Source organism: Gilvimarinus agarilyticus (genome assembly GCF_000832015.1).
Classification (GTDB): Bacteria; Pseudomonadota; Gammaproteobacteria; order Pseudomonadales; family Cellvibrionaceae; genus Gilvimarinus; species Gilvimarinus agarilyticus.
On sequence record NZ_JXCJ01000001.1, the window covers coordinates 3,415,087 to 3,876,459 of the forward strand.

The 461,373-nt window shown below is 52.5% G+C and carries 357 protein-coding genes, 2 tRNA genes and 2 pseudogenes (1 of these 361 only partly in view); 116 read left to right on the plus strand and 245 right to left on the minus strand.

Translation table 11 applies throughout. The features are described 5' to 3' along the window. The 12 genes from SD69_RS14900 to SD69_RS14955 all read right to left on the minus strand — a co-directional run. A partial coding sequence (locus tag SD69_RS14900) for a retention module-containing protein (RefSeq protein WP_041523840.1) occupies positions 1-6,390 on the minus strand: 6,390 nt, incomplete at its 3' end. A gap of 264 nt (positions 6,391-6,654) precedes the next feature. Continuing rightward, positions 6,655-20,553: a VCBS domain-containing protein gene (locus SD69_RS18825; protein ID WP_041523841.1), complete on the minus strand. Its 13,899-nt coding sequence runs from the start codon at positions 20,551-20,553 to the stop codon at positions 6,655-6,657. A 167-nt stretch (positions 20,554-20,720) separates the two neighbouring features. Next, positions 20,721-21,308, minus strand: coding sequence for a helix-turn-helix transcriptional regulator (locus SD69_RS14910; protein WP_041523842.1), 588 nt, complete (start codon positions 21,306-21,308; stop codon positions 20,721-20,723). Further along, entirely contained in the window at positions 21,308-22,726 is a 1,419-nt protein-coding gene (locus tag SD69_RS14915) for an HlyD family type I secretion periplasmic adaptor subunit (protein WP_041523843.1), read from the minus strand. Before SD69_RS14915 ends, SD69_RS14910 begins: the two co-directional genes overlap by 1 nt. Next, positions 22,726-24,876 carry a type I secretion system permease/ATPase gene (locus SD69_RS14920; RefSeq protein WP_041523844.1) on the minus strand — a complete coding sequence of 717 codons (2,151 nt, stop codon included), beginning with the start codon at positions 24,874-24,876 and terminating at the stop codon, positions 22,726-22,728. The genes SD69_RS14915 and SD69_RS14920 overlap by 1 nt, the downstream gene beginning before the upstream one ends. A gap of 74 nt (positions 24,877-24,950) precedes the next feature. Next, the gene (locus tag SD69_RS14925; RefSeq protein ID WP_198144109.1) at positions 24,951-26,711 is read right to left on the minus strand and encodes a TolC family outer membrane protein; all 1,761 of its coding nucleotides are present in this window, start codon (positions 26,709-26,711) and stop codon (positions 24,951-24,953) included. A gap of 584 nt (positions 26,712-27,295) precedes the next feature. Then, positions 27,296-28,105: a PhoH family protein gene (locus tag SD69_RS14930; protein ID WP_052481200.1), complete on the minus strand. Its 810-nt coding sequence runs from the start codon at positions 28,103-28,105 to the stop codon at positions 27,296-27,298. 358 nt (positions 28,106-28,463) lie between these two features. Further along, positions 28,464-29,228: a M90 family metallopeptidase gene (locus SD69_RS14935; RefSeq protein ID WP_041523845.1), complete on the minus strand. Its 765-nt coding sequence runs from the start codon at positions 29,226-29,228 to the stop codon at positions 28,464-28,466. Between the two features lie 2 nt (positions 29,229-29,230). Next, positions 29,231-30,583: a DEAD/DEAH box helicase gene (locus tag SD69_RS14940; protein WP_052481201.1), complete on the minus strand. Its 1,353-nt coding sequence runs from the start codon at positions 30,581-30,583 to the stop codon at positions 29,231-29,233. A gap of 128 nt (positions 30,584-30,711) precedes the next feature. Next, positions 30,712-32,019, minus strand: coding sequence for a sodium ion-translocating decarboxylase subunit beta (locus tag SD69_RS14945; protein ID WP_041523846.1), 1,308 nt, complete (start codon positions 32,017-32,019; stop codon positions 30,712-30,714). Between the two features lie 17 nt (positions 32,020-32,036). Next, the gene (gene oadA / locus SD69_RS14950) at positions 32,037-33,824 is read right to left on the minus strand and encodes a sodium-extruding oxaloacetate decarboxylase subunit alpha (RefSeq protein ID WP_041523847.1); all 1,788 of its coding nucleotides are present in this window, start codon (positions 33,822-33,824) and stop codon (positions 32,037-32,039) included. Positions 33,825-33,910: 86 nt separating this feature from the next. Continuing rightward, positions 33,911-34,159, minus strand: coding sequence for an OadG family protein (locus SD69_RS14955; RefSeq protein ID WP_041523848.1), 249 nt, complete (start codon positions 34,157-34,159; stop codon positions 33,911-33,913). A gap of 292 nt (positions 34,160-34,451) precedes the next feature. Here SD69_RS14955 and SD69_RS14960 point away from each other — a divergent pair, with 292 nt between their 5' ends. Then, positions 34,452-35,417: a tRNA dihydrouridine synthase gene (locus SD69_RS14960; RefSeq protein WP_052481202.1), complete on the plus strand. Its 966-nt coding sequence runs from the start codon at positions 34,452-34,454 to the stop codon at positions 35,415-35,417. 2 nt (positions 35,418-35,419) lie between these two features. On the opposite strand, the gene ggt is transcribed toward SD69_RS14960, so the two are convergent. Both ggt and SD69_RS14970 read right to left on the minus strand, forming a co-directional pair. Next, positions 35,420-37,111, minus strand: coding sequence for a gamma-glutamyltransferase (ggt, locus tag SD69_RS14965; RefSeq protein WP_084591601.1), 1,692 nt, complete (start codon positions 37,109-37,111; stop codon positions 35,420-35,422). Between the two features lie 447 nt (positions 37,112-37,558). After that, a complete protein-coding gene (locus SD69_RS14970; protein WP_084591602.1) occupies positions 37,559-38,866 on the minus strand; it encodes a DUF5924 family protein in 1,308 nt (435 codons plus the stop codon). Positions 38,867-39,049: 183 nt separating this feature from the next. On the opposite strand from SD69_RS14970, the gene SD69_RS14975 reads away from it, so the two are divergent. Further along, positions 39,050-39,604: an acyl-CoA thioesterase gene (locus tag SD69_RS14975; protein WP_041523849.1), complete on the plus strand. Its 555-nt coding sequence runs from the start codon at positions 39,050-39,052 to the stop codon at positions 39,602-39,604. 14 nt (positions 39,605-39,618) lie between these two features. Here SD69_RS14975 and SD69_RS14980 read toward each other — a convergent pair whose 3' ends face one another. The 10 genes from SD69_RS14980 to pbpG all read right to left on the minus strand — a co-directional run bounded on the left by SD69_RS14980 (position 39,619) and on the right by pbpG (position 52,735). Next, positions 39,619-40,041 carry a potassium channel family protein gene (locus SD69_RS14980; protein WP_041523850.1) on the minus strand — a complete coding sequence of 141 codons (423 nt, stop codon included), beginning with the start codon at positions 40,039-40,041 and terminating at the stop codon, positions 39,619-39,621. A 4-nt stretch (positions 40,042-40,045) separates the two neighbouring features. Then, positions 40,046-41,095, minus strand: coding sequence for a DUF2955 domain-containing protein (locus SD69_RS14985; RefSeq protein WP_084591603.1), 1,050 nt, complete (start codon positions 41,093-41,095; stop codon positions 40,046-40,048). A gap of 31 nt (positions 41,096-41,126) precedes the next feature. Then, entirely contained in the window at positions 41,127-42,254 is a 1,128-nt protein-coding gene (locus SD69_RS14990; RefSeq protein ID WP_041523851.1) for an HlyD family secretion protein, read from the minus strand. Further along, positions 42,251-43,783 (minus strand): efflux transporter outer membrane subunit, encoded by a 1,533-nt coding sequence (locus SD69_RS14995; protein WP_232301215.1) that lies wholly within the window; start codon positions 43,781-43,783, stop codon positions 42,251-42,253. Before SD69_RS14995 ends, SD69_RS14990 begins: the two co-directional genes overlap by 4 nt. Beyond that, a complete protein-coding gene (locus tag SD69_RS15000) occupies positions 43,776-44,861 on the minus strand; it encodes an AI-2E family transporter (protein WP_041523852.1) in 1,086 nt (361 codons plus the stop codon). Before SD69_RS15000 ends, SD69_RS14995 begins: the two co-directional genes overlap by 8 nt. Before the next feature lie 418 nt (positions 44,862-45,279). Next, on the minus strand, positions 45,280-45,972 hold the full coding sequence (locus SD69_RS18215; RefSeq protein WP_052481204.1) for a hypothetical protein: 693 nt from the start codon (positions 45,970-45,972) through the stop codon (positions 45,280-45,282). Between the two features lie 118 nt (positions 45,973-46,090). Then, positions 46,091-47,053: a class 1 fructose-bisphosphatase gene (locus SD69_RS15010; protein ID WP_041523853.1), complete on the minus strand. Its 963-nt coding sequence runs from the start codon at positions 47,051-47,053 to the stop codon at positions 46,091-46,093. A 69-nt stretch (positions 47,054-47,122) separates the two neighbouring features. Further along, the gene (gene tpiA, locus SD69_RS15015) at positions 47,123-47,884 is read right to left on the minus strand and encodes a triose-phosphate isomerase (RefSeq protein WP_041523854.1); all 762 of its coding nucleotides are present in this window, start codon (positions 47,882-47,884) and stop codon (positions 47,123-47,125) included. Between the two features lie 321 nt (positions 47,885-48,205). Continuing rightward, the gene (locus SD69_RS15020; RefSeq protein WP_041523855.1) at positions 48,206-51,751 is read right to left on the minus strand and encodes a response regulator; all 3,546 of its coding nucleotides are present in this window, start codon (positions 51,749-51,751) and stop codon (positions 48,206-48,208) included. A gap of 30 nt (positions 51,752-51,781) precedes the next feature. Next, on the minus strand, positions 51,782-52,735 hold the full coding sequence (gene pbpG / locus SD69_RS15025; RefSeq protein ID WP_041523856.1) for a D-alanyl-D-alanine endopeptidase: 954 nt from the start codon (positions 52,733-52,735) through the stop codon (positions 51,782-51,784). Positions 52,736-52,957: 222 nt separating this feature from the next. Between pbpG and SD69_RS15030 the strand changes: the two genes are divergently transcribed. Further along, on the plus strand, positions 52,958-53,428 hold the full coding sequence (locus tag SD69_RS15030) for a DUF2780 domain-containing protein (protein ID WP_052481205.1): 471 nt from the start codon (positions 52,958-52,960) through the stop codon (positions 53,426-53,428). 101 nt (positions 53,429-53,529) lie between these two features. Here the strand turns inward: SD69_RS15030 and SD69_RS15035 are convergent, their stop codons facing one another. The 3 genes from SD69_RS15035 to SD69_RS15045 all read right to left on the minus strand — a co-directional run bounded on the left by SD69_RS15035 (position 53,530) and on the right by SD69_RS15045 (position 55,940). Continuing rightward, the gene (locus SD69_RS15035) at positions 53,530-53,907 is read right to left on the minus strand and encodes a PA4575 family protein (RefSeq protein ID WP_157471714.1); all 378 of its coding nucleotides are present in this window, start codon (positions 53,905-53,907) and stop codon (positions 53,530-53,532) included. Positions 53,908-53,917: 10 nt separating this feature from the next. Beyond that, positions 53,918-54,952 carry an alpha/beta hydrolase gene (locus SD69_RS15040; protein WP_052481206.1) on the minus strand — a complete coding sequence of 345 codons (1,035 nt, stop codon included), beginning with the start codon at positions 54,950-54,952 and terminating at the stop codon, positions 53,918-53,920. Positions 54,953-55,052: 100 nt separating this feature from the next. Continuing rightward, entirely contained in the window at positions 55,053-55,940 is an 888-nt protein-coding gene (locus SD69_RS15045) for a LysR family transcriptional regulator (RefSeq protein WP_041523859.1), read from the minus strand. 120 nt (positions 55,941-56,060) lie between these two features. Between SD69_RS15045 and metE the strand changes: the two genes are divergently transcribed. Together metE and SD69_RS15055 are read left to right on the plus strand one after the other, a co-directional pair. Next, positions 56,061-58,337: a 5-methyltetrahydropteroyltriglutamate--homocysteine S-methyltransferase gene (gene metE / locus SD69_RS15050; RefSeq protein WP_041523860.1), complete on the plus strand. Its 2,277-nt coding sequence runs from the start codon at positions 56,061-56,063 to the stop codon at positions 58,335-58,337. 278 nt (positions 58,338-58,615) lie between these two features. Then, positions 58,616-59,353 carry a peptidase associated/transthyretin-like domain-containing protein gene (locus SD69_RS15055; RefSeq protein WP_157471716.1) on the plus strand — a complete coding sequence of 246 codons (738 nt, stop codon included), beginning with the start codon at positions 58,616-58,618 and terminating at the stop codon, positions 59,351-59,353. A gap of 15 nt (positions 59,354-59,368) precedes the next feature. Here the strand turns inward: SD69_RS15055 and SD69_RS15060 are convergent, their stop codons facing one another. Further along, a complete protein-coding gene (locus SD69_RS15060; protein WP_041523862.1) occupies positions 59,369-59,890 on the minus strand; it encodes a disulfide bond formation protein B in 522 nt (173 codons plus the stop codon). A gap of 521 nt (positions 59,891-60,411) precedes the next feature. Between SD69_RS15060 and SD69_RS15065 the strand changes: the two genes are divergently transcribed. Further along, the gene (locus SD69_RS15065) at positions 60,412-63,531 is read left to right on the plus strand and encodes a glycoside hydrolase family 9 protein (protein WP_232301216.1); all 3,120 of its coding nucleotides are present in this window, start codon (positions 60,412-60,414) and stop codon (positions 63,529-63,531) included. A gap of 73 nt (positions 63,532-63,604) precedes the next feature. Here SD69_RS15065 and SD69_RS15070 read toward each other — a convergent pair whose 3' ends face one another. Next, entirely contained in the window at positions 63,605-63,931 is a 327-nt protein-coding gene (locus tag SD69_RS15070; protein WP_041524898.1) for a YnfA family protein, read from the minus strand. A gap of 355 nt (positions 63,932-64,286) precedes the next feature. Here SD69_RS15070 and SD69_RS15075 point away from each other — a divergent pair, with 355 nt between their 5' ends. Continuing rightward, positions 64,287-65,960, plus strand: a complete 1,674-nt coding sequence (locus SD69_RS15075) for a sensor domain-containing diguanylate cyclase (protein ID WP_198144110.1) — start codon at positions 64,287-64,289, stop codon at positions 65,958-65,960. A gap of 44 nt (positions 65,961-66,004) precedes the next feature. On the opposite strand, the gene SD69_RS15080 is transcribed toward SD69_RS15075, so the two are convergent. After that, positions 66,005-66,949 carry a sensor domain-containing diguanylate cyclase gene (locus tag SD69_RS15080; RefSeq protein ID WP_052481208.1) on the minus strand — a complete coding sequence of 315 codons (945 nt, stop codon included), beginning with the start codon at positions 66,947-66,949 and terminating at the stop codon, positions 66,005-66,007. Between the two features lie 397 nt (positions 66,950-67,346). Here SD69_RS15080 and SD69_RS15085 point away from each other — a divergent pair, with 397 nt between their 5' ends. Further along, positions 67,347-68,741 (plus strand): carbohydrate-binding protein, encoded by a 1,395-nt coding sequence (locus SD69_RS15085; protein WP_052481209.1) that lies wholly within the window; start codon positions 67,347-67,349, stop codon positions 68,739-68,741. Positions 68,742-68,800: 59 nt separating this feature from the next. Beyond that, complete coding sequence (locus tag SD69_RS15090) at positions 68,801-69,562, plus strand: hypothetical protein (protein ID WP_041523863.1); 762 nt, start codon at positions 68,801-68,803, stop codon at positions 69,560-69,562. A gap of 172 nt (positions 69,563-69,734) precedes the next feature. Here the strand turns inward: SD69_RS15090 and recQ are convergent, their stop codons facing one another. Next, positions 69,735-71,885 carry a DNA helicase RecQ gene (recQ, locus tag SD69_RS15095; protein WP_041523864.1) on the minus strand — a complete coding sequence of 717 codons (2,151 nt, stop codon included), beginning with the start codon at positions 71,883-71,885 and terminating at the stop codon, positions 69,735-69,737. A 135-nt stretch (positions 71,886-72,020) separates the two neighbouring features. Between recQ and SD69_RS15100 the strand changes: the two genes are divergently transcribed. From SD69_RS15100 to SD69_RS15110, 3 genes are all read left to right on the plus strand, one after another. Next, the gene (locus tag SD69_RS15100; RefSeq protein WP_041523865.1) at positions 72,021-72,569 is read left to right on the plus strand and encodes a flavodoxin; all 549 of its coding nucleotides are present in this window, start codon (positions 72,021-72,023) and stop codon (positions 72,567-72,569) included. Between the two features lie 27 nt (positions 72,570-72,596). Beyond that, entirely contained in the window at positions 72,597-73,061 is a 465-nt protein-coding gene (locus SD69_RS15105) for a hypothetical protein (RefSeq protein WP_041523866.1), read from the plus strand. Between the two features lie 101 nt (positions 73,062-73,162). Further along, the gene (locus tag SD69_RS15110) at positions 73,163-73,720 is read left to right on the plus strand and encodes a DUF1415 domain-containing protein (protein WP_052481210.1); all 558 of its coding nucleotides are present in this window, start codon (positions 73,163-73,165) and stop codon (positions 73,718-73,720) included. Between the two features lie 29 nt (positions 73,721-73,749). On the opposite strand, the gene SD69_RS15115 is transcribed toward SD69_RS15110, so the two are convergent. The 5 genes from SD69_RS15115 to SD69_RS15135 form a co-directional block, all read right to left on the minus strand. After that, positions 73,750-75,117 (minus strand): alpha/beta hydrolase family protein, encoded by a 1,368-nt coding sequence (locus SD69_RS15115; protein WP_041523867.1) that lies wholly within the window; start codon positions 75,115-75,117, stop codon positions 73,750-73,752. A 27-nt stretch (positions 75,118-75,144) separates the two neighbouring features. Then, positions 75,145-77,202, minus strand: a complete 2,058-nt coding sequence (locus tag SD69_RS15120; protein WP_041523868.1) for a PAS domain-containing protein — start codon at positions 77,200-77,202, stop codon at positions 75,145-75,147. Between the two features lie 39 nt (positions 77,203-77,241). Then, a complete protein-coding gene (locus tag SD69_RS15125) occupies positions 77,242-78,093 on the minus strand; it encodes an SPFH domain-containing protein (RefSeq protein ID WP_041523869.1) in 852 nt (283 codons plus the stop codon). A 19-nt stretch (positions 78,094-78,112) separates the two neighbouring features. Further along, complete coding sequence (locus tag SD69_RS15130) at positions 78,113-78,574, minus strand: NfeD family protein (RefSeq protein ID WP_084591607.1); 462 nt, start codon at positions 78,572-78,574, stop codon at positions 78,113-78,115. Positions 78,575-78,863: 289 nt separating this feature from the next. Next, positions 78,864-79,919, minus strand: coding sequence for a PepSY-associated TM helix domain-containing protein (locus SD69_RS15135; protein ID WP_041523870.1), 1,056 nt, complete (start codon positions 79,917-79,919; stop codon positions 78,864-78,866). A gap of 141 nt (positions 79,920-80,060) precedes the next feature. On the opposite strand from SD69_RS15135, the gene SD69_RS15140 reads away from it, so the two are divergent. Beyond that, on the plus strand, positions 80,061-82,172 hold the full coding sequence (locus SD69_RS15140) for a TonB-dependent receptor (protein WP_232301218.1): 2,112 nt from the start codon (positions 80,061-80,063) through the stop codon (positions 82,170-82,172). A gap of 147 nt (positions 82,173-82,319) precedes the next feature. Here SD69_RS15140 and SD69_RS18220 read toward each other — a convergent pair whose 3' ends face one another. The 16 genes from SD69_RS18220 to SD69_RS15220 form a co-directional block, all read right to left on the minus strand. Then, on the minus strand, positions 82,320-83,225 hold the full coding sequence (locus SD69_RS18220) for an OmpA family protein (protein ID WP_052481211.1): 906 nt from the start codon (positions 83,223-83,225) through the stop codon (positions 82,320-82,322). Between the two features lie 11 nt (positions 83,226-83,236). Further along, positions 83,237-83,992 carry a TadE/TadG family type IV pilus assembly protein gene (locus SD69_RS15150; protein WP_041523872.1) on the minus strand — a complete coding sequence of 252 codons (756 nt, stop codon included), beginning with the start codon at positions 83,990-83,992 and terminating at the stop codon, positions 83,237-83,239. Next, positions 83,973-84,350 carry a tetratricopeptide repeat protein gene (locus tag SD69_RS15155; RefSeq protein WP_041523873.1) on the minus strand — a complete coding sequence of 126 codons (378 nt, stop codon included), beginning with the start codon at positions 84,348-84,350 and terminating at the stop codon, positions 83,973-83,975. The genes SD69_RS15150 and SD69_RS15155 overlap by 20 nt, the downstream gene beginning before the upstream one ends. Before the next feature lie 68 nt (positions 84,351-84,418). Further along, entirely contained in the window at positions 84,419-84,772 is a 354-nt protein-coding gene (locus tag SD69_RS19235; RefSeq protein WP_052481214.1) for a DUF192 domain-containing protein, read from the minus strand. Next, on the minus strand, positions 84,773-85,651 hold the full coding sequence (locus SD69_RS15165; protein WP_041523874.1) for a type II secretion system F family protein: 879 nt from the start codon (positions 85,649-85,651) through the stop codon (positions 84,773-84,775). Continuing rightward, positions 85,644-86,498, minus strand: a complete 855-nt coding sequence (locus tag SD69_RS15170; protein WP_041523875.1) for a type II secretion system F family protein — start codon at positions 86,496-86,498, stop codon at positions 85,644-85,646. Before SD69_RS15170 ends, SD69_RS15165 begins: the two co-directional genes overlap by 8 nt. A gap of 3 nt (positions 86,499-86,501) precedes the next feature. Further along, positions 86,502-88,070 (minus strand): ATPase, T2SS/T4P/T4SS family, encoded by a 1,569-nt coding sequence (locus SD69_RS15175; RefSeq protein ID WP_232301219.1) that lies wholly within the window; start codon positions 88,068-88,070, stop codon positions 86,502-86,504. A 105-nt stretch (positions 88,071-88,175) separates the two neighbouring features. Then, on the minus strand, positions 88,176-89,495 hold the full coding sequence (locus SD69_RS15180; protein WP_052481215.1) for a type II and III secretion system protein family protein: 1,320 nt from the start codon (positions 89,493-89,495) through the stop codon (positions 88,176-88,178). Between the two features lies 1 nt (position 89,496). After that, positions 89,497-90,468 (minus strand): Flp pilus assembly protein CpaB, encoded by a 972-nt coding sequence (gene cpaB, locus SD69_RS15185; protein ID WP_041523877.1) that lies wholly within the window; start codon positions 90,466-90,468, stop codon positions 89,497-89,499. A 3-nt stretch (positions 90,469-90,471) separates the two neighbouring features. Beyond that, on the minus strand, positions 90,472-90,729 hold the full coding sequence (locus SD69_RS15190; protein WP_041523878.1) for a hypothetical protein: 258 nt from the start codon (positions 90,727-90,729) through the stop codon (positions 90,472-90,474). Continuing rightward, the gene (locus SD69_RS15195; RefSeq protein ID WP_041523879.1) at positions 90,726-91,403 is read right to left on the minus strand and encodes a hypothetical protein; all 678 of its coding nucleotides are present in this window, start codon (positions 91,401-91,403) and stop codon (positions 90,726-90,728) included. Before SD69_RS15195 ends, SD69_RS15190 begins: the two co-directional genes overlap by 4 nt. 50 nt (positions 91,404-91,453) lie before the next feature. After that, positions 91,454-92,353, minus strand: coding sequence for a hypothetical protein (locus SD69_RS15200; protein ID WP_041523880.1), 900 nt, complete (start codon positions 92,351-92,353; stop codon positions 91,454-91,456). Between the two features lie 60 nt (positions 92,354-92,413). Then, positions 92,414-92,953: a hypothetical protein gene (locus SD69_RS15205; protein ID WP_041523881.1), complete on the minus strand. Its 540-nt coding sequence runs from the start codon at positions 92,951-92,953 to the stop codon at positions 92,414-92,416. 33 nt (positions 92,954-92,986) lie between these two features. After that, positions 92,987-94,552, minus strand: a complete 1,566-nt coding sequence (locus SD69_RS15210) for a TadE/TadG family type IV pilus assembly protein (RefSeq protein ID WP_041523882.1) — start codon at positions 94,550-94,552, stop codon at positions 92,987-92,989. A 450-nt stretch (positions 94,553-95,002) separates the two neighbouring features. Then, entirely contained in the window at positions 95,003-95,284 is a 282-nt protein-coding gene (locus SD69_RS15215) for a hypothetical protein (protein ID WP_041523883.1), read from the minus strand. Positions 95,285-95,444: 160 nt separating this feature from the next. Further along, entirely contained in the window at positions 95,445-96,062 is a 618-nt protein-coding gene (locus SD69_RS15220) for a helix-turn-helix transcriptional regulator (RefSeq protein ID WP_041523884.1), read from the minus strand. Positions 96,063-96,245: 183 nt separating this feature from the next. Between SD69_RS15220 and SD69_RS15225 the strand changes: the two genes are divergently transcribed. Next, entirely contained in the window at positions 96,246-97,760 is a 1,515-nt protein-coding gene (locus SD69_RS15225) for an OmpA family protein (protein WP_041523885.1), read from the plus strand. 184 nt (positions 97,761-97,944) lie between these two features. On the opposite strand, the gene SD69_RS15230 is transcribed toward SD69_RS15225, so the two are convergent. Continuing rightward, positions 97,945-98,460 (minus strand): hypothetical protein, encoded by a 516-nt coding sequence (locus SD69_RS15230; protein ID WP_041523886.1) that lies wholly within the window; start codon positions 98,458-98,460, stop codon positions 97,945-97,947. 601 nt (positions 98,461-99,061) lie between these two features. Between SD69_RS15230 and SD69_RS15235 the strand changes: the two genes are divergently transcribed. Genes SD69_RS15235 through SD69_RS15260 form a run of 6 tightly spaced genes read left to right on the plus strand, consistent with a single transcriptional unit; the run spans position 99,062 to position 105,030 of the window. Beyond that, the gene (locus SD69_RS15235; RefSeq protein WP_041523887.1) at positions 99,062-100,693 is read left to right on the plus strand and encodes a PhoU domain-containing protein; all 1,632 of its coding nucleotides are present in this window, start codon (positions 99,062-99,064) and stop codon (positions 100,691-100,693) included. Then, positions 100,686-101,579 (plus strand): GAK system ATP-grasp enzyme, encoded by an 894-nt coding sequence (locus SD69_RS15240; RefSeq protein ID WP_041523888.1) that lies wholly within the window; start codon positions 100,686-100,688, stop codon positions 101,577-101,579. The genes SD69_RS15235 and SD69_RS15240 overlap by 8 nt, the downstream gene beginning before the upstream one ends. Continuing rightward, positions 101,572-102,708, plus strand: coding sequence for an HprK-related kinase B (locus tag SD69_RS15245; protein ID WP_052481217.1), 1,137 nt, complete (start codon positions 101,572-101,574; stop codon positions 102,706-102,708). Before SD69_RS15240 ends, SD69_RS15245 begins: the two co-directional genes overlap by 8 nt. Further along, a complete protein-coding gene (locus tag SD69_RS15250; protein ID WP_041523889.1) occupies positions 102,708-103,403 on the plus strand; it encodes a histidine phosphatase family protein in 696 nt (231 codons plus the stop codon). The genes SD69_RS15245 and SD69_RS15250 overlap by 1 nt, the downstream gene beginning before the upstream one ends. Further along, positions 103,400-104,737 carry a metallophosphoesterase family protein gene (locus SD69_RS15255; RefSeq protein WP_157471720.1) on the plus strand — a complete coding sequence of 446 codons (1,338 nt, stop codon included), beginning with the start codon at positions 103,400-103,402 and terminating at the stop codon, positions 104,735-104,737. The genes SD69_RS15250 and SD69_RS15255 overlap by 4 nt, the downstream gene beginning before the upstream one ends. A 5-nt stretch (positions 104,738-104,742) precedes the next feature. Beyond that, complete coding sequence (locus SD69_RS15260; protein ID WP_052481220.1) at positions 104,743-105,030, plus strand: amphi-Trp domain-containing protein; 288 nt, start codon at positions 104,743-104,745, stop codon at positions 105,028-105,030. 19 nt (positions 105,031-105,049) lie between these two features. On the opposite strand, the gene SD69_RS15265 is transcribed toward SD69_RS15260, so the two are convergent. The 5 genes from SD69_RS15265 to msrP all read right to left on the minus strand — a co-directional run bounded on the left by SD69_RS15265 (position 105,050) and on the right by msrP (position 109,364). Further along, positions 105,050-105,574, minus strand: a complete 525-nt coding sequence (locus SD69_RS15265; protein ID WP_041523890.1) for a GDYXXLXY domain-containing protein — start codon at positions 105,572-105,574, stop codon at positions 105,050-105,052. Then, complete coding sequence (locus tag SD69_RS15270; protein WP_041523891.1) at positions 105,571-106,647, minus strand: DUF4401 domain-containing protein; 1,077 nt, start codon at positions 106,645-106,647, stop codon at positions 105,571-105,573. Before SD69_RS15270 ends, SD69_RS15265 begins: the two co-directional genes overlap by 4 nt. Then, positions 106,640-107,620: a DUF2157 domain-containing protein gene (locus SD69_RS15275; RefSeq protein WP_041523892.1), complete on the minus strand. Its 981-nt coding sequence runs from the start codon at positions 107,618-107,620 to the stop codon at positions 106,640-106,642. The genes SD69_RS15270 and SD69_RS15275 overlap by 8 nt, the downstream gene beginning before the upstream one ends. 55 nt (positions 107,621-107,675) lie before the next feature. Next, on the minus strand, positions 107,676-108,296 hold the full coding sequence (locus SD69_RS15280; protein ID WP_041523893.1) for a protein-methionine-sulfoxide reductase heme-binding subunit MsrQ: 621 nt from the start codon (positions 108,294-108,296) through the stop codon (positions 107,676-107,678). Positions 108,297-108,359: 63 nt separating this feature from the next. Next, positions 108,360-109,364, minus strand: a complete 1,005-nt coding sequence (gene msrP / locus SD69_RS15285) for a protein-methionine-sulfoxide reductase catalytic subunit MsrP (RefSeq protein WP_041523894.1) — start codon at positions 109,362-109,364, stop codon at positions 108,360-108,362. A gap of 110 nt (positions 109,365-109,474) precedes the next feature. On the opposite strand from msrP, the gene SD69_RS15290 reads away from it, so the two are divergent. The 5 genes from SD69_RS15290 to SD69_RS15310 all read left to right on the plus strand — a co-directional run bounded on the left by SD69_RS15290 (position 109,475) and on the right by SD69_RS15310 (position 112,520). Beyond that, positions 109,475-110,746: an RNA polymerase sigma factor gene (locus tag SD69_RS15290; RefSeq protein WP_232301220.1), complete on the plus strand. Its 1,272-nt coding sequence runs from the start codon at positions 109,475-109,477 to the stop codon at positions 110,744-110,746. A 66-nt stretch (positions 110,747-110,812) separates the two neighbouring features. Then, complete coding sequence (locus SD69_RS15295; RefSeq protein WP_041523895.1) at positions 110,813-111,160, plus strand: YciI family protein; 348 nt, start codon at positions 110,813-110,815, stop codon at positions 111,158-111,160. A 90-nt stretch (positions 111,161-111,250) separates the two neighbouring features. Beyond that, entirely contained in the window at positions 111,251-111,676 is a 426-nt protein-coding gene (locus SD69_RS15300) for a YciI family protein (protein WP_041523896.1), read from the plus strand. A gap of 2 nt (positions 111,677-111,678) precedes the next feature. Continuing rightward, complete coding sequence (locus SD69_RS15305; RefSeq protein ID WP_041523897.1) at positions 111,679-112,083, plus strand: VOC family protein; 405 nt, start codon at positions 111,679-111,681, stop codon at positions 112,081-112,083. Positions 112,084-112,112: 29 nt separating this feature from the next. Further along, positions 112,113-112,520, plus strand: a complete 408-nt coding sequence (locus tag SD69_RS15310; protein WP_041523898.1) for a VOC family protein — start codon at positions 112,113-112,115, stop codon at positions 112,518-112,520. A gap of 14 nt (positions 112,521-112,534) precedes the next feature. Here the strand turns inward: SD69_RS15310 and SD69_RS15315 are convergent, their stop codons facing one another. Further along, the gene (locus SD69_RS15315) at positions 112,535-113,560 is read right to left on the minus strand and encodes a helix-turn-helix transcriptional regulator (protein WP_052481223.1); all 1,026 of its coding nucleotides are present in this window, start codon (positions 113,558-113,560) and stop codon (positions 112,535-112,537) included. Between the two features lie 214 nt (positions 113,561-113,774). On the opposite strand from SD69_RS15315, the gene SD69_RS15325 reads away from it, so the two are divergent. From SD69_RS15325 to SD69_RS15350, 6 genes are all read left to right on the plus strand, one after another. Continuing rightward, complete coding sequence (locus tag SD69_RS15325) at positions 113,775-114,263, plus strand: hypothetical protein (RefSeq protein WP_041523901.1); 489 nt, start codon at positions 113,775-113,777, stop codon at positions 114,261-114,263. 39 nt (positions 114,264-114,302) lie between these two features. Next, entirely contained in the window at positions 114,303-115,229 is a 927-nt protein-coding gene (locus SD69_RS15330; RefSeq protein ID WP_052481226.1) for an ABC transporter ATP-binding protein, read from the plus strand. Then, complete coding sequence (locus SD69_RS15335; RefSeq protein WP_041523903.1) at positions 115,226-115,987, plus strand: ABC transporter permease; 762 nt, start codon at positions 115,226-115,228, stop codon at positions 115,985-115,987. Before SD69_RS15330 ends, SD69_RS15335 begins: the two co-directional genes overlap by 4 nt. Positions 115,988-116,146: 159 nt before the next feature. After that, positions 116,147-119,710: a pullulanase-type alpha-1,6-glucosidase gene (gene pulA, locus SD69_RS15340; RefSeq protein ID WP_232301221.1), complete on the plus strand. Its 3,564-nt coding sequence runs from the start codon at positions 116,147-116,149 to the stop codon at positions 119,708-119,710. Positions 119,711-119,850: 140 nt separating this feature from the next. Next, positions 119,851-124,245 (plus strand): PAS domain-containing protein, encoded by a 4,395-nt coding sequence (locus SD69_RS15345; protein ID WP_041523904.1) that lies wholly within the window; start codon positions 119,851-119,853, stop codon positions 124,243-124,245. 24 nt (positions 124,246-124,269) lie between these two features. Next, the gene (locus SD69_RS15350; RefSeq protein WP_041523905.1) at positions 124,270-124,953 is read left to right on the plus strand and encodes a class I SAM-dependent methyltransferase; all 684 of its coding nucleotides are present in this window, start codon (positions 124,270-124,272) and stop codon (positions 124,951-124,953) included. A 79-nt stretch (positions 124,954-125,032) separates the two neighbouring features. Here the strand turns inward: SD69_RS15350 and SD69_RS15355 are convergent, their stop codons facing one another. From SD69_RS15355 to SD69_RS15375, 5 genes are all read right to left on the minus strand, one after another. Beyond that, positions 125,033-128,161: an efflux RND transporter permease subunit gene (locus tag SD69_RS15355; RefSeq protein ID WP_041523906.1), complete on the minus strand. Its 3,129-nt coding sequence runs from the start codon at positions 128,159-128,161 to the stop codon at positions 125,033-125,035. Positions 128,162-128,166: 5 nt separating this feature from the next. Continuing rightward, positions 128,167-129,327 carry an efflux RND transporter periplasmic adaptor subunit gene (locus tag SD69_RS15360; RefSeq protein WP_041523907.1) on the minus strand — a complete coding sequence of 387 codons (1,161 nt, stop codon included), beginning with the start codon at positions 129,325-129,327 and terminating at the stop codon, positions 128,167-128,169. Between the two features lie 151 nt (positions 129,328-129,478). After that, positions 129,479-130,069, minus strand: a complete 591-nt coding sequence (locus SD69_RS15365) for a TetR/AcrR family transcriptional regulator (protein ID WP_041523908.1) — start codon at positions 130,067-130,069, stop codon at positions 129,479-129,481. A gap of 122 nt (positions 130,070-130,191) precedes the next feature. Then, a complete protein-coding gene (locus SD69_RS15370) occupies positions 130,192-130,758 on the minus strand; it encodes a lipid-binding SYLF domain-containing protein (protein WP_041523909.1) in 567 nt (188 codons plus the stop codon). Between the two features lie 276 nt (positions 130,759-131,034). Then, positions 131,035-131,601 carry a YSC84-related protein gene (locus SD69_RS15375; protein ID WP_041523910.1) on the minus strand — a complete coding sequence of 189 codons (567 nt, stop codon included), beginning with the start codon at positions 131,599-131,601 and terminating at the stop codon, positions 131,035-131,037. 137 nt (positions 131,602-131,738) lie between these two features. Between SD69_RS15375 and SD69_RS15380 the strand changes: the two genes are divergently transcribed. Both SD69_RS15380 and SD69_RS15385 read left to right on the plus strand, forming a co-directional pair. Further along, the gene (locus SD69_RS15380) at positions 131,739-132,704 is read left to right on the plus strand and encodes a 2Fe-2S iron-sulfur cluster-binding protein (protein ID WP_084591610.1); all 966 of its coding nucleotides are present in this window, start codon (positions 131,739-131,741) and stop codon (positions 132,702-132,704) included. Between the two features lie 192 nt (positions 132,705-132,896). Next, positions 132,897-133,928 carry a LacI family DNA-binding transcriptional regulator gene (locus SD69_RS15385; RefSeq protein ID WP_041523912.1) on the plus strand — a complete coding sequence of 344 codons (1,032 nt, stop codon included), beginning with the start codon at positions 132,897-132,899 and terminating at the stop codon, positions 133,926-133,928. A 92-nt stretch (positions 133,929-134,020) separates the two neighbouring features. Here the strand turns inward: SD69_RS15385 and SD69_RS15390 are convergent, their stop codons facing one another. The 3 genes from SD69_RS15390 to SD69_RS15400 form a co-directional block, all read right to left on the minus strand. Further along, positions 134,021-135,097 (minus strand): acyltransferase family protein, encoded by a 1,077-nt coding sequence (locus tag SD69_RS15390; RefSeq protein ID WP_041523913.1) that lies wholly within the window; start codon positions 135,095-135,097, stop codon positions 134,021-134,023. Between the two features lie 37 nt (positions 135,098-135,134). Next, complete coding sequence (gene nagK / locus SD69_RS15395; protein WP_041523914.1) at positions 135,135-136,043, minus strand: N-acetylglucosamine kinase; 909 nt, start codon at positions 136,041-136,043, stop codon at positions 135,135-135,137. A gap of 599 nt (positions 136,044-136,642) precedes the next feature. Further along, positions 136,643-137,467, minus strand: coding sequence for an SMP-30/gluconolactonase/LRE family protein (locus SD69_RS15400; RefSeq protein ID WP_041523915.1), 825 nt, complete (start codon positions 137,465-137,467; stop codon positions 136,643-136,645). Positions 137,468-137,616: 149 nt separating this feature from the next. Between SD69_RS15400 and rdgC the strand changes: the two genes are divergently transcribed. From rdgC to SD69_RS15415, 3 genes are all read left to right on the plus strand, one after another. After that, positions 137,617-138,549, plus strand: a complete 933-nt coding sequence (gene rdgC / locus SD69_RS15405; RefSeq protein ID WP_041523916.1) for a recombination-associated protein RdgC — start codon at positions 137,617-137,619, stop codon at positions 138,547-138,549. Between the two features lie 66 nt (positions 138,550-138,615). Then, a complete protein-coding gene (locus SD69_RS15410; RefSeq protein WP_041523917.1) occupies positions 138,616-139,176 on the plus strand; it encodes a glutathione S-transferase family protein in 561 nt (186 codons plus the stop codon). 116 nt (positions 139,177-139,292) lie between these two features. Next, entirely contained in the window at positions 139,293-140,843 is a 1,551-nt protein-coding gene (locus SD69_RS15415) for a tryptophan halogenase family protein (RefSeq protein ID WP_232301222.1), read from the plus strand. Positions 140,844-140,849: 6 nt separating this feature from the next. Here SD69_RS15415 and SD69_RS15420 read toward each other — a convergent pair whose 3' ends face one another. The 6 genes from SD69_RS15420 to SD69_RS15445 all read right to left on the minus strand — a co-directional run bounded on the left by SD69_RS15420 (position 140,850) and on the right by SD69_RS15445 (position 154,174). Further along, positions 140,850-142,412, minus strand: a complete 1,563-nt coding sequence (locus tag SD69_RS15420; protein WP_084591611.1) for a tryptophan halogenase family protein — start codon at positions 142,410-142,412, stop codon at positions 140,850-140,852. A 102-nt stretch (positions 142,413-142,514) separates the two neighbouring features. Next, on the minus strand, positions 142,515-145,568 hold the full coding sequence (locus tag SD69_RS15425) for a TonB-dependent receptor (RefSeq protein WP_041523918.1): 3,054 nt from the start codon (positions 145,566-145,568) through the stop codon (positions 142,515-142,517). A gap of 539 nt (positions 145,569-146,107) precedes the next feature. Next, on the minus strand, positions 146,108-146,818 hold the full coding sequence (locus tag SD69_RS15430) for a DUF6445 family protein (protein ID WP_157471722.1): 711 nt from the start codon (positions 146,816-146,818) through the stop codon (positions 146,108-146,110). A gap of 40 nt (positions 146,819-146,858) precedes the next feature. Beyond that, positions 146,859-148,379 (minus strand): tryptophan halogenase family protein, encoded by a 1,521-nt coding sequence (locus SD69_RS15435; protein ID WP_041523919.1) that lies wholly within the window; start codon positions 148,377-148,379, stop codon positions 146,859-146,861. A gap of 71 nt (positions 148,380-148,450) precedes the next feature. After that, positions 148,451-151,105: a TonB-dependent receptor gene (locus tag SD69_RS15440; protein WP_041523920.1), complete on the minus strand. Its 2,655-nt coding sequence runs from the start codon at positions 151,103-151,105 to the stop codon at positions 148,451-148,453. A 480-nt stretch (positions 151,106-151,585) separates the two neighbouring features. Further along, on the minus strand, positions 151,586-154,174 hold the full coding sequence (locus SD69_RS15445; protein ID WP_052481229.1) for a family 20 glycosylhydrolase: 2,589 nt from the start codon (positions 154,172-154,174) through the stop codon (positions 151,586-151,588). A 383-nt stretch (positions 154,175-154,557) separates the two neighbouring features. On the opposite strand from SD69_RS15445, the gene SD69_RS15450 reads away from it, so the two are divergent. Next, on the plus strand, positions 154,558-156,183 hold the full coding sequence (locus SD69_RS15450) for a methyl-accepting chemotaxis protein (protein WP_041523921.1): 1,626 nt from the start codon (positions 154,558-154,560) through the stop codon (positions 156,181-156,183). A 68-nt stretch (positions 156,184-156,251) separates the two neighbouring features. On the opposite strand, the gene SD69_RS15455 is transcribed toward SD69_RS15450, so the two are convergent. From SD69_RS15455 to SD69_RS15530, 16 genes are all read right to left on the minus strand, one after another. Beyond that, on the minus strand, positions 156,252-157,808 hold the full coding sequence (locus tag SD69_RS15455) for a right-handed parallel beta-helix repeat-containing protein (protein ID WP_041523922.1): 1,557 nt from the start codon (positions 157,806-157,808) through the stop codon (positions 156,252-156,254). After that, positions 157,805-158,929 (minus strand): alginate lyase family protein, encoded by a 1,125-nt coding sequence (locus SD69_RS15460; protein WP_232301223.1) that lies wholly within the window; start codon positions 158,927-158,929, stop codon positions 157,805-157,807. Before SD69_RS15460 ends, SD69_RS15455 begins: the two co-directional genes overlap by 4 nt. Positions 158,930-158,943: 14 nt before the next feature. Beyond that, entirely contained in the window at positions 158,944-160,323 is a 1,380-nt protein-coding gene (locus SD69_RS15465) for an alginate O-acetyltransferase AlgX-related protein (protein ID WP_041524916.1), read from the minus strand. Positions 160,324-160,382: 59 nt separating this feature from the next. Further along, positions 160,383-161,039: an alginate O-acetyltransferase AlgF gene (locus SD69_RS15470; RefSeq protein WP_041523924.1), complete on the minus strand. Its 657-nt coding sequence runs from the start codon at positions 161,037-161,039 to the stop codon at positions 160,383-160,385. A gap of 60 nt (positions 161,040-161,099) precedes the next feature. Continuing rightward, positions 161,100-162,212 (minus strand): alginate O-acetyltransferase AlgX-related protein, encoded by a 1,113-nt coding sequence (locus SD69_RS15475; protein ID WP_041523925.1) that lies wholly within the window; start codon positions 162,210-162,212, stop codon positions 161,100-161,102. A gap of 8 nt (positions 162,213-162,220) precedes the next feature. Beyond that, the gene (locus SD69_RS15480) at positions 162,221-163,642 is read right to left on the minus strand and encodes an MBOAT family O-acyltransferase (RefSeq protein ID WP_041523926.1); all 1,422 of its coding nucleotides are present in this window, start codon (positions 163,640-163,642) and stop codon (positions 162,221-162,223) included. Between the two features lie 17 nt (positions 163,643-163,659). Beyond that, positions 163,660-165,021 (minus strand): alginate export family protein, encoded by a 1,362-nt coding sequence (locus SD69_RS15485; protein ID WP_041523927.1) that lies wholly within the window; start codon positions 165,019-165,021, stop codon positions 163,660-163,662. Further along, complete coding sequence (locus SD69_RS15490; protein WP_041523928.1) at positions 165,018-166,352, minus strand: SEL1-like repeat protein; 1,335 nt, start codon at positions 166,350-166,352, stop codon at positions 165,018-165,020. The genes SD69_RS15485 and SD69_RS15490 overlap by 4 nt, the downstream gene beginning before the upstream one ends. 19 nt (positions 166,353-166,371) lie before the next feature. Next, positions 166,372-167,526, minus strand: a complete 1,155-nt coding sequence (locus SD69_RS15495) for a PilZ domain-containing protein (RefSeq protein ID WP_041523929.1) — start codon at positions 167,524-167,526, stop codon at positions 166,372-166,374. A gap of 10 nt (positions 167,527-167,536) precedes the next feature. Beyond that, positions 167,537-169,060, minus strand: a complete 1,524-nt coding sequence (locus SD69_RS15500; protein ID WP_084591693.1) for a glycosyltransferase — start codon at positions 169,058-169,060, stop codon at positions 167,537-167,539. A gap of 5 nt (positions 169,061-169,065) precedes the next feature. Then, the gene (locus SD69_RS15505) at positions 169,066-170,553 is read right to left on the minus strand and encodes a mannose-1-phosphate guanylyltransferase/mannose-6-phosphate isomerase (protein WP_052481231.1); all 1,488 of its coding nucleotides are present in this window, start codon (positions 170,551-170,553) and stop codon (positions 169,066-169,068) included. A gap of 95 nt (positions 170,554-170,648) precedes the next feature. Next, positions 170,649-171,959 (minus strand): nucleotide sugar dehydrogenase, encoded by a 1,311-nt coding sequence (locus SD69_RS15510; RefSeq protein WP_041523930.1) that lies wholly within the window; start codon positions 171,957-171,959, stop codon positions 170,649-170,651. Between the two features lie 602 nt (positions 171,960-172,561). Continuing rightward, positions 172,562-173,374 (minus strand): indole-3-glycerol phosphate synthase TrpC, encoded by an 813-nt coding sequence (gene trpC / locus SD69_RS15515; RefSeq protein WP_041523931.1) that lies wholly within the window; start codon positions 173,372-173,374, stop codon positions 172,562-172,564. 23 nt (positions 173,375-173,397) lie between these two features. After that, complete coding sequence (gene trpD / locus SD69_RS15520; protein WP_041523932.1) at positions 173,398-174,429, minus strand: anthranilate phosphoribosyltransferase; 1,032 nt, start codon at positions 174,427-174,429, stop codon at positions 173,398-173,400. A 13-nt stretch (positions 174,430-174,442) separates the two neighbouring features. Then, a complete protein-coding gene (locus tag SD69_RS15525; RefSeq protein WP_041523933.1) occupies positions 174,443-175,054 on the minus strand; it encodes an anthranilate synthase component II in 612 nt (203 codons plus the stop codon). Positions 175,055-175,168: 114 nt separating this feature from the next. Next, positions 175,169-176,182 (minus strand): hypothetical protein, encoded by a 1,014-nt coding sequence (locus SD69_RS15530; protein WP_198144113.1) that lies wholly within the window; start codon positions 176,180-176,182, stop codon positions 175,169-175,171. Between the two features lie 202 nt (positions 176,183-176,384). Here SD69_RS15530 and rfbB point away from each other — a divergent pair, with 202 nt between their 5' ends. The 5 genes from rfbB to SD69_RS15555 are packed head-to-tail and all read left to right on the plus strand — an operon-like array spanning position 176,385 to position 180,543. Next, positions 176,385-177,452 (plus strand): dTDP-glucose 4,6-dehydratase, encoded by a 1,068-nt coding sequence (rfbB, locus tag SD69_RS15535; RefSeq protein WP_041523934.1) that lies wholly within the window; start codon positions 176,385-176,387, stop codon positions 177,450-177,452. Then, on the plus strand, positions 177,449-178,333 hold the full coding sequence (gene rfbA / locus SD69_RS15540; RefSeq protein WP_041523935.1) for a glucose-1-phosphate thymidylyltransferase RfbA: 885 nt from the start codon (positions 177,449-177,451) through the stop codon (positions 178,331-178,333). The genes rfbB and rfbA overlap by 4 nt, the downstream gene beginning before the upstream one ends. Continuing rightward, positions 178,330-178,926, plus strand: a complete 597-nt coding sequence (gene rfbC / locus SD69_RS15545; RefSeq protein ID WP_041523936.1) for a dTDP-4-dehydrorhamnose 3,5-epimerase — start codon at positions 178,330-178,332, stop codon at positions 178,924-178,926. Before rfbA ends, rfbC begins: the two co-directional genes overlap by 4 nt. Beyond that, entirely contained in the window at positions 178,913-179,794 is an 882-nt protein-coding gene (gene rfbD, locus SD69_RS15550; RefSeq protein ID WP_041523937.1) for a dTDP-4-dehydrorhamnose reductase, read from the plus strand. The genes rfbC and rfbD overlap by 14 nt, the downstream gene beginning before the upstream one ends. Before the next feature lie 5 nt (positions 179,795-179,799). Further along, the gene (locus SD69_RS15555; protein ID WP_041523938.1) at positions 179,800-180,543 is read left to right on the plus strand and encodes a glycosyltransferase; all 744 of its coding nucleotides are present in this window, start codon (positions 179,800-179,802) and stop codon (positions 180,541-180,543) included. On the opposite strand, the gene SD69_RS15560 is transcribed toward SD69_RS15555, so the two are convergent. The 20 genes from SD69_RS15560 to rpe form a co-directional block, all read right to left on the minus strand. After that, positions 180,524-181,303: a glycosyltransferase family 2 protein gene (locus SD69_RS15560; protein WP_198144114.1), complete on the minus strand. Its 780-nt coding sequence runs from the start codon at positions 181,301-181,303 to the stop codon at positions 180,524-180,526. The genes SD69_RS15555 and SD69_RS15560 overlap by 20 nt on opposite strands. A gap of 18 nt (positions 181,304-181,321) precedes the next feature. After that, entirely contained in the window at positions 181,322-186,031 is a 4,710-nt protein-coding gene (locus tag SD69_RS18230; protein WP_052481237.1) for a glycosyltransferase, read from the minus strand. A 22-nt stretch (positions 186,032-186,053) separates the two neighbouring features. Then, positions 186,054-186,854, minus strand: coding sequence for an ABC transporter permease (locus tag SD69_RS15570; RefSeq protein ID WP_041523939.1), 801 nt, complete (start codon positions 186,852-186,854; stop codon positions 186,054-186,056). Then, a complete protein-coding gene (locus SD69_RS15575; protein ID WP_198144115.1) occupies positions 186,851-188,104 on the minus strand; it encodes an ABC transporter ATP-binding protein in 1,254 nt (417 codons plus the stop codon). The genes SD69_RS15570 and SD69_RS15575 overlap by 4 nt, the downstream gene beginning before the upstream one ends. A gap of 105 nt (positions 188,105-188,209) precedes the next feature. Further along, positions 188,210-188,611 (minus strand): hypothetical protein, encoded by a 402-nt coding sequence (locus SD69_RS15580; protein ID WP_041523941.1) that lies wholly within the window; start codon positions 188,609-188,611, stop codon positions 188,210-188,212. A gap of 73 nt (positions 188,612-188,684) precedes the next feature. Next, on the minus strand, positions 188,685-190,844 hold the full coding sequence (gene gspD, locus SD69_RS15585) for a type II secretion system secretin GspD (RefSeq protein ID WP_052481241.1): 2,160 nt from the start codon (positions 190,842-190,844) through the stop codon (positions 188,685-188,687). A gap of 20 nt (positions 190,845-190,864) precedes the next feature. Next, positions 190,865-191,452 (minus strand): hypothetical protein, encoded by a 588-nt coding sequence (locus tag SD69_RS15590; protein ID WP_041523942.1) that lies wholly within the window; start codon positions 191,450-191,452, stop codon positions 190,865-190,867. Then, positions 191,430-192,014 carry a type II secretion system protein GspM gene (gspM, locus tag SD69_RS15595; protein ID WP_041523943.1) on the minus strand — a complete coding sequence of 195 codons (585 nt, stop codon included), beginning with the start codon at positions 192,012-192,014 and terminating at the stop codon, positions 191,430-191,432. Before gspM ends, SD69_RS15590 begins: the two co-directional genes overlap by 23 nt. Continuing rightward, on the minus strand, positions 192,004-193,020 hold the full coding sequence (locus tag SD69_RS15600) for a PilN domain-containing protein (RefSeq protein ID WP_041523944.1): 1,017 nt from the start codon (positions 193,018-193,020) through the stop codon (positions 192,004-192,006). Before SD69_RS15600 ends, gspM begins: the two co-directional genes overlap by 11 nt. A gap of 3 nt (positions 193,021-193,023) precedes the next feature. Then, positions 193,024-193,890 carry a hypothetical protein gene (locus SD69_RS15605; protein ID WP_157471724.1) on the minus strand — a complete coding sequence of 289 codons (867 nt, stop codon included), beginning with the start codon at positions 193,888-193,890 and terminating at the stop codon, positions 193,024-193,026. Positions 193,891-193,926: 36 nt separating this feature from the next. After that, positions 193,927-194,520 (minus strand): prepilin-type N-terminal cleavage/methylation domain-containing protein, encoded by a 594-nt coding sequence (locus SD69_RS18235; protein WP_052481243.1) that lies wholly within the window; start codon positions 194,518-194,520, stop codon positions 193,927-193,929. After that, positions 194,517-194,909 (minus strand): type II secretion system protein, encoded by a 393-nt coding sequence (locus SD69_RS15615; RefSeq protein WP_041523946.1) that lies wholly within the window; start codon positions 194,907-194,909, stop codon positions 194,517-194,519. The genes SD69_RS18235 and SD69_RS15615 overlap by 4 nt, the downstream gene beginning before the upstream one ends. Then, complete coding sequence (locus SD69_RS15620; protein ID WP_052481245.1) at positions 194,906-195,382, minus strand: GspH/FimT family pseudopilin; 477 nt, start codon at positions 195,380-195,382, stop codon at positions 194,906-194,908. The genes SD69_RS15615 and SD69_RS15620 overlap by 4 nt, the downstream gene beginning before the upstream one ends. Positions 195,383-195,393: 11 nt before the next feature. Continuing rightward, positions 195,394-195,816 (minus strand): type II secretion system major pseudopilin GspG, encoded by a 423-nt coding sequence (gene gspG / locus SD69_RS15625; protein WP_041523947.1) that lies wholly within the window; start codon positions 195,814-195,816, stop codon positions 195,394-195,396. Between the two features lie 34 nt (positions 195,817-195,850). Then, entirely contained in the window at positions 195,851-197,053 is a 1,203-nt protein-coding gene (locus tag SD69_RS15630) for a type II secretion system F family protein (RefSeq protein ID WP_041523948.1), read from the minus strand. Positions 197,054-197,191: 138 nt separating this feature from the next. Then, positions 197,192-198,898 (minus strand): GspE/PulE family protein, encoded by a 1,707-nt coding sequence (locus SD69_RS15635; RefSeq protein ID WP_041523949.1) that lies wholly within the window; start codon positions 198,896-198,898, stop codon positions 197,192-197,194. Positions 198,899-198,962: 64 nt separating this feature from the next. Continuing rightward, positions 198,963-199,883 (minus strand): peptidylprolyl isomerase, encoded by a 921-nt coding sequence (locus SD69_RS18975; protein ID WP_041523950.1) that lies wholly within the window; start codon positions 199,881-199,883, stop codon positions 198,963-198,965. A 331-nt stretch (positions 199,884-200,214) separates the two neighbouring features. Then, positions 200,215-200,901, minus strand: a complete 687-nt coding sequence (locus SD69_RS18830) for a hypothetical protein (protein WP_041523951.1) — start codon at positions 200,899-200,901, stop codon at positions 200,215-200,217. A 284-nt stretch (positions 200,902-201,185) separates the two neighbouring features. Next, positions 201,186-202,778 (minus strand): hypothetical protein, encoded by a 1,593-nt coding sequence (locus tag SD69_RS15650; RefSeq protein WP_041523952.1) that lies wholly within the window; start codon positions 202,776-202,778, stop codon positions 201,186-201,188. A 420-nt stretch (positions 202,779-203,198) separates the two neighbouring features. Further along, positions 203,199-203,870 (minus strand): ribulose-phosphate 3-epimerase, encoded by a 672-nt coding sequence (rpe, locus tag SD69_RS15655; protein WP_041523953.1) that lies wholly within the window; start codon positions 203,868-203,870, stop codon positions 203,199-203,201. Positions 203,871-204,044: 174 nt separating this feature from the next. Between rpe and SD69_RS15660 the strand changes: the two genes are divergently transcribed. Further along, on the plus strand, positions 204,045-205,151 hold the full coding sequence (locus tag SD69_RS15660) for an acyltransferase family protein (RefSeq protein ID WP_041523954.1): 1,107 nt from the start codon (positions 204,045-204,047) through the stop codon (positions 205,149-205,151). Between the two features lie 13 nt (positions 205,152-205,164). Here SD69_RS15660 and SD69_RS15665 read toward each other — a convergent pair whose 3' ends face one another. Continuing rightward, complete coding sequence (locus SD69_RS15665) at positions 205,165-205,824, minus strand: nucleotidyltransferase family protein (protein WP_332307925.1); 660 nt, start codon at positions 205,822-205,824, stop codon at positions 205,165-205,167. A 5-nt stretch (positions 205,825-205,829) separates the two neighbouring features. Next, on the minus strand, positions 205,830-206,876 hold the full coding sequence (locus SD69_RS15670; protein WP_198144116.1) for an aminoglycoside phosphotransferase family protein: 1,047 nt from the start codon (positions 206,874-206,876) through the stop codon (positions 205,830-205,832). A 144-nt stretch (positions 206,877-207,020) separates the two neighbouring features. Here SD69_RS15670 and SD69_RS15675 point away from each other — a divergent pair, with 144 nt between their 5' ends. The 7 genes from SD69_RS15675 (at position 207,021) to SD69_RS15705 (ending at position 215,481) form a co-directional block, all read left to right on the plus strand. Next, on the plus strand, positions 207,021-208,286 hold the full coding sequence (locus SD69_RS15675; RefSeq protein WP_052481246.1) for a class I SAM-dependent methyltransferase: 1,266 nt from the start codon (positions 207,021-207,023) through the stop codon (positions 208,284-208,286). 169 nt (positions 208,287-208,455) lie between these two features. Continuing rightward, a complete protein-coding gene (locus tag SD69_RS15680; RefSeq protein WP_052481247.1) occupies positions 208,456-211,050 on the plus strand; it encodes an LPS-assembly protein LptD in 2,595 nt (864 codons plus the stop codon). Positions 211,051-211,066: 16 nt separating this feature from the next. After that, positions 211,067-212,401, plus strand: coding sequence for a peptidylprolyl isomerase (locus SD69_RS15685; RefSeq protein ID WP_332307917.1), 1,335 nt, complete (start codon positions 211,067-211,069; stop codon positions 212,399-212,401). Next, complete coding sequence (gene pdxA, locus SD69_RS15690) at positions 212,401-213,405, plus strand: 4-hydroxythreonine-4-phosphate dehydrogenase PdxA (RefSeq protein ID WP_041523956.1); 1,005 nt, start codon at positions 212,401-212,403, stop codon at positions 213,403-213,405. Before SD69_RS15685 ends, pdxA begins: the two co-directional genes overlap by 1 nt. After that, complete coding sequence (rsmA, locus tag SD69_RS15695) at positions 213,402-214,241, plus strand: 16S rRNA (adenine(1518)-N(6)/adenine(1519)-N(6))-dimethyltransferase RsmA (RefSeq protein ID WP_041523957.1); 840 nt, start codon at positions 213,402-213,404, stop codon at positions 214,239-214,241. Before pdxA ends, rsmA begins: the two co-directional genes overlap by 4 nt. Beyond that, positions 214,231-214,623 carry a Co2+/Mg2+ efflux protein ApaG gene (gene apaG, locus SD69_RS15700; RefSeq protein ID WP_041523958.1) on the plus strand — a complete coding sequence of 131 codons (393 nt, stop codon included), beginning with the start codon at positions 214,231-214,233 and terminating at the stop codon, positions 214,621-214,623. The genes rsmA and apaG overlap by 11 nt, the downstream gene beginning before the upstream one ends. 48 nt (positions 214,624-214,671) lie before the next feature. Continuing rightward, positions 214,672-215,481, plus strand: coding sequence for a symmetrical bis(5'-nucleosyl)-tetraphosphatase (locus SD69_RS15705; protein ID WP_041523959.1), 810 nt, complete (start codon positions 214,672-214,674; stop codon positions 215,479-215,481). A 53-nt stretch (positions 215,482-215,534) separates the two neighbouring features. On the opposite strand, the gene SD69_RS15710 is transcribed toward SD69_RS15705, so the two are convergent. Both SD69_RS15710 and SD69_RS15715 read right to left on the minus strand, forming a co-directional pair. Beyond that, positions 215,535-216,839: a GGDEF domain-containing protein gene (locus SD69_RS15710; protein WP_041523960.1), complete on the minus strand. Its 1,305-nt coding sequence runs from the start codon at positions 216,837-216,839 to the stop codon at positions 215,535-215,537. Positions 216,840-217,207: 368 nt separating this feature from the next. Beyond that, positions 217,208-217,399 (minus strand): PA3496 family putative envelope integrity protein, encoded by a 192-nt coding sequence (locus tag SD69_RS15715; protein ID WP_041523961.1) that lies wholly within the window; start codon positions 217,397-217,399, stop codon positions 217,208-217,210. Positions 217,400-217,654: 255 nt separating this feature from the next. On the opposite strand from SD69_RS15715, the gene SD69_RS15720 reads away from it, so the two are divergent. From SD69_RS15720 to SD69_RS15730, 3 genes are read left to right on the plus strand one after another with little or no spacing between them, the layout of a single operon-like run. Further along, positions 217,655-218,107 (plus strand): ATP-dependent zinc protease family protein, encoded by a 453-nt coding sequence (locus SD69_RS15720; RefSeq protein ID WP_041523962.1) that lies wholly within the window; start codon positions 217,655-217,657, stop codon positions 218,105-218,107. A 59-nt stretch (positions 218,108-218,166) separates the two neighbouring features. Continuing rightward, the gene (gene rimK / locus SD69_RS15725) at positions 218,167-219,072 is read left to right on the plus strand and encodes a 30S ribosomal protein S6--L-glutamate ligase (RefSeq protein WP_041523963.1); all 906 of its coding nucleotides are present in this window, start codon (positions 218,167-218,169) and stop codon (positions 219,070-219,072) included. 6 nt (positions 219,073-219,078) lie between these two features. After that, positions 219,079-220,149 (plus strand): succinylglutamate desuccinylase/aspartoacylase family protein, encoded by a 1,071-nt coding sequence (locus SD69_RS15730; RefSeq protein ID WP_041523964.1) that lies wholly within the window; start codon positions 219,079-219,081, stop codon positions 220,147-220,149. A 17-nt stretch (positions 220,150-220,166) separates the two neighbouring features. Here the strand turns inward: SD69_RS15730 and SD69_RS15735 are convergent, their stop codons facing one another. From SD69_RS15735 to rluD, 4 genes are all read right to left on the minus strand, one after another. Continuing rightward, positions 220,167-222,422, minus strand: coding sequence for a putative bifunctional diguanylate cyclase/phosphodiesterase (locus tag SD69_RS15735; RefSeq protein ID WP_041523965.1), 2,256 nt, complete (start codon positions 222,420-222,422; stop codon positions 220,167-220,169). Between the two features lie 266 nt (positions 222,423-222,688). Next, positions 222,689-223,747, minus strand: coding sequence for a histidinol-phosphate transaminase (gene hisC, locus SD69_RS15740; RefSeq protein ID WP_041523966.1), 1,059 nt, complete (start codon positions 223,745-223,747; stop codon positions 222,689-222,691). A 59-nt stretch (positions 223,748-223,806) separates the two neighbouring features. After that, a complete protein-coding gene (gene pgeF, locus SD69_RS15745) occupies positions 223,807-224,568 on the minus strand; it encodes a peptidoglycan editing factor PgeF (RefSeq protein WP_232301224.1) in 762 nt (253 codons plus the stop codon). 1 nt (position 224,569) lies between these two features. Next, positions 224,570-225,523, minus strand: coding sequence for a 23S rRNA pseudouridine(1911/1915/1917) synthase RluD (rluD, locus tag SD69_RS15750; protein WP_041523967.1), 954 nt, complete (start codon positions 225,521-225,523; stop codon positions 224,570-224,572). A 273-nt stretch (positions 225,524-225,796) separates the two neighbouring features. Between rluD and SD69_RS15755 the strand changes: the two genes are divergently transcribed. Beyond that, positions 225,797-226,699, plus strand: coding sequence for an outer membrane protein assembly factor BamD (locus SD69_RS15755; RefSeq protein ID WP_232301225.1), 903 nt, complete (start codon positions 225,797-225,799; stop codon positions 226,697-226,699). 75 nt (positions 226,700-226,774) lie between these two features. Here SD69_RS15755 and SD69_RS15760 read toward each other — a convergent pair whose 3' ends face one another. Beyond that, entirely contained in the window at positions 226,775-228,403 is a 1,629-nt protein-coding gene (locus tag SD69_RS15760) for an NAD+ synthase (RefSeq protein ID WP_041523969.1), read from the minus strand. 148 nt (positions 228,404-228,551) lie between these two features. On the opposite strand from SD69_RS15760, the gene SD69_RS15765 reads away from it, so the two are divergent. Then, on the plus strand, positions 228,552-230,156 hold the full coding sequence (locus SD69_RS15765; RefSeq protein WP_052481253.1) for a sensor histidine kinase: 1,605 nt from the start codon (positions 228,552-228,554) through the stop codon (positions 230,154-230,156). Further along, positions 230,153-231,538, plus strand: a complete 1,386-nt coding sequence (locus tag SD69_RS15770; RefSeq protein WP_041523970.1) for a sigma-54-dependent transcriptional regulator — start codon at positions 230,153-230,155, stop codon at positions 231,536-231,538. Before SD69_RS15765 ends, SD69_RS15770 begins: the two co-directional genes overlap by 4 nt. Positions 231,539-231,559: 21 nt before the next feature. Here the strand turns inward: SD69_RS15770 and SD69_RS15775 are convergent, their stop codons facing one another. Genes SD69_RS15775 through SD69_RS18245 form a run of 6 tightly spaced genes read right to left on the minus strand, consistent with a single transcriptional unit; the run spans position 231,560 to position 238,729 of the window. Continuing rightward, the gene (locus tag SD69_RS15775) at positions 231,560-231,955 is read right to left on the minus strand and encodes a type IV pilin protein (protein WP_041523971.1); all 396 of its coding nucleotides are present in this window, start codon (positions 231,953-231,955) and stop codon (positions 231,560-231,562) included. Positions 231,956-231,973: 18 nt separating this feature from the next. Further along, positions 231,974-236,143, minus strand: a complete 4,170-nt coding sequence (locus tag SD69_RS15780; RefSeq protein WP_041523972.1) for a pilus assembly protein — start codon at positions 236,141-236,143, stop codon at positions 231,974-231,976. A 37-nt stretch (positions 236,144-236,180) separates the two neighbouring features. Then, on the minus strand, positions 236,181-236,702 hold the full coding sequence (locus SD69_RS15785) for a pilus assembly PilX family protein (RefSeq protein WP_041523973.1): 522 nt from the start codon (positions 236,700-236,702) through the stop codon (positions 236,181-236,183). 24 nt (positions 236,703-236,726) lie between these two features. Beyond that, positions 236,727-237,788 carry a PilW family protein gene (locus tag SD69_RS15790; protein WP_041523974.1) on the minus strand — a complete coding sequence of 354 codons (1,062 nt, stop codon included), beginning with the start codon at positions 237,786-237,788 and terminating at the stop codon, positions 236,727-236,729. Further along, entirely contained in the window at positions 237,766-238,155 is a 390-nt protein-coding gene (gene pilV, locus SD69_RS18240; protein ID WP_052481255.1) for a type IV pilus modification protein PilV, read from the minus strand. Before pilV ends, SD69_RS15790 begins: the two co-directional genes overlap by 23 nt. Positions 238,156-238,159: 4 nt before the next feature. Then, positions 238,160-238,729, minus strand: coding sequence for a GspH/FimT family pseudopilin (locus tag SD69_RS18245; protein ID WP_052481256.1), 570 nt, complete (start codon positions 238,727-238,729; stop codon positions 238,160-238,162). 207 nt (positions 238,730-238,936) lie between these two features. Here SD69_RS18245 and SD69_RS15805 point away from each other — a divergent pair, with 207 nt between their 5' ends. Beyond that, entirely contained in the window at positions 238,937-239,458 is a 522-nt protein-coding gene (locus SD69_RS15805) for a GspH/FimT family pseudopilin (protein ID WP_052481258.1), read from the plus strand. Here SD69_RS15805 and ispH read toward each other — a convergent pair. From ispH to murJ, 6 genes are all read right to left on the minus strand, one after another. After that, positions 239,450-240,382 (minus strand): 4-hydroxy-3-methylbut-2-enyl diphosphate reductase, encoded by a 933-nt coding sequence (ispH, locus tag SD69_RS15810; protein ID WP_041523976.1) that lies wholly within the window; start codon positions 240,380-240,382, stop codon positions 239,450-239,452. The two genes, SD69_RS15805 and ispH, sit on opposite strands and share 9 nt — an antisense overlap. Before the next feature lie 81 nt (positions 240,383-240,463). Beyond that, positions 240,464-240,913, minus strand: a complete 450-nt coding sequence (locus SD69_RS15815) for an FKBP-type peptidyl-prolyl cis-trans isomerase (RefSeq protein WP_041523977.1) — start codon at positions 240,911-240,913, stop codon at positions 240,464-240,466. Beyond that, on the minus strand, positions 240,906-241,427 hold the full coding sequence (gene lspA / locus SD69_RS15820) for a signal peptidase II (RefSeq protein ID WP_041523978.1): 522 nt from the start codon (positions 241,425-241,427) through the stop codon (positions 240,906-240,908). The genes SD69_RS15815 and lspA overlap by 8 nt, the downstream gene beginning before the upstream one ends. A gap of 9 nt (positions 241,428-241,436) precedes the next feature. Further along, a complete protein-coding gene (gene ileS / locus SD69_RS15825) occupies positions 241,437-244,238 on the minus strand; it encodes an isoleucine--tRNA ligase (RefSeq protein WP_041523979.1) in 2,802 nt (933 codons plus the stop codon). A 2-nt stretch (positions 244,239-244,240) separates the two neighbouring features. Then, a complete protein-coding gene (gene ribF, locus SD69_RS15830; protein ID WP_052481260.1) occupies positions 244,241-245,227 on the minus strand; it encodes a bifunctional riboflavin kinase/FAD synthetase in 987 nt (328 codons plus the stop codon). 52 nt (positions 245,228-245,279) lie between these two features. Beyond that, entirely contained in the window at positions 245,280-246,887 is a 1,608-nt protein-coding gene (murJ, locus tag SD69_RS15835; protein WP_269745025.1) for a murein biosynthesis integral membrane protein MurJ, read from the minus strand. Positions 246,888-247,016: 129 nt separating this feature from the next. Here murJ and SD69_RS15840 point away from each other — a divergent pair, with 129 nt between their 5' ends. From SD69_RS15840 to SD69_RS15855, 4 genes are all read left to right on the plus strand, one after another. Next, a complete protein-coding gene (locus SD69_RS15840) occupies positions 247,017-249,137 on the plus strand; it encodes a TonB-dependent siderophore receptor (protein ID WP_052481262.1) in 2,121 nt (706 codons plus the stop codon). Positions 249,138-249,142: 5 nt separating this feature from the next. Continuing rightward, positions 249,143-250,327, plus strand: a complete 1,185-nt coding sequence (locus tag SD69_RS15845; protein WP_041523981.1) for a PepSY-associated TM helix domain-containing protein — start codon at positions 249,143-249,145, stop codon at positions 250,325-250,327. 57 nt (positions 250,328-250,384) lie between these two features. After that, positions 250,385-250,663 (plus strand): YebG family protein, encoded by a 279-nt coding sequence (locus SD69_RS15850; protein ID WP_041523982.1) that lies wholly within the window; start codon positions 250,385-250,387, stop codon positions 250,661-250,663. Between the two features lie 267 nt (positions 250,664-250,930). Next, positions 250,931-252,124: an amino acid aminotransferase gene (locus SD69_RS15855; RefSeq protein WP_041523983.1), complete on the plus strand. Its 1,194-nt coding sequence runs from the start codon at positions 250,931-250,933 to the stop codon at positions 252,122-252,124. Between the two features lie 10 nt (positions 252,125-252,134). Here SD69_RS15855 and SD69_RS15860 read toward each other — a convergent pair whose 3' ends face one another. Beyond that, positions 252,135-252,647: a mechanosensitive ion channel domain-containing protein gene (locus SD69_RS15860; protein ID WP_084591619.1), complete on the minus strand. Its 513-nt coding sequence runs from the start codon at positions 252,645-252,647 to the stop codon at positions 252,135-252,137. Between the two features lie 96 nt (positions 252,648-252,743). On the opposite strand from SD69_RS15860, the gene SD69_RS15865 reads away from it, so the two are divergent. Continuing rightward, the gene (locus SD69_RS15865; RefSeq protein ID WP_041523984.1) at positions 252,744-253,448 is read left to right on the plus strand and encodes a glycerophosphodiester phosphodiesterase; all 705 of its coding nucleotides are present in this window, start codon (positions 252,744-252,746) and stop codon (positions 253,446-253,448) included. Here the strand turns inward: SD69_RS15865 and SD69_RS15870 are convergent. The 13 genes from SD69_RS15870 to SD69_RS15930 all read right to left on the minus strand — a co-directional run bounded on the left by SD69_RS15870 (position 253,405) and on the right by SD69_RS15930 (position 265,029). Beyond that, positions 253,405-253,938 (minus strand): GNAT family N-acetyltransferase, encoded by a 534-nt coding sequence (locus SD69_RS15870; protein WP_041524936.1) that lies wholly within the window; start codon positions 253,936-253,938, stop codon positions 253,405-253,407. The genes SD69_RS15865 and SD69_RS15870 overlap by 44 nt on opposite strands. A gap of 3 nt (positions 253,939-253,941) precedes the next feature. Further along, a complete protein-coding gene (lipA, locus tag SD69_RS15875) occupies positions 253,942-254,955 on the minus strand; it encodes a lipoyl synthase (RefSeq protein WP_041523985.1) in 1,014 nt (337 codons plus the stop codon). A 78-nt stretch (positions 254,956-255,033) separates the two neighbouring features. Further along, positions 255,034-255,681, minus strand: a complete 648-nt coding sequence (gene lipB, locus SD69_RS15880) for a lipoyl(octanoyl) transferase LipB (protein ID WP_041523986.1) — start codon at positions 255,679-255,681, stop codon at positions 255,034-255,036. Beyond that, positions 255,681-255,953, minus strand: a complete 273-nt coding sequence (locus SD69_RS15885) for a YbeD family protein (protein WP_041523987.1) — start codon at positions 255,951-255,953, stop codon at positions 255,681-255,683. The genes lipB and SD69_RS15885 overlap by 1 nt, the downstream gene beginning before the upstream one ends. Before the next feature lie 77 nt (positions 255,954-256,030). After that, positions 256,031-257,179: a D-alanyl-D-alanine carboxypeptidase family protein gene (locus SD69_RS15890; RefSeq protein WP_041523988.1), complete on the minus strand. Its 1,149-nt coding sequence runs from the start codon at positions 257,177-257,179 to the stop codon at positions 256,031-256,033. A 92-nt stretch (positions 257,180-257,271) separates the two neighbouring features. Next, positions 257,272-258,090: a septal ring lytic transglycosylase RlpA family protein gene (locus SD69_RS15895; protein WP_052481267.1), complete on the minus strand. Its 819-nt coding sequence runs from the start codon at positions 258,088-258,090 to the stop codon at positions 257,272-257,274. Next, entirely contained in the window at positions 258,083-259,108 is a 1,026-nt protein-coding gene (gene mltB, locus SD69_RS15900) for a lytic murein transglycosylase B (RefSeq protein ID WP_232301226.1), read from the minus strand. Before mltB ends, SD69_RS15895 begins: the two co-directional genes overlap by 8 nt. Positions 259,109-259,159: 51 nt before the next feature. Beyond that, complete coding sequence (gene rodA, locus SD69_RS15905) at positions 259,160-260,305, minus strand: rod shape-determining protein RodA (protein ID WP_041523990.1); 1,146 nt, start codon at positions 260,303-260,305, stop codon at positions 259,160-259,162. 8 nt (positions 260,306-260,313) lie between these two features. Beyond that, positions 260,314-262,170 (minus strand): penicillin-binding protein 2, encoded by a 1,857-nt coding sequence (gene mrdA / locus SD69_RS15910; RefSeq protein WP_041523991.1) that lies wholly within the window; start codon positions 262,168-262,170, stop codon positions 260,314-260,316. Positions 262,171-262,212: 42 nt separating this feature from the next. Further along, positions 262,213-262,683 (minus strand): 23S rRNA (pseudouridine(1915)-N(3))-methyltransferase RlmH, encoded by a 471-nt coding sequence (gene rlmH, locus SD69_RS15915; protein ID WP_041523992.1) that lies wholly within the window; start codon positions 262,681-262,683, stop codon positions 262,213-262,215. A gap of 3 nt (positions 262,684-262,686) precedes the next feature. Then, positions 262,687-263,028, minus strand: coding sequence for a ribosome silencing factor (gene rsfS, locus SD69_RS15920; protein WP_041523993.1), 342 nt, complete (start codon positions 263,026-263,028; stop codon positions 262,687-262,689). Between the two features lie 27 nt (positions 263,029-263,055). Continuing rightward, the gene (gene nadD / locus SD69_RS15925) at positions 263,056-263,721 is read right to left on the minus strand and encodes a nicotinate-nucleotide adenylyltransferase (protein ID WP_052481269.1); all 666 of its coding nucleotides are present in this window, start codon (positions 263,719-263,721) and stop codon (positions 263,056-263,058) included. A gap of 42 nt (positions 263,722-263,763) precedes the next feature. Next, the gene (locus tag SD69_RS15930) at positions 263,764-265,029 is read right to left on the minus strand and encodes a glutamate-5-semialdehyde dehydrogenase (protein WP_041523994.1); all 1,266 of its coding nucleotides are present in this window, start codon (positions 265,027-265,029) and stop codon (positions 263,764-263,766) included. Between the two features lie 287 nt (positions 265,030-265,316). On the opposite strand from SD69_RS15930, the gene SD69_RS15935 reads away from it, so the two are divergent. The 3 genes from SD69_RS15935 to SD69_RS15945 are packed head-to-tail and all read left to right on the plus strand — an operon-like array spanning position 265,317 to position 267,679. Beyond that, the gene (locus tag SD69_RS15935) at positions 265,317-265,610 is read left to right on the plus strand and encodes a PepSY domain-containing protein (RefSeq protein WP_041523995.1); all 294 of its coding nucleotides are present in this window, start codon (positions 265,317-265,319) and stop codon (positions 265,608-265,610) included. A gap of 13 nt (positions 265,611-265,623) precedes the next feature. Then, positions 265,624-266,304: a response regulator transcription factor gene (locus SD69_RS15940; protein WP_041523996.1), complete on the plus strand. Its 681-nt coding sequence runs from the start codon at positions 265,624-265,626 to the stop codon at positions 266,302-266,304. A 1-nt stretch (position 266,305) separates the two neighbouring features. Continuing rightward, on the plus strand, positions 266,306-267,679 hold the full coding sequence (locus SD69_RS15945; RefSeq protein WP_041523997.1) for an ATP-binding protein: 1,374 nt from the start codon (positions 266,306-266,308) through the stop codon (positions 267,677-267,679). Between the two features lie 36 nt (positions 267,680-267,715). Here SD69_RS15945 and galE read toward each other — a convergent pair whose 3' ends face one another. From galE to SD69_RS15960, 3 genes are all read right to left on the minus strand, one after another. Further along, positions 267,716-268,747 (minus strand): UDP-glucose 4-epimerase GalE, encoded by a 1,032-nt coding sequence (galE, locus tag SD69_RS15950; RefSeq protein ID WP_041523998.1) that lies wholly within the window; start codon positions 268,745-268,747, stop codon positions 267,716-267,718. A gap of 179 nt (positions 268,748-268,926) precedes the next feature. Further along, positions 268,927-269,607, minus strand: a complete 681-nt coding sequence (locus SD69_RS15955; protein WP_041523999.1) for a TorF family putative porin — start codon at positions 269,605-269,607, stop codon at positions 268,927-268,929. Between the two features lie 264 nt (positions 269,608-269,871). Next, on the minus strand, positions 269,872-270,753 hold the full coding sequence (locus SD69_RS15960) for a DMT family transporter (protein ID WP_041524000.1): 882 nt from the start codon (positions 270,751-270,753) through the stop codon (positions 269,872-269,874). A gap of 362 nt (positions 270,754-271,115) precedes the next feature. Between SD69_RS15960 and SD69_RS15965 the strand changes: the two genes are divergently transcribed. From SD69_RS15965 to SD69_RS15975, 3 genes are read left to right on the plus strand one after another with little or no spacing between them, the layout of a single operon-like run. Next, positions 271,116-272,363, plus strand: a complete 1,248-nt coding sequence (locus tag SD69_RS15965; RefSeq protein WP_041524001.1) for a multifunctional CCA addition/repair protein — start codon at positions 271,116-271,118, stop codon at positions 272,361-272,363. Beyond that, on the plus strand, positions 272,360-273,100 hold the full coding sequence (locus SD69_RS15970; RefSeq protein WP_041524002.1) for a pteridine reductase: 741 nt from the start codon (positions 272,360-272,362) through the stop codon (positions 273,098-273,100). The genes SD69_RS15965 and SD69_RS15970 overlap by 4 nt, the downstream gene beginning before the upstream one ends. Positions 273,101-273,129: 29 nt before the next feature. Next, positions 273,130-274,095, plus strand: a complete 966-nt coding sequence (locus SD69_RS15975; RefSeq protein WP_041524003.1) for a magnesium transporter CorA family protein — start codon at positions 273,130-273,132, stop codon at positions 274,093-274,095. 2 nt (positions 274,096-274,097) lie between these two features. Here the strand turns inward: SD69_RS15975 and folK are convergent, their stop codons facing one another. The 3 genes from folK to tsaD are packed head-to-tail and all read right to left on the minus strand — an operon-like array spanning position 274,098 to position 276,060. Continuing rightward, entirely contained in the window at positions 274,098-274,613 is a 516-nt protein-coding gene (gene folK, locus SD69_RS15980; protein ID WP_041524004.1) for a 2-amino-4-hydroxy-6-hydroxymethyldihydropteridine diphosphokinase, read from the minus strand. Continuing rightward, on the minus strand, positions 274,610-274,969 hold the full coding sequence (gene folB / locus SD69_RS15985) for a dihydroneopterin aldolase (RefSeq protein ID WP_041524005.1): 360 nt from the start codon (positions 274,967-274,969) through the stop codon (positions 274,610-274,612). The genes folK and folB overlap by 4 nt, the downstream gene beginning before the upstream one ends. Before the next feature lie 50 nt (positions 274,970-275,019). Beyond that, positions 275,020-276,060 carry a tRNA (adenosine(37)-N6)-threonylcarbamoyltransferase complex transferase subunit TsaD gene (gene tsaD, locus SD69_RS15990; protein ID WP_041524006.1) on the minus strand — a complete coding sequence of 347 codons (1,041 nt, stop codon included), beginning with the start codon at positions 276,058-276,060 and terminating at the stop codon, positions 275,020-275,022. A gap of 221 nt (positions 276,061-276,281) precedes the next feature. On the opposite strand from tsaD, the gene rpsU reads away from it, so the two are divergent. The 14 genes from rpsU to SD69_RS18835 all read left to right on the plus strand — a co-directional run bounded on the left by rpsU (position 276,282) and on the right by SD69_RS18835 (position 301,310). Then, the gene (gene rpsU / locus SD69_RS15995; RefSeq protein WP_041524939.1) at positions 276,282-276,497 is read left to right on the plus strand and encodes a 30S ribosomal protein S21; all 216 of its coding nucleotides are present in this window, start codon (positions 276,282-276,284) and stop codon (positions 276,495-276,497) included. A gap of 65 nt (positions 276,498-276,562) precedes the next feature. After that, positions 276,563-277,015, plus strand: coding sequence for a GatB/YqeY domain-containing protein (locus SD69_RS16000; RefSeq protein WP_041524007.1), 453 nt, complete (start codon positions 276,563-276,565; stop codon positions 277,013-277,015). Positions 277,016-277,061: 46 nt separating this feature from the next. Further along, entirely contained in the window at positions 277,062-279,131 is a 2,070-nt protein-coding gene (gene dnaG, locus SD69_RS16005) for a DNA primase (protein ID WP_041524008.1), read from the plus strand. A 157-nt stretch (positions 279,132-279,288) separates the two neighbouring features. Next, positions 279,289-281,097 carry an RNA polymerase sigma factor RpoD gene (gene rpoD / locus SD69_RS16010; protein ID WP_041524009.1) on the plus strand — a complete coding sequence of 603 codons (1,809 nt, stop codon included), beginning with the start codon at positions 279,289-279,291 and terminating at the stop codon, positions 281,095-281,097. A gap of 292 nt (positions 281,098-281,389) precedes the next feature. Beyond that, positions 281,390-281,466, plus strand: a tRNA-Ile gene (locus tag SD69_RS16015). An 893-nt stretch (positions 281,467-282,359) separates the two neighbouring features. After that, entirely contained in the window at positions 282,360-285,542 is a 3,183-nt protein-coding gene (locus tag SD69_RS16030) for a type I restriction endonuclease subunit R (RefSeq protein ID WP_041524010.1), read from the plus strand. Beyond that, on the plus strand, positions 285,536-287,173 hold the full coding sequence (locus tag SD69_RS16035; protein ID WP_041524011.1) for an HsdM family class I SAM-dependent methyltransferase: 1,638 nt from the start codon (positions 285,536-285,538) through the stop codon (positions 287,171-287,173). Before SD69_RS16030 ends, SD69_RS16035 begins: the two co-directional genes overlap by 7 nt. Continuing rightward, positions 287,163-288,398: a restriction endonuclease subunit S gene (locus SD69_RS16040; protein WP_041524012.1), complete on the plus strand. Its 1,236-nt coding sequence runs from the start codon at positions 287,163-287,165 to the stop codon at positions 288,396-288,398. Before SD69_RS16035 ends, SD69_RS16040 begins: the two co-directional genes overlap by 11 nt. A 12-nt stretch (positions 288,399-288,410) precedes the next feature. Continuing rightward, a complete protein-coding gene (locus tag SD69_RS16045; RefSeq protein ID WP_041524013.1) occupies positions 288,411-290,177 on the plus strand; it encodes a hypothetical protein in 1,767 nt (588 codons plus the stop codon). Next, positions 290,174-293,377, plus strand: coding sequence for an RNA-dependent RNA polymerase family protein (locus SD69_RS16050; protein ID WP_041524014.1), 3,204 nt, complete (start codon positions 290,174-290,176; stop codon positions 293,375-293,377). The genes SD69_RS16045 and SD69_RS16050 overlap by 4 nt, the downstream gene beginning before the upstream one ends. 159 nt (positions 293,378-293,536) lie before the next feature. Beyond that, positions 293,537-294,577 (plus strand): IS481 family transposase, encoded by a 1,041-nt coding sequence (locus SD69_RS16055; protein WP_041524015.1) that lies wholly within the window; start codon positions 293,537-293,539, stop codon positions 294,575-294,577. Positions 294,578-295,796: 1,219 nt separating this feature from the next. Further along, on the plus strand, positions 295,797-297,239 hold the full coding sequence (locus SD69_RS16060) for a polysaccharide lyase family 7 protein (RefSeq protein ID WP_041524016.1): 1,443 nt from the start codon (positions 295,797-295,799) through the stop codon (positions 297,237-297,239). Between the two features lie 431 nt (positions 297,240-297,670). Continuing rightward, positions 297,671-300,727, plus strand: a complete 3,057-nt coding sequence (locus tag SD69_RS16065) for a TonB-dependent receptor (RefSeq protein ID WP_041524017.1) — start codon at positions 297,671-297,673, stop codon at positions 300,725-300,727. A 322-nt stretch (positions 300,728-301,049) separates the two neighbouring features. Next, positions 301,050-301,310, plus strand: a complete 261-nt coding sequence (locus SD69_RS18835) for a hypothetical protein (RefSeq protein ID WP_157471726.1) — start codon at positions 301,050-301,052, stop codon at positions 301,308-301,310. 135 nt (positions 301,311-301,445) lie between these two features. On the opposite strand, the gene SD69_RS16075 is transcribed toward SD69_RS18835, so the two are convergent. From SD69_RS16075 to SD69_RS16120, 10 genes are all read right to left on the minus strand, one after another. Next, positions 301,446-304,376, minus strand: a complete 2,931-nt coding sequence (locus tag SD69_RS16075; protein ID WP_198144117.1) for a TonB-dependent receptor — start codon at positions 304,374-304,376, stop codon at positions 301,446-301,448. Positions 304,377-304,807: 431 nt separating this feature from the next. Further along, positions 304,808-306,601: a VCBS domain-containing protein gene (locus tag SD69_RS16080; protein ID WP_041524019.1), complete on the minus strand. Its 1,794-nt coding sequence runs from the start codon at positions 306,599-306,601 to the stop codon at positions 304,808-304,810. A 933-nt stretch (positions 306,602-307,534) separates the two neighbouring features. Beyond that, positions 307,535-308,632, minus strand: coding sequence for a polysaccharide lyase family 7 protein (locus SD69_RS16085; protein WP_041524020.1), 1,098 nt, complete (start codon positions 308,630-308,632; stop codon positions 307,535-307,537). Between the two features lie 36 nt (positions 308,633-308,668). Beyond that, positions 308,669-310,327, minus strand: a complete 1,659-nt coding sequence (locus tag SD69_RS16090) for a fructose-bisphosphatase class III (RefSeq protein ID WP_052481271.1) — start codon at positions 310,325-310,327, stop codon at positions 308,669-308,671. A 35-nt stretch (positions 310,328-310,362) separates the two neighbouring features. After that, positions 310,363-311,436 (minus strand): class II fructose-bisphosphate aldolase, encoded by a 1,074-nt coding sequence (gene fbaA, locus SD69_RS16095; protein WP_041524021.1) that lies wholly within the window; start codon positions 311,434-311,436, stop codon positions 310,363-310,365. A 40-nt stretch (positions 311,437-311,476) separates the two neighbouring features. Further along, on the minus strand, positions 311,477-312,406 hold the full coding sequence (locus tag SD69_RS16100; RefSeq protein WP_041524022.1) for a sugar kinase: 930 nt from the start codon (positions 312,404-312,406) through the stop codon (positions 311,477-311,479). 59 nt (positions 312,407-312,465) lie between these two features. Next, positions 312,466-313,218, minus strand: a complete 753-nt coding sequence (locus tag SD69_RS16105; RefSeq protein ID WP_041524023.1) for an SDR family NAD(P)-dependent oxidoreductase — start codon at positions 313,216-313,218, stop codon at positions 312,466-312,468. 144 nt (positions 313,219-313,362) lie between these two features. Further along, entirely contained in the window at positions 313,363-313,710 is a 348-nt protein-coding gene (locus tag SD69_RS16110) for a cupin domain-containing protein (RefSeq protein ID WP_084591621.1), read from the minus strand. A 72-nt stretch (positions 313,711-313,782) separates the two neighbouring features. Continuing rightward, positions 313,783-315,942: an alginate lyase family protein gene (locus tag SD69_RS16115; protein WP_041524025.1), complete on the minus strand. Its 2,160-nt coding sequence runs from the start codon at positions 315,940-315,942 to the stop codon at positions 313,783-313,785. Positions 315,943-315,948: 6 nt separating this feature from the next. Beyond that, complete coding sequence (locus SD69_RS16120) at positions 315,949-318,159, minus strand: polysaccharide lyase 6 family protein (protein ID WP_041524026.1); 2,211 nt, start codon at positions 318,157-318,159, stop codon at positions 315,949-315,951. A gap of 605 nt (positions 318,160-318,764) precedes the next feature. Between SD69_RS16120 and SD69_RS16125 the strand changes: the two genes are divergently transcribed. Together SD69_RS16125 and SD69_RS16130 are read left to right on the plus strand one after the other, a co-directional pair. After that, a complete protein-coding gene (locus tag SD69_RS16125) occupies positions 318,765-319,544 on the plus strand; it encodes a FadR/GntR family transcriptional regulator (RefSeq protein WP_041524027.1) in 780 nt (259 codons plus the stop codon). Positions 319,545-319,612: 68 nt separating this feature from the next. Further along, positions 319,613-320,923 (plus strand): MFS transporter, encoded by a 1,311-nt coding sequence (locus SD69_RS16130; protein WP_041524028.1) that lies wholly within the window; start codon positions 319,613-319,615, stop codon positions 320,921-320,923. A gap of 406 nt (positions 320,924-321,329) precedes the next feature. On the opposite strand, the gene SD69_RS16135 is transcribed toward SD69_RS16130, so the two are convergent. Further along, the gene (locus SD69_RS16135) at positions 321,330-322,208 is read right to left on the minus strand and encodes an NAD(P)-dependent oxidoreductase (protein ID WP_041524029.1); all 879 of its coding nucleotides are present in this window, start codon (positions 322,206-322,208) and stop codon (positions 321,330-321,332) included. Positions 322,209-322,907: 699 nt separating this feature from the next. Here SD69_RS16135 and SD69_RS16140 point away from each other — a divergent pair. The 5 genes from SD69_RS16140 to SD69_RS16160 all read left to right on the plus strand — a co-directional run bounded on the left by SD69_RS16140 (position 322,908) and on the right by SD69_RS16160 (position 331,547). After that, positions 322,908-323,684, plus strand: a complete 777-nt coding sequence (locus tag SD69_RS16140; RefSeq protein ID WP_041524030.1) for a FadR/GntR family transcriptional regulator — start codon at positions 322,908-322,910, stop codon at positions 323,682-323,684. Positions 323,685-324,572: 888 nt separating this feature from the next. After that, complete coding sequence (locus SD69_RS16145) at positions 324,573-327,575, plus strand: TonB-dependent receptor (RefSeq protein ID WP_041524031.1); 3,003 nt, start codon at positions 324,573-324,575, stop codon at positions 327,573-327,575. A 150-nt stretch (positions 327,576-327,725) separates the two neighbouring features. After that, positions 327,726-329,504 carry an arylsulfatase gene (locus SD69_RS16150; protein WP_198144118.1) on the plus strand — a complete coding sequence of 593 codons (1,779 nt, stop codon included), beginning with the start codon at positions 327,726-327,728 and terminating at the stop codon, positions 329,502-329,504. Beyond that, positions 329,505-330,479 (plus strand): zinc-binding dehydrogenase, encoded by a 975-nt coding sequence (locus SD69_RS16155; RefSeq protein WP_041524032.1) that lies wholly within the window; start codon positions 329,505-329,507, stop codon positions 330,477-330,479. It begins immediately after the preceding gene. A gap of 75 nt (positions 330,480-330,554) precedes the next feature. Then, positions 330,555-331,547 carry a sugar phosphate isomerase/epimerase family protein gene (locus tag SD69_RS16160; protein ID WP_052481276.1) on the plus strand — a complete coding sequence of 331 codons (993 nt, stop codon included), beginning with the start codon at positions 330,555-330,557 and terminating at the stop codon, positions 331,545-331,547. 179 nt (positions 331,548-331,726) lie between these two features. Here the strand turns inward: SD69_RS16160 and SD69_RS16165 are convergent, their stop codons facing one another. The 6 genes from SD69_RS16165 to SD69_RS16190 form a co-directional block, all read right to left on the minus strand. Next, positions 331,727-333,442: a GMC oxidoreductase gene (locus tag SD69_RS16165; protein ID WP_041524033.1), complete on the minus strand. Its 1,716-nt coding sequence runs from the start codon at positions 333,440-333,442 to the stop codon at positions 331,727-331,729. A 21-nt stretch (positions 333,443-333,463) separates the two neighbouring features. Then, on the minus strand, positions 333,464-334,069 hold the full coding sequence (locus tag SD69_RS16170; RefSeq protein ID WP_052481278.1) for a gluconate 2-dehydrogenase subunit 3 family protein: 606 nt from the start codon (positions 334,067-334,069) through the stop codon (positions 333,464-333,466). A gap of 864 nt (positions 334,070-334,933) precedes the next feature. Next, positions 334,934-335,992 carry an SGNH/GDSL hydrolase family protein gene (locus tag SD69_RS16175; RefSeq protein WP_041524034.1) on the minus strand — a complete coding sequence of 353 codons (1,059 nt, stop codon included), beginning with the start codon at positions 335,990-335,992 and terminating at the stop codon, positions 334,934-334,936. Between the two features lie 160 nt (positions 335,993-336,152). Then, positions 336,153-339,167: a TonB-dependent receptor gene (locus SD69_RS16180; protein WP_041524035.1), complete on the minus strand. Its 3,015-nt coding sequence runs from the start codon at positions 339,165-339,167 to the stop codon at positions 336,153-336,155. A 525-nt stretch (positions 339,168-339,692) separates the two neighbouring features. Continuing rightward, positions 339,693-341,123, minus strand: coding sequence for an alpha/beta fold hydrolase (locus tag SD69_RS18250; protein WP_052481279.1), 1,431 nt, complete (start codon positions 341,121-341,123; stop codon positions 339,693-339,695). A 5-nt stretch (positions 341,124-341,128) separates the two neighbouring features. After that, the gene (locus SD69_RS16190) at positions 341,129-342,967 is read right to left on the minus strand and encodes a monovalent cation:proton antiporter-2 (CPA2) family protein (protein ID WP_041524036.1); all 1,839 of its coding nucleotides are present in this window, start codon (positions 342,965-342,967) and stop codon (positions 341,129-341,131) included. Between the two features lie 123 nt (positions 342,968-343,090). On the opposite strand from SD69_RS16190, the gene SD69_RS16195 reads away from it, so the two are divergent. Continuing rightward, the gene (locus SD69_RS16195) at positions 343,091-344,671 is read left to right on the plus strand and encodes an enolase C-terminal domain-like protein (protein WP_041524037.1); all 1,581 of its coding nucleotides are present in this window, start codon (positions 343,091-343,093) and stop codon (positions 344,669-344,671) included. 35 nt (positions 344,672-344,706) lie between these two features. Here the strand turns inward: SD69_RS16195 and SD69_RS16200 are convergent, their stop codons facing one another. From SD69_RS16200 to SD69_RS16230, 7 genes are all read right to left on the minus strand, one after another. Then, entirely contained in the window at positions 344,707-346,287 is a 1,581-nt protein-coding gene (locus tag SD69_RS16200) for a mechanosensitive ion channel domain-containing protein (protein ID WP_084591622.1), read from the minus strand. Between the two features lie 193 nt (positions 346,288-346,480). Continuing rightward, on the minus strand, positions 346,481-346,687 hold the full coding sequence (locus SD69_RS16205; protein ID WP_041524038.1) for a hypothetical protein: 207 nt from the start codon (positions 346,685-346,687) through the stop codon (positions 346,481-346,483). 283 nt (positions 346,688-346,970) lie between these two features. Next, positions 346,971-348,926, minus strand: coding sequence for a response regulator (locus SD69_RS16210; RefSeq protein WP_041524039.1), 1,956 nt, complete (start codon positions 348,924-348,926; stop codon positions 346,971-346,973). Positions 348,927-348,932: 6 nt separating this feature from the next. Further along, complete coding sequence (locus SD69_RS16215; protein WP_041524040.1) at positions 348,933-349,376, minus strand: response regulator; 444 nt, start codon at positions 349,374-349,376, stop codon at positions 348,933-348,935. 6 nt (positions 349,377-349,382) lie between these two features. Continuing rightward, positions 349,383-350,879, minus strand: a complete 1,497-nt coding sequence (locus SD69_RS16220) for a sensor histidine kinase (RefSeq protein WP_052481281.1) — start codon at positions 350,877-350,879, stop codon at positions 349,383-349,385. Beyond that, positions 350,876-351,115: a histidine kinase dimerization/phospho-acceptor domain-containing protein gene (locus SD69_RS16225; RefSeq protein ID WP_041524041.1), complete on the minus strand. Its 240-nt coding sequence runs from the start codon at positions 351,113-351,115 to the stop codon at positions 350,876-350,878. The genes SD69_RS16220 and SD69_RS16225 overlap by 4 nt, the downstream gene beginning before the upstream one ends. A gap of 70 nt (positions 351,116-351,185) precedes the next feature. Then, positions 351,186-352,496 (minus strand): sigma-54-dependent transcriptional regulator, encoded by a 1,311-nt coding sequence (locus SD69_RS16230; RefSeq protein ID WP_041524042.1) that lies wholly within the window; start codon positions 352,494-352,496, stop codon positions 351,186-351,188. 255 nt (positions 352,497-352,751) lie between these two features. On the opposite strand from SD69_RS16230, the gene SD69_RS18840 reads away from it, so the two are divergent. Then, entirely contained in the window at positions 352,752-352,961 is a 210-nt protein-coding gene (locus tag SD69_RS18840; protein ID WP_157471727.1) for a hypothetical protein, read from the plus strand. A gap of 473 nt (positions 352,962-353,434) precedes the next feature. Here the strand turns inward: SD69_RS18840 and SD69_RS16235 are convergent, their stop codons facing one another. The 4 genes from SD69_RS16235 to SD69_RS16250 form a co-directional block, all read right to left on the minus strand. Beyond that, a complete protein-coding gene (locus tag SD69_RS16235) occupies positions 353,435-353,977 on the minus strand; it encodes a hypothetical protein (RefSeq protein WP_041524043.1) in 543 nt (180 codons plus the stop codon). 11 nt (positions 353,978-353,988) lie between these two features. Beyond that, the gene (locus SD69_RS16240) at positions 353,989-354,288 is read right to left on the minus strand and encodes a hypothetical protein (protein WP_041524044.1); all 300 of its coding nucleotides are present in this window, start codon (positions 354,286-354,288) and stop codon (positions 353,989-353,991) included. Between the two features lie 126 nt (positions 354,289-354,414). Further along, positions 354,415-354,576, minus strand: a complete 162-nt coding sequence (locus SD69_RS18605) for a DUF1328 domain-containing protein (protein ID WP_041524045.1) — start codon at positions 354,574-354,576, stop codon at positions 354,415-354,417. Positions 354,577-354,825: 249 nt separating this feature from the next. Beyond that, positions 354,826-355,980, minus strand: a complete 1,155-nt coding sequence (locus SD69_RS16250; protein WP_084591623.1) for an AI-2E family transporter — start codon at positions 355,978-355,980, stop codon at positions 354,826-354,828. A 421-nt stretch (positions 355,981-356,401) separates the two neighbouring features. Between SD69_RS16250 and SD69_RS16255 the strand changes: the two genes are divergently transcribed. Together SD69_RS16255 and SD69_RS16260 are read left to right on the plus strand one after the other, a co-directional pair. Continuing rightward, on the plus strand, positions 356,402-357,073 hold the full coding sequence (locus tag SD69_RS16255) for a BON domain-containing protein (protein ID WP_041524046.1): 672 nt from the start codon (positions 356,402-356,404) through the stop codon (positions 357,071-357,073). A 50-nt stretch (positions 357,074-357,123) separates the two neighbouring features. Then, a complete protein-coding gene (locus tag SD69_RS16260; RefSeq protein WP_041524047.1) occupies positions 357,124-357,669 on the plus strand; it encodes a ferritin-like domain-containing protein in 546 nt (181 codons plus the stop codon). Between the two features lie 49 nt (positions 357,670-357,718). On the opposite strand, the gene djlA is transcribed toward SD69_RS16260, so the two are convergent. Further along, positions 357,719-358,516 carry a co-chaperone DjlA gene (djlA, locus tag SD69_RS16265; protein WP_041524048.1) on the minus strand — a complete coding sequence of 266 codons (798 nt, stop codon included), beginning with the start codon at positions 358,514-358,516 and terminating at the stop codon, positions 357,719-357,721. Positions 358,517-358,709: 193 nt separating this feature from the next. Between djlA and SD69_RS18255 the strand changes: the two genes are divergently transcribed. The 6 genes from SD69_RS18255 to SD69_RS16295 are packed head-to-tail and all read left to right on the plus strand — an operon-like array spanning position 358,710 to position 364,925. After that, entirely contained in the window at positions 358,710-359,621 is a 912-nt protein-coding gene (locus SD69_RS18255) for an EboA domain-containing protein (RefSeq protein ID WP_052481282.1), read from the plus strand. Then, complete coding sequence (locus SD69_RS16275; protein WP_041524049.1) at positions 359,618-360,514, plus strand: TatD family hydrolase; 897 nt, start codon at positions 359,618-359,620, stop codon at positions 360,512-360,514. Before SD69_RS18255 ends, SD69_RS16275 begins: the two co-directional genes overlap by 4 nt. A gap of 17 nt (positions 360,515-360,531) precedes the next feature. Next, positions 360,532-361,677 (plus strand): 3-dehydroquinate synthase, encoded by a 1,146-nt coding sequence (locus SD69_RS16280; RefSeq protein ID WP_084591624.1) that lies wholly within the window; start codon positions 360,532-360,534, stop codon positions 361,675-361,677. Beyond that, positions 361,665-362,774 (plus strand): metabolite traffic protein EboE, encoded by a 1,110-nt coding sequence (gene eboE / locus SD69_RS16285; RefSeq protein ID WP_041524051.1) that lies wholly within the window; start codon positions 361,665-361,667, stop codon positions 362,772-362,774. Before SD69_RS16280 ends, eboE begins: the two co-directional genes overlap by 13 nt. Before the next feature lie 35 nt (positions 362,775-362,809). After that, positions 362,810-364,219, plus strand: a complete 1,410-nt coding sequence (locus tag SD69_RS16290) for an alkaline phosphatase family protein (protein ID WP_052481283.1) — start codon at positions 362,810-362,812, stop codon at positions 364,217-364,219. Next, a complete protein-coding gene (locus SD69_RS16295; RefSeq protein ID WP_052481284.1) occupies positions 364,203-364,925 on the plus strand; it encodes a UbiA family prenyltransferase in 723 nt (240 codons plus the stop codon). The genes SD69_RS16290 and SD69_RS16295 overlap by 17 nt, the downstream gene beginning before the upstream one ends. Positions 364,926-364,982: 57 nt before the next feature. Here the strand turns inward: SD69_RS16295 and SD69_RS16300 are convergent, their stop codons facing one another. From SD69_RS16300 to SD69_RS16310, 3 genes are all read right to left on the minus strand, one after another. Beyond that, positions 364,983-365,405 (minus strand): YidB family protein, encoded by a 423-nt coding sequence (locus SD69_RS16300; protein ID WP_041524052.1) that lies wholly within the window; start codon positions 365,403-365,405, stop codon positions 364,983-364,985. Between the two features lie 20 nt (positions 365,406-365,425). After that, a complete protein-coding gene (locus SD69_RS16305; protein WP_041524053.1) occupies positions 365,426-365,671 on the minus strand; it encodes a hypothetical protein in 246 nt (81 codons plus the stop codon). A gap of 158 nt (positions 365,672-365,829) precedes the next feature. Next, the gene (locus SD69_RS16310) at positions 365,830-367,755 is read right to left on the minus strand and encodes a pectate lyase family protein (protein ID WP_084591626.1); all 1,926 of its coding nucleotides are present in this window, start codon (positions 367,753-367,755) and stop codon (positions 365,830-365,832) included. A 474-nt stretch (positions 367,756-368,229) separates the two neighbouring features. Between SD69_RS16310 and SD69_RS16320 the strand changes: the two genes are divergently transcribed. Continuing rightward, the gene (locus SD69_RS16320; RefSeq protein WP_041524056.1) at positions 368,230-370,599 is read left to right on the plus strand and encodes a glycosyl hydrolase family 18 protein; all 2,370 of its coding nucleotides are present in this window, start codon (positions 368,230-368,232) and stop codon (positions 370,597-370,599) included. A gap of 50 nt (positions 370,600-370,649) precedes the next feature. On the opposite strand, the gene SD69_RS16325 is transcribed toward SD69_RS16320, so the two are convergent. The 28 genes from SD69_RS16325 to SD69_RS16455 all read right to left on the minus strand — a co-directional run bounded on the left by SD69_RS16325 (position 370,650) and on the right by SD69_RS16455 (position 398,178). Beyond that, positions 370,650-372,608: an endo-1,4-beta-xylanase gene (locus tag SD69_RS16325; protein WP_052481285.1), complete on the minus strand. Its 1,959-nt coding sequence runs from the start codon at positions 372,606-372,608 to the stop codon at positions 370,650-370,652. 88 nt (positions 372,609-372,696) lie between these two features. Continuing rightward, positions 372,697-374,043 (minus strand): PepSY-associated TM helix domain-containing protein, encoded by a 1,347-nt coding sequence (locus SD69_RS16330; RefSeq protein WP_041524057.1) that lies wholly within the window; start codon positions 374,041-374,043, stop codon positions 372,697-372,699. Positions 374,044-374,055: 12 nt separating this feature from the next. After that, positions 374,056-376,344, minus strand: a complete 2,289-nt coding sequence (locus tag SD69_RS16335) for a TonB-dependent receptor (protein ID WP_041524058.1) — start codon at positions 376,342-376,344, stop codon at positions 374,056-374,058. A 109-nt stretch (positions 376,345-376,453) separates the two neighbouring features. Beyond that, a complete protein-coding gene (locus SD69_RS16340) occupies positions 376,454-376,786 on the minus strand; it encodes a DMT family transporter (RefSeq protein WP_157471815.1) in 333 nt (110 codons plus the stop codon). After that, complete coding sequence (locus SD69_RS16345; RefSeq protein WP_041524060.1) at positions 376,786-377,553, minus strand: sulfite exporter TauE/SafE family protein; 768 nt, start codon at positions 377,551-377,553, stop codon at positions 376,786-376,788. Before SD69_RS16345 ends, SD69_RS16340 begins: the two co-directional genes overlap by 1 nt. 66 nt (positions 377,554-377,619) lie before the next feature. Beyond that, on the minus strand, positions 377,620-378,690 hold the full coding sequence (gene glsA / locus SD69_RS16350; RefSeq protein ID WP_232301227.1) for a glutaminase A: 1,071 nt from the start codon (positions 378,688-378,690) through the stop codon (positions 377,620-377,622). A 66-nt stretch (positions 378,691-378,756) separates the two neighbouring features. Continuing rightward, positions 378,757-380,013, minus strand: coding sequence for a DcaP family trimeric outer membrane transporter (locus SD69_RS16355; RefSeq protein ID WP_041524061.1), 1,257 nt, complete (start codon positions 380,011-380,013; stop codon positions 378,757-378,759). Between the two features lie 137 nt (positions 380,014-380,150). Continuing rightward, positions 380,151-381,377: a beta-ketoacyl-ACP synthase gene (locus SD69_RS16360; protein WP_041524062.1), complete on the minus strand. Its 1,227-nt coding sequence runs from the start codon at positions 381,375-381,377 to the stop codon at positions 380,151-380,153. Further along, positions 381,374-382,597 carry a beta-ketoacyl-ACP synthase gene (locus SD69_RS16365; protein WP_041524063.1) on the minus strand — a complete coding sequence of 408 codons (1,224 nt, stop codon included), beginning with the start codon at positions 382,595-382,597 and terminating at the stop codon, positions 381,374-381,376. The genes SD69_RS16360 and SD69_RS16365 overlap by 4 nt, the downstream gene beginning before the upstream one ends. Beyond that, positions 382,597-383,322, minus strand: coding sequence for a 3-ketoacyl-ACP reductase FabG2 (locus tag SD69_RS16370; protein ID WP_041524064.1), 726 nt, complete (start codon positions 383,320-383,322; stop codon positions 382,597-382,599). The genes SD69_RS16365 and SD69_RS16370 overlap by 1 nt, the downstream gene beginning before the upstream one ends. Then, the gene (locus SD69_RS16375; protein WP_041524065.1) at positions 383,319-383,813 is read right to left on the minus strand and encodes an ApeP family dehydratase; all 495 of its coding nucleotides are present in this window, start codon (positions 383,811-383,813) and stop codon (positions 383,319-383,321) included. Before SD69_RS16375 ends, SD69_RS16370 begins: the two co-directional genes overlap by 4 nt. Beyond that, on the minus strand, positions 383,810-384,988 hold the full coding sequence (locus SD69_RS16380) for a beta-ketoacyl-ACP synthase (protein ID WP_041524066.1): 1,179 nt from the start codon (positions 384,986-384,988) through the stop codon (positions 383,810-383,812). The genes SD69_RS16375 and SD69_RS16380 overlap by 4 nt, the downstream gene beginning before the upstream one ends. A 2-nt stretch (positions 384,989-384,990) precedes the next feature. Beyond that, the gene (locus SD69_RS16385) at positions 384,991-385,476 is read right to left on the minus strand and encodes a hypothetical protein (RefSeq protein WP_157471731.1); all 486 of its coding nucleotides are present in this window, start codon (positions 385,474-385,476) and stop codon (positions 384,991-384,993) included. Positions 385,477-385,503: 27 nt separating this feature from the next. After that, complete coding sequence (locus tag SD69_RS16390) at positions 385,504-386,751, minus strand: NAD(P)/FAD-dependent oxidoreductase (RefSeq protein WP_041524068.1); 1,248 nt, start codon at positions 386,749-386,751, stop codon at positions 385,504-385,506. 10 nt (positions 386,752-386,761) lie between these two features. Beyond that, entirely contained in the window at positions 386,762-389,095 is a 2,334-nt protein-coding gene (locus SD69_RS16395) for an MMPL family transporter (RefSeq protein ID WP_041524069.1), read from the minus strand. Positions 389,096-389,100: 5 nt separating this feature from the next. After that, positions 389,101-389,781 (minus strand): outer membrane lipoprotein carrier protein LolA, encoded by a 681-nt coding sequence (locus tag SD69_RS16400; protein ID WP_041524070.1) that lies wholly within the window; start codon positions 389,779-389,781, stop codon positions 389,101-389,103. After that, positions 389,778-390,230: an acyl-CoA thioesterase gene (locus tag SD69_RS16405; RefSeq protein WP_041524071.1), complete on the minus strand. Its 453-nt coding sequence runs from the start codon at positions 390,228-390,230 to the stop codon at positions 389,778-389,780. Before SD69_RS16405 ends, SD69_RS16400 begins: the two co-directional genes overlap by 4 nt. Then, positions 390,220-391,779, minus strand: coding sequence for an HAL/PAL/TAL family ammonia-lyase (locus SD69_RS16410; RefSeq protein WP_041524072.1), 1,560 nt, complete (start codon positions 391,777-391,779; stop codon positions 390,220-390,222). Before SD69_RS16410 ends, SD69_RS16405 begins: the two co-directional genes overlap by 11 nt. Next, entirely contained in the window at positions 391,769-392,719 is a 951-nt protein-coding gene (locus SD69_RS16415; protein WP_041524073.1) for an LpxL/LpxP family acyltransferase, read from the minus strand. Before SD69_RS16415 ends, SD69_RS16410 begins: the two co-directional genes overlap by 11 nt. Beyond that, positions 392,712-393,479, minus strand: coding sequence for a glycosyltransferase family 2 protein (locus SD69_RS16420; RefSeq protein WP_041524074.1), 768 nt, complete (start codon positions 393,477-393,479; stop codon positions 392,712-392,714). The genes SD69_RS16415 and SD69_RS16420 overlap by 8 nt, the downstream gene beginning before the upstream one ends. After that, a complete protein-coding gene (locus tag SD69_RS18260) occupies positions 393,476-393,823 on the minus strand; it encodes an ApeI family dehydratase (protein WP_052481286.1) in 348 nt (115 codons plus the stop codon). The genes SD69_RS16420 and SD69_RS18260 overlap by 4 nt, the downstream gene beginning before the upstream one ends. Further along, entirely contained in the window at positions 393,823-395,199 is a 1,377-nt protein-coding gene (locus SD69_RS16425) for an AMP-binding protein (RefSeq protein ID WP_052481287.1), read from the minus strand. Before SD69_RS16425 ends, SD69_RS18260 begins: the two co-directional genes overlap by 1 nt. Beyond that, positions 395,196-395,753: a COG4648 family protein gene (locus SD69_RS16430; RefSeq protein ID WP_041524075.1), complete on the minus strand. Its 558-nt coding sequence runs from the start codon at positions 395,751-395,753 to the stop codon at positions 395,196-395,198. The genes SD69_RS16425 and SD69_RS16430 overlap by 4 nt, the downstream gene beginning before the upstream one ends. Continuing rightward, on the minus strand, positions 395,753-396,001 hold the full coding sequence (locus SD69_RS16435; RefSeq protein ID WP_041524076.1) for an acyl carrier protein: 249 nt from the start codon (positions 395,999-396,001) through the stop codon (positions 395,753-395,755). The genes SD69_RS16430 and SD69_RS16435 overlap by 1 nt, the downstream gene beginning before the upstream one ends. 11 nt (positions 396,002-396,012) lie before the next feature. Further along, positions 396,013-396,270 carry a phosphopantetheine-binding protein gene (locus tag SD69_RS16440; protein ID WP_041524077.1) on the minus strand — a complete coding sequence of 86 codons (258 nt, stop codon included), beginning with the start codon at positions 396,268-396,270 and terminating at the stop codon, positions 396,013-396,015. Further along, on the minus strand, positions 396,263-397,045 hold the full coding sequence (locus SD69_RS16445; RefSeq protein WP_041524078.1) for a lysophospholipid acyltransferase family protein: 783 nt from the start codon (positions 397,043-397,045) through the stop codon (positions 396,263-396,265). The genes SD69_RS16440 and SD69_RS16445 overlap by 8 nt, the downstream gene beginning before the upstream one ends. Further along, a complete protein-coding gene (locus SD69_RS16450; RefSeq protein WP_157471732.1) occupies positions 397,035-397,781 on the minus strand; it encodes a beta-ketoacyl synthase chain length factor in 747 nt (248 codons plus the stop codon). The genes SD69_RS16445 and SD69_RS16450 overlap by 11 nt, the downstream gene beginning before the upstream one ends. Before the next feature lie 103 nt (positions 397,782-397,884). Beyond that, positions 397,885-398,178, minus strand: a complete 294-nt coding sequence (locus tag SD69_RS16455; RefSeq protein ID WP_052481289.1) for a hotdog family protein — start codon at positions 398,176-398,178, stop codon at positions 397,885-397,887. A 40-nt stretch (positions 398,179-398,218) separates the two neighbouring features. On the opposite strand from SD69_RS16455, the gene SD69_RS16460 reads away from it, so the two are divergent. Together SD69_RS16460 and SD69_RS16465 are read left to right on the plus strand one after the other, a co-directional pair. Next, the gene (locus tag SD69_RS16460) at positions 398,219-398,644 is read left to right on the plus strand and encodes a hypothetical protein (protein ID WP_041524079.1); all 426 of its coding nucleotides are present in this window, start codon (positions 398,219-398,221) and stop codon (positions 398,642-398,644) included. A gap of 5 nt (positions 398,645-398,649) precedes the next feature. After that, positions 398,650-399,363 (plus strand): 4'-phosphopantetheinyl transferase family protein, encoded by a 714-nt coding sequence (locus tag SD69_RS16465; protein ID WP_052481290.1) that lies wholly within the window; start codon positions 398,650-398,652, stop codon positions 399,361-399,363. Positions 399,364-399,806: 443 nt separating this feature from the next. Here the strand turns inward: SD69_RS16465 and SD69_RS16470 are convergent, their stop codons facing one another. The 7 genes from SD69_RS16470 to ftsH all read right to left on the minus strand — a co-directional run bounded on the left by SD69_RS16470 (position 399,807) and on the right by ftsH (position 407,218). After that, positions 399,807-401,309: an arylsulfatase gene (locus SD69_RS16470; protein ID WP_041524080.1), complete on the minus strand. Its 1,503-nt coding sequence runs from the start codon at positions 401,307-401,309 to the stop codon at positions 399,807-399,809. A 279-nt stretch (positions 401,310-401,588) separates the two neighbouring features. Beyond that, a tRNA-Leu gene (locus SD69_RS16475) sits at positions 401,589-401,673 on the minus strand. A gap of 13 nt (positions 401,674-401,686) precedes the next feature. Next, positions 401,687-402,064 carry a preprotein translocase subunit SecG gene (gene secG / locus SD69_RS16480; protein ID WP_041524081.1) on the minus strand — a complete coding sequence of 126 codons (378 nt, stop codon included), beginning with the start codon at positions 402,062-402,064 and terminating at the stop codon, positions 401,687-401,689. A gap of 21 nt (positions 402,065-402,085) precedes the next feature. Then, positions 402,086-402,934: a triose-phosphate isomerase gene (gene tpiA, locus SD69_RS16485; RefSeq protein ID WP_332307921.1), complete on the minus strand. Its 849-nt coding sequence runs from the start codon at positions 402,932-402,934 to the stop codon at positions 402,086-402,088. A 28-nt stretch (positions 402,935-402,962) separates the two neighbouring features. Continuing rightward, entirely contained in the window at positions 402,963-404,300 is a 1,338-nt protein-coding gene (glmM, locus tag SD69_RS16490) for a phosphoglucosamine mutase (protein ID WP_041524083.1), read from the minus strand. Continuing rightward, on the minus strand, positions 404,297-405,190 hold the full coding sequence (folP, locus tag SD69_RS16495; RefSeq protein ID WP_041524084.1) for a dihydropteroate synthase: 894 nt from the start codon (positions 405,188-405,190) through the stop codon (positions 404,297-404,299). Before folP ends, glmM begins: the two co-directional genes overlap by 4 nt. A 96-nt stretch (positions 405,191-405,286) precedes the next feature. Continuing rightward, positions 405,287-407,218 (minus strand): ATP-dependent zinc metalloprotease FtsH, encoded by a 1,932-nt coding sequence (ftsH, locus tag SD69_RS16500; protein ID WP_041524085.1) that lies wholly within the window; start codon positions 407,216-407,218, stop codon positions 405,287-405,289. A 540-nt stretch (positions 407,219-407,758) separates the two neighbouring features. On the opposite strand from ftsH, the gene yhbY reads away from it, so the two are divergent. Then, positions 407,759-408,061 carry a ribosome assembly RNA-binding protein YhbY gene (gene yhbY, locus SD69_RS16505; RefSeq protein ID WP_041524086.1) on the plus strand — a complete coding sequence of 101 codons (303 nt, stop codon included), beginning with the start codon at positions 407,759-407,761 and terminating at the stop codon, positions 408,059-408,061. A 70-nt stretch (positions 408,062-408,131) separates the two neighbouring features. Here yhbY and greA read toward each other — a convergent pair whose 3' ends face one another. The 4 genes from greA to SD69_RS16525 form a co-directional block, all read right to left on the minus strand. Further along, on the minus strand, positions 408,132-408,608 hold the full coding sequence (gene greA, locus SD69_RS16510; RefSeq protein ID WP_041524087.1) for a transcription elongation factor GreA: 477 nt from the start codon (positions 408,606-408,608) through the stop codon (positions 408,132-408,134). Beyond that, positions 408,605-411,826: a carbamoyl-phosphate synthase large subunit gene (gene carB / locus SD69_RS16515; protein ID WP_041524088.1), complete on the minus strand. Its 3,222-nt coding sequence runs from the start codon at positions 411,824-411,826 to the stop codon at positions 408,605-408,607. Before carB ends, greA begins: the two co-directional genes overlap by 4 nt. A gap of 34 nt (positions 411,827-411,860) precedes the next feature. After that, positions 411,861-413,006: a glutamine-hydrolyzing carbamoyl-phosphate synthase small subunit gene (gene carA, locus SD69_RS16520; RefSeq protein WP_041524089.1), complete on the minus strand. Its 1,146-nt coding sequence runs from the start codon at positions 413,004-413,006 to the stop codon at positions 411,861-411,863. Positions 413,007-413,263: 257 nt separating this feature from the next. Continuing rightward, positions 413,264-414,292: an alpha/beta hydrolase gene (locus SD69_RS16525; protein WP_052481292.1), complete on the minus strand. Its 1,029-nt coding sequence runs from the start codon at positions 414,290-414,292 to the stop codon at positions 413,264-413,266. 209 nt (positions 414,293-414,501) lie between these two features. On the opposite strand from SD69_RS16525, the gene SD69_RS16530 reads away from it, so the two are divergent. Together SD69_RS16530 and SD69_RS16535 are read left to right on the plus strand one after the other, a co-directional pair. After that, positions 414,502-415,980, plus strand: coding sequence for a GMC oxidoreductase (locus tag SD69_RS16530; RefSeq protein ID WP_084591628.1), 1,479 nt, complete (start codon positions 414,502-414,504; stop codon positions 415,978-415,980). Beyond that, positions 415,977-417,089: a hypothetical protein gene (locus SD69_RS16535; protein ID WP_041524091.1), complete on the plus strand. Its 1,113-nt coding sequence runs from the start codon at positions 415,977-415,979 to the stop codon at positions 417,087-417,089. Before SD69_RS16530 ends, SD69_RS16535 begins: the two co-directional genes overlap by 4 nt. A gap of 96 nt (positions 417,090-417,185) precedes the next feature. Here the strand turns inward: SD69_RS16535 and SD69_RS16540 are convergent, their stop codons facing one another. After that, positions 417,186-418,184, minus strand: coding sequence for a hypothetical protein (locus SD69_RS16540; protein WP_157471734.1), 999 nt, complete (start codon positions 418,182-418,184; stop codon positions 417,186-417,188). A gap of 700 nt (positions 418,185-418,884) precedes the next feature. Between SD69_RS16540 and SD69_RS19240 the strand changes: the two are divergent. From SD69_RS19240 to SD69_RS16555, 5 genes and pseudogenes are all read left to right on the plus strand, one after another. Further along, a pseudogene (locus tag SD69_RS19240) lies at positions 418,885-419,379 on the plus strand (fibronectin type III domain-containing protein); the annotation flags it as partial. A 594-nt stretch (positions 419,380-419,973) separates the two neighbouring features. After that, positions 419,974-420,423 (plus strand): RHS repeat domain-containing protein, encoded by a 450-nt coding sequence (locus SD69_RS18980; protein WP_198144119.1) that lies wholly within the window; start codon positions 419,974-419,976, stop codon positions 420,421-420,423. Positions 420,424-420,495: 72 nt separating this feature from the next. Further along, positions 420,496-422,388, plus strand: a complete 1,893-nt coding sequence (locus SD69_RS18985; protein WP_041524093.1) for a hypothetical protein — start codon at positions 420,496-420,498, stop codon at positions 422,386-422,388. Positions 422,389-422,398: 10 nt separating this feature from the next. Further along, entirely contained in the window at positions 422,399-424,975 is a 2,577-nt protein-coding gene (locus SD69_RS16550; RefSeq protein WP_052481293.1) for an RHS repeat domain-containing protein, read from the plus strand. Next, on the plus strand, positions 424,972-425,361 hold the full coding sequence (locus SD69_RS16555; protein WP_041524094.1) for a hypothetical protein: 390 nt from the start codon (positions 424,972-424,974) through the stop codon (positions 425,359-425,361). The genes SD69_RS16550 and SD69_RS16555 overlap by 4 nt, the downstream gene beginning before the upstream one ends. 160 nt (positions 425,362-425,521) lie before the next feature. Here the strand turns inward: SD69_RS16555 and SD69_RS16560 are convergent, their stop codons facing one another. Continuing rightward, positions 425,522-425,746 (minus strand): SymE family type I addiction module toxin, encoded by a 225-nt coding sequence (locus SD69_RS16560; protein WP_041524095.1) that lies wholly within the window; start codon positions 425,744-425,746, stop codon positions 425,522-425,524. Between the two features lie 354 nt (positions 425,747-426,100). Here SD69_RS16560 and SD69_RS16570 point away from each other — a divergent pair. From SD69_RS16570 to SD69_RS16580, 4 genes and pseudogenes are all read left to right on the plus strand, one after another. Then, a protein-coding gene (locus SD69_RS16570) for an IS3 family transposase (RefSeq protein WP_157471736.1) occupies positions 426,101-427,176 on the plus strand; the annotation gives its coding sequence in 2 pieces (ribosomal slippage) (positions 426,101-426,362 and positions 426,362-427,176; 1,077 coding nt in all). A 43-nt stretch (positions 427,177-427,219) separates the two neighbouring features. Next, positions 427,220-427,459, plus strand: a pseudogene (locus tag SD69_RS18615) (integrase core domain-containing protein); the annotation flags it as partial. Positions 427,460-427,668: 209 nt separating this feature from the next. Further along, positions 427,669-429,378: a hypothetical protein gene (locus tag SD69_RS16575; RefSeq protein WP_041524098.1), complete on the plus strand. Its 1,710-nt coding sequence runs from the start codon at positions 427,669-427,671 to the stop codon at positions 429,376-429,378. Between the two features lie 625 nt (positions 429,379-430,003). Continuing rightward, positions 430,004-431,443, plus strand: coding sequence for a LamG-like jellyroll fold domain-containing protein (locus SD69_RS16580; RefSeq protein ID WP_041524099.1), 1,440 nt, complete (start codon positions 430,004-430,006; stop codon positions 431,441-431,443). 189 nt (positions 431,444-431,632) lie between these two features. Here SD69_RS16580 and SD69_RS16585 read toward each other — a convergent pair whose 3' ends face one another. The 19 genes from SD69_RS16585 to SD69_RS16675 all read right to left on the minus strand — a co-directional run bounded on the left by SD69_RS16585 (position 431,633) and on the right by SD69_RS16675 (position 456,970). Then, complete coding sequence (locus SD69_RS16585) at positions 431,633-433,822, minus strand: hypothetical protein (protein WP_041524100.1); 2,190 nt, start codon at positions 433,820-433,822, stop codon at positions 431,633-431,635. A 59-nt stretch (positions 433,823-433,881) separates the two neighbouring features. Further along, complete coding sequence (gene dapB, locus SD69_RS16590; RefSeq protein ID WP_041524101.1) at positions 433,882-434,688, minus strand: 4-hydroxy-tetrahydrodipicolinate reductase; 807 nt, start codon at positions 434,686-434,688, stop codon at positions 433,882-433,884. Positions 434,689-434,706: 18 nt separating this feature from the next. Further along, a complete protein-coding gene (gene ribA, locus SD69_RS16595; RefSeq protein WP_041524102.1) occupies positions 434,707-435,312 on the minus strand; it encodes a GTP cyclohydrolase II in 606 nt (201 codons plus the stop codon). 202 nt (positions 435,313-435,514) lie between these two features. Then, the gene (locus SD69_RS16600; protein WP_041524103.1) at positions 435,515-436,156 is read right to left on the minus strand and encodes a retropepsin-like aspartic protease family protein; all 642 of its coding nucleotides are present in this window, start codon (positions 436,154-436,156) and stop codon (positions 435,515-435,517) included. Between the two features lie 40 nt (positions 436,157-436,196). After that, positions 436,197-436,694, minus strand: coding sequence for a phosphatidylglycerophosphatase A family protein (locus SD69_RS16605; RefSeq protein WP_084591633.1), 498 nt, complete (start codon positions 436,692-436,694; stop codon positions 436,197-436,199). 1 nt (position 436,695) lies between these two features. Then, positions 436,696-437,685 carry a thiamine-phosphate kinase gene (gene thiL, locus SD69_RS16610; RefSeq protein ID WP_041524104.1) on the minus strand — a complete coding sequence of 330 codons (990 nt, stop codon included), beginning with the start codon at positions 437,683-437,685 and terminating at the stop codon, positions 436,696-436,698. A gap of 16 nt (positions 437,686-437,701) precedes the next feature. Next, the gene (nusB, locus tag SD69_RS16615) at positions 437,702-438,169 is read right to left on the minus strand and encodes a transcription antitermination factor NusB (RefSeq protein WP_041524105.1); all 468 of its coding nucleotides are present in this window, start codon (positions 438,167-438,169) and stop codon (positions 437,702-437,704) included. Beyond that, complete coding sequence (ribH, locus tag SD69_RS16620) at positions 438,169-438,636, minus strand: 6,7-dimethyl-8-ribityllumazine synthase (RefSeq protein ID WP_041524106.1); 468 nt, start codon at positions 438,634-438,636, stop codon at positions 438,169-438,171. Before ribH ends, nusB begins: the two co-directional genes overlap by 1 nt. Positions 438,637-438,666: 30 nt before the next feature. Then, positions 438,667-439,785, minus strand: coding sequence for a bifunctional 3,4-dihydroxy-2-butanone-4-phosphate synthase/GTP cyclohydrolase II (gene ribBA / locus SD69_RS16625; RefSeq protein ID WP_041524960.1), 1,119 nt, complete (start codon positions 439,783-439,785; stop codon positions 438,667-438,669). After that, the gene (locus tag SD69_RS16630) at positions 439,785-440,441 is read right to left on the minus strand and encodes a riboflavin synthase (RefSeq protein ID WP_041524107.1); all 657 of its coding nucleotides are present in this window, start codon (positions 440,439-440,441) and stop codon (positions 439,785-439,787) included. The genes ribBA and SD69_RS16630 overlap by 1 nt, the downstream gene beginning before the upstream one ends. A 10-nt stretch (positions 440,442-440,451) precedes the next feature. Then, entirely contained in the window at positions 440,452-441,597 is a 1,146-nt protein-coding gene (ribD, locus tag SD69_RS16635) for a bifunctional diaminohydroxyphosphoribosylaminopyrimidine deaminase/5-amino-6-(5-phosphoribosylamino)uracil reductase RibD (protein WP_041524961.1), read from the minus strand. A 43-nt stretch (positions 441,598-441,640) separates the two neighbouring features. Then, entirely contained in the window at positions 441,641-442,117 is a 477-nt protein-coding gene (gene nrdR / locus SD69_RS16640; RefSeq protein ID WP_041524108.1) for a transcriptional regulator NrdR, read from the minus strand. A gap of 75 nt (positions 442,118-442,192) precedes the next feature. Beyond that, entirely contained in the window at positions 442,193-442,936 is a 744-nt protein-coding gene (gene rlmB / locus SD69_RS16645) for a 23S rRNA (guanosine(2251)-2'-O)-methyltransferase RlmB (RefSeq protein ID WP_041524109.1), read from the minus strand. 72 nt (positions 442,937-443,008) lie between these two features. Continuing rightward, positions 443,009-445,600, minus strand: a complete 2,592-nt coding sequence (gene rnr / locus SD69_RS16650; protein ID WP_041524110.1) for a ribonuclease R — start codon at positions 445,598-445,600, stop codon at positions 443,009-443,011. Between the two features lie 438 nt (positions 445,601-446,038). Then, complete coding sequence (locus SD69_RS16655) at positions 446,039-446,299, minus strand: hypothetical protein (protein WP_157471738.1); 261 nt, start codon at positions 446,297-446,299, stop codon at positions 446,039-446,041. 25 nt (positions 446,300-446,324) lie between these two features. Next, positions 446,325-450,827 (minus strand): RHS repeat domain-containing protein, encoded by a 4,503-nt coding sequence (locus SD69_RS18265; RefSeq protein WP_198144120.1) that lies wholly within the window; start codon positions 450,825-450,827, stop codon positions 446,325-446,327. Positions 450,828-450,918: 91 nt separating this feature from the next. Continuing rightward, positions 450,919-452,757 (minus strand): phage tail protein, encoded by a 1,839-nt coding sequence (locus SD69_RS18850; protein ID WP_157471740.1) that lies wholly within the window; start codon positions 452,755-452,757, stop codon positions 450,919-450,921. A 215-nt stretch (positions 452,758-452,972) separates the two neighbouring features. Continuing rightward, on the minus strand, positions 452,973-453,692 hold the full coding sequence (locus tag SD69_RS16670; RefSeq protein ID WP_041524113.1) for a FadR/GntR family transcriptional regulator: 720 nt from the start codon (positions 453,690-453,692) through the stop codon (positions 452,973-452,975). Between the two features lie 428 nt (positions 453,693-454,120). Then, complete coding sequence (locus tag SD69_RS16675) at positions 454,121-456,970, minus strand: TonB-dependent receptor (protein ID WP_041524114.1); 2,850 nt, start codon at positions 456,968-456,970, stop codon at positions 454,121-454,123. A 540-nt stretch (positions 456,971-457,510) separates the two neighbouring features. Here SD69_RS16675 and SD69_RS16680 point away from each other — a divergent pair. Next, on the plus strand, positions 457,511-459,064 hold the full coding sequence (locus SD69_RS16680; protein WP_157471742.1) for a sodium:solute symporter: 1,554 nt from the start codon (positions 457,511-457,513) through the stop codon (positions 459,062-459,064). 26 nt (positions 459,065-459,090) lie between these two features. Here SD69_RS16680 and SD69_RS16685 read toward each other — a convergent pair whose 3' ends face one another. Continuing rightward, positions 459,091-459,354 (minus strand): hypothetical protein, encoded by a 264-nt coding sequence (locus tag SD69_RS16685; RefSeq protein WP_041524115.1) that lies wholly within the window; start codon positions 459,352-459,354, stop codon positions 459,091-459,093. 44 nt (positions 459,355-459,398) lie between these two features. Beyond that, positions 459,399-459,713, minus strand: coding sequence for an antibiotic biosynthesis monooxygenase family protein (locus SD69_RS16690; protein ID WP_041524116.1), 315 nt, complete (start codon positions 459,711-459,713; stop codon positions 459,399-459,401). 113 nt (positions 459,714-459,826) lie between these two features. Here SD69_RS16690 and glpK point away from each other — a divergent pair, with 113 nt between their 5' ends. Next, a complete protein-coding gene (gene glpK, locus SD69_RS16695) occupies positions 459,827-461,308 on the plus strand; it encodes a glycerol kinase GlpK (RefSeq protein ID WP_041524117.1) in 1,482 nt (493 codons plus the stop codon). A 16-nt stretch (positions 461,309-461,324) separates the two neighbouring features. Here the strand turns inward: glpK and trhA are convergent, their stop codons facing one another. Further along, on the minus strand, positions 461,325-461,373 hold the final stretch of the coding sequence (gene trhA / locus SD69_RS16700; protein WP_041524118.1) for a PAQR family membrane homeostasis protein TrhA. Its footprint extends 578 nt past the window's final position; only the last 49 of its 627 coding nucleotides appear in the window; the start codon falls outside the window, past its right edge — the gene reads right to left on this strand; its stop codon occupies positions 461,325-461,327.

Below are 461,373 nucleotides of genomic sequence, written 5' to 3' on the forward strand. Positions count from 1 at the left end.
GCTGTCGTCTTCGTCGACGCTGATCGCGTCGTTGACCGCGTCGATCGCGGGGCTCGTGGGGTTCACGGTGATGGTGGCGCTATTTGCACTACCATCGACTAAACCTTGATCATCCTTTGCAACGTAATGAAAATCGGTTTCACCATTCCAATTAGCGTCAGGAACAAAATAGAGTGTCAGCTGCTCCGCTGCCGCGCTGTAATCGTTGCCAGTAACCGCCAATTCAGTAAGTGCAGCATCTACGTATAACGTGCCGTTAGAAGGCAACCCGTTTAGGTTGAAGGCTGTTACGGTACCGTCAATGTCGCTACCGGTTAAGGTAACAGCAATTGATGCCGCGTCTTCCGCACCACTGGCGTTAACATCAGCCGTTGCCGGCGCGTCGTTAGCCCCAGTAACATTGATGGTGGCCGTAGACTGAATACTGCCGTTAACGATGTAATCGAAGTTGACGCTAACTTGATCATCTTGTGTAAGAAAATCAAATAACGGATCAGAACCATTGTCAAAGATCAGGGTGCCATCGCTATTGAGCGTAAACACACCTGTATGACCCGTTTCTTTGTGGGTGATAGTGAACTCAGCTTCGCCGTAACTGAAACCTGTTGCGCTGATGGTAAACAGATGGGTGAGGTCGACATTATTAATAATAATTGACTCATCACCAGTGGAGGTGATGACATTACCGCCGTTATTGGGCGTTGAATTATCGAGTAGATTAAATTCACCCGTACCAATGTTGTCGTTCTCGTCAATGGCAATTGACTCATTACCATCCGTTACCGAGAGATCGTGATCAATAACTAAGTTTGCTTCATTAGAAACGCTGCCATCGGCATCAATTAGTTGATAACCAAACTCTTCGTCGGCAGGGTTTGCTGCCGACTCGATATAGTCAACGCTGTGAACAGAAAAGTGATCATCAGTGTCTTCACCTGATATCACCAAGTACTGAAAACTCGTACCCGGATCGACATGAACACTGTAAGGCAAAACATCAAAACTGCCTGAGCCTACCTCGCTGAAATTTTCATCGTACGCAACCCAACGGCCATCATCCGTGCTGCCGACCTGACCGAACAAAACGTTGGCCTGACTAGCGTTGGTGCCTAGATCAAGAATAAGCGCCTGACTTTGCGGGCCACCATTATCACTTGAATCGATCGTAGAAATATCGCCAGCACCAACCCGCACACCCACTTGGTTTTGTACAAACACTACATTGCCACTGTGGGCAGCGTCGAGAACGGCAGGGTCTAAATTGCCAGCACCATCGGTATAAGCATCACCCGATGCCGCAAAACCATACAACGACACTCCACTCCAGCTAGCGGCGTCGCCGCCACCGACACTAACGGGCGCTGGTGCCGTCGCAGTAGAGGTGTAAGTGTAATTGCCCTGTGTATCGACTTCCAAGACTCCGTTAGTCGCGGCAATGTTCCAGCTACTACCATTAAACTCGGCACTGTCCGTATCGTAGGTAACGCCCTCATAAGTAATTTGGCTCAGTGACGCGCCCTCGGCACCTAGCGTATCGGTACCAGCACCAGTAATCACATTCCCGCTCGTGCTACCACCCAACACAACCGTGTCGGCGTCGTCAACGGCGATTGGGGCGGTATCCAAAATGTAAACGTCAAGATTGTCGGTCGCGCTTACGTTGGCCGTGTCGGTTACGCGAACTTCAAAACTATCGACGACATCGCCAGCGGTATGATCGGCAGCGCTGCCAGATTCGGTAAATTGATAACTGATGACGCCGGTGGCTGCATCGTAACCGGTAACCAGCAGCTGCCCTTGCGGGCTGTTAATGACAACGGGAGTAGCGCTGGCGTTGGTAACGTCGAACCCCGCAATGGTAACCGCAACAATGCCCGCAACCGCCTGGACGTTAATGGTGCCATTGACGGTGGTATTGCTGCCCTCAGTAACGCTGGCCTCGCCCGGTTGCAGATCGCCATTAAGGTCGTTAATTAAAATGGCCGGAGCACTTAAATCCACGGCGTAGAGCTCACTGGCGTCGGCCGAGCCCTGAGCACCATTGGCGCCTACACCGATCACGCGACCCATTACAGTGGTGTCGGCATCATCGACTAAGTCTTGCCCCGGCACTTGCACCGAGAAGCGACCACTGGCATCGGCAATGGCTTGGTAATTTTGACCATTAACGGTAATAGTTACCAACGAGAACTCGATAGCTGGGTCAGCCGTCACAGTACCGGTTAACGTAATTAAACTACCCGCCTCTGCGGCGTCGATTAAATTGTCGCCCGTAACCGGATCGATATCCAACGTCATGGCGGCATTATCGGGCGTATCGTTATCAAAAATCCGCAGAGTGCCCTGCGCATCGGCTAACACCGCGTTTGTCGGGCTCGAAAGATTAAGCAGAGCAAACTCTGGATTAGGCAGTGACTCAACAATATCGTCGTCAATAATTGGTATGCTCACCGTGACCGATGTTTCGCCAGGCGCAAAAACAGCAACACCTTGTACCGCCGTGTAGTCTTCGCCAGCCAAGGCGCCTTGGTCGGCGGTTTGATAGGCAACGGTTACCGTTTCGGTACTGGGCTCGGAGAGCGTTAAGGTAAAGACTGCATCGCCCTCACCCTCAACCACCAGAACATAATCGACGCTAATAAGCGGAAGGTCCTGACCTTGCGCATCATTATCGATAATGCCAAATTGCAAATGCTCGTCGTAGACATTATCGCCCGAGACAACGGCATCAAAGTATTCGATAGGATCTTCGATAACAGCGTCATCAAAGATCGGCACGCGAATTTCGACACTGCTAGCGCCAGCACCCAAGACAAATTCAAATATCGGCCGCGGCAAATCAGAGTCGTTATTAACCGTGGAGTGCAATTGCATTTGCTGCCAAGTTTGACCGCCATCGTTGGAGTACTCGAGCGGCACCAAATAATCATCGGCATATTCGGCAATGGGGTAGCCCAGCTGGTCGCTGAGCAACTCGCTGGTAAAGTTGATCAACAAAGAAGAGTCTGTATCAAAAACCAGCTCACTATTAAGGGTAAACTGGTTGTAGCCGTCCCCCTCGCCAACATCGGGAATCTCAGCCGACAAGTGCGAGCGGTATTGATCCTGGGTGGCAGAAGTTACATCGCGAAATACCGTCCAGTCTTCTACGCGGTAATCGATAGACAAACCTTCAAGGTCGTATTGATCAGTACCCGGGTTTAGCACGATGGCGTACTCGCCGTTACCGCGATCTTCCAGCACACCGATATCGACGTAACTGGCACTTAGCTGAACATTACTAACCAATAGGTTTTCGGTGATAACCTGGCGACCTACTGCCCCTTCAAGCAGACCGTCGGTATTAAAGGTAATCTCACCGTTTAATTCGTTGTAGTTGTACTGGATAAGCCCGCCGGGTACGTCGAGCACATCCGCGGTGCGCTCATCGGCGGTTACGGGGCCGCGATCACCGGCCAGCTCCTGAATGGTGACGGCGACGTGTTCCATGGCGATGGTCTCAAACACATTATCGCCGGACGGATCACGCTCGGTATCGCGGGTAAACTCGATACCAACGCTGGCCAGGGCCTGAGAGATCATCTCTTTACCCGCGGTGGCAATATTTAGCGGCGCACCGGTGGTAGGGTCAATGTAGTTGGCAAAAGCATCACGGATTTCAGCCGTAATCGTAATTTGACTGTCGTAACTGGCTTGGTTGTTCACCAGATTACTGGTTTGCAGAATGCCATCGTCGGGGGTCGCATCGGTTAAATCGTTATCGAGAGCCTGTAAAAAGATGGCCATATTCTCGACGTAGTTTAAATTGCTATCCGACAGTGCGGTTCCGGCAATATCCTGCAAAAACAAAATATTACCCACAATTGCATCGGCGCTAAACTCAGCAACAGTAACATCGCCTACGGTGAAGGTGATGGTATCGCCGGCTCGATAATAAAAAGAGCCGTCTGCGCCCGTCTCACCGGTGATACCGCTTAAACCCGAGCTAGTGGTAAAGCTCACGCCGTTGACAAAATTATCAGTAAATTGCGCAACATTTACGGGGTTGATGGTAAAGTCCGCATCGTCGTTAGCACTGGCCGTATTGCCTGCATCGTCACGCACCGTAATACTGGCATCAACGCTGGAGTCAGTATCCGTTACAAAATCATTGGCCTCCACCTCGATGGCAAAAGTACCGCTGTCTACTTGTCCCGAATAGGTGTTTCCGCCGATGGTTACTTCAACGATATCGCCATCTACAACGTCGCCACTCACCGACCCCGTAATGGTGGTGTTTTCGCCATTAGCGGCCGCAATCGCAATAGCGTCGGTGTCGGTAATTTCATCTAAGGTGATGGAAACAACCGGCAGCTCGGTATCAACCGTATAACCTTCACTATCGCTGGCCGTAGCCTCTCCGTTCACATCGCCGGTGGTAGTCGTGATACTGGCTTCGATTTGATTGTCGGCGTCGGCTGCCAAATCGCTGCCGGCCACATCAATGCTAAATACACCGCCGCTAACTTCGCCGGTGTAAACAACATTATTGACAGTCAAAGTCACCTGATCGCCATCACTCACATCGCCTGAAACGGCGCCGGTGATCGCAATGGTTTGCCCCGCCTCTTGGGCGTTAATAATGTCATCGGGGGTGATTTGTTCGTCGAGCGCAATAGCAACCTGAGGTGCCTCGGTGTCAACGCTGTAGCCTGCGCTTGTGGTGGCGCTGTAGCTCTGGCCACTTTCGCTAGTGCCATCAACGCTCGCTGAAATAACATTCGCAGCAGCCAAATCAGCCCCCGCGACAGCTATGCTAAAACCACCACCAGTGACAACGGTGCCGGTATAGGCTTGACCATTGACGGTCAGGGTGATGGTGTCGCCAGGCTGCGCATCGCCGCCCACTTGACCGGTAATAACGACGTTACCAGCGGCTTCGGCGGCGCTGATGATGTTGTCGCTGGTGATGCTATCCAGTGCGATAGTAGCGGTTGGAGCCTCCACCGGTGGCGCTGGCGGCGGCGTGACACCGCCCGGGACATCGTCAAAACGAATGACGGCCGAGTCGGTCGCGGCGCCATCACTGACGGTATAGCTTACCTCGGGTACCGAGCCGCTGTAGCCGTCGTTCGGGGTGAAATAAAAGTCGCCGTTGGGACCGATGCCAAAGACCCCGGCATCGCCTAACAGTATTTCATCGCCCGGCGCAAAAACAGCGTCGCTGCCGTCAACACTAAAGCCCACAACCTCTAGGGTATCGCCTTCGAGGTCGGTGTCGTTATCGAGCGCATTGCCGGTGACTGTGGTGTCAACAAAGGTGGCTAACGGGCCGTCATCGACGGCGTTAGGCGCATCATTAACCGGGGTAACACTAAGTTGCACCGTGGCGCTATCGCTGGCACCAGTGCTGTCGGTCACGACGACATTAAAGCTGTCGGGGCCGTTGTAGTTGTCGCCTGGCGTATAGGTAAAAGCGCCGGTGGCGGAGTCAATAGTGACGCTGCCATTGGCGGGCGGCACTTCTAAGGTGTAGCTCAGGTTATCGCCAAGGTCGACGTCGCTTGCATCAATCTGGCCGTCAAGCGGGGTGTCCTCGGGTGTGCTGAGGGTTTGATCTTGTGCAACGGGGGCGTCGTTTACGGGCGTTACCGTAATTTGAGCGACACTTTCGGTGCTTTGTGAGCCGTCGCTGACACTGACGATAAACTCGTCGACACCGTTAAAATCGGTATTCGGAGTGTATTCAAACTCGCCGGTTGCGGGGTTTAAGCTGACAGAGCCATTGGCGGGCGGCTGAGTTAGGGTGTAGCTAAGACTATCGCCATCGAGGTCTTGCGCGCTGATTTGCCCTAAAACGGGTGTCTCTTCGCTGGTGCTAAGAGACTGATCGGCCGTGCTTGGGGCATTGTTAGCGGCAAAGTCGTCCTCTTCACGTGCGGTCGCGGCGGCGCGGGAACCGTCGGCAAACTCGTAAGACTGGTCATCTACGGTTTCGTTGATACGCTCCACCCGAACAAAGCTGTGACCACCACCGGAGGTGCTCTGCCCCGCCGCAGGCGCGTCTTCGAGGATATCCAGTAGATCGCCTTCGCCACCGAGTAGCAAGCTGTCGTTTTCGTCAAGGCTGGCCAAAATGGCGTCGAACTGCGAGTCAAGTACACTGGCTTCTGCACTGACCGAGGCGGTCTCGGGCCACAAGTCAGGGCTCATAGCAACATCCTGTACACCGCTTAGGGTCACCAGCGCCGCATCGCCAAAGTCCAGCTCAATACGAGTGCCCGCTTCTGTCACTAAGCGCTCATCGGCCGCGATCACGTCGCCCACCGATAGCTCGCGCAAAGAGCCATCTGCCGCCCTTGCCCACGCTTGACCTTGCAAAACACTCACTGTTGCCGCTTGAGTCGCCATGTTGTACCCCGTTGCTGTTCGGATTAGCTATCCACGCCCCGCCGGCCTGGATTTTCTATTAATGACAGGTTAGGAGGAAATAAGCGACATTCCTATTGTACCTAAGTCCAATATTGCAAATGAATATAAAAGTAGCTGGCTAAGACCTAAGAGAAGTAAAACTACGGCACAGGTAAGGCTAAAGGGGCGAGGAAGATCGGTTGCGCGTTAACAGAGGGGGCAGCGTTCATCCCCGCACCTAAAGAGGTGCGGGGATGAACTCACTTAGAGGTCTATATTGGCTTGGGTGTGATTGGTTAAAAACTCCGATGCGTCAGTATCGGCGCTATAAATAGCCGGATCGGTGCCCGCCGAATAAGGCGCGCTGGCATCTTCTGCTGGCGCTGCGCCCCCCAGCATAGCCGGGCTAACGGAAGTGTCTGCAGGCTCTTGCGCCGTGGGCAGCCACTGGGAGAGGTCTTCATCGTCGTCTTCCAGTAAATCGGCGAATGCCAATCGCGCGGAGCTGCTAGTAAACTCGCCTGCGGCTGGCTGATCGTTGGCACTCGAGCCACCCAGCTGCCACTCAAAAACGTCATCATCAGAGAACTCTTGTGCCGCAAACGCCGCCGCCTCTGGCTTCGCACTGGCCGTACCTGGATTAATACCCGAGTACACATTAACGGTCACATTCCCCGTATCCGCGGCACCTTGTGTGTCGTTAATCTGATAGACAATGTTATCGGTACCGATAAAACCACTCGCAGGCACGTAGTTTAGCGTGCCATCGGCGTTGACGGTAACGGTACCCGATTCAGCGACAGCACTAATCACCGTTAGGTCATCGTTTTCTGCATCGGTATCATTGGCCAGCACGTCAATCACTACACCAGTGCTGTTGCTAGGCACATAATCCACTACGTCATCGACCGCAACAGGCGCGTCATTGATGGCGCTCACGGTAATGTCGACACTGGCGCTTTGGACACTGTTTGCCTCGCCCTGGCCGTCATCTACCGAGAAGTCAAAACTACCCATGTAGTCGGCCGCCAGCTCGTCCGGGGCGTTGTACAGTAAGCCGGTTAGTTCAACCGCGCTAAAAGTATCGTTTACCGCCAGTAGGGTACCATTCGCCAAGGTGACCTCCCCCACGTCGGGCACACCGGTGACCGTGACTGTTAAACCGTCACCGTCAGCATCAGTGGCAGCAGCAATCCCAAGCGGCGTATTGGTAGACTCTTCGTCTACGGCAATGGCGTTGCCGGTTACCACCGGTGGGTCATTTACATTAAGTAGATCGATATTGACGGTGGCCGTATCCGAGCCCCCCTGGCCATCGTCCGCATAGACACTCAGCGTATAACGACCGATCTGAGCGTCATCGACATCGGTCGTTAGGCTAATTGCACCGGTGGCTGCGTCGATGGCAAACCAGCCGGCACTATTACCGGCGGTAATAGTGTAGGTTAAGGTATCGCCGTCGGGGTCGACGGCGCTCACCACGCCCACCTCAGTACCACTGGGCGTGCCTTCATCCAGGCTAAATGCGTAGGTATCGTCGTCGCTACCGCTGGTTTCAGCAACAAAGTCTGGCGCTGGGTTGGTAATAGTCCAGCTAAAGCTTTGACTGGTTGCTTCGCCGCCCGAGTCCGTGGCGGTTACTGTAACGCTGTATACGCTCCCGGCGGCAGCATCGGCATCGAGCGTGCCACTGATAACACCGTTTGAGTCGATACTCAGCGATGGCGGTAACCCGCTCGCGGTATAGGTAAAGACATTGTCGGCATCGATATCGTCAAAGCTGCCACTGACATCAAGGCTCACCACTTCGCTCTCTTCTGAGCTTTGGCTGGCAATTGAGCTTGAGGTAGGCGCATCATTGACGCCGGTGACATTGATGGTCACCGTAATCGGATCGCTGATGCCATCGCTGTTATCTTGCGCAATATACTGAAAGGTCACCTGCTCGGTATCACCCTCGTCTAACGCCTGAAAGTTATCGCCCGGATCGTAGCTGTAGCTGCCATCGGAGTTAAACTTAATCGTGCCCGGGCCCGAGAAGCTGCCGTCTACCAAGCGGTAAGCAACCACATCACCGTCGACGTCGGTGGCCTCCGGAATACGGGCATTGAGGGTGGAGTCTTCATCGACGGTCGCATCGCTGTCTGCGGCAGTCGGCACATCGTTAATCCCCTTAATGGTGATATTAACAGTCGTGCTCTCACCATCGGACAAATCGACCGTGACCGAGTCCGTCACATTGTCGCCCGCTTGCAGCTCTTGTGCATTAGGCGCCAGGTTGTACTCCCAACTACCGTCCGCTTGTAGCGTTACAGAGCCATAGGTGCCGGTATAAGTGCCTGCGGTAAAGGTAATGTCATCTCCATCATCGGGATCGGACGCACTCAGCTGCCCGCTGGCCGCAGGATTGGCGTCATCTTCAGTGATGGTCGCACTGGCGGTGGTTATCACCGGTAAATCATCGATACCGGTAATGGTTAATGTCACGGTCGCCGGCGCGCTCACGCCGCTGTCATTGTCCTCTGCGCGGTACGTAAAGCTAACGTCTACTGACGTGCCCTCGGGCAAATAATCGTAGGCTCCGCGGGGGTCAAATGTGTAGCTACCATCGGCAAAAAATGTCAATTCGCCCGGTGCACTCGTTCCATCTGCGACGTAAATAAGGCCCCCTTGTTGGACATAGGAGACGATAACTCCATTACTATCCACATCGGTTGCCAGTGGCAAGGTACCGTTATAAAGGTGGTCCTCATCGAGTGTGACGAAAAAATTGCTGTCGCTGCTATCAATCACCGGCACATCGTTGGCGCCAGTGATGTCGATGGTAACGGTGGTTGAGCTGCCATTCGATACATCTACCGTAAACGTCTCGCTTACCTGCTCATCAAGATTGAGAGCATCAGTATCCGGGTCGGTATTGTCCAGCCTATAGACCCAATTACCATTACTGTCGATATTAAACGTGCCGTAAACTCCGACGGTTCGTGTTTGAGGCAAGAAGGTCACACTCCCACTGACCGAGTCATCCTCATCGACATCGTCCAACGATAATTGGCCAGTTGCGAGGTTACTGGCCGGGTCGTCTTCGATAACTTGGCCGTAACCGGTGGTTACCCGCGGTGGGTCGTCTTCGCCTATAATCGTAATGCAAACCGATGCGGTGTTACTGACGGCGCCGTTATTATCAATGCCTTGATAAGTGAAGCTGATTTGCTGCTCGTCACCTTCATCGAGCGGATCAAACGCGGTGCCTGGATCAAAGACAAAGGTACCGTCTTTACTAAAGGTAATGGTGCCGCCTTGCAGGCCGCTGGAATCTACCAAGCTATACCCCACCACGGAACCATCTACGTCAAAACCATCGGGTACCGTGCCAGTAATAACGGAGTTTTCTCCTGTTTCCATTTGATTGCAGGGAATATCGTAAACCACGGGTATATCGTTGGTACCGATAATCTTTATGGTTACATCATCGCCGCCGTTGCCAGAGGGAATATTCACCACAACTTCATCGCCGGGTGCCAGCGGATCGGCCGCTGTCGGGTCTAGCTCGTAAGACCAGGTACCGTCGGAGTTTACCGTTAAAGTACCGTAACCTAAGCCATCGTCGTACTGGCCAGGTGTGTAGTTGTCCAGTGGCCCACCGCTCACAGAACTGGGAACGTTGACTTCGATAATTTCGGCGTAGTTGTCGTCACCTTCGCCATCACTGAACCCCTCGACAGTAATGGTAACGGAGCCAACCTGAGAACCTGCGCCATGACTATCAAACGCCCGATAGGTAAACGTGGCCTGGCCCGTCTCCCCATCTTCAAGGTCGTCAAACTGAAAACCCGGATCGACACTAAAAGTGCCATCGGTATTAAAGATGAGTGAGCCCGGACTAAATTCCGAGTCGTCGAGCAGCACGTAACCGGCGATGGAGTCATCGGCATCCACATCAGTAGCAGGCGACAGTGACTGATTGCTCAGCAGGTCTTCTTCATTAACGCTATAGCTGATTTGCTCTTGAGTCAGTATAGGGGCGTCATTGCTGCCGGTAATGTTAATTGTTAGAGGCGCTGTTGTGCCATCACCAGAAGATAATTCCACGGCAAAGACGTCGGTGACCTTATCACCGAGGTCGAGCTCATCAGTGGCTTGCGCGGCGTTATCCAGCGTGTAGGTCCAGCTACCATCGGCGGCGACGACTACAGAGCCATAGGTACCTTGCAGAGTTTGGCCGCTCCCCGTTGGCCCAAATGCCAGCGTGGGGTCATCTACGTCGGTCGCCACCAATTTGCCAGATACGGTGTCGCTGGCCGCATCTTCAGTAATTTCAGCACTGGAACCCTGCACCACTGGCGGGTTATCGACACCGACCACAGTAATCGTCACGGTACCCCGAGTCGCCACGGCACCGTTGTTATCGACCGCCGAGTACGTAAAGGTAACGTCGCGTTGTTCTCCCGCCGCCAAATCGTCAAAGTCGCCGTTGGGGTTGAACATAAATCCGCCGTTAGCGGCATCAAAGCTTAACTGCCCTTCCAACGTATCATCAACTAAAGCAAAGCCACTAATGGTGCCATCAATATCGGTCGCGCTAACCCCTTCACTCAGCACGCCATTCTCGGCCACATAAAAGGCTAAATCCGGTACCTCAGGAGCATCGTTAGTACCTAAAATATTAATGCTGATTGTGGTGGATAGATTATTATCCAGTGGTGTTTCGTCGCGACCATCGCCATTTAGCGCCACCGTGTAAGTCTCGGTGTGTACATCGCCCAAAGCAATGGCGTCGACAATTTCATTTTGATTAAGCTGGTAGTTCCAACTACCGTCACTGTTTACCGTCAATGTGCCGTAGTCCGATATATAGGTGTCGGCGATAAACTCAAGGTCCGGGTTGTCGACGTCGTAAGCATTGAGCGTACCAGCATCGCTAAGCAACACATCTTCACGCACTGTGCCGCTGCCGGCATTGACCACCGGGGCGTCGTCTACCCCATTGATGGTAACTGTAACTTGCGAGAAATCACTCGCACCGCCGTCATCGTCCACCGCGCGATAAGTAAAAACAAACTCTGTGCTATCACCAAGGGCGAGATAATCGTACGAGCCCACCGGATTTACCGTATAGCTACCATCGGCATTAAAGGTCAATAAGCCCGCAGGCAAACTCGGACCACCAGCGGTGGTGTAGCTCACCACATTGCCATCGACATCATCGGCCGCAGGCACCTGCCCGCTTATCGCGTGGTCTTCATCAGTGACCACAAAATCTTCATACACATTCGGGGCGTCATTCGTCCCGTTGATGTTAATTCTGATGTTTTGATCGTCCGTGGCACCCTGCGCATCGGTCGCCGTAACTGTGTAATCCAGTTGCAGGAGATCACCGTCGCCCAGATAATCAAAGGCGTCGTCAGCGCTTAAAAATTGCCAATTGATAGCACCGTTACCCGCACCGGCGGCAATAACGTCATCGGCATTCACACTCATCATGGCCAGCAACACAGCACTGGACATGTTGTTGCTATTGCCCGAGTGCACGGTAACAGCGCTAACACTGGCCGCCACGGTATCGGCCAAGTCCACGTCCGCTACACTCAGTGTACCGCCGACCGATAACGCACTGTCAGTTTCAGTACGACTTGCCGAGGCTCTATCGTTTGGACCGACGGTAATATCCGGGGCATCGTTTTCCCCCGTAATGGTAATGTCGATATCGTGAGGCGTACCGTCAACCGAGTAGACCGTGTGGGTTTCAGTGAGCACCTCACCCTCGGCCAAAAACTGAACATCACTATTGGCTACCGTGTAGGTCCAGTCGCCAGCGGCATTAATCGTAAGGCTGCCCAGAGCGCCGCCGCTTGGCGTCGGCATGCGGCTGGCATCAATGACCGATTCGCTGTCATCAATGTCCGTCACCTGTAAAGTGCCACTGGCGCTAATGGTGGGGTCGTCTTGATCCTCTACAACAGCGGTACTGTCATCGCCACTAAAGGTTGGGGTATCGTTTACACCTAACACTTCGATGGTAATAGTTGCCGGATCACTGTAGACAGTATTGCCGTCAAAGTCGGTGGCGGTATCGGTAGTAATGTAAGTAAAAGTGACCGTGGTGGATTGGCCTTGACGCAGAGATTCAAACTCACCATTGGTATCAAACAAATACGAGCCATCGGCGGAAAAGCTAAGTACCCCAGCGCTGACATCCTGCTGTAAAATAAACCCGGTTGGGTCTAATGCGCTGTCGACATCAGTGGCTTGCGGCACACGATCATTAAGTGTTGAGTCTTCGTTTACTTGCACTGAGTCAGGATAAACAATAGGTGGGTCATTAACGTTAATCAAGGTAACTTGAACACGCCCCAAGTCCACCCCGCCCTGTCCATCATCCGCTCTCACTATAAGCTGCCGTACGCCTAAATCGGGATCATCAATTGCACGAGTGACACTCATCTCGCCGGTCGCGGCGTCCATGGCAAACAGGCCGTCGTCATTTCCGTAAACAATCGAGTAGCTAAGAACGTCGCCGTCCGGGTCATCGGCCGCCACGATGGCCGTGCCCTGTACGACGCCCTCATACACTTCAAACTCGTACGTATCGTTATCGGTGCCTGTTGTTTCGTTGACAAAATCTGGCGCCGGATTGGTGACCGTCCAGGTAAAAAACTGTGAGACATTGGCTCCGGCGACATCGGTTGCTACCACTTCGACGGTGTAGGGGCTACCCACAGACGCATCGGCGGTTAGCGTGCCACTAATAACACCAGTGCCCGGGTCGATGCTTAACCCCGAAGGCAAATTAATAGCGCTAAAGCTAAGGCTATCGCCGGTATCAATATCGTCAAAACCGACGGCGGTGGCCACGTTAATAATCGTTTGCGCGTCTTCATTGGTCTGATCGGGCAACACGACGGGCGTAACCACTGGCGTATCGTTAGTGCCGGTAATATCGATTGTCACGGTATGAGTGTCGCTAGCGCTTTGACTGTCTGTGGCCGCCACCTCGTAACTTAGTTGCAGCGTTTGGCCATCTGCTAAGTAGTCAAAAGACTCACCATTACTGGCAAAGCTCCACTGAATATCACCGGTGTCGCTCGAGCTTGAAATGGCATTGGCAGGAGCGACGCTAAACATCGCCAGTAATGCCGCGTTGCTAATTCCGCCGGCGTCACCGGCGGTAACCGCCACGGATAACACGCTCGGGCTTACCGTATCTCGCACGTCCACATCGGTCACGCTTAAGGTACCGCTGGTGGCGATTGTGGTATCGGTCTCGGCAACAACACCGGCATCTGAGTCGCCGGCCTCAACACTTATTACCGGGGCATCGTTGGCACCGGTAATACGCACTGCAATTTGATGGGTGTCGCCCGCTATTGTGGCAACCTGGAATATATCGATGGCCACCTGGCCCTCGGCCAAATACTGCACATCGGCATTGGCCACTTCATAGTTCCATAGGCCGGTGCTGGTGATGGTTAAACTGCCGCGCACGTTATTAAGCGGCATGACTGAGCCCGGGTCCATTTCCGACTGACTAAAATCGGGGTCAAAGCCTGTCAGCTGATCCGATGCTTGCAGCGTCTGCGTTGGCACGTCTACATCGACATCTTCAATCACAGCACCGCGATCACCACCGGTAAATACTGGCTTGTCGTCGGTTCCGGTAATCGAGATCGTAACCGGGTGCTCTCCGATGGCGCCTTCACTATCGGTCACTGTAACGGTATAGCGCAGCTCGATGGTGACCCCCTCCGGGATCTCGGTAAAATCTTCGCTGCCGCTATCAAAGCTCCAGGTAAAGCCGCCACTGGTGGAGCCGCTGGCAATAATATTGCCGGCGCTGACATCAAGCATCGCAAGAAACACGCTGTCATCAATATTGCTCGAGAAGCTCGGCTCTACCGCGGTGACCGCTACGCTGGCAACATCGACTATATCGACGTCGTTGGCCGTTAATGTACCGCTAGCGGTTAGCCCGGCATCGGCCTCGACGAGATCGGCCGTGTCACTATCGCCAGCCTCGACACTAATGGTCGGGGCGTCGTTAGTACCGGTAATGGTGATATCAATGGTGTGCCCAGTGCCATCAAAACTGGTAACCACAAAGCTTTCCGGGCGTGTTTCGCCCTCGGCCAAATACTGTACATCGGCGTTGGCCAATGAGTAAGTCCAGCTGCCATCGGAATTAATGGCCAAGCTACCGAGCGCACCGGCACTGGGTTGCGGCGCGATACTCGTATCGATCGTCGATTCGCCCGTGTCGGGATCGTTTACCAGCAATGTACCGGTCGCGGTTAAGGTGACCGGTGAGGCGTCTTCTACGACGCCTCCGGTGTCATCGCCGCCAAAGGTTGGTGTATCGTTAAGCCCAACAACCTCAATGGTGACGGTGGCAGGGGCACTGATAACGGGATTACCACCTACATCGCTCACCGTATCGGTAGCGGTATACGTAAAGGTGACACTACGGGTGTCGCCGGCCGCCAAATCATCAAAGTCGCCATTGGTATTAAAGGTAAAGCTGCCGTCGGCGTTAAAAGTCAGCATCCCCTCAGAGACGTCATCCACTAGTAGATAACCACTCTGATCCACGGCACTGTCTACGTCCGTGGCAGGCGGCACACTGACGCCGGCAAGACTGCTATCTTCATCAACAACAAAGTTGGCATCCAACGCGACAGGAGGGTCATTCACGTTGAGCAAGTCTATGTTCACGGTGCCTGTATCGAGCCCCCCCTCTCCGTCATCCACCGTTACGGTCAGGGTGTAGCTGCCAAGTTCGGCATCGTCGATGGTTTGCCTCAGACGTATCGCACCGGTTGCCGCATCGACGCTAAACAAACCAAAATCATCGCTAATCAGGGTATAGGTTAACGGCGCATCACCATCTGGGTCTGAGGCCCTCAAGGTGCCAATAATCGTACCCGCGGTGGAGTTTTCGTCGGCGCTAAATGCGTAGGTATCGTCATCGTTACCCGAGGTTTCATTAATAAAATCTGGGGCCGGGTTGCCAACTACCCAATCAAACGATTGGGTTACGCTTGCGCCAGAGGCATCGGTTGCCGTGACATCGACCGTAAAGGGGCTTTGCACTGACTGGCTGTGCTCGATCGTACCGCTGATCACACCGGTGTTGGCGTCAATGGACAGCCCCTGTGGTAAACCGCTGGCACTAAAACTCAGCACATCACCGGTGTCTATATCGCTAAAGCCGACACTGACGTCCACGCCGGCAATCAGCTCGGCATCTTCACTGGTTTGGTCTGGCAGGGCCGTTGTTATCGTCGGGGTATCATTTGTGCCGGTAATGGTTATCACCACCGGATGCGCGGTGCTCGCCCCGGGGTTATCGGTGGCCTGAACTTGATAGGTCAGCTCGAGCGTTTGCCCCACACCCAAGTAATCAAAAGCATCGTAGGCGCCGCTAAACTCCCACTGGATTTGGCCAGAGGCGCTACCGCTACTGATGACATCGCCGGTATCAACACTCAGCATGGCCAGTAAGGTGGCGGCATTTAAGGTGCCGGGGTCCCCACTACTAACGCTAACGGAGGTAACACTTGGGGCAACGGTATCAAGCAGGTCCACATCACTTACGCTTAACGTACCCGCAGCCGTAAGCGGCGCGGTAGTCTCGGTCTCGTCGATGGCCGCCGTGTCCGAGTCGCCTGTCGCCACGGTAATCTCGGGAGTGTCATTAACCCCGGCAATGGTGACAGTAATATCGTGGGTGGTACCATCGACACTGGTCACGGTAAACACGTCGTCGCGCGTCTCTCCTACCGCCAAATATTGCACATCGGCGTTGGCCACCTGGTACTGCCAGGCGCCATTGGCATCAATACTTAACGAGCCCAATACACCCGTGCCGATGGGAGCAATGCTGGTGTCGATTTGCGATTCGCCATTGTCCAGATCGACAACCTGTAAATCACCGCTGGCGCGAAGCTGCAGCGGCGCCGAATCCTCAACGACTGCTCCCGTGTCATCGCCCGAGAAGGTGGGGATATCATTAATACCCGTCACCTCAATGGTGATGGTGGCAACATTACTGATAACCGTATTGCCGTTGATATCCGGCTCGGTATCGGTAGCCGTGTAGGTAAAGGTAACCGAGGTAGACTCACCCGCGGCCAAATCATCAAAGGCGCCGCTCGGGTCAAAGCTAAAGCTGCCATCGGCATTAAAAGTTAAAACGCCAGCGCTGACATCTCGCACCAGGGCGTAACCGTTGGCGTCCACTGCACTATCGACGTCGGTAGCCGGCGGCACATTAACACCAGTTAACGCGGTGTCTTCATCGGTAATAAACTGATCATCCAGAGCCACCGGCGGATCATTAATGTTGAGCAGCTCAATATTGACCACACCGGTGTCAGTGCCGCCCTCAAGGTCGTCCACCTCAATGCTTAGCGTGTACAGGCCAAGCTCCGGGTCATCGATGGTTTGCAGCAAGCGGATAGCGCCACTGCTGGCATCGAGCTCAAACAAGCCAAAATCATCACCTACAATGCGGTACTGCAGGGGCGTATCGCCATCGATGTCAAAGCCTCGCACCCGGCCAACGATGGTACCTGTGGGTGTATTTTCGTAGGCCGAGAACGCGTAGGTATCGTCATCCATGCCCGAGGTTTCTAAAATAAAATCGGGGGCGGGATTGGCAACCGTCCAGGTAAACGTCTGGGCGGTAGAGGCCAGCCCGTCTGTCGCATTAACCGTAACGCTATAGGGGCTGGTAGTGGATGCGCTGTGATCGATGATGCCGCTAATGACTCCAGTGGCGGGGTCGATACTCAGCCCGGCCGGAAGGCCGGTGGCCGAAAAGCTCAAGACATCGGTGTTGTCGAGATCAGAAAAATTAGCGGAGACATCGAGCGAGATAATAGCCGAATCGAGCGAGCTTTGATCGGCTAAGGTAATTGAGGCGGGCGTATCGTTGCTGCCGTTAATGGTGATTGTAACCACGTGCTGGTCACGCCCGCCTGCACTGTCGATTACTCCCAGAGTATAGGCAAGCTCCAGGCTCTCACCGTCGTTGAGGTAATCGAAGGTCTGGCTGTTGCTGTTAAACTGCCAGTTAATCACACCACCATCACCACCACTGGCAATAATGTCGCTGGTATCGACGCTCATCATGGCCATCAGCTGCGCTGAACTCAAACCATTGGCATCGCCTGAGTTAACAACCACAGCACTCACGGCAGGCGCCACGGTATCGGATAAATCGATGTCGGTAACACTTAAGGTGCCGTTGGTGGTCAACGGACTGTCGGTTTCCACTAGAGCCTCGGCATCGCTATCGCCGAGCGATACACTGATAACCGGCAAATCATTGGTGCCGGTTATATCCACCACAATGGCGTGTACTGCGCCGTCGACTGTGGTGACATTAAAAATATCCTGAGTAACTTCACGCGCCGACAAATACTGCACTACGGCATTATCAACCTGATAATCCCACACGCCGTTGGCCTGAATGGTGAGACTACCGTGCACCGTGCCAAAAGGTGCCGGTGGAATGCTGGTGTCGATTTGCGCCTGGCCGTAATCGACGTCAAAGCCGGTTAACTGATCGCTATAGTTGAGCGTATCTGCGGCCGTGTCGACCGCCACATCTTCGGTCACGGCGCCTGTGTCACCGCCGGTAAAAACGGGCTTATCGTTAGTGCCTATGATGTTGATATTAACGACGTGCTGATCGGTAGCGCCGCGGCTGTCGGTTAGCTCCACCGTGTACTGTAACCGCAAACGTGCGCCGCCCGGTAAAGCATCAAAAGTTTCGCTGCCACTATCAAAGGCCCAATTGATCACTCCATCGGTCACGCCAGAGGCGATAACCGAACCGGCATCAACACTGAACATCGCTAAAAAAACGTCGGGATCAACATTAATTGGCAAGTTAAAAGTCACGCCGGTAACCGCTACCGAACCGACATCCCGGACATCTATGTCCGTTGCCGTCAGGGTGCCATTGCTGTTTAACGCTGCATCACCCTCAACCAAAATAACCGTGTCTTTATCTCGACCCACCACACTGATCTCTGGCGCATCATTGGTACCGCGAATAACTAGGGTGATGGGATGTTCGGTGCCATCAGCGGTAGTGACGATAAAAAACTCTGTGCGCAGCTCGTTCTGCGCCAAATATTGCACATCGGCATTGGCAATGGTGTAAGTCCAGACACCGTCAGAGGCAATGGTAAAACTGCCCAACGCACCCGGGCTTGGTTGCGGTGCAATACTGGTATCAATCGAGGTTTGACCACCATCGGGGTCACGCCCCGTCAGCTGACCGTTAATCACCAAGTCGGGGTCACTGGCGTCCTCGGTCACCACGCCGCGATCGCCGCCGGTAAATATCGGCGTATCATCGGTACCCGTAATTTGAATGGTGATAACGTGATCCGCAGTAGCGCCGTTGCTATCGGTCACTTGCACAAGGTAATCGAGGGTTAACCCCGCCCCTTGAGGTAAAAAGTCAAAGGTTGTTACGCCACTGTTGAACTGCCAGCTTAACGTTCCGGTTTGCGCACTCGCGGCGATAATATCACCCGCATCGACACTCAGCATCGCCAGCAATTGGGCGTTTGTCAGGGTGTCGGTCGGGCCGTTCGAGCTCACCGATAAAACGGTGGGCGCTACGGTATCCAGCAGGTCTACGTCAGCTACGCTCAGCGTGCCAACGGCCGACAAGCTGGCATTGGTTTCATTCAGGCTGGCGCTATCACGATCGCCTGCGGCCACGGAAATCACCGGCACATCATTGACGCCCGTGATGGTAACGACAACATCGTGGGTGGTGCCATCTACGGCGCTAACCGTATGAGTTTCACTAATGCTCTGCCCTTGCGCCAGATATTGCACATCGGCATTGGCCACCTGGTAATCCCACGCCCCCTCAGCGGTAATGCTAAGTACCCCCAAAGCGCCGGTACCCGCCACTGCGTTGCCCGGCACAAAAAAGGCCTCGCCCTCATCGGCATCTTCAATGTCCAGCTTGCCATTGTCGCGCAACAGCGGGTCATCGCTGTCCTCAATTACCTCACCGGTGTCATCACCGTTGAATATCGGCGTATCCTCAACGGGAGTGACCTCGATATAAACCACAGCCTCGGTGGTACCGCCCTGACCGTCGTCTACCAAAACCGTAAATTGATCGTTGCCCACATAATCGGGGCCAGGCTCATAAGTAAAAGCGCCGGTATTGGGGTCAATACTGGCCTGACCGTTCGCAGGAGGGGTTAATATCCTGTAGCTAAGCGTGTCGCCGTCGACATCGCTGGCCTCCAGCTGACCGTCGATCGCGGTGTCTTCCGGGGTCGTTAAATACTGATCGATCGCCTCCGGCGGGTCATTAACCGGCGTGACCTCAATGTAGGTGGTTTCGGTAACGGTGTAGCGACCGTCGGAGAGCTCGACCACAAATTTATCGTCGCCGTTGTAGTCCTCATCAGGCGTATATACAAACGCTCCGCTCACCGGGTCAAGTTCTACAGTGCCGTGCTCCGGCCCACTCACCACGGTGTAACTCAGGGGCGCGCCCTCGGGGTCGTAACCGGGGATCCCCCCGGGAAGAGGAACATCTTCAGGCGTAGTGAGGTATTGATCGGCCGTTTGCGGCGGAAAGTTAGGCACCGGTGGTGGGTTCGGCGGAACCGGTGGTTGCGGCGGTAAAGGCGGTATAGGGCCGTCTTCATCCTCTACTCGTCCGCCGAGGGTATAAGGCGGCTCTGGGCGCTCGGGCACCTGACTGCCATCAAGCCCTGGCGGCGTCAGCTCCTCGCCAACGCGCTTTAGGTTAACCGAGTAATGACGGCCTTGTGAGAGCGGTACATCAGCTTCATCGGGATCGGTGGCTGGAGGATTTGCCGACTCAGAGGAATCAAACGTCTCTGGGGCGGTGTCCGTGGTCTCAAGCTCAGCCACTGCGGCCTCGTCGGCACTAACCGATGACCACAAATCGGCATTCAGTAGCAGTTGCTGTGGCCCGTCGAGTGTTAACGGCTGGGCATCGCCAAAATCGATACTAATGCGAGCGCCACGCTCAACAACCACGCGCTCGCCCGGTAACAGAGTGTCTCCTTCGGCTAGATTACGCACCACTCCCTCGGGCGTTCTGGCCCACGCGCGTCCTTCAATCTCGACAACTACCGCACTTAGCTCACTCATAGATAATCCCTTCTAAGGCTTTCAAGTACTCTGAAAGCCAAAACCACCGGCAAAAGCAGACTAATGCGCCAAAAACTCTTCACCCAAGAAGTCTTCAGGCACACTTATACAAACAATAATATTAATACCAAACAAGGGATTTAGCGAACCCGAGGCACGCTCGTAAGCTAGACGTCGTCACGGTTAATTAGCAGTGCCAGCTGCATTCGGTCACGAACCCCAAGCTTGTCAAAGCAGTTTCCCAAGTGCGCCTTAACCGTACGCTCAGTAATGTTAAGCTCGCGCGCCACCTCTTTGTTGGTTTTACCTCGGGCAACCGCTAATGCCACCATTCGCTCGCGCATGCTTAACTGCTCACCCACGGCAGGGCGGGGCTTAGCTGGGGCAGAAACCTTCAACAATTCACTCAACAAATGTTTACCTAACCAAATACCATCGTACTCCACGGCATTTTTTACCTGCCGCAGTAACTCGGGGGCTGCGAGCGCATGCACATAACCGCTCGCGCCCAACCCAATAATAGTACGGGCCTCGGCAGCGGTTTCGTTGAGGGTCATGGCGATAACCTTAGCTCCGGCGGCCAGCGCCACACGAAAATGCTCGCGCCAAGGGCCACTCATCACCACCCAGACCAGCGAGTGCTCATCTAGGGTCAAATCGGCAGGCGAGTAATCTAAACACACTTTGGCATCGGCCAAGGCCACAGCCCAACGCGCGGAGTTTACTTCTGATGTAGAAACGAATATTGACTGCATTATCGCTCTGTTAAGGCGTTTTGTTTGGCCCGAAGAATGGGCTTTAAAAGATACGCTAACACGGTTTTTTTACCGGTAATGATATCCACCTGCGCCGTCATACCCGGAATAATCGGCAGCGCCTGATCAAACCCCGACTCGCGAGTTCTTACCCGCACCAAGTAATAGGTTTGATCTTGCTCGTCGGTGATCGTGTCGGCACTGATATGTTCAAGGTCACCAGATAGCCCACCGTAAACCGTAAAATCATAGGCCGTCAGCTTTACCATAGCGGGCTGGCCCGGGCGTAAAAACGCAATATCTTTGGGCGGGATCTTGGCTTCAATCAATAACTGGTCATCCAGCGGTGTCATCTCGAGCACTTCACTGCCAGGCTGAACCACGCCCCCTTCGGTGTTGATAAACAACCGCTGTACGGTACCTCGTACTGGTGCACGAATATCAGCATACTTTACTCTATCGGCCAACCCGGTGCTTGTCTCTGACAGGCTCGACAATTTACCCAGTGTTTCTGATAGTTGACTGCGCCACTCGTTTTTAGCCACCAGGCGCACTTCTTGGAGTTTGTTTTGCGCCTCTAATATAGCCGATTGAATGCGCGCTTTTTGCGCTGTAGCCTGATCCATTTCGCCCTTGGCATTAGAGGCGTCGCGCTCTAATCGTAAAATCTCCACCTCCGAGATTGCACCGCTACCCAACAGGGGCCGAGTGACCTGTAGCTCCTGACTCGACAGCTCATACGCTCTTGAAGCCTGAATTAACCGCGCTTCAACTTCATTTAACTCTTCGCGTCGCTGCGTCAATTGTTGGCGTGCCTGAGATAACTTTTGCTCTAACTCATTGAGGTTGGATTGATACAGCACTGTCTCATTGGCCACCACCCGTGGCTCGCTCTCGCTCACGGCTTCCGGGATTTCCAGCGGCGAATCTTCAACCAACGCTTGCAACCGGGCAGCGCGAGCTTGCAGGGCCGCGTATTGCGCTTGGTTTTCCCGAAACGTCGAGATAAACCGGGTCGGATCAATCCGCATCAGTAACGCGCCCTGCTCGACCACCTGTCCCTCTTTCACTAAGATTTCTTCGACCACACCGCCGTCAAAAGACTGGACGATTTGCGTGTGACTCGACGGAATGACCTTGCCCTGCCCCCTTGCAACCTCATCAATTTGCGCAAAACCAGCCCATACCACGAGTGCCGCTACGATTAACAGCATGCTGTATAGCAAGCCTCGCGCGCGCAGAGGTGCCTGCTGAATACGCGCCCAATCCGCGTCTTCCACCCAATCTTTAGAGTGTGATTGCGAAGGCGACATCCAGCGGTTCCACACCTTATCAACCAACTTGCCAAAAGGTTGGCCGAGGCGTGTAATCCAGCGGCCAATACGGCTAAAGTGCTTTTGCTCTCGGGTTTGGCTCATTAATTGGCCCTCCCGATACGGCCTTGGCGCAAGGCTTCTACAACTTGCTCTTTGGGGCCATCCGCAACAATTTTGCCACCATCAATGACGATAATGCGATCAACCATGGCCAACAAAGAGTTGCGATGGGTAATAACCAGCATGGTTTTGCCCGTAGAGAACTTAGCCAAATTGCGCTTTAACTCTTCTTCGCTCGTATGGTCCATCGCACCGGTAGGCTCGTCCAACAATAAAATAGCTGGGTCGGCCACCAAAGCCCTGGCAATAGCGACAGCCTGGCGCTGCCCACCCGATAACAACTCGCCACGCTCACCCACCGGCATCGACAAGCCTTGAGGGTGTGAATTAATAAACCCTGCCAAGCCCGATAACTCGATGATTTTAAGCAAGCGCTCATCATCAATTCGCGGATCTGCCATTGTTATATTTTCACGCAAGGTACCCAGAAACAAATTTACGTCCTGAGAGACATAACCGATATTGTGTCGCAGCTGCGCCGGGTCCAGCTGACCAATGTCGATATTATCTATAAGCACACTGCCGCCGCTGGGAGCATAAAGCCCCGCGATAATTTTTTCGATCGTCGTTTTGCCTGAGCCATTGCGTCCTAAAATGGCGACCTTTTCACCAGGGGCAACACTAAAGCTCACATCACGCAGCGCCTGGCGCTCATCGTGCGGATAACTAAACGACACACCGTTAAACTCAATCCGTCCGTCCAGCCGGGGGCGGGAAATCCACTCAGCTTGATCGGGGCGCTCGACCGGGGTATTCATGACCCGATCCACACTCTCGAGCGCCGTGGCGGCCTGATGGTACTGCATCATTAACGCAGCGCTCTGGCCAACGGGTGCCATGATGCGTGAGGACAACATATAAGCGGCAATCAAGCCACCTTGAGTCAGCTCACCCTCGGTAATTAAGTAAACACCCACAATAATAATGGCAACGGCCACCAACTGCTGCACCCACACCGCACCGGTGGTAACCGAGCCAGATAACAATCGCATTTTCGTGGTGGTGCGCGAGAGAAAAACCGTTGTTTTCTCCCATAAATTTTGCATTTTGCCTTCCGCACCCAAGGTTTTAAGTGCTTCCAGGCCATTCAGGCTCTCAACCAACACCGCGTTCCGGTAGGCACTCGCCTCCATACTGCTGAGTGACAGCTCATGCATTTTGGCCTGCACGGCGGCGGCGTAAAATAAACAAGCCAACACACCAACAGCAATCGGGATCACTAACCACCAAGAGGTCAGCAAGCCAATAATTAAACTAAAAATTAGCACAAAAGGCAGATCGACAAACGCAATAATGGTACTGGAGCCGATAAAGCTGCGTACCGATTCAAACGCCTGCAGCCCCGCGGCATAAGAGCCCACCGAGGTTGGCCGCTCACTCATGCGCATCCCTAACACCCGCGCCATAATAGAAGCAGACAGAGTGATATCGACACGACTCGCCGCCAAATCGACAAACCAGGCCCGCACCATTTTTAGGCAAACATCGGCGCACAAAACAATCGCTACCCCCGAGGCCAGCACCCACAGGGTTTCAATGGCAAAATTGGGCACCACCCGATCGTACACGTTCATCACAAACAGAGGCATAGCCAAGGCAAAAATATTCACCAGTAAAGCGGCAAACAGCACATCACGATATAAACCACGGTGCGCCTTGATAACCTCCCAAAACCAATGTCCCTTATGGGTTTTGTGGATGTCGGCGTTACGCGTACTGAACTGTAAGCGCGGCCGGGCATAGATCACCCGCCCCGCGTATCGCGCCTCGAGCTCCTCAAGAGGAATGTTGACCTGAGTTTGCGCCAAGTCGGGAAAAACCACCTCGGCCTGATCACCCTCGATACCTAAAAGCACACAGGCCTCGTTGCCTTCAAGCAACAAAATAACGGGAAGGAGTGAACTGTTAATTTCGTTTAACGAGCGTCGCACCAGTTGACTGGTAAGCCCCGCACGACGAGCGGCACGATCAAATAACGAGGGAGGAAGTTGTTGATGCTGTAAGGGTAAACCCGCCAACAGCGTCGAGCCAGAGGTGTTTATCCCGTGCATGCGAGAAAGAATCAACAGACAATTTAACAGCGGGCCACCACGTAACGAGGCGTGGCTCGCCTCGTCAGCTTTATCACTCATAGGATACTGAGTCTCTTATGTCGTCGGTACTCTTTTGCCCCAGCGTTAAGTGCCGGGGCTTGAAAACGCGCAGCTTATTGCAGTTGGCGTATAGTGATCTCAATGCGGTCGGTCGCGGGCCGGACTACAGCACCCGCCGGATCCACTTCTGGCTCTACCACTACGCGGCCGGCATCGATACCGTTGATAACCAGATAATCCCGCACGGCCGTCACCCGGGCGCTGGATAAGGTGCGACTTACATTTGAAGGATTAGGGTCGGCCGATTGAGCGGCAATAACGACTTCGGCGACCCGGCCCGATTGATTTCCAAAACGCGCCAACAGCTGGTCTAGCTGGCTCATGGCCGAGTTGGTAAGCACCGAGCTATTATCGGCAAACAGAGCGTCACTTTCGTAAGTAACTACATTATCCAGCAAGTCGTCGCGTGAAAGCGCGGCGGGAGAAAGCGCGGGGCACGCCGCCGAAGGCTCGACATCGATATCGGAGAGATCTTCTTCTAAATCACTAGCCAACGGGATGTCGTCAGGCACAATGTTCAGTGACACCAACAATTTACCCATAGACTCCAGCACCCGCGCGTAAGCGATGTTTAAATCGTGATTGCTGTTAATAACGGCGCGGCTCGATTGAAAGTACTCGTTTTCGGCATCGAGTAAGTCCAGCAAGGTGCGCTGGCCAATTTGAAACTGCTCTAAATACGCCCGACGCACACGATCACTCGCCTCGCGATGCTGGGTTAAGGAAATCAAGCGGTCTTCCAAACTGTGCGTATTGTTGTAGGCAATTTGCGCGGTCTGCCGCAAATTAACACAAGCAACATCGCGCTGATCTTTCGCAGTATCCACTTCCGATAATGACCGCTTTACCGCGGCACGGTCAGAACCGCCGTTAAATAAGTTGTAGGTCAGCGCCAATTCAATGGCACCTTCGTCACCAAAATCATCCGGATCAATACGGTCATCAAACACCCCTAGGTTTTGTTGGGTGCCATAACGTGCCCGCAGCTCGACACGTGGATAGTAGCCCGAACGCTGAGTGCGCACTGACGCCTGTGCAGCGGCAATGTTTTTAATGGCCGCATGAAAGCCTGGGTTACCTTGGTAGGCACTGTAAAGCACGTCTTTTACGGACGCGGGAATCGGCTCGGACTTAAGGTCATTAGGCACCAAACGCTCCGGCGGCAGGTCACCCACGATACGCAGATACTTAGAGGTCACATCATGCAAGTTAGCCGCTTCGGTCAGCAAGTTCGACTCGGCCAGAGCCACCCGGCCGTCAACCTGGTCTAGGTCGGCACGACGCCCCACGCCCTGATCAACACGATCACCAATTTGTTTTTGCACACTCAAGTGCTCTTGGTAGTTGGTGCGCGCCAGCCTTAACAACTTGCGATAACGCACGAGATTCTCTGCCACCTCAAATGCTTCAAGAGAGAGGTTATCGACGGTATCGAGCAGCTCTAAATAACGTACTTGGCGGGCGCTATCGAGCCGGCTTACTTCTCCGCTAATGCGAAACCCATCAAAGAGCATCTGAGTAAGCGAAATTTCCGCACTGTTTATATCGTAATCGTCCCGGCCGTCGTAATCGCGGCGCTGTTTACCGGTACTAGCGGTAAGGTCTATCGAGGGGAGGTACTGGCCGCGAGCTGTGCCAACATTATGCTCAGCGGCTTGATAGGTATTCCAGGCCGCCTGCACTTCTGGGTTGTAGTCAAGCGCCTTCAGCACTACGTCGCGGCTCGAAAAATTGACCTCGACAATCATCCCGTCCGTAATGTTGGAGCGAGTAGAGGTTTGTGCTTGTGATTGGCTATCAGATTGCGCGATCACAGCCGAGCTCGCACCAGCTAACAGAAAACTCGTCAAGAAACGTGTAAACATTCCTGATTTACGTAAGGCGAGTTGCATTGAAAATCCCTCAATGAAAATTTCTATTCTTAACGACTAATGGTGACATTGAATCGGCTAAGTATTTATATAGTAGCAGCGACAAACGAGCTACGTTATCAATCTGTAGGTTTATCCGCCAAAACAGCGAAGACATCTAATAACTGTTCGTGAAAAAACACCCTCTTGCCAATTCAAAGAGCTCGCTACGGCTAAAACTGAGAACGCTGTCACATATTTCCACATATTGCATGAGATAGTACTTCAAAAATGGAATAACGATCAAGGCAAAGCGATTCATTACTTATAAGAAGTGGCTGTTAAAGCACCTCTTTCATATAACCATTTTGGTGCAATGCACCAAAAATGCAACTAGCTCGACACACCTTTTTTGTATCGAGTGTATACGCGGGAAACGGCTGACTGGATGCACTGGATTAAGCTCGGCGAGAAAAGCATCTATCGATGTGCGTTTCAAGGTAACAGGGCGCCCACGCCAAACGCTAGCGCCCGTTACCGATGGCTGACTAGCTTAATTCATAGCGATCAATAATATCGCGAACCAAGCCGCTGCGAACAATGTCTTCGCGCTCAAAACGATGAACATACACAGAGTTCACGCCATTGAGCTTACCGATAGCATCTGCCAAGCCATTGCAGCCGCGAATATCACTCTGCTCTATGTCACCGTTAATCACCACTTTGCAATCTTCACCAATGCGAGTTAAAAACATTTTCATCTGTGATGGCGAAGTGTTTTGCGCCTCATCCAACACGACAAAAGTGCGATTGTTAAACGTTTTACCACGCATAAACGCTAAGGGCGCTGCGACGATTCTGCCGTGCCGCAAACAGTAATCCACCGTGCCCGCGCCGAGGCGCTCGTTTAAAATATCGCGAAACGCATCAATATAAACCGAGAACTTTTCATCGAGTGCCCCCGGCAAAAAGCCTAACTGTTCGCCGGCCTCAACGGCGGGGCGAGTCAGAATGATACGCTCAATACGGCCGGACTCTAAGGCCTCTGCCGCCAACGCACCGGCACAATAACTTTTACCAGTACCGGCAGGGCCAGTACCAAAGGTTAAGTTGTGGGTTTTGATAGCATCGATGTAACGTTGTTGCGAGGGGGTTTGAGCGATAAGGGGTTGCGAGGAGCGTTGCGGACTGTATGCGGTTTCGAGCTGTTGCGAGCGGCCTTTCATTTCGACGATGTTGCCGTCGTCTCGGCGGTGCTTTCGGGATGACTTAGAGCGCCCTTTACTGACTTTAAAACCGCCGTCATCCATGTCGTCATATTGATGGGGGTTGCGTCGTGCCTGAGATCTTTTCGCCATGAGTATTATCCTTGTCAATTCAAAGTAAATACCGGCGCATCGCGTGAATGTGTAACGGCTTGCCACCGCTTACGATGAGCCTTACCTGGTAATGCAAAGAAGATTGTGCGAAGAAATCACTCCTGTGGTTGGATACATTTGAGACCCGAGCGATATAGAGGTTACAGCCTTGAGTTGTGTCTCACGGCCATTCAAACCACAACATATGCCCTCGAAAACCATCTTATGCCCAAATTATAAAGTGGGTCAACGGCTTTTTAGAGTTTTTTAAGCACTCCAAACACTCGCACCAAAAGATGTCACAAACAATTCGTCGGCCTGTCACACGCACTAAACACAGGCGTGCTTAATGCTCAATTTATAAGCGCTTAGCGGGGTCTTGACCGTAGAAAGCCACATAGTTGCGATACACCTGCGGGTAAGTGTCACGCAATAGTTTTGGCAGCTCGAAAAACACCTCGCTCGTCACCGCGACAAACTCAGCCGGGTTAGTAGCACCATAACGATCAATATCGCTATGCTCGCCACGGGCCACCTTTTCACACAAGTCGTCATAGGCTCGACCAAAGCTCGCCGTCCAGTCATCGACCGACATGCCGGCGCGCAACGGCGGAAATCCGTCGGCAGCGCCATTGAGCATATCGAGCTTATGCACAAACTCGTGAATCACTAGATTGTGCCCATCAATCACACCCGCTTTAGCCGTTTCACTCCAGGCGAGTACAACGCCACCTTGATTCCAGGCTTCGCCGGCCAGGTGGTGTTCCGCTTCGTGCGCCACACCACTGGCATCGACTTGCGTGCGCTGGGTTTTAAACCCAGCGGGATAAACGAGAACTGATTGCCAGCCGCGATACCATTCGACACCGAGATTTAAAATAGGCAAGCACGCTTGCAGGGCAATAAGTAATGCCATGTTGCCCGTCAGCACCACCCCCTGAATACCGACAAAGTCCTTCTCGTGCATAAACAAAATAGCCATCCGGCGCAACCGCGCCAGCTCACCGGTGGTCAAACCTTTAAGTAACGGCAACTGCTCAAGCACTTGCTGCCAATCTCGCTCATCGATGGGGTTAGCACGAACAACACGCTCTTCTCGCCATTGGCGAAACCACTGAAACATCCCTATGACTCTTTTTTGTTGGTCTGACTGGTCCACGACTTTACGCTCGGCTCTGGCCTCGAGGCGGCCTGGCGTCGCTTACCGACATTCTTTTGATCACGCTGACGATTTTTACTCTTCGCTTTATCAGCAACTTTTTTACTGCCTTTAGCCGTTGCTTTAGCTGGTTTTTTACCCGCCGCCTTACCCGAACTCTTTATTTTTTTCGGGCCTCGGTAACGGGCAATTAACCCATCGATCTGCACAAATTTAGCCGGTTGGTTTAAGTGGCGCTCGATATCGGCCATCAAGTTCCAGCCTTGCGCGGTTACCAACGACACCACAGTGCCACTGGCATCGGCGCGAGCTGTGCGACCGGCACGATGCACAAAGCTAGGCACATTGTAGGGTAAGTCGGCATTAATAATGAGCTCGACCCCTTCGACATCCAGGCCTCTGGCGGCCAAGTCTGTCGCCACCAAAATATTGCACTGCCCCGAGCTAAAACGCGCCATTACCTGCTTGCGGATTTTCGCCTCTACCTCACCGTGCAATGCCAGAGAGCGCACGCCGGCACTGTCCAATGTACTGACGATCTCGTTTACCCGCTCACGGGTGTTGGCAAAAATAACCGCGCGGCGAAACTCTCGCTGCTGGCACAGCGCCGCCAACAACTGACACTTATGCGGCCAGTCATCGGCCAGTATTTTCTCTAGTGCCCGGTTGGTTACCAACTGATTAATATCAATCCGGCGTAGGGTTTCGGGGTTCGTTAACGCGAGCAACAACTGCCCCAGCCCCTTAGCTTTTAACGTGGCGGAGTACAGCAAGGTTTGCCGCGAGTCAGGACAAGCTTTGGCGATGCGGCTCACATCATCAGAAAACCCCATATCCAGGGTTCGGTCGGCTTCATCCACCACCAGAAACTCCAGCTTCGATAAATCCGCTAATCCGGCGCCCACAAACTCCGACATGCGCCCCGGGGTGGCCACCAACAGATCCGCCGAGGCGATCAGCTCTTTTTGCGCGGCTTTGCTGTCGCCGCCCGTAAGCGCCACCACATTGATCATGTCCTGCTCACACAATTTGCGCGCCTGCGCAACAATTTGCCGGGCAAGCTCACGGGTGGGGGTAAGAATAAGTGCCCGAATCGAACCGCGCCCACTCTTACGGGTCAGCAGCAGCTGCAACATGGGCAACAAAAATGCGAGGGTTTTGCCACTGCCGGTTGGCGCGCATACCGCCACATCGGCGCCACTCAAAACAGCGGGGATGGCATCCGCCTGCACCGGAGTTGGCTCCTCAAGCTCCAGCTGAGCAAGCGCCGCCTGCAAGCGGGGGTGTGATAGTTGGGCGAAAGCTGCAGAATTATTCACGGCGAGTCTCAACAGATGAACGCAAGTCAAACTGTGCAGCGCGCGTCAGCTAAGTACCGCACAGTCGGCGGCTAGCCCGCCCGATAAATAATACACACGGGGCAGTCAAACGCCCGCCCCGTGTGGGGTTACAGCGAAGAAACAATCGAGATCATAACCCCGGCGGCGACTGCCGAACCGATAACGCCGGCCACATTGGGGCCCATTGCGTGCATCAGCAGATAGTTTTGCGGGTTGGATTCGAGCCCAACTTTATTGGATACCCGCGCGGCCATCGGCACGGCCGATACACCAGCCGAACCAATCAAGGGGTTAATTTTGTGTTTGCAAACCAAGTTCATCAGCTTGGCGGTTAACACCCCCATAGCCGTGCCAATGCCAAATGCCACAATCCCCAGCGCCAAAATACCCAGGGTTTTTGGGTCGAGGAATTTATCGGCAGCGAGCTTGGAGCCCACCGACAAACCCAAGAAGATCGTCGTGATATTGATCAGCGCATTCTGCGCGGTGTCACTTAAACGCTCAACCACACCACACTCACGCATCAGGTTACCAAAACAAAACATACCCAACAGCGGCGCGGCGCTTGGCAAAATCAGTGCCACGAGAATCAACAGAATTAACGGGAAAACAATCTTCTCGCGCTTGGAGACAACGCGCATTTGCTCCATGCGAATTTTGCGCTCATCCTCATTAGTCAGCAGACGCATAATGGGCGGCTGAATCAGAGGCACCAGCGCCATGTAAGAATATGCTGCAACGGCAATGGCACCAAGCAGCTCGGGAGCGAGGATGCTGGCCACATAAATGGCGGTGGGGCCATCGGCACCACCAATAATCCCAATGGCCGCCGCGTCCTGAATCGAGAAGTCGATAATACCGGTAGTGGATAAACCAACCGCTCCCAGTACCGTGGCAAAAATGCCAAACTGAGCCGCCGCCCCTAAAAACAGCGTTTTTGGGTTGGCCAGCAGTGGGCCAAAATCGGTCATGGCCCCCACCCCCATGAAGATAACCAGAGGTGCCACACCGCTGCCTATGGCAACCGTGTAAAACGAGTAGAGCATACCGTTGGTGTAACCCAGGTCGGTCGCGAGCCGGTAGGCGTCCGCCTGGATAGCCGCAGGAGCGTGCTTATAGGCATCATTGAGCGCCTGCACACCAGCGTCAGCGCTGGCCCCCAGCACTTGAGCAATTTGCGCCAGCACGTCCGGATAGCCCGAGGCAATGGCATTCTCTACCGCCGAAAGGGATAAGCCCGCGCCGGGAATGTTGGCCAGAATCGCACCAAAGCCAATTGGCACCAACAACAGAGGCTCAAAGCCTTTGCGAATCGCTAAAAACAAGAGTAGCAAGCCTACCAACAGCATCACACCCTGCCCCAGATCGAGGTGGTAGATGCCCGAGTCATGCCACAGGCGTAAAAAGTTTTGCATAATCTAATTCCGACTAATTAAGCGATGCTAAGCAGGCTGTCACCGGCGGTAACAGCGTCTCCGGCCTGGACATTAATAGAGGCAATCGTACCGGCGCGTGGCGCACTGACTTCTGACTCCATTTTCATGGCTTCGAGAATCAGCAAGGTATCGCCCTCTTCAACCTGCTGGCCAACCTGTACTGCCAATTTGCAGATCGTGCCACCCAAAGGCGCCGGCACTGGCTCTCCCGAGCCCGCGGCCGGTGCGCCGGGCGAACCTGATGTCGATGCAGCACCGCCGACAGCGCCCAGCGCTGTAATGTCACCACCGTTTGAGACGGTAACAGCGTACTGCTTGCCGTCCACTTCAACCGTGTAAATTTCGTCACCTGACTCAGTAGTGGGCGCACTGCCCTCTTTGCCCGTAGGCACAGGTTCAAAGGCATCCGGGTTATCGCGGTTTTGCAAAAACTTCAGACCAACCTGAGGGAACAATGCATAAGTCAGCACATCGTCAATTTGGCCATCACCCGCGCTTAGATCGATACTTTTCTCTTTTGCCTGAGCTAGCAGTTCGTCAGTCAATGCCTGCAGTTCGGGTTTGATTAAGTCCGCCGGACGGCAGGTTATGGGCTCGGCATCCCCCAGCACGCGTTTTTGCAGCTCGGCGTTAACCGGCGCTGGTGAAGAGCCATACTCGCCTTTAAGTACGCCTTCAGTTTCCCGGGTAATGGTTTTGTAGCGCTCGCCACTCAAGACATTCATTACCGCCTGCGAGCCCACAATTTGCGAAGTCGGCGTTACCAGCGGTATGTAACCTAAATCTTCACGAACTTTAGGGATCTCACTCAGCACATCATCAAGCTTGTCGGTAGCGTTTTGCTCGCGCAACTGGTTCTCCATATTGGTGAGCATGCCACCGGGAACCTGAGCCACCAGAATGCGCGAGTCGATGCCTTTAAGAGCACCTTCAAATTTGGCGTACTTTTTACGCACTTCACGAAAGTAAGCAGCAATGTCTTCAAGCTTATGAATATCCAGCCCGGTATCGCGCCCGGTGCCTTCCAGGCTTGCCACCAGAGTTTCGGTCGGGCTGTGACCATAGGTCATGGACATGGACGAAATGGCAGTATCAACATTATCGATACCCGCCTCGACACACTTAAGGTTGGTCGCGTGAGCCAAACCCGTGGTAGCGTGGCTTTGCATATGGATGGGAATACTGCAGCTTTCTTTAAGGCGCTTAACCAGCTCGTAACCAACGTAAGGCTTAAGCAGGCCCGCCATATCTTTGATGGCGATCGAGTCAGCACCCATATCTTCGATGCGTTTACCTTGCTCGACCCAGCCTTCCAAGGTGTGCACAGGACTAATGGTATAGGAGATAGTGCCTTGAGCGTGCTTGCCTTGCAGCTTAACGGCCTTGAGCGCTGTCTCGATGTTGCGCATATCGTTCATCGCGTCAAACACCCGAAACACATCCACGCCATTGTGCGCGGCGCGCTCGACAAACTTTTCCACCACGTCATCGGCGTAGTGGCGATATCCCAGCAGGTTTTGCCCGCGCAGCAACATTTGCATAGGCGTTTTGGGCATGGCTTTTTTTAGCTCGCGAATGCGATGCCAAGGGTCTTCACCCAAATAGCGGATACAACTATCAAATGTTGCGCCACCCCAGGTTTCTAACGACCAGAAGCCGATCTCGTCGAGTTTTGCTGCAATCGGCAACATATCATCGAGCCGCATACGCGTGGCAAACAATGACTGGTGCGCATCGCGCAAAACCACATCCGTAATACCCAATGGCTTGTTAAGCTCGCTCATGGTGTTTTCTACCCCAAATTTATCATTCGTATCGGCGTGTAGCCGTTCGCATCAATCGTTATGGCTGGCAACTAAATACCAGCGGATCAGTGGCGCGCACGGTGCAACTTAATGGCTTTTTCAATGGCGCTGCGTACTTGCGGGTCTACCCCAGCGTCACGCGCCGCCTGCGGAGCAGGACGGCTTGGTTCGGCCACGACCGGATCCGGAAAAAAGCGCATCACAAATCGTGACATGATCAGTGTGGCAATGACCAACAACGTCAAAAAGACCAGCACGGTACCCATACCGTAGATCATGAGATCCATGCCCTGCTGCATCAGAGTATCTTGCATTTATGACTACCTTTAATTAATCGTCATTGGCACCGGCAAGCACAATACGCCATGTCATGACGGCGCTATGCGGCGCAAACGGCCGTGCATTTTCTCTTATCTTTCAAAAACTTACAAGATGCCCCATTCAGCACAGACAAAATTTGCAGTCATTTAGCCGTCATTTTAGGAATTTTAACGAAATTTACCCGTTTTTTGACGATTTTACCCTGAAAATATTTGAGCGCCGACAGCGTCTGGCAAACTGTGTACACTACGCGACCTTAAATACGCCCCCAATGAGGAGCAGGCAATGAGCCATCTACAGCTAGCCCCTATGGAAGGGGTTGTCGACTATCAGGTTCGGGACCTGCTGACGCGCATCGGCGGCATTGACGGCTGCGTCACAGAGTTTGTGCGGGTGGTGGATCAACGACTGCCGCGCCGAGTGTTTCGCCGCTTGGCCCCCGAGCTGGACAATGATTGCCTGACCCCGGCCGGGGTGCCAGTAAAGCTGCAATTGCTGGGCGGCCAACCCGGGCCTATGGCCGACAATGCCGTGCGCGCCACGCTAGCAGGCGCTAACGCCATCGACATCAATTTTGGCTGCCCCGCCAAAACGGTGAATAAAAGTGATGGCGGCGCCTGCCTGTTGCGGCAACCCGAACGGGTTTACGCCATAGTCAACGCGGTGCGTCAGGCGGTTCCTGCGGCCATTCCTGTCAGTGCCAAAATCCGCCTGGGCTTTGATGCACGCGACAATTATCTGGAGAATGCCAGCGCTGTAGAAGCGGCCGGTGCCAACTCGCTAGCGGTGCATGCACGCTCCAAGGCCGACGGATATCGCCCGCCAGCCTACTGGGAGTGCATTGGTGAAATTCAGCAAAAACTCAAGATCCCGGTTGTCGCCAATGGCGAGATCTGGACCCTTGAGGATTACCATCGCTGCCGCGAACGCTCCGGCTGCCGCGACGTTATGCTGGGCCGGGGCCTGTTAGCGTGCCCCGACCTGGCGCGGCAAATTAAGGCGAGCCTCGCCGGCGAAACATACACCCCCATGGGTTGGCTCGACGTCTGCGCTTTATTGCAGCAGTACTTCGAACTCTGCCGCCCCAACTACCCCGACAAATTTGCCGGCAACCGTATTAAACAGTGGTTGGTCTATTTACGTCGGCAGTACCCCGAGGCGGCCGTATTCTTTGAGGCCGTTAAACGCGTTCAGCAACCCGAGGTGCTTAGCGCGCACTTTACCGCGCAACTGGCCCAGCGCGCAGGCTAAGCTCAGTGCCGGTTGCGCTGCTCAAGCCGCGGCTCAGATACAGCAACAAACCCTTTTTCATCCAAACCAATTGCCTGAGTCGAGCCGTATGGGCCCAGCACTTTCATTGTGTGACCCAGTGCCTGCAAGCCTTCACGCAGCTCCGGTGTCGCTGTCGCCTCCAGATATAACGCATCTGGCCGCCATTGGTGGTGAATGCGGCTGGCCGACAAGGCCTCAGCCAGCGGCAACTTCAAATCGATGGTATTTAGCAACGCCTGCACCACTTGGGTAATAATGGTCGGCCCGCCAGCGGCGCCGAGAGTCATCACCGGCGTACCGTCTTTTAACAACAGGGTTGGGCTCATGCTCGACAGCGGCCGCTTACCCGGGGCTATACTATTGGCCTCACTGCCCACCAGGCCATAAGCATTGGGCACCCCAGGCTGTGAGGCAAAATCGTCCATCTGGTTATTCATCACCACGCCAGTACCCGGGATAATCACCTTGGAGCCAAAATCGGTATTTACCGTGGTGGTAATCGCCACCCAGTTACCCGCCTTATCAGCGACCGAGATATGCGTCGTGTGTTTATCAAATAAGTTCACCTCGGCTTGCGGCGGCGTGCCGTGCTCTACCGATACCGCCGCTTTATCCAGCGCGATTTTATCGCTCAGCGTGCGGCCATAGGCTTTACTCACTATGTTTTTCGGCACATCGGCAAAGGCCGGGTCGCCCAGCCAATAAGCGCGGTCGGCAAACGCCAGCTTCATAGCCTCGGCGGTGACGTGATAGCGCTCAAGAGTGGACAGCTTTGCCAGCTCAAATGGCTCCAGCACATTTAAAATCTGCGCCACGTGCACCCCGCCGGAGCTGGGTGGACCAAACCCGACAACCTCATAGCCGCGGTAACCCGAGCGCAGCGGCGCGCGCTGGTGCATCTGATACGCGGCAAAATCTTCCTTGCGGATCAGACCGCCATTGGCCTTCATCCAGTGCTCTGCTTGCGCGGCAAACTCGCCTTGATAAAAATATTTGGCGCCGTGCTGCGCCAATTGCTTATAAGTCTTAGCCAAGTCGTCTTGTTGCAGCACGTGCCCCGCTGGCCAAGGCTTAGCGTTTTCGTCCAGCAGTACCTGCGCTGTACCGTCAAAGCGCGCCAGTACCTCACGGTTGCGCGCCAGGCGCTCGGCGTAAATTTGATCGATCGCAAAGCCCTTTTCCGCCAGTGAAATGGCCGGCTGGTACACCTGCTGGCGCTTAAGCGCGCCACCTTTTTGCAGCAGATAGTCGTACACGGCCACCGACCCCGGGATACCCGAGGCTAACGCCCCGGTACGGCTTAAGTCGCGCTGTAGCTTGCCGTCGACAACATACATATCACGGCTCGCCAGCATTGGCGCGGTCTCGCGCCCATCTAACGCCTCAATAGTGCCATCCGCCCAGTGCACCAGCGCAAAACAGCCGCCACCTATACCAGAGTTATGCCCGTCAACCACGCCCAGAGCCAAAGCAGCTGCCACAGCGGCATCTATCGCGTTACCGCCTGCGGCCAACACCTCCATTGCCGCCTCCGTCGCGCGGGGCTGTACGGTGGCTACAGCCGCGCGGCCATCGTCGGCAACCTGCGCATAGCCGGTCATTTCGGCCGTGGCCGTGGCCGCTACCGAACAAAGCAAGCAAACAGCGGCCACAAGTTGTGTGAATTGACGCATTGGATCTCCAGAGTAATATCGACAAGAGCGCAGCTAGCTATAAGTACCCTACAGGGCTACACCACAAACAAAAAGCCCCCGCAAATTGCGAGGGCTTTAGGCGCTTAAAGCACACCAACTTAAAACCAAAAGGCGTCTCCGCGACGACCTTCAACACCTAAATGGGCGCTTATTTTACCGCAGCGTACTGCCCGAAAATTCAGCACAGATAAACGCAGGTACTCAGTGAGACGAAACATGACATTACCTCTGAAAACAACGATTCGTTCAAACTGCCGATTCTGACAACCGCCAGAAGCACTGCGAGAGCACACCCTGTGATACTAAGCGCCTCTCTCCGAGGTAACACTTCCAACGAATAGTACGCCAGACCTGCCCCTCATGTTCCCTTTATACCCATTATACCTAAATCAAGGTAACGGTCACCTGCAAATTCCCGTAAATCGCTTAAGGGCCGGCCGAGCTCACCGAGCTAGCGCTGGAGGCCTTTTGCACGACGGCCGAGACAGGGGCACTCGACTCCGACGACGATGAAACCGCCGCGGCCATGTCCGGCTCCAGGTCTTGGTTAGCTGAAGGCTGGGCCTCACTAGAATCACTATCGGCCGACAGCACCTGATCCACCAGTTCGCGCCCCTGCTCTTTTATGGCGTTAACAATCGGCTCGCGGATGGATGACTCTGGTGAGGTAAATAGCTCGGCGGGCGATTTTTTGGCTCGCTCCTCATGCACAGTCTGTTGCGACTCCACCACTTTAAAGCGCAGCACCCCAACCACCTGACGCGCCTCGGTCACCACGTCGATACGCCAATTGCCCTGTGGGTAGGGTGGAAACTTAAGCTTATGCGACCAGGCCCGGTACCCGGCTTGACGGCCACCATTAATATCCAGTGCGATCTTATCCACCACATTGCCGTTTAAACGCCACACGTGATAAATCCGTTCGCGTAAACCACGCGGCGCATGAATTGCGGTGTAGGCGTACAAACCTTGTTGCAATTGCTCAACACTTACCACCTTGAGTTTTTCAGCGGGCTCTTTGGCCTTGTCGTCGATTGCTCCGGTAATGGCCACGTCAGTCAGCCAAAGGGTCGCCGGAGGCACCCAGGGGCGCGCCAGCACACCAACCGCTGCCGCGCCCATCAACAACGCCGCGGCCAGCGCCGTGCGACGCCACCAACCAAACGAAAAATCCCGCACCATATTGAGAAAAGACAACACCACCGCCACGGCCAACGACCAAAAGTAAGATTGCGACGTGGGTAAATGCAGAATAATCGGCAGTGCCGTTAACAGCACCGCAAACAATGTAAAACCGTGAAAAAAGAAGTAGAGCCAGCGCTTAGTGGCGAGCCAGCGATAGTAAATCGGGTCAATCACCGAGATGGCCGCCGCGGCCATGAGCATACCGGTAAACACCAGCTGACCACTGTTCCAGGCCGTGGTAATAAAAAAGAAGGGTATAACAAAAAACAGGCTTTCCTGATGCACCATCTGAGTGGCGAATTTAACCACCGGATCTGGCAACTCTACGCCAAACCGGTGGCTGAGCCCCCGCTTGAGCAAGTTCTCCAGCATCAGCAGCACCCAAGCGGCCACCATTAGCAAGGAAACCAGCTGCGCAAACCGCTCCTGTTCGCGCTCTACCAGAAAGAAACTCGCCACCCCAGAGACAAAGCCCACCAATGCCAACAAGCCCGGATACCGGGCCGCAAGCTTGGCACAAACGACAACAAACTTTTTTATAAACTGCAAATGCTCTCACCTAAAGATCGCGCAGCCCTGTGCTKCCTGGACAAAATTATACGGCAACGTGGCGCTGGCGTACCTTGCGCAACACGCAATATTAAGCGGTTCGCCCATTCGCAGGGTAGACACCTTGGTTTGGGCGGTGTTACACGATACCATTTGGGCTGATCCTTAACTTAAGAGCAGACAATGTCCGAGTTTCGCACCGTAAAGTCTTCACAAATCGTTCTTAAAGAGCTGATGATTCCCTCTTATTCTAATTTTGGCGGCAAGGTGCATGGCGGGGTTATTTTATCGCTGATGGATAAAATTGCGTACACCACTGCGGCCAGCCACTCGCGCAATTATTGTGTAACGGCCTCGGTCGACTCGGTTAACTTTGTCAGCCCGGTGGAGGTTGGTGAGCTGGTTACGCTAATGGCCTCGGTCAACTATGTTGGCCGCTCCTCAATGGAGGTGGGCATTAAAGTTTACTCAGAAGACTTTAAGCTCGGCATTAATAAACACACCAACACCTCTTACTTTACGATGGTGGCCATCGATGAAGAAACGCGTAAGCCCGTGCCAGTACCGGGCTTAATACTAGAAGACGAAATTGAGGTACGCCGTTTTATTTGGGGTAAGTTTCGCAAACGCTTTAAAGCCGAATACCGGCATCAATTCCAGGGTCTGCAAGAAGATCTGGACATTACCGCCGAAACTCAGAAACTGGTGGGCGAAAATTGCCAAATCGCGCTGCCGTAACAGCGCTGTCACCTTTAACTTGGCAGATGGTCTTTCAGCGCCTCGGAGAACGCCCGCGACAAGGCCGCTGTGGATACACCAATCATCAGCGCGCCATTAAGCGCCTCTAGCGGACCCAGCAACTTGTATTGGGCTGACATAACAATATCGCCATACCCCAGGGTGGCAAAGTTAACCGCCGAGTGATACACCGCCTGAGAAAACTCCTCAAATTCGCCCAAGCCGTAAAACAAGGTTCCCCATGCGATCACCTGAGCTACATTGCCTGAGATTAGAATAAACATCATCACTGATGTTACCCGCATCGACACCAAAAAGGCTGAGTGCAACTTGTGCTCGCGCCTAGCGTAAAAACGCAGCGCGGCCAAAACCAGCAGCCCTTGCAAAAACAGACAGAACACCATCATCGACAGGCCCATCACAAAATTTAACAACATGGTGTTACCTCACTGTATTGCGGGTTAATTCAGCTTTATCTTGGCACCGCTGACGCCACCACTCGAGGCCAGCCATGGCCATGGCCGCATAGATAGCCACAACCAAAAATAGCGCGGTGCGCACAAAGAAGGCCTGATAGACATCTTTGCCATTAGCGCTATCCTGCACCGCCATGCCCAATAGAATAATCATAGTCGTAATAGTGCCAACCCAAAATGACGGCTTAAACCGACTGCGGATGACACCATAGGCGCCACACGCCAACACCAGGCACATCAGCAGCATCCAGCCAAAATAAAACCACAAATTAACGGCCAAACTCAGCAAAAACCACACAACAATTGCGCAGAAACCGCCCAGCAGAGTGGAAACAATTAATTCTCGGTTAGCCTCGCGCAAATGCACCTGCGATGCCTCGCGCCCAAGCAGAATGCTTTTGATGGTTAACGGCAGGTACGCTGCCGGGTTGGTCAGTGTCAGTAAAAATGCCGGCAGCACGATCAAGGTAGCGCGCCAGGCCAACCAACCGGTCGCCACCGCGGAGGGCGCCAGCGGCGCAGCGACTGGGCCGTCATCTTCCGGGAAAAGGGGGTACACCAACCACTGCCCCACAACGGCGACAATGATACCGACAACTAACGTCGAAATGAGCATGGATCCAAGTGCCGGGCTGACACTGCTGGCTAGTGGAATCACGGTAAGGCCCATCGCCAGCAGGGTGCCAACCGCGGCTTTACCCGGCAACATCGCCACGCGATTGCTAAACAGTAAACCGACGGTAATAATTAATAGCGCAGGCACGGCAGCGGCCTGCAGAAGCGGCCCAAGTAATAATCCCACGCCTAAACTCACTACCACCGCAACAACCAACAATAGCAGTTGTTTAGGCCCTGGGGGCGACGAGGGTTTAGCCGAGAGTATCACCACAAATAAAGGCGCAATAAAGGGTAAACCTAGCCCGACGCCATAGGCTACAGCCAACACTAAGCTCGTCGTAAACGCTAAACGAAAACTGCGCCTTGCGGCCAATGGCAAACGCCGTGTAAATAGCATCAACAAAACCAATTAGCGGCTAAAACCACCATCAATAGGCATACGTTAACAGGCTGAGCAAGCGGATATAGAGCTTACCCAACAGCCCGAGAAACCCATGCCCATCGGTATAGGCAATCACCGACGCTTGCCCACCTATTCGCAACTGCTTTATGGCCTCGGGAGGCAATCGCTCACTAAACTCTACCTGCACCGGAAAGCGCTGCGCCTGACGCAACCAATCGCGATTGTTTTGCACCGTTGGCAACGCGCCGGCGTGGCTTGGCTGGCCGGCGCTAATGCCCACGCCGATGCCTTTAATTTTGCCTTGCAACACTTGCCCCGGCAGCGCATCCAACAGTATCTCTACTGGTGTACCTGGCGTTAAATGGCCTAAATTATTCTCGGTAAAGTCGGCGCTAACCCAAACGTTTTCGACGGCCACTAAGGTCATAACCGGACTACCTGTACCAGCAAACTGCCCTACCTCGGCACGCATGTCCGTGACCACCCCGGCGGATTGCGCGACCACCGTGGTGTTGGACAAATCCAGCTCGGCTTTATCGACCGCCGACTGCGCCGTTCGTAAGAGCGTGTTCTCCTCGGCGGAGTCGCCACCTTTTTGCTCAATCGCCCGGGCGATATCGGCCTGGGCCACAGCCACTTGGGCCCGCGCCTGCTCCAGGCTTGCCGCGGACATTTCAAGCCGACGCTCGGAGATCGTGCCAGAGTCATCTTCGCGTAACCGCTTCAGGCGAGTGTAATCTTGCTGCGCTTTTAGCTCTCCGGCTTTAGCCGCGCGTAAACTGGCGCGGGCTTTTTCGACTCCGGCATCACCGGCCTCTACCTGCTTTTGGGTATTATCTAAATTCGACTGCGCCTGCTGCAAGGCAATTTGATACTGTGACTGATCGATGGCAAACAATTTTTGTCCAGCGCTTACACGCTCGTTATTGCTCACCCATACGTCCGTTAATACGCCAGCCACTTTGGGCGCGACACCCACCACATAGCCCTGTACACGAGCTTGTGAGGTGTAAGGCGTAAATCGATCACCCAGTAAGTGCCACACCAACGTAAGCACAATAATCACCAACACAATCGCCCCACCACGGGAGACGGCTTTGGCGCTAGCAGCGGGTTCTGACGGCGCTGACTCTGGTGTGGCCGGCTCGGTCATGGTGAAGTTCCTTGTTCTGGTGGATTGCCTAAAGGCGCCTCAAGTAAGTCGCCCCAATCAGTTCGCTCGTCTAACGTGTCGCGCATGGTGTCGGGTATAATATTGTCAATGGTGGCCTGCTCCCAGCCACCACCCAGAGCCTGGTATAGGCCTATAATCGCGGCAATATGATCACCGTGATTGGAAATCGCGCGATCAGATTGACGGAAGGTGCTCGCCTGAGCGTCCAGCACGCGTTGAAAATCTGAGTAACCCTCTCTATAACGACGGGTAGCAATAGCAAGCGAGCGCTCGGCTGCGGTAAGTGCATCATCGAGTATTTGTTGGCTCGCCTCAGTTTGCGCAACACGGTTGGCTGCATCGTCAATTTCTCGCGCCGCATTAAGCACGCTGGCCCGGTATCCTTCTAATGCCTGTTGCAAGCGAGCATCCTGAGCGCGAACATTATTTTTTAAGCGTCCGTAGTTAAAAATATTCCAACTCAGTGATGGGCCTGCCGCAACGCTTAGCACGTCGTTAGTGGCGGCGAGGCTATCGCCAGACCAACCGATCGTGCCAAACAGGGAGAGCGACGGGTACAGGTCGGCCTGCGCTATCCCCACTTGCGCAGACTGTGCTGCCGCCTGCCAGGCGGCGGTGCGCACATCGGGCCGGCGCAACAGTAATTGACTGGGAATATCTCTAATACTCAGCGCACGTAATTGCGGCAGCTTACTGTCTATACGCTCAAGCTCTGGTAGATCATTGGGAGCCCGTGCTAACAGCACCCCCAACGCATTGCGCTGCTGCTGCAAAATTAACCTGAGGCCGGGGATGCTCGCTTGAGTGGATAAATACTGAGATTTTGCCTGCTGTAAATCCAACTCAGAGTCTTGCCCGCGATCAAACAATTGCTCGGTAATTTCATAGCTGCGCTGTTGCAGTGCCAGGTTATTTTGCGCAATCTCAATGCGCTGCATTGTGGTTTTAATACCGTAGTATAAACTCGCCACCTGAGCGGCCAGCAGCACCTGAGCGTCATGTTGGGCGGTAACCGAGGCAAAGTAAGCAGCATCGGCCGACTCTACACCGCGACGAAAGCGGCCCCAAAAGTCCATCTCCCACCCCAAACTAAAGGCAGCCTCGCTGGAGGTAAAATCACGGTATTTGCCGCCGCCACGTTTTTGCCCCACATAGGCGCCACTGGCACTTAATTGCTGCACCTGTGGATACTGCAGGCCGGTCGCCACACCCAGCACAGCACGGCTTTCCAGAATACGCAGACCGGCAATTTTTAAGCTGGGGCTCTGCTCGCGCGCCGTGGCAATTAGCTGATTTAGCAGTGGATCATTAAACCGCAACCACCAAGCGCTTAGATCTAACGCATTGTCACTCTGCCCGGCCTGACCGTATAGCTCGGGCTGCCACTCGGCCACCCAATCCACTTGTGGCTCTTGATGATCTGGCCCCAACGGCGCACACGCGATCAGAGTAAAGGTGGCGGTGAGGACAGCACTGCGTGTTACGCTTCGCAATAACCGGTTAATCACTGGTGGGGGCCACCTCTGGTGCCGGCGCTTCGGCATCGTTTACCCATGCCATAAACACTTGATAACCCACAGCAAGAATAACAGCGCCGACAAACAAGCCAATCAAGCCACCAACAAACATCCCCCCTAAGGCGCCCAGCAAAATAACCGGCATGGGCACGGCCAGGCCGCGTCCCAACAGCATAGGTTTTAGCACGTTGTCGGCAAGGCCAGCGGCTATTAGGTAAACCGTCAGCAATACGTTGACCAGAGTCGAACTATCACCCGCCATCCACAACCAGGCGACCACCGGAATGACAAAAATAGCGGCCGGCACCTGCATAATACCAAGGACTAATACTCCGACGGCCAGTACACCTGCGGCGGGAACACCGCCCAACATAAAGCCAACCCCCAGCAGCAGCGCCTGAATAAATGCGACACCCACAACACCAACGGCTACCGAGCGTACGGTAGCCACACTTAAGGCATGGAGGTCATCACCAACTTTAGGCCCACATATGCGACGATAAATACGGCTAGTCGTCTCGCCACCTGGTTTAGAATAAGCCAGCATGATACCGGCTACGATAAAGGCGGCCAGAAAGGCCAGTAACGTCGTGAGCACACCACCAAGGGCCGACATCGCTTTGCGAGCATAGACGCGTATTTGCTCCGCGTGCTCCACGAGGTAGCCGCGGGTATTTTCAGACGCGGCGCGCCAGGCGGCATCGACCTTTTCACCAATAACGGGCCACTCAGCCACACTGGCAGAAGGCTCCGGAACACGCAACGTGCCATCGACGGCCTGCTGATACCAGCCGAGCATATGATCGACAAAGGAGACAGTCAGCATGACCGTAGGTACACCCACCACAATCACGACACTGAGCGCCAATAGCGTCGCCGCCCGACCGTGCCCTCCGCCAAGTCTAGCGGCGATTTTTTCATGTAACGGATAGAGTGCTATGGCCAAAATCATGGCCCACAGCAGTAAACTGAGAAACGGGTGCAGTATCGCGACAGACAAATAGACCCATAGGGCGATCAAGCCTAGACGAATTGAGGTGTCGATCAAGGGGGAGTTAGAGGGTTTCATTAGTTTTGATCATCCATAACAATAATTAGAGTTTCCCCGAGCGCTAGATAAAGCCCTCGCTGGCCCGACATGCAAGCCAGACGCCCGCGAGACGTCAAGCCGATAAAACACGAACACTCTGCAGAGACTTATTTTAAGTCCGGCAACTCACCCGCTGAGCGGTCAATCTGCAAAACGATAAGCATACGTCAAAAATGGCCCGTTTGGGTAATACGCAAAATGGTAGCATCTGCAACCTATGCGCCAGACGATTAAACAGAGGCATTCTGAACGGCACATTATAACCACTATATGTAGCCGACATGACAACCACTTGCCAGTTTGTCTGTGCGCAGCCTTTTACCAGAGCCTGAAACATAAAAAAGGCCGCCTCAATGGGCGGCCTTTTGCGAGCGGCAGTGTCACGCCGTTAAGCCGTTTACTCAGCGGCCGGCATCACCTCTACCGCCACGGCCGTTTTAGTGGTAACAATCAGCGCATCGCCCACGTCGGCAAGTTTAAGGTTCTCCGGGTGGCGGGCGGTAAACTTGTGAACATCACCGGCAGGATCGCGCAACTTAAAGGTGTTGTCATCAAGGTCGATCGCCTCAACCATAAATACTTTTACATCTTCAGCGGCGGCCATCATACCCGGTAACTCGCCTTGCTCCGCGCGTTCCGCCACTTCGGCAAAGGCTTCGCCCGCTTCCAGCCCCTCGCCATCTACCAGCTCCAGAGTTAGCTGGTTAAGGTACTCAGCCACCACGGTATCGCCTACCTTAACCTGGCCAAGGTTCTGCACCTGTTCACCGACCACAACATTGATGTCGCCACCTTCGACCGCAAGGGTTACTTCGCGTGTCTCCTGGTTGATAGCGCGCACCTCAGCGGTGACCACATCCACTTCGGTCATAGCAATAAACGGCTTTTCATCGCTGGCTGAGGCCATTGCAGGCGGCGCCTCGGGCTCAGCCATCACCGACTCAGTGACGGGCTCTGGTGTTTTGGCGGCTTCGGCCGTAACAGCTGACGGCTCGGCAGGTAGCGTTTCCGGCTTATCGTTACACGCCGTATTTAACACACCCAATGCAATCAGGGTAGCAATACTGGCAGTCGTTCGTAATATGTTCATCTAATCCTCTCCGTTGGATTTCTCGCCCAGATCGGGCGCGCACAAGTGACTTACGAGTATAGGTGGGTTGACACCTAAAGAACAATAAAACTCTCACACCGCCTGTAAATTCAGAGTATTAATGGTGCTGCCGAGAAAACTCGTCTACTTCGTTACTCGCACCAAGAATAACCGGGACTCGTTGATGCAAACTCTCGGGCTGAATATCAAGAATTTTTTGCGCCCCACTGATGGCCTTTCCACCGGCATGTGCAACCAGCATCGCCATAGGATTTGCCTCGTACAACAAGCGTAATTTGCCATTGTGTATTTTGCTTTGCGTATTGGCCGGGTACAGAAAGATCCCCCCGCGCATTAATACCCGGTGCACATCCCCCACCATGGCGCCGTTCCAGCGCATATTAAAATCTTTGCCGCGCGGGCCCTCGCTACCAGCCTGTAACGCCTGAATATATCCCTGAGTATCGGGGGCCCAATGGCGTTGATTGGACATATTAATGGAGTACTCTTGGCAATCCGGCGCGATGGCAAGCTCGGCTTCGGTCAGCACATACTGACCATCGGTATCAAGCGTATACAAGCGCGACGGGCCGCCGGTGGTTAGTGCTAGCTGGGTCGAAGGGCCGTACAGCACATAACCGGCACACACTTGCGCACTGCCCGGCTGGGCGAATTGCTCGGGAGAGTCAGAGGCAACATCCTGCGCGCGATACACAGTAAAAATAGTGCCTATCTGACCATTGATATCAATGTTTGATGAACCATCGAGCGGGTCAAACGCCACCACATAGCCACCCTCGGCATTAGCCGCGACGACGTTATCCTCTTCTTCAGAGGCCAGCGCCCGCACCTGTGCTGAGGCCAACAGCGCCTGTTTAAGAATATCGTTGGCGATAACATCGAGTTTTTTTTGTGTTTCGCCCTGCACGTTTTGCTGCGCCGCCGAGCCCAACACACCGGCAAGAGCGCCACGGCGCACTTTATCGGCGATGGTTTTACTGGCGCTTAGAAGCGTTAGCACCAACTCACGCAATTCTGGGCTGACCTGATCGCTTTGTAATTGCAACTCGACTGTCTGCATAAAAAGTCCTTGTAGGTGGGAGGGTACAGGCGGGGCCGCAGCGCCCGCCTCCGGCAAGTGAGGTAATCGCTAAGGCGCTACGTCGTTGGCAATGGTGCAAATTTGCGCAAAGTGCTCTGGATCCAGGCTCGCGCCACCCACCAACAAACCGTCGACATTCGGCATTGCCAACAGCTCGGCCGCATTGTCTTTTTTAACACTACCGCCGTAGAGAATTTGCACGCCCTCGGCCAGCTCTTCACCTAAGATGGAGCACAACTCCTGGTAAATATATTGATGCACTTCTTGCACCTGCTCGGCGCTGGCTGCCTTGCCCGTGCCGATAGCCCAAACGGGCTCGTAGGCAATACAGAGCCGTTTGCCCTGCAACTCTATATTCGGTAGTGCCTGATGCAGCTGACGGTACAAAATATCCTGTGTTAAACCCAGCTCGTGTTGCTGGTCATTTTCGCCGACACATAAAATAGGCATCAACCCCGCGCTCAGCGCGCGTTCAATTTTGGTGTGGCAAGACGCATCGTTTTCCAGAAACATTTGCCGCCGCTCCGAGTGCCCGATCAGGCAAAAGCCACAACCCACCTCTTTTAGCATTTGCGCCGAGGTCTCACCGGTGAAAGCGCCCGAGGCAAACTTGCTCACGTTTTGGCTTCCCACCAGGATGCTGGAGTTACGTAAGAAGCTCACCATGTCGCTGATGTATACATAGGGGGGCGCAATACCCACTTCTGCTTTAAAGCTTTTGTTTAACACTGAAGCGACCGAGGTGCAGATTAAATCGGTGCCCCCGTTTAACTTCCAGTTCGCTACCACGAGCGGAGCGCGTTTTTTCATCGACCAACATCCTCAAACAGGCTTTTGCCTAACCAGTTAAAATTTATGACTTACCAATATTACCCCAATCGGCATTATTGGTCTAGCCAAATAGAATTTCTAATCTTTACCCATAATAGGGGAAAATTGGTCGACAATCAGGGGGGTTACGCTCGAAAATGAAAATTTAGAGAAATATCAACCGACCTTTAATGTGACAATAACGCACCACCTGAAACCGGTTACGATATTTGTCACACAATTTGGCCTTACCAACAAGCCGTGGCAACGCGCAAGAGTATCGCCTGTAGCTAAACAGCGGAGTGACAGGACGAGCGGACGTTAAGCGTGACTCACGATAGCATCAAGCGTTTTTTGCATCAGGCTAGCCAAAGGCTCTACATCCGGCGCCTGGCCCGCGCGCAATTGCGTTTCTGCCTGTTCCGCCATTGCGCTAAGCTCCATGAGCCCCATTGTCCCGGCTGTGCCTTTAATGGTGTGCAACAACGGCGCTAAATGCTCGCCCGAACTCTGCTGCGTACGCAGCTCGGCCGGCCAGTCCGGGTGATGCTTAGCAAAATTACCCAGCAAAGTCATGATCAAGGTTTCATTATTCTGAAAGCGGCGTCGCAACTCTGCGCCATCGGTACCCATCTGCTCAAACAGCAAAGCAAGGCGATCCTGATGCGGTTCGCCCGATAGAGGCACCACAGGCGTGGATGTGTTCGGCTCGCGTAAAGCAGAATCCGTACGATCAACATCGCCCCCCGCTGCCGAACACGTCGTCCAGTGAACTAAAACATCCAGCAACTCACTCAAATCAAACGGCTTACCTAGGTGGTCGTCCATTCCCGCCGCCTTTGCCTGGGCGATGTCTTCGCTCATCACGGCCGCCGAAAGCGCAATAATAGGCACTGTTTTGGTTTCGTCCATTTCACGCAAGCGCCGTGTTGTGGCAAAACCGTCCATCTCGGGCATATGCAAGTCCATCAAAATGGCATCGTAGCTTTTGCTCCCGACCGCGGCCAAGGCCTCGACACCACTTATGCAGACTTCAACCCTAAGGCTCACTTGCGCCAATAGCGTAGTCGCCACCTCGATATTTAAGGCATTGTCTTCAACCAGCAAAATATTTTTATCCGCTAACAGGCGGGCTTTTTCTGTGTCATTGTGCAGCGATTGGCTTGCAGTCCGAGCAGCCCCATGGGTCACGGCGCTGACATGTTCAGCTTTTACTAAATTATACAACGTAGAAGGTAGTACCGGTTTTGATATTACCGGCGTTGACTCTCGCCCCTCTTGTTTGAGCTTTTTTAACAAATCGTTCTTATCATAGGCGGTCACCATAATGATCTGGCCGACGCTTTTACCTTCAGCCTCTGTCGGGTTGGTAGCAGCCGAACCTTGTAGTGACGCGAGCGAACGCAATAGGTCGACGCCGTCCTCATCGCCCAGCTTCCAGTCGAGTAACACTAAATCATAGGGCTTGTCTTGCAGTGCTTTTTGATATTGCTCGAGCGCGTTCGCTACCGTGGTAACAGCATCTGCTGCCACTCCCCACGCATCTAAATAAGCCGTTAGAATTTCGTTAGAGGTATGGCTGTCATCCACCAGTAGCACCCGGTTGATCGACGCTGGCGCAAGCTTTTGCTCTAGCTCGTCAGCCAACTGCAAGGGCAGCTGAAAATAAAATTCGCTGCCCTGTCCCGGTGTGCTGTTCACGCCGATACTGCCGCCCATCAAATGCACCAGCTTTTGACAAATCGTTAAGCCTAAACCCGTACCACCGTATTCGCGGTCGGTAGCGTCATCCGCTTGGTTAAATTGTTTAAAAATATGCTCGACTTTTTCGGCGGCGATACCCACCCCGGTGTCTTTAACCGAAAACCGCACCTGCGCTTCGGCCTCAGGGTGTGATTCGGCACTCACGGTAATAAGTACCTGCCCCTTGTGGGTAAATTTACTGGCATTGCCTACCAGGTTATTAAGAATCTGGGCCAGGCGATACGGATCCCCCAACAAACTTGCGGGCAATGTCGGATCCACCCAGGTATGCAGCTCTACCCCTTTTTTAGTTAACCCCAACTCAAACAAGCCCACTACCGAACTTATTAATTGCTCGGGCTGAAAAGGTGTGTTGATAATTTTTACATTGCCAGAGTCAAGTTTCGAGATATCTAAAATATCGTTCAAAATTGCCAGTAACGCGCGTGATGCCTGCCCTAGCTTGTCAACGTACTCCTGCTGCTCGAGGGCCAGCCCCGTCCCCTTAAGGATATCAATCAATCCAATAATGCCGTTCATGGGAGTACGAATTTCATGGCTCATGTTTGCCAAGAACGCACTCTTAGCCGCCGCCGCGGCCTCGGCTTGGCGCGTGCGAACTTGCAACTGGCTATTGAGTGTCTCCACTTGCTCTTTAGCGCCGATCACTTCAGTCAAATCGGTCGCTATAGCAATAACACCAAGAACGTTGGAGGCCAGCCCGAGACTGGGGCCACGGGCGATGTCCGGCACCAGATGGACTTGCAAGTGCTGCATGCTATCGCCATCACCCAACCGGTGATTAAAAGTAACGCTTTTACCGCTTAAGCAACGCTCAAAATACCCCTGCCAAACATAATAATCAGAGGCTGAAAGAACATCGGCCAGATTCGTACTACCGGAGGACACTGCACCCATCCCGTAGCGTTGCTTAAAGCTACTATTGGCATAACTGCAATTTTCTTGCGGCGTCCAATAGCTGATCATATTGGGCAACGATTCTGTGACGGTATTAATAAAGTCGTTGCGCCTTTGTAAATCGACACTGCGTTGATGCTCTCGACGACGTAACTCAGAGGCATTACTAAACAAGCGATAGTAAAACCAGCAGCCCAGTAGCATAACCAGCAACACCGGCAACATAAACAACACCGCTCGCCAGTGAGCAGACCTAAAGCGCTGCTCTACTTCGAAGGCGGGAATATGAGTCAGCAGTAAAATAGGTGTAAAACCCGCCTGCGGTTGATCAGGCGCACTTTTTAGTTGTGGAGCAACCTTGACCCAACTCCAATAGCCGCTCGCGCTTTCCAATACGGAAGAGGCCATAGTCGCCGAGGATATTGATTGCCATAGACTCTGTTCATCCGTCGCGATTGAGTGCCCAGAACCCAGAATATGCCCCCACGTTTTATCGGGCTCTGGGTGGGTAAGCCAGTTGCCTTGTGCATCGGCGAGGTAAACGTCCGCCTCACTTTGAGAGCTTGAAAACACGCCAGATTTAACGTTAAACAACAAATTAAAGATGAGGTAACCGTGATCCAGGCCGTGGGCCGTAGGCAATCGTACCGCGTAGCGAATAGTCGGTGTAAGGGGTTTCTGCAGGCGGCCATTTTCAACATTCAGGTCAGGCTGCGAAACAAAGGTTTCGTAAGGCTGTAAATCAATTATTTTTTGGTGGTAGGGTCGCTGAGATTTATCTTGCAGGGCACTGGATTCGACCTCCCGGACCCCGTGACTATCGGATAAAATTTTAGCCATTTCCTGGCCGTCAGACAGCACCCAGCGCACCTGAAAATACGTCCGGTTACGATAGGCAAGCGAATACAATGATTGCACGATCAAATCGTGCTTGGCGTCCAGGCTGAGCTCTTCCAATGCCGATTGAATCAACGGCTCGTGGGCCATACCCGCCAAGTGACGCGCTGGTAACGACAACAGCTCTGTCAGTTGCGAGCGACTTTCGGCTTGCTGAATCTCGATCTCGCGCTCCAGTGAGTGACGCGCATCAGTGACGAGAATTTTGTAAACTAGCAACGAAATAGCGGCAAAAAACACCACGACGGTGGCGATAACCCACGCAAATTGCCTGTACGACAAACGGTCCAACGAACTGCTAAATGCCATACTGCCACCTGGTTTTTGGGTATTAACGTATTAACGGCTTACCGTTTCAGCCCCGGAAGCGTCGGCAGACTGGCTCGCCAACATTTGCGCCGCTAATGTCTGGGCCTTTTCCTGCTCGTAGCGCGATGCCGATGCGGCCACCGAGCCTCCATCGCCGGTACTTAACCAACGCCGGATACGCCCGGCATCCCCAAGCGGAGTGCGCTTGCCAAACGAGTCGAGCATCACCATAGCCGTCGGCTCACCGGCGACATTCACCACCATCACCAAACAGCGGCCAGCACTGGTTAAATAACCCGTTTTGCTCAGCAATACATCCCAGCGCGAACTGCGCACCAAAGGGTTGGTATTAGCGTAGTACAACGAGTAACCAGGGTGGGTAAACCACACATCGTGTTTGGCTGCGGTGGTTGCCTCGCGGACTTTTGGGTAAGCAAACGCCGCTTTTAACATTTTACTTAAGTCGGCCGCAGTAGAGACATTATTCTCGGACAAACCACTCGGGTCGACAAAGTGAGTATGGTTCATGCCCAACGCTTTTGCTTTGGCATTCATGGCCGCTATAAAGGCATCGTAGCCATCGGGGTGGTGGCGCGCCAACAAATAAGCCGCGTAGTTCTCAGACGACATTAGCGAGATCGCCAGCAAATCGCCGCGCGTTGCCTTAGAGCCTGGACGAATCCGCGAATAGGCGTTTGCCGCCGCCGGAATATGACGTTTTTCTACGCTCAGTCGCTGCGACAGTGGCGCGCCCGAATCCAGCACCACTAGCGCGGTCATTACCTTGGTAACGGAGGCAATAGGCATCACCCAATCGGCGCGCTTACTATAGCTTGGTTTACTCGCCTTCAAGGGCGCGACATAGGCGCTCACCGAGGCGAGCTCTAGCTTATCGGGTGATGGCGCGGCCTGCACTGCAACACTCGCCACCAAGCCCCACCCCATAACGATAAGCGGCCACCAGCCACGAACCCGATACCTCATTACTTCGCCTCCCAAAGCGCTATTTTATCCGCCACAAGGTTAACATGGTTTGCGCCGTTACGACCCCGACCAATCGCCCCCATAGACAGCTTTTTTGCTCACAATGTGCGTAGTCAGACAATAAACCGCATTAATTAAGCAATGCCTGTGCTATAAACACAATATGTTTCGCGCTTGATGGGAGCCCGCCCTTCAAGCCTTTAGACGGCCAAGGAGATAACGATGAAACAACTAATTGCAACACTCAGCTTGTGTGTACTGGCGCAGGCGAGCGTCGCCGAGACGCCCAAAACACTGGATTTAAACAGCCTAAGTGAAGCGGTCAATAGCACTCAAGCCGGGGCCAGCCAAGCTTCAGGACTGATGTCTAGCCTGACCGATCAATTAGGGATATCTCAGACTCAGGCCGCCGGTGGCACCTCGGCATTAATGGCCTTGGCCAGCAATGCGCTGTCGGACGACAATGCCGCTATGCTCAAAGATATTATCCCCAGCAGTGGCGGTGCCGCCGGTGGGCTCGCCTCATCACTAATGGGCTCCATTACCAGTATGGACGGCGTTGCCTCGGCCTTTAGCCAACTGGGCTTAGACCCGGCCATGATCGAGCAATTTACTCCGATCCTAATGGATTATGTAGGCAAAAACGGTGGCAGCGATCTGCTGGGTCAACTTAGCTCCATCTGGGGTGGCTAGGAGCTTAGTGAGCACAACAAAAAACGGCGGGTGATCAGCCCGCCGTTTTTATTCCCGGCGTTATGACCTTTCTACAGTGCCTTTATCAATCTCGCGCACACTTACCAATCTAAAAAAACATCACTGGGGTCAAACTCACAACTAACGGCCGAGCGCTGCTTGCGCTCGCGCGCAGCACGAATATCGCGCTGTGCGTTGAGACTCCAAATAGGCGAGTCAAGTGGCGCGAGCTGATAGCCGTTGGCCATAAGCTGTTGCACAATGCCGCGCCGCGCTCCCACCGCTTGCTCGGCGCGCTGAAACGGCCCTTGCGCAGTAGCGCGCTCGGGGGTGGTCGCCCGCCCAGCGTAGGCCAGTAAAGTGGCCATGCCGTTATCATCCTGGCGCAAGTGAATCTCAATCCGCCAATCGCCGTTCATTAATACAATGGGATCACGGGACGCTGGGATAGCGGCATTATTTATTGTCGGCCTCGTCATGGTGCGCCTTTTACAGGTTGTTCTCTAAAAATACTAAAACGTCTTTGAGCACAGGCACAGCGTGCGTATCAAAACAGCTGCCCAGCGCTTCTATACACCCAGTATCCATATACGCGTGATTGTTGCCCTCGTAGACCGTTACGCGCGCCGGGTGCCCCGCCGCTTTAAGTTTATTGACATAGTCCTGAACAGCCTCGGGCGGGGTTGTGGTATCCAGGCTACCCACGTGATGCCACTGCGGCGGGAGCTGATACGCAGTCGCTTGCGGAATATTATAGATAGGCGACACCGCCCGGTAGTAGTCGGGCTGATTTTGTACGCTGACACCGGCGCCAAAAATGCCGCGCGGTTCAGCGCCGGCAAACTGCCAAAACATATTATCTTTTGTCTCAAACCCGCCGCGGGCGGCCGCTAACAAATCAAACGCACCGTAACTAATGACGGCCGCCTGCACCGCTAAGCCATCTTCGGCGGCCACCTGCTCGGCGGTTTTGCCTGCGGGCAACCAGGTGGGGCTAAACCCTAAACTGTCACCACCAAAACCATCCGTCTCCAACGCCCGGCCGCGGGTTAACACCATAGAGGCCAAGTGGCCACCAGCGCTATCGCCCGTTACGGCGATGCGTGCCGGATCGCCCCCGTATTCGGCGATGTGGGCCTTCACCCAAAGTAGCCCACCAAATACATCCTCGACGACTTCATTCATGGTGGTCGTGTTGTAATTGTCGGGCAGCAACCGGTAATTTATGTTGGCCACCACATAACCGCCCTGCCCGGCCAAATAAGCGCTCATGGAGTCCATCACGCTTTCATTATTAATCAGCCAGCCGCCACCGTGATAGATCACCACCACTGGCGCGTTACTGGCCGAGTTAGGCTGATAAATATCCACCGTAAGGGGGCGCCCAGAGGCCTCAGCCCAGACAATATCATCGTGTTTTGTCACCTCACCGGCCAATACCCCAAAAGAGGTTGTTAGCCCCCACAGCAACCATAAGGTGCGCTTAGCGACTACAGACAGATAATGGGCTATCGAGTTATTCATTGTTATTGGCTCCTCTTATTAAAAGTATCGTCTGACTTTAATGCAACCAGTAACAAGGCACCAGATAGAGCAACACTTATTGCCACAACTTTACCCCGCGCTACCAACTAACCTCAGAGGCTTGCTTAATAAATGCATCCAGGTACTCAGTCCCACTGTCGCTAGCCCGCACCCCGAGGTAAATATGCTTATGAATACCCAACTCACCCAAACTGAGGGCGCTAATGGGTAACCTGCCCGCGTACTCTTCCACCAGCCAGCGCGGCAGCGCGGCGACCCCACGCCCCACCGCAACCGTGTGCAACATAATATCGGTCGTCTCGATGGTTTTGTGACGGCGCGGCGCCACCCCCGCCGGCTGCATAAATTGGCTGTAAACATCCAAACGCTCGACCGGCACCGGGTAGGAAATTAACGTTTCCGGTACCAACTGCTCAGGACGCACAAATCTGGCCTGCGCTAGCGAATGAGTATTGGCCACCACCAAGACTTGCTCGTACTCAAATACCGGCGTAAACACCACTCCGGGCTTATGCAGCGGATCGGGAGTGACCAGCAAGTCAATATCGTGGCCAAACAGAGCCGCCATACCGCCAAACTGAAACTGCTGTTTAACGTCTACATCAACGCCGGACCAGGCCGTTAAGTAAGGGCCCACTATCTTCAACAGCCATTGATAACAGGGGTGGCACTCCATACCTATTCGCAACACACCCCGCTCACCCACTGCCATACGGGCTATCACATCTTCGGCGTGATCAAATTGAGGCAGCAGCCGCCCCGCCATACTCAGCAGATAGGCGCCAGCCTGAGTCGGCCTTAGTTGTCGCCCCTCGCGCTCCCACACAGGCGTACCCAGCTGTCGCTCTAGCTTCTTGATGGCATGGCTCAAAGCCGACTGCGTCAGGTGCAGCCGCTCGGCTGCCGCCGTCAGCGACCCCTCTTGCTCTACCGCCCGTAAAATCGCCAGATGGCTGCGCTCGATCACTGTACTTTCCCCCGCTACCAATCAACTCATGAATAAATCTCATCATTTTATGAAATAATACCATTTTTAATCATACAACAACCTGCCTACACTCGCCTCCTCAATGACTAGGAGGCCACTATGGCAACAACACACAATCTGGGGTTTCCCCGTATCGGCGCCCAGCGCGAGCTTAAATTTGCCCAAGAGGGCTTTTGGAAGGGGCAGCTGCCCGAGCGCGAACTGCAACAAACCGGGCAGAGGCTGCGCGCGCAAAACTGGCAAGCGCAACAGAAACTCGACTTAGCACCGGTGGGAGACTTTTCGTTTTACGATCAGGTGCTCGACACCAGCTTTACCTTGGGCCACGTTCCGGCGCGCGTGAGTAACCTGGCCGGCTCGGAATTGGACAACTATTTTCGTATTGCGCGGGGCCGCTCTAACAACGACAGCGATTGCCAGTGCGTACACGCCGGCGAAATGACCAAGTGGTTCGACACCAACTATCACTACATCGTCCCCGAGTTCAGCGCCGACGACACATTTACTCTTAACCCCGATCGCCTATTAGCGCAGCTGGCCGAAGCACGCCAACAAAATGTAAATACCAAGCCGGTGATCATCGGGCCGATCACCTACCTGTGGCTGGGTAAAAGTAAAGACAACTCCAACCGTTTAGCGCTGCTAAACAAATTACTGCCAGTCTACAGCGAGCTGCTACAGGTACTGGCCGAGCAAGGCGTGGAATGGGTACAAATAGACGAGCCGGCCCTGGTGACCGAGCTTGGCACCGATTGGCAACACGCGGTAAACCTCGCTTATCACACACTAAAAAGCGCACCGGTAAAGCTGTTGCTCGCCACCTACTTTGGGGAGCTAGCCGATAACCTAAAACTTACCTGCGAGCTGCCCGTAGCCGGCATTCATATCGACGCCATTAGCGCACCGGCGGAAGTCAATAAAGTGGTGGACTGGCTGCCCTCCCACAAAGTGTTATCGCTAGGCATTATTAACGGGCGCAATATATGGAAGACAGACCTTAACGCCACGCTTAACTGGCTAGCGCCCATTGCCGACAAACTATCGGAGCGGCTGTGGTTAGCACCCTCGTGCTCGCTGCTGCACGTACCGGTAGACATCAATGCCGAAACCACACTCGACCCTGAAGTAAAAAGCTGGCTGGCTTTTGCACTGCAAAAGCTTGACGAATTGCAGGTTATTGCCAGCGCTATTAACCATGGCCGCCCCAGCGTTGCTAACGAACTTGCGGACAACGCCCGCGCCATTGCCGCTCGGCGCCAATCGCCCCGGGTACACAACAATGCCGTGCGCACAAAGGTAGCCGGTATTACCCGCGAACTTGGCGAGCGGCAAAGTGCCTACAGTGTGCGGGCGCAAAAGCAACGGGCGCGTTTTAACTTGCCAACCTACCCGACCACCACCATCGGCTCTTTTCCGCAAACGCTGGATATTCGCAAAGCGCGTCGACAGTTTAAAAATGGCGAGCTAAAACAGGACGAGTACCTAACGCAAATGCAAGCCGAAATTAAGCGCTCGGTGCGCGAGCAAGAAACGTTAGGCTTAGATGTACTGGTTCATGGCGAGGCCGAGCGCAACGACATGGTGGAGTATTTTGGTGAACAGCTAGACGGTTACGTATTTAGCCGCTTTGGCTGGGTGCAATCGTACGGTTCGCGCTGCGTTAAGCCGCCCATTTTATTCGGCGACATCAGCCGTCCCAATGCCATGACGGTAGAGTGGATCCAGTACGCACAGTCACTTACCGATAAACCCCTAAAGGGGATGTTAACCGGGCCTGTGACGATTCTTAACTGGTCATTTGTGCGCGACGATCAGCCGCGCAGCGAAACCTGCCAACAACTTGCGTTGGCCATACGCGATGAAGTGCAGGATCTGGAAAAAGCCGGCGTCGGTATTATTCAAATTGATGAGGCCGCCCTACGCGAGGGCTTGCCGCTGCGCAAAAGTCAGTGGAAAAACTATTTGGATTGGGCCGTGGAGTGTTTTCGCATCAGCGCCAATGGGGTGGCCGATGAAACACAAATCCATACCCATATGTGTTACTCGGAATTTAACGATATTATCGAGTCCATCGCACACATGGACGCCGACGTTATTACCATCGAGACATCGCGCTCGGATATGGAATTACTGGACGCTTTTGATGACTTTAACTACCCCAATGATATTGGCCCCGGAGTGTACGATATTCACTCGCCCAATATTCCCAGCCAAGAGCACATTATTCATTTAATGAGCAAGGCGCGCGAGCGAATTCCCGCCGAACGTTTATGGATAAACCCCGACTGCGGCCTAAAAACCCGTCAGTGGGAAGAGGTGTTACCGGCACTGCAAAATATGGTGAGTGCCGCTAAGCGGCTGCGCGCCAGCGCGTAATTCATCGTAATGCAGCCAGCCCAAGGCGGTTAAACGCCTTAGGCTGGCTATCGTTTGTGCAACAATTTTGCAACTGTTTCGGCCGTGATTGTTTCACCTACGCCACTCATGTTGCCCGCTGGGAAGCTCACTACACACATTGCTCCGGGAGCACAATGGGAAAACCATACCGCTCCCCTGAGGCGCAATGTATTCTAATGTAAACCTTGGGCTTATCACTGAACTGCTCAAGTATTTTCACCTCAAAGTGCCCGACTACTATGATTCAGGCAGGCGCTATGAACAAACCACTTAATAACGTTCCATTTGCAGATCTGCAGCAACTTATTCTTGACAGTTTTCGCGTGGGAGTGAACGAGCTCACAGGCTACAGAACCCGGCCGAATCTACCATCAAAGACACGCCAGACTCCTGCAGAGAAAACGCACTTACCCCCCAAGAACCACTACCAGGTGATTACCCAGCCAGGTGCCGGACCTTACTCATTAGCCAATATTTTTAGCAACGGCATTTATGTGCGGGGCACCATCCACGAAAACAAACCCGGCATACCACTCACCTTAAAATTTAAACTTATCGACCTGGACCACGACAACAGACCATTGGCCGCAGCGGCCATTTACCTATGGCATGGCGACAACAACGGCGTATATGCGAGCCACTCATTGACCGATATCGAGTCTTCCAAGAGTACGTTTTGTAGGGGCTTACAGGATGTTAACCACCTCGGTGAAGTCACCTTTCACACAATTTACCCGGGTAATGGCGTGGATAGTCGCGGGCATTTGAATGTTCAGGTATTTGTGTACGATGGCGCGGGACCGGCGACTTCCGCCACTTTAACAATAAATCTGTTAACCGAAACCGGCACCTCGCAAATGAGGAGATCACGAAGCAGAGTCGATATAAATGGGTTAGGTGGCAAAAACGCCGGTCAGCCTAGCGCTCAAGTCAGCGGATCATTAGATGAGGGGTTTACCGCCACCCTAACCATTGGCGTGACGGTACAACGCTAAATCTATTCACTAAACCTAAGGCTTTTTCACGCTGCCGTATAACGCCAAGCCAAAGACAACCAGCAAAACGAAACTCACCATCACTAAGCAATGCGCCATCGACAAACCCAGTATAACCGGCGGCGTTGCCTGACACATGTCTTGCACCTGAAACATCCAGGGCATCCACTCATCCAGTGGAGCCCAGCTCGGAAAGCTCGCCCGAAACCCGCAAGAGCTACCGTGACCGATAGCGTATTCCACTTTGATTAAGCTCCAGGTTTCGAGCGACAGCCCGATACTTAAACCCAAACCCGCTAAAACACTCACTACCCGCCCCACACGCCAACGCTTTAGCCACAACGCTAACAGGCTGACAATAAAAATAGCCGCCACCCAGACACGCACATAAATGCACAGCTCACAGGGGTAGTAGTGCCACACATGCTGAAACAACAAAGCCCCTATTTCTAGCGCCAACATCAAACCAGCCACCGCCAACCAAAAATAGCGGCAATGCGCCGAATACAACAACCGATTTAAAAAACTTACCTTCATGTCATCGCCTCGTTATCGTTATCAATTTCTTTTTTGTAAAAGAGGCGTAGACGCCTCATCCCAAAAATTTTATGCCACGCCAAACCAATCGTTATGTCGGTCAAAAAAACATCCTAATCAACTCGTCCTCCCTTAACGTTAACCTTATCGTCATACCAATAGAAACGCTACGCCACTAAAAACAAAACCCGTTCACTTTTTGGAAAGTTTTTATGGCAAGTATTGTTTTTACTTCTACGGTTAATGAGCCTCATGTTTATCAAAAATACGTGAATTAACACGTATATATTTTTTGATTTTCGTGACGTGCGCACAGCGCGAGACCGATGACATTGCTCAGACTAGCCGAGCGATTTATCGGCTGCGCGCAGTAGTAGTGCAATGCCCTATCGCAGCGGTAACCTTGCCTGCAAAACCGCAGCAAGAATGCCCTTACCGCTTAGGACTTAAAAACCAAAAAAAGTCGTCGCATTTTACCACCGACGGCCTGACTTGGTACGACAATAACTAGGAGAGTTATCTTGAACATTAAAAAGATTGCCGCCCATGTGGCTTGTTCTATATCCGTACTCAGCATCGCGCAAACGAATGCCCAAACTCAGAATTACGGCGAGGCGCTGCAAAAATCTATCTACTTTTACGAGGCGCAACAAGCCGGTCCGTTGCCTGAGTGGAACCGCGTCCCCTGGCGCGGCGACTCAACTCCTACCGATGGCGATGACGTTGGCCTGGATTTGCGCGGCGGCTGGTTTGACGCCGGCGATCACGTAAAGTTCGGCTTCCCGATGGCCGCCACCACCACCTTATTGGCGTGGGGCGCGGTGGATTACCGCCAAGCGTATGAAGACTCGGGGCAACTCGAACACATCCTAAACAATCTGCGCTTCGTTAACGATTACTTTATTAACGCCCACCCATCTCCCAATGTGCTTTACGGCCAAGTTGGGGTAGGCTCGGCAGATCACACCTTTTGGGGGCCGGCCGAAGTCGTGCACCACAAGATCCCCGAGTCGCGTCAGGCCATGAAGATCGACTTGAGCTGCCCAGGCGTAGACCTGGCCGCCGAAACGGCCGCTGCGATGGCATCGTCGTCTATGGTATTCGCGCCAAACGACGCGGCCTATGCCAGCACCCTGCTAACACACGCCGAGCAACTGTTTGCTTTCGCAGAGCAAACCACCGGCACCGATGGCACCGATAACGCGTACTCTAACTGTATTACTGACGCAAAAGCCTTTTACAACTCAACCTACGGCGTCTACTGGGACGAGCTCGCCTGGAGTGCCTTATGGTTGTGGCGCGCCACGGGTAATGACGACTACCTAACCAAAGCGCTTGGGTACTACGATCAAATGGGTAACGAAACCCAGTCGGACACCCCCGTATACACCTGGTCACTGGGCTGGAACGACAAAGCCTATGCCGTTTACGTGATGATGGCGAAGCTGTTGGGTGACGAGCGCTACCATACCGATGCTCAGCGCTATTTGGATCACTGGAGCATCGGCGCCGGCAAGCGCACCCCCGGTGGTGTCGTGGTGGTCGATGGGTCCGGCTGGGGCGTGAACCGCTATGCGGCCAACATCGCTTATTTATCGCTTTATTACGCCGACGCGCTGGGCGAATCCGACCCACTGTACAGCCGTTATCAAGACTTTGGCGTAACCCAAATTGATTATATATTGGGAGAAAACCCCGCTAATCGCAGCTTCTTAATTGGCTACGGCAACAACTACCCCACCAATGTGCATCACCGTGGCTCACACGGCTCATGGGCAGACAGCCTGCAAGTGCCAGAGCAACAGCGCCACATTCTGTACGGTGCCGTGGTGGCCGGGCCTGATGCCGACACCAATTACACCGAAGATCGCGGCGACTACATCATGAACGAAGTGGCCGTGGACTATAACTCCGGTTTTACCAGTGCCGCCGCAGCGCTTTATAACGATTACGGTGGCGAGCCACTGCCCGAATCGCAATTTCCGCCTGAGGAGCCAGCTCATGAGGAGTTCCTGGTCGGTGCCACCATCAACAGCGAAGGGCCTCGCCACGTGGAAATTCGCGGCGTAATCCAAAATCGCAGCACCGCTCCGGCGCAAGGGCGCGACGATTTGTCGTTCCGCTATTTTTATGATCTGAGCGAGGTGTACGACGCGGGCTACAGCGCCGCCGATGTCACCATCTCTACCGCGTACTCTCAGGCGAGCAATGTCACAGGCCCTCACCCATGGGGCGACCCGGCCGATCATATCTATTACGCCGAAGTAAGTTTTACCGGTGATACGATCTTCCCGGGCGGTCAATCGGCGCATCGCCGTGAAGTACAGTTTCGCGCATCGCTGCCCACCAACACCGATGCCAGTGTGTGGGACAACACCAATGACCCTTCGTGGATGGCCGCCTACAACGACCCTAGCGATCAGTACGGCTACCCTTCAGATACCATTCCGGTGTATGGCGATGACGGCTTGCTACAAGGCGAAGAGCCCGGTGGCGGCTGTGGTGGCAGCAGCGGGGTTAACTGTTTGCCAACCGCCAACGACCTAAGCGTGACTACCGCGTTTGAAACAGCGGTCGACATTCAGCTTGAGGGCTCAGACAGCGACGGCAGTGTGACGCAATACAATGTCACCTCAGCACCTACCAGCGGTACCTTAAGTGGCTCTGGCGCCAACTTAAGCTACACCCCCGACGATGGTTTTAGCGGCAGCGACAGCCTGACTTATACCGTCACGGACAACGCCGGTGGTGTATCAGAGCCGGCGGTGGTAGATATTAACGTCGAGGCCGAGTTGGTGCCTTCTGTCGCCATTAGCTCTCCCGCTAACGGCACGGAAGTAGAGCTGGGCGCTGACTTCACTGTGCAGTTTAATCTCGCCAACGCTGACGGCGTGCGGGTAAGCGTCAACGACATGGTGATCACCGATGTAACCAGTGGCAACAGCGTGGTACTGAGCGCACCTAGCTCGGTGGGCGAGTTTACCGTAACGGTTGTCGCGCTAGACGACTCCGGTGCCGAAGTGGGCTCCCCCGACACAATCAGCTTAAACGCTGTCAGCGAGCCGGTGAATACAGCGCCTGTGGCCTGTGTCGATCAAGCCAATATCACGGTGAATGTCGGTCAAACCGTTAACCTGGATGCCAGCTGTTCGGCCGACCCGGATGGCGACAATCTGAGCTTTGCCTGGGATCTGGGCAACGGCCAATCCGCCAGCGGTCAAACCGCCAGTGTTAGTTACGCCTCGGCGGGTAGCTACACCGTGACGTTAACGGCCAGCGACGGCACCGACACCGACACAGTCACCAGTAACGTGACGGTAGAAGCCGCCAGTGGTGGCGGTCAGTGTGAGTACATTGTAACCAACGAGTGGAACAGCGGTTACACCGGGCTGATTCGTATCACCAACAGTGGCAACAGTGCTATCAATGGCTGGAACGTTAACTGGAGCTACAGCGATGGCTCCACGTTGGTCAACACCTGGAACGCCAATGTCACTGGCTCTAACCCGCACTCTGCAAGCAACCTTAGCTGGAACAGTACAATCCAGCCGGGGCAGTCTGCCGAGTTTGGTTTTCAGGTTAACAAGGGCTCTGCCAACGCCGTAGTACCGGCGGTTAGCGGTAGCGTTTGTGATCAGTAACAACCCGTAAAGGCCTTAACGGGCCCACACCAGGGCCGGCATAGTGATATGCCGGCCCTTTTTTATGGGCACGTTAACTCGGGCGCGGCGCAAACATAATGATCGCCATCCCCAGTAGCGCTACCACCACCCCCACCAAATCCCATAACGTGGGCCGGATACCGTCCACCCACCAAAGCCACAATAACGCGACAAAAATATACACACCGCCATAGGCAGCATATACCCGCCCCGCCGCATTCGGGTGCAAGGTGAGCAGCCAGGCAAACAGCGCTAAACTCAAAGCAGCGGGCAACAATAACCATACGGTTTTGCCCTCCCGCAGCCACAAATAGGGCAAGTAACAGCCCACTATCTCGGCTACCGCCGTGGCCACAAACAGACCCAGCGTGCGCAACACCGTCACTGGCAAATCTGATTCCAAGTTATACCTCCGAATACAAATGCCCACTTTTAGCAACCACAGCGTGAGTCATGAGTGTAATAATTAGCGCGCAACCGCGTTATGCGGCGAGCTTAACCGCACACGCTTGATTGAGCGAGTCGTCTATTTCTACTATGATTCATCTTTACATTGCATAACAATCCCCTAAGCCAATGGCCTTAGGACAGATGAGCCGCAGCAAAAGATCCTATTTATGGACAGAAGCCACTACCTGCCAAGGACACTCCCTGCAGCTTTATCAGCCCGATTACTTCGGCTGACAGCGGCCATGCTGCTGTGCTTTGTAGCGATTGTCACAAGTCATCATGGCATGGCGGTGTCACTCACCGAGCTTGGCGACACAACCCAACCGCTGGGTAAACACGCCCATTATTGGCAAGAGTCTGGCGAGTCAACCCAGGCTGAGCTCGCCACTGTTATCGAGCATTGGCAAGCGGGTAAGTTTATCCCCAGCCGCCATTCGGTCATGAGCTTTGGTATTAGCGCCCCCAGCACCTGGATCGTGCTGCCGGTGAGCAATCAAGGCAACCACATTAAAGAACGCCGCCTTTATATCGACACTCCCTGGCTCAATCGTATCGATGTGTACTTGCTGCACGGTAACAAATTAGCGCTTAAACGGCAGATGGGCGATGCCTACCATTATGGTGAGCGCTCCGAGCAGCTTACCGGTTTTATCCTGCCGCTGGAATTTGCGCCCGGTGACAACCTATTAGTATTACGGCTACAAACGCCCGACCCCATGATGGTGCCTTTGCGCCTTATTACTCCCCAAGCACTAGAGAATTTTGCAACGAACAGTCTGTTTAGTTATGGCCTAAGCTACGGCTTTTTACTCGCGCTAACGTTTTACAACGCCATGCTGTTTATTGGCCTGCGCGATCGACGCTACTTTCTATACACCTTTTATTTGCTGTGTTTTACCGCCTCAAATTTTTCTTATACGGGACACGCCTTTGCCTGGATTTGGCCCAACTCACCGCTGTGGCAACAGTGGGCTCAGCCAGTGTTAATGAACTTATGTGGCTCCAGTGGTTTGCTGTTTACTCTGGCATTTCTCGACGTGCGCCGGCGCTTTGTTTTTGGCTACCGTATCACGCTCGGTCTAATCGCTCTGGTGGCCGTGGCAATTGCCATCACCTACCTGCTAGGCCAACAGGGCGCCGCACTCTACGTGACCTTTTGTTTTATGGTTACCTTCCCGCTGTTGATGCTAGCACTGGGTATCCACCAAATTTGCCATAAAAATCAAAGCGCCTATTACTTTGTGGCCGCCGTCTTGGCAGGGCTTACCGGTATTTTTATTACTGCTATCACCACCTGGGGCTGGATTGCCAGCAGTGAGTGGCGCTTTAGGGCTGCCGAAATCGGCATGCTGATCGAGGCCACCGCCCTGGCGCTGGCTCTGGCGTCACAGTTTAGGCGCACTCAAATTGAGCAGCAGCGCGCCGAACAAGACGCCAACACCGATGCCCTCACCGGGCTATCTAACCGGCGCGCTTTGTACCGCCAGCTAGAACAATTATCCAGCGACGCCCAGCGCCACCACCGGCCGCTAAGCGTTATTATTATGGATATCGATCACTTCAAAAAGCTCAACGACACCTACGGCCACGCAGGCGGCGATGTGGTACTGCGCCGTGCGGGGCAAGTCATTGCTCAAAGTGTTCGGCTGGAGGACATTGCCGCACGCTGGGGCGGCGAAGAGTTTATGATTGTGATGCCGCAAACCGCCGCCGATGCCGCGCTCGATTCGGCCGAGCGTTTGCGTACTCTGCTGGAGGCCCAGCACATACCTTACCTGGGGCACTCCTTACAACTAACAGCAAGCTTTGGTGTGGCACAGTTTTTACCGCAGCAAGAAACCATTGAGCTGCTGCTAATGCGCGCCGACAAAGCCCTGTACCACGCCAAAATAACCGGTCGTAATCGCTCCTGCCTATGGCAACCTGAGCTGGCGGACACGCCCGAGCCCACCCCCTAGCCGCACGGCCAATCAGATTTGACAGCTCGGCTGAATCGGATTCGTTATAAAATCTCAATACAATCGCGGCCCGCTCGCTTAGCCCGATACAGGGCATCGTCAGCGCGCAACAAAACATCTTTAATGTTTTCATCGGTAGCTCTGAGCATCGTCATCCCACCACTGATCGAGCAGAAGATTTCATGGCCATCCGATTTAAACGGCTTACCGGTTATGGATTGACGAAGTCGGTGCGCCACTGTCTCGGTCGCAACCATATCGCTACGAGGCAACAAAATAGCAAACTCCTCGCCCCCTACCCGGCCCAATAAATCATCGCCTCGTAAAATCTTGCGCCAGCGCTGGCACGTGGCCTCCAGCACATAATCGCCAGCGGCATGGCCGTAGCAGTCGTTCACCTTTTTAAAGTGGTCTAGGTCGATCATCAAAATTGCCAGTGGATACTGCTGCTCCCGCGCGCGGGTAAATTCGGCGGCGGCACACTCAAGAAAGTGGCGGCGATTCATTTCGCCGGTAAGCGTGTCCACACAGGCGATATGGCGTAAGCTCGACTCCAGTAATCGGTGAGAGGTAATATCCCGAAAAAACCACACGCGCCCCAGGTACTGGCCGTCATCGCTTTGCAGCCCGACACTGTGGCGCTCCAACACCCGGCCATCGGTCAACTCAATTTCACACAAATCTGCCTCTGTAGGGCTGGCGTAAAGCTGGGCAAGCCTAGCCAAAAAAGGCTCAGGCGACTTTAAGAGGCTCTGGGCCGGGGCCAATAACGTTTCTTCTACTATGGTGCCATCGGCCCGCTGATGCTCTGCCACGTAATCATTTGCAATCTGCCATGTGTCTAAAAAGCGCTGATTAAATGACACCACCAAGCCTTGGCCATCGACCACCAATATGGCATCTGGCGAAGCCTCCTGTATCGCCTTTAACAGAGTTCGGTCAAACACAACCGATGGCGACGCAACCGCAGGATTAGCTTGAGTGTGCATAATCTCATCCAAATGGTTACCCGACACGGGGTAAGAATGTTGTTGTAGGGCCCTAAAACCCGCGTAAATAGCTGGCGCAAAACGTATAACACCTCTCACAAATACACGTCCATTACACGACATTACAGGCCACACTAATCCCGTAGGCACACACCCCGCTGAGCGATTGCACGGCCCTGCAAAACAATTCAGCGCTCGGCTAGCCCTCTTTATGTCAACGTTGTCACAGTTTGACAAGTAATCGCCGTCACACCTTGTGATTATTGCAAGGTGTGACGCCACAACTCCCACCGGTGCGTACAGTGATTGTGCGACTCTTTGCCTAGGGCATCGCACAAGGAGACGCCCCTAAGCCATCGCTTGGAGGCAAATACCAATAATCAACAGGGTCATCGCTATGAATTTTTCACACACGCTGGGGGTGCTCAAACAGTACTGCACCATTGCTCTGATTTTGGCTGCCGGCGCCGCTACAGCCAACGCCCGAGGGGCCACCGTCGACTTACTGGTTTTATACGATAACTACTCCGCCGGTTATTTTGGCGGAGACCCACAAACGGCCATGAACAACTGGGTTAACCAAATGAATGCGGCCTACGCCGACAGTCAGGTGGACGTGCAATTGCGTTTAGTCGGTGTGCGTCACAACGAACAAGGCGGCGCTAACCAAGGTGAAGTGCTCAATAATGTTCGCCTAAACAGCAATGTCGCCGCCCTGCGCAATCAGTTAGGCGCCGATTTTGTCTCGCAAATGCACAGCACCGGGGCCTGTGGTGTGGGCTATGTCGCGGTCGATGCCAACTGGACGTTTAATGTGGTGCACCCAGGTTGCGGCCCCATGGTGATGCTGCATGAGCTGGGCCATAACATGGGTATTAATCACTCGCGCAAACAAGGCGACACCCGAGGTGCGCGCTTTGGCTACGGGGTGGGTTACGGCGTACAAAACGTGTTTGTGGACGTGATGGCTTACGAAGGCGTGTTTAATACCTCCCGGGTTAATCGCTTCTCTAACCCCAACCTGATTTGTCGCGGCTACCCGTGCGGCTTACCGGTGGGCCACCCACAAGAGGCTTACGCTGCGCTGGCGATTCACAATGTGCGCGACGAGATTGCCGGATTCCGTGCCACCGCCGGCACCAGCGGGCCGGTACAGCTAGCCCAACACTGCAACTACGGCGGCTATAACGTCGGGCTCACGCCGGGTAATTACAATTTAGGGCAACTGATGGCCAAGGGCATTGTGAACGACGATATTTCATCCGTGCGTGTGCAACAGGGCTACAAAGTCGAGCTGTTCCAGCACGATAACTTCACCGGCAATATGCTCACCCGAACCGCAGACGACAACTGCCTGAACAACGAGGGCTTTAACGATGATGTAAGCTCCTTGCGGGTATCAAGCGTGAGTGGCTTTAACCAAACCATTCAGGCTGAAAACTACGCCGCCATGGCGGGTGTTCAGTTAGAGAACACCACCGATGCGGGCGGCGGCCAAAACGTCGGTTGGATCGAGAGTAACGACTGGATGGCCTACAACGGCATCACCATTCCAAGCTCGGGCAACTACACCATTGAGTACCGGGTTGCGAGCCCAAGCGGCGGCCGCTTGTCGTTGGATTTAAACGGCGGTGCCACCTTGTTAGGCGAGCGCGATATTCCAGCAACCGGCGGCTGGCAAAGCTGGACCACCGTGTCCCACACAGTTTACATCAACGCCGGCACCTACAATTTTGGGGTTTTCGCGCAAGCCGGTGGCTGGAACCTTAACTGGTTTCGTATTCGTCAGTAATCCGCACGAAACAACTCCGCGTCAATACTGGCGCGGAGCGCTATGTTTAAGGACACTATATGAATAAAACACTCATGGCACTATGCCTGCTTTCAGTTGCAGCGGCGGGCCTTTGGTTTGCGCTGGACTCCGCCCCCCATTCATCCGCTGCGGGGCAAAGCCGTGCGGCGCCCGACCAGCCCGCACCCATCGCCGCGGCTACGCGCAAGGTGGGCCACAACCCCGGCACCGTCGCTACCGTGTCAGCGGCACACGCTAACAGCACACCCACTGCGAACAATAACGCCATCGACAACGCCCAGCCCTCGTTCGAAGAGCGGCTCGGTGTCATGCAACAGCGTCGCCCCAACCGCCATTACGACGAAGCCGAAGTACGCGCCGCCGTACAGCGCGATAGCGCCTGGAGCAGCGAGACACCCGACAACCTAGACGAGCTGCCACTTGAAAGCGAAGCGCTCAACGATGGCCGCCAAATTATTACCTTTGACCCACTGAAGCTCGAAACCTTAATGCCCGGCGATCAGGTGAAAGTCAGCATTGATGAAACCGGCGAGCAATATACCGTTAATATCAACCGCATAGAACAGCACGATTACCACAGTATCAGCTGGTACGGTGAAATTGATGGCAACGATGGGCAAACCTATCAGGTCAGCTTTACGCAGGGTGACACCCTGACGGTGGGGGGGCTCAGCACCCCCGATGGCAACTACCAGTTACAAGCCCACGGGGACGCCGGTTGGATTGCCTCCAGCGCCTCGCTGTTTAAAGTGCAAGAAGGCCAAACCGACGCTATTGTGCCTGGCGAATTAAAGCACTGAACCCAATGCGAAATTTCTCAGTTGAGTCGGTAGTGGCCATATGCAGCTGGGTGTACCAATGGTCTCGCTCAAAACATCAATAAAATGGCGGCTGACACGTTAATAAGTTCTCAGCCGCCTGGCAGAGGCTGCAAAAAATGTTTTCGTCGACTATTGAACACGGCGACGCAATTTACCCGCTCATCTCCCGCACCACACCCGCCCGGATACAGCGCAACACACCGTACTCGTAAACGCCTTCAAGCGCGTCAAACACCGGTTTCAACTTAAAAGGCTCGTCGTCGTGGGCGAGCATCACATCGACAATATTATCGTGCTCGCGTTGCGGCAACTCCACCACTTCGGCAACCTCCAGTTGGCCCTGCTCAATCAAGCCCGCCAGATGAGTAAATACCGTGGTCTCCGTCAGCTCGCGCTGGCGCGCAATCGCAGGGATATCCATACCGGCTTTGAACAGGGCAAAGGTTTCGTGCTCGGTGGCGCGAACATTTTGTGGGCTACCGGCGTACTCGGCCAGGCTTTCCACATGGGTATTCACCGCCGCGACAAAGTCTTCGCCGTAGTGCTCCAGCTTACTGGTCCCGACGCCGGATATACGCCCCAAAGCCTCCAGTGATTGCGGCTGGTGACTAACCACCTCCATTAAGGTGGCGTCATGAAAAATCATATAGGGCGGAATATCTTGCTCAGAGGCCAAACGCTTGCGCAATTCGCGCAGCGACTCCCACAAGACTTTATCGGGGCCCATTAATGAGCCACCGGCATTGGCGCGGGATTTTTTGCCTGGCGCGGTGGTTTTAATGTCTTTTCGCAGCTCGATGCTGTCGTCGCCTTTTAATAAAGCGCGGCATTTTTCAGTCAACAATAAGCCGCCATAGCCGGCCACGTCTACTTCTATAATGCCGCGCGCGGCCAACTGGCGAAACACTGAACGCCACTGGTTGGCGTCCAGCTCAGAGCCTATACCAAACGTGCTGAGTTTTTCATGGCCAAACTGCTCTACTTTGGGCGTGGCTTTGCCCAGCAGTACATCGATTAGATGGTTCACCCCAAATCGCTGCCCGGTGCGATAACAACAACTCAGCGCCTTTTGCGCGACCACTGTGCCGTCAAATGTTTGTGGCGGGGTTAAGCACGTGTCGCAGTTGTTGCAGGGGGTATGATCGTGCTCGCCAAAATACGCCAACAGGGCCTGCCGCCGACAGGTGGTAATCTCGCACAGGCCGAGCATGGCATCGAGCTTGTGGTTTTCGGTACGCTTGTGATCGTCCGAGCCCTGGGATTGGCTCATCATCTGCTTTAATTTAAGTACATCTTGCACACCGTACGCCATCCAGGCCGTCGCATTTTGCCCATCGCGGCCCGCCCGGCCTGTCTCTTGGTAATACGCCTCAATACTTTTGGGCAAATCCAAATGGGCGACAAAGCGCACATCGGGTTTATCAATGCCCATACCAAACGCGATGGTGGCGACGATGATAACGCCCTCTTCGCGCAAGAAGCGCTCTTGATGGCGCTGCCGGGTAGGCCCGGGCAAGCCGGCGTGATAGGGCAAGGCGGTGAAACCTTGTTTGCTAAGCCACTCGGCGGTGTCATCGACTTTGCGGCGCGACAAACAATAAACGATACCGGCGTCGTCCGGATGCTCATTGTGCAGCAGGCGCAACAACTGCTGGCGCGCATCCTGCTTTTGCTCGATGCGGTATTGAATATTGGGCCGGTCAAAGCCGCTGACAAATTGCGCGGCATCCTCCAGTTGCAGGCGCGTAATAATCTCGGCGCGGGTGCGATCATCAGCCGTGGCGGTTAAGGCCACCCGTGGCACATGGGGAAACTGTTGATGCAACAGGCTGAGCTGTAAATAGTCTGAGCGGAAGTCGTGCCCCCACTGAGACACGCAGTGGGCTTCATCGATGGCAAACAGCGACAGGGGTAATTCGTGCAGCATATCAAGTGTGCGCTGCTGAATCAGGCGCTCGGGCGCCACATACAAAATTTTAATCTCGCCCTGGCGCAGCCCTTGCTCGATCGCCCGCACCTCATCAAATGCGAGGCTCGAGTTGATGTAGGCGGCACTGATGCCAAGCTGCGCCAACGCGTCCACTTGATCTTGCATCAGGGCAATCAGGGGCGAGACGATCACCCCCACCCCATCGCGCACCAGCGCGGGGATCTGATAGCACAGTGATTTACCGCCGCCGGTGGGCATCAACACCAGCGCGTCTCGCCCGGCAATAACGGTATCGATAATGTCGGCTTGCGGGCCGCGAAAGGCCTGATAACCAAAGGTATTTTGCAGTGTCTGTAGGGCAGCTTGATTCATGGAATGGAGTTTAGCAGTTTTCACCTGCCTCACCCACGAGACAACTGACGTAAAAACCCACCATAACACTATTGATAATTATTAGCGTTTGCATTAATGTGCTAAAGAATTAGATGAAAACAGAGGATCTTCACGATGACCGACCTAAGTAGCGCCAATGTCGGCCTGGTATTCGGTACAGACACCGGCAACACCGAAGAAGTCGGCGATAAAATCTCAACCGCTCTGGCCAGTCAGGGCGTGGTGGTTGAGATGCTTAACGTAACCGACGCCTCCCCGGAACAAATCGAAGCCTTTGATTTTATTATTATGGGGATTCCCACCTGGGACTTTGGCGGCATTCAGGAAGACTGGGAAGATTTTGAAGAGCAGATTCTGGCCACCAAGCTCACGGGTAAAACCGTTGCTCTGTACGGACTGGGCGACCAACTCGGTTACGGCTACTACTTTGTCGATGCGATGGGCTGGCTCAACGAGCGAGTCTTAAAAGCAGGCGCAACCGTGATCGGCCACTGGTCCACCAAGGGTTATACCTACGACGAATCTCTGGCCGTCAATGCCGAGAAAACCGAGTTTTGCGGTTTAGCCATCGATGATGACCAACAATTTGAGCTAACCGATGAGCGTATTGAGCAATGGGTCGAGCAGATCGTGAAAGAGTACGAGCAAGCCAACGCCGCTTAACACAACGCCCACACACCGGAGAGCCCCATGAATAAGCACTCAGGCAACAAACAGTTTTTGTGCGATAAACACCGGGCGCTCGCCCTGCACAACCCCGAGCAAAGCAAACGTTTGTGTTGTAAGTTGCGCGCCATGGCGCGAGATTACATCAGCCAGCAGCGCTGGGATGAGGCCGTACCCGTGTGCGGCACCGCTTTTGAGACGGCCGATATTCTGCTGCGCCAGGATAGCAACAGCAAATATGCCACAGAGCGCTACCTGCGCAGCGCCATTGAGCTGAGCTACACACTGCGCAAAAGCCGCCATCAACCCGACTTAAGCGCAATGGTTGATTTAGTGCAACAACGTTTAGCCCCCTTCCATGCTCCTGCGCCGCTGCAAACACTGCTCGCCCCACTGGTCGACATCGCATTTTCGGCACTTAGCGATGTGGACGACTGGATGGAGATGCTCCTCGCCATGGATGACGCTCACCGCCAAACCCGTCACTGAGGCGTAACTACCTTATTGCCTGACAGCCCCAAAGCTCGCTATAGTGCGGCGCAATAACCGGGTGCCATCGCACCCGCTGCACGGCTGAAGAGGTCAATACAGTGAACCCGACAACAACTACCGGCGTAATCGCGCAAACGAAACATTGGTTTGAGACGGTGGTGCTCGGGCTTAACTTGTGCCCCTTCGCCCACGCCCCCGCCAAGCACAACCGCATTCGCTTTGCGGTATTTGATGAGTCCCAAGGGTTGGGATTACTCGAAGTGCTGGCCGATGAGGTGACGCGGTTACAAAACGCCTCAATCGACGAAATGGAAACTACCCTGCTGATTTTACCCGAAGGGTTTGAGGATTTTTACTTTTATACCGTGACCGTGCAGCAAGCCGACAGCTGGCTCAATAAACAGCGGCTGCAAGGGGTGTATCAAATAGCGCACTTTCACCCCGACTATCAGTTTTCTGATACCGATTACGACGAGCGCAGCAACCTTACCAACCGCTCGCCCTACCCCATATTGCATCTGCTGCGCGAACAGAGCCTAAGCACCGCCATTGATAACGGCGCCGATACCGAGTCGATTCCGGCACGCAATATAGAGCGAATGGAGAGCTTAACCGAGCAAGAGGTTGCGCAGCTATTTGATTATTTAGCCCGCTGAGCCTCGCCCCACAGGGTTAGCGTCACCTCTTAAAAACGCGCGTTAAAAAACTCCAGTGCATAACCCCAATTAGGGGCAGCGGTGTGACCTTGATCGTGCTGTCTAAACGCCATATTTCCCCGTTGCAATAAAGTCCCTACGGACGGGTATTGCGTGTCTTTAAGGCTGGCACCTCCGAGTAAGTGGTAGGCTTCGCTGGCCGCACGCAAGGCCAAATAGCTGCCCTTCGGGTCTACCCACTCATCGCCCGTGTAGCCCGCTCCAATAAAAATAGGGCGCGGTGCAGCCAGCGCTAATAATTGGTGAGAATCCAACGGTAAGTCGTTGACGGTTAACGGCCCGGCGTATTTTAAGAAATTGCCAGCCATCCAGTGATACTCACCCGCAGCGGCGACATTACCAATTTGCTCGCCATAATTACGCCGCCATAAGCTCGCCCCAGCTTCACCCGATGAACTGATATAACCACCGGCAAAACGATCGTCAAAAGCCAGGGCCACCAGCGCCGCCTTACCATAACGCGAGTGGCCAAACACAACCACCTGCTCGCCCTTTACACGTTTTTCCGTTTGTAAATAATCGAGCGCCCGGCTAGCGCCCCACCCCCAAGCTCGCAGCGCCCCCCAGTCTCTGGTACTGCGCGGCGCCCCGGAATTGGCCAACCCGATAATACCAGTCGTTAACCCGGCGCCAGTGTCGGCCTGCACACTGGTTGGCACATATTCGGCGTAGCCCCACCCCGCCTGCAGTACTTGTTTTTGCCAGTCGGTTATTGATTGATAAAACTCGCGACGCTTATCCTGGCTCATCCGTGAGGCAAGATGTTCGACAATGTCTAAGTCCCACTGAAACGCCAACACCACCGGTACCGGGCCACTTACCCCCGCCGGAGTCGTCAGTGTCATGTCAATGGCAACGGATGAGCGACTATCATCCGCAGAAATGACGCCACTGATGCGTTGATGCCGTACCGGCGTCGCTCCCACTAGACTAAAGGTGGGGAACGACTTCTGCCACTGTACCTCTGGCAACCGCTCGGGTACTTCACCGTAAAACTCCTGAGCAAATATAGAGCGTAAGCGTTGGCGCTCGGCACGCCACTCGGCGGGGCTCGCTATGACGTTTGCGGTTGGCGGTTGCAGTAGCGGGGGTAAAGAGCCCATTTGCGCGTTCGCTAGGGCTTCATCATAATTAACTGGATTAACAGCGGCACTGGGGTCGCCGTTTACGCCTGGGCGCACAGCGCTAATACCCAGTTCAGCTAAAGTACGCGCGTGGTCCTGCTCAGCGGTTAACCCGGCTTTTGCAGTGCTAGATGGCACAGGGGATACAAGGCTACAACCCGCCACTAACACCACCAGTATTACAACCAAAATACACCTTGTTAATGCGGGCATAGCGCCTCCGTTAGTGCTTCGCGTTAATTAAATCTCTTGATAATCGAGATCGCTAAGCGCTGGTTTTTTGTGCTTTTCATTGATGCTACGCAGCTGTTCGGAGTAATGTTTGATTTGCGTGATATCAATAAAAGTACCCAACAACTGCTTCGGCCGTCCACGCTCATCCCGCTCATACACCGCGTCAAAGGCATAACACCAAATCCAATACCCATCTTTATGCCAAAAGCGATATTCCATCTCCAGAAAACTGGGGCCACTTAACGTCAACGCTTTTTCAACTTGCGCATTAATACTGTCAATTTCATCTGGGTGAAACAGCGAAGAAATATCATCGATCGCATTCAAATCGTCTTTGGTGTAGCCGGTTAATTTGGTGTACTGCTGATTCACAAAGGTATTGGTTTCACTCGACAGGTCGTAAATATACAAACCGCAAATCGCCAAATCGACAACGGTTTGCAAAAAACTCTCGCTCTCGGCAAGTTTGCTCTCGGCCGCTTTAAGATCGCTTACGTCGGCAGATGAGCCGATTATGCGGTAAATCTCGCCCAAATCATTCATCAATGGGTACAGCGAAGTCTTCCACCACGTCGGCTTGCCGTGAATGGGAAAGCTTTCGATATAAGACATAGGCCGGCCCGTTTGCCGGCAGCGTTGATAGCGTGACTCAACTTGCTCGGCAATCGCTACAGGCATTATATCGGGTGCCAACGCCAACACTGACTTACCCTCTAACTCGTCCGGCCGCACGCCTAACGCTTTCGCGATGGCGGGGTTAATTGATTTGTACAACACCTGCCCATCGCTGGTGCAGTCCAGAACACAAACACCGTAGCTGGTTCCGGTATAAATAGACTCCAGCAGTTGGTTTTTTTCCGACAGGCTAAGCTCCATGTCTTTGCGCTGCTGGATATCCTCTAAAGTGCCGCACATCAGTTGCGCACCACTGGTAGCGCACGTAACGCACTTGCCGTGCGCGCGAAACCAACGTAAATCCCGACTGACGGTTACCCCTAGAAACTCGATATCAAAGACGCCGCCGCTGGTAATATGACGCTCTAGCTCGGTAAAGAACATCGCCTGATGATCTGGCTCGATATGCGCTTCCCACAAGCTCATACTGATATCACTGGGCTCGCGCGGATAGCCCAACAACTGCCAAAAAGCCGGCGACCACCACAGCGAGCCTGACTCGACCTGCCACTCCCACAACCCTTCGTGGGTGGCCGAGCTAATACGCTCCAGCCGGCTATTGATCGCTTGCAGTTGCTGCTGCTGCGCCAAACGCTCGGAGATATCCGTCACCGAGGCGTACACCTGATTGCCCGCCGTATGCTCGCGCTTGACGAGCTTAAGCTCTACGGGAATTTTATTACCGCTGCGATGAATACCCTGTGCAACGCACTCGGGCAAGTGGGTGGGAACAGCAATGTCAGGCGAAAAAAATGTGACTAAAGCCTCACGAGTATCACTGGCCGCATTGAAATCAATCACTGTATCAATCGTCTGCCCCACCAACTCGCGGGGACTGTAGCCAAACAAGTCACTCGACGCACTGTTAGCCATACTGATCCGGCCATGGCTGTCGATGACCATCAGGCCGATAGGCGATGCGTTCGCAGACTCGCGCAAGTTGTACTCGGCATCGTACCGGGCTTTTAATTCAAGCCGCTCCAACTTTTCGTTATTGGCCGCCTCCATCGCCTGGCGCAGCTGACGCATGCTGGGAATCTTCAGGGCTTTGGGCATAATCCACAGCAGCCCTATTGCGGTCGCGAATGCCACTAAGGCGGTTAACCCTGAAAGTATCGCGTGGGTCCCAAAGCTACCAATCCAAACCGTATAAACCCGATAACAATGGTTAAAGCCACAGAGTAAAATAAAAACGGAAAATAACGTAATCAAGCGGGGGTAGCGCAAATCGGTGCGTTTACGGCGAAAAACCAACAAGCCAATCGCGATGATAAAAAAAGACAAACCCAGCAGAGTATCGGCAGCAACCTGAGTCCACACCAGAGCGGGCTGCCAATGGAGGTTATGACCCAAAGGGAGAAAATCCTGACGAAAAAAATCTAACCACATAATCGCCGCCTACCTCCGGGCCATTGGTTGCGCTAAACGCTATTGCCGGCCAAACATGCCTTTAAAGGCGTTGGCCAAATCAGCGGGATACACCACTGTTTTGGAGTTGTCCGACTGCGACAAGTCGCCAATCGACTCAATATACTTTTCACCCAACAAATACATAACGGGCAACTCATCGCCGCCGGCGACCGATTCGGTCACCACCTTAATAGCTCGGGCCGATGCGTCAGCCAATACAATTTTTGCTTCGGCGTCACGACGCGAGGCCTCCAGCCGGCCATCGGCTTCCAGGATAGCGGCTTGTTTTTCACCCTCAGCCTTGGTTACCGCCGCCCGGCGCTGGCGCTCGGCCGCCGCTTGCTCTTCCATAGCCTGCTGCATTGTGGGAGAGGGGTTAATATCCTGAATCTCAACCGTCTTTAAAATAATACCCCAATCGGAGATATCGTCCGAAATCGAATCTTTTAAACGGGTTTTAATCTGGTCCCGTGACGACAGAGCCGAATCCAGCGCCATTTCACCGATGATCGAGCGCAGCGATGTTTGAATCAGGTTTTGAATCGCAATAATGTAATCTTCCACCCCATAGACCGACTTCTCGGGGCTGACGATATTGATGTAGGCCACAGCGTTGGCAATAATCACCGCGTTGTCTTGGGTAATCACGTCCTGCGAGGGGATATCTAGCACAATGTCTTTGGTGGTTACTTTATAAGCCACGGTATCAAAAAACGGAATAATAAGATTAAGACCAGGCGTTAAGGTTTGGTGATAACGCCCTAGGCGCTGCACCACATCCTTGCGCCCCTGAGGCACGATACGCACCCCCCGGGTAATAACGATCAGTGCCACCGCGACAATAGCGGCGGCTGTAATTAATGCGTCCATGAGTAACTCCTTGTTGATGTTATTGAAGCTTTACAATTAAGTCATTGCCCGAAAAATCCACGACCACCACCCGGTCACCCGGTGACAATGGCTGTTCACAGATAAATCGCCATTCATCCTCCCCCAATACCGGCGCCGAAAATCGCAGTTGCCCCCGGCTGGTGGCGGTTTGGTAATCCAACACAGTGGCGACTTTGCCAACCATCGACTCGTGGGCCATTCCAGAACGGGTTTTATCTTTCATTTTAGGGGCGACAAACTTAAACCAGGCCGCCAAGCAGCACAGCGACAACACCGCCCACAACAATAGCTGCCAGGCCAGCGCCATGGGTACAAACAAGCTCACTAAACCCACGGCGATAGCGCTAACCCCGAGCCATAGCATAAAAAAGCTGGGGAGAAGTATTTCGAGCGCTGCCAGCAAAAAGCCAATAACCACCCAGTGCCAAGCCAGCAAGCCCGACTCCAGCCATGTCTCCATATCGCCCTCCTTGGGTGTTAATAACCCGATGTTAATATAATTAAAACGAGTATAACCCAATGCGTGATGATTACGCGCCAAACTTGGAGGGTAGCGGAGTTACTTTACCGCGTGAGGGGTACCAACGCTTAGTTGGCCAAGATGGGCATAAAAGCCCCTTGTACTGGGCTGATCAATTGGTAAGAGAGCGCCAAGCTCAGGTCGTTTTAGCGTAAAAGGCTCAAACTCGGTAAAGTGGTGACTCCCCTTAGGGCTCTATCCTGCCTTCGAATCCCCCCCGGGCCAAGCATTAACGGTGCCGGCGACGCCACCACCAGATATAAACGCCAGAAATAAACAACCCCAGAGTGGCGCAGGAAGCCAGCGTCAACGCTCCCCAATACAGCGGGCCACCCACGGCCGCTGAGTGTAGCGGATACACTTTTTGCATCAATGCCGGCCCCAATCCCGCGTTACCAGCATCAACGGTCGCATAAGCTTCACCGGTATAGGGGTTAATATAGATAAAGCTGCGACCGTGCTGATGCCACTCGCCCGGCATACGCTTACGGGCGCTTAGTGCCTGGCCCTCTTCGAGGGGGAAGCTCACCGAACGCAACTGCCCTTCGGGTAACTGATTGGCAATCGACGCGTATAACTCCGGCCAGCTCCGCCATGGGCCCTCTCCTTTCACAGTACGCTCAATACTAGGCACCTCGCCACCAAGGCCTGCCACTAACACCGAGCGCACCTCAGTGTAAAAAACCATCATTACCCCGGTAGCCACACCGACTATTAAGACGAGCGCACTTACCGCACCGAGCGTGCGATGCCAGCTATACAGTACTTTTACCGCACTGCCCCTAACCGCCAGGTGCAGTGCTTTACGCCAGCGCCTCGGCCACCAGGCGTATAAGCCGGTCACTAACAACACCAATACCGCGAGGTGCACGTACCCGCTGATACGCTCCCCTGTGTGCCCGGCGAGCCAGTGAGCATGTAGATCAAAAATAAAAGCCATTGGATCAAATTGCACCTCAGAGCGAACCAACACCTCACCGTACGCACTTAACGTTTGCGAGCTTCCATCGCGGTAACTGACTGAATAAAACGGCCAGTCATCGGTGGGCATGCGCACTCGGCGTACAGCGGGGTTCCGCTCTTGTGCAAGCCGCGCCAGCAACGCCGTAATCGCCTCACCATTCGGTAAGTCGGCCTCTTGCTCGGCCGCAAGTACCGGGTAATACGCGAGCAACAGCGGCTGTTTGTAAATCAGCAACACGCCCGTCAGTGACGTAACGACAAAAAATAGGCCAGCCACCAGCCCAATATAGCGGTGGGCAGCCAATAACAGAGGACTTTTCATGCTCGAGTATTGTGTACCGATATCCTGTTGTTTTAAGGCTAGGGCCAACTTTTTAACACTATGCCCATAACGTCGGGTTGTTAAAGTTAATGAGAAAGACTATCATCCGCACCATTATTTTAAACTACCCAATTGAGGTTCATGATGATACACCCCCGCCGCCAACTCGTCCCGTTACTTACGCTTGCCAGCCTAAGCACCTTCGCCTGTGCGCAACAAGCGTCAAGCGATACCCAGCTGGAAGAGATGGTCATCACCGCCTCGCGCACCGCCAAGCCGGTTAGCTCAATCCCAAACACTATAACGGTGATTGACAAAACCGAGCTCGATCAGCAGCTGGCCGTAAACTACGACTTATCGACTGCGCTTGGCAACTTAGTCCCGGGCTTTACCCCCAGCCGACAAAAAATGACCGGTTCAGGCGAGACCTTGCGCGGCCGTAGCCCCTTATACCTGATTGATGGCGTGCCGCAATCTAATCCGTTGCGCGATGGTTCGCGTGACGGCTTAACCCTGGATCCAGCCATGATCGAACGCATCGAGGTTATCCACGGCGCCAATGCGGTACACGGTATGGGGGCTTCGGGCGGGGTTATTAATTTGATTACGAAAAAGCCGGTAGAGAGCCGCGAGCAGTCGTTGCACGTCGATGTCAATGCACCCACCGATTACGATTCAGACGCCTTAAGTAGCGGAGTGGGTTACAGCTTTGCCGACGCCTTTGGCCGTTGGGATCTGGCCTTTAGCGCCAGCCTACGGGACACGGGAATCTTTACCGATGCCGACGGCGAAGTTATCGGTGTGGATACCACCCAAGGTGACACCATGGACAGCGAAAGTCGCGACTTCTTTTTAAAAACCGGCTACCGCGGCGACGGTCAATCACTGCACTTAATGGTTAACAGTTTTAATATCGAAGGTAATGGAGGCTGGGTAACAGTACCCGGCGACGTAGCCAATGGTATCCCCACCTCATCCGAGCCCGGTACAGTGCCCGGTAAAGCCGCCACTAACGATGTCACCACCGTAAGCCTGGACTACCGCAAAGACGAACTCTGGGGCCACAGTGTGCACGCTCAGTTGTTTTATCAGGACTTTGCCGCGACCTTTGGCGGCGGTAATTTTGGCACATTCCAGGACCCGGTCTACGGAGATGACATTTACGATCAGTCCCAAAACGAGTCGGAGAAGCTTGGTTTTAAGTTAACCATGGTACGCGAACAACTGGCTGGTGCGCCGGTTAACCTGGTGTGGGGCTTTGATGCGCTGCAAGACGAGACCCAGCAAGTACTGGTGCAAACTGGCCGCGCCTGGGTGCCGCCAACCAGCTACGACAATATCGCGCCTTACGCTCAGCTAGAGTTTACCGGTGTCGAAAACCTGGTGGTCACCGGTGGCTTGCGCTACGAAAGCTCTAAACTCAATGTCGACGACTTCACCACGCTTTACAGCTATGGCAGCCAATTCGTTGAGGGTGGCTCTCCTTCTTTTAATGAGACCCTGTACAACATCGGCGCAACTTATGACATCACCGACGCACTGCGTGTGTTTGGTAACATCTCCGAGGGATCATCCATGCCCGACGTGGGGCGCGTTCTGCGCGGCATCAATGAGCCAGGGCAGTCGGTCGAGTCGTTTCTAAACTTAGTCCCTATCGTGACTGACAACCGCGAAATTGGCATTGAGTACGATGCCGGCGGCTTAAACCTAGAGCTCAGCTACTATCAATCTGACTCTGATTACGGCTCGCGGTTGGCCATGAACGCCGATGGCATTTTTGACGTTAAACGCGAAAAAACGGAAATTGATGGTATTGAAGCCAGCGCCACATGGTTTTTTACCAGCGATTCGAGTATCGGGCTAGCTTACTCGAACCCGAACGGCGAGTACGACTCGAATGAGGACGGCTCGGTCGACACCGACCTGGATGCCAGTAATATTTCACCTGAGCGAATCAACCTTTTTTGGTCTCAACAGTGGACATCAGGCTTTGACACCCGTGTACAGGCGAGCAACATGCTCGATCGCGATTACCAAAACTCTGCTGGCGAAAGCTACGCCGACTTCGATGGCTACACCCTAATCGACGCAACCGCCAACTGGATTATAGGGAATAGTCAGGTACAAGCCAGCGTGCAAAACCTAACCAATGAAGAGTACATCACCTACTACTCGCAGGGACAAACAAACGACAGCCGTTACTTTGCTGGCCGCGGCCGCACCGTCAGCGTCGGTTATACCTACCGGTTTTAACGTAAAAAGGCCTCCCACACGGGAGGCCTTTTCTTAGGTGGTAACCATAATAAGCCAACCATTTTCATAAACACGCTAAAGTCAAGACGTCAGCGCCCTACGACACTCTTAAGTCAATTTCTTCTCTAAATGGCGACGACGCCTGTACTAAAGCGGTCTAACAACTACCTCTACTTTACGATTGCGCTCAGCCTTCTGGTTTAAGTCGCTCATTGCAGAACCAACACCAGCCACTTGTATGTGACTAGCGTCGACACCCTGGTCAATCAGTTTACGTTTGACCGCCTCGGCTCGACTGCGTGATAAGGTCACGTTGTGTTCATACGTTCCTGTACTGTCCGAATGACCCACAACGATCAAGCGCTCCGCATCGTGCTCTTGCAAAAGGTTACTCAGTGCCGCTAATACCGGCTCCATACGGGCAGGGACCTCCGCACTATTGCGATCGAAATATATCTGCGAACCGTCTAAAACTTCGGATTGACGGTAAATGGGTACAACCTGCGCGTGCGAAAGATCGAGGGTTTGCTGCAAACCAGGATCGGAGAACACCACATCAAAGATGGCACGCGGACGACCGTCCAGGTTCGCCAGATGCACCGCAATGTATGTTCCATCCTCACCGCCAAGTGGGCTATGAGCGACCACATAGGACTGAGAATGCGAATCTCCGTCAAGTAAACGGGTGCTTAACAATTGCCAACCTAAGATGTCACCACAATCTAAGCCGGTACAGGAATAAATCGGGTTAAACCCTTGGCTTGCTACCCGCTCTTTTATCCGATCAAAAAGATAACCCGCCGTGTATCCTGAGTCATAGTCGAACACTTGACGAACATGATAGCCGCCGACGTTCAGAGTTTCGGTCGAATAGTAGCCCTCTGTATATCCATCTGAAGGGCTATCGCGGTAGGCAACGGGCCCAGTCGTCAACGCGTAACTTGCTCGATACCAGCCATTTCTTTCTACCGGCTCCGCCCCCCATTCGGCTGTCGCCGAGAGGGAAAAAAATAAGCCTAAAACGAATAGACTTATACGAATACTATCCATCATGAAACAATCCTTTATTTTAAATTGTCGTTTTCCAATACAATATGACTTTGCATACGTACAGTAGACTGAGAGACCAGGGCGATATAATCGCCTCCCAAAAAGTAGTTTCCGGCATTGCATACTCTCTGTTCTGGGCTTGTATTTAATATTCCAAACAACCCAGAGACGACTTCTCGAACTAAGGTCTTGACAAACGGAACCTTCATCTTGTAGCACCAAAAGGTTCTAATTTTTAGCAAATTAGCATCTTGAATGTTTATATTAACCTGAGCATCATCCTCGCCTATCGCACGGGTTTCGGACGACCTGAACAACAAGCTATCGTTAGGTATAATATCGCGCTCGACAAATTCGCTTTCATTCTGTAGGCGCACTCGACGATGAACCTTATAGTAATCAAAAATTGCTCTGGTCGGGCTGATGATTTCAACAACACTCATGTTTGGCGCCAACTCCATCGCCTCCGCTACGGCGCGAGATTTTCCGTAAGCGACAGTCATATTGCCCAGTGCACTTACAGAACTATCAACGTCGGCCGCATTCATATACAGCGGAACCATCCCCTTGGCGAGCGCCCGACGCATGGGGACCAGCCTGGCATGATTCAATGATCCTGCGCGTGCGGCCTCAAATGTCGCCGTATTAAGCGTAACTTTTGCGCGGTAAACATAGGCAAACTCAAAAATGCCACCCAACAAAATCAGAAACAGCGGCATAACAATAATAAACTCAGTAACGGCCTGCCCGCTAAGGCGCTGCTTTTTCATCGCCGATTCCTGATGAAACTTCCAGCAAGTATTTTTGCAATCGAACTAATCGCTCATAGTAAGGAGACTCAACATCCACCTCTTGCTGAGCTTTATCGAGTGTTGCGTTTGCTTGCCGGAATCGTGTTAACGCCAAGTTGTACCAAGCTCTCGCTTCGTCGGGGTCGGACTCCAGTATCTCACTGTAGCTAGTAGCCGCTGCGTCGAGCCGGCCTTGACGGTTATAGATATTTCCAAGCTTCAGCTTGGCTTCAGTATAATCGTCATTACGCTCAAGAACATTGAGGTACAAGGTTTCTGCCTGACCCAACCTTCCCGCTGCATACTCGGTATCGGCACTACGCATCAGCTCAACCATGGACGCACCTGGATCAGAAGGCTGTGAGGAACAGCCCACCAAAAAGCACAAAATAATAATAAGTCGCGTCAAAACTCCTCCAAAGTAAGCTGATGTCCCACCTTAATATTGTGAAAAAAAGAAGCGCCTGACCGACACTCCAGAGTATGCGACGCGTCTGGGTCCCTATAAAATCGAAACGGCAACGCCTCAGAAACCACTGATGTAATAACAAAGTCTTTTCCTACAAACACTATATCGATAGAACGCGACATAAAACACATATGCACCGAATTACACCTTTTAAATAACATTCCTTCCTGAAAATCGAGCTCGGCTCTAGCAATTAGGCCACGCGCACGAGCAAAAAAACCTCTTGGCTCGTACACTCGACCAAGCAGAAGTGATGTGCACTCACCGTACACTTTAAACCTCGGGACCATCTACATCACGTCCATCAGCTGTGTAACAATCGGGAAAAACAAAATGATAAATGTCGTAGGGAAAATAAATATAACAAGAGGAGCAATTAATTTAACAGGCGCTTGCATAGCGAGCTTTTCCGCTTTTTGAAATCGCTCAACACGTCGCTGATCAGCCTGAATTCTCAGCGTAGCTCCAACGCTAGCACCCGACTTTTCGGCATGGGACAAGGCCGAGACCAGATTGCCGATTTCTCTGATCTGTAGTCTCTCCGCCATCGATCGAAGCGCATCAATTTTTCCTACCCCGGCCGTAATATCACGAAGAACCTTTTTAAACTCTAAATTAAGGGGGCCCTTCGGACCTTTTTGAACCGCTTGCATTAAGGCACCATTCAGGTTCATTCCGGACTCTACCGCCATCGTAATAAAGTCGAGATAAACCGGAAGAAGCCGAACAATGTCTTTTTCAATTTTCTTGCGCCGATCACTAAGATTAAGCTCGGGAAACATAAACCCCAACACTAAGAAGCTAATCGGAACAGCTACACCAGGGCTTTCCAGCATCTTCATGCAAGCCCACGATATAAACATAAAAAGTAACGCGGATACGACTTTAAGACCAAAAAACTGCTCAGGGGTGATCAAGTACCCAAGGCCAGATCGTTGCAATCGAATTTTTGTTTTCTCAATATACTCTACGCCAAGTCGCTCGCCAATATAGTACGAGAAAAAGCTAACCAGCGGCCAAAACAAGCGCATAGTAATTGGCAGCGGGTCTAGAAATTCTCTATCGTCTTGAGGAATTTCCTTACGAATCGCATGCACAGCATATACACCCAGAAACAGTGAGAATGCGCATGCCAGACCAATAAGGCTAATAATGAAATTCTCAGACATCGATATCTACAATTTTCTGAATAAATACGTAACCCAGTGTCTCTAATACAACCACGATGGCAATCACCACCCAGCCATACCAGACCTCCCACAGAAGAGACATTTGCTCGGGCTCCATTTGATACAATACGATACCCAGCAAAATGGGCAGTCCGGTCATCACATACCCTTGTGCCCTCCCCTGTGAGGTGAGCGCATCAATTTTACCTTCCATTTCTAACTTCTTACGCAGCGTATCTGCCATTCTTTCAATAGTATCGGCTAGATTTCCACCGATCTCCCGGGATATCTTAATGCCCGATATCACTAAGTTTAAATCGATCAGGGGAATCCTCTCGTAAAGGTTGTCTAATGCGACATCAAAATCCACCCCAACACGAACTTCTCGCATAAACAGATCAAACTCCTGCCGAACCGGCCCGCTCATTTCGTAGACCACTGACTCCATGGATTGATTGAGGCTGGAACCCGACTTCATCGCGGTAGATGTCGCCTGTAACATATCGGGTAGATCGATGAGAAATTGTTTTTGCCGCTTGCGTTTCATCACCCTAAAGATAAACGGCGGGGAAACAGCTAGCGCGACACTAACTACCAACGCAACAATCCAACTCCCGACAATCAAGAACACCAAAAAGAACGCAGCAAACAGAATCGCCATATTAATAATAAAAAGTTTTTCAGGTTCGACAAACAAAAACAGATCAGACAATTTAATTTTAGCGTCTTCAGTAAACTTAGAACGATATAACACCGCAGCCCGTGAGAACATTACTGACACAATCCAGGAAAGAACTGCGGCCGAGATTGCAAAGCAACAGCCAACCAAAAGCGCTTCTATACTCATAAACTATGACAGCTCCCGACCTTCAGAAAATATTTCTCTGTCAACATCTAGCCCGCGTTTTGCCAGGTCCTCGTAAAACTGAGGAACAATACCGGTTGTAACAAACTTGCCTTTAACTTTACCTTCGCTATCGAACCCTGTTTGCTGAAAGCGAAATATCTCACCAAGCTGAATACGATTACCCTCTACACCTGATACTTCGCAGATACTGATGACCTTTCGGGCTCCACAAGCAAATCGTGTTTGCTGTACGATAATATTAACCGCCGAGGATATCTGCTCGCGAATAGCCAGCACAGGCAGATCCATTCCCGCCATCATTACCATCACTTCTAACCTCGAAATACAGTCTCGAGGACTGTTTGCGTGCGCAGTGGTTAATGATCCGTCGTGACCCGTATTCATAGCCTGAAGCATATCCAGTGTTTCACCACCACGACACTCACCAACAACTATTCGATCGGGCCGCATCCGCAAGCAGTTTTTAACCAGCTCCCTAATCGAGACTGCACCTTTGCCTTCCTGGTTCGCCGGCCTAGCTTCTAGAGAAATCAAATTATCCTGATAAAGCTTTAGTTCGGCGGCATCTTCTACCGTAATAATTCGTTCTGTCTCGGGGATAAAGTTCGACAGGACATTCAACAACGTGGTCTTCCCTGAGCCGGTGCCACCCGAAATAATAATATTCTGCTTGTGAACAACGGCCATCTCCAAAAACTTGACCATCTCGTCGTTGAAAGTTCCAAATTTGACAAGATCGGTGGCCCATAGACGATCCTTCATAAATTTACGAATCGTAATACAAGGCCCCTTTAACGCAATGGGAGGGATTACTGCATTTACCCTTGATCCGTCTTTTAACCGTGCATCGACGGCAGGTGAGCTCTCATCGATGCGACGCCCCAGCGGGGTTACAATCCGCTCGATAGCGGATAATACGGCCCGATCATCGGTAAAACTTACAGATGATTTATAGGTTCTTCCCTTTTTTTCATAGAATATTTCATCGGCGGCATTGACCATGATCTCGCTGACATCGTCCATTGCCAGGAGTGACTCCAAAGGCCCTAGGCCTACCGCCTCATTCAGTACCTGATCACACAGTTCATCTCGGTCTATGGACTCTGGAATATCATCGAACTGTAAAAGGATTTTTTGAATCAAATCTTGAGTAAAAATACGTAAGTGGTCGTCCGACATGCTATTGACATCAACTCGACGTAAATCCATCTGCTTGAGAAGTTCTTTATGAACTTTAACCCTGAACTCCTTCATGGGCCCTTCAGGGGGGAAGCTCTCCGTTAAAGACTCGTGGCTGCTTTCGTTGCGTGACTCTACCGAAGGTAAGGGCTCGCTTTCTTGCTTCTTAACCTCTACAGAGCCCTTCACTTTAATAATGTATGAGTTGATCTCAATGGAGTCTGAGTCACGCACCGGACCATAATCGTCAATCGCGCGCCCATTAACTTTAGTACCGCTTTTACCACCAAGGTCTTTAACGAATATCCCTGCATCAGTACTGCGTAGCTCAGCATGGTGTTTTCCGACCATCCATCCATGTAGTTTAATCAAACAATCGTCATCTTTCCCTAGATAACAACTGGGTTCTCGGCATACGACGTCCGCGACTTTTGTTCCCTTTTGTGTTTTAACGCTGATATGAAGCACGCGGCGGCCCTAATCTAGAAGTTTATCGGTAATGGAGTTTTCGTTACGCAACTGTGTCAGCTCTGCTATATTTTTTTGCAGATTCTCTGGAATTTCATCCAGTGCACCATGAATCGTAGGCGTTACCAGAATAACAAGCTCACTACGGCCTTCTACAAAACTTCGAGATTTAAACAACTCGCCGATAATAGGAATATCGCCTAAAAGCGGGACTTTATCGTAAATTTTACTATCTTCTGATTTCAGAAGGCCTGAGATTACCATTGTCTCGCCATGTTTCAGGTTCACCACCGATTCGGTATTTCTCGTTAAAATGCCTGGTATACCGTTAACGGAGTTCGAAAAGTCGATCGAACTCATCTCTGCTCTCACCCGAGAAATAATATTACCGTTATCGTCTGCAACCGGCTCGATGTCTAGCTGGATGCCATAGTCCTGCATCTCTACAACGGGCTGACCAAACTCATTTAGCACCGCAATAGGGTACTCACCACCCGATTGAAATGTAGCAACCTCACCACTGCGAGTACTTAATGAAGGTTCAGCCAATATTCTGGCATAACCATCCTCCTGTAATAGCTGGATCATCGAGGTAATACCGGTTAACAACCCAGCATAAGGGTAAGAAGCAGTAGATGTCAGACTAATTGGAGAGGGATTGCCTTCGAACAACGAAAGCAACGGGTTACTTTCACTGCCATAAACGTAAGCACCGTTAGTAACGAAGTTATGAACATAGCCTACGCTCGGCCCGGCAATAGAGTCCTGCCAATCTATTCCTATTTGCTTAGTAAAATTCTTGTTAACCTCAAGAACCTGAACCTTCATCTGAATCATTTGCTTAAAGGCCACTTTTTCTGGCCGCACAAATGAGATTAGGTTGTCGAAATTCAGGTTTCCTGTTTGCGTTGCAAAAAGCTCTAGATCTTCCTCAGGAACGTTTCCCTCAGCAATAATATAGCCACCTTCATAGCGGAACGTCACGCCCGAGAAACTTCTAAAAATCGAGCGAACCCGGTCGATTTCATCTTTTATATCGCTACCCAGGATGTTGACAACGTAACTGTTTTTTCTCTCACCCCGGGTCCAAACATATAGCTCGGTTTTGCCCGCTTGCTTAGGAACTAGAACCACCTCTCCGTTATCAAGAACACTGGTTCCTAAAATCGAATCGTTCCCCACTGCTATGCGCACCACCTCCCCTACTTCAATAGTGGTAACTGAACCGACGTAGGCTTCGATTGTTTCAGCCTTGGCGTTAGCCGTTAGCGTAAAAGACAAAGCGATCGTTACGACAGTAATCCATGCCGAAAATCTCCATTTGTACATACTAATCCCCAACCTGCGTGACAACGTTTTCACTTACCACAACGTCTTTTTTCGATTCTTGAACCATCGCCACACTCAACCTAGCGGACCTACGATCACCACCTAGATTCTGTATCGCCACGTTTTTGCTTTCTATTACCCCTTCCTTAGACATACTCCCACCGAGAAATTCGTACCCTCCAGACGCAGCCTTATTGTCAATGTAATCCGTCATCGCGACTGATTCATTTAAGCGACCGGCTGTATCCGCTGAGTTTCTTAAAAAGACCGTCAAGTCGCCTTTTTTTCTCGCGAGTGTTAAAAGCCCTGCATTTTTATAGGTAACAGCTACTGTCACAGTGCCGTAGTCCAATACCGCGCTACTATTGTCATGGCGAAAAAAATCATCATCCCGACTTACAAGCGATATCGCATCTACCGATAGAACTCTCACTTTATCCAGCAACGGAACCAATAATTGGTCATCCATCGCACTTTCTTCTACTTCTGAGTCCCTCGTGATCAATGCAATATCAATGAAATCGCCCGGAAGAACCATCCCGGACACCGCGTTGATATTGTCTATCTCAAAGCTAACAGCGCGCTCGCCGGAGTTAAGAAGCTCAGAGAAACGACTAACACTGTCATCACCCAGATAATGCGTCAGTAATGGCTCGCCGGAGGCCATCGGAAAGCTAAGCACTTTACCGTCAACCAAAGAGAAGCGATCAGGCGTAATCACCGCGGGCGAGAGAAACTCAGATGACACTTCGGCTACTGCCATATTCGTAGCTCCCAAAACATCCCCGGCGCGAAGTGGCGCGGATGCAACGACCACTTTGACACTACTCCCTACCTGGCCTTGAATTTGCGAGCGAATAGCCGTTTCTTTATTCTGTAGATATCGAGTAGACAACCAAAATGCTAGAATCGCGACAACCACCGCAACAATCAATAAAACCCAGCTTTTCTTGTTTCCTGTTACTGATGACACAGATTAGTTCTCCTCATAGGCCGACAAATTCGTCGATCTATTTCTATCGCCGTTTGCATTGGTGATCACCGTTTCGTCAATCTGCATATGACTAAGTGATTGCGCGTATATATAGCTGGTGTGATTGCTCTTTATGCCATCCGTTAGAAGATCTACGACGTTATCGCCCTCCATACCGGGCAAAGGGGTCAATAGAGCCATGGAAAAAAACACCAAGCCGATAATATACTCAACTGCGCCAAAACCACGATGCTTGTTCATTTGTACTCCGTAACAATGGCGAGAACCTGAGTAAGTGAGCTCTTGCCAACAATCGATATGTTCAACATCTCGCCCGAACGTGATAACGCCAACCCGGCCTTTTTTTCTCTCAATAGGTTATCGGAATGAACGACACTCCAACCATCATTAGTGAATTCTCGCCGATAAAAGTTATAGTTTGTTGTCACTGATGACTTATTCGTTAACCAAAGCATTCTATTATTTCTACCTAGATCATTTGACTTCATGTCGTTGACGACTTTGGTATCCGATAACATCGGAAACCCTTCGCCAAACCTCATATCTCTTTCACTTCGCATACCTGGTAGGTTTGATATTGCCAAAAAACCCTGTAGCTGAAGATGCTCATTCTTACTTTCGTTAAACTGTACGGTGTAGAGAAGACCATCATCAATATGAGACAAAACAACAAGCTTATCCATTCGACCTTTTCTAAACTCCTCCCCCCACTCTTTCCGGTAGTACAACTCCACTTCCTCTGCTGTTTTTGTCGTTGAAAAACCACTAACAGCCATGTTCATACCGTTGAACTCCATATCATCTGCAACGACATGGAGGTCAAAATAGTCAGGAACGGGAAAGCTAATATCATCACAAAACGCCAGTGGCGACGCGACGAGTAAAAATGTAAGTAATGCGACGTGGAATGACATAGGATCCCTTTACAACGCTCGTTCCCATAGTGAATATACTTTATGGAATACTACTGCTCGTATGAATAACCATAATCGTTTAATTGAGGCGTTAATCGACGCAAACAGGACTGGGGCGTTCTTAATTGCCCACCGTTATAGCTCTCCCCCAACCTGGCGCAAGGCACCGCATCCACTTCGACCTTTCCTAGGTCCATCCAGCTAACCTCCTTAAACAAAGGAAGCCACCCTAATGCACCAAAAACAGTTTCTACGCCCAGGGTGTCGAAAAACGTTGTGATCGGAACCAATCCTTCTATCGTAGATTCAGCCGCATGCGGACCACCGACGGACCACCCCTCAGCCAATAGAGCCCCTGTTCTTGACAACTCGATAACATCACTTGATAGCTCCGGAAACCAGGCGATCGGCTTTAGTGACACTCTAACCTCAGATTGATATATCCCATTCTCGTTGGGATTAAATCCTGACGTCAGACTAAGAACGTCACCCAGCGCCCCCTGAACCGCTGCAAATCCATCAGGACTGTGCTCACTGGTAGTGACAGTAACGAACTTTTCGCCGCTGCTTTGGCTATCATCTAATTCGTAAATAGGTTCAAGCTCCCCATTTGACATGGTTTTGACCATCAACGTAGGGTTAATACTGTCTAGGCTGGTTTGCTGGGAGTGCTCAGAGGTAACCTTACTTTTAGAGTGCGAAAAAATTCTATTTTGGATTTCATTGCTAACGGCAACATCCGATTTCACAGGCGCGTTAGACACAGCGCCTCCTGGCTCGGAACGGAAGTAGGCGACTCTTTCCCATACTGCATAGCGTGCGGCTTGCTCAACCATCTGCCTATTTTCAATATATTTATAAAGCACAGGAACCAACATAATCATCGGGAGCACGACAAAACCTACGACAATAACGAATTCCGCTAGTACGCTCCCCTTCTGTTGATTCATCTCTTCACCAAACGTACCAAATAGAAATTAAGGTTTTTTACACGAGGCGCCCTTAAACAATTAGCTCTGCAACCCGGAGAACTCTTTCTCGGGAATTGACATGCAGTAGTCCCACATCTCCTGCTGCACAACAATATTGTCGCTGTTTTTCACCTTTAAACTTTCATAGGACTCGTAGTAATTTTTTACGAGATCTAACTTTCTCATCTCTAACGTCTTAACCACACCGACTGATGATTCTTCAGGGTCCCAGGGCTCCAGTGTCTTTTTAGGTACAGGTGTATAACCATTGAGTTCGTAGAGGTTAGAAAGCCCAGACAGAAGTTCATCGACACTCTTCCCTTGATCAAAATGCTTTTCATACGTGCTTTGCGCAACGTTTCCAGCACTTAACGACGACCCCATACACGTAGCCAACTTTTCCTCAGAGAGCGGATCCAAAGCCATGATGCTTCTGACATCCGCTCTTTTGGACCAATGGAATTTATCCATATAAGGGTTGACAACAGGAACGTCAAAATCCTTAGCGATGGAATTCCCGCTGATGATCACAGAAGAGACCAAAGCGATGCGGATCGAAAGTGTTAAGGCTGATTTCATTTTATTCCTCTAAAATCGTTTTACTCAGTAAAATTATAAAGCGCCAGACGCTACTAGAGCTGAAAGTATCGAGGATGACTCATCCACCAATCTCGTTTGCCAAAATGGGTTGTATAAGTTTCCATGCTCGTGCAAACCGTCGTTACGCCCCCACTCTATATTCCATGAGTGATCTCGAGTTCCATAAGTGGTTTCATCCGGCCTTGAAAAAAAGCTTTGCGCACTTGCAGACGCATATAGCTTATCGGTTGGAATTCCACCGGAGGATTCGACACTAAACCGATCGCTTCGATTGTAAGTGGCGCTCTGCTCATCCAGTATTTTCTGAGTCTTCATGTTCTGCTCGCCTTTACTCAAAAATAAGTTAAAGGCAGGCATGGAGTCTGTTTTCTCGTCTGATTTAAAATCGTGAAAGTCTCTTAACCCAGCCGTACTCCTAAGGTTATTACCCTCATAAGAATCGCCGCTACCCAGAATCGATGGGTATCGAAGCATTCCCGCAGCATTACCATTCTCCCACGCGCCTCCCCACCAGCGATCACGATCGTTTGATTGATAACTGACCTTATCCCAATTTGACTCATCAAAGTTATCACGACGCTTGTTCCGGTGGTTTCTATAATAATAGTTGTTAGTTTCGTGATCTCTATGCAGCGCATGCGCTGCGCCCCAACCAAGCGGAGTCTCAATGGTGAAGCTTGTAAACCATAAGTCAATCTTCTGATAAAACGAAAAAGTATCTGCGGCGGTCCAATTCCACTGTATACCCCCACCTCCGTTTATCGAAACCGGGACAAAATCTGAACCGCCATTTTTATCTGCCCAAAACGAGTATATTCCTGTGTTCACTCTAGGAACTACACGGTAGGACCGATCCGCGGTAAAACGGTCTCGTGAGTCGTTAACAAGGTTGGCAAACTCAGTAAAACGTTGTGTCGTCCGCGAATCGCCGCCCCGGTTTCTTTCGGCCACATCGGAGCTATCAAATTCTTTGATCTCACTCCCCCAGGCCTCCATAAAACTTGCAACGTTTGCCCCTGAAACCAACGCACTAGTACTAACATCAGGATCGTTCCGCTCAAGTATATCGCTATATACTGACTGCGACGCCCCTAAGGTAAACAGATGGTTAGCTTTCTGTAGCTCCGAGAGTGCTAATGTAATAGCGTCTTGTGCGGTAATGAAAACTTCACCCGACTCGATCACGCTCAACATGGTCGACGTCGCCTCAGCCAGAACCTCCGTTATACGCTCAATTAGTACTCCAACGTAAGGAACGAAGCGAATGAAATCACCTAGCGTTTCTAAGTTCTGAGAAAACTCATTAACCTCACTTGCCCAAGAAACCAACCCAACATACTGACCAATCGCTACCTGATTCGCGATCATCGCACGATTGGTAATTGCGATCATATTCAAATCACGGGTTTGCATATTCACGGTGCTATATGCAGTGTTGTCCGCAGTGTTTTGAAGCCTAATTCGCTCTGATGCGACCCAGCCAATGTCGTATAATGAAAAAACAGACAAGGCTATAGCGGCAAAAAATATGACGATAAATACCGTGGCGTATCCCGATTGTTTTCGTATCACCTTCATTCACCCGAGTCTTGGCTTAATTCTGAGAAAATCGGCCAAAGTCGCTGCCAAGGAACGTCTTAAATTCTGACACACAAAAATCCCAGGCCTGGCTCTTCGCTTAACCTGGGAGCTGATCACCATGCCTTTTCCTAAACATCCTTTTCTATTGTCGAGTACGGCTAAGATCGATCAACGTCGACTCGCAACACTTTCTATAGCCGCATCAGGAACATGAAACACTGCACAGCATCAGAAAGATATGTAACTTTATCGTAAAGAGCGACAAACACTTCTTCACCTGACGACTATAAACCCATCACCTTCTCTTCGGTGTAGGCCTTTCGGACTGACCACTGTCACGCAAACAGAGACTCTTCTTCGATAAAACGAAAAACCTGGGGTACGCAGCCTTTCTAGAATAAAAAAAACGCCTCGATTCACTCTCTTGAACCGAGACGTTCTGGGCGACTAGTTGCCGCTAGTTCCACCAGCCGTGGCAGTTTCGTCATAATTACTTAGGTTCACCTCTGTCTCAGCGTTGGTTACTGCATCCTGACCCGCTTGGTTTGCAGTATTGATCGCATCAGTTGCCGACTCACCACCAAGCTCAGATGCCATAGCGGCCACCTGATTTCGAGCCGTTTTACCAAACAGCGTGAACGCCCCAATAGCTGCAATAGCAATCAAAGCGACGATAATAATATACTCCGTCATGCCCTGACCTTTGATACGTTTACTCATATTACGCATGGTGTAACTCCTTTTGATTAAATGTAGCGTGAGTGATAAAAAATAATGCGACGTCATTGTAAAGATTACTGTGCTGTAGATTAACCGCCCAATTGAATCAATTTAATCTCTATTTTTTTGCGAATAGTACTCCAGCTTGAGTAGTCGAAAACGAATCACACTAACCCATAAACGCAGCGCTTAACTGCGTTCTATTCTTCACTCCACTCTTCCTCATTATTTTTTGCATGTGAGTTTTGACGGTAAAGGGAGATATATTCAAGCTTTCTGCGATCTCCTTATTACCCAACCCCTGGCAACTTAGCTGCGCTACCCGGCGTTCGCGTGCCGTGAGCGCAGTACGATCAAAAAATATACTTGAAACAGAACGTCGAGCGGCCAGCTGGTCCATAATATGAATCTCTAGCGCGGAGCGGCTATACCATAAACCTCCGCGAGCTAGCGTATTAACAGCCTTTACGATCGACTCAATCTCGAGAGTCAACGGTATAACACCCAAAAAGCCACTGTTCAGTGCGTAGGATTCAGAGTTTTTACAGGTTGTATTTAGCGCAAGAGAAACCGGGGTGCCATAAAGCTCTGAGGCAATTGACTCCCACATAGATTTTGTCGAATCGATGCTCTGGCAAACCATTATCACTAGATCCGCATCATCAAGGCATTCAAAAACTTCTTTTTCAAAAGAAGTGCACTGATAACAGACCGACAGCAATTCCAGACACGAACATATCGTTCGACAGTCGATATCTTTTTCCTTAAGAATTACAACCTTTTTCACAGAAAAGTTCCTTGGCGCTCTTAAATAAAGCTATAACCACATGGAAGGGCATCGCCAAATTCAACAATTTGTGCATTATCGATTACTTATATTTGATCATGCTACCATTAGTTTTTTACAACGTGACAGGATGAGAACGGCATCACAAAGATTATTAATAAATTTATACGTAAGGAATACACCATGAAGTTTTTCCCGGTCGCACTGACTACGTTGTCAGCTACCCTGCTGTTGAGTTCGGCTCAGGCTGAAGAAGCGGATCATCCATTGGTTTCGGCATACAGTAATGCGGAGATACGAACACAGATTAATGCTCATTACACGGAGTCATATATTGCATTATCAAAGCTCAATGAAGACGGCAACATTGAAAAAAAGAGTGTTATCGGTAAACAAACAGCTCATATTTATGAGTTAAAAGGCGGAAGATCTCCGCTCGAGGTGGCAGAAAACTACCTTCAGGCAATTGACAACCTTGATGGTGAAGTACTTCTCCACTGCTATACAGATGATCCGTGCGGCCAGAAATTTTCATACCGGGTTACCGACCCTACTTGGGTGGATGGAGCCTTTGTTAACCTTAGAACATTTAGCCAGGGCAGTAATAACTATCATTTTATCGCTGCTCAGGCGGGACCAAAGTCTAACCCCACGTACTTACAGTGGATTATCGTGGAAAAACATTCTGGTAGAGTGTCAATTGGACAGTTAATCACTGAGCCAGAAACCCTTTTGCTTGATCAAGTTACGGTAAAAAAAGACTCTATTCGAGAGTTTAGTGAACCTAGCGTTGCCTCCCAACATTACAGAGAAGATGCTGACGGACAGGATCACCCGCTGATCTCTCGATATCAAGGCGCCAGAATCACTAAATACTCCGAAACGGATTTCTCTGAGGTGCTTCTAGCCACAGGTATTGCCGATGAAAATGGCGATGTACCGCACTTAGCGCTAGAGGGTAAATCAACATTTATCGCTTACGAAACACTAAAAGATCAATCTACGCTCCAGGTGTTCTCTAACTACCAGCATGCTCTTAAAAAATCTGGCTTTGACATATTGTTTGAGTGTGAGAGAGCTGAATGCGGCGACGAACAGATAGAGAACTTGTGGCGCGGTTCCGCTGAGCGAGGCCGATTTACCTCGGTAATCGACACCGATGCAAGAAAGGATGACGATTATCGAATGTTAACTGCGAAGAAAAAAAGCGGAAATGGCGAGGTATTTCTATCCGTAATGATATCTAAAGAAAGTGTCTACAAGGGGGTTGAAATCGTGCATGATATTGTAGAATCAGCCCAAATGACCACCGACCGCGTTAGCATTAATACTACATATTTGACCGACTCCCTCGCACGCGAAGGTAAAGTGGTCCTACACGGGTTGAACTTTGCCAGCGGCAAGGCAGATATTCTACCTAGCTCACAGCCAGCTCTCGACGTCATTTTGAGCTACTTACAATCGGCCCCTGAGCAACAATTTTACGTAGTGGGTCACACCGACACCACGGGTGAGCATACGTTTAATATGCAATTATCGAAGGATCGGGCTGAGAGCATTCGCGCTACGTTAGTAGAGCAAGGCGTGGCAGAGACCCGCTTGCTTGCCGCTGGGGTAGGCGCCATGACCCCGATTAGCACTAATGCATCAGAAAACGGCCGCGCGTATAATCGGCGGGTAGAGCTGGTATTAAGATAGCCAACTAAAACGTCAATGCATAGCAAGCGAGTGCAATCAAGCTATACTAGCTAGCGCGCTAAACTATTTCATATGTTCTGCACCACTACGATGTAACGCAAAAGGCCTTCCAACTGGAAGGCCTTCTGTTAGGGCTGCATAGCCTGTAATACAAAAGAGGCCGGCTGGCCTTAGCCACAGACCGCTAATTTTTATAATCACTCAACAGAGCTTCACCACGAGATATACAGAAATCCCACACTTCTGCCTGGACCGAGTCGGGAAATTCGTCACCAAAGCTCAAGCCCTTGTAATCGGCTTTATAGTTAAGCGCTGTCAAGGTCGTATGCCGACGCACGGTATCAGAAAATTCGTTTTTAACATCATCAGGAATATCACTTCCCGAAACCGCCCCATCTAAATACTCACTATCGTTATAGAGCTTGAATTCCGCTTTATCTCCATTGGGATCGATGCTAACTATATTGTCATCCGATTTAAGATCCCCGACATTCAGGCTTTGAACCTTAATCAGGTTATCCATCGCGGCGGACAGGTACTTTGCGTAGCTGGCCTCATCGGAGCACGAGGACTCTAAACTGCCCTTTTCGTAGCGAAAGCCTCCCTTATCTGCACTAAACGAATTCTTCCACGGGTTTTCGCTCGCCATGGCAGCACCCGCCGAACAGGCCACTAACCACGAAATGACAACTCTTTTCATAGACTTCCCTCCAGATAAAAATTCGATCGAGCCAGTCGCCGCTCTACGATATGATGCTGACCACGGTAAGGCGTTCTCCCTCTGTGTGTAACAGCCAATCTATACAGCCCCATCTAGAGACGGACCAATATAGGTTCACAGCAACCTGCTACATCAGGGCGAGAACCGTTAAAGACGAGGCCAAACGAGCTGGCTTAGCATGTGAAACAACATATCTTACAAGCATCCCTTTTTATTCGATGCTTTCATTCTTAAAAGTGGCCAAGGCTCACCGGAGAACGATTATCAACGGCTTACAGCATATCGCGCCAGCCTTGACGCTTTACACTTCTCCAACATGAGATAAATATCACACAATTTTCAGGTAAGCGAAGAGCAGCGATCGCGTTGCTTACTGGAATATTACCCTGGCTAAAGTGGCATCCCAGCTCCCGTTTAACACCTTGTGACATTTTCGTGACAAGAACTGGCAGAGCTTTCAATCGACCCATGGGCACCGTACTATAGCGCTCTGCTTTATTGATTTTAGGCTTCAACCCGCCACCAGCAGGCTCCACGGGCACCCAGGCCTAAGCAAAACATTACCCACCGGGAGCCCGGCATGGTTCTAACCCCAGCCATCACCGACAGCCTTTACTTTCTGATCAGTGAAGTGAAAACTCACATCGGCCACCTACAAAGCTTTTTCTCACACGGCACTGTAGCTCACGCCCACCGCCTATTGGAGCGCAGTGGTCACGCCTATAATTTAAACTTGCGGGTACAAAATGCCTGCATGAAGCATATTGCGCTCCAGAGCAACCAGCACTCAATGAGTTACCGTGCAATTAGCCGAATTGCCAGTGAGCTGGAGCGAATTGCCGAACTATCGCGTGAGTGCCTACAGCAAATGAACTTTTTACACAGTGGTGCTCGGCTGGATTTGACTGTTTTTTTACCACTGTTAGACAAGGTCGATAAGAGCATTGATTTGATATCCCGCGCCCTTAAAGACCGTGACACACAACTGGCACTAAAGCTTGGTAGAACCGAGCGTAAACTCGAGAAGTCCTATAAAAAGTTGGTAGGTCATTACACTCTTCAGCTTAAGAAAAAGAAGCACACAGAAGATCTCGTTAGCGGCCTGTTTATAGCCCACGCCATCGAACAAATGGGCGATGCCTTGTTAAATATCAGCGATTCGATTATCTCCGGTCACATGGGGCAACCACTCGATTTGCAACGCTACAACTCGCTGCGCAACACTATTAACAGCTGGCTTGACGAAGGTATGGCCGCACAGCTACAGGTGACGCCATTAGCCGAGACCCGCTCGGGCAGTGGCATCAGTGCGATTGACAACCCGAGCGACGAGCAGTGGCAACGCCTAGTCTACAAAGACGGCACTAAGCGAAAGTTGAAAGAAGAGCTAGAAGGCGTCAATCGCTGGCACGACATATACCCGGGCGTGGCGCCTCATATACATACCTTCCAAAAAGAGGGAGACAACGCCGCGCTGTTGATTGAGCACCTAAACGGCGAAACCTTTGAGCAGCTGGTAATTAACTCGCCGCAAAAGCACCGCAAAAAAGCCATGACATGCCTTAAAAAAACACTCAATAGCATCTGGCAGGAAACCTACACCAAAGAGCCTCACCCGGCCCACTTTATGGCGCAAACCCTTAAGCGCTTACCCGATGTCTACAACGTTCATCCGGATTTTAAGCACGAGCGCCAACGCGTGGGTGGGCATAGTATCGAAAGCTTTGATGCTCTGGTTAAAAAAGCGGCTAAAAAAGAGCAGCGCTTAGCCCCACCTTTTAGTGTGTTTATTCATGGCGATTTTAATGTCGACAACATTATCTACGATTCCGACCTCGGTAAGATCAATTTTATTGACCTGCACCGCTCCTGTTATATGGACTATGTACAAGACGCGTCAGTATTTATGGTCTCCAACTACCGTTTGCAAATGCTAGAAGAGCCCGTTCGACGGCGTATACGTGAGCAAGTGTGCTGGTTTTATAACATTGTTCGCGCCTTTGCCGAAAAACACGATGACAAAACCTTTGAGATCAGATTAGCCTTAGGTCTGGCGCGCTCGTTTGTCACCTCGACACGATTTATTCTGGATCACACCATGGCCATGCGGATGTACCTAAAAGCCCGCTATTTACTGGAGCAAATAAACCAGCTGCCTAGCCATAAAATACGCGACTATCGCGTACCTCTCAAGGAGCTTTTTAGTGAGTAAAACCGCCGATGTAAAGATTGCCGTTGTCGGGCTACCCGGCAAGTGGTCCACCGAGACTCTCGCCGATGCTATTGAAGCACGCACCGGGTTTCGTATGGTGGTCGATATGCAACAGGTTACTCTCAATCTTGCCCACGGCCAGCTGTGGTATGACGACACGAACCTGTGTCAGCTCGACGGCATTATCGTTAAAAAAATCAGCAGCGAGTACAGCCCCAACACCCTTGATCGACTCGAGTTACTGCGAGTTGCCGAGGCCGCGGGGGTTAAAGTATTCAGTAAGGCCGAGCACATCCTACGGCTTATCGACCGCCTTAGCTGTACCGTGACGCTGCGCAATCACGATATCCCTATGCCGGCGACAATCATCACCGAATGCCCCGAGCAAGCCTTGAAAGCGGTGGAGACCTTTGGAGAGGCGGTGTTCAAACCCCTATACTCGACCAAAGCCCGGGGCATGGAACTTATTACCCACGCCCAGCCCGACAAACAAACCGCCATCGCTCGCTTTGCCGCGCAACACCCTATGATGTACATTCAACAAAAGCTTAATTTAAGCGGGCGGGATTTGGGGATGGTATTTCTCGGCGGCCAGTACCTTGGCAGCTACGCCCGACAAGGCGCTGGCAATAGCTGGAACACCACCATACACAGCGGCGGAAAATACACCAAAGCCGAGCCCGAACAAACCCTCATCGATTTAGCTAAACGTGCCCAAGCGCCCTTTGCCATGGATTTCACCACCGTCGACGTTGCCGAGACCGACAGCGGCCCAATAGTTTTTGAAGTGTCGGCATTTGGTGGCTTTCGCGGCGCCCTCGACGGCATCGGCATAAACGCCGCCGCCCTCTACACCGATTACGTGATAGGAAAGATCAATGGCTGAAGCCAAGCACCAACCCGACACAGCAGCACACGATACCGTCGGCTGGCTAGAACAAATCGCCGCTACCGCCCGGCACGGCCTAACACTGGCATTACCTGGCGCCACTATCGCGATTGAGTGCTCCCAGATCAGTACCGCCAACGCGTTAAGCGAGTACTTTTCGCCCTGGATCTGCGTCCGCCCGGACGACATCGATATTACCGTTAGCGTTATAGAGCACGATGCCATTGGCGAACACCTACCTTGGCAAGACTGGACTCGGGAGCCCGGAAAAAGCGGGCGAAAAGACACCTATATTGATGTAGCCGATGCCCGTTTGATTCGTAAATACCGCACCGGTATGGTGTTTTTACAAAGCCGTGCGCAGTGCATTGCTATAGGTCCCTGCAACGCCAATCTCAATCAGATTGTGAACTTTATAAACAACCAGGCCATGAACGCTCTGCAACAAAGCGGGTGGCTTATCGGTCATGCCGCCGCTGCCTGCTATCAACAGCAAGCAATTGCCATTGCCGGCTTTTCCGGCGGTGGTAAATCCACGAGTATGCTACGGTTGCTCGAGCACCCCGAGGTCAACTTTATCTCCAACGACCGGGTGTTTATCAAGGATCAAAACGGCCAGCTCATGCTTAGTGGCGTGGCTAAAATGCCGCGGGTTAATCCCGGCACACTACTTAACAACGCCCGCCTACTGCCTTTGCTCAGTGCGAGCCAACGCCAACATTACTTAACCCTGGCTCCCGACGCACTCTGGGAGCTGGAAGAAAAGTACGACGTTATGATTCCGCCCCTGTACGGCAACGACAAGAATAACCGAATTGACAATAGCGCGCGGCTAAGCGCCGTTATGTTGCTTAACTGGGATCGCCACAGCGAAAGCAAAACCAGCCTCGAGCAGGTCGATATCACTCAGCGGCAAGATTTACTGCCTGCCCTCATGAAAACCTCGGGGCCTTTTTATCAGGACAAAAACGGTCAGTTCCAACCTGATACGCAACCACCGCAGCCACCAGCCTACAATCGATTACTAAGCAAAACACGGGTATTTGAAGTGAGCGGTGGTGTGGACTTCAACGCGCTGCAAGATTTTTGCTGGAAACTGTGGGCGCTGCCCGAGGCACACAACTGATGCGTGCTTTTGCCCTAATTCGCCACGGCGACTACCAACAAAAACCTGACACGCCGAGCGCGCATCAGCCCTACCCCCTTACCGAGAACGGCGAGCAGCAAGCTCGCCACTGCGCGGCACAGCTTGTAAGTTTTGCGGCCGAGCTCGGCTTAGCTCTGGCACCGACCACACACAGCTCGAGCTTACAACGGGCGTGGCAAACGGCGACTATCATTCGCCGCTCGCTCGCGATAAACAACGCAGTTCTGGCACAAAGCGATACCGAAATTATCCAAACTCACGCGTTAACCGAGCGCTGCGTTGGCAGCGTGGCGAATTTAACCATTGCCGAGATAGAGCAAATACTCGCACAAGATTCTCGCTATGCAGCCGCACCCAAACACTGGAAATCCAGCGCCGATTACTGCCTGCCCTTTCCGGGAGCCGAGTCTTTACGCCAGGCAGGTAAACGTGTCGCCGAGTATATTAAGCAGGTTAACAGCGATGCACCCGACAATACCCTCACCCCTATTGTGGGTCATGGGGCGGCGTTTCGGCACGCCTGCTGCGAGCTCGGCATACTCAGCACAGCAGATATTCAGCGCCTGAGTATGCACCACGCCCAGCCCGTTATTATCGGCAACGACAACGACAGCTGGGTGCACTTAGCCGGCCACTGGAAGACACGCGACGCCACACGGGAGTCAATCGATTGAGCACACACGCTACGCCTACGCCACCCTGGGCTAAACTCGGGCGCTATCAGGGGAAAAAATGGCTGCCGATGGCTTTACCAACCGAATGCCAGCCTTGGCTAGACGAGGGCAAACACGCCCTGCGTCAGCATAAAAAAGGCCATCGCCGAGCGCGCCACGGGATACATCAATGGATGACGCAGTATGAATGGCACTGGCCCAAGCGTCGCGTTATTTTTATCTCTGACTTACACGCCGATGCCGACGCGCTGTTGGCCTCGCTAACCGCCAGCGGTGGCGTAAAACGAACCGGAACGTCCGATAGGCACTTTGCATTAACCAAGCAAGGCAAAGCCTCTGTTTTTGTCTTTGGCGGAGATTTTTTTGATAAGGGCCCGAGCAACTTACGGCTGCTAAGGGTGCTAAAGCACCTGATCGAGCTAAACGCGAAAGTCGAGTTACTCGCGGGCAACCACGATGTTCGGGTACTGTATGGTATGCGCACGGCGGGCAACGCCAACGACCCGCTTAACGGTCACTTCTTTGTTCGTATGGGCGCCAAAGCCATTCCGTTTTTGCAAGAAATTCGCGATGAGTACTTAACCGGCGACAAAGCCTTAGCTGGCGTTCCTGGCACACAAAAATGTCGCCAACTGTTACTGCCAAAACCGGCATGGTTTAACGAATTCCCAGAGCAGGCTAAAACGCACCTATCCGCCCCGGCCTGTGAACGAGAGCTAAAAAAGATCGCCAAGAAAACGGCCGCGTTTGAACAGCAGTGTCAAGACGCTGGCCTCTCGCTAAAAGAAGCTTATGCCAGCGCGAAACTTTGGCAAAAGCTGTTTTTAAGCCCCAAGGGGGAGTTTTACTGGTTTTTTAACACGTTAAAACTCGCCAGCAAACGCGGTAGCTTTTTATTTGTTCACGCCGGTCTGGACGATCATTTAGCCGACGAAATTAACAAACACGGCATTAAGCCGCTAAACAAAGCCTTTAGCAAACAACTAAAGGGGGCACCGTTTGATTTTTACTATGGTTCGCTAGCCAACAGTGTGCGCACCAAATACCGCGACGTGGATCACCCCTTAAGTAAACACGGCTCTAAGCGGGCGCACATGGCAGGTATTCACGCGATTGTTCACGGGCACCGCAACCTGCACCACGGCCAACGGCTCGCATTGCGCCGAGAGCTTCTGCATTTTGAGTGTGACATAACCCTGGATAAACACTCGCGTAAAAAAGAGTCTCTACCCGGATTGGGCGCCGGAGCCACGCTTATTGACCCCAGCGGCTTTATCGCCGGCATTAGCAGCGATTGGCCCGTTATTAAAATCTTTCAACCAGAATCGGTATAAGTATTATGAGCCGTGAAAAAAACAGCTTTCGCCACGAGTCACTGCAAGACACCCAATCCATACGCAACCTATTGCAAGCGTTATTGGATGGCATAGACAATGGCGAGCTGGCTTTTAGTGAAGGTAAAGATACCTTAACCCTAACCCCCCAAGGGCTGATGCAAGTAAAACTCACAGCACAGCGCGAAGACGCCTACAACCGCGTTAATCTGCGTTTTAGCTGGCACGAGCAAGGCGATACTGACGGCAAACAAAAAACATTAAAAATCAACGGAAAAAGCACTAAAAAGTAACGCAATGCAACAACAAGGCTCAATCTAAACGATCAGAATCGCCCAATTTAACCAAATCCTTATCGTACAAAGCGGTTAATAGAGGCTCCCCAACGTCATTAACCCGAAACTGACCGTATTCGGCCGAGGTAAATTCCTGGCCGGTACCCTCTTTAAAAAAGTAGGCGTTAGTCGCAAATTTTACGCGTTTATTGCGCACGCGATAGGTAATTATGATTTCATCCTCTGCCAACGACTTAGCGTCATTGGATGCTAAGCGGGAGAAGTGCGCCACGCGGTTGTCGTCAAGCTGCGCCACAAACGCGCCATCAAAAACACGCTTATCCGATAGAGCCGGGTCAAGACTGTGTGCTTGCTGTAAATCATCGGCAATAGCAAAACGCAGTGTCATATAATCGCCTTGCATTAAGCTTCGCGGGTCGACCGGCGCCAACTCTAAATAGACAGTATCGCCTTGAGCCAGATGACGTTCTTTACTCCAGATGCTGACATTCACTAAGGCCAACATCGCCACTAAAGTAATGACCACTACAATCCGGCTCATGGTTCCACCTCCAGAGCATGCGTATCGTCACCTTTCGTGCCGGGCCACAAATAACAAAACAGCGCTCGCGCGCCTAACAACAATATACCTAACAGCAACAAGGTCATTGATTTAATCAACAAAGTGGTATCGAGCAAATAATAGTAACTGCTAAGAGAAAGCAGTAACGCGGTGGCGGCCACCCCGAACAGCAAACGATTTTGCCCATAAAAAGCCAGTAGCAATAAAACCACGGCTTGCAGCAACCCGTACGCTTGCCACGAGGCCGCACCTAATAACGCGATAAATACGGCCAAAAAAGCCCACTGCCCCATACTAACCACAAATTGTTGGCGTTTTATAAGTACCCCCAACACACAGCACAGCACCAGTAAGGTGAGGCACTCCGCGGCAAGCGCCCCTGCCGCGCTGCTTTGCACGGCAAATGCGCTCTCAAGCTCCGACAGCTGCCAGCGCCGCAGGTATTGCACTACCAATAAGGATACCGCCAAGCCATAACCCAGTGCCTGACACAAACTCACAGAGCGCAGACGGGTCAACTCAGCTAACCAGACAAAAGCCAGTAAGGCGATCAACACGCTGCCGGCAAAATGGCCCCAGCCCGAGGCCATTAAGGCTAACGCAAAAGCGCCGCCCGCAAACGCGGCAACCACCGCCCGGTGGAAAAAGTTAGGCACGGCCAGAAGTACCGCCTGGAGCCCACACACCGACCACCAAAAACTCGCCTCATCCGGGTCCACGCCCTTGTTTAGGGCAAACACCACCAATACCTGCCCGGCCAGGCTTAGGGCTAGACCAAGGTTGTCATTAAAATCGTTGCGCCACCGGGTAAGCAACAACACCGCGGCGGCTAACAGCAGCAACCCGCAGATGGTTAACGCAAGCCTGCTGTCAAACAACCCAGCCAGCGCCGCGCCCATCGCAACCAGTAAAAACAACGAGGCCAGCCACGCCGACAGCGCCAACAGGGCTTTAACGTACCAGGGGTTTTCAGGCTCAGAGGAGGCGTCGGTGTTGACAGTGATACCGGCGGCGCGCAGGCGCTCGGCAAGATCCATTGATGCGTTACTCATGGCGAGCTTGCTCCTTAGCGTTGACCTGCTTTAACCACAAGGCCGCCCCGGTACCCATGCCCAGCAGCGACATCGCCAGTAACGACATCCCCGCCGCCTCGGCAGTGTCGGCAATGGCCTTAAACAACAAACACTGGAGCACCATAATGACGGACATGCAGCCACCGGCAAGCAACATTAAATCAAACTGCCAATAGCGGTACACCCAATAGGTGGCCGCCAGTGCCCCGGCGTAAATCAGTAGCACCAGTGCACTGGTGCTTGCAGGGCTCAACACCCACTCAAGCGCCAGTGAGGTCATGGCGAACCCCGCCGCAATGGCGACGATGCGCAGAGCCCATTCGGGGCGCTCGCGCCGCCGGGCGAGCCACTCCCAAATCGCCAGTGCCAGGCCATTAAAAACAAACATAAACCAGCGTTCAGAGCCCTCGCCTACCAACAGGCCACCAAACAAACTAAAAAACGTCGAGTAATACAAAACGGCGCTTACGTTAATCAGCGCAATCCACAACAGCCAAAGCGCCGGCAGGCGCGCCACTATCACCCACGGGGTAATCAGTAGCGCCCAATTAAAAAACAACTGCCAAGGGTCGGCCCCGGTTTGGTAAACCTGCCCAAACAGCGCCATTAGTACGCCGAGCAAAACAGAGGCAGAGAGCAGCGCCAACGCCGCCACCCAACGGCGCCGATGCTGCCAGCAGTAAAGCCCCACCGCCCCCACCAGCGCAATCTCCACCAGTGCAAAACGGCCCATTCGGCCCAACTCTACCCAATTGTAGGCAATAAAAAACAGCAGTGAAAACACCAGGCTTAACGCCCCGAGCAGTAAGAGTAAGCGGTCGGCAAAATGGTGCCAGTCCGATGCACTGGGACGCAAACCGGCGGCAGAGATAATGTCTGGTAGAGGAGTATCGTTTGCGGCAAAAGCGCGGCGGCGCAACAGTTGCAAAAGTTGTTGTCGGCGAGTGGGCATAACCATCCTTAGTGTACAAATTTTGTTTTATTATAACGATTCGCCGAGGCGGCGACTATTTTGGCGTTGCGCTCGCAGCTTTTAGCCGGCGCTTTTGGCGTTTTTGCCAGTACCCGTACAGGCGTACACCCAACAGCAGCGCGGTAATCGCGCCGTAGAGTACCGCCTCAAAATAGCTAGAGCGTACCTGCCAGAGCACATGTACCCAACCGAGCAGCAAAGCAACATACACCAGCCGATGCAGTTTGGTCCAGTTGCTTCCCAAACGACGCATCATGCCCTTGGTAGAGGTCACGCCCAAGGCAATTAAAATCAACACCGCCGGCATACCCGCGGTAATATAAGGCCGTTTGACGAGCTCGGAAAAAAAGCGGGCAAAATCCAAGCCCAGAATAAAAGTTAAATAAGCTGCCACATGGCATAAGGCATAAAACAGCGCAAACAACCCCAGCATGCGCCGGTGCACTATCAGCCAGCGCCACTTGGCAAATTTGACCAAAGGACTCACGGCGAGGGTGATAAACAAAAAATATATCGTCCACTCGCCGGTAAACAAAACGATGGTTTTAGCCGGATCAGCACCCAGCTGTTGCGTAATCGTAAGATAGACGATCCAAATAAACGGGACAAGCGACAGGGTGAAAATAGCGAGTCGCCGCCAGGTTACTGCTCTCATAGATTTGCTCACTGTTTACATCTGGCCTCAGACGCTGAACGCCGGGCACATATTACGCTGCGTTCAAAAATATTTTTTTAAATCCATACCACGGTACAGCGATGCCACCTCATCGTAGCCATTAAACATCTGGGTATCGATAATGTTGGGGCTAAACAAGCCGCTGGGCAAACGGCGCTCGGTGGCCTGTGACCAGCGCGGGTGATCAACCTTGGGGTTCACATTAGCGTAAAAACCGTACTCATTGGGCGCCGATATATTCCAGCTTGTAGGAGGCTGCTCTTCGGTAAACTCAATTTTTACGATGGATTTAATACTTTTAAAACCGTACTTCCATGGCACCACCAAGCGCAGCGGGGCGCCGTTTTGATTAGGCAGCGCTTTACCGTACAAACCCACCGCTAACAGCGTAAGCGGGTGCATCGCCTCATCCATGCGCAAACCCTCCACGTAGGGCCAGTCAATGGTGCCAAACGCGCTGCCTTGAGCGGGCATCTGCTTGGTATCTTTAAGCGTCGTAAAAGCCACGTACTTAGCGCGGCTGGTGGGGTTAAACTGCTTGAGTAGCGAACCCAGTTCAAACCCGATCCACGGGATGACCATAGACCAGGCCTCGACGCAGCGCAGCCGATAAACCCGCTCTTGCAGCTCAACTTTACTCAGGATGTCCTCAAGGTCAAAAGTTCCGGTCTTTTCGGCCTCACCGCTAATTTCCACCTGCCAGGGGTGCGGTTTAAGCGAGCCGCTGTGTTTTGCCGGGTCGTCTTTGTTGTAACCAAACTCATAAAAGTTGTTATAACTGGTGACATGCTCGTAAGGCGTCAATGTGTCGTTGATCTCGGAGGTATCCGCCGCAGCCCCGGCAATTTTATCGCGCAACCAAGGCGGGCTCGCGACGTCCGCCTTAGCCACAAACGATGGCTTTGCCTGCGCCCCCCCCACCGCGCCCGCCGCAATAGCCGCCGTACCCAGAGCGACACTCTGCCGCATAAATTGCCGCCGGGCGCGGTAAATAGGCTCGGGGGTGATTTCGCTAGAGGCAATGCGCGGCGGTCGTTTAATCAGCATAATGGCAGAATCCTGTGATTTAGAGTGCAATAAAACGTGCTTAACTCATAAGACGTCAAAATACGCTATTTGTTACAGTTACGCTCGCACCAGCCAATTGGATGTACCAAGTGAAGCCTACGAACTCTAAAGCGCCAATAGAGCAGCAGATACAAACCCTCTACCAGAGCGAGTCGCGCCGGGTACTGGCCACCTTGATTCGCCTGCTGGGCGACTTTGATTTGGCCGAAGAGGCCCTACACAACGCTTTTGCCGCCGCGCTCGAGCAGTGGCCCCAAAACGGGTTGCCCGATAACCCTCGCGCCTGGTTGGTCTCAGCGGGGCGGTTTAAGGCCATCGACCGGATCCGCCGCCGGCAACGCTTTACCGAGCTCAGCGACCAACTGCCGCCCTCCAGCGACGCAAACGATGACGAACTGTATACCGATGACGATCGCATCCCCGATGACCGTTTGCGACTGATATTTACCTGCTGCCACCCAAGCCTAAGCCCCGAGGCCCGCACAGCGCTAACCTTACGTGAAGTGTGCGACCTAACCACCGAAGAAATTGCCAGTGCTTATCTGGCCAAGCCCAGCACCATCGCTCAGCGTATTGTGCGCGCCAAACGAAAAATACAATCGGCCAACATCCCTTATGAGGTGCCGGGCCCCAGTGAGCTTACCGAGCGTCTACAGTCGGTACTTCAAGTCATTTACCTGGTGTTCAATGAAGGGTACAGCGCCTCCAGCGGTGCCCAGGCAACCCGCGTACTATTGGCCGACGAGGCCATACGCTTAGGCCGACTGCTACACGAATTATTACCCGAGCCCGAGGTAACCGGGCTACTGGCACTTATGCGGCTCAACCACTCTCGCCACCAGGCGCGCACATCACCCACCGGGGGCATCATCACCCTCGAGGAGCAAGACCGCAGCCTGTGGGACGCAAGCGCCATTAGCGAAGGTTGTGCGCTGGTACGCGAGGCATTAAACGCCGGGCCTCCGGGTGCCTATGTACTCCAGGCGGCTATTTCGGCGGTTCACGCCGAGGCGCCACGCTGGGCAGCAACCGACTGGGCCGAGATCGTGGGGTTATACGATTTACTGCTGCGCGTGCAACCCTCGCCGGTGGTAGCCCTTAACCGCATTGTCGCGCTCTCCTACCACCGCGAGCCGCTAACCGCCCTCACCGAGCTGGAAACACTGCTTGCCACAGGCGAGCTTGACCAATACTTACCCGCGCGCGCCGCACAAGCCGATTTACTACGGCGCTTAAACCGCCTGGATGAAGCCGCATCGGCTTATGCTGCCGCCCTCACCCTCACCAATCAGCAGCCCGAACAATCGTTTTTAACCCGCCGCCTTAACGAGTGTAAAAAAATAAATAGCCCTGTCGATTAACCTCCCTGGATTTCGACTATAACTAACTCATTCACGTTTTACGCGAACCAGCGTCTAAGGAGCCCCATGAAATATTTATGCTTAGTGTACAGCGACGAAACCGACCTACACGGCCTGCCCGATAGCCCGCACGATTCAGAGTGCGCCGCCTATGCGCAATCGCTACAGGACAAAGGCCAGCTTTTAGCCGGCCAGGCGCTGGAGCCCGTCGCCACCGCCACCACGGTGCGAGTACGCGGCGGTGAGGTACAAATAACCGACGGCCCTTTCGCCGAAACCAAAGAGCAGCTCGCCGGCTTTTATATGATTGAAGCGCGGGATTTAAACGAGGCGCTACGCATCGCTCAGGGGATTCCGCCTGCCCGGGTGGGCAGCATAGAGGTGCGCCCGGTGCGGCAACTGCAAGTAAATTAATTTTCAGTGGCCCTGTCGATTTAAGAAAGCGCCAAACGACTATTCACCGTGTTACCGCTTTTCATACTTTAGAGATACAGGAGCCACTCAATGCAGTTTTTTATCATTATGCCGGCCAGCCCCGCGACCGAGGCAGGCGTTATGCCCGGCACAGAACTTCTTCAGGCGATGGGCGAGTTTAATCAGCAACTGGCAGCGGCCGGAGTACTGGTGTCAGGCAACGGCTTACACCCCACCTCGCGCTCGGCGCGAGTAAATTTTACTGACTCAGGCGCCGCGATCGAGCCGGGGCCATTTACGTTTACCCCCAACACCATCGCCGGATACTGGGTGTGGGAGCTGCCCTCACTACAAGCGGCCTGCGACTGGGCAGCTAAAATCCCCAGCCCCAGCGGGCAGCATTACAGCGTAGAAATACGTCCGATTTTGGGTCCCGACGATTTTGGCGAGGCACTCACCCCCGATCTTCGTCAGCAAGAAGAGAGCTTGCGTCAACGCTTAACATTAAGGAGCTAACCATGCCCAGCCAAATTTTTGTCAACTTGCCCGTCAATAACCTCAACAAATCTATCGAATTTTTTACGGCGCTGGGGTTTGAGTTTAACCCTGAGTTTACCGACGAAAATGCCACCTGCATGATCGTTACCGACACCAGCTACGTTATGTTGCTGGTAAAATCGTTTTTTCAAGGCTTTACCGATAAGCCCATAACTGACGCAAAAACCAGTACCGAAGTATTAACAGCACTGGCCTGCGACAGCCGCGATGAAGTTGATAGCCTACTTGATATAGTCTGCGCACAGGGTGGGCGTGAGCACCGCGAAGCGAAAGATTATGGGTTTATGTACCAGCGCAGCTTTGAGGATTTGGACGGCCACATTTGGGAGCTGTTTCATATGAGCGGAAAACCAACCACAGCGTAAATAACGAGGCCACTTTTAGGAGACAGCCCATGAACGTTAATCCCTATATTTTTTACAACGGCAATTGCGCCGAGGCTTTTACCTTTTACAGTGAGTGCTTAGGCCTGCCCATTGATTACATGGGAACCTACAAAGAAGCGCCCGGTGGCAACCCGGTAGACGCCAGCTGCGACGACAAAATCATGCACGTAAGTTTAACCATCGGTGGTGCAATATTGATGGGCTCAGATGTTCCAGCGGACGACTATCAAGCACCACAAGGTATCTCCGTCGCGCTGCAAACCGAAAGTGCATCACAAGCCGAAGCGATGTTTAACGCCCTTAGCGCTGACGGTGAAATCATTATGCCGCTCGAAAAAACCTTCTGGGCGGAGCGCTTTGGTACCTTTAAAGACAAGTTCGGCATTAAATGGATGATCAACTGCGACCCGCAATAGCGCGCTTCGGCAACTTAGCTCGTTAAGCTCACGCCTGTTCGTCCGGCTTTGGCCACCGCGCCTAAAGCCTCGGGCACCATCGGCTCGGTGGGGTACTGCTCTAACACCGCATAAGCCGCCTGCTGGATGTTCGCAATCAGCTCGGGCGGCTCCAGCACCTTCGCCTTGGGCGCAAAGCTCATCACCCGGCAGCGCGCCATATCTAAATCGGCGGTTAAGTACTCGGCGACCAGGCTGCCGTCGGCAAGGGTTTCGGTGTTGTCCCAGCAACAGGCGTAGTCGCGGGCCAGGTCCGCATACTGCGGCGCAAACAACAAGCGCACTTTCGTCATCGGCCGGTCGTCTGCGTCTTGATTCAGATACAGGTTGGGATCAAAGTCATCCGGCTTGGTAAAATGTTCATCCAAAGGCTGTAATGACAGCATCCGGTCCACCCGAAACGAGCGCATTGCTCCGCGCAGGTGACAATAGGCGACGCAGTATTGCTGCCCCCAACTGTAAATCAGGGCGTAAGGGGCTATGCGCCGCGCTTCGGCCTGCTCGCGGCCACGTCCCTGATAAACAATTTCCACTTGCTGGCAGCGCCGGCTGGCTTGGTACAAAGCCTCCAGCAACGGCTCATCGACACTGGGGTTTGCCCTTGGTAAACCCCGGGTTAAAAGGCTGTCCTGGGCCCAGCGCACCTCGCGTAATTGCTCCTCTGGCAGCACATTGGCAATTTTACTCATGGCGCTCTGGGCTGAGGTGCGAAACAAGTTGCCCCACAGTACCGACATCACCGAAGTGCCCAATGAGACGGCTACCGCCTCCTCGGGCGAAAGCACCAGCGGTGGCATACGATACCCCCGTACCAGCGAGTAGCCACCCTGGGCCCCTCGCTCGGCATACACAGGCACGCCCATTTCTTCGAGCATCGTTATGTAACGCTGTACGGTACGCACCGAGACATCCAACGCCTCGGCCAGACGAGAGGCGGGCGAGTTAGGCTCACGCTGCAGCAGCATAATTAAATTCAACAGACGGGTGGCGGTATTGGCCATTGTACCTCCGGGCGGCTCGGCTCATTGTCGATTTGAGAGGCTAACGGTGCTATACGTCAGAAACTGTCGTATATAGCCATTAGCATGCAGCTTTTAACCCACTATGTCGATTAGCCTCTAACGTAAACGACAAGGTGTACCACACTATTACGGTCTTAGGGCGCCCCACCCTGACGTTACAGGGCCGGCGCGACCATCGCAGGGAGGATTCACAATGTTTGTCTCACACCACCAAAGCCAACCCGCCATCAGTAGTCACTACCACAGCAAGCCCGTCACGGCTTATCTGCGCAAACTCAGTGACACGCTACAACACCCTGATGGCAGCGACCCGCAACAGGTGCAAACCGCGGTAAACGTCTGCGCCTGGCAATTGCGACAATTTGCCGCGCGCCAATGGGATGCCTATTATCCGTTTTTATCCGATTACGACCCGGTGCTTGCCAACCGATTGGAGGATCGTACCCTCAAGTTTGCCGCCGCACTGGAGCGCCTGGAGTGCACCGCACACAGCGCCACCCTCAAGCAGTCGCGCAGCTGCATCCCGGCGCCAACCGTCAAACAACTATGGCGGGTATTTAACCGTGATTATCGCGCCTTTTTGGCCGAACAAGCGGCCACGCTACTGCCCGTACTGGGGCGCCACGGGATTTCCCCGGTGGCAGGCACCCCAAACCAATTGGGCTCTATACTATTACTATAGAGCTCCACACGGCTGATACTGCTACTACAAGGAGCTAACGTGCCAGATATTCTCACCCTAGAGGGCGTCGAAAAAACGTACGACACGGGGTTTACCGCGCTTACCGATATTAACTTATCCATCCGTCAGGGCGAGATCTTTGCCCTGCTCGGCCCCAATGGCGCGGGCAAAACCACCCTAATCGGTATTGTCTGCGGCATCGTAAAAGCCACAGGCGGACGCATTATTGCCGACTCACTCGATATTCATAAAGATTTTCGTCAAGCGCGCAAACAAATTGGCCTAGTGCCGCAAGAGCTGTCGGTGAATATTTTTGAGTCGGTATGGGACACCGTACGTTTTAGCCGCGGCTTATTTGGCTGCCCCGCAGACGATGCCTACCTCGAGCAGTTACTTAAAACCTTATCGCTGTGGGATAAAAAAGATTCGCGCATTATGGCGCTCTCGGGCGGCATGAAACGCCGGGTACTGATTGCCAAAGCGCTGGCGCACCAACCGAACATCTTATTTTTAGACGAGCCCACCGCCGGGGTGGATGTAGAGCTCCGGCGCGATATGTGGGCCATGATCCGGCGCCTGCGCGAAGAGGGCGTAACCATTATTCTGACCACCCACTACATCGAAGAGGCCGAAGATATGGCCGACCGAATTGGGGTAATCAACAAAGGTAAGTTAATGTTGGTTGAAGAAAAACACGCCCTGATGCGCGAACTCGGCCGCAAAAGTTTAACCGTATTTCTCAGCGAACCGCTTACCACCTTACCGCCAAACTTAATCCGTGATGACCTGCAGCTGGCTGAAGACGGCAACAGCTTAATCTACAGCTACAGCACCGCCGAGGCGAGCTCTGGGGTCTCCGAGTTACTCGCGCAATTGCAGAACGCCGGTATCGACTACCAAGATCTACAAACCCGTCAGAGCTCGCTGGAAGAAATTTTTGTCTCACTGGTGGAGGAAAAACCATGAACCACTATGGTGTGAAAGCTATTTATTTTTACGAGCTGGCCCGCGCATGGCGCACCTTAATGCAATCGATCGCTTCACCTGTGTTGTCGACGTCTCTGTACTTTATTGTGTTTGGCTCGGCCATCGGCTCGCGCATTGTCGAGATCGACGGCATCAGCTACGGCGCGTTTATTGTGCCGGGGCTGTTAATGCTCAGCATTTTAACCGAGAGCACCTCAAACGCATCATTTGGGATTTACATGCCCAAATTTACCGGCACCATTTACGAGGTGTTATCGGCGCCGGTATCGGGGGTGGAAATCGTTCTGGGGTACGTGGGTGCCGCGGCGACTAAATCGGTTATTTTGGGGCTGATTATCCTAATCACGGCAAGAGTCTTTGTCGACTATTCGATCATGCACCCCATATGGATGCTAATGTTTTTGGTGCTGACCGCAATAACCTTTAGCTTGCTAGGGTTTTTAATCGGGCTTTGGGCCAACAGCTTTGAGCAGCTGCAAATTATCCCGATGATGGTAATCACGCCGCTGACGTTTTTAGGTGGCACCTTTTACTCGATCAATATGCTGCCCGAGCTTTGGCAAAAAATCACGCTGCTAAACCCGGTGGTGTATTTGGTCAGTGGCTTTCGCTGGAGCTTTTACGGCAGCGCCGATGTGCACGTAGGCATAAGCTTGGGCATGATTGCGCTATTTATGGCCATTTGCCTCGGGCTTATTACCTGGATTTTTAAAACCGGCTACAAACTCAAACCTTAATAACGTTAACCCCTGCATACGTATTCATTTGTTATGTATACGTATGCAGTTTTCACCCCTCCAAACCCTGTCGTAATCTCTCGCTGATAACAACACTTGGCCTGCCACTATTTATAAGGCAGCGCCCGCCAATAATCATAATATCTGCAAGAGGTTACCATGCGCCGTCTGACCCTAACGTGTTTGTTAAGTACCGCCGTACTCGCCGCCTGTGGCGGCAGCAATGACACCGACACCCCGCCGGTTACACCCAGTTCATCATCCAGCTCCTCGTCTGAGTCCAGCAGTAGCGAATCCAGCTCCAGCAGCGTGCCCAGTATTGATCTTCCCGTTACGCTGGAGAGCGATCAAGCCATTATTTTTTACCAGCGCGATGACGCCGACTACCAGGGCTGGGGGCTGCACCTATGGAACAACGAAACCTGCGGCGCACTCGATGACGCCGCGATCGGCGCTATTACCTGGGATGCGCCCTTCGCCGCTACCGGTTTCGATGACAGCTACGGCGCTTACTATCTATTGGAATTAAACGCACCCGCCACCGAGAGCGGCTGCGTTAACTTTATTGTGCATAAAGGCGACGAGAAAGCGCTGGGTGATGCCGACGCCCTTTTCGATTTAAGCCGTGGCGCCGTTGCCCTCACCCAACACGGTGCGGCGAATATTGACTACCCGCTCGACCCCAGCAATGAAAACCCGCTGCCGTTTAACCTAACCGACACTCAGGCGGCTATTTTTTATAAGCGCAGCGATGCCAACTACGAGGGGTGGGGCTTACATTTGTGGAACGGTGGTGATTGCACCGCCCTGGCCGACAACAGTATTAACGGTGTCACCTGGGACTCACCCAAGCAACCCGACGGTATCGACACTGAGCGCGGGGCATTTTTTATTCTCGATTTAAACCAACCCGGGGGCTGCTTTAACTTTATTGTCCACCGTGGCGACGACAAAGCACTGGGCGATGCCGATGGCGTCATGGACTTAACCCAAGGCAATATCGCCTTTACGCAACACGGATCGAGTGCCATCACTTACGCGGGCGATGCCGGCCCGACGCAGGCCACACTCAGTGGTTATGCCGCACACTGGGTCGATCACAATACATTGCTGTGGGATATCCCTGACAACACCGCCGAGGTACAGCTACTGCGTGATCCAACCGGCGCCATCGCGTTAACAGAGGGCACATTAACCGGCGGTGCGTCCGTCACCCTCACCCGCAGTACGATCAGCGATGCCAGTGCCGCTAAGTTCCCGCATCTAGCTAGCTGGAGCGCCTGGCAAATACCTACCAGCGACCTGGATATTGATCTAACACTCGCCGGCGAGCTGGTAGCGGCCGCCTTTGATGCCGAAGGCCAACTGGTAAAAGCGACCAGCGTGCAAATTGCCGGGGCACTGGATGCCTATTACGCTACCGACGCAGAGTTAGGTGCGCGTATTACGGCCGGTAAAACGCAATTCGCCGTCTGGGCACCTACCGCTCAATCGGTTAGCGTGCAAACCTTTGCCACAACCGACACCAACAACCCGTCCGCCGAGCTGGCGTTAACCCGCAATGCCCAAGGCGTGTGGAGCGGCGAAGTGAACCGCGACATGCACGGGGAGTATTACCGGTATCAGGCGAGCGTCTATCACTATTTAACCGATCAGGTCGAAGCCATCACCACCACCGATCCATACGCGCTTAGCCTTGCGCAAAACGGCGAGCTATCGCAAGTGGTGGACCTGAACCGCGCCGACACCCAACCGTCCAACTGGGCGAGCCATCAGGCACCCACTCTCTCAGCCCCCGAAGACAGCATTATTTACGAGCTGCACATTCGCGATTTCTCGGCGCTCGACGCCAGCACTGGTGTAAATCATCGTGGTAAATATTTGGCGTTTACCGATAGCCAAAGCACACCGGTAAAGCATTTAGCCGAGCTGCAACAGGCCGGCTTAAATACCATTCATCTGCTACCAACTTTTGACATTGCCACCGTTAATGAAGACCCTGCCGCACGGGTTGATATTACCGACACCGTGGCCGACTTATGTGCCCTTAAACCAGACGCCAGCGTTTGCGGCAATGCCGATAACAGTAAAACCCTGGAGGCGGTGCTGGCAGAGTTTGACCCTGCCACCCCGGACGCGCAGGCGCTGGTCGGCGAGCTGCGTGATATCGACTCGTTTAACTGGGGTTACGATCCGTTCCACTACACCGCCCCCGAGGGCAGCTACGCCACCAGCCTCGACGACTTTGCGCCTATCCGCGAGTTTCGCGCGATGGTGCAGGCGCTGCACGATATGGACCTGCGGGTCGTCATGGATGTGGTCTACAACCACACCAACTCGTCGGGCTTGTGGGATAAATCAGTACTGGATAAATTGGTACCCGGCTACTACCACCGTCGCAACGAATTATCCGGCGCGGTCGAAACCTCTAGCTGCTGCGACAACACCGCAAGCGAACACGACATGATGGAAAAGCTCATGATCGACTCGCTGGTGGTATGGGCCCGCGATTACAAAATCGACGGCTTCCGGTTTGATTTGATGGGCCACCATATGCGCCGCAACATTCTCGCTGCGCGCGATGCAGTAAAAACCGTTGACCCAGACACCTACTTTTATGGCGAGGGCTGGAACTTTGGTGAGGTGATGAGCAATCGTCGGGGCGTCAACGCCATTCAGGTCAATATGGCCGGTACCGGCGTAGGCACCTTCAACGACCGCATTCGCGACGCGGTGCGAGGTGGTGGCCCCTTTGACAGTGGCGATGGCATACGCCGCAACCAAGGCTATGGCACAGGCTTATTCCATTACCCCAACAACCTCAACTCGGGCAGTGCCAGCGAGCAAGAGTCGCTTACCGACTTGGCCGACCGCCTGCGCGTCAACTTAGCGGGCAGCTTAACCGGCTATCCACTGACGGATCGCCACGGCAACTTAACCACCGGCGGCGAATTACCCTACTTTGACCTCAAAGCCGGTTACACCGAAGACCCGCAAGAGAGCATTAATTATATCTCTAAACACGACAACCAAACTCTGTGGGATAACCTGCAATACAAAGCGCCGCAGAGTATGACCGCAGCCGAGCGCACACGGATGCAAAACTTCTCACTCAGCGTGCCCATGTTGGCCCAGGGTATTCCGTTTATCCACATGGGCGTCGAGCTGCTGCGTTCTAAATCGATGCAGCGAGACAGTTACGATTCGGGCGACTGGTTTAACCGAGTGGACTTTACCGGCCATACGAATAACTGGAATGTGGGTTTGCCCCGCGAGGACAAAGACGGCAGCAACTGGCCTTTAATTGAGTCCATCATTAGCGACCCCAGTGCGGCACCGGCGCCGGCAGACATCAGCCAAGCACGCGCGCTGTTTAAAGAATGGCTTGCCATTCGCACAAGCTCACCGCTGTTTCGCCTGCGCACCGCCGCTGACGTCGAACAGGTGATTAGTTTTCACAATACCGGGCCCGAGCAAACAGCCGGTGTTATTGTGATGAGCCTCGATGACGCTATCGGGCTCGATGACTCGCATCGGGCTCTGGTGGTAGTGTTTAATCCACAGGCCCGGAGCGTAACCATCGAGAACCCACTGGCGGGCGATTTTATGCTGCACCCGGTGCAACAACAGTCGGTCGATACGACCACCCAGCAGACAATGGCCGATGGTACAAACCTTGTGGTGCCCGCCCTGACAACGTCTGTGTTTGTACAGCTAGATTAACCCCGCCAACCTGGGTGGGCCCGCGAGGGTTCACCCAGCTCCCCCTTCCTTCGTCGTCCCGTAGAGCACTAACCCACCGGTTTTACGCTATAGTGGTGTTATTGGTAGATATTCCCCAAACTCCATAGCGCACAGGCTTTATGCTCGATACTAATACAGGCCAGCACACTCCCGCACGGCGGTTTTCCATATCCCGCTCTTATTATCTGCTCATCTCTCTCGTGGTGGGGTTATCGGCCTTTACCAGCGGTTACTACATCGACCGCCTGAACTATCATCACCATTTACACCAGATGCGGGTGGTAACGCTAGATGAACTGGCGCTACTGCGCACGCGCCTGGAGGCCAACATTAACGCCAGCCTGCAAACCGTGCAGGGGCTGGTGGCGGCGATTCAGGTCAACCCTGACATGGATCAGCAAACCTTCGGTCATTACGCCCAACACTTATTTGGTGAAAATAATTTGCTGCGCAATATAGGCGCTGCCCCCGATTTTGTACTGTCGCTTATTTACCCTTATGAGCCCAACGCCCCAGCGCTGGGGCTCAATTACCTAACTCACCCCACCCAACAGACGGCTGTAAAGCGCGCCATAGTATCGGGCGAGATGACCATTGACGGCCCGCTGGATCTGCTTCAGGGAGGCCAGGGTTTGATTGGGCGCATTCCTGTGTATGGCGATGACGGCGAGCTTTGGGGGCTGGTTTCTGCGGTACTCGACCTGCAAGCCTACTACCAAGCCAGTGGTATCACCAGGCAGTCGACATTAGCCTTAAGTATCGCAAGTGAAGGCGCCAACTCGCCTTTTTGGGGCGATGCGTCTGTAGCTATGCAGAACCCCGTAACTGCAAGTGTCGAGTTTCCTGGGGGCCAGTGGCAGCTATCAGCCATTCCAGCCAATGGCTGGCCTGCGCGAGCTCCGAACGCACTGGCGTTACGGCTGGCGATCGCTTTGGTCGCCGGCTTGATTCTCGCGCCTTTGTTGTGGGTTATCTATCTGCTTGAGTCGCGCCGCGGCGCCGAGCAGCGGCTGCAAACGCTGTTTAACGCATCGCCTTTAGCTATCTCTCTGCACGATTTCGCCAGTGGCCGGTTTATCGAGGCTAACCCCGCATTACTGCAATACTGCGGACTTACCCTGGAGCAAGTGCGCCAATTGACCGTCGATCAATTAATAACCAGCCAGCATGCCGACACTTTGACGCACTTACACGAAGAGTTGCAGCGCACCGGGCGCTGCGGGCCAGTGCAACTCGAATACGTAGGGCGCGACGCCAAGGTGCTTCCCGTACAACTTAGTTGCGGCCTGGTGCGCGACAGTAAAGGTCGGGGGCTGGTCTGGACTATCGCCGAGGACACCAGCGTCACCCAAGAGCAGGACCGACGCTTACATGAACAACGGCAGCGGCTGGAACTCGTGATAGCCAGTACCGGTGTCGGTATTTGGGATTGGGATATTCCCAGTGGAGAAACCCACTTTAATGATCGTTGGGCCGAGATTATTGGTTATCGGCTGGACGAGTTGGAACCAACGGATATCAACACCTGGCTTGAGCACGCGCACCCAGAAGATCTCCCTAAGTCCGAAGCGGGTTTAAACGCTCATTGGGAGGGGCTCGCCGATAAATATGTATGCGAGTGCCGCATGCGTCACAAAGACGGCCACTGGGTATGGGTAGTCGATACCGGCGAAGTAGTCGAGTGGAACCCCGATGGCAGCCCCAAGCGCATGGTGGGCACCCATTTGGATATTACCGAACACAAAAATGCACTGCGCGAAGTTCAACGTTCACAGCGCGAACTCAATCAGTTCTTTGACAGCACCAACGCCATTTTGTGTGTCGCGAACACCGAAGGCTACTTTGAACGGGTCAATCAATATTTCTGCCAGCTGCTGGGTTATTCTGAACACTCGTTGCTCAGCAGACCTATTATTGAGCTGGTTCACCCTGACGACCTCGCCCCCACAGAGGCTGCGTTCGCTCAGCTCGCAAAAGGCTTACCCGTTACTGCTTTCGAAAACCGCTACCGACACCAACAGGGCCACTATCTCACCCTTATGTGGAACAGCAGCGCGGACGCAGATACCGGTAAATTTTATGCATCTGCAGTCGATATCAGCGAGCAAAGAGTTGCCAACGATCAGCTAAAACGCCAGAGCCAAATGCTTAACGCCATGGGTGAACTCGGTCAGATTGGCGCCTGGGAGTTCAACCTGCAAACGCAAACGATTTATTGGTCAGAAATGACCAAGAAAATTCACGAGGTGCCACAGGATTATGTCCCCAACCTCGACAGCGGCATTCAATTTTACAAAGCCGGAGAGCACCGTGAAAGAATCCAAACACTCGTACAAGACGCCATACTCAGCGGCAGTACCTTTTATGACGAACTGATCATCATCACCGCCGACAATCGCGAGCGCTGGATAGCGACCTCCGGTAAGGCAGTGATGCACAATGGCGAGTGTATCCGCTTATACGGCTCATTCCAGAATATTCACCAGCGCAAACTAGCAGAGTTTGACCTGCGTGAGGCAAAGCGACAAGCCGAAGCCGCCGCTCAGTCAAAAAGTGAATTTTTGGCAATGATGAGCCACGAGATACGCACCCCTATGAACGGCGTGTTGGGCATGCTTAACCTGCTGCAAAGGCGCAACCTCAACACAAACGAGCAGCACAAAATTAATATCGCCAAAACCAGCGCCGAGTCACTGCTTGGAATCATTAACGATATTCTCGACTTTTCCAAGGTTGACGCTGGAAAAATGCCTCTGGAGCTAGTCGATTTTGAGCTGCATCAACACTTAGAAACACTGTGCCATATTCAGGCAATGAACGCGCAGAACAAAAGCCTCGACTTAAACCTCGATACAAATGGATTAACCATCAGCAGCGTCAAGGGCGACCCAGGCAGACTGCAACAAATTCTTAACAACCTCATTAGCAATGCCATCAAATTTACAGAGCAGGGCTCTGTGAGCATAGTTTGTCAAAGTGAAGAGACGCACCAAGGCGTGGCTTTTACCGCGCAAGTCATCGACACCGGCATTGGTATACCCGCCCAAAAAATGCGCGATTTGTTTCAACCGTTTTCCCAAGTGGACGCATCCACTACCCGTCGCTTTGGGGGCTCTGGGCTCGGCTTGGTAATTTGCCGAAAACTTTGTCAATTGATGGGAGGCGACGTTGAATGCCGCAGCAGCGAAAACAACGGAAGCTCATTTAATTTTTCAGTGCAGCTAGAGAAATCCGAGCAATCACTGTATCGCGCACCCGATTTACACACCGCTGAGGTTAACATCATTTTGCTTAGCGCCAACGCTACACTGCTGGACATCTACCAGCGTAAACTTGAGCGCTGGGGGGTGCACGTTTTTTTGGTCAACACCGGCTCCGAGGTAGGATCCGATTATTTTTCGCAGGTACCAAGATCTAACCATTATCACCTGGCGCTGCTGGACTACGAATCAATCGAAACGAGACCTGACTTGTTGACTCAGCTTAAGAGCGCACGGGATATCGAACGCTCAGCCGCAATGATCGGCATTAGCGAAAAGGCAACATTAAACGAGTTTGATCACTTCGTTTACAAGCCTCCCACAACGCCAGAACTCTTTCGGCTGCTATCTCTGTGCTGCGAGCACGACGGCTTTATTAATCAAGATATCGCACTACCGTCGGCAACCCATGACGACCAGACGACACTTCGGTTTCGGCACGATATCCGTTTATTACTGGTAGAGGACAACTCCATTAATCGCGAAGTAGCCCAACTGCTACTGGGCGAACTTAACCTAAAAGCAGACTACGCCGTAAGTGGTGCAGACGCACTCGTACAACTGAAAGCCACCCAAGACTGGCCCTATCAAATCATCTTAATGGACTGCCAGATGCCGGATATGGACGGCTATGAAGCCACACGCCGTATCCGTCAAGGTGAGGCCGGCGAGGTTTACCGTGACGTGCCCATCATCGCCCTTACCGCCAATGCGATGGAAGGCGATCGGGATAGATGCCTCGCGGCCGGCATGAACGACTACACCACTAAACCCATTAGCCTGAGTAGCCTAGCCGATGCAGTAGCGCGCTGGCTCCCTGAGCCAACCGGTATATCTGCCAACAACAATCAGCAGCCTGCCCCGGCAGACAAAACAGAAAACGAATCCGATAGCGATCCACTTATATCTTCCGCCTGGGACCCGGAAGCATTGCTGCAAAGCTTATTTGGCAGGCAGGAGATTATGCACAACGTGCTAAACAGTTATTTGGAGCAATTACCCGAGCGATTGGCCAATATCGATAGCGCGGTAGAAAATCAATTCCGTGATGATCTAAAATTTCATGCCCACTCGCTAAAAGGCAATAGCGCTCAACTTATGGTAACGACTCTAGCCGAACAGGCTTTCGCGCTCGAACAAGCATCGAGTTCGGAAAGCTGGAACCATTTACAGCAACGACTGCAGAGCCTAAAGCAAGAAGCCAAGCGCCAAGTACACATTATAAGCCAGTACCTCGCATCAAGTGCGGAGTAGACTTAGCCACACGAAGCTCTATCTATGGTGGATCACAACGAACGACGTATTTTAAACACTTGGCAACGCAATGCTGATAGTTGGACACGCGCCGTGCGCGACGGCACTATCGCCAGCCGGCAACAGGTGACTGACCAAGCTGTTGTCGATGCCGTACCGCTCTGCCAAGTCACATCGGTGATCGATATTGGCTGTGGTGAAGGCTGGCTAGCGCGGCGCCTTAGCGAAAGCGGTATCGTCGTTACTGGGATAGACGCCACACACGCACTGGTTGATGCCGCCACTAAAAACGGGGGCGGACACTTTCAATGCCTAAACTACAACGAGCTGCACAGCTTAGCAGCCATTTGTGGCGCGCCGTTTGAACTTGCGGTGTGTAATTTTTCGCTGCTGGGCGAATCCTCTACCGAGACCGTACTCGCGCAATTAGCCGCGCTGTTACAGCCAGCGGGTCGATTAATTATCCAAACTCTTCACCCGGCCGAGTGCAACAGCGAACTGCCCTACCAAGATGGCTGGCGTCAAAGTAGTTGGGATGGTTTCGACAGCACGTTTACCGACCCGGCACCCTGGTATTTTCGCACGCTATCGAGTTGGCTTACGCTGTTACGCCACCACGGTTTTTCTATGCAGAAGATATCGGAGCCTCTCTTACCCAGCTCTAAGCGCCCCGCCTCGATTATCTTTATCGCCACGTTAACCCCATAACTGCAGCACGCAGAAACCCACCCCCATAAAAAACGGCGACCCGAGGGCCGCCGCTTTTTATACACAAAGTGATGGTGTATTACGACTGCTCAATCGCTTTTGGCTTTTTGCCGCTAATACGATGGGCGATTTTAAACACCACCACAAAAAACAAAGGCACAAAGAAAATCGCGAGGAAGGTGGCAAACACAATGCCGCCCAACACCGCCGTACCGATAGCATTTTGTGCACCCGAGCCTGCGCCCGAGGCAATAAACAATGGTGTAACACCCAGGCCAAATGCCAGCGAGGTCATAATAATGGGCCGCAAGCGCATACGTACCGCCTCGACAGTGGCGGCCACAAGCTCCATACCATCTTCATACAGTGACTTGGCAAACTCCACGATCAGAATGGCGTTTTTCGCCGACAGACCAACGGTGGTTAACAGCCCCACCTGGAAGTAAACGTCATTGGATAGACCACGGGTCATAGCAAAAATCACTGCCCCCAGCACACCCAATGGAATCACCATTAGCACCGAAATAGGCACCGACCAACTTTCGTACAAAGCCGCAAGACACAAAAACACCACCAAAATCGACAATGCGTAAAGCATAGGCGCCTGATCTCCGGACTCACGCTCCTGCAGTGACATACCTGTCCACTCAAAACCAATACCCGGCGGCAGTTTTGCGACGAGTGACTCCATCAGGTTCATGGCGTCGCCCGAGCTAACCCCTGGCGCGCCCTGCCCCTGAATGTTCAGCGACGACACACCGTTATAACGCTCAAGCCTTGGCGAGCCATACACCCAGCGACCGGTCGAGAAAGCTGAGAAAGGCACCATCTCGCCGCTGGCGTTGCGCACATACCAGTTGCCCACATCTTCGGGCATCATGCGAAACTCAGCATCACCTTGCACGTACACCCGCTTGATACGGCTCTGATCGATAAAGTCATTAACGTACGAGGCCGCCCACGCCGTCGAGAACACACTGTTGATTTCATCAATGGAAACCCCAAGCGCCGAGGCCTTCTCCATATCAATATCAAGTTTAAATTGCGGTGTATCTTCCTGACCATTCGGGCGCACACCAACCAGCGCTGACTCCTGAGAGGCCATACCTAACAACTGATTGCGCGCCTCCATTAATGCGTCATGACCGACGCCACCCAAGTCTTTAAGCTGTAAGTTAAAGCCTGTCGAGGTACCCAGCTGAGTAATAGCCGGCGGCACAAAAGCAAATACCATGGCCTCTTTGATGGTCATAAAGTATCCCATAGCCGCGCCGGCTACCGAGTGCACATCCTGACCTTCTTCGGTGCGCTCCGACCAGTCCTTCATCCGCACAAAGGCAATACCATTGTTCTGACCACGACCACTAAAGCTAAAACCAATCACCGAAAATACCGATGCGACCGTGTCATCCTGGCTGAGGTAATAGTTCTCGACGTCGTTCATAACCGCAATCGAACGCTCTTTGGTCGAGCCCACCGGCAAGGTCATTTGGGTAAACATCAACCCTTGGTCTTCATCCGGTAAGAAGGAGCCGGGCAAGCGACCAAACAACAGCGCTAGCACTAACGCGATCGCGATATAGATCGCCATAAAGCGGCCAGTGCGCGCCAAAATATAACCGACGCTGCTCTGGTAGCCTTTAGCCGAGCGGTCAAAGCTGCGGTTAAACCAACCAAAGAAACCACGTTTTTGGTGGTGATCCGGATCGGCAGGTTTAAGCAATGTAGCGCACAGTGCCGGCGTCAACGTTAGTGCCACAACCACCGAAAGCACCATGGCCGATACTACGGTAATGGAGAACTGACGATAAATCACACCGGTTGAGCCACCAAAGAATGCCATGGGGACAAACACCGCCGACAACACCAGAGCAATACCCACCAAGGCGCCGGTAATCTGGCCCATGGATTTGCGGGTCGCTTCGCGCGGTGGCAACTTATCCTCGTGCATCACCCGCTCGACGTTTTCCACCACCACGATGGCATCGTCCACCAACAGGCCGATGGCCAGCACCATACCAAACATGGTCAGGGTATTAATGCTAAAGCCAAACGCCTCTAAGATGGCGAAGGTACCCAACAACACGACCGGTATCGCAATGGTCGGAATCAAGGTGGCACGGAAGTTCTGTAAGAACAGGTACATCACCAGGAATACCAACACCACCGCTTCGATCAGGGTGTGAACCACCCCTTCAATGGATATTTTTACGAACGGCGTTGTATCGTAGGGGTAAACCACTTCAACATTGGGCGGAAAATATGGTTTTAACTCGGCAATACGCTCGCGCACACTTGCCGCTGTGTCCAGCGCATTGGCACCCGAGGCCAGGGTAACCGCCAAACCGGTAGCCGCCTGGCCGTTGTACTCGGTTTCAAACTGGTAATTTTCACCACCGAGTTCAACCCGGGCAACATCCGCCAAACGCACCTGCGAGCCGTCTTCATTCACACGCAGTAAAATACGACGAAACTCTTCCGGGGTTTCCAGGCGAGTTTGCACCACAATACTGGCGTTAACATCCTGCCCCGGCACCGCAGGCGCCCCCCCTAATTCACCCGCCGCAATTTGCACGTTTTGCGCGCGAATAGCCGATACCACATCGCCAGTGGTCATTTTGTAGGTGGCCAGCTTGTCAGCGTTAAGCCAAACACGCATGGCGTACTGAGACCCAAAAATCTGAATGCTGCCGACACCGTTTACCCGGCTCAGTGGCTCACTCACATTAGCCGCAACAAAGTCAGCGATGTCGTATTTATCCAGGCTGTTATCGGTGGAGACAAACCCCAGTACCATCAAAAAGCCAGCGGACGACTTGGTAACACGAATACCCTGTTGCTGCACCTCTTGTGGCAACAGTGGCATAGCGCCCTGGAGCTTATTTTGCACCTGCACCTGTGCAATATCCGGATCGGTGCCGGCATCAAAGGTAACGGTTACTTGCCCGGTGCCCGAGGAGTCACTGGTGGACGCCAGATACTGTACATTATCGATACCGGTGAGGTTTTGCTCGATGATTTGCACCACAGAGTCCTCGACCACTTTGGCCGACGCACCTGGGTAAGAGGTGCGAATCTCTACCGATGGCGGTGCGACTTCCGGGTACTGCGATATCGGCAGAGTTTCGATGGCCAGCACACCGGCCAACATAATAATGATCGAGATCACCCACGCAAAAACGGGGCGATCGATAAAAAATCGTGCCATGGTATTTACTCTCCCTCAGCGCTTCCCGCTTCTACGGCATTAACCGGCGCACCGGGGCGAACTTTTTGCAAACCAGCCACAATCACACGATCGCCAGCGGCCAGGCCCTCGTCAACTAACCAGTCGCTGCCCACCGCACGGCTCGCCCGTATTTGACGCAGCTCAACCTGGCTCTCGGCGTTTACTACCAAAGCGGTAGCATTGCCTTCGCGGTCGCGTGTTACGGCGCGCTGTGGCACGAGCACCGTATTGTCACGCTTGCCTTCGTCTACGGTGGCTCGCACGAACATTCCGGGCAAAATCAGTGAATCGGGGTTATCGAATAAAGCACGCAGCACAACGGTACCGGTGGTCTCGTTGACGCTCATATCAGAAAACTGCAACTCGCCCTCGTGCGCGTACTGGCTGCCGTCTTCGAGCCTCAAGGTCACTTTTGGTTGTTGTGCCTGAGATACCCGGCCGCTCATTAATTGCCGACGCATATCCAATACGCGCGCCGCCGACTCGGATACATCAACGTAAATAGGATCCAGCTGATGGATCGTGGTGAGCACCGCGCTCTGACCGGCCGACACCAGCGCGCCTTCGGTAATCGCCGAGGTGCCAATACGGCCACTGATGGGCGCCATTACTTTGGTGTAGCGTAAATCGATCTCGGCGGTTTGTACCGCCGCTTCACTGACCGCCACATCGGCTTTGGCTTGCTCAAAGGCCGATAAAGCGTCGTCGTATTCTTGCTGGCTAACCGCGTTTTCCTTTAACAAGTCTTTATAGCGTTTGTCCCGCGCCTGGGTGGTGGTCAAATTAGCTTTAGCACGCGCCAACCCCGCCTGAGCGTTTGCCAGTGCGGCTTCGTATCGAGCAGCATCGATTTGATACAACTGCTGCCCCTCTTCTACCAGTGCGCCTTCGGTAAATAACCGTTTCTGCAAAATACCCGTCACCTGCGGGCGAACCTCTGCTTTACGGTAGGCAACCGCGCGCCCCGGTAAGGTATTGCTCAGCTCAACAGTTTGCGCCTCCAGGGTAACCACCGTTACCTCGGCAGGTGGCGGTGCTCCCGCACCTGCGGCGCCCTCTTGCTGTTTAGACTCGCATGCTGCAAGGGTAGTCAGCGCAAGTAGAATGACCCACAGCGGGGAAAATTTGGATAATGAGGACGACATCTACAACTCCTTGAATGGCGCATAAAATAGTAGCAAGCAACCACTTACCACGCAGTTAATATCGCAACAATTAAATATGAATAAACGTTCATTTACAAGCAGACGGCCGCCCGATAGGGCAACCTTGACGTTTCTTTGCAAGCGCTACATGCTAGCGGGATATGGCATCCCAGGTAGCATCTAAAATTTGCTCAAATTGCGCATCACTAATGCGCAGCAAATCTAGGTGATGCTGACTGATCATAGAACACAAAGGGTCAAAACACAGAGCGACCAACACTTCATCCGGCAGGTCTTTAATCTCGCCCGACTGCCGCCCGGTGCTCAGCAACTGCAGAAAGGGTAAAAACACTTCATGTGCTGCGTCGCGCCGGCTGCGCAAAATATCGGGCGGAAGGTGGTCAAACTGGCCTTTCGTTAACATCGCCGCCGGCCGCGTCATGCCAAACTGCCAAAGGTTGCGCAATATTAGCCGCAGCTGCTCGGCGAGCGGGGCACGGGTATCCAGGCCGGCAAACGCGTGAGCGGCTATCTCCCGCACCACGTCATCATGCAGCTTGCCGATTAGATCGTCACGATCTTCAAAGTACAGGTAGATCGTACCCGCCGCCACTCCGGCGCGCTCGGCCAACTGCTTCATAGAAAAGCCGTGAAAGCCGCGCTCAGACAGTAAACTGAGAGTTGCATCTAAAATAGCACGACGCTTATCGGTCGCTTTCGCTGCTGCATCACACCGGGACATAAACCACACTTACACCAATGAACAATCGTTCATTTTATACCGATTAGGGTATTAGGTAAATAGATCAGGCGAACTAAAGTCGGCCGCCAGTAGACACGCCGCAGCTAACAGGGCATTTAGCGTCAATCGGCCGGCTGGTAACTAAATTTTTGCCCGCTCAGGGCCGCCTCGTACATCAAGCCGCCTTTCGCGTGGGTGAATACCGCAACCCCGGCATTGTAAAGGGCGGTTTGTTTGCCGGCTTTATCCGACACCCCCGATGCACCGGCAGACATGCCGGTGGTACCAATTTTAGCGTTAGCACCGGCGGTAATGGCTACGGCGCTGGCCTGGGCACCAAACTCAAAGTTGCCCTCGGTAAAGTCGTCAAAACTGCGCTTGTTCTCAAAAAAGATGATCTCGCTAAACGCCTGCCCACCCAACTGAAACCCGATACTCAGCTGAGTCATGCTGGTGGTTCCTGTCATCTGGCCATTGCGGTATACCCGGCCTTTGCCGTGGGCACCACCAATGCCAATGCCGCCTTTGCCAATGGTCGGGAAAATGGCATAGCCATAAGCCGACTGAAAGAAGTGCACAACCTGAGGTGATGACTTAAAGGTATCCACGGTGTCCTGGTACGGATCGGCCTGAGCCGACAAACAAACCGTTGCCAGCGCCAACAGGGCCCAGTGCAGTACTTTCTTCATTTTCAATCTCCAACAATGATTAGGGAACACAAAAACTCACAACCTGAAGCCAACTTAAACCAAAAGTCGCTAAATGCTGACCTGCAGCAACCCAGCCACGAAGCTTCAAGATTTGACGAATGATACCCACTAAAGGTTCCCGCGCCGGTTAAGCGTGACAATATAACACCGCCGCGCCCAGAAAGTCTGGTACCGGCAGCCTTACATAATGGTAGATCTAAGACGGGAGTAACAGAGAGGGGCCGCGCCATAAAACGGCACGACCCGGTGTGGAACCTACAGAGACTCGTACTTGAACTTCTGTCCGCTTAGGGCAGCCTCGTACATCAAACCGCCTTTTGCGTGGGTAAATACCGCCATACCCTGATTGTAAGTGGCTTTTTGTTTGCCTGCGCTATCGGCTTTGGCCGATGCACCAATCGCCGTACCTGTGGTACCAGCTTTGGCGTTTGCGCTCGCGGTAATAGCGACTGCGCTTGCCTGAGCGCTAAACTCAAAGTTACCAGAGGTGAAGTTATCAAAACTCTCTTTATCTTCAAAAAATATCACTTCGCTAAATGCCTGACCACCCAACTGAAAGCCAACCGATAGTTGAGTCATACTGGTTTTACCCACCAGCTGTCCACCGCGATACACCTGCCCTTTACCGTGCGCCCCACCTATACCAATACCACCTTTACCAATGGTCGGGAACAACGCATAACCGTACGCGGTGTTAAAAAACTCCACCACCTGCGGGGATGATTTAAAGGTACTCATGGTTTCTTGATAAGGATCTTCAGCTTGCGCAAACGAACACACCACAACAAAGCCCAATAAGGCCATACGCATCAATGCTTTCATGGGAAACTCCTAAATAATATTCATTGGCAACGAAACTCTACTCGCGGCAACGCCTATAGCGCACCTACCAGTTACTGGCACCCGGGCCGCAGCTGCGATACGCTAACCAGTAGCACACCCCTCTCGACAAAGACGCCATGAGCAACATTATATACAACAATTCCAGTTTCGATGTTACGGAAGGTAATTCCGTTCTGGACACACTTCTCAAAGCGGGCATTCCGGTGCCTTTTAGCTGCCGCTCGGGGGTATGCCAATCATGCCTTATGACGCTCGAAGCCGGCGAGGTACCCACACAGGCGCTTGAGGGGCTCAACGGCGAGCAGCTTGCACAACAACTGTTCTTAAGCTGTTGTTGTTACCCCCAACAAGATCTTAGCGTCAGGCATTATGACCCACGCGCAAATGGTGTAACGGCTCAGGTGGTGAGTAAACGGTTGCTGAGTCAAAGCGTGCTTGAACTTACGTTAGATGCCGCCATAGCCTATCAAGCGGGGCAACACACCAACCTATGGCGCAATGAGAAAATTACTCGCTGCTACTCGATTGCCAGTATCCCAAGCGACCCACACTTACGCTTTCATATCACCCTGCAACCGAACGGTCAATTTAGCCAATGGGCCTGGCAATCGCTGCAACCGGGCGACCCATTAACCCTACAAGAGGCCCGCGGCGAGTGTTACTACCAAACCGACAACCCAAGTCAGCCACTATTATTGGCCGGAACCGGAACCGGCCTTGCGCCTTTACAAGCGATCACCCGCGCCGCCCTCGAGGCCGGGCACCGAGGTGAAATCACGCTGATTATGGGGGGGCGCAACGACACTGACCTGTACTTTAACGAGCCACTGTTACAGCTCGAGCGCGAGCACGACAATGTGCGCTGTATCCAGCTTGCCCAGCGGCTTAGCAGCCCCAACGCGAATAACGTCCGACAAGCGGATATTTACCAGTACGTTAAAGAACACTTTTCCGACTTAAATTCCCATGTAGTCTATCTTTGCGGGGCCGACACATTCGTACGCAAAATGCGCAAGCAATGTTTTTTTGCCGGTGTTAAACCGCGCAATGTTTATAGTGACACCTTTCTGCCGGCAAACTAATACCAAGACCTCACAGGCTTAACACAAATCGCTTATATCACACAATTTGTGTCGCGCTCGGGCGGTAAATTAGGTACACTTCAGGTCTTTGATTTATCAGTAAAAACACTAACACGCCGCAAGGTATGGCGCCCCATTTAAAAGCCACCCCCAGCGGAATAAAACCACTATAATTGATACGCAGATAACGACATGAAACCAACCATTAAAGATGTCGCGAAATTGGCTGGAGTCTCGTTTAAAACCGTATCCAGGGTTATCAACAACGAAGGAACCGTGGGTAAGGAGCTCCAGGAAAAAGTCTGGAAAGCGGTTAAACAGCTCAACTATCGCCCCAACCTATCGGCGCGCGGCTTACGCGGTGCGGCGTCTTCGATTGGCTTTATCTACGACAACCCCAACAGCAACTACGTAATCGACATGCAGCGCGGTATTTTAGACGAGTGCGGCAAACAAGGTTACGAGCTGGTTATTCATCCCTGCGACGCCTCCAGCCGCACCATTATTCAGGAAGTGCTGGAGATGATCGACCGCAGCCGGGTGGGCGGCCTGGTGCTAACACCGCCGATCTCGGAGAACGCCGAAATTCTCGAAGCGATCACCGAGCGCAACGTTAAGTTTGTCCGGATTCTCTCTGGCTCACAGGCACCCGACAATATCTCACCCTGTGTTTTTATTGACGACCACAACGCCGCTTACGCCATTACCGAGCATTTAATTAACCTCGGCCACAAAGAAATTGCCTTTCTTGGTGGTGACGAAGAGCATAAATCCAGCGGCGAGCGATTGGCCGGCTTTAAAGCGGCCATGCAAGACCACAAAATAAAACCAAAAGAAAAATACATTGTACCCGGCAGCTACTCCTTTGAATCCGGGGTAGAACGCACCCGCAAGTTGCTGGCCAACAAGCGCAGCAAACCTACCGCCATTTTTGCCTGTAACGATGAGATTGCCGCCGGCACCTTGTTCTCTGCCCGTATTGCCGGTATTGATGTGCCCGCCGAGCTCTCCATTGCCGGGTTTGAGAACAGCCCCTTTTCACGTCAGGCCTGGCCCAACCTTACCACCGCCGCGCAGCCTACCAGCACCATCGCGCAAAAAGCCGCCTCACTGCTCATCAAATCCATTAAGCAGCAGGCGCGCGCCGGAAAATCAATCGCCAGTGAGGGCTACTACCCCGAGCTGATCGTGCGCGACTCAACCTGCCCCGCCCCGGGAAAATAACCCCGGGCAAAAAAGCCTTTTAGCACAAGATAACAAACACCCATAAAAAAACCGGCAGCAGCCGGTTTTTTATGGGTAAGTGATCAGCCGGCCTACAACGCAATAACAATATTTTTACGATCGAGCCACCAGGCAACGCACCACAACACCGCCACATGAATTAACGCAAACACTAAAGACGCGTTGTAATTTGACATCACCTGAGCGAGCGATTCAAAAAAGTATTGGTAAGACGACATACCGTTAATGGTGAACAGTGCGTAACTCTTAACCCAGATGATGCTTAGTATGTAAATAAACAACGGGTTTTTACCCAGCATCGTAAAGCCATTAAACACCGGTTTTACGGCCGATAACTTCTCGAGCTGTACCAAAATCAGTAGCACTGCAATGCCCGCACCGGAGGTTAGTAAGACAAAAGGGCTGCTCCAGAGGGATTTATTAATCGGAAACACCTGATGCCAAACCACAGCGGCAACAATGGCCGCAACGGCCATACACGCTAATGTTATTTGTGCACGGCGTTTATCATCGCTCCCCACCAGAATCCGGGCCGCCTCAAAACCAAAAATCACATTCACAACCGCAGGCAGCGTACTTAACAGCCCCTCCGGGTCAAACGCCATCCCCTTACCTTGCCACAGGTGATCGGCACCGAGCACGGCCAAGTCGATCTGACGGACTAAGTTACCCGCTACCGTGTAGGGCTCGGGCACGAGATTTAACAAACCCCAATACCCCAGCAGCAAAACGGCCGAAACAATAAGGCGATACAAACCAGGCAGCCAAATAATAAACGCCGCAAGACAGTACGCGAGCGCAATTCGTTGCAACACACCTAAAATGCGTAAATGATCTAAATCACCCGTAAAAGGGTAGGCATTAAGCAACAACCCAATCACAAACAACATAAGCGTGCGGCGCAATATCTTTACGGTGCGCGCACTATAAGCTACGCCCTGACTGGCCCGGTTGGAAAAATACATGGCCGAGCCAACAATAAACAAAAAGAAAGGAAAGATATAATCGGTCGGGGTGGCACCATGCCAATCGGCATGCAAAAAAGGCGCGTAAACGTACGACCACGAGCCCGGCGTGTTGACCAAAATCATCAAGGCTAAGGTAAGGCCTCGCATAACATCCAAAGAAATAAATCGCTGCTTGGCCATACCGCCCTCAAATATTACCTTTTATTATTAATGGCCTTTACACTACCGGCTCTGCTAAGGCCTCGTATTGCGTGCGCGCGTAACGCACAGCGCCAAATTCTGGCTGACGTAACGGCTCTGACATTCGCGCGGCGATATCATCGTCCATCCAATCGACAATACGCTGTGAGACACCGCCTAACATAGACATACGTGGCGGCTTAGTAGCCCACAGGCGGCGTGCCACCGCCGTAAGGTAATCGGCGCCCTCCTGAATAATGCGCAGTGCAACACTGTCGCCCTGCTCGGCGGCCGAAAAAACCAGTGGCGTCAGCTTGGCATAATCGCTCGATTTAGCGCCGTTTAAGCGCTCTACGATCATAATCCCACGCGCCTGCAACTGCTCGGCAACCAAGTCCGTGAGCGCTGTTTTAGGGCCCAACTTATCGGAATCGAGCAATACGGCCTTAACGCACTCTAAGCCAATCCAGGCACCACTACCGACGTCGCCACAGGGGAAGCCGTGTGCCCCTAAAATCAAAGACTGATTATTCACATGAGAAAAGCCGCAGGAGCCAGTACCCGAGACGATAACCGCCCCGTCATCTTGCTCGTGGGCGCCGATACAAGCTATGTGCAAATCCGTGGTGAGGTACTGCTCTTTAAAGGGGTGATCCCATTGCTTAACGATTTGAAACAGACTAGGCACATTCACACCAGCCAAGCCCAGGCCAGCCACCAATTGAGATTTTGCGCTTTTAGGTAAACCTGCCGCACGCAGCGCACCATCGGCCGCGTTATCGATAGACTCAAGTGCCCGCGCCACGCCGTGGTATGGATTGGCGGGACCGCCGTTACCCACACCCAGAGTCTGGCCGGAACCGTCGACGATCACCGCACGGCATTTAGTGCCACCACCATCGATGCCTAGATATAGAGTGTCGTCAGCAACAGGCCGCTGCTCCATGTGATACCTCGTTATTTTAGCTATGCCAGCTTAGTGCTAGCGTACAGGTAACCAATGATAACGCCACCTGACGATTAAATTCGATATGTTTACTCAAGCTCTCACGGCACCAGTGCGTATAGTCGCGAAAAAAGGTGGTTGATGGCCAAAGGGCCATCAACCACAAGGAGAGCCATGATAGATGATACTTACAGTCCCTGCGTATCGCATGATGCAGTCCATCGCACCAAGATTTAGCAGAGCCGGCCAAAATGCCCATAATGACCCGCCCCAACCAAATTCTGTACTGCCTTACGTTGCCCCACAGCGCCCACTGGCTACCAGCTGCGCACTTATTCACTCGCGATTATCAGAAATTGCTCAGCGAGAGACAACGTTGTCAATAACTAACACCTTATGCCCGAAGGACAACGTTGTCAAGCCTGTAACTAAAAAAAGTACCCAGAGGAATGTCCCCGCTATTAACGACACGCCCTGCCCTGCCTAAAGCGCTGTAAGTCAACGCCACTTAAGCCCGCTGTGGCGCCGAGCCGGCCGTCGTAGGTACACGCCCGAAGGCCGGCTATTACATGGATGTTTCCGCCGCCAAAAGCCAATAACTACAAAGAGTAGGCACGCACGCTGCTGCCGTGAAAGGTGGGAACAAACAGAGTATGACTCTCGCTGTCATAGCCAATATCGGCGGTATTTACTTCCTCGGCACGGCTATCCAGCAAAAGGTTTAAGGTGCCATCCGGTTCAACGTAATAGACCAAGCCGGCCCAACAGGAGACGATAAATCCGCCACCATTAACGGCCTCAACGCCATCCACATTCTCTGCAAAACCTTCGGCAATCACAGCTTTGCCGCCATCGCCCGATAAACGGAACAACTGTGAACCCGCACCAACATATAAATCCGTCCCCTCGGTATACAGCCCATTGGCCCCCGCCAAGCCCTCGTGGTAAAGATCGAGCTCGCCATTAACCAACCGGTGCACCTTGCCGACACGAGTATCCGTCACATACACGGCACCTCTCTCATCCACTGCCACGTCATTTAAAAACACGGCATCCTCTACGACATGGCGTGCAATCACCTTCTGAGTGGTTAAATCTATCGCCACCAGCTCAGTGATGTCGGCAACGTAAAGCGTGTCCTCAAACACGGCCATACCTTTAGGCGCGTTAAGCCCACGCACAAAATCCTGCTCGATAATCGTGCCATCGAGTGCCAGCATGGCGATGCCGCCGGCGCCGTCAACATCACTGTGGCCACCCTCTATCTCCGAAACCAGCAGCACCTTGCGATCCTCAAACTCGTGTACCAGTACGGACTCTGGGGTACGCAGTGATACCGTTTCCCAGCTTGGTTTTTGCAATGCGCTCATTGCCGGGGCATTAACGGCCAACGCCAGCAAGCAGACTCCCATGTAAGTTTTCATTGTTCCCTCCTCACAGTTATGATCAAAACGACCATATTACTGCATACCTATTTAAACCGCACCGCTCGAAAAGCGCCTTTCGGGTCGTTTAACCTCCCCCGCTTCTGCTACACTCGCGCACCGACAAAATAGCGAGTTAAGAGCTGATTATGTGGTTTAAAAATATACGAATCTTCCGGTTGGCCGAGCCCTTTACCCTAACCGCCGAAGCGCTGGACGAAGCACTGCAAGAGCACAGCTTTAACCCCTGCGGCAAAATGGATATGTCGCGCTACGGCTGGGTATCTCCCCTCGGGCCCGACGGGCAAACCCTCACCCACGCCGCCAATGGCTATATCGCCATTGCCGGCAAAAAGCAGGAAAAAATCCTTCCGGCCGGCGTTATTAAAGAGCTGCTCGACGAAAAAGTGCGGGCGATTCGCACCGAAGAGGGCCGCCCTGTGGGGCGCAAAGAGCGCGACGGCATGAAAGATGAAATTATTTTCACCCTGCTGCCCCAAGCCTTTACCAAGTCCAGTGTCGACTTTGCCTATATCGATACCCGCAACAGCCAAATCGTGGTAAATGCCTCCAGCGCCAGCCGCGCCGAGGACATGCTCAGCGCACTGCGCGAATCGCTTGGCAGCCTGCGGGCCGTACCCCTCACCCCCAAAGACCCCGCGATACAGGTGATGACCCACTGGGTTCGCGAGCACGAGCTGGCGCAAGACTTTGAATTGGGCGATGAGTGCGAGTTAAACGCCAGCAGTGACGAACGCGTTATTCGCTGTAAAAAACTGGACTTACACGACGAGCAGGTGCGCCAGCACATTGAAACCGGCATGTACGTCAACAAACTGGCCATTCACTGGAAAGAGGCCATCAGCTGTATTATTGACGACCAATTTACCTTTAAGCGGGTAAAGTTTGCCGACGAGCTACTGGAGCGCGCCGGCGACCGCGCTCCCGAAACACTCGCCGAACAGTTTGACGCCGAATTTGCCATTATGACGCTGGAGCTATCGGCGTTTATTCGTGCTGTAACCGACGCCTTTGGCGGCGAAAGCGCAGAGACACTGGCAGACGAGATAGTCGCGGGCTAAGATGATTAAGCGTCCGCGCAATGCGGGCGCCTTACTCACACATTCAGCTTACCCACCGGAGGCACCTTGAAACTCTACGGCAGTTACACCTCTCCGTTTGTACGCCATTGCCGCATTGCCCTGGCCGAAGCCGGTTTCGAGTACCAATTGGTCGAGACCGACGCCAGTGCCAGCGCACAGCAATCACCCACAAAGAAGGTTCCTTTTTTACAAGACGGCGACGTCGGCCTCACCGACTCTACCGCGATTGTTAAGTACGTCCGCGAAAAATCCGGCCAGAGTTACTTTGCCGATATCGCCGAGTACGATGCGTTTTGTTTGGTTAACACGTCACTCGACGCCTGCGTTAATCTCTTTTTTTTAGAGCGCGATGGCGTTTACCCCGAGCAAAGCGATTACCTCCAGCGTCAGAGCGCACGGGTTAGCTCCACTCTCGCAGAACTCGATCAAATGCCGCTCCCGTCACATGCACCATACGGCGATATGGCCTTGCGCCTGGGGTGCTATTTGGCGTGGGGGGAATACCGCGACCGAATCTCGCTGGATGCCTACCCCAACCTTGCCAAGTTTTTGCAGGCGCTTCACCATTACCAACCGTTTAGCTCTACCGCACCACCACCGCTATAATTTAGCAAGCTGCTGAAAATCCCTCACGCTAAGCGTGCAAGGGGTTTTGCAACAGCCTGCTAGACGCTTATCTGGCGAGCAGGTATCCTGCCCAAAACAACAGTAAGGGTAACCCCGTGGCCGATACTTCCGCTCGCACCGCAAACACCATCAACTCTATTGTTATCGCCGGCGGCGGCACCGCCGGCTGGATGGCGGCGGCGGCACTCGCCCATCATTTTAAAACCCTAACACAGTTCGGCAGCCTTCCCCGCGCCCCGCACATTACTCTTGTCGAGTCCGAAGCGATTGGCACCGTCGGCGTAGGCGAGGCAACCATTCCCAGCATCCGCGCCTTTAACGACTCGCTGGGTATCGACGAATTGGATTTTATAAAAAAAACTCACGCTACGTTTAAACTTGGCATCGAGTTTCGTGACTGGCACCAGATAGACACCGAGTTTTTTCATCCGTTTGCCGACTATGGCATGCCACTCAAAGGCGTTAAGTTTCATCACCACCTTATTCGCTTACAACTGGCCGGAGAGAAAATAAACACAGCGGACTACTCGTTTCCCGCTCAACTTGCCAAGCAAGGTCGCTTTGCCCAACCGCACCCCAACCCTCCAACCCCACTGGCCAACTACGGCTACGCTTACCATTTTGATGCGGGGCGTTACGCGCTGTATTTACGCGAGTATGCCGAGCAGCGTGGCGTTATCCGACGCGAGGGTAAAATCGATAACGTAGTGCTTGATCACACAAGCGGCGACATCGCATCACTTAAGCTCGATAGCGGTGAACAACTTAACGGCGATTTATTTATTGACTGTACCGGCTTTCGCGGCCTATTGATCGAGCAGGCCCTGCACACGGGCTACGATGACTGGCGCCAATGGCTACCGTGCGACCGCGCCATTGCCGTGCAAAGTGAGAAGGTCGGCGACCCGGCACCTTACACTCGCACCACTGCACGCGAGGCTGGTTGGCAGTGGCGTATCCCTCTGCAGCATCGTACCGGTAACGGCTATGTGTACTCGAGCGCCTTTTGCGATGCGACGGAGGCGGAGCAAACCCTGTTAAGCGGCATAGACGGGGCTGCCATCAAGGCACCAAGATCATTTGAATTTGTCACCGGTAAACGCAAAAAAATATGGCATAAAAACTGTTACGCACTGGGGCTGGCGTCGGGCTTTTTAGAGCCGCTAGAATCCACCAGCATCAGCCTTATACAAACCGGCATAAGCCGCCTGCTGGCATTTTTCCCACATCAGGGATACCACGAGTGCGATGTGGACGAAGTAAACCGTCAGCACCATCACGAGTTTGAACGCATCCGCGACTTTTTAATACTGCACTACAAAGCCACAAGCCGTTCGGACACCGAGTTTTGGCGCCACTGCCAGAGCATGGCAATACCCGACACCCTGCAGCACAAAATGGCGCTCTACCAAAGCCGTGGCCACTTAGTAAGCCACGATCCTGAGGCCTTTGAGCCCGACAGCTGGATCTCGATGTACATGGGATTTCAGGTTAAGGCTGGCGATTACGACCGCCGCGCCGATGCCATTGAGTTAGACGCGCTGAAGCAGCAGCTTGCGCAAATACGCGAGACCATTCGCCAGGCGGCCAGCCAGCCTATGTCGCACGCCGATTTTATCGCACGGCATTGCGCCGCCGAGCAATAGTACACTCTAGGTCGGAGGCACGGCCGCACAGTGCTCGGCAATAAAGTCGTCGTGGCTTTGTACCGACGCAACCGCCGTCGCCACCGACTGGCGCATTTGCGTCAAAGCCTTTCGTAGATATTGCGGGTCCATTTTATTGACTCGCGGGTCATACTGCTCAGGCAAATAATCAAACCCATCGTAAATGGCCAGCCAACTCGGAGGGCCAAAAATTTCAATTGGGTAGCGTATAAGCTCGCCCCGCTCACGAAATGTCGCCAGCTTTTTTTGCAGCATATCGGGTAACGGCATGTCGCGGCAGTACCGCCACAGGCCGCCGTCGTCACGCTGGCTGAGTTTATAGTGCAAGATAATAAAATCCCGCACCCGCTCGTACTCCTGAGCGGTCAGGTCATTAAAGTTATCTACCTCTTGCGCCGTATACCAGGGCCTGGCAAACGCCCGGCGTATCTTTTCTATCGCGGTCTCAATTAAAGCAATGCTGGTAGACTCCAGCGGCTCTAAAAAMCCCGCCGACAAGCCCACCGCAATACAGTTTTTGTTCCAGGCCAGTTTGCGACGCCCGGCGGTAAAGCTAAAGCGACGCGGCTCGTGCAACATCTCGCCCACGACATTATTGGTTAAGGTAGCGGTTGCTTCATCGTCACTGATATAACGGCTGCAAAACACATGGCCATTGCCGGCCCGGTGCTGCAGCGGGATACGCCACTGCCAACCGGCCTTATGGGCGCGGCTCACCGTATAGGGCGGCGCGCTACCCTCACGCGTGCTCTGCACCGCCACAGCGCTATCGCACACCAGCCATTCACTCCAATCGTGATAACCCGTATGCAGCGATTGCTCAATCAGCATTGCTTTAAACCCAGAGCAATCAATAAATAAATCGCCCGCCACCACAGTGCCGTCCTCCAACACCAAAGAGTCTATTCCGGCTGCACTGGCATTAACCCGGTCAATTTTGGCATCGATGCGGGTGACGCGATGCTCCGTGGCGTATTCGCGCATCAACTTAGCAAATAAAGCCGCATCAAAGTGCAGCGCCCAATCGTATACCGACAGCTCTGAGGGCGGGTTGGGGGACGGCTCGATAAACTTACTTTGCTTGGCAAGGTTCACGCCTAAAGAGTAATCGGCCAGCTTACTGGTATCGCCCAGCTCTTTTAAGCACATCCAATAGTGATGAAACTCAATACCATTGGCCTTTTGCCCATACAGCCCAAACGGGTGGATAAAAGACTCGCCAGGCTTGCGCCAACCTTCAAACTGAATGCCGAGCTTACAGGTTGCCTGTGTGACCTTCATAACCGCCAAATCGTCCATGCCTAGCTCAGCATAAAAACGACGAAGGGTCGGAATAGTGGCTTCACCAACCCCTACCGTACCAATCTGCGAGGATTCCACCAAGGTAAGCTTGATGTTGGTTTTGCGAAAATGCTTGCTCAAGCTGGCGGCGGTCATCCAACCCGCCGTACCACCACCCACAATGACGATATTGTTTACCTGTTTAACGTCCAACCCAACCACCTTTTTGTTATTTCCCGGCCACAACCCTAAAAGTTTATTCAGCATATATAAAAAAACCGCCGCAAAAAACCCTTAGGCCCTTGCGGCGGTTGAAAGAACAGGCGCCCTAAACGAGCGCCTGAGATTTTCTATCGCTTAACGGAACTCTTAGAAGTTTACGCGAGCACCCAGTGCCCAGCGTGCTTCGTAAACGTTCTGGAAGGCTTCCTGCTCTTCAAATTCCATGTAAGTTTGCTGGATTTCTTCGGTAATGTTTGAACCGTTCACGTAAACGGCAACATTATCGGTGACATCCCAGGTTACATTCATATCTAACTGGCCGTACTCGTCTTGGTACAAGCCTTGGCCACCGGTATTGTCGTTACCACCGGTAATCAGGCGTGGCGAGCGGAAATTATAGGCCAGGCGAGCCGACAGGAAGTCATTCTCAAACCAACCGACAAGGTTGTAGGTATCCTCAGAGTTGTTCGGGAACGGAAGCTCTTCGCCATTAAAGCCGATAGCATCCTGTGAGCTTTCAGACAATGTGTAGTTTACGTCGAAACCAAAATTAGACATAAAACCATCAGTTATGTCACTGAAAGCCATTTTTGCCTGCAGCTCCACACCCTCTACAGAACCACCGGTGCCTTGCACCAATGCAGCTGCAGTCCAATAGCCATTATTGGGACCACGGTTTACGCCGTCAGCATCTGGCTCAAGCACCTGAATAGTACCGTTCACCACGAAGCTATCGATATCCAGCTCGAAGTAAGTAGCACTAACCATAGAGGCCGCACCCAGGTACCATTCAGCTGACAAGTTCAGAGTGCTAGAGCGGGTTGGATCCAGATCAGGGTTACCGGCAAAGCTCACGTTTTCAATACGCATACAAGCACAGTCGGTATTAAAGGTTTGACCTACAGTCTTACCACCGCCCCATTGCAGCATGTCGACAGGCATCATGGTTTCACCATAACCCAAACGCAGCACCAGATCATCGGTTACGGTGTAGTTAACGTTTGCACTAGGCAACACATCAGTGTAGCTACGCTCAGTAATAACATCACCAATGTCCGGACCAGTTCCAGAGTGTGGATAGTTAGGCCCCACCAGATTCTGACGAATAGCCAAGTCTGTTTCGATCACATTAACACCCACGTTACCACTTACCGGGCCTGCCTCGAAGTTTACTTGTGCAAAATAGCTGAGCTCATCCAGCTTAACGCCATAGGACTGGCCGGCATTGTCAAGACGTCTGTTGTCGCCAAACACGCGATCCATAAATCCAGCAGCGTCGTCAAACTCACGCGGATCAATCGCCCATACACCAGGAACACCGTTTACATTATCACTGTAGCTGTCAATCCAAACGGCATTGGTAAACTCATCGACGCGTGTAGGCGGCAACAATTGATATGGGACCCACTCACCACCAACCATTTCGCCTAGCTCATCATCGGGCTTATTACAAACATCAGGGAACTCAGCCGCTTGGTCAACAGCACGCCATTGAGCGTAACAATCACCGGTAGAGTCCAGACCGCCAAACAATGAGAATACGGAGCGGTCGACTGTTCGACGGCTTTGACGAACACCTACGTCTACACTTGAGATAAACGGCGTCTCATCAAAGGCATAGTTCCAGCGAGTGCTGAATGTATCCAAGGTACCTTCAGTATCGGTGTTGTTCTCTGAAGAGAATGCACCTACGTGATAACTGTCGATACTCGCCATGTAGTCAGCAACAGACATCTGCCCTTGACCACCATTAACAATACTGTCGAAGCCACCAAATTGAATATCGTCGCCGCTTTGCTCGTAAGTCATCATCCAGTCAGTGTCAAACAGATCCGCTTCCTGAACACTATCGGCTTGATAATCTACATAACAGCCGCCTTTGTCTCCGACGATATCATTAGCGTCAGAGCAATATTCGGCTGGTACAAAGCCACCCTTACCATCGTTCAGGTTAGCCGCAACAACGTCAATAACGTCACCCTCGCCATAGCCATGACGCATTTGATGCTCGGCACTCGCCGTCGTCACCCGAACCTGACCAGTCAACGGACCGCCATCATCAAAATTCAGTTCTACACTGGCATTTTCTGAGTGCTCAAGGTTGTAATTCGTTTGGCTAAACGACTGAATACGCAACGGACGTGCTTCGTATGATTCCAGAGAAACCCACGGTTGAGCGGCAGAGCCTGGTGCGGTTGGCTGATACGTCCAGGATTCACCACCAGTTTCATTGTCCAGAGGGAAAGCGTAGTTAGAGAATGTTTGCCAACGGTTGTTGGAAGAGAAGCCGGCACGACGATTGTAACGCTCCTGATCGCTGTAGAAGTAGTCAGCAACCAGCTCGATACCATCACTTAACTCAGCCTGAAAAGAAACGTTTACACCATCGCGTTGACGTTCTTCCTGCTTGTTATAAGCAGAGAAACCCTGAGGAACAACATAGTAGGTGCCTGGCATATCTGGATCAGCGCCGCCATTGGCACGCGCCGCACCAATACCACCGTTTTCTGAAGTATCAAACCAACCGTTAAAATCAGTCGCCAGATTCTTCTCTGTGGTTACCGCACTGACCAAAACMCCCCACTTATCCGCGTTGTAACCAATCAAGCCACTGATGGTAGGATCATACTCATCACTGATTGAGCCATGGTCAACTTCGGCGCTACCAGAAAATGTCCAGCCATCGTCCAAGTCGAAGGGGCGGCGGGTCTTCAGGTTTACAGTACCGGCCGTACCAACACTTGCAAGTGAAGCAAAGGGGGCTTTGTACACATCAGCACCAGAGAACAACTGCGATGGCAGATCACCGAAATCTGCGCTCGAAGTATCAATGCTTGTTGCACTCAAGAAAGTTTCGCCGTTCAGGGAGGTTGCCACACCCGCCATACCACGGATTTGAACCGGGCCGCCTTCACCGGCAGTACGTTCAACCTGAATGCCAGGGATACGCTGCAACGAATCGGAGATGGTTACATCGGGGAGCTTACCGATATCTTCGGCGGAAATCGCGTCCACCACCGCCGCGGCATCACGCTTGGTGTTCACCGCGTTTTGCTGCGAGGCATATACACCGGTTACCACAACCTCTTCAATCATTGCATCTTCGCCGTCCTGGGCTAACGCATAGGATGACGCAAATAAGCAGGAAGCAATGCTCGATACGAGCAGTTTACGTTTGAATTTTTCTTTTCCAATGTGCATATCGATCTCCTCACATATAATATAAGTTATTGTTATATAACAATTTTATTTAATGCCGTAACGCTGCCAGTGGAGCTTCACTGAGCGACATTCGTGCACCGTACCTGAGCGATAGCCTGGAGCAACCCAACCTTAGAGACGGCATCCTGCACTTACAGCAAGACATTTTTACATCCAACAGGACAACGTTGTCAACAGGCAACAGAAAAATTAACATTTATTGTGTGCCGTATTAATCTGGCCCGTACAACAATCTAAAAAACTTAAAGAAAAGTAAAACACATCAACCATCCTTAGTTTCTATGCCATCAGGCGACCGCTACCCACTTACCTCACACCTTTTAGTCATACTGACCAGAACAAAGCGGACAGCAACATACAATATAGTAGGCAACTTTTGGTTTGACACAAGGAGTTTAGGTGCCAACGGCAACTTAAAAAACAAGCTCGCCAAGGCTTTAATCTGAACAAAAACGAAAGGGTATAATGCGCCCCCACGGTCATGGGGGCGCGCGCATCAATCAACAGAGTGGTAGGTGCTACACTTCTAAATCAAAATTTAAAAAAATATTTGCCGTTAACCGTCCAACACGTGGGTCGGGGTTCAAGCTAATTAAAGAAGTCAGATTGGCGGAATGAAGCAAGCATCCACGATAAACTATCAAGCGGTTATAGGCAGCCGGAACAAACCCAACTTTCGTGTAATATTCATCCGACTCAGAGAAATAGCGTTTTCTTATTTTCTTATTGTTTAGCTCGTAAAAACAACTGTCGAGATAGCTATCACTCTGATCAGGAGAAATCGATTCGTGCCCCGTACTATTGTGTCGATAAAATCCAGTCCCACCGTGCTCTTCGCCACAGAGAAACAATAACGCCGCAAAAAAACTCTGGCGGGAAGTGTCAAAATGCGGAATGGTTTGATACGGCCCCAACTGCATTTCCGGAACGGTCATCAGACAAAAAGAAGAGCTCGGCGGGTTTAGCTGAGCCGTGTCTGGAATCGAGAATTCGGTTCTGATAAGGCCTTCAACACCTTTCGTCAAGGCATCAGCGTCAGGTTTCGGCATGGAAGCTTTTACCCCAGGGTAACCTTTTCGCTGACGCAGCATTGGAGACGCTAAAAAATCAGCGTTTACCGCATAATCGACCAACAACGAAGGATCCTTAATAAAGTCATCCACAATGATCACTTTATTCTTCTCCTCGCCAAAAAACGCCGCCTGAACCCTACTATTATGATTAATCACTTTACCCACTTAAGCTATAAACGTTACGTTAAGTCTACTCTTAGCCTTTATTTAAAGCTTTTTTTAGCTCATTCAACCACTCACGATGCGACAGCATAGCACCACTCATCTGTAGCGAATGACCCTGCACTTTTACAATAATCTCTCGATATTTTTCAGCCTCCTGCCTCCCCATCGGTTTAGATTTTGTTGGAAATCTCATGCCATATAAAATATATAAATAGTTCTCCGGGCCAAAAATATCAAACCGACTAAAAAAATCTGATTTTTGTGGTGGCTGTAGCTGCCACAAGCCCAGCCGCCTTTCCAGCACCTCAGACAGCTTAGGCGCCTCAGTATTTTCACACCAAAAGTCTGAGTCACGGCGGTCCGACAGGCAATAATGCAACTGCACAAAATCGATAACACGCTCCCACGTATAGCGTACTAATGGATTACAGTGATCCGCAATCGTCTGAATATCGTGAGTATCATCGGGAAAATTTCTGGCAATCAAATTTGCAGCAAAGTCAGTAACCAAAATTGATGTTGCCTCTAACGGCTCAACAAATCCTTGCGCCAACCCGAGTGCAACACAATTTTTTTCCCAAAAAACATCTCGATAACCTATTTTCATTGGTACCGAGCGCAAATCACCGTGTTCGACATCACATCCTAAGTAATCAGAGAAGGCCTCAACCGCACGATTTTCGCTCATAAAATCAGCAGCATACACAAAACCTAGCCCTCGTCGGGTTGTCAAAGGAATATCCCAGACCCAACCCGCCTCATGCGCAGTGGCGAGCGTGTAAGGCAAAATCTCTTCGCTTGCCTCAGTTGATTTTCGGTACACCAAAACAGAGTCGGTCTTGACTTGACCGGACTTATCTACAAAGGGGACACCTAGAGCCCCGCCGATCAATAACGAAGAAAATCCAGAGCAATCGATATAAAAGTCAAACTCCTGCTCCTCGCCATTGCTATAAATAAGGCTTTTAATACTGCCATCATCGCTTTTTTCAACCCGCGCGATAGTTCTATAAATATGCTTTACGGAAAATTTTTCTCGGGCATTTTTTGACAGAAGACCGGAAAATTTCGCCGCATCAAAGTGGTACGCGTAATCAACCACGCCTTCATAGGGCGGCGAGCTCACCCGCTTCGGCGATTTATTCTCTTGTGCCAGACTATAAAAATCAGACAGCTGGGCATACTCAAGAGCCTCAGAGTTGTTCAGCCAGTAATTTGTTAAATCGAACCCGCCGGGATAAGGCGGCGAAAATGGATGGTAATAATAATTGCAACCATTTTTTGGGGGTGTCATCCAACCGGAAAATTTCACACCCTGCTTAAAGGTAACGTCACACTCGGCGACCAACTCAATCTCAGAGATGCCAAATTTTTGTAATGTCGCTTTAATTCGGGGGACAGTGCCTTCGCCTACGCCAATCACGGGCACATCTTTGGATTCGATCAAGGTAATTTCAATGTCTGGTCGCCTACTAAGCTCAACACCTAAGTGATTTGCAGCCAGCCAACCTGCGGTACCGCCGCCAACAATCGCTATTCGCCTAATCTTCATCCCATACCTTCTGTAATAATAAGCCAAAAAAAAGCCCAGCTTAAGCTGGGCTTTTTCCTATCACTCAGCGATCAATATTTAAAGCTTACACCCACCATATAGCGAGATTCACCCTCATATGACCACGCTGGGTAACCCTCAAGCAGTGGAGCTTTCATGCCGTACTCTGCCGTAGAGGCATCAGCAGCGCCGTATTGAATGTCATCTTCAGCAAGCAAGTTGGTTGCTTCAAAGGTAACATCAATGCTATCGGTAATATTCCAACCCAGGCTCATATCCAGAGAACCAAAATCATCGTGCATACGATTGCCGTAGTAGAAAGCACCTTCACGAATCATATACTCAGAGCGCCAGTTGTACGCAGCACGAGCTGAGAATACATCATTCTCCCAGTAGCCGACAAGGTTAGCACTGTCGCTAGACGATTCGGTAAACACACCAATACGGTCAGCATAGGCTTCCGCCGGAGCATCCGCATTTACGAAGGTGTAGTTAGCCGAAATACCAAAGCCGTTATCAAATGCATGATTAATCTGCAGCTCAATACCGTCGATTTCAGCGCCGCCAGCGTTTACTTTCTCGTTCAGGGTCCAGTTATCGCCGCCAGCTGGGTCAACAACGCCAATCTGATTACCAGTGCTAATCACATCGGTCACAAAGTTGTTGATCGACTTAACAAAATACGTCGCAGAGATCAGGTTGCCATCGCCATAGTAGTACTCCAAGCTCAGATCAGCCTGGCTAGACTTCATCGGCAACAAGCCTTCAGAGCCCAATTTTACTACTTGGTTGTTATCGCGGTCGTCGGCATAACCAGAATAGCTTACGATCATATCGTCGTAGTTTGGCCGGCTAATGGTTTGTGCCGCAGTCATACGCAGAATCAAATCATCAGTCAAATCAAACGACGCGTTAATGCTTGGCAACACTTCGTGGTAGCTAGCCTTGTGATCCGTCAAGGTATAGCTATAACCGTTGTTAGCGCCAATGTCGCCCTCGGCCAGCTCAGTACCATCTAACTCGTACTGACTACGGGTAACGTCGGAGCTCACATAACGTAGGCCGAAGTTACCTTTAAAACCCTCACCTTCAAAGGTGAACATACCGTAAATCGCGTCATTCTGTTCGTTTAGCAAAGAGTAACCAGAGCGCTGCTCGATCCAACCATCAAGATCCTTACGCGTGGCCGCAACCATGGCACTTAGATTTGGCTCAGGGGCGGTAAAGCCATCCATACCAACTTCATAGATACCATCGTACAACGATGCAGTCGCCACCTCAGTCGGGGTTATATCGCCAACGTAGTTAAAGCGCTCAACATCGTGATCTGTTGTACGAACCCCAGTTTTGAACGAAGTAATAACGCCCAAATCAAGCTCAAACTCTACGTCAATTTGCGCGTAGGTTTCTTCATCGCTGTTTGGTGTTTTACCCACAGCCCATGCTTGTGCATTGGTTGTCTCTTGCAGGTCATCCAGAGTCATACTTGGATCGTGAGTGGTGTGAATTTCGATCTGTTTGCCAGTCGCATCGATTGTACCTGCCCATAAAGACATTGGGCTGCCAGTGCTTGGATAGTACTGGAAGTTGGTGGTCAAGCTCGTGCCACCTTCTGCTTTAGTGTTACCCACACTACCGGTAACAACAAAGTTATCACCTATATACTCACCGCTAAAATCATAGGTGTCGGAAGTCATCTCAGCAACACGCCCCCAAGACTGTACAAAAGTCTCAGAGTCTGGCGCACCACTGGCCCAGCCTGGAGCCAAGTCACCACGGATAGCTTCATCGACCACTTGCTTCACACATACGCCCGCGGCATTAGTCTCTTCACATCGGTAGGTGCTAGAACCTACAGGGAAGAAGTACATGTTGGTACCGATGTTATCGGCGGTAAGATCCAAAGACAACACATGAAAGTTAAAGCTTAGAGCATCTGTCGGGGCAAACTGAACATTGGCATCAAGCGCCGTGCGCTCGCGCTCTTGCACAAAGGTGGAAGGCTCAACATCCTGCGACCACTGGTAATCAGACTCAGTACCGCGACGTACATAATCCGAATCTTCATAAGCGCCAGCAACCAAAATACCAAAGGTGTCGGAATCATTCTTCCAGCTGTATAGACCAGAAAACTCAGGAGACACCTCATCACCAATAGTGCCAGTTCTCGCTTTGGCACCAACAAAAACGGTGTTGGCATCCATGTCGAGCGGCTTACGGGTTTTAACAATAACGGTACCGCCGATACCACCTTCGTTCAGGTCCGCTTGCGATGATTTGTAAACATCAATACCGCCCACCAGCTCTGATGGCAGTAAAGAGTAATTAAAGCTACGGTCAACCGATTGCTGATCGTACCAGCCAGTAGAAGCTACATTCTGGCCGTTTAACTGAGTCAGTGTCATTTGCGGCGCCGCGCCACGAATAGATACCGAGGCGCCCTGGCCAAAAGCACGACCCACAGTAACACCAGGAATGCGGCCCAAAGACTCACCCACATCACTATCGGGGAACTTACCCACATCTTCAGCTGAAACAGCATCGACAATACCGGTTGCATCGCGCTTAATATCAACGGCGTTACTGATAGAGGCACGAATGCCTGTAACAACAACCTCTTCCATTAACGGCTCTTCTTGCGCGCTCACATAGGTTGATGCTAGTAGGCAGGAAGAAATACTGCTAACCAGCAGCCTTTTACGAAATTTACTTTGATTGTTTCCCATAACTGTCTCCTCGCTATCGTTGTTTTATTTGGCAGCCACGCGTTTTTTGTGCGCACGCGTTACGGCTTACCTATCTCTGTCTTAGTCAAACGCTTATATAGGATTAACACCTCACCCCTATTCCCGGTAATGAAGCATCAAAATGATCCACCGGTTAGTTGCAAGAGTCCCGTTCAAGATACCCACCAGATCACATGGTTAGTTTTACCGCCGTCAGGACAACGTTGTCAAGAACAACTTTTGTACTTAATTGATTGGCGATTGAGAATCAACTATTAATAATCTTCTTTTTAACTATAAATTCAGTTAGTTAGGCTACTTTTAACGGCTTTACGATAGGGTAAATATTTGTTCCTGTTAGGCGCCTAAAATGCCTCTTGACAACGTTGTTCCACAAAAAAGACATCACGCACAAAAAAGCGMCCCAATATAGCAAAATGCACTACATTGGGGCGCTCAAGCAAAACTTATACAATTGGATTAGCGGGCCACTGTCACTCGGCTAACATAAGAACCGCTGCGACTGCGCAGCTGGACTATGGGCTCCCCTTGAATTTCCACGCCCTTACGGTATGACTGCCACACGGCGTCTTCTCCGGCCTTATACTCTATCTTAAGCTCAGGCCAGGGTACGTTAGCGCGCAACTCACCATCGGTGATTACACCGCCCGGTACCGGCAAGTGAACGGCAATACCGGCGCGCTCCATCCGGGGTAACTCTTTAGCGACCAGGGTTTGACTAAAGTTGGCAAACTCGCGATCGCGCGCATTGGTATCGGGCGCCTCCCCCTCCCAATCAGCTTTGTGCCAAGCGCGCTCGGCCAGCGCCATCACACGGGGGTAAATCAGCGCCTCTAACTGCTTGGGGGTACGTATCGTTTCACTCCATACCTGGCCTTGTATGCCGAGTATGTTTTCTGGCTTTTGCAGGTTTGGCAGCTCACGTCCTACCAGCGCCTCAACGTCGTCGATAGGGTCGCCATTACGGGTAAAGTCAGCGTTGGCGTAGAGGTTATCGGGCATAAAGCCAAATACTTTGCCCACGTCGGTGGCCCGCGCCGCCCAGTAATAACCACGCTCGGCTGGGTGCGCCTCGTAGGGGTGATCAAAGTACAAGTGAGTCGCCTGCGACATCACCACCTGATAACCGTTATTCGCCAAGCGGTAGGCTCGATCAGCTACACCCCATTCCCAAATATTGTCCCAGGCGTTGGCAATAACGTCTTCATTCACGAATTGATTGCGATTAAAGGTGTTGACGGCATCGTACATTAAGCCATCCTCCCACCCCTCTAGCGCTAAACCGCGCGCGTGGGCCAAGCGGGATACACGACTCACAAAGTAAGGTTTTAAATCGGCCGGCCCGGATACACCTAGCTCGCCGGCAAACAATTCATCACACACTGGCGACTGAGCCCATGAGCCCTTACCGACTTCATCGCCCCCCATATGGAAGATAGAGAGCTTTAAGCCCGCATCGCGATACATTTGCTGCAGCTCGTACATCACTTTATCCACAAAGGTGTAGGTCGACTCCAGACATACGTTAATCGAGTTATCGGTATAGTTTTGCACGGTAACGTATTGCGACTGATCCTCTGGGTCTGCCAACAAGTAGCGGCGCGCCGCTTTCTCATCGCCAGCCTCCATTAGGCGAGCAAAGCGCGCGTCCATCGACTTAACCGCCGCACGCGCGTGGCCGGGCATGTCGATCTCGGGGATAACCTCAATATGTCGCTCGGCGGCAAATTTAAGAATCTCGATAAAGTCGGCCCGGCTAAAGTAACCGTTACCAGAGCCATCGGCGTGAGGGCCTGTACCCAACTGGGTAAGCAAGCACTCACGCTCAGTCAAATCAAAACAGCGCTTAGCGCCTATCTCGGTCAGCTCAGGCAACCCGGGGATTTCCAGACGCCAACCTTCGTCTTCGGTAAGGTGCATGTGTAGCTTATTGAGCTTATAGCGCGCCATTTGCTCAATAAGCCGCAGAGTGACCTCTTTACCGTGAAAGTTGCGGCCCATGTCATAGTGCATACCACGCCACCCGGCGCGAGGCGTATCAGCAATGTGTACCCGCGGCACAGTATGTGCCTCTGTTTGTGCAGGGTTAAGCAGCGCCAGCAAGCTTTGCACACCGTAAAATGCACCGGCATTATCACGGCCATTGATCACAATGCGTTGTTTCTCAACACGTAAGGTATAGCTTTCGGCATCGCTGGCCAGCGCTAGCTTACGCTCATCCGGCCACCCCACGCTCAGAATAATGGCCGGGGCATCGCCTTCGTAGGCACCGGGTGACACGCTCGAACTCGCCTCTAACTGTAAACCCGCCACATCGGCCAACTGAGCTTTTAAGTAATTGGCTTCTCCCTTAAGGCGGCCGGCAAATACAATGCGCCAAGATCCGTCTAATGCGGTTTCTCCACGCTGATAATCAACATTGGCCGGCGTGGGAATAATACGCTTCAAGGCGTCAGAGGTATCACCCGTGGGCTGCGGCCGGGCGGCGTTAGCCTGATACCGACTGGCAGCCGTGGCAATCGCAAACTTGTCACTGGCGCTGCGCATTTGCTGTTCAGGCTGGTCAATAGGGTCGACAAACTCACTAAACACCTCGGTATCGGTGTTACGAAACACCTCTGGCTGAAGGCCTTCGGCGACAATAAAAGTGCGCGGCATAAAATCGCTATAACTCACCATGCCAGCGGCCGGTTTATAATCAATAACGAGTGAATCGCCCGATTTAAGACCGGCGAATTGCGCCGTAGGGTAAACCCGGTGCAAATCACCCTGGACGTGCTCGATAGCCACCGCGCTATCACCCAGCACGGACACCTGCCGCACCGAATGAAAGTAAATTGACCAGTCGCCCTCGCCCGCCGGAAGACTTTGCTCGGCTTCATTAATCAGCGTGAAGCGCATTTGCGAGCCGTTGGCCCCGACGTTACTAACAATAGCAAAGCGTGCTTTGGCATTTTCAGCAAAGCTGCGCAGCGACTCCTGGGTAAATGTCGCCGCCGCAGCCGCAACCCCGTAAAAACACAGTAAGCCCATTAACAGGTATTTCATTGTTATATCCTCAACCCCATTTACTCGATATAGGCGCGCTAACCCGCACCTTAACCACTAGATCTGACAACGTTGTCCAGATTACACCATTAAAACCCGCTGTCCAGCACCTTCACGCATCCCGGGTAGTATTAAAGTTTCTTTACATCCAGGACATTAAAGATTTACATTCTACAGTCGTTATACTCAACAAATGAGCATATTCTCCAGTATTTGAGTAAAAAACAAACGGACTCTGGTTAAAAGACTCATCCTCATAACTAAAAAAGAGAACATTTGCGAGCCTCGGACAAATAGGGAATAACGTGCCAACCTACACGTGACAACGTTGTTAACATTGGCATCACAATCAACCACTATTACACCTAAAAGTGAGCAAGCTTATGACTCTGCGTTTAAAAATGTGGGTGCTTACCACCCTGATATTTGCCGGTCTCGTGGTGATCGTCACCGTCGGGCTGTTTACCCTTCGCCACGCCACCAGCCAAGATAACGAGGCGCGGGTTGAACAGCTGCTAAACAGCACATATGCCACGGTAACTCAAATGGAGTCGCTGGAGGCCGATGGCACCCTGTCGGAGTCGCAGGCCAAGGCCATTGCCATGCAGCTGCTGCGCAATAATATTTATCATGAGTCGGAGTATGTTTATGTCGCCGACGAAAATCTCGATTTTGTCGCCGCCCCGCTTGACCCCCAGCTGCACGGCACCAGTTTTCACGAATTCAAAGACGCCGAAAATAAAAGCGTAGGTAATATTTTGCAGCGCGCCGTCCAGGGGGAAAACGGCCAGTTAGCTCGCTATCATTGGACTCAGCGTCAGGCCGACGGTTCGGTTGAAGATAAGCTCTCAATCGCTAAGTTGAGCCCACGTTGGGGCTGGGTGGTAGGAACCGGCATAGGCTTTAACGAAGCCAACGCGCGCTTTTGGGACAGCGCCACGACCCAGCTGCTGATTGGACTGGTGTTGATCTTAGTGATCGTGGTGCCGGTTCATTTTGCGGTAAACAGCTTACAGCGCGGGCTCGGTGGCGAGCTACGGGAGGTAGTTACGCTGGTGCGCAAAGTCTCTAGCGGTGATCTCACAGAGAACGATCAGACCCACCAAGCGCCCGATGACAGCATTTATGGCTCTGTGCTTAAAATGCGTCATTCGCTGCGTGAGATGATGAAAGCAATGGCCGGAGCCTCTAGCAGCCTCGACCACATTAGTGATGACATTGTGCAAAAAGCGCAAACCAGCACGGCCATGGCCGAAGAACAAAGTATTACCACCAGCAAAATTGCGGCCTCAGCCGAGGAGTTTAATCAACAAACCCGGCACGCTATGGCACAAGCAGAAGACGCCCGCGCGCAAACCGAAGCCGCCTCGCAAACCTCTGAGCGCGGCCGTTCGCTTATCTCGGCCGCGGTACAACGCTTTACCGATATCGACCACGATATTAGCGCCACACAACAAAGTATGGATACCTTGGCCGAGCGTATCGACAATATCTCCAAAGTTATTTCCGTTATTAGCGCCGTGGCCGAGCAAACCAACTTGCTGGCGTTGAACGCGGCCATCGAGGCCGCTCGCGCCGGTGATCAAGGACGGGGGTTTGCGGTGGTTGCCGACGAGGTACGCCAGCTGGCATCGCGCACCAGCGCCGCCACCAGTGAAATCAGCGATTCAATCAATGCCGTGCAACTCAGCTCGCAGCAAAGCAAAAACAATATGGACGCCATGGTGAAAGAGCTAAAGGAGGGGATCGCACAGACAGCCGAAGGCGGCAAAATTGTGCAGTCAATCCGAGAAGAAACCCGCTCGGTGGAAGATATCGTCTCGCACATCCGCCAGGCGATGGCCGAGCACGTAGAGGCCAGCGGGTTAATTTTGGACTACGTCAGCCAGGTGGAAAGCGCATCGCTCGGCACCAAAAGTGCGGCTCAAGGGACACTTGAGACCTCACAAAAAATTCGCGATGCAGCGCATGACTTATCACACCGACTAGAGCAGTTTACGCTAAGTTGAGCTCTGGGCGCCTTAAGGCCGAAGCACACTAAGGCGCATTTTACCGAGCGTTAACCCTAAGAGGCTTATTAGCTTGTGGGATGAGCACACTGTTGACTATCGCCGGTGCGATCACTCAGTACCGTTAAGCCAGACCCGCTCACTGAGCGAACCACTTCGGTATAACAGCGATACTTAAAAATCTCTTGGGCAATACGACTCTGATAGGGCTCTAAATCMCCCGCCACGAGTTTTTGATTCACAGGTCCCAAAGAGAACTGGTTATTTAACAACGCCAAGCGCGCAACATTTTGTGTGCGCAGTGCCGGCTGTGCGCTCTGCACAAAACGATTGTTCTGCAAAAGCAGCTCACTTTCGGGGGCGTCTTGCTCATTGCGATAGCTGATCGCGTAGTCGTCGTTACCGCTGAAGGTGTTATCTCGTAACACCGCCGAAGTGAAGTTTTCAAGATTAAGGCCACTTTTGCCGTTGCGTGCAAGAATATTACCCTGCAACACTAGCGCCCCAGATTTACCAGGCTCACTCTCCGCCACTGTAATGGCGTGCCCTGCCGCGCCAGCGATTACACTATCGCGCACCACTAAACTCCCTGTCGAAGATAACCACTCGACACCATGCTTTGCCGCACGATCAAGACGGCAACTAGAGATAAACATATCACTGGATCCGGTAACCCGGATTAAACTGTTTACTGAGGCCGTATTAAACTGACTAGCATTAATAGCAACACGACTATCGGCGGCGTCTACACCGTAATGCCGATTATTATCAAACTCAGCCTGCTGAATCAATGCATCGGCCCCATTAAGATCAATCGCGCTGGTCATATCCGAAAACCGGCTGCTGCGCACCAAAAGTTGTGGAGCTGCGTCCGCTGTTGACTGATCTTTGCTTCTTGTTACGGTCACGCCACGACTCAAGTTCGCGTTATAACCCAAGCGGTCGAGATGAGAATCCAGCAGCCAGGTACGGCTACCGGCCCATGCAACCAAGAATGGTCGATAGTTTGGCACCGAGCTTGGAGCTCGATCGCCCTGCCAAACCGTTAAACGTGACGAATTGAGCTGAAAATCTCCACGATTAATTAAAGCCGTACCACTGTAAGCAGCCAAGTACAGAGTCGTATTCTCTACCGACAAACTCGCGCCAGGCAGTATTTGCAATGGGTAGCTAAGTAGAAAGCCATCTTTATGGGCGCGCAATATGGTTTCATTATTGACTGCCTTTGCCAGCTCACTCAGTGTGTAGTGCCCTTCGGTTAAGCTCAGAGCCCGCGGGTGATGTTGTTGATAGCCGGCAATAACCGAGAACAAGCCATTGTTGGCAAATGGCTCAAACGGCCAGCTACCTCGCTCTGAGGCATACATCGGGTCTATCGAAAATGTCCCGTTTTGATCACTGCCAATAGCCGACGCAAAGTCGAACTCGCAACAAAGCGGTTTATCAATCGAGGCCTGTACAGAACGGCTAAGCGCTTGCGAATCGATTACATGCCCGGCTGATTCGGCCAGTACCGCAGCCGGCCAAGCCAACAACAAAGACAAGCAACACCGCTTAGTGAAAACATTTAGTATTTGTGTCACAAACATCCTTAGGCGGTCGCGGTTAACTAGCTTGGTCGTCATTGAGCTACTCCCTGTTTTACAGCCACAATTTTCGGCTGGCCCGTAGCGCTAACAAGCACTGAAAACAAAGGTGCTATTAAGCCGCCTAGTTGGCTGTAGCCATCGACCTTACCATCACGTGCATTAAAGAGGGCTCGCGCTGCTTCATCAGAAGGATGTTGATGAAGATACGGAATTAGCCAGGCGAGCTTATAAGCTGGAACAGGGTCCTGTTTAGCAGTGAAAGTGTCGCTAACTTTTTTAGCTGACAACTCTGCGGCGCTCACAAAACGTACCATCGCCGCAAGTGTCTCCTCGTCTTTTGGGGTTAACAAATGCTCTGTATCATCAGCGTAATATGCCAACATAACCAGTGGATTAAGCGCATAATGCATGTAATTTAACGCGAGTTGCGAGCGCCCTATTTCGTTCGGCAGCCAGCCATACTTACCATCAGCCGAAAACTCCACCTGCCTCAGTGCACGAGCTAAAACAGCGTACGAATAATCGACATGACGGTTACTTTCTGTCGCCATCGAGGTGCTTAGCAAAGCCCACGCCGCCCAATAATCGTGATTATTAAAATACTTAAAGTTAGGGTCGAGCCTTGCTCTATAATCGTCGGAAACCCGATCTGCCAGCGCAATTAGCCAATCATTTTCTGCTTCTGTAAGCTGAAACTCCCCCCCACTCAGGGCCTTTAGCTTATAGGTGACCATAGAGATTGACGCCAACGTCCATTTACGTACCGCCACACCCGTTTTACTGGCATCTTTGCTCAGCAGCGCTCCGGCCTCCGCCCATGAGCCCAACGCGGCATGCACACAATCGAGCGCCAATCCGGCTTTAGCTGCAGATTCACGCACATAATAATCGGAAAAAACAACGAGTTGCTTACTGAACTTTTCGATCTGTGTTTTAACGGCCTTTGAATTATCGCTCAACGACGCCTTAAGCGTGGCTTTGTTGTTATCTGACTGAACGTACTTACTCTCAATTTGCAACGGGCCGGCATAAGGCTCGACGATAGGCTTGGGGCAGCTATCGTCGATTTTTTGCGGCGGCATCGGGCCGCTATCACCCGCCCACGAATTATCACTGTATGCGCCGCTAAGCAGTGCGAATAAAAATAATTTGCTCATGATAGTTTTTGAGCTCAGCCAGTGCATAGGGCGACCTCGACATCGATTTGTGTTTCGATCGACTGGGTAGGCTCAATAAAGACACTGAGAATATTGGCACCAGCTAAGTCTGGGTCGCGCGACAACTCGAGGTAATACTGCCCTCCATCGACAATGGCCGGACGCCGAAACCATACTTTATCGCGCTCACCGTTGTCATAGTAAGTAATGACGTAAAACTCTTTAAGAGATGAGTCAGAAACCCGCAAATCCAAGTAACCGGCTTGCCCGCGTAGGTCTCGCCAGTCACCAGCAGTATTGCTTAACACTTCATACCGCTGTTCTGGTTGCATCGCAGAAAAACTGGCCTGCTGCTGCAATACCGCATCAGCTTTGTCACAGGCACCGTCAACCGCGGGTATCAATTGGCGATATATTAACGGATCATCCAACGCATAACTCACCGGCAGCTCCCAAATAATAGCCTTTGGTGGGTTATCGGGGTCGTAATCAGGCGATTGCAGGTACTGAATCAATGAGCCATCCTGACCCGAGCCTTGCAAGGCATAATTTAGTATTTCAGCACCAATATAGTCCTGCAAGAAGCCCTGAAAATTATAGTTTTTCCGTTCATCTTCGCGCACTGCAGAGTTACTGGTTCCCACTAATATGAGTTGAGGTACTTCTGTGTTACCAAAAAGTGCATCGGCACCATCAAGGTCGGCAGGCGCGGTCTGATACCCTTGCACATACTGAATGCCAAAGTTGTTGCCGCACACATACTTAAGGGCAGTGTTCATCGTACCGTCTTTAGGCAAGATCAACCCTGTCTCTGTAACATAGGAGCGCTGCGGTAAATCCTCGTACCATGGTTGTTTACGCACCAGCTCAGCGACGATCTTTGCTGTCTCTCGCGCTCCGGCGGGCGTCCAGTGATGATCTCGACGAAAGAAGTACTCCTCTTCAGGCGGCTCATCGACTAGCGTCATGACATTGGGCACTACAGCTCCCGCCTGGCTTAATTGGATAAGATAATTTTGCATGTTTTGCCGAGCTAATACAGGGTCAAAACCGTACGGCTCATCGACGCGAACCTTATCCTTGTGCATAAGGCCACGAGTTGGCTGAACAGCCATAACCAGCGCGATCCCTTGTTGATTTAGACGCTCAACAAGGCGAGCAAACTCTGCGGGATAAGGCTCCGGCATACCAAAACTATTGGCGAGGTCAAAATCTGAACGAAACAGCCAACTACCTTTACCGACAACCACCTTGCTCATTGCCTTCATCGAGCCTTCGGCGTAGGTCTCATCCAGCTGCAATTCGGGGCACAATAAAGACTCCGAGCGAGCAGACGCTGTAGTCGCGACCAATATCAGCGCTGCTACGGCCTTTAGGCGCAAAAGTATCGTCATTTGCTTAAAAACGGTTTGCCGTAATGCCGGTGCGTACCACCTCTTTAGAGCCAGCATCATTAATTAACGGATACATCGACAGTGTTCGCTTTTGCCTGAGCGGTTAATTCACCCGCGTCGCCTTGCATAATCACATAACTGTAAGTTTGCCCTTTACGCAACAATATAGGCTCATAGTTTGCAACGGGTTGATCACCAGCATAAGCCGAAAATGGCATTTTCACCTCGTTGACTGCACGTACACCTGACTGACCCGGGGCAACCGCATCGATGATAACGTATTTTCCGTCACCGGTTTTTAACGCAAGCGGTTGCTGTGAAAAATTGTAAAACATTACCTGAGACTTTCGTGTGTCTTCTGGCAAAGCATCCACCAAAGGCACCAGCGACTTTCCGTCGTAGCTTAAGGTAATGCCAGATTTCGGCTTAAGCATCAGAGATTCTTTAAGACCATTAACCTCAACAGGGTAATCACCTTCTTTCAGAATCAAGTACCCCCCCATTTGTCGACCGCCGACAGACTGCGTCTTCCCGTCCACAATGAACGTCGCAGGCTGATCAGAAACGTTAGCGATCCGCACAAAAGCGGCGTCTTCTGGTATCGCATCACCATACAAGGCCGCATTCTCGTCAGCCACCGCGTGGTGCTGCAGAGCTGACAGGGCTACCACGCCAACAATTAATGGCATAAACAGCTTGTTCATCATATTTTTCATCACACATCCCTCATAAATTGAACAGTAAAACTATTTTTTTGGATCGGCCAGGCGCTCGAACTAAAATTGGTTTTTCAGTGCTTCCTGCCAAGACTCAACTCTCTCATCAGGCATTAACAACACTCGCACCGGGAACTCCCATATCACCGATGCGCTATCCGAAGCCGATAATTCGGATTCCATATATTCACTCATCGATACGAAAGGGCCTTTCTCCTTTAGCGAAAAAGACGTCACATCACGTGCTAACGACTGTTGCAAAAAACCGCGGAAATTCCAGGCTTCAATCTCGCTGTAACTGGTGCCGACTAAGTCGATAGACTGCTCAACATCACCGAACAATGCATCGGGTGAGTTTTCGTCAACGATAGGTACAGTCTCATAAACCGGGACTACTTCTGGTGCTCGAATACTCCCAGCCAGCCAATTACCAGCCAGTACAAAGTTAGTCAGATCGCCCTGGTAATCCGTCGTATCATGGGTAGCCGATTGGTACCGCTTGCCCTCTACCAAATCGGGAAACATCTGTGCAACTGCTTGCGCCGCCAAATTTGCTCCCGCAGGCGACCAGTGAGTATCACGAGCGAGATACAGGGGCGCACCAGATTTATTTTTAGCCTTGTAGTCATTGAACGTCAAATCTAGCGGAACCGCTTTGATATTTGAATTCTTTAGATCATCCAAGAATTTTTGATACAAACCGGATAGCCGCGCATCAAGTGGTCTCTTCAAGTGCTCGGGGTATATTGCCGCCTTTAGCGGAACTGGGACGATAATTAAGTCTCGCCCCGCAAGCTTCAGTTCATCATTGATCGATTTAATTTTCGCCAAATGACCGCTTAGGACCTCATCGAGCTTATTAGGTATCAGAAGCTCCTCATTCGAATAAAGCCAGTCATCGCGACCGACGACCACCCCACTCTCGCCCTCATTAAATAAAACGTAACGAATATCCGACCAAAAGCTAATCGACTTCGTCTTGAATGGCAGGTCACCGTCAAACCGTTGCTCAAACTTTCGCGACAGCTGGCCATCAAGGTACAGGCTAAGCGTCTCCTCCTCGGTGGAAGCAAATGTTACTAACTGTGGAATCGAGTAAACCATCATGACGACCAATAGACCGCAAAACAGGTACCCGTTCCAACGACTTGCATTTTTCATTACCGGATACATAGCGACTCCTAAAACTGAAAGTACAAAAAAGGAGAAAAGGAGTTGGCGGCCAATTTAGATACAGCCAATGCAAAACCTAGCCACAACAAGACGGCCTGCCAACCGGCTACGTTTTGCATAAGATAAGCACCCTTAGTACGCGCAAACCGCACGTTAATCCAACCGGCAATTACCAACCAAATCACGGAACAGGCGACAAACATCATGGCCATTGATGATGTGCCAATAACGTAAGCGTTTAACGAGCCGACCCCATCTAAACCCGACATTCCGCGGTAAATTGCCAGTGAATGACTAAGGCTGCCAGTCGTAAAGAACGGCATAATCATCAACAAAAATATTACCGTAATAATATTGCGAATTGCGTTGTAAGGTGACGATGGCGAAGTAACAAGATTAAACCGACGCTCCAACACCATTAGAATGGCAAACGACAGGCCGAAGCACACAAAAGACACGCTTGCGCCGTGCCATATGCCGGACAAGATCATCGTACAAAACAAGGCGACGTCGGGGCTCAACTTAACCGTTCTGACGAGAGGCCGATACACATAGTGCATAAGAAAGTTGGCCAAGGTTAAATGCCATCTACGCCAAAATTCAGATAAACTCTTCGCCAAAAATGGTTGATTAAAGTTCTCGGTGAACTTAAAGCCCATCATCATGCCGAGACCAATGGCCATATCGCTATAGCCTGAGAAGTCAAAATATAGCTGAATCAAAGATACCGCAGAACCAAACCAAGCATCTGCCATTTGCACGTCCGGGTTACTCAAAAACTGTTCACTTATAGGCGCAAGTGAATCAGCAATAAGTACTTTTTTGATAAAACCGAGCATGAACCGGCACACACCGAGAGAGAATAAATCCCAAGAGTGGTTGCGTTTCTTCAATTGCTTGTCGACATCCCGGTAGTGCAGAATTGGCCCGGCAATGAGCTGCGGAAACAAAGCAACAAATGCCGCAAAATCTATAAAGTTGTTTGCTTTTTCTGCTTCTTTTCGATAAATGTCGACAATGTAGCTAATCGCCTGGAATATGTAGAATGAAATACCCAGAGGAAGAATGATATGCTCTAAAGTAAAGGTGTTTAAACCAAAGCTCTCAAGCGCCGCTCCCAACACGTCCGCACCAAAATTGGCGTATTTAAAATAGCCCAAAGCCGCCAGATTACCTGAAACACCTACACACAGGATTCGAAAAGCTTTTTTCTTATCGCTGTCACGATGTTTGTTTATAAGATCGCCAAAAAAATAGTTCCAATATGTGACAGCTACAAATAGAAATAGAAAATCCGGGCGCCACCACGCGTAAAACAAATAGCTACCCGCTACGATGATAGCCGATCGCCATTGCGGCCGAGCTAAGTAGTAACATGCCAAGTACAACGGCAAGTACAAAAATAAAAAGATATTTGAGGTGAAAATCATGGCGAGGTTCCTCCTGCCTAAAAACTGATCTCAGTACTCAATAACACCTGGCCTTCCGAGTCTCGAGGCTTAATGGCGCTACCAGCATTGAAATATCCCAAATTAAACATTACACGCCAATCTAGACGGCGAGCACTCACCACTGTGGGGTACATATCCCACACATAATTTAAGTCGACCATCTGGCCGACGCTTCGCTCGTCGCATGAATCTGTCGTCCTTGTGCGAGTAATAGGCAACTGGCCGTCACGTGAGTGACAGTAAACATCAGAAACCATCACATCTAACCGCTGCCGTACTCTTGGCTCAAGCTCTAAGCGCACGCCATAGAAAAGCGCATTGCTCATTGTGAGTGCCACGAATGAGCCGGTCATTGCGGAGCTGTAAGTGCCTTCAACATTTATTCGATCAGTTTGGATTGCATTAAGGTAAAACCCATCTCCCTCACCTGTTGATTTATCGGTTGCTCCTACACGAAAAGCAACACGAGGGCTCCAGGCGACGGTACGAAAGTCCTTACCGACTTCACCCGCAAATGCCCAACCATTCATATCGTAATTTTCATTGTCACCACTAGGAGCCAGCTCACTAACATCGCCGGCAAGCCCGACAAACTCTAGGTGATAGTCGCTAATCACGCTATTTAGCAAATCCCGACCACTCAGAAAAAGCCCTGCACGGTAGGCGTCAATATCAAATCGGTCGTCTTCTTGCCACGGATCAGACTCGTCATTTTCGACCATAAATCTAACGCCAACTTTCTGCAGAGCGGAGAATTCGTAAGCGTATTCGCTCAGCAGGTAGACAATGGACTCCTCACGAGGGTCAAGTTCTTTAAGCTCCGTGTTGTAAGTATCAAATCGAGAGCCGAAAGCGACAAACCCCTGGCCCTTTTCGCCCTGCCAGCTTAGGTTCATCGACTCGATACTCGTGTCCCACCACAGTCCCAGTTCACTCGAGAAGCGCTGGCGTCCTAGTGTGAGCGTAAGCCCTTGTTGACCAAATAAACGGTTGCGGCGCACATAAAAATCGCGCCACTCAGCACTTTCACCCTCTGGGGTTGACTGCTCTCCCTCAAACACCGGGTTGGAGGCGCCGTTACTGCTGTAACTAAGCCAGATACGACTGTAAACCTCCCACTCTGGCCAGGTTTGATCGGAGCCAAACCAACTTAGTGCAGGTGCGTAGCGCAGTACACTAAAATCAGTCTCGTCACCGCCAATCGGATTAACACCTGGCCCATAGCCCACTTGTGCTGTTAGCTTGTGATGCAACCCCAAACCGCTACCTTGCTCACTTTGTAATAGTTCGACCTCTTGCGCACATACGAGCATAGGCGAAACCAATATCAGCGTCAGTAGCACACGCCCATAACTCATAGGGTCAACTCCATCTCAGCCATCAGCCTGTTACGCAGCTGAACAGCTTCCGCCCGCTCGATGCCGGTAAGCTCTTGATTTAAACGTTGCACCATATAACTCGCCTGTTTATCACCCAATTCACTGGCTACACTTGCGTAGCCGAATGCCTGAGCCTTATCGCGCACGACCGCAGGTGCACCGTTATATAAAGTCGCAAGACGATAAAACGCCTGAATATTTCGCTGTGTAATTAACTGCTGATAGATCGCGATAGCACGATCAGGGTTTGGCTCATCCAACCCGCCCATGGAATAAAGTTGAGCTTTAGCAAATTGCGCCTGCACTGGTTTGGTGGCAGCCAGAAGATCTAGCTCTTGCTCCGCGCGGGCCGGGTTTAAGATTCGCCACTGGTAGATCAAATGCGCCTGGGAAGCGAGATACAGCGCATCGCTTTCACTCTCGAGCTGGACTTTCTCAATTATCTCAAGTGCGGGCGGATAATCGTACGTTTGCGGACGTTCCATCATGTATTCAGCTTTTGCCATTAAACTGTAGTGGGATCCGGTATCGATCGCCGCATCAACCCAGCGCAAAATCACCGCATCTTTGTCCGTACTGGAGCTGCTCACCTCAAGCGCTAGCGCCTCTACTGAATCGGGTGAGTAATCGTCAATCCGCTCAACGTTTTTTTCCGCCAGCTCCACCAATTTGTCACGCCCAGATTCACCCCACATTGATGCCAACAAAGCCACCACACGAGGATCCGACTCCATCGCACTTTCGAACAGTGAAACCGCATCGCTTTGCTTTCCGGCGAGCAATAATTGCTGCGCCTCATAAGTAGCATAAAAACAATTCTCTACGCAGCCGCGTCGGTGCAACGACAACAGGCGATCAACGTCAGACGATGAAAAAAGCTCGGGATACATTAAATATATATCCAGCGTGCTCCTCACTGTTTGTGGCGACAGATCAACAGCGTATTGAGCTTGTGCAGCACGCAGAATATGCCCCACACGATCGTGAAAGTAGGGAACCTGATTACCCACCTGAGCGAGCCCCGCCAAAGCCGCTACGTCGCCTCTGCCGGCGTCAAATGCTTTTACATACCACTTTACCGAATCGGCCAGCTGAGAAAAGTTCGACGAACGTGACCATCGCTGCGCTAGCAACAATGCAGCCGATCGACTTCCGCGCTGCGCCAACAGCTCGAGCTCGTCGTCTACCTCAGCATCGGGATCGAGGTATAGCTGGTAAAGTACATTCTCCACACCCTGCTGGTAGGCGACGTTTGCATTGCTGCTCATCGACAAAAACAACAATATCGCCCATGCAAATCCCTTATACATCCCCGTTATCCCCAAGCAATTACCGACTGAAAGGCAGATCGCGATAGATCTCTACGGTAGCCGGCTTCATGTAATCCGTCATCGCAATAGCGCGCTCTGTCTTTAACACCAAATCAAGTGATTGCTCTTCGGTGTTGTACCGAGTAGACACAATTTCACCTTGGTAAGAATCAGCCTCTCCGTAGATGTGAATGGAAATACGCGACGACTGCTCTACACTTTGTGCGGCCTGATACGGAACACTAGCGCGAACAAATAACGGATCTGAGCGAGGAATTAGGTGAACGAGCTCGTCGCCTTTATAGGCGTAGCGATCATCTGTGCCACCTTGATAGACCACATCACAATCGCAAGGGCTGCTAACCACGGTTTCGATTAAACTGCGCCCCAGTAAGGTGGAGACTTCGGCATCGCTCAGATCAGAAAGCGCCTGAATATCGGCGGGAGTTGTAAAACTCGCCGCTAACTGAGCCGAGACAGTCGCAATAGGATCACCTTTTGCCACACTCGTCGTTCCCGCAGGGAGCATGTAAGTCACATAACCATTTTCAGGCATGCTGACACGATAGGCATTGGAGTCTACAAACGCTTGCGACGTCTGAACCTGAAAGAAGTACAAATACAATTTGTATACTAAAAGCGTCATAATAGCCAACCCAACCAACAAGTAGACAGACGTACCCATGATGGCCTTCGCGCGCGACTTCCAGTTACGGGTGTTATCTGCTTTGACTTTACGCTGTTTAATATAGTTTTCACGCTGCATCACCGTCAGTAAGCCATCGACTTCGACGATATCACCCGCTAAATATGAGGCCATCACGTGACGAATAATGTCGCGCTTAGTAGGCGCCAGATCGAGAAAAGACAACCCGATTATTTCTCCACGCTTTTTCACAACTTTGACGTCAACGTCAAGGTTAAGCGTGGCATTTGCCATACCGATAATTAGCTGCGCCTTGAACAACTGCCCCTCAAAGACAGGATCGTCACTGAGAACACCCATTCCACCGAGGGATAAGTCATGCACTTTGCACTCAATAACGCTTCCACTTCCGATCAGCATAACCTTAGCCGGAAAACGTGCACGCACATTCTGACGTTCATCAATTGCCTCATGAACGACTTTAGGCGCTACCTTAGGTTGCTGACTTGGATGAGCTATAGTGTTCATAAGGGTTTCCTCAATACGCTCCCTGTGAAAGATATATCAACACCGATACGGCGCCGAAGAAAATAGATGCCGAAGAAAACAGCATGATCTTTGATGAAATCATGTTGATCTGAGCATCGATGTTACTGCCTGACTTTTCTAATGTGGTTTTTTGACGCGTCCAGCTCTGCTGATTCATATGAAACAGCGCGTAAGCTTTCATGACGGAACCCGCCACTTGGTTGTAGTAGAGAACCATGGGGTACATCGGGTTAATCGCGTGCCCCGAGAAACCATAAGCTAATGTTGCCAGCGTTCGAGAGATAAGCACCCACAACACATACAACAACAAATATTGCGCCCCAAACAGAACCGATGCGATCACAGAGGCGACCAAACCAAGAAGGCAGGTCCACATCGAAACGCGCTGATCATAAAGTACATAGGAGGTAAACAATCCAAGTCGACGAACCCCTAGTAACTTAGTGGTGCGTAGATTTTGCCGCAGTGAGTTTCCGTACCAACGAAACATGAGCTGACGGGTCGCCTTAAAGAAGTTTTTCTCAGGCGGATGCTCTACCGTTAGTGTATTACTGTCGGGAACATAAAAAGTATCCCAACCCGATCGCATAAGACTAAACCATGAAGACTTATCGTCCCCGGTCAAAAACTGAAACCGGCCCAAGCGCCAGTGTTCAAGGTAATCGGATTCAACGTCTCGAATAAAATCTGGATCAATTAATACTTTACAGCGAAAAAATGATAACCGACCCGTCATGGTAAGCACGCGCTTAGACAGCGCCATAGAACACATATTGACATGGCGCTGGGCAAACCTCAGAGCATGCCACTGGCGCATGGTCTCACTACCCTCGACGACGCAATACTCGTTGGTTGTAATACCACCGACCGTAGGTAAGTACGGAAAAAACTTAACGGCGTTCGCCACGCATCCAGGTAGCAACTGCGTATCGCCGTCTACGACGCCAACCACAGCATCGTCATTCGGCATCTGCCGAGACAAAGCGCGAAACGCATGAGCCAAACCATCTCGTTTACCCGTGCCTCGCGCGCGAATAACAATCAACTTTACTCGCTCGGGATTACGCGTTTCTCGGCGGAGGATTTCTTTGATTAAAATCTCATCTGACTTTTCGACAATTGATACGATTATCGTAACAGGCACACCAACCCGCTCCGCCTCTTGAAACACGGAACGGTACACTTGGTAAGTCGTATGCGTTGGGATACGAAAGCTGGTGACAACCATAAACAGCTCGCTCGGCAAGGAGTCTTCTGCCATTTTGTCGGCCGCCGCACGCATACGAGGAAAACGCCAATACAAAAAGTACATTCCGCGACCAAAGTGCATCAAAGCGTTGCTATATCGCCACATTCCTATCACCCCTAACAGGAAGATAAACTGCTTGTGATGTGGATCGATATATTTTGGGTCTACCGCGCTGCTCATCAAGGCAATAGCACCAAAAAGCAACATCCACCCCATAAACTCGGCAGCAGTTAATGGCTTTTTGTGCTGATATTCGCCGACCATCTCACTCACGACGCAACCCGCTTTTCTTTATCAGCAACATCACTTCGTACCTGACGAGAGTCCCGTTCGATACCCACTGCGATATCAAACACGGCCTCTTCAATGCGATGAATATCATCGTCCCCTAAATAGCTACCCGAACGAATCTCAATCACTACCAATGGGATTAAACCTGGATTGGCTAGCTGGTGAACCGCACCGATCGGAATGTATGTTGATTCATTTTCCGTCAGCAGGAAGACCTTATCATCACAAGTAACTTCAGCTGTGCCTGAAACGACCACCCAATGCTCCGCCCTGTGATTGTGCCGTTGCTTGGATATCTTCTCACCCGGCTTAACCACCACATTTTTAACTTCAAAACGATCACCCGAGTCGATCGAGTCAAAACTCCCCCACGGACGAAACACCTCCCGGTGATTGAGTGTTTCTGGGCGCAGTTTCTGCTTTAACTTGGTAACGATTTCTTTCACGTCTTGCGCCTGATCTCGATTCATAACCAAGACCGCATCAGGGGTGTCGACTACGACCAAATCTTCTAAGCCAACCGTGGCCACCAATCGTGACTGACTGTAAACAAGACAGTTTTTGGTGTTATGTAGCATCGCATCGCCACTAACAACGTTGCAGTTACTATCCTGTTCCCCAGCCTTCCATAGCGCGGACCAAGAGCCTATGTCATTCCAGTCACTGGCGACCGTCACCACTTTAGCCAAGTTGGTTTTTTCCATGACCGCATGATCGATCGATATTGATGGAGATTTAATAAAGCTTTCTGGTGCTACGCGAACAAACTCAAAGTCGTGCTCTGCATTTTTAAGAGATTTCTCACAAGCTGCGTACACCTCAGGCGCGAAATGTCGAATCTGCTCAAGATAAACGCTCGCGCGAAACACAAATACACCGGCATTCCAAAGGTATTCGCCTGAAGCCAACCAACGTTCAGCGGTTTCAAAATCTGGTTTTTCTTTAAAAGATTTAACCGCGTAGGCTGCAGGTACCTGAAGCGGTCGATCGCTGCGCTCAGCCTGAATATAACCAAAACCTGTTTCTGGGTGCGTAGGCTCCACCCCCAGTAAAACAATGTTTCCCTGCTCAGCCTGTACCTTAGCTACAGCAATAGTGCGATCAAACGCCTCACGATCACGCACCAGGTGATCAGCAGGAGACACAAGCATTACCTCATCACAACCTCTCGCGATCACCTGCATAGCCGCCAAGGTAATGGCCGGCGCGGTGTTACGAGCACAGGGTTCGAGCAAAATCGCCTCAGCAGCCATGGCCATGCCAGCGAGCTGCTCGCGAATGATAAAGCGGTGGCTTTCGTTGCAGACAACAATGGGGCGACTGTACTGCTCGGCGCTAAGGCGCAGCACGGTATCTTGAAACATCGAATTTTCAGACGCCAGACGATGAAATTGCTTCGGGAACCCTTCGCGAGATAACGGCCATAAACGCTGGCCGCTGCCACCTGAGATAATGACGGGGATCATCCTTAAACTCCTATTGAATTACGACACCAGTCGAAATTTCACCCAATGTTTTGCGCACCATTACCCCGGCACGCACGACTCACATCACGCCAGAACTACCAACAAACGCCTTCTAATGATTCACGCGTGCCATGTTTCATAAAGCCCACCAAGTCAAACACTTGCTTGCCTTCCACAGGGTTGTCAATCAAATCGCCAAAACTTGGCTCACCGTTACCCAGGATGATGACGTCACCGTGCGCAATGACGCTGTCGCGACTGTCTTCCAACAAAGATGACACGTGTGGAATACGCGCCTCGATATACTCACGGTTTGAGCCGTGAATACTCGCGTACTTTACGTTTTCATCAAAGATCTTAAGCTCATACCCTTTACCAATCAGGCGCTCAGCAAGCTCCACCAACGGGCTCTCACGCAAATCATCAGTGCCAGATTTGAAGCTAAGACCCAAAATGGAGATTTTACGCTTACCGTACCCAGCGATACGCTCGTAAGCATACTGGACCTGTTGCGCATTACTGCTCATGAGCGAACTCAACAACGGCTGATCTAAGTCCAGCTGACGAGCGCGGTAATTCAGAGCGCGAACGTCCTTAGGCAGACACGAACCTCCAAAAGCAAAACCCGGGCGCATGTAATAGCGCGAGATATTCAAAGTCGTGTCTTGGCAAATTACGTCCATCACCTCACGGCCATCAATGCCAACCGCTTTCGAGATATTGCCAATCTCGTTGGCAAAGGCCACTTTGGTAGCGTGCCAGACGTTGCAGGTGTACTTGATCATCTCAGCGACGGCGATAGGCTTACGGATAATCGGCGCATCCAGCTCAGCGTAGATTTCCGCTAACGGATCACCAGACGCTTCGTCCAGCTCGCCAATCACGGTCATGGGAGGGCTGTCATAATCAGCAATGGCGGTTGATTCGCGCAGAAACTCCGGGTTCATCGCAACGCCAAAGTCTTTGCCTGCCTTCAGGCCAGAAGCTTCTTCCAGTGCAGGAATAACGACTGTGGTTAGCGTGCCCGGCAGCACGGTACTGCGCACAACAACGGTATGGCGAGTGGTTTTACTTTTAATCGCCTCGCCTACATCGCGACATACCGCCCGCACGTAGGTTAGATCCAGATCACCGTTTCGTTTACTCGGAGTACCGACACAAATCATGGTCAGGTCCGTAGATTGGACGGCCACCGCTGTGTCGGTTGTTGCACTGATACTGCCTTTCGCGACCCCCTCAGAGATAAGCTCTTCCAGCCCAGGCTCCACAATAGGAGACCGACCACTGTTAATTAAATCAACTTTCAGCTGTGAAACGTCACCACCGACGACGTGGTGACCGCGCTTTGACAAACACGCCGCGCAAACTGCCCCAACATAACCCAAACCCAAAATACTGATTTTCATAACATGTCCTTTCGTTGCTTAAAGCTGTACAGCGCGAATCGGCAGGCAATTCTCGCCTCCCCCGTTTACCGGGCGATTTAACTAATCCAGTGGAACCACAACAGAGCGAACGACGCCATCAGCCGCGAAAGGCCCATATCCGTCACCGCACTGCGGGGCTGAAAATTTAGAAATTATTGGGAGGGTGAGAGTCTTTTTCAGACTTACTCCATCTCATTTTGCACGAAATCCGTACAACATCAACAATTTTTTGTCGGTGTCGCACTTAACACTTTAAAATGATCTTAAGGCGTCACGATTACGTCATTATTACAATTTTTTTTATATATATAAACTTAAAAATATATTTTTTTGGAATAAAAGAGAAACCAAGGAAGAAATATGCGACATAAGCGCCTGATTCGCTTACTTTTGAGACAGTTTCAACACGTATTAGCCAGTCAAAAAAACGTCAAACATCTACGCGTAGCGCGCGCCAACATCAGAAAGTTGGGTACTAGGTTAGTAATTTGCCGCAATAATCGAGGAGATAAGACTTGTCAGAGCAGCCCGCGGAGCGCCGACTGCTTTATACAATGTGTGAGAGGAAGGGCTGGTTGGCGTTAGCCTGCATCGACCGGAGCAAAGAATTCAGCCAATGCCACACCTGGGTCTGGTTGACGCATAAAAGCTTCACCCACCAAAAATGCGTTGACGCTATGCTTTCGCATCTCCGCGACATCAATAGGCGCCAAAATACCGCTTTCGGTTACCACTAGACGGTCATCACCGATACGCGACAAAAGCTCGTACGTTGTCTGCAAACTTACGTCAAATGTATGCAGATTGCGATTGTTTATACCAATCAATCGATTGGGAAGTACCATTGCCTGCTCCAGCTCGGCAGCGTCGTGCACCTCAACCAAAACATCTAAACCGAAACCTAGAGCAAAGTCGTTTAGCTGCTGTAACCGATCAAAACTCAGTGCGGACACGATTAACAGCACGCAATCGGCGCCCATGGCACGCGCCTCGAGTACCTGATACTCATCGACGATAAAGTCTTTGCGAATCACCGGCAGCGATACCGCCGCGCGCGCCTGACGTAAATACTCGTCACTGCCTTGAAAAAAGTCCACATCGGTCAACACCGATAAGCAGGCCGCGCCGCCTTGCTCATAGCTACGCGCCAACTCCGCGGGAACAAAGTGTTCGCGAATCACCCCTTTACTGGGGGAGGCTTTTTTAATTTCGGCAATCACGCCAGGCTCGCCCGCGGCGACTTTACGCTCGAGCGCCTGAACAAACCCCCGGGGGGTGTCAGCCTGTTGTGCTTGCTGCTCAAGCTGCGCAACACTTATCTGGGCCTTGCGCTCAGTAATTTCTTCCCACTTACGGGAGATAATCTTTTTTAATACGGTGGGCGTATCACTCATCGCCAAAATTCCTGTCGATTGTTTTACTTAAAGCACTCGGTAAAGGCCGCTAATTCACGCACTTTCTCGCCCGCGAGACCCGAACCCAACGCGTCTTGCGCGCGCGCGACCCCCTCTTCTAAGGTGTCGGCAATACCGCTCACATAAATAGCCGCACCGGCGTTTAAGGCAATAACATCGGATGCTTTATGGGCAAGCTCGCTGTGCTCATTGCCAAGCGCCGCGTTAATCAGCGCCAATGATTGGGCCGCATCGTCAACGGTTAGGCCAATCAAGCTTTGGCTCGCAATACCAAAATCTTCGGGCTTAATGCGGTACTCGCTAATAGCGCCATCTTTTAGTTCGGCCACGTGGGTTTCGCGAGCCAGGCTAATCTCATCCAAGCCGTCGGCGGCGTGTACCACCATAACGTGCTCGCTACCCAGGCGCTGCAACACCTCGGCCATGGGGCGGCACAGCTTATCACTGAAAACCCCAATCACCTGACGCTTTACCCCGGCGGGGTTGGTCATGGGCCCGAGCATGTTAAAAATGGTTCTCAGGCCCAGCTCTTTACGCGGGCCAATGGCGTGCTTCATGGCACTGTGATGCGCCGGTGCAAACATAAAGCCCACCCCCAACTCAGTCACACATAACGCGACCTGCTCGGGGGTTAAATTCAGGTTGATACCCGCCGCTTCAAGCACATCGGCACTGCCGGTCGAGCTAGAAACCGAGCGGTTGCCGTGTTTGGCTACGTGCCCACCGGCCGCGGCCACCACAAAGGCACTGGCCGTTGAAACATTAAATAAATTAGCGCCATCGCCGCCGGTGCCGCAGGTGTCCACCAGGTTTTCAGCATCGATCTCAACGCCCGATGCCAGCTCACGCATCACGGAGGCGGCGCCGGTGATTTCATCGATGGTCTCGCCCTTCATGCGCAGCCCCATTAACAAGGCACCGATTTGCGCATCAGTGGCAGCGCCCGTCATCACCTCACGCATGACGACGGTCATCTCTTCGGTGCTCAGATCAATCTGATCCACCACTCGCGCCAACGCGGTTTTAATATTCACTTTTATCTCCTCATTATTGCTGCGCAGCGCCCGTACTGATCGAGCGGTTAATAAAGGCTTGTAGCAATTGGTGCCCTTGTTGAGTCTTTACCGATTCGGGGTGAAACTGCACCCCCTGTAAAGCACCGCTGTGGTCTTGTAACCCCATAATTTCGAGGGTTTTATCGGGTGCATCGGTGCCCTCCGTCCAGGCGGTCACCTGCAACTGCGCGGGCAGATCTTGCGGGTCTACCACCAAAGAGTGGTAACGGGTTACCTCCAGAGGGTTGGCGAGACTCGCAAACACCCCCGCTCCGGTATGAGCCACCATAGCGGTCTTACCGTGCATAACACGCTCGGCGTGTAACACGCGCGCGCCCAGTGTGCGGGCGATGCACTGATGCCCCAAACACACACCAAGAATCGGGATTTTACCAGAAAACGCCGCGATTACGGACATAGAGATACCGGCATCCTCCGGGCGGCCCGGCCCCGGCGAAATGACGATATGCGAAGGCGCCAGGGCTTCTATCTCGGCCAGCGAAATAGCGTCATTGCGTACCACCTGCACATCACAGCCTAAATCCTCAAAATAATGCACAAGATTGTAGGTAAATGAGTCGTAATTATCGATCATCAATAACATAACGCCGCTATACCGCCGCAAATAGCTCTAAAAGTGCGCTGAATGCTAGGCTGATGGCCTGAGAATATCAATAGGTTCAGGCGGCGGGCTCTCGCACGCCCGAACCTAGCGCCATTACGAGGTGCTGTTAGGCGGGGTGGCTACATCTGGTTTGGCATCTGGTGAATTACCTGCGGTGCTAACACTTTCGCTCACATAGCCGGTAGCTTTTTGTGACAACTCACGAAACTTATCCGAGGCACGGCTGAGCTTCTCGTCCCACTCGGGGTTAGGCGTCTGCCCCTCGATGGTTTTGAAGTAAACATCCATCATAGCGGTAACGGCCAGCGGCTCTAGCAGTGCTGCCTTTAAGCTCCAGGCCAATAAAGCTGCGCTCACAAACGTCCAGACGCCTACAGACCCCGGTAATAATGCCGCAATGGCGGCCACGGGCAGTAGAATCAACAAAAAGATCACAAACGCCGAGGCGTACATAAACACCATTAAAAACACGGCGTTTTTCAATAGCGCCTGATAGTTTTGTGCGTACAAAATCAGTGCATCTTTACTCGATTGCCAGGGGTTATCGCTGCCGGTTTTGATGTTGTAAGCCAACATGACTTCATCAACATAGGTTAACGAGGTGTTAATCACCGCATTAACAGCCCCGGCCACCTTCTCGAGCCCTGGAATGGGGATAATGCGCGAAATCGACATCACCATGCGATTAAGCATACGCAAAATGCCTTTAATCAGCTGGTCGACCCCAAACAAGATAGACGCTTCTTTAAAACGCGCTTTGACCACCTGCTGACCGTGTTCGATTTGGCTGCGCCCGGCCGGCAACGCCTGCCCCTGTAGCAGCTCCACCAACACGGCGATATGACCGGCTTTAATTAGATAAAGTAAGTATTCGCGGGCCCAGTACAGCACCCCACTGACCAGCCCAAACCCCAATAAGCCACCGATAGCGGCGCCCCCGCCATCTCCGTCACCTATTGAGGTAACGCCGTAACCGATTGCGGCGCCGATACCCGTCACCAGAATGTAACCCAGAGCAATACCCACATACACCAGCAAGCGCAGCAAGATAAACGGGGATGTGCGGCCCATTCGCGATATCGCACGAGTTAAATCAAAATCCCACATAAGACACTCCCTTTGATTCCCTGTCTTTAAAACGCCAGCGAGCACCTTAGCCAGAGCGCTACAAACACGCAACCGCGATAGCGTTTTTTGCGCCACAGCGCAAGCTTTTTAACTACTCCCCCCCTATCGCTTGCGTTATCATAGCGCTCGGTTAGCCGGATCTAACCGTCAATCCACCCGCAGCGAGCGACTGAATACACGCATGAAGATTATAGTTACCGGAGGGGCCGGCTTTATTGGCTCCGCAGTGATTCGCCACCTCATTAACGACACTTCTCACGAGGTGATCAACCTAGACAAACTGACCTACGCCGGCAACCTCGCCTCACTGGCTGAGGTAGAGAGCAGCAGCCGCTACCAGTTTGTGCAACAAGATATTTGCGACGCCAGCGCTATTGCCGACGTGTTTCGCAAATACCAGCCCGACGCCATTATGCATTTGGCGGCCGAGAGCCATGTGGATCGCTCCATCGATCACGCCGGCGAATTCATGCAAACCAATATTATGGGCACCTTTAACCTGCTGGAGCAGGCGCGCCGCTACTGGAATGACCTCGCAGAGGATAAAAAGGCAGGCTTTCGCTTCCATCATGTCTCCACCGACGAAGTGTATGGTGACCTAGAAGGCACCACCGACCTTTTTACCGAGACCACCTCCTACGCACCCAGCTCGCCCTACTCCGCCAGTAAAGCCAGCTCGGACCACTTAGCCCGCGCCTGGCAACGCACCTACGGCTTGCCAGTGCTAGTCACTAACTGCTCAAACAACTATGGTCCCTGCCACTTTCCCGAAAAGCTGATCCCCCACATGATTCTCAATGCCTTGGCGGGCAAGCCTTTACCGGTATACGGCGACGGCAACCAAATTCGCGACTGGCTGTATGTAGAAGACCACGCCCGGGCGTTGGTGCGGGTGATTACGCAAGGCAAAGTGGGCGAAACCTACAATATCGGCGGCCACAACGAGGTGCGCAATATTGATGTGGTTAAGCTTTTATGTGAGCTATTAGAAGAACTGGCTGCGGACAAAAAACCGAGCGACGTGAAGCGCTTTGAAGATTTAATTACCTTTGTTAAAGACCGCCCGGGCCACGATGTACGCTACGCCATCGACGCCAGCAAAATCGCCCGCGAGCTCGACTGGACTCCAGAGGAAACCTTTAGCACAGGCCTGCGTAAAACCGTACTCTGGTACCTGAATAACGAATCTTGGTGGCAAAATGTGCTAAGTGGCGCCTACCAACTAGAACGCATAGGAGTTGAATCATGAAAGGGATAGTTTTAGCCGGCGGCAGCGGCACGCGTTTATACCCTATCACTCAAGGCGTCTCGAAACAGCTGATTCCGGTGTATGACAAGCCGATGATTTATTACCCGTTATCAATCTTAATGCTAGCGGGCATCCGAGAGATTTTGATTATTACCACCCCGGAAGATCAATCCAGCTTTCAGCGTTTACTGGGTGATGGCTCTAACCTTGGCCTAACCTTTGAGTATGTCGCACAGCCGTCTCCGGACGGTTTGGCCCAAGCGTTTATTTTGGGTGAAGAGTTTATCGGCGACGACTCGGTATGTTTGGTACTGGGCGATAACATTTATTACGGCCACCACCTAAGTGAAACCTTAACCCACGCCGCGGCCAACGCCGATAACGACCGCGCCACCGTGTTTGGCTACCATGTACACGACCCAGAGCGTTACGGGGTGGTGGATTTTGATGCAAACGGCAATGCGGTAAGCATCGAAGAGAAGCCCGCCAAGCCCAAATCCAACTTTGCGGTTACCGGTTTGTATTTTTACCCCAACGACGTTATCGCCAAAGCCAAAGCGGTCGAGCCCTCCGAGCGCGGTGAACTGGAAATTACCAGCATCAACCAAATGTATCTGGACGAGAGCCGCCTGAAGGTAGAGCTGATGGGGCGCGGTTACGCCTGGCTGGACACCGGTACTCACGAGAGCCTGCTGGAGGCTGCTCAGTTTATCGAGACCATCGAAAAGCGTCAGGGCTTGAAAGTAGCGTGTATCGAAGAGATCGCCTACGAGCTGGGCTACATTAGCCAGCAAGATTTGCGCGATTTAGCCGCACCGTTAGCCAAAAACCAATACGGCCAATACTTACTCACCCGTATCGCCGAGGAGACCCCTTCATGAAGCTCACACGCCAAATGATTGCAGATGTGATTTTAATCGAGCCTTCGGTACACGGGGATGAGCGCGGCTATTTTTTTGAATCCTTCCGTCAGGACCGTTTAGAAGAAACTCTGGGGCACGCCATCAATTTCACCCAGGATAACGAATCGCTGTCTTCGCGCGGCGTACTGCGCGGTTTGCACTACCAGTTGCCACCTTACGCGCAAAGCAAATTAGTGCGGGTGATCAGCGGTGAAGTCATCGACGTCGCGGTCGACATTCGCTTGGGTAGCCCCACCTTTGGCCAGCACGTAAAAGCCCATTTAAGTGGCGATAACAAACGCCAGCTGTTTGTACCCCGTGGCTTTGCGCACGGTTTTATCGTACTGAGTGAACAGGCGATTTTTGCCTACAAGGTAGACAATGGTTACGCCCCCGAGCACGACTGCGGCATCCACTATAACGATGCCGCCCTCGGTATCGATTGGCAACTCGATGCCTCGGCCATCAGCACCTCGGGTAAAGACGCCGAGTTGCCAACCTTGCTGACACGGCAACAAACCGCCCCCGATACATTATTCGAGTACGGTAAAAACTATTATGCCCAGCAGTAAGCCATTAACCGTTTTAGTAACTGGCGCCAACGGCCAGCTCGGGCGCGAGCTGGTGTTTCTGGCGGCGCAAACCGACGCCATTAACTGGCAATTTGCCGATCGCTCCGCACTGGATTTAACCAACCTGGAAGCCATCGAGCCCTTCGTAGCCGAACAACGCCCCGACATTATCATTAACTGCGCTGCCTACACCGCTGTTGATAGAGCCGAGTCTGAGGCAACGCTTGCGGACGTTATCAACCACCAAGCCGTTGCCCGGCTCGCGCAAAGCGCTAAACAGTGTGGCGCCAGCCTCATTCACATCTCCACTGACTATGTGTTTAACGGCGAACAGTGCCGCCCCTATAGCGAAACCGACGCTACCGACCCGCAAAGCGTGTACGGCAGCAGCAAGCTCGCCGGCGAGCAAGCGTTTACAGCCAGCGGCGCTCGGGGGATTATTGTGCGCACCAGCTGGGTGTACTCAGCGTTTGGCAATAATTTTGTCTCGACCATGAGCCGCTTAGGGCGAGAGCGCGACAGTTTAAATGTGGTCAGCGATCAAATCGGCAGTCCCACCTGGGCGCGGGATCTGGCTCAAGCGCTAATTCACATATGCCTTAGCGACAAACTCGCCGACAAGCAGGCCGAGGTGTATCACTACAGCAACGATGGCGTATGCAGTTGGTACGACTTTGCCTACAGCATTATGCAGCTGCGTTCACTTGAATGTGTGCTTAGCCCCATTTTAACCGAGCAGTACCCAACCCCCGCGCGACGCCCCCACATGAGCCTGTTGTGGAAAGACAAAATCAAAAGCGATTTTGGCCTTGCCATTCCACACTGGTTTACCTCGCTACAGCACGCACTGCCGGAGTTTTCGGAGTAGTTTTTATGGCTGTCAGCGTATGCATGGCCAGCTACAATGGCGCGCCGTTTATTGCCGCGCAACTTACCAGCATACTGGCGGAGCTAGCACTGGAAGACGAGTTAATTGTGGTGGACGATCACTCAAGCGACAAAACGGTGAGCATTATTCGCGCGCAACAAGACAGCCGTATTAAGCTGCACCAAAACGTGCAACAGCTCGGGCATGTTGCCAGTTTCGCCAAAGCGATGTCGCTCGCCAAGGGCGACATTATCGCGCTGGCCGATCAAGATGATGTGTGGCCCGAAAACCGTTTAGCGATATTAAAAGCGGCACTCACTCCCCCTGGTTGCCTGGTGACCGCCGGTAACTTCACCGATATAGATGAGCAAGGTAAAACGCTTAATCGTGCGCATAAGCGTCAGCTAAACAGTGCCGATAGTCAGCGTTGGCTCGCTAACCTGTGGGGGATACTCCAGGGCAAACGACCTTATTATGGCTGTGCCATGGCATTTAAACGCACCCTATGCGATCAAATTTTACCAATCCCTAACTACGTTGAATCACACGATCTCTGGATTGCCATGGCGGGAAATATTAATAAAGGCATGGCCCACCTCGACGCGAGCGTATTGGCAAAACGACAACACGCCACCAATGTATCGAGCCAAAAACGTCGCCCCTGGCAAAAAATTCTTATCAGCCGGCTGGGTATGGTGGCGGCGATAATAACACTAGCCTTACGTCGACTTACGCGCGGGCGTGCTTAAGCGCTCGCCTGCGTGCCAACCAGGCATAACGCGCGGTTAAATAAGCCGCACGCCACCGAGAAAACCCTTCGCGCTCGCGATAAATACGCCAAAAATACGGCAATACCTTAAACTTATTGGCCGAGAGTGAATGAGCCCGCACGTAGTAGCGTGTTAGATTTTCGGCAATGCCCAATACCGTGTGCCCTTTTCGCGCAAGCGCTAACCACAGTGCGTAATCCTCGTGTCCCACGGTTGGAAACGAGTACTCCCCTAACCTGGCCGTATCGAGCATAACGCTCGAACACACCAGTGTGTTTTGCGCCAATAAACCTTGATACGTAGCCTGAACGGGCGGGCAGCGAATATCCATTAATTCGCCGCTCTCGCGCACGAGCTCGGCACCGGTGCAGCTAATAGCAACGTCTGCTTGGCGCATAGCGGCTAACTGTGTATCTAGCTTTCTGGGCATCCAGGCGTCATCGGCATCGAGAAAGGCCAGGTATCTTCCGTTGGCACACGCGATTGCCTCATTGCGTGGACGCGCCGGGGAGCCGCTATTGTGCGGCAGCCGCAGTAAATTAATTCGCTCATCACCCTGCGCCTTCATCGCGACATAATCGGCGGTTGCATCATCCGAAGCGTCATCGACGACCCATAACTCCCAGCACGTATAAGTTTGTGCCAATACCGAATCGATAGCCCGCGCAATGGTATCGCCGGCATTAAACGCCGGCATAATCACGCTTACCAGCGGTGCCTTAATCGATGAGCCTGTCACACCGGGCGCGCTCATGAATTAGTTTAAAATACGTCGCACCGCAGGAGCGGCCGCCTGAGGCGAGAAGTGTGCGTCTAGATTATCGATACCACCTTGAGATAAGCGCTGCCAAAGTTTTGCGTCCTGATACACTTTAGCAATCGCCTCGGCAAATTCGCGCGGATCTTCGGCGACCATTACGTCATCACCGGGGACGGTATGCATGCCCTCTACCGCGCAGTTAGTAGCCACTACAGGAATGCCGTAGTTCATTGCCTCGTTCACTTTACCTTTTACCCCCGCACCGTAGCGCAATGGAGCAATAGATATGCGCGCCCCTTGCAGGTGCGGCTCTATATCCTCGACAAAGCCGTGCATGATTAAATGCTCCGAACCCAGCGCTTTGATGTCATCTGGCATATGGCTGCCAATCACCGATGTGGTTACACCCGGTAATAATTCGGCCACAAAGGGCAACACCTCTTTGGCGTACCACTGCACCGCATCAATATTGGGTGGGTGACGAAAGCCACCCACAAACAAAATACCCTCGCGCTGCTCGTAACCGGGACGCTCGGGAGAGTGCGAGTGAATGTTTGAGACGATATCCACCGTCGCCTCAGGGGCGATCTCGGCCAGCAGTGTTTTTTCAAACTCCGAGACCACTAAGGTCACATCGCATTTATTAATCAGATCGAGCTCTTTGCGCTTGGTAATAGCGGCTTGAGTTTTTAGGGCGGTATCACCCGAGACTTCAAACTCGCGCTCTTCTCGCACAAAGTGCAAATCGACTGTGTCAAAAATAAGCCGCGCCTGTGCAGCACACGCGCGCGCCAAGGTAATGTACTGTGAGGCGATATAGTGCCGACTGATTAAAATCGCCGTTAAATCCGGGCCACGCTTACGCAGTACTTTACGCACCGAGCCCGCCCACTGATTGTGCAACACCTCAATGCCCGCGGCCTGCATTTCATCAACCGGCTTTTTGCGGTACTCAAGATTATCGGCTACAAAGGTCACGTGGTAGCCTTCGGCTTTAACCAGCTTGAGCAGGTTCAGCATGCGGATAGAACCCGAATCCTGATCGGGAGTTATCATGCATGCCTCAACCACCAACACATTCCCTCGGGTATTCCGATGGGCCTGATTATCCGGGTCAATCCCATTGTCAGCGTGGTGGTGTAATACACTCTGCCATCGCTCGAAAAACTTTTTGCCGTTGGTGACCTGATAAGCTTTAACGCCGCTGGACTCATCTCGCCCGTGGCTGATGCCCTCGAGGTGATAAATGGCCGCCGCAGGCTGATACAAAACCCGTAAGCCTTTAGCCCGCACCCGAAAGGCCAAATCGGTATCTTCGTAGTAGGCCGGTGAATAATAGGTATCAAAGCCGTCCAGGCTTAAAAACAGCTCGCGTTTAATCGCTAGCGCCGCGCCAGAGCAATAGTCCACATCGCGCACGTAATTAAAACGCGGATCGTCGGCATCTTGATCCCGACCGTAATTCCAACCGCTTCCATCTCGCCAAATAATGCCGCCGGCTTCCTGCAACGTGCCATCGCGGTTGAGCAGTTTTGCCCCCACCAGACCAACGTTCTCCTGCTGCGAAAAGGTTGCCAGCAATGCGTCAAAAGCACCGGGAGATACCACCGTGTCGTTATTGAGCAGCACCAAATACTCACCGCTCGCGAACTCGGCACCGGCGTTCATATTGCCCACAAAACCTTGATTCACTTCCGCCGACCAAATACGTAGGCCGTCTACCATTGCCAGTGCCTCGGTTGCAGGCTCTGGCGAGCAGTCGTCAGCGATAACCACCTCGAAGGGGGCCGAGGGCGGGTTGTCAGCAATACTTTTTAAACAGGCGTAGGTCGTTTCGTGCTGTCCGTAGACCGGAATCACAATGGATAACAGCGGTTTAGCGCTGCTGTGTAACGTCAAAGGAGCGAGCTCAATAGGCTGATCGCTCAAAAGCTCGGGGTTAACCTTGATACGTGGCACCTGAGTAGCAGCCTGAGCTTGTGCCGCAACTGTGTTGGCCTCGTAACTGACACGGCCGAATAACTCTTGCCACTGCCCACGGCGCACCATGCTAAACAAGCGTGCATATGAGGCCGGCCGGACAAGATGACGAGAGAGTTTTGCCGCCACCCGAGGCGCTTTTACCAAAGCCCGCTTTAACACCCGCAACGGACGGGTGATGCGCCAAGAAAAGCTCGCCAACAAAGCGTCGCGCTCAGCGATCAACTCATCCACCTGAGCACTGAGTTGCGTCATTGACGTCTCGCAGTTATCAATGTGCAACTGGGCGTCGCGTGCCTGCTCTTGCAGCTGCGCAATATTATCTTTGGCCTGCTCTAAGTTACTCTCAGACAGTGCTACGCTCTGCTCTGCCGCATTTAACTCTACCTGAGTGCTGCGTTCGTATGCCAAAAACTCCTCATTGGCCTCACGCAAACAGTGGGTCAGCTCGGCGACATCGGCCTGTAGTTGTTGCGAGGCCGAGTGTAAGTGACGGAACTCGCGCATTGGCGCGACCTCGGCTTCGTCATCGGGCAGACTGGATAAACGGCGCTCCACTTCGCGCAATACACCACGGTGATGGGTGCGGCTGGCAAAGTGCAGCAACGATTTAATCGGGCGGTCTACCGGCAGCGGCGCCTCGGGAAAGGCTCGCACACTATCGAGTAGCGCAAGTGTATCGACTGCCTGCTCGCCGTTTTGCTTACTGACCTCACTCATATACCAGTGCGCGTATTGGTCGAGGTTATCGCTGACCAATCGTGGCTCTGCACTTGCCCCATCAGAGGCACGTTTCAATACGTCTAACCACTGCGAGGCGCTGGCATCAAAAGGCACCAGAGTCGCCTTCTTTACACCTGCCAGGCGCTCAGCCAAGGCACCAATGTCGGACGCGACAATAGCCGCGCCATAGGCCATAGCGTGAGACAAGGTAAAACAGAAGGTTTCCGGTACCTGGGCCGGCAGCCAGATAACATCTGGTTTTTGCTCGGCAATTAAGCGAGGTAAGTCGTCATCTTGATAATCGCCGGTCATGCTCAGTGGAGCCTCTACCGGGTCAGTGCTAAAGCCCACCAAATGAAAACTCATAGCCGGCGCCTGCGCCGCTGCCAATGTGGCGACCTGCTCGACGACTTGCAAGCCTTTCTCGGGTGACAGCGAGCCCAGTAACAGCACCTTTTTTATCGGCGGTGCGGCCACAACTTTTTGCGGATGCTCTTGCGTGGTATAGCGCCCCTCGGGAAAAACTTTCTCCACCGCGTGCATCACGCTCTCAGAGGGCGCAATAATACGAGCGGCAGAGCGAACCAGCGGCGCCATTAACGCCTGCCACTGTGCATCATCGTCGGGCCAGCCCGGTCCTTCACAAACTGCGCCTGCGGCGGTTTGATGGTAGCGCGGAGAGATTAAATAATAATCGTGTAATGTAATATCGAGCGGTAGGGCCAGCGCCTGGATCAGCGAGATAATATCTGCACTCCAACCGTGTACATGGTGTAAATGAATACGGTCAAAGTGAAGCTGCGATAAAAGCTCAAGCCACTGGCCCTGGCGCTGCGCGTCAAAGCCGCCCAGCTTTAGGATGATCTCTTCCGTTTTATCGGCCGTCATCAAACACAGCTCAACACCGCCATCGCCACAGCCGCGCAACAGCATCACGCGCGCAGGCACTATCTGGCGCAATAGCGCGACATGCTGCTCCACGCCACCACCCCAAGCGTGACTGATAAAAAGTAGTTTCTCAGTGTCATCCCTGGCAAAATCGTCGAGTACCTGAGCTTCCTTGGGGCTCAGTACTATGGCATTGTTTGGGGTCGTTTCTTCGCTCATTACACTCTCTGTCGATGACGGTAGCTCGGCGGCGCGAATAGCTTGCAGCGCCTTTGCGCTCGCCCCGCCCGCCGCAAAAATCACTTTATCAATACGCTCGCGCAGGGGCTTTACGGCGTCGGCGGCGACAAACTCACGCACCTGCGCAAAAAACTCGGGGTAGCGATCATTGATTACGGTTTCGGCTACGTGGGTAAGCTGCGCTTTGTCACCAGCAAAACTGACACTACCCTGATGGTAGACAAAACAGTCTGCCGCCAATAGATGATCCCAGCCCGCGTAGCTCGCCTTAATACAAAAATCGTTTTCTTCGCCGTAACCTCGCCCAAACGCCTGTTCATCAAACAGGCCTATTTGCTTCAGGCAGGCGCGACGAATATACATGCAAAACCCAACCCCGGTGGGGATACTCACCGTTAGGTCTTGATTCGCCTCTTGGCAGTATTGCTGCATTTGGGCAACATCAATACCGGGCAGCAGAGGATTATCGTGACAAAACAATGGGTACGAGCATATTGTCGCATTGTTAGAAAACGGGGTTATGGTAGCGGCGCGGGTGTTGCGCGCGGCCGATCGCATAATGGCTTCAACCCAGCCCGGCGCCACCAGAGTATCGCTGTTTAGCAATATAACGTCGTGGCTCTGCGATAGCGCCATAGCACGGTTTACACTGGCAACAAACCCAACATTTACCGCGTTATGCAGAACCTGTACACGATCTTCACGAGCCCACTGCTCAAAGTAATCGGCTAACGATTGCTCCGGCGATGCGTCATTGACGATAATAACGCGGGCATAATCGGGCAGCGAGCTCAGTGCGGCGGCCACACAGGCCTTGGTTTGCGCAACACCGCGATAGACCGGGATTATAATATCCAGCTGACAGGCAGTGCTCATTTAGCACCCCCTACCGTGTAAATTACACCACATCAGCGAAGCTACTCTTAGTTTTGCGAAAGAACCAAAAGCCGAACGCGAAGGTCGCCAAAGCCACGACCGACGCACAAGTAAAAACCGCTAACGTAGGCAGCGTGTGATACACCACGATGCCGCGAATGGCCTCGACATAATAAGTCAGCGGATTAACGCTTAAAATAACCTGGTACTGCTCGGGCACATAACTTGTGGGAAAGAATATCGGACAAGTAAACAGAAATACGGTCGAGATAAACCCAATAATGTGCGTCAGATCTTTAAAGAATACCCCTAACACACTTACAAACCACGCGACCCCGGTGCATAACAACAAAAACTGCAGTAACAGTAGAGGCAAAAATATAATGTGCCAGCTGACATAGCCGCCCATAGCCCACGACACCAGTAACAGCACCACAAACGACACCAAAAAGTGAAATAGCGCCGAGAAAGACACCACGCCACCAAATATCGTCAACGGAAACACCACTTTTTTAACGTAGTTAGCGTTGTCGCGAATAACAGAGGCAGAGCGCCCTAAAACATCAGAGAACATTAAGTGTGCAATTAAGCCGCAAAACAACAGCACCACAAAACTGACGGGCTCATCGCCTTGTGCCGGCCAGCGTGCCTGAAAGATCACGCCAAACACAAAGCCGTACACAACCATTAGCAGAAACGGGTTAATCGCCGCCCAAAAAAAACCCAGCAGTGAGCCTTTGTAGCGCGCGGCAATATCTCGCCCAACCATCATAGAAAACAAACTGGAGTAACGGCGTAATGCCGATAAAAGCCCGGTATTCATACTGTTTTATCCACCGCCTCTAATGTAAAATCCACGACCGGCGTACCAAATAGGCCGTGAATAATATGGCTTGATTGACAGCTAAACACCAAAGCATCGTGAATCCAGCAATGCTGTACATGATCGGTCTGTGTGCCCGAAGCAATACCCAAGGACACCACGTACTCACCCTGCGCTAGATAGGGCATTAAAAACTTCAAACGGGCGACATACCGCCCATTGGCAGAAACCCGGTAACCCTCGGGCTTAAACAACAAACTGTTGTCGCCAAACAATACCTGACCACGTTTATCTTTAAGCAAAAAACCCACAATAAAATTGTTCAGCTCGGACTGAGTGTCCATCACCACTTCGAGCTCGACCATACTGCCGCCAAACACAACCGACATTTTACGGCCCTGTTCGTCACGTAAGCAGCAATCAACCACTTGGATCAAGCCCGTTCCAAAAGCGCTTACGTTGGTATCAAAAGGCTGAATCTCGATATCATTGCGGTATTGGGAGTGTTGCAATAATTTATCGCGCGGATCATACCAAGCCTCGGCGGCTCTTTCGTAATCAATCACCTCGGCAGAGCCGGCGTAAATATCGCCCTGAATTTCGCTATACAAGAACTCCAGGTAAGCTTCGGTCACCTGTTTGGCATCGCCTTCGAGCATGACCTTCCCCCGGTGCAGCCACAAGGCTTTATCACACAGTTGGGATACGGCACCGGAATCGTGACTGACAAAGATAATCGAGCCGGTTTTTCTAAACTCGTCCAAAAAGCGCATGCACTTTTGCGAAAACAGCGCATCACCCACCGCCAACGCCTCATCAATTACCAAAACGTCAGCATCGACGTGGGCGATAATGGAAAACGCCAAACGCACAAACATGCCGCTCGAATACACTCGAACCGGGCGATCAATAAATTCACCAATCTCAGCAAACTCAATAATCTCCTCTATACGGGCATCCACTTCACGGCGTTTTAAGCCATAAATGGCGGCATTGAGGTAGATATTCTCACGCCCGGTAAAATCTTCATTAAACCCGGCACCTAACTCCAAAAGCGCAGCAACCCGCCCCTGAATCGAGATACTCCCGGACGAAGGCTTTAAAGTACCGCAAATAAGTTGCAGCAAAGTGGACTTACCCGCACCATTGCGGCCAACAATACCCAGAGTTTGACCTGCCTCAAGACTCACCGACACATTATCAAGCGCGCGAAACTCTTCTGACTTTTGTTTATATCCGGGTATTAACAACGAAAAGAGCCGCTTAAGCGGCTCGTCGTTAACAGCAAAATTTTTGCTGACAGAACTTACAACTAGTGTTTCAACCAACTTGATTATCTCGTGTTTATCGCACCATCATTTTTTGTGGTAGAGCCACCACTGGCCGTCGACTTTCAGCCAACTTTCGGTCAGAGGCATGCTCGCGGTAAGGTTTGAGGGCTTAATAAGATAATGAATTCTTACCGTTACGTCGCAGGTCTCTACTTCGCAAGATACTTTTTCTACCGCGCCTTTCGTCCACATACCAGAGCCTGCATAACGCTTAGTGTATTTACGCGCACTTTCGCGCGTTTTAAACCCAGGCGACGTAAATTCATAGGCCGCGGCATAGTCTTGCTCTAACAGAGCGTCGACCCAGCCCTGAGCTCGTTGCGTGACAGCTTCTTCATCCGATTTCGGCTCAAACATGGCGCAGCCAGATAACCCGGTAAGCAATGTAGCCAACAAAACCGACAGACTGATAGACCTGCGTAGCATTCTAAATCCCCTCACATTACTTAAAAACTGCCATTTGGCAGAACCTTACTCAACGCCCAGTATAGGGCAGACATTAATCGTTAGCTTTTACGCCTGAGCCATACATACCATTAAAGATATCCAGCCCTTTCATACGCTTGCGCATCTCGCTGGTCACGTCGCGCAGCTGCTGATCACTTTGAATCACATGTGGCGTTATGATAACCAAAAGCTCAGTTCTATTTTCGACAATCGATGTGGTGCCAAATAAGCTCCCGATAATAGGCAAATCCTGAAAGAACGGCACCCCTGATTTCCCGGTAGTTTTGTTGTCTTTAATCAAACCACCCAGCACCACAGATTCACCCGACCGTACCGCGACTTCACTGTTAATATTGCGCTCATAAAAACTGGTCTGTCCTGTGGCGTCATCTACTGGACCAATATCAGTCACCGACTGCATCAACGACATAGACACCAAGCCACCTGAATTGACCGAGGGCACCACTTCAAGTTTTACACCGGTATCGCGATAATTAATCGAGTTAGAGACTGTACCACCATCGGTAACAGTAGAAGATGACCGCACAGGCTGCTGGTTACCCACATGGATTGCCGCTGAGTGATTATCCAACACCATAATAGACGGCGTGGAGATTACATTGACTAGCTGTTTATCCGCCAGGCTATTAATCACCGCCCGCAAGTCTCCCAACGGGTTATTGAAGGTGTATGAAAAGCCTGATTGCCGGCCGATACCACCATCACCGAGATCGAGCTGACCACTGCCGGTCCAGCCATCACCCAAGCTATTGTCAAAGTACCATTCGAGCCCATAGCGCAGCTCGTCGCGTAGCGTCACCTCGAGAATACTGGCTTCAATCAACACCTGTAACGGAACGATATCCAGACGTTTTAGCGCAGGTTCAATTTTTCGGTAATCAGAAGCTTTTGCGTAAATTAACAATGAATTGTTGATATCGTCAGCGATAATCTTAGCCGAATCGCCAAACGAGAAGCTTGTACTGGAGCTATTTGAATTACGCCGCGAATTTTGGTTGTTTGAGTTACTACCGTCACTACCAATTCCGCCCGTGTTAGAGGTCGAGGTTGCCGTTAACCCTGGTGCTACACCATCATTAATGCTACCGGCACCGCCTGCGCTGCCCCCACCAAAGACGCTGCTCAGCAGCTGCGCCAAATGCACAGCATCACCGTTTTCTACCTCATACACGTACAATTGTGGCTCGGTAGAGGCATCCGGAGCTTTATCAAGGCGCGAAACCCATGTTTTGATTTTTTCTAAATAACTGTTTTTAGGCGTTACCACCAAGATACTGCCTAAGCTATCGAGCGGGACAATACGCACTAAGCCTTCAAGCTCACTTGCTTCTCCCCCCGGGCCTGACGACAACACCGTTGTCAGCGCATTGGCCACCTCTTCGGCTGTTGAGTACTCGATGGGGAAAATCCCCACAGCCATCCCGGCCAAAAAGTCGACATCAAAGGTGCGAACAATTTCTAGCCAACCATCTACCTGGGTTCTAGTACCACCTAAAATAAGTAGGTTACGCAGAGTGTCTACGCGAACAAACGCGCTTTCCGGGGCGACTGGCTGGAGTATTTCAACCATTTGCGAGGCGCCGATATACTCTAGCGGCACAATAACATTACTAAAGCCCGCCCCCGTGGACTTAGGGTTGGAGTAACGAGGCGCCAACTGCTGTAAATTGGGGTTGGAGCTAACAATGTAGCGATCGCTGTTGGTTTTAATGATTGATGCACCATTGATCTCGAGCATCGACTCAAGAATAACCATCAGTTGCTCTACCGGAATTGCCGAGCGAGTACGCAGCGATACCTGCCCGGCCAGCTTGCCTTCGACAATGTAATCGAGCCCCAAGATATCACCCATAATGCCGTTTACAACATCAATCAAAGGGGTATTTTGAAAATTGAGGGTGACGTCCTCGCCCTGCAACGCCACTGGGTTGCGGGCCGCGGGCATATTAACTACGCCGCCACTCGCTGGAAATAACTGCGCCTGCTGTTGCTCGGGCTCTTTTGGCTCCTCTTTTTCTGCACTCCAGTCGTCGCGCTCATCCGTTACCTCACCGACTTGCAGCGGCGGCTCTTCTGCGGGTTCAGCACTAGGGGTATTATTTTGCTGAAAAAAATCTGTTGTCGCACAGCCAGCAAGCAAAAAAGTGATCAGCGCTACATAGAATGGCTTGGTAATTTGTCGTGTCGTCATGGAATTCTCTTTGCGAAAAATCAATTTCGTTCCCCTTCAAAAGGGTGCTCGCCCTGCCATTGAGTCGGCAAAGACGGCCCGTGATCAAGTTCAAGTTGGGTGCTCACAAGCTCGCCTTCCAGGGTATCGGTCCGGCCAAAAATCGCTCCTTTCCCCATCACTGTCAAAAGTGTCCAGCCAGCCAGTTCTTCATCTACCCGCAAGTGATGGCTTTCATTTTTGTAGCGTATTGTAACGCTAGAGCCTGAACCGGCAGCGAATACCCCGATAAGCTGCATCTCATCGATACTGGCATTTTCTTTAGGCTCAGCCGTCGCCACCGCTTCGGTTTCTTCTGGCGGAGTGTAGGGTGTACGCCCCTGCCAAAATACTGGGCGCTCTAAAAGCGCACTGTAGTCGGCACCATCCTCTCCTGCGTTGTAGCTGGAAACTGTCAACACACCAGCGGCCGGAACAATAGGCTCAGGCAAACTCTTTGCGCCATAGGTAATAACGGCAACAATTACCAACAAACCAAACAAGCAGGCAAGCACGAGCACAACCATTAATAAACGGTTTAGAAAAGGTGTTTCTGTAGCGATTAAGTTAATAGGACTGATCTTGAGCACCTTGCCCCCCCGCTTGCAAGCTTCTCAGCTGCGCTCGCACCTCAACTAACTGAGGCTCGTTGGTATTTCGGCGGCGCTTTGGCTGCACAGTAATTTTGCTCACAAAAATTTTAGGCCGCGCCTGCTCCAACTCTGCCAAGGCCTGGGCTAGTGCATCTAACGAGCCGTCGGCATTCAGTGCAATGTTAATTTGCACAAAACCATCTCGTTGTTTAGAGCGGGATATCTGACTCGCACTAACATCAAGGCCAGCCACCGAGAATATATTGCGAGCTTGTTGCTGTAACTTTGTCGCCACCGAGTTGGTATTTTCAGTAGCACCATACACCAACGAATCTAACGACTCACGGCCCTCACGCTCTAATGCCCGTAACTGCGACTCGGACTGGACAAGCCCAGCCAGCCTTGCATATCTCGGCTCAATATCATCGATTTGAGCGTCGTATTGCTGCCATTTAAGCAGCAATAGAATCATGACATACAGCACCACGATAACGAGCACACCGAGAGTAACCCCGACAACTAGATATTCAGGCTTACGCCACGTTGCTCTATTCAGCATCTGGGGTTCCTTCCGCAACCGTGAACGCAAAGCTGTAGCGCTCTTTCTCATCGCTTTTACCTACTTTGCGGATACCGCTTACAGCACGTACGTTTTGTATACTCGGGTATTGGGATATCTCCTGCATCAGTGCCGCGCCATTGTCAGCCACGCCGTCAATCGTCACCGAACCACCCTCCTGCTCAAAGCTGGTTAGCCAGGCATCATCGGGCAATTTGTCACTCAACAAGTTCAACACAAACATCGGCTTTGAGACGCTCATCTCTGTGCTATTGAGCTCATCAATATACTGGTTGGCGGTTGCCAGCCCTGTGCGCAGCTGTACGATGTCTTTGGCCTGCTGCTGAATATTGTTATACGCCGCCTGAGTGGCAGCCAAATCGTAATACTTATACGCCACAGGCACCGCGAGTGCCATGACTAATAATAACAGCGCACAGGACACCAACACGGCCGCTTTTTGTAACCGCCGGCGATAGCGAGTGTTGCGTTCATACTCACCAAAACCGGACAGTACAATATGCTGCCCTCCCACCATAGCCCAAATCTCAATAGCCTTTGCCGCAGCGGAGGGGCGTGACTGATGCACGTAACTCATAACACTCGACTTACTGGCAATGGCAACGCCCACCACAAGTTTTGCCGCATCACTGTCTAGCACGCGCCAGCCATAAGCGGTATCGTCGGAGCCAAAGGGGCTAGCGGCAACAACCTCATTGGCAACAACCTGCGAGGGGGCCACACCCGCCATTCTGGGCACATTTAAGCTTTTGCTTAGTACCGTGTCTTCGGGCAGTAATATTGCGTTGGCGGCAATATCATCACCACCAACACCCAATAGCTCCACGGAGCCATCAGGTGCCTGTAACGCTACTGGCTCATCTATAAGCTTGCGTACCGGCGCGCCCTGAGCCCAGAATACTTCTCGCCAGGCCCCGCGAAAGGACTGCCATAAACCACGAAGATCATAGCCAAACAGCACCCACTGACTCGTTTGTACACTCATAGATTACCCATTAAACTCTACGCTGCTCACGCCATGTACTGGAAATTTGCGGTAAATCTGCCAACCTGAGCCCTCAATCACATTGGACTTAATCCAGACTGAGCGCTGGTAGGCCCTAGAGCCACTCATAGCGCGCGTATCTATACGCATATTACCACTGCCCGGAGCGCCTTTTTGTTGGCGCTGCGTGGCTAAATACTCTTGGTACAACGATGCATTACCCCCTGCTAATACCTGCAGAACTTCCGCGGGGGCAACGGCCACATTCACTTCGCCGCTACCTGCCATCGAGGCATAACTCAGGTAACGGATGCGCTCAAAAATGTCTCTTGTCAGCCCCGTAGCCGACATCACATCCTCTAACACCTGAACCCTGGAGAAGCTATCAGAAGCGTTTAACATCTGACGCTTTTCCAGCTTACGCTGGCGCCACTCTACCACAGATGCCGTCAATCGTTGAGCGCGCCCCTCAGGCACTCCAGCACCATAACGAAACAACTGCAGCAACACATCCTCCGGCGCTTTAAGTAGATTAATCAACCCCGCAACCGGCACAGCCCGCACATACACTTGCGACTCACCTACCTGAAAAACACCCCGTAAAGGGCTCTCACTTTCACCGGCTATGCTAGCCTGTTGCAACGACCTGGTTGCCATATAGAGCAATGCTGCGCCATCGCCTGCCGCCGCCACTTTAGCCATCGCCATTTGCGCCTTAGCGGTACGGCTCTCGACTTTTGCGACAACCACTACCCCACTAACCAGAATCGTTAAGGCCGCAATAAACCACAGCAATATAGCCAGCGCCATTCCGCGCTGAGCCCGCACTGGATTACGGTAGGCGAACGCCCCCTGGGAGAGCGAACTCATAAAGTAGCCTTTAACCAAAAACATGCGGTTACCATTTTACAGCTTCGCCACGGCGACAATTATGGTGGGCCAAAATCGCTCCCCTTGACGTATCTTAATGCGGACATGGTCCGGTGGAGCGTGAGTGTCCCCGCCGAGGCCCCAAAACTCTACCCAAGGCGCCGCACGGTTCTCACGGTAACTAACGCTAAACCCCGTAATATCCGAGGCAAGTACATAGGCGCGTCCATCACCAATGGATTGCAAACTGGTTATAGGCTGGTCATTTAATTGCACAACCAACTGGCTGTTGTCGTCGACGTACAGTCGCAACGATGTAATTCCGCCACTATGCCCGGGAATCGGCAAAGGCGCAGCTAGCAGTAGCTGGCTGTTACTGCCATAAAAATACTGCCCGAAAGAGCGGCCCGATTCGTAAACATAAACGGGCTTTGCTTGCTCGAGCGTACGCCGAATAAACCGGGTAACCGCCCGCATCTCGGCAACCCCTTGAGCGTGTGCTTGCACACGATGGCGGCTGACACCTAACGTTTGCATGGCTGTTACGGTGGCCAAAACAATTAGCGATAAGACGGTGATCGCCACTACCACCTCGACGAGCGTAAAGCCTTTAGACCTTGAGCGCTTCATTCAAGCACATCCACCGGAACCACCGAGTCGAGGCTATATTGCCGCGGTGTGCGCCCTATACCCCAAGCAACGGATACGCTCACACGATATAAATGAGGTTCGTTGGCAGGGTCTATCACCACCGGCTCGCTGGTAATCTGCCAGCGAAACCCATCCTCCGTAACACCGCTATCGCTCACGCCCTCTGGCGCCACCGAACTATTGTCGGCCAGCACAGTTTGCGCAACCATAACAGCGTAGGCGTATTCTTCACTAACGTTAACCGTACGAGCGGCACCACCTGTAGCCTGATAGAGCATGCCCAGAGAGATTCCCAAAATGGAGACTGCCACCATCATCTCAAGTAATGAAAAACCCGACTGGCAGCGCACCCTTAAACCAAGGTTCATCGATTATCCTCGGTAGCGGACAGCTGTTCGACCTCGCCAAGCAGCCAGCCCACATTCAAGGTAATTGCCTGGCCGGTATCTCGCGTTAGTGTTATCGCACCGCCAGACGAACTGCCATCTGGGTAAAACTGAATAGCGGCGGTATCACGGTCCGGACGAAACTCGGCCGCCGAGCTCACCTGTATGGCGACGTGCTCTGGCAGCACCTCAACACGATCTCCCACACTGACTTGCCGTGTTTTGGGTTTAACCAGTACCACCATAGTCGCACCAGAAGTACTGGCCTGATAGCGTCCAGTCTCCAGCAATGCTTTAACGTCGGCTATAGCACCACGATACTGCATACTGGCGAACATCTTACTGGCCGCAGGCACCGCTGCCGCCATTAAAACGGCTGCAATAGCCAGCGCCACCATCATCTCCAGCAAGGTAAAGCCGCAATGAGTACAGGCCTTTACAACTCGGGTTTTCATCACTGGTTTATTTAAAGCTGCCAGTTACCAATGTCTTCGTTGTCACCTTCGCCGCCGGCTTTACCGTCCGCACCAAAGGAGTAGATATCAAACTCTGCCTGCTCACCCGGAAAGCGGTAATGGTAATTGTTATTCCAGGGATCCTGCGGCAACTCATTGCGCTTTAAATAGGGGCCATTCCAGCCAGTAACATTACCGGGGTTAGTCACCAGCGCCTGCAATCCTTGCTCGGAGCTCGGAAAACGGCCTGTGTCCAGGCTGTAGATCTCTAAGGCCGATTCAAAGTCACGAATCTGAACTTTTGCGGTTTTCGCCTTTGCTCCACCTAACTGGTTTAAAACCCGAGGACCCACAAGACCCGCTAACAAACCAATAATGGCCAATACCACCAACAGCTCAACCAAAGTAAAACCGCGCTGATTTCTGCTACCCATATTTCACACCTATCTCACTGTAAACGTCTTTTCACTACGCGGCTAAATCGTTGACGGATAATATACCCATCAGAATCGCCACGATAATAAACCCAATCATGCCACCCATACCCAAAATTAAAACCGGCTCTAACAAGGTAAGGCTGCGCTTAACGCCACTCGATACTTCGTCGTCATAAACCCGCGCAAGCTCCAGCAGCATCTCATCTAAGCGGCCAGACTCTTCTCCTACACGAACCATTTGAATCATCATTGGCGAAAACATTTTCGCCTCAGCCAAAGCGTGCGACATACGCCCACCGCGCTTTACCTCGGGCGCAAGCGACTCCAGCGCCGCCCTCACAACGCCATTACCCACGGTAGATACGGCAATATTTAGCGATTTTAAAACCGACACGCCACTCGCCTGCAGAGTACCCATAGTGCGGGCAAAGCGCGCTATTTCATACTTGAACGTAACGCCACCTAAAATCGGTAACTTAAGTAGGGTTTTATCTAGCCACTGCTTACCTTGGGGCTTGCGCAGCCAACGGCGGGCCAGCCAGACAAAGCCCACCACCAATAATATAAGCAGCCAACCATAATTTTTTATCGCCTCACCACCGGCAATCACCCACTGGGTGAGTAGCGGCAAAGCATCGCCCATATCTTCAAACAAGGCTTCAAACTGGGGGACGACAAAGCCAAGCATCACCAGCACCGAAATCACGGCAATTACCGCCAAAATTGCCGGGTAGATAAGGGCCGAAATCACACTCGAACGCACTTGCTTAGCCCCTTCAAGCTGAGCGGCTAAACGCGCCAGAACCCCGGCCAAATTACCACTCGCCTCGCCCGAGCGAACCATGCTGATGTAAAACTCATCAAAGTAATCCGGCTGATCCTGCAGCGCCTGACTGAGCCCCTTACCGCCTTTAACCGTCTTAAGTAAGCCCTCGATTACACCCCGTAACGCCGGGGTAGCACTCATATCAATAAGAACTTTTAGGGCGCGATCAATAGGAAGGCCGGCCCGCAACAGTACCGCCAACTCGTTGGTAAACGACAGCACCTGATTGGGGCCAAACTTTGCTCGCCCTGCCCCGCTCGCGATAGCACCCGTATCAGCGTTTAGGGTTAACACAACAAGCCCCTGACTGCGCAAGTCGCGGTTCGCTACGTCACTCGAGCCCGCCTCTAGCGTCCCGCTAACAACACTGCCGTCGGCTCGAGCAGCCTTATAATGAAAACTAGGCATAATTAAAGGGGCACCAGATATTATTTAATAAACCGACTCAACAGAGTACGCGCCTGCCATACTCTAGAGCCGCGCAACACCAACATCAGTGTCAACCACAACCACTTGCTATTAAGGTCTACGCGCGTCAGGCGTTAACTATGACGCAACCTCAATGCTTTCACTTTGGTCTTGAGTCACCCGCAAAACTTCTTCCAGTGATGTTTCTCCAGCAGCCACTTTGCGCAAACCATCTTCAAACAGCGTTAACATACCGCTTTTTCGGGCGGTTTCATGCAATTGAGTTGCGTCATAGCCCGCCTGGATTGCCCTGTGCATGGCGCCATCCATAACAAACAGTTCGTGAATGGCGGTACGGCCTCGGTAGCCAGATTGCTTGCATTCACTACAACCTTGCGGCACATAAATTTGCAAGTTGCCCTCACCTAAAAACCTGTCCAGACCGAGTCTTTTCGCCTCTGTCATATCTACGTTTTGCGCAATGCGACAGCTTTTGCATAAGGTGCGGACCAACCGCTGCGCCAACACCCCATTAACCGATGAGGTAATCAGGTAGCGCTCGATACCCATGTCCTCTAATCGGGTAATCGCGCCAGCCGCCGTGTTGGTGTGCAAGGTTGAAAGCACTAAGTGCCCGGTTAACGCCGACTGCACCGCGATCTGAGCGGTTTCGCCATCACGCATCTCACCGATCATGATAATGTCCGGGTCTTGTCGCAAAATGGCTCGCAAAGAGCGAGCAAACGTCAGCTCAATTTGCGACTGAACCTGAATCTGATTGACGCCGTCAAGCTGATACTCTACTGGATCCTCTACCGTAATAATCTTCAGCTCGCTAGCGTCGAGGGTTGCCAAAGAGGCGTAAAGAGTGGTTGTTTTACCCGAACCGGTGGGCCCGGTAACCAGCAGAACCCCGTGAGGCTTAGCCAGCAATTGACGGTAGCTATCCAAAGTATTTGCGGAAAAGCCCATACTCTCCAGACTTAACTGGATGCTCTCGCGGTCAAGCACCCGCATAACAATACTTTCGCCATGCACCGTAGGGATAGTAGACACCCGTAAATCAAGCTCATGCCCTTTTACCCGGGTCATAATACGCCCATCCTGCGGCAGGCGTCGCTCAGCAATGTTCATGTGAGCAAGCAACTTAATACGTGAGGCAATCGCGGGCGCAAGCTCAAGTGCCGGAGCGTCAGGCGTATCCTGAATTACGCCGTCAACGCGGTAGCGCAAATGCAACGCGCCATCAAACGGCTCAACATGAATATCAGAGGCACCCAAGTCCAACGCCCGATGAATAATTTGATTTACCAGGCGAATAACCGGCGCCTCACTTGCCAAGTCTTTTAAGTGCTCGACAAACTCGTCATCATCTATTCCAGCCAAAGAGGCATCATCGTCCTCCTCTTCGGTATCTTCAGTTGTCTGACGGGCATTCAAAGCATTAGCAACGTCTGACTCTAACCCCAGGTGTACCGTTATTGGCCCGGCCAGAGCCATTGTAAGTGCCTTTTGAATGTACTGATCTTGCGGCACAACCGATACAAATTGCCAACCGCCGCTCGATTCAGATGGCCCGGCTATAGGTACCACACCATTGCTCAGCAAAAAACTTTCGGACAGTTGCGGCACTTCGACTGGCTCAGAAGGATAATCGGCCTCGGCAAGCAAGCGGATACCCAGCAAGTCCGACAAAGCCTGTGCAACATCCTGCTCCGCGACCAGACCAAGTTTAACCAAGACCTGTCCCAAATAGCCGCCCATTTCAGACTGAGCTAAAAGTGCGCGCTCAACATCCCGCGCCGACAGTTTGTTACGCTCTACCAACCACTCGCCTAGCATCATAGCTCGCTTGCACACCTGTTATTTACAATCAAAGTCACTCACGGCCTTAGCTCAAATTTACGAGCTACAACAGGCTCGGATCAACGTATTCCATTTCGAGCGCTTTGAGCGTTTCGTCGTTCAAGTCGAACTCTTTCGGTGAACGTGCCTCTAGGGTCAGCTCAGTTCTCAAATCTGAATCCATATTTTTTTGCAGCTTGGCAATAATACGCTCTTTAACCTCGTCAAAGGGCAGCGTGCCCGCTGGGCGCTCGCCATCGAGGCGAATAATATGGTAGCCAAATTGAGTTTTCACCGGCTCGCTTAAATCCCCCACCTCAGACATAGCAAATGCTGCCTCAGAGAAAGCCTTAACCATTCGGCCCGGCGCAAAATAACCCAATGCACCATCGTTTTTAACAGACCCGCTATCGTCAGAGTACTGCTGTACTAATGCCTCAAAGGACTCGCCGTCTTTAAGTAATGCTTGAACTTCGTTTATGCGCTCTAAAGCTTGCTCTTGGTTGCGCTCTTTGGTGATAGCCACCAGAATATGAGAGACGCTTACCTGAGCGGGGTGCTGATACTCAGCTTTATTAACCAAATAGTCCTCTTTGGCTAACGAGTCCCAGTTGGTTGCAGCTATTTGCTTGGCAATTGTGTCACGCACATAACGATTATAAAGCTGGCGATCACGCTCGACATCCAGCGCCCATTGCATCTGCTCATCGACCTTTACACCCTCGGCTTTCGCCATATTGGCGAGCACCCGAATCGTCATCAAGTTTTCCATTAACCGCGGCACCACACCGGGCTCTGCAAAACGCTCAGCCGGCAAACCTTGGTCGATTCGCTCCTGCACGTAATGGCGCATATCACCGACAGTAATGGTGACATCATCCGTGGTGAGCAGCACATCATCAGATTTAACACCTTTGGCCGATACCACATTGCTCCCCAGTAGAGTTACTAACACAAAACTGGCAAAAACTGACTTTACTTGCATATATTTAACCTTTCTCCAACCAATGTTTCCGAGACAAACAACTGCATAACGGAGTGCACCACGAAACATTATTCTGCAGCACCATCCACAAGTTAAGTCTGTAAAGTGCGGGCATAATAACATGCCCCCTCGCACACCACGACTCTTGCCATTTACCGCCCACCGCAGCGCTACACCTAAAGCGCTGGGTAAAAGACAGCAATTAGCCATGGAGGTTCACCTAGGTAGCTGCAACACCACGCTGTGCATATCAAAAGCCTTCAAATCTACCCCAGAAACAATAAAGGCGGACGCCCTTTCGGACGTCCGCCTTTATTTAAAACAACTAGACTTAGTTGTAGGCTTTAGTCAAAGAGCGGTACACAGGGCACCCACCAGACTTAGTACATCCGCTAGTACGTACGTTCAAATAGTACTGCTTGTTGGGCTCAAGCGCGCAGTAACCACGACGACTAGAGTGCGCCATATTTAAACCCATTGCCTCGGAGCCATAACCGTAGCAGAACGACACACGCTGGGATTCCGGCTGCCCTGGACACTCAGTCACCCAAGCCTCCATACTGATATTGGTAACGCCGATAGTCGCCGCAAACGCCACCTTGTTTGCTTCGCTTGCGCTTGCCGACGTGGTGAAAGGCATCGCAGTGATCGTATCGCCAATATTGACGACATGCTGCCCCTGACTATAACCATAGGCATAGGTGTTGTCGCGTTTAACACTACCAGGCCAGCTGCCACACGCGCCATTATCGGGAACGCTAGAAGACGAGCTACTCGAGCTAGAACTGGAAGAAGAGCTGCTAGAACTTGCCGGAACACTGCTCGAGGAAGACGACGACACAGAGCCAGAGCCACCACCGTTAACGGTAGTAACAATAACATTCAGGTCTTCGCCAGTTGAGTTAATTTGTAAGCTGCTAACGTCAACAACTTCACCGTCGATAGTAAGAGTAGCCGCAGTCGCAAACCCAGCGGTACATACAGCGCTCACACACGCCGCCACCAATAATTTTTTCATATTCACCCTCGTATGGTACGTATGTGCCTTCTAAGAGGCATCGTTTTGCCGTTTTTTTGGCGTCAACTTAACACTAGCAGGTTTCAGGCCAAACATTTGAAGTTAACACTAACAATTAATCAATTTTATTATATTCGCACTTCTGCAAATACCCAATCCCTATTAGGCAGAACTTAGAGCCAGTTGTCAATTTTTTGTACAATTTACAACATCTTTTCGATATTTTTTACTAAAAAAAACGCGGCCCGGAGGCCGCGTTCTTTACGTACATTACAGCAACAATATTACTGAATGTCGCGAGTGTACTTATGAACAACTACGCCAGCGTAGTTAGACAGTACACCACCTTCCAAAGTACCGTTTTCGTACTTCTGAACCGCAAAGCCAACTACTGGCAGACCAGTAAAGGTGTTTACGTCACCGGTGATTTCACGAGCATCATAGTCCGCTGCGTTACCACCTGGAGGTACAGCGTTGGTCAGGTCAATACGTGCCCAACCGTGCTCGTAACCGTCTTCCAAGTTCAAGCCGTAGGTCAGGTTCGCAGAAGAATCCAACACGCTGCCGCCATTGAAGGTCATGATGCTAACTTCAGTACAGAAGTTAAAGCCATCAGGAACAACGGTAACCTGAGGAGGCAGAGGCGAGAAGTCGATTTCACCTGGAACTACTGGTGCAGTTGGGTAACCCTCTTCACGATCCCAGTACTCGATATCGATGTGCTCACAAGCCGTTGAACCATCCCAAGGAGAGTTGAAAGGCGCCATTGCGATTGGCTCTTCAAAGTCATCTGAAGTATCGCCTGGAGTGCCGTTATCGTTAGTCTGGGTAAAGCCGTTCACGTAGAAACGCTTAGTTGGCATGGTAACAACCCAGTCGGTGTTTGCAGCAATAGCTTCGTCCAGAACATAGTCGTTAGACAGAGTGTCGCGCATAAACAGCGAGCTGATGGTGTCAGGAGAGTTTGCAGTGAAGTTGTTTGCAGCAATCTCGCCTTGACCAGCAACATCATCGTAGTAGAACACGTCAGAGAAAGGCAGAGCCTGAGTCAAAGACGGGAAAACACTACCAGTGTCTTGGTTCAGTTGAGTATCAGAGAAGTCGCCAACCGCAATCGCGTCGTAAGAGGCGTTAGTGCCTTCAGCTACGTCGATGATAGAGGCGTAACCGTACAGACCACCAGTAGGAGCAACAACGCCTACAGTAGGATCTTGATCCCAAACACCGCCGTCGTTCCAAGCGTTGCGAACTAGGTCACAGCTGCGTGGCACACCATCAACGTGAGTTACAGCAGAAGCTGGGTTGAACGCGTCATCAGTAGATGGATCGCCATCTGGATCCGCAACATTGCCGATCTCGCCCATCTCGATCACTTCAACGTAACCTTCACGAGTACGTGACAGACTTTTGTTGGTGTCAGAAGAGTCAACTGGATTAGCACCAGAGTTGTCTACGGCGTAAGCAAAGTTACGGAAGTCTTCACCGTCCGCATCAATTGCAGGCGCGGTACAAGAAGTGTCATTGGTGATGATTCGGGCAGGGAACTCGCCGTCACCAGTGCTCCATGGAATGCTGCCATCGTCAGCATTTTCTGACATAGCAACTGCGCCAGACCAATGGTCGTAAGCAGACAGGTACAGGTTAAAGTCAAGAACCTCCTGGCTGTTCTCACCTTCCAGGAAGCGAACCTTAACGGCCTTAGCTTCACCGGTGGTGTTTACCAGGTTGATGTTAGTGAAGTTACCACCGTTAACGGTGTAGTAAGGGAAAATCAGCACCTGGCCCAGGCCGTCTGAATTCAGGTAAGCCGCTTGAGCAGCACCTGATGCACCAGCCAGTCCCGCCAGCATTGCCAAAGGTAGAAGTTTTTTCTTCATTGTCTAGCTCCTAGATTTACAAAGTATCGTATTGTTTTCTGTAAGCGGGCGCGCTACCGCGACCCTATAAACTCGATTTACCACCAGCACATGACCGGCCAGATGCTCGACGAACACCCAATCGCGTTCTAAATTAACACACCCTTTAAGCCATAACAATAGCAAAGCAGGGTGATTTTGGGCACATAGCTGCCGCCAGAAACGCGCCCAAATCAAAGTTAGACCAAGATCACACTTGCTCAACCAACTTAGACGCGCCCGCCAACCCACAAGTGGCCTGACCTTATTCCGACGGTGGCAGTTTACCCGCACAAAGCGCCGCAGGGAAGCCCCCACACAAAAAATAACAACCGGCTCTACGCACCGCCATGCATTACCGCAGCGCTAAACGGTAAGCGAAATCCGTTCCAGCTTCTCAAACTAAGGCTGCCCGGCGGATTCGCGTAAGCGCTCTATTACCTCCCGGTAATCCGGCGCGCCAAAGATAGCCGACCCCACCACAAACGTATCCGCCCCCGCTCTGGCGACTTCCGATATATTGTGAACTTTGACGCCACCATCCACCTCGAGCCGCACAGGCAATCCCGCCTCATCAATTAGCGTGCGAGCTTCGCGCAGCTTATCCAGTGAATACGGAATAAACGCCTGCCCACCAAAACCCGGATTAACCGACATAATAAGCAAGAGGTCGAGCCGCGACAGCACCTGCTTTGCCACACTGACGGGCGTACCCGGGTTTAGCACTAAACCCGCCTTACACCCTAAGTCGCGAATTAACTGTAACGAGCGATCCAGGTGACGCGTGGCCTCGGGATGAATGCTAATAATAGAAGCGCCTGCGGCAGCAAACGCCTCGATAGCCGCATCTACCGGCTCAACCATAAGGTGTACATCTATAGGCGCCTCAACCCCATGGTCACGCAGAGCCTGACACACCATTGGCCCCACCGTTAAATTGGGTACATAGTGATTATCCATCACATCCAGATGAATCATATCCGCCCCGGCAAGCAGGACGTCATCACACTCAGCCCCCAAACGAGCAAAATTTGCGCTAAGCACCGAAGGTGCTATCACTATATCTTGAGCCACCGGCCCTCCTATTAACTGCTCACTGTTTACCGCCCAAGCTTTCACTCACGCGCATTTTGTCACTCTATTACGTTTCCCGTCACTTACTTATCACTAGCCGCACATAGCAATCAAATTAGGTATCCAGCATAATCCGAGCCAACCACCCAATCACCAACGCGAGTAAAGCTTTACATGCAAGCCTTTATACCCACACTGCACGGCCTAAGAGGGCTCGCCGCCCTAGCAGTGGTACTGTTTCACTGGGATGCGTTGTTTCCGGCCTTTAAAGAAGCCTATGGCAGCGTAGGTTTTGTCGGCGACCAATGGAACCTCTTTATGCAGATCGAATTCGGCTGGCTGGGGGTGCCATTGTTTTTTGTACTGTCGGGCTACCTGCTGGGCGGCCAACTAAAGCACCAACAACTCACAGGCGCAACCTTAATACATTTTTGGCGACGCCGGTTTATGCGCATATACCCTGCGGTTTGGCTACAGCTGACCATACTAGCATTAATTTCTTACTGGCTGCCGAGCCTGCTTCCCAGCACATCCACACCCGAGCTAATTCGCAACGCGCTACTGTGGATCAACATGCCGCCATGGATGACCAAGCCGATCAATGGCGTATGGTGGACTCTTCCTATCGAGCTGTCGTTCTATATTGCCCTGCCTTTGTTAATTTTACTGCAACGAAAAATCGGCTGGATTGCGACGACTGCCGCCTGCTTTGCGCTTGCCATTAGCTGGCGTTACGCGGTCATAGAGGCGCTGCCTAGCTCTCACTACGTCAAGCACCTACCTGTTCTCGATATGCTCCCCGGCAGCATATCGTCGTTTGCGGCAGGCTTTGCCATCAGTTTTTTAGATATTCGCTGGAGCAAACTGCAGTGGCGCGCCGCTTGCGCAAGCTCAATCGGCGTTTTTTTAGCCCTTCAGTATTGGCAGCTCAGCCATAAAGAAGTTTATTGGAGCGGACACTGGATACTAGTCATTTGGAACCCCGCCATGGCGGCAGCGATTGCACTTATGGTTTATTGCGCTATTCATCCGCAGTGCCGCGGTGCAATTTTAGGCAGCCGCCCTTTGGTATGGCTCGGTGAAATAAGCTTTGGCATCTACCTGTGGCACTTTCCGGCGCAGCAGGCGCTTCTGGCCCTCGACCAGGATTACTGGGGCACCCCCGCCGCCAGCGCTCTGGCGCTTGCGCTTTGCTTACTAATAACACTACCGCTGGCAGCAATGAGCTATTACTGGGTCGAAAAACCTATTATGGGCTGGCGCAAAACCCGATCAACATAATCGCTACTGACTACTACCCCTGCAACGCCTCCAACCGCTCGGGCGTACCCACATCACTCCAGACTCCTGTGTAGACCTCGGCCGAAAGTCGATCGTTAACCGCCGCCTCGCGGAATACTTCCGCCAAGCCAAAGCAGGCTCTGCGCTTGGGGTATTCCAGCACAAGTGCAGGTTTCAGCAGGCTAACACCGGCAAAGGTAAAACCCTCTCCCGCCCCCAACAACTGTAAACGGCCGGAGGCATTAACATCAAAGTCACCTGTTGGCTTAAAGTCAGGGTTGTGCACCAACACCAACCGACCGAGGTCATCCTCCCCCAGCGGCGCCTTTAGCAAACCACTAAAGTCGAAGTCGGTAAACACGTCAGCATTGAGCAAAATAAACGGCGCATCTCCCAACAGCTCTTGCGCATGTACGATAGCACCGCCGGTCTCAAGGGGTTCTGGTTCGCTGGAGTAAGTCACCTGTAGTCCCCACGCGGCACCATCGCCAACGTACTGCTGAATTTGCGGCCCACGGTAGGCGAGATTAATGATCACCTCGCTTACACCGGCACGAGCCAGGGCCTCCAGGTGATAGGCAATAAGCGGCTTACCGCGAACCGGAATCAGGGGCTTGGGGAGGGTGTCCGTTAAAGGCCGCATGCGTTTACCCAGGCCCGCCGCCAATATCATAGTCTTCACAGCAAACTCCTTACGTCTACATCAAAAGGCGACTGCGGGCAGTACCAGCTTTGCGCCTCGCACGCCGGCACAACCCGCGCACGAAACCAGGCGGCAAAATCTTGCAGCTCTGGATACAGATCGGCCACCTCTTGCACATAGCCAATCACCCGGGGTAAATCCGGTAAATAGTTCGATTTGCCATCACGCAGATGCAACCGTGAAAAAATCCCCAGTACCTTTATATGGCGCTGCAGCCCCATCCAATCGAAGTCGCATAAGAAGTCATCGGCCGAGATACGCTCCATAATGCCGGCATCCAAAGCCATGTCACCATAGGCCAACGCCCAACGGCGCACCTCGGCCGGGGGTAAACGCACATAACAATCGCGCAACAACGAGGCCAGATCGTAAGTCACAGGCCCCACCACGGCATCCTGAAAATCGATCACCCCCAAGCTATTGTCGGCTTTGACGAGCAAATTGCGCGAGTGAAAGTCCCGGTGCATCATTACCTGCGTCTGCTTAACCGCTCGATCTACCAATCGATCGAACGTCGCCTCTAGCAGAGTCGTCTCCTCTGGAGCCAAGCTCAGCCCTAACAGCGGCCCAGTAAACCACTGCACAAATAACCCCAGCTCGCGCCGTATAAAGGCTGCATCAAAGCGTGGCAACATCTCTGAATGAATAGGCGCCTGGGCGATGGCCAGCAGGGTAAACAATGCCTCACCGTAAAGCACAAGGGCATTATCACCATCGAGCTCAGTACCAAACTCGCGCCGCCCCAAGCTTTCCACCAGCACAAACCCTCGTTCAATATCCACCGCGGCCACCTGAGGCACAGCCACGCCGCAGGTGCGCAACAACTCGGCCACTTTTAAAAACTGCCGGGTATTTTCGGTAGCCGGGGGGGCGTCAACGGCCAGTAGCGCAGAGGCATCGGGAATGTTGTAGTAGCGCCTAAAGCCCGCATCACCACCGCGTGGCTCTAGCACCACAGGGCGACCTAAGGTCTCACTCACCCAGGCCTGTAACGCCTGCTCCCGCTCTTGCTTAACGCTCAATCGTCACCTCTATTACACCTATGGTCTCCGGCCAACGAAGCCCGTAATTTACCGCCAACTATACCCACCAACGCACCTTGTCATCTAGCGAAACATGGTAGCATTCGCTATCGAACAACACGATTATCAGGACCGGCACTGGACATGACAACAGCTGATACCCCAACGCTAGACGAGCTAAAAAATAAAACCACCGCCCTTTGTAATACAGATTATTTTCGCGACGTGATTTTACGTCATTGCCCAGGTCTGCCCAACTCAACCGCAGGTAACGATGCTCCTTTAGTAACTGAGATTCACCCCGCCGACCAAATGCTGAACCACTCGCTACAACACCACTTGGATGCGAACGCGGCTCTCAGCCAATACTATAACGTAGGCTTGCAGCAATTCAGTGCCGCACAACAGATTCTCGAGCTGCTCTACCCCGAAGGTCGTGACAAGCTAACCATGCTGGACTTTGCCTGCGGGTATGGCCGCCTGCTTCGGTTTATGTCGCAATACCTGCCCCGGCACAACCTGTATGCCGCTGAGATACAAGCCGGTGCACTCGCGTACGTGAAAGAGACGTTTAAGGTGTCAACCATTGCCTCGCACGGCGCCGCTGAAGATTTTCAACCGCCGATGCAATACGACGTTATTTGGGTAGCTTCGCTGTTTTCTCACCTACCCAAAACCCTATTTCGCGATTGGCTGGCGCGGCTTCACCAATCACTTAGCCCCGAAGGGGTCTTGTGCTTTAGCGTGCACGACGCCTGCTTAGTACCCGAAGGGCATGAGTTCCCCACGGATGAAGGCTATTTGTTTTGGCCTCAAAGCGAAAATGCCGATCTGGACACCAGCCTGTACGGCACCACTTACGTCAACGAAACTTTTGTGCGCAACATGATCGAGAGCGTCTGCGGCGCCGGCCAAACCTACTACCGTATTCCACGCGCACTCGCCCACGAGCAGGACATTTATGTGGTCGCCGGAGGCGTGGGCTGCGACTTAAGTGCTCTGAAAAACTTTCGCCGTGGCCCTTGGGGCTGGGTGGATGAGCGCACCCTTAGCGCAGGTGGTGAGCTCTACCTAAGAGGTTGGGCAGCGTCTGTGGATGACGGGCCCCTTGAACACATCCACATCACGGTAAACGGCCAGCAAGTAGCCTGCCCTAGCGGTAAAACCCGCGAAGATGTCGCCCGCGTGTTTGCCGACTCCCGCCTGGCATCTTCAGGCTGGGAGTTTCGCTACCAACTCCCCAAAAATGTTACCCGCGCCCGAGTCGAGGTCAGTGCCAGCACTGAGCGCAATGAGCACGCACTACTTTACACCGGTGACTTATATCGCCCGACCCCCGAGTCACACACCCCGAACGCGGCACCGGGCAGCTTGCTAAGCCGCTTATGGCAACGCCTGCGGAGCCATTAACCACACCGCTGGGCCAACCACGTACGCTGTGAATTCGGTTTCCCTAGAGCTGCGTTAATGCAGTAGAATGACCGCCTTAATATGCGCGGCGGCTTGAGCCTGCTTGCTCGCCGCCTGGCGCATTGTCGTATCAGGGCGCCCGTTATTTAAGGATAGTAGAGACCTCTCAATGGCCGATCGAGACCATCACCTCCGTTACCGTCTACAACGCACTGCTGAAGCATCTGGCCTAAAGCTGCCACGTTTTAAAGAGGCGACACTGACATTTTTGGCGCTCTCAACACTGAGCCAACCTACTCTCGCCGCCGACCATAAACACGAGGCCAGTTACGGTCGCATCGACTGGGTACCGCGTGACCAACTGTTGGAAGAAGAGCTTGAAACCCTTCCCGCCGGTTGCTGTGGTGCTTACGTTAACCCTTATCAGCCTGACCCCAATGCCCCCCCTATTGAGGAGACCGACATTGAGGCCAATGCCGATCACACTTCATCTAGTGGCGGGCAAGCCATCGTCCTCGAGGGTAACGTCGAGCTTCGCCAAGGGGTGCGCATGCTGCGTACCCACCGCGCCGAGCTAAACACCGAAACCGGCGACTTAACGCTCGACCAAGAGGTAACGATCCGGGAAGATGGCCTGTTGATTTTGGCCGACAAAGCAAAAATGGAGCGCGATAGCGGTGACGCACTGATCGACAACGCCGAATTCGTGCTCCATGAATCGCGCCTACACGGCCGCGCCGGCAAACTGGAGAAGTTTGGCGACCGCCTCATACGCCTTAGCGATGGCAGTTTTACCACCTGCGAGCCGGATCACGAGTTCTGGCGCATGGAAGCCTCCGAGGTCGAAATCCACCCGGACGATAGCTACGGCACCGCCAAACACGCACGATTACTTATTAAAGACATCCCTGTGTTTTACATGCCTTATCTGGCATTCCCTATAGGCGATGAGCGCAAAAGTGGCTTGTTGTTTCCTTCGTTTAGCACCAGTTCGCGCAACGGCATAGAGTATGCTCAGCCCATTTACTGGAACATTGCTCCGCAGATGGACGCCACCATTACCCCCCGCTACATGGAAGAGCGCGGCACACTATGGGACGGCACCGTCAGACACCTGTCATCGTACTTTTACACCCAGCTCTCCGGGGGCTTTCTGGGAGGCGACAAAGGTGGCTACGATCGCCAGGCTGAGAACGACATTGCCTCGGGCGAGAAAACTCCCGAAGAGGCCTACCCGCACAAGGGCGACGATCGCTGGATGATCAACCTCGATCAAACCGGCGGCAAGCGCAGCCGGCTAAAAACCCGCATCGACTATACCGATATCAGCGACGCCGATTACCTGCGAGACATTACCAGTAGTGATATCGATGTATCGCGCCAGTCGCGCATAAGCAAATTTGGCGAGGTCAGCTATAACGGCGATGCCTGGGAGATCGGCGCCAGCGCCGAAGAAATCCGCTACCTGAATGAGTCAAAGCAAAAGCCCTACAAACAAATACCACACTTGTTTGCCAATGGTGATTTTCGCTTTGGCGACTGGCAGCTGGATCTCGACAACCAATTCACCAGCTTTGATGTTACCGAGTACTATGACCGCGCCACCAACCGTTTAGTGGTGGGCGATCGTTTTAACACCGATTACGGGCTAACCTGGGACAAACGCTGGCAGTGGGGCTTTTTTCGCCCACGGGTCGGGGTTAAAACCCTCAGCTATCAACTAGAACAAGCCGATTACGACCCAGAAGGGCGCGAGCCGGACGAAGCCATCTACAACGATTCGCCGTCGCTGGTCGTGCCCCAGGGCAGCATCGATATGGGTATGTTCTTTGAGCGCTTTGGCAACCTCGGCGGCACCGAATTTATCCAAACCCTCGAGCCGCGCCTGTTTTATTTTTACAGCGACTACGAAGATCACTCCGAAATCTACTCGCCGCTTAACGACAGCAACAAGTACATCGAGTTTGACACCAAGTACGTCACCTTCGATTACAACCAGCTGTTTCGCACCACGCGATTTTCCGGTTATGACCGTATCGACGACGCCAACCAAGTAAGCGCAGGCTTAACCAGCCGGTTTATTTCACCGGTAACCGGGCTCGAGCATTTGGAGCTGAGCGTGGGCCAAATTTACCGCTTTAAAGCCCCTCGCGTGGCCCTTAACCCCAACAATCAGCCCGAAGAAGAAACCTACGCCGAGTCCGAGTTTGCCGGTCGTATCGCCGCCCGGGCGGGCGATTACCTGCAAGTGAGCGGCGATGTGCTGTACGATCAGCATAAAAGCGAAGTGTCTAACGCCGGCGCCACCATTGAGTACGCCGATGACTCTGACCGCTTGATCAGCCTGACATACACCTACAAGCGCAATGTCACAGAGTTTGATGTAGACGAAGAGATCGATCCGGATGATCTTCTCGATCGCAGCCGTAACCAGCTGGATGTCGGAGCGTTTATCCCAGTGAGCAACAGCTGGAGCATTATCGCCCGCGCCAACTACGATTTAACCTACGAGCAGGAACTCGACACCTTTGCCGGGTTCGAATACAGCGACTGCTGTTACCGGGTTCGCCTGTTGTGGCGCAAATGGCTGAACTTTGACTACAACGACGGCACGATCCTTAACACCGTAGAAGAAAACGATTACGACGACGGTATTTTCGTCGATATTCAGCTCAAAGGACTGGCCAGCATCAGCGAGCGCGTCGGCAGCCTCTTGGGTAAAACCATTTTAGGTTACGACGAACGCGAACAAAACTTACGATAATCAAACAGTGATGACTATGAATAAAACAAGCTTGGCAGCCCCTCTCATGCAATGGGTGGGTGCCCTCACAATCAGCGCTGCCGCGACCTTTGCGCAGGCAGAAACCCAGATTCTCGACCGCGTGATTGCCGTTGTCGATCAGGGCGTGGTTTTGCAAAGCGAGTTCGACGAGCGTAAAAACTCCGTATTGCAGCGGCTGCAAGGTCAGTACGAACAACTCCCTCCCATGGATGTGCTGGATCAACAAATTCTCGACCAGTTGATTTTGGAGCAACTCCAGCTCGAAGAAGCCGCCCGCTACGGCATGGAAATTTCAGATCAACAGCTCAACCAAACCATACAACAAGTCATGGCCAGCAACGGCTTTTCGTCTCTCGACGAGCTTGCGGCCGACCTCGCAAATGAAGGCATGTCGCTCGCACAGTTGCGCGAAAAAATACGCCGTGACCTGCTGATCAACCAGGTTCAGCAAGGTGTGGTCAATAACCGCATTCGTGTGACCGAGCAAGAAATCGACAATTTTCTCGCCTCCAGCGACGGCAAATTCGCCACCTCGCCCGATTACCACCTGGGCCATATTCTGATTAGCGTTGCCTCTTCGGCCAGCCCAGAGGATGTTGCCGAGGCCGAGACTAAGGTCAATAACATTTATCAGCAACTGCAAAACGGCGAGAGCTTTAGCCAAATGGCCATCGCCCACTCAAACGACCAAACCGCACTGGAAGGCGGCGATTTAGGCTGGCGCAAACTGGCGCAACTACCCGAGCTGTTTAGCGACGTCGTCAGCAATCTGGAGGTCGGCGATGTTTCCGAACCAATCCGCTCCGGAGCCGGCTTTCACCTGATTAAAAATATCGAGCAACGCGGCGGCGGCGAGCAATTAGTACAACAAACCAAGGCTCGTCATATTCTGATCAAAACCTCCGAGATCATGGACGACGAGACCGCCCAGGAAAAACTCACCGAGCTTAAAGCCCAAATCGAAGACGGCGCAGACTTTGCCGAACTCGCCCGGGAAAACTCTGAAGATATTGGCTCAATGCTCGAAGGCGGTGACTTGGGCTGGGCCAGCCCCGGCATGTTTGTGCCCGCGTTTGAAAACGCCATGGCCACTACCGAAATCGATGAAATTACCGGCCCCTTTAAAAGCCAATTTGGCTGGCACATTCTGCAGGTAACCGACCGTCGCCAAGAAGACATGAGCGACGTCGTAATTCGCAATAAAGCCGCCCAGATGATGCGCGAGCGCCGTTTTGATGAAGAGTTGCAAGTGTGGCTGCTAGAGCTGCGCGAAAATGCCTACCTCGACATTAAAGAGCTGGACGAAACTGGCGAGGGCAGCGGCGTTTAATGAGCCAGCCAATCGCACGCATCGCTATTACCCCCGGGGAGCCCGCTGGCATTGGCCCCGATTTAGTACTGGCGCTAAGCAAAAGTACCGGTCGCGACGAGCTGGTCGTTATCGCCGACCCTGAGCTCCTAAAAGCGCGTGCAGAGCTTTTAGGCGTTAGCGTTGACATCGTGACGGTTAAGCTCGACGACCCGGCGCGTAGCCCAAGCGCGGGCTCTTTGCATGTACTGCCGGTAGCACTTGCGACCGAGGCGGCGCCCGGCCGCCTTAACAGCGACAACGCCCGCTACGTACTTAACACCCTTGATACCGCTATTGCTGGCTGTAAAGCTGGTCATTTTGACGCATTGGTAACCGGCCCCGTACACAAAGGTGTTATCAATGATGCCGGGGTCGCTTTTAGTGGGCACACCGAATACCTGGCCGAGCATACCGATACTCCGCGGGTGGTTATGATGCTGGCCACCGAAGGATTAAGAGTGGCGCTGGCCACAACCCACATTCCCCTCAGAGACGTGGCCGACGCCATCACCGCTCATTTACTGCGCGAGATTATTAGCATTACCGCGCACGACTTGCGGCATAAATTTGGCATTGCGCAGCCGCGAATTTTAGTGTGTGGCTTAAACCCCCATGCAGGTGAAGGGGGGCACCTGGGCCACGAAGAGATCGACACCATTGAGCCGCTACTAAACCAGATGCGCGCCGAGGGCTACGATTTAACGGGCCCACTTCCGGCTGACACGCTGTTTACGCCTAAATATTTGCAAAATGCCGATGCCGTGCTGGCCATGTACCACGACCAGGGTTTGCCTGTGCTTAAATATCAAGGCTTTGGCCGGGCGGTTAATATTACGCTGGGGTTGCCCATTATCCGCACATCCGTCGACCACGGCACCGCCCTTGACCTAGCCGGCAGTGGCAGCGCCGATCACGGCAGCTTGTTAACCGCCATCGATTACGCCCAAACTATGATTCATGCCCGGCGCGAGGCCAGCCAATGAAAACATCTTTCACCCCCGGCTCGCCCCACCGTGCGCGCAAGCGATTTGGGCAAAACTTTTTAGTCGATCATGGCGTCATTCAGCGTATTGCCAGTGCCATACGCCCACGCCCGGGCGAGACTATCGTTGAGATTGGACCCGGCCAAGGTGCCCTTACCGAGCCTCTGGTGGTCAGCGCCGAAACCCTGCACGTTATCGAGCTCGACCGGGACCTAGTACCCTGGTTGCGGGTCCGCTTTGAAAAATACCCGGGCTTTACCCTGCACCAGGCAGACGCTCTAAAGTTTGACTTTGCAAGCTTAGAGGGCGCCAACAAACCATTACGTATTGTCGGCAACCTGCCCTATAACATCTCTACGCCTCTGATATTTCATCTGATCAGCTTTGCCGATAAAGTGCAGGACATGCACTTTATGCTGCAAAAAGAGGTGGTTAAACGGCTCGCCGCCAGCCCTGGTGAAAAAGCGTTTGGCCGGCTCTCAGTGATGGTGCAATACTACTGTCGCGTGGAGCCATTGTTTGACGTACCACCGGGCTCATTTGACCCAGCGCCTAAAGTAGATTCGGCCATTGTCCGCATCACGCCCTACCGCGAGCTGCCACACACCGTAGGCAATATTAGAACACTGGAAAAACTCGTTACCGCTGCATTTGGCCAGCGCCGTAAAACCCTGCGCAACGCGCTTAAAAGCCTACTCGATGTGACCGACATGGATGATTTACCCGTGGACATATCAAAGCGAGCCGAGCAACTCACCATGGCAGAGTTCATCGCCCTTAGCGATGCCATAGACGAGCGCCTAAAGGACCCTAAGTACATTCAAGATGACAGATAATACCAGCTCACTACCGAACGACATTGCCATTGAGGTGAATACAGGCTTTTTAGCCGAGCAATCTCAGCCCGAGCAACAGCGCTATGCGTTTCGCTACACAATTACCATCCGCAATCACGGCCAACACCCTGCACAGCTGTTAAGCCGCCACTGGGTGATCACCGACGCGAACGACCAGGTGCAAGAAGTACAGGGGCTTGGCGTCATCGGGGAGCAACCCAACATTGATGCCGGCGATAGCTATACTTACACCAGTGGCGCGATACTCGCCACGCCTGCGGGCATTATGGAGGGGTCTTATGAGTTTTGCCTGCCAGATGGCCAGCGTTTTAATGCGCCGATCCCCGCATTTGCCTTGGTGCCACCGGGCGCCCTGCACTGATACCATGAATGGATTAACCGCAACCCGACACTAGCGTACCTATACACCATGAGCACTTACGCCATTGGCGACATACAAGGTTGTCTGGACCCACTGCTGAGACTGTTGGATAAAATTCAATTTGATCCAACTTACGATCGATTATGGATTGCCGGCGACCTGGTAAACCGAGGCCCCAGTTCACTCGCCACGTTGCGCTATCTCTATTCACTGGGAAACTCAGTTACCGCCGTTCTTGGCAATCACGATTTACACTTTATTGCGGTCGCCTACGGGCACAAACGCAAAAGCTCTTTTGACACACTCGACCAACTGTTACGCGCTAACGATTGCGACGAATTAATCCATTGGTTACGTCATTGCAAGTTATTGCACACCGACTCATCGCTCGGTTACACCATGGTACACGCCGGTATCCCGCCAATCTGGAACCTAGAACAAGCCACCGCACACGCGAGGGAAGTCGAGACTATGTTGCAAAGCGACTACATAAATGACTTCCTGGCTAACATGTATGGCAACAAGCCCTGCCAATGGAAAAACAAGCTAATTGGCAACCCGCGGCTGCGTTTAATCACTAACTACTTTACCCGTATGCGTTTTTGCAGTGCAGAGGGTGAGCTGGACCTTAACAATAAGACCGCCGTAAGCGCCAATGACTTTTTGCCCTGGTTTGCGCACCCGCACCACGCCTGTCGCCAAGAGAAAATAATTTTTGGACACTGGGCAGCCCTCGAGGGTCGGGCAGCAGCACGTAACGTTATCGCTCTGGATACCGGCTGCGTATGGGGAGGCTGTTTAACCGCCTTACGGCTTGAGGACGGCGAAATGTTTCGTACCCGCTGCCCAAAGACGTAAATACATTGAGCAAACGTTTTTATGGTTCGCGCATGCTAAACCGGTAGCGATTGCTAATCACCAGTCTCGGCTATCACACGGTTGCGCCCGTCTTCTTTCGCGCGATAAAGCGCATCATCGGCTGCTTTAAACAGCTGTTCCACCGTTTGCCCTCCGGTTAAGGACGCCACGCCAAAGCTCGCCGTAACCTGTAGGCCGTGGTCAAACCGATGTTCGGCAATCATTATTCGTACTTTCTCGGCTATCTGCTCGGCGTATCGGATACGGGTATTACGGCACACCAGCACAAACTCCTCCCCGCCCCAGCGGGCAAAGAGATCGGTCTCTCGAATATGTTGCTTAACTAAAGCTGAGATACCCGCCAAAATGTCATCGCCAACCGCGTGCCCGTATTGATCATTGATACGTTTAAAGTGATCGATGTCCATCATCACGACCGATAAAGGCTTAGCACTGTGGCGCCACTCCCACAAACCAGTCTTGATCGACTCTTCGATACCATCGCGATTAAACGCCCCCGTGAGCGAGTCCATTTTGACCTTGGCTTCTAACTCTCGCGAGCGACTATCCAGCAGCTGATTGACATCCAGCAGCTCTTGCTCGCGCCGCTTACGCTCGCGAACTTCACCATTGAGTTCCAAAATGCGGTAGCCAAGAAACAGTAAAATCAGTACCGCCCAGGCAATAATAATCGTCAGATACCAGTCTTCCGAATCCAGCCGCTGGCCGATAAACTCAATGCGGCGCAGCACAAAATGGTGCTCGCCCGGTAAATGTCCCGAGCCTGTCTGCAACTCAAGGGCAACCGTATTAGCAAACTCAGGGTGACTTAAATTGGGCGGAATCGCTTTCTCGCGTAACCACCAATTGGCGACAAAAAAATCATCAAAACCAAACTCATAATAATTTTGATCTAAGGCGGGCGAAAACTCTAACTGATTATATTTCGTTGTGGTTTCATCATTCTCAAGGCTATAACGGCTGTCATAGTTGCGCAAAAAGATCCGGACACTGTCGTTTGGCCCAGTGTAGTCAAGCCAAATTTTTATGCGCTGATACCGGCTCAAGTCCACACCCTTAATATGGCTTGGCGTCAGCTGCACCACAAAACCACAGTGGGGGTACGCAAAGCCTTCACGAAGGTGGCAGCGCCACTCGAAGTATTCACCAGAGTTTGCAAGAACCTCGACTTCACTATTGCCTCCCGAGGGGGAATCATCGTAGAGCCGGCTATCAAAGCCTTCATCGGGCGCAATGACAAAGCTTTCTTGCAGCACCCATCGCTGCCCGACGATCGCTACCGCGGTCAATACAACCAGTACCAGCAACGCTTTTTCAAATCGCATTTTTGTTGGCATAAGCGGCCTCGGGCCACAGCTAAAAGCGATTGCTCGCCTTCGACATTCGGTTATTCTTATTATAGATCAATAGAAACGACTGATATTAATGGCACCAGGTACCAGAAGATTAAGGTATAGACTTACCGCTATACTAACCTATTACACCAGCTGGGTGAGTGTCTCGTTATATACCGTAAAGTGTCACACAGTGTGTAATGACCACTTTACCTTACCAGAGACCATAGGGCGAACCGCAGCGCCGCTGTTTACGGATATCACCGCTAACATGAGGCCTATTGGGTCATTATCTGGAGGTATAAAAGACAAAACCCAGAGACGGGTAACGCCTCTGGGGAAAGGAATTGACGCTTACTGCTAGCCCGGCTTTAGTAACCAAGCTCCCATAAGTCATCACAGCCAAGTTGGTCTTTCAGCCTGCGGCGCTCCAGACGATCCTCCAGCTGGCGCCGTATGGTTAATTGCCGCAGGTTGCTCTCTTTGGCGGTAGTAACCGGAGAATCAGAGTCTATCTCTCTGTCATCATCCAGCAGGGCATCGTCATCGTGATCCACGGACATAAGCTTTACCTCGTAACAATAGCGGAGTCGCGAACAAACATCGATGAGCTGACTAGAGGCCACCCCTAAAGCTCACAATCGCTATTTACCACAGTTTTTTGACATTACCTAGCTTTTTTCTTAGTGTCTAAACTGCGATTGGTTTGTGCACTAACGGTTTGYGCTATAGTCGGTGAATAGGCACAAGCATCCTCCATAAGTTAACTGCTATAGTGACCTGAAGTGACGTTCCGACTCTTGAGGTAGTAATAACGCATGACCGAGAAGCTAAATCACGCTGTTGGCTGGCGCGAGTGGGTACACTTACCTGACTTAGGTGGTGTGCATATCAAAGCCAAAGTCGATACCGGCGCAAAGACATCCGCCCTTCACGCTTTTTTTGTCGAGCCATTTGAGCGTCAGGGCGAGGCTTGGGTTCGCTTTGGCCTGCACCCAGTGCAAAAGAACCCAGCCCCAGAGGTGATTTGCGAGGCCCGCGTTCACGACCAGCGTGAAGTTACCGACTCGGGCGGTCACAAAGAAGTGCGATACGTGATCGAGGCGGCCCTGGCCATCGGAGGTCAGACTATCCTGACCGAGATGACGCTGACCAACCGTGACACCATGACATTTCGCATGCTGCTCGGACGCAACACCTTAAACGGTCACTTTACGGTCGATCCTCAACAGTCATTTTTGTGTGGTGGCGACAAGTTTCAGGCGCCGTAAACCGCCAGATAGCAGCCGCTGTGCCACGCCATCACCATTAAATTTAATTAGGACTCTAAATGAAAATTGCCATTTTATCTCGCAACGCAAAGCTTTATTCGACTCGCCGACTCGTCGAGGCTTGCCAAGAGCGAGGGCACGAGCCTCACGTCATCGACATCCTCAAATGCTATATGGATATCACACCGTCAAAGCCAGCTATTTGGTATCGCGGCCAAGAGCTAGAGGGGTTTGATGCGGTCATCCCGCGTATTGGTGCCTCAGTTACCCACTACGGCCTGGCGGTGATTCGGCAATTTGAGATGATGGGTGTTTACTGCCTCACCGAGTCGGTCGCGCTTGGGCGCTCACGGGATAAACTGCGCGCACTGCAACTGCTCTCGCGCAAAGGCCTCGGTATGCCCCGAACGAGCTTTGCCCACAATGTTCACAACACAAAAGAGCTTATCCAGTTAGTGGGTGGCGCCCCTTTGGTTGTTAAACTCTGTGAAGGTACGCAGGGCCGAGGCGTCGTGCTAGCAGAAACCGCCAAAGCCGCCGAGAGTGTGATTGAGGCATTTCGCGAGTTGCGCGCTGAATTTTTGGTCCAAGAGTTCATCAAAGAGGCTGGCGGTAGCGACATACGCTGCTTGGTAATCGGCAATAAAATTATCGCCTCAATGCAACGCACGGCGCCCGATGGTGAGTTTCGCTCTAACCTGCACCGCGGCGGCAGCGCACAACTGGTAAAACTACGCCCCAACGAGCGCACTACCGCCATTAAAGCGGCGCAAACCATGGGGCTTAAAGTCGCCGGGGTAGACATCCTGCGCTCCTCGCGCGGCCCTTTGATTATGGAGGTTAACTCCTCGCCAGGCCTAGAGGGTATCGAAGGCGCAACCGGTAAAGATGTGGCCAATGAAATTATAAAGTTTATTGAAGAAAACGCGCGCCCACACGCCAACCGAACCAAAGGCAAGGGCTAGTCACACATGGCGCAAAATCATACTGTTACCATCGGCGGCGAGCAGGTCTTGCCGGGGCAAACCAAAAGCATCGATATTCCACTTGCGGCGATGTATACCCACACCGATGTAGGCTTAACGGTGCATGTCATCAACGGCAAGCGGCCTGGCCCCTGCTTATTGCTCACCGCGGCGGTACACGGCGATGAAATCAACGGGGTTGAAATCATTCGCCAGGTAATAGGCAGTAAACAGCTCAGTAAACTGCGCGGCACACTGCTGGCTATTCCGGTGGTTAATGTTCACGGATTTCTTAACCAGTCTCGTTACCTACCCGATGGCCGGGACTTAAACCGCTGTTTTCCGGGCAGCTTAAAAGGGTCTTTGGCCGGTCGCGTCGCCTATACGTTAATTGACGAAATTCTGTGCCACGCCAGTCACTGTATCGACTTGCACACCGGCGCCCGGCATCGCGCTAATCTGCCGCAAATACGTACAGACTTATCCCAGCCAGATACTCAGGCGCTCGCCCTGGCATTTGGTTCGCCCGTTATTTTGGATGCGCAATTGCGCGAGGGCTCACTGCGCCAAGCCGCCGCCGAACGGGGAATTCCATTTTTATTGTACGAGGCGGGCGAGGCTTTACGATTTGACGAGTTTAGTATTCGGGCCGGTACGCGCGGAGTCATTAATATTATGCGTGAGCTGAGCATGCTACCGCGCAAAAGCCGCCCGGCTAAACCCGCTCCGGTCACCATTGCCGACGATAGTCGCTGGGTGCGCGCTCCACACAGCGGCGTTATGCGCTCCATGGTTCGCTTAGGCGCCCGGGTAAGCAAAGGTACAGTGCTGGCCTACATCGCCGACCCGGTAGGCTTAGGGCAAAAAGCAGTACTGGCGCCAGCCGACTCAATTGTCATCGGTTTAACCAATTTACCTTTGGTGCACGAGGGCGAGGCGTTGTTTCACTTGGCGAATTACAGTAAAAAGATTCATCAGGTTGCGGATCAGGTGGCCAGTTTTCATGACACTTTCGGCACGGCCGGAGACGAAGACGAACCATTCTTTATCGGTCAGGACGACTCACTAGAAGATTAAACAAGGTGATGGAGCGGCTAGGCCAACCCTCGCAGCGATACCACATTAGCGTTAAACGAGAACTCTCCACGGGCGTTAAAGTGCTCCACAAAGTTCTCGCCCGACATCGGTTTGGCGTAAAAATAACCTTGCGCCTGATCGCAGCCCTGCTCTCGCAGCCAGTCCGCTTGCTCCACTTGCTCAACCCCTTCTGCGACAACGGTTAACTGCATGTTATGCGCCAGGGCGATAATCGATTTGGCGATGGCAGCATCGTTGCTATCGAGCGGTAAATCGTGGATAAAACTGCTGTCGATTTTAAGCTTATTGATTGGAAATCGCTTTAAGTACGCCAGCGATGAGTAACCCGTACCAAAGTCATCGATCGATAGCGACAAACCCATTTGGTGTAATTGATTCAGCTGGTTGATTGTTTCACCGGCGTGCTCCATAGCGCAGCTTTCGGTAATTTCCAGCTCCAGATACTCGGCAGGTAGTTCAACCTCTTGCAAAATAGTGGCGACTTTTCCGGGAAAGTCGCGCTGACGAAACTGCCGCGTAGAAAGGTTAACGGCCATTTTCGGCACCTTTTGCCCGGCGTCCAGCCATGCTTTTTGCTGCAAGCAAGCTGCCCGCAACACCCACTCACCCAGAGGTACAATCAAACCGGTTTCTTCGGCCAACGGAATAAAGTGGGCTGGCGACACCAAACCCCGCTCCGGGTGCTGCCATCTTACCAGTGCCTCGACACCGGTTAACTGGCCAGTGTTAAAATCGATTTGCGGTTGGTAATGCAACGTTAATTGACCAAGCTCGATACCGCGCCGTAAATCGTTCTCTAGCAGCAAGTAGTTAACGGCCGTGGCACTCATGCCGGCGGCGTAAAACTGGCAATTGTTTTTGCCAGCTTCTTTGGCTTTGTACATTGCAATGTCGGCATTTTTTAATAGCTCGTCGGTAACGTCGCCGTCATCGGGATAGACGCTGATACCAATACTCGCCGTTATGGATATTTCATGGCCCGACACCTCGATGGGACGGGCGATCTGCACCAACAGTTTGTTCGCAACAAACCTGACATCTTCAACATCATGTACGCCTTCGAGCACCACGACAAACTCATCGCCTCCCAAACGAGCTACGGTGTCCATATCGCGCACGCCTTCATTCAGCCGGTTGGCGATGGTCTTAAGCAAAATATCACCAGCGTCATGGCCGAGGCTGTCATTCACAATTTTAAAACGATCGACGTCCAGCAACATGAGAGCCAGCTTGCTGCCAGCCCTTGCCGAGCGCGCCACGCCGTGGGATATGCGATCGTAAAACAAGGAGCGGTTTGGCAAAGACGTCAAGGCATCGTGAAATGCCATATAATTCAGCCGCGACTGTTGCTCACGCAGTGCACTCTCGGCCAGTTTTCGATCGGACACGTCGGTACAAATGGTGCAAACCCCAAACACCTCACCACTGCGATCACTGAGCGGAAACTTCACCACCAGATAGGTGTGAATGCTGCCGTCTTTATGCGGCAGGTCGACTTCTGTTTCATAAGGGCGGCCACGATCAAGCGCCGCCGCTTCAACCGACTTTAACGACTCGACCAGTTGGGCGGGGTAAATATCGTGTGCTTTTTTACCGACAAGGGATTCATCCCCTATGTTGGCCAGCTGTTTGTAGTGCTCACTGGCCATGACTACGTTGCCATTTAAATCTTTGACCGCAATCAGTGCCGGGGAATACCGCAATATGGCGTTAAGGTAGGTTTCGCTAGCCCACAACGCACGCTCGGTATCGTTGCTGCGCTCAGATTGTAGCGCCAGGCTCCGCATATCGGCAATTTGTCGCACCATCAGCGAGCTAATTAACCAAATAGGCTCCAGCGCCGTAACAGTTTGTCGCAGTTGGGTTTCGTCACCCGAAAACTCAAGGTAAAAAGCGGCGGCCGGCGCATCGATAGCCTCTACCGGAATACAGGCACAACTGAGACTACCTGCCGTTATGTACTGGCCTTGTGACTGAGCAAAGCCATGACAGATAAAATCGGAGGGGAAGTTATTTAGTTGTGCCAGTGGCGTGTTAATAGAGTGAGTCGTGGGGGCGTTTTCATCGGAGCTTAGCGCAACGGAATCCACCTGTAGTTCGCCATCAACGTCGAGCAGTAAAGCCGCCTTCACAATTCCGGGGCGCGCCGCGACAAGCCCCACTAAGCGCTGAGCGATTTGCTTATGATTAAGTTGTTTGAAGAGCGTTTGATACTTTCTGATCAGCTCAACAGCACTAAGTTTGTGTTGCATAACTCTCCACAAGAGATATAACGATTCCCATAGCCGCAGCGCCCGGTAAAACCGCAAGCGCCATAAAAGCCATCGTACCCTGTGAAAAAACCGGTTAAGCCGTTAACCTAGTCTCCCCCTAACGCGCCCTTTATATTCATAAAAATGATTTTCGGGKCCTCTAATAACTCCAATTTATTAGAATACTGTCATTGGCGCAAGTAAAGCGACAAGCGCAGTGCGCGCAACACCACCGTATTGCKCCGCACACTCTGCCATTAAACGATCTACAGCAGCGATTCCACTACGTTTAGTAAGCTGTCAGTCTGCTCGTCGGTCCCCACGCTAATGCGCAAATAATCGCTAATACGCTCACGTTTAAAATAGCGCACTAATATCTTGTGCTCACGCAGCTGTGAGGCCAGCGTCTCCGCATCGATACCTGCCGGCGGCTTGGCAAAAATAAAATTAGCTTGCGAGGGCAACACATGAAACCCCCAATCAGTCAGAGCATCAGTCATTCGCTGCCGCGTAGCCACTACTTTGGCACAACACGCCTGAAAGTAGAGCTCGTCTTTCAGTGCAGCTGTTGCCGCCCGCTGCGCCAAGCGATCGAGCGGGTAAGAGTTAAATGAGTTTTTTACGCGTTCAAGCCCTTCAATCAGGTCGCGCTGCCCTAGAGCAAAGCCGACCCGCATGCCCGCTAAGGCACGGGATTTAGAAAAGGTCTGCACCACTAATAAGTTATCGTAATGCGGCACTAGGCTGGCGGCACTTTGACCACCAAAATCAATATAAGCCTCATCCACGACCACAAGCGTATGGGGCCGGGCACGCAGCAGCGCTTCAATGTGATCCAGCGCCACCCCCATACCTGTGGGGGCGTTGGGGTTAGGAAAAATAATACCCGCAGCATCGGCCTGATAATCATCCAGAGCCAAACTAAAGTCATCGCGCAATGGGATAGTCGTCGCCGGCACCCCAAACAACTCGCAATAAACAGGGTAAAAGCTGTAACTAATATCCGGGTAAAGCAGCTGGCCCCTGCCCTGAAAAAACGCCATAAACAACTGAGCCAAGACTTCATCAGAGCCGTTGCCCACAAACACCTGACCAAAATCGAGCTGGTAGTAATCGGCCAGTGCCTGAGTCAGCTCGGTCGCATTTGGGTCCGGGTACAAACGCAATAAATCAATCGCGTCAGAGTCAACTGTCTTAGCCACCGCCGGCGATGGCGGGTAAGGGCTCTCGTTAGTATTAAGCTTGATTAGCCCGGTGATCTTCGGTTGTTCGCCGGGAACATAGGGCTCAATCTGACGTACTACATCGGTCCAGAATTTAGACATTATGGCTCCGCTCAAAAAATCGCGATTATATCAGAGCCGCCTCGAGGCAGCTGTTAGCATTAGGTTAACCAGATGAGGCTAGCCATTCGGCCGCTGGCCGCACCGTCTCGACGATAGGAGTAAAACCGCTCGGTATCGCCATAGGTACACTCACCACCACCGTAAACCGCGCTCACGCCACACTCGGCTAAAGCGGCACGAGCTAATTGATATAAATCAGCGTAAAAGTGCATAGGCCGGGCACCGGGGCGGATCGCCGCGGCAATGGCATCACTGTGGGCAACACTGGTGGCCGATTCAAAAAACGCCTCAATCACATCGACGCCGACCTCAAAATGGTCGACCGATATAGCGGGGCCAAGCCACGCCATCAGTTGCCCGGGGGAGGCGCTAAAACGGGCCAGAGCGCGAGGCACAATACCCCTCGCGAGCGAGCGCCAACCGGCGTGTACCGCCGCCACCTGAGTACCGCTGTGATCGCACAGTAAAATTGGCAGACAGTCGGCTGTTAGTACCGCACAGGGCATGCCCTGGGCCGTGGTAAATACGCCATCGGCAGTACGTACACGGTTATCGTCCCGTGCTTCGATAACTTTAACGCCGTGTACTTGCTCGAGCCATTGAGGCTCACGCACCAAGCCGAGCTCGACACACAGTTGCTGGCGGTTGGCTAGCACGGCTTCGGGCGCATCCCCCACATGGGACGCCAGATTAAAGCGGCGGTATCCGCCTTCGCTTTGTCCGCCCACACGAGTGGTCACCGCCGCTTTAACGCCCACCGGTGCAGGCCAATCGGGCACTAAGTAATGATCAGGCAGCACATTAATCTCCTTGGTGGTGCAGCCCATGCAGCAGTTGGGCCATATCCTCAGGCAACGGCGCTTGCCACTGCAAGTACTCACCACTTACCGGGTGCTCTAAGCCGAGTTGTGCCGCGTGCAGCGCTTGTCGTGGAAAATCCCGCAGCATGGCCGCCAACTCAGGCGCCAGAGTATGTAGCTTACTGGGGCGTTTACCGTACACCGGGTCGCCCAATAAGGGGTGACGAATATGCGCCATATGTACCCGTATTTGGTGGGTACGGCCGGTTTCGAGTTTTAACCTCAAGTGCGTGTACCCGCCCAAGCGCGCCAACAGCCGATAATGAGTAACGGCCTCCTTACCCCCGTGACTCACCACTGCCATCTGTTTGCGTAACCGCGGGTGGCGGTTAATGGGGGCATCTACCTTGCCGCCGCCAGTCATATCGCCACAGGCTACCGCCTCGTACTCACGGCTCACCGTGCGCGCCTGCAACTGTGCCACCAAGCTAGCATGCGCCCCGAGTGTCTTAGCCACCACCATCAGGCCGCTGGTGTCTTTATCGAGGCGGTGCACGATTCCGGCCCGGGGGATGTTTTCTTGGGCCGGGTGATAATGCAACAAGGCATTCACCAAGGTGCCGGTGTAATTTCCGGCCGCCGGGTGCACCACCATACCGGCCGCTTTGTTAATCACCATCAAGCTGTCATCTTCATAGACAATGTCAATATCGATGGCCTCTGGGCGCCACTCCCCCTCTGGGGTCAGCTCGGCTAGCAAGGTGATTCGCTCACCGCCCAACAGCTTGTGGCGCGGCCTAACCTGGGCGCCATCTACGGTTAGTTGCCCGTCTTTGACCCAACTTTGCAGGCGCGCCCGTGAATAATCGGGGAACAAGGCAGTGGCGGCTTGGTCTAAGCGCAGCCCGTGCATGTCGGCCGGTACGGTGGCACTGTGTTCTATGGTTTCGCTCATTCGTAACCTGGCTCCCAGTGATACGGATTTAATCGAAGCCCTGCCTGCTTTGGCTTGGGCCTCGACTGTGTTTAAATAGCGGGCTCGGAGACTGTATAACAGTGACTGGCTCGGCTGCCTTACAAGGCTAAAACCCGCTAAAAGACGTAACCTCTATTCTAAACTACGCCTTTTTGCCGATTTTTTCCTGTTCGGCCGAAGCTCAGGACGTTTAACACACCCTCTTAGTGCCCATTGGCGCTGCGATGATAACGAATTATGAGTTGTAACCCTATGCGAGCCCTAGTTTTTTTAATTGCCGGTCTGTCTTTTGTCCTGCTTAGTGCGTGTTCCTCTAACGACCAGCAGGACTTTACCTCGGAGTCTGACCTGTACGAGTCGGCCCAGGAGCAACTCGAGCGCTCACGCTGGGAGAGCGCGATTCGCTCTTTGCAGCTTTTGGAAGAGCACTTCCCCTTTGGTAAATACGCCGAGCAAGCGCAGCTTGAGCTCATCTACGCCTACTACAGCTCTGGCGAGCCAGATCTGGCCACGGCGGCCGCGGACCGGTTTATCCGCTTGCACCCACAGCATCGCAACGTCGATTACGCTTATTACATGAAAGGCTTGTCCGCCTACAGCAAGGATGAAAACTTTCTGTCGCAAATCATCCCTCTCGATCAAACCCAGCGCGATCCGGGGGCCGCACGGGAGTCTTTGAGCTACTTCACCCAACTGCTCAACCGTTACCCGGATAGCCCCTACGCAACCGATGCCAAAAAACGCATGCTGTATCTGCGCAACCGACTGGCCCGCTACGAGATCCACGTGGCCAACTACTACTTTAAGCGCGGCGCCTACCTCGCCTCGGTAAATCGCGGTAAATATGTGCTGGAAAACTACCAAGAAACGCCAGCGGTGCCCGACGCGCTAGCGGTTATGGTGCAAGGCTACCACCTGCTAGAGATGGACGAGTTGTCTGACCGCACTCTCGCGGTTTTGCGCTTAAACTACCCCGACCACCCGGCGTTTAACAAAAGCGGCGAGTTTAATTTTCAGCACGGCGATGTGAGTGACGATCGCTCCTGGATCAGCACCATCACTTTTGGCTTGTTTGACAAGCGCGACCCACGCGGTTTTGACTCGCGCCGGGTTTATGACCCACAGTACCAAGACGCACCGCGCGCCATCCAGTAGCAAAGATAACCTGCGCACAAAAAAGGGCGGCTGCTGAATGCACCGCCCTTTTTTAGTGTTAACCTAGAGGGATATTTACTCCCCAGCTCGCCAACCCGAGGTAATAGGGTAGCGCCGGTCGCGGCCAAAACCCCTCTGGGTAATCCGTGGTCCAATGGGGGCCTGGCGCCGCTTGTACTCATTAATATCCACCAACCGTACCACCCGGGTTACATCTTCGCGATCAAACCCCTCAGCGACGATTTGATCGGCACTATAATCACGCTCCACATACAATGCCAGTATGGCATCCAGAATATCGTAGGGCGGCAACGAATCTTCGTCTTTTTGATCCGGCGCCAACTCCGCCGACGGTGGCCGCGTAATGACCGACTCGGGAATCACCTCACCGCTCGAGTTACGATACTTCGCCAGACTAAACACCAGGGTTTTTGGTACATCTTTAAGCGCATCGAAGCCGCCGGCCATATCGCCATAAAGAGTCGAGTAGCCCACCGCCAACTCACTTTTGTTGCCTGTGGTTAATACTAAGCTGCCTTTTTTGTTGGAGATCGCCATCAGCACCACACCACGGCAACGGGCCTGTAAATTCTGCTCGGTGGTATCAACGCTGGTGCCGCCAAACTCATCCGCGAGCGCCGTCATAAAGGCGTCGTACATTGGCTCGATACTGATTGATTGGTAACGTACCCCCATGCGCTCGGCCTGATCGGCCGCATCGGTTTTGCTCAAATCTGAGGTGTAGCGAAACGGCATCATGACCGCTTCAACATTGTCAGCACCCAACGCATCGACTGCAATGGCCAAGGTTAACGCCGAATCTATACCGCCCGACAAACCAAGCACTACGCCCTTAAAGCGGTTTTTTTGCACGTAATCGCGCAACCCGACCACCAGCGCCTGATACACAGCGGCCAGGTTAGAGGGTTCGGGCGCCAACGATTGCTGTGCCAGCTCTAAGCCACTAGCGCCCTGGACAATACTCACAGGCAGTAGCACAGGTTCAAACGCCGGCGCACGGGCGCAAACCTTACCCGTTTGGTTCACCACCAACGAGCCGCCATCAAACACCAACTCATCTTGCCCACCCACCATATTGGTGTAAATAATGGGCATTTGCCCCTCGCGGCTGCGCTGCTCCAGTAGCTGCTCGCGCTCGCGCGCTTTCCCCTGATGAAACGGCGAGGCGTTAAGGTTTAACATCAACTTAGCGCCGGCGTCCCGGGCCTGGAGCATAGGCTCACTTTGCCAGATATCCTCACACACGGTTAGCGCCGTGGGGATGCCTTTTAAATCAAACACACAGGCTTTGTCCCCCGGCACAAAATACCGGACTTCGTCAAACACTTGGTAGTTGGGCAAATGCTGCTTGGCATACTCTGCCACCAATTGTCCGTCGGCAATCACACCCGCCATATTAAAAATGCGCCCGGCTACCACACGGGGGTACCCGACAATTAAAGTCACGGGCAATGCAGCGGTCATTAACGCATTAAGGGCCCGGTCGACCCGCAGCTGCAGCGACGGGCGCAAGAGTAAATCCTCTGGCGGGTAACCCGTTAAGGTCAGCTCGGGGAACAACACGGCGTCGGCGCCATGCTCAGCTAGCGCGCGCTGCGCCTGCTGCAACACCAGCTCAGTGTTACCGGGGATGTCTCCCACCAGCGTGTTGATTTGCGCCATACAGACGACGACTTTACTCATGCGGTACCCTCTTTGCGGCCGAGCTTAGTTTGCGGCGCTATATTGTCCGATAAAGCCCCCTATTAAGCAAAGCCCAGTCAATACTGTACAATACCCTCAACCGGCTGCTGCCCAAACAGAGCCACTCATACGGTCAATAATAATACCCATGAAACCCATAGATACTGCCATCGACCCCAGTTACGACCCGTATCAGCTGTTGCGGGTATACACCTATTACCGCGTCTTGCTGGGTAGTTTGTTATTGTTGATTTACAAAAGTGATCTGGTCAGTAACGTGCTGGGCAGCGAGAGCGCATCGCTGTTTATTTATACCACCTGGACTTACACGATAGTCAGCGTGATCACGCTGCTCGCGTTATGGCGCAATCGGCGCACGCCGACGATGCAACAACGATTCTTCGCCATTGCCAGCGACATCATCGGCATAACGCTTATTATGTATGCCAGCGGCGGAGCCACCAGTGGCCTGGGATACTTGCTCATTGTCGCCGTTGCGGCGGCCGGCATGCTGATGCCGGCGCAACTGGCGGTGTTTATGGCGGCGCTGGCAACCATTGCTCTAATCGGCGAGAGCATTCTGCATCACCTGGTGTCGGGGGTGGATTCCAAGGCGCTGTTCGTGGCCGGCTCTTTGGGCGCGATGATTTTTATCACCGCGCTGGTGTTTCAATATGTCACCCGAAAGATCCGAGCCAGCACCGATAAACTCGCCGCACACACACGACATATCGCCCACCTACAACGACTCGCCCGGCTTATCGTCGAGCGGATGCGAACCGGTATTGTGGTACTGAATAAAGATGACGACATCGAACTGATTAACGAAGCGGCGCAAACCCTGTTAGGTCTAACAGAGGTAGATTCAAACCATTTGTCCCTCGAGCAAATTCCGACGCTCAACCACCAACTACAACAATGGCGCACCGGTAAAGTCGCGGGGTCAGAAGTCATCAATAACCGCCACGGTCCCACCAACGAGCTGCGCATTAGCCTTGCCAACCTTGAGCTTGGCAAGGCCGAAGATACCCTCGCGTTTATCGAGGATAACCGGGCGATCGTACAACAGGCTCAACAGCTAAAACTGGCCTCGCTCGGTAGGCTTACCGCGAGCATTGCCCATGAAATTCGCAACCCGCTCGGTGCCATTAGCCATGCCAGCCAGTTACTGGGGGAGTCGCCAAACCTCCCGGAGGCAGACCAGCGCCTGCTCGAAATCATCAGCAATCACACCAAGCGCGTAAACCAGATCATTGAAAACATTTTGCAGGTTTCTCGCCGTAAAACAGCGGCCCCCACTACCCTTGAGCTAACCCACTGGGCACAGCAGTTTATTGACGAGTATGATCACGAGCAACGCCTCGATATTGGCCTTATTTTTGATACCATACCAGTCTATGCGAAGTTCGACCCGAGCCATTTACAACAAATTCTGAGTAATTTAATTGATAATGCATTGCGTTACACACCGGTAAATAGCGATCAGCCGGTAACGCTTGTTGTAGGCATCGAGACGGGGCGCCAATCCCCCTACATAAAGGTTATCGATAAAGGACCTGGAATCGCTCAGGCCAATCAAAAGCATATTTTTGAGCCCTTTTTTACCACCGAAAGTACCGGCTCAGGCTTAGGGTTATTTATTTGTCAGGAGTTATGCGAAGCCAATCAGGCTTTTCTTAGTTACCAGAGCGACGATAAAAACCCCAGTTGTTTTAGTTTACAAATGGCTCACCCAGATAAGGCACAACAATGACCGATAAAACCGCGCTCGTAATCGACGACGAACCCGATATTCGCGAGCTGCTAGAAATTACTCTGGGGCGCATGCAAATCGACACTCAAAGCGTCGCCACCATTGCCGAAGCCAAAAGCCTGCTGGCTAAACGCGAGTTTTCGTTTTGTTTAACCGACATGAAGCTGCCCGACGGCAATGGCTTAGAGATCGTGGAATACATCCAACAACACCGGCCACGCATGCCAGTCGCGGTGATTACGGCTCACGGTAACGTCGATATCGCTATTGAATCTATGAAAGCGGGGGCATTTGACTTTATCTCAAAGCCCGTTGAATTAGGCACACTGCGCAAGTTAGTGAATACCGCCATACAATCCGGCGAATTACCCAGCGAGCCCAGTAACAAAGGCGCGCTACTCACCGGCGAGTCGCCAACCATCGCCCGGCTCAGTGCCAGCATTCAAAAACTCGCTCGCTCGCAAGCGCCTGTTTATATCAGCGGTGAATCCGGCTCCGGTAAAGAGCTGGTAGCACGCTCTATTCACAACTTAGGGCCGCGCTCTGGGGCACCGTTTATCGCCGTAAACTGTGGCGCCATCCCTCGCGAGCTACTCGAGAGTGAATTGTTCGGCCATGTTAAAGGCAGCTTTACCGGCGCACATCAAGATAAGCCCGGTTTGTTTAAGGCCGCGGAGGGGGGCACCTTATTTTTTGACGAGGTAGCCGACTTGCCACTCGACATGCAGGTGAAACTGCTGCGCGCTATTCAAGAAAAAACCGTGCGCCCCGTAGGTGCCGCGGTCGAAGTCGCCACCGACGTACGCATACTGTGCGCCACTCACAAAAGCCTTGAGCAAGAAGTGGTGCAGGGCAACTTCCGCCAGGATTTATTTTATCGTTTAAACGTTATACAACTGGCCGTACCGGCACTGCGCGAGCGCAAAGAGGACATCCCGTTACTCGCCAAGCGGCTATTGAAAAAAATCGCTCACGCGGTAACCGATAACGCACCAAGCCTCTCAGATGATGCCTTATCTGCACTTATGGCCTACTCTTTTCCGGGTAATGTTCGCGAGTTAGAAAACATTTTAGAGCGCGCGTTTACCCTGTGCGAAGGCGAGACAATAAATGCACTGGATTTACAGCTACCCGCCGCCTCAGCGCCACTCAGCCCACGTCCAAACGGCGCTCCTGCAAGCACAGAAGTCAAGGCCGATCACCTGCAACGATGCCTTGAGCACGACTCTCTGGATGAGTATTTAGAAGAGATTGAAAAAGAAGTGTTATGCGGCGCACTGGAAGCCTGCCGCTGGAATAAAACCCAAACCGCTAAAAAGCTCGGGGTAAGTTTCAGGTCGTTGCGCTATCGCTTACAAAAGTTGGGGCTGGATCGAGAGTAAACCCAAGCCAGCCCAAACACATTACCAACATTCACCATTCGTGGTTGATGTACGACGCCCCAAATTGTCCAGCGTAAAACTCAAACAGTCATCATCGCCCGTCTGCGGCGCCTGATCGGCGGTGGCCGTGGCGGTAAAGCCCGTGCCGCCGCCTGTTACTGCCACCTCAATCTCATAAAACTGCTCCGCAGAGTCTGAGGTACCCACCGAAGGGCAGTCCGTGAACGTATGATTCAATGTGTAGCAACGCTGCATTTGTTGCGCCGCGTCATTTAACGACGCCTTAGCATCAGCCCGGTTACTCTTTCTTACGCTATCCATATAAGAGGGGTAGGCAATCGCGGCCAAAATACCCACAATTGCTACCACAATCAAAATTTCAATCAGCGTAAAACCCGCATTTTTTGATCTTGTCATTTTGTCATCCCAGTTTAATTATTGCAGCTGGCGCCAGCTCTGACGACCTTCCACAATGGGCGGTTCTCCGGTGCACACGTACTCCGTTGTACCATCACTGTTTTGCTGGATAATAAAAGGAGCACCGCCGCAAGGCTCGCCGTCTTTGGTCGGATCGGTTAACTTAACAATTTTATCTTCTTCAATACCGCCCGGAGTAACTGGCGGATCGTTCGGATCTGCAGGCTCAATCGGCTCCAGTGGGTTATACCCAGGATACAACCCGCCCACACCGATTAAGGCCATAATCCAACTATTACCACCATAATCGCAAGGGTTACTGGTCGGAATTACCGTGGGGAAGATCACCCGGTCGTAAGACAATATGGGTTTATCCACCACGCGCTCACCCGCCACTTCATCCCAATCTAAGACCCAGCCGGCGTTGGCAAGCCAATCAATCTCGTCGCCGAAGGGGCCATCGCCTTCATATAGCTCTCTGGCTCCACCATACTGTGCAGAGATATCCTTAACAAACAATTCCGCACGAGTCACCGTCTGCCCACTATCAGCAATACCGTAAAAGCTTTGTAAATCGGTGTTACTCAAGTCGCCTATAGTCATGTAGCTGCCCGTACCAAAATACACCATTGTGGAGGGCTGACCTGCCGCGTTTTTACGGTAAGGGTTAATGCCTAACACGGGCGCAGCCGTAATCGGCTGAGTATTCCCGTTGCCATCGTCCGCGGTAAACAGCTCGTACTCGAGCGACTTAGTTTCCAAATTAAATTTGTACACTTTACCCTGTAAGTCACCAGCGTAAGCGTAGCGAGAGAGAAAGCCACCACCCACTGAAATCGCAGGCTCACTCAAACCGTTATCCCCCGTATTGCCCGTAGCAATATAGTGCGGCGTGTAAGTGCCGTCCAACGGTATGATTACCAGACGTGACTCCCCCCCCTGACTGTTATAACCATTACCCGTAATAATTGCCCAGCTACCATCAGGCATCGGGGCAATAATAGGGGTGCCGGTAATATTGCCAATCTGAGGAGCGTTATCTTCGTTGTACTCAAAAAGTACCCGCGCCTCAGATAGATTGGTCGCCTCAGTAACATCTAGCGCAAAGATCCCCTTCCCGCCGGCACCGAGTGTACCCACCAAAATGGTTTTCCAGCCGGTGCTGGTATAAGCATCGCCGATAAAGATTTGCCCATCCACAGAATACTGGTGAGGCGCAAATGGCGAGCCATAGCTACTGTCGGTACGCTCTTTAAGCTGTTCGTACACGGTAGAGGGGATGTAAGCAAACCGCTCGCGCCCAGTCTCAGCATTAAACGCATGCAGCATGCCATCGTTGGCCCCAACAAAAATCGTTTTTACCGTCTTGCTTTCAACAAAGCTGCGATACGAGTCGGCACCACTGGCACCCGAGCGATCAAAACCATAATCCTGTGCGCCAGCGAATTTGGGGTTTGAGTTAACAATGTCACCCAACTTTTCATCGTCATCGCGCTGATTAAACCCAGAGATTTCAGTGCCACGTATCCAACTTACCCGCTGCGCGCCAAACCCATCATCATTTAATATAGTTTTCTGATCTGGGCCGAGATTGGCGTATTCAAACGTCACCGCATTCGAGCCATTGTGAGTCCAAATATTTCTAGCATCAGGATCAGGCAAGCGGTTAGCCGCCGACCAAATCGGCGCACCCAGGCCAACCTCCCCAATGGGTGCTGCAATTAAGTCGCCACTCCAATTTTCACTGTTAAACGTGGCTTGATAAGCAATGGCGTCCGTACCTAAACGGGTAGAGTTTGTGGCCACTGCACTGGCCGAGCCGGCGCCTTCAGCAATGGTGTCAAACGCTTCTTTTAGTGATTGCTCCAAATTGCGCGGGTTAGTCGCAAAGAAATAGGTCTCCGGCTCCCCGGGAGGCGGTGCGGTTACTGCATTGCCACTTTCGTCTTCCGTTTCAAAACCACCCCATTTTGCGGCGTAGTATAAAGGCTGCTGTAGCGCAGAAGCAGACGTTGAACCAAGCGTAAATGTTTGATCAGAGGGGCCGTTGCCGGTGGTACATTTATCACATGTCTCGGCTGTGGGGTAATCAGTATTCGTGTACGAGAAATTATTGATACCACTATGCACGTGGAAGCCATCCATCGTGGTGCCACCAATTACATAACCAAAGCCCATTGAGTTCGGTGTCGACTGAGCAATAACGTCCGTAATGATTTTAACCTTACTAGAGGTAACCTCGTAAGACAAAATACCCCACATATCTTGGTCAAAGTCTCCGCCCTGCTCACTATCCTCCCAGTTAACATAAAATTTACCGGTATAAGTGGAGCCCACATGGTTTTGCTCAACAATTTTAAAATCGACAATCGCGCAGTTGCCATCGGGGTTTGGCTCTCTATTACGGCACGCGGGCTGAATCGTGACAACGTCAGAGCCAGCGCCGGGAACCGGGACATTCACAAGCGGTACGGCCGGCGCTAACGCCACCCCAAATGTTTGAACAGTTTCACGATCAGCGGCAATACCATTAACGTTGGCGTGATATGCCAGACCGGCTATTTGATAGCTACCCTCCAACCGGGGAGCATCTGGGCAAGTACCTAATACGTTAGACAAACTACCTACGGTTTTCGCCGTACAAAGCTGGTTGCCATCAGTACCGGTTTCACCAACATAACGCTCCGTACCATGAATACCCTCAGCCGTACCCACAGCATCGGTTAACGCATTTAATGTCTTCGTCCCCTGAATGCCAGAGAAGCCTGATAGCTCATCACCATCATAGGAGCTGGTAGATGCATTAAACTGGATGACGCTCATAGGGGCACAATAGTTATCGTTGTTAATGGGGTCATCCCAACCGGCGGTATTAAGCCCATCAATAATCGTACTATCATCAGCGTAAAAACCCGGAGTCAGGCCCGCCAAATAGCGCAAAGACTCGAGGTAAATCTCCGATTGTGGGTTACCCCAGTTGGTGCACTTACCATTAGTAAATGATGACAGTCCGAACCCACACGAATCTTTGTTATTATAAAGCCCGTTACTGTAATCGTACCTTGCAATACGCAGCTTATTCAGAGTGGTGATAATACTTTCGCCGTTAGCCGGCACCTTAAAGGTGCCATTAGCGTTGATTTCATCCGACATTGAGCCGACGTTTTTACGCAACACCCCACCAGACTTATTCTTTTTATAAGAACCCGTGATCAAACCAAATAAAATGGTGTCGTCTTCACCGTAGGTTTGAAGCAAGCCCGTAGGCTTAATGCTACCACCGGTATAACCTTTACAGTTTTCGTTATTGGATTCATAAATATTACCGGTATCGCACACCTCAACCCGAACCACATAATCGGTTGCGGCACTGGGCGAACTCGAGTGGGCGTAAATACCAGACTTAGTGGCATCATTACCGTTTTTACCGTTGTCCCCTCCTCCAACAGCACCGGATAAACGACACTGCCAGCGCTCATTACTGGCCCATAAAGAGTAGTTACCTGAGGCCACTCGCATAATCGGAGGAGCCGTCACATCTTCCGATGAACCACGTGTAGTAGGGTCAGTAGTATTACAGATGGTCACACCACTCGCTGTGGAATCGGCGGGCCCAGATGTAGCACCCGGCACCAAGCTACCAACATCAGAACCATTATAATATTTTGCGAATGAGTGGGCGTCCTGCGGAAGAAAGGCTCGCTCCAGAATTGTCTCGCTCGAAGAGTCTGATGAGCGCATACCGCCGTACAAGATTTTTCGTACGGTATCCATGCGGGTCATGGTCGCCCAGTTAAGAAAGTTACCGCTCCATTGATTGGTACAGTAATGATTGGAAGCGGGGCCGCTAGGGCGAAACACACCCGCACTGTGGGTATAACACTTTTCACTATCAAAGTAGCCGTAATAATCGTAACTATTCTTATATGTAGTTTCTGGCGCGGCGTCACCGCCGACATCCCCACCGTCCAAGTCCGAATAATCATCGTAAGCTTTAAAGTACAGCTGATGATCGTTCGACATATTAAGCATGACGATAGGCTTAACCGGCTGCGCCAAGAACAGTGGTGTTTGCGCCAAATTAATCGCGTGCACCGAATGCGCACTTGCCAAGCCCAACAACACGGTCATGGCCGACACAGCCCACTTAGGGCAGGATAGATATTTAACAACAACATTCTTATTCATAATCGTATTACTCCGCACTAGCCGCGCAAGAAAGTGTTTAGCGATAATGTGATTGCAAGATCACGACAGCATCTGTCGAGCCGCCTACGGCCCGGGCCGTCACCCGATAACGACGTTCCATCCCGCGACTAAGCAAGTTCGCCAAATCAACCGAACTACCGTCAACGCCTGATGAGTAAAAATCAACCGACTCCACTAAAAATTGCGGTGGGGTATTTACGTGATCAATCTGTTCAGAATAGTTAGCGGCATTAGCCTGCCAGTTATCAAAGTCGCGCCAAAAAGCACTGCCCGACTCATCTAACGATTCGATATGGCCCGGGGTGCCTACAGGGTAGGCTTCGGGCGGAATATTCAGGCCGTCTTCGGCTTCTCGCAGGGCCGCCTCGGCCGCCTGGAATGCCAATTGCCGATCGCGCATATTGCCGGCCATTTGTTCTTGTAAGCCGCTGCCGCGAATGGCCGAGAGCCCAATGACCGTCATCACCAGCACCATAATTAACCCGACAATCAGGGTGGCGCCGCGCTGAGAGTGATTAAATGCTTGCAGTTTGTTCATAATAAAATGCCTTTTACACTGCGTTTACGGCAAGCGGCTGCGAACGCCAACCGTGGTAGAAAAAACTTGCCGAATACGACGATCCGCCGCTTCGATCTCCGCCCCTGCAAACTCGTAGGTTTGATTCTCAGCGCTGACGTTGTCATCGGGGGATTGCACCAACACATCTAAGCGCGCTGCCACCACTTGATTCCAATCGGCAACCGCCGCAGGCGCCACATAATTGTCAGCAACGCGATCCGTATTGGTGTCGAGCCCTATTGCCAGATTAATATTCTCTACACCTTGCAATAACTCAAACGCCTGCTCGCCAGAGACTTGCTGGTACAGCCCGGGGATACCCCGAGGGCCATCGGCGATATAATAAACAACGGTATTTAGCTTCAATACCTCGGCGCCTTCATCAAAAATCTCAATTAGATTTTCAGCATCACCACCCCATACCGTACGCTGATTTCCAGGGTTGGCGCCGGCGGCGTGCGCTAATACCACCCGGCCGGCCTGCTCATTAACCGTAGTCGCCTGAAACACCATAGCTTTGTCGCAGTCGGCCACAGCAACAATATCGTTATCACAGATACCACTGGGGCACTCGGCGCCCGCTGGTGTCGTCAGCTCGACATAAACGTTATTGGCGTCGTTTTGCTCACTGACTGCAACCGACTCTTCGTTTGCTGCATAAACGGCGATTACCTGTGTGTCGGCACGTGGCGCCGGGTTAAGCACCATACCCGCGGGCAAGGCATTACTTTCATAAGCTCTGAGGCTGGTTTCAAAACTAAAATCGCTACCAAATTGGTTGGTGTTGTTTAAGGTGGAATTTAAGCTCCAATCGGTGTAGTAAGAGCACCCCATAAAACCCGCTTGGCGAATGTCGCGAGCCATAAAATCAATCGCTAAACGGCCGGTCTCTTGCACCCGGGACAGCCCCTGCTGAGTGGTGAAAACGGTTTTACTGGATACAAACATTTGCACCACGCCGGTCATCAACACCACACCGATGGTGATGGCGATCATCAGCTCCACCAGCGACAAACCCGACTGCCGCTTGATGCTGCTTAGATTAAATTCTGGATGTATACGCAAAAGTCGTCTCCTCGTTCGCATCGCCATCTTGGTTGGCGGTTGGCTCATCCCAGCTAATCGATACCGTGCACACCCGTGCCGCGCACTCTATTTCACCGGTACCACCGGGCAATAGCGCGGCTAGCGCATCAATATCGGGCTCAACAACAGCACCGCCGCCCGAGGGGGCAGGCGATGCGGTACGCATTTGCTCAATGGCGTCATAAGCAATAATGTTCGCTTGCGAACGTAAATAGGCACTGCTGTTGTATTGCAGCGAGCGGGTCTGCAGGGCTGCCAGCGCCATCAGGGCCGTTGACAGAATCAGCACCGTTATCAACACCTCGATTAAGCCGACGCCCGTTTGTTGCTTGAGTGTATTGTTCATTTGTTTAAGCTCCTGGGCACGCCGCACGGGCAACATCCATCATGCCAGCCACACCGACTGTGATGCTGCGGCGGCGATCCCCAACACAACCATCGACATAACTGTCAAAAACCACTGGCGTCACATTTGCGCGCCCCCCAATACGAGCCAACTGGCCGGTACTGGTATAACGCACAAAACTCACAGCGCCATTATTGGTGGCGGTAATCACACTGCGGTCATCGGGCGCATCAAAGACACGGAGAATGTCATCACCTGAATCCAGCACCGGGGCAGCGGCTGCATCATCGGCGGCGCTATCCACAATCACTAGCCAACCGTTGGTCCAGTCGGCAGCGCAGTCGTCACCAGCGGCATTGGCAGCGCAAAGCGTTACCCGCCCACCGCGCTTCACCGCTTCAGTTTTGGCGATTTGTAACGCGCCGACCAACTCCTCGCTCACACCTTCAGAGCGCTGATTAAGAATCATCGTGGTAAAGCTCGGCGCTGCAATCGCAACGACGATGGCTATTACCACAATGGTCATTAGAAGCTCGATCAAGGTAAACCCTTTTTGGGTTCGGCTCTTTATCATTGTCTGCCCTTTTTACTAATGATGCTCAGCAGCGTCTTGGAGATTACGGGGCCGCAACTGGCGATTAATTGACCGCTGGAGAAACACTGCCTATATTTACCCCATTACGCTAAACGTAACATAAGGGCGTAAGTATCACCCGCTTGACCAGACATGCGGTCAAGAGCAAAGAACGAACGGAAGCAAATGTACGCCAAGGAGGCATATATGCGCCATATGCAAGGCTTTACTCTCCCGGAGCTACTCACCACTCTGGCAGTAGCCGCCATATTAGCCGCGCTTGCGGCACCCAGCTTTACTGAGCTTATTCGCAATAATCGCCTGGAAACAATCACTAACCAACTGATCGAAAGCACACAGACGGCCCGCAGCTACGCGGTTAAAAGCAACGAGCGAGTCACCATGAGTACCACACAGGGCTGGGATAATGGCTGGCAGATTCACTACGACCCAAACCACAACGGTCAGCTCGACAATGACGAAACGGTTCTGGCAGAATTTGGCCCGCTACACGAGGCCGTTGAGGTAAGCGGTAATCGGCCGGTGGCAGACTATATTTCATACCTCGGCAGCGGCGAGAGCCACTGGGCTACCGGCCTTGAAGAGGGTGCGTTTCAGGCAGGCACTCTGGAGGTATGCCCCACCGAGGCGGGAGAGGGCTATCAATTGGTGTTATCCCGTGGCGGGCGTTTGCGCAAAGAAAATTACGACTGCCCCGATTCAGCGTAGCTCACGGGGCAGCGAGAAACTGATGTTCTCAGGAATACCGGCCACCTCTTGCGGTAGGCTCGCCCCCTGGGCAATCAGATGGTCCACCACCTGTTGCACCAACGTTTCGGGGGCCGATGCACCGGCAGTGATACCTACCTGCTGCTTGCCGCTCAACCAGCGATTATCGATATCGGCGGGCGAGTCAATAAGGTACGCCTCGGTACCGCAGCGCTCGGCAAGCTCGCGCAAGCGGTTCGAGTTGGAGCTATTGGGAGAGCCCACCACCAGTAATAAATCGCACTCTAACGCCAGCTGACGCACGGCGTCCTGGCGGTTGGTGGTGGCGTAGCAAATATCGTCTTTACGCGGCCCCTGAATCTCGGGGAACTTCGCGCGCAATGCTGCAATGATTTCGGCCGTGTCGTCCATGGATAGGGTGGTTTGCGTCACATAGGCAAGTCGCGAAGGATCGGTGACCTCAAGGGTCGCCACATCGGCCACACTCTCAACCAAGTACATTGTCCCGCCATTGCGGGCGTCATACTGGCCCATGGTGCCCTCGACCTCTGGGTGCCCTGCGTGACCAATCAGAATACACTCGCTGCCATCGCGACTGTAGCGGGTCACCTCCATATGCACTTTGGTCACTAGCGGACAAGTCGCATCAAACACCTGCAAGCTGCGCTGAGCGGCCTCGGTGCGCACGGCCTGAGAGACGCCATGGGCGCTAAAGATGACAATCACGTCATCGGGCACTTCTTCTAACTCATCGACAAACACCGCCCCGCGCTCACGCAAGGTATCCACCACAAATTTATTGTGCACGACTTCGTGCCGCACATAGATAGGCGCGCCAAAGACATCCAGCGCCCGGTTGACGATATCGATGGCCCGATCGACCCCGGCACAAAAACCCCGGGGATTGGCGAGTTTGATTTGCATAGTGAAACCTACGGTTTCCGGTAAACGGGGTAAGGTGTACGGAAAACGTTTACCGTACCCCGTAAACCGTTTTCCGTAAAGTTAATGTACTTGCGCGGGCTCGATTTTAAGTATCGCCACTTTAAAAGTGATGTCGCGCCCGGCCAGCGGGTGATTGAAGTCTACCGTAACTTCTTCATCGTTGAAGTCAACCACCACGCCGGGCAGTTCGGTGTTTTGAGCATCAGCAAATGACAGCATTAAACCCTGGCTTAACTCCAGCTCTGGCTCAAAGTCAGAGCGCGGTATGGTTTGAATGTTGTTGGGGTTGTGAGCGCCAAAACCCGCCTCAGGCTTAACAATCAACTCCTTCCGGGTGCCCTCACGCAAGCCAAACAACGCCTGCTCAAAACCCTTAAGCAGCTTGCCATCACCCACTGTGAAGGTCGCCGGAGCACCTTCAAAGTTTGAGTCCACCAGCTGACCATCGGGTAGCGCCAGAGAAAAATGCAAGGTTACCCGGGTACCGGGACCAACGGTTAAATCACGCATGACCATCCCCCTTACCGGCTTTATCTGCCGCCGTTTCTTTAGCGTTAAACAACATATCGACAATAAGCCAAAAGGCGCCAAAACAAATGGCTGAGTCGGCCAAATTAAAGGCCGGAAAATAACTATCTTTATAGTGCACCACGATAAAATCGATGACATGACCCAGTACGACACGATCGTATAAATTACCCACCGCGCCACCGAGAATAAAGCCAAGGGCCATCGACTCTAACCAACGGCTCTTGGGTAAGCGCGCCAACCAGATGATAATGGCCACACTAAACACCGCCGCAATGGCGGTAAAGAACCAACGCTGCCAGCCGCCCGCATCGCTTAAAAAACTAAACGCGGCACCGGGGTTGTGCAACAGCGTAAAATTAAAAAACGAAGTCAGCACCAACGGCGAGTTGTAATCCAAACTCGCCACCACCGCCGCCTTGCTCCACTGATCCAAAATAAATACGACAACCGCTAGCAGGTACCAGCCCCAGGGCTGGGCAATTTTTTTCAACATATCGGCTACCTATGCGTAGTGTCGGGCTTCGCCGGCACCGTCGATATTATCAACACAGCGCTGGCAAATTTCCGGGTGAGCCGCCACTGCGCCTACATCCGCTCTAAAGTGCCAGCAGCGCGCACACTTTGGTTGCTCCGACTTTTCAACCAACACACTTAAGCCTTCAAGCTCGGTGCTAACAGCATCGGCACCGGCACTGCTAAGCGGGGCCAGCGTCGCCGCCGAACTGATTAAAATAAAACGCAGCTCATCACCCAGCAGCGCCAGTTGTGACAACAAATTTTCATCGCAGTAGAGTGTTAGCTCCGCCGACAAAGAACCGCCTATTGCTCCTTCACCGCGCTTAGCTTCTATTACTTTATTGGTAGCCGTTTTCACTTCGGCTACTTGCGCCCAAAACTCGCCGTCCAAACGGGTGTCCGAACATTCAGGCAACACAAACCATTCGGCAGTAAATACACTCCCCTCGGGGTTGCCAGGCAGCTGCTGCCACATCTCGTGAGCCGTAAAACTAAGTACCGGCGCAATCCAGCGAGTAAACGCCTCAGCCAAATAGTAAAGCGCGGTTTGCGCCGATCGGCGCGGGCGCGAGTCGGCTTTGGTGGTGTACTGACGGTCTTTAATGATATCCAGGTAAAAACCACCCAGCTCCACCACGCAAAAGTTATGCAGTTTTTGGTACACCTGATGCAGCTGAAAGTTATCGTAGCACTGGATCAGCTCTTGCTGCAGCTGTGCCGCGCGGCCTACGACCCAGCGATCCAGTGCTAACAGATCCGGTTCTGCCACTAAATCTGTAGCCGGATCAAAGCCGTTTAAATTAGACAAAATAAAGCGCGCCGTGTTGCGGATACGACGATAGGAATCGGCGGTGCGTTTTAAGATTTCGTCAGACACGCTCATCTCAGAGCTAAAGTCCGTGGCCGAAACCCACAAGCGCAACACGTCGGCACCCAGCTCGCCAATCACCTTTTGCGGCGCCACCGTATTGCCAATCGACTTGGACATCTTGCGACCGTCGGCGTCCACCGTAAAACCGTGGGTTAACACGGTTTTATAGGGCGCGGTGCCATTCATGGCCATCGCGGTTTTCAACGACGATTGAAACCAACCGCGGTGCTGGTCAGAGCCTTCCAGGTACAAATCCGCCGGATAACTCAACCCCTCGCGCTGCTGCAATACCGCATAGTGCGTTACGCCCGAGTCAAACCACACATCTAATGTGTCGGTAACTTTGTCGTACTCGGCGGCCTCGGCGCCTAACAAACTACTGGCGTCTAAGTCGTACCAAGCGTCCATCCCGGTCTGCTCCACCTGTAACGCCACTTGCTCGATCAACTCGGCGGTACGCGGGTGTAAGGCGCCAGTCTCCTGGTGCACAAACAACGCGATGGGCACGCCCCAGGTACGCTGACGCGAAATACACCAATCGGGGCTGGACTCCAGCATGGAGTCAATGCGCGCACGGCCCCAGTTGGGCACCCACTGCACACCCTCTACGGACTTAGCCACCTGGCCGCGCAAATCATTTTGCGTCATGCTGACAAACCACTGTGGCGTAGCGCGGAAGATCAGCGGCGTTTTAGTGCGCCAGCAATGCGGAAAACTGTGAGTAATTTTGCTCTCGCAAAACAGTGCGCTTTTCTCTTTTAATAAATCGATGACTTTTTCGTCGACCTTGTACACATGATCACCGGCAAACACCGGCACGTGATCGCGATAGACACCGTTATCATTGATGTAGTTGAGGGTGCCAATATCGTATTTGCGACCCACCACAAAGTCATCCATACCGTGATCGGGCGCCGTGTGCACACAACCGGTACCGGCATCCAGGGTTACGTGGTCACCCAAAATAACCGGAACCTGACGCTCGTAAAACGGGTGTAACAAATTTTGCCCTTCAAGCGCAGCGCCCGGCGCGCGCCCAACCACGGCATAGTCTTCAATACCGGCGCGGGCCATCACCGACTCGTACAATCCTTCGGCCATCACCAAGCGCTCGCCGGCGGCTTCCACCACCACGTAATCCAGCTCAGGGTTAACACTCACCGCCTGATTGGCAGGTAAAGTCCAGGGCGTTGTGGTCCAAATCACCACCGATAACGGCCCGGTGCCGGTTAAGCCTTCAAAAGCGTTGGCCGCCGCGTCCTGGTCGGCAAAGGCAAACTTAACATCGATGCTAAACGAGGTTTTATCCTGATACTCGACTTCGGCCTCAGCCAGTGCCGAGCCGCCCACGACGGACCAGTACACGGGTTTAAAACCGCGCTGCAAGTGACCGTTTTCGACGATTTTGCCCAAGGCGCGAATAATATCGGCCTCAAACTGAAAATCCATCGTCAGATAAGGGTTTTGCCAATCGCCCAAAACACCCAAACGTATAAAATCTTTGCGCTGCCCGTCGACCTGGCGCGCGGCATACTCGCGACACTTTTGCCGAAACGCCTTAACGTCTAGTTTAGCCCCGGCTTTGCCGTGTTTTTTCTCGACGTTGTGCTCAATGGGCAAGCCGTGACAGTCCCAGCCGGGTATGTAGGGGGCGTCAAAACCACTTAAAGTTTTGCTTTTAACAATAATATCTTTAAGAATTTTGTTAACCGCATGACCGATATGAATATCGCCGTTGGCGTAAGGAGGGCCATCGTGCAATATATAGGATTTACGCCCTTTCCGCGCCGCGCGAATCTGCTGGTACAAACCATCTTTGGTCCACGCTTTGAGCATCTCGGGCTCGCGCTGGGCCAGATTGGCCTTCATGGCAAACGACGTGTGGGGCAAGTTCAAAGTTGCTTTGTAATCGGTCATTGTCAGTAGTCAAAGTCAGTTAAAGTGGTTAATTCTGTCGGCGCCAGCGCGGCAAAATAGGCCCGCCCGCCGGCGATGTCATTCTGTAATTGTGCGGTTAGTGCGTCGAGCGATGCAAACTTCTGCTCGGCCCGCAGCCGCTGGTGAAACATTACCTTCACCGGCTCACCGTATATATCCCGGTCAAAATTCAGCAAATGCACCTCGAGCAAAGGCGCGATATCGCCGCCCACGGTGGGTTTTGCGCCCACATTGGCAACTCCCGGATAAAGATTGCCATCGGGCAATAATGCGCTAATCACAAACACGCCCGATAGCGGCGAGCGGTAGCGCTGCAATCGCACGTTAGCCGTCGGCACCCCTAGTTGGCGCCCAAGCTTTTTGCCGTGCCCGACTCGCCCGCTAATGGTATAGGGCCGGCCCAGACAAGCCTCCGCTTTGGTAAACTCCCCCGCCTGCAGGTGCTCACGAATTCGGGTACTACTCACCCGCTCGGCGCCAATGGTCAGGGTGCAGGTGTCTGTCACGCCAAAGCCCAGCTCGCCCCCGGCACGCTGCAACAACTCGTAGTTACCGGCGCGGTCGCAGCCAAAGCGAAAATCATCCCCCACCACTAAATGGCGAATACCCAAGCCATCGTGTAAGACCCGGTCGATAAACTGACGCGCCGTCAGGCTGCGAAACGCCTCGTTAAACTGCAGACACAACACGCGGTCAACGCCGGCCGCGAACAGCGCCTCGAGCTTTTCGCGCAAACGCATTAATCGCGCCGGCGCCCGCTCGCGTGCGAAGTACTCGTGCGGCTGGGGCTCAAACAAAATCACCACAGAGGGCAAATTAAGGCGTGCAGACACGTCGTTAAGCTGACGCAATATGGCCTGGTGCCCCAAGTGGACGCCATCAAAGGTCCCAATGGTGGCCACAGAGCCACGGTGACGCTCGCGCAGGTTGTATAAACCGCGAATAAATTCTGGAGCCTGACTGTTCACACTGAACCTGTTAACGGCAAAAAATCTGACGCGTGAGTATACAGCAGCCGCACTAGTGGCGCGAGACGTGACGCAAATTCGAGGGTTTAAATCCACACACCAGCAAGCCACCCGCGTAGACGACCACACCAACGGTGCAAACCAGCGCCAAATGCCAAATTCGCACCCCGGCCGACCAGTTCACCCAGTCGTGCCACATCCAAATAAAGCCGATAAGCGCCGCCGCCATGGCGGCATTGGCACACAGCATTTGCAGCCCAAGCGCGCTCCAGCCGCGCTGGCGCCAGTAGACCCCCAAATTGCGCAGCCCACGGTACAACAAAAAACTGTTTACATAGGCCGCTAAAGAGGTGGCCAGCGCCAGCCCTACGTGACCAATTTGCCAGTAATAGTGCAGCGGCAGTACAAACACCAGGTTAAGCACCATGTTAACGGCCATGGCGATAATGCCAATACGCACCGGAGTTTTCATATCCTGCCTAGCGTAAAACCCCGGCGCCAACACTTTAATTAACATAAACGCCAGTAAGCCCAGCGCGTAAGCGCGCAGGCTAAGTGCCGCCATGGCCGTATCGGCAGCGCTGGTCGCCCCGTACTGAAACAGCGTAATTAAGATCGGCTCGGCGAGAACAATCAGCGCAATAATCGCCGGCAAGGCAATTAAGCAAATCAGCCGCAGCGCCCAATCCAGGGTACGGGCAAAGCTTTCGGGGTCACGCGCGGCGTGCTGGCGCGACAAGTTAGGCAAAATAACCGTCGCAATGGCAATGGCGAACACCCCCAAAGGCAAATCCGCCAAACGCTCTGAGTAATACAACCAAGAGATACTACCGCTAGGCAACAGCGAGGCGATAATGGTATCGAGCATCAGGTTTATCTGGCTCACGGACACGCCAAACAGTGCCGGCACCATCAGTGCCAAAATACGCTTAACTCCAGGGTCGGCCCAATCTACCTTGGGCGAGGGCAGTAGCTGCAGGCGCATTAAAAACGGCAACTGAAACACCAGCTGCACCACACCGGCCGCCAGGACACCCCACGCCAACGCCAGCGCGGGCGGATCAAAATGTGGCGCCGCGAGCAGGGCGGCACCAATCAAGCACACATTGAGCAGCACCGGCGTAAAGGCCGGCACAGCAAAATGATCGTAGCTGTTAAGAATAGCGCCCGTTAGCCCGGTAAGGGAGATCAGCATTAAATAGGGGAAGGTAATCCGAATCATATCGGTCGCCAGAGCAAACTGCGCGGCATCGGCATGAAACCCCGGCGCAAACACCGTAGCCACCAGCGGCGCCCCTACTACAGCCACGGCGGTGACCAGCAGTAATACCAGCCCTAACCCGCCGGCCACCCGATCAATCAGCGCCTTTACCGCCGCCAGCGAGCCCTGCGAGCGATACTCCGACAACACCGGCACAAACGCCTGGGCAAAAGCGCCCTCGGCAAACAGCCGGCGCATAAAATTAGGGATTTTAAAGGCGACAAAAAACGCATCGGCACCGCCACCGGCGCCAATGGTGTGAGCAAAAACCACATCGCGCAGCAAGCCCAGCACCCGCGAGGCCATTGTCATCACTCCAACCTTGCTGCTTGAGCGCAGTAGACCAGGCTTGGCGGGCGGGCGGCTGTCAGGCGTTTTGTCGGTTTCTGCTTGACTCACATTGTTGTCCGGGGCGATGTATCAGAGCGCCATTATCCACACCCCCTGCACCTTTGAACAGCAAAGCCATTGAAACTGAGGATGATAATCTTTATCATCCGCACAAATTTCGTAAAACGGATGTCCAGCATGCTCTACAAATCGCCACTGTTTCTCGCTCTCGCCATCGCTTCCCCACTCACGCAGGCAGCCTCCGAGGCCGGCAAAGACACAGAAAAACTCGAAACCATGGTTGTTACCGGGCGAGCGCAATCTTTATATCGGGCGAATGACTCGTCGGTTTCCACCCGCATCGACGCCGACCTGTCGCGGGTACCCGCCTCAGTGCAGGTCATTAACGCCGAGTTGATTGAAGACCAGGGCGCTCGGGATGCGCGAGATTTGTATCGCGATATTAGCGGCGTAAGCGTATTCAGTTATTCGGGCATTACCTTTCGCGGCTTTCGTCAGGACGAGGTACTTTACGATGGCCTGCGCGGCGACCCTTACGCGGGCTTTACCGTACCGCGCACCTTTGGGGTAGATCGACTGGAAGTGTTAAAAGGCCCCAGCGGCGCCATTTACGGTGCCGGCGCACCGGGCGGTTTAATTAACTATGCCACCAGCCAAGCGAGCCTTGAACAGTACGGCCGAGCGCAAATTGTGGTGGGCGATTACGACTTAACCGGCGTCAACGTGCAAGCCACCGGCGGCTTTGGCGATAGCGACTTTGGCTACCGGGTAGCCATGCTGAAAGAAACCGAAGAGCCTTTTCGCGAGCACACCACCAACGATAACGACCAGGGTGACTTAGGTTTTATCTGGCAACCGGCAACAGATACCAGCGTGCAACTTAAGTATTCGTTTGTCGATCAAACCCTGGGGGCTAACCGCTTGCGCGGCGTGCCGGTAAATGAAGACGGCGAGTTTTTAGTGGACCCCACCTGGAACCATAACGAGCCCACCGACTTTCTGAGCCTGACAGCCGACGTGTTTTACTCGCGCCTAGAGCACGCTTTTAACGACAACGTAAAACTGGATGTCGCACTGCGCTACTACGAGAATCAGGAGCTACAAAATTACCACGAGCCGCGTGGGCTGTACGACTCAAACGGTGACGGCGTAGAAGACATGATGGCGCGCCAGTTCCGCGATCAGGTACGCAACAATCAAGGCACCAGTGCTTACGCCAACTTAATTTATGAATTTAATACCGGCGGCATCAGCCATCAGCTACTGACGGGTTTTGATATTTTCGATCAAGACAGTGACTTTAAAGCCAAGCGCGGCAGCCCGGTAACCGATGGCGGCGTGGTACCCCCGCTGAGCCTGTACGACCCGGTTTACGGGCAAACCTCCCGCGCCCAGTACGGGCTGGATGACCGTAACTGGGAGAGCGACTCGGAAACCGGCCTGACGCAATCTGGCCTGTATGTGCAGGACTTAATCGGATTATCTGACGCCTGGGATGTACTGGTCAGCCTGCGTTTTAACGATTTTGAAAGCAGCAGCGGTACCACCGAAGACAGCGACACCGCCCTAACCTACCGCCTGGGCACGGTGTATCACTTAACCGACGAGCTGAACTTTTATGCCAGCTACAGCGAAGGGTTTGAGCCACAAGGTGTATCCAACCAAGATACGGAAAAAGGCGGCCCCTTTGAACCCGAAGAAAGCGAGAGCCTTGAGCTGGGTGCAAAATTAATGCTGTGGTCTGGGCGGGCACAACTAAACGTCGCCGCTTACGAAATTGAAAAGCGCAATGTCGTGCAGGCCGACCCGGCGGGCGATGTGGGCGGCGATGGCGTTGACGATTTAATTGCGGTGGGCAAAGTGCGCAGCCGCGGGGTAGAAATGGACTTAAGCGCCGACTTACTGCGCCACTGGACCATGACCTTAAACTACGCCTACAACGATACCAAGGTGCTCGAGGCAACCAGCGGCATTACTAACGCCACCGGCGACCGTTTTGCCAACACCCCGCGCAACTTACTGGGCTTATGGACGCGCTACGACTTTCCGGCCATCAACTCAGCGGTGGCGTTTGGCGTAGATTACAAAGACGAGCAAATCGGCATCAGCGGCGATTACGTTAAGCCCTACACCGTGTTCGACGTCAGCTGGCAAAGCACCTTCGATCAATGGAAGCTGCAACTTAATGTGAGCAACTTGTTTGATGAAGAGTACGCCGAAAGTGGCTTTATCACCCGCACCGGCCACTTTCCCGGTGAACCTCGCCGCGTGGTGGCCACCATTAGCCGCGAGTTTTAAGGCCGATGGCGAAATCATCCAAGCTTAATCGCCAGTGGTGGTTTCGCCTACACAGCTGGGCGGGCATTAAGTTTAGTCTGCTGCTGTTTTTTGTCTCCCTCACCGGCACTCTGGCGGTATTCGCCTATGAAATCGACTGGCTGCTCACCCCCGAGCTAAGGGTAGAGCAACCGCTGGAAGCGCACGTTCGCCCCGCCGGGGAGCTACTGGCCGCTGCACACGCGGCCAACCCTAGCTGGACGGTAAGCTCGCTTAACCTTGGCCTGCCGGGTTTTATGGCAGCCGAGGCCATTGCCCGAGACGAGACGGGCGAACTACAGCGAATTTATCTCAACCCTTACACCGCCGAGGTGATCGGGGTGGCCCGGTGGTTTAACGCCCACCGGTTTTTACGCCAAACCCACCGGCACTTAATGTTGCCGCTAAAATGGGGGCTCACCATTGTCGGGCTGTTAAGCATTCCCCTGCTGCTGTCGTTTATCGCGGCCTTCCCCATTTATAAAAAATGGTGGCGCGGTTTTGCCAAAGCCCCCAAAAGCGGTGATACCCCCAGGCGCTGGTGGGGCGACCTACACCGCTTGTTGGGCGTGTGGAGCCTGCCGTTTATTGCGTTAATCGCCGTAACCGGCCTGTGGTATTTGATCGAGCGCTGGGGTGGCGGCGCGCCTTCGGCAACGAGCTTACTGCCCGAATTAAGCGCAACGCCCCAACCGCAGGACGCGGCATCCTTAACCCCGGCCATCGACAAAGCACTGGCACAAAACCCCGGTTTTACGTTAAAGCGCATTCTCGTAAGCGAGGGCAAACCACTCCTGCTACAGGGTCAAGACAGCGCCCTGGTGGTACGCAACCGCGCCAACACCATTGCCTTAGACGCCCATAGCCACACCGTTGCCGGGCAGGTTAAAGGCGAGCAGCTAAGCGCCCACCAGCGCATTGCCGAAGCCGCCGACCCGCTTCACTTTGGCACCTTTGCCGGCTATTTCAGCAAAATCATCTGGTTTGTCTGGGGGCTGGCCATGACCATTCTCTCGGGTAGCGGTGTCTGGCTGTGCGCCCTGCGCCTGGGCAGCCGACGCAAAGGCCCCAACCCTCAGGCCGCCTGGCGGCTTATCGGCCACAGCCGCTGGCTACAGCTGGCGCTGGTACTGGCAAGCCTCGGCCTTACCCTGCCTTTCATCTTTGCTTGACAGCCTAACAACCACAAGATACTGTACATCCAAACAGTATCGCAATGGAGGTTAATCATGGCTGTAGTCGCCGTTTGGAAATGTGACCGGGATGGAAAGATGTTTGATGATAAGAAAGCCGCCGAAGCGCACGACAAAATGCTGGAGCTGGCCGCCAATATTACTGAGCTGATTGAGACATCGGTTAAAGGTATTAGCGAAGAGCACAGCGAGGCTATCGGTTTGTTGCTAGCGGGCAAAAGCGAGCAACTGGCCAAGGCTTGTAAAGGTAAGCCCGAGGTTTTACTTGAAGAGACCCAAGAGAGCAGCGTAACGCCGTTGGTGGCCCAGCAATAACCTAAGTCACCCACCAAAAATCACCACAGTGCTGGGCAGCGCGCCTCGTGTTGCCAATCCACACAGCACTCGCCTGTTACCACTAGCAGGCATATCGCGGCAGCACACTGCTTCCACACCGTGCTGCCGTTTGCTTGACCGCCGCATTGCCTCAACGGTGTGGCGGATTTTTTACTTTCTGGCTCTGTACTCTGCGCAGGACGCTAAATTGCGCTATTATCCCGCCACGTTTTTATTACATCGCGTAACATTTGCCCTGGAGCCCCTATGTTCACCGAGCTGCCATTATTACCTGCCGACCCTATTTTAGGCTTAAGTGCCGCCTATCACGCCGACACTAATCCGGACAAAGTTGATTTAGGTGTTGGGGTCTACAAAACCGAGCAAGGTAATACGCCTATTTTAGGGTGTGTTAAACAGGCGGAGGCCGAACTATTTAAAACCGAGGCGAGCAAGGTCTACACCCCGCCGGCCGGTATTCCGGGCGCCAACCGGGCCGCGGCGGCTCTGGCTTTTGGGGAGGATCACGCAGTGATTCACGACCAGCGCCTGGCCACCATTCAAACCCCCGGCGGCAGTGGTGCGCTGCGTGCAGCGGCCGAGCTAATCGCTAAGGCCCGCCCCGACGCCACCGTTTGGGTCAGCACCCCCACTTGGGGCAACCATATTCCGCTACTGAGCAGTGCCGGGCTTACCTTAAAGGAATATCCCTACTACGATTTTAGCCTGCAACGTATCGATTTTGACGGGATGCTGAACACCTTAAATCAAGCAGGTAAAGATGATTTGGTGTTGCTGCACGCCTGCTGTCACAACCCCAGCGGTGCAGACCTGACAGAGTCGCAATGGCAACAGCTAACCGCGCTGGCTAGCGAACGGGGCTTTACCCCTTTTATTGATCTGGCTTACCAAGGGTTTGGCGATGGTATCGCCGAAGATGCCTACGGGGTGCGGCTAATGGCCGATACCTTGCCAGAGCTTATTCTCGCCATGTCATTTTCCAAGAATTTAGGGCTGTATCGCGAGCGTACCGGTAGCCTCAATATTGTCGCGCCATCGGCCACAGCTGCGTCGGCCAATTTAAGCCAGATGTTAAGTATTACGCGTGGTTTATACTCGATGCCGCCGGCCCATGGCAGCTCGCTGGTGGATATTATTTACCACAATCAAACGCTGCACGCGCAATGGCTACAAGAACTAGCCGATATGCGCGAGCGTATCAGCGGCCTGCGTCAACAGCTGGTCTCGGCGCTTAACCACCAGCAGCAACACACGGATTTTAGTTTTATCGCCGAGCAGCGCGGTATGTTTAGCTTTTTGGGGCTGAATGAATCACAGGTAACGCGTTTAAAGAGCGAGTTTAGCGTCTACATGACCGACAACAGCCGCATTAACATTGCCGGTGTGAATAGCCGTAACCTAGAGTACCTGGCGCAGTCAGTGTGCCAGGTACTGCGCTAAGCCCGCGCGCTTAACTCTCGTCCGGCGGCGGCAGTGGTGTGTCGCCGTTGGCTTTTAATACCGCGCGCTGCAGCATCACCGAGTTAGGGTAAGTGACGGTATTGCCATCATCCAACCGCACAATCACATGAAACATAGTGATCTCACTGATCACCCCGGCCATTTTAAAATCCGGGTCGAGCACCTGAATCCGATCCCCCACACGATAGGGAAAACCAAAAAAGATAATCACGCTGGCGGTGATGTTGCTCAAAATCGACCATTGGGCGAACAGCGCGATGCCCACCACCGCAAAAATAGAGGACAAAAATAACGCCACGTCGCCGTAACCTAACCCTAGAATCAGACAGACAACCACCACACCGCAAAACAGCAGGGCAAAGTGCGTGACTTTGTTGATGTACTCAACGCGGTAAAGGCTTACAGAGCGCTTGATCGCCAGATCTCGCACCACTTTATCCACCACCCGCGCCAACAACAAAAAGGCCACGATACAGCCACTCAGCAACACTACTTTTAACACGCCTGTACTCCTTCCCAACAACTAAAAAATTGAATATGGTAACGCTCTTACCCGGCCTCGTAGAAACACGGCCACCTGACACAGGATGAACGCCCTATGCAGTGCATCGCTCACCGTGGCGGCCCCGCCAATGATTTACCGGAAAACTCGCTTGCCGCCATTACCCGAGCCTTAAGCAGTGGTTGCAGTGCTATAGAGGTAGATGCGTGGTACCTACACGGCACGCTTTATATCACTCATGATCACCGTTTAAAACAACTCAATGGCGACAGCTGCGCGCTGGGGCGCTGTAGCCCCGCGCAATTACAGAGCGCTCGTCTGAGTAATGGTGAGGCCATCCCCACCTTGGCTCAAGTTCTGGAGCTGGTTGGAGAGCAGTGCGTATTAAACATCGAGATTAAAAATAGCCAAAGTGCCAAGCCGGTAATACAGGCCCTACAGCATTGGCAGGCTACAAGTGGGGGCAAGCTAGATCATATAATTATCTCCAGCTTTGATCACCACGAGCTGTATTACATCAAACAGCACCTTCCGCACCTAAAATTGGGAGTGCTGCTCGCCAGCAACCCCCTCAATTATGCCGCAGCAGCCGACGAGCTGGGTGCTTACTCGTGTAACACCTCACTGGTAACCACCACCAAAGCGCTAAGCGATGACATTAAACGCCGGGGTTTACAGCATTGGGTTTACACGGCCAATCACCCGGATGAATGGCGCGAGTTAACAACCTTGGGCGTCGATGGGGTATTTACCGATTTTATCGCAGAGTTTTTAGCGTTTCAGAAAGCTCAAGGTTCATAACATTAACCCAGCGCCCGCCCAGCTTAGCCCGGCGCACCAGCTGCCATCCCTGACGGCGGTAAAACTCGGACTGATCAGTGGCGGTTAGCCACAAGCTGGGCATGCCTAACTGGCCGGCAAACTTAAGCACACCGCCTATTAAATCACTCGCGACGCCCTGGCCACGATAGTCAGGTAACACAAACAAACTGCTAAGCCACAAGGGAGTGTCGGTATCAGGAGTACCTGGGCGAGCGCCCAGGTGGTAACTCACAACACTGACGCACCCTATTAATTGGGCATTCGAGCGCGTCAGCGCAAGCCAGGTATGAGGCACCGAAGCGGCCCCGGTTAAATGTTGCAGTAACCGCTCACGACGTACCTCTGGCCGACTTTGTAACCCTTGGCGAATACATTCACGGTGATGCCAAGTGGCTACCTGATCGAGATAATCAGGGCACTCGGTCAAGCTAACACGATACCAATCCGTGGCGTTCTGCGATGTCGACACCAATTATGACTTAGCGCCAGTCCACTGTTGCACGTCGTCACCCTGCACTTGTTTATCGGCATGGTAGCTCGAGCGCACCAGCGGCCCACACGCCGCGCGGGTAAAGCCGAGCTCTTTGGCCAGTGCGGTGTACTCATCAAACTCGTCCGGGTGCACATACCGGTCCACCGGCAAGTGATCTTTGGATGGCTGCAAATACTGGCCAATGGTGAGCATATCAATATTGTGCTCGCGCATATCGCGCATCACCTGGAATATTTCTTCTTTCGTCTCGCCCAGCCCGACCATCAGGCCAGACTTAGTCAGCACATCCGGGCGGCGCTTTTTAAACTCCGACAGCAGCTGCAAGCTCCACTCGTAGTTCGCGCCCGGGCGCGATTGGCGGTACAGGCGCGGCACGGTTTCCAGGTTGTGATTAAACACATCGGGCGCTTCGCGCTCTAAAATGTCCAGCGCCGGGCCCATGCGTCCACGGAAATCCGGAGTCAGAATCTCGACCTGTAAATTGGGTGAGCGCTCGCGGGACTCTCGGATACAATCGGCAAAGTGCCCGGCACCACCATCGCGCAGATCATCGCGGTCTACCGAGGTAATCACCACATACTTAAGCCCCAGCTCGGCAATCGCCTCGCCCAACTGGACTGGCTCTTTGGCGTCCAGCGGGTTGGGCTTACCGTGGCCAACGTCGCAAAAGGGACAACGGCGGGTGCAGATATCACCCATAATCATAAAGGTAGCCGTACCGCCACTAAAACACTCCCCAAGGTTGGGGCAGTTAGCTTCTTCGCACACGGAGGACAAGCCGTTTTTGCGCAGCAGTTTTTTAATGCGATCCACCTCGGGCGAGGCCGGCACGCGTACACGAATCCAATCGGGCTTACGTGGCACCTCGACGGCATCGGTCGCAATGACTTTTACCGGAATCCGCTCGACTTTATCCGCATCGCGCAGTTTCTCGCCCTGCTTGTGGCGACGGGTGCGTTTTACGGGCTGGATATCGGGTATTTCAATCGTCATAGTCAAACTCATTCAGGCCTGCGGCCTTTATACAAGGATTCTGGGACTCAGGTGCCACACTATTGCTGACACCAGCCACTAGGGGGCGGGCATTATAGCGGTTTTGTAGCCCAATTTCTGTACAAACTCGTCCACCAGTGCAGTTTTAACCTGCTCCATGTCGCAGTCGGCCTGGCTTAAGCGGGCCATATCCACCATTTGCATACCGGGGTAACCGCACGGGTTTATTTGCTCAAAAGGGGTTAAATCCATCGACACATTCAGTGCCAGGCCATGAAAACTACAACCACGCCGTACTCTAAGGCCCAGCGAGGCAATTTTAGCACCGTCAACATACACCCCGGGGGCGTCTGGCCGGGCATACGCCTCTATAGCAAAACGTGCCAGCAGCGCGACAATCACCTGCTCAATCAGGGTAACCAGCTCGCGCACTCCCAGCTTGCGGCGGCGCAAATCGATCAGTGGGTAGGCCACCAGTTGGCCGGGGCCATGATAGGTTACCTGCCCGCCCCGGTCACTCTGCACCAAATCAATACCGTCGAGAGCCAACAAGTGCTCGGGCTTACCGGCCTGGCCCTGAGTAAACACCGGCGGGTGCTCGACCAACCACAGTTGATCCGTGACCTCAGAATCACGGTTGCTAGTAAAAGCGGACATCTCGTGCCAAACGCTAAGGTAGTCCCGCTGCCCAAGATCAAACACCTCAAGCTGTTCGGCAGCGCTCATCACAGCACGATTTTTACAATCGGGTTCGCTCGCAGCGCTTTGTGAATCGTATCGAGCTGCTCGATTCCGGTGGCTGTTACGTACACCGTCACCGACTGGAAACGGCCTTTGCCGCTATCTTTCACTTTCACGCGCGAGCGATTAAAGCCAGGCGCGTGCTCGTCCATAACGTCCATCACCAGAGCGTAAAGAGCGTCTCCCGCCTCCCCCAAGACTTTAATAGGGTAATCGGGACAGGGAAATTCTATTTTGGGGGGTTCTTGCGCAGACATAGGACCTCGCTATAGCAACAGCGGGCAATTGTAGCAAAAATTGGGCGCGACGGCTGTACCGTCGCGCCCTCCGGCCGTTAGCTCAACAGGCCGGTGATAAACAGTTTGATCGCATCGATGATGCGGGCAAAGAAACCAGCCTCGGGCACCGCTTTTTGCGCCACCGCGGGCACTTCAGCCAGCGTTTCGCCATTTAAGGTCAGCGTTAAGGTCCCCACTTGCTCGCCTTTTGCGATCGGCGCCTTTAGCGTATCGGGCAGCTTCAGGGCCACCTCGATATTACCGCGGCTGCCGCGGGGGATCGTCTCAACCACATCGTCGCCAACCGTCAGCTCCAGCTGATCACTGGTGCCGTACCAAACCCGGGCGCTCTCCAGCGCCTCACCGGCGCGATAAAGGGTTTGGTTTTCAAAGTAACGAAACCCATAGGCCAGCAGTTTTTGCGTTTCGGCCGCACGCGAATCCTCGCTTTTGGTGCCCATCACCACCGAAATTAACCGCATATCACCGCGCTTAGCCGACGCCACCAAACAGTAACCCGCCGCCTCGGTGTGACCAGTTTTTAGGCCGTCTACAGAATCGTCTCGAAACAGCAAACGGTTGCGGTTGGGCTGATTGATGCCGTTGTACGAAAAGTACTTTTCTTTATATAGGTCGTAATAATCCGGGTGATCATTAATAATCGCCCGAGCCAGCAGCGATAAGTCCCGCGCGGTGGTCAAATGCCCCTCGGCAGGCCAGCCGGTGGAGTTTACAAAATGGCTGTTAGTCATACCCAGCAAGCTGGCGGTTTGGTTCATAACATCGGCAAAGGCATCTTCACCGCCGGCGATATGCTCGGCCAAAGCGACGCTGGAATCGTTGCCTGACTGCACAATGACACCGCGCAACAAATCGATAACCGGTACTTCGGTGCCTTCACGCACAAACATTTTTGAGCCGCCCATCTTCCAGGCAGCAACACTGATGTTAACGAGATCGGTCTCGGCAAGACGGCCATTGTCCAGCTCTTCGGTCACGATATAGCTGGTCATCATTTTTGTTAAGCTGGCCGGCGGCAGTTGCTCATCGGCGTTTTCTTCTACGATCACCTTGCCGGTATCGGCATCGAGTAAAATATACGCCGTCGAGGCCAGCTGTGGCGGTGCAGGAATTAACACCTGCTGCGCATTAGCAACCAAAGCGAGAGTAAACAGGCCGCAAGCGGCTAAGGTTTTGGCAAACATGAATTTCCAGTCTTAAGTCAGTGGGTCGGAAAAGTTAATCGTAAAGGGTTCTCTAAAGTGTAACGCAAAGACGCCGCTGGCGGCACCTTTGCTCAATCTTTCACAATGTGGCTGTTGTAAATGCCGGCCGACGGCAGCGCCTGGCGCACACGGTTTATCTCGGCCTCATCGGTTAAGGGGCCAACGCGCACTCTGTAGAGTGGCTTGGCGGCCATAAATTCACTGATAAACACCCGCTCTTGGGTAATTGAGGCCACTTTATCGCGCAGCCGTCGGGCACCATCGGCATTAGAAAAGGCACCCACCTGTAAGTAAAAGCCATCGGAGTGGCTCGCGGGGCGATCATCAGGCTTTAAGGGTGGTGGCGGTGCATCGCCGGGCACAATGATTTCCACCTCAACCGGTCCGGTGCCGGTTTTAGAGATACCCAGACGCTGCGCCGCGGCGTAACTCAAATCGATAATACGCCCCTCATGAAAGGGGCCGCGGTCATTTACCCGCACCACCACACTGCGCTTGTTCTCAAGGTGAGTCACCCGAACATAAGACGGAATCGGCAAGGTTTTATGCGCCGCGGTCATGGTGTACATATCGTAAGTTTCACCATTCGACGTTTTATGGCCGTGAAATTTTTTGCCGTACCACGAGGCGTAGCCACGCTCTTTATAGTTAGACTCATCCTCAATCAAATAATAGGTTTTACCCAGTACGGTATAGGGGTTTTTATTGCCGGCCCGGGTGCGCGGCTCAACCCTTGGCACGGCATCGGGCACGTGAGACAAATCCACGTCTTTGTCGGGCCCGACATCCTGGTCAATATGGTAACGGCTTGAGGGCTTGGGCTTAGAGTCATGACTAGAGCAGCCGGCCAACAACACCGCGACTAATATTAATAACCACAGCTTATTCACGCGCACCTCCGGCCTCGCGGTGGGCACGGGCGATGGCTTGCGCCAGCTGGTGTACGGCCATCGCGTACATGTGGCTGCGGTTATAACGGGTAATGACGTAAAAATTATTCAACCCCAACCAGTATTCATCGCCCAGTGAGCCGTCAAGCTTCAGTGGCAATGCTTTCGCGTCATCGCTCAGGGGCACAATTGGCGTAAGGCCGGCAGCGCGCCAATGAGCTACGGTGCGCTCGGGGGCAACGATTTGGTTGTAAACGATGTCGCCATCCAATGTCGCCCCTGGGCGGGCACGCACCGTCACCAAAGCGTCTCGCTGCCATCCGTGAGTGGTAAAATAGTTGGCCACGCTACCGATCGCATCGGTTAAGTTATTCCAAATATCCGGCAAGCCATCGCCATCAAAATCTACCGCATAGTGGCGATAACTCGAGGGCATAAACTGCCCGTATCCCATGGCCCCTGCGTAAGAGCCTTTGTGCGCCAGTGGATCTTGCTTGTGCTCGCGGGTAAGCAGTAAATACTGCTCGAGCTCGCGGGTAAAAAACGGGCTGCGAGGGGGGTAGTCAAACGCCAGTGTACTGAGCGCGTCCACCACCCGGTAGCTCCCGGTTACTTTGCCGTACAACGTTTCTACACCAATAATGGCAACGATGTACTCGGCGGGCACGCCGTACTCCTGCTCGGCGCGAGCTAAGGCGTCAGCATTGGCCTGCGAAAACTTCACACCACCTTCAATACGTGCGTCTTTTATAAAAATTTTGCGGTAATCCGCCCAGCTTTTGGTTTTTTCGGCCGGACGGGAAATCGCATCGAGTATTTTCTGGCTTTTTTCAGCCTGGCCAAACAACTGTTGTAGCGCCTCACGCTCAAACCCGTGCTCTTGCACCATGCGCTCCATAAACGCTTTTGCCTCAGGGCTTTCACTGTAATCTGCCTGCACCGCGCCGGAGACACTGGCCAGTAGCACTAACCAACTAACTTTAAAACAAACCTTTATCTTACGGCGAATATTCAACAATGCGTCTCCAGACAATTTCTTATTAACAATAACAGCGAGCGCTGTATTAGGTTATCGGATAACCTTACGCGGCTCGGTGGCAATGGCCATTAAAATGCCAAAGGACGCCAACAATGTAACAATCGATGTTCCCCCCTGACTAACCAGCGGTAAAGGCACCCCCACCACTGGCAGCAACCCCGACACCATACCAATGTTGACGAACACATAGACAAAAAACGTTAAGGTAACGCTCGCCGCCAGCAGCCGGCCAAAGCTATCCTGAGCCCGGATGGCAATCATCATGCCGCGCAGTACGATTAAAATATACAGCGCCAGCAATATCAGCACACCAATCAGACCAAACTCTTCAGCCAGCACCGCAATAATAAAATCGGTATGCCCCTCGGGTAAAAAATCCAGGTGCGACTGGGTGCCTTGAAGCCACCCTTTACCGGGTACACCGCCCGAACCAATCGCTGTTTTTGATTGAATAATATTCCACCCCGCCCCCAGCCGGTCGGCCTCAGGGTTAAGCAGCGTGAGTACGCGTTTCTTCTGATAATCGTGCATCACAAAATGCCACAGTGGCCAGAGGCTCGCCAATAGAGAAACCACGGCGGCCACAATATAGCGCCATGACAACCCGGCAAAAAACAGCACCATTAGGCCCGAGGCGGCCACCAAAATAGACGTCCCCAAATCGGGCTGTTTAATAATTAATGCCGTCGGTACCGCCACCAACGCGAGGGTCCAAAATACATGTTTAAACACAGGGGGCAAGTGCCGCTGCCCGAGATAGGCGGCAATCGTCATGGGCATTGCCAACTTCATCACCTCTGAGGGCTGAAAACGAAACCCACCCAGACTTAACCAGCGCTGCGCGCCCTTGGCACCCACGCCGTATAAAATAACCAGTATCAATAGCACAACGCCCAGTGCGTAAGCCCAAGGCGCCAAACGCCGCATAAAGTGCACCGGCACTTGAGCGACAATAAACATCGTTAAGTACGCCAATCCAAAGTAAATGCATTGTCGCTTCATCGTTGCCAGCGACTGATCACTCGCGCTGTAGAGCACCACTAGACCACCGGCGGTCACCGTCAGAAGCAACAGCAACAACCAAAAATCCAGGTGCAAACGCTGCTGCAATCGGTCGCGCCGGCGCAGGGCGCGGTCGGATTCGGGCAGGCGACGTAAAAAATCCTGATTAGGCACTGTGCAGGTTACTCCTTCAGCTCGCCGTCTTTGTGTAACAGCCAGGCATCAAAAACCCGTCGCGCCACCGGCGCCGCTGCGCCCGAGCCAGACTCGGCGTTCTCAACCAGCACCGCCACCGCGATCTGCGGATCCTCGAGCGGCGCAAAACCGACAAACAAAGCGTGATCGCGGTTGCGCTCGCTCAGCGCCTCTGAGTCGTACTCGGCATTTTGTGCGATCGCCACCACCTGAGCGGTGCCGGTTTTACCCGCCATTTTATACTTAGCGCCGCGCGCAATACGCTGCGCGGTGCCGTGTTGGCCGTGCACGACCTCAGCCATCGCATCGATACCCAGCTGCGAAATGTAATCTTCCACATCCACGACTTGATCGGTAATGGGCGGGCGCGGCTCCCCACCCACCGAGGCCACCAATTGCGGTCGTAAGCGCGTGCCGTGGTTGGCAATGGTTGTCACCATAGAGGCTAACTGTAGAGGCGTCGCCAGTACATCGCCCTGCCCAATAGACACGTTTAAGCTATCGCCCGGGTACCAGGGCTCGCCCCGGGCGCCGCGCTTCCAATCGCGCGAGGGCCAGATGCCACGTCGCTCGTTGGGCAAATCAATTTGGGTTTTCTGCCCCAGACCATACTGGTAGCCAAAGCTGTGCATCTTATCAATGCCCATATTAAAGCCCAGGTCGTAAAAATACACATCGCAGGATTCGGCAATGGCCTGCTTAAAATCCACTTTGGGGCCGTGCCCCCAACGCTTCCAGTCGCGATACAAGCGACTACTGCCCTTGAGCTTGTAGTAGCCCGGATCGTACACGGTATCTTCTGGAGTAACGATGCCATAGTGCAAGCCCCCCATGGCCACGACCGGCTTAATGGTTGAGCCGGGCGGGTATTGGCCTTGCAAAAAACGGTTAAACAGTGGCAAATCGCGGGATTGATTCAGCTCGCGATAATCTTTAAAGCTAATGCCGGTAACAAATAAGTTGGCGTCAAAGCTCGGGGCGCTGACCGCCGCCAATACCCCACCGGTCGCGACATCCATAGCCACGACGGCGCCGCGATGCCCTTCGAGCGCAGCCAGAGCTTCTTGCTGCAACCGCGAATCTAAATGCAGAGTTAAATCGCGGCCGGGTTTTGGGTCGCCGCTTTCGAGTACACGCAGTACCCGGCCCCGGGCGTTGGTTTCTACGTTTTGGTAGCCCACTTCACCGAGCAATTCCGACTCGTAAGAGCGCTCGATACCGATTTTGCCAATCGAGTGTGTACCGCTGTAGCGCTGGTACTCGTCCGGGTCAAAACCGGCCAACTCGCTCTCGTTAATGCGCCCCACATAACCTATCGTATGGGCAAACAATTCACCGTCCGGGTAGTGGCGCACGAGCTGCGCGTGCACCTCCACACCATCGAGGCGAAACTCATTCACCGCGAGCCTTGCCAGCTCTTCTTCGGTCAGGCCGTAACGCAATGGCACCGCATCAAACGGCCGGCGTCGCTGACGTAACTGATCGTTAAACTTTTCGATATCGTTGGGGGTTACCTCGACCAGGGTACTCAAAAACGCCAGGGTCTCGGCCAGGTCTGGCACCCGCTCGTGGACAATTGAGAGCGTATAACTGGCGCGGTTTTCGGCCAGCAGCTCACCGTCGCGATCGTAAATTAAACCGCGGGTGGGCGGAATGGGCAGTACGTGCACCCGGTTGCGGTCGGACTGGGTAACGTAATCCTCGTGGTGATCCACCTGTAACGAGAAAAAGCGCAAAATCAGCATGCCCGTCAGCAACACAATCACCAATCCGGCAAACAGCGCACGGGCAAAAAACAAGCGCGCCTCGCGGTGGTGATCTTTAAAATGTCTCGCTTCGGACATAGGGTTGTCAGGTCCTACCCGGCGCTTGGCCGCGCCTCAATGTTATTTATGATACGGGTGATTGTGCAAAATCGTCCACGCGCGATACAGCTGCTCGGCCACTAAAATCCGCACCAGCGGGTGCGGCAGAGTTAACGCCGAGAGCGACCAGCGCTGCTCAGCCAACGCCAGCGCCGCCGGCGCCAAGCCGTCGGGCCCACCTACTAACAAGCTAACGTGACGACCGTCCATACGCCACCCGGCTAACTGCTCGGCAAGCTGCTCGGTGCTCCAGCTTTTGCCTTTGACATCCAGCGCAACCACCCGGTCACCCTTACCAATAGCGCCGCGTATCGCGTCGGACTCGCGCTCCATCGCTCGCTGAATATCGCTGTTTTTGCCGCGCGGCGCCAACGGCAGCTCGGTGAGCTCTAGCTCGAGATCTCCCCGGGGCAAGCGCTTCACATATTCGTTATAGCCTTCCTGCACCCAGCCGGGCATTTTGCTGCCCACCGCGATCAGTCGTATGCGCATGATTTAGTCTTCAGTGCGGTTTGCCGGCGACACGGACCACAGTTTTTCAAGGTCGTAAAATTCACGCGCCTCGGGCAACATCACGTGCAAAACGGTATCACCGTAATCCACCAGCACCCAATCGCTGCCCTCCAGCCCCTCGGCACCCAATGGCGCAAGGTCGGCTTTTTTAGACTCTTCGATCACGTGTACCGCCATCGAGCGAATATGGCGGCTAGACGTACCGGTGGCGATAATCATGGTGTCCATGACATCGCTTTTATCACGCACATCCACTTCCGTGACATCGCGTGCTTTTAAATCGTCTAACGCATTAAGGATGAGCGTATTGATTGAATCTGACATTGGTTACCTATTTATGTTTCACAAAACCTAAGAAGAACGCGGGCCAGTTTCGGGCCGCGCTCCGTATAATTGTTGCTCGTTAATAAAGCGCCGTACCGGCTCGGGCAATAAAAAGCGTGTCGACAACCCGGCCGCCGTCAGGGCGCGTATTTCGGTGGCACTGATATCCAGCGCCCGAATATTCAGGTGCACCACGGCACCGGCGGGATGTTCGGCCAGCGCGCTCTTGTCGGCGCCGTGGGCGCGATCAAACTCGGCCAGCTCACCCTGACTCGGCAATGTATAGCCGGGGCGATTAACCACCAGCAGGTGGGCGAAGTTCAGTAGCTCGCGCCAGCGGTGCCACTTGGGCAAACCCAAGTAGGCGTCGAGTCCCATTACCAAAGTCAGCGAGCAACTCTCGCCGCGCTCGGCGCGCAGCTGCATTAACGTATCTACCGAGTACGAGGCGCTACCGCGCACCAGCTCGCGATCGTCCATTTGCAAGCTTGGATTGCCGGCAATACCCAGACTGACCATTTGCGCCCGTCGCGCACTGGCCACCTCGGGATCGGAGCGGTGCGTTGGGATATGGCAGGGGACCAGACGCATCTCGTCAAACCCCAGCTGCTGCACTAAATCCAAAGCCAGACGTAAATGACCGTTATGCACCGGATTAAAAGTGCCGCCAAAAATGGCGATTTTTGGTCTCATACCAGCGCCGCTGTTATCACAAAGCACGACTAACCCGTGTGCTTAATGACGTATTTGGCCATCGCCAAATACGATCCACTTTTGCGAGGTGAGCCCCTCTAAGCCTACCGGGCCACGGGCGTGAATTTTATCGGTCGAGATACCAATCTCGGCACCCAAACCATATTCAAAGCCATCGGCAAAACGGGTCGAGGCGTTAATCATCACCGAGCTCGAATCCACCTCGGTAATAAACCGGCGACCACGGCTGTAGTCTTCTGTGACGATCGACTCAGTATGCTGCGAGCTAAAGCGAGCGATATGATCCATCGCCTCATCCAGTGAGCCAACCACTTTAATAGCCAAAACCGGCGCTAAATACTCGGTGGCCCAATCCTCTTCGCTCGCTGGGTTAGCGGCAATAATGGCGCGGGTTTTTTCACAACCACGCAGTTCAACACCCTCGGCGTTATAGGCATCGGCCAAGCGCGGCAAAATTGCCCCGGCCACAGCAGCGTCCACCAACAGCGTCTCCATGGCGTTACATACCCCATAGCGATGCGTTTTAGCGTTTAGGGCAATGGCAAACGCCTTGTCGAGATCCGCCTTGGCATCGATGTACACGTGACAGATACCGTCTAAATGCTTAATAACCGGCACCGACGCTTCGCGCGAGATGCGCTCGATTAACCCCTTGCCACCACGCGGTACAATTACATCGACAAACTCGGGCATAGTGATCATCTCGCCTACGGCGGCGCGATCGGTGGTTTGCACCACCTGCACACAGGCCTCAGGCAAACCGGCGGCGCGCAAACCGCGAGTGATGCACTCGGCAATAGCGCGGTTGGAGTGAATCGCCTCACTGCCACCACGCAAGATGGCGGCATTACCCGACTTGAGGCACAGGCTGGCGGCATCGATGGTCACGTTGGGGCGCGACTCGTAAATAATACCCACCACACCCAGTGGCACACGCATTTTGCCCACTTGAATGCCGCTGGGACGGTAGCTCATATCGGTGATTTCACCACAGGGGTCGGGCAGCGCCGCGACCTGGCGCAGCCCCTCGATCATGCCATCAATAGTGGCTGGCTTAAGCGCCAAACGATCCAGTAACGCCGCATCCAGCCCGTTGGCCTCGCCCGCCGCGAGATCTTTGGCGTTTTCGGCCGCAAGTGTGTCGCGCGCTGCATCCAGCTCGCGCGCCATGGCCTGCAGCGCTTCGTTTTTAACGCCAGTGCTGGCCGCTGCCAGAGCCCGTGAGGCGGCGCGCGCTTCGCGACCAACCTGAGCCATATACTCTGCTACTGAAACCTTATCCAACATGCCGTAAACCTATCTTTTCAAAATATGCGGGAAAATAGCGGCGATTATACCTGTTTACACCGTGCTTTTGCGGCTTTTGCCACAAAACCGGGCATATTTACACCCATCGCGGTAAGCGGCCGTCTATCACGGTAAAATATTGGCCCTAAAGCGCGTTACTTTCAGCGCGGGTTCAGGCTCAACGCACTAGCCTAAGACCTGCAAACACAGCCTTAACCCGCGCGCTTTCGACTTCTGCCCAAGGCGCAGTACAATGGCAGCTCTACCCACGGCACTGATGACGGATTATGACTCGATTACCTATCACCATAGCGGCCTTTGTCTTTCTGGCCTCGGCCAGCGCCACCGCTCCCGCCAGTGCGGCCTCGCAACCCTACGCCCTGGCAACCGTAACGTCTCAGTGCGCCATTAGTGCCGCAAAAGCCGGCAAAATCGCCAGCAAGCTCTACGGTGGCAAAGTCATTGATGTTAAACAAGTGAACGCCAAGGGGCGCTCCGCGTTTCGGGTAAAGCTGTTACAACCTAACGGACGCATTCACTCAGTGTTGATTGATGCCAACAGCGGCCAGCCCTTAAAGTGATAACGGAGACGACATGCGCTTACTGATTGTCGAAGATGACGCCGCCCTGCGCGACGAGCTAGTACGCCAGCTAAGCGCCGAGGGTTACGCGGTGGATAGCGCCAGCGACGGCCGGGATGGCCTACACATGGCCAGCGAGTACGATTACGACCTAGCCGTGATTGACCTCGGTTTACCCATCATCGACGGCATCAGTCTTATCACCACGCTGCGCGAGCGCGGCCGGCGCCTGCCGGTATTAGTGCTAACGGCGCGCGACAGCTGGCAGGATAAGGTCAAAGGGCTGGAGGCCGGGGCCGATGACTACCTCAGCAAACCGTTTCACCCAGAAGAGTTGCGCGCGCGAGTGCAAGCGCTATTGCGCCGTGCTCACGGCGCCGCCCAAAACCGCCTGAGCTTCGGGCCCGTGGTCATCGACACCGACGCTAAAGCCGTGACCCGGCACGAGCAAGCCATCGAGCTAACCAGTTACGAGTACAACACCCTACTGTATTTAGCGCTAAACGCGGGCAAAACACTGTCTAAAACCGAGCTAACTGAACATTTATACGCGCAAGATTACGACCGTGACAGCAACGTAATTGAGGTATTTATCGGCCGGCTGCGCAAAAAGCTCGACCCCGATGGCAGCCTCACCCCCATCAGTACGCAACGGGGCTTAGGCTACCGTTTTAACTTGCCCCGGAGCGATTAGCGTGGCGCGTGCCACTCTTAAAGCACGACTACTTCTCGGCTCGCTACTGGTACTGCCTGTCGTGCTGATTATTGCTGGCGCCGCCCTCGATCGCGCCTATCGCCACAGTCTGGAGGCCGCCGAGCAAGTACGGCTAGAGCGCTACTTTTATTTGTTGTTTAGCCTGGCCGAACTAACACCCAGCCCGGGCGGCGCGCAACTGCAACTACCCGGCACGCTAATCGAGCCCGACTTAGAACAAACCAACTCGGGCATTGCCGGGTTTGTGTACAACGCCCAAGGAACATTGGTGTGGCGCTCCAACTCCAGCCGGCTACTCAGTAACGCGCCGCGCTTTAGCAATTTTGCGCCCCAGTGGCGGCCCGGCGAGATGCATTTTCGGCGCAGCGAGTTTGATGCAGGGCATTACTTTCTCGCGCAATTTGACACCCTGTGGGAGGACGACCGCGGCAACATTCATCCGTTTCGCTTTGCCTTGCTGCACGATACCGAGAGCTACCAACTCGCCCTAACCACCTACCGCACCCAACTGTGGCAAGGGCTTGGGCTGGTGGGGCTGGCGCTACTGGCCACGCAGATATTGCTCACCGGCTGGGCGCTTGCACCGCTGACACGTTTAGCCCACTCTTTGGGTCTGATGCGCCGAGGCGCCAGCCAAACATTGGTGGGCGATTACCCCCGCGAAATTCAGCAAGTGGTCGACCGCCTAAATCAGGTGCTGGCGCGCGAAACCCAACTTCGGGCCAGGTACCGCAACCGGGTTAACGATTTGGCCCACAGTTTAAAAACCCCGCTGGCGGTACTAAAAGCCACCAGCGACAGGGAAGACTACCAACAACACGTTAATGAACAGGTGGAGCGCATGGAGAAAGTCGTCCGGTATCAACTGCAAAAAGCCGTTAGTGAACACGCCGGCGGGGGCAGCCAAATTCCGCTGCGCCAAACGCTTGAGAGGCTCGCTGAATCGTTAAAGAAAATTTATCGCGACAAAGGCCTGAGCATAAACCTCGATGTACCCGCCGACATTGCGTTTGTCGGCGACGAAGAAGATTTAATGGAGCTGGCAGGCAACCTCCTAGACAACGCCTGTAAATACGGTGATGGCGCAGTCACCGTGACCGCTCACCTAAGTGAGCAATTACTTACTATTCAGGTGGATGACAACGGCCCGGGCATTACCGAAACCTTGCGCAGCAGCTCGATGGAGCGCGGCAAGCGACTCGACACCGCCATGCCCGGCCAGGGCATAGGCCTGGCCGTATGCGCCGATATAGCCTGTAATTACGGCGGCAAACTCACCATCGATCGCTCCCCACTGGGCGGCGCGCGCTTTGAGCTCGCGCTACCCGGTGCAGTGCTAGTCCCAGCAAGTTAATAACTCACCAAAAGCGCTCAACCCCCTGTGATCGCCTTAAACGTAACCGTCGGGGTTTTGGCTTTGCCAGCGCCAGCTGTCTTGCATCATTTGCGCTAAATCCCGCTCGGCCCGCCAATCCAGCGCTTGCCGGGCGTGGGCTGGGTCGGCAAAACACTTGGCAATATCCCCGGGCCGGCGCGGCATCACCTGATACGGTAACGATTTACCACAGGCCTGCTCAAACGCGCGCACCACATCCAGCACCGAATAACCAATACCAGTACCTAGGTTGTAGGCTCTGCAGCCGGGCTCAAGCGGCAGGGATTTTGTCAGCGCCGCCACATGGCCCGCCGCTAAATCCACCACATGAATATAATCGCGCACCCCGGTACCATCCGGTGTCGGGTAATCATCGCCAAACACTTGTAGAAACGGGCGCTTACCTACGGCCACCTGAGCCACGTAGGGCACAAGATTATTGGGAATGCCTGACGGATCCTCCCCCAGGCGCCCGCTGGCATGAGCCCCCACCGGGTTAAAATATCGCAGCAACGAAACATTCCATCGGGAGTCGGGCGCCGCCGCAGCGTCTTCGAGTATCTGCTCAATCATTAACTTACTGCGCCCATAGGGGTTCGTCGCGCTGCGGGGAAACTCCTCATTAATGGGCACGCTCGCCGGATCCCCGTACACCGTAGCCGACGAGCTAAAAATCAAATGCCAAACACCGGCGTCCGCCATCGCCTCACACAGCGTTAACGCGCCGGCGACATTATCACGGTAATAGGTGAGCGGGATCTCGGTGGACTCGCCCACCGCCTTGAGGCCAGCAAAGTGCATCACAGCCTGAATGTCATGTTTACTTAGCACCGAGGCCAGTGCGGCCCGGTCGTTAACGTCCTGCTCGTACACCGCCGGGCGCTCACCCGCCACTTCGGCAATACGATCCACCACCAAAGGCTTACTATTGCAAAAGTTATCGACAATAACCGGCGTAAAACCCGCCTCAATCAGCGCCACACACACGTGACTGCCGATATATCCGGCGCCGCCGGTAACTAAAACCTCTGTTCCGTGTTGGGACATAAACCGCACTCCGTAGCTCAAGCATTGTGGCGGCCATTATCTCACAACCGTCAATTACAGCGACAGAGCGTCAGCGCTTATTATCAGGCACAAAAAAAGGGGCAAACCTAAGTTTGCCCCTACAGCTTCATGCTCGCTGTGATATCTGTTAAGCGGAACAGATTTTTGTGTCTGGCTGCTTAGAACTCAATAGGCAGGCTCAGAGAAACTACAAATTTCGCGTCGTCGTCGTAGCTACCGTCAACGTCATCAACTACTTTACCCAGGGTAAAGCTCAAGTTGTCATTGAAGGCGTAGCCTATATCAACGTGTGACAGATCATCTTCGTGTAAGCCGTAAGTTACGCTGAACTTGTCAAAAGTAGCGCCGACAGTGGCGTACCAGTATTCATCCAGGTCCGCAACACCGTGGTAGTAGGTCACGGCAACCGGACCAAAGCCCACAGAGCCCACAACTTCAGTCAAGTCACCAATGTCTGGTGAGTCATCCAAAATCACCTCGTTACCGAACTGATCTACACCCGCTGCAGTTGCACTTGGGTAGTTGTAGTTCCACACGCTGATGTCGTAGCTAAAGCTGCCCGCTTCACCGCCGTAACCTACGTACAAATCGTACTCGGTTCCCGCAGACGCATCACCAGAAGAAGCCCATACACCGCCGTACAAACCGCCAGTGCTAACGGTTAAGTCACCTGAGATGGCCGCATCACCATAACCCAGATCAAGACCACGCCAGTAGTACATGTTGGCAGCACCCACGGATGCCGACACTTCAGCATTGGCAACCGGTGCAAACGCGCTCAAAGCAAGGGTTGACGCGGCAACGGCACTAGCCAGTACTTTTTTGCTAATCATCTTCATGAAATCTTCCTCTAGTTTCTAATGGCAACTGTTTTTAAGGTAGCTCCCGATTCTGTCGCGGGAGTCCCGTAGCTGTCGATGGCACACCGAACAAGCTTGCCATGCTAATAGCGAAGACCGCGCCAACTTGATTTTTTCTATATAAATCAAACAGGTATAGCATTCCTCCAGAAAACTATCGATCCGCACCGTACACCAAAGCACCAAGACTGCGCACTTTTAAAACCCACACTAAGCGCCAAGCACCAATATGGCGCACAACGCTCAAGGGCGCTTAAGCTGGCGCATAAATGGCAACAAGTCGAGGTACATCATCAGTGCCAATAACACCAACAGCGTCCCGACACAGGCGTCGGGACTGAGGCGCTCACCGGCCAATAAAGCGCCACTGGTTAACGCCAAAATGGGCGTTATTAAGGTGATCAAAGACACCACGGAAGGTGACAAGCGCGATAAAACAAAAAAGAACAGGGTAAACCCCAACAGCGAGCCACACAGCGCCAGATACACAATCGCCGCCATCGCCTGGCCCGAAGGTGTCGGCGCAGGCGTCCCGGCAAAATACCAAAACGCCACCAGCCCCGGCATGGCGAATAGCAGTGACCCCGTGGTTTGATTAAAAGCATCAACACTGGTGCGCTGCGCTTTTAGCATCACGCTACTGGTAGAGAACAACACACAAGAGCCCAGAATACCGGCAATGCCAATGGCCGCGCCGTGATCCAGCGCCAGCTGACTGCGGAAAATCACCCCCAAACCCAACAGCGCCAAGATTAACGCCCACACCCGCTGACGGTTAAAAGGGTTGTCTTTTAAAATAAGCGCCGACAACACGCCCGTCACAAACGGCGACAGCGCAAAAATAACGGCGATTAACCCGGATGGAATAAACTGCGCCGAGTAATACACCAAGGGCATATTGGGGAAGATACCGAGCGAGGCAAACAGATACACCCGCGCCGCTCCCGGCCGATCAAACAAGCGCCGCCCCAGCACCGCATTAATGAGCAAAGCCACCAGCAGCGCCAACAGCATTCGCCACAGCACGGCCACCATAAAATGGCCGGCATCGTTACTCCAGACAATGGCGAGCGGTGTGGTACCCCAAATCAGAACCACAAGAATATAGGCAATCAAAACTGGCATGGCTTTTCCCTCACAGTGATTGTCGCGGCGTCCATCGCAGCGACGTACCGCAACCCACCATGCAGCCCAAACAAAAAAGGCCGCAGTGGAGTGCTGCGGCCTTTAAGAAACTAAGTGTTGTTAATGTAACTCTTTAACGCCCACCTAACTGCCCTACTGCACCGCAATAACACGCCATCGCCACCAGCCAGACTCGGCGCAGCGCTATGCAGACGGGTTTTGCGTTCAGTAGGTGCAACATAAGATTTCGCTCAGTAAATAATGAGGTTAACTTTACCCCTTAAGCCCTAAAGGACACAAGCATTTAACCAAGAAATTGACTACCATGGAGCCATCGATAAAAGCAGAAGGCAACAAACGCAATGCAAGTGTATTTGGTGGGCGGCGCCGTGCGCGACAAGCTGTTGGGCTACCCCTTTCACGAGCGCGACTGGGTAGTGGTAGGCGCCACCCCCGAGGCGATGCTTGAGCAAGGCTTTACCCCAGTGGGCAAAGACTTTCCGGTTTTTTTACACCCACGCAGCAAAGAGGAGTACGCCCTCGCCCGCACCGAGCGCAAAACCGCCCCCGGTTACACCGGCTTTAGTTTTTATGCGAGCCCCGATGTTAGCCTGGAAGACGACCTGATTCGTCGCGACCTCACCATCAACGCCATCGCCGAAGACGAACACGGCACACTGTTCGACCCCTTTAATGGCGCACAGGATATTCGCGACAAAAAATTGCGCCATGTATCCGACGCCTTTAGCGAGGACCCGGTACGTATCCTGCGCACGGCGCGCTTTGCGGCGCGTTATCACCACCTGGGCTTTACCGTGGCCAAAAACACCAACGCCCTGATGAGCGATATGGTCACCAGCGGTGAGGTCGATCATTTGGTCGCCGAGCGCGTCTGGAAGGAAATGTCCCGCGCGCTGGATGAACGGAACCCCGAGGTGTTTTTTCGGGTGCTGCGCGAGTGCGGCGCTCTGGCAAAAGTACTACCCGAGCTTGAACAGTTATTTGGCGTGCCGCAACCGGCCAAACACCACCCCGAAATAGACACCGGGGCGCACACCCTAATGGTGCTGCAACAAGCGGCGCAATTATCGGACGCCACCTGTGTGAGATTTGCGGCACTGGTGCACGATGTAGGCAAAGGCGTCACGGACCCCGAGCAATGGCCCCGACATATTAACCACGAGCAACTGGGTGTACCGTTAATCAAAGCCCTGTGCAAACGCCTGGCTGTGCCCAACGACTGCCGCGATCTGGCACTGCTGGCGGCGCAGTTTCACACCCACGTACACCGCGCCTTTGAACTTCGCCCCAACACCATCTTAAAACTGATCAAACAAACCGATGCGTTGCGCCGCCCCGAGCGCTTTACCCAACTGTTATTAGTCTGCGAGGCAGACTCTCGCGGACGCACCGGCTTCGAGAGCCGCCCCTACCCACAGCCGCCGTATTTACTGCGCGCCCTAGCGTTATGCCAGGCGGTTGACGTGAAAGCGCTCGTCGAGCGTGGCTTGCAAGGCGCCGAGTTGGGCGCCGCAATTGACGCGGCCCGCTTAGAACAATTAGAAACGCTGAAACAACAAACCAACAACGACGAGGAGCACCAGGCATGACCGCCCCCGTAGTATTAATTACCGGCGGCGCCCGTCGCATTGGTGCCGCCACCGCGCGTCACCTACATAAGCTAGGCTGGCGAGTGATCGTGCACTACCGCGCATCCAGCACCGAAGCCGAGCGCCTGGTCGCCGAACTAAACCAGCAGCGCAACGAGTCGGCCCTGGCCCTCGCCGCCGATTTAACCTCGCTAACCGACGTAGAAACACTGGCTCGAACCGCATCACGCCACTGGCAACGTCTTGATGCCCTAGTCAATAACGCCTCCAGTTTTTATCCCACGCCTGTGGGCTCAGTCACCGAGCAACAGTGGGACGATTTAATCGGCAGTAACCTCAAGGCGCCTTTTTTTCTCGCACAACAACTCGCCGGTGTACTGGCCAAATCCTCGGGTGCAATTATTAATATTGCCGACATTCACGCCGAGCGCCCCCTCAGCCAACATACCGTGTACTGCATTGCCAAAGCCGGCAATGTGATGCTGACAAAATCCCTTGCCCGCGAGCTCGCCCCCGAGGTGCGAGTCAATGGCATTGCCCCAGGAGCCATTATGTGGCCGGAAGATGCTGCTGAATTAACGCCACCGGCCAAGGCCGCTATTGTCGATAAAATTGCCCTTAAACGCACTGGCGTTGCCGACGATATAGCCCGCACCATTGAATTTTTACTGCTGCACGCGCCCTACGTGACCGGCCAGATTCTGGCGGTCGATGGCGGCCGGACACTCAGCAATTAACGCTTACGATTAAGGCTAAGGAATTTCCTATGATCAAAACACTGTTGCTAACAGCCGATGGGCAAATACACCGTGGTGGCGTCGAACAAATTGACCTGTGGCGCCAAGACAGTAGCGGGTACCTCTGGATCGATATCGAAAGCGAAAATATTGAGCATGAAAAAGAGCTGCTACTGGCGCAAGGTTGCCACCCGCTCGCAGTGGAGGACGCGCAGCGTAAACGCCACCCCCCCAAAACAGAAACCTTTGATAACCAAGTGTTGATTCTGTACCGCGGTATTACAGACTACGATGAGGACCTAAGCGTCAGCCAGGTGCCCATCGCACTATTTGCCGAAGAGCGCTGTTTGATTAGCGTCCATCAAGGCCGCTCCATCAGTATCGAAAAAAGCTGGAGCAGCCCCGACGTAGAGATGTTGCGCCAACCCGCACTGCAAGCCATTCGCATCATGCATTACTCCGTGGGACGTTATTTAGAGGCCGTACTAACCTTTGAGGCGCGCATCAACGATCTGGAAGACATGATGCAAGAGCGCCCTAACGACGAGTTAATGCGTACCCTAATTGCGTTTAAATCCAAGCTGCGCAAACTCAAACGCACATTTAATTACCACGAGCGGGTCGCCAATAATTTGCTGCACGAAACCCCCGAGATCATCGCGCAGCAATCACCCGACATAGGTCACGCCTTGCAAGATTTATTTGATCGCTGCGAACGGGTAAACAGCCTGGCCAGCATGTACTACGAAATTTGCGGCGATTTAATTGAGGGGTATTTGTCGCTAGCGTCGCACACGCTGAACAACACCATGCGCGTGCTGACAGTCATCACGGCAATTTTCGTCCCTCTGACATTTGTCGCTGGAATTTACGGGATGAACTTTGACTACATACCCGAGCTGCACTATCGCTACGGCTATTTTATCGCCATGGGGTTAATGGCGACGATGGGGGTGGCACTGCTGATTCTGTTTAGAAGGTTGCGCTGGCTATAAGGTTAATAACTGGCGGGCAGCGCCATATCGCGCCAGATAAAATCAATCGGCCACAAATGCTGGCGGGATTTATCGTAATCCTGCCACAGCTCGGCAAAGGTTTTCCTCAAGGTTGGGTGACTTAATTGCGGCACCAACTCGGCCAACGGCTGCAACACAAAAGCATTTTTGGTGATTTCGTCACGCGGCAATTCAGCGCCGGCCTCAACCCCAACAAAGTCACCGTACAACAAAATATCGATATCCAGAGTCCGAGGGCTAAACTTAGGGCCCTCGCGATTGCGCTCGTTGTCATCTTCTATTTGCTTTAACCGTGCCGACAATTCGGCAATGTCCAGCGCACTGTGGACACCCACCACTAAATTTAAAAAATGGCTGCCCTCAAAACCGACCGATTCACTCTCGTACACAGTGGAGATATCCAGCTCGCCAAACTCGTCGGCCAGCGCATCCAGCGCAGCACTAATATGGCGGTAACGATCGATATTACTGCCAAGGCTTAAATAGACGGGGGTCATACCGGCTTGTCTCCACGCTCGATAATCAGCCCAACATCGCGCGCACCCCGTAAAGCGCCCGGCTTGCTTAAGCGCAGGCGCAGCCACGGCACGTTAAACTCATCGCGCACAAGCGCGGCAATCTCTTCGGCCAGCGACTCTACCAGCAGCGCATCGCGCGCCTCAACGTAGGCAATAATGCGCTTGGATACCGCCTTATAATTTAATGCGTATTCAATATCGTCAGTCTCGGCGGCGCGGCGAATATCGCTGGCCATCTCGATATCCAGGCTGACGGTTTGACGAACCTGCCGCTCCCAGTCGTAAATACCAATAATGGTGTTGATCTCAAGGTCGCGAATATAAACAATATCCATCAGTGTCTCTTTATGATTGTTTGTCTTTGATACCTGTTTAGCTCGACCGGCTAAGGCTGAGCATCAAGCGCGGGCAAGGTATCCAGCGGCCAACGCGGGCGCACATTCACGGCCAGCGACTCACTTTGCCCGGCGGCCAATCGTTGCGCGCCAGCGTAGGCGATCATGGCACCATTGTCGGTACAAAATTCATGGCGTGCGTAAAACACCTCGGCACCTATCTTACCCAAGGCGCTTTCCAGCTCGGCGCGCAAACGGGTGTTGGCCGATACCCCGCCGGCGATAATCAAACGCTTTAGCCCAGTGGCCTCCAGTGCACGGCGGCACTTAATAACCAAAGTCGACACCACCGCTTCCTCAAAAGCGCGAGCAATATCCGCCGATGTTTGCTCGTCGGGCAAGCCATCGGCCTCGGCGTGCTCGGCCACGGTGTTTAAGGTGTAGGTTTTAAGGCCAGAAAAGCTAAAGTCCAAACCGGGCCGATCGACCATCGGGCGCGGAAAGGTAAAACGGCCCGGCGTGCCACGCTCGGCTAAGCGGGCAATATGGGGCCCGCCCGGATAATCCAAATCGAGCATTTTGGCGGCTTTATCAAACGCCTCGCCGGCGGCGTCGTCCAACGATTCCCCCAACAGCTGGTAGCGCCCAATACCTTCAACTTTAACAAGCTGAGTATGGCCGCCAGACACCAACAGCGCCACGAAAGGAAACTCCGGCGGGGTGTCTTCCAACATGGGCGCCAGCAGGTGCCCTTCCATGTGATGCACGCCAACAGCCGGAACATCCCAGGCAAAGGCCAGCGCGCGGCCAACACTGGCCCCCACCATCAGCGCGCCCACCAGGCCCGGCCCAGCGGTGTAAGCGATACCGTCGATATCTGCAGCGCTGCAATGGGCCTCGCTAAGCACCTCGCGAATCAGAGGCAGAATTTTGCGCACGTGATCGCGAGAGGCAAGCTCAGGTACCACGCCGCCGTATTCGGCGTGCACGGCAACCTGAGAATATAGCGCATGGGCCAGCAGGCCGCGCTCGGTGTGGTAGACGGCCAATCCCGTCTCATCGCAGGAGGTTTCAATCCCCAATACCAACATGGGTTTACTCACGATACTGTCTCAAACTCAGGGGCAAATTTTGCCGCTATCATATAGCCCAGAGGCGATGGGGGCCAGCAACCGGCGTAAATACTCAATTATTTACCTAAAAAACCCGCTTTGGGTGCTTGCAGGCGTAGGGATAAGTGGTTAGAATCTGCGCCCCTTAGAACTTGAGTCATTTTAAGGCCACGAGCCTTTTATTAACCAAAGGTAAAAGCATGCCTTCAGTAAAGATTAAAGAAAACGAGCCGTTTGACGTCGCTCTGCGTCGCTTCAAGCGTTCTTGCGAAAAAGCAGGTGTTTTGGCAGAAGTTCGCAGCCGCGAGTTCTACGAGAAGCCCACCGCTGTTCGCAAGCGCAACATGGCCGCCGCTGTAAAGCGTCACGCCAAAAAAGTACAGCGCGAATCACGCAAGTTTCAGCGCCTGTATTAATGGCGCCTGTTGCCTAACCCGCGGTTGGGCAACAGCTAGCTCTCACTGAAAGATAGGGTCGCTTTATGGCAGCTTCTGCAATGAAAACCCACATCAATGACGAGCTTAAAACCGCCATGCGCGCCAAAGATAAGGCGCGCGTGGCGGTTTTGCGTCTGGTGATGGCCGAATTTAAACGTATCGAGGTCGATGAACGCATCGAACTTGACGACGCCCGTGTGCTTGTCGTTTTAGACAAGATGCTCAAGCAGCGCCGTGACTCCATCGAGCAATACGACAACGCCGGCCGCGCCGAACTAGCCGACCAAGAACGTGCCGAAAGCGCCATCATCCAGGAGTTTTTGCCACAACCTCTTAGCGACGCTGAGCTGGACGAGATTGTCGATAAAGCCATCGCACAATCTGGCGCCAACGAAATGCGCGACATGGGCAAGGTGATGGGCCTAATCAAACCACAGGTACAAGGTCGCGCCGACATGGCCGACGTTAGCCGCCGCATCAAGGCGAGCCTGGGCTAGCCATTAACTCTATGCCGCCTGCCGGCTAAGCGGTTAGAATCACTCCATGAGCCGCATCCCCCAGTCTTTTATTGATGAACTGCTAGACCGCGTCGATATCGTCGAGGTGGTGGATCATCGCGTCAAACTAAAAAAGACCGGCAAAAACTACAGCGCCTGCTGCCCCTTTCACGACGAAAAGACCCCCTCGTTTACCGTTAGCCCTGACAAACAATTTTTTTACTGTTTTGGCTGCGGCGCTAGCGGTAATGCCGTAGGCTTTTTGATGGACTACGAGCGCACCGGCTTTCCCGAGGCCGTTGAGCAGCTGGCCCACCTGTGCGGCATGGAAGTGCCCCGCGAAGAGCAAAAACCCGAAAGCTCTCGCCAGGAGCGCCTGCGCAAACGCCTGTATCAGCTACTGGAAAAATCCAACGATTTTTATCAAGAGCAATTGCGCCATCACCCGGGTAAAGCCAAAGCCATCGAATACCTTAAAGGCCGCGGCCTGGATGGCCACATTGCACGCGATTACGGCATCGGCTATGCCCCACCCGGCTGGGACAACCTGCTTAAAACCCTCGGCACCAATGGCGAAGACCGCGACGGCTCACTGAAAGCCGGCATGCTAATTCAGCCTGAAGACTCCGAGCGCCTGTACGATCGGTTTCGCTACCGCATTATGTTCCCCATTCGCGACACGCGCGGACGGGTAATTGGTTTTGGCGGCAGAGTACTGGATGACAGCAAACCCAAGTACCTCAACTCCCCCGAGACCCCGGTGTTTCACAAAGGGCGGGAGCTGTACGGGCTGCACGAGGCGCGCCACGCCTACCGCAACCTGCCCCGCCTACTGGTGGTCGAGGGCTATATGGACGTGGTGGCCCTGGCGCAATTTGGCATCCGCTACGGCGTTGCCACGCTGGGCACCGCCTGTGGCGAGGAGCACTTAGAGCGCGCATTTCGCTACACCAGCGAAGTCGTATTTTGCTTTGACGGCGACAGCGCCGGGCGGCGCGCCGCCACTCGGGCACTGGAGTCATCACTGCCCGCCATGACCGATGGCCGCCAGGTAAAGTTTCTGTTTTTGCCCGAGGGCGAAGACCCGGATACTCTGGTGCGGCAAATTGGCCCAGAGAAATTTGAAAACCTTATCGACATGGCGGTACCGCTGGAGGATTACCTGTTTGATGCTGCCGCCGAAGGCATCAACATTCGCACCATGGAAGGCCGCGCTCACTTGAGCAAACGCGCCGCCCCACTGCTGGCACAACTACCTAAAGGCGTCTTTCGCGAGTTGATGTTTGAAGCGCTCGCCACCCGCACCGGGCTTAATCGCGCCACACTCGAAGAGCTGGTCGACACCCCTGAGCCACTGCCATCGCAACAAGCCCCGGCGCCACAACCAGAACAGCGCGAGCGTCAAGCCGCCCCGAGTGAGCGGCCACCGCAAAAGCGCGAGCCCGTAATCACTGAAGATTACGGCGACTTAACCGAACCGGCGGAAAACTACGAGCCCTGGTCGCCCGACGATTACGCCGACTTTGAAGCTATGCCTGAGCAGGCCTATGACGCGCCACCACCAGATGATTACGCATCGCCCTCCTCCGAACAAGAGGGTACCGATGCGGGCCGCGAGCTCGCCACCGGTCGCGCCAGCCAGTATCTGATGCCACCGCACAAAAAGGCCATCGCCCTGCTGCTGGCGCACCCGGAGCTGGCCGCCGAAGCCCCCGACCATGAGCAGTGGCTTGAGCAAAACAATGGCGAGCTGCGCCAACTGGGCCGACTCTTAAAGCTTTTGCACGAGCGCAGCCATTATCAGCTGTCACATATTTTAGGCCACTGGCGTGCTAACTACGGGCCGGACGACACCGAAAAGCTCGCCGCCATCGCCGGCCACGACATGCTGCGCGCCGCGGCGCACCTAAGCCAACCCAAGGACCCTCGCAGCGAGGTACTCGCCTACGACCTGAGCTCTGCCTTTGCCCACAGCCTGGACAAAGCCCGCACTCAACTGCAGGCAGCCAGCCGCAACCGGGCACTTGCCAAGCTGCGCAGCAGCGATGCCCACACCCTAAGCCGCGCCGAAAAAGAAGCCCTGTACGCCGAGGCTTTGGGGCAAAAACCGCACTAACTGAAACCCGCGACTCAGCAGCCCCACAAAAACAGGCAAACACCGCAAATCAACGTATTTAGTGGCACTTATTTACCGATTTCCTAGTATCCAACGGGCGCTTTACGTTATAATCCCGCGCTTGCTTTTTTAACCGCTACGTTTTACAGGGTCCCTAATGGCTGACGACGCTAAACAGCAACAGTCTCGAATCAAAGAGCTTATCGCCCGAGGCAAGGAGCAAGGTTACTTAACCTACTCCGAGGTGAACGACCACCTGCCAGAGGACATCTCCGATCCGGATCAGGTCGAAGACATCATCCAAATGATCAATGACATGGGTATTCGGGTTTTTGAACAAGCCCCAAACGCCGATGATTTGTTGATGGCTGATGGCGACTCCTCGGCCGATGAAATCGCCGCTGCCGAAGCCGCTGCCGCACTGGCCGCCGTGGAGACCGAAGCCGGTCGCACCACCGACCCTGTGCGCATGTACATGCGCGAAATGGGCACCGTGGAGCTGCTAACCCGCGAGGGCGAAATCGCCATTGCCAAGCGCATCGAAGAAGGTGTGCGCGAGCTGATGCACGCCATCGCTTACTGGCCCGGCTCGGTGCAAACCGTCATTAGCGAATACGAGCTGGTCGAAAAAGAAGAGCGCCGCCTGGCCGACGTCATCATCGGCTGGCTAGACCCCTCAGACGAGATCCCTACCGCTGGCGCACCTGCTGCCGCCAAAGATAGCGACGACGATGACGAGGAAGAATCCACCTCCGGTGTCGACCCCGAAGAAGCCAAAGAGCGCTTTGGCGCCCTGAAAAAGCAACTGGCTAAAGCCAACAAAGTCATCGAGAAAAACGGCCGCGATAGCAAACAGGCCGAAAAAGAGCTCGATGCGTTAGGCGAGATCTTTAAGTTCTTCAAGTTGCCACCACGCCAGTTTGATCCGGTTTACGTTAGCGTGCGCGACATTCTCGATCGCGCCCGTCGCGAAGAGCGCGCCATCATGGAGCTGTGCATTCGCCGCGCAAAAATGCCGCGTAAAACCTTTATTAAAGAATTTCCCGGCAACGAGTCTAACGACGAATGGATCGGTGAAATCATTGCTAAAAAGCGCGACTACTCGGAAGCGTTAAAAGTTTACGAGCCAGAAATCGCTCGCGCCCAGCGCAAACTGCAACAAATTGAAGAAGAAAGTGGCCTGCCACTTGCCACTATTAAAGAAATTAACCGTCGCATGTCGATCGGTGAAGCGCGCGCTCGTCGCGCCAAAAAAGAAATGGTCGAGGCCAACCTGCGCTTGGTTATCTCGATTGCGAAAAAGTACACCAACCGCGGCCTGCAGTTTTTGGATCTGATCCAAGAGGGCAACATCGGCCTGATGAAAGCCGTAGATAAGTTCGAATACCGTCGCGGCTACAAGTTCTCGACCTACGCCACCTGGTGGATTCGTCAGGCCATTACCCGCTCTATTGCGGATCAGGCTCGCACTATCCGTATTCCGGTGCACATGATCGAGACTATCAACAAACTCAACCGTGTATCGCGTCAAATGCTGCAGGAGATGGGCCGCGAGCCCACCCCAGAGGAGCTGGGCGAGCGCATGGAAATGCCAGAAGATAAAGTTCGCAAGGTGCTTAAAATCGCCAAAGAACCTATCTCTATGGAGACGCCAATCGGCGACGACGAAGATTCGCACCTGGGAGACTTTATTGAAGACAGCACCATCGTCTCACCGGTAGAGTCCGCCACCAGCGTCGGCCTGACCGAGTCAACCCGCGAAGTACTCTCGGGCCTCACCGCCCGCGAAGCAAAAGTACTGCGCATGCGCTTTGGTATCGACATGAACACCGACCACACCCTTGAGGAAGTGGGCAAACAGTTCGACGTTACCCGCGAGCGTATTCGCCAGATCGAAGCCAAGGCGCTGCGTAAACTACGCCATCCTTCGCGCTCCGATCACCTCCGTAGCTTCCTCGACGAATAAGGGATTTACAAGAACTTGGGGGCGGCTATAATGCCGCTCCATAACGGTGAACGGTTTATTATTCACTGCGAAAAAAGAACATTACTACTGAACGCAGTAGATAAGACAAATTGAAAAGTTAAACGCAGGGCTTTTTCGCTGTAGCTAGGAGCCGCGCAGACGAAAGAGGGAGCATACATTAAGTATGTGACCGAGTGAGGTGGCCGTTTAAAGCTCCAGGCAAAAACGGCATTTCCGCCATCCCTGGCGGTCAAGCACGCGTCAATGCTACAGCGGAAAAGAACAAGTTTAAGGGCCTTTAGCTCAGTTGGTTAGAGCATCCGACTCATAATCGGCAGGTCCCCAGTTCAAGTCTGGGAAGGCCCACCATCCAACAAAAAGCCGCTACCTTCTCGGGTAGCGGCTTTTTTATTGACCTTCAGCTCAGTTGGTTAGAGCATCCGACTCACCTTCTCATATAAGTCGGGGCAGCTCCCCAGTTCAAGTCTGGGAAGGCCCACCATCCAACAAAAAGCCGCTATCTTCTTAGGTAGCGGCTTTTTTATTGGCCTTCAGCTCAGTTGGTTAGAGCATCCGACTCACCTTCTCATATAAGTCGGGGCAGGTCCCCAGTTCAAGTCTGGGAAGGCCCACCATCCAACAGAAAGCCGCTACCTTCTCGTGTGCGGGGTACCATAGTTTGGCCAAAATGGCCAAACTATGGTCACCTAGTATACCTGAAGTGGCCGCTTTTTAGCCTCTCCCCCCTGCCGGTACTAGCAGAGGAATGGGGGATCAACTCTAGATTACTCTCCACATCAAGCGACCTCCCACTGTAGCCCCCCCTCTCCTTAGACACCTTATTCGTGATATGCTTTGGCGCATAATCTTTTAATGTAGGGCTGTCTGCTAACGACATCTAACAGCGCTAAATATGATGGTCGAGTCGAGATTACTCTCAGGCGATACCCGCACCTTGCAACACATCAACATTTCGCCCAGCAGCAAGACCAAGGAGTGGCCAGATGGCATCTGAAGCAGATTTCCGCACAAATTATATTGCCCCTGCCGTACGGGAAGCAGTCTGGGCACCAAATATTACCTGTCGGAAGGATTGCGCCTCTGACGGCAAAAACGTAGTAGGTGGCGCACCTGAATGCCACCTAAATCATAAAGGCAATCCCTATCTAGGCGCTCTTGAACCTACTGCGAGGCTCTACTTGCCACTTAAATGCTTGGTAACCGGCTGGCGTCAAATGACACAACAATAAACAGGGAATGTTATGAAGTTTAACGAAGACACTCGCGTAAAGATTCCCACCATCCTTCATTTAATGAAGTTGGGCTATCAGTACCTGTCACTGAAAGGGCAAAGCTGGGATCTGGATACCAATATTTTCCCCGAGCTGTTCAACGCAGCAATTTCCAAGATTAATCCAGGCATTGAGCCTGGTGATGTAAGTCGCTTGCTCGAAGATATTAAGCTGGAGCTTGACAACGAAGACCTCGGCCGAGCCTTCTTCGAGCGCCTGACAGACCGCTCGAACACCAAGCTGATCGACTTTGAAAACTTCAACAACAATAGCTTTCACGTAGTCACGGAGCTGACTTGTCAGAATGGTGATGAGGAATTCCGTCCAGACATCACCCTGTTAATCAATGGCATGCCGCTGGTCTTTATTGAGGTGAAAAAGCCCAATAACCGCGAAGGTATTCTGGCTGAGCGTGATCGCATAAACAAACGCTTCCAGAATCCGAAATTCAAGCGCTTCGCCAACATCACCCAGTTCATGATCTTCTCCAATAACATGGAGTATGACGACGGTGACCCAGAACCCGTGCAAGGGGCTTTCTACGCCAGCAGTTCCTATCACAAGCCTGTATTCAACTACTTCCGAGAAGAAGAGATACTGAACCTGACTGCGCTTCTGAAGCCGGTATCGGATGAAGAAGAGTTAAAGGTACTGAAAGACAACAACCTGGAAGTCATTCGCAGCAACCCGGAGTTTCAGACCAATAAACAGCCAGAACGTCCGACAAATCGTATCTGCACCTCCTTGGTTAACCGTGACCGTCTGTCATTTATCCTGCGTTATGCATTGGCCTATGTGGCTGAGACCGACGGACTGCAAAAGCACATCATGCGCTATCCCCAGATGTTTGCCACCAAAGCTATTGAGCGCAAGCTTGGTGAAGGTGTTAAGAAGGGTATCATCTGGCACACACAGGGAAGTGGCAAAACAGCGCTAACCTTCTACAACGTTCGTTTTCTGACGGACTATTTCCAAAAACAGCAGGTCATTCCCAAGTTCTACTTCATCGTGGACAGGCTTGACCTGCTACAACAATCACAGCGAGAATTTACAGCACGCGGGCTAACAGTGCACACCATTAACTCCCGTGATGCCTTTGCCAAAGACATTAAAGCCACACAGGTGATTCACAACCATTCCGGCAAGCCGGAAATCACTGTGGTAAATATCCAGAAATTTCAGGATGACCCGGATGTCTTGTCCACCAAAGACTACGACATCAACATCCAGCGTATTTTCGTTCTGGACGAAGCGCACCGAAGTTACAACCCGAAAGGCAGCTTCTTGGCCAACCTATATCAGTCCGACCCCAACGCCATCAAGATCGCGCTAACCGGCACACCACTGATCGTTGACGAAGACAAAGCCAGAAACAAACCGGATTCCAAGGCCATCAGTTCCAAGCAGGTCTTTGGCGACTATATCCACAAATACTATTACAACGCCTCTATCGCCGATGGCTACACCCTGCGCTTGATCCGCGAAGAGATCGCCACCAACTACAAAATGGTGCTGCAACAGGCCTTAGAGGACGTAGAAGTCCAAATGGGGGATGTCGATCGCAAGCTCATCTATGCCCACCCTAGCTTTGTAGAGCCCATGCTGGATTACATCGTCACCGATTTTGAGAAAAGTCGTGGCGCCCTAAATGACGCCAGCATTGGTGGCATGGTCATTTGCGACAGCTCCGATCAGGCCAAAGAGATGTTCAAACTCTTCGGCGAGAAATACACCAAAAATGGGCTGCTCGATGGGGCAGCAAACGAGGGCAATAATCCGGGTTACGACCTTCCAATGGTGGCTGAAGACTCCCCGGAATATGACGTTTCGGGCATAGCACTCAGCAACAAGCCGAGTGCCGATCGGGAAAAGCCCAACCGAAATAAAGTAAAAAGCGCGGCACTGATCCTGCACGACATAGGCACCAAAGAAGAACGCAAAGACTGGGTAGAAGGCTTCAAAGCAGGCAAGATTGATTTCCTGTTCGTCTATAATATGCTGCTCACCGGCTTTGATGCCAAACGCCTGAAAAAGCTCTATCTGGGCAGGGTTATCCGTAAGCACAACTTGTTGCAGGCTCTCACAAGGGTTAACCGCACTTATAAGGAGTTCCGCTACGGCTACGTCGTGGATTTTGCCGACATTCGTAAAGAGTTTGATGACACCAACAGAGCCTACTTCGACGAGCTTCAGTCGGAACTAGGCGATGAAATGGAGCACTACTCCAATCTATTCAAATCGCAGGAAGAGATCACAGCAGAAATTGACCATATCAAAGACGTGCTTTTCCGCTTCGACACCGAAAATGCCGAGGTCTTCACCGACCAGGTCAGCCAGATTCAGGATCGCGAAACCGTACTAGCCCTGAAAAAAGCGCTGGAAAACGCCAAGAGCTTATACAACCTTATTCGGTTGCAAGGCGACTACGAGCTACTGGAACAGCTGGACTTTGCAAAGCTCAATGTACTCTACCGGGAAACCTGCGCCCACCTGGACATGCTCAACCTGAAAGAGAGCATCGAACAAGGCAACGATACCGCCAACCTGCTTAATGTCGCGCTTGAAGATGTGATTTTCCGCTTTATGAAGGTAAGCGAGGAAGAGCTGGTTTTGGCTGACCAGTTAAAGAATACCCTTAGCCAGACCCGTGAAGCCCTGGCCAGCAATTTTGACCAACAAGACCCCAAGTTCGTCAGCCTGAAGGAAGAGCTGGAAAGGCTCTTCAAGAAAAAGAACCTCAGCGAAGTCACCCAGGATGAAATGGTAGCCAACATCGATGCGCTCAACAAGATCCACGTGCGAGTCAAGGAGTTGAACCGCAAGAACAACCAGCTTCGCCAGAAGTACCATGGCGATGCCAAATACACCCGCATCCACAAGCGCCTGCAAGAGCGTGGCGGCATCAGCGAGTCAGAACGCAAGATCTTTGAAGCCCTCACCGGGATAAAGCAGGACGCCGATGAGCAGGTACTGAATAACAGCCAGATACTGGACAACGAAAGCTATTTTGAACGCCAAATGATGCCCTTGGTAATCAAGCGGTTCAAAGGCGAGCAAAACATACAACTCAACGCCGACGCCTCGCGCTACATCAATCACCTGGTTGTCGCCGAATACCTGAATGAATTTAGTACCGGAGCACGTACGTGGTAGAACTTGAATTTAGAGACAAAACAAAGGCGCTGATCGATAGCCTTAAGAATATATGCGCCAACTATGGCTTGGGTAACGACGGTAATGAATTCAAAATCATTACCCAGACCTTCTTGTACAAGTTTCTCAACGACAAGTTCGCCTATGAGGCAAAGCAGATAGACGAAAAGGTCGCCAGCTCGGAGAAATGGGAAGAAGCCCTGGTCGCCATGAGCGAAGATGAGCTGGAAATGCTTCAACTGCAAATGGGTGGCGATACCGCACGCTTAAAGCCCCATCACTTTATCAGCTACTTGTTCAGCAAGCAGAACGCGCCAGACTTTGCCAAACTGTTTGATGACACCCTGCGCGACATTGCCTTGACCAACAACGACGTATTTGCCGTAAAGACAGACGGCGGCGCCAAGGTGGTACTGTTTGACCGGATTAGCGAGTATATTGCTGATGAATCCAAGCGCGATGCTTTCTGCCGCGCCATCATCAACAAGCTGGTCGAATTCAGTTTCGAGCGTATTTTCACGCAAAAATTCGACTTCTACGCCACTATCTTTGAATACCTGATCAAAGACTACAACAGCAACTCCGGCGGCAAATACGCCGAGTACTACACACCCCATGCGGTGGCTCGCATTATGGCAGCCATTCTGGTGCCCACCGATCAGAAAGGCAAAGTGAAAAACGTCAGTTGTTACGACCCTTCAGCAGGTTCCGGCACATTATTGATGAACGTGGCTCATGCCATTGGCGAAAACCGCTGCAGTATTTACACCCAGGACATTTCGCAAAAGTCCTCCAACCTGCTGCGCCTTAACCTGATCCTCAACAATCTGGTGCACTCCATCCCCAATGTAATTCAGGGCAATACCGTATTACATCCGTATCATCGGGATGGAAAAGACCTGAAGAGATTTGACTACATCGTCTCCAACCCGCCGTTCAAGATGGATTTCAGCGACTTCCGCGATGAGCTAGACAGCAAAGAAAATAAAGAGCGCTTCTTTGCGGGCATCCCCACAATGCCGAAGAAAGAAAAAGAAAAGATGAAAATCTATTCTCTTTTCCTTCAACACATAATCTTCTCACTTAAATCAGGTGGCAGGGCGGCAGTGGTCGTTCCAACAGGGTTTATAACTGCTAAAACAGGAATTGATAACAAGATTCTCGGATACCTCGTTAAGAACAAGCTTGTTTCTGGCGTGGTTTCTATGCCGTCAAATATTTTTGCCACCACCGGAACCAACGTCTCCATCCTGTTTTTGGATGACAGCAACAAAGAAAAGGTAATACTGATTGACGCTTCCAACCTCGGCGAGAAAATAAAAGACGGAAAGAATCAGAAAACCGTACTGAGCGCGGATGAAGAACAGCGCATTATCGATACCTTCAATGCCAAAGAAGCCGTGGAAGACTTTTCCGTTGCTGTCAGCCATGACGAGATCGAAGCCAAGAATTACTCGCTAAGTGCGGGCCAGTATTTCGATGTAAAAATCGAGTATGTAGATATCACCCCAGAGCAGTTTGCGGAAAAGATGAAAAGCTTTACCAGCAATCTGGATAGCCTGTTTAGTCAGTCTCGTGATTTGGAAGCTGAGATTAAAAAGCAGCTGGTGGGGTTGAAGCATGACAACTAAGATGCTTTCTGAGCTTTCAACCAATATATCGAGTGGCCTTACTCCCCTGAGAAGCAATGCTGAATTCTGGGAAAACGGAACTGTTCCTTGGCTCAAAACTGAACAGCTCGGTAAAAAAAAATATATTTATGAGACCAATGAAAATATTTCCGAAGCAGCACTAAAAGAAACAAGTATAAAGCTGTTTCCTGAAAACTCGCTTTCAATCGCCATGTATGGTGAGGGTAAGACTCGAGGAAACCTTTCTATCCTGAAAAAGGCAATGACTACCAATCAGGCTTGCTGCAATGTTGTAATTGATCCTGACAAAGCTGACTTTGAGTACGTCTACTATTTCTTAAAGACCCAGTACGACGAGTTGCGAAACCTCTCGTCAGGCGTTCGTAAAAACTTAAATTCGAACGACATAAAGAACTTTCCAATCCGCTTGCCAGAAAATCTAAATAGTCAAAAAAAGATTGCGAATGTATTGAAGGCCTTAGACAAAAAAATCGAACTCAACAACCGCATTAACGCTGAACTGGAAGCCATGGCCAAAACCCTGTACGACTACTGGTTTGTACAGTTCGACTTCCCCGACGACTCGCCACACGGTCAGGGCAAACCCTACAAAACCTCCGGCGGAAAAATGGTCTACAACTCAACCCTGAAGCGCGCAATACCGGAAGGATGGAGTGACAAAACGCTATCTAGAATAGCGAATATTACGATGGGACAATCTCCCGAGGGTAGCTCTTATAACGATGAAGGTGTTGGAACCATTTTTTATCAAGGCTCCACTGACTTTGGATGGTTGTTTCCTACTACCAGGCAATACACGACAGCTCCGAGTCGCATGGCTAAGAAAGGCGACATTCTGTTGAGCGTTCGTGCGCCAGTTGGTGATATGAATCTCGCAAATACAGATTGTTGTATTGGCCGAGGTTTAGCTGCATTGAATAGCAAAACTGGGTCTGATGGTTTTTTGTTTTACGTGATGAAGTATTTCAAGCAGATTTTTGACCGTCGAAACTCTGAGGGGACGACCTTCGGCTCCATTACAAAAGATGACTTGCACTCACTATCATTGGCTTATCCAACGCCAGATCTGCTCAAGAAGTATGATGACGTTGTCACGAATTACAACAAAATGATCTTTGAGCGAAGTCTTGAAAATAGAGAGCTTGTGAGTCTTCGCGACTGGCTCCTTCCCATGCTAATGAACGGTCAGGTGACGGTAAAATAAGGAAATTGGGCGATGTCTATAAGCAAAATCGAGATAAGGAACATCAAAGGCATTTCACATGAATGCTTTAATGTGCAATTAAAATCCTGCAAACCCAATCTTTTAGTTGCGCCCAATGGCTTTGGCAAGAGCTCGGTCGCGACTGCATTCTCGTCAATGAACACAAAGCGAATCGATCTCGCTGAAAAGGATCGTCATAAAGAGAACGATAAACTGGCACCTGAGCTTAGCATCACGGTTAACGGACAGAAGTTAATCGCAGACAAAACCAAAAACGAGATTCGACAACAGTTTGATGTGTTAGTTATCAATAGTGGCCTTACCCCGAAGGCAAAAAAACACTTCAAGGGGTCGGTATCTTCCACAATTGAAGTTAAACCTATAACGATCTGCAAAATTCCAGCTAAAGCTGACTTTTCCTATAAGCCTACTGATGCTAAAACCAGCTTTGGTCCAAACGGAAAGATTCTACCCAACATCTCTGAGCTATTAAAAGACTCAAGACTTTTGGATGCGATTCAGTGTGTCGATTTATCAAAATTCACTCAGGTTCGCATTCAGGCATCAGTTCAAGCCATAATCGACAAGGTGAACCAGCAGAATGGCAATGCAGCCGTCATATCCCAATGGGTATTGGATAGCTGTATTCAAGAACTCAGAGCAGTGCCAATTTTAAGCAGCATCTCGGAGCGATTAGTCCAGTCTGGTGCTGCTATTTCTGAAATTGAAGGCTTTTTCGCGTCATACCAGATCGCAAGCATACATGCAGCCGATCCTAAAGCATTTTCCGCTGCGACAGACTGGTTATATTACGTTACAGCCAAAGCACATTATCAAGACTTGCTAGCCAACTTCAAAAGCTCGACTTGGCAATGGGCCAAAATTGAAGAGACCAAAAAAACGAAAGAGCTGGTTATCAACTTCCCCAAAGCCCACCAATTATCGAACGGACAGCGAGACATCATCACGCTAGTGGTTCAGCTCCATAAAACCTTGTATGAGGGTAGCAAGAAGCCGCTCATACTAGTTATCGATGAGGTATTTGATTACTTAGATGACGCTAATCTAGTAGCCTTTCAATACTACGTCACTTCAATTATTGAAGAATACAAAGCACGTAACCAAGTAATTTACCCAATAATACTGACACACCTTGACCCCGGCGCCTTCTTTGATTTCTGCTTTAACAAACATAAGATCCAGATCAATTACCTATTATCAAAACCCATTGGAAAGTCTAAGGATATTTTGAGGTTAGTAGAGTTCAGAGACTCCGATCACTATGCAGATGCGGTGCGACCAATTAGGGATTTTCTCGACAAGCACTGGTTCCATTTCCATCCTGATGCACATGAAATAGCTGATGAGTGGCCCAATTTTCTGCGCAATGAATGGAAAAGTTCTGATTCATTCAAAGGTTATGTCAATAATGAACTTGAAAGGTATCTGACCGACAAAAACTATGATGCCGTCGCTGTTTGCTTCGCTGTACGGATTGCTATCGAGCACCAAATTTATTCCCTCTTGAACGATACTGATGGGCAGGAAAAATTTATTGCGGAACATGGAACGTGCAACAAACTTGAAGTGGCTTCTAGCGTTGGAGTTGATATTCCTGAAAGCTATTTCCTGCTTGGCCTAATCTACAACACCAACTTACATTGGAATCAAGGGCGTGACTATATATCTCCGCTCGTATCCAAACTTAGCCACCCTACAATCAGGCAGCTAATTGCAAGTGTTGCATCGGCAGCTGAAAATCAAAGGAACCCATCATGAGTTATCAGGCTGAATTTACGGGATGGGATTCACTCACAATAGAAGATCTTCTTGTCGCATACCGAAAAGCAAAAGCCGACTGTTTCTTCGAAAACACCTTCCCCACTGCCATTAAATTCGCGGAATACGAACAAGACTTGCTGGCCAACCTAAATGATCTGTTACGTCGATTAGAGAGCAACTCAGGCTTTGAAAGCGATAAAGAGCTGCTAGGGGATTTTCGATTACTACCAAAGAAGCTATCCACTGATAGAAAGCCAAATAGCAGTGAAGATGGACACGTGCACTTCTCCAAACCAGAGCGAGCTGTCGAAAGTCTGTTCAAGAATTACGATATAACGCCTGAATTTCGAATTGTGGGGGACTTTCCGGTTGATACCCACATTATCTCAGCCTTATGGATCAATATGATTGGCCACCAGTTTGATGCCAAGCTCGACGACAGCTGCTATGGCGCACGGCTAAAGCGCATCCGGAACGATGAACTATTCACAGAGGACAATGAAAAACCATTTCACATCAGTTCCATTGGATCGTTTGTGCCCTATTTTCAGCCATATCAAAAATGGCGAAGCGATGGGTTAAAGGCCATTCGCGATGAGCTGGAAAAAGATCGCGACGTTATTGCGGTTTCTCTCGACTTGAAGAGCTACTACCATTTTATTGACCCGATGGCGATTTCTGGTACAGCGTTGTTCGAAGCACTTGATCTGGAGCTGACAGATGAAGAGAAGGCCTTTACCGAACAGCTCGCAAATTTTCTATGCGGCTGGGCTGAAGGTGCAGAAAAATTCGGTCAATCCGTTGGGGGCAAGAAAGCCAAGATAAGCGGAGGATTGGTGATTGGTCTGACGTGCAGCCGTGTAATTTCCAATGCTTTGCTTCACAGATGGGACAAACTTGTTCTGGAGAAACTAGCGCCAATTCACTATGGCCGCTACGTAGATGATATGTTCCTGGTATTGCGTGATACCGGCACGATCACCAATAGCCTAGATCTGATGAGCATGGTTCAGTCTCGAATAGGTGAAAGTTACATTTCACAGAACGCCAAGAACGATAAGGTTTGGGAGATTAACCAAGGTTCAGACGTCCAAGGAGAAACCAGAATATCGCTTCAGTCCGACAAGCAAAAACTATTTGTATTACAAGGGCGTGCAGGCCTCGACCTGCTGGACAGTATCGAAAAGGAGATATACGAACTTTCCAGCGAACACCGTTTGATGCCATCGCCAGATCAATTAGAGCACTCGACGGCAGCCAAGGTGCTCTCTGCTGCCGGAAGCGTGGGCGAAAATGCAGATACTTTGCGTCGAGCTGATGGCCTGACTATTCGTCGGTTAGGATGGTCACTACAGCTGCGTCACGTAGAAACCCTGGCTCGGGATCTGCCACCAAATCAATGGAAGGAGCAGCGCGAGGAATTTTATCAGTTTGCCCATAACCATATCTTACGGGCAGACAATCTCTTTGCTCATTTTACCTACTTACCAAGACTACTCGGCTTTGCAATCAGCATGAATGAGTGGGAGCAGGCCGAGCAAATAGCAGTGAAGTCCTATCGAGCGATCGATACCTTAGCTTCTGAGGTCGGCAGAGGAAAAGCGGTTCGTATTAACGGGTGCGATGCCAAAGTATTAAAAGATCTTTGGGGTTATATAAAAGGTACTTTAACTTGGCTGTTTATTGATGCAGCCACTCGCTACCATGATCCCAGCAAGCTATTTCTGGGTGAACGGTCAAGCAAGAAAAAGCGCTTAGCAGATCTCTTTCTGAATCAAATTGTGGCAACTCTGACTGATTTCGAGGCGCTTCTGGATTTGCGCTTTGATGTGGCTGATTTCGAGAAAAAAGCACCGCTTGTTGCGTCAGCAGATCTTGCGAAAGAGGCTTACAAGTACATTTTGAATAGCCAGTCTGCTGAGGAGCTGGTTGGCAAACGTGATGCTAAGAAAGAGAAGCAAATTCTGAAGTTGCTCGGCAGCGCCGAGCTTCTCGACATGGAAATATTTGAACAGTTCATCAACTCTACGCGCAAAACCAGATTAGGAAAGGTAACTAGAGGGCAGAAGAAAAATGACAGCTACCTGCCTTATCTTTTCCCAACTCGACCTCTATCTCCGGCTGAAATATCGGAATTAGCGCCCGAATGCGTTGGCTTGCCATCCGCTTCAGGTAAAACTCCAGCCTTCAGCCCAGCAGTAACATGGGCTAAATATACTCAAGTTTTGCGTGGAGTTTGGATAAAACCCACTCTTCTGGCAGCGGAACAAGACGCCAGTGATAAGAAGGCTAAGCGACGCAAAAAGTATCTAAAAATTGGCACTGACAGTAAAGACAAGGTAGTGGTTGCATTAACCAACCTGCGTACCGAAGACAGCGACTGGGCGGCTACCGCATGTAATAAGCCGAATTTAAGCCGCAAACGTTACCAGAAAATATCCAAATTAGTTAACGATGTATTAAAGCTGAATCCGAGGCCGGACTACGTCCTTTTCCCAGAACTTTCAATCCCGTTGCGCTGGCTGAACAGCATTGCCGCCAGACTTAGTGCAGCGGGTATTAGTTTAATTGCAGGAACGGAGTATCGGCATAGCGAAGGAAACAAGATCCTGAGTGAGGCCGCGCTAGTTTTGGCCGATAACCGGCTCGGCTATCCAACCTTTGTCAAAATAAGGCAACCAAAGCTTGAACCGGCCGTTGGAGAAGATAAAGAGCTCACTGTGAAATTTGGCAAGGAATGGGATCTTTCCAAAAAATCACCGAAGCCAATTTATATTCACAACGGCGTTAACTTTGGTGTCATGGTTTGCTCAGAACTGCAAAACAGCAAGGCACGAATTCGCTTCCAGGGGGCAGTTGATGCCCTTATGGTGCTCAGTTGGAACAGGGATCTGGATACTTTTGCATCCCTGGTCGAATCCGCTGCACTGGATGTTCATACCTACACCATATTGGTGAATAACCGGAAGTATGGCGATAGCCGCGTTCGATCACCAGCCAAAGAAGGCTTTCTACGAGATATTGCCAGACTTAGAGGTGGGGACAATGACTTCGTTGTTGCTGCGACCTTGGATATTGCAGCACTCAGAGCATTTCAAAGCCGCGCTAAACGCTGGCCAGAAGAAGGCGACAAATTTAAACCTGTGCCTGAAGGGTTTAGAATATTGGGCGACAGACGGAAGCTGCCGCCCAAGTAGCCAAGCGGAACGTCTATTCTAACGAGAGCGAGTCTAACGTAAAATTAGACTCTTATCTGTAGAAGTTTAGACCTGATCTGACATTTCTTCTTGAAAAAGAGAGAGTTACCCGTTTTGATAAAGGTGTCGAATCTTAAATCAAAACAAAAGGTAACTCTCATGATCCATACTAACAATCCTATCATCAAACACAAGGCAGGCTTGCTCAATCTGGCGGAAGAGCTTGGTAACGTATCCAAAGCTTGTAAGGTAATGGGGGTATCGCGCGATACCTTCTATCGCTATCAAGAGCTCGTGGAAGACGGCGGAATCGATAACCTGATCAACAAAAGCCGTCGAACTCCCAACCCGAAAAATCGAGTGGATGAGGCAACAGAACAAGCTGTTGTAGAGTATGCCGTGGAACAACCAGCTCACGGTCAGCATCGCACGAGCAATGAATTACGCAAGGTGGGAATTTTCGTATCTGGCAGCGGAGTCCGCTCTATCTGGGTACGGCATAACTTGGAGAACTTTAAAAAGCGGCTGGCGGCCCTTGAGGCCAAGGTCGAGAGKGAGGGKATTATCCTAAGCGATGCGCAGGTTGCCGCTCTGGAGAAGAAGAAAAATGACGACGAGGCCTGTGGTGAAATTGAGACAGCCCATCCAGGTTATCTGGGCTCTCAGGACACGTTTTATGTGGGCAATCTCAAGGGTGTGGGCCGTATTTACCAGCAGACATTCATTGATACTTACAGCAAAATTGCCTTCTGCAAACTCTATACGACGAAGACACCAATTACCGCTGCTGACACGCTCAATGATAAGGTTTTGCCATTCTTTGAGGCTCATGATCTACCCATGTTGCGAATACTCACAGGCCGGGGAACAGAGTTCTGTGGCCGCGTCGATCAGCATGACTACCAACTCTACCTGGCGATTAATGACGTTGAACACACAAAGACCAAAGCCATGTCACCACAAACAAATGGGATCTGCGAACGCTTCCATAAAACGATTTTAAACGAGTTTTATCAGGTGACGTTCCGCAAGAAACTCTACAGCACCTTAGAGGAGCTTCAAAAAGATCTGGACGATTGGATAGAATACTACAATAATCAACGAACGCATCAGGGTAAAATGTGCTGTGGCAGAACGCCGATGGATACATTACTTGATGGGAAAATGATCTGGGCCGAGAAAAATTTAGCTCAGATCTAAACTGACAGACACCGGATGAAAAACGGGTAACTGTCAGATCAAGTCTGAGCTACTACAGCTGATGACCTGTCTTTATCGACTCGGCTATCACTCTAAGCCCGAGTACAAAAGTCACAAACTCACTATACCTCGATAGTCTGTAAACTACCTACTATTATCTCCACTTCTTGACTGAGTATTGAAGGCGATCGCGATCTTGGAAAATTGTCTGTTCAGGCGTTTGTTTTGGAAGGGGTGTCGTTATAGCGATCCCATCCCGAAAAACGCAGAAATTGGCCAAACTATGGTCCAAAATGGTGGCCAAACTATGGTCTCCCGCACACCTTCTCGGGTAGCGGCTTTTTTATTGGCCTTCAGCTCAGTTGGTTAGAGCATCCGACTCACCTTCTCATATAAGTCGGGGCAGGCCCCCAGTTCACAAATTTGACGGGATCAAATTTGGGCACGGGAGCGTAGCGACGGCGGGCAAAGCCCGAGGCACAGGACGTGCCGAGCCCACTCTGGGAAGGTCGATACCTGCTCCTGCGGAATCGACATTCGCCGCATCCATGTGGCTCGCCCACCACATAAAAAGCCGCTATCTTCTTAGGTAGCGGCTTTTTTATTGGCCTTCAGCTCAGTTGGTTAGAGCATCCGACCCACCTTCTCATATAAGTCGGGGCAGGCCCCCAGTTCACAAATTTGACAGGATCAAATTTGGGCGCCGGAGCCTAGCGACGGCGGGCGAAGCCCGAGGCACAGGACGTGCCGAGTCCACTCTGGGAAGGTCGATACCTGCTCCTGCGGAATCGACATTCGCCACATCCATGTGGCTCGCCCACCACTAGACAGTATTAAGTACACAATCCGTTAATTTACGACTCGCCGACCCCTCCCAGCGACACCTCAACACCGCTAGCCCAGCAAGAAAAAATACCAATATGTATACATATTGGATAATTTTATTGTAATATCGAGCTAGATACTTATAACAACCTGACGCATCAGGCTATCGTCGCTGAACCGAGGCACAAGAGATACTACGTATCAGCCCAGCGCTTTGTGACACTCAAGATGATTTGCAACAAGACGAATATTGCCGCCCAGCATGACGCATGGGGACCCCCCCATAAAGAACGGAACTCCCCTGTACAGCTATTCGAGATAACCGAAATAGAAGCTTAACCATTATTTCTATAAATAATAATTTTTATCAATATATACCCCAGGAAGTAGAGCTATGCCTCAATACAACGTAATGACAACAGCATTAACTCTGACAGCTATACTTTGCACCGCCTGCTCGGGCTCTTCAGATTCAAATGACACCTCCGGCCCGGTGGGGTCAACGTCATCCTCTTCCAGCTCATCGGTCGCGGCGCCGGACGAGTGCAGCAACCCAGAGGCGCTCGTTATTAGCTCCGCCAGCGATGACGGCAGCCATGACGGGCACGGCCCAGCCAACGCCATCGACGGCAGCTTTGCAAGCGAGTCGCGCTGGTCATCCTCCGGCGACGGTAAAACATTACTGCTGGACTTAGGCACTGAAGCGACGCTAACCGAGGTAAAAACCGCCTGGCTAAATGCCAATAGCCGCACCGCTTTTTTTGATGTTGAGGCCTCTAGCGACCAAGATAGCTGGAGTACGCTGGTAGCCAACGGACAGTCTCAGGGCTCTGAAGAGCTGGGAGCGGATTCTTTCGAGGAGCTTCAAGCTCGCTATGTTCGCATTATTGGTCGGGGAAACTCCGAGAACTTATGGAACAGCCTGCTTGAGGTCGAGCTGCACGGTTGTGGCGGCCTGGACGCGCCAGACGTCAAGCCCAGCGGCCCGCCAGCCATGACCGAGCTCGACCCAGGCAAACCACCCGCCGAGAACTTTGATCTATCGCGCTGGTATATCAGCGTCCCCACGGACGAAGACGGCGATGGCCGGGCCGACAGCATCAAAGAAAACGATTTGAACAGCGGCTACCAGCAGCCCGACTTCTTTTTCACCGGTGCCGACGGTGGCATGGTATTTCGGGTGGGGCCCACGGGCTTTAAAACCTCTGCCAACACCAGCTACACCCGCACCGAGCTGCGCGAGATGCTGCGCGCAGGCAATACCAGTATCGACACCAAAGGCGTTAACGCCAACAACTGGGTATTTGGCAGCGCCCCCGCCACCGACCGCGCCGCCGCCGGTGGCGTGGACGGTAACATGCGGGCAACCTTGGCGGTTAACCGCGTCTCGACCGGCGGCGAGCGCTACCAAATCGGCCGGGTTATCGTCGGCCAAATTCACGCCAATGACGATGAGCCAGTGCGCCTGTATTACCGCAAACTGCCAGGCAATAGTAACGGCTCTGTTTACTTTGCCCACGAGATAAACGGTAGCGACGACACCTGGCACGAGATGATTGGCAGTCGTTCGGACGGGGCATCAAACCCCGCAGACGGTATCGCTCTGGACGAGGTGTTCAGCTACGAAATCGATGTGCAAGACAACACCCTCACGGTGTTCATCTATCGCGAAGGCAAAGAAACGGTCAGCAAAACCATCGATATGAGCGCCAGTGGCTACGATGAAGGCGGCCAGTATATGTACTTTAAGGCCGGCGCTTACAACCAAAACAACAGTGCGGAGGACGATGACTACACTCAAGTTACCTTCTATGCATTAGAGCATTCGCACGATTAATGCCGATATCTTGGTGGAGCCAGCCAGCTCCACCAAGATTACTAGCATCAAGGTTGCCGGGTGCAGGCAGGATACCACTGCCCCCAGCTGCGAAAGATTACACGTCCGCCGTTTATAGACTACACTCACTCTTGAATTGGTCAACCAATCACAAAAGGCGGTAAAAAGGGCATTACTCACGGATGATCGCAACATATAGCCATTTAATGTCACATATTTATTTTGCCTGAAGCGGCTGCGGGTAAAAATGCGTCACGCCAAAGTAGCGACACAAGCCTGCAGAGCAGGCGTCTTTTGGATCTTTTTTAGCCACACCTATTGCATTTTGTAGCCATTTTGGTCAACAATAACATCTGCCATATCCAACGGAATTGGGCGCCAAAGAGCGCTTACGTTGAAATAAACAATAAACAGGCCCCCTGGAGGAACAAATGCGACATAACAATAAGCTCGCCAAAGCGATAATTAAGAGGAACGGCTTTAAACGGTCCGTTCTGGTTAGCGCCATAGCCGCCGCGTCGTGCGCAAGTTTAGCCCAAGCCCAAGAAGCCACCGATAGCTCAGCCAGCGAGAATATGCAGCTGGAAGAAGTTGTGGTTCAGGGCACCCGCGCAACGATTCAAACCACCATCGACATCAAGCGCAGCTCGACCACCATCGTTGACGGTATGTCCGCCAACGACATTGGTGACATGCCGGCGCTCTCGATTGGCGAGGCACTGGAATCGATCACCGGCGCCTCGTCGCACCGTGAGAATGGTGGCGCCACCGAGATTTCCATTCGTGGCCTTGGCCCTTACTTAAGCGCTACCACCTTTAATGGCCGTAACGCGTCCAACGGTAGCGGTGACCGCTCGGTAAACTTTTCTCAGTTCCCGTCGGAGCTGATCAATAAACTCGCGATTTACAAGACTCAAGACGCCAGCTTAATTGAAGGCGGCGTAGCGGGCTTGATCGCACTGGAAACCGTTAAGCCACTGGATTTCAACAAACGTCGCCTACAGGTAGAGGCCAAAGCGGGCTTCCAGCCTAACCAGCAAAATATCGAAGACTCTATGGCTGGCGACGTGGGCTTTCGCGGCAGCGCTAGCTATGTAGATCAGTTTGAATTTGATAACGGCATGGCATTAGGGATTTCGTTGGGTTACGAGCAGAGCGATATCGCTCAGCCAGAATCTGAGATGCGCGCGTCTAGCCCCAGCGGCACCTCACTGTTTGCCTGTATCAATGATCCAAGTGTTACGGACACTGGTTACTACCAAGCATCGGCCGCCGACTGTGAAGACCCCATCAACGGCCCAGCCAATACCGGCGACTACAACACTGAGATCAACCCCGAGACTGGCGAAGCTTACGACGCCGGCAAAAACTACGCATTTGCCCCAAGCTCAAACAGCTACCGCCAAAACGACACCTCTGACGAGCGTGAAGCCTTTTTTGCGGCCATTCAGTTCCAGCCTAACGACCGGACTGACATTAACGTAGACTATCAAACCTCTGAGCGTATTCAGGCCGAGAAACGTCACGACCTGAACTTTGCTAACATGAAGCGCACCACCCCAGGGGTAACGCCGGAAAGCCTAGTCGTTAGCGACAACGGCGCGATCTATAACTGGGCTGGCGAGACCGCTATTGAATCAAACAGCGAGCTATACCGTCGCGACGAGGATTACACGGGTTACGGTGTCAACGTCGCATTCGACATTACCAACGATCTGACCGTCTCGGCTGATTACGCATTCTCTGAGACAACGCGTATTGAGAATCAGATGTTATTGCGCACGCAATCAGATGATCGCAACGTTTACGCCGAAGACGTTTCTACTTACCGCCCTATGGTGCAGTGGGACACAAGCTCAGGTATTCGTCAGTACGAAATCACCGGCTTCGATGTTACTGATCACTCATTATTTTCCGACCGCTACCGCGCTCGCATCGACAGCGATGTTGACCGCACCAACTCTATCGAAGCGGTCCGTGCCGATTTTGACTGGCGCCTAGATGGTGTCATCACCGCGGTTAAAGGTGGTGTACGCTTCTCCGAGCTTAAGTATCAAGATATGGGCCCTACCGTCCGTAACGAGTTTGAAGTAACCATCGGCGAATACGAGTTTCTGTCTCAGGTTAACGAGACTTGCGCTATCGACTTTCCCGAAAGTGACTTCATGGCCTCCGAACGCGACGGCGCCCTGTTCACCATGCTGGATGAGCAAGGCAACGTCGTAAAACAAACCAATAGCTGGGCCACCTTTGACACCGCCTGTGCGGTATCGATGCTGGCAGACCATACTGGCAACAGTACTGAGTTTCCGGAGATGCCAGACTCGCTGGCCAACACGACTGATGTTACTGAGACCACTGACGCCGCCTACATTATGGCGGACTTCGACAGCGAACTCTTTAACAAAACCGTACGCGGTAACTTCGGTGTGCGCGTAGTACACACAGACGTTGAATCTATTGGTTACCGCACGCCTTACACCATCGAGACCTCTGACGATGGCAGCCTGGCTCTGATACCAGTCGAAGGTGCCGATCTTGAGCGCGTTGAAGCCGGTGGCGATTATACCGAGGTACTGCCAAGCGTTAACCTTATTGTCGATTTGACCGACAACTTAATGTTGCGCGGTGCAGTGTATCGCGGCCTTTCTCGTCCAGAGCCTGCTGATTTAAGCTATCAGCGCGGTTTTACTCCTAACGACGAAGAAAACATCACCTCACTTGATGAGCTGATCCAAAACACCAGTGGCGATGGCAACCCGAACCTGCAACCATTGACCTCCTGGAGCTTCGATGCGGCTATTGAGTGGTACCCCAACGCCGACAGCATGTTGACGTTTGGCTTGTACAACAAGCAGTTCCAAGGCGGCTTTGAGACCACTAGCACCACTGAGTACTTCGATATCGACGGCCAGATGGTCCCAGCCGCGTTCGACCTGACCGAGACCAACGAAGACACCAGCAGCTTGACCGGTTTTGAAATTACCGCTAGCCACAACTTCTCATACCTACCAGGCTTTTTGAGCGGGTTTGGTGCCAAGGCAAGCTACAACTACGCCGACTCTGACTTCGAGTTTGAAGACAGCAACTATGGCAGCATTACTCAGTATGACGAAGAAGGTAATGTGACGTATCAAACCCAGGGTATCGTCGAACCTGCAAACGTACCCGGCTTTTCGGATCACGTATTTTCAGGCCAGCTTTACTACTCAGAAGGCGACTTCGACGGCAGCTTGATCTACAAATACCGCAGCGAGTACTTTCAGCCTTACACCAGTAACGGCACTCGTTTACGTTATGTAGGTGATACCGGTGTATGGGAAGCGCGCATGTCTTATTACATTACCGACGATGTTCGCGTTAGTCTCGAAGGTATCAACCTGTTTGATGAGCCTAAAAAGCAATACCACTACACCAAAGACTATTTAGGTGAGCTTAACACCTACGGTCCTCGTGTGTTTTTGGGTGTAAAAGCTAAGTTTCTGTAAACGTCTATCCCTGCCGTTTCATTCCGGACGGTTATCATCTTGGCCCGCTTAGGCGGGCCTTTTTTATGCCCGACGATTTAATAAGCTGCATACCGACCGCCAATCCCGCCTGGAAACTGTCTGCCTCAGCGCCCCCTCTTTTAACAGCAAAAGCGGCAATTCTTTTTGTTTAATGGCATATCAGCAGAAGCCGATAGTCGTATCCTTCAATACTCCGTCAGGTGCTCTCCGCTATAAAATAGCGCGGCCAACCTGTACCCACCACCCTGAGTTTTCAGGAGCACACAAGCCCGCCTATATCGCCTGTCGCAATCATATGCGCATGCAACACAATGAGCGTCTCCAGCATAAAGCCGAAGACGCTCAGGCACCCAGCGGGGCAGATCTTATGCCTCCCTCCATGCTAGCCACTGTAGGCTTGTGTACAGAGCCTATCGTTCTCGCGGCGCTTAACGCCCTGCATAGCAGCGCGGCCCCCAGCACCCAGCACCCAGTACCCAGTACCCAGTACCCAGTACCCAGTACCCAGTACCCAGTACCCAGTATTATTATGCTCAGTGTCGAACTAGAGGTAAAAAGGTAAAAGTTAGAGACTTAAACTGACGGGAAAAGAGAGGAAAATCGCTACATCCAAACACAAAAAAGCCCGGATAAACCGGGCTTTTCAGAGCCAGCCGGGAAGATATCCCGGCCTTACTAACAGGCACTAATCAAATCATTAGAACTTGTAGCTGGCACCAAGGGTGATACGACGGTCGGTAAGACCCTGGAAGCACAACAAGGCGCCCTCGTTCACACAAGATTGCTCAATCTCAGATTCGGTAAGGTTTACACCTTCCAAACCAACACTGAACTGCTCGGTGATGTCGTAGTTAACACTCGCGTTCAACTGACCACGCGCTTCCTGAACCACTGGGAAGCCCCAAGGGTAGCTTGAAGTACTACCGAAGTCGTCCGAGCGATATGCATCACGCCAAGTGTAACGAGCGCGAGCCGACAGGCCATACTTCTCGTAGTAAACAGTGAAGTTGTAAGCGTTTTCAGAGTTATCAAGTAACGCGGCACGCATTGTTACATCGTCTGCACCCAATGATGAGAATACAGCTTGTCCGCGACTAGTGGTGCTGTAGTACTCATCACCACCTTCAAACTCTTGCCAGGTATAGTTGGTTACGATACCGAAACCAGACGCCCAACCCAGTGTGTCTTCGAATCCAGAAAGGTCGTACTGGAATGCCAGCTCGATACCTTGTTGCGTGGTTTCGCCGTCACCATTAACGGTAACTGATGTGGGCACACAAACACCTGGAGGCGCACCAGTTGGACCGTATACGTTTGGATCAGCAATCGGGTTAAAGATACCACCACCTTCACAAGGAGCCGTTAGATCGCGGTAGCCAGTGTTGGGATCAATGGCTGGATCTTCTTGCTGTCCCACAAACAGACCGGTACGGGTTTTGTGGAAGTAACCGGCGCTTACCATGCTAGATGGCGCGAAGTACCACTCGGCAGAAATCTCCCAAGACTCTACTTCTTCAGGCTCCAAGCCTGGGTTACCAATCGATGCTGGTGGGTTCGGGCTGGTATCGAACGAGAACGAGGTAGACAGGTCGTCAAAGTCTGGACGACGAATATCTTTCGACCAAGCTGCACGCAACATAATGTCGTCGGTCAGGTCGGCCACCAAGTTGATACGTGGCAATACAAAGTCGTAGCTTCCGCTGGTAGAGGTTTGCTCTACAACACCATCGGTACTGCGATTACCCACCGAGTCAATTTCGGTTTCCAAATAGCGCAAACCGAAGTTACCGCGGAAGATGCCAGCGGCAAAGTTCGCCTGTGCGTACAATGCGTTAGTCTCTTCGGTAATATCGAAGAAAGCATTGGTGGTAGACGTTGGCGCGTCAATAGGTGGCTGGCCAATTGAGGCCATCGCCGAGTTCAACGCAGCCAGAACGCCTTCAGGGTCCGAGTTTGATAAGGCAGGATCGATTGTCAGGAAGTCGCGAACATAAAGCTCACGGCCGTCTGCATCGTTAAAGTTATCCGGCCCAGCAGCCAGAACCTCAGCGTACAAGTCACCTGTTGGAGACTCAGCCAAAGAGCGCAAACCTGTGTTATTAGCACTGTCGTTGTTGACACTTTGCGAGCTGTTAAAACGGTAGCCGAAATCGATAGTGGTGAAAATCGACATATCCAGCTCATAGCTTACGTCGATACGGAATGCATCTTCAGTGTTCTCTACTGTATCGTGCGATTGGTTAAGATCACGCAGTACGTAGTTTGCTGGATCTAACAGTTGAGCACTGGTCGGGCCATTTGGCACATCAGCGATACCAAAGGCAAGAGAGCCACCCGATAGGTCGTACTCAAACGGAGTGCCGTTATCATTTCCGTCACCGACAGCGGTATTAGGGTTAATAAAGTTCAGGGTAGAACTGAAGTCTGGGTTAGTCGTGTCATTGGCAGAGCTGGCCAACTCGACTTTACCCGAGAACTTACCCAACTCAAAGTTGGTGCCTAAACTGAAAATCTCGCTCGAAGTTACACGTGAACCAGTATCCGCAGATAAACGCAAGTTCGGGTCAAAGGAACCTCCGTCTTGAGCATCAATAATGCCAGTCAAAGCTGCCTGAATTGAACCCAAATCCTGCGTGCCGTTCTCACCGTCAGTAGAGCCAAAGTCAATTGTCTCGAACGAATCAGGAACCGATGTACCTACCAAAGAGCTGACGCCAGATGCCTGAACTCGGGTACTTTCCTGAAAGCGATCTTGCTCGTTAATAATCGCATCAAAGTAGAAAGTGAACGCGTCGTTTGGCGCCCACTCAAAAGTACCGGCCAAGTTCGTGGTTTCGTACTGATAGTTGTCATAGTCCTGGGTAAGGAACTGAATACCCAAATAATCGGTACCATCAGCAGTAGTAGCGATACTACTATCGCGGTCCGCACGAGGGCGAAATGCCGACACGTCCTGCTCGGTGTAACTACCACTCAAGACCACACCGAAATCACCGGCACTGGTGTTCCAGTTATTACCAAACGAACCTGAAAGGCGAGGGCTCCAGCCGCCGTCGTCAGACAAACTGCTCTGCTCACCCTGAACACGAACAGCAATCAGCGGCTCGCTTAGCTCAAGCGGACGGATCGTTTTCAGGTTGATAGTACCACCGACAGAACCTTCAACGGTTTTTGCGTCGGGGGCTTTAATAACCTGAACTTCAGAAATAATAGCAGCAGACACATCATCAAAACTGATGCCGCTACGGCCCGCGCCAGAACCTACGGTAGAAACACCGTTGATTTCAGTACGGTTTGCGTTAGTACCACGAATCTGCACGCCGGTACCAACACCAGCAGAACGGGTGATCTGAACACCGGTGATGTTCTCCATCACTTCCGCAAGGTTTTGGTCAGGGAGTTTACCGATATCTTCTGATTGGATAACTTCCATCACGTTATCGGAAGCACGCTTTTCTTGAATCGCGCTTTCCAAAGAGGCGCGGATGCCAGTGACAACCACCTCTTCTAACATTTCAGATTCTTGGGCGACAGCGCCTTGGGCAAACGCCAGCGCGGATGCTGTCATCATTGCGCCACTAATGGCGGCAACAGCTTTGGACAGGTTGAATTTATTATGGTTGCTCACTTCTCATTCTCCATATTTATGTTTATTAGGCAGAACAGTTTCACTCGCCATAGAAACATTACCCAAATTGCTACCTTACTGTCAACCATTTTGAATACAGATACTGACAACCAATATGTAAAAGCGCCCAGAAAAATTTATACCCCTTTAAATTCAATACGTTACAAGAAACTTAGGTATTTAATTAATTTTTATACTGGGCCACAAAAAGCCGGATTTAATGATGTAAAAACCAAGGGATATGGTCTCAATCACCATTTATGGATGTCAGCCAGACAGCTTTGGTAAACCATAATGATAACCACAGTATCTATTGGCAATACCGTGATAGCTAGAAGTGTAGCAAGTCTAAGTGAATCGAGGAGGGAAAAAGGCTGCCCCCGCTCACACGGGGACAGCAAAGACAGTTGAAACTTAGAAACTAACGGCTGTTATTCTTCAGCCACTACCACTTCAGCAGAGTTTGAGTGGTATACCGAGTCGGCATTTACGTCTGGGTCAAGCGAATCACCCACCGTGTAACCCTCAAAGTCATCTTCAAAGGCCACCGAGGTGCCATCCATATCTTCAAAGATTTTTACTTCGTCAACATGGTATGCGGCATTAGGGATAGTTGAGCTATTATCGCCCAGCTTGAAGATAGCGTACTCGACACCATTCATTACCTCAGCAAGGCTCGAAGACGCTGAATCGAACGCTTCAGTAGTAACAGCCGTGCCATTGATGCTAATGGTCACCATTGGCGGCACGGTGTCAGAGGCAGATGCAGTATCCCAAGTCATTTCGACGTCAGTCCACTCACCGGGCGTAAACGGTACAGTTACTTCGATATCGTCCTTGTCGCGAATCGCAAACTTGTCCTCTTGAATGCGCAAATCCACAATCGCATCACTGGTGCTGGTTGATGAGCCAAACAGGCCAATATAGGCGTCTTTTGCCGAGCCATCTTCAGTAACGGCATTATCATCTTTCAGGAAAGAAACCGACAACTTGCCTGACGGAATTGCCGACTCAAGCTTATAACGTAGCTCGCCCGCATCGTCGATCATGTTGTCAGTAACTTGCGCCATCTTATTGCCTGCAGTGCCAGGGCCAGTTTCATCTGGGGTTTCGCCTCCGCCACCGGACTCCGAAACATTGGCCACCACGACTTCAGCGGTATTGCTGTGATAGGGCGAAGTCTCGTCCAACTCAGGATCTAACGAAGCACCTAACTCATAACCTTCAAAGTCATCCTCAAATGCAATGCTCGTCCCTTCGATGTCCGAGTAGACCTTAACGTTATCAACGCTATAGGCGGCATTAGGAATAACAGAGTCGTTATCGCCAAACTTATAAATGATAGCTTCCACACCATCCATTACGGTAGTGGGAATTGACGACGCCGAAGAGAAAGGCTCGGTGGTAACACTTTCACCGTTAATGGTAATAGTGATTAAGGGTGTCGCATCGGCGCTCGCCGCAGAGGCATCCCACGTCATTTCTACTTCAGTCCACTCGCCCGGGGTAAACGGTATTGAAACTTCAATATCGTCCTTATCACGGATCACATACTGATCAGCCTGAATGCGCAAGTCGACCATCGCTTGGCTAGTGCTGGTTGATGAACCGTACAGACCAATATAGGCGTCTTTATCATTGCCATCTTCATCTACGGCATCTGGATCCTTCAGAAAGGAGACAGTCATTTTGCCTTTTTCGATAGGCGCATCCAGCTTGTATCTTAACTCACCAGCATCATCGAACATATTGTCGGTAATACGCGCCGCCTGAGTGGTCACCAGTACCGTGTCATCGCCTGTGATCGTAATCTCCAACTCAGCCGTTGTACCATCGGCCGACTGCAACTCTACTACGTCAGTGATTGAGTCATCTGGCCCTGCGAGAGAAGCCACTGTGGCATTTTCGGTATCCAGCACATAGGTCCAATTACCATCTTCGATAATGGTAAAACTACCGTACATGGTACTTTCGTCTGACAAGGGCTGAAGAACATCTTCGCCATCATCCGGGTCAGTCACAGATACGGTACCAGCAACTTCTTCTGTGCTGTTATTGGTGCTAGCCGACAAATTACCAAACGTTGCTGGCGTATTTTCTACCGGGCCGGCGCTTGAGCTGGAACCGCCACCGGTATCCGGAACATCAAAAACGTCGTCACCGTCCCCACCGCAACCGACCAGCGACACGGCCAGGATAGAGGCTGTTAAGATTTTCATTTTCATAAGATTTCATCCTTATTGTTAATTAAGCTTTTTGTTACGAAACGCACATAAGAGGTCAGAAATTAATGGTGTAATGCTCAACACAAATGCACAAAGCAGCATCACTCATCAAACTTTATTTTCCCGTTGTCGGCTTGAGCCAGCATCTTGATAACGTTTTTTGGGGGCATCGTAATGGGCACTTTGGGCATTACTAAGTAAAGCGTGGGAAACTGCGTTGAGGCAATTTAAGCCTGCACCACCGTTAGTACTCCCATTCGGCTCGACCAAACAACTTCTTAAAAAACGCATAAACAACTCGCATTAACTATTATTTTTATCGCTACACTTTTATTGCCGCACTCGGTATACATCACGTATGGGTGTCACCCTACCGGGCGCAGACAACACTAATAAAAAAACGCGGGCCTCAGCGAAGCCCGCCAAGCGGGTTAGCCGCTCAAGCCAACCCATCGGAGAGGACCACAGTCACAGTGGTACACACCTGACCTGACGGCCAAGATTTTGGTCGTCACTAAGCCGCCGCTCACCGCAGCCGCCCTGACAAATAGAATATGTTTAATGTGTTCACCTAAGTACCTCCTAATTTATGGTTATTGGTAGGAAACCGTACTGTGCAGATATAACGACATTACCGAATTGAATACATTTTTGTCAACCGATTTGGCAGTCTTTAATTAAACCAATAACCCTACCGGACAGAGAATCGACGATTTTTGATTTAAATATCAATATGTTATGAGATTTAGCTCGGTGAGCGAGAGGAGCTGACCGGTTAACTCAGCAAGCAACAAACCGAGACACTATGGACCGGAAATGAGAAGTAAATGCCCCGGACAGAAGCAGTATCGCCGTAGGCAAAAAGATTGGGCGCCCAAGCAACGACAGACCACTACGGATAGGCGCCGCTGCTTGGGGTTACTATAGAGCTGTCTAGTCTAGCGTGATTGAAGAAAAGGTCGCCTGAGCATAATGCCCGGCCTGAGAGTCTTCTTCCCAAACACCGGTACCCGCACAACCGGCGTACCACATGCCTTCCTCATCTTTGCTGCTGCACTGGTTGTATGCACCGGCTTTATAGTAGAACCAATCACCGCTATAGCCGCGAGGATTGTCCAACTCATCGACCTTGCCGTTCGGGTCGACATTGTTGGATAGATCTACAGAGTACTCTACGGTTGGCTTACCTTCGGATTCGAAAGTCAGGTTCATCACATTACCGTCGACATCTACGCTATAGCTAAACGTCTGATCCAGCAATACACCTGCCTCCCCCGGGTCTTCCGAAGAGTCCCATAAATTGCCCCACACAGGGTAAGCAATGTCCGTGCGGTTCGGGTCATCTTTCTCTAAGTTACGCTCGTAAGTCCAGAACACCGAGCCGTGCTCGTGGTTGGGCCACTTTTTATAGTAGATTTTTAACGGCTCATTACCGTAACCAAATCCGCGGGCCATTTTTTCGTCTTTACCGGCATGAATTTGGCCTACCACAACTGAAAACGCTGGTTTTTTGTTCGGGTTTTTAGCCTCAACGGCCACGTGATTAACCGCCAGGGTCGCTGATAAACGGCCACCGATAGAGCCATAACGTGAAGCTTTTGGGTGGGCTGCCAGAGCAAAGTTATTACCAGGCGCTTTGGTTTTAGAACCTTCTGGGTCGACCATTTGACGCAGTTCACTACGGGTGTTGGTCGAGTTGGCGGTGGTTATGGCCTTATTAGGTGCTGTAAACACAACCTCTCCGGCCTCATTGGCATAAAAAAAGCGCGGCTCCAGTAGGCGGCTTATGCTCGGCGGGCCGACCTCATCAATTTTCCCGTCACGGTTGCTATCCATAGGTAAGGTAATCTTCCAGTGAGAAAAGTCCATTACCGAACCGGGAATTCGCTTACCGGCCAAATCCTCTGCGGTATAGCCGGTTTTTTTAGTTTCCGCTTGACCCTGGCAGGCCGTCAGCAAAGTCAACGAAGAGGCCACGGCTAAAATAGCAACCGGCATAGCGCGCACTGACTTTTTTAGGTTTATTATCATAATTTACTCCCGCAAATACTATTTTTAAGTAGTTAGTTAAATTTCGTGAAAGTCTAAAACGTCGCCTTGTTGCTCGAGCGAAAACAACCTGAAATGTGCGTCATCGCCCACCAAAACCATGCCCGCCACACCAGTTAACGGGCGGTAAGCTCTGGCAAAACCACCATCGATACACGCTAATTGTCCGCTGCAAAACAGCGGCGAAGCACCGTCTTTAAGTTTTACCGGAACATGGCCATTAATCAATATACTTTTCGGATCGCCGCTGAGCTCACTGGCAATCTTCGCAACAAAATCGGGATTATTCCGGGCATCGAAATAGGGATTTTTTCCTTCTTTATGGTACTGCTTATCGGCAATAAAATAACGCTCGAAGGTAGTCATTTTTTCGCGACCGAATAGCGGCGAAAGTGGACCACACCAAAGATACCACGCAATGTCCGACAAGTACTGACAGCTGGTGGTTTTGCGTCGCGAATAAGCCTTTCGAAGCTGTAACTCTAAAGCGTCAAACAGTGCCCTACCCTTTAACGGCCTATCGTTAACGCGAAACTCCACCGGTTCGAGATCAGCACCGACAGGCACGCAGCCGTGATACATCGTATAAGCGCCGTCGGTTTCCAGCAGTCCACCATTGGCAAACAAAAACTTTACATGCTTTTGCAACCGATCGGCAGCAATAAACTGCTCTTTTAAGTCTTCTATAAGCTGCCACTCTTGCTCGGTTAATGAAGACGTCGAGCCGCAGTCAAGCGTGGGAAAGTTGGCATCCGTTAGAGCAACAGGCTCACCCTGAAGCTCAACGCTAGCCGATGCCAAATTCACTTTTTTAAGCATGGCCCGTCCGTCGAGCGAAAACTGGGGGTTTCGCTCGATCACTTGCTGCTCAAGTTTAAACTGCACAACGGCAATAGCTTTGTGCATAGCCGCCCACGGCCGGTCGTCCGCGACATCAGGCGCGTCGCTCAACAAAAAATTGGCACACGGGTCATCGGCGTAACAATCGTTCGCAAGCTCAGCGAGCCTATCTAGGCAAATACCGTAATCGTTGATTAATGTCGCCACATCGCCATACTTTAAGCACAGGCGAACTACCGTAGCGATGCACTCTAATGAGCCTGAAGCGGCGCCCATCCAGAGAACGTCGTGATTGCCCCATTGAATACTAACCGTCGCGGGTAAGCTTTCTAGCGTATCAAGAATCTGCGCCGCACCCGGGCCCCGGTCATAAATATCCCCAACCACATGCAAACGATAACTCAGTAAGGCCTTTACAGCCTTAGCAATGTAGCGACACAGCTGTTCACGGTCTTGGTCGTCTAATAGTGAAATCGCCTCTCGCCTGTTCTGATCAAGCTCACCGGTTATCGCGTATTCATCGAGAATATTTAAGAACCAACTACAGCTGGCGAACGTCTCAACGCCCACGGGCCAAAAGCGCCGGTCGTGTTTAAAGTTTAGCAAAACCTCCATCATCGACGTGAGATGACTAAAGTGATCTACTGTCTCGGATGTGACAATACTCGCGTCTAAAAGGTAATGACGTAAGGCCCCGATCGGGGCCTCAGGGTGTTGACTAACGTAATCACTGATTAAGGTCTCTACGACACCAAAGCGCTGACGCACTAAAGCATCAAGTACATCGGACTGACCATGTAAATCAGAAATAAAAACTTTATAAGGCTGTGCAGACATTATTGTGCCACTCACCGATGCGTCAGCAACGCCAGCTAAAATACGCTTTCGCAGTTTAGCTGACGGCAAATGTCAGTCAGCTTTGATGAGAACCCTTCTTCAGCCTTACGCAGCCAAACACGAGGATCGTAGAATTTTTTGTTCGGTGCATCTGGCCCTTCCGGGTTACCGATTTGCGCCTGCAAATAACCTCGGCGATCTTCATAAAACTCACGCACACCGTTCCAATAGGCCCACTGCAGGTCGGTATCAACATTTACTTTGATAACACCGTACTCAATTCCAAGAGCAATATCTTCGGCCGAAGAACCCGATCCACCGTGAAACACAAAGTCAACGGGGTTATGCGCTAGACCAAACTGCTCGCTTACGTAATCTTGCGAGTTTCTCAGAATTTCAGGCCGCAAACTGACATTACCCGGCGAGTAAACCCCGTGAACGTTACCAAATGAAGCCGCAATAGTGAACTTGTCGCTGATTTGGCTAAGCTTTTCATGGGCATAGGCAACCTCCGAGGGCTGCGTGTACAAACGCGACGAATCGATGTCAGTATTATCAACACCATCTTCTTCACCGCCGGTGACACCCAGTTCAATTTCCAGAGTCATACCGATAGCACTCATGCGCTTTAGGTATTCACAACAGGTGTCGATATTGTCCTCAAGCGACTCTTCCGACAAGTCGATCATATGCGAAGAAAACAGAGGCTTACCGTGCTGGCGATAATACTCTTCGCCGGCATCCAGCATTCCGTCAATCCAGGGCAGCAACTTACGCGCAGCATGATCGGTGTGTAGCATCACATTGGCGCCATAAGTAGGGGCCATTGCGTGAACATGTAAAGCCGCTGACACCGCACCTTTAATTGAACCCTGATGATTCGAGTTGGCCACTGATTTACCACCGTAAAAGGCGGCCCCACCGTGGGACAACTGAATAATAATAGGTGCGCTCAGCTCTGCTGCCACCGCCATAACGCTATTGGCTGTGCTTGAGCTGGTAATGTTTACCGCCGGTAAGGCCATATGCTGAGCTTTTGCGTAGGCAAAAGTTTTAGTAACAGCATCACCGAGAATAACGTGCTCAGGTAGGGTTAATTTATTTATCATGGGCAACTCTCTTGTGGATTGTTGGATACGTCGGGCTACTTTACTGAAAGCTGGGCATGTCACCTTCAGCAATAATGGCACCTTTGTGTTGTATCACTGTCGAGGCCAGGATATGGCCCATTTTTGCCGATTTTTGCAGGCTTTCACCTTGTGAGCGAAAGTGCAGGTAGGCGGCGTTAAACGAGTCCCCTGCAGATGTAGTATCAACCACATCAACCCGACGCCCCGTCACCACCTCTCGGACCTCTCCATCGTCAACGCAACAGCCTTCGGCACCCATTTTAAGTATAATTTCGCGGGCGCCACATTGGCGTATTCTGTCAATCACTGCGTCTTTGTCGGTGTCACCGAACAGCAGTGACTCATCGTCTATGGTGGGTAGGGCTATATCGCTGATGGCGTAAGCCCGACTGAACGCCTTTTGAGCAAGATCAGTGTTTTCCCATAAAACAGGACGGTAGTTTCCGTCAAAAACTATTTGCTTACCCGAGTTTTGCAACTGTTTTAGCATGTCAAACAGTCGATCCTGAGACGGCGGATCGATAATTGCCAAGCTGATTCCGGACAGGTAAATAAGATCAAATTCCGACAGCTGCTGTTCTAACTGCTTCTGCTTTTCGTCGCTATCTAAAATATATTTTGCAGCGGCATCGTTTCGCCAGTAGATAAAATGGCGTTCACCCGACTCGTCGTTACTAATATGATACAAGCCTGGACGCTTAGCCTGATCGATGCGAACCAAGTTGGTCGCTACGCCATTTTTTTCCCACTGCGCCATCATCCAGCTACTTGCCTGATCATTACCCATGGCTGTTACAAAGCTAGGCTGACTACCCAATCGGGCCAGGTAAACCGCTGTATTCAGGGTGTCACCGCCATAACCGATAACCGCGGGAATCTTTGAATGATCGGGAGACAGGTTTCCACTGGACATCTCCAGCATGCATTCCCCTATAGCTGCAATCTTCACAAACTACCTCTTTACGTAGAGTATGGCTCGGTACCGATCAAGCCATAAAAATCTGATAATTAGGAGAACAGCAAGCCGCCGTTTACATCCATATTCACACCGGTCAAGAACGACGCCTCATCGGAAGCCAGGTAAGCAACCACGTCGGCCACTTCATCCGGAGACCCTTCACGACGCAGCGGCGTGGCACCGGCAACATTTTTACGGGCTTCATCTTTAGTAAAGGTATCGTGGAATGTCGTGCTGATCATGCCGGGGCATAGTGAGTTCACTCGAATGCCGCGCGCGCCTAACTCTTTGGCCATAGACCGGGTAAATGTCATCACGGCACCTTTGGCGGTCGCGTAAGCGGACGCGCCTGGACCACCACCATCACGACCAGCTTGTGAAGCAAAGTTGATGACAGAGGCGCCTTCTTTCATATGGGGCGTGACATATTTGGTCAACAAGAAGGTGCTGGTTAAATTCAGACGAATGACAAAATCGAAAAACTCTGGATCCATTTGGTCAATGGTTTTCCGCTCTACCAAACCACCGGCCACGTTGACCAGGATGTCGATCTTTTCACCAAAGGTTTCCTGAGTTTTGGCTACCAGGCTTTGCACTTGCTCTGGATCGCCCATATCACCACGAACCAAAATCGCCTCTGCACCCAACGCTTTAACTTCAGCTAAGGTTTCTTCGGCTTTTTCTTGGCTGCCAAAATAATTGATAACTAACTTGGCACCTTCTTTAGCCAGCTTGATCGAGATTGATTTACCAATATCACGGCCGCCGCCGGTAATAACGCAAACACGATTCTGCAATTTCATATAACACCCACCTAAGGATCAATGATCAATATTATTGCGAAGGTTACATCTTACCGACAGGATGAACCGTCCCAAACAACACCTCACCACTTAGCAAAAAGCCGCGAGGGTTAGCCTACGCCAAAAGCACCGGCCAAAATATTTTTACTTACCGCCGACCATATCAGCGCGTATCGGGCTGAAGATATCGATTAATATGCCGGCCTCTAGACAAACGGCACCGTGCTCTTCATTGGGCGGAACATAGAAACAATCACCGCCTTTTAAGATCTTCTTTTCGCCATCGATCATCACTTCAAATTTACCGCGTTCTACATAGGCTACCTGAGAGTGGAAGTGACTGTGCACGTAACCTTCACTGCCTTCATCAAAGGTGACACGAACCACCATAATTTGCTCGTTGTAACCCATGATGCGGCGCTTTACGCCCGGTGCCACATCCTCTTCTTCGATGGTATCCATCTCAATAAACTTGCTTGATTCAATTAACATTCTCATCACCTATATTAATCACGGTAAATTAAACAATTCCGACTGAACTTTGTTCGATTAAGCGCCGGAAAATTAATTTTCGTTTGTCTTAGTAACTTTTGCCTTGACTGGAGAAGCACTGTTATCGCTATGGATCAACTCTAGTGTATAGGTGCCTGCATCACCCATATTAACGATAAGCTCAGCACCAGATTTGGTCGACTTATAATCTAAGGATTTCACGCGACTATACGCATTCTTTACGTATTCAGCCGTGCCATTGTACTCACCGTGAGGCTCCACAACGGCATACATAACCACATCACTGGCCGTCAAACGGCGCACTGCGCCCTGATCCCGACGGAGGTTATGATTAGGATCATTCGCGCCCAGCTGAAAGAACAATGTTTTTGCCGCTTCAGCATCAGCGCCATGATGACCATAGTTATAGGAGTAAAAACGGTTGCCCAGCAACCAGGTTAAACGGTTGTTGTTACTGGCAGAGTCGCCCTGACTGCGCAGCAGCATATGCTGGTAACCACTGTCATCACCCATCGCTTGCCATGCTTCAAAGCTCTCGGCATTATTCAAATTGTGATCAATAACCTGTCCATTAAAGTGCAGCGGCAAGTCGTACTGATGCTTATCGTCAGAGCGCGCGCTAACGACATCAATCACAAACGGCTCCATTGATGTGGGCTTTACCAATGCCTGTACACGAGTAAACTCAACACCATCGTAGGCGGTGTTAATGCGGCCGATACTGATATCGGCAAGCTCACCCGCAGCAAACATAACTTGCTCAGCGGGCCGCTCGTTAGCTTTATCTAAGTCGCCGCCAAACTGGCTTTTCTGGTCAACCACCAGCGTATTATGCGCAACGCTTTGCTTTGCCCAAGTGTTGTTTTCAAGTAAATAATGGCCGCCATATTTTGCCTCTACGTTTAAGTAGCGTGCGGCGCCATAATCGGTAACAACTTCATGGCCGTTATCATACAGTTGCCAGCTGAGGCGATCATAATGTCCATGCCCCATACCCTGGCTCGTGTTTTTGGCCACCACCAACGTACCGGTCTCGTTATCCCCCGAGCGCATTAATGTCAGTGCGCCCTGCTCGCCGGTCGCACCATCACGATAAATTTTTGACTCGTACGGATAGGGCTCAACCGAGTTGCTGGCAATGATCTTCGACAGAGCGACACCACCAGCACTCAAGCTCACACGCTCTTGTTGACGGGCGATATCACTCAGGCTTTTATCCGAGGTAATACCGTAGGCGATAGCGAGCGCCTGAACGAGTTCTTCAGTTTTAATGCCTTTGTCTTTAATCGCATCATTAATGGGTAAGAACAGGCCGTTGTAGCTTAGCTCGATCGTGGTATAAATCGCCTTAAGTAAAATACCATCGCGGTATTCAAAAATTGCTTTTTCTGGCTCGTTGGTTTCAATCGCTTTCGCAAACCAAACAAAAGGCATAAGAGCATAGCGCTGGTAGTATGGCCCCTCAGTGTAGTAACCATCGGGCGAGAACAGCTCGTCCATCTGCTTGTAGAAACCCGAGTTGCCGCTTTGATCCAGCCCTGTTAGCGCCTGCTCCACATAGTCATCGCGGCCGGTGGCGTAGCCCACCATACCCACGGCAGCTACGGCCCATGTGCCGTGGTTATGGATTTTATCAAAGGTCTGCGGCTGACCTTTTGACAAGTAGTCTGCCACCGGAAACAGAAGCTCGCTTTTAAACCTCTCTTTCTGTGCATCGGTCAGGGCGTCAGCCACCAGATCGTATGCCTGAATGGTGTACACCAGCCACACCGCTTCATTTAAGCTTTGCCAAAATAACTTACCCGGAGTTTGCTCTTTTTTCTCTGGATGCAAGCCAAGCTGCGGGTACATCTCAGCGTAGGCATCCAGCATCGCGGCGACGTAGTTGCTGTAGCGAGTTTCACCGCTCAGCTGATATTGGAGGCCCGCGGCGTACATGGCCTTATAATTGCGCTTATGCTGCTCGTGGGTGTAGCCACCGCCCGCATCTTTTGGCCAAGGCACCACTACCCCTTCCGCCACAGCCTCATCGGCGACTTGCTTATTGCTCATCATAGAGCGTTCGAGAAGCTCGCCTGACCCGTCGCGTAACGCCGTGATATCACTCTTGCTCATTACCAGCGACGGCGTCTCGGCAGCGCTCACATGAATAGCGCTAAGCAGCAAGCAGGCAACACCGCTCGCTTTGACGATAAAAGAAGGTATCTTCATAACAAATTACTCAGAGAAATTATTATTGTCTGCGCTAAAGGTCGACTCCATGCCGGGTACAACACTCTCAACGTTATACAGCGGCTTGTGGTTATAGCGGTTATCGTCGATGCGAATCACCGGGCCACCCACTGTGTGCTGTACTACAATCGGCGCACTGTTGTCGAAGCGGCTATTCTCAATCAGGCCGCGCTGTACACCGTGAAGCAAAATACTGCTACCGCTGGCATCCGCCGCTGGCGAAGCACTTACCGTTACACCATCTACATGAACATGAGGGCCAAAAGTACTTTCATCGGTACCGCCGCGATAGACAGTCATTAACCCGCCGGTAGCATTGCTCACCTGAGAGTTTTTAACAGTAATGTACTCGGCGTTGTACATGCCGTAGTCGTCCTTTTCGGAGTCCAGCTTTAGTACGGAGCCTTTAATGTTGCTAAAGCTTGAATCTTGTACCAACACGTTGTCGGCAAAGGTTCCTTTGCGAAGTTTAATTACGTCAAAATCTTTGTTGATATCCAGGTCTTTTACTTCTACACCCAGAAGCTCTAACACAAAATTCTTGGTCATTGGCTGACTGTCTGAACGAATCACGGCGTTGGCTTTGTCGTCCGGGGCCCGCACCCCACTAATCGACAAATCCTGCAACCGAAGCGCACTGCCGTTCAGCAAGTCCACCAGCGACTTACGGCCAAAGGTCAGATGGGTTTTGCCCTTACCCGCACCACGAATCACTAACGGTGTATCAAGCAGCAATGTCTTGGACAAATGGTAATCACCCTCTGCAAGTACCAACTCGCCAGCACCGTTAAGCTCACCGTAAGCATCCAGAAGGGTATCGGTACCCGGCTCTACACTGATACTTGCATCGGTGCTAAAGCGATCAGATTTTTCATACTTGGGGTACCAAGAAACGCCCACCTCGCTTTTTTGTACGGGCAATGCAGGCGCGTCAGCGGTCAAACCATTTACTTTTTCAAAACCACCTGATAACTCATCACCAACCGAAAAGTTAGCTTTGTTGCCACTAAAGTCGATACCCTTAACACTGTCGTGCAATTCAAAAGGAGACTCGCCAGAATCATTCACAACAGTGTTGTTAATAAAACGGCTGTTGGATGGTGTAGCGCTGCGCTCTTCATCACTACCGGCGCCAAAGATAATCCGCTCGACATTCACCAGCGTATTATTTTCGATTAATGCGTTATCTACCTGATGGTAACGATTAATCGGCGAGTTGGGCACACCGTTCATAACCACTAAACCGCCACCAAAACGTGAACCCGCTAATCCTGACAAATAGTTGTTTCTAATTGTCTGATCGGCGTTAATCACACGTATACCACCGGTGTGGTCTACGCCATTGCCGATAAAGGCGTTCCCCTCTACCAGGTTGCCATTACCGTGGCGCAAGGTCAGCGTACCGCGCGACTCAAAGAACACGTTATTCTTTAAGACATTACTGCCAGATTTGTTAGAAATAATTTCAACTTCACCGTCGCAGTGCTCAAAGTAGTTATGAGCAACGGTGGTCAGGGAGTCACTTAACGAGTAGTGGCTGGTGCCGATACGCAAGGTTTCACCACCATTTGAACCCAATACTGGGCGCGGCCCAAAGTAGTTATACTCGATCACGTGATTGTTTTCGCGGCTATGCTCGGTATCGAGCCGAACCGCCATAGTGACGCCTTTATTACGTTTGAAACTAAAGTGGTTGTGGTCGATGCGGTTGTTTTTGCCGTATACACTGACCCAGTAGTCTGTTTCGTAACGATCCGGATTGCTAAAGTCGTCAATCACCACCTCGGTCAGACGGGTATTAACGGCAATTGTGGAATAATCCGATTCATCCTCAGGCTTGGCGGTACGAAAGGAGATAACGGTATCCGAAGGGGTGTAACCGTCTTTAAATACCAAACCGCGGACCACCAAGTGCTCGCCGGCCAGCTTAAGATTAGAACGACCGCTGATGATGGCCTTGCCAGGGTTAGCCGCCGCCAGAGTAATAGGCTCGTCTTTGGTGCCTTTAGCTGAAAACACAAATTCCACATCGCGCCAAACGCCGTCTTCCAGCAGCACGCTATCGCCTGGCTCTAGCTCACCAGCTACCGCCTGATATTCAGAGAAATTTGCCACCGAATAATCTTTTGCCGCACAAAGCGCCGGCACGAAAGACATTAAAAACAAACCAGATAGAGTCGAAATTTTATTATTCATATAAATTGCACCACACCTTCGCTCAAAAAAACGGCCCAACCTCACTCATAAGAGCAGGCCGGCCCGGGGGAGCCACACACCAGAGTGACTACTCGCCTTTCTCTGGCACTGGTTCAGGGCTCGCCTTCGCCTAAATAAGCTCAACTGCGAAACCCTCAGCTACGCATGACCTGCGGTAAAAGGCACCGACATCGGGCGCCTCCTAGCAACAAACTAATCGCTATCGATTATTACTTGGGCACAGACTATCAGCGGCGCAACAATTGTGTCAACCAATTATTATTACAGAAATGGTTTACATTGAAACCAAACTAGCTTATACCTAGTGCGAGAATGGCCAAACACAACATAAAAAGCCATAAACAATGGTCGGCACACTCAAGATTTTAACCATTAAGGGCGTATTCAAGGTTTTTTTGCCTGCAACCAAGGTATTAGCTACGCAAAGCACCCATCACCATTGAATCCGGCTCGACAGGCAGCACAGGTAATACAGCGCCAACCGACACAAAGTTAACCAATATGTATTACCAATAGGCATCATCCGTGCTAACATTGGTTACATACTTATACAATAATCAAGTTTAAAAGGCGGGAGACGGCCAATGAGCAAAACCAGTGGTACAACAAATCAGCGTACATACCGCAAGGTTGCACAAAAAATGCTCAAAGCGTTAGATTCTGGAGAGTTTCCCGCCGGGGCACGCCTTCCTCCAGAGCGAGAGCTGTCGGAGCGTTACGGCGTGAGCCGCCCAACCATCCGCGAAGCCATTATTGCCCTAGAAGTAATGGGGCGTGTAGAGGTACGAACCGGATCTGGCGTGTATGCCCTAACTTCCGCCAGCGCCAATAGCAACAACCCCCGAGAATACAGCCCCTTTGAAATTACCGAAGCGCGCGTACTGGTCGAGTCCGAAGCCGCTGCACTCGCGGCTTCCACTATGACCGAAGCACAGCTTGAGGAATTGGCAGCCGCACTGGAAGAGATGGCGTTAGAAAACAAAAATGGCGATTTAACCTCAGAGATCGCAGACCGAAAATTTCACTCGGTTATAGCCCACTCAACACAGAACCGCCCCCTGATAAACATCATTCAACACCTGTGGGATATTCAGGCCAATTTGCCCGACCTTAAAACGGCGCACCAATCCGTGTGCCGCACCGATGGCCGCAAGCGCATCGAAGAACACCGGGAAATCCTTAACACTTTGCGAGCCCGCGATTGTCACGCGGCCCGAGTAGCCATGCGCAATCACTTTTCTCGCTCACTCGACGCCTTGCTCGAGACCACCGAGCAGCGCGCCGTGGAAGAGGTGCAGCGGCAACTCTCCGAGCGAAGAGAAAGATTCTCGCTTAACAGAATTAAATATTCACCAGAGTCATAGCAAGATATTCATAAACTTTAACCATAACTCTAGAAACCTCCACTACCCAACTTGTTAGGAGTCAAATAATGAAAGTAAAAAATTTACGATGGTGGGTGATCGCGCTGATTGCACTTGCCACCATTATTAACTACATCGACCGTCAAACGATGAACGTGCTCTGGGCTACCAGCATGGGTGAAGATCTATACCCAGATCTGGATGCCGATGGTCGCAAGGCCATCTACGGCACGATTTCTGGCTTCTTTATTTTGGCCTATGCGTTGGGTCAAGCCATCTTCGGTAAAATATTCGACTGGGTGGGCACGCGCATCGGCTTTGCACTTTCTATCGGTGTTTGGTCTATCGCCACGGCGCTGCACGCCTTTGGGCAAGGCGTTGTCTCGCTGAGTATCTTCCGCAGTTTGCTCGGTGTCGCCGAAGCGGGCAACTGGCCGGGGGCTGCAAAAGGTAACGCAGAATGGTTCCCATCCAAAGAGCGCGCGCTGGCACAGGGTATTTTTAACTCCGGTGCTGCCATCGGCGGTCTCGTGTCGATCCCCATCATCGCCTACCTCGCCGTGCACTTTAGCTGGCAAGCCATTTTTGTCATCGTTGGTCTTTTGGGTCTGTTATGGTTAATACCTTGGTTGGTTCTGGTAAAAGCACCACCTAAAAGCCACCCTTGGATTACCGAAGCTGAGCGTGAATATATTCTGACAGGGCAAAAAACCACTCCGGCAACCGACGACAATGATGTCGAAACAGAATACGCCCCAAACACCAAAGAGATGCTGTCTCGCAAGCAAAGCTGGGGGGTTATTATTGCCTCCGCCGCTATTGACCCAATTTGGTGGTTATTTGTTTTTTGGATCCCCACCTATCTGGCCGAAGTCTACAACATGGACGTTAAGGGCATCGCCTTGTACGGCTGGGTTCCTTACGTGGGCGCTATGTTCGGTGCTTGGTTTGGCGGCCTGTTATCACAAAACAGAATTAACGCCGGCTGGACGATCAACAAAACCCGCAAGTTTGTAATTACCCTGGGTTGCTTGCTGATGCTACCTTGCCTACTGGCCATGGCTAACCCTGGCGGCCCGGTAACAGCCGTATTACTAATGGGTGTTATCCTGTTTGGCTTCCAAACCACCATCAGTAGCGTACAAACCTTGCCAGCAGACATGCTAAGCCAAAAGTCTGTAGGTTCGCTGTCGGGCTTTGCCGGCATGGCTGCCAAGTTTTCAGCATGGGGCCTGACCGTTTTCGTCCCTTGGCTGACCCAAGGCGGTAACTACACGCCAGCGTTTGTTATTGGCGCCTCGTTAGCTCTGGTTGCACTGGCGGCCATTTGGATTCTAATTCCAACCGTTGAGCCACTTAAGGCTAGAAACAAGTCTTAACCGATTTGCAAGCCTAACTAAGGGCTCGCCTCTCTAAACCGCCGGCATTAATGCCGGCGGTTTTTTTATGCCCAGGCACCCCCCCCCAAAAATATCCCGCCCCACAAGTCAACGTTAACTCTTACACCACTACACACCAAAGAGTGCGCGCTCAAGCCACACAGGAGTGCGTCCGACCACCCGCCATGCTCGAGAACGAGCCACTCATTCGTTACGCCTTATCGGGCGCAACCGGACGGACAATCTACTTATCAAAAACCACATCAAGCTCAGGAAGGAAGAACAACGAGACACAGTTAAAACCGAAGAGGGAAAGAGCTACACAAGCTAACAACGAAACGCCGGACACAAAAAAGCCGCGCCCCGGCTACTGCACCAGGGCGCGGCTTTTTAACCACCACTCAAATTACTTTTCTAATTTGAGATAGTAGTCGAAGATCTCCGGAACATTACCGTTGCCCATGCCAGCGTCAAACGCCGCTTGCAGGCCAGTTGATGTACCTTCAGCGATCGGCGCTTGAGTGCCCAGATCTTTTACCATCTCCAGGAAGTAACCCAAGTCTTTGTTAGCGTTGGCGATTGAAAAACCTAAATCACTAACGCCGTCTACGGCGTAATTTTTACAGAAGTTCATAAATGGCGAGCTAGAAGGCCCAGTCGACATAATATCGAACAACTGCTGACGATCAACACCGGCGCGATCTGCTACCGCAAACGCTTGCGACATAGCACAAACCGTTGTCATGCCCATAAAGTTGTTAATCAGCTTAGTGGTGTGACCGGCACCCAGTGCACCCAGGTAAAATACGTTCTCACCCTGCTCTTCCAAAACAGGCTTAACCTTCTCGAACACTTCCTTATCACCAGAGGCCATGATGTTTAACAAGCCGTCTTTTGCGTGAGCAGGGGTGCGACCCAATGGCGCATCAACCATACCCGCACCTTTGCTGGCCAGATCAGCGCCAATTTTACGGGTAGAGGCAGGAATAGAAGTACCAAAATCAACCAGTACAGCGCCCTCTTTAATTCCAGCAAGAATGCCGTCATCGCCGTACACCAGCTTTTCAACCACATTAGATGTGGTCAGGCACAGCATAATAATATCACTCGCTTCGGCCAGCTCTTTACCGGTCTTAGCTTGCTTAGCGCCGCGCGCCAAAACAGCATCTACAGCGTCTTGGTTTAAGTCCATAACAATGGGCTCGTAACCTTTCTTCTGCAGGTTCTCGACCATGTTACCGCCCATCAGGCCTAAGCCAATAAATCCAATGACTGGTTTAGCCATACTCAGACTCCTTAAATAATTTTAACTTGATGTAATAGTAGAGCTCTTAGCTGTCACAGATGTCAGCACAGCCGTGAACGACAATAGCTAAGAGCCTCAGACTCCACTCGACGCTTTTAAAGAGATTCTTTGCAAGATAACTTGCTGCAACCGCCGCATAAGGCAAAAACGAGAAAATCATGGCTAACGAGTCAAGCTCTTATTATCCGTATCTTCACACTACCATTGCGCTCAAAAAATAGGTCGAGCCCTACTCTAAAGAAGGGCTCGACCCTAATAGAGCCACACACCAGAACCCAGCAAATATGCCGACTCCTAGCATCATTCAGCGTGAAGTGACTAACCAAAATGCAGGCATCGGCAATGAAGCCCAAGTTAAATTTGGTAATCACATTCAACTGCAAAGACAGACTACCAACAGAACACCCAATGTGTCAACCAATTATTATTACCGGATTGTAGAGCAGCGAGCATCCACCACACAGCCCCATAGGGCAGATACGTCACACCGGAATCACGATTAACTTTGCTCCTATCAGGCCAAAAGAGTAGAATTTACCGCCAAAGAAGTTGTTAATAATCGTCACCGCATACTCGACCAGATGCTGCTTTAACTTGCTAATCGGTATTACCAATTAAGCAGATTGTGTTAGCATTGATGGGTTATCGGTAATTACTATATAAAGCAGGAGTGACTCCATGAGCGACAGCACTAGTAGCGGCAATCGACGCTCTTACCGCAAGATCGCACAAAAAATGTTGGCTGCGCTCGATTCTGGCGAGTTTCCAGCGGGAGCTCGTCTGCCTCCAGAGCGCGAATTATCAGAGCGCTACGGCGTAAGCCGGCCAACGGTTCGCGAGGCTATTATCGCGCTTGAGGTAATGGGAAGAGTTGAGGTGCAAACCGGCTCTGGGGTGTATGCCCTAAAGACGTTTAAAACCAACAACAACGACCCGCGCCAGTTTAGCCCCTTTGAAGTCACGGAAGCTCGTGTACTCGTGGAATCAGAAGTAGCCGCTCTAGCGGCCTCAACCATGTCGGAAGAGGMGCTTAGCGAACTGCAAAGCGCGCTAGACGATATGGCCCGTGAAAATGAAGATGGCCACCTCACCTCTGAAGTTGCCGACAGAAAATTTCACACGATCATAGCGAGCTCCACGCAAAACCGGCCTTTGATCAATATGATCCAGCACCTATGGGATATTCAGGCAAATTTGCCTGAAATAAAAACCGCCCACCAATCAATTTGTAAAACAGACGGTGAACGGCGGATCAGAGAGCACCGGGCGATTCTCGAGGCACTAAAAGCCAGAGACCCACACGCCGCCCGGATATCCATGAGAAACCACTTTTCTCGCTCCCTTGATGCTCTGCACACAACAACCGAGCAGCGCGCCGTAGAGGAAATACAAAAGCAGCTTAGCGAGCGGCGTGAACGCTTCTCTTTAAACCGTATACAATATATGGCCGAGTAGCCCGCCCTGGGAAAGTGCCGATACACCTGTTCAAGGCTGCCGCACTGGCAGCCCCTCCCCCCAACACCTCAATCACAAAGCAACCCTTCGAGCTTAACCTTTATTGCATAATTGTTTTTATTTAAGGCGTTGTTAACCAATTCTATTTCAGCTCCCGCAACCTCTTTGTCACGATTTAAATGCTTTCACTGAATTGAGAAAATCGATCAATGGTAAAGCCCGCCCCTTGCATCATCGGCGACCGGAAACGCAACGGGACTGGACTTAGCCTGTATTTCCACAGCATCGCCCCTAACAAAGAGCTCGACAGAAAAGTGGGGATTGCACCACCCCATGCCCACATAAGTGACATGGCCAAGGTTCTTCGAACCCGGATAATATGGTCTGCAGCCAGAACGTTAGTAAGTTTGCCTCTGGCACCTTTACCAAAAGCTCGGACTGTTCATCGTCGGCATCCACCAAAAAGCGTACACCGGCCATACAGGCAAGCCGGATGGCAGCGCTTGTACCTTAAAGTTAAAGATTATCGATGAACCCGGACCCTGCTCGCACCTAACAAAACCCCATCCGGGCAACAGAATACGCCCCCCAAACAAAACACCCAAGAAACCACTTGCATTTATGCGCATGGCGACTTAAGTTATGTAACCGATTTCATCTGTATGAGAGTCTCTTTTAAATAAAAGCGAGTGATAGAGGCCCATACAGATAAAATCCACCATAAAACAAAGCGATACAGAATTTAAATAGGTATTTTTTACTGGTAAACCATAAAAATAATGGCGAAAAAATGTAACCGATTACCGAAAAATCATTTATCAACCACTATCAACCCAAAAATTGTCAAAGCAACAATAAATGTTATCGATAACGATAAGGAGTAACTTGATGAAAAAGAGCCATGATTTTAATAAAAATCTATTAGCCAAGTGTATAACCTCAATTGCCTTTGCCGGACTCAGCCTTCCAGCATTAGCCCAGGATACCGATACGCAGATGCTTGAAGAAGTTGTCGTCACCGGCGTGCGAGCAGCCCAAGCCGATGCCGTCAACATTAAGCGCGATGCAAGCTCAGTGGTCGATGCCATCTCCGCTGAAGATATCGGTAAATTACCCGATGTGACGATTACCGACTCACTGCAGCGCATCAGCGGTGTGCAAATTCGCCGCTCAGCCGGCGAGGGTACCGCACTTAACATTCGCGGTATGCCGCAAGTACTCACAACACTCAATGGCGAGTCGTACCTGGGCGCCAACTCATTAACCACCGTGCAACCCAATTTTAGCGATATCCCCTCGCAGCTATTCTCTGGCGCCGAAGTGGCAAAATCGCAAACCGCTAGCTATACCCCCGGCGGCATCACAGGCGTAGTAGATCTGCAAACTTACCGCCCATTTGATTTTGACGAAGGCTTTACCGTTTCGGGTTCGGTGCAGGCGGCACAAGGTGCAGACACTCAAGAAACAGATCCATCCGCGAACATTCTGCTCAACTGGAACAGTGAGCGCATTGGTATTATGGCCGCCGTATCGCGCCAAGAAGCCACTCTCGCTAATTACTACTCAGGTATGGCTGGTGGCGGTGAAAACGCTGGCTGGAGCGGTTTTGCCACCGAGAGCTGGGCCTACGGCGACCCTACTGACGTTAACGGCGATGGAGACACCGACGACACCTTTTGGGCCTACCAAGGCCACCAGGCATTTAACCGTTCTACCGAACGCGAACGCACTGGCGCCAATTTAGCGCTGCAAGTGGACCTAGGGGCAGGCTTTGAGGTGGTTGCCGAGGCACTCTTTACCGAGCTCGACGACAATGACTACATGATGGGCATTGCCCACTCTGACAAGTGGAACCGTTGGGGCTGGTTTGAACCCACTCAGTCTACACCCAAAGATGCCATGGCCGATGGCGCAAACCTTTCGACCGTTCAGGAATACACCGGCAATGGTCGCCGCATCAAAACCTACTCGGCGGTTCAGTCACAAGATGCAGAGTCGCAAAACTACAATATCGAACTTAACTACGATAACGGCGGTGCGTTTACCAGCTCATTGCGTTTAGTTCACGGTTCGGCCGAGCAAGAGCGCCTCAACAGCTATATGGACATCGATTTGGCAGACGGTAGCCAATGGGGCGTAAATTGTCAGTACTACCCCACTGGCACGGCGGGTACCCAAGGTGACTGCGCCGATGGCCAACTGCAAACCAACCCCGGCGGCTACCACGGTTTCCCCACCCTCAGTGTGGATTACAGCGGTAGCGACCCATCTTGGGGAGGCTTTGATAACAATGCAAACTTAGACATAGACGGCAACGCGGTAGGCGACGCACGCACCATTAACTCCTACCTCGACGATGTGAACAGCTACGCATTGGGCGCCCTCACCTCGGAGAACAACTTTAGCCAGGAGGGTGAGTTAAATGTAGCGCGCTTTGACGGTGAGTATCGCTTTAACGACGGTTTTATTACCTCGATTGAGTTTGGAGCCCGGTTAAGCGAGCGTAGCATCGACAACGACGTATTCGATCTTCTCTCCCCGATCGGTGACGCGCAATGCGCGGTTAAATGGAAAGCCACCGATGTTACCTTAAATGGTGGCGGTATCCCCGAGGCGTGCACCTACGGTGACGGCGATAATTTTTACACCGCAGGTGTACCCACTCCGATCAGCGATCTTAGCGCGACACAAGTCAGCGACTTTGGTGGGGTGTCGGGTATCCCTACCATTTGGTCTGTCGACCCCAAAAGCATGCAAAACGTCGAGAGTTATCACAGCAATCTGTACCCGGGAACTTTCCGCTCCAACAACCCTGGTCAGTCCTACCAGGTGGATCTGGACGAGACCAGCTACTACATTCAAGCGAACTTCGCCACGGGCATCATGAGCGGTAATTTTGGTTTGCGTCAGCTGGAGACCGACCTAACGGTTGTACAAAACCAAGTGGGGGCAGCACAACCTTACGGCGCAGCTGCAGCAGATACCGGCGACATCGTTACCGAGCGCTCATTTGATGACTTACTGCCATCGTTAAACCTGCGTTTTGATTTGACTGAAAACTTAGTGGTTCGTGGCTCGTTGACGCGCACCATTGCACCGCTGGATCTGGCACAGTGGGGCGGAGCTCTCACACCGTCTTACACACTCGACGGTGACGCCGATAGCGATACCTTTGGTAAGTTTATTGTCAACGCCGCCAACTCCACCGGCAACCCAGAGCTAGACCCATGGAAAGCAACCAACTACGACCTCTCGCTCGAATACTATTTAGGTAGTGCGAGCGCCGTATCGGCAAACTGGTTCTACATCGATGTCGAGAGCTTTATTGAAAGCGGCTCGGTAGAAATGGCACTGCCGGACCAGGATGGTGTAGTGCGTCGTACGGTCAACGTCAACACCAGCGTACAAGGTGACGGCGGTGTATTAAAAGGTGTCGAACTGGCAGCCAAGCTCGCCTTTGACGACTTCTTAGACGTTAACTTTCTAAATGGCTTCGGTGTCGACGCCAACTATACCTACTCGCCTAGCTCCTCGGGCAACGCAGGGCTTAACGGCGACGACCTGCCGTTTCAGGATAACTCAGAAGATGTCATTAACTTGGTGGGTTGGTATGAGTCTGGTCCCTTCCAGGCGCGCCTGGCCTACAACTTCCGCAGCGAACGCGTCGTTGGTTTTAACCAGACCTGGGGCAGCGGCACACTTTGGCAGGATTCAACCTCCTACGTTGACGCCTCGGCAAGCTACGACATCAACGACAATGTTAGCGTGTTCGTAAATGCCTCTAACCTCACGGGCGAAAAAGAAACCTACTACCTGGAGTGGAAGGATCAGTTCGCTTGGCAAAATGAGTACGAGGCTCGTTACACAATGGGCGTACGGGCAACCTTCTAGGTTGCCAACTAGACTAGGGGAGTGTTGGGCAGTCCCCTAGTTCGCTCGCGCTGTCATAGCATGGGCTCTCCTTTGGCGCGCTAACAGAAGTTAACGCGCCCTTTTTTTATGTCTTTTAACGAAAATACAATGCATATGATTAGACCCCTCGTGTTGATAATTACTCTGATATGGGCACTGGTAGCGCAGGCCGCCACATCAACCACCCAACAGCCCAATGTACTGCTTATTATGACCGACGATCAGGGCTGGGGAGATGTATCAGCCAATGGTAACACCACCTTAAAAACCCCCAGCATTGATACCTTAATGAACCAGGGCGTGCGCTTTGACCGCTTTTACGCAAGCCCTGTGTGCTCCCCTACTCGCGCCAGTGTTTTGACCGGGCGCCACTCTCTGGCAACTGGCGTTTACAGTGTCACGCGCGGGGGCGAAAAAATGTTTAGCGATGAAGTCACCCTCGCCGAGCACTTTAAACAGGCAGGCTACCGCACCGGACTATTTGGCAAATGGCATAATGGCTTGCAATACCCCTATAACCCAAACGGGCAAGGGTTTGATGAATTCTACGGCTTTGCCGACGGCCATCTGACCGATTACTTTAATGGCACCGTGCTGCACAACCAGCAAACGACAGCCTTCACCGGCTACTTACCCGACCGACTCACCGATAAAACACTGGCATTTATGGCGCAGGATAACCAACCGTTTTTCGCCATGCTAAGCTTTAATACCCCACACAGCCCCTTCGAGTTACCACAAACATTGTTCGACAAATACGCAATGATGGGGCTGGATGCGACTGACGCCAGCGTCTACGGTATGGTCGAAAATATCGACAACAATATCGCGCGCCTTTTGTCGGCACTAGAGCAACAACCTCAACTGGCTAACACCATTGTGGTGTTTATGTCGGATAACGGCCCCGCCTTTCCCGCTGGCAATACCCGATACAACGGCGGTTTTAAGGGGTGGAAGGGTAAACTGGACGAAGGCGGTGTGCGGGTACCGTTTGCCCTTTACTGGCCACATAAACTAAAGCCTAAAACCACGCAGGTGCCCGGCCAACACATCGATATTCTACCCACACTGCTAGCACTTAGCGGCGTAACACCTGCCGCGGGCAAACCCATTCACGGTAGCGATTTAAGTGGGGTACTAGTTTCCAACAACCGCGATCAGACACTTTACCAACGCCCGCTGTTTACCCACCACTTCAGAAACACGCGCCGCCCCACCGAAAACCCTGTGCAGATGGCGCCCGGCTCGCTACGCAAGGGTAAATGGGCAGCCATTGTCGACCATAGCGGTCAATGGCGGCTTTACGATTTAGACAAAGACCCGCAACAAAAGCTTGAGCTAAGCGCACAAAAGCCCAACGTACTCAAGAAGCTTAAAGCGGAATATATCGCCTGGTATCAAACCACCCGCTTAGAACGCTACCAGCCTCTGAGTATTCCTCTGGGGCTTGCGCAAGCGCCAAGGACACAACTTCCCGCGCACGAGGCTGAAATCATTACTGAAGGTGTTGACTACCACTTTAAAGATGGTTGGGCCCACGACTGGCTTACAAGTAAAGCACCAGAAGCAGGCGCTGTCCGTTGGCCGGTCGAGGTTACGCGCGCGGGCAGATACCAGATCACACTGCACTACGGCACCCCCGATGGATCGTACACCGGCCAAGCGCAGCTATTACTGGGCAAAAATTTAGTGCCTCTCGATGAGTTTGCACCTCACCTCGCCAAAGCTCACCCAGGAAAACGGCTAGCAGCCACTGGCGAGGCCCCTACCAAAATCTGGGCGAACAAAACAGTAACGGCTAACCTAAAACAAGGCAAAGGCGATTTAATTCTGCGTTTTTCGCAAGACACCAAAGGGCGCAACCTAGAAATTAAAGGCCTAACTATCAACTACGTGGCGGAGGACTAAATGAAAGCGTTGGTTTATCAGGTCAGTACCGATGATTTTTTAGTACAGGACATACCCGAGCCAGTAGCCTATGGTTATGACGTTAAAGTGAGAGTACTTGCGACTGGTTTAAACCCTGTTGATAGCAAAGTTAACCTCTGGTATCAAAGTGTTTTCGACCAAACGACACCCTTTGTTGGGGGGCTGGATGTGGCCGGTGAGATCGTTGCGCTGGGTGATAAAGTAACCGGCTGGAACTTGGGCGACAAGGTTCTATATCACGGCAACATGTTTCGTTCCTGCGGCGGGTTTGCCGAATATACCCTGCACGACTCACGAACCCTTACCCAAATGCCCGCAATAAGTCCATTTGTGGCTGCGGCTACCCCCTGTGCCGGCTGGACCGCCTTACATGCATTAAAAAACAAACTCAACGTCGATCGGCGAAACTCTATTTTAATCACTGGAGGTGCTGGCGGGGTTGGCACCTTCGCCATTCAGTTGGCTAAATTTTACGGTGTAAGAGCGATTATCACCACGGCCTCCGCAGCCAAACACGCCTACGTAACGTCACTAGGAGCCACGCACGCTATCGACTATCAACATGAAGATGTCGTGACAAAGGTGCGTGAAATAACCGACAACGCCGGTGTAGAAATCGCGCTTGATGCCGCCGGGGGCGATAATGACGTTTTATGCGCAAACAGCCTGGGCTTTGAAGGTGAACTGTGTGGCTTGGTACGCACCCTACGACCCGAGCAATACGCAAATTCATTTAGCCTGGGCCTAAGCTTTCATCAACTTAGCCTGGGTTCAGCGCACACTCATAATCCCAGTTTACTGCTAGAACTTGGCAATGATTTCTCGCATCTTCTCGAAGCGAAGCACATTGCGTGTACCGAACTCAACAGCGTAGGTTTTACTGAACTAAGTGAAGCGATGCGCGCGCTGCGACAAAAATCGGTACTCGGCAAGCTGGTTTTCGTACCAAACTAATAGCCCCCTAACAAGTGGCAGCAACCGCTGCATTCATTAGGAGCTTTCATATTAAGCTTTACAGGAATTACACCGATGAATCTTTCCCGACGAAGCTGCTTAAGTTTACTCGCCTCTAGTAGTGTAGCCTTTAGCGCAAGCGCGCGAGCCATTAACACATTAACAACTTTTCGCAGCCTTACGCCCAAACGCGCATCATTGTCTCAATGGAGCTTCCATCGAGCTATTTTTGGTGACAGCCGCAATAACTACGAGCAGTTTCTGAAGTTGCTAAAAACCAGCCCCAATGACGTGCTGCAAGGGAAACTCGCACCCCGCGATATAACGTTGATAGCACGCAACTTTGGTATAGAAGCGATAGACCTGGTCAATTTGTGTTTTTATGGTCGAGCCCAGGACAGCGCATGGCTTGCCGAATTTAACCGTCTGGCCGATGACACAGGCACCCGGTTTCAGATGTTAATGTGCGACCAAGCAGGCTACCTGGGGGCAAGCTCCAAAGCAGCACGGCAACACGCTATTGAGCAACACAAAGTGTGGATGCATACCGCCGCCGAACTCGGCTGTAGGCAAGTGCGAGTGAACGCCTATGGTGATGGCAGCTATCTGGCACAACTAAACCAGTGCGCCGAATCGCTGCACACGCTGGCTGAGATCGGTAAGCCTTTAGAATTAGAGGTCTTAGTAGAAAACCACGGACACCCTTCCAGCAACGGCGCCTGGCTTGCAATGCTTATAGAGAACGCCAGCCACGATAATATTGGCGTACTCACAGATTTAGACAACTTTTTTATGGGCGGCTGGAACCTAACGCCAGAGCGCCGTTACGATCGAACCCAAGGTTTGCTAGACCTCGCGCCTTACACCCGTGGCGTGAGCGTTAAAACATTTGATTTTAACGCCCAGGGAGCAGAGACAACCATAGACGTTCCCGCTTGCTTCAAAATACTGACAGACGCGGGATTTAACGGCTACTACAGTGCCGAATACGAAGGGGAGCACTTATCTGAAGCAGACGGAACGCAAGCAACAATCAAATTGATCGACCAAGCCCTCGCAGCGCGTTAACCTGCCTTTGTGAGCCTTTCAGTTAACGACTGCCGAGGTTAACCTCAACGAAATTTACTTTCGTCAAGCTTCTGTTAAAAGCTTTCCAGTACCCCGCAAAAGATCAACCGGGCGTCCTTGGCGCGCGCCCGGTTATTATCCACTGAGGAAACTGTTATAAAGTTCCTGGCAAGCCCGCACTAAAGCTTTCCGGCCGCGAGCTGTTTAACCGCGTAATCACACGCACGAGCCGTTAATGCCATAAAGGTTAACGAAGGGTTTTGACAGGCGCTAGAGGCGAAGCTTGCGCCATCGGTTACAAACAGGTTGGGAATATCATGCGCCTGATTAAACCCATTGAGTACTGACGTATTGGGATCGACGCCCATCCGCGCCGTGCCCACCTCATGAATCGCTAAACCAGGCGGGCGAGGGTTAACATGGGCTTTAACGTTCTTCAGCCCCGCCGCCTGTAGTATCTCAGCGGCGCTCTCTCCCATGTCAGTTATCATTTTCTTTTCGTTGTCACGGTGCTCGCAGCTCATTATTAACTGCGGAATGCCCCATTTATCGACATTGGTGTCGTCCAATCGAACGTGGTTTTCATAATGAGGTAGCATTTCACCTTGCCCGCCCAGATAAAAACTCCAGTCACCGGCCGAACGAATTTTATCCTTCAAGGCTTTACCATACAAACCGCTACCGGCCAACGACTGCCAGCTATCACGCTGGGCACTACCGGCAAATGCATAACCTCGCACATAGTCCATTTCTTGTTTAGCCACATTGCGAAACCGCGGAATATAAATACCGGTGGGGCGGCGACCTTTATAGTAGCTGTCGTGAAAGCCCTCCACTTGCGCGGTAGCGCCAACACCATAAATATGATCCATTAAATAATGCCCCAAGGCACCCGAAGAGTTAGCCAACCCCGTGGGAAACGCCTCACTTTTAGAGTTAAGCATAATTTGGGTGGTGCCCAAGGTAGATGCGCACAAAAAGACAATTTTGGCGTAATACTCCCGCACCTCAAGGGTTGCGGAATCGATCACTCGTACACCAGTTACCCGATTTTGCTTATCGTCGTAAATCACACTATGCACGACACTGTCGGTAGCAATTTTTAAATTTCCAGTGTTCATCGCGGCGGGTAACGTCGAGCTTTGAGTTGAGAAGTACGCCCCAAACGAACAGCCTTTTTGACACTCATTTCGGGCCATACACTGCACCCTACCCTGAGCCAAATGCTGCGCGGACGGTTTCGATAGGTGTGCACATCGCCCCATGATCATTTTTCGATCTTTATAGTGCTTCTCTATGCGTGCTTTAACCGTTTTCTCAACCTGATTAAACTCAAAGGCAGGTAGAAACTCGCTATCGGGTAAAACGGCTAAATTTTCTTTACTACCACTAATACCAACGTGCTTTTCAACGTAGCTGTACCAGGCCTCTAGATCTTTATAACGAACGGGCCAGTCGACCCCATGACCGTCTGTGGCGTTAGCGTTAAAATCCATTTCGCTAAGGCGATAACTCTGGCGGTGCCACAGCAACGATTTACCACCTAGTGCATTGCCGCGAATCCAATCAAATGGCTTTTCTTGCTTATAGGGATATTCCCGATCATTGCCAAAAAAATCTTTAGTCGCATCGTTAAAGGCATAGCACTTTTTCTGGATATAAAAATCGGTGTCAATGGTATTGGCATCCAGACGACCACGCTGAGGCATCTCCCAGGCTTTTACGCCCTCGCCAGTGTAATCTTTACGATGCTCTACGGCTTGGCCACGCTCCACCATCAATGTTTTAAGGCCTTTTTCGGTCAGCTCTTTAGCGGCCCAGCCACCGGTCACACCGGAGCCAACCACAATGGCATCAAATGGCTCTTTCGCCGCTTTAATATAGGGGTAAGACATAGCTACACTCAGCTTTTATAGTTAGACAAACGGCGCTAACGACCAAGACCGACCCACGTCGGAAAACGGCACGTCGCCATCGTATCCGCCGGGAATCGCCAGATAACTCAGCTCTTGGGTGGCACCTACTTCGCTTGTGTAATAGGCAAACGTCACCAGCGATATAAACTGCCGCCACACCTGCGACTCACCCTCACTAAACGGTGTTGTGCCCTCATGCAAAAGCGCCGTTAACGTCTGCCGCTGGGCTTCGCTGAGCTCTGAAAAACGCTTGCCAAACTCCGCCTGCGACTGCTGGTCAATAGCATCTAGAAACCGCAACAAACTCGTCTGTTGTGCAGCCGACGTACACACCTGAACATGATGATCGAGATAAAGATGAACGCCCGCGCCAGTAGCGCCGGGGGTATCGGTGGCAGGTATCACAATATCGGCTAAGGCGGCCGCGCACAGCAATTGTGCGGCACTGAACAGCCTAGCGTTACCAGAAGCCGAGACCGCTTTGGGCTCAAACTCAGCCAGAGCATCCATGGCCTGAGCGCTTAGACTTAAGCCCAGAATACCCGCGAGGCTTTTAAGGGTTTTGCGCTTACCGGTGTCACTCGGCAAGTGGGGAGCTACATTCACGGTTATCACCCATTGTTGTTATTGATCGATGTAATCGATTACAACACTTACGCTATCTATCCGCAAACGCCTTTAACTTGATTAACATTTCTTGGCAGTCAGTCAGCAGGCAATTCTACAGGCGCTTGCGCCTCAAGATCGGCACCAGCTCAAGGCTTGATCGCCATTCTTAGCGGCGCGATTGCCAGAGCTAGCGAACAGCAGCCTATGCTCAGACTTACCGTGATGGAAACATCGCGCCACACGGAAGCTCTTAATCCGTACTCCACCGACTTTTCACAGTGGTAGATTGTACAAAAAATGCCTTAATTCCTTGAGTTTGTTCGGATTTCAGGCGAAATAACCAATAAAAAAAGAGACGTGAGTTCGTGTTGTCTAAACGAAATTACGCCTACTACGCTGTTATGTGTAAAGCATGATTGAAGTACTACTTTTGATAATATTATTTTTTGCCTCCGGTCAGTTTGGCTGGGCTATTGTTTGTGGCATCAATATAAGCCTCTACATAATCTAACTGGCCCTAATCTAGAAATCGAATTCAGAGAGGAGCCCATAAGCTTTATTGGTGTTACGGCAGTTTATCGAGCAATGTGGCGTTTTCTTGTTTATCTAACAGCCAATTCAGTAGTAAAGTTTTATAACTTTGTATTTAACGAAACACATAACCGGGCGTTACTCCCACAAGCTACACAAAACTCCCTAATCGAGATAGCAATCCGGCTGCCCGCCACAGCAGCGCTAGCCTAAAGCGCCAATCTCGATGCAGCGCTGGGCAAGCTTACGACAAAAAATCCGGCAACGTGAGCCGGATTTTTAAACGTTTCAATCTCGGTCAACAAGATCACCGAATCAAGCTTCGCTCGTCTACCAACCCAATTCACGCTCTAATATTTGAACTAATGCTTCGCCTAAACGCTGTTGCGTTACCAGGTTGGGGTGGTAGTCACAGCCGTAGCCATCGTCAGGTTCAATTTTACCCAAATCGAGAACCCGAACGTCACCCGAGGCAATGGCGGCAAGGTCGGCTCGCTGAGCGGCACGAGCGTCACCTGAGAGCATGGGGCTTACCATTAAATAAATAGGTCGCTCGGGGTAGTCGGTTTGTACTTGCGACACGAATTCGCCCATCGCCGCGCGGTAGCCCGGAGCACTACCCAGCCAAAAATCGTTGGTGCCAATGGCAATAATAATGGCATCGGGGCGGTAGCGAGTGGTATCCCACTCATTGTCAAAGTCGTCACCCAAGGTTAGCAAGCGGCGCTCGGCAATGGTTGGGGCTTGGGGTGTTTCTTCTCCGTATGAGCGCCATACACCAATACCCGACCAGGCGATCGTATGAACATCAGCACTAAGCCGCTGCGCCGCAACGCCGGCATAGGCACGTAGTGGTGAGCTGGTTTCCTGAGAGTAGCTACATGCTTTACTGGCACCCTCGACGCCATAACCCGCGGTAATGGAGTCACCAATCACCAGCAGGCGACGCGATGCGGGGGCCGGAGGCGCCAGCAGTTGACCATCGGTGACTGGGTCGGAGACTAACGCCGTCACCCCCGAGAAGGACTCGGCTAACCGGGTTAATCGCACTTGATGAGGCTTGGCTTCGAGGCCGGAGGTGAGTGTGTAATCGGCCTCACCCGCTTTTACCCACAGCTCGGACTGCTCACCATCGACCTCCACCATAAAACGTATATCGGCCGCACTGGCAAGCCGGATGGCAGCACTTGTGCCGTTAAAGTTAAACTGCACCGATGAGCCCGGCCAGGTAAACGCCGCGCGCCCATCCGTGCGCTGATCAAAGCGGCCCACCAGCGTAACAGACTGCCCCGAAAAACCTTGTTCTGTTTGCAGAGCTTGCACGCTGGACGCTGAGGTACACGCAACCACCGAGCAAAGCGCCAGCGCGGCTATTATTGTTTTGAACATGATACAGCCCTTAAAAGTGAGTTGTGGTAGCCATACTATAACGCGTTGCCCAAAACACACCTGTGGGCAGGTGCTGAGAAGCTGAAACAAAAAAGTGGGAGCCGGTTTCCCGGCTCCCACAAAGCTATGCGCTTGCTACACAAGTTTTTAGGTCAAAGATTTACAAACGCGCGCGGATGCCCAAAGCCACACGGCGCTCTTGCACGTTCAAAGAACGGAACTGATCTTCAAACTGCGCATAGTTGCGATAGTCGGTCTCGGTTAAGTTGGTGCCTTGCAGGTAAACCGCGACATTATCGTTAATGTCATAATTAATAGAGGCATCCAGGTACCCGGCCGGCTCGGACCAATTACCCAAACTGATCGGCGCCTCGTTGGTATTCAAGCCCACCTGCCCCTGGAAGATATCGCTGCGCCAGTTGTAAGCCACCCGGGTGCTCAACTTTTCACCCTGATACCACAGCACGAGGTTGGCTTGGTGCTCAGAGTTTGAGTTAAGCGGAAAGCTGTTGCCCTCCAGGTCGACACTACCCGAATCGTTATCGGAATAGGTGTAGTTCGCCTCGATACCCGTGTTAGACAAAATACCTGGCAAGAAGCTCAGTGCCTGCTTATAACCCAGCTCAAACCCTTTTAGGTCGGAGGCCGGAACATTCTTGGTTGTCCAGACGTTGGCAGAGCGGCGAACCACACCGTCCGAGTCCGGGTACTGACGCTGCTCTTGCAGTGCTTGTGCGGCGCTCTCGACTTCGATCAGGAACACGCCGGCGCCCAGGATACCGCCTTCGCCAAAGTACCACTCCGTCGAAATGTTGTAGTTGTTGGCACGCCACGGGTCGATGTATGGGTTACCTTGATCGTTACCACCGCCCGGGCTGGTAACCACTTTGTAGGCTTCGCCGTTCTCGTCCACTTGGTTACCGTCCGGGGTATATACGCGATACTCCTGATACCACAGCGACTCACCTTCACCCACGTTCATCAAATCATTGCGCGACATGGTTTCGGCATATCCGAAGCGGACGATTACATCTTCGCGTGGGTAAAAGTTAATATTGGCCGATGGCAAAACATCGGTAAATGAAGTCTCAGTCGTTTCGGTGCCAAGCACTTTGTACATCACCTGCCAACCTTGCGGTTGGCCGTAGGTGGCCGAATAACCGCCACCGTAATAGGTGCCCTCTTCGGGCACCGCGCCCTGGTCGTAAACGCTGTTAACGACTTCGCGACTGGTTTCGACCACACGCACACCAATGTTACCGTCAAAGGGAACGCCGAAAATGCCATCCATATTTTCAAAATTAAACTGAGCGTAACCTGAGGTTTCTTCTTCCACCACCGAGTATGCACGCGATGGGTCGGCAAACTTTTGCGCCCCCGGATAAACAAAGTTCATAAACCCGTTCAAATCATCCAGACTCTCAGGGTCTAGCGCGGCAACACCGTCGCCCCAACCACCGAACGGACCAAAGTCATTGTAGGAGATAAGCTGTTCGCGCAGCTCATCATAGGGCGCAATACCCAAATCAGCATTGCCTTTAAAGTCGTTCCAGTCTGGGTATTGCTGCCAAACAAAATCGCCCGGCAGCTGTTCGTACCATAGATCTTCGGGTACGTTAGGATCTGCCCACGTAGAGTAGTACCCCGTTGGTGTCATATAAATAAAGCGAGTGTGATCGACATCGCGGCGACCGTAGCGAACGCCAAAGTCCACCGAGGTAAAACCGGCAAAGTCAAATTCGTACGAAGCATCGGCACGCACGGCATCAAGTGTCGCTTCATCGTCAGTGCCATCGGCAAACGCCTGAAATAAGTTGAGACGATCGGTGCTAGAGAGGTCATCCTCAAACTGGAAGGTAGGGTAATCCTCTCGGTAATCAACGGTTACCCAGAAAGGGTCAACCGGATCATCCTGACCATCGCCATCCTCATCGATCCAATACCACTCGGGTGTGCCCTGCTGGAAGGTTGCATTCGCGTAGTTCTTTTCGGCCTCAGCATGGATATAGCGAACCGAGCCCGTGAATGGCCCACCGTTATCGTAACTAAGCTCTAGGTTAGTATTGATGGAGTCAGTGTGATTTTGCCGGCTTTGCGTGGTCGCCTGAAAATCGGGCGCTTCAACAACCGCAACTTGTAAGGAGTTAATCACACGCTCGGGGGTATCGCCTTCGGCAGGCACCACCGTCTCGAATTGGCTTTGCGTACCGGGGCGCAAAACATCGTAATTGTCACTGTTGCTTCCGTTAAACTGCGTGCGCACACCGCGATCATACTGATCCATTTTTGTGTAAAACACATCAGCCGTCAGCTGTACAGCGTCGGTAATATCAAACTGCAATGAACCGGCAAAACCCTCTCGCTCCCGCTCCATAACAAATGCGCTAACACCATAACCACCGGGCACTAAGTAGCGATCGTTTAAATCGCCATTGCCATTCAGATCCAACGGATCGCCGCCGGCATTTACAAAGCCCAGACGGGCATCCTCCCAAATCTGGTAGTTGGCCGCATTAGAGTTGGACTTAAAAGCGCCCAACGTAAAACCAAAGCGGTCGCCGTTATAACCCACAAAAGCGTTGGTATTGTAATTGTCGTCTTCGGTAATGGAGCCTTGTGAGACTTCGGCGCTGCCAACGGCCGTCCAGCCCTGCTCTAGGTTGCGCGGGCGACGCGTTTTTAAATCGATCACGCCTGAAATACCACCAGCCGAAAGCGCTGCGCTTTGTGATTTATACACATCCACACCCGAGATCATTGATGCGGGAATATCACCGTAATTGGCGCCAACATCGGTAATCGACCAAGGGCTTAAAAACTGCTCGCCATTTAGAGTGGTGAGCACCTGCGGCATACCACGCACATTCAGGCTCGTGCCTTCCCCGGCCGTGCGCTGAATTTGCACGCCGGTTACACGCTGTAGCGAATCCGCGATGGTTACGTCGGGCAGCTTACCGATGTCTTCAGCAACGATGGAGTCGACAATCACTTTGGAGTCGCGCTTTACGTCAACCGCCGCCTCTTGAGAGCTGCGGATACCGCGGACAACGACTTCTTCGAGGAGTAATTGATCATCGGACGTTTCTTGGGCATGGACCACACCGGCAGTTGCCGTCAGGGAAAGTGCCGTAATCCAGGTGGACAAAACTCGCTGATTAGGGAGTGTTTTTCTCATGACTTGCCTCTTTTATATTTTATTGGCTTTTGCTCGCAAGGCCGGCTGAGGAGCAACCAGAGCCGGGAGGGCAAACGGGCATACCAGATTGTTATCTTTTTATATGACAATTGCCTTTATCGTCACGACATTCTCCACAAATATGTAACCGATTACAACAAAAAATTACGTAGCCTTACGAAAAAACAGTCAATCTTTAAGCTCGCAAGAGCACCTGAGCATCTTTTAAAGGCCAGAAATGACACCAAAAAAATAATAATTTTGCTTTATTTTCAATGAGATAAAAGAAATTTACGGTGAGAACGGTAAACCAGGTTAGCTCTATGGGTAAATTCAACTGCGCAACAGCTGCTCTGTATGAGTGACGAATAGACCGTATCAATGAGAGAACGAGAAGCATCAACGACACCAAGAATGTAATCGGCGCTCACAGCCGGCGTAAAGGCGAATTAATGGTTGGCAGCGAATAAGGACGTTATTACAGCGTGATTTACGATGTATCCATAGGCAAATAGCCGATGCAGACTAATCCTTCGACGCTCCTATTTCATACACCCCATGTAAGGTTCGGCTGAGCCCTGGCCCGCGCAATTTGCTAACCGAGAATATAAAGCTGGAGGGGCCGCTGGCGCTCATCGCAGCTTCGGTGCCGCGCACCGTAACCCCCGCTAAATCCAGCTCGCTATTGTCGGCAAGGATTCCGTAAGCTCCGATAAGCTGACCATTGGTCATGGTAATCTGGGATTGGTTTACCTGTAGCGCAACCTTGTGCGACAACACATTCACATTGCGCAACTCTACCTCGGAGCGGTCAATGTAAATCGATTGCGCCTGAACATTTTCGAGCACGGCACCGTCGCAATTGTGCAACTCTATCTCACTAAAAACCCCGCTAAAATACTGATTTTTTTGCTCGTGGCACACTAACTGACCCTGTGATAGCGACAGAGGCTTTGATTGCTCAGGCACCCTAGTGCTTGCAAGAAACTCTAACAATAGTGGGTTAAAGGTGTCCCGGTGCGCCATGGGGACATGCCCGGTTTGACTTAGCACCACTCGCTCGGCGTGGCGTAACTGCCCCTCTAGCAGCACCCCCGTCCGCGGTGGTGCCACAGGGTCCTGATCACCCCATACAATCAGTGTCGGGGTGCTTATTTGACCGAGCGCCAGAGTAAAATCTTCACCCATTAAGGCGAGCGCCGCATTGGCATTGGGCTGGTCACCCAATAGCACCGACCAGGCCGTATCGCTGGCGCGCAGTAGCTTTATCGGATCAGGCAGGCGCTCGGCGAAGCTTAACAACTGCTTGCCCCAGTCACGCAGCTGCTCGCCCGCTATGTCTTTAAACGACTGTGGTATCTGGTCGGTAAGGGGGAGTGCACCACTGCTTACCGGTAACGCGCTGGAGTGGGCTAAAAACGCCGAGCGCTGTAACACGCCTGCGACACTCACCACCACTAAGCGATCCAGCGTATCGGGAAAACTGGCCGCATAACGCAACGCAACCGCGCCACCGAGAGAATGCCCCACCAAAAACACTCGCTGCTGCCCTGTCTGGCTAATAAGCCACTGCAACAGTCGAGCGTATTGGCTAGGCGAATAACGCCCCTCGGGCTTTTGCGACAACCCAAAGCCCGGTAAATCCATCGCCAGTACATGATAGTGCTGGGCCAGTGCCGGAATAACACCGCGCCAGTCGCGGTAACCGTTTTGCCCTAAGCCATGTACGAGAATAACCGTGTCTTTGTGTTGCACACCGGCTTCAACCAAATATATGCGGCTATTAAAGATCGGCTCGTGCACATAACCCGCATTAGCTATCGCGGTTAAACTCGGGATTACCGGGGGCGTCTGCACACTGGTATCACTGAGCTTTTCGAGCACACGAGCCTGTGCCAGGTTGCTCAGCCCCGACAGCAACACAAACGCCCAGATTAATAATGTAGCGCAATGCATAATGCCTAACGCTTATCGCTGCCGGGAATGTCGATATCCTCAGCTTGGGTTGTACCGGCATCATCCTGCAGCACCCGGCGCAACTCGTCGAGGTTTTTGCGAATCGCACGGCCATAGCTTTTATCGTCGCCCCACAGTTTGGCCAGCTTGCGCAGCGATTTTTCATCGTGCTCCTCAAACAACTGCCCCGCCCGCTCGGCGGCCTGTTCGGTTTGTCCCAGTACTTTTAATGCATCAACCCCCAGCTCCAGCGCCGAGTGAAATGTCTCCCGTCGCAGCCCCGCCACATCGGCAGCTATCAGCTGGTAAGCATGGCGACGATCGATCGCCCGCACCAATATTTTTAAGCGGGGAAAGTGTTTTTGCGCCGTGGTGACGATACGCATGGCCCGATCGGGCTCATCCACGGCAACAATCAACACCGCAGCTTCGTCGCCACCCGCGGCACGCAGCAAATCAGAGCGGGAGGCATCACCGTAGTAAACCTTATTGCCGAAACGGCGCACCAACTCAACCTGGCCGGGGCTATGATCGAGAATCGTCAAACGATACCCCTGCGCGCTCAGCAAGCGCCCTACTATTTGGCCGAAACGACCATAGCCGGCAATAATTACATGGTCAGTGGGTGCGATATCCGTATCCGCGGCAGGCTCTGGTTTGTTTTGCCCGGCGCGACTAAAAAACCATTCGTAGGCGGCCAGCAACAGCGGCGAGATAAGCATCGACAAAGCCACAATAACGGTTACCGTCTGGCCAACCTCTGGGGTAAACACATTCATACCGCCGGCGGCCGAAACGATCACAAAGGCAAATTCACCTCCCTGAGCCAGGGCCAGCGAGAATAATAAGCCACGCTTAACCCCCATCTTAAAGATTAGCGCCAATAGCATCAGCACGGCCGCTTTGAGAGCGATAAGGCCGATAACCGCCAGCGCAATCAGCAGTGGTTTATCGAGTAACACGTCAAAATTGACGCTTGCCCCCACCGTAATAAAAAACAGCCCCAACAACAGCCCTTTAAAAGGCTCGATATCCACCTCGATTTCATGGCGATACTCACAATCGGCTAATACCACGCCCGCCACAAAAGCACCCAGTGCCGGCGACAACCCCACCTCCTGCATCAGCACCGTAATAGCCACCACAATAAATAACGCAAAAGCGGTAAAAATCTCGCGGCTATCGGTTTGCGCCAACCAACGAAACACAGGCGCGGCCAAAAATCGTCCCGCTAAAATAACCAAAGCAATCGTGGCTACACTAACCCCAACCCGCAGCGGCGCCGATAAACGAGCAATAAAATTCGCGTCGGGAGTCATCGCCTCGGGGCTGCCACTGGTAGCGCTTAACAGTGGCAACAGCGCCAGAATTGGGATAATAGCCACATCCTGGAACAGCAAGACTGAAAAACTATTGGAGCCGGCTGGCGTTTTTAACAGCCCCCTTTCGGTCATCGACTGCAACACAATGGCCGTGGACGACAGCGCGAGCGCCAAGCCAATCGCCAATGCGCTCTTCCAGCTGAGATCACTCACCACTACCGTAATGACTGTTAGTAGGGCCGCGGTCAAGGTAACCTGCAACCCGCCCAAGCCTAAAATTGGGCGGCGCAGCGCCCAGAGTCGCGCAGGTTGCAGCTCGAGGCCGATTAAAAAAAGCATCATCACCACGCCAAACTCGGCCACGTGCATCACGTCGGTTTGATCACCCACCAACGTCAGCGCATAGGGGCCTATAATGACACCGGCAATTAAATAGCCCAGCACCGAGCCCAGCCCCAATCGCTTTGCCAGAGGCACAGCGATAATGGCCGCACACAAATAAATCAGCGCATTGTGTAACATGAAACTCTCTCCTTTGATGGCCTTAACGCCGCCCTGCGGGCCAGCTGCTATGCTATTAGACACTATATTCGTATTAATACCGTTAACGCCAATTATATAGCGACCAGTAGGAGGCACACAGACATGATCACTGTCCAGTCCGTCCGGGTTACACCCGTTGCGGCGCCGCCAACAGGCTTTGGTGGCGATGCCCGAAACATCGCGCAAGGCGGCCCAACGTACGCCAACGTTTATTTGCAAATTACCACCAGTGACCATCAACTAAACGGTAGCAGTATCATTTTTACTAACGGTCACGGCCTGAAAGAGATGTGTCAGCTAACCGAGCAGTTTGCCACACGTTTTTTACTTGGCGGCGACTCACCTATCAGAGTCGATACTTTGCACGAGGGCACAAACTTCGGCCGCCTGTGCCAAATGATGCTACAGGACTCTGATTACGGCTGGCTCGGCGCCGTCGGCATGTCGCGCATGGCCATAGGCGCGATCATTAACGGCTTGTGGGATCTGCTGGCCAAACAGCAACAAAAGCCTGGGTGGCATGTGTTAGCGCAAATGCAACCTGAGCAACTGATTGCCTGCATCGACTTTGAGCACATCAGCGATGTTTTAGCCCCCGCCGATGCGCTGGCACTACTGAAGCACGCACAACAAGGCCTACCCCAACGGATTGACCGGGTATATCAGCGCGGGCTTTTGGCTTACAACACAGCGGGCTGGAGCGGCATCAGTATCGAGCAGCTGCAGGCGCAGACCCGTCTAATGATCGAGCGGCGCTGGCCACAAATTAAAATAAAAGTAGGGGCTAGTTTTGCACACAGCCGAGCGCAATTAACCGAGCAAGGCAAAGCCGCAAGCCGGCACCAGCTTGATCAGCTCGCCAAAGCTGCGGCAGACGACGACCTAACCCGTTTACGCGCCGTGTTTGAAACCATTGAGCAGCATGATCACCGGCACCATCCCCTGCAAATTGCGGTGGACAGCAACCAGGTATTTGATATCCGCTCGGCCACAGTGTATATTGGCCATCTCGCCAAAGAGCTCTACCGGCTTAATCCCGCCTATAAAATCGTGTGGTTTGAAGAGCCCACAACACCCCACAGCGCCATGGCACACTTAGCAATACAGCACTCTTTGCAACTGAGCTTTACCGATTACGAGCCGCCTCTCAGTGTGCCTTTATCTACCGGAGAGCAAGGCGCCTCACCGGTGGTCTTTAAAGACTCACTGTTTGCCAACCTCGGGCGCTTTGAGCACGAGTTAACGTGCGCTATCGACGTTATCCAAATGGATTACTCGCGCGTGGCTGGTATCGCCGACAATCTGGCGATTTTGTTACTGGCGCAACAGGCCCGCAGCCAGGGGCGTGACGTACGTATCTGCCCTCACACGGGGGGTATCGGTTTGTGCGAGGGAATGCGCAATGTACAGGCGCTGCAACACGCCCTGTTTGGTCACACCAACAATAAGGGCACACCCGATATTCTGGAGTTTGTGGAGGAGCCCGACCGCAGTGTACATGAGGGCGTTTTTAGCAACCCAGCCGTTGTGGTCGATGGCTACTATCAAATGGACAGCTCCCCTGGAGTTGGGGTCGACTACACAGAAGCGGGTTTAGCACGATACCGCCTACCCGATGGCTCTGCCTGGACGGACAGTGACGAGTGTCGTACGCTGGCCAAACGACTTTGCGGCAACGCCTAAAGCGTTAGCCCGGCCCAGGCTGGCACGACAGGGGGTTAGCGCCCCTCGCCGCCCTCTGAGCCCTCGTCTTCATCATCCTCAGTCGATGGTTGTTGGATACCTCGTTTCGAGCTGGGAGAGCGCTTGTGCTCAATTGCCGAACCTGAATCACCCTCCTCCTCTGCCGGCTCGTCATTATCCGCGCTCTTGTGCAATGCATCATCAGCGTCGGTCATACGCTCAACCATTAAGCGCGCCGGCGGTGCGGTACCATCTTTGTCCTCCCCAAAATACAACGTCTGATGGGGGAACGGTATTTCAATATTGTGCTCGTCAAAGGCGTATTTCATGCGGCGGTTAAACTCGCGCCCCACCTTCCATTGCTGAATAGGCAGCGTTTTAATACGCGCTTTAATGACAATCGCGCTGTCGGCAAAGGCATCAACTCCAAGTACTTCGAGCGACTCAAGAATTAAATCTTTGTAGTCTTCGTCTTTTTCCATTTCGGCGCTAATGCTGTTTAACACATCAATGACTTCGTCGGGGCTTTCGCGATAAGCGATGCCCACGTTAAACATGTAGTAGCTAAAGTGTTTGGTGTAATTCTCTACCACGGTAATTTCACTAAAAGGCACGGTGTACACCCGGCCATCTAAGTCGCGCAGCTGAACTTTACGCAGGGTGATTTTCTCGACCAGGCCAGTTCTGCCGCCCACCGCCGCCACATCACCCACCTGTATTAAATCTTCGACAATAATGATAAAGCCATTTAATACATCTTTAATCAGCGCCTGAGCACCAAAGCCAACTGCCACACCCACAACACCGGCACCAGCCAGCAGCGGCGTCACATCAATACCTAACTCGGCAATAACGGTGATACCAAAAATAACCAGCACCACGCCATACAATACATTGCGCGCGATGGGCACTAACGTATTAATGCGTGAGCTTCCGCGTTTTTCTAAGCGATAAAAATACCGTTCTAAGGCCGCCGAGATTAGCTCAAAGAGAATCACCGCAAAAATAAGCGCAATGAGAAAACTAAACAGGCTGTTAAACCAAGAGGCAACCGTCTCACTGATTGTGAGCTTGGTGGAGCCTCCCCAGCCAACAGCCATCACCGCCAAGCCGGCAAAAATAAAAATAAACAGAAACGCAAGAACATTAATCAAACGGTGATAAAAATTTAATCGTTGGTGGTTAAAACGAAACCGTTTGCGCGCGGCGTGAAGCTTTTTAAAAAGCTTTTTTACCGACCAGCTGACAAGTAAAAAGACAACAGCTGCCACCAGCAGAATCAACCCTGTGGCCACCCAGCGGTCCGAAACACTGGACTCGAAGCCAAGTCGATCCATCATCCCCTCAACGCCACTTTCCCAGCTCTCGGTCACCTCATCGACGTTAATGACATGGTCCACATCCACCGCCTGTGAGCGCGCTTCGGCGTCTTCTGCCTCGCACTCTTGCCCTTCGCAGTCACTGCTTGACGAACTACTTTCGGCCTGCTCTGACGACGATGATCCACTGTCTAAATCGAGGCTTAGGCCCGGCATCGCCGATGCCGGGAGCGCGACCGCTACCATCAACAACAGGGTTAGTATTAAGTGCCATGCTGTACGACAAGCAGACGTCATAACAAATCTCTCTTTGATGTAAGGCAAACGTTGGTTTGAACAAGGAGGACGCTATGCCACAACCGGCCGTCGCTGTGGCAGTTAAAGGGTTAAAGCTATCTTCTTGGATATAAAAAAAGCGGTAGCGCACCTAGAGTACGCCACCGCTTTTGGTATCGCGTGATATTGCTAAGCAATATCGGCAATGGCTAACTTAACAGTTTTCACCTGATACTTCTTCACAGGCGTCTTCCATACCATCGCTTACTTTATCGCCGGCATCTTCCATAGCATCTTTGGTGTCTTCTGCAGCATTATCTAAGCTTTCGCCCAGCTGCTCGGCACCGCCATCATTTGTATCACACGCCATTAATGGGGCGGTAACCATCATCAGTAACAGTAAACGTTTAATTGCGTTCATTTTTTGCTCCTTAATATTGGCTGTTTTCTTCGTCGCACCTGTCGTAGGCCTACTCTTGTAACATCAAGCCTACTTGAACGTTGCGTACTCCTACCTATGCGCGAACCATGCCAACTTAAACAACGGCCATAATACGCGTGCTACAACGGCGTAACGAGGTATATCTTGAGGTTTTCTTGCAACTTTTACACGCCAACTCAAGCAAATTACAAATATCACTTAATTATTCCGGCGCCATATTGGTTTTAGCATAAACCCCGGCAATAGCCAGAAATTTCTATGCTCACGCCTGCAGCGCGTTCTCCAAATCTGCCAGCGACAGCGGTTTTAGCAAGCCAGACTCAATGCCACACTGTTTCGCGCGTACCTCATCAAGGGGGTCACCACTGGCGAGTACCAACCGGGCACCGGGGTGCAGCATACGACAGCGCTGGGCTAGCTGGTAACCATCCATGTCCGGTAAATTGGCGTCCAGCAAAATCACCTCAGGCGTTTCTTCGAGCAACAAAGATAGCGCTTCGGCACCGTCTTTGGCGCCGACGACGCGCCACTCGAGCAGCTCGAGCAAGCCAGTGGTAGCCAACAACGCATCGGCGTTATCTTCCACCAGCATAATCACCGGCGGTTCACCGTTATTCTCTCGCCCACTTAGGGGCTCAGTATTGAGCGCAGCTGAAACCTCCAAATAGCGCAGCAGCAACGTATGTAACTGGCCCTGATCCACAGGCTTACTCAAATAGGCGTTAAACCCCGAGGCTAGGCACGCATCCATATCGCCTTTCATATGGGCGGCCGTCAGGGCTACCAAGGGCGTAGTGTGATCGACTTGCCGCAAGCTTTGTGCCGCCTCGTGCCCCCCCATGACCGGCATATGGATATCCATCAAAACCAGGTCGTAGGGCTTGTCTTGCTGCTTTTGCGCACTGATGCGATCGAGAGCCTCGGCGCCGTTTTGCGCATAGCTAACCTCAGCTCCGGTCATTTTGACAAAATGACCAATCAACATGCGAATATCCCGCAAGTCATCAACCACCAATACCCGACCTTTAAGTTGCGGGACCTCGCTCAAGGGGCCCCGCTCGGCGTCAACCTCCAGCGAGAACATCTCGCGCCCCTCTACCGGCACAGCGCCGGCATCAATATAAAAGCTGAAGGTACTACCCTCGCCCGGTGTGCTGCTCACATCAATAGCGCCACCCAGGCGTTCAACCAGTTGCCGACTGATAGCCAGCCCCAAACCGGTGCCCGCTTGCGACTGGGTATAGGAGTCTTTTGCCTGAACAAACGGTTGGAATATTTCGGCTTGCGACTTCAGCGTAATGCCTACACCAGAGTCGATCACCCAAAAATGCAATTGAGCTGCATCTGGCTCACCGCTCATTTCCACCCGTATCCTAATGCTACCGGCATCGGTGAATTTAATGGCGTTGCCAATTAAATTTAGCAACACCTGACGCAGGCGTGTAGGGTCGGTAATAATTTGAGTGGGCAGCGGTGTAGGGGTTTCCATCAACAACTCTAGATTTTTATCCACGGCCGCGCCGCGCATCAAAAAGTAGATATCCGTTAAAAATGATGACAAATACACCTGCTGAGGCTCTAGCTCGAGCTTACCCGCTTCGATTTTGGACAAATCTAAAATATCGTTTAACAAACCTAGTAGGTGTTTGCCGTTGCGGTGCACAACCCGTAAATGCCCTGAGGACTCAGCGTCTTGACTGTTGCTAAGCAATAATTCAGTAAAACCCAAAATGGCGGATAATGGTGTGCGCAATTCGTGGCTAAGATGGGCGAGAAATTCACTTTTCGAGCGGTTTTCCGACTCGGCTTTCAAACGCTCCACTCGCTCGCGTTCCATCTCGCGCCGAGCCAAGGCGTAGCGAATAGCGCGAGCCAGCTGCTCAGCGGTAAGACTGGCTTTAACCAGATAATCCACAGCACCGGCCTGCAGCGCCTGCATATCGACCTCGCCCTGATGCATCCCGGTCAGCAGGATGATCGGCCCGGTAAACCCCAGCGACTGCGCCTCAGCCAACAACTCGATACCATCACGGGCACCGAGTTTGTAATCCATAAGACACAGGTCGTGTTCATTTTTACTCAGCTGCGCCCGCCCATCCTCGTAACTTGCGGCCCAATCGAGTTGGTAGGGGCCGCGGGTTATCTCATCCAGCAGGTCTCGTGCGAGTAAAAAATCGTCTTCGTCGTCATCGACGATGAGTAGCTTTACGTTTTGCATAACAACTTAAGGCAGCTCGACAAACTCTACCCAGTATTTACCTAAGGTCCGCATTAAATCGACCAAAGCCTCAAAGGTAACTGGCTTAGAGATATAAGAAGCGGCGCCCAAATCATAGCCTTTAATCATGTCCTCTTCGGCCTTCGAGGTGGTTAAAATAACCACTGGGATACGGCGTAACGCAGGGTCGGCTTTAAGCTCAGCCAACGCTTCACGACCGTCTTTTTTGGGCATATTTAAATCAAGCAAAATAAGCCCGGGCAGCGGGTATTTGCTGCGATCGGCGTACTGCCCTTCACCCTTTAGGTACTCGATCAGCTCAACGCCGTCTTCGGCAAAGTGCAGTTCGTTCAGTACCCGGCTCTCCACTAACGCCTCTTCGGCGAGCAAACGATCGTCCGCATCATCGTCCGCCATCAAAATAATCAAAGGCTTCTTTTCTACATTCATGGAAGGTTATTCCTCTAAAGTTGCCAACTCAAATTGAGTTTTGGGCAATGTAATAATAAATTTCGTACCGACACCAACCTCGCTCTCGGCGACGATCGTGCCACCGTGGCGCTCGACAATTTTGCGGCACAGCGCCAAACCAATACCGGTGCCGGCGTATTCATCGCGGCCATGTAAGCGCTGGAACAGGTTAAATACCCGATCGTTGTACTGGGTATCAAAGCCAATGCCGTTGTCACTAAAAACTAAACGCAGCCACTCGCGCGGCTCCGCGCCCTCTTCATCGAGGGCATCCTCGCTGGCAACGTCCTCACTGTAAACACGAATCACTGGGGGCACGCCTTCGCGACGAAATTTAAGGCTGTTGCCTATCAGGTTCATAAATACCTGACCGATTTGCGATTGATCGGCATCAATTTCCGGCAGATCGGTAAACTCGACACTCGCGCCGGTATCATCGATAGCGTATTCAAGGTCTTCCAGCACACCCTTCATTACTGAGTTTAACGCTACGGCCTCAAACGGTTTTTGCTGGGTTGTCACCCGGGAGAAACTCAGCAAATCATCGATGAGGTGCGACATGCGCTCGGAGGCGGCATGCATTCGACGGATATAATCGGCACCGCTATCACCCAGCTCGGCACTGTACTTCTTTAGCAAGCGATCACCAAACGCACGTATTTTACGCAGCGGCTCTTGCAAATCATGGGAGGCGACAAAGGCAAACTCCTCCAACTCGCGGTTACTGCGCTGCAACTCATCAGAGTACTGCTGCAACGCCAGCGTGCGCTCCTCGACTTTGTCCTCCAGCTCTGCGTTTGCTTGTTCGATCTGTGCGTACAAGACGATTAACCGACGCGAACTGCGATAAACGGCCAAGAAAATGACCAGTGACAGTACCAAACCTATTACGTTAGTAGCAAATAGCGACTGCAGAATAAATTGACGGTCTTCGCGCGCGACGTGACGGTTTTTATACAGCAGCATCATTTCGTCCGCTTCCATGTCATCGGTCAGCTCACCGAGCTGGCGCATTAAGCTCACGCCATAATCCGAACGAACCCGGTTCATCGCCTGCTGGCGCTCACCAGCGTGCACCAACGATACCGTCTCCTGCATCTCATCGATTTTTTGGTTGGTTAACTCAAAAACACTTTTAAAACGGGTTAGCTGCACTGGCAGCTCGGTAGTTGCACCTGACAATGAGGCCAACAATTCATCGATCTGGGCCAGTGCATTGTGGTAAGGCTCAAGGTATTGGGCATCATTCGTTAACAAATAGCCGCGCTGGCCGCTCTCGGCGTTAACCAGTTCGGTTTTTAACTCTTTAATAAGCGCCAGCACCTCCAGAGTGTTGGTGATGCTTTGGTTATTCTCGTGCATTACGCCAATCGAGCGGTACGCCGTAGCCATGTTAATAATAAAGAACACAACCAATACCAGCAGCACCAACAACCAGGGGCGACCGGGCAGTTTGGTACCTTTACTGAATAGGTTAATCAATGGTTATCCCCTCGGTTCTCCGAGGCAGCTTCCTGCCCGGTAGACATGTGGTCGCGTAGCTCAGTAAGCACGGTGTCACATCGACGACACTCTTGCAGAATTCGCTCAAAAATGGCGCTGGCCTTATCGACATCGCCGGTACGCTCTAGGGTTAACTTACCCAACTCGGCGTTTACCGATATATTATTGAGTGGATTTCGCACATCATGGAGCAAGCGTTGTGTGTCACTACTCATACATAACCTTAAACTAATAGATACGACGGATTTCAATCATTTAAACGACTGGTAAACTAATAACCCAGGCTCACTGCTCAGAGTAACTGTTGAGTCGGTTGTACAGGGTTTTTAAACTTACACCCAGCATCTCGGCGGCCTTTTTCTTGTCGCCATCTAAGTGCTCCAGTGTCGATTCAATCAACTCGCGCTCAACGTCTTCGACGGTTTTACCCACGGTTATTCCAACGCCTTTATTGTCGCCCACCTTAGAAAATGGCGACGACAAATCATCGGGCAGCACTAATAACTGAGTCTCAGGGTCGGCCATAATAAAAGCACGGTGAATCGCATGACGCAGCTCACGCACATTACCCGGCCAATCGTAAGCCTGTAGTCGCGCCAGATCTTTGGGGTCAAGTTTAATGCTTGCCTTATACTGACGATTAAACGCCTGTAAGAAATACTCGATAAGCAATGGGATATCGTCGGTTCGCTGACGCAGCGGTGGGATGTGTATCGGAAACACCGCCAACCGAAAGTATAAGTCTTCACGCAAACAGCCTTGTTCGGCTATCTCAACCTCGGTTCGGTTGGTTGCCGAGACTACCCGACAGTCGATATCCACCGCACTGGTAGCCCCTAACCGGGTTATTTTGTGGGTCTCCAGCACGCGCAATAGATTGGGCTGCTGGTCGATGGGCATCTCGGTAATTTCATCCAAAAACAGCGTACCCTCGTGAGCCAGCTCAAAGACGCCCGCTTTACGGTGGGTTGCCCCGGTAAACGCCCCTTTCTCGTGGCCAAACAACTCACTGCTAATCAAATCCCGGGCAAAGGCGCCGCAGTTGGCCGGTACAAAACCACCTTTAGGCTTGGTTGCCGTATGAATCGCCGACGCCACAACCTCTTTACCGACGCCACTCTCCCCCATCAGCAATACATTAGCCTTGGTTTGCGAGACCCGCTCGATCATTTGATAGAGTTTTTGCATAGGCGCCGACTCCCCCACCAGGTGACCAAAGTGCAGAGCGGTATCCACTTCTCCCACATCGTCGTCATCTTCAAACAACGACTGCAATTGAGCCAGGTCGATCGGCTTAATAAGATAAGAGATATTCGGCCCGTACAAGTCTTTAACAATGGATTTTACCGACGGGTGGCCGGTAACCAAGGTAACCTGTGTCTGATCGCGGTTTTTTATCGAATCGAGAACATGCAGACCACTGCCATCGGGCATAATCAGGTCCAGGATGACATGATCGAAGGATCTTCCGGCGGCTTTGGCCTGGGCGTCGGCGACCGTGCTTGCCGCTACGACTTTGTGCTGCAACAGCTCCAGCAGCTCGGTAGTCGCGTCTAAAAATCCTAAATCATCATCAACCAGTAATATTTGCGCCACAGACTGTTCCTCGACTCCGTTAATCCAACATTATCTTGATATGGTTTCGGACGACAATGCTACACCTTTTTGCAAAATATGCGCAGTGGTTTCGCCTACCAACCGGCAGTATTTGTTAGTTCTGCCTTGTGTGCCCCAATCTCCGTAGCACAGAGCCCCTATCGGCCCCACGTTGCCGTGGCATAGGGCTTGCTAAGGCATTAAGAAACCAACGTCGGCGGTTAGCCCGCCGCCTATATTTAATAGAGGCATAGTATGAACAATTCAACCAACAGCCCCGCGAGCGGCAATACGTTAATCTACCTGGCAGGACTCGGCAGTGCGGACTCCTTAGAGGCAGACAACCTATCGCGCCATAACCGCCAGAACAACCAACCCCAAAGGCAGTCGGAGAGTTCGTCCAGCCTGACGCAACGCCTGCGTGTCTTTTGGCAAAAACACCGTGGCGAGCAACCGCGAGCTTAAAAGCCCCACCTGTAGGCTTGGCGGCGGCCATAAACACCTTATGTTAAGCCGCCCCCTACTCTCCGTCGCTATAATCCGAGCAAGGGCTAAAAGTCATTCGTTAACAGACTGGCAGGGGGAAGAGATTAACCGAAGCGGGCCTGCGCCTTTTACGGCGGTATCTTTCATTTGGATCACTCAAGGATAAAAACTAGAATCCGCACACAGGCCGTGATAGACAGATGAAATGACTTATTCCGGTATCAATAGCCTCACCCTTACCATCGTCCTACATCGGAAACCTTATTATCTGGCGGGTTTACATCAATAAGCGCCAAGGGCTCAATGTCAGGCCACTGTACCGCAATAACTTGCGTGGGACATTGTGCGTTGGAGCGATGCGCTCGACTAAAAAACCCGCCACTACAGCGCTGGCCACGGCGCCCCAAAACAAGGAGCGTCGATCTACTTCACCGTACTCTTGTACCAGTAAATCACCGACCGCTGCCCTGCGGCGGCTCAGCTCCAGGCTCTTTTGTTGTACTCGTTTCGCTAAACTCATTGCGAACTCCCTGAATAATCGTTTTTAGCTGTTGCCGCGACTCTGGCAACGTTAAACGCCGGCGGTAACGCTTAACGCCAAACCACATGAGCGCCAACAACATTACCTGCATAACAAACAGCACCAAAAAACCAACGACGGGGATATCGCTGACACTATACGCAACCCACGCAACGAGGACAGAAAGGCTCAACCAGGTTAACAAAATCGCCGGTAATAGTAGCAACCAGCTGCCAATTAGCGCCGGAATACTCTTTAATGCCAGACTTACCTCTAACCCCAGTAGCTCAGAGTAACTTTTAAGGCAGCCCATAATGCTGTCGCCAATAGCGACGGCCTGATGAAACTCGTCTGCCAGACGGCTAGCGGCACTCTCTTCAGGTGACCGCGTTTCGGCAGCATCCGCTGCGCGCTCCTCAGAATCGACTGAGCGGGGCTTACTGGCCCCGCTCTCATCTTTTCTCTGCTCGGTCATTGTCGCCCGCGCTACTTAGATGATTTCATCAAGCGGGACACCAACCAACCGGCCGCAAAGGCAACACCCACGGTGACTAACGGACGTTCGCGTACGAAGTTTTCAGCCTGGTCGCCGTACTCACGCGCACGAACCTTGCCTTCCTCCACTTTTAAGCGCGCCTCTGCCGCTCCTGCCGAGCCGATAGAGCCCACGGCGTCGTACACACTTGAGGTTGCTTGCTTAACTTGATCCATTGCTTCAGACATGGAAACTCCTTCTGCATTGGTTGAGTTACGGGTTTTATCAGACTTACTGCTTTGTGTAGCCATGGTAAATTCCTCTAATCCTTGATCTTCCAAGTTGATGTTGACGCGGCGCCTCGCTAACTATTGTGCAGAGGGCCGCAGCTGTCAAATACCTTCAATCACATTTGCTTGCTAACGGCTAGTCGACCGTTATGGTCGGCGACGCCCGAAAATAAGCGACAATACAAACAACACTAAAAATATAACAAACAGGATTTGTGCAATACCTGATAGCGTGCCTGCGAGCCCACCAAAACCTAATACAGCGGCCACTAATGCGATAATAAAAAATAAAATTGCGTAACCTAACATAGCTATTCTCCTTTGCCGTTTATGCCGCCATCATCGCGTTTGCGCTTTTGGCGACTTACGGTATTTATAACTCAAGCAGCGTGCCAACTTTGCAAAACCTTGCTATCACTGGGCTGCGACGAATCCATGTAAAAATCATTGTGGTTTTGGTTAGTATTTTGGTCGCTTTGCTTGAAACATCTGCACGTAAAAGCGCAGGTTTTACACATGCCTTTCGCACTAAGTACGCCGAAGTGTGCGAAAGGTTTATCACCGCTGCGTGTTAGAACTTGCTGCACCAGACGCTGGCGGCTCATCGGCGTCCGTCTCATACCCGCCATCGAGCACACCGACCCAGCGACCCATTAGATCAAGGTGAGTGGCCAGTATGCGACCGCAAACCAGCAGAGGAATGGCGATCAACATCCCCACGGCGCCCCACAGCCACCCCCAGACAAACATCCAGAGCACAACCAGCAGCGGATTCATATTGAATCGCTGGCCCAATAGGGTCGGGGTAATAAACTGACATTCGATAAAGTTAAGAATTAAGAACGCCCCGGGAACCATAACCACAGCCTCCCAGGAGGAGAACTCCATAAACCCGACCCCCGTCAGGATAACCGCCAACAACATCGGCCCTACATAAGGTGCAAAATTCAGTAAGGTCGCCAGCGCCCCCCACAATAGAGCGTCTTCAACTCCTAATAGCTTCATTGCTCCCGCCGTCGCCAAGCCCAGGCCGACATTGATCAAGGAGATCACGAGCACATAGCGGGAGATATCATTCTGAATCGCCTGAAAAACCACGACGGTCGATTTTTTTGCACTAAACGTACTGCGCGCCTTGACCACGTGGCGCATCAACTCCTCGCCAAACACCAGAAAAAAATAGGTAATAACCACGACCGCCCCAACCTGTATAGCAAACAGCGCGGTGGTCTCCGCCAGTACCGACACGGCCGAATGCAAGGTCGAATCCATAGCCTTCTCTATAGAGTCGCCGCTGTCGCCCGTGGCCGAACCTGACATTACGCTTTCTTTGATTGCCGTAAATGACTTCGACATCTCTCCCATTTCGTTCGCCAGCTTATCGCTCAAGGTCGGAATAACCTTTAGCCAACGTGTGGCGGGCTCAACCAACAAACCAAATAGATAGCTGATCCCTCCCAGCAGCGCGCCAATAACCATTAATGCCGCGGCGGGCTTAGGAATATAGATCACCCCTAACGCTCGCACCAAAGGGCTTGAAAACAGCGCAATGAAAGCAGCAACACAAACGGGCACTAGCAAAGTCTGCGAAAAATATAAGGTATATAGCACCGCCAGGATGGCCAACAGCTTTAGTGCCAGCAAAGCGCCCCGGCTTATTAGGTGGTCACTAGCGGCTGCTACCGCAAGGTTAGATTTAGGGGTTGTCGACATATTTTTAGCCTCTGCTAGTGCCCTAGTGGTAGTAACAAGCGCATGCCTGCCCGATTAGGCTTACACGCAAAGGCGTCAGATACTGCGAAAACTATACCAGCTCGTTAATAAGCTGATGCACCGTAACAAAGGCCTTTATGCGCAATAACCGTAACTCAGGGGCGGAAGGGTCTGTACATTTTTCACAAATTTGAAAATTAAGCCTTTGCAATCACCTCTCGGCAAGCAAGGCCAACTCGCGCATAACCAGAGTAAGAAAGCTCCGACACCCGCCCTATCAAGGCAGCTCTGCCGATGAGCGGGAGCTTCGCCGTCTCCAATATTCTGGTGTTAGGCCGCTGGCACGATTTACGCATAAGCGGACACAACATTGAGTTTTTGAACCTTACAAGTTGTCACTTTATTTGCGGAGTACTACACGATGAACACCCCGGAAAGACATTCACTGCAACACATGATCGCACCTGTTACCTCCGTTGCGCTTGTCACCGCTTTCTCAGTCTCGACCGCGATCGGTGCAAACAGCAAAAGTGCTTACGCAGACAAACCCTCTGCCAAAGACTACTGGGCGGAGTTCAGCCAAGACAGCGGGCAGAGCTGGGAGAGCAGTCAGGAGGCGTTTCGCGACGGCTGGATTGAAGGACGCCTAGATGCCGCCCTGTCGCTTAACGAGCATTTAAATACGTTTGAGCTACAGGCTAACGTATCCGCCTCAACAGCAACGCTGACCGGCGCCGTGGCCAACGAGATCGACAAAGAGCTGGCCACTAATGTGGCCATGGGTGTTGAGGGAATTGAAAAGGTCGATAACCAACTAACCGTTGACCAGAGCCTCACCCACGACAGCGACGAAGAATCGGGCCGAAATTTTGCTGAATACCTGTCGGATATGTCGACGACCGCCGCCATCAAAACGGAGCTACTGGCCTCGTCTAACATCAACGGCATTGGCATTGATGTCGACACCTACCACAACGAGGTGACGCTGACCGGCTCAGTGGCGAGCGAAGCTCAGCTAAAACTCGCTGAAGCCCTTGTTACAAAACACCCGGACATAGACAAAGTACACAATAAGCTTAGTGTTGCGCCGTAACAGAACTAGCGCGCTAACCCGTTAACCGTGATCCACCAAGAGGTACACAAATGACAAACACAGCCTTTATCAAAGACCTGGACAACCGCCGCGCTCAGGCGCGCAAGCACATGATGAACGGTGCCGTTACCGAGGACTTTACTCAAGACAAAGATCAGATTATCGAGCTGCTTAACGAGGCGCTCGCCACCGAACTGATTTGCGTATTACGCTACAAAGCACATTACTACACCGCGCACGGACGCGGCGCTAAAGTCGCATCGGCCGAGTTTTGGGAGCACGCGCAAGAGGAGCAACAACACGCCGACCAATTGGCCGAACGTATTGCGCAACTCGGTGGCACACCCGAGATGAACCCAGACGAGCTAACCAAGCGCTCGCACAGCGATTACCACACAGGTGGCGATACGCTTGAAATGCTACAAGAGGATTTGGTGGCCGAGCGTATTGCCATTAGCAGCTATCGCGAGATGATTGGCTTTGTGGGCGAAAAAGACCCGACCACTCGCCGCATCCTGGAGGACCTGTTAGCGCAAGAGGAAGAGCACGCAGACGATCTGGTCGAACTGATTGAGCATATTGACGGTGAGCGGTGAATGAGGAGCGGTGAACGGAACCTATATTCGCTCACCGCTTTTGATAACCTTACTGACGGGACTTTTTCACCAAATCGTAAGCCGCCTGAATTTCTTGCGAGCGTTCAGTGGCGGCTTTAACGGCATCTTCAGGCAAACCTTGCCCGGCAAGTTTATCCGGGTGGTACTGGCTCATTAACTTACGGTAAGCCTTTTTCACCTCCGCATCTGAAGCGCTGGACTCAACACCAAGTGCTTCATAAGCGCTGTTTAAGTCGCCTCCTCGGGGCTGTGCGCCACCGCCGGACTGATACCCGCCTCCGGCCGAGAACGAGTGCTGCGCTTTAATCATGCGCAGCAATTGCTCAAAGGCAAAACCACTGATTCCCAACGCGGCGGCTACCTCGCGCAACACACGCTCTTCGCTGGCATCAAACTGGCCATCTGCCAAAGCCAGATTCACCAGATACGACAACAGCATTTGCACCAGATTACGGTTGTTTCCGCAGCGGGTGCGAAACTGTGCGAAAGTCGCCTCAGGATTAAAGTCGGGCTGAGAGCCCTCTTTGAATAAATTGATGGCTACCCGGCGCTGGTCGGCAGACAAGCCCATCTGAGTCATGAGTTGCTCGGTTTGAGCGATTTCGTTCTCACTCACACGGCCATCGGCCTTAGCGAGATAACCCAGCAACGTAAAGGTTGTCTCAAAAAAGCACTGGCGGATGATCGCCTGCTGCTCCGGGGACGCCATACGGGCTTGATTGCGGTAGCCTTTGTCGAACATGTGGCCGATAAACACCCCCAATAACGCCAACAAGGGGCCCCCGACCACAAAACCTAAGACACCGCCAATTATCTTACCTATCATGCTTCAACCTGCTCCAATACCACTTGTAAGCCGTAAGCTTACCATTAATAACAGCGTAAACGTGTGCAACAAATCTTTACAGACCGCGCCCCGCTTGGCGCAACCACGGCCCGCCTGCACGCGGCCAGCTCGATAAGCCCAAGGCGATTCCGTATAATCGCTAAACGCGCCCCTAATAACATAGCGAAACTCTATGAACGAACAAATAACAGCAACACTGGCGCAGCTGCTCGAGCCACGCCTGAGCGACGCCGCCCTCGATTTTTGGCAAAAAGCCCAGCGGGAAGTAGCCGCCGGTGCCGAGCGCTCGCGCTTTTCAGCGCTTATATCAATGGCCAGCCGCCACGCCAAGCGCGTACCGCTGGAGCCCACTAAAACCGAATTAGCCGCCTGCCAAAAGGCGGTAACCGGGTGGTCTCCCCAGCGCTGGAACCTGCTAGAGCTGCTGCGGGTAGCCTTGATTTGCACCCGTGAAGACGTCACTGAGCCGAACTTTGCAGAGGATTTTGAGTCTTTATTCGTCTATGCCGACGAGGGCGAAACCTGCGCGCTATACCGCTCGCTTGCTCTATTGCCGGCAGCCGAACGGTTTGTCTGGCGCGCCGGCGAGGGCTGCCGCTCAAACATGCTCAGCGTATTCAGCGCCATTGCCCTGGATAACCCCTACCCGGTAAAGCATTTTGACGATACCGGCTGGAACCAGCTGGTGATTAAAGCGCTATTTTTAGAGCTGCCTCTTCACCGGGTTATCGGCCTGGATGAGCGCCGCAGCGCGGAGCTAACACGCATTGCGCTCGATCTGGCCGACGAGCGCCGCAGCGCCGGGCGCGCCATTGCCCACGATTTATGGTTGTGCCTGGACGCCAACCACGCCGAGCGCAGCCGCGCTCTGGCCGAGCAGTTGTGGCCCGAGGCCACGCCCCTAACCCGCTCGGCCATTGTGCTTGGGCTGGCGCGGGCCGCGCAGCACACAGAGGTACAGCGCCTGGCTGAAACCGAGTCAGACATCGACGTCGCACACGCTATAGATGCGGCGCTGGGCGGTAAGTTTGATCAACAACAATTTGCCCGCCTAATCACAAATAAAAGCGAGACAGAGCTATGAGATTTTTTGACCCGCACATTCATATGGCCAGCCGCACGACGGATGACTACCAAAATATGGCCGCGGCCGGCATCCGCGCCATTATCGAGCCCGCCTTTTGGATGGGCCAGCCGCGCACCAACGTGGGCAGCTTTATCGACTACTTTTCAAGCCTGGTGGGTTGGGAGCGTTTTCGCGCCTCGCAATTTGGCATAGCCCACTACTGCGCCATCGGCATTAACTCTAAAGAGGCCAACAACGAGGGGCTGGCCCGTGAGGCTCTGGAGATTTTACCCAACTTTGCATTAAAAGAAGGGGTGGTCGCCATCGGCGAAATCGGCTATGACGAAATCACTCCCGCTGAAGAGTTTATCTATCAGGCACAGCTTAAATTTGCCGTCGAGCACGACATGGTGGTTATGGTGCACTCGCCCCACCGCGATAAAAAGAACGGGATTATTCGCAGTATCGATGTAGCGCTTGAGATGGGCGTACCACCGCACAAGCTAGTGATCGACCACAACAACGAAGAAACCGTGCAAAGCGTATTGGACGCCGGCGCCTGGGCCGCCTTTACCATTTACCCCAACACCAAAATGGGCTCCGAGCGCATGGTCGAGATCGTGCGCCAGTACGGCCCCGAGCGCATCATCGTCGATAGCTCGGCCGACTGGGGCGTGAGCGACCCGCTGTCGGTACCTAAAACCGCCCATTTAATGAAAGAACGCGGCATCGACCCTGTCGCCATCGAGCTTACCTGCTGGGGCAATGCGCTCGAGGCCTACGCCCAATCCGGGCAAATCGATGTGGACGAGCTAATGCAAGATGCGGTGATCGACCAGTCGCTATCCTACAGCGACAACTCAGTGCTACGCGGGCAACAACCGCGCATAGACGAGCCAGTAAAAAATTAACGATAAGAGCGTGCCACGTGTTGCAGATTGATCAGAGTTTTACCATGACCCATCAGTTTCCGGTGTGTTTTGACCGGGACACCCTCGCGCCCGAGAGCCCGCTATTGCGGGACATTCTTGAGCGCGCCGGGCCCGGCCCACACCGGGTACTGCCGGTTATCGATCAAAACGTACTGCAGGCTCACCCTGATATCGTCGACCGTTTACAGCTATACGCCGACACCCACGGCGAGGCGTTGGAGCTGATCGAGCCTCCCTTAATTGTCCGTGGTGGCGAGATTAGCAAATCCGACCCAACCGAGGTGGACGAGTTTTATCAGCGCACGCAAACGCAAAATATTGACCGCCACAGCTTTGCCTTAGTCATTGGCGGCGGTGCGGTGATCGATGCCATTGGTTACGCGGCGGCAACCGCTCACCGCGGCATCCGGTTAATTCGTATGCCCACCACGGTGCTCGCACAAAACGACGCGGGCATCGGGGTAAAAAACGCGATCAACTATCGCGGCCGCAAAAATTATTTGGGCACGTTTACCGCCCCGTTTGCGGTAATTAACGATTTTGATTTTTTAGCCAGCCTGCCCTCGCGCGATCGTGTATCGGGCATTGCCGAAGCCATCAAAGTAGCGCTAATACGTGACGGTGACTTTTTTAACTGGCTGCACGATAACCGCCAGGGGCTGGCTGCGTTTAGCGCCGAGCCCACCGAATACATGATTATCCGCTGCGCCGAGCTGCACTTAAACCACATTCGCACCAGCGGCGATCCGTTTGAACAAGGCAGCGCCCGGCCACTGGATTTTGGTCACTGGTGCGCGCACCGGTTAGAGGAAATCTCGGCCAGTGAGCTGCGCCATGGTGAGGCCGTCGCCATTGGCATCGCGCTCGACTCGATCTACTCCTACCTTAAAGGCATGATTACGCTCGAGTCGCTCGGCCGTATTCGCGCCACACTCGAGGGAGTCGGTTTTAGCCTCACCCACACCGCGCTCGAATCACTCGACATCCACAAAGCGCTGGAAGATTTTCGCGAGCACTTAGGCGGCAGACTGTGCATCACCCTGCTCACTCGCGAAGGCGCCGCCCAGGAGGTTGACGAAATTGACCACCGTTTAATGGAACGCTGCCGCCAGTACTTACTGGAGGAAACATGGCCGAGCTGACCTACTGCAGCAACATTCACCCGGGCGAGCATTGGGCGGATGTCATGCACAACCTGGACAGCCACGCCCTGGAAGTTAAAGCCCGCGTCAACCCCACCGGCGCTTTCCCTCTAGGGCTGCGCATTGCCCAGCAGGCGGTGTTGGAGGCGGACGACAACGCCATCGCCGAGTTTCGCGCCTGGTGTAAGCGGCACAATTGCTACCTGCTTACCATTAACGGCTTTCCCTACGGCACCTTTCACAATCGCCGGGTAAAAGAGAATGTGTATTTACCCGATTGGCGCAGCGCTGAACGGGCGAGTTACAGTAAACGCTTAGGTGATTTAGCGGTAAAGCTTGAGCCGGACGCCAAGCGCTTGTCGATCTCGACGGTTCCCATTGCCTTTAAACCAGCGTTTGATCCCAACGCCGAAGATGAGTGGGAGCTCGCCTGCGGCCACCTGCGCGATGTGGCCGAGCACTATTATCAGCTCTATCAACAAACCGGTGTGTTGCTGGTGCTTGCGCTCGAGCCGGAGCCAATGTGCGTACTAGAAACTACCGATGAAGCCATCCAGTTTTTTAAGAGGCTAAATTTACCCGAGCATTTACGCCGCCACATAGGCCTGTGCTTTGACTGCTGCCACCAGGCCGTAGAGTTTGAAAGTGCCAGCGATTGCCTACAACGAATTAATGAGGCGGGCATTACCATTGGCAAAGTGCAAGTCTCGAGCGCCCTTAAAGCCACCGGCGATGAGATAAAAAAACTGCTGGAATTTGACGAGCCCGTTTATTTGCACCAAGCGGTGGCCCGTAGTGAGCACACCAATCAATTGCACCGCTTTACCGACCTCACTGACTTTAAACAGGCTTTGCAACAAGGGCAGCACTTTGACGAGTGCCGGGTGCACTTTCATATCCCGATTTTTCTTAAGCACCTGGGCGAGTGCGGCACCACGCAGGATTTTTTGCGCGAGCTTTTACCTCAACTGGATAGCCAGCTACCGCTCGAGGTAGAAACCTACAGTTTTGCGGCCATCCCCGAAAAGTTACGCACCGATACCGTGAGCGAGAGCATTGCCCGAGAACTCTTGTGGGTTAAAACGCTACTAGACTAGCGGCGCGCAACACCACCGAATAAACGAGGCCTAATATGCACAGAACCGTCGTTCTTAATGTGGTCGGACTTACCCGGGCACTGCTTGGGGAGCACACCCCCAACATCAATCAGCTCGCCGCCCGCAGCACCACGGTTAAACCCGTCACTCCGGCGGTCACTTGCTCGGCCCAGGCGACCTACTTAACCGGCAAGCAACCCAGCGAGCACGGAATTGTCGCCAACGGCTGGTACTTTCGCGAGCAAAATGAGGTGTGGCTGTGGCGCCAGAGCAACAAGCTGATTCAGGCCCCCAAAATCTGGGATATGGCGCGGGCGCGCGATAACAGCTTTACCTGCAGCAACACCTTTTGGTGGTACGCCATGGCCACCGATGCCGACTACACCCTAACGCCCCGGCCTTTGTATTGCGCCGATGGCCGCAAGCTACCCGACTGTTACACCTACCCGCTTGAGCTGCGCGAGACACTGAGTAAAAAACTGGGCAAGTTTCCGCTGTTTAACTTTTGGGGGCCGGCCACCAGCATTAAGTCATCGCGCTGGATCGCCGACGCCGCCATGCATATCGAGGCAGAGCATCAACCGACCCTGCAACTGGTGTACCTACCGCACCTCGATTACATCTTGCAAAAAGTCGGGCCCGAAGGCGATATTGCGCAAGATTTAACTGAAATTGATGATTTGGTGGGCGAGTTACTCACCTATTTTAGCGAGCGCGGCTGCCGGGTGATGCTGTTATCCGAATACGGTATTGTGCCGGTCTCGCGGCCGGTGCACCCCAACCGAATTTTGCGCGATGCCGGTAAACTATCGCTAAAGGTGGACCTCGGACGAGAGTATCTAGACTTTCACACCAGCCGCGCCTTCGCCATGAGCGACCACCAGATCGCCCATATTTATGTACAGGCGCACGAGGATATTGCCGAGCTTAAAACGCTGTTTGGCAACACCGAAGGCGTAGCCAAAGTGCTAGAGGGCGCCGAACGCGCCGAGTACGGCCTTGACCACGAGCGCGCCGGCGAATTAGTACTGCTAGCTGAGCCGGACAGCTGGTTTACGTACTACTACTGGCAAGATGACACCCGCGCGCCCGATTTTGCTCATCAGGTAGAGATCCATCGCAAGCCGGGGTTTGATCCGTGTGAGTTGTTTCTCGATCCAAAGCTAAAATTTCCCAAGCTAAAAGTCGCGCGCCGCTTAGCGCAAAAAAAGATGGGTATGCGCTACGTGCTGGATGTTATCTCTACCGACCCAATGCAAGTAAAAGGCTCGCACGGCATTTACGATGGCACGGATTACTCGACGCCGGTACTGATGAGCACGCAAGCAAACTTGATCCCCGAGCATCAAATTCACGCCACCGATGTTTGCGATTTAATCTTGCAGCATATCTTTAGCGATGAGCCGCAAACAACACCGGAGTCCGAGCATGCCGCTGACGCTTAACACTGCCCTTAAACTTGGCCGCGTAAGCAACCTGCCCACGGTATGGATGAACGCCGTAGCCAGTATCGCGCTCACCAGCACCGCACTAGGCACTGGGTTTCCGGTGCTGGCCAGCGGTTTAATTTTACTGGCGCTGTCGTGCTTTTACGCCGGCGGCATGAGCTTTAACGATTACTGCGACCGCCACTGGGATGCCGCACATCAAACCTTCCGCCCTATCCCTAACGGCGACATCAAAGCTCGCACTGTACTGACCTTGTCACTGGCGCTGTTTAGCGCGGGGCTGGCACTGTTATGGTTTGCACCCAGCAGTCGCGGTATTCTGGCTGCGGCCGGCTTACTGGCCCTTATTATTGCCTACGATGTGTGGCACAAGCGGCACTGGGCCACCGTGGCCTTAATGGCCTGCACTCGCTTAGGGGTTTATATGGTCGCGGCCTTCGCACTATCGGGCAGCGCCACTCAAGCAGTGGTTATATTGGGGTTGATTCAGTGTGGTTATACGTTACTGGTTACCGTCGTGGCGCGGCTCGAAAATAAACTCGCCAATGGCTATGGGTTTGCGGTCATACCCTGGATGATTGCTCTGATGGGTTTGGTCGATGGCATTGCGTTGGCAGTGCTGCTCTCGCCTATCTGGCTGCTGGCGGGTATCGCCACGGTGGTATTAACGCGTTGGGGGCAAAAGTACGTGCGCGGTGACTAAAACTCGAACCGTCACTGCCGGGCCGTGGTAACACCCGCCCGGCAGTGGCACACCTAACTAAAATAAGCCTTTTAATAAAGAGCCCGCGCCGGACGAGACTACGCTGCTAAGCAAGTCGCCACCCTCGCTACTTTTATCCAGTAGTTTAGGCAACATGCCCGCTAAACCTTCGGCGGCAGTGTCGGTTTCCATACCAAGCTGGCTGCCAAATTGCGCTACTTTGTCTTCACCCAGCAAACGCTTCACATCTTGCGAGCCTAACGATTGGTTGGCACCATCGCCCAACCAAGACTGCGCAGCAGCGGCCAAACCGCCACCTTGCTGGGCCACCATGCTTAACAGGGCCGGTATATCCAGATCGCCCCCCTCGGTGGGTAGCAACGATTTTAAGCCGCCCATAACTTTCTGTAAGTCTAGCCCTGCACCTTTACCGCCCAGCTGATTTAAGAATATGTCAGCGGCCATATTTAATAAGCTCATCGTTTTGCTACCTCAGGTAATTACAAGCTGGCGATTTCTTTATCAAACAGAGTCGCGGCGGCATCGGTAAACGGAAAATGCGTGCGAATGTACTGCAGGGTTTTTAACTCTGTGTCGGTAACGCCGGGGCCATCTTTGGCGGATTTCATTAAATCCAGCACCTCGTCTTTTGACAAGTTACCCTCGTTGCGGCCGGTAGTGTGTTGCTTGGCCAGCTCCAGTAACTCTTTCTCGTAAGTTTCACCTTCAATTGTGACGTACGCCATATGCTTTCCCTCTATCTAATTCCTTTGGTTAGCTTCATTAAAGCCGTCAACGGCATCGTTAACCTATCGGCAACAATGCCACCGTTTTAGAGAATAGACCGCAATTGGCTAAACGGCCATTGCCTGTACTGTTTTTGCTATGACATTTTCATGACGCCCTAACGCCGGCGTGCCAACTGAGCTTCGTACAGCGACTGGGGAGATAAGATCTCTGCCTGGCCGAGCAGCTCGGTGTAATCTTCCTCTTCTGTACCAATTGCCAACAGACGCTCGGGGTAATCATTTAGCGTCAAATCAGTGCTGACACTAATACTGTCAGAAGTACCTATAACGTAACCCGCGCCGTGATTATAAGCGTAAAGGTTGCCACGCCCACGGGTATTCCAGAACACATTCATAGTGCCTGTCTGGCCGGCACCGGACGATGCCGTAAGTCGGTTGCCCACTCTGAGGCTGTCATTAATCACGGCGCTATCGTATAAGTTGGCCATTGATAACGCGTGATGGAAGTCCGCCCCGCCCTCCGTACAATCATTGCGCAGCTGATTAGCGTAGGACGAACAGACGCGCCCCCCCTCGCTTTTAACCCGTAAAAAAACGTTACCCGACGCGCCAAAATCCCAACTAAAGCTAAAGTTATGGCGTCCGTTAATAGCCTCCGAGTTTTTAATTAAGACTTCATTACTCGCCGATATTTGGTATAAATAACCATTGCCGTTGCCGCCCAGGTGCTCGGCATTCGCCATGCGGGCATCACTGATGGTGACATTAACGCTCTGATCAACCGCAATACCGTGCGAGCGCAATTCATAACCACTTCCCGTTTGGTCATAACTTGCTACCTGCTTCACCCAGCAGTTCTTACAAAATCGCAGCGCAATTAATGTCGATTTGTCAAAGCCGCGCCAAGCGTTTTCAACCCCGACCGCATTGGTTATTGATAATGCCTCCAGGCCATTGCGCTCACCATAGTGCAATGCTTTTTGTACCTCGGGGTTATCTCGTAATTTAACAGGGTAACGAACCGGGGTTTTAAACATGATACGGTTATCACTAATCGAGGTGATTGTACGGCGAAAAAATGGTTTTAATTCGCCGTTCTCCACGTGACTCCAATAGGCCGCACTATTGTGCTCGGCTTTAAAGTCTGCGGTGATTTCCCACGCAATCACTATGTCATCACCAACGGATAACCCTTGCGCCGAACTTAACATCACCGAGGTATCGTTTATGGCGGCGGCTGTTGTCATACGCCAGCTGGTTTCACGCTGATACTGCAAGGGCTGACCGCCGGTCATGGTTAAGTTCTCTCGGTGGGCATTGCTTGTGCCTCCACCATCTTTAAACCACAAGCGGGTTTTTCCAGGCCCCGCTCCACGCAACACAATATCCGAGCCTGTGATCGCCAAGGGCTTATCCAGGCGATACAACCCCTCGGGTAAATAAAGTACGCCGCCACCAACACTTACCGCTTGGTCGAGCACCTTTTGGATATCACCTGATACGTCGGCACTGCCGTCATTAATGACGCTAATCACGTACTCGGCGGTAGCTTTAGGAAGCGCACTCTCGCCATAGGCAAAACCTGCATATGAATAATCTTGCAGGGCAAAAGTCTTACTCGCATCATGAGGGTTTGTAATTGCATCCCCAGGTACCCAGTTCACTCCAAACAAAGCGCTCTGGCCTACCTTCGGCTCGTCAACACAATCTACCGAGGTACAGCCTGGTTCCGGTGAGGGTTCAGGCTCGGGAGCTGGCTCAGGCTCGGGAACTGGTTCAGGCTCGGGAGCTGGCTCAGGCTCGGGAACTGGCTCAGGCTCGGGAACTGGCTCAGGCCCGGGAACTGGCTCAGGCTCGGGAACTGGCTCAGGCTCGGGAACTGGCTCAGGCCCGGGAAATGGCTCAGGCTCGGGAACTGGCTCAGGCTCGGGAACTGGCTCAGGCTCGGGAGAGGGAGTCGTAACAGGAGGCGGCTCCGGCTTTTCAGCGCTACTACTGCCTCCCCCACCGCCACAGCCAAGAATAGAGAGTGTAAACAATGCCAATACCCATAACTCATAACCTCCAACGCGGAACCTCATCGCCATCTCCTGAGTACTGCATTCGTATACATCGGTCGTGTGGCTGACTACACGATGAGTCTACTCGCGACGCAACCGCATAGAGCTGTCGACGCCTGTGACTCCTACCGGCCAAACAATAATTATATGGAATAGAAAATTAAAAAACCGAGAATTTCAGTAATTAAAAGGTAATTTTCATGCCAGTGCTGATGCTTTTTTGATCTAAAGTGCTTATTTCTTTTACAATTTTTAACAAGGTCACAATTTAGCCTATCCATCGTTGACCCGGGCATAGGGTGACACGGCAGAATAAGACAACGTTGTCTGACCAAGGACGCACAACCCCGTAACGGGGGCAACGCCGAAGAGTGCCATGTGTTGCTGCAGGATGAGTAATGCATGGCCAGCGGTTGTGTGTCGAGCCCTGTTGGTGTTGGGAGCGATTTAAAGCAGCCGCCCCAAAAAACATAAACACGATAGCAGGGATACTCCATGAAACTTATACACACGTTTAGCTTGTGCTCGGTAGCGGCGCTTGCCGCACACAGCGTACAGGCAACCGACTGCACCAATCTCGATAACTGGAACGCCCAGGCGGTTTATACCGGCGGCACGCAGGTGCAGCACAGCGGGCAGGCCTATCAGGCAAACTGGTGGACTCAGGGCAACGACCCCAGCACCAACTCCGGCCAATACCAGCAATGGTCTGCGCTCGGCGCTTGTGACGGCTCTGGCCCAAACAATAATCAGGCCCCGACGGCCAATATTAATGGCCCTTACAGTGGACTGCCCGGTAGTGCCATTGCGTTTGACAGCGCGGGCTCTAACGACCCGGATGGCAACATTGCCCGCTATGCGTGGGACTTTGGCGATGGCGCCAGCAGCACCCAGGCATCGCCCAGTCACAGCTACACCAACGAGGGTAGCTACAGCGTTACCCTCACCGTAACCGACAACGACGGCGCCAGCGCTACGGCCAGCACCAGCGCCGCTATCAGTGCCGACTCGGGTGAGCCCAGCGACTGTAACGCCGCCCTCTATAACGCCGGTACACAATACGCGGCGGGCGATTTGGTACAGAACGCCGGGCAAGTGTATCGCTGTGATATCGCCGGTTGGTGTTCATCATCGGCCAGCTGGGCCTACGAGCCGGGCAATGGCGCCCACTGGCAAGAGGCCTGGAGCCAAACCGATAGCTGCAGCGAGTCGGGCAATCTGGCTCCAACGGCTAATGCCAACGGGCCATACTCCGGCAGTGCCGGAAGTGCCATCACCTTTAGCAGCGCAGGCAGCAGTGACCCAGACGGTACGGTTAACGCCTACCTGTGGGAGTTTGGTGACAACAACACCAGCACCGAAGCAAACCCGTCGCACAGCTACGCCAATGCCGGTACCTACCAGGCGACTCTCACGGTTACTGACAATCTCGGTGCAAACCACTCCACGACCGCCAATGTCACCGTGGTTATGGCCGATCAAAACCAACCCCCGGTAGCACAGGTTAATGGCCCCTTTACCACGGAGGCCAACAGCAGCATTAGCCTTTCCAGCGCCGGAAGCTCGGACCCGGATGGCAACGTTGTCAGCTACGACTGGAGCTTTGGCGATGGCAACAGCAGCTCTCAGGCTAACCCCAGCCATAGTTACAGTAGCGACGGCCAATACACCGTCACCTTAACCGTTACCGACGACGAAGGCGCCACCGATAGCGTCACCACCACGGTTACTGTGGGCACAGTGGATACCACTTACGGCGATAAAGTCATCGGTTACTTCACCAACTGGGGTGTGTACGATCGCAACTACCACGTTAAAAATATCCACACCAGCGGCTCGGCCGAAAAGCTGACCCACATTGTCTACGCCTTTGGTAATGTGAAAAACGGCAAGTGTGTGGTAGGCGACGCCTACGCCGATTACCAAAAAACCTACAGTGCGGCCGACAGTGTTGACGGTGTTGCCGATGTTTGGGGCACCAGCGAAGTGGATGGTAACTTCGGTCAGCTGCGCCGGCTAAAAGCCATGTACCCACAGATTAAAGTGGTGTGGTCGTTTGGTGGCTGGACCTGGTCCGGTGGTTTTGGCCAGGCAGCGGCTAACCCTCAGCAGTTTGCTCAGTCCTGTCACGATCTGGTCGAAGACCCGCGCTGGGCCGATGTGTTTGACGGTATCGACATCGATTGGGAGTACCCCAACGAGTGCGGCTTGAGCTGCGACAACAGCGGTTTTAGCGGTTACCGCGATTTAATGCAGGCGCTGCGTCAGGAGTTTGGCCAAGACGCTTTGGTCACCTCGGCCATTGGCGCGGGCGAGGCCAAAATCAACGCGGCCGATTATGGTGGTGCGGCTCAGTATCTGGATTTTTATATGCTCATGACCTACGACTTCTTCGGTGCGTGGGCCAAACAGGGCCCCACTGCACCGCACTCACCGCTTTATACCTACGATGGCATTCCGCAGCAGGGGTTTACCACCAATCACGGTATTGAAGTACTTAAAAGCAAAGGGGTTCCCGCCGAGAAGATCATGCTGGGTATTGGTTTTTATGGTCGCGGCTGGACGGGCGTAACTCAGGCGACACCGGGCGGCACGGCCACCGGTGCGGCGAGCGGCACCTATGAAGCGGGCATTGAAGACTACAAGGTGCTTAAAAACACCTGCCCGGCTACCGGGGCAATTGCCGGCACAGCCTACGCCAAGTGTGGCAATAACTGGTGGAGCTACGACACCCCGGCAACCATTAACAGTAAGATGCAATACCTTAAACAACAAGGGTTAGGCGGCGCATTCTTCTGGGAGCTAAACGGCGATACCGCCAATGGCGAGCTGATTAAAGCCATTGATAGCGGTTTGCAAAACTAAAACCCATCAAAAAAACGGCGGTTTCGACCGCCGTTTTTTTACCCGCTTAATTAAGGCGCAAGCTTGAGAGTAAATGCGCTGTCGCCATCAGGCAGTAACATTACACTTTGCGACTGCTCTTGCCCATCGCGGCTCACTGTCACTGTGTATTTTCCGTAAAATCCCCGATTCACATACTCACCAACTTCGTTGGTAGTACCGCTAAAATCATTCCACCAAGTATCATAAATAGCTTTTTTCCAGGCTTGGGCATTGGGCTTTTCTTGCCAGTTTTGGGTGTACATAGCCGCATTGGGGTTCCAGTGTGCGCCGGCCCAAAATCCCCAGTTTTGCACTCCAACGGTAGCCGGGTGGCTAAAGAAAATCGTGAGAAAATCCCGGGTAAAATCCGCCTGCAAGTCTTCGTCTGCGGTGTTGACATCAAACTCTGTCGAGCGGATTTTTAAATCGGGAAACGCCTGATGAAAGCGCTCGATAATATCGTAAATACGGCTAATTGAGGTTGGCGAGTTGCCAAAGTGGCTCTGTAAACCAATACCATCGATCGGCGCATCATTATCCTTTAAGTACTGTATCGTCTGTTGGTAGTGATCTTGATGGGAAAAGTTACGCCCACCGCCAGACAAAATCGAATAATCATTAATATAAAGTTTATGGGCTGGCAGGTTTGCGCGCGCCTGCTCAAACCAGTCCACCATTACCTCATCACCAAAGGCGTCCATTAAGTAGTGATTATCGTAAGGCTCGTTGAGCACATCCCACTCATCCAATACCGCAGCCGTGGCGCTGGTAATGTCATCGATATGATCAAGTACCTTCTGTTTAGCCTCGGGGTCTGCAGCGGCGGGGTTACCTTCGGGCAAGTAACGCTGCATTAACTCGGGCAGGTTTCTTTTTGAAGGCCACACCAACACATGACCGCGGGTGTAAAAGTCGTGATCTTTAAGCCACTGTAGTGCCGCGATGGTCGTGGTTGGGTTAAAGCTTGTGCCCCACTCGCCCGCCCACGGCGCCCATTTTAAATCGTTTTCCGGGCCGCTTTGGTTAAACAGCTCAAGCACTTTTTCACGGTAGGTGTCGCTATCGCTGCCCTCACCCATTAATAGGTGGCCAACCGTTACCGAGCCAAAGTGGTAGGCGTGTTGCTCAAACTCTACCTTAACGTCCGCGCCACTAACGGCCGCGCCATCGGCATCAAGCACCGTAACGGTAAAGTCACCTTTACGGTACTGTTCGATACGCGTATTTGCCTCTGCTCGCCAGCTGGCATCTTGCTCGCGGCCTACATAGCTCAGTTTGGTAATGGGCAAGTCGTCCACGCTTAGCGTATTGCTAAAGTTAAGCAACTGCACACCGCCCACCTCAAATACCTGGGCGCGGTCGCCGTCACCAAAACCGATTTTGACAATCGTTTCACCCGCCGCCTCGGTGCGCGGCATTTGCAACGGAATAAAGTACTCCTGCCACTCGCCAGTACTGTTTAATTCGTGCTGTACATACTTGGTGTAATCGGGCGTCTCCATAAATACAGTGGCAAAGCCGGCACCGGTTTCGTAAGTGTTCTCCACCGAGCGGAAATACAAATGCAGTAGCAGCACGTCGTCTTCATTTAACGCGGCGGTGGTTGGGTACTGCAACTGGCCATTGTAAAACTCACCCGACGGGTTAGTAACCGAGACGCGCACCGCCTGGGAAAACTGCTCGTGATTGGCACTGACAGTTTCCACCGAGCCTACAGGGCCGTTGTTATCGCCCTGCCAAAATGCGTAACCAGTTGCCGGGGCCGAGGTAATCACCGAGACACCGCCGGCGGGAATATCCGTCACAGGTTCGGGCTGTGGTTCGGGTTCAGGATCGGGTTCTGGCTCGGGCTCAGGTTGCGGCGAGGGGGTAACCGGTGGCGCGCTGCTGGCACCACCGCCACCGCTCCCGCAGGCGGTGCTAAGCAAGACAACAGACAATATCAATAGCAAGGCGGCTAAGGGGCTACGGATTACACGTGTGTACATGGTGACTCCTAACTTTTATTATAGTTAATGTAACTATAAGCTAGGTCGCCACTCAGGTAAATAACCTCGATAGCGCCTTACCGCTAAATTAGGCCGGCTTAGCAAGGCCCAGCCAATCCCGGATGGCGCGAAACCGGCGCAAAATCAGCCACTCCAGCACTAACACGGCAAGTAACGACATGCCCACCAGCGGTAGTGCAATACCCAGTGCAAGTATGATTAGCGAGACGACCACTCCAGCACGACCAGCCGGCACCGAAGCCGGTGCCCCTAGCTTTTTAGCGGGCTTGCGACGCCACCAGAGCACGGTGCCGCTGACGCACAGCAACACCAACCCCAAGGCGGTAATAACGCCCAGTACTTGGTTAAACCAGCCAAACAGCTGCCCCTCGTGAGCAGCAATGCCAAACCCAATCACTCGGTCTAACGTGCCTTTTTGTTCAAAGTTTGACGTCCGCTGCACGTTACCCGTCTGACCGTCGAGCCACACGGTGGCGCGACTGGGACGATTTTGCGTCAGCGAGCTGACTTTGATTAGTAAGGGCTCACTGGCCGCCACCGATAGTTCTACCGGCGGCGCCAGATTTAATTCGCGCGCGGCACTAACCACATGCCCCGATAGATTCACCTGATCAACCGTGAGTGGCCGCCACGCCGGTGCCGCCTTAACCGCTCCGCTGCTCCAGCTTTGCTCTACCGGAGCCGCATTCCACTGGCGTACTTCTTTAAACGCCGCGCCCCACACCGTCGTCCAGGGCAGCCCCGAGATCAATAAAAACAAGGTGAAGCTTGCCAGCCAAAAGCCGGTAACTCCGTGAATGTCTCGCCAAAAAATGCGCCTTCCCTGGCGCAATCGAGGATATAACACGCCAGCGAATCCTTTCGACGTGCGTGGCCACCAGAGGTATAAGCCGGTAACCACCAGGATGACTGCCCAACAGGCGGCGAGCTCGACAATTACCGAGCCCACCGTACCGGCCAATAGCGCGCCATGAAACGCTTTGACCTGCTGCATAAATTGATCGTTATAGGCGATTTGTTTCAATACGGTATTTTGATACGGGTCCACATACACCAAGGTACGCACGCCCGCATCACTTACGCTGATAATGGCCGCGCTCGCCTCACTGGCCGGCAACTGATAGGTCATAAACTGCGAGCCCGGCACCGCGGCTCGCGCGGTGGCGATCTGCTGGTTTACCGGTACTGCCTGCCCCGTAACGGCCAGTTGGTTATAGGGCCGGTCCACCCAGCCTTCAAATTGTGGCTTAAACAGGTAAATAGCCCCGGACAGCGCCAAAATAATCACAAACGGAATGCAGCACACACCCGCGTAAAAATGCCAGCGCCAGAGCGTTCGGTAAAGCCGCTGGCGGCGGGACTTAAGTGGTTCGGCGTGGGCGGCGGGTACAGCTTGATTAACGGCTTGATTCATCGCTTTATCCGCTTACAGGTCGTAGGAAAAGTTAAGATAAAGCGTGCGCCCGGGCCATGGGTGAGCCACGTAGGCAACTTCGTCAGTTAGGTTATCCACCCCCACGCCCGCCTTAAAGTGTTTTGAAAACTGGTAGCTGCTTTTTAACCCCAGGCGGGTGTAGCTGTCTTGTGCGCCGTAAACATTCTCGGCTGTGTCAGTATTATCCAGCCGGCCGTAGCTGTTGCTGGCGTACTGCACACTGGCGCCAATATCCCAGCGATCACTTAAATGATAAGTTGCCAGCAAGTTGCTGCGCCACTTGGGCGTTCGCGGAAATTCGTTTCCTTCAAGTGCGGGGTCGGCGTCATTTTTGCGAATCTCGGCATCCGTATAAGCAACATTAAACCGCACATCTAACGCATCCAACCACAAACCATAAGCGTTGGCGATAAACTCTACGCCACGGGTACGGACATTATCGATAGGAATAAAAGTACGAATGGATGTGCCGCCAGGCAAAGTGGTCGATTGTGACTCAATCGTGTCATCCACATCGTCTTGATAAACATTCAATCGCAAATAGCCATTTTCCAGGTCGCGCTGAAGCATTAAGTTTTGGTGAAAACCATCCTCCGGCTTTAACTCGGGATTGGCTTCACTCACCGTGTTGTAAGCTTGGTATTGGCTAAACAGCTCTTCGACTATGGGAAAACGGTACGCTTGCGCAATCGAGTAACGTAGCTGCCACTGAGGAGCCGGCGCATAGCCCAGCGAGAACTTTGGCGAGAAACGCGCTATATCATTGCCCGGCACCTGCTCCAGATCAAACTCAGGGGTCGCCGCATCATCGTCCGAGTAATAGCCATCATCACTGCGCCAATCTTCATAGCGCCCGCCAAAGCTCACATCCCACTGATCGGACAGCTGCCAGTTAAACTGAGCAAAGACAGCGGCAATCTCGGTCGTACCACCACTACGGCTGGTGTATTGATCTTTACTCGACGCCAGATAATTATCCGAGGCGTAGACGTTGTAGTTAAGCTCGTAAGCTTCGTATCGGGCCCCGGTAATAAAATCGAGCCCGGGAGTCGCCCAGTCGCGAACCGTTAATTTAACATCGGCGGTTTGCCAACCGGTATCCTCGTAATCAGACACCTGACCCGACAAATCATAATCCGGATGCATGGGGTTGGTAGCAGAGCTGCGGCTTATATCCTCTAGGATATCGAACTGACTTGCGTTTGCCTCGATCGTGGTGCGATCCGATAATTCACCCCGCAGACGCAACCCGACCGATAAACTCCGCCGGTCGGCATTGGCAACGTTTAGGCGACTACCGGGTACACTGTAATAGTTGCCATCCTGCTCAATGGTGCCACCCCAAAACGGCTCACCGGTAGCGGTGGTTAAATAGCTATTAGCATCAAAAGTGTCTGAGTGCCGATCTTCGTAAGCCACGTTAAGTAGCGTTGAGAAACGTCCGAATTCATAACCGGTTTTAAATTTGAAATTATCGGTCGTGGTGTTAATAACGCCGGTATCGCCAAAGTATAAGCGCTCCACCTCTTGCGAGTCTGGCCCCATAATGCCACCGGTTACAGTTGTGGCAGAGCTGTCCGCCGGGGCGTTGCCCGCATAGTAAAACGACTGGGGTTGCGAGTCGTTGTCCAAATGGTTATAGGATAGGTAAACACTCAAATCGCCAAACTTATCACCGTAGGATGCAAAGCCTTTGTAGCCGCTAACATCGTCATCAAAACCGTAATCGTTAAAGCTCTGGGTAAAAAACGAGCCATCGATATGAACCTGTCGCTCTTGCGGAATGGCGGTTTCAATTTGCACCACACCGCCCATAGCGTTACCGCTGTACTCGGCCGAAAAAGGCCCATAAATCACGTCGACCCGGGCAATCTCGCTCGCCGAAACCATGGTCCAACGCGGCGCGCCACTCCAGCGTGACTGCAACAAATAATGCAGCGGTACGCCATCGGCAAACACCATCGAACGCGAGGTTTGAAACATATTGGCACTGCGAATACCCAAAGTGCCGTTTGAGTCGCCGATAAACCGGCGGCGAATCACCAGGCTTGGCTCGTACTTGACCACATCCTCGGTGGTAGCGACATTAATACTGGTTAGATCTTGTGGGTGCAGTACGCTGGTAGGGCCCACGCGCTCAGCGCTGGTTGCCTCGTTTTGTGTGCCCCACACGGTAATTTCTTCAACGGCTGGCTTGTTTGCCTGGCCGCTTTGCGCCATTGCCGGCGTTGCAGCCAAGGCCGCGAAACTCAGTGATATTATTTTGTTAGTTGTTTTCATGTTTCTCCCCCAATGTGGCGAGAAACTTTAAGCTATCGATCTATTAGCGCCCAGTGACAAATTGTCGCACCTGCCTGTCGCAGGCAAAACGCCATCACAGATTACCTGCTTAATGGCTCACGGTCTTGGAAAACACATTGATAATAACGACCCCAGTCACGATTAACCCCAGCCCTAACAGGGCGGCGGCATCGAGCTTTTGATCAAACACCAACCAGCCGACCACCGCAATCAGAGCCACTCCTACACCTGACCAAATGGCGTAAGTCACCCCCAGCGGCAAAGTTTTTACCACCTCCGACAAACAGTAAAACGCCACACCATAACCCAGCACAACGATGACTGAGGGCCAGAGACGGGAAAAACCCTCGGCCGATTTCAATGCCGAGGTGGCGATAACCTCACAGACGATAGCCGTTACCAATAACACCCAGACCATAATTACGCTCCCCCCCAAGCAATGACCGACTCAGTAACCAACTTAACGCCGGCCACTCCCAGCAACAGGTAGCAAACACCGTAAAACCATTTGTCGCTCACCCGATGGTGCAAAAAAACGCCTAGCCACACACCCAAAGGCGCCAGTGGCAGTAATACCAGCGACGTGGTAAAGGCACTGAGATTTAACTGCCCCATCGCCACATAGGGCACCAACTTAATAAAATTAACCACACTAAAAAATAGCACCGTCGTGCCAACAAACAGGGTGCGAGGCAAATGCTGGGGCAGTAGGTAAATTGAAATAGGCGGGCCGCCCGCGTGAGCAATATAACTGACAAAGCCGGCAATGGTGCTCCAAAAACTACCGCGCACCACACTCGCTTGCTGCACAGCCACCCGCTGCAGAATATGGCGTCCCCACAAATAGTGTCCGACAAAATACAACGCCATTAGCCCCACCATAAAGCGAATCTTAGTGGCATCCATATAGGTAAACATGGCGGCACCTAAGGCGAGGCCGATCATGGCAGCCGGAAACATAATTTTCAGGTTGCGTTTATCCCACTGGCCGCGAAAGCTCCAGAGGCTAACCACATCCATGCTGCACAGAATAGGTAGTAACACCGCCGCCGCGAGGCGCGGGTCAACCGCGAGGGAAAGTACTGGCACGGCAAGCAACCCTGCGCCGCCACCAAAACCACCCTTCGATAACCCCACCAGCAGTACCACCGGTACTGCTAGCAGGTAAAACATCCATTGATCTATCATTTGCGCGCCTGAGTAACTGCCAAAGGCGCAATTTTACACCAATGCCGAGCGAGTCTATACGGCCACTTACTGAGGCGCTATCTCATAGGGGTTGCCGCCCAGCGCATTAGAGATGTCGGCGATGGCCTTTTGCGCGCGCACACTGTTGCCCGCGGCATCCAATGGCGGTGAGATAACGGCAATACCGAACTTACCTGGCGATACCGCCACAATACCGCCGCCAACGCCGCTCTTAGCTGGTAGGCCGGTTTTATAAAGCCATTTACCGGCGTCGTCGTACAAGCCAGCGGTGGCCATTACCGCGAGAACTTCGGGTACGTTTTCAGTGTGAGTGACTTGTACACCGGTTACCGGATTCTTGCCGCCATTGGCAAGGGTAGCGGCCATCATGCCTAGGTCTTTGGCGTTAACGCCCACCGAGCACTGCCGGGTGTAGATATCCGTCGCCCGTAAGAAATTATCGTCGATATGACCGTAGGCATGCATCAGCGAGGCAATGGCCTGGTTGCGCTGATTGGTGGCGGCCTCAGACTCATAGATATCATTTAGCACCGTTAACTCGCGGCCGGCAAACTGCTCGTACTTAGCCAAAATTTTGCCCCAAATGACATCATAATCGCGGCCTTCAACTAAACCGGTGGTGGCTATGGCGCCGGCGTTGACTAACGGGTTCATTTCAGCGCCCTGATACTGCTCGATAGCCACAATCGAGTTAAACACCTGGCCGGTGGCATCAACCCCCATGTTATCTAAAAAGGTTTTTGGCCCCTGCTCGTCCATCACCAAGGCCATTGTATAAACCTTGGAGATTGACTGAATAGAGACCTCTGAGCTGATATCGCCCACGGTATAAAGCTCGCCGTCGGTGGTCACTAAGGCGATGCCGTAAATGTCCGGGTCCACCTTTGCCAGCGCCGGAATATAATCGGCGTTAGCACCTTCGTCGAGATTTTTATATTTTTCGTAAGCCGCCTTTAATGCACTCTCAATAGCTTTTTTGCTCAAATCGACATCGGCTGCCTGCACTGGTGCGATTGACGCCACGGTTAAGGCCACCCCCATCACCCAACCACACACAGCCTCCATCGCGCTACGGCCAGTTTTGTTACGGGTTTTATCTGCGATCCACTGATTCATCGTTAACTCCCTGCCATTCTGGGCGCTCGCCCATTCAATAAAGGCCCGATCGGATTCACGAGCGGGTTAAAAATCCTGTGTCGAGAAAGTGTACTTAAGCGATAACTGCACCCTATTATCAGTGCCCGATGCACCGCCAAAGTCAGTGCGCTGCCCCCATAGGTACTCCACCCCCATTAGCAAATTTTTGCGGGGCGTATACAACAGGTTGGCCGAGAGATACTCACCTTTTTTAAAGGCGTCTGGTAATTGATACGCTTGGTTATCCACTTCAGTAAAGCTGTAGCCAAACGATGTGCTGTAACGCTCGCTCCACTGATGATCGTAGTAGGCGATCATACCCAGTAGTGGTACCGAGCTTAGCGAGTCGGCATTCGGGCCCTCGGGTGCCATATCCATACCGCCGTCATTCATGTAGCTGGCAATCCCTTCTCCGTACACGGTACCCAGGCGCAGGGTATCGTCGCCAAAGGCAAGCGTGCCGGTAACGTTTAACCCCCACCCTATGTCATTGCCCGAGGGCTCGTTGTTGTCGGCTTGAACTGATTCGTAGGCGACATCGCGCAGAATACCCGCCACTTGAACATGTCCCCAATGGCCGGTGTTGCGGTAGTGCATGGTGACATCCGGCAGGGGTTGGTCACCGCTAATGTCAAAGCCATCCACCCCTAACATGCCATTATCGACATCGTTGCCGGGACTTTCGATCGCCACAGCAAAGGTGTTAGTACCCTTTATGGGCGTCCAGCGAATTTGTGGGTTGCGCAAAAACACCATGCCCGCCGGGCCCCAGTAGTCAATAACATTGGGGAAAACATTGCCGTCCATAAACAGCGAATTGGTTTGCCCGGCGAGAATAGACTTCCATTCGCCGTAGGCATGGCGCACGCGCATGGTGGTTTGACCTTCATCGGCACCAACGCCATACAAATCAAATTCAAATACGGTATGAATCGTGTCCTCGCCTACCGGCAAGTTGGCCTCAACACCCAACCGGCTCTGGCGCACGCTGGCAATGGTTTGTCCGTCGCTGCCATACTGGCCATCTTGCGTAGGGATACGAGAGGGGCGCAGAGTCGCCTCCCAGTTGGGGTTAACACGTTCGAAATCCTGAATCATATCCAGCTGTGCAAAGCCGTACACGACAAAGTTTTTATGTCGCGACTCGCTAGCCGCTCCGCTCTCGGTTACCCGTGTTTGCAGTGCGTCGAGTTGCGCGCGGGTGGCATCCAACTCACGTTGCAACTCATCGAGCTCGGCACTCCATACCATCGAGCTGCAGGCCAATCCCGCCAGTAATGGCGCTTGAACAATCAATTTCACAATGACTTTCCTCTGTCCGATAACCCCTAACGCCACCCTCCATAACCCGGTAACGCGCTGACTTAGACTATAGAGTCAATTGCAGAAATGAACAATGTATTACCAGAGGTGTTTACGCGGCTGGGGCAAACGCAGGGCTAGGACATTACACGAAAGATCAGCGAGGTGTTAATACCGCCAAAAGCAAAATTATTACTCATTACTGTATTGCCATTAGTGGCGCGGGGAGCCCCGGTAATATAGTCCAGCGGCGCGCATTGGGGGTCGAGGTGAGATAAATTTAACGTCGGCGCCAACCAGCGCTCGCGCATCATCCCGATCGACGCCCAGGCTTCGATCGCGCCGCTAGCTCCTAACGTGTGGCCTAAATGACCTTTTAAACTGCTCACCGGCACTGTGCGGCCAAACACCCGTGCCGTGGCCAAACTCTCGGCCACATCGCCCCAGGGAGTGGCGGTGCCGTGAGCATTAATGTAAGCAATATCCTGAGGCTGACAAGCGGCATCGCTTAGCGCTAGCTCCATGGCCGTTTGCATACTGTCCGCATCGGGCTGAGTTATATGAGCGCCATCGGCGTTAGTGCCAAAACCAATCACCTCGGCGTACACCGTGGCGCCGCGCGCTTGCGCGTGCTCAAACGATTCGAGTATCAGCGTGCCGGCCCCTTCGCCAATCACTAAGCCGTCGCGGTGTTCGTCAAACGGGCTGGGCGTGATGGCGGGTGTTGAGTTTTTGGTGCTGGCCGCACCAAAGGCATCAAACACCGCTGCCTCGGAGGGGCACAACTCCTCAGCGCCGCCAGCAATCATCAACGTTTGCCGGCCGCTTTTAATGGCCTCGTAGGCGTAACCAATGCCCTGACTACCCGAGGTGCACGCCGATGAAGTGGTGTATACCCGCCCTTTAGCACCAAAAAAAATGCTTAAATTAACCGCAGTGGTGTGGCTCATCATCTGCACATAGGTGGTGGCGGTCATGCGGCTTAAATCGTGATGCGCCAGCTGCTCGGCAAACTGACAAGTGGCCAACGTGCTACCGGTCGACGACCCGTACGCGACCCCGCATTGGCCACTGCCAACAATCGGCGAGCCCAACAGCCCAGCATCGAGTAAAGCAAGCTCGGTGGCTCGCGTGGCCAGCAGCGCGACCCGACCCATACCGCGCACTTTTTTGCGCGGATAGTCGCTGGGCATAACAAAGTCATCGATCGGGCCGGCCACAAGGGAGTGCAACCCTTTGTATGTGGCCCATTCAGGCATGGCGCGAATACCACTGCGCCCACTTTTTAATGCTGCCGAAAAATCTGCCCAGCCAGCGCCCAGCGAGGTGACGCCAGACATACCCGTAACCACCACGCGGTTCATGGGTAACGCTTAATAATTAACGACGTGTTTACCCCGCCAAAGGCGAAGTTATTGCTCATCACATAGTCGCAATTGATAGTGCGACCAGCGCCCTGAATGTAATCCAACTCGCCACACTCTGGGTCAACTTGTTCGAGATTAATGGTGGGCGCAAACCAGTCACTGCGCATCATCTCTAAGCTCATCCAGGCCTCCAACGCACCACAGGCGCCCAACGTGTGGCCGATATAACTTTTTAGCGAGCTGATAGGTTTCCCCTCGCCCAGCGCGGCGACGGTGGCGCGGCTTTCGGCGATATCACCTTTCGCCGTGGCCGTGCCGTGAGCATTAACATAACCGATGGCCTCGGGCCCGATGTTGGCATCCGCCAGTGCTAACTGCATAGCCGCCGTCATAGTCGCGGCGCTTGGTTCGGTAACGTGAGCACCATCGGAGTTAGTGCCGTAGCCGACGATCTCCCCCAGAATAGTCGCCCCCCGGGCGCGAGCGTGTTCATATTCTTCCAAAATAAGAGAGCACGCCCCCTCGCCAATCACTAAACCATCGCGCTTTGCATCAAACGGGCGCGGCGTCAGGTTGGGCTCATGGTTGCGGGTACTGGTGGCAAACAGCGTATCAAATACAGCGATAGGGGTTACATGAAACTCCTCGGCACCGCCGGCTACCATCACGTCTTGCATGCCGTATTTAATCGCCTCGTAGGCGTATCCCACGCCCTGACTACCAGAGGTACAGGCGGAGGCGGTGGGGATAATCCGGCCCTTCATATTAAAAAACAAACCGATATTCACGGTGGCCGTGTGCGTCATGGTGCGCAGGTACGTCGATGCCGTTAAATCGATGGTGGTTTTATCGGTGACTACGCGCGTTAACGCCGGCACATCGGCCGGCGTCCCGATGCACGAGCCGTAGGAGACGCCGGTACTGCCATTGGTTATGCAGGGATCATCCTCCAGCCCCGCCTGAGCCAACGCTTGCTCGGTAGCGCTAACCGCCATTACCGACACCCGCCCCATACTGCGCAGCTTTTTGCGTGGGTAATGGGTGGGGGTCGAAAATTCAACCGGCGCCCCTAAACGCGTGTTAAGCCCTTCAATGTCATCCCACTCATCAAATCGCTGAATTTTATTCTGACCGGCGGCGAGCGCGGTTTGCACATCGGCCCAGTTGTTGCCCAAGGCGCTAACAGCGCCCACACCGGTAATAACGACTCTGCGCATTAGAGCATCCCACCATTAACAGAGATGACTTGCCGGGTGATATAGCTGGCTGAGTCACTCATTAAATACCCGACCAAACTGGCTACTTCACGCGCCTCACCAAAGCGTTTAAGAGGAATCATTTTTTTAGCTTCATCGGCAAACACTTCATCGATCATGTCGGTTTCGATAATGCCTGGGGCAACGCAATTAACGGTGATTTTACGTTTGCCAAGCTCCAGAGCTAACGCTTTCGTGGCGCCGATTAACCCGGCCTTGGTCGCGCTGTAGTTTACCTGCCCACGGTTGCCAGCCAACCCGGCAACGGACGAGAGCGTAACGATTCGCCCGCCACTGCGCGCCTGTACCATGGGCATAACCAGCGGCTGCACGACGTTGTAAAAACCGTCCAGATTAGTATGAATCACACTGTCCCAATCGTCATCGCTCATGGCAGGAAATGCATTGTCGCGAGTAATACCCGCATTGCAGACGACACCGTAAAAGGCGCCGTGCTCCGCCACCACGGCCTCGAGTACCGCGCGGGTCTCGGTGCGATTGGCGACATCAAAGCTCAATAGCTCGGCATCGACACCGAGCGCGCGAACCTCTTCTGCAACCGCCTCCCCCTGGGCGCGATTGGTGCGACAATGCACAGCGATAGCAAAGCCCTGTCGCGCTAACTCCAGCGCAATCTCGCGACCGATGCCACGGCTCGATCCGGTAACCAGTACCCGGCGATTCATGGTTTACTCCTTACATTATTCATTCGATCACCCGTGCTCTGCAGAGCCGGCTCCGTTGCCGCCATATAGGCGGCAACATCGTCAGGCCGATAAGCGGTGAAAACCGCTTCGGCCATTAATTCGGTGCCATGGTAAATGCAGCCTGTAAAAGCCACCAAAGAACCATCGATTAAATCAGCATGCACGACAACACGCAGTGTTGTGTTAAGCACAAACAGCGGCTGGTGTGCGGTATATTGCCGCGAGCTGATTAAAAACGCCGGGTCAATGGCGCGACCGGCCTGGGTATCCTCCAAGCCCACCCAAGCCGCCGCTGCCTGAGCCATATATTCGATGCCCGCCCAGGCGGGTACGCCACCGCGCACCGCATCGTAAAACACATTGTCGCTGTTAATATGGGCTAGTACTTCGACGTCGCGATGAGAGTTGTTAACGAGTGTATCAATCAAGCGCATCGGAGGTTGATGGGGCAGATAATCGGCCAGACTCACGAGCGAGAATCTCCCAAAAGTACGGCCGCATTGTTGCCACCAAACGCAAACGAATTGCTCAGTACAACCCGGGGCGAAGCGGGCAGCAATAAACTGTTGCGCGGGGCAAAATACAACTCGGGCAACGCTGGATCGGGTTGCTTATCCCACACATGGGGCGGTGTACAGCTCTCGGTTAAGGCCAACCAACACAGTGCCGTTTCGGTGGCACCCGCCGCACCTAAGGTATGCCCTAATTGACCTTTACTGCTACTGCACAGGGGTTGGTGGCTAAACAGTCGCGCTACTACCGCCGCTTCCATTGCATCGTTCAGCGGGGTGCCCGTGCCGTGCAGGTTAATGTAATCCACCTCGTCGGGCTCACAGCGGGCACTGGATAGTGCCGCGCGAATGGCCGCTTCGGCGCCGGCCCCGGTAGGGTCGGGTGCCGAAATATGATGCGCGTCGGAGGACGCACCTACCCCCAGCAACTCAATATCGTGAATTAATGGCTCGCGGGTGACCAGAAAAAAAGCCGCCGCCTCGCCAATATTGATGCCCGAGCGATTGACACTAAAAGGTAAGCAGGGCTCTGCGCTCACAGACTCAAGTGCGGCAAAACCGTTGACGGTTAGTCGGCACAGGCTGTCGGCACCGCCGGCAATAACTGCATCGGCCAAGCCTGCATCCAGTAAGCGCTTTGCCGAGCCCAACGCATGGGCGCTGGACGAACAGGCGGTGGACAAGGTGTAGGATGGCCCGGTGGCACCGGTTAACTTGGTTACTAAAGCGCAGAGGTTGCCGATTTCCTGCTGGCTATAGTGATATTGGGCGGGTAATTTACCCGTTTCCATAAGCGATTTAATCGCCGCCTCACCCTCGGCAATACCTGAGGTGCTGGTACCGGCCACCACCGCCACACGGTGAGCACCATAACGCTCCAGCGCCAGCTCGAGCGTAGGGCTAATTTGCTCTAAGGCGGTGGCCGCCAGGCGCGCATTACGGCAATCAAGCACTTGCAATTCTGGCGGTAACGACGTCAAGTTGGCGGTTACCGGCGCCGTATAGGTCGTGCGGCCAGGCACCCAATCGCATAGCGTAAGCGCCCGCTCGCCGGCGAACAGCGCCTGGCTGACGGCCGCTTGCCCTGCCCCCAGCGCGTTCACCAAACCTAAATCTGTTAAATATACCGCCATGACTATCTCTTAAGAGGCACAACACTGACGGAACCGCCCTGTTGTGGCAATTGGTATTGTTGTTCCTGCTGCGGGCTCCAGCGCCATACACTGCGGCCGCCCTGCGCCAAGGTTATCCTGCTATCGGTTTGCTGTAACTGCAAGCCGGTGCTCTGCGCACAATCTTTGCGCGCTTGATCGGGTAAGCTCCACCAATAGTAACCCCACACCAGCGCCTGCGGATCTAACCCCCGGTACCAAGGCGAAACATCAAGCTGCAGCTGCCCGGCGCTAAGTGTGGCGCTAAATTGTGGCGAGCCAATCGTATCCAGCGCCACAAACACGGTGTGAGTGCTATGCCCTTCGATACGCAGCAGCAGTGGCTGCTCGCGTTTGTCGTGGTTCACTATTAAGCGCACAGTACGATCACCGGTAGGTGCACAAGCCGGGCTTTCACTAAAGGGCGGCACGCTGGCGCAAGCGCTCAGCAGCGTTGCAGACGTTATCATACCTAGCCGCTGGCCAATACGCATGGGTTAAGCCTCTTCCGGCCGGCAAAATTGGGCTAATGCGCTCATGCGGCGGACGGGGTCGGCCACAAACGGATTGCTTTTGTCCCACGCGTAGCCGGCCAATACCGACGAGATCATATCGCGCACGCTGGCCACTTGGCCCGGAAAGAAGATAATGTCCTGAAACAGCCCTTCGTACCACGCCTCGACAAATACCCGAAACGTATCCACACCCTCGCGCAGTGGCTGCTCGTAATCTCGGTACCAATCGACCGGCTCGCCCTCTAGCTGGCGCGTCAGAGTTGCCACCGCCGTACTGGCCGAGCGCATAGCAATGGTAATGCCCGAAGAGAAAATAGGGTCGAGAAACTCCCCGGCATTGCCTAGCAGCGCATAGCGCTCTGTGGCTAAGTGCTTAACACTGCGCGAGTAGCCAGAGAGTGTATTGACCGCTACCGGCCACTGAGCATTTTTGAGTAAATCAGCTAATACAGGCGCCTCGGCAATCAGCTCGTGCAGCAACTGCTCGGGAGTTTCACTTCGGCGCTGAGCAAGCTTGGCCTCATCAATAATAACGCCGCAAGAACATTTACTGTCACTCAGTGGAATTAACCAGTACCAAATATCCCGCTCGGTGGGATGTACCGTCACTAAAATTTTATCGCGATCGAATTTGTCGGAGGTAATGCCATCCATTACATGGGTAAAAAATGCTTGGCGCACCGGGAAATCAGAGGGTGTTTCTAACTCGAGTAAACGCGGCAACACCCGACCAAAACCACTGGCATCTAGCACAAAACGACAGCCAATATGGCTCACGCTGCCATCTTCGGCGGTAACGGTTAATTGCGAGCCGGCATCGGTATCGGCGAAGCCCGTGATCGACTGACCAAAGCGAATATCCACACCGCGAGCGGCAGCCTCATCGGCCAGTAATTTATCAAAGTGTGCGCGCTCTACCTGAAAAGTAGTACCGGGGCCGGGGGTAAACTTTTCTTCAAAGTTAAACCAAGTGTAACGCTCGCCCCAACCAAAGGCCGCGCCATTTTTAAAGCGGAACCCTGCATGATTTACCACATCGGTGAAACCCGCTTCTTCGAGATACACCATACACTGGGGCAGCAAGCTTTCGCCTATCGAGAAGCGCGGAAAATGCTGCCGCTCCAGCACCCGCACGCGGTAGCCTTTTTGCTGCAGTAACGTAGCCGCCACCACCCCCGACGGGCCGGCACCGATAACCACAACATCTAACTGCTCATTAGGCTCTACCATAGTTTTCCCATTACACTTGTTGCTTAGTTTCTGCCAAATTCACCAGCGGTGCCAATAAATAGGCCATCACAATACCCAGTAAAACCGTTAAGCCAAAACTGTGAATTGCCGCCGTGGCCGAAAGAGCCAAAAGGCCAAACGATAACACGGTGGTTAAAGTGGATAAACCAATGGCCAACCGCGTACCTACCTGCTCCGAATGGGCCTCGCGTAAAAACAAGGTGTAATCAATACCAATACCCAGTACCAACAACAACGCCATTAGGTGAAACACATTTAATGCGTAACCCAACACACTAATAATGGCCAGCGCCAAAGTGCTAGCCAATGCCGGCGGCAAAATAACCCCCAGCGCCCCGCGCATTGTGTAACGACGCGCCAGCAAGACACCAATAATGACGTACGCAAGCAACAGCAAACCGGCGGCACTGTGTCGATAATGCGCTAGCAGTTGATCGGTGCGCGCTACCGGGTCCACCAGGCTCACCCCGTCAAGGCCCGCTAAAGCCTGACGCACCGTCGCCACATCGATAGGTGTCGCTAAACTGACAGCGCTAAAGTGCTCACCCTCGTCGGTAAAATACAACGGTAAGTCCGGCCGCTCGAGTAAAGCCTGCTCGATATTCTCCAGCGTTAACGGCGGACGGGGTGAAACCGCTTGCAGCATTTTCTGATAAGCGCTGTCCGTTAGCTGTAATTTCTGTGCAAGCTGCGGCAAGGCACCGCTGTCGATGACGGCACTTTGCCACAGCGTTTGATTGTGTTGTTGCTGTTGCGCCGAAGGCAGCACCCGGGTTAGCGCATCATAGCCGGCTAACGCCTGGCTCCCTTTTAGTGGCTCCAGGCGCGCTACCGTTTGCGCTAAGCGTTGCATCAACGCATCGGCACTCGGAGCCTGCAGCAAGACATACTGCAAGGCAGTGCCGGCGCCCAACCCCTCTCGAACTCTTGTCTCCATTTGCACCAGCGCGGGATCGGGCTGCTGCATTTGACGAATGCTATCGCTGGTAGGGGCTAGGCTCAGCAGCGCAATTAACCCCAACAATACCCCCCATAACCACAGGCGCCGAGGCGCTAAGGGCTGCAAGACACGTTCGTGAGCGCGCGCCAAATGACGAACAAAATATTGTAATCCGGCGGGCATTTCGCGCCGGGGGGGCCTGGCTAACAAACTCGGGTAGCAGAACAACACAGTGGCCAGGGCGGTGACCAAACCAGTGCTCGAGAGCACCGCAATCTGGGTAAACCCCGGAAAACCCGCCGCAATAAAGCTTAGGTAGCCCACCACACTGGTCCCTAAACCAAGCGCAAGCGGCGCCAATAAATGCCGGGTGCCACGGGTTGCACTCCACTGCATTCCACTGGCAAGGCGCGCCGAAAAATAATGCAAACCGTAATCGATCGCCACGCCCACTAAGGCGGCACCAAACACCAGTGCCATGACATGCACGGCGCCAAACACTAAGGCACTGGTCGCCAGCCCCGCCACCACACCGGCGGCGAGTGGCACAAACGCCAGCAGTAACAACGCCGGGCTGCGAAACACCAACAACAATAAAGCAATAATCCCCAGCAGCGAACCGACGCCAACGGTCGATATTTCCCGGCGAGCCTGATCGGTACCGGCGAGGGTGTAGAACAACGCCCCGGTTTTAAGCACCTCGGCGCCAGGCAGCTCACGCCATAAATTATCCGCCGCCGCGATCGCCGCGCGAGCCGTATTTTGCACTGTAACGTTAAAAGGCGAGCCGGTAAGCTCAAGCGGCACCACAAAATAACGCCGCCGCTTGAGCACAACATAAGGGTTACCGCTGGAATCAATTTGAACCTTACTTTGGGGCTGACTAGTACGTGTAAAGTCGGCCAGCGAGCCAAGCGGATCGTTAATCAGTGCCTCAGCTCCGACCCCGCCCGGGCGCGTAAAGAGGCGCCGCAGCGCCTGCGCAACCAACTGTTCAGCATTGCCTTGCTGCAGTCGCTGGCGCCACTGGGGCGTTAACAATTGGGCAGTATGGCCCTGATAGACCGAGGCGAGCGAAGCGGGCGCGCTGGCGGCCTCGGTTAACTGAAAACACTCACAGGCACTAAGCGCCGCGCGTACTTGGGGCAATTGTTGCCGAGCGGTGTCCGGCTCATCTGCGCCAAACAACAGCACCACCCGACGTTCAAAACGAGAAGAAAATGCCTGCTCGACCCGAGCCTCGGCGCTGCGTGAGTCACCATCGGGGAACAGCGCCAATATATTGCTGTCGAGGGATAATTGCGGCAGCTGCCAAACCGCCAACAGCAGCATAAGCAGCAACCACAAGCCACTTAATCGACGGGCGATCAGCACACTATTCACACCCGTTACTGAGCCTGAGAATCGCGCACGTAGGAGAAATTTAACACAGTGTAATCGTCGCCCGGCTCGGTCAGCGTCACCTGATTAATCACCCCTTCGCGCCCCTGTACGATGATGTGAGCTAAGAGCTTTTGCAGACGTGAGTCCTCGGGGGTGAGTCCGATCACCCACTGTTCACTCGTTTGCTCAGGCACTTGTTCGGGCGTTAATAACGACACCGCAAAATAACTGTTCAAATCTTTTAGGCTAAGCTCAAACAACCGACTAAACATCTGAAAAAAGCCGTATAACGAGGGCTCAGAGGCGGCGCTAATGACCTCTGTTTTACCTTCCATCGTACGGGTTAACTCGCCCTCGGCCATGGCGTAAGTCACGGCAAACGGCTCTTCAATATGCCAGTGAATATGACCATCGGTCGTCAGGTTAAATCGCCCGGTGGAAATCATCGGCTCGCGCAATATCGCCAAATACTTACGCTGTTCAATGATCCCGGCAACGGGAAGATTGCCCCGCAGCTGATCGGCAATGCCATCGAGCGCCTGGGCCTCGGCCGTACCGGCGACAACCGGGTGGTCGAACACCCCTTGCGTCTTAGCCGTCACAGGTACTAAGCACCATAAAAGCCCAATAACCAGAGCGATAACGGAAACCGCGCGGGGAGAATACCTAAAGCTTCGCGTACTCATCGTTGATCTCCGTCGTGACGATAGTGCGTCAGTTTTTGTTGCACGATATCAGGCAACGCAAAACACATTTCGCCGCTATCAAGCGCCACCGCCACCTGTACACTATAGCCTTTGGTCAGTACCTGGCCGGTTGCCTCATCAATAATTCGGTACTCTATCTTTAAGCGCACATCCCACTCCGACAAAGTCGCATCGACCCGGATGGCTCGATTAAAGGTCGCGGGTTTTACGTACTTTAACCGGACGTCCACCACGGGAAAGCCATAACCAGAATCACGCATATCGGTGTAGTTATAAGCAATTTTATCCAGCAAGGCACAGCGGGCATCTTCAAAATATTTAAGATAGTGGCCGTGCCAAACAATATCCATACTATCGACATCGTAAAACGGCACCCGCAAAACTACACTCGCCGTCACCGGGCTTTGCTCACACGCCTTATGGCTCATCGCGGTACAACTCCCAGCGCTGCGCGCGAATGGCATTAACCGTTTGCCGCAACACGCTTTCCAGTGGTCGATCTTCGGTGACTATGTCAAAATCCTTTCGCACCTGCGCCATCATATCAGCCAGTGGCGGGGTAATCGCATTCTGATCAAAGTCGCTCTGCTGTTGGCGTAAGTGCAACGCTTGCGTAGCGGCCAACACACCGGCCGCTACTACCTGTTCGGTCAACTCTAACACCCGCTCGCAATCGCGCGCGGCAATCGTACCCATACTCACTTTATCTTGGTTGTGGCATTCGGTGGAACGCGAGAACACACTGGCGGGCATAGTGTGCTTTAGCGCTTCGGCCGTCCAGGCCGAGGTACCAATTTGCACCGCTTTAAACCCATGGTTAATCATCGCGCGTTCAGCGGTCGCGCCCGACAAGTTCGATGGCAAACCATTATTGAACTTAACATCCATCAGCAGCGCCATTTGCCGGTCGATTAAATCGGCCAAATTAGCCACCGCCACTTTGAGCGAGTCCATAGCAAAAGCAATATGGCCACCGTAAAAATGTCCGCCATGCAATACATGCTCACCCTCGCCATCAATAATGGGGTTGTCGTTGGCGCTGTTTAATTCGGTCTCGATAAACTGTCGCAGCCACGGCAATGAATCTTGCAGTACGCCGATAATGTGCGGCGCACAACGCACCGAGTAGCGATCTTGCAACCGGTCAGAGTTACGCTCTACCTCATGGGCATTTAAGTCTGAATGAATCCAGGCCGCAATTTGCCCCTGCCCAGGGTGGGGTTTAACGGCAAACAGGCGTGCATCAAAGTGATTGGTATTGCCTTTTAACGCCACACTCACCATTGCCGTCACCCGGGTGGCCAAACGCGCCAAATACTGCGCACGATCAAACGCCAAACAGGCCACCGCCGTCATAACCGCCGTGCCATTCATAATTGCCAGCCCCTCTTTGGGCATAAGCTTTAACGGGGCTAAATTGTGTTCGCGCAATACATCGGCGGTCGCGCGTTTTTGTCCCTTAACGGTTACCTCGCGCTCGCCCACCAGGGCGGCGGCCACGTAAGATAACGGCGTAAGGTCGCCACTGGCTCCGACAGAGCCCTCCTCGGGCACCACTGGCACAATGTCGGCATTGATGTAACTCACCAGTTGCTCAAGCAATTGCGCGCGCACCCCCGAGTAACCCTGACAGAGCGATGCTAGCCGGGTGGCCAAAATGGCGCGGCCATGGGTTGGGTCAAATTCGCGTCCCAAGCCACAGCCATGAAAGCGCGTTAGGTGTAGCGGTAACTCTTCGACCAAATGAGGCGGGATAGACACCGTACAAGAGTCGCCATACCCTGTGGTAACACCGTAAATAACGCCTTCTTCGCGCCATAAATTGTCCACAAAGCTCGCACTGGCGCTGATGCGATTTCGGGTTCTAGGGTCATCGGTTAAGCGCGCACCATAGCCGTTGGCAATGGCGACGATGTCTTCGATGGTGATGTGTCGAGCGCCAAACTCAATCTTATTGGCAGGCTGTTTATGACTCATTAGCTACATCACTCCTGGTGCGCTCATCATTAGGGCTTTCATCGCCCCAGTAATCAAAAAAGTTAAACCACTGCAATGGTTGCTCGCGGCATAGTCGTTCAAGCTCGGTGAGATAATCGGTCAACATAAGCCGGCACGCCGACTCGCGCTCGGCCCGGCGCACACGGCCACCATCACGCAATGGCACAAGCTGCGCACAATAGCCATTGCCACTGTCAAAACCTGCGATAAAAAACACGGGGGCGCCCAACAACAAGGCCAACCAAAAAGGCCCCGAAGGGAAGCGCGCTTCAGCCCCTAAAAAAGGCGCCGTAAAATAACGTGAACTATTACCCGGAGGCAAACGATCGGCCAGTAAAATTAAAAACTCGCCATCGTCAAGTTTCTCTTTAAGCTCGATGGCTGTGGCAGGAGTAATGTCATTCACCTGAATCAGGCGCACGCCCGATTGCGCACTGGCACGCTCGACCAGCTTATTAAACTTGGCTGTATTGGCGTTGTGTAAAATAACGTTCAATTTCAGCGAACCGTCATTTTCTACCACCGCGCGGCACATTTCTAAATTACCAAAATGCGCGCCGAGTAAGATGCCGCCTTTTTTTTCACGCTGTAGCTGGAGCAATTGCTGGTGCCCTGGGAACTCCACATCGCGACGCTGAATACGCCCCATCCACGCATCCAGCCTATCCATCAAGGCTCGGGCAAAGGCCAGATGGTGTCGCCACACCAACCAGGCGCTGACTTTTTTGCCGGTAGCGCGTGCCAAATAACGGGCACTGTGACGCCGCACGGAGGCACGGGTAATATAAAAATAAGAAACCACTAGGCAAACCACCGGATACACCAGCACCCGACCGCCAAAGCGATACACCGAAAACAACACCTGCATACCAAAAGCACTGCCGCGCTCGCGTGCGTGGGACCAATGCGGCTCAGTCATAATCGCTCCCCAAACAACTGCGTAAGCGCCGGCCAAGTAGAATCGGTGAACGTATTAACATGCCGGCAACCAATCGTGTGTGCATCCAGCTTATGGCTATATTATCGCCCCACAAACGAAAGTTGGACACGCCGTGCTCCGGGTAGACAACCCGAGTCGGAACATTAATAATCGCGACGCCCCGCCAGTGCAGCCGCACCAGCACCTCGGTATCAAAGTCCATGCGCGAGCCCAAGGTTACAGAGCGGGCAAGACTTAGCGTTGGCGCTATGGGGTAGACCCTAAAGCCACACATAGAGTCACGAATATCCAACGATAGCGTTTCAATCCAGACCCACACGTGAGTTAAATAGCGTCCGTACAAACGTAGCTTTGGCACCGAGTCATCGTACTGTGGTACACCCGCAATGACCGATTCAGGGTGTCTCTCGGCGCTCGCCATTAACGTAGGTACATCGCCCACATCGTGCTGACCGTCGGCATCAATTTGTAACGCATGTGAAAACCCCAAACGCTGGGCGTGCTGCATGCCCAGTAATACCGCACTGCCTTTACCACCGTTGGGAAACTGCTCACACAGCTCACTGCCGGTTTGCTGACATAGCTGCTTTAACGTGGCACTGGCTTTGGCATCGCCACCGTCATTGACCAACACACAACTAATGCCCTGTTCACGTAAACGCCGCACGCAAGGGCCCACTAAATGAGCGTGGTTATACACCGGAATTACGGCGCAAACGTTAAACCGAGGCTCACTCACGTTAACTCCCGAACACAAATCGCACCGCGCGAGCAAACACCGCCAGGCATCCGATAAACAAACTTTAGGCGTCCCTGATCGCGCTGGTACTGCACGGTTAATTGCAACTTAACGGGCGGGCGCACCAACTGCAAAAATTTATTAGACGCCAAACCTAAAAACTCGAAACGTCGCCCTAAAAATTGCTCGGCAAAACCAAATACCCAACCCACCTGAACAACTCCGGCTAAAACAGGTAAGCCTTCAAAGTGACCCGCAAAGCAAGGGTCTTGCGGCTGTAGCTCTAGACTGACACAAAACTCCTGCTCGGATTGTGAACTTGTAACAGGTTGTGGCAACTGCATTATTTTTCACGCTCCTGTAAGCGGCTAACAATATCCGCCATCGGCAGCTTGCCCTGAGCATTGCTGGGTAGACTATCAAAGTAACGCCAGCGCCGCGGTAACAGTGGGCGATCAAAAAAATCGGCTAAATAGTCACGCAATACGGTATTTAATTGATGCTTGCCACCGCGTAACTCTTGCTCACCACGAGTCGTTAAGGTCGCTAACACGCCCACCTCGTCGCGCCGACCGCGAACCACGGCCGCACGCGCCTGCCCAACCCAGGGAGATTCATTTAAACGCGCCTCCAGCTCCGTAAGCGATAGCCTTTTTCCTTCAACTTTTACTACCGTATCAACCCGGCCCAGCAACTGAAATTCACCGCTGTTACAGAGGTGAACTTTATCACCCATTTCAAAGCCCTCAGGGGCGTTTAAGTGCTGACTTTTAACGTGTAAACACTGCCTGTCTGACTGCGCCACGACAACATCACTCAACGGCTGCCAAAAAGCCGACGCGGTTTGCCGTCGCCAGGCGACCCCGCCGGTTTCAGTGCTGCCCAACACCTCAATGGGAGCATAACCGAGCTGATCGGCAATACTCTCGGCGGCCGACTCCGACAGCAAACCACCGGAGGAAAAAATCTCTGATAACTGTGGTGCAGCCCGACTAAAGTGTACCGAGGCCGGAATACGGGCCAAATGTGTCGGGCTGGCAACCCATACCGCCGGACCATGCTGCGCGAGTTGCTCGACTAGGTTTTCTGGAAATTGAATAGGAGCAACCACAAAAGCCGCTCCCCGCACCAAAGGCCACAAAAGTACGTGCAAGAGGCCATAAATATGGTGATGGGAGACACTGGCCACCACCGGTGTCGCACCAAGCGACGGAAAGTCGCGCTGCAGCACTGCAACTTCGGCTTCAAGCTCGCTCAGGGTTTTATGCACCGGCTGTGGCACGCCGGTAGAGCCCGAGGTAAACAGCGTAATCGTCACAGGTTCGGCCGCAAGMGAAGAGCACGCGGCAGGTACACTAGCGTGCTCTTGCGCGCTGAGATCGTTTAATGACAGCTGTGGGCAATCGAGGGCGGTTTGCGTCTGGTCACTGATTAACAGATCAAAGTGCTGCGCCATTTGCACGCTGCTGCCGGCGTGCAAATTGTGCGGCAACACAACCTGCTTACCACTTAAGGCGAGAGCTAAAAAAACGCTTAAAAAATCGTAACTATCGGACTGCCACAGTGCCACCCGATGTGACTCGAGCGGTGCAATGGCTGCCGCCAGAGTCAAGACGCGCCGGCGCAGCTGATCTGCTGTAACCGCACCATGCGCGGTCCATGCGACGACTTGGGGGCCGCCCCTCAAGCCGACATCCCTGATATTTACCGAGGTGTTCATAACGCGTGCTTTTTATGGAAAATCAATATTCGATAAGCGTATTCAAGTGCAAACACCAAACCGATGGCAATGTAAGCCAGCAGGCCATTGTATAGCGCCCAAACCTCGCGGCTAAAAAACAGCGCTGTGACCAGTGCTATAACGGCATTCACGATAAAAAAACCACACCACAAACGGGTAATAGCTACTGTATAGCGCTCAACTACCGGAGGCAGGTTGCCGTTATACTCAAGCGTGGCAACACGCGTTGGGATGCTGGGCGGGTACCACAATGTGCAGCCAAAATAACCGGCTAAACCAAGGTTAATGCCGGCGGGCAATAGCTTAAGTAAGGTCTCGCTGTTCACCCACCACAACAGCGCCGCCCCCAGTACCATAGTCGCGACGAGCAGGCTACGCTGCCACCACAAGCGGGCCACTAACACCAGCCGCAGTAAATAAGCGCAGGCAAATATAAGGCCTAGCCAACGAGGCTCAAACCACTGCGTGCCAAAGTACACCAGCGGCGGGTACAGCAGCAGTATGAGTGCAACTATTACCCCCAGAAACCGCATCAGCCGTTTCTCATTAGCTCATCGACAACATTAACCGCGTCGCCAATGGTGCGCACTCCCTTAAACTGCTCAGGTTTTAACTGCTTGCCGGTCACGCTATGAATTTTAGCCGCCAAGTCGATAGCATCGATGCTATCAAAATCCAGGTCCGCGTACAGGTCAGCCTGCAGAGAGATGTCATCCTCGTCAATCATAAATGACTTCACAAGAACTGTTTTTAATTCGGTGTAAATTTCGTCTTTTGTCATGAAAATCTCTACTAGCTTTGTTGTGCGATCACAAAGTCACGCAGCGAGGCGACACTGCGAAAATGCTCTTTATTCTGCTCTGAGTTTGCATCGATCTTTACCCCAAAGCGCTTTTGCAGCGCCAAACCAAGCTCTAACGCATCAATGGAATCCAATCCCAACCCCTCACCAAACAGAGGCGCGTTGGTGTCGATATCGGCCACGGTGATGTCCTCTAGCTCCAGCTCTTCAATAATCATCTGCTTAATGTCTTCAGCCATATCAGCCATAACGCTTTAACCCTTCCTCAAAATAGCTTTCTAGGTGCCTTGTAAGCAGACGCGCCGCTCGTGGCTTATCTTCAAAATCGTCAACCAGTGTTTGCGGCTGTAACAACTCGGCAAAGTAAATATTGATACTGGCCCGCTGCGGCGGTATTCGATACCAGGGCGCCCCTTTGGTCAAGGTCAAAGGGTTGCAGGTAATAAATGTCGTCAATATAGGGGCGCCAGTACGCACCGCAATATTGGCAAAGCCGCGCTTAAAGCGCGGAGCACAGCCCGGCGTCGTGCGCGAGCCTTCGGGAAAAATCAGCACCGCCTCGCCGCGGCTAAGTGACTGCCGACTGCCCTGTAACAGCAGCTCGCCACTGTCGTTACTGATAAAGCCCGCAGCGCGCATCACGCCTTTTAAGTAGCGGTTGCGCCATAGCTCACCCTTTACCACACAGTTGGCCTGGGGCAATTTGGCAAACAGTATCACCACATCGATCAGCGTCGGGTGGTTGGCTATGACTAAACAACCCCGCGACTGAGCGAGCAATTCGGTATTGTGCAGCGTGACCCGAATCAAGCCCAATAACTGCATCAACTGCACAAAACCGCCAAAGGTGCGCTGCTGCATGGCGCGCACCCGGCTCGCTTTTTTACCTTGATCGCCCGGCAGGGCATAAATCACCGGAAACACCAGCAGCGACTGCAGCAGCCCTCCGGCAAAAAAAAAGCTAAAACAAAACCCTGTAGCCAAAATCCGCCAGCAGCGATCCAGCCCAGTTTTAAGCCACATAATCGCGCCGACCCCAGCACCAGGTCGTATCACCTGCGTGATACCGCATTTGTGGCTCAAACGAGAACCACCAGGCGAGAAACGCCAATAACATCGAGCGCTCATCGCCGGCACCGGTACCGGCCTCACACTGCAAGCTGACAGGCACTGCGCCCGCAACCGGTTTTCGCTCCAAGACAACCGCGACCGACGCCGGCATATCGACTTCATCGGCAAACGCGGCATAAGGACCACCCAGAGGCTCATCGGTATGCACCAGCAATACTCGCGGAGCTCCTGTGGCAAGGTGAGTAACGGCCTCTATCCACGCTTGCGCCAAGGTCTCGCGCCCGGCTGCAAGCGCCACGGCAGGCGCTTGCAGCTCGTGCAAAATGGTAAATAAGCCCAGCGCCGAGTTGTGCACTGACAAACTAAACGCATTGGGCGACAGCGCTTGTCCCGCCGCTAAAGACTCAAGCAAGCTAAGGGTGCGCTGTGTATCGCCGTGTCGAGAGCTAAAAATGACCGGCGTGTCGGCACTTAGGTATTTTGCACAGGGGCCTGCCACCTCCAGTGCCTGACGCCCCCAGCGGGTCAAGCGCCGCCGGGTCATGGCTGGTACATCGGCAGCGGCCGGGCGTTCATCGGAGGTTACCGGGTAAGGATCATCGGACCAGATAGACCAAGCGGCGGGGTTTTCTATACCCGGCGCCCAAGCCTTAACGTCAGATACCCACACAAGCATTGAATCACTCAATTATTGTCACCTCGTTCTCGCCCGCCTCGACAGGCAAATCGGACGACATTTTACACCACCTTGGTGCTTGTTGGCACGCCGGGTACCGCTGCCGCAGGTATGTTTATTGCGCCGCGAGGATCACCGAAGCTTCCAGCACCCGCCCCTCGCCACCGCTCAACTGCACACTTACACGAGGCCAGTGCTTGTCCACCATATCAATGCGAACAGACTGGCCTGGTAATACCGGTGCCAGAAACTTAACTTTTTTTATCTCTAACACCAGGTGCTCCGGAAAGCGCTCACGCAAATAGGCGTGCACCTTACCCAGCAGGTACGCCCCTGGTACCAGCGGGTAGCCAGTAAAGTGGCCCTGCACACACAAATCGGACGCTTCAACACGAAACTCCTCTAACATCGGTTATCATGCCCCTATCACTCAGATTGATGTAAGTATTATGACCCTCGCACCTGACATCGCCGACCTTATCCCCCATCAAGCCCCCATGGTGCTGCTGGATTCTATCACCCACTGGGATGACGGGTATATTCTGTGCCGCGCGCTATCTCACACGCGAGAAGACAACCCCTTGCGCGACGATGGGAAATTATCAATCTTTGCCGGTGTCGAGTACGCCGCACAAGCCATGGCGGCCCACGCTAGCTTACGCAATACGGGCAAGCCGGCTAGACGAGGCGTGATCGCTACCGCCTCTAAGTTGTCATCGGCGTGCCAGTGGCTCGATGAATACAGCGAGCCGCTTTTGGTGCGGGTGCAGTTATTGGCGAGTAACGCCAACAGCTCCCTGTGTCAATTTGAGATTACCTGCGGCGCAAACGAGCTACTCAGGGGCCAGCTAACCGCACTCAGTCACGAGGCCTGACAGCTATGCCAGCCCAGGTTTGGCTCAGCCCCGCGAACTTACTAACCCCAGGCAGCGCTCAGGCCAAACGCTGCCTGCAGTTACTCAGCGAGCCCGAGCGCGAGCGCCTTGCCCGCTACCGAACCGCCTCGCAAAAGCACGCCTTTTTAAGCAGCCGGGCACTGCTGCGCAACGTGCTAAGCACTTGCTGCAATACGCCCCCCGCCGAGCTGGATTTTACCGCCAACGCCGCAGGCAAACCGCGGCTGACACTCGATCAAGCCCCACATTTTAACTTAAGCCATAGCGGCCAGTGGATGGCGCTGGCCGTCGACTGGCACGCCCCCGTAGGAATCGATATAGAGCACCCACAAAAACAACGCAACCTTCTCGCCATTGCGCGCCACTACTACCACGCACGCGAGGCGCAACGCCTGGCGAAGCTTGACGAGCCCACACAGAGTCGCGAATTCTACCGCCTGTGGACACTCAAAGAGGCGTTTTTTAAAGCACGCGGCACGGGCATATCCGAGGGGCTCAACCGTATTTGCATCAACCCCGAAGGCGCGTCGCCTATCGCATATTTTGACCTGCCTGAATCGGGCCTCCCACGCCCCGAGCACCTGTTTTACCGCTTTGAACCCGCCGGCATATCCGGTGTACACCTAGCGATCGCCCGCACGCTACCGCCTTGCACGCCAGAGGTAACGCTTTTTTTACAAGACCACTTAATTGTGTAAACCTGCAGCGCCCAACCACCGCCCCCCTCTATCGATACCGGTACCGTCAGCCACTAATACGTCTACGCCGAGAAACGCTCACCGGCTACGCACGTCCCCAATTAAGAAACTCGTTAAGCCACTGCGCCAGCACCTTGGCAGGCAAACGCTAAAGTAACCGATGGCCGGATTCACCCTTTTACACCTATATAACAAGCTAAACCACAACCCACACGACGCCGAAGGCCATGATTATGGCAAGCGAATGCAAGAGCCTATTGATGTAAGGCGGAGGAAAGTCGGGAGGTGGCGGAAGGTCAGTAACGGGACGCCCGCTCGAAGCGAAAGTTGAGACGATTGCCCCAGGAGGTCTAGATAAAACCCGTTAACCGAGCGTGTCGCGAACGAACAAAGGTCGTAAACTCTCTGGCCATGAACTTGTCATGGCCAGAGAAAATATTGATCTACTGCTTAGGCGTGAAGCTACCACCCTCCTGGCGAGGCGGAAACTCTTCGAACGTGGCCATAAAGTTCTTAACCAAATTCTGCAATGGCACAAAGGCGTACATATGACGCACCAACCAATCGTCATAGTATGACGAATCTTCCGGCGCCATCTCGAACGGATCCGCACGCAGGTCAATAAGCATAGGCGCTTTGAGCGGGGTTTGCGCATTCATCCAGGAGCCTAAGCCTTCATGTTGCTGGATAGAGAAATGCGCCTTCCAGGGACCGTAACGAACGGCACCTAATGAGCCATCGTCCACAAACGCGAAGAATTCTTTACGTGGCCAGGCCTCATCAGAACCCTTTAAGCTGGGCAACAGGTTATAACCATCCAAATGGACCTTAAACTTCTTGCTTCCTGCTTGATGACCTTTTAGCAACCGCTGTTTTATCTCCGATTCACCGGCCGCTGCCATCAGGGTAGGCACCCAGTCTTCCAGCGAGATAATCTCATTATTCACTTGGCCACCAGGGATCTGCGCCGGCCAACGAACCATCATAGGAATGCGGATACCGCCTTCCCAGGTCGACGCTTTTTCGCCCCGGAATGGGCTGGTCCCACCATCTGGCCAGCTGAACTTTTCAGCGCCATTATCAGTGGTGTACAGCACGATGGTGTTATCGGTAATACCAAGCTCATCCAATTTATCCAGCAGTACCCCGACATGCCCGTCGTGCTCGAGCATGCCGTCGGCGTAAATTCCGCGACCAGATTTGCCCGCAGACTCAGGCTTCAGGTGCGTAAAAATATGCATGCGCGACGCGTTGTGCCAAACAAAGAAAGGCTTATCGGCCTTATGCGCTCGTTCGATAAAGTCGAGCGTCGAGGCAAGAAACTCTTCATCAATAGTTTCCATTCTGGTCGAGGTCAGCGGGCCGGTATCTTGAATTTTGCCATCTGCCGTAGACTTGATAACCCCACGAGGACCGAATTTTTTGCGAAACTCTGGGTCTTTCGGGTAATCAGGGTTTTCTGGCTCTTCTTCAGCATTCAAGTGGTACAAGTTGCCAAAAAATTCATCGAAGCCGTGGTTGGTGGGCAAAAACTTATCCAAGTCACCCAAGTGGTTTTTACCAAACTGACCAGTGGTATAGCCGAGTGGCTTAAGCAGTTCCGCTAGGGTGGGGTCTTTCTCTGAAATGCCAATTGGGTCCCCGGGCATACCGATCTTTAATAAGCCTGTGCGCTTAGGCGATTGCCCGGTAATAAAGGCAGCACGGCCTGCGGTACAACTTTGCTGACCATAACCATCGGTAAATAGCACGCCGTCGTTGGCGATTCGATCAATATTAGGCGTCGTGTAGCCCATCATCCCGTGGTTATACGCACTGGTATTAAACCAGCCAATGTCATCACCCATGATAACCAAAATATTGGGTTTTTCGGCAGCCAAGGCTCCCGAGGAAAGCAGCAATGCGCCAAGCACGCCTGCCACTCTATTTACAAGTTTACTTTTCATATCAACATCCTTTTTGGCGGAAGACAACAAGGTTTAATAGTAGCCAACAATTATTGCAAAAGCGATCTCACGCAAAGCAATGTCAATAACGGATGTCGCCCACGGCGTGTGCCTGCACACAGACACCTCAAACAATAGCAACAACCATAGCCAACACCGGTTAGCTGGCTGCAGCAAGGCAAGGTAAAGCATTTGGGGCAGATACGGTTAGACCAGATACAAAAAAGCCCCGTAGTACGGGGCCTCTAGGACGATATTGGAGCATATCGGTTTGTTAAATGGTGCCCAAGGCCGGACTTGAACCGGCACGGCTTACGCCACTACCCCCTCAAGATAGCGTGTCTACCAATTCCACCACTTGGGCAAATACTGTTTTCTTACTGCTCGCTGGCTGGCGCCACCGGAACTTCATTTGCCGGGGCGCTTTGCTCCACGGCTGGCACGTCAGAGTCTGAGGCCGGTACATCGTTCACAGCGGGGCCGGATTCTATCACGGCTGGAATTGCATCGTCAGCTATCGACGAGCTATTTTTTGCAATAATCGCCAGGCCAAAACTGGTGCAGAAAAACACAAACGCAAAAATAGCCGTGGCACGGGTGAAGAAGTTACCACCCCCCTCACTACCAAATACCGTTTGCGATGCACCGGCACCAAAAGAAGCGCCCGCTGAAGCACCTTTACCTTGCTGCATTAAGATCAATGCAATAATGGCGAGTGCCGTTAAGATATGAACAATCAGTACTATTTTTTCCATTACTCCGCTCTCTTTACGAGCTTACTGTGTCATGCCAGTCGCAGCCTGCTCGGCGCGCTGACATATCGCGATAAATTCTTCTGCGTCTAGCGAGGCACCGCCTAACAGGGCGCCATCGATATCCGGCTCGGCAAACAAGCTCGAGGCGTTGTTGGCCTTAACGCTGCCGCCATAAAGTATTACTAAGTTCTCACCCTGTGCGCCAAACTGGTCGCGAATAAAGGTGTGAACCTCTTGTGCCTGCTGCGGGGTAGCAGTTTTGCCGGTACCCACGGCCCAAATGGGCTCGTATGCGACAATGGCTCGACTAAATGCCTCGAGTCCCGCAGCCTCAATGACCACCCGCAACTGCTGACCAATGGTGTCTAGAGCTTGCCCCGCTGCGCGGGCCTGCTCTGACTCACCCACACATAGAATAGGCGTTAAGCCGTTTTCTTGCGCGGCCAAAAACTGCTCGGCCACATACAAATCATTCTCTGATTGCATACGGCGGCGCTCATTATGCCCGACAATGGCATACTTACAGCCGATATCGGCCAACATCTGTCCCGAGATCTCGCCGGTGCAGGCACCGTTCGAGCGCGGGTTAAGACTTTGCGCGCCCGGCACCAGCGGGCTGGCGGCAGTTGCGTCTACCACTTGAGGCAGATACAAAAACGGCGGACAAAGCGCTACATCAACGTACTGTAGCGGACACCAACCAGATAAAATTGCCTGTAGCAGCTGGTCGTTAACGGCGCGAGAGCCGTTCATCTTCCAGTTGCCGACGATCAACTTGCGCCGACCTCCTCTGGACTGCAATCCCACTTTGGTGCCCTCCGTAAAACGGCCGCCAATGGTATCCGAACAGCCTTCAAGATACAACGGCAAATTGCCCTATAATCCGTAGCTTACGCGACTAATTAAGCGCCTTTTCCACCTCGTCGGCCAGCTGCTGAGCCAGCGCCTTTACCTCGGCGCGGTCTTCGCCCTCTACCATTACCCGAACCACAGGCTCAGTGCCCGATGGGCGCAGTAAAACCCTGCCCCGCTCGCCCAGCTGTTTCTCTGTAGCGGCCACCGCGCTTTGCACGGCTGGATCGCTGTCTAAATCGACCTTTTTGACCCGATGCACGTTAATCATGGTTTGCGGCATCTTGGTCATGCCCTGCTTGGCGCTGTTAAGGCTTTTGCCCATCGCGTCAATTGCCAGCAATACTTGCAGAGCCGAAATAATGCCGTCACCGGTGGTGGTAACATTGCCACACACGATATGCCCCGAGGACTCGCCACCCAGCGACCAGTTGTTATTACGCATGGTCTCGATGACGTAACGGTCGCCGACTTTCGCCCGCGCGAAGGGGACACCTAGTTCTTTTAGGCCCAGCTCAAAACCAAAGTTACTCATCAGTGTGCCCACCACGCCGGGACACCCGCCACCAAACTGTTGCTGATAAGCTGCAATAATGTAGAGCAGCTCATCACCATCCACCACCTCGCCTTTGTGATCGACAAAAATCAGCCGGTCGCCATCGCCGTCAAAGGCGATACCCAAGTCGGCACCGACCTCTTGCACCTTTTCTTTAAGTGCCTCGGGGTTGGTCGAGCCGCAACTGCGGTTAATGTTGGTGCCATTGGGCTCGCAGGCAAAAGGAATAACCTTGGCGCCCAGCTCACTAAACACACTGGGAGCAATGTGGTAAGTCGCACCGTGGGCACAATCCACTACTATTTGCATACCAGAGAGCTTAAAGCCCCAGGGCATCGTTCCCTTACAAAACTCAATATAGCGGCCGGCCGCATCGGTAATGCGCCGCGCCTTACCCAGGCGCTCGGCGGTAATCATCGGCTGATCGAGCTGCTCTTCGATGGCGTGCTCGATATCGTCCGGCAGCTTGGTGCCCTCAGCACTAAAAAACTTAATACCATTGTCAAAATAGCTGTTGTGCGAAGCGCTAATTACAATGCCTGCCTGCGCCTGAAAGGTGCGAGTAAGGTAGGCGATACCCGGGGTGGGCATAGGCCCCAACAAGCCAACATCCACACCGGCGTTAATTAAACCCGCCTGCAACGCCGACTCAAACATGTAACCTGAGATCCGGGTGTCTTTACCGATTAAGATCAAACCCGGCCCATCGTAGCGGTCTACCAACACTCGGCCAGCCGCCCAGCCAAGCTTAAGCATAAAGTCAGGAGTAATCGGCGATTCGCCCACACGCCCGCGAATTCCGTCAGTACCAAAATATTTACGACTCATTGTTGTTTCGTCTCCTTCTCACCCCGCCCACTTTGCAGGGCTAGGTGAACATTAATCATATCGGCCGTGGCGGCCACATCGTGGACCCGTACAATATTGGCTCCACGCAACACACTCTCGTGGGCCAGCGCGAGGGAACCCGGCAAGCGCTCGCTCACTTCGCGCCCCAACAACTTACCCAGCAACGACTTACGCGACAGTCCCACCAACAGCGGCAGCCGGTAGCGCTGAAACTCAGCCAAATGACGCAACAGTGTTAAATTTTGCTCGAGGGATTTGCCAAACCCAAACCCCGGGTCCAGCATGATGTTGCCGGGCGCTATGCCCACTTCGGCACAAGCCTGTAAACGTTGGGCAAAAAATTCATGCACTTCGGTCAAAACATCCGGGTAGGTTTGCTGGCGCGTCATAGTCCCCGGCTCGCCCCGCATATGCATCAAGCACACCGGCAGCCCGGTTTGCGCTGCGGCCTGTAGCGCGCCGTCGCGTCGCAGGGCCCGCACATCGTTAATCAAACCGGCACCGGCCGACTCCGCTTCACGCATTACCACCGGGCAACTGGTATCCACAGACACCAAAGCTCCCAGCTCTTTGGTAATGGCCTCAATCACCGGCACCACCCGATCCAGCTCCTCGGTTTGCGTCACAGGTGTCGCGCCTGGCCGGGTAGACTCGCCTCCGACATCAATTATATTGGCGCCCTCGACCAGCATTTGCCGTGCACGCTGTAACACTAAGGCGATATCAAGCGAGGCGCCCTGATAATAACTGCCTCCGTCGGAGAAGGAATCTGGGGTCGCATTAAGAATACCCATCACTAAGGGGCGCGAAAAATCGAGCTCGTGATTGGCGCAGTTAACAGCGGCAGGAACAAATGAAGAATGCGGCATGGGTTTTATATTTAACAAGTACTTACTTATCGTGAGCTGGCGACACCCAGAAACAAATAACCCCGCAAAAGCGGGGTTATGGGGCGACGGGGCTGATTAGTGGTCTTCAGCCGGGCCGCCAATGGGGCCAGATTTACCTTCTTTAGGCGCCTCATCAGTGCTATCGCTGACACCACCACCTCCGATGTGACTATTAAAGTCGCCATCGTGCCAATCCCGTGGCGGGCGCACTTTACGGCGCGCCATTAAGTCGTCTACCTGCTCAGCATCGATGGTCTCATACTCCATCAAGGCGTCTTTCATAGCCTCTAGGATATCGCGGTTATCGTGCAGTAATTGCTCGGCGCGCTTATAGCAGCGGTCGACAATCTGGCGCACTTCCTGATCGATCAGCTTAGAGGTCTCACCTGAGTAATTAATTTGCCCGGAGCCCGGCATAACACCTTCGTCTTCACCATAGTGCAACGGGCCAAGTTTTTCGGACAAACCCCACTTGGTGACCATATTGCGCGACAGCTCGGTGGCCCGCTCAATATCATTGGAGGCGCCCGTGGTGATGCCGTCGTCACCCAGCGTTATTTGCTCGGCGATACGGCCACCAAACAGGGTGCAAATGCTCGACTCAATCGAGCGGCGGCTCATACTGTACTTATCGCCCTCGGGCAAAAACTGAGTTACACCCAGCGCTCGACCACGGGGGATAATGGTGACCTTGTGAATCGGATCGTGCTCGGGCACCAAGCGGCCAATAATGGCGTGGCCGGCCTCGTGGTAGGCGGTATTTTCTTTTTCCTTTTCGCTCATCACCATGGAGCGACGCTCGGCGCCCATCATGATTTTATCGCGCGCTTTCTCAAACTCTTCCATGCTCACCAGGCGCTTGTTAGCGCGGGCGGCAAACAGCGCGGCCTCGTTAACCAGGTTGGCCAAATCGGCGCCCGAGAAACCCGGCGTACCCCGGGCAATAACCGACGCCTCAACAGACTCAGAGATAGGCACTTTGCGCATGTGGACTTTCAGCACTTGCTCGCGGCCGCGAATATCCGGCAAACCTACCACTACCTGACGGTCAAAGCGGCCGGGGCGCAACAGGGCTTTATCCAGCACATCAGGGCGGTTAGTGGCGGCAATCACAATAACGCCCTCACTGCCTTCAAAACCGTCCATTTCTACCAGCAACTGGTTAAGGGTCTGCTCACGCTCATCGTGACCGCCGCCATGACCACCGCCACGGTGACGCCCAACGGCATCGATTTCATCAATAAAGATGATACAAGGGGCCTGTTTTTTAGCCTGCTCGAACATATCGCGCACGCGCGAGGCACCCACACCAACAAACATTTCGACAAAGTCAGAGCCTGAGATCGAAAAGAAAGGCACTTTAGCCTCACCGGCAATGGCTTTCGCCAGCAAGGTTTTACCGGTACCCGGAGGGCCGGCCATCAACACACCACGTGGAATACGGCCACCAAGGCGCTGAAACTTACTCGGGTCGCGCAGATACTCGACCAGCTCTTGCACTTCTTCTTTGGCTTCATCCACACCGGCCACATCGGCGAATGTGGTTTTAATTTGATCCTCGCCCAACAGGCGCGCCTTTGACTTACCAAAGCTCATAGGGCCGCCGCGACTGCCGCCGGCGCCGCCTTGCATTTGGCGCATAAAAAATAAAAACACCGCAATGATGATTAAAATCGGGAAGCTGGCAATCAGCAGCTGGTACAGCAGGCCGGGCTTTTCTGGCTCCAGAGCGGTGATTTTTACGTCGTGATAACGCAAATCTTCCATCAAGCCATTATCAGGAATTGACGGCATTTTGGTGACAAATTCCGAACCATTCGAGGTTACACCGCGAATATCCGACTCTTGAATAGTGACTTCGCGCACCCCATCTTGCTCAACGGCGGTCACAAACTCCGAATAGCTCATGGCATTGGATTGTGCAGGCTGCTGAAAGCCCTGAAACACGCTGAATAAAACAGCGGCGATAATCAGCCACAAAATCAGATTTTTCGTCATATCGTTCAAGGTATAACCCTCAATTTACATCGAATCGGGCGCTTGGCGCCGCCGTTAGCCGCTGACTTACGAAGAAAACCAACAAGCTCATATTAGTGACAATAGTCTTACAGTATAGCCCTGTCGATCAGGTTTGGGCTGCAAAATACCCTGTTAGTTCACAGGGTACTCCATTAAGCGAAAGATATTTAGCCCTTAGTACCCTTGCCGACGATATAGACCTCGCCCTGAAAGGCTTTGACGACAGAGGCGTCAGGGCTCAGTAGGTCAGCGCCCCTTCAAGTAAATACACAGCGCGAGGTGATCTGCCGTCTCTACTCATATTGGGGCCATATCCCAAATTACAAGGTCTACCGGCGAACCCGCGATAACGGCCGTCGGCCTAAAGCTCTTGGCCGTGCGGCTGCGATTACCTGAAGTTCAGAGCCTAGAAGTGCCCCTCGACTCCGGGTTTGCTACTTTTTGATCTAGCCATAATAATTTGGATTTAGGGTACAATACCCGCCCGCCAATGGGTGGCACGAAGTCTCGTAAAAGGTAACCTACGCTATGTCCTCAAACTCCGAACGTAAAAAGCAGTTTCGCTCGCTCGGCCACAACTTAAAACCGATTGTGACCATCGCCGACAATGGCCTCAGCGAGGGCGTGCTGTCGGAGCTAAACCGCGCATTGGATGACCATGAGCTGATTAAGGTAAAACTGGCGCTGACCGAGCGCGAAGACCGGCAGCAAATCACTGAAGAAATCCGCAATTTGCCCAAAACCGAAGTTATTCAACAAATTGGCAAAGTGCTGTTACTGTACCGCGGTGCGAAAAAACCTAACCCTAAGCTGTCCAACTTACTGCGCTAAAGCGGGCAACAGCAGGCGGGGCATGGAGAACGAAAACGTTCCCCGTTCCCCGTTCCCCGTTCCCCGTTCCTTAAATATGCTCCACCTTGTCGATTTCGTACTCGACTTCTCCGCCTGGAGTCTTAACCACCACCACATCGCCCTCTTCTTTAGCGATTAGCGCTCTGGCAATGGGCGAGCTTATAGAGATTTTGTTGGCTTTCACATCCGCCTCGTCGTCACCGACAATGCGGTAGGTTTTCTCTTCATCGGTTTCGATATTGACAATGGTCACTGTAGTACCAAAGATCACCTTGCCCGTGGCAGGGATGGCTTTTACATCGATTACCTGAGAGTCCGCCAGTTTGCCTTCGATCTCTTGAATACGACCCTCACAAAAGCTTTGCTGCTCCCGCGCGGCATGGTATTCAGCGTTTTCTTTAAGGTCGCCGTGCTCACGGGCCTCAGCGATGGCCTCGATAATACGCGGGCGCTGGACTTTTTTAAGGTCGTCCAGCTCAGCACGCAAAGCCTCGGCACCCTCAACGGTCATAGGTACTTTTTTCATTGCGCGGCCTCCTTATGCAGATCTTGCAGGCGACGAACTTCAATGTCGCCACTGGCACGCAGCGCCATAGCCACCGCTTCACCACCAGCTAAGGTAGTGGTGTAATAAACCCGGCGCGCTTCAGCGCTGCGACGAATGGACGATGAATCGCGTGTTGCCTGGCGCCCTTCAGTGGTGTTGATAATCAGGCTGATCTCGTCATTTTTGATCACATCAACCACATGCGGGCGGCCCTCACCCACCTTGTTAACCACATCGACTTCGATACCGGCGGCGCTCAGCACCTTAGCGGTGCCACGAGTGGCAACAATCGAAAAGCCCAGCTCCAACAGGTTTTTAGCGACATCAACCACGCCGTTTTTATCGACGTCGCGCACACTGATAAACGCGCGACCGCCCATAGGCAGTTTGCTGCCGGCACCCAGCTGGCTCTTACCGTAAGCTTCACCAAAAGTGGCGCCAACGCCCATGACCTCGCCGGTGGATTTCATTTCGGGGCCCAAAATTGGGTCAACCGCCGGGAATTTGTTAAAGGGGAACACGGCCTCTTTAACGTGAAAGTGCTTGGGCACAATCTCTTTGGTAAAGCCTTGCTCAGCCAGAGACACGCCGGCCTGACAACGGGCCGCCACTTTTGCCAAAGACACGCCGATACACTTGGACACGTAGGGCACGGTCCGTGAAGCGCGGGGGTTAACCTCAATGACATAGATCTTGCCGTCCTGGTAGGCCAGCTGAGTGTTCATCAAGCCAACCACACCGAGCTCTAGCGCCATGGCTTTCACTTGTTCGCGCATCTCGTCCTGCACTTCGGCAGGCAGCGAGTACGGCGGCAGCGAGCAAGCCGAATCGCCCGAGTGCACACCACACTGCTCAATGTGCTGCATGATGCCGCCAATCACGACTTCTTTGCCGTCAGACACCGCATCGATATCAACCTCGATCGCGGCACTCAAGAAGTGATCCAGCAACACCGGCGCATCTTCAGACACTTTTACCGCCGAATGCATGTAGGTGCGCAACTCTTCTTCTTTATAAACAATTTCCATGGCCCGGCCGCCCAGTACATAGGACGGACGCACGACCAGCGGGTATCCCACTTTCTCGGCGCTAATCAGCGCCTCCTCGAGCGAGCGGACAATCGCATTGGGTGGCTGTAGCAGACCCAGGTCTTCAATCATCTGCTGGAACCGCTCACGATCTTCGGCGCGGTCGATGGCATCAGGGCTGGTACCGATAATCGGCACACCTTCGGCCTCCAGGGCGCGCGCTAGTTTCAGCGGCGTTTGGCCACCAAACTGCACAATCACGCCTTTTGGCTGCTCTTTGTGCACAATTTCCAGCACGTCTTCCAGAGTTACCGGCTCAAAGTACAGGCGATCTGAGGTGTCGTAATCGGTGGATACCGTCTCGGGGTTACAGTTAACCATAATGGTCTCGTAACCGTCATCGCGCATCGCAAGTGCCGCGTGCACACAGCAGTAATCAAACTCGATGCCTTGACCAATACGGTTGGGGCCACCGCCAATCACCAGGATTTTTGGCTTACCCGAGGGCTGGGCCTCACACTCTTCATCGTAGCTTGAGTACATATAAGCCGTTGAGGTGGAGAATTCGGCCGCACAGGTATCAACCCGCTTGTACACCGGGCGGATATTTTGCGCATGGCGCGCTGCACGCACCTTGGCCTCTTTAACACCCAGCAGCAGCGCCAAGCGCTTATCAGAGAAGCCTTTGCGCTTCAGCATGTACAAGTCTTCGGTGGTCAAATCGGCCAGCTTGGCTGCGCGCACTTTTTGCTCCAGCTCAATCAGCTCGCGCAACTGCTCCAAAAACCAGCGATCAATTTTAGAGGTTTCAAACACTTCATCGACGGTCATACCCAAGCGGAAGGCATCGCCCACGTACCAAATACGCTCGGCACCTGGAGTCGTCAGTTCGCGACGAATCCGCGCCGGGGTCTCTTCAGCCGATAAATCTAACTTAGATTCAAATCCAGCGGAGCCCACTTCCAAGCCGCGCAATGCTTTTTGCAGTGATTCCTGGAAGGTACGGCCAATGGCCATCACCTCACCCACAGATTTCATTTGGGTGGTTAAGCGAGCGTCGGCATCACCAAACTTCTCAAAGGTAAAGCGCGGTATTTTGGTCACCACGTAGTCGATAGAAGGCTCAAACGAGGCCGGGGTGGCGCCGCCGGTAATTTCGTTTTGCAGCTCGTCCAGCGTGTAGCCCACCGCCAACTTGGCGGCCACTTTAGCAATCGGGAAGCCGGTAGCCTTAGAGGCCAGTGCCGAGGAGCGCGACACCCGCGGATTCATCTCAATCACCACCAAACGGCCGTTTTCGGGGTTAACCGCAAACTGTACGTTAGAGCCACCAGTCTCTACGCCGATCTCGCGCAGCACCGCCAAAGAGGCGTTACGCATAATTTGCAGCTCTTTATCGGTCAGAGTCTGGGCGGGTGCTACGGTGATGGAGTCACCAGTGTGCACGCCCATGGGGTCGAAGTTTTCAATCGAGCAGACGATGATGCAGTTGTCGTTTTTGTCGCGCACAACCTCCATCTCGTACTCTTTCCAGCCCAGCAGAGATTCGTCGATCAGAAGCTCATTAGTCGGTGATAAATCCAGCCCCCGGGCACAGATCTCTTCAAACTCTTCCCAGTTGTAGGCGATGCCGCCACCGGAGCCGCCCATGGTAAATGAAGGGCGAATAATGACCGGGAAGCCAAACTTTTTCGGGACCTCTTTGGCCTCCTCCATCGAGTGCACGATGTCGGCGCGGGCGCACTCAAGGCCAATTCTTTTCATGGCCTTGTCAAACAAATCGCGATCTTCGGCCATATTGATGGCGTCTTCGTTGGCACCAATCAGCTCTACGCCGTACTTTTTCAGCACGCCGTGTTTGGCCAGATCGAGCGCACAGTTGAGCGCAGTTTGCCCCCCCATCGTGGGCAACACCACATCGGGGCGCTCTTTCTCGATGATTTTGGCAACGGTTTGCCACTCCACCGGCTCGATGTAAGTCGCATCGGCCATGGCCGGATCGGTCATGATGGTGGCCGGGTTAGAGTTCACCAGAATCACCCGGTAGCCCTCTTCGCGCAGCGCTTTACACGCCTGGGCGCCGGAGTAATCAAACTCGCAGGCTTGGCCGATCACAATCGGGCCTGCGCCGAGAATCAATACACTGCTAATGTCGGTACGCTTTGGCATTTTCTCTCCAAAATCTGTTGCCAATCCCGAGGGATCACTGGGCCGCTTTGTGCGCCTCAATCAATTCAATAAAGTGGTCAAACAAGCCGTCGGCATCGTGCGGGCCAGGACTGGCCTCCGGGTGCCCCTGAAAGCTAAAGGCCGGCTTGTCCGTCAGGTGGATACCCTGCAAAGAGCCGTCAAAGAGCGATTTATGGGTTGTTTTGACATTGCTCGGCAGAGTGGACTCATCCACCGCAAAACCGTGGTTTTGCGCGGTAATCATCACCAGGCCGGTGGCGGTATCTTGTACGGGGTGGTTACCACCGTGATGGCCAAACTTCATTTTCACGGTTTTGGCGCCGGCGGCGAGTGCCAGCAATTGATGACCAAGGCAGATTCCAAACACAGGAATGTTGGTGGTCAGAATCTCTTTAATCGCCGCAATGGCGTAGTCACAGGGCTCCGGGTCGCCCGGGCCGTTGGCCAAAAAGATACCATCGGGGTTCATCGCCAGCACGTCGGCCGCCGGTGTTTTGGCTGGCACCACGGTAATGTCGCAACCACGATCGGCCAGCATGCGCAAAATATTGCGTTTAACACCATAATCGTAAGCCACTACCTTAAAGCGGGTTTCGACGATATCCGAGTGCCCTGAGCCTAAGCTCCAGGTGCCCTCAGTCCACTTATAAGGCGCTTCGCAGCTGACTTCTTTGGCCAAGTCCATCCCCTTAAGGCCAGGGAAGTCTTTGGCGGCTTCGAGAGCTTTTGCCTCGTCAACATCACCCGCGACAATACAACCGTTTTGCGCACCCTTATCGCGCAGAATGCGCGTCAGGCGACGGGTGTCGATATCAGCAATACCCACCACGCCTTTCTGCTTTAAGTAGTCATCCAGGCTCTGGCTTTGGCGAAAGTTGCTGGACAAGCGCGGTAAATCGCGAATAACCAAGCCGGCCGACCAGATGGTGGCGCACTCTTCGTCTTCCGGCGTGGTGCCGGTATTGCCGATGTGCGGATAGGTCAGCGTCACTATCTGGCGGGCGTAAGAGGGATCGGTGAGAATCTCCTGATAACCGGTCATCGAGGTGTTAAACACCACTTCACCAACCGACAGGCCGTCGGCACCAATAGCTGTACCGCGAAAGACACTACCGTCTTCTAGCACCAGTAGCGCGGGTCTTTGAGCCCCAGTAATCAAGTCAACCTCCTCAACAATTCACTTTCTTCATGCCGAGCGAAACGACCACACAAACCGGGGTGCGTCGCTGATTTAGATACATCTGCTCGGAAAATAAAAGCCCGGTCACAAGTTGCAAAAAAGCGAGATGAAACATTGGGCTTCATCTCGCTTATCGTTCATTAATCTGGCGACCATTGGCGCGGCTTAGGTTACAGCCAATCTGACCGCAAATTTTAGGCGAAAACCGACAATTTGTCCAATGCTAAATCACCACTCTAAGAGCCCGGTGACGTTAGCACCCGCCCCAAAAAGGCAGCAACCCAAAAAGCCGTCGACTCAAACCATGGGTCAAACAACCAAAACGGGTGCGGGGTATTGGGCAGCGTATGCACCTCCGAGTACACCCCCGCGCCATCCAGCCGGGCAATATAATCGTCACGCCCGGCATGAAACCGCGGCTGCGAGCTATTAATAAACAGCGTCGGCGGCGTTTGGTTCCCGACATAGGCCAGCGGCGAGGCTTGCTCCCACAGCTCAGTCGCCTGCTCGTAGCGCCCACCAAACCAAGCCTCGGCGGCTGAGGGTTGTTTCGCCGGGTCGTTCTCATGCTTAAGCGCCATAGGGGTAGTAAAACTGACGATGCCGTCAATATTCACAATCGCCTGCACCCGAGAGGGCACCCCCTGATACGGGCCATCGGCCGCATAACCCGGGGCATCCGTCATCACCCCCAGCAGCGCGGCCATTTGCGCCCCCGACGAGCACCCAAGAATCGCCACTCGCCCCGTATCAACCCCATACACATCCGCATTGGCGCGCAACCAGCGCACCGCCGCATGTAAATCACTCATACCCGCCGGATACTTAGCCTCGGGCGACAACCGGTACTCAACCGTCACCGCCACAAAACCACTGTTAGCCAAGTGGGTGGCCATTGGCTCCTGGTGCGACCGAGCACCAGAGGCCCAGCCACCGCCATGCACCAACAAGACCGCCGGCGCCGGCTTATCAGATTTAGGCGAAAACACATCCACATGCAGCGCCCGCCCGACATCATTGCGATACACCAAATTACGGACAACAGAAACACCGGCCTCAGGTGCCACACTCGCGACCTGAATATCGGGATGGTCCTGCCCGGCCTTGGCCAACGCTTTGGCCACGGTAAAACTATCATCAACCGGGTGCTGAGCCGCCCCGGCAGCACCACCCATCAAGCAAACACTGACCATCAGCCAAGCTGCACCTTTTACACCCATCATAGCCACCTGTAACACTTTAATGTGTCCACACGATAACACCATGTTATCATTCTTAAATTTAGTTTACTCGGGTAAAGCGTCGTAGCGTTTTCCGCTTCTGCCTCACCAACAGTCTGAGCTGGAGCTCGGATCGACAACCATACGGATCAACCTCCGCCATGTAATTCTGCGAGCTTACGCAGCCAACCCAACACTTCCAACAAAACTCTTTTGATCTGACAGCGTCAGACACGAGCCCAAGAATATAGGAGATGACAGTGATACAAGACCTGGAACAAGGCCTTACCACCCAGTCACTAACGGCTGATGTTTGTATTATCGGGGCGGGCCCCGCCGGAATATCACTCGCGCTGGAACTAGCCAGAGCGCGACCCGACTGGCACATCGTTCTGACCGAGGCTGGCGGCCCACAAAACGCTTCACAAACTGAGCGCGATATATACAAAGTCTCCCTGGGCGATAAGTCCTATGGCGTACTGGATGTATCCCGGCGTCGCAAGCTCGGTGGCACTACGGCTCACTGGGGCGGCTGGAGCAAACCGCTGGACGACACAGACTTTGAAGACAATAACGCCTGGGACGTTCCCGCCTGGCCTATCACGAAACAAGAAGTCAGCAGTCATATCCCCCGGGCCCTAAAGTGGACCGAAATTGACAGCGGCGACTTTCACGTGAACAGCATTCGCAAAACACACAACGGAAAGCTGCTCCCACTGAGAAAAGACGGCGCGATTAACGAACAGCTGTTTCGCTTTAGCCCACCTACCCGCTTTGGCGATAAATACTACGACGAGCTAAAAGCACAAGATAATTTAACCTGCCTATTGCACGCCAATTGTTATGAGCTAGTCCGAGACGGCGACAAAGTCACCTCGGCCAAAGTGCGCCCACTCAATGGAAACACCTTAGAGGTTAACTCCCAGACTTTTACCTTAGCCATGGGCGGCATGGAAACCACACGATTACTGATGAATTTACGCGGCGATAAAAGCGCCGATGGCGAAGGCATCTACTCCGATCACTTAGGCCGTTATTTTGCCGACCACTTCGGTGTCCGCCCAGGCGAAATTCTCGCCCCAGAAGGGCTAAAGTACAGCCGTTTTGGCGACCAAAGCGGCCCAATCATGCCCGTGCTAACCTTTGCCGCCCGCGACATTCGCAATAACGGTGAACACAACAGCTGTATGATGTTGCAGGCAAGCGCGGCGCCGGAGTCCCTGCTGGCAGGCTATGGCGGCACCAAAGCCGCAGGCTTTTATGCCAGCCAATACTGGCACTACTCAACCCAAATGATTATCGAGCCACGCCCCAACCCAACCAGCACGCTCACCCTGACGGATGAACGGTGCGCTTTAGGGCTGCGCCGTATGAAGCTCGACTGGCAGCCACACGAGGACGACTTTGCCTCGGCCTACCGGCTTTTTAACGCCCTTGGCGATGAGCTTGGACAAACAGGATTGGGGCGTCTGAACCTTAGCCGCCCCAACAGTAACAGCATTCGGGAAAACGTCAGTGGCGCCTGCCATCATCTGGGGACAACGCGTATGGCCGCCGATAGCCGCGATGGAGTCGTCGACTCCAACCTTAAAGTGTTTGGCCAACAAAACTTATACGTAGCCAGCTCCTCCGTGTTTCCACGGTACGGCTACTCCAACCCAACTTTAACCATCGTGGCGCTATCGGTGCGCCTGGCACAGCACTTAGCCAATAAAAGCGAGGTGGCAGCATGATCAAGCGACGGGATTTGTTAGTAGGCGGTGTTAGCGCTGGCGTCACCGCGGGCGCCATGCATGTATTTTACACCCGCTCCCTAACGGCGCAGACGCCAGCGCTTGCAGCTGCCCCTAACTCACTGATTATTGAATCGGGCTACGGCCAACCACTGGATAATGCCCTGCGCGCCATAGAGGGTAGCGATAAATTCGCCGCCGCCTGGCTGGAACAGCAAAGCGCTAAACCCACCATTGCCAGTTTAGCCAACGCCCTAAAAAACAAACTCGACCTCAATAACGCAGCATTAGACGAACAGCTGTTCAAACTGATAAAGCAGGACTTCAGCTCAAACAAGACCGTAGCCATTGAAGGCTGGAGCCTGAGCGAAACAGAGTGCCAACTTGCCGCATTGCGGTATTTGGTGATCGCCGACAACCCGGACAATGCCGCCATTTTACGCGCCCAGGAAAAGGCTAAACTTCAGGCCGGGCTCAAAGAAGGTGAAATCGCCCCACTCAAAAACTGGGGCCCACGCAAAACCACACAAGGACAAAAATTTAACGAGCAGTCCGACGGGCACAGCGGATTGTGGTTTCAGTTTTCCGGCGCGCCAAGCCACGCCAAGATTATGATTGATGGCGAGCTAGTGCGAACCGTTGTCAACGAAAGCGTCGTCACCTCTGGGCTGTTCGGTGAGATGCAAGAGCGCATCCTGGCAACACCGGGTGAGTACGACATCGCCTTGGTGGACCCTATTAAAAATATTAAGCAACCTATCGGCTCACTGACCGTAAAAGCTGATCCACGGATGGCTAAAAGGCAAGGGAAACGCGAATCTGTTTTTTGCAGCGTGAGTGACTGGGGACCTAAAAAAACCATTATTGGCCAACCAGCCAACGAGCAGCCCGACGGATCGATGGGTGTTTGGATCAAAGCCAGCTGCATCCCAACTAACGCGCAGATATTACTCGATGGCGATCACCTACCAATAACCATCCGAGAATTCGGAGCAACAACGTCCATACCTGCGGCATTACTGGAAGCTCCAGGTGAAAAAACACTATACCTACTTGACCCTACATCAAAAGAAAAGCAGATAATCGGCACTATCACAATACAAGCATAACCTAGACACTGCGACCCTTTAGCAGCACCCCCGAAGGGTCGCACATCACTCTAAACACAAAAGATTTAATCAATCTCCATGAGCACGCAACCCAAGTTAATAATATTGAAACTGAACGGGGGGAGAAACATCGACATGCCCATCACAACCTTCGCTGGCACTTAACGGCCACTGGAAAACATGCCATAGAGTCCTAGATATACTGGCAGACATAATATCATACCAACTCGCCGAGTCATTGTAATACGTCTCACCAATAATAATGCTTGAATTGTCACCTCGCGAAGTCATTGCGGCATCCACATCCTCAAGCTTTTCCTCTAAATATTCATAGAAGTGAAACTCCCAAACATACGGAGATCCATAGAGGGTTGATTCGTAAATATTCTTTGTGGTGTTGTAACGATCAACAGCTAGAGAACCATCGGTCACGCCGTTTGCGCCCGAAGCAACGGAAAACCCCACCGTGTCTGCTTTTCCAAACCGCAGGTTATAATTTATCCACATCTTTTTCACATAATTTTTATGCCATTGCGATTGACTCGACGCAGGGGCAAACTCATTACCCAAATCAATTTTATAATGAATCCCAGCACCAGCGATTAAAGGATGCAATCGAAATATGAGGTTCCAGTTCTCTTGAAAATACGACTCATTCCAAGCGCTCCAGTTTAGAGGCGAATTATTCGCCTGAGGGAAAAAGCCGACTTCGATTTCACGAAACCCTGAGGATTTAATATCCGACAAAAAATCCTCCAAATTATCCCTCACTTGCAGCGAAAAATTCCCGCCACTTGAGTCCAACAAAGTACCACCTTGCGCACCACGCATAAAGAATATAGGTATACGTAATCGCTCCTGACCTGCGGAGTTCATCGACTGAAGCTGCGATTGCACCATAGATCTCACACCCGTAGCGTGGTAGTTTTTAATTATTCCGTAACTCTCACGGCAGTTTGGGCCTGGCGGAGCAGGCTGGGTTAGCGCGTCTATTTTATACCAAGCATAATTCGACCCCCCAGGGCTGATGGGCACAGCCGCAAAAACCGATGTCATCGAAACCGTCAAAAAAATAACAAAAATCTTAACGAACATCCCTACCCTAAACATACACCTAGAAAACATAACTCCTCTCCACTAAGTTATCGACAGAAAACAGAAGTAGCCACGATCAATAACTTCTCACGTTAACATAGATCGCGACCCGGAAAATGTAAATGTAACACCATTCTGCAACCAAAGCTCAAACTGCGTGAGCATTGGGAAGTGGAGCCCAACACAAAAACTAAACACAGTAAACCCCGGATGAAAATAGACAGCGTTACAAGCTACAGGTACAATTCGCCAAGTTTATATGTGGCTGACGAACCGCTTATATCAGCGCCATAATTAATATCTTTTGGATTAAAATAGCAAATAAAAGGGAATGCATGTGTTTTGCTTATTACACCGCAGTTGCTTAAAGAGTCTGTTTTGGGTCGGCGCAGTTCTCCTTGCTGTCTTACCGTTACAGTTACATGCTGCGGGGACTGGAGGGTCGATTTATACCAGCAGTCCTTGCTCGCTGCCAGGTCCAGAGTCGCCCTCTAGGTGTACAGTTAATATCAGCTACAGTAAAGGCCAGGCAGCGTTCCCCGTCGCGTGCATTTGGATTAAAGGTGACTCTTTAGTCTCGTGTACGGGCAACGCTGGGCACAGTTTTAACTGGATATACACAAATATTAATGGGCATATATTTGAGCTTCGGGGACATTCTGGGTATCCCTCAAACACGGATGCGGCTAGATCGCAGGGTATGCTACTTGCCACTACATCTGTTATAGCGGTTGCGCCGGCGGGAGTGCCATCCTCCCTTACTGTGACCCCGAATACGAGCAACAAAAGTTTTTCACTTTCGTGGGGCGCCGCTTCAGACGCCTCAAGATATGAACTTTATAAAGATAATACGAGATTATACAGCGGCTCGAGTCGTAGCTATACTTTTATTCATGCTACAGCGGGTGTTAGTTATACATTTAAAGTTCGCGCCTGCAATACGGCAGGCTGTTCATCATTTCGTTCAAAAACATCCATAATAACTGAGCCACCCAGCGCTCCCTCGTCGATTACGGTTTCTTCCGACATTAGTGAAAATAGTTTTGCGATATCCTGGCCATCTTCATCTGGTGCTACCAGTTATCAGGTGTACCAAGGTAACGTTCGTGTCTACAGCGGGTCGACTCGTAGCTATCACTATAATCACGCTGCGATAGGCGTTGGGTATACATTCAAGGTTCGCGCTTGCAATGCTGGGGGCTGCTCTGGCTTTCGCTCGACAGATGCCAGAATTCCAGTGCCCCAGGGTACGCTCACGTCTAACTCCCCCTGTAGGTTAAACGGTAGTGATAATTTCTGTGACGTCACTATACAACTGCAAAAACAGGATGCGCCAGTTGGGTGCTTGTGGGTACTCAATCCTACGCGAAAAGTTTCGTGTCAGGGGCATGAAAGCTGGAGTGCTTTATGGGATCTAACTTCTACCTCGACGACATCTTTTGAGTTCAGAGGATATAGTAGCTTCTTTTCTGGGCGGACCGACTCAGAGCGTTTGAACGGCGTGCTATTAGATACGCTGTCCATCGTCGCAGAGAGTGGTCCATCTAAGCCTAGCACACCGACGTCGGTTACAATTACGCCAGACCTGAGTAGCCGTAGTCTTGCAATCGTTTGGCCTCCATCTACAGGAGCTACTCAATACCAAGTATATTTAGGAAATTATAGGTACTACAGCGGCCCTTCCCGCAGTTATCGTTATAATAATGCGACCTTCGGTGCGAGCTACACGTTTAAAGTTCGAGCGTGTAACAACGCTGGCTGTTCGGTATTTCGCTCTGGCTCGTCCCGCATGCCTGCGCCACAAGGTGCACTTACGTCGAACTCTCCCTGCACCTTGGTCGGTGAAAATGATTTTTGTGATGTTACGATACAGCTGCAAAAGCAGGATGCGCCGGTCGGCTGCTTGTGGGCACTTAATCCTACGCGAGTCGTATCGTGCCAGGGGTATGAAAGCTGGAGTGCATTGTGGGATTTAACCTACACATCACCAACGTCGTTTGAGTTAAGAGCATATGGCAGTTTTCCGGGGCATACCAACACTGATCGCTTAAATGGCGTGTTACTGGATACGCTATCTATTGTTGCAGTAAGGGATCAGTCAAATCCTAACTTGACGCCTCAAACCCTAAACTATGAGTATGATGCGTTAGGGCGTTTAATAAGCGTTGTAAAAGAGGGGGATAGGACGAACTACGACTATGACGCTGCAGGTAACCGATCATCAACCTCGGTGGACTAATAGAGTGCGCCACGCTACCGTTTAGCGTGGTACGGTTTTTAAAGGAAAGATTTTTATGTGTGGGGAAGGGATATGCTTTTAATCGAAGGGCTTGCGGGGTTGCGGTCGGTGCTTGGCCGAAGAGCCCTTGCTACACTATTGGTTGGCTTTACTTCATTACCTTGTGCTGGGCAGCAAGGTTTAACGCCACCACCTGAAATTTCGTTTGAAGATGGAGCCGGGGTTAATTTGTTGTCTGGGTACCCTGTTTTTAAATTATCAGATGTAAAGATAGGGCAAGGCGAAAACATGTTGCATCATACGATTGCTACGTATGATGGTTTCTTTCGGGGTTTCCGCGACAACTTCGAGTTGTCGGCCACCATATCTGGAACCACTTCAGTTATGTATGGACTGAATACAAGTTATTTAGTCCGGAAGGTGACTGTGGGTGCCAAGAGTCAGGATTTTTCTGTGGAAACAGGAAGCTTGTTTGATTTTGCGACTTACACTCCAGAAAAAAATGACGGTGCATCGTTAATTCAGAATGCCGACGACACGTTTACATATGTAGATTCGTCTGGAGCTGTTGCAGAGATTGGAGAGACACGTCCTGGAAGTGAGTATCCTTATGGCGGGAAGGTAACCTACCCTAACGGTTTCGAACTAACTATTACTCAGCGGAAATTTCGTACGGAGTCGGTAAACACAAATACTGGTTTACAGCTTAAATACTTTTATAGGCGCAATACGCTGCCCGAGGAGCCAACAAGCAATCAAAGGGATGAGTTTTTTTATCCATCACGTATAGTGGCGCTAAATAATGCGTTTGACTACTGCGCTCCGACTGCTACGGCGTGCTCATTTGATTATGAATGGCCTACCGTAAATTATGTTTGGCCTCATCACGATGAAATGAGTTCAGATGACGGGACGGGCACGGCGATATTTAAAGTTATAGACCCTGAGGGTGGGGTTACAACCTACAAGCACGAGTTTTTTAGCGCACAGCGTTATCAAAGTCTACCCCCTTTCGAGCCACGAATAACTCAAGTCAAATCTAAAACAAGCAATAGCGTTGCAACTTCAACCTTTGATTATGCCAACAACATTCTTTGTCGCTTGGATGGCGGCAATTGGGATTGTAATAAGTTGAGGAGTAATGTAGTGGCTGAGGCTAAAGTTGGCGGTGCAGAGTGGCATTATAGATACGATGCCCCTAGTGCCACATTTGTTGGTTACGCTGCAAGTACCGGGCCTAATGGGGTAGCCAGTGTTGTTACCAATGTAGGGGCTGCCTCACCTCGATTGACGAACGTGGAGACTCCAGCTGGCGTCAGTAATGTCCGATTTTACCAGAATGAGCACAATAAGGTTAAAAGCGCTACTGTAAAAGGCAAAGATCTGGGCTATGTATACGATGCTCGGGGAAATCTAATTCAGACGACACAGACAGGTGTGTCTGGTTCCAATGAGGCTGGTGTCGCCATAGTTCAATCAGCAGGCTACGAGCCAGAGTGTAACGATGACAACATAAAGTGGTGTAATAAGCCGCTATGGGTTAAAGATGCAAAAAATAACCAGACTGATTATGAATACTATGATGACACCGGGCAGATCAAGAGTGTTGTAAAACCGGCTGACGCTAATGGTGTTAGACCTCAAACATTTTACAGATATGAAGATCGTTACGCGTGGTACAAGAGTGCCAGTGGCTATGTGCAAGCTGACACACCGATGTCATTGCTTGTAGAGAAAGTTACTTGCTCTGGCGGCTCTATGGTGGCCGGAGAATGCGCCGCTCAAGGTAATCAACTAACGACTCGTTATGTTTACGGGCCAGATCAGGGGCCTAATAATTTATGGCTCCGGGGGGTGGAGCGTGTGGCGGGCGGAGAGGTTCGACGCACTTGTTACCAGTACGATATGTATGGAAATGTTGTGTCGGAATCGACACCTAAAGCTGCGCTTAGCAGTTGTCAGTGAGGAGTCGGTTATGGACAACAATAGAACTCAGTTAGGTATTCTTAAATATCTTGTGGCTGTTAATGTCGCTTTTAGCGTACTTGCCACTATTTCGACGATGGCTTATGCGTCCGGGGCTGCGTTTACCTGGGCTAAGCGCTATAACCTTAATGGGCAGCTTACCGCTACTATCTCTGCAGACCCTGACGGAGGAGGCGCGTTAAGATATATAGCACAAAGGATACAGTACAACGCGCAAGGGATGCAGGAGCGGGTAGAAAGTGGGTATTTAGACCAATGGCCATCGCACACAGTTAAGCCAAGGAATTGGGAGGCCGAGGGATTCAGTTTTCAGGTGCATGATGCAACTTATTTTACTTACGATAACTGGGGAAGACCGCTTAGCGAGCAAAAAGTGGACTCTCAGGGAGTTGCGTACAGTCTAACGCAGTTCTCGTACGACTCGCTGGGGCGCTTACGTTGTCGAGTAGTGCGAATGAGTTCTACAGAATTGTCTTCTTTATCTGCTTGTAGTGTGGCCAGTGGTGGTGACGGCGAAGATCGCGTTACTCGTTATACCTACGACAACAAAGACCGAGTCACCTTGATCGAAAAAGCGTATGGCACTTCTTTAAGGCAAAGCTATGCCAAGTACACATATAACCTGTTTTGGCAACAATCATCCGTAAAAGATGCCAATGGTAATTATACGGAGCTGCAATACGATGGCTTTGGTCGATTAAAGAAAATGCTGTTCCCCTCCAAAACTCAGCCAGGCACCTCCAGTGCCAGTGACTATGAATGGTACGACTACGACAATAATGGTAATTTGACCGTTTTGAGAAAGCGTAGTGGCCAGACTATTCGCTACCAGTACGATAGCCTTGATAGAGTTACTGTTAAAAATATACCCAATGGGACAGCGAACGATGTTTACTATCGCTATAACCTTCAAGGGTTAGAGCTGTCTGCCCGATACGGCAGCTCGACAGGGTATGGTGTTACCGCTAGCTACAATGGCTTTGGCGAGATAATGTCGGAGACGACTTCCTCGACCAACGGTAGTTATACAGTGAGGTATCAATACGACCTCAATGGCAATATTACTCGGCTCACCTATCCAGACAATCGCTATTTCTCCTATGAGCATGATGGCCTAGACCGTCTTATAAAACTCAAAAACCAAAGCGGTAATGTGCTTAGCTCTTATACATATGATAATTACGGCCAGCTTGAATCGTTAAGCTCTAGAGGCAGTGTAACGGCCTTTGGTTATGATCCTATAGCCCGTCTGAATGCTATTCAGTACCAAGTTGAGGGGCAATTGCATGATCTGAGTATCGATTTTGAGTTTAACTCTGCCAATCAGATTGTTCAAAAAACAATTAGCAATAACTTGTATGCTCATAAAGCCGGTAGTGGTCAGCCCGGAAATTATCAGGTAAACGGACTCAATCAATACGAGAGTTTTGCAGGGACTGATTTTACTTACGATGATAATGGAAATATGACATCGACGGGCAGCCTTGATTTTACCTATGATGTTGAAAACCGATTAATATCAGCCTCCGGTGGTAGCAATGTTGCTTTTAGCTATGACCCTAAAGGGCGCTTACAGGTTGAGAGCCCCAATAGTGGCTTAAGTACAGTGTTTGTGTATGCTGGCGATGCCTTAATAGCGGAATACCAAAACGGTCAAATGATTCATCGGTATGTACACAACTTAAAGGGACGTGAAGCCCCGTTGATAGCTTATACAGGTAGCGCCATTGGTCGCGCAAACCGCCATCACCTGCAAGTCAATCACCAAGGGTCAGTGATTGCTGCGACTAACGCTGACGGCGCGGTCGACTATATTAATACTTATGACGTTTATGGCATTCCTGGGGCTGACAATCAAGGTAGATTTACTTATACGGGCCAGACTTTTTTGCCTTCTCTGGGGATGTACTACTACAAAGCTCGAATTTATAGTCCGGAGTTAGGGCGGTTTTTGCAGACCGACCCTATCGGTTACGAAGACCAGATGAATTTGTACGCCTACGTCGGGAATGACCCCATGAATATGACTGACCCTACCGGAATGTACGGTAAAGGTAACGGTTGGAGCGATAAGGATTGGAAAAAATTTGACGCTGCACAAAAGGAAGCAGCGGCTAATATGACAACGGCGGCGGGAGACCTCAAAAGCGAGGCTGGTCAGCTAGGCGAAGGAGAGGTGAGCGGAGATGGCTACTCCGCAAGCGAATTGAACTCAATGGCTGACACCCTAGATGCTGGGGCGAAAGCCTTGAATGATGATGGATCGGGAGGCTATTTCGCTCACTCTGGAAATTCTTCTGATACAGATGGTTATTTCGCGGCGGCTGAAGTAGGAGGCACTTCTATGACCGTTGATGTTGGAAATGCGTCTTTTCAAGATCATTCATCAGTCAGGTGGATGGCTGGCCATGAGTCACTCCATAATGCAGGGTTAGAAGATCAAAAACGAGTGGGCTATACCGCATACAGGTTCGGTAACTTTGGTCAGAAGCGAGCATTTAAAAAACTGTCAAAATCATTACGCCATAAAAACCCTGATCATGTTATGAGTGAAGTCTATCCATGAAAGAACTTTTTGTAATAGCATTATCAATCTGCTTGTTTCAGATGGCCGAAGCTAGTACGTGCTTCGTTGAGGAAGCAAGTCCTGAGGCGGCTGAGAATTACGCTGACCGAGTTGGCATTTCTACTGAGCGACGGGGTAGCTTGTCTGATGTAGACGTCATTTTGCCTGCCACCGCTGACGGATACGCATTAAGTGAAGTGTTTTTCGTGGTTTCGAAAGAGGAAAGCGATGTCAACGAGGTATCTATTCCCGTTGCAGCAAGAGAGGTAAATGAGGAAACGTTGGGTGCCTCTTTCACTCTGCCGATTAGTCTGCTCCAAAGGGCAAGCCTAATAGTGACATATGGGCGTTGCGGAGCAGAGTACCAGTTAAAGCTGGGAAAATAATTATTGAACAGCGGATCAATGGGGGCACGAGCAATGGGATCAGATCTTGCCTTTTGCCTCTTGATGAACAAGCCCAGCCGGTAAGGTAATCTGGGACACCCACACTTAGAACTACTGAAAAACCCAGCCGCTACCGGCTGGGCTTGTTCTTTTTAACTGTCTATGTTTCCTGCGTGGTCAACACCAAACACCCGGCCATGACGCGGACGGTGACGGGCGCGTCAATGGCAAAGCCGGCGCGCTCAAGCCAGTGGCCCTGCAGGCGCAGCCAGGGCACCTTGGCCTGGGAGCGGTCCTTGCGCCGGTAGTCGTAACGCATCTGCCCCATCTTGATCTGGCGGGTATGACACACCGGCGCGGTGTGTGTAGACTTGGCTTTAGCCATGGTAACCTCCTATTCAGGTTGCTGTGGTTAGCAGGCCTTGGGTGTGTCCGCACCGTTGGCCTGCGCCTTCTATGGATTAGGCCTGTTTCTTAATCTGGGCCGCCTCCAAATAGGTATCAAACACCTTCATCACTTGTCGCTTGCTGGCGGGGTCGAGCCTCTCCACTTACTGCAAGCGTCACAGCAGCCGGGAATCCAGCTGGTGATTCTTCTTTAGCGGCTTGATCCCCAACAGCTCATCAGCGCTCACACCCAGCACCTTCGCCATCAGCGGCAAGAGGTTGTGTAATCCCCCAATTATCCAAGGCGGTTATTAGTAGAAAATTCCATTATAATAGGATCAAAGAGCTTTCGATGAGGAAGTCACGTTACAGCGATAGCCAGATACTGGCAATATTGAAGCAGAATGAGAGCGGCGTGTTCGTTCTGGGTTTATGCCATGAGCACGGCATGAGCTCAGCCCAGCTCTACAAGTGGCGGTCGAAGTTCGGCGGTATGGACGCGTCGATGATGAAGCGTCTCAAAGAGCTAGAAGACGAGAATCGGCGACTCAAGAAGATGTATGCCGAGGAGCGTCTCAAGGCCGAGCTACGACAGGAGGCCCTTGAGGGAGAACTGTAAAGCCATCTCAACGCAAAGAGATCGCGCAACGCGCGATCGAGAGACACGGCATCAGTATTCGACTCGCCTGTGCCACCTATAGCATCAGTGAGAGCTGTTACCGCTATCAACCAAAGCTAGGCGGTGAGAATGCGTTAATAGCGGACTGGTTCTTACGTTTAACGGAGACCCACAAGCGGTGGGGCTTTGGGCTGTGTTTTCTGTACCTTCGCAATGTGAAGGGTTATGGCTGGAATCATAAGCGTGTGTATCGTGATCTGGAGCTTAATTTACGCATTAAGCCTAGACGCAGGATTAAGCGTGACAAGCCTTATACGCTGAGTACTCCTACCGCCATCAATCACGTGTGGCCCATGGATTTTATGTCCGACAGCTTAAGCGACGGTAGGAGTTTGCGAACATTCAATGTGATTGACGATTATAATCGTGAGTGCCTGACGATTGATGTTGACYTATCMATGCCGYCGCTTCGAGTGATTCGGGCRTTGGAGCAAGTGATGGAGTGGCGAGGAAAGCCCGCTGCTCTGCGCTGTGATAATGGGTCAGARTATATTTCTGGGGCTKTGGTTAACTGGGCTAATCAACATCAGATTACACTGCTTTATATTCAAGAAGGCAAACCAACTCAGAATGCTTATGTTGAACGTTTTAACCGTACGGCCCGGCACGAGTGGCTCGATATGCATGACTTTGCTAGCGTTGAACACGAACAAGAGCTTGCGACCCAGTGGCAATGGCAGTACAACAATGAGCGGCCGAATACCACAATCGGAGGTGTTCCGCCACGGTGGCTACTACAGGCCACATAACCCTCTACTTTTAACGGCGGTTTAAAATGGGGGGATTACACTAGTTGGTTATATTGAGCCGGGCAAGCCAAACCAAAATGCTTACATCGAGCGCTTCAACCGAACTTACCGGGAAGAGGTTCTTAACACTTGGTTGTTTGCGAGCCTAGAGGAGGTTAGGGAAATCAGCTGGGCTTGGATGCTCGAATACGACGAAGAAAGAGACCATGACAGCCTCGGCGGGCTTACACCCGCCGAGGTTTTAAAGCAAGCCGGATATTCTAGTTATGGGTTGGCCACTTGACGGGGAAGCATACGAGTGAAGCTTGAGAATTCGATTGATTGTTATTTTTTAATTTAATTGAAGTAATTCTATGTTTTTAATACAGTGTTCATTATTTTAACATATTGGTTTGTCGTGCATTATTCAAAGCAATACGATTTGTAACGGCTTTTTCATTCAGGTAATGGTTGGGAAGTATAAATTCTAAATCAATGAAAAATGGAGACTATATGATGGATCAAATATTTTTTTTAACCCGTAAATTATTCATACCACTAATCATTATTTTTTTTAGCGGTCAAGCTTTCGCAGCTGCCTCTGTTAGCGCGAGTCAAATGTATCCTGTAGTAAGTCCAAACGGAACTGCAAGCTCGCTCATAACTTGGAGCTCGACCAACGAACAAATGGTTCAGATTTGGCTTAGTGTTGATAATAAAAAAGAAGTTTTGTTCGCTACTGGGGTATCGGGCCAAAAAACATATGTGGCGATAGAGCCAGGGTCATCCTATAAGTTTACAGCATACAGAGGTACACAACAGACAATCCCCATTGCATCAACAATAGTTCTAGGTGTACCGGTTAACGGAGGTGTTCTAGCAACTAAAAACAATGTGGTCAGAGCTCCCTTTAACTCTGCTACGTCGGCTACTATTATATGGAAAACCAATAATCTAACTAACGCGCAAATGTGGGTTAGCGTGAATGGCCAGCCGGAAACCCTTGTTGGAACTTCATTGTCTAGTGTGCACACCGCTAACTGGATCGTTCCGAGTAATGACTACGTTTTTACGCTATATGAGGGAGTAAATCGAAGTCGTGTGTTGGACACAATTAATATCTATGCAGACTTGGCATATGAGGTTGGAGTTAATTATCATTCCTTTAGTAGTGCATATAACCAAGGTAATATTTTGACGCAATACCACTCGCCGAGCGTAAGGTCATTGGTGAAAAGTCAGCTAAATGAAATGATTAATAATGGAGCTTCAATTATAAAGTTTAACATTTGGCATACTTCTATCTCATCTTCTTCAAGCCAGCCGGGAAGACCACATTTTCCTCTGTCATCGCAAGAGATTTTCAATCTTAACTTGTTCGCTCAAGACGTTGCTGCAATTAGGGCTAATGATGGCAGAAGGTTAAAACTAGACCTTTCTTTAGGTTGGCAGGGGAGTGCAGGTTATACGCATAAATATGACTCTCCGTCGACTGGATTAGGCAGCTCTCAGATTCTTGGTTCGGAATTCATTACAAGAGCTAAGCAGTCAATTAACTCAATTGTAGATGCAGTTAAAAATGTTTATCGGCCCGACGGAAGATTGGTAGTCGATCGAATATATTTAGAGGGTGAAGTTATGCCTGCAATAACAAGCGAGATTACAAATCTTGAAGCAATTGACGGGAAAAAAAACCAAGATTGGTTTTTACTTAACTTGTACCCATATTTTGTTAACCGAGTAATAAGCGCTAATATTGAACCAAGCTTATACTTTTTGGTTAATAATCCGAATGAAAATAACGTTTTTGACTATGCTTGGCAGGATCCTCTATATAGTGCCCATAACGTGAAAAAAACTATGTACTCAGTATATAGAGCAATTTTGTTTCTTAAAACGAATAATTTGAAAATCCCAAAGCGTATAGATTTTTCATTATATCCACAGCGAGTTTCGGCCAGTTACACCTCAATGATAGACAAAATTCTAGATGATGCTGACGTATCCTTGCAACACTTGGGTGCTGCGTCTAGTTATTATGCCGCTGAGTCACAATACCCTCTGTCAAATTCAGATAGAGAAGCGTTAGGAGAGGGGTTTGGTAACAACAGGAACCCTAATTCTCGGTTGAAAGGAGTCTCCTTCTGGACAACACCTGACGGTGGCGGTCCTGGGGTAGATGTTGGCCCCCCATTTGAGGTTGAGGATTACTGGCCCTACTAAAAGCGAGAAGCTGCGTATCGGAGGCTCTTGATTCGTTCGAAGGGTCTTACCTGAGGTTCGTGCGAGCTTTAGTTGACTTCTAGATTAAGACTCCGATTGCGCATGAGATTTTGAGGTTACCCTTGAAAAGTAGACACCCTACATAGCTTAACCAGACCTATATTGAGCTTCCCACGAGACCGAGGACGACTATCTTCAATATCGCGGGAAGTCCAGGTTGTATCACCTATGCGCTACATAAGCAGATACTTTGATGGTTGATTTTCTGGGTTCTTGTCCGTTTAACACTGACAAATTTAAAGCGCAGGGCTAGTTCGATATGTAATCCCCCTCAATCACCCAGAGCGGTTTAAAATGGGGAATTACAGCGGGACAGGGCCTTGAGGATTAAAATCACCGAAGTATGGGAAGATGGAAGCCTCCCCCATTCCCGGTGCAAGCATCAATTCCGTATACTGAATCAAATGAACCTAGAGCAAATGAAGCTTACTCGAGCATCTGGTCTAGAGCCGCCCTAACGTCACCGGATCAACGACCAGAGACTTGTAACATAGCTTTTTCTCAAGCGTCTCAGAACAAAGCAACACGTAATAATTGGAAAAATTCATCAAACCAAGGAAATGTCATGAAATACTTAATACTTACTCTGCTACTGATTCCGGTCATATCTCAAGCGAGCTTCTGGGATGGAGCCAGTAGAGACATGGCCTCGACCGTGCTGGGAAACACTGCAGCAATCTCTTGTCATAATTGCTACGCGGAAGACCAGCCAGGCACAAACAAGCTAATGCAAACCTTTGAAACCATTGATATGGCACTTAACAGCGGTGCCGATCTTATTGAAATAGACATACACCCGACCTCAGGCATTTGGTACGTAACGCATGACAATGACTCCGCCCAGAAGCTGTCAGACGTATTGACATACGCCCCGTTAACAAATGCAGACCAAATTTTATTTATTGAAATAAAAGGTGGTCTCAACCCAAACAACGACACGGCCCTGACTAATTCGCTGCTCTCGATACTAAGGGATAATGGTTATCTTGAGACATCACGGCCGGTGGTGATTAGATCTTTCCACTCCAGCAGTCTGGACACAATGGCCACTTCTTTGAATGGGCAAGAGTTCGCTCAGTACCAAAGCGCCGTAAAGCTCAGCTGGCTAATTGGAGGTGGCGGCTCGTGGAAGGCTAAAACACTAAGCGCATCAACCAAAAACTACGATATGGTTGAGTTTCAATATCAAATGAAAGAGATTTTCGGTGCTATAGAATATGCAAAATCACTAGAACTGGGCATTAATGTTTATACAATAGCCGACTTTCCTGAAGTTTTTGTTTCAGCACTGCGGGAGCATGTCGACGCCATTACAGTAGAAGGATCGTCCGCGAGGAGCAAATCACAAACAATAGTACTATCACGCCAAATGGTGCAAAAAAACAACAACTTGCTTGACATCAATCTCGCAAGGCAATCAACGACCTCTAATTACATCACCTATGCAGACCAAAGTTACTTAACGTACATGCCCACTACCGTAACGGAATTCCCCAACCGTGTAAACTTTACCGGGGGGCAGGGGTTATACGGTACAGCTCTTGAATTTAAAGCAACAAACTCAAACCACATACGGTTTCACGACCGCGACAACAGTGCAAACGGTGGATTTTTTATTTCCACCTATGTCAGCTTTGATGAGCTAAGTAGTAACGGTACTAGGGCGATCATAAACAAATCGGACTATGGAGCCTTCGCGCTGGAGCTTCATGACGGAAGCCTGCGTTTTGGCGTTCACGTCAATGGCTCGTATCAATATAACAACTATTCCACAGCTAACCTCAGTACTAACACTGCATATCATTTAATTGCAGCCTATGATGGAAATGGTGGCGTACGCCTATGGGTTGACGGAGTAGAGGTCGCTGGAGCCCCAGTTATTGCTGGTGGAATAACACAAAACAACGCACAAATCACGCTAGGAGCTGACCCTCAGGGAAGCAGCGGTGAACAATTTCATTTTACTGGTAAGATCCAGCATGCGCACATTCTAAACTGGCACTAAAACGCAAATCTTACTAAAATTAGGGGGCTACGTTAGGTAGCGCCCTAATTTTGGCTAGACACTTTATAAACAGGCACTTACTGATTTTCGAAAATGCCCATCAAGTTAAGCTCAGCCTCAATAGCCGAAGTGACTTTCGTCAGGAACTTGAGGAAAATAAAAATAATAGTTCCCTCATGAACACATTTTTTATCGTTTCATGTTCACGCTGTAAAGCCGCCCACCTTGCGCCTCAACAAAACTCCAGCCATGAAGATCAGCATATTTTTGCAAATCGGAAAGCAGCAATAAATTTTTTATTTTTTCTTTATTATTGGATAGTAATAAATAATCAATCTTATATGCTTTTAGATACCGTACGACACTATCAACGCTTAAAGTATATTCAGGGCGAGCATATTTAATAAATAATAAGTCTTCGGTCGGGACGGAAAATAACGAGCCGTACTGATCAATTCCGTAGGAAACAACACGCGCGTCAGGCGAAGCAGAGTCTAAGTATGTTCCAATTTCATATAACCCCAAGCGCTGCAGCTCTCTATCGCGCCACCCCCCACCTGCAAACGGCCTGCCAGAGAAGTCCATATCTAACGCTCGCGTACCGGGCTTAGACCAAGCGGCAGAAATAAAGCTCTGGCCTGCATGAAAAACACTAAATACAAGAACTACAACCGTTATTACTCGCCGGAAGCATGCACTATAGTGCAGTCTAGAAGCCGCACAGAAAAGAGCCAAACAAGTGACCAGCGCTAAAGGATACATATAGTAATTACCGTCTCCGCCTCTCGAGTGGTATCGCCAAGCTATTGCGACAAGCAAGCCCAGCCCACACAGGATAAGCATTATATAAAAAAGAGAGTTCAGCCTTCGGAACCGAGCCTTAAAGCCCAATATGGCTGCCAGGCCACCAACAAGTAGGAACAGCAACCAGTAATTACCCTGCCAGCTGATACGGATTTTGCTCATGTTACTCGGCGCCCAAAGCCAATCGTAGAAAAGCATCGGCACATCGGACCACAATTGCGGCCGCGTCCAGTTTAAAGTGCCCGCAGGCTCTTGCTGAGTAAAACCAAGCCAAAGCCAAATCTTTAATAACGGGTCGGGCCCTACCGTTGGCACCCCGGTTAATAACCAAGTGCGCACGAGCAATACAAGCGCCACACAAATCGCCAAGACAAGTACACTGGCAGAGGCGAAAAGGCATGGACGATCTATTTGCAGTAAACGGGCATTACCGCGCGCCCAATACTCCAAAAAAACAAAAACCATACTAATAAACACATAGGGAATCGCCGTATATTTACAAGACACAGCAAGGGCCGCTGCCGCCATCGCGTAAAGCAGACCGGCGACACATCGCTCCGAAAACCAAGGCGCCAATTTGAGCAGCATCAAAAGTAGAAAAAAGGTAGCAATCACATCGCTTTTAATCTGCAATGCGGCATTTGCCCAGGCCGGGATTGTAAAAAGTAGCAGCGCCGCCATAAGGCGCCAAAGTTTGGGTAACGAGAGCCTTGCGCATAACTGCCACACTACCGCACTCGTAATCACCAAAAGGGCTATAGCCACTCCTATCTGTATGCGCAACTGGTCAAATGCCGTAACAGGTAATAGCAGAGTCTCCCATAACTTAGGGAAGTAATGTACCGGAGACACAAGATTTAGGTTTTGAAACACTGACCCCATTGGAGCCAGAAGCGTATCGCTACGACTTAAATACCACACTGTATCGTGGCCGATAACATTTTGTGAGCGGGCCGCTTGCACCAACAACCAAGTTAGACCGGCTCCCAACAGAATCGCCTGTAAAGAGTTCTCAGGTCGTACATTACGGTAAAGTGCAACAATCCCAAGGCCATGCTGGCTGATCAACGCCGACACGATACCGAGAATGCCTAGAAGCGCTAATAATATACCAGGGTAAGCAACTTGAAATACTGACAATATGAAAGTGATTATCAGCCAGAGCGACACTCCGGCTAAGAGTGCAGCACAGCAATCAGATCTACTTTTGACAAATTGAGTTAAAAAGAGATAGCCAAGTGCGAGCAACAGCTCCCAATAGAGCCAGCCTACAAGCAGAGTCAGCTCGGCGTTGTGGCGCCTTGCGTATAGTAGTGCGCCTAGAATCGCAACGCCTAGAGTCCAGCGATTGTGCCATATCATGGCGCTACACATAACCGAGGTTAATAGCAGAGCTTCTATTGCACCTTCAACTGCTGATTTTCTGGTGAGATGCCACGCAAGGGGCCCATTGATCAAAAGATCGTACGCCACGAGATAAATAAATATGCCCGTAAGGCCACATACAATTGTACAGAGTAAGAATACTTTTACCGTCTCCTTGCGCCCGTCACAGCTCCTATTAATACTCAACATCAAACTTTCCCCAAACCGCACCACCCCATGAGACAAACGACGTAACCGTCACTTATTATTTAACGCAGCCCCAACACATCCTGCATATCGTAAAGCCCTGGCTTTTGGCTCAGCAGCCAACCCGCCGCGCGCACGGCGCCATTGCCAAAGGCTAATCGACTGGAGGCTTTGTGAGTAATTTCAACGCGCTCACCGTCGGCTAAAAACATTACCGTGTGCTCGCCCACCACATCGCCGCCGCGTACCGTGGCAAAGCCGATAGTGTCGTGATCGCGCGCGCCGGTTTGGCCCTCGCGGCCGTATACGGCCACTTTGTTTAAGTCTCGCCCGGTGGTGTCGGCAATGACTTCGCCCATGCGCAAGGCGGTGCCCGAGGGGGCATCCACTTTGTGGCGATGGTGCGCCTCATAGATTTCGATGTCTGATTCTTCAGCCATCACACGCGCGGCGGTTTCGAGCAGCTTAAAGCATAAATTGACGCCAGTGCTGAAGTTCGCCGCTAGGCACAGTTGAATGTGGCTTTGATAGCCGAGCAGCTGGGCTTTTTCGGCGTCGGTAAAACCGGTGGTGCCAATCACCATCGCTTTGCCGTGCTTGGCGCAAAGCTCGGCGTTCGCCAGTGTGGCCGCAGGCGAGGTGAAATCGATTAAGGCGTCAAAGCTATCGATTACGTCAGCCAAGTCGGTCGCAATGGTGACGTCTTGTTTGCCGACACCCACCAGCTCGCCGGCATCCGCACCCGCCAATGAGCTACCGGGGCGCACGATAGCGGCGGTCAGCTCAGCACCTGTGGCAGCAACCGCCGCCTCGATTAAAATTTTTCCCATACGGCCGGCGGCACCGGTCACGGCAATACGTACTGTCATGAGTAAACCTATTGTGAATTAGTCTGCGCTGTTGTCGTCTTCAAATAAGTGGCCAAGTTTACCTTTTTTGGTTTCAAGGTATTTGGCGTTGTGCGGGTTGCGCCCGGTTTGGTGCGGGATACGCTCAGCGACGGTGATCCCCATATCCTCCAGCGCCTTAACTTTGCGTGGGTTGTTGGTCATCAGCTTGAGAGAGTCGATGGTTAGGTGATCCATCATGGGTTTTAAAATGCTGTAATCGCGCATATCGGCGCCAAAGCCCAGCTGCTCGTTAGCCTCGACTGTGTCGGCGCCGCAATCTTGCAGGTGGTAGGCTTTAATTTTATTCAACAGGCCAATACCCCGCCCCTCTTGGCGCAGATAGAAAATGGCGCCGCGCCCGACAATAGAGATTTTGTGCATCGCCGCTTGCAACTGAGGGCCACAATCGCAGCGCATGCTAAACAGCGCATCACCGGTTAAACACTCCGAGTGCACCCGCGCCAATACCGGCTCAAGGCCCGAGATATCGCCCATGGTTAGCACCAGGTGCTCTTTGTCCATGTCATCGTCGGAGAACCCGTGCATGACGAACATGCCCCAGGGCGTTGGCAGCTTGGAAGACTCGACAAATTGTATGGTCACTAACGTCTCTCTTAATATAAAAATCTATTGGATCGTATTACGGTTAGCCTAATAAACAAACGGGGCGCTCTGGTTTTAATGGCATTTGCTTAACCCGAAAACCTCGGTGCTTCAAGCCACTGGCCCCCCGCCTTGCGGGGATGACAAAACTTAAGCAAGTGCCATTGCCGCCCAACCGGCTTGTGTATCGCACATCAAACGGCTATTGCACCGCGCGCAGCACCAGCACACCGTTTTCGGTGCTCATATCGATATTGCCCAAAAAGCTGTTGCCCAACAAAATATCCTGGCTGCCAAAATTACCAATGACGATCGCCTGAACATTGCTGAGCGTTATGCCCCCCACCGCCACACTACGCAGCCACACGCCATAAGCGTGAGCTGGACCATTGGCAGTGTTTACCATGCCCTGCTCACCGCTTTGGTAATTTAACCCTAAGCGCTCGGCGTGGCCCACGCCCATGGCGATGGCCGTTGCACCGGTATCCACCATGAAACTAACACTCTGGCCGTTAATCATGCCTGAGGTACGGTAGTGTCCACCGTAAGATTGATTTAAGCGTACCTCAATCGATTCGGCCTCGACAAAGCTTGTGGCAATATGACTCGACAGCGTAAGCGTGTAAGTTTTACCTTCGTATTCAACTTCGGCGCCCGCGCGCGAGGCGCTGAGCAACGTGACGCCCTCAGGGCTTGTTTGGCCGGCGCGCAGCATATGCTGCTTGCCATTAATACCGATAAGCGCCGTTCCTTTGGCGAGCATGTGGGCCGACAAATCTACCGCCTGCACCGTCGCCGTTAACAACACACCACTTAAGACAACCGCTAATTTCGCACGCCACATATCCCTCTCCTTGCTCGTTAATCCATTTTACGAGTTGCGATTACACTAACAACCAAATCAATAGTTGCAGGGCAAGCCAGGCGTAAACCGCCGCCAAGACATCATCTATCATAATACCCAGGCCGCCCGAAATTTTGCGATCGGCCAGCGATACCGGCCAGGGCTTGGCGATATCAAAGATTCGGAACAACACAAAGCCCGCCAGCATCCAATACCACTCGGGGGGTGCTAACAGCATGGTTAGCCAATAGCCCACCATCTCGTCCCAGACGATGCCCGGGTGATCGTGGACACCCAGCGCCCGGGAGCTTTTCTCGCACCAGTAAACCCCGAGTGCAAACGTCACCACCAACCACAAAGCGTACAGAGGCACACTTAAATCGCTGATCAACCAGTAAATAGGAATAGCGGCTAAAGTACCGAAAGTACCCGGTGCCTTGGCCGCAAAACCGGAGCCAAAGCCGAACGCAAACAGGTGATTGCTGTTGCTAAACAGTTGACGAACGGTGGGCATAGGGAGTGTTTTAGACTGGCTCATATCAAAAGTGTCGGTAACCTGTTGAGTCGACGCGAAAGGGCGCGCCGTTTAATTCGCAGTGAACGCCAGCGCCGCTGACAATACGGCCAATAACCGTCGCTTGAATCTGTCCCTGAGCCTGCGCCATGGCAAGCTTTGGCATATTGTGCTCTGGCACGGTAAACACCAGTTCGTAATCATCACCGCCGGTGAGCGCCCAGCGCTGCGCCTGCGTTACATCGGCCTTTTGCAAACTGGCACTTAAGGGCAGCTCGGCCACGTCGATTTCGGCCGCCACATCGCTGGCCTGGCAAATATGCCCTAAGTCAGCCAATAAGCCATCGGATATATCCTGTGCACTGCTGGCGATCTCTTGCAACAAAAGCCCTTCCTGGATACGTGGCTCTGGACGGTAGTAACGCGAGCGCAGATAATCGCGATCGTCGTCTGACCACGTCTCTTGCTCCGTGCCTTCATCAATTACATCTAGTGCTGCCGCGCCATCGCCCAGCGTATGAGTCACCAACACAAAGTCATCCAGATTGGCTCCATCGCGGCGCAGCGCCTTGGCCGCAACCACCTCACCCAACATCTGGATACTGATGCAAAGCGGGCCGCTGGTGGTATCGCCACCAATTAACGTGCACTGATACTGGTCGGCGCATTGCTTTAGACCACGGCTAAACTCCGCTACCCACTCGCGCCGGGCATCCGAGCCCCAGCTTGCCGGCAGGGTTAACGCCAAAGTAAACCAGCGAGGCTGCGCGCCCATGGCAGCGATATCGCTTAAGTTTACCCGCAGCGCGCGCTGCCCGATTTGTTCGGCGGGCGCATCAGCGGGAAAGTGAGTACCACTCACCAGAGTGTCAGCCGCCACCACTAAAGCCTGCCCGGAGCTAGGCTGCACCAACGCGGCATCATCGCCAATACCCAGCAGCACCGAAGCTGGAGTAATCGCATCCGGCGCCGCTTTAAAGTAGTGGTTAATTAGCTCAAACTCACCGGCACTCACATTTGCCCCTTAGGTGTTAGCGCGACTGACGCTGCGCTTTTACTTCCAGCGCACGCACGTCGGCGGCCGCCCGATCGAGCACGCCATTAACAAATTTATGGCTATCGGTAGCGCCGAACTTTTTCGCCAGTGCCACAGCCTCGTTGATCACCACCTTGTAAGGCACATCAATGCGGTATTTAAGCTCGTAGGCGGACAAGCGCAACAGCGCTTCGGTGACCGGGTCAAGCTCAGCCAACGAGCGATCTTGCAGGTGCGGCTCAAACACGGCTTGCACTTCGTCTAAACGTGCTGGCACTTCGTGCAAGATCTCATGAAAGTAAGGCACATCGACGTTTTTCATGTCGTACTCGGCGCGAAAAGAGGCCTCAATAACGTTGACGCTATTGCCTGACATCTTCCACTGATACAAACCCTGCAGCGCATAGTGCCGCGCTTTGCGGCGCGCCGAAGGTGACGGGCCTTGTTTATCGGTTGTGCTCATTAAATCTTACCTAACAGTGAAACCATCTCGAGTGCCGTAGCGGCTGCCTCGACGCCTTTGTTGCCGGCTTTGGTGCCCGAGCGCTCGATAGCTTGCTCGATAGAGTCGACGGTTAACACACCAAACGTAATAGGCACGCCGGCATTCAGCGATACTTGCGACAACCCTTTGGTGCACTCGCCAGCCACATAATCAAAGTGTGGCGTACCGCCGCGAATAACCGCGCCCAGCGCGATGATTGCATCAAACTCGCCTTTGGCAGCAATTTTTTGCGCAACCAGCGGAAACTCAAATGCGCCGGGGGCATAGTAAATGGTGACGTTGTCTTCGCTAATACCGTGGCGGCGCAGGGTATCCAACGCACCGTCTTTTAAGCTCTCTACCACAAAGCTGTTCCAACGGCTGACAATCAGGGCGTACTTACCGCTCGATGCCGAAAAATCACCTTCAACAATTGTGTTGCTCATAATCGCTATCTCTTACCGTGTAATATTCGCTTAATCGGCATCAGGGCCGACGTAACCCACAACTTCTAAATCAAAACCCGACAGCGCCGAGAAACGCATCGGGGCAGACATAACACGCATTTTCCGCACGCCTAAATCGCGCAGAATTTGCGAGCCGGTGCCTACCTGCTTATAAACCACATCCGGACTGCGGCGCTGAGGCCGGCCAGACAATAACCAATCGATAGACTCTTCGACATCGGTGGTGGCTTCATCGTGGCAAATGAGCACTAATACGCCTTTGCCCTCGCGCTCGATGCGCTTGAGTGCTTCGGCGTAAGTCCAGGAGCACACACCGTCGACGGCCGGCCGCTTAATGGCCAACAAATCCCGCGCGGTATCCATCACATGCACGCGCACTAAGGTATCGTCTTCGGCCTCTAGCTCGCCTTTGACCAACGCAAAATGCAGGTCACCACGGGCTAGATCGCGGTAAGTATGCAATTCAAAGTTACCGTGCTCGGTGGCTACCGTGCGCTTGTTAATACACTCGACGGTTTGCTCTTTGGTGGCCCGGTAGTGAATTAAATCGGCAATGGTGCCGATTTTTAAATCGTGTGTTTTCGCAAACGCTTCTAATTCGGCGCGGCGGGCCATTGAACCATCGGGATTCATCACCTCGACAATGACCGCCGAAGGATCAAAGCCTGCCATGCGGGCCATATCACAGCCGGCCTCGGTGTGGCCGGCGCGGCTCATCACGCCACCGGGCTGAGCAATAATCGGGAAAATATGACCCGGCTGAACGATATCGCGTGGCTGGGCATCGGCCGCCACAGCAACCCGCACAGTGCGCGCCCGATCGGCCGCCGAAATTCCCGTAGTGACCCCTTCGGCCGCTTCAATCGAGGCGGTAAAGTTAGTCGAGTGTTTGGCTTTGTTATCTTGCACCATCAGCGGTAGACCCAACTGCTGGCCGCGCTCGGGGGTGATGGTCAGACAAATTAAACCGCGCGCGTGGCTCGCCATAAAATTGATGTCTTCGGCGCGCACTTGCTCGGCCACCATGATCAAGTCGCCTTCGTTTTCGCGATCTTCATCGTCCATCAGGATAATCATTTTACCCTGACGCAGGTCGTCGATCAGTTCTTCAACTGTATTCAATTGCATCATCGGTTAAAGCCGTTCTTTGTCAAAAATTCCAGGGTGATATCGCTATCGGTTGCTGCTGCCTTGTCGCCCTGCAGCAAGCGCTCGAGGTAACGGGCCAGCACATCCACCTCAAGATTGATTTTAGTGCCGGGGCCGTAATGCCCCATAATCGTTTCGGCTAAGGTGTGTGGCACAATATTCAATTCAAACTCAGCGCCTTCTACTTTGTTAACCGTCAGGCTAGTGCCATCGATCGTAACCGAGCCTTTGTGAGCAATATAGCGCGCCAGCTCGGCCGGCGCGCGCAACCGAAACCGCTCAGAGCGAGCATCGCTTACCCGGCTGACCACCTCACCCACACCGTCAACGTGCGCACTAACAATATGCCCTCCCAAACGGGTCGTGGGGGTCAGGGCTTTTTCCAGGTTAACCGGCTGACCGGCGCGCCACTGCCCAATAGTGGTTAGCGACAAGCTCTCGCGAGATACGTCGGCGCGAAAACCATCACCGGGTAAGTCCACCACGGTTAAACACACGCCGTTGGTAGCGATCGAATCGCCCAGCGCCACATCGGACAAGTCCAGCTTGCCGGTACGCACCCGCAGGCTGATATCGCCATTTTTGGGGGTAAGCTCGACGACTTCACCGATGGCTTCGATAATTCCGGTAAACATTGTGCGCCTCTTAACTGTCTACGTCCGGGACGGCGGTAATACGCCAATCCTGCCCGACCGCGCGAATATCATTAATGTGCAGCGGCAACTGGCCAGACATTTTATCCACCGGCAAATCAAACAGGCCACGGGCGTTGTTGCCCATGAGTTTGGGGGCCATATAAATAATAATTTCATCCAGCAGCGCGCGACGCAAAAAACTGCCGGCCAAGGTGGCGCCGGCCTCAACCAACACGTTATTACAGCCACGACGGCCTAACTCATCCAACACGGCCTCTAGCCGTACACGGCCTTCAAACGCCGGCAACCTAATATGCTCGACATGCTCTGGCCACTCGTCGTTAATCACAGCGCCGGTATGAACCACCAGTATAGGCGAGCGGTTCTTAACCAGCTCACAGTTCGGCTTAAGGCGCCCCTTCGAATCGAGAATCACCCGCAGCGGCTGGCGCAGCTCGCCCTCAGGCGCCTCGGGCCAGTCTTCGCGGCGTACCGTTAAACTCGCGTTATCCATCAGCACGGTATCGACGCCGCTAATCAGGGCGCAGCTGGCGGCGCGCAAGCGCTGCACGTCTTCACGCGCACGACGGCTGGTCACCCAGCGACTCTCACCGCTTTGCATAGCGGTACGCCCATCTAAACTCATCGCCAGCTTACAGCGCACCCGCGGGCGCCCGCGCAGCATACGCCGGACAAAGCCAGCATTTAGCTCCAGCGCGTCATCCTCCAGCAGCGGGCCCGACACCTCGATACCAGCCTCGCGCAAGCGCATAAAACCAGTGCCAGAGACGTCTGGGTTGGGGTCTTCCATGGCGTACACCACCCGGCTGACGCCGGCATCCACCAGCGCCTCGGCACAGGGGCCGGTGCGGCCGGTGTGGCTGCAGGGCTCAAGCGTTACGTAGCAGGTGGCGCCGCTGGCGGCCTCGCGCCAGGCGTCTGGGCTGTCCGGGTCACCACCGGCGCTGCGGGCAGCATCGCGCAGGGCATTGATCTCGGCGTGGGGGCCGCCGGCACGCTCGTGCCAGCCACGGCCAATAACCTCACCATTGCGCACCAGTACGCAGCCCACCATGGGGTTGGGTGTGGTGGTGGTCAAGCCACGGCGGGCAAGGCCCAGCGCTTCGGCCATAAAGGCACGGTCTGTGATTGTCATATCTTGTGTCATGAAAACTGGCCCGAATCAGGGCAAAAAACGGCTATTGCTCGACGGCCGGATCGTCCTCGTGAGCTTCCAGGCGGTCGATCTCTTGGCGGAACTCGTGCAGATCTTTAAAGCTGCGGTACACCGAGGCAAAGCGCACGTAGGCGACCTCATCAAGCCCTTGCAGCTCATCCATCACTTTTTCACCCAGCCGTCGGGAGCCAACTTCGCGCTCGCCAGTGGCCTGTAAAAAGTGCTTGATGTTGTTGATCGAGCTCTCGATGGACTCTACCGATACCGGGCGTTTCTCCAGCGCACGCTGCAAGCCGGCGCGCAATTTGACCTCATCAAAGGGCTCACGGGTACCGTCCTGCTTGATAATGCGCGGCATAACCAGCTCGGCCACTTCGTAGGTGGTAAAACGTTCATGGCAGCTTAAACACTCCCGGCGCCGACGCACCTGGTCGCCCTCGGCCACCAGCCGTGAGTCGATCACCTTAGTCTCATCGGCACCGCAAAATGGACAATGCATGAAGTTCAGCCTCGCTTGGCGCAATTTGCGCGCATATTAGCACAAAAAAGCGGCACAAAGTGCGCCTGCATAGACTCAACCGGCGCGCTGACGCACGGCCTCAAACAGGCAGATGCCGGTGGCCACCGAGACGTTCAAACTGCTCACACTGCCCGCCATGGGAATTTTAATCAGCTCATCGCAGGTTTCACGGGTCAAACGGCGCAAACCGGCGCCCTCTGCCCCCATCACTAACACCAGCGGGCCGGTTAAATCGGCCTGGTAGACAGTCGCTTTTGCTTCACCGGCGGCGCCGCGCAACCATAGCCCACGCTCCTGCAACTGAGTTAAGGTACGCGCCAGATTGGTCACCGGAATAAAAGGCACCGACTCGGCTGCGCCACAGGCCACTTTGCGCACTGTGGGATTCAGGCCGGCGGCGTTATCTTTGGGGGCAATGACCGCATGCACGCCGGCAGCATCAGCCGAGCGCAAGCAGGCACCCAGGTTGTGGGGGTCGGTTACACCGTCGAGCACCAATAAAAACGGCGTTTCGTCGAGGTTATCCAGTAATGTGTACAAAAAGTTTTCGTCGTGGGCCTGGCCCGGACGGCAGTGGGCAATAATGCCCTGGTGATTACCATCACCGGCCAGGGCATCCAGTTTTTTACGCGCCACTTGCTCTACGGATATGCCATTTTGTGCCGCCAGCTGCAGTACTTTTTGCACCCGCTGATCTTGGCGCCCCTGCAGCGCCATCAGGCTCAGCACCCGCTCGGGGGCGCTTTTTAATACCGTGGTGACGGCGTGCAGGCCGTACAAGGTTTCGGTTTTACTCACGAATCATCGCTCTCCAATGGAGGCGCGCCGCCGCTGTACTTATCACACCAGAACAGCATGGCATTGGTGCGCCTAAGACTTCTTTTTAAACTTCGCCAGCGTCTTCTTAAATCCAGCTGCTGCCTTCGCAAATAGAGATCCGCCCGCTTTCGCTGAAGCGTCTTGCGCCGGTCGAACTGCTGCAGTTTGCGCCGATTGACGAACCGACGAGTCGGTTTTAGAGCCATTAGAACGCTTCCTCTTACGTGGTTTGCGATTGCCCTGTGAATCTGGGTATGACTTTTGCCCGCCGCCGCGCTTGCCTTGGCGATCATCGTTTTTACCCGAGCGTGCAGCGGATTTTTGGCCAGGCTTTTTCGCGGACTTTTTGCCTTTAGCGCCAGACTTACCCGCGCCTTTACCCGAACCTCGGGTGTCTTTAGCCGCCGCGCGACGCCCAGACTTAACCGAGTCTAGCTCGAAATCGATTTTGCGCTCATCCAAACTCACGCGCACGACTTTTACGGTTAGCTCATCACCCAAACCAAACACCTGGCGGGTGCGATCGCCCACCAAGCGGTGTTTAGCCGGATCAAAACGGTAGTAATCCTGCGGCAGTGCAGTGATATGTACCAAGCCATCGACGTAGATGTCTTTTAGCTCGACAAACACGCCAAAGCCCGTCACGGCGCTGATGATGCCGTCGAACACATCGCCGACTTTGTCTTCCAGGTATTCACACTTAAGCCAGCTCACCACATCGCGCGTGGCCTCGTCGGCGCGGCGCTCGGCCAGCGAGCAGTGCTCGCCTAAGGCGATAACATCGGCCACCTCGTAGGGGTAGATTTTACCGCGCGGGATATCGGTGACGCCTTCGACACGCGTCACATGGCTAGACTCTTGTGCCGAGCGCACCACCGAGCGAATCGCGCGGTGCACTAATAAATCGGGGTAGCGACGAATGGGAGAGGTAAAGTGCGCATAAGCATCGTAACCCAGCCCAAAGTGGCCTTCGTTTTCGGCCTGATACACAGCCTGACGTAAACTGCGCAGCATGACGGTTTGGATCATATTGGCGTCGGCGCGGCCCTTGATGGCCTCCATCAATACCTGATAGTCCGCCGATGTGGGCTCATCGCCGCCGCCCAGTCCCAACCCTAACTCACCTAAAAACTCGCGCAGGTTTTCCAGCTTTTCGGCGGTTGGGCCCTGATGCACGCGGTACAGGCACGCAATTTTGTGCTGCTCTAAAAAGCGCGCGGCACAGACGTTAGCGCACAACATGCACTCTTCAATCAGCTTGTGCGCATCGTTGCGTTTAACCGGCACAATATCGTCGATCTTGCGCTCATCGTTAAACACGATACGGGTTTCGACGGTCTCAAAATCGATGGCGCCGCGCTCGCTGCGCGACTCACGCAATACTTTGTACAGGTTATGTAGCGCCTCGATATCACCTAAGCGATCGGCGTACTCAGTGCGCATGGCTTCGTCGCCATCGATAATCGCACCCACTTGGGTGTAGGTCATCCGCGCATGCGAGTGAATAATACCCTMGTAAAACTTGTAGCCGGTCACTTTGCCGCTGGTATTAAGGTTCATCTCACACACCATCACCAAACGGTCGACATGCGGATTCAGCGAGCACAGGCCGTTAGAGATTTTCTCCGGCAGCATGGGTACAACGTGATCGGGGAAATACACACTGGTAGCGCGGCGCTTGGCGTCGTCATCTAAACCGCTGCCGGGGCGCACGTAATGCGACACATCGGCAATGGCCACAAACAAACGCCACCCGCCTTTGCGCGGCTGGCACAGTACGGCATCATCAAAGTCGCGGGCGTCTTCGCCATCGATGGTGACAAACGGCAAATCGCGCAAATCGATTCGGCCGCCCTTGTCGTTATCGTCGACTTCAACGGGCAGCGCTTCGGCCTCACTAAGTGCTTTATAGCTCCACTGATTGGGAATTGAGTGCGCCTCAATGGCCAGCTCGATTTCCATACCCGGGGCCATATGATCACCCAGCACCTGGATCACCTTGCCTTGCGGCGGGCGCTGTTTTTCGGGCTGGCGAGTAATCTCAACCACCACGATCTGCCCCGAGGTGGCGCCCATTTCGGCGCCCTGAGCGATCATAATGTCCTGTGTAATGCGGCGGTTTTCAGGACGCAGGAATTGCACGCCGTCTTCTTTAATAAAACGGCCCGCCAAGGTGCTGGTATTACGCGACAGTACCTCGACAATGGCGCCCTCTTCGCGGCCGCGGTAGTTCTCGCCCTGCAGCCTAACCAGCACTTCATCGCCATCAAACACTTTGCGCATCTGGCGGTTGTGCAGGTAGAGGTCTTCGCCGCCCTCAACGGGCACCGCAAAGCCATAGCCGTCGCGGTGGCCCTGTACACGGGCGCGCATCATATCCATGCGGTCCACCCGCGCAAACGCGCCGCGACGGTTGCTGATCAGCTGACCGTCACGGGCCATGGCAATAAGTCGGCGGCGCAGCGCTTCGATATCGTCTTCGGTAACCATGCCCAGCAAGTCGCAGGCTTCGGGGTGGGTGACAGGGCCGTCCTGTCGATCCAGCAACTCCAGAATAACTTCACGGCTGGGAATAGGATTGTCGTACTTCTGCGCCTCTCGCTCGGCGAAAGGGTCCACAGGTGGACCTTGGCGTTTACTCAAATGATAGGCTCCATAATGCCGGGGAATGTAGATTCATCCGGCATTATAGGGTAATTATTCAACTTTATCAGGATTAGGGGGCTTAACATGTCAAATAGTGCGTATAGCACTGAAGCTCGAAGCAGCTGGCAAACAATAGCCCTTAGGAACCCCCGCTATGATTGGCAGCTTGAGAAGCCATCCTAAGTGTAGTGGCCTAATAAAACTGGGCACCCATCTAGGTGGTAAAATACCACCTTAAGCGAGGTGTTCAATGAAAAAACAACGTCGATCTTTCTCGACAGAATTTAAGCGCGATGCGGCCAGCCTTGGTGTGGACCAAGTTTGCTGCAACGCCCCCCTCAAGGGAAGCCCCCCAAAAAGCTTTCAGTAGGTGTTTTCGCTTATATCCCAGCACTGCATGCCATTAGAAACTCTTCATTTTAAGTATTTCTTAAGTCAGTAGCGCTTCAGCTTGCCAAGTGCTCTTGTAATTACAATGGCAAAGTAAACAAGAGCTGAGCCCGCGATTAGAATATTATGTACACTATTACTAATTACCTCTTTTTTAATCAGCATTAAGGGTACTGGGACCGCGAACGCAGCAAAAATAAAGAAAAAAATAAGAAAGCCACCTTTAACCACAGCCGGCTTTTGCAACGCCAAGTAAAAAATACCCCTTAAGCCTAAAATATAGACCAATAAAAATACTGTATCCATAACCATATTCGCTATCCAGTATGGCCTACTCCACCACACTGTAGATAGTGGCTCCACTTGAAAAGGCCTCAATCGTTAACATAGTCCCAGTTGTTTGATTAACAGCTGGCTCAAAATACCCCGGCACTCCTTTGTACCAACTAGCATTATACTCAGTCCCATATGCGCTTATCTTCGGGACACTGCGGACCAATCCATAAACAGATGTACCTAAATCAAAACTAGCATTTATTATTGTTCCCGCTTTTTCACTACCAGTGAGACCGATCAAGGCTTGCTCGGTGAGACTATCCGTACCTCTGATGCCTGCCTGAAAATTATCTACCCCCTTGCCCGCTATCGCAGCACCAACAACACAAGCTAAACCTCCAGAGCCATAACAAATCCCTCCGCCAAGTGCCACTTGACCCACACCACCGGCAGCTTGGCCTGTACGCATGAGCACATTAACGCCCTCTTCTCGTATAAAACCCATAACACTCGGCCCGTTTTGGGCGGAACGCACAAGCCGTTGGGCCGCTTCTCCCGTCAGAGTAACATTACCACTACTGGAGCGCTCCTTAACCTCCTCAGCAGCTGGCACGATGCATTCCCATTTCTGTCTATTCTGACTACAAGTACCTTCACTCTGCATGCCTGTTGGGTCAATAAAATTTATCGGATCATTTGCCACATAAGCATATAAGTTCATCTGGTCGCTATAACCAATCGGATCCGTCTGCATAAACCGCCCCAGTTCAGGGTGGTAAAACCGCGCTTTGTAGTAGTACAAACCCATTTCTTCAAGCCAAACCTGTCCGGTATACTGAAAACGCCCCTTATTGGTGCTGGCGGGAACGCCATACTCAGCATACGAATTGATCGCGTAACTGGAACCGGCATTGCTGGTTAAACCAATAATGCTGCCTTGGCGGTCTTCACTGTAGTACCGCTTATTGCCAGTGCCCGCGCCGACATACCAGACAATTGGATCATCAACATTAGGACCGTGCACATAGCGGTCGGTGACTGTACCGGAGCAATTCGTTTCGGCAATAATATCGGCGCCATCGTAAAGAAAGCAGATGTTGCCCACTTTGTACAGCCGCTTTGCCGCGTCGTAAGAAAGGGATACCCCTTCGGCGCTGGTAAGTAAGTTATCATTATTATAGGTGTAGTTTTTTGCGCCAATCTTTTTCATGTTGCCATTGGTATCATACGCCAACGACTGCCCTGACCATTGCGTAATCTGGTTTAAACCATTGGGGGTATAACTCTCAGCTTGAGTAGGCTCGCTGAACACATACTCTGGGTTGCGAACCTCCACCGTTTTTACCGTCAACTGGCTAACGGGGTTATAATCAAAGGAGGCCGCATAGTCATCATAGGTATCGCTGCCCGCCACATCGGTTTCAATACTGCTTAACCGAGAGAAGTCGTCGTAAGCGTAATCCGTGGTAACGCCGTTTGCACGAGTTAACGATTCTCTTCTACCCAGCGTATCGTAGCCGAAGGTCGCCAAAGTGAGCGAGTCGGACTGCTTAATACTCTGAAGCGACAGATTGTTCGCATAATCGTACGTAATGTAGAAGTTATCTGGCCATGTCAGACGATCGCGCCGACCGTAGTTATCGTAACCATATCTCACGGTGCCCAGCGCAGTCTGCTCGGATATTTTCCAACCCAACGCATTAAAGCTAGAGACAACCGATGTTGATGCAATACCGGTGCTGTTATTGACTAGAGAGGTAACGTTACTAAAGTTATCGTAGCCATACGCTTCGTTTACAGCCCCAAAAGCACCATTCGACGCACTTGCTTTACTGGTAATGCGGCCCCAGCTGTCATAACCAAATGTAATAACCGTACCGTTACGTAGGCGCAAAGTCTTAACGCGCGTACCATCATATATCGACAAAGTGTAATCCGATGAATTCACGCTGCCGGCTGACGTTTTGGACGGAAATGTCGTTTTTCTTAGGCGACCGAAAGCGTCATAATCGTAGCGGGTAACATTGCCATTACCATCCAACAGCTTTTCAAGCTGGCCTTTGCTATTGTAGCGATTCTCTCGGTAAACGGCGGCTACATCTGTCCCATAACCTTTTATAACCTTCCTAAGTGCATCAGTGGCATCGTATTCATATTTGGTTACCCGATCATCGCCATAAGAGCCGCTACCCGCGTAACAGGCATTGCCACTACTCGTACCATTAATGCGGATAACGCTGCACTCAAGGCGGAACTCACTGTCGTAGCTTTTTTGTACGACGAGTGACTCGACATCTCTGCCGCTAGTCACCTCTTTCTCTGGCAACCCGGTCACCGGATCATAGTCGGTACTTGTCTGCGTTACCGCCGTCATACTCTGAAGAGCAGACAGATCGGTCCCGCCAGGGTTGCCCGTTTTGGTAAAGATTACCTGACCATCGGCATTGAACTCGGCGTAGGTGCCTACACGGCCTTGACTATTAGCATTAGGACCAATCGAACCAATAACACGTTGCTGGAGATCGTAAAACGTATAAGTTACATCCTTAGGGTGTGGGCCAGACGCCTTAACTTGGTTTCCGTAAATGTCATATTCATAGTCAGTACGCAAGGTAACACCTCCATCACCGGAGGAGATAACGGAGTACTCCGGGAGCAAGTTCTCATGTACATCATAGTGGGTCTCGCTAACCAACTCGTCCGAGCTACCACTACAAGTACTCGCCGTACGGCATTGGGTGACCTTGGTTAAACGATATATTGGTTTGACTGCTGCTTTCATCACCCCTGAAGCATCGTACGAGTAAGGCCTATAGGACGTGTAATAATGCTTAACTACCGGCCTTACATTTTGAGCCGCGCCATTTATTGTGACTTTAGCGGTAGGCTTAGTAATAGTATTCACGCCACCGTGAGCGGCATAATACGTATAGGATGTTGTAGCGCCGTCAGCGTCAGTAATAGACGAGGGTTTATTGCAGTATTTTTGGTTGGTTGAGCTACACGACGGATACACAGCCTTAGTTACCAGCGGGCTTCCGCCACCCGCCGGATACTTACGGATATAAGTAATGTTGCCGCGTCCGTCATAATCGTAGGTGGTATAACTACCATCGGGCGAAACGACTTTATTGATTCTATTTTTATAGCCACCTTCGTACTCATAGGAGGTTTCACGACCCAATTGATCAGTAAAGGTCGATAGGCGATTGTATGGGTAGTCAACTTCATAAGTGCCATCAGGACCAACAATTGGAGAAGATGTAAAATCGTAAATACTATTTTGGCCTGCAATCGTAGCCGACAGAACTTTGTTCACGCCGCGCCCATATCTCGTTTCATACCGGTGATAAGCGATATTATAGTAATAGCCAGCAATTTCGTATTTCGACTCTATCCCTTCGGCAGTGCGATATGTTTGCCATCCGTTTCCGCCGCCGAGCTTTCCATAGGACATAGAGTGGTAATCAGATTTGACCTCTCCCGGCGCGGTTACCTTTGTAATATTGGTACGCGCCCAAGCATTAGGATCGGTGCTTGGGGTGGCCGGCAGCATCAAACGCGATTCTACCTCCATGGAAGCGACGGGCCAGTCATGACTTAACCCCTCACACTGTTGAGCAGTATAGTCGCAATATTCCAGTCGGGTATTAATTGCAGTAATGCTTCTGTCACCGTAGGCACRCAAATTTTCACCGTAGATAACATCTGAATCATAATACTTCAACATCCAACCAAGTGAGCTGACCACAGCACTTGGCATGTCATACATCTCGCCATTGCGTGTATAATGACCATGGCGACGATAGTAGTAATCTAAGACTTCTCCATCTGGCTGCGTGACCTGAGAAACAAGACCGTCATTAACGTAAAAATTACTCGGATCACCATATCCACGCCCCTGATGGTCATTCGTGAGGCTCATATCGAAAATAGCAATCATTCCGTTTTTATTGGTATAGGTACAAAACGTTCCTGCGCAATTAATACTGCCACCGTCTCCTGTTGCACTGCTACCAGACGATACGCTCAGTATTTCGGAGGTTCCAGCGACATCTACTTTATAGTACTGACCAACAGGAAGCCCGATGCTGTAAAAATGCGCTTTTCTCTCATCACTTTGACGTCCCGTGGAGCGGATCAGAATTTTTTCAATAGTTCCAACATGATTGTCCAAGTTAAATCGACTTCTGCCCGGATCACTTACAAGGCGACTATCACCCGACCCGATGGCAACTCGCATTCCCGCAACTTTATGCATCCCTGAGATCATATCAACGCCGCGAGAATCAATTGCTACTGTTTGAGCCGGCGGATTAATAGCTCCCGGGTTTAAATCCTCAAGCTCAGTAGAGTGAACCATTGACGGACAAACCAAAATTAACAGCAATACTAATATCGTGCATAAACGCGAAGAACCCTCAGACAATTCATGCCTAAAGCCACTGCATGCATTGCCTAACAGGCGGCCCAAAGGCTTGAGAACTAGACGGCCTACCAGACACGTACATACCCATCCCAAAGAAGTAAATAGCCCTTCAAAAACCTTAACGCTCATACCCACACCCAATATCCGTATTAAACTCAACATCATTTAAATCAGCCGTCTTTCGCTTAGCTAATTACAAAAATCCAACAGCGATAAAACCCTAGTCAACAGATACTGAGGTCCTGTTTCCCGCGTCGTCATATTGATAGCTTGTTTCGTCATCACCTTTAGTGACTGTCTTTAACCGCCCCAAAGCATCGTACTCATAGCTAACCGATGGACTTTGAGAAACCTTTTTAGAGGTATAAGAAGAGCAACCTGCGGAATTACAAGCCCGAACCTTAAAAGTGAAACCACCTAAAACTGAGCCAACCGAATGACTGTAACTTCTGGAGGAACCATTGTATTTACGCGCATTGTTCACATAAAGCTCGTAGCGCGTTGAGCCGCTAGACGTGCCCCATGATGTTTCAAAACGATTTAAAGCAGAGTCGGGAAGAACTGTTAAGTAGGGCGGCATAACGGGGATGTCTAAGGCCGGCTCGGACAAGCTAACCGAGGCACTGCTCTCCGCATACTTAGTGGCACTACCGTAGGAACTGTAAACTCTAACCTTATAAGTGTGAGTCCCATACGAGGGTACTAGCTCAGAAAATGAGCTGCCACCGACAACCTGCCATCCTGAGTGAGGAGAATATACCCTATAAGAATCCATGGACGCCAGGCGCTCCCAACTAACCGTTATTCTTTTTGTCTCGGAGTCTCCACTAGAGCTAACACTTGGCACCCCCGGCTTGACTACAAAGTCGATACTCTTGGATATAAACTCTGTAGAACACTTATCATGCCCTTCACACCCCCACACCCGCACACTAAATCTCCCATTCAAAGTTGCACTGTAAGATTTAGCTGTTTCATAGACCTTAGCAAAGGTATAGTGACCCCCATTAGGTTTCACAAACTGGACTTTGTAGAACGCCGCTCCAGGAACAGAAGACCAACTGGCAGAAATAGAATTATTACTTGGAGGTGTGATCACACTCAAACTACCGGGAGGAGGAAGCGTCACTTTGGACTGCGGGGTGAAAGAGCCACGTACGGCATCGGAGCAAATACTTAAATTATCTTTGTAACACGCGCTAACGTCTACGGAGTGAACTTGACCAAAAAAAGACGTTCTTACTTCTAACTCTCGACCAGGCCTATAACCACTGCCGCTAAAAACACCCACATGCCTATATAGGTAAGTAACATTACTTGTCGGAGAGGGGCCCCAATAGAATTTAAACCCATTATAAGAAACATTGTCACTTGCCTGAATCGCACCCGGCTTTTGAGGCTTCTCAAGAGCTTTAACAGTAAGGGTATCCAAAAGAACCCCATCATTAATTGTATCGCCATTGTAACCCGGGTAATCGTCGTGCGCTTTAAGAATAAAAGTGGTCCCAACTAGCGTCGTATATATCCAATCTTCCGTACGTTGATCGCCCCCCCCGCAGCTCCAGACTCTCCCATCACTAAGCCATATGCAAACAATAGCAGCGCCACGCGTATTGCGAGTAACTGGAGTTATACAACGATCGCTCACTGTAGGCCTCGGCAACAAACATGTAGTATTCGGAGAAGTTAACTTGCCCCAGACTACTCTAACTTTTTTTACTGGCCCAAAGCTGCAGTTATGGCTTACTCCAGACTGGCTCCCGACAACGTCGCAGTCTTTAACTTTAAATTCATAGACTCCTCGAGAACGGCCACTATAAAGTTTACTGCCCGACTTAGAAAACATGGCATCCTGAACCCAGATGCCGTTCTTTTTTTCGTATAACACAGAATAGTCAGTCGCACCACTCCAGCTGAGCGTAAACGAACCGCCTTCTTTTATTTGAAAAGGTGCCGATATACTCACCGCGTTAGCGCAGAGTGGCGCAAAAAGCAACAAATGAAGAAAGATATAACGAATTAAAATCGATTGCTGTCTGGCGCAGGTATTACGGGTCACGAACCTCTCCTTGTTATAAACATCCTAGACTGAGCATTTACGAAATTTATGTTTTTTTCGAGGGCAGAATTCTAGATAAGGCTTACTCGCAAGGCAAACAATTTTCGCCGGAGACTGCCTGCCCACCCAAAAAAGGAAAGTAATCACTAACAAACCCAAAACAGACCCCGTTACCGCAATCAATTGTTGACGGCAAAGCAGACCAAAAAGCAATGCTACATTTCACCAATCCTATCTAACTCATGCTCAATAAACCCCAAGGCTTCATCGATCAGCAAAAACATGGCGTTTTTGGCGCGCTCGGCATTGCCACTGGCAATGGCCTGATACACCTTAGCGTGATCGTCGATAACACCGTCTGGATTACCCTTAATGACATTGGTATGGCTGATACTGACATTAAGAGCGGTGCGGGTAAAATCGCGCATACGGATATAAAAGCGGTTTTCGCTGGCGTATAGAATACTGATATGAAAATCGATATCCGGCTCCAGGCCGTCTTCATCGCCTTCGGCGGCCAAGCGCATACGCTCCAGCGCGTCGCCAATCGCCTGTATTCGCTCGGGCCGGGCAAAACGCGCCGCCAAGGCGGCCGCCTCGGGCTCGATGGCGATGCGCATCTGCAAAAACTCTTTTAGCACCTTTAGCGACGGGTTGCCCTCCAGCGACCAGCGCAGCAGGTCTGAATCGAAGATGTTCCAGTCTTCCTCGGGCATAATGCGAATGCCCTGACGCGGCCGACTGGAGATCAGCCCCTTGGCTGACAGCATCTTAACCGCCTCGCGCACAGCGGTACGGCTTACCCCAAACTGCTCGCACAATTCGGCCTCCGTCGGCAGGCTTTCGTTTTGACTATATTCCCCACAGACAATAGCGCGGCCCAACTGCTGGGTCATACGTTGCGACAGGTTATTATTTCTCTCAAGTACAGCCATGTATTCTCTCACTTTATGCAGGGCATCACGGCACCCTTAAACGCTAAAGGTATCGGCTAGCGGACTTTGAATCAAGCGTATTGAATGATAAATAGCAGCTAAAGACAGGAATTGGACACAGCTGACAGGCATAAAAAAGCCCCCGCCTAGCGGGGGCAAAAAGAAGAGACCATGCATAACTGCAAATTTACTCTGTGGCCGACTGCCCATAGCCGGCACACGCCATTACAGCTAAACACCTGTTCCGCATGTATTCGGAACAATGTGACGCGTTAGCGTCACTCCGGCTACCGGGAGTTGGCTGGCAACCGGAAACGGGACAAGCCCGATTAACACCACCGGCCATCAAACGGGATAGGCAACCGGTGGGAAACTCAAATTCACTACATTTTAGAAGGGGCAGCGACACAAAGGCCGCCCCCGCCTAGCTAGAAGCTGTAACGGGCACCCAGGGCATAAGTGGTGCTGTACAGGTATGTTTGAGACGAGTGGTACTGACTGTCTCCATAGCTGGTTTTATACAGCTCGCCCGTCAGATTAGTGGCATCGAATGTCAAAGTCAGACCGTCAGTAACGTCGTAGCTAACCTGCATATCGAGACTCTCCTCGGCATCATGATAAATGCTGAGCGGGTTGGCAAAAGATGCCGCGTCGTCGCCGTACAGGAAGTTGTCACGCCACACGTAAGACAATCGCACATCAAAACTTTCACGCTCATAGGCGGCCGTAACGTTGTAGGAGGTGTCGGATACGCCGTACATCGGGCCAGTCTCATAACCGGTGATTTCACCAGCATCGTTAGTCTGCGGATTAGTTTGCTCAGAATCCAGCGCGGTAAAGCTGGAGGTCACACCTAACCCGTCAAGCGCACCCGGCAGGTTGTCAGGGAAGTAAGAGAAGCCAACTTCAACACCCTCCAGCATCCCCTCAGAAGCGTTGTCTGGCTGACTCAGCGTAAAGGTATCTGCATTAAAGCCGGGTATATCGGCCTGAACACGGTTGCGGAACGACACCACCAAATTCTCAATGTCCCGACGGAACAAGGTAATGTAAGCCGAGCTAGCCTCACCGAAGTAATACTCCAGCGAGAGATCGTAGTTCTGCGAGGTTGTAGGCTTAAGATCCGGGTTACCGCCACTTGCCGTACCATAACCAATGTTACTCACATCATCAAAATAGGTAATGTTAGCATTCAGGTCGATAAAGTTAGGCATGCGCAATGTTTCGCCATAGCTCGCACGCACCAACAACTCATCAGTAATGTTGTAGCGCAAACTTAAGTCCGTTAGGAATTCGGTGGTATCTTTCGACGCCGAGCTCATAGACTGATTAAGAATAGGGCTCCCATCAGCGTTAACCTTAGGGTTCCCCTCATCGTCCAATGCTTGCGTATACTCGTAAAAGCTCATGTCCGTCTGCACGTTAACGGAACGGAACCCTAACTCACCCTCGAGATTACCGACACTAAACTGGCCCGTAACGTAAAGGGCGGTGTTTTGCTCGTTAATGTCAAATGTTCTACGCAGAGCTTGCGGCGTCAGCTGGTAAAGATCCATAAAGGCTTCTTTGTTGGCAGCCACATAGTGACCGTTGGGCGCGTACCAACTTGTAGTCGTGTCCGCCTCACCATCCATGAAGCCACTGTTTATGTGCGCCATACCGTCGTAAGTCTCCGGCCGACAAAGCGAGATATCGTCGATTCGACCCTCGTTGACAAGATTGGTACACGTTGTATTTTGCGGGTTATCCCGACTGAGCTCAGAGGCGTCGCGGTCGTCATAACGGATACCAAAATCAATCGTATGTAGAAAATCCCATCCGGTCGCGTAATCGGCATCGGTAGTGAAGGTCACCGCTGACCCTTCATTACGCGCCCCACTGTCAAAAAACTGAGCCATGGTCCAACGCTGGGGACTGGTCATATCAGACTCATCCACGCCGGCAGTTGCCGGGTTATCACCAAAAGTGAAGCCCGCTACGTCATCAAAGTCAGCCATTACCTGATGCTGCACACCTTCAACTCGCTGAGCAGTGAATTCGGTTTCAAACTCACTGTCTTGGTAGGCCAGATCAGATTTAACATGCAAACGATCGGTAAAGTCCCACTCGCCGGTCAAAGCGTACATAAAGCTATCTGTACTCTGGTCCGTGATATCACCACTGCCAAAAGTGTAAGGATTACCAACTGTGCGGCTTTTAATAACGTTGGTACCTTCGTACAACTCAAAATCACCAGCGTCGCCGTGCCAATCAACAAAAGCAAACAAGAGGTTATTAAAACTCTCGTTGTGATACCCGTTGTAGAGAGCCTCGAAGGTATATTCAGAAGAGTCGTTAGGCGCGAACTGCAACACAACATTGGCGGCCTGACGCTCGCGCTCACCGGTAAAATCAGATTGAATAACCGCATCGCGCGCAAGATAGTACTCGGTGGGCGTGCCATTAATAAGCATTGTCGAGCCCGCGGCAATAGGCAAACCATTTTGGGTACCCGTTTGCCAGATTGGGCTCTCCGCTACAACGTTACCTGGGTCTTCTGGCCGAATGCGCTCCAACGGAGCAAAAGGAGAGCCAGCGGGTGGATTTTCAGTCATGTAAGGCACTTGTGCACCGGCCTGTACATTCTGGTCGCGATAGCTTGTGCTCGCATATGACAAATTCACCAAAGCACCGAAATCGCCAGCTCCGGTTTCCCAGAGGCTACTAAACAACCCGCTAAGGTTGGGATCGGTCTCTTCCGATTGGTCCTGATAAATAGCACGGGCGTTTAACTGAACGCGCGGACCATCAAAGTCAAAAGGACGGAAAGTGTGAACATTGATCTGACCGGCAATACCGTTTTCGTACTGGCTGGCGGACCGGCTCTTAATAACATCCACCTGGTTAACCAACGTCGAAGGAATGTCGGCCAAAGCCTGTGCCCGCCCTGAAGCGGTAAAGATAGTGCGGCCATTCAAAGTGGTGCTAACATCATTCAAACCACGGATAGTAACGGTGCTCGCTTCACCCGCGCCACGATCGGTCACCTGAACACCCGACACGCGCTGCAAAGACTCTACAACGTTATTATCGGGCAACTTACCGATGTCCTCTGCAACAATAGCGTCCATCACCTGCATGGAATCGCGCTTAATATCTTGTGCTTTATCGAGACTGGCCCGGATACCGGTAACAACTACCTCTTCAAGCAACATTTCGTCATCTTGAGCGGCAACCTGAGTTGACCCTAGCGCAACAACCAAGGCGATGGATGAGCTGAGCACACTTCGCTTGAACATATCTTATTCTCCGTACATTATTTTGACAGGCTTTATGTCGCTCACGCCTGTAACTCGATTATTATCAGTAAATACAAACCGCGCTGATGCAACCAACACGGGCGATAGCCTTGTGTGTGCTATCACGACTCTCCTCGTTATTTGTATTACAATTTGAATCCTAATACCTTGCAAAGCGGTAGTCAAGCCCTCAAAACAAAACAATTGTCCTACTTATGCAACCCACCACTAAGCGAATGATTTTATAGGCAATATTGCAATTACTGAAGAAAAAACCGAAAATCTTCATCAAATGAAGGGGTTAAGGGCTTCTGGCAGGGAAAAGGCTCGATCACAAGTAATAACAAGGCCAGAAGCTGGCTCAGCATAATAAAAAACCACCCTTATAGTCAAAAGAACTATTATAGTACAATATAACCACAGATGGCGTTCAGCCCTACTTTTACCAATAATAGTCAAAAAGGGAGTCAGCATGATTGAATTCGCAGCACTGGATTACTGGGTACTCGGGCTGTTCTTTGTGCTGTGGTTGGGGTGGCCATGAAGCAAAAAGAGCGCGACACCACGGACTATTTTTTGGCCGGGCGCAATGCCGGCTGGCTGGTTATTGGCTCTTCTATTTTTGCCTCAAATATCGGCTCGGAACACCTGGTCGGGTTGTCCGGCGCCGGGGCGCAAACCGGCATGGCCATGGCCCACTGGGAGCTGCAGTCATTTATTATCATTTTGCTGGGCTGGATGTTTGTGCCTTTTTACTGGTCCAGTAAAATCTATACCATGCCCGAGTTTCTGGAACGCCGCTACGGCCCTTCCAGCCGCACTTTTCTCTCCATTATCTCGCTGATTAGCTACGTACTGACCAAAGTATCGGTAACCGTGTACGCGGGGGGCGTAGTGCTGCAAACGGTACTGGGCATCGACACCCTGTGGGGCTTTGACTTCTTCTGGGTTGCCGCTATTGGCCTAGTCGTGATTACCGGCATCTATACCGTATTGGGGGGTATGAAGGCCATCCTCTGGACATCGGTGATTCAAACCCCGGTGCTGATTATCGGCTCGGCGGTTATTTTGTTCGCGGGCCTGGATGCACTGGGCGGCTTTGCCGAGCTGGAGCGTATTAATGGCGAGAAGATGAGCTTGTTCCGCCCAGCTTCTGATCCCGACTTTCCCTGGCCCGGCGTTATCTTTGGCTCGCTAATTATCGGTTTTTGGTACTGGTGTACCGACCAGTACATTGTTCAGCGGGTACTATCGGCCAAGGGCATTGAGGCCGCGCGGCGCGGTACTTTTTTTGCCGGCTACCTGAAGCTACTGCCCGTTTTTATTTTTTTGTTCCCGGGCATGGTTGCCTTCGCTCTGCACGAGAAAGGCATTATCCAAATGGACAGCCCCGACCAGGCGTTTGCCACGCTGGTTTCAACTCTGCTGCCTGCGGGAGTTAAGGGGATTGTAATCGGTGGCCTGATCGCTGCTTTGATGAGTTCGCTGGCATCGCTGTTTAATTCGTCGGCAACCCTGTTCACCATCGATTTTTACAAGCGCTTTAAGCCCGAGTCCTCCGAGCAACACCTGGTGAAAGTGGGCCGCATGGCCACCCTGGTTGTGGTTGCCTTGGGTGTTATCTGGATTCCGGTGATGCAGCTGGTGGCAGATGTACTCTACGAATACCTGCAGCTGGTTCAATCACTGATCGCACCGGGCGTTGCCGTGGTCTTCCTGCTGGGGGTATTTTCCAAGCGTATTACCCCGACGGCGGGCTTTATCGGTCTGGTAGGTGGCTTTGTTCTGGGTATGCTGCGACTGGTACTACAAATATTTTCTGATAGCCTGCCCGCCGGTGGTTTCCTGGAATCGCTGGTTACGGTTAACTGGCTGTACTACTGCATCGGCTTGTTCCTCGCGACCTGCGCTATCGTTATCGGCGTCAGCTGCTTTACCAAGCGCGCTCCCGACAGTCAAATTGCCGGCATTACCTACGGCTCTATCAGCACCGAGCAACGCGCCGAGATACGCGCGGGGATCTCTAAGTGGGATATTATCCACACCGTCATTATTGTCGCGATCACCGTAGGTATTTACGTGCGATTTTGGTAGCGCTCTGCGCCCGTACAGTTAACTTATTACTCGTACGGGCGATCGAACGCATTATCAAAAACGTTATCGAGCACGGCACCCACAACGCCATCGAAAAAGGTAAAAGCCACCGACTGCCCGGCGCTGCGCAAGTCAGATTGCCGCTTAAGGCAGCGCGATAAGTAATCGGGCTTTCCCGGGTCATCCACTTGCGGCTGAGTGCGAATACAATCGCCAGTATCACTGGCAAGCTTCGCGGCGGTTGGCTGTCGCGGGGCGGCGCAGGCCGCCAACAACGCAATGACACTCACTAGCAACACTAACCTTCGCTGTAACCTAATCACCGCTCTGGCCCTCACACCTGTGCCCCGCTAAGGACTCCGCTAACCTGACGGTAGTGCTCAACCACCGGGAAGGGGTCATAAAATTTATGCAGCAGCGCCCGCCAGCGCTGATATTCGGCGCTTTGGCGAAACCCTTCCGTGTGATCTTCCAGCCTATTCCACCACACTAACAGCACATAGCGATCAGGCTGCTCGATACAGCGGTGGAGCTGATGCTCCCGATAACCGGGCATAGCGGCAATAATCGTTTGCGCCTCGGCAAAGGCTCGCTCAAATTCCGCCGCTTGGCCCGGGATCACATCCAGCGTCGCTTTTTCTATAATCATAACAACATCCTTGTTAAAGCCAGACACCACATACACCCGACAGCTTAACGCTTACAAGCGCATAATGTACCTCTCGTGTTACGCTTAATCTATAAAAACTGACGGAGGTCACCGTGGGCAAACACATTTTGGCGATCGATCAAGGCACCACCAGCAGCCGGGCTATGGTTTTCTCTCCCGAGGGCCGAGCACTCGCCAGTGCCCAGTGCGAATTTGACCAGCACTTTCCCAATGATGGCTGGGTCGAGCACGACGCCGAACAAATCTGGCAGGTGACCGCCCGAGTCTGCCGCGAGGCATTGGCCGAGCTGGAAACCCCTGATGACGTTATCGGTATTGGCATCACCAATCAGCGCGAAACCACCGTCGTGTGGCAGCGCAACACCGGTAAGCCCATTGGGCGCGCCATCGTGTGGCAAGACCGACGCACTGCACAAGTCTGCCGCGATTTAAAGAAAGCCGGCCACGAAAAGAGTGTACGCGAACGCACCGGCCTACTGCTCGACCCGTATTTTTCGGCCACTAAAGTCGCGTGGATGCTCGATAATATCGACGGCGCCCGCGAGCAGGCCGAGCGTGGCGAGCTGGCTTTTGGCACCATCGACAGCTGGCTGATCTGGAACTTTACCGGTGGCAAACGCCACGTAACCGACGCCACCAATGCCGCCCGTACCCTGCTGTTTAATATTCACGAGCAGCGCTGGGACGACGAACTGCTCGCGCTGTTTAATATTCCGAAAACCATGCTGCCCGAGGTGCTTGATTGCGCCGCCGATTTTGGAACAGCCACACACAGCCTCGGGGATATCGAGCTACCCATCGCCGGAGTCGCCGGCGACCAGCACGCCGCCATGGTGGGGCAGGCCTGCTTTAGCCCCGGCATGATCAAAAGCACCTACGGCACAGGCTGTTTTGCCTTGTTACACACGGGCGACACCCCCATTAACTCAGACAACCGGCTGCTTACCACCCTCGCCTACCGCCTAAACGGCAAGCCCCAGTATGCGCTGGAAGGCTCCATTTTTATTGCCGGAGCCGCCGTGCAATGGCTGCGCGATAAACTGGGAATCATTCAACAGGCCGCCGAAACCGAGGCGCTGGCCGAATCACTTAACAGCAACAACGGCGTGTATTTGGTACCCGCCTTTACCGGCCTGGGCGCCCCCCACTGGGAGCCTGACGCGCGGGCCATTATTTGCGGCATGACACGCGATACCGGCCGTGCCGAGCTGGCTCGCGCCGCACTTGAAGCGGTGTGCTATCAAACTCACGACTTACTCGATGCGATGACCGCTGACGCCGGCAAACGCCCCGACACCCTGCGCGTCGACGGCGGTATGATCGCTAACAACTGGCTCATGCAAATGCTCAGCGATATTACCGCCATGCCCGCCGAACGCCCCGCCATGATCGAAACCACCGCGCTAGGCGCCGCGCGCCTGGCGGGCTTACAACTGGGCATTTTCAACAATCTGGAAGATATTGCCGCGAGCTGGGAGCTGGAGCGCCGCACCGAGCCCGCGATGGAAAGTGCAACCCGAAAGTCACTCACCAAAGGATGGCAAAAAGCCGTGAAGAGAAGTTTGCTGGACTAAGGTAGCTAAACAGCAACTAACGCACATAAGCCACGATAGAAACAAAGTGGCAAAACGAGCCGGCC

Excerpts from the sequence above, each read along its gene's own strand:
- SD69_RS16090 (WP_052481271.1), bottom strand. The coding sequence starts at position 310,327 with ATGTCTGCACAGCCTTATAAAGTTTTTATTTCTGATTTACATGGTCAG.
- SD69_RS15580 (WP_041523941.1), bottom strand. The coding sequence starts at position 188,611 with ATGCTACGCAGGTCTATCAGTCTGTCGGTTTTGTTGGCTACATTGCTT.
- SD69_RS15850 (WP_041523982.1), top strand. The coding sequence starts at position 250,385 with ATGGCTGTAGTCGCCGTTTGGAAATGTGACCGGGATGGAAAGATGTTT.
- lipB (WP_041523986.1), bottom strand. The coding sequence starts at position 255,681 with ATGAGCGCTGCCGAACAGCTTGAGGTGTTTGATCTTGGGCAGCGGGAC.
- SD69_RS18830 (WP_041523951.1), bottom strand. The coding sequence starts at position 200,901 with ATGAAAAAATTATTGGTGGCGGCGTGTGTGAGCGCTGTATGTACCGCT.
- SD69_RS16680 (WP_157471742.1), top strand. The coding sequence starts at position 457,511 with ATGAAGCAAAAAGAGCGCGACACCACGGACTATTTTTTGGCCGGGCGC.
- SD69_RS15960 (WP_041524000.1), bottom strand. The coding sequence starts at position 270,753 with ATGCCAGTTTTGATTGCCTATATTCTTGTGGTTCTGATTTGGGGTACC.
- SD69_RS16670 (WP_041524113.1), bottom strand. The coding sequence starts at position 453,692 with ATGGCTGTACTTGAGAGAAATAATAACCTGTCGCAACGTATGACCCAG.
- SD69_RS15265 (WP_041523890.1), bottom strand. The coding sequence starts at position 105,574 with ATGAGCCGGATTGTAGTGGTCATTACTTTAGTGGCGATGTTGGCCTTA.
- SD69_RS15195 (WP_041523879.1), bottom strand. The coding sequence starts at position 91,403 with ATGTCATTCCACGTCGCATTACTTACATTTTTACTCGTCGCGTCGCCA.
- SD69_RS15350 (WP_041523905.1), top strand. The coding sequence starts at position 124,270 with ATGGTGGATCACAACGAACGACGTATTTTAAACACTTGGCAACGCAAT.
- SD69_RS15965 (WP_041524001.1), top strand. The coding sequence starts at position 271,116 with ATGCAAGTGTATTTGGTGGGCGGCGCCGTGCGCGACAAGCTGTTGGGC.
- SD69_RS15055 (WP_157471716.1), top strand. The coding sequence starts at position 58,616 with ATGAACAAACCACTTAATAACGTTCCATTTGCAGATCTGCAGCAACTT.
- SD69_RS15060 (WP_041523862.1), bottom strand. The coding sequence starts at position 59,890 with ATGAAGGTAAGTTTTTTAAATCGGTTGTTGTATTCGGCGCATTGCCGC.
- SD69_RS16180 (WP_041524035.1), bottom strand. The coding sequence starts at position 339,167 with ATGAGAAAAACACTCCCTAATCAGCGAGTTTTGTCCACCTGGATTACG.
- SD69_RS15090 (WP_041523863.1), top strand. The coding sequence starts at position 68,801 with ATGAATAAAACACTCATGGCACTATGCCTGCTTTCAGTTGCAGCGGCG.
- pulA (WP_232301221.1), top strand. The coding sequence starts at position 116,147 with ATGCGCCGTCTGACCCTAACGTGTTTGTTAAGTACCGCCGTACTCGCC.
- SD69_RS15125 (WP_041523869.1), bottom strand. The coding sequence starts at position 78,093 with ATGGACGCATTAATTACAGCCGCCGCTATTGTCGCGGTGGCACTGATC.
- SD69_RS18260 (WP_052481286.1), bottom strand. The coding sequence starts at position 393,823 with ATGCAGTTGCCACAACCTGTTACAAGTTCACAATCCGAGCAGGAGTTT.
- SD69_RS16655 (WP_157471738.1), bottom strand. The coding sequence starts at position 446,299 with ATGGATACAGTATTTTTATTGGTCTATATTTTAGGCTTAAGGGGTATT.
- SD69_RS15675 (WP_052481246.1), top strand. The coding sequence starts at position 207,021 with ATGACAACAGCTGATACCCCAACGCTAGACGAGCTAAAAAATAAAACC.
- metE (WP_041523860.1), top strand. The coding sequence starts at position 56,061 with ATGGCAACAACACACAATCTGGGGTTTCCCCGTATCGGCGCCCAGCGC.
- SD69_RS15230 (WP_041523886.1), bottom strand. The coding sequence starts at position 98,460 with ATGAAAAGAGTTGTCATTTCGTGGTTAGTGGCCTGTTCGGCGGGTGCT.
- SD69_RS15275 (WP_041523892.1), bottom strand. The coding sequence starts at position 107,620 with ATGCCCACTCGCCGACAACAACTTTTGCAACTGTTGCGCCGCCGCGCT.
- SD69_RS16000 (WP_041524007.1), top strand. The coding sequence starts at position 276,563 with ATGGCAGCTTCTGCAATGAAAACCCACATCAATGACGAGCTTAAAACC.
- SD69_RS15315 (WP_052481223.1), bottom strand. The coding sequence starts at position 113,560 with ATGGCCAATACCGCCACCCGTCTGTTGAATTTAATTATGCTGCTGCAG.
- SD69_RS15930 (WP_041523994.1), bottom strand. The coding sequence starts at position 265,029 with ATGTTGGATAAGGTTTCAGTAGCAGAGTATATGGCTCAGGTTGGTCGC.
- SD69_RS15085 (WP_052481209.1), top strand. The coding sequence starts at position 67,347 with ATGAATTTTTCACACACGCTGGGGGTGCTCAAACAGTACTGCACCATT.
- gspM (WP_041523943.1), bottom strand. The coding sequence starts at position 192,014 with ATGCTGAATAGAGCAACGTGGCGTAAGCCTGAATATCTAGTTGTCGGG.
- SD69_RS15530 (WP_198144113.1), bottom strand. The coding sequence starts at position 176,182 with ATGTGGGATTTTGATTTAACTCGTGCGATATCGCGAATGGGCCGCACA.
- SD69_RS15360 (WP_041523907.1), bottom strand. The coding sequence starts at position 129,327 with ATGTCGTCCTCATTATCCAAATTTTCCCCGCTGTGGGTCATTCTACTT.
- SD69_RS16260 (WP_041524047.1), top strand. The coding sequence starts at position 357,124 with ATGACAAACACAGCCTTTATCAAAGACCTGGACAACCGCCGCGCTCAG.
- SD69_RS16050 (WP_041524014.1), top strand. The coding sequence starts at position 290,174 with ATGAGTTATCAGGCTGAATTTACGGGATGGGATTCACTCACAATAGAA.
- SD69_RS15325 (WP_041523901.1), top strand. The coding sequence starts at position 113,775 with ATGTTTGTCTCACACCACCAAAGCCAACCCGCCATCAGTAGTCACTAC.
- secG (WP_041524081.1), bottom strand. The coding sequence starts at position 402,064 with ATGGAAAAAATAGTACTGATTGTTCATATCTTAACGGCACTCGCCATT.
- SD69_RS15040 (WP_052481206.1), bottom strand. The coding sequence starts at position 54,952 with ATGAATAACTCGATAGCCCATTATCTGTCTGTAGTCGCTAAGCGCACC.
- SD69_RS14930 (WP_052481200.1), bottom strand. The coding sequence starts at position 28,105 with ATGGCGAAAAGATCTCAGGCACGACGCAACCCCCATCAATATGACGAC.
- gspG (WP_041523947.1), bottom strand. The coding sequence starts at position 195,816 with ATGGGTAGCAGAAATCAGCGCGGTTTTACTTTGGTTGAGCTGTTGGTG.
- SD69_RS16175 (WP_041524034.1), bottom strand. The coding sequence starts at position 335,992 with ATGTTCAAAACAATAATAGCCGCGCTGGCGCTTTGCTCGGTGGTTGCG.
- SD69_RS15630 (WP_041523948.1), bottom strand. The coding sequence starts at position 197,053 with ATGCCTAGTTTTCATTATAAGGCTGCTCGAGCCGACGGCAGTGTTGTT.
- SD69_RS15345 (WP_041523904.1), top strand. The coding sequence starts at position 119,851 with ATGCTCGATACTAATACAGGCCAGCACACTCCCGCACGGCGGTTTTCC.
- SD69_RS15665 (WP_332307925.1), bottom strand. The coding sequence starts at position 205,824 with ATGATATTGGCGGCGGGCCTGGGTAAACGCATGCGGCCTTTAACGGAC.
- SD69_RS15805 (WP_052481258.1), top strand. The coding sequence starts at position 238,937 with ATGCGCCATATGCAAGGCTTTACTCTCCCGGAGCTACTCACCACTCTG.
- folK (WP_041524004.1), bottom strand. The coding sequence starts at position 274,613 with ATGACCCCCGTCTATTTAAGCCTTGGCAGTAATATCGATCGTTACCGC.
- SD69_RS15505 (WP_052481231.1), bottom strand. The coding sequence starts at position 170,553 with ATGATCCCCGTCATTATCTCAGGTGGCAGCGGCCAGCGTTTATGGCCG.
- SD69_RS16370 (WP_041524064.1), bottom strand. The coding sequence starts at position 383,322 with ATGAATCGCCGGGTACTGGTTACCGGATCGAGCCGTGGCATCGGTCGC.
- SD69_RS15780 (WP_041523972.1), bottom strand. The coding sequence starts at position 236,143 with ATGAATAAGAATGTTGTTGTTAAATATCTATCCTGCCCTAAGTGGGCT.
- SD69_RS16240 (WP_041524044.1), bottom strand. The coding sequence starts at position 354,288 with ATGGCTACACAAAGCAGTAAGTCTGATAAAACCCGTAACTCAACCAAT.
- SD69_RS16135 (WP_041524029.1), bottom strand. The coding sequence starts at position 322,208 with ATGGCTAAACCAGTCATTGGATTTATTGGCTTAGGCCTGATGGGCGGT.
- SD69_RS15100 (WP_041523865.1), top strand. The coding sequence starts at position 72,021 with ATGACCGACCTAAGTAGCGCCAATGTCGGCCTGGTATTCGGTACAGAC.
- SD69_RS15280 (WP_041523893.1), bottom strand. The coding sequence starts at position 108,296 with ATGAGAGCAGTAACCTGGCGGCGACTCGCTATTTTCACCCTGTCGCTT.
- ileS (WP_041523979.1), bottom strand. The coding sequence starts at position 244,238 with ATGACCGATTACAAAGCAACTTTGAACTTGCCCCACACGTCGTTTGCC.
- SD69_RS18245 (WP_052481256.1), bottom strand. The coding sequence starts at position 238,729 with ATGATAAAGAGCCGAACCCAAAAAGGGTTTACCTTGATCGAGCTTCTA.
- SD69_RS15225 (WP_041523885.1), top strand. The coding sequence starts at position 96,246 with ATGAAGTTTTTCCCGGTCGCACTGACTACGTTGTCAGCTACCCTGCTG.
- SD69_RS15295 (WP_041523895.1), top strand. The coding sequence starts at position 110,813 with ATGAAATATTTATGCTTAGTGTACAGCGACGAAACCGACCTACACGGC.
- SD69_RS15885 (WP_041523987.1), bottom strand. The coding sequence starts at position 255,953 with ATGTCTGCGCAAGAACCCCCCAAAATAGAATTTCCCTGTCCCGATTAC.
- pilV (WP_052481255.1), bottom strand. The coding sequence starts at position 238,155 with ATGAACAATACACTCAAGCAACAAACGGGCGTCGGCTTAATCGAGGTG.
- SD69_RS16330 (WP_041524057.1), bottom strand. The coding sequence starts at position 374,043 with ATGAATCAAGCCGTTAATCAAGCTGTACCCGCCGCCCACGCCGAACCA.
- SD69_RS16190 (WP_041524036.1), bottom strand. The coding sequence starts at position 342,967 with ATGTTACACAATGCGCTGATTTATTTGTGTGCGGCCATTATCGCTGTG.
- SD69_RS16205 (WP_041524038.1), bottom strand. The coding sequence starts at position 346,687 with ATGAACGCAATTAAACGTTTACTGTTACTGATGATGGTTACCGCCCCA.
- SD69_RS15490 (WP_041523928.1), bottom strand. The coding sequence starts at position 166,352 with ATGTATAAGGGATTTGCATGGGCGATATTGTTGTTTTTGTCGATGAGC.
- SD69_RS18835 (WP_157471726.1), top strand. The coding sequence starts at position 301,050 with ATGCAACACAATGAGCGTCTCCAGCATAAAGCCGAAGACGCTCAGGCA.
- SD69_RS14910 (WP_041523842.1), bottom strand. The coding sequence starts at position 21,308 with ATGCAGTCAATATTCGTTTCTACATCAGAAGTAAACTCCGCGCGTTGG.
- SD69_RS18220 (WP_052481211.1), bottom strand. The coding sequence starts at position 83,225 with ATGATGGATAGTATTCGTATAAGTCTATTCGTTTTAGGCTTATTTTTT.
- SD69_RS15475 (WP_041523925.1), bottom strand. The coding sequence starts at position 162,212 with ATGTATCCGGTAATGAAAAATGCAAGTCGTTGGAACGGGTACCTGTTT.
- SD69_RS18255 (WP_052481282.1), top strand. The coding sequence starts at position 358,710 with ATGAACGAACAAATAACAGCAACACTGGCGCAGCTGCTCGAGCCACGC.
- SD69_RS16455 (WP_052481289.1), bottom strand. The coding sequence starts at position 398,178 with ATGTTAGAGGAGTTTCGTGTTGAAGCGTCCGATTTGTGTGTGCAGGGC.
- SD69_RS15635 (WP_041523949.1), bottom strand. The coding sequence starts at position 198,898 with ATGATGCTAGGCGAGTGGTTGGTAGAGCGTAACAAACTGTCGGCGCGG.
- SD69_RS16300 (WP_041524052.1), bottom strand. The coding sequence starts at position 365,405 with ATGAGCTTATTAAATATGGCCGCTGACATATTCTTAAATCAGCTGGGC.
- SD69_RS15140 (WP_232301218.1), top strand. The coding sequence starts at position 80,061 with ATGATGATACACCCCCGCCGCCAACTCGTCCCGTTACTTACGCTTGCC.
- SD69_RS16165 (WP_041524033.1), bottom strand. The coding sequence starts at position 333,442 with ATGTCTTACCCCTATATTAAAGCGGCGAAAGAGCCATTTGATGCCATT.
- SD69_RS16630 (WP_041524107.1), bottom strand. The coding sequence starts at position 440,441 with ATGTTTACCGGAATTATCGAAGCCATCGGTGAAGTCGTCGAGCTTACC.
- SD69_RS15485 (WP_041523927.1), bottom strand. The coding sequence starts at position 165,021 with ATGAGTTATGGGCGTGTGCTACTGACGCTGATATTGGTTTCGCCTATG.
- mrdA (WP_041523991.1), bottom strand. The coding sequence starts at position 262,170 with ATGTCCGAAGCGAGACATTTTAAAGATCACCACCGCGAGGCGCGCTTG.
- SD69_RS15720 (WP_041523962.1), top strand. The coding sequence starts at position 217,655 with ATGACCGAGAAGCTAAATCACGCTGTTGGCTGGCGCGAGTGGGTACAC.
- nagK (WP_041523914.1), bottom strand. The coding sequence starts at position 136,043 with ATGGAGCAGCGGCCTGTTGCTGACGACACTCTATATCTAGGCATCGAT.
- SD69_RS14915 (WP_041523843.1), bottom strand. The coding sequence starts at position 22,726 with ATGAGCCAAACCCGAGAGCAAAAGCACTTTAGCCGTATTGGCCGCTGG.
- SD69_RS15685 (WP_332307917.1), top strand. The coding sequence starts at position 211,067 with ATGAATAAAACAAGCTTGGCAGCCCCTCTCATGCAATGGGTGGGTGCC.
- SD69_RS15370 (WP_041523909.1), bottom strand. The coding sequence starts at position 130,758 with ATGAAGAAAGTACTGCACTGGGCCCTGTTGGCGCTGGCAACGGTTTGT.
- SD69_RS15080 (WP_052481208.1), bottom strand. The coding sequence starts at position 66,949 with ATGCACACTCAAGCTAATCCTGCGGTTGCGTCGCCATCGGTTGTGTTT.
- rpsU (WP_041524939.1), top strand. The coding sequence starts at position 276,282 with ATGCCTTCAGTAAAGATTAAAGAAAACGAGCCGTTTGACGTCGCTCTG.
- SD69_RS15470 (WP_041523924.1), bottom strand. The coding sequence starts at position 161,039 with ATGAAAAATATGATGAACAAGCTGTTTATGCCATTAATTGTTGGCGTG.
- SD69_RS16275 (WP_041524049.1), top strand. The coding sequence starts at position 359,618 with ATGAGATTTTTTGACCCGCACATTCATATGGCCAGCCGCACGACGGAT.
- SD69_RS16460 (WP_041524079.1), top strand. The coding sequence starts at position 398,219 with ATGACCCTCGCACCTGACATCGCCGACCTTATCCCCCATCAAGCCCCC.
- SD69_RS16440 (WP_041524077.1), bottom strand. The coding sequence starts at position 396,270 with ATGGCTGATATGGCTGAAGACATTAAGCAGATGATTATTGAAGAGCTG.
- SD69_RS15525 (WP_041523933.1), bottom strand. The coding sequence starts at position 175,054 with ATGTTATTGATGATCGATAATTACGACTCATTTACCTACAATCTTGTG.
- SD69_RS16555 (WP_041524094.1), top strand. The coding sequence starts at position 424,972 with ATGAAAGAACTTTTTGTAATAGCATTATCAATCTGCTTGTTTCAGATG.
- SD69_RS15840 (WP_052481262.1), top strand. The coding sequence starts at position 247,017 with ATGCTCTACAAATCGCCACTGTTTCTCGCTCTCGCCATCGCTTCCCCA.
- SD69_RS15020 (WP_041523855.1), bottom strand. The coding sequence starts at position 51,751 with ATGGCATTTAGCAGTTCGTTGGACCGTTTGTCGTACAGGCAATTTGCG.
- SD69_RS15660 (WP_041523954.1), top strand. The coding sequence starts at position 204,045 with ATGCAAGCCTTTATACCCACACTGCACGGCCTAAGAGGGCTCGCCGCC.
- SD69_RS15135 (WP_041523870.1), bottom strand. The coding sequence starts at position 79,919 with ATGAAAAGTCCTCTGTTATTGGCTGCCCACCGCTATATTGGGCTGGTG.
- nusB (WP_041524105.1), bottom strand. The coding sequence starts at position 438,169 with ATGAGCACAACCGATAAACAAGGCCCGTCACCTTCGGCGCGCCGCAAA.
- SD69_RS15765 (WP_052481253.1), top strand. The coding sequence starts at position 228,552 with ATGAAACCCATAGATACTGCCATCGACCCCAGTTACGACCCGTATCAG.
- SD69_RS18230 (WP_052481237.1), bottom strand. The coding sequence starts at position 186,031 with ATGAGCACTGCCTGTCAGCTGGATATTATAATCCCGGTCTATCGCGGT.
- SD69_RS16325 (WP_052481285.1), bottom strand. The coding sequence starts at position 372,608 with ATGTACACACGTGTAATCCGTAGCCCCTTAGCCGCCTTGCTATTGATA.
- SD69_RS15300 (WP_041523896.1), top strand. The coding sequence starts at position 111,251 with ATGCAGTTTTTTATCATTATGCCGGCCAGCCCCGCGACCGAGGCAGGC.
- SD69_RS16115 (WP_041524025.1), bottom strand. The coding sequence starts at position 315,942 with ATGAAGATACCTTCTTTTATCGTCAAAGCGAGCGGTGTTGCCTGCTTG.
- rsfS (WP_041523993.1), bottom strand. The coding sequence starts at position 263,028 with ATGTCAGATTCAATCAATACGCTCATCCTTAATGCGTTAGACGATTTA.
- SD69_RS16030 (WP_041524010.1), top strand. The coding sequence starts at position 282,360 with ATGAAGTTTAACGAAGACACTCGCGTAAAGATTCCCACCATCCTTCAT.
- SD69_RS16060 (WP_041524016.1), top strand. The coding sequence starts at position 295,797 with ATGCCTCAATACAACGTAATGACAACAGCATTAACTCTGACAGCTATA.
- SD69_RS16600 (WP_041524103.1), bottom strand. The coding sequence starts at position 436,156 with ATGTGGCGTGCGAAATTAGCGGTTGTCTTAAGTGGTGTGTTGTTAACG.
- SD69_RS14935 (WP_041523845.1), bottom strand. The coding sequence starts at position 29,228 with ATGTTTCAGTGGTTTCGCCAATGGCGAGAAGAGCGTGTTGTTCGTGCT.
- ribD (WP_041524961.1), bottom strand. The coding sequence starts at position 441,597 with ATGACAATCACAGACCGTGCCTTTATGGCCGAAGCGCTGGGCCTTGCC.
- rimK (WP_041523963.1), top strand. The coding sequence starts at position 218,167 with ATGAAAATTGCCATTTTATCTCGCAACGCAAAGCTTTATTCGACTCGC.
- SD69_RS16045 (WP_041524013.1), top strand. The coding sequence starts at position 288,411 with ATGTCTATAAGCAAAATCGAGATAAGGAACATCAAAGGCATTTCACAT.
- SD69_RS15730 (WP_041523964.1), top strand. The coding sequence starts at position 219,079 with ATGGCGCAAAATCATACTGTTACCATCGGCGGCGAGCAGGTCTTGCCG.
- SD69_RS16125 (WP_041524027.1), top strand. The coding sequence starts at position 318,765 with ATGAGCAAAACCAGTGGTACAACAAATCAGCGTACATACCGCAAGGTT.
- msrP (WP_041523894.1), bottom strand. The coding sequence starts at position 109,364 with ATGCTGATTAAACGACCGCCGCGCATTGCCTCTAGCGAAATCACCCCC.
- eboE (WP_041524051.1), top strand. The coding sequence starts at position 361,665 with ATGGCCGAGCTGACCTACTGCAGCAACATTCACCCGGGCGAGCATTGG.
- SD69_RS14920 (WP_041523844.1), bottom strand. The coding sequence starts at position 24,876 with ATGAGTGATAAAGCTGACGAGGCGAGCCACGCCTCGTTACGTGGTGGC.
- pdxA (WP_041523956.1), top strand. The coding sequence starts at position 212,401 with ATGAGCCAGCCAATCGCACGCATCGCTATTACCCCCGGGGAGCCCGCT.
- djlA (WP_041524048.1), bottom strand. The coding sequence starts at position 358,516 with ATGATAGGTAAGATAATTGGCGGTGTCTTAGGTTTTGTGGTCGGGGGC.
- SD69_RS15570 (WP_041523939.1), bottom strand. The coding sequence starts at position 186,854 with ATGAATACCGGGCTTTTATCGGCATTACGCCGTTACTCCAGTTTGTTT.
- SD69_RS15650 (WP_041523952.1), bottom strand. The coding sequence starts at position 202,778 with ATGAAGAAAAAACTTCTACCTTTGGCAATGCTGGCGGGACTGGCTGGT.
- SD69_RS16235 (WP_041524043.1), bottom strand. The coding sequence starts at position 353,977 with ATGACCGAGCAGAGAAAAGATGAGAGCGGGGCCAGTAAGCCCCGCTCA.
- SD69_RS16040 (WP_041524012.1), top strand. The coding sequence starts at position 287,163 with ATGACAACTAAGATGCTTTCTGAGCTTTCAACCAATATATCGAGTGGC.
- SD69_RS15440 (WP_041523920.1), bottom strand. The coding sequence starts at position 151,105 with ATGGGAAACAATCAAAGTAAATTTCGTAAAAGGCTGCTGGTTAGCAGT.
- galE (WP_041523998.1), bottom strand. The coding sequence starts at position 268,747 with ATGTCCCAACACGGAACAGAGGTTTTAGTTACCGGCGGCGCCGGATAT.
- SD69_RS16200 (WP_084591622.1), bottom strand. The coding sequence starts at position 346,287 with ATGACGTCTGCTTGTCGTACAGCATGGCACTTAATACTAACCCTGTTG.
- SD69_RS15385 (WP_041523912.1), top strand. The coding sequence starts at position 132,897 with ATGAAACCAACCATTAAAGATGTCGCGAAATTGGCTGGAGTCTCGTTT.
- SD69_RS16290 (WP_052481283.1), top strand. The coding sequence starts at position 362,810 with ATGCACAGAACCGTCGTTCTTAATGTGGTCGGACTTACCCGGGCACTG.
- SD69_RS15600 (WP_041523944.1), bottom strand. The coding sequence starts at position 193,020 with ATGAGTGTACAAACGAGTCAGTGGGTGCTGTTTGGCTATGATCTTCGT.
- rdgC (WP_041523916.1), top strand. The coding sequence starts at position 137,617 with ATGTGGTTTAAAAATATACGAATCTTCCGGTTGGCCGAGCCCTTTACC.
- nadD (WP_052481269.1), bottom strand. The coding sequence starts at position 263,721 with ATGAGACCAAAAATCGCCATTTTTGGCGGCACTTTTAATCCGGTGCAT.
- nrdR (WP_041524108.1), bottom strand. The coding sequence starts at position 442,117 with ATGCATTGTCCATTTTGCGGTGCCGATGAGACTAAGGTGATCGACTCA.
- SD69_RS16365 (WP_041524063.1), bottom strand. The coding sequence starts at position 382,597 with ATGCGCAGAGTCGTTATTACCGGTGTGGGCGCTGTTAGCGCCTTGGGC.
- ggt (WP_084591601.1), bottom strand. The coding sequence starts at position 37,111 with ATGCGTCAATTCACACAACTTGTGGCCGCTGTTTGCTTGCTTTGTTCG.
- SD69_RS18235 (WP_052481243.1), bottom strand. The coding sequence starts at position 194,520 with ATGAAGCGCTCAAGGTCTAAAGGCTTTACGCTCGTCGAGGTGGTAGTG.
- SD69_RS18825 (WP_041523841.1), bottom strand. The coding sequence starts at position 20,553 with ATGAGTGAGCTAAGTGCGGTAGTTGTCGAGATTGAAGGACGCGCGTGG.
- rfbC (WP_041523936.1), top strand. The coding sequence starts at position 178,330 with ATGAAGCTCACACGCCAAATGATTGCAGATGTGATTTTAATCGAGCCT.
- SD69_RS15735 (WP_041523965.1), bottom strand. The coding sequence starts at position 222,422 with ATGCAACACAAACTTAGTGCTGTTGAGCTGATCAGAAAGTATCAAACG.
- SD69_RS16085 (WP_041524020.1), bottom strand. The coding sequence starts at position 308,632 with ATGATAATAAACCTAAAAAAGTCAGTGCGCGCTATGCCGGTTGCTATT.
- SD69_RS16470 (WP_041524080.1), bottom strand. The coding sequence starts at position 401,309 with ATGAAAAGTAAACTTGTAAATAGAGTGGCAGGCGTGCTTGGCGCATTG.
- SD69_RS18215 (WP_052481204.1), bottom strand. The coding sequence starts at position 45,972 with ATGAACATATTACGAACGACTGCCAGTATTGCTACCCTGATTGCATTG.
- oadA (WP_041523847.1), bottom strand. The coding sequence starts at position 33,824 with ATGAGCGAGCTTAACAAGCCATTGGGTATTACGGATGTGGTTTTGCGC.
- SD69_RS15390 (WP_041523913.1), bottom strand. The coding sequence starts at position 135,097 with ATGGCCAAGCAGCGATTTATTTCTTTGGATGTTATGCGAGGCCTTACC.
- SD69_RS16360 (WP_041524062.1), bottom strand. The coding sequence starts at position 381,377 with ATGAACCGCGTGGTGGTTACGGGTATGTCTGGCGTCACCTCGCTGGGC.
- carB (WP_041524088.1), bottom strand. The coding sequence starts at position 411,826 with ATGCCAAAGCGTACCGACATTAGCAGTGTATTGATTCTCGGCGCAGGC.
- SD69_RS15955 (WP_041523999.1), bottom strand. The coding sequence starts at position 269,607 with ATGAAGATGATTAGCAAAAAAGTACTGGCTAGTGCCGTTGCCGCGTCA.
- folB (WP_041524005.1), bottom strand. The coding sequence starts at position 274,969 with ATGGATATTGTTTATATTCGCGACCTTGAGATCAACACCATTATTGGT.
- SD69_RS15235 (WP_041523887.1), top strand. The coding sequence starts at position 99,062 with ATGGTTCTAACCCCAGCCATCACCGACAGCCTTTACTTTCTGATCAGT.
- ribH (WP_041524106.1), bottom strand. The coding sequence starts at position 438,636 with ATGAGCAACACAATTGTTGAAGGTGATTTTTCGGCATCGAGCGGTAAG.
- SD69_RS16435 (WP_041524076.1), bottom strand. The coding sequence starts at position 396,001 with ATGACAAAAGACGAAATTTACACCGAATTAAAAACAGTTCTTGTGAAG.
- SD69_RS15115 (WP_041523867.1), bottom strand. The coding sequence starts at position 75,117 with ATGCCCGCATTAACAAGGTGTATTTTGGTTGTAATACTGGTGGTGTTA.
- SD69_RS16110 (WP_084591621.1), bottom strand. The coding sequence starts at position 313,710 with ATGTTAATTGAATCAAGCAAGTTTATTGAGATGGATACCATCGAAGAA.
- SD69_RS15075 (WP_198144110.1), top strand. The coding sequence starts at position 64,287 with ATGGCGGTGTCACTCACCGAGCTTGGCGACACAACCCAACCGCTGGGT.
- SD69_RS14985 (WP_084591603.1), bottom strand. The coding sequence starts at position 41,095 with ATGCTATTTACACGGCGTTTGCCATTGGCCGCAAGGCGCAGTTTTCGT.
- SD69_RS16225 (WP_041524041.1), bottom strand. The coding sequence starts at position 351,115 with ATGAGTAGTGACACACAACGCTTGCTCCATGATGTGCGAAATCCACTC.
- SD69_RS16560 (WP_041524095.1), bottom strand. The coding sequence starts at position 425,746 with ATGGCTAAAGCCAAGTCTACACACACCGCGCCGGTGTGTCATACCCGC.
- SD69_RS16550 (WP_052481293.1), top strand. The coding sequence starts at position 422,399 with ATGGACAACAATAGAACTCAGTTAGGTATTCTTAAATATCTTGTGGCT.
- glmM (WP_041524083.1), bottom strand. The coding sequence starts at position 404,300 with ATGAGTCGTAAATATTTTGGTACTGACGGAATTCGCGGGCGTGTGGGC.
- SD69_RS15010 (WP_041523853.1), bottom strand. The coding sequence starts at position 47,053 with ATGCAGACAGTCGAGTTGCAATTACAAAGCGATCAGGTCAGCCCAGAA.
- SD69_RS15715 (WP_041523961.1), bottom strand. The coding sequence starts at position 217,399 with ATGTCCGTGGATCACGATGACGATGCCCTGCTGGATGATGACAGAGAG.
- rsmA (WP_041523957.1), top strand. The coding sequence starts at position 213,402 with ATGAAAACATCTTTCACCCCCGGCTCGCCCCACCGTGCGCGCAAGCGA.
- SD69_RS15450 (WP_041523921.1), top strand. The coding sequence starts at position 154,558 with ATGACTCTGCGTTTAAAAATGTGGGTGCTTACCACCCTGATATTTGCC.
- SD69_RS16585 (WP_041524100.1), bottom strand. The coding sequence starts at position 433,822 with ATGTTGAGTATTAATAGGAGCTGTGACGGGCGCAAGGAGACGGTAAAA.
- SD69_RS16160 (WP_052481276.1), top strand. The coding sequence starts at position 330,555 with ATGAATCTTTCCCGACGAAGCTGCTTAAGTTTACTCGCCTCTAGTAGT.
- SD69_RS15620 (WP_052481245.1), bottom strand. The coding sequence starts at position 195,382 with ATGAAAACCCGAGTTGTAAAGGCCTGTACTCATTGCGGCTTTACCTTG.
- SD69_RS14975 (WP_041523849.1), top strand. The coding sequence starts at position 39,050 with ATGTCCGAGTTTCGCACCGTAAAGTCTTCACAAATCGTTCTTAAAGAG.
- SD69_RS15495 (WP_041523929.1), bottom strand. The coding sequence starts at position 167,526 with ATGAACACTATAGCTCATCCAAGTCAGCAACCTAAGGTAGCGCCTAAA.
- SD69_RS14990 (WP_041523851.1), bottom strand. The coding sequence starts at position 42,254 with ATGACCGAGCCGGCCACACCAGAGTCAGCGCCGTCAGAACCCGCTGCT.
- SD69_RS16305 (WP_041524053.1), bottom strand. The coding sequence starts at position 365,671 with ATGGCGTACGTCACAATTGAAGGTGAAACTTACGAGAAAGAGTTACTG.
- SD69_RS15245 (WP_052481217.1), top strand. The coding sequence starts at position 101,572 with ATGGCTGAAGCCAAGCACCAACCCGACACAGCAGCACACGATACCGTC.
- SD69_RS15260 (WP_052481220.1), top strand. The coding sequence starts at position 104,743 with ATGAGCCGTGAAAAAAACAGCTTTCGCCACGAGTCACTGCAAGACACC.
- SD69_RS15710 (WP_041523960.1), bottom strand. The coding sequence starts at position 216,839 with ATGCCAACAAAAATGCGATTTGAAAAAGCGTTGCTGGTACTGGTTGTA.
- SD69_RS16465 (WP_052481290.1), top strand. The coding sequence starts at position 398,650 with ATGCCAGCCCAGGTTTGGCTCAGCCCCGCGAACTTACTAACCCCAGGC.
- SD69_RS16310 (WP_084591626.1), bottom strand. The coding sequence starts at position 367,755 with ATGAGGTTCCGCGTTGGAGGTTATGAGTTATGGGTATTGGCATTGTTT.
- SD69_RS15310 (WP_041523898.1), top strand. The coding sequence starts at position 112,113 with ATGAACGTTAATCCCTATATTTTTTACAACGGCAATTGCGCCGAGGCT.
- SD69_RS15150 (WP_041523872.1), bottom strand. The coding sequence starts at position 83,992 with ATGAAAAAGCAGCGCCTTAGCGGGCAGGCCGTTACTGAGTTTATTATT.
- SD69_RS16210 (WP_041524039.1), bottom strand. The coding sequence starts at position 348,926 with ATGCAAAACGTAAAGCTACTCATCGTCGATGACGACGAAGACGATTTT.
- SD69_RS15785 (WP_041523973.1), bottom strand. The coding sequence starts at position 236,702 with ATGAACAAACTGCAAGCATTTAATCACTCTCAGCGCGGCGCCACCCTG.
- SD69_RS18605 (WP_041524045.1), bottom strand. The coding sequence starts at position 354,576 with ATGTTAGGTTACGCAATTTTATTTTTTATTATCGCATTAGTGGCCGCT.
- SD69_RS15400 (WP_041523915.1), bottom strand. The coding sequence starts at position 137,467 with ATGAAAACTTACATGGGAGTCTGCTTGCTGGCGTTGGCCGTTAATGCC.
- SD69_RS15120 (WP_041523868.1), bottom strand. The coding sequence starts at position 77,202 with ATGTGGTTAGATTTTTTTCGTCAGGATTTTCTCCCTTTGGGTCATAAC.
- SD69_RS15680 (WP_052481247.1), top strand. The coding sequence starts at position 208,456 with ATGGCCGATCGAGACCATCACCTCCGTTACCGTCTACAACGCACTGCT.
- greA (WP_041524087.1), bottom strand. The coding sequence starts at position 408,608 with ATGAAAAAAGTACCTATGACCGTTGAGGGTGCCGAGGCTTTGCGTGCT.
- SD69_RS16335 (WP_041524058.1), bottom strand. The coding sequence starts at position 376,344 with ATGAAAACAACTAACAAAATAATATCACTGAGTTTCGCGGCCTTGGCT.
- SD69_RS16155 (WP_041524032.1), top strand. The coding sequence starts at position 329,505 with ATGAAAGCGTTGGTTTATCAGGTCAGTACCGATGATTTTTTAGTACAG.
- glsA (WP_232301227.1), bottom strand. The coding sequence starts at position 378,690 with ATGAATCAGTGGATCGCAGATAAAACCCGTAACAAAACTGGCCGTAGC.
- dapB (WP_041524101.1), bottom strand. The coding sequence starts at position 434,688 with ATGACAGTACGTATTGCCGTGACCGGTGCCGCCGGCCGTATGGGAAAA.
- SD69_RS15215 (WP_041523883.1), bottom strand. The coding sequence starts at position 95,284 with ATGCGTAATATGAGTAAACGTATCAAAGGTCAGGGCATGACGGAGTAT.
- SD69_RS15270 (WP_041523891.1), bottom strand. The coding sequence starts at position 106,647 with ATGAGTAACGCATCAATGGATCTTGCCGAGCGCCTGCGCGCCGCCGGT.
- SD69_RS15445 (WP_052481229.1), bottom strand. The coding sequence starts at position 154,174 with ATGAAATACCTGTTAATGGGCTTACTGTGTTTTTACGGGGTTGCGGCT.
- yhbY (WP_041524086.1), top strand. The coding sequence starts at position 407,759 with ATGTCCTCAAACTCCGAACGTAAAAAGCAGTTTCGCTCGCTCGGCCAC.
- SD69_RS15435 (WP_041523919.1), bottom strand. The coding sequence starts at position 148,379 with ATGAAGATTAGGCGAATAGCGATTGTTGGCGGCGGTACCGCAGGTTGG.
- SD69_RS15355 (WP_041523906.1), bottom strand. The coding sequence starts at position 128,161 with ATGGCACGATTTTTTATCGATCGCCCCGTTTTTGCGTGGGTGATCTCG.
- tpiA (WP_041523854.1), bottom strand. The coding sequence starts at position 47,884 with ATGAAAAAACGCGCTCCGCTCGTGGTAGCGAACTGGAAGTTAAACGGG.
- SD69_RS15815 (WP_041523977.1), bottom strand. The coding sequence starts at position 240,913 with ATGCGTGATTTAACCGTTGGTCCCGGTACCCGGGTAACCTTGCATTTT.
- SD69_RS15365 (WP_041523908.1), bottom strand. The coding sequence starts at position 130,069 with ATGTCCCGGTGTGATGCAGCAGCGAAAGCGACCGATAAGCGTCGTGCT.
- SD69_RS18250 (WP_052481279.1), bottom strand. The coding sequence starts at position 341,123 with ATGCATTGCGCTACATTATTAATCTGGGCGTTTGTGTTGCTGTCGGGG.
- SD69_RS15210 (WP_041523882.1), bottom strand. The coding sequence starts at position 94,552 with ATGAAGGTGATACGAAAACAATCGGGATACGCCACGGTATTTATCGTC.
- SD69_RS19235 (WP_052481214.1), bottom strand. The coding sequence starts at position 84,772 with ATGGTCCCGAGGTTTAAAGTGTACGGTGAGTGCACATCACTTCTGCTT.
- SD69_RS15000 (WP_041523852.1), bottom strand. The coding sequence starts at position 44,861 with ATGAAACCCTCTAACTCCCCCTTGATCGACACCTCAATTCGTCTAGGC.
- SD69_RS16250 (WP_084591623.1), bottom strand. The coding sequence starts at position 355,980 with ATGTCGACAACCCCTAAATCTAACCTTGCGGTAGCAGCCGCTAGTGAC.
- SD69_RS15480 (WP_041523926.1), bottom strand. The coding sequence starts at position 163,642 with ATGATTTTCACCTCAAATATCTTTTTATTTTTGTACTTGCCGTTGTAC.
- SD69_RS15035 (WP_157471714.1), bottom strand. The coding sequence starts at position 53,907 with ATGACGAGGCCGACAATAAATAATGCCGCTATCCCAGCGTCCCGTGAT.
- SD69_RS16080 (WP_041524019.1), bottom strand. The coding sequence starts at position 306,601 with ATGAAAATGAAAATCTTAACAGCCTCTATCCTGGCCGTGTCGCTGGTC.
- rlmH (WP_041523992.1), bottom strand. The coding sequence starts at position 262,683 with ATGCGCATACGACTGATCGCGGTGGGCAGCAAAATGCCCGGCTGGGTG.
- lipA (WP_041523985.1), bottom strand. The coding sequence starts at position 254,955 with ATGACGATTGAAATACCCGATATCCAGCCCGTAAAACGCACCCGTCGC.
- SD69_RS15030 (WP_052481205.1), top strand. The coding sequence starts at position 52,958 with ATGAAACAACTAATTGCAACACTCAGCTTGTGTGTACTGGCGCAGGCG.
- SD69_RS15155 (WP_041523873.1), bottom strand. The coding sequence starts at position 84,350 with ATGGTTGAGCTGATGCGTAGTGCCGATACCGAGTATGCAGCGGGAAGG.
- SD69_RS16380 (WP_041524066.1), bottom strand. The coding sequence starts at position 384,988 with ATGGCGGTATATTTAACAGATTTAGGTTTGGTGAACGCGCTGGGGGCA.
- SD69_RS16105 (WP_041524023.1), bottom strand. The coding sequence starts at position 313,218 with ATGAAATTGCAGAATCGTGTTTGCGTTATTACCGGCGGCGGCCGTGAT.
- SD69_RS14980 (WP_041523850.1), bottom strand. The coding sequence starts at position 40,041 with ATGTTGTTAAATTTTGTGATGGGCCTGTCGATGATGGTGTTCTGTCTG.
- SD69_RS16690 (WP_041524116.1), bottom strand. The coding sequence starts at position 459,713 with ATGATTATAGAAAAAGCGACGCTGGATGTGATCCCGGGCCAAGCGGCG.
- SD69_RS16120 (WP_041524026.1), bottom strand. The coding sequence starts at position 318,159 with ATGAATAATAAAATTTCGACTCTATCTGGTTTGTTTTTAATGTCTTTC.
- SD69_RS15205 (WP_041523881.1), bottom strand. The coding sequence starts at position 92,953 with ATGAAATCAGCCTTAACACTTTCGATCCGCATCGCTTTGGTCTCTTCT.
- SD69_RS15615 (WP_041523946.1), bottom strand. The coding sequence starts at position 194,909 with ATGAACCTTGGTTTAAGGGTGCGCTGCCAGTCGGGTTTTTCATTACTT.
- SD69_RS18975 (WP_041523950.1), bottom strand. The coding sequence starts at position 199,883 with ATGCAAGTAAAGTCAGTTTTTGCCAGTTTTGTGTTAGTAACTCTACTG.
- SD69_RS16415 (WP_041524073.1), bottom strand. The coding sequence starts at position 392,719 with ATGACTGAGCCGCATTGGTCCCACGCACGCGAGCGCGGCAGTGCTTTT.
- SD69_RS15170 (WP_041523875.1), bottom strand. The coding sequence starts at position 86,498 with ATGAGTATAGAAGCGCTTTTGGTTGGCTGTTGCTTTGCAATCTCGGCC.
- SD69_RS16530 (WP_084591628.1), top strand. The coding sequence starts at position 414,502 with ATGACAGTGATACAAGACCTGGAACAAGGCCTTACCACCCAGTCACTA.
- ribBA (WP_041524960.1), bottom strand. The coding sequence starts at position 439,785 with ATGCAATTGAATACAGTTGAAGAACTGATCGACGACCTGCGTCAGGGT.
- SD69_RS15130 (WP_084591607.1), bottom strand. The coding sequence starts at position 78,574 with ATGGAGACATGGCTGGAGTCGGGCTTGCTGGCTTGGCACTGGGTGGTT.
- SD69_RS15705 (WP_041523959.1), top strand. The coding sequence starts at position 214,672 with ATGAGCACTTACGCCATTGGCGACATACAAGGTTGTCTGGACCCACTG.
- SD69_RS15970 (WP_041524002.1), top strand. The coding sequence starts at position 272,360 with ATGACCGCCCCCGTAGTATTAATTACCGGCGGCGCCCGTCGCATTGGT.
- hisC (WP_041523966.1), bottom strand. The coding sequence starts at position 223,747 with ATGTCTAAATTCTGGACCGATGTAGTACGTCAGATTGAGCCCTATGTT.
- SD69_RS16195 (WP_041524037.1), top strand. The coding sequence starts at position 343,091 with ATGATCACTGTCCAGTCCGTCCGGGTTACACCCGTTGCGGCGCCGCCA.
- SD69_RS15500 (WP_084591693.1), bottom strand. The coding sequence starts at position 169,060 with ATGGTCGGCGAATATCAGCACAAAAAGCCATTAACTGCTGCCGAGTTT.
- SD69_RS16580 (WP_041524099.1), top strand. The coding sequence starts at position 430,004 with ATGAAATACTTAATACTTACTCTGCTACTGATTCCGGTCATATCTCAA.
- SD69_RS16535 (WP_041524091.1), top strand. The coding sequence starts at position 415,977 with ATGATCAAGCGACGGGATTTGTTAGTAGGCGGTGTTAGCGCTGGCGTC.
- SD69_RS14945 (WP_041523846.1), bottom strand. The coding sequence starts at position 32,019 with ATGCAAAACTTTTTACGCCTGTGGCATGACTCGGGCATCTACCACCTC.
- SD69_RS15940 (WP_041523996.1), top strand. The coding sequence starts at position 265,624 with ATGCGCTTACTGATTGTCGAAGATGACGCCGCCCTGCGCGACGAGCTA.
- recQ (WP_041523864.1), bottom strand. The coding sequence starts at position 71,885 with ATGAATCAAGCTGCCCTACAGACACTGCAAAATACCTTTGGTTATCAG.
- rfbA (WP_041523935.1), top strand. The coding sequence starts at position 177,449 with ATGAAAGGGATAGTTTTAGCCGGCGGCAGCGGCACGCGTTTATACCCT.
- SD69_RS15165 (WP_041523874.1), bottom strand. The coding sequence starts at position 85,651 with ATGTCTGAGAATTTCATTATTAGCCTTATTGGTCTGGCATGCGCATTC.
- SD69_RS16400 (WP_041524070.1), bottom strand. The coding sequence starts at position 389,781 with ATGAGTACGCGAAGCTTTAGGTATTCTCCCCGCGCGGTTTCCGTTATC.
- rluD (WP_041523967.1), bottom strand. The coding sequence starts at position 225,523 with ATGAGCGAAACCATAGAACACAGTGCCACCGTACCGGCCGACATGCAC.
- SD69_RS16410 (WP_041524072.1), bottom strand. The coding sequence starts at position 391,779 with ATGAGTCATAAACAGCCTGCCAATAAGATTGAGTTTGGCGCTCGACAC.
- rfbB (WP_041523934.1), top strand. The coding sequence starts at position 176,385 with ATGAAGATTATAGTTACCGGAGGGGCCGGCTTTATTGGCTCCGCAGTG.
- SD69_RS16385 (WP_157471731.1), bottom strand. The coding sequence starts at position 385,476 with ATGATAACGTCTGCAACGCTGCTGAGCGCTTGCGCCAGCGTGCCGCCC.
- SD69_RS16575 (WP_041524098.1), top strand. The coding sequence starts at position 427,669 with ATGATGGATCAAATATTTTTTTTAACCCGTAAATTATTCATACCACTA.
- SD69_RS15935 (WP_041523995.1), top strand. The coding sequence starts at position 265,317 with ATGACTCGATTACCTATCACCATAGCGGCCTTTGTCTTTCTGGCCTCG.
- SD69_RS15555 (WP_041523938.1), top strand. The coding sequence starts at position 179,800 with ATGGCTGTCAGCGTATGCATGGCCAGCTACAATGGCGCGCCGTTTATT.
- tsaD (WP_041524006.1), bottom strand. The coding sequence starts at position 276,060 with ATGTTGGTATTGGGGATTGAAACCTCCTGCGATGAGACGGGATTGGCC.
- ispH (WP_041523976.1), bottom strand. The coding sequence starts at position 240,382 with ATGCAAATCAAACTCGCCAATCCCCGGGGTTTTTGTGCCGGGGTCGAT.
- SD69_RS16390 (WP_041524068.1), bottom strand. The coding sequence starts at position 386,751 with ATGGTAGAGCCTAATGAGCAGTTAGATGTTGTGGTTATCGGTGCCGGC.
- rpoD (WP_041524009.1), top strand. The coding sequence starts at position 279,289 with ATGGCTGACGACGCTAAACAGCAACAGTCTCGAATCAAAGAGCTTATC.
- SD69_RS15380 (WP_084591610.1), top strand. The coding sequence starts at position 131,739 with ATGAGCAACATTATATACAACAATTCCAGTTTCGATGTTACGGAAGGT.
- rfbD (WP_041523937.1), top strand. The coding sequence starts at position 178,913 with ATGCCCAGCAGTAAGCCATTAACCGTTTTAGTAACTGGCGCCAACGGC.
- apaG (WP_041523958.1), top strand. The coding sequence starts at position 214,231 with ATGACAGATAATACCAGCTCACTACCGAACGACATTGCCATTGAGGTG.
- SD69_RS15855 (WP_041523983.1), top strand. The coding sequence starts at position 250,931 with ATGTTCACCGAGCTGCCATTATTACCTGCCGACCCTATTTTAGGCTTA.
- trpC (WP_041523931.1), bottom strand. The coding sequence starts at position 173,374 with ATGAGTGATACGCCCACCGTATTAAAAAAGATTATCTCCCGTAAGTGG.
- SD69_RS16525 (WP_052481292.1), bottom strand. The coding sequence starts at position 414,292 with ATGGTGTTATCGTGTGGACACATTAAAGTGTTACAGGTGGCTATGATG.
- SD69_RS15200 (WP_041523880.1), bottom strand. The coding sequence starts at position 92,353 with ATGAATCAACAGAAGGGGAGCGTACTAGCGGAATTCGTTATTGTCGTA.
- SD69_RS16215 (WP_041524040.1), bottom strand. The coding sequence starts at position 349,376 with ATGAATGTAGAAAAGAAGCCTTTGATTATTTTGATGGCGGACGATGAT.
- SD69_RS15460 (WP_232301223.1), bottom strand. The coding sequence starts at position 158,929 with ATGAGCAAATTATTTTTATTCGCACTGCTTAGCGGCGCATACAGTGAT.
- SD69_RS15305 (WP_041523897.1), top strand. The coding sequence starts at position 111,679 with ATGCCCAGCCAAATTTTTGTCAACTTGCCCGTCAATAACCTCAACAAA.
- lspA (WP_041523978.1), bottom strand. The coding sequence starts at position 241,427 with ATGTTGAAAAAAATTGCCCAGCCCTGGGGCTGGTACCTGCTAGCGGTT.
- SD69_RS15510 (WP_041523930.1), bottom strand. The coding sequence starts at position 171,959 with ATGAAAATCAGTATTTTGGGTTTGGGTTATGTTGGGGCAGTTTGCGCG.
- SD69_RS16675 (WP_041524114.1), bottom strand. The coding sequence starts at position 456,970 with ATGTTCAAGCGAAGTGTGCTCAGCTCATCCATCGCCTTGGTTGTTGCG.
- SD69_RS14960 (WP_052481202.1), top strand. The coding sequence starts at position 34,452 with ATGAGCCATCTACAGCTAGCCCCTATGGAAGGGGTTGTCGACTATCAG.
- SD69_RS15865 (WP_041523984.1), top strand. The coding sequence starts at position 252,744 with ATGCAGTGCATCGCTCACCGTGGCGGCCCCGCCAATGATTTACCGGAA.
- SD69_RS15770 (WP_041523970.1), top strand. The coding sequence starts at position 230,153 with ATGACCGATAAAACCGCGCTCGTAATCGACGACGAACCCGATATTCGC.
- SD69_RS15775 (WP_041523971.1), bottom strand. The coding sequence starts at position 231,955 with ATGACAAGATCAAAAAATGCGGGTTTTACGCTGATTGAAATTTTGATT.
- gspD (WP_052481241.1), bottom strand. The coding sequence starts at position 190,844 with ATGACGACACGACAAATTACCAAGCCATTCTATGTAGCGCTGATCACT.
- folP (WP_041524084.1), bottom strand. The coding sequence starts at position 405,190 with ATGCCGCATTCTTCATTTGTTCCTGCCGCTGTTAACTGCGCCAATCAC.
- SD69_RS18985 (WP_041524093.1), top strand. The coding sequence starts at position 420,496 with ATGCTTTTAATCGAAGGGCTTGCGGGGTTGCGGTCGGTGCTTGGCCGA.
- SD69_RS18840 (WP_157471727.1), top strand. The coding sequence starts at position 352,752 with ATGAACAATTCAACCAACAGCCCCGCGAGCGGCAATACGTTAATCTAC.
- SD69_RS15180 (WP_052481215.1), bottom strand. The coding sequence starts at position 89,495 with ATGTACAAATGGAGATTTTCGGCATGGATTACTGTCGTAACGATCGCT.
- SD69_RS15465 (WP_041524916.1), bottom strand. The coding sequence starts at position 160,323 with ATGACGATACTTTTGCGCCTAAAGGCCGTAGCAGCGCTGATATTGGTC.
- SD69_RS15755 (WP_232301225.1), top strand. The coding sequence starts at position 225,797 with ATGCGAGCCCTAGTTTTTTTAATTGCCGGTCTGTCTTTTGTCCTGCTT.
- SD69_RS14955 (WP_041523848.1), bottom strand. The coding sequence starts at position 34,159 with ATGCAAGATACTCTGATGCAGCAGGGCATGGATCTCATGATCTACGGT.
- SD69_RS15760 (WP_041523969.1), bottom strand. The coding sequence starts at position 228,403 with ATGAGTAAAGTCGTCGTCTGTATGGCGCAAATCAACACGCTGGTGGGA.
- SD69_RS15890 (WP_041523988.1), bottom strand. The coding sequence starts at position 257,179 with ATGTTTGCCAAAACCTTAGCCGCTTGCGGCCTGTTTACTCTCGCTTTG.
- SD69_RS16255 (WP_041524046.1), top strand. The coding sequence starts at position 356,402 with ATGAACACCCCGGAAAGACATTCACTGCAACACATGATCGCACCTGTT.
- SD69_RS15375 (WP_041523910.1), bottom strand. The coding sequence starts at position 131,601 with ATGAAAGCATTGATGCGTATGGCCTTATTGGGCTTTGTTGTGGTGTGT.
- SD69_RS16405 (WP_041524071.1), bottom strand. The coding sequence starts at position 390,230 with ATGAGCCATAAGGCGTGTGAGCAAAGCCCGGTGACGGCGAGTGTAGTT.
- SD69_RS16130 (WP_041524028.1), top strand. The coding sequence starts at position 319,613 with ATGAAAGTAAAAAATTTACGATGGTGGGTGATCGCGCTGATTGCACTT.
- SD69_RS16065 (WP_041524017.1), top strand. The coding sequence starts at position 297,671 with ATGCGACATAACAATAAGCTCGCCAAAGCGATAATTAAGAGGAACGGC.
- SD69_RS16540 (WP_157471734.1), bottom strand. The coding sequence starts at position 418,184 with ATGTTCGTTAAGATTTTTGTTATTTTTTTGACGGTTTCGATGACATCG.
- SD69_RS18980 (WP_198144119.1), top strand. The coding sequence starts at position 419,974 with ATGCCTGCGCCACAAGGTGCACTTACGTCGAACTCTCCCTGCACCTTG.
- SD69_RS16145 (WP_041524031.1), top strand. The coding sequence starts at position 324,573 with ATGAAAAAGAGCCATGATTTTAATAAAAATCTATTAGCCAAGTGTATA.
- pbpG (WP_041523856.1), bottom strand. The coding sequence starts at position 52,735 with ATGAGGTATCGGGTTCGTGGCTGGTGGCCGCTTATCGTTATGGGGTGG.
- SD69_RS16295 (WP_052481284.1), top strand. The coding sequence starts at position 364,203 with ATGCCGCTGACGCTTAACACTGCCCTTAAACTTGGCCGCGTAAGCAAC.
- SD69_RS15250 (WP_041523889.1), top strand. The coding sequence starts at position 102,708 with ATGCGTGCTTTTGCCCTAATTCGCCACGGCGACTACCAACAAAAACCT.
- SD69_RS15605 (WP_157471724.1), bottom strand. The coding sequence starts at position 193,890 with ATGAGTTCGCTCTCCCAGGGGGCGTTCGCCTACCGTAATCCAGTGCGG.
- SD69_RS15335 (WP_041523903.1), top strand. The coding sequence starts at position 115,226 with ATGAACCACTATGGTGTGAAAGCTATTTATTTTTACGAGCTGGCCCGC.
- SD69_RS15105 (WP_041523866.1), top strand. The coding sequence starts at position 72,597 with ATGAATAAGCACTCAGGCAACAAACAGTTTTTGTGCGATAAACACCGG.
- SD69_RS15975 (WP_041524003.1), top strand. The coding sequence starts at position 273,130 with ATGATCAAAACACTGTTGCTAACAGCCGATGGGCAAATACACCGTGGT.
- dnaG (WP_041524008.1), top strand. The coding sequence starts at position 277,062 with ATGAGCCGCATCCCCCAGTCTTTTATTGATGAACTGCTAGACCGCGTC.
- fbaA (WP_041524021.1), bottom strand. The coding sequence starts at position 311,436 with ATGATAAATAAATTAACCCTACCTGAGCACGTTATTCTCGGTGATGCT.
- SD69_RS16345 (WP_041524060.1), bottom strand. The coding sequence starts at position 377,553 with ATGATAGATCAATGGATGTTTTACCTGCTAGCAGTACCGGTGGTACTG.
- SD69_RS16430 (WP_041524075.1), bottom strand. The coding sequence starts at position 395,753 with ATGCGGTTTCTGGGGGTAATAGTTGCACTCATACTGCTGCTGTACCCG.
- SD69_RS16320 (WP_041524056.1), top strand. The coding sequence starts at position 368,230 with ATGAAACTTATACACACGTTTAGCTTGTGCTCGGTAGCGGCGCTTGCC.
- SD69_RS16605 (WP_084591633.1), bottom strand. The coding sequence starts at position 436,694 with ATGAGCCAGTCTAAAACACTCCCTATGCCCACCGTTCGTCAACTGTTT.
- SD69_RS15190 (WP_041523878.1), bottom strand. The coding sequence starts at position 90,729 with ATGAACAAGCATCGTGGTTTTGGCGCAGTTGAGTATATTATCGGCTTG.
- SD69_RS15845 (WP_041523981.1), top strand. The coding sequence starts at position 249,143 with ATGGCGAAATCATCCAAGCTTAATCGCCAGTGGTGGTTTCGCCTACAC.
- SD69_RS16445 (WP_041524078.1), bottom strand. The coding sequence starts at position 397,045 with ATGTGGCTTAAAACTGGGCTGGATCGCTGCTGGCGGATTTTGGCTACA.